Below are 448,007 nucleotides of genomic sequence, written 5' to 3'. Positions count from 1 at the left end.
ACTCCATCATGGGCGCGTCGGTCTTCTCGCGCAGTTCCTTGACCATTGCTGCGGTAATTTCGGCCATGATTACTCCTGACATCTTCCGCCCTCCACAAGGGCGGAAATTAGTTTGACTAAAAAGAAGGGGCTCAAGGCCCCTTCAAGCATTCATTAGGTCCCAACCCCGCAGACCCAGGATGCGGTGGATCCGGCTCCGCCGGTCCACCCGCATCGCCCCCTGGGGGGCGCGCGCAAGCGCGTAGGGGGGGGAGCTTATTCCTCGCCTTCGACTTCCACGAACTCGTCGCCGCCTTCGGTCACGGCATCGACCACGCCTTGCAGGGCCTGCTCGCGGCCTTCGGCCACGGCATCGGCCACGCCGCGGGCGTACAGGGCGATCGCCTTGGACGAGTCGTCGTTGCCCGGGATGACGTGGGCCACGCCGTCCGGCGAGTGGTTAGTATCGACCACGGCGACGACCGGAATGTTAAGCGCCTTGGCTTCAGTGACGGTAATTTTGTGATACCCGACGTCGATGATGAAGATCGCGTCCGGCAGGCCATTCATGTCCTTGATGCCGCCGATGGACTTGTTCAGCTTCTCGAGCTCGCGCTGGAACATCAGCGCTTCCTTCTTGCTCATGCGCTCGGTCGCACCCTCGGCCTGCATGGCTTCCATGTCCTTCAGGCGCTTGATCGAGGTCTTGACCGTCTTGAAGTTGGTCAGCATGCCGCCCAGCCAGCGGCTGTCGACGTAGGGCATGCCGCAGCGCTGCGCTTCCTCGGCGATGATCTCGCGGGCGGCGCGCTTGGTGCTGACGAACAGGATCGTGCCGCCACGGGCCGACAGTTGACGCACGAACTTCAGAGCGTCCTGGTACAGGGCCAGGGTCTTCTCGAGGTTGATGATGTGGATCTTGTTGCGATGGCCGAAGATATAGGGGGCCATCTTGGGGTTCCAGAAGCGGGTTTGGTGGCCGAAGTGGACACCGGCTTCCAGCATTTCGCGCATGCTAACGGACATATTGACTCCGAGGGTTGGGTCTTGCACCGTATCAGCACCCGCCAGGCCACACTTGGCCCGGCCGGCACCCTGGATGACACGGCGCGCGGTTGAGGTGAAAAACTTCCCGAAATCGCAGGAAGCCTATAATTCTACTATTTTCCGGACCACCTGCTCAAGCGACCCGCCCGGCCCGGCCCTGGCCCTCGTCGCTTTCTGTTACAAAGAAAGCCCCGCCACGCCCCTTCAGGCGGCGTTCCAGGGCGGCTGCGGGGTCGCGACGGGCGGTCCGGGGCCATAATGGAGCGCACACAGCGCGGGAAGCAGATCATGAGCATCACCATCAAGTCGGCCGAGGAAATCGAAAAAATGCGCGAGGCCTGCCAGGCGGCGGCCAGCGTACTGGATTTCATCGCGCCCCACGTCAAGCCGGGCGTGACCACCGGCGAACTGGACCGGCTCTGCCTGGAATACATGACCGACGAACTGAAGGTGAAGTCGGCCACCATCGGCTACGCGCCGCCTGGCTACCCGCCCTTCACCGGGGCGATCTGCACCTCGGTCAACCACCAGGTCTGTCACGGCATCCCCGGCGACAAGATCCTGAAGAACGGCGACTCGCTCAACATCGACGTCACCATCATCAAGGAGGGCTGGCACGGCGATACGAGCCGCATGTTCTTCGCCGGCGAACCGTCCATCCTGGCCCGCCGCCTCGCGCAGGTCACCTACGAGTGCATGTGGCTGGGCATCGAGCAGGTCCGGCCCGGCGCCCACCTGGGCGACATCGGCCACGCCATTCAGAAACATGCCGAAGCCCATGGCTACAGCGTGGTCCGGGAATTCTGCGGCCACGGCATCGGCCAGGTGTTCCACGAAGACCCGCAGGTGCTGCACTACGGCAAGCCCGGCACTGGCCTCGAACTGCTGCCGGGCATGATCTTCACGGTGGAACCCATGATCAACGCCGGACGCCGGGAAATCCGCGAACTGGCCGACGGCTGGACCATCGTGACCCGCGACCACAGCCTGTCGGCCCAGTGGGAACACACGGTGGTGGTGACGGACACCGGCTACGAGACCCTGACCGTCTCGCCCGGCATGCCCGCCCCGCCCAGCTTCGTCGCCGCCAAGGCCGCCTGACTCCGCCCGCCCCCATGTCCGCCCCCCTATCCGCCGCCACGCTGACCTCGCCCGCCCTGAACGAACTGCAGGGCCTGCGCAATGCCATGCGGGCGGCGCGCGAACGCGCGATCGCCACCTACCGCGAAAACCTGCGCGCCGACGGGCTCCTGACCGAGCTGCGGCGCATCGTCGACCGCACGCTGGTGGCGCTGCTCGAGCGCCACCCCCTGCCCGAGGGCGCGACGCTGGCGGCCGTGGGCGGCTACGGCCGGGGCGAGCTGTACCCCTATTCCGACGTGGACGTGCTGGTGCTGCTGCGCCAGCCGCCCGGCGCCGAGGACGAGGCCAGGATAGGTGCGCTGATCACGGCGCTGTGGGACATTGGGCTGGAGCCCGGCCACAGCGTACGCACGGTGGAAGAATGCATGGCCGAGGCGGCCCGGGACATCACCGTGGAAACCGCCCTGCTGGAGGCCCGCTACCTGGCCGGCAGCCGGACGCTGATGCGCCAGTTCGAGACCGCGATGCGCGGCCGGCTGGACAAGCGCGCCTTCTTCCACGACAAGCAGCTGGAGATGCAGCAGCGGCACACGAAGTACAACTACACGCCGTACGCGCTGGAACCCAACTGCAAGGAATCGCCCGGCGGCCTGCGCGACCTGCAGGTCATCCTGTGGATGGCGCGGGCGGCCGGCTTCGGCAAGACCTGGGCCCAGGTGGCGCGCGCGGGGCTGCTGACGGCCGACGAGGCGCGCCACCTGCGGCGCGCCGAGCAGGCCTTCAAGCGCCTGCGCATCGAACTGCACCTGCTGACCGGCCGGCGCGAGGACAGGCTGGTATTCGACATCCAGCCGGCCATGGCCAAGGTATACGGCATCGAGGCCGGCGGCGCCCGCCGCCCCAGCGAAATGCTGATGCAGCGCTACTACTGGGCGGCCAAGCTGGTGACCCAGCTCAACACCATCCTGGTCCAGAACCTGGAAGAACGCCTGTTCGCGCGCCCCGGGGAAGAAGCCCAGCCCATCGACGAGGATTTCCGCAGCCTGCACGAACGGCTGGACATGTACCGGGACGATGCGTTCGAACGCAACCCGACGCTGCTGCTGCGCGCCTTCCTGGTCATGCAGCAGCAGCCCGCGCTCAAGGGCATGTCGGCCCGCATGCTGCGCGCCATCTGGCACGCGCGCCGGCGCATCGACGCCCAGTTCCGGCGCAACCCGGTCAACCGCCACCTGTTCCTGTCCATCCTGCAACAGCAGCGCGGCATCGTGCACGAACTGCGCCGGATGAACGAACTGAGCATCCTGCCGCGCTACCTGCTGCCCTTCCGCCGCATCGTCGGCCAGATGCAGCACGACCTGTTCCACGCCTATACCGTGGACCAGCACATCCTGATGGTGGTGCGCAATCTGCGCCGCTTCACGATGCCCGAGCATGCGCACGAATACCCGCTGTGCAGCCAGTTGATCGCGAACTTCGACGGCCACTGGATCCTGTACGCGGCGGCCCTGTTCCACGACATCGCCAAGGGCCGCGGCGGCGACCATTCCGAGCTGGGCGCGGCCGAGGCGCGCAAGTTCGCGCGCGAGCACGGCCTGGCCAAGGACGACGCGGCGCTGCTGGAATTCCTGGTGCGCCAGCACCTGACGCTGTCCTCGGTGGCGCAGAAGAAGGACTTGTCGGATCCGCAGGTCATCCAGGAATTCGCCGCGCTGATGGGCGACACGCGGCACCTGACCGCGCTCTACCTGCTGACCGTGGCCGACATACGCGGCACCAGCCCCAAGGTCTGGAACGCCTGGAAAGGCAAGCTGCTCGAGGACCTGTTCGTCAAGACGCGGCGGGCGCTGGGCGGCGAGATCCCCGACTCCCGCGCCATCCTGGAGAACCGCAAGGAAGAGGCGCTGGGCGCGCTGCGGCTGGCGGGACTGACGGAGGACGCCCACGAGGCCCTGTGGAAGCAGCTGGACGTGGCCTATTTCCTGCGCCACGAGGCCCCCGAGATCGCCTGGCAGACCCGGCACCTGTACAACAAAGTCAACAGCGAAACGCCCATCGTGCGCGCCCGCCTGGCGCCCATCGGCGAAGGCCTGCAGATCGTGGTCTACGTCAAGGACCAGCCCGACCTGTTCGCCCGCATCTGCGGCTACTTCGACGAACGGCACCTCAGCATCCAGGACGCCCGCATCCACACCACCCGCCACGGCTGGGCGCTGGACAGCTTCATCGTGCTGGCCCAGGGCACGCCCAGCGAACAGCGCTCGCTGCTAAGCCTGGTCGAACCCGAACTGACCCAGCGGCTGGCCGCGCCGCACGCCGCCGGGCCGGCCTCGGCGGGCGAGACCGTTCCGCTCGGCCCCCGCCAGTCGCGCCAGTCGCGCATGTTCCCGATCACGCCCGCGATCGAACTGCGGCCCGACGAACGCGGGCAGTCGTGGATACTGAGCGTGACGGCTTCCGACCGGACCGGCCTGCTGCACGCGCTGGCGCGCACCTTCGTCAAGCACGGCATCAACCTCAAGACCGCCAAGGTCATGACGCTGGGCGAACGGGTCGAGGACACCTTCCTGATCGACGGCGACACGCTGAACAACGCACGCAGCCAGATCCAGTTCGAGCAGGACCTGCTGGAAGCCTTGCAGTGACCAGCCCCTTTCATGGGGCTGTCGTATGCTTAACCAATTGAAAACGCGGCTTGCGCCGTCCGGATCCCGAAAGCAACAATAACCGGGTTGCCCCGCCCCTGGGGCGGCGTACAGATGGGAGCTCCGCACGTGTCCGCACCCGTTCCCCTGACGGCCGATGACGACGACGAACGCACGTCGTTCTCCAAGGAAAGCCTGAAGCGCGCCTTCTTCGACCACCTGTTCTACACGGTAGGCAAGTTTCCGAAGATCTCGGGCAAGAACGACCTCTACCTGGCCCTGGCCCACACCATACGCGATCGCAGCCTGCAGCGCTGGATCAGCAGCACGGCCCAGTACAACCAGACCGCGCCGCGCACCGTCGCCTACCTGTCGGCCGAATTCCTGATGGGCCCGCACCTGGGCAACCACCTGATCAACCTGGGCATCGCCGACAGCGTGCGCGAGGCCCTGGCCGAACTGAAGCTGGACTACGGCGAGATCCTGCGCCAGGAAGAAGAGCCCGGCCTGGGCAACGGCGGCCTGGGCCGCCTGGCCGCCTGCTTCCTGGATTCGCTGGCCACCGGGCAGATCCCGGCTTTCGGCTACGGCATCCGCTACGAATACGGCATCTTCTTCCAGACCATCATCGACGGCTGGCAGGTCGAGAATACCGACAAGTGGCTGCGCTACGGCAACCCCTGGGAAATCCAGCGCGCCGAATGGGCGGTGGAGATCAAGCTTGGCGGCCACACCGAGCAGTACACCGACGATGCCGGCTACCTGCGCGTACGCTGGGCCCCCGAGAAGACCGTGGTGGGCGTGCCGTTCGACTCGCCCATTCCGGGCTACCGTGTCAACACCACCAACACACTGCGCCTGTGGCGGGCCGAAGCCACCGAATCCTTCGATTTCTCGGTCTTCAACCGGGGCGACTACCTGGGCGCAGTCAGCAAGAAGGTGACCTCCGAGAACCTGACCAAGGTGCTCTACCCCAACGACGAAACCACCCAGGGCAAGGAATTGCGGCTGGAGCAGCAGTACTTCTTCGTGTCGTGCTCGCTGCAGGACATGATACGCATCCACCTGGCCCGGGGCGGCGCCATCGGCGACTTCGACAGGAAGTTCGCCATCCAGCTCAACGACACCCACCCGGCCATCGCCATCGCCGAGCTGATGCGGCTGCTGGTGGACGAGCACCTGCTGCCGTGGGACCAGGCCTGGGGCATCACCACGCGCAGCTTTTCGTACACCAACCACACGCTGTTGCCCGAGGCGCTGGAGCGCTGGCCGCTGGACCTGTTCCAGCGCATCCTGCCGCGCCACCTGGAACTGATCTACGAGATCAACGCGCGCTTCCTGAACGACGTGCGCATCCATTTCCTGGGGGACGAATCCCGCATCTCCCGCCTGTCGCTGATCGACGAAAGCGGCGAGCGCTACGTGCGCATGGCGCATCTGGCCTGCGTGGGCAGCCATGCCATCAACGGCGTGGCCGAACTCCACTCGGACCTGCTCAAGCACGGGCTGCTGAAGGACTTCTACGAGATGTGGCCCGAGAAGTTCACCAATGTCACGAACGGCGTCACGCCGCGCCGCTGGCTGGTCCTGAGCAATCCGCGGCTGACCTCGCTGGTGACCGGCGCCATCGGCGACGGCTGGGTGACCGACCTGCCCCGCATCCGCCTGATCGAAGACTACATCGACGATGCCGCCTTCCGGCAGGAGTGGCGCGCGGTCAAGCGCGCCAATAAGGTGGACCTGGCCGCGCTGATCCTGCGCCGCACGGGCGTGAAGGTCGATCCCGACTCGATGTTCGACGTGCTGGTCAAGCGCATCCACGAATACAAGCGCCAGCACCTGGCGGTCCTGCACATCGTCACCCTGTACCACCGCCTGAAGTCCGGCCGGGCGCGCGATCCCCTGCCCCGTACCTTCATTTTCGGCGGCAAGGCCGCGCCTGGCTATCACACGGCCAAGCTGATGATCAAGCTCATCACCTCGGTGGGCGAAGTGGTCAACAACGATCCCGACGTGCGCGACCTGCTCAAGGTGGTGTTCATCCCCAACTTCAACGTCACCCAGGGCCAGTGCATCTATCCGGCCGCCGAACTGTCCGAGCAGATATCGCTGGCGGGCAAGGAAGCCTCGGGCACCGGCAACATGAAATTCGCGATGAACGGCGCGCTGACCATAGGCACCATGGACGGCGCCAACATCGAGCTGCGCGACCAGGTCGGGGCCGAGAACTTCTTCCTGTTCGGTCATACCGCGGCGGAAGTGCGCCACATCAAGACCGCGGGCTACCATCCCGGCGACTACTACCACAGCCACAGCGAACTGCGCACCTGCCTCGACCTGATCCAGAGCGGCTTCTTCTCGCGCGGCGACACCGAACTGTTCCGGCCACTGGTCGACGACCTGCTGCGGCACGACCCCTACCTGCTGCTGGCGGACTACCAGTCCTACATCGAATGCCAGGATCTCGTCAGCCAGGCCTATCGCGACACCGAAAGCTGGACGCGCATGTCCATCCTCAACACCGCGCGCTCGGGCAAGTTTTCGTCGGACCGCAGCATCCGCGAATACGCCGAGCAGATCTGGCACGTGAAGCCGGTGCCCGTCGACCTGTACGACGAGGCCGAAATGGAGCATACGCTGCGGTAAAAGCGCGCGGGCAGTGAGAGAATAGCCGCTTTCCCACCCCTTTCATCGAGGCCCCATGAAGCTCTACTACTCCCCCGGCGCCTGTTCCCAGGCCCCCCACATCGCCTTGCGCGAAGCAGGCATCGACTTCACCTGGGAAAAAGTCGACCTCAGGGCCAAGACCACCGAGACCGGCCAGGACTTCCGCAAGGTCAACCCCAAGGGCTACGTGCCGGCGCTGGAAGTGTCCCCCGGGGTGGTGATGACCGAGTTGGCCGTGCTGCTGCAATACGTCGCCGACCTCGTGCCGGCAAGCAAGCTGGCGCCCCCGCCCGACAGCGCCGAGCGCTACGCGCTGCAAACCTGGCTGGTGTTCATCGCCACCGAGATCCACAAGGGCTTCTCGCCCATGTTCAAGCCCACACTGAGCGAGGAAGGCAAGGACGTGTTCCGCCAGATCCTGGCCACGCGCCTGGACTACGTGCAAAGCGAGCTGTCGCAGCGCGAATACCTGATGCCCGGCGGGTTTTCCGTGGCCGACATCTACCTGTTCGTGACCACCGGCTGGGCCGGGCGCCTGAACTACGACCTGTCGCGCTGGCCCGCCATCGTGGCTTTCCGCGAACGCATCGCGCAGCGCCCCGCCGTGCAGGCGGCGCTCAAGGCCGAAGGTTTGTGAATAGACCCCCCTACGCGCTGACGCGCGCCCTGAATCGTGAGCCCCCAGCCGCTACGCGGCGGCCCCCCGACGGGGGCTGGGCCCGCCTTGGGGCGGCCCGGCGCCGGGCCCAGTGGGCGGCACCGGCGGACCGGCGAAGCCGGATCCGCGGTGCCCAGGATCACTGACGAATCAGGCGGTTCCGTCGGCACCCACCAGTTGGCCGAGGATGCGGTGGACGTTCTGCATGCTGTCGTCCACCACCACGCGCATGCCCTGCATCGAGATCTCGTCCGCGCTGGCGCGCTGGCCCGCGGCATCGTTGGTGACGAGGCACAGGGCCGCATAGTCCAGGTCGAGCTCCCGCGCCAGGGCGGCCTCGGGCATGCCGGTCATGCCGACCATGTCGCAGCCGTCCCGACCCATGCGGCGGATTTCCGCGGCGGTTTCCAGCCGCGGACCCTGCGTGCAGCCATAGACCCCGCCGTCGACCACGGCGATCCCGCAGGTCCGCGCCGACTCCAGCAGATCGTGCCGCATGGCGGCTCCGTAGGGCTGGGTCATGTCCACGTGGGCCACCGGCTGGTCGCCACCCTCGAAGAAGGTGCGGGGCCGTTCGGTCGTGTAGTCGATGATCTGGTCGGGCACGACGATGACGCCGGGGACGAGGGGACCCGTGATGCCCCCTACCGTTGCCACCGACACGATGCGCCGCACCCCGACCTCGTGCAGGGCCCAGAGGTTGGCGCGATAGTTGATGCGGTGCGGGGCCAGCGTATGCCCGTATCCATGGCGGGCCAGGAAGACGATTTCCGCGCCGTCGCCGATGCGGCCGTAGGTCAGCGCCCCCGAAGGTTCGCCATAGGGCGTGCGCACGACCTGGCGGCGCGTCACGACGAGTCCGGTCAGATGGTAGAGGCCGGTGCCTCCGATGATTGCCTGCATGGTTTTCCTTCCTGCGAAGCGGCGCTTCGCAACGTCAAGACTGCAGCAAGGCCTTCAGGCCGTCCTCGTCGAGCACGGCAATGCCGAGCTCCTGGGCCTTGGCAAGCTTGCTGCCGGCGTCGGCGCCGGCGACGACATAGTGGGTCTTCTTGGACACCGAGCCCGTCACCTTGCCGCCGGCCGCGCGTATCAGCTCGGCCGCGTCCTCGCGGGCAAGCGTGGGCAGCGTGCCGGTCAGCACGAAGATCTTGCCGGCGATGGGGCCGGCGGTGCGGTCCACGACGGTTTCCGTGCCGGGCGTCACGCCGTTGCGCAGCAGGTCGGCCACGACTTCGCGGTTGTGCGGTTCGGCGAAGAAACGGAAGATGGACGCGGCCACGACGGGCCCGACGTCGGGCACCGCCAGCAGTTCGGCCTCGGCCGCATTCATCACGGCGTCCAGGTTGCCGAAATGGCGCGCCAGGTCACGGGCCGTGGATTCGCCCACGTGCCGTATGCCCAGCGCGAAAAGAAACCGGCCCAGCGGCGGCGTACGGGTCGCGGCGATGGACTCGACCAGGTTGCGCGCGGACTTCTCGCCCATGCGATCCATGCCGGCCAGCTCTTCCTCGTTCAACGTGTAGAGGTCGGCCAGCGTGTGCACGCGGCCGCGTTCGACCAGTTGATCGATCAGTTTCTCGCCCAGCCCCTCGATGTCCAGCGCGCGGCGCTGCGCGGCGTGCCACAACGCCTGCTTGCGCTGCGCGGCGCAGAACAGGCCGCCGGTGCAGCGCGCGATGATCTCGTCCTCGGGCCGCTCGATGGCCGATCCGCACACCGGGCACTGGCTGGGCATGACGAACTTGCGGGCATCGGCCGGACGCTTGTCCAGCACGGGCGTGACGACCTCGGGAATGACGTCGCCGGCCCGGCGGACCACCACGGTATCGCCGATGCGCACGTCCTTGCGCTCGATCTCGTCCTCGTTGTGCAGCGTCGCGTTGGTGACCGTGACGCCGCCCACGAACACCGGCTTGAGCCGCGCCACGGGCGTGATGGCGCCTGTGCGGCCGACCTGCACCTCGATGCCGAGCAGCTCGGTGGTGGCTTCCTCGGCCGGGAACTTGTGCGCGACGGCAAAGCGCGGGGCGCGCGAGACGAATCCCAGCGCGCGCTGCGCCTCGAGCGCGTTGACCTTGTAGACCACGCCGTCGATGTCATAGGGCAGCGCGGCCCGCAACCCCTCGACCCGCCGGTAGAACGCCAGCAAACCGGCCGCGTCCGACACCAGCTGACGCTCGCGGTTGACCGGCATGCCCAGTTCCTGCAGCCAGTCCAGCATGCCCATGTGGGTATCGAAGGGTGGCGCGTCGGCGCGAGCCTCCTTGCCCGGCAGGCTGCCGCGTATCTCGCCCCAGCCATAGGCGAAGAATCGCAGCGGGCGGCGGGCGGTGATGCGCGGATCGAGCTGCCTCAGGCTGCCCGCCGCGGCGTTGCGGGGATTGATGAAGACTTTTTCGCCCGCTTCCCGCTGGGCGTCGTTCAGGCGCTCGAAATCCTTGCGGAACAGCAGCACCTCGCCGCGGACCTCCAGCACCTCGGGCACGGGTCCCGCCAGCGTCAGCGGGATGGATCGTATGGTCCGGATGTTGGCGGTGATGTCCTCGCCCGTCTGGCCGTCGCCCCGGGTCGCGGCCCGGGCAAACTTGCCGCCTTCGTAGCGCAGGCTGACGGCCAGTCCGTCCAGCTTCAGTTCACAGGCGTACTCGACCGGGGACTCCGTTTCCAGGCCGTCGCGCACCCGCTTGTCGAAGGCCTGGATGTCCTCGTCGTCGAAGGCATTGTTCAACGACAGCATGGGCACCGCGTGGCGCACCGAACCGAAGGCCGACAGCGGCGCGCCGCCCACCCGCTGGGTGGGGGAATCGGGCGTGGCCAGGAGCGGGAACTCCTGCTCGAGCTTGACCAGCTCCGCGAACAGCGCGTCGTATTCGGCGTCGCTGATCAGCGGGTCGTCCATCACGTAGTAGCGGGCGTTGTGCAAGGCCAGTTCCTGGCGCAACTGCGCCGCCCGCTGCATGGCCTGGTTTTCCCGATCGACCCCCGACACCATATCCACTCCGCCTGCGTGCCTTATCCGAATACCCTCAGGGCACGCACCGAACCGGCCTTCAGGCCGGACTGTTCCAGCCGCGCGTACAGCGCCAGCAATTGCTTGTCGATGGCCGCCTCGGCGCCGTCCGCCAGGGGCCGGCCGTTGTCGTCGACCACCGTGGCTTCCAGCCGCGTGGCCAGGCCGCGGGCAACCTGGGCCATCTGCGCGAAGGCATGTTCATGGGCGGGCGCGCGCGGCACGTCCAGGATCAGGCTGAGCTGGCCGATCGTGGCCGGGCCGGCCGAACCCAGCGACACGCCGTCGCTGCGGCCCAGCGTGAAGCGGACCGCGCCTTCCTGGTCCACCCAGGGCAGGCGGCCGTCGTGGATGGACGAGAAACCGGCCTCGCGCGCGGCGGTCAGCACGTCGCCCGACGACCAGCGGCGGCTGCTGGCCACCAGGGTCAGCCCGACCTGCGCGTCGAGCGCGGCGCACACGGCATCGAGCTTGTTGGCCCGGTCCAGCACGGCCTGGGTGTCGCTGGCTTCCACCGTGCCGTCGAAGCGATCGGCCAGCACGCGCGAGCGCGACAGCGCCTCGGCCCATTCGCCGGCGCTGAGCGGGCCGCTGCGATTGGCCAGCAGCACGGCCACCTGGACCGACGCATAGTTCTCGCCGCCGCGTATGGCGGAGCGGTGCGCCCCCTCGGCGGTCTCGGCGAACACGCGCAGCGATTTCTGGCCGGCGTGGCGGATGCCCTGGGTGAAGGCCGCCAGCTCGTCGCCCGGCACGGGCTCCAGGAAGGAAACGTCGATGACGGTTTCGCAGGCTTCGTCGGCCTCGTCGGTGTCGTGTTGCTGCACCGCGGCCGCGCCGTCCACTGGCGCGTCCATGCCCCCGATGACGTTGGCCTCGGCCGCTTCCGCCGCGCCCAGCCCGGGCTCGCGGCGCACGCCGTCCGCCTTGGGCAGGCCCGCTTCGACCCCGTGCAGCAAGGGATCCTTGCCCGAATCGGGGAAGCCGTCCTGTATCTGCTTGCGGGCACGGCGGTCCTGCCACCAGTTCAGTCCAAGCACGACGACGATGGCCAGAACGCCAAGGGCGATGAGCCCGGTTTGTAGATCACTCATTGGTGTGTTCCCGATGGCGGGGCATGGTGGAAAGAGTGCCGGCTCGCGGACTGCCCGCTCATCAGGCAGCCTCGACGGCAAGTTGCATGGCCGAGTCGATGTCGACGGCCACGATGCGAGAGACGCCCTGCTCCTGCATGGTCACGCCGACCAGCTGGTGCGCCATCTCCATCGCGATCTTGTTGTGCGAGATGAACAGGAACTGGGTCTGCTCGCTCATCCGGCGCACCAGGTTCGCGTAGCGCTCGGTGTTGGCGTCGTCCAGCGGCGCGTCGACCTCGTCCAGCAGGCAGAACGGCGCCGGATTGAGCTTGAACATGGCGAACACCAGCGCGGTGGCGGTCAGGGCCTTCTCGCCGCCGGACAGCAGGTGGATGGTGCTGTTGCGCTTGCCCGGGGGCTGGGCCATGACCTGCACGCCCGCGTCCAGGATTTCTTCGCCGGTCATCACGAGCTTGGCCTCGCCGCCGCCGAACAGCGACGGGAAGAGTTCGCCGAAGTTGCGGTTGACCGTATCGAAGGTCTCTTGCAGCAGCTGGCGCGTCTCGCGGTCGATCTTGCGGATGGCGTCCTCGAGCGTGTCGATGGCGGACTGCAGGTCGGCCTGCTGGGCGTCCAGATAGGTCTTGCGCTCGCGCGAGGCGTTCAGCTCGTCCAGCGCGGCCAGGTTGACCGCGCCCAGCGCGGCGACCTCGCGGGCCAGGCGCTGCACCTCGGCCTGCAGCCAGTTGGGGCGCTGCCATTCCTTGGGCAGCGCGTCGAGCTGTTCGCCCAGCGCCGCCAGGTCCAGCTCCTGGCCGGCCAGTTGCTCGGCATACTGTTCCTGCGCCAGGCGGGCCGCCTGTTCCTTCAACTGCAGCTCGGTGATGCGGCTGCGCAGCGGCTCGAGCGAACGCTCGATGCCCAGGCGCTGTTCGTCGGCCGCGCGCAGTTGCGCTGCCAGGGTATCCATTTCGATGCGGGCGCGGTTCAGCACCTGCTCGCGCTCGCTGCGCAATTCGAGCGCGGATTGCAGGCCGGCCTGGGCCGCCGCGTCGTCTAGCACGCGCAATTCCTGCTGGACCCGTTCGGCCTCGGTGGCGGCGCGCTGGCTTTGCTCGCCCGCCAGTTGCAGGCTGCGGCGCAGTTCGTCGATGCGGGCGCGCAGGCCCCGCTCGGCGAAGCTGGCCTCCTGGGCCGACCGCTCCAGCTCGCGCAGGCGATCGCGTGCACGCTGGACCTCGGCTTCGCGCTGTTCCTGGGCCATCTGCGCGTCCTCGAACGCGGACTGTTTGTCGCCCAGCTGGGTATCCAGAATCTCGAAGCGGCCCTCGGCCTCTTCCTTGCGGATGCGGGCTTCCTCTTCCTGGGCCTCGAGCTCGGCACGCTCTTCGCGGATGCGGCCGGCGCGTTCCTCGGATTGGGCGGCCTGCTGCGACAGCTTGGAATGTTCGAGCTGGATGGCGTGCAGGCGCTGCGTGACCTCGGCCAGGCGCTGGCGCGAGGCGGGCAAGGCCTGGGCCACCTGCTGGTAGCCGGCTTCCGCGCGGGCCACGGCGGAGCGGGCCTCGTCGGCAATGAGCTGCTGCGCCTTCAACTGGCGTTGCAGGTTCTCGATCTCCTGCTGGCGCGCCAGCATGCCGGCCTGCTCGGAATCCGGGGCGTAGAAACGGACGCTGTTGTGCCCGATCAGGTGCCCTTCCTTGACCACGAACTGGCCGCCCTCGGGCAACTGGGTGCGCGCGGCCAGCGCCTGGGTGGCGTCGGCGGCCGTGTAGACGTCGCGCAGCCAGTCGGCCATCAGGGAACGCAGGCCCGGATCGGTGATGCGCAGCAGCGACACCAGCGGCGTCAGCGCGGCCGGCGCGGGGGCCGGCGCCGTGGCCGGCGGCATCTGGTAGAAGGCCAGCCGCGCCGGCGGCGCGTCGCCGAAGAAGGCCTTGGCCCATTCGAGGTTGCTGACTTCCAGCGCGGCCAGCCGCTCGCGCAGCACGGCCTCCAGCGCCGTTTCCCAGCCGGGTTCGATGTGCAGCTTCTGCCACAGGCGGCCAAGCTGTGTCAGCTCGTGTTTTTCCAGCCAGGGATGCAGCGCGCCCTGCTTCTGCACGTCCTGCTGCAAACGCGTCAGGGCCGAGAGCCGGGCCTCGATCTGCGAAACGGCGGCCGCTTCCTTCTGCACCAGTTCCTGGGCCTGGCGGCGGCCGGCATCGACCTGCGGCAACTGGGCTTCCAGCGTGGACAGTTCCTGCCGGGCGTGCTCGACACGCTGCTCGGTATCGGCCAGGTCGCCCGTCAATTGTTCCAACCGCGCCGGATCGGGGCGCTGCAGGTTGCGTTCTTCCTGCTCCAGGCGCTCGCGGCGCTGCGCCAGGGCCTGGAGCTGGCGATCGGCTTCGCGCTGTTCCTGGGCGGTCAGGGCCAGGTTCTGCTCGACCTGGGACAGCGCGCCGCGCAGCTCGGACAGGCCGGACGCGGCATCGCGCACCTTGGCCTCGACGTCGGGCAGCTGGGCTTGCGCTTCCTCGGCCACGATGCGCGCTTCCTCGGCCCGGGCCTCGCCCACTGCCAGGTCTTCCTCGGCCTGCGCCAGTTGGTCGCTGCCGGTCTCGTGCTGCTCGTTCCACTGGGCGATCTGCTGCTGCAACTGCGCCAGCTGGGCCTGCATGCGGTTGCGGGCCTCGACCACGTACTTGATCTCGGCCTCGAGCCGGCTGACCTCGGCATTGGCCTCGTACAGCCCGCCCTGCGCGGCATGGACGGCGTCGCTGGCGGCGTAGTGCGCCTGGCGCGTGCCCTCCAGGTCGGACTCCAGCTTGCGCAGGCCGGCCATGGCGGCCTCGAGGTCGGTCTGGGCCTGTTCGATGGCCAGCGCGTGCTTCATGCGGTCGCCGTCGGCCTCGCGCTTCTTCAGCAGCCACAGGAAGCGCTGCTTCTGTTCGCTTTCCGCCTGGAACCCCTGGTAGCGCTGGGCGACCTCGGCCTGCGCCTCGAGCTTTTCGAGCTGGGTGGCCAGTTCGCGCAGGATGTCCTCGACCCGGGTCATGTTCTCGCGGGTATCGGACAGGCGGTTCTCGGTCTCGCGGCGGCGTTCCTTGTAGCGCGACACGCCTGCGGCCTCTTCCAGGAACACGCGCAGTTCGTCGGGCCGGGCCTCGATGATGCGCGAGATCATGCCCTGGCCGATGATGGCGTAGCCGCGCGCCCCCAGGCCGGTGCCCAGGAAGATGTCATGGATGTCGCGGCGGCGGACCTGCTGGTTGTTGACGAAATAGCTGCTGGTGCCGTCGCGGGTCAGGACGCGCTTGACGGCGATCTCGCCGTATTGGCTCCATTGTCCGGACGCCCGGCCCTCGGCATTGTCGAACACCAGTTCGACCGAAGAGCGCGCCGCCGGCTTGCGGTTGACCGAACCGTTGAAGATCACGTCCTGCATGGACTCGCCGCGCAGCTCGGAGGCCTTGGATTCGCCCAGGACCCAGCGCACGGCGTCGATGATGTTGGACTTTCCGCAGCCATTGGGCCCCACCACGCCGACCAGCTGGCTCGGCACCTGGATGGACGTGGGGTCGACGAACGACTTGAAACCTGCGAGTTTGATCTGGGTAAGTCGCACCGGAAACGAAGCTTCGCTTAAAAAGGCTGGAAAAAGGAACCGATCCGCGCCCGGGCCGGTCGGATATGGCAGAACACGCCCTACCTCCGACCCAGGGCACCGAGGATCCGGCTCCGCCGGTCCTCCAGTGCCGCCCCCTTGAGGGGGGTCGCGCGAAGCGCGGAGGGGGTGGGGCCAACACAGCTTCGTATAATACCAAAGGGTCATCGGCAAGGTTACGCCAGTGGCCGCCGCCCAGCCTGTTTTTTCATTTTCGTTACGTATAGATCGCAAGAGACATGCCCTCTCAACCCAGCAAGAGCCTAGACACCTTCGCCAACCCCAGCCCGGGGCGCGACTTCCAGATCCACATCGAGGTGCCGGAATTCACCTGCCTGTGCCCGATGACCGGACAGCCGGACTTCGCCCTGCTGGTCATCGACTACATCCCCGACCAGTTGTGCGTCGAGCTCAAGAGCCTCAAGCTCTACGCCTGGAGCTTCCGCAACGAAGGCAAGTTCCACGAAGCGGTCACCAACGAGATCCTGGACGACCTCGTGCGCGCGCTGTCCCCGCGCTTCATGCGGATCACCGCCAAGTGGTACGTGCGCGGCGGCATCTTCACCAACGTCGTCGCCGAGCACCGCCAGGCTGGCTGGACGCCGCAGCCCGCCGTGCAGCTGCAGGAATTCGCGCCCGGCAGCAACATCCGCGGGTAACTACCACCGGATCGGCCGGGACGCGGCGCGGAACCTGCGCTACGATGCGCGGCACGCATTCCTGCCGTAGTGCCCGAGTGAGGCACTCTCCGATCCACTCACAGGCACACGAGTCCACGCCTACCGATGAAACGCGGCTTTTACCTGATCATGGCGGCGCAGTTCTTTTCCTCGCTGGCCGACAATGCGCTTTTCATCGCCGCGATCGCCCTGATCCAGCAGTTGGACGGACCGGACTGGATGACGCCCATGATCAAGTGGTCGTTCGCCCTGGCCTATGTCCTGCTGGCCGCCTTCGTGGGCGCGTTCGCCGACTCCTTCCCCAAGGGCCGGGTGATGTTCGCCACCAACTCGGTGAAGATCATCGGCTGCCTGACGATGTTCGCCCATGCCAGCTTCGGGCTGGCCGACCACCATCAGGTCTATACCGTGTGCGCCGCCTACGCCCTGGTGGGCATAGGCGCGGCGGCCTACTCGCCCGCCAAGTACGGCATCATCACCGAACTGCTGCCGCCCGAGCAGCTCGTCAAGGGCAACAGCTGGATCGAAGGGCTGACCGTCGTGTCCATCATCCTGGGCGTGGTCCTGGGCGGCGCGCTCATCAGCCCCAAGGTGTCGACCTGGCTGCTGTCGCTGGACCTCAGCCCCGGCTTCGGCCCCGACATCCAGACGCCCGCCGAGGCCGCCATCATGGTCATCGCGCTGGTCTACCTGGTAGCCGCCTTCTTCAACCTGCTCATCCCGTCCACCGGCGTGTGCTACCCGCGCCAGCAGCGCAATCCCATCAAGCTCATGGCCACCTTCGGCTGCTTCGTGGCCACGCTGTGGCGCGACAAGCTGGGCCAGATCTCGCTGGCGGTGACCACCCTGTTCTGGGGAGCCGGCGCGACGCTGCAGCTGATCGTGATCGAATGGGGCCGCGTGCAGCTGGGGCTGCCGCTGAACAAGGCTTCCATCCTGATGGGCGTGGCCTCGGTGGGCACCATCCTGGGCGCCACGCTGGCCGGCAAGGTGCCGCTGCACCATGCGCTGGCCGTGCTGCCCATGGGAGTGGTGATGGGGCTGGTGGTGATGCTGATGCCGCTGGCCTACGAGCCCTGGTTCGTCTATGCGCTGCTGATCGCCATCGGCGGCCTGGGGGGGTTCTTCGTCGTGCCGATGAACGCCCTGCTCCAGCACCGCGGCCACGTGCTGCTGTCGGCCGGCCATTCGATCGCGGTCCAGAACTTCAACGAACAGCTCAACATCCTGCTGATGGTGGCGATCTACTCGCTGATGCTGGGCATGCAGATACCCATCAACACCATCATCATCATCTTCGGCACGCTGGTGGCCTGCCTCATGCTGCTGATCATGGGCTGGAACCGCCACAACCACCGCACCCACCCGGACCTCGACCTGGTGATAGGCAGCCGCGCGCACGGCACGGCGCTGCGCGGGGACTAACCCCGGGCCCGCCCCACCGACAAGGCCAGCTGCAGGTCCTGCCAGGCCTTGATCTTCTCGGCCGGGCTGCGCAGCAGATAGGCCGGGTGGTAGCTCACCACGACCGGCACCTGCCTGCCCGATACCGACAGGCTGTGCACCTTGCCCCGCAGGCTGCCTATGCGCGCGTCGGTCTCCAGCAGGGTCTGCGCCGCGAACCGCCCCAGCACCAGGATCATTTCCGGATTGATGAGCGAAATCTGCCGCATCAGATAGGGGCTGCAGCGCGCCACCTCCTCGGGCAGCGGGTCGCGGTTGCCGGGCGGACGGCACTTGATGACGTTGGCGATGAAGACATCCTGCTGGCGCGAGCGCGCGATGGAGGCCAGCATGCTGTCGAGCAGCTTGCCCGAGCGTCCCACGAAGGGCGCGCCCTGCTTGTCTTCCTGTTCGCCCGGCGCCTCGCCCACCAGCAGCCAGCGCGCCTTGGGCGAGCCGGTGCCGAATACGGTCTGCGTGCGTCCCTTGCACAGGCCACAGGCCATGCAGTCGCGCACCTCGTCCTGCAACGCGGCCCAGGCCTGTTCGGGATCGACCGGCATGGCGGCCGGCGCCGGCATCTCCCGCACCGGAATTTCCTGCACGGCGGCCACGGGTTCGGCTCTGTCGGGGTCGACGGCGGCCACGGCCGCCACCGGCTCCTGCGCCGGATTCGGCGCCACGGGCTCCGGCCCCACCGGCGCGACCTCGGGTACGGCCGCCGGCGCCGCCGTGCCGGGCAGGTTCCACAGCTTTTCCACACCCAGTTCGCGCAGCCAGGCGCGCCGGACGGCGCTCATGCCATCGCCGCCGTTGCGCTCAGTCGCCATGGAAACCTCCGGGAATTGGGTGGACCGCCAATGCCTTGCGCATGACGATCGCGTCTTCCCGCCCGCGCAGCGACGGGTAATAGCCGCGGCGCAGGCCGATGCGTTCATAGCCAGCGCGTTCGTACAGCCCCTTGGCCACCAGGTTCGAGGGCCGCACCTCCAGCAGCAGGCTGTGCGCCTGGCGCGCGGCGGCGCACTGCTCGACCCAGGCCAGCAGGCGCCGGCCCAGCCCCACGCCCTGCGCCTGCGGCGCCACGCTGATGTTCAGCAGGTGCGCCTCGTCCAGCGCCACCATCACGACGCAATAGCCCAGCAGGCGGTCGCCGTCGCGCACCACCCAGGCGTCGTAGCCCGAGCGCAGCGAATCGGCGAAATTGCCGCGTGTCCAGGGAAAGGAATAGATCTGGCGCTCGACCGCGTCCACCTGGTCGAGATCCTGTTCGGTCATGGGACGGCATGCCTGCCCCCAGGCCGCCAGGATACGCGCCGCGTCGATCGGCGCGCGGCCCTGCACCGCGCTCATGATTGCGCTCCCGATGCGGCGACACGGGGATTGCCCCCCGCCCCGGCCTGTCTTTCCGCGGTGGTGAAGGCCACCTTGTCCCGTACGTACAAGGGCGCGGCCAGCTCCGGCGCGACGGTTTCGCCGCGCAGGTAGGCGCCGTGGGCCAGGCGGGCGACCGCGGCCGCGGTGGGGCGCGCAACGTCCGTCCGCTCGTCCGGCCCGAAACCGGCGAATACCTCCGGATAGGCGGCCGCCGCATCGCCGCACAGCCACGGGGCCTGCGCGCCCAGGTCTGCCAGGCGTCCGCGCAGCCAGGCCTCCAGCCCCTCGCCCGCCATCAATTGCGGTTCGACCAGGCAGGCCAGCCGGTCTGGCGATTCACGGCGATAGACCGCCAGGTAGATTTCCTGCATGCGCGCGTCCATGGCCACCACCAGCGGCCGCTGGCCGGGATCCCGGACCTGTTGCGCCACGGCGGCATGCGACACCACGGGTATCACCGGCCGCCCCAGGGCGAACCCCAGCCCCTGCGCCACGCCGCAGGCAACCCGCAGCCCGGTGAACCCCCCGGGGCCTTGCCCGAAAGCGATGGCATCGAGTTGCGTCCGGGCGATGCCGGCCTCGTTCAGCACCTCCTGCACCATGGGCAGCAGCCGGGCCGAGTGCTCCTGCACGCCCTGGTGCTCGCGCACGAGAAGGTCGACGGCGCCGGCATCCGCGGCGCGCAACAAGGCGACGCCGCACCAGGCGGAGGAAGTTTCCAGGGAAAGGATATGCAGCGACATGGGCTGCAATTGTAAGACCAGATGGGGGGAAATACCGGGATCTGCACCCGGTTTTCAGTGCTTGTGCTTGCGATAGGGTTCGTACACTTCTTCACTGGCGCGGCGGATTTCCTGCCGCAGCAGCACCCTTTCCTCGGAAGACAGCTTGCGCGGCCCGACCCGGCGCTCGTCCTGGCTGACCGGACCGGCCCAGGGATCCATGGCGGCGCGCATCACGCCGGACTGTCCCGCCTCCTGGGGCACGTTGGCGGCATTGACCTGCGCATCGGCCCGAGAAACCGCGTTTTCGACCTGGCCGGCGAATCCGCCCGGAGCGGGAGCGCCGGCGCGTACCGCGTCGGGGCGGGGCAATGCCGCACGCGGGTCGCGGACCTGGCCGATCGCCGCGCCACCAGCCAATACCGTTATCATCACGAACAGCCCGCCCAGCATGATCGCTGCGCTGGAGCCCGCCGTACGAGTGGAGTCGAATACTTTGTTCACGTTTCAATCATACGATGTACCCATGACAGCGTCATAGATGCCTGCGTGACCAAACGGGCATTTATGTAACAACCAATGTCCCTCCCTGGATTGATACAAACTCCTCCGTTACATTCGCGCCATGTCACTAGCCAACGCCCCCAAGAAAATCCTCGTCGTCGACGACGACGTGCGGCTGCGCGATCTGCTGCGCCGCTACCTCGCCGAGCAGGGCTTCTCCGTCTGGGTCGCGGAAAACGCCCAGACCATGAACAAGCTCTGGCAGCGAGAGCGTTTCGATCTGCTCGTGCTCGACCTGATGCTGCCCGGAGAGGACGGCCTGTCGATCTGTCGCCGCCTGCGCGGCGCCCGCGACAGCACCCCCATCATCATGCTGACGGCCAAGGCCGAGGACGTCGACCGCATCGTCGGGCTGGAAATGGGCGCGGACGACTACCTGCCCAAGCCCTTCAACCCCCGCGAACTGCTGGCGCGCGTCAACGCGGTGCTGCGCCGCCGGGGTCCGGAAGAGCATCCCGGCGCCCCCAGCCAGGACAATGAATCGGTTACGTTCGGCCCTTACGTGCTGAACCTGGCGACCCGCACCCTCACGCGCGACAACGAACCCGTGGCCCTGACCACGGGCGAATTCTCCGTGCTCAAGGTCTTCGCCCGCCATCCCAAGATCCCGCTGTCGCGGGACAAGCTGATGGAACTGGCGCGCGGCCGCGAATACGAAGCCTTCGATCGCAGCCTGGACGTGCAGATCTCCCGGCTGCGCAAGCTGATCGAGCCCGATCCGGCCAAGCCCGTATTCATCCAGACGGTGTGGGGCCTCGGCTACGTATTCGTGCCCGATGGGGGCAGTTGATCCGCTTGTAGGCATTCATGTCGGTCGCCCTGCGCGTCGCGTCCAGGCTGGGTCTGTTCAGCCGGACATTTCTTTTGCTCACCGTCCTGATGACGGCAAGCCTGGCGGCGTGGCTCCAGGCTTTCCGCAGCATGGAGGTCGAGCCGCGCGCGCAGCAGGTGGCCCAGCAGATCGTCACCGTCGTCAACATCACCCGCGCCGCCCTGATCCATTCGGCGCCGCAGGAGCGCCGCTACCTGCTACTTGATCTGGCCACCAACGAAGGCATCCAGATCTATCCCCACGAAAAGGATGACATCACCGTCCGCCTGCCCGACCGCCAGGTCCTGCAGCGGGTGGAAGAACAGGTGATCGACCGCCTGGGACCCGAGACCGTCGTGGCCTGGGAAGTCAACCGCATCCCCGGCCTGTGGGTCAGCTTCTCCATCGACGACGACGACTATTGGATGGTGGTCGAGCGCGACCGCGCCGAACGCGTGCCGGGCGTCGAATGGCTGGGCTGGGGCGCGGCCGCCCTGCTGCTGTCGCTGCTGGGCGCGGCGGTCATCGTCGGCTTCGTCAATCGGCCACTGTCGCGCCTGTCGCGCGCCACGCTGGCGCTTTCCCGCGGCGAAACCCCGCCGCCGCTGCCCGAAAGCGGCCCCGAGGAAATCCGCCGGGTCAACACCAACTTCAACCGCATGGTCGAGGAACTGGACCGCGCCGAGGCGGACCGCGCGCTGATGCTGGCCGGCATCTCGCACGACCTGCGCACCCCGCTGGCCCGGTTGCGGCTGGAGATCGAACTGAGCGGCGTCTCCGAGGCCAGCCGCGACGCCGTGGACGAGGACCTGGCCCAGATCGACCGCACCATCGGGCAGTTCATGGAATACGCCCGCCCCTCCAGCGCGCCCGACCGCAACACCAATATTTCCGAGCTCGTGTCCGAGATGGTCGAGCGCGAATGCAGCCACACCGAGACACTGGGCGGTTCGCTGCAGGTCACGATCACCCCCAACCAGTGGGCGCGCATCGCCGCTCCCGACCTGCAGCGCGTGGTCGGCAACCTGCTCGAGAACGCGCGGCGCTACGGCCACAAGCCGGGCGAGGCGCCTCACATCGACCTGACGGTCAGCAGCCAGGGCAGCAACGTGCTGATCGACGTGTCCGACCACGGCCCCGGCGTGAAGGCCGAGGATGTGCCCCGCCTGACCCGCCCCTTCACCCGGGGCTCGGACGCGCGCACCAACGCCGGCGGCGCCGGACTGGGCCTGGCCATCGTCAAGCGGCTGCTGCAGCGCGCAGGTGGTACCCTAAACCTCCTGAACCGGGATGGCGGCGGCCTGACCGCCCGCATCACCCTGCCGGCCTCCTCGCAAAAATCGGCCGACGCCAAGTAGGCGGCCCCGGCCGCCGGCGCGCGAGGCCGGCGCTGTCCGAGGAGCGTGCATGAAAACCATCGGAGCCAAGCTCGAACCTTTCAAGGTGCATGGCGTCAAGCCAGGCTTCAACGAGGCCGAGGAAAACGGCGCCTCGGCCTTCGAGACCCTGAGCGAGACCTCGTTTCCAGGCAAGTGGAAGGTCATCTATTTCACACCCAAGGATTTCTCCGACATCTGCGCCACCGAGATCGAGGGCTACGCGGCACTGGCCGAGCCCCTAGCACAACGCGGCGCCGTGCTGATGGGCGGATCCGTCGACAATGAGTACGCCAAGCTGGCGTGGCGCCGCGCGGTGCCCGCGCTGGCGAACCTGAACCACTACCAATTCGCCGACAGCGCGGGCGCGCTGGTGGATCAACTGGGCATCCGGGACCGCAACGAGGGCGTGGCGCTGCGCGCCACGTTCATCGTCGATCCCGACAACACCATCCAGCATGTGTCGGTGAACAACCTCAAGGTCGGCCGCTGCCCGGAGGAAACGCTGCGGGTGCTCGATGCGCTGCTGACGGGCCAGTTCTGCCCCGCGAACCGCCCCGTCGGCGACCCGCCCTCGAAAAAACCCTGAACATGCCGCACGTATTCGTCTACGGCACGCTGCGTCGCGGCGAGATCAACGACATCGAGCGCCTGGCGCGCCGACTGCTGCTGTCCCCGCCCCTGCTGGTGGGCGAGGCGCGCGTGCGCGGCCGCCTGGTCGATTTCGGCGACTGGCCGGGACTGGTCGAGGACGGCGATGCGCGAATACTGGGCGAGGTCTACACGGTGGACGACCCGCTGCTGGCGGCCATGGACGCGGTCGAGGAATACGATCCCGACGGCGGTTCGCTGTTCGTGCGCCGCCCGGTGGATCTTCAGGTGGCGGGACAGGCGCTGTGCTGCCACTACTATCCGATCGAACCGCGCCTGATGGGGGGCGCCGTCCCCATCGACCATGACGACTGGGTCGAGTACCGCCTGGCGCGCGACACGGGGCGCGCGGACAGGATCCGGCAGGCCGCTGGCTGAGCCCCGGCCGCAATGTCAGCGCCGGTCGGCTTCCAGGACGCCGGGTACTTCGCGTATGCCCGCCAGCGCCCGCACCAGGTGCTCGCCGTTGCCGACCTCGGCGGTGAAGACCATGCGGGCGATTCCCTGCCGGCTTTGCGTGTTGACGCCAATGACATTGATGCGCTGGCGTGCGAAGACTTCCGAGATATCGCGCAGGAGTCCGTGGCGGTCGTTCGCCAGCACGACGATGTCCACCGGATACACGGCGTCGCGCGTATCGCCCCAGGTCACGTCGATGACGCGCTCAGGTTCGCGCGCGGCCAGCGAGCGGAAGCTCTTGCAGTCGCAGCGGTGGATGGAGACCCCCCTGCCCCGCGTCACGAATCCCGAAATCAGGTCGGGCGGCGCCGGCCGGCAGCACTTGGCCAACTGCGTCAGCAGCGCATCGACGCCCACCACCAGCACGCCGCTCTTGCCCGCATGCACCGCGCTTTCCGGCCGGCTGTCGCGCGTCAACGCGGACAGGTCCGGGCCGGCGTCGGGCGGCGGCGCCTCGAAGGCGGCCGCGACGTGCCGCAGGCTGAATTCGTCCTTGGCCAGCGCGACGTACAGGTCCTCGGTGCACGCGAAGCCCAGTTGCTGGGCCAGCGATTCGAGGTTGGTCGCGGTCTTGCCCAGGCGCTGCAATTCCTTTTCCAGCATGCCCTGGCCCTGGGCGATGCGCTCCTGGATGTCGATGGCGTTGAACCAGGCGCGCACCTTGGCCCGCGAGCGCTGGCTGGCCAGGTAGTTCAGCTGGGGATTGAGCCAGTCGCGCGAAGGGCCGCCCGACTTGGTGGCGATGATCTCCACCGTCTGGCCGGTGGCCAGGCGCGTGTTCAGCGGCACCATGGCCCCGTCCACCCGCGCACCGCGGCAGCGGTGCCCGAGGTCCGTATGGACCTGGTAGGCGAAGTCCACCGGCGTCGCGCCCGGCGGCAGCTCGATCACCCGCGCCTGCGGCGTCAGCACGTAGATGTTGTCGGCCAGCGTGTCGAGCGCCGCCTGTCCGATCTGGTCGTCGACCTGCACGTCGGCCTTCCAGGCCAGCAGCTGGCGTATCCAGCTGAGCTTGCGGTCGTATTCCGAATCGGCGCTGACCTGCCCGCCCTTGGCGCCCGCTTCCTTGTAGCGCCAGTGCGCCGCCATCCCGAATTCGGCGAACTGGTGCATCTCGCGCGTGCGGATCTGCACCTCGAAGGGCCGGCCGTCGTGGTCGTAGACCACCGTGTGCAATGAACGGTAGCCGTTGGGCTTGGGCCGCGAGATGTAGTCGTCGAACTCGTCGGGCACCGGCGTCCACAGGTGGTGCACCAGCCCCAGCACCGTGTAGCAGGTGCGGATGTCCTCGACGATGATGCGCAGCGCGCGCAGGTCGTACAGATCGGCGAAATCCAGGCGCCGGTTGCGCATCTTGTTCCAGATGCTGTAGATGTGCTTGGGCCGGCCGGTGACGTCGGCCACGATGCCCGCGCTTTCCAATGCCTGGCGCACCCGCGCGATGGCGTCGGCGATGAAGGCTTCGCGCTCGACGCGTTTTTCCTCCAGCAGCCGGGCGATTTCCTTGTAGCGGACCGGCTCGAGGAAACGGAACGCCAGGTCCTCCATTTCCCACTTGACCTGCCAGATGCCCAGCCGGTTGGCCAGCGGCGCGTAGAGTTCCAGCGTCTCGCGCGACAGCGCCTCGGGCAGCGGCACCTTGTGCTGGGCGTGCCAGCGCAGGGTCTGCAAACGCGACGCCAGGCGCATCAGCACGATGCGCAGGTCGGCCGCCATGGCCAGCAGCATCTTGCGCAGCATCTCGGCCTGCGCGCCGCTGCCGGCCGACGCATCGCTGGCGTCGCGGGTAACCTGGCCCAGGCGGATCAGGGCGCGATAGCCGTGCACCAGCTTGCCGATCTCGGGGCCGAACTGGAGCGTGACCGGGTCCTTGTGCGGATTGGTGCTGACGTCGCGGTCGCCCACGGCAATCGCCAGCAGCGCCGCCATGCGGGTATGGCCGTCCACCTGCAAGCCCGCCAGGATCGCGACCACGCCCGCCGCGTGCTCCGCCCAGCCCTCGCCGTCGGGCACGGCCGGCTCGCGCGCATAGCGGGGAAACGACCATTCGAGCGCCTTCTGCAAGTCCAGTTGCGCCGCCTCCGACAGGCCGGCGTTGGCCGCCTGTTGCCAGTCGGGACCGAAGGTCGCCGGCTGAATCGCGGAAGTCTCGGGAGCGGATGAGTTCATGGTCTTACACTTTGGGCGATGCCGGCCCTTCCTGGCCGCCGGCACGGTACTCTAGTCGCTTATCCACCAGGGAAGTTCATTGTATGTTGGGATGGCTGTTTGCCCGCGGCGCATCGAAGCACCGCGTGGAGCAGATGCAGGCTCGCATCAATCCGGAATTATGGACCCAAACGCTGGCCTCGCATGCATTCCTCGCGCGCCTGAGCGAGGACGAACGCGACGCCCTGCGGGCGCGGACGGCGTGGTTCCTGGCCAGCAAGACCATGACCGGCGCGGCCGGCCAGGTCCTGACCGACGAGATACGCCTGTCCATCGCGGTACAGGCCTGCCTGCCCATCCTGTACCTGGATCCGGGCCTGTACGAGGGATGGTCCGAGGTCATCGTCTATCCGGGCGGCTTCCTGATTCCCCGTTCGGACGTGGACGAGGACGGCGTGGTGCACGAGTACGTCGAGGAGGCCGCCGGCGAGGCCTGGGACGGCGGCCCCATCGTGTTGTCCTGGGAGGATGCCAGCCCCGGCCTGGAACGACCGGCGGGCTTCAACGTGGTCATCCACGAATTCGCCCACAAGCTCGACTTGCAATACGGCCAGGCCGACGGCATGCCCAGCCTGCACGCGCACGCCGGGATCCGGCCCAGGCTGTGGCGCAGCGTGCTGGCACGCAGCTACGATGCGCTGCTGGCCCGGCTGGAGGAAATCGAGGCGGCCATCCCGCCCGACGTGGACCCGGAATCCGAGGAAGCGGATCACTGGTATGCGCAGTTGCCGCTGGATCCGTATGCGGCCACGGACGAGGCCGAGTTCTTCGCCGTCAGTTCCGAGGCCTTCTTCGTGCATCCCGAGCCGCTGTGGCGCGCGATGCCCGAATGGTATGCGCTGCTGACGCAGTACTACCGGCAGGATCCGCTGGGAACCGGCCCCGCGCTGCCCCGCTGAACGGGCACGGGCCAGCCCCGGCGGACCGGGATCAGACGGCGGCGGTAACGACGATCTCGACCTTGTATTCCGGCGCGGCCAGCTTGGCCTCGACGGTGGCGCGGGCGGGCGTGTGGCCGGCCGGCACCCAGGCGTCCCAGACGGAGTTCATCGCGGCGAAGTCGGCGATGTCGGCCAGGAAGATCTGCGCGCGCAGGATGCGGGTCTTGTCGGTGCCGGCGGCGGCCAGCAGCTTGTCGATGGCGGCCAGCACCTGGCGGGTCTGGTCCGCCGGATCCTTCGAGGGATCTTCGGCCACCTGGCCGGCCAGATAGGCCACGCCGCCGTGCACGACCATTTCGGACATGCGCTTGCCGACACTGAAACGCTCGATGCTCATGGTGTTTTCCTCTTTGTGGAGCAGATTCGGAGCCGCAAGCATAGCAGGCCGCGATGACCGCTAGTCGCGCAGGAAACCGTCCACCAGATCCAGTTGCGCCGGCGTCATGAACGTGGGCGCATGCCCCACGCCGGCGACCTCGACGCGCTGTGCGTGCGGGTTGCGGGCCAGCATCCCCGCCACGGTATCCTCGGTAAGCAGGTCCGAATGTTCGCCGCGTACGATCAGGATTGGGCATTCGATGTTGGTGTAGACGTGCCACAGCGCCGCCTCGGCCGCGACGGCCGTGGCCGGGTCCATGGCCGCGAAGGCCTCGGCGATGGCCGGGTCGTAGTGCATGGTCCACGGTCCGGCCGGGCCGTCGACCTGGCGCACCACGTGCCGCGTCAGCTCGTCCCACTGTTCCGGGGTATGCGGGCCGAACGAAGCCGATACCGTGCTGACGTAGGCCCGCGCTTCCTCGAAACTGCCGAAGGCCGGCGCCTTGCCCACGTACTGCCCGATGCGCGCCAGCGCGGCCGGCTCCAGGTGCGGGCCGACGTCGTTCAGCACCAGCTTGTCGATGGGCGATGCCTGCAGGCCCGCCAGCGCCATGCCGATCAGGCCGCCCAGCGAGGTCCCGAACCAGTGCAGAGTCTCGGCCTGCACCCGGGCCAGCAGCGGCATCATGTCCGCCACGTATTGCGGCACCGTGTAATAGGCGGGATTGACGAGCCAGTCCGAACGGCCGCGACCCACCACGTCCGGGCAGACCACCCGGTAGCGGCCGGCCATGCGCCGCGCCAGCGCGTCGAAATCGCGGCCCGAGCGGGTCAGGCCGTGGGCGCAGACCAGCACGTTGTCGTTGGACGGATCCCCCCATTCCCAGTACGCCATGCGATGCAGGCCCGCCGGGCTCAGGCAGGTCACGAACTCCAGGCGGGGCTGGAGGGAGGCGGACGGGGCGTCGTGATTCATGAAGGCGTTCCTTGCTGGGCCGGACTCGGGATTGTAGCCACCGCCGTCAGGGCGCGGTGTGCCAATAGCGGCGCCTGGTCTCGCGCTCGCGTTCGACCCGCAGCCCCGCCGCGCGCGAAGTGAACACCAGCGCACCGTGCCTGTCGGTACGGTGGAACATGGCGCCCGCGCGCCGCCACCGCTGCTCGGCGTCGGGGTGCGGGTGGCGGTAGCGATTCAGGTAGCCGGCCTGTGCGACCGCATGCGAGGCCCGCGCGGCGTCGACCAACGCCGGACTGGACGAACCCCGCGACCCGTGGTGCGGCACGGCCACCACGTCGGCTGCCAGATCCTCCACGGCCGCCAGCCCCGCTTCCTCGGCCGCGCCGATGTCCCCCGTCAGCAAGGCCGCGTGATGCGCGCCGCGCACCCGCAGCACGCAGCTGTGCGCGTTGCGCTGGCGCGGCGGCACCTCGCCCTGCGGGGAATGCGGATGCAGGAACTCGAACGCCACGCCATCCACCGTCCAGCGCTGTCCGGCGGCGCAGCGCGAAAAAGCCGCTGGTCCGATGTCCCCTGGCGCCAGATCGTAGGACGCATGCACCCGCTCAACGGGCAAGGCAGCCAGCACCGAGCGCAGGCCGCCCGCATGATCCGCGTCGGCATGCGATACCACCACGTGTTCCAGCCGGCGTATGCCACGCGCGCGCAGATAGGGCCAGACGACGCGCTCGCCCGCATCGGCCTTCTCGCCGTAGGGTGGCCCGGTGTCGTACAACAGCGTCGCGCGCGCCGTCTCCACCACGATGGCGGTGCCCTGCCCCACGTCCAACAGCGCCAGGCGCCATTCGCCCGGCGCGGGGCGCATGGGCCGGTAGGCCAGCATGGGCACCAGCAGCACGAGCCCCAGCCAGCGTCCCGGCAGGCCGCGCGGCTGCAGGGCCCAGACCACGCCGGCCAGCGCCAGCGCGAACAGCGGCCAGGGCGGCGCCGCCAGCGACACGGCCGCCAGCCGGGTCTCGGCCAGCCATTGCAGGGGCACCATCAACCCTTCGAACACCGCGTGAGCGATGGCAGCCGCGACCGCTCCCACCTGCGCCAGTCCCGGGATCAGGCACAGCGCCAACGCCGCCAGCGCCAGTGGCGTGACCACCAGGCTGACCACCGGAATGGCCGCGGCATTGGCGAGCGGGGATACCAGCGACACCTGCTGGAACAGCAGCGCCAGCGCCGGCAGCAAGCCCACGGTCAGCGCCGCCTGCGCGCGGGCCCCTTCGCGCACCGAAGCGGCCATCCGCGCGGACCAGACGGGGACCGGCGCCGATTCGTCGCGCTGCCGCCAGCGCCCGCCGCCGCACAGTATCAGCAGCGCCACCGCGCCGAACGACAGCCAGAACCCGGCCGCCAGCGGAGCCCAGGGGTCCAGCGCGCAGACCAGCGCCGCCGCCAGCGCCAGCACCCGCGAGCCGGACACCGGCACGCGCCATGCCGCCGCGCCCGCCACCACGGCCAGCATGAAGAAGGTTCGCCGGGCCGGCACGCCCCACCCCGCCAGCAGGCAGTACAGCCACGCCACGGCCAGCGCCGCGCCGGCGGCGGCGACCTGGGCTGGATGCCGCTCGGACAGACGGATGCCGCCCCAGCTGCAGCGCTTCCAGGCCTGCAACACCGCCCATCCCGCCAGCGCGGCCAGCATCGTCACGTGCAGGCCGCTGATGGACACCAGGTGCGTGATGCCGGTGCGATTGAAGGTCTCCCAGTCGTGCTGGTCGACGCCGGCCTGGTCGCCCATCGCCAGGGCCGCCAGCACGGCGCCGTAGCGCTTGCCTTCCAGCGCCTGGCGCAGCGCCGCCCGGCACACATGGCGCACCCGCTGCACCGCCACGTCGAAACTGACGCGGGGATCGTCCGCCAGCCGGGCGGGACGGCCGCGCACCGACCCGGTGGCCCGTATGCCGCGTTCGAACAGATAGGCCTCGTAGTCGAAGCCGTGGGGGTTCAGATTGCCATGAGGCCGCTTCAGCGCCACGGTGCCACGCCAGCGCTCGCCCGGCACCACCTGCGCGGCCGGCCCCCGCCACGACAGCTGCACCTGGCCGGGCACGCCGGCCGGCGGGTCCGGCACCGTCGCCTCGAAACGCTGGCCGGTCGCCGTCGCCGTGGACAGGCTGGCGACGAGGTAGTCCAGTTCGAGGGGCACGTTCTCGCGCGCCGGCGACAGGCCGTCCTGCAAGCGCAGGTCGATACGCGTCAGCGCCAGGCCGGCGCCCGCCGCACAAGCCGCGACTGCGAACAAGACGGCCGCGCGGCCAGACTGCCGGCGTCGTTGCAGCAATCGTCCCCATACGCCGCACGCCCCCGACACCACCATGCCCCCGAGCACCGAAACCCAGGCCGATGGCACAGCCGGCAGTCCATGCACCCCCGCCGTGCCCAGCACGAACGCCACCAATGCGAAACGCAGCATGTCCTTCCTCCGGCCCAAGGCCAGGATGGTAGGCATGCCGGGGCCGCCACGCAGCCCCCGCTGGGATGAATCTGTCCGGGATGCGGCCCGGCGGCGCTCAGGCGGCCAGCGCCCCGCCCAAGCGCGGCAAGACCCGCCGCGCATTGGCCGACGTGGCCGCGGCGATCTCGGTCATCGGCAGGCCGCGCAGCTCGCCCAGCACCGCGGCAATGCGCGGCAGTTCCGCGGGTTCGTTGCGCCGGTTCTCGCGCGGCAGCCAGGCGGGCGGGATGTCGGGCGCGTCGGTTTCCAGCACCAGCGCGGCCAGGTCCATCCCGGCCGCCAGCCGGCGGATGTTGCGCGACCGCTCGTAAGTCATCTCGCCGCCCAGGCCCAGCGCGAATCCGCGCGCAACGAACAACTCGGCCTGCTGCCGGCTGCCGTTGAAGGCATGGGCGATGCCGCCCGGAACCTCCACACGCCGCAGGTACTTCAACAACACGTCCTGCGAACGGCGCACGTGCAGCAGCACGGGCAGGCCGAACTCGGCCGCCAGCTTGAGCTGGGCGTGGTAGAAGCGTTCCTGGCGCGCGCGCTGCTCGCCCTGGGCGATGTCCTGGACGAAGAAATCCAGGCCGATCTCGCCTACGGCGACGAAACGCGGATCGCCCATGGCCCGCGCCACCGCGTCGCGCAGATGTTCCAGGTCCTCGTCGGCGGCGTCGCGCACGTACATGGGATGGATGCCCAGGGCGTAGGCACCGCCCGGGACCGCATGGGCGAGGTCGCGCACGGTGGAAAAATTGCCACGCGCCACGGCAGGGATGACGATGCCGGCCACGCCCGCGGCGCGGGCCCGCGCGGCAGCGTCCGTACGGTCGCTGCCGAACTCGGCCGCGTCGAGGTGGCAATGGGTATCGATCAGCATCGATCCACTTTACCGCCCCGCCGTTCTAGACGGAAATTCCCTCGGCCAGCACGCCGTCGGCCATCTTCAATTGCCGGTCGGCCAGCGCCGCCAGCTCGGCATCGTGGGTCACGATGACGAAGGCCATGTCCAGCTCCTGGTTCAGCCGCTTGAGCAGGCCGAACACCTCGCGCGCCGTGTGGCGGTCGAGGTTGCCCGTGGGTTCGTCGGCCAGCACGCACAGCGGCCGCGTCACCAGGGCGCGGGCCAGCGCCACGCGCTGGCGCTCGCCGCCGGACAACTGGCCGGGATGATGGCTGGCCCGCTGCCCCAGGCCCACCTGCTCGAGCATTTCGGCGGCGGCGCGGCGGGCCTGCGCGCGGTCCGTGCGGCGCACGATCAACGGCATCGCCACGTTGTCCAGCGCCGAGAACTCGGCCAGCAGATGATGGAACTGGTAGACGAAGCCCAGGCTGCGATTGCGCGCCAGGCTGCGCTGCTTTTCGCTGAAGCCGGCCGCCGCCTGGCCGTCCAGCACGACCTCGCCCGAGCTGGGCTGGTCCAGCAGCCCCAGCACATGCAGCAGCGTGCTCTTGCCCGAGCCCGAGGCGCCCACCAGGGCCACCATTTCGCCCTGGCGCACGCGCAGGTCCACGCCGCGCAGCACGGTGACGCGCTCGCCGCCCTCGGCATAGACCTTGGATATGCCCCGTCCTTCCAGGACCACGCGGCGATCAGTCATGGCGCAGCACCTCCGCCGGTTGCAGGCGCGAGGCGCGCCAGCTGGGATACAGGGTGGCCAGGAACGACAGCACCAGCGACGTCACGCCTATGGTGACGATGTCGGACAGGCGCGGGTCGGACGGCAGCTCGGTGATCAGGTAGATGTCGCGCGGCAGGAACTGGATGCCCAGCGCGTGTTCGATGGCGGGCACGATGATGTCGATGTTGTAGGCAATGAGCGTGCCGCCGGCCACGCCCAGCAACGTGCCGATGACGCCGATCAGCGCCCCCTGCACCACGAAGATGCGGGCGATCTCGGCCGGCGTCGCGCCCAGGGTGCGCAGGATGGCGATGTCCGCCTGCTTGTCGTTGACCGCCATGACCAGCGAGGACAGCAGGTTGAAGGCCGCCACGGCGATGATCAGCGCCAGGATCAGGAACATCATGCGCTTCTCGGTCTGCACCGCGGCGAACCAGGTGCGGTTGTTGCGCGACCAGTCGGCGGCGGCGATGTTCGGCGGCAAGAGCTGCGCCAGGTCGCGCGCCACCTGCGGCGCCTTCTGCATGTCGGCGATGCGCAGCCGCACCCCGCCGATGCCGCTGTCGCGGAACAGCCGCGCCGCGTCGTCCACGTTCACGAAGGCCAGGCTGGAGTCGTATTCGTAGTGACCGGCCTCGAACACGCCCACCACGGTGAACTGCCGCATGCGGGGCGTGAAGCCGGCGGGCGTGACCGAGCCCTGCGGGGCCAGCATCAGGATGGGATCGCCCAGCCCCACGCCCAGCCCCTGGGCCAGCGCGCGTCCCAGCACCACGCCGTAGCTGCCGGGTTTCAGGTCGTCCAGCGAGCCGGCCACCATGTTCTTGGCCACGTCGGAGACGTCGCGCTCGGCCTCGGGCTCGATGCCACGCACCTGCACGCCGCGCAGCACCTGGTCGCGGGCGATCATGGCCTGGGCCGCCACGTAGGGGGCCCCCGCCTGCACTTCGGGATTTTTCTTGGCCAGCGCCGTCAGTTCGCGCCAGTTGGCCAGCGCCGCGCCGCGCTCGCCCCCCACCGGGTAGAGTTCGATGTGCGGCAGCACCGACAGCATGCGGTCGCGCACTTCCTTCTGAAAGCCGTTCATGACCGACAGCACGATGATCAGCGCCGCCACGCCCAGGCCGATGCCCGCCATGGAACTGGCGGCAATGAAGGAAATGAAGCGATCGCGTCGCCGCCCGCGGCCGGCGCGCGTATAGCGCCAGCCTATCCAGAATTCGTAGGGTATCTTGAGCACGCGCGTATTATGGCAGAAGGCGGCGGCCGGCACCGCCGCCGCCCTACCCCTACAATACCGGCCATTCGGCCCGCCGCCCGCGGGCGCTTGTATCCGGATCCTACGCCGTGCCCGCCTCGCCCTCCGACCTGACCCTGCTGCTTCCCGGCCTGCTGAGCGACGCCGCCATCGCGCCCGAACTGGCGCGGCAGCTCGCGCACCAGCCCGCCGTGCGCACGCTGGTCTCGTGGCTGGGCGCCGCACAGCCCGTCCAGCAGGACTTCGACCCTTTCGAGGCGGGCTGCACCTCGCGCGAGTACTGGTGGCTGCATCGCGCGGGCCACCGGCCGCCGGACGGCAAGATCGGCGCGGGGCTCGCGCCCTTGCTGGTGGACGACGCCCGAGACGGCCGGCCCGTCTGGCTGGCGGACCTGGCCCATGTGCAGGTCGGCCGCGACGGGCTGGTCCTGACCGACCCCGGCGAACTGGGCACGACGCAAGGCGAGAGCGACGCGCTGCTGGCCGCGGCGCGGCCCGCGCTGGATGCGCATGGCGCGGCGGCCCGCACCGTCGGCCCGCGCCGCTGGCGCCTGGACCTGCCTGACGGCGCCGCCCGGCACACCGGCACGCCGGATGCCGTGACGGGCGCCGCGTTGGATGCCTGGTGGCCGCGCACCCCCGAGGCCCGGCCCTGGCGCAAACTGGTCAACGAGATCCAGATGCACTGGCACGAAGCGCCGGTGAACGCCGACCGCGAAGCGCGGGGGCTCGTCCCGGTCAATGCCCTGTGGCTGTACGGCGGCGCCGCGCCGTGGCGGCCGGATTGGTCCGCCGGCCGGCCCTCGCTGGTGGCCGGCAATGCGCCCTGGCTGCGTGCGCTGGCCGAACGCGACGGCCTGCCCTGGCGGCGCCCCGCCGACGCGGCGGCGAGCCAGCCCGGCGCGCTGGTGGAGCTGGACGACCTCGTGCTGCCCGAACGCACCGACGACTGGCGAAGCTGGCTCGATGCCGCCGCGCGGCTGGAGCGCGACTGGTTCGCCCCGGCCGGCGCGGCCCTGCGCGCCGGCGCCCTGCGACAACTGACCCTGGTGCTGCCGGCCCGCGAACGGCTGGTCACCCTGACGATAGACCGGCGGCCCGCCCTGCTGCGCTGGCTGCCCTCCCCCCGACACGACTGGAAACGCTGGTGGTTGCCCCAAGAATCCTGACCCGTCAGCCCGACCCGGCTGCCCGGCGCCGCCTGGAACAGGCCGGCATCCATCCCCTGCTGGCCCGCCTGTGGGCGGCGCGCGGCGTGGCCGCGCCGCAGGAAACGGCGCCCGACTGGCCGGCCATGCTGGCCCCCTCGCTGCTGACCCACGCCGGCCGCGCCGCCGCGCTGCTGGCCGATGCCATCGCCGCGCGCAAGCGGCTGCTGATCGTGGCCGACTACGACTGCGACGGCGCCACCGCCTGCGCCGTGGGCCTGCGCGGGCTGCGCGCCATGGGCGCCGTGGTGGACTTCCTGGTGCCCAACCGCTTCGAGACCGGCTACGGCCTGTCGCCGGCGGTGGTCGAGCTGGCCTGCGCCCATCCGGCCGGCAAGCCCGACATCCTGATCACCGTCGACAACGGCATCGCCAGCCTCGACGGCGTGGCGGCCGCGCGCGAGGCCGGCATGCAGGTCGTGATCACCGACCACCACCTGCCCGGCGACGTGCTGCCGGAGGCCCTGGCCATCGTCAATCCCAACCAGCCCGGCTGCGGCTTCCCGTCCAAGCACCTGGCCGGCGTCGGCGTCATCTTCTACCTGCTGCTGGCGCTGCGCGCGGAGCTGCGCCAGCGCGGCGCCTTCGGCGGCGACAGCGGCCCCAGGCTGGACGCCCTGACCGACCTCGTGGCCCTGGGCACCGTGGCCGACGTGGTCAGGCTGGACGCCAACAACCGCCTGCTGGTGGCGCAGGGCCTCAAGCGCATACGCGCCGGGCGCATGCAGCCGGGCCTGCGCGCGCTGTTCTCGGTCAGCGGCCGCCAGGCCCGCGAGGCCAGCACCTTCGACCTGGGCTTCGCCCTGGGGCCGCGCATCAACGCCGCCGGCCGGCTGGCCGACATGAGCCTGGGCATACGCTGCCTGGTCACCGACGACGAGGACGAGGCCCTGAAACTGGCGCGCGAACTCGACACCATGAACCGCGAACGCCGCGAGATCGAGGCCGGCATGCGCGACCAGGCCCTGGCCTCGCTGGACGCGCTGCCCGCGGCCTCGGCCGCCAGCCTGTGCGTGTTCGACGCCTCGTGGCACCAGGGCGTGGTGGGCCTGGTGGCATCGCGCCTGAAGGACCGCTTCTGGTGCCCGACCCTGGCCTTCGCGCCGGCCGGCGACGGCGAACTGCGCGGCTCGGGCCGCTCCGTGCCCGACGTGCACCTGCGCGACGCGCTGGATCTCGTCTCCAAGCGCTACCCCAGCCTGATCCGCAAATTCGGCGGCCATGCCATGGCCGCCGGCCTGACCCTGCACGAGGCCGATTTCGCCGCCTTCGTGCCGGCCTTCGACGCCGCCGTGCGCGAACTGACGGGCCGCAGCCGCTTCGAACCGGCGCTGGAAACCGACGGCTCGCTGGAAGCCGACTACGCCAACGCCGAGGTCGCCACCCTGCTGGACCAACAGGTCTGGGGATCCGGTTTTCCGGCGCCCGTATTCGTCGATGCCTTCGTCATCCGCAACCAGCGGGTGGTGGGCGAGAAGCACCTGAAGCTCGCGCTCGAGCGCGGCAGCCAGCGCTTCGACGCGATCTGGTTCGGCCACGCTGACGCCCTGCCGCCCGCCGTGGACCTGGCCTACCGACTGGCGCTGAACAACTGGAACGGCATGGTGTCCGTGCAACTGGTGATCGAGCACGGCCAGGACGCGGCGCGCTGAATCCCGCGCGCGACCCGCCGGTGGGCGCCCGGCCTACGTTAAAATAGCGGGTTACGCGAAAAATCACCTGGAATTCAGCATGGAAGCAGAACGCCTCAACCAACTCGAAGCCCAACTGCAGGACCTGGCTGCGCGCGCCCAGGATCTACGGAGGTATCTTTGACTACGATGTCAAAGATGAACGCCTGCAGGTCGTAAACGCCGAGCTGGAAAACCCCGACGTCTGGAACGACCCCAAGCACGCCCAGGACCTGGGCCGCGAGAAAAAGGCGCTGGAAACGATCGTCCTGACCATCAACGAGATCGGGACGAGCCTGCGCGACGCCGCCGAGCTGTTCGAGATGGCCGCGGCCGACAACGACGACGCCACGCTGGAATCCATCGTCGGCGACGCCTCGGGCATCGAGGAAAAAGTGGGCGGACTGGAATTCCGCCGCATGTTCGCCAATCCGGCCGACCCGCTGAACTGCTTCCTGGACATCCAGGCCGGCGCCGGCGGCACCGAGGCGCAGGACTGGGCCTCCATGCTGCTGCGGCAGTACCTGAAGTACGCCGAGCGCAAGGGTTTCAAGGCCGAGCTGATGGAAGAGTCCGAGGGTGAAGTGGCCGGCATCAAGTCCGCCACCATCAAGATCGAGGGCGAGTACGCCTTCGGCTACCTGCGCACCGAGACCGGCGTGCACCGCCTGGTGCGCAAGAGCCCGTTCGATTCGTCCGGCGGCCGGCACACCTCGTTCGCCAGCGTGTTCGTGTACCCGGAAGTCGACGACTCCTTCGAGGTCGACGTCAATCCCGCCGACATCCGCGTGGACACCTTCCGCGCGTCCGGCGCGGGCGGCCAGCACATCAACAAGACCGACTCCGCGGTGCGGATGACCCACGTCCCCACGGGCATCGTCGTGCAGTGCCAGAACGACCGTTCGCAGCACCGCAACCGCGCCGAGGCGATGCAGATGCTGAAGTCCAAGCTGTTCGAACTGGAAATGCGCAAGCGCATGGCCGAACAACAGAAGCTGGAAGACTCCAAGACCGACGTGGGCTGGGGCCACCAAATCCGTTCGTACGTGCTGGACCAGAGTCGCATCAAGGACCTGCGCACCAACGTAGAAATCTCCAACACCCAGAAAGTGCTGGACGGCGATCTCGATCCCTTCATCGAAGCCAGCCTGAAACAGGGCGTCTGACCGACACCGGCAACGCGGCGACTTCGGTCGTCGCACCGACATCGACGACATCCGACATTACCGACCCCGACAGCCATCATGACCGACAACCGGCCCACCGCCAACGAACCCGCGCAAGACGAAAACCAGATCATCGCCGAACGGCGCGCCAAGCTCGCCCGCCTGCGCGAAGCCGGGCCGGCCTTCCCCAACGACTTCGTGCCCGCCGACCGCGCGGCCGCGCTGCACGCGGCGCACGACGGCACCGAGAAGGAAGCGCTGGACGCCACCGACATCGCCGCCAGCGTCGCCGGCCGCATGATGCTCAAGCGCGTGATGGGCAAGGCCAGCTTCGCCACCCTGCAGGACTCGACCGGCCGCATCCAGATCTACCTGAGCAAGGAACTGGTGGGCGAAGAGGTCTACAACGCCTTCAAGCACTGGGATATCGGCGACATCCTGGCCGTGCACGGCAAGGTCTTCAAGACCAACAAGGGCGAGCTGTCGATCCAGGCCGCCGAGGTGCGGCTGCTGACCAAATCGCTGCGCCCCCTGCCCGACAAGTTCCACGGCATCGCCGACCAGGAAATGCGCTACCGCCAGCGCTACGTCGACCTCGTCATGACCGAGTCGACCCGCAACACCTTCGTCGCGCGCAGCCGCGCCATCGCCTCCATCCGCCGCCTGATGACCGAGGCCGGCTTCCTGGAGGTGGAGACGCCCATGCTGCACGCCATCCCCGGCGGCGCCGCGGCCAAGCCCTTCACGACCCACCACAATGCGCTGGACATGCCCATGTACCTGCGCATCGCGCCCGAACTCTACCTGAAGCGCCTGATCGTGGGCGGCTTCGAGCGCGTGTTCGAGCTGAACCGCAACTTCCGCAACGAAGGCGTCAGCCCCAGGCACAACCCCGAATTCACCATGATGGAGTTCTACGCGGCCTACGGCGACTACCGCTGGCTGATGGACTTCACCGAACGACTCATCCGCCAGGCGGCCATCGATGCCACCGGCGGCGCCAAGGTGACCTACCAGGGCCGCGAGGTGGATCTGTCGCAGCCCTTCGACCGGCTGACCATCACCGAGGCCATCCACAAGTACGCCGAGCCCGGCTACACCGACGGACAACTGAACGACGAAGCCTTCGTGCGCGCCGAACTCAAGCGGCTGGGCGCCCACGTGGACGGCCCGCAGCTGGCGCGCGCCGGCCTGGGCGCGCTGCAGCTGGCGCTGTTCGAGGAAACGGCCGAAGCCAAGCTGTGGCAGCCGACCTACATCATCGACTACCCGGTGGAAGTGTCGCCGCTTGCGCGCGGCTCGGACACGCGCCCGGGCATCACCGAGCGCTTCGAGCTGTTCATGGTCGGCCGCGAGATCGCCAACGGCTTCTCGGAGCTGAACGACGCCGAGGACCAGGCGGAACGGTTCCGCAAGCAGGTCGAGGCCAAGGACGCCGGCGACGAGGAAGCCATGTACTACGACGCGGACTACATCCGCGCGCTGGAGTACGGCATGCCTCCGACGGCCGGCTGCGGCATCGGGATCGATCGCCTGGTGATGCTGTTGACCGACAGCCCCAGCATCCGCGACGTGATCCTGTTCCCGCACCTGCGGCCGGAGGATTGAAGACAGGCGCTGTCCCCGCAACCTTTTGGCAGGACCAAGGAGAAGCCCCATGGACACACGATCCCGGCCACGCGCGGCCCTCCTGGCCACCCTGCTGCCTTTGTTGGCCATCACCGCCGCGCTGGCCGCCGAGCCGGCGCCCACCTACCCCGACGCCGACGCCAGCGACCCCGCCAAACTCGGCTGGATGGTCGGCTCGCCGCCCCCGCCGGACCGCATCCTGCGCTTCGACGACGGTTCGTACTTCCGCTTTCCCGCGATGCGCTGGAGCGTCTCGAACTTCCGGCAGTTGATGCCCACGGTGAACGTATCGCGCGGCCTGGCCGCCCCCACGCCGCTGCCCCGGGCCATGCGCGACGACATCGATGATGTCGTCTTCCAGCCGCTGGGCTCGAACCGGACCATGACCTGGCAGGACTCGCTGAAGGCCAACTACACCGACGGCATCGTCGTGCTGCACAAAGGGCGCATCGTCTACGAACGCTATTTCGGCGTGCTCGGTCCCCAGGGCCAGCACGGCGCGATGTCGGTCACCAAGTCCTTCATCGGCACGCTGGCCGCCATGCTCGCGGCCGATGGCACGCTGGATCCGTCGCGCAAGGTAGCCGAGTACGTGCCCGAACTGGCGACATCCGCCTTCGGCGATGCCACGGTACGCCAGCTCATGGACATGACGACCGGCATCCGCTTCAGCGAGGACTACGCCGACCCCAATGCCGATGTCTGGGCCCACGCGGCCGCCGGCAACCCGCTGCCCAAGCCCAAGGACTACGCCGGACCGCGCAGCTACTACGAGTTCCTGCAGACAGTGCGGCCCGAAGGCAGGCACGGCACGGCCTTCCACTATCGCACGGCCAACACCGACGCGCTGGGCTGGGTGCTGGCCCGCGCCAGCGGCAAAACCGTGGCGCAGTTGCTGTCCGATCGCATCTGGAGCCGGCTGGGCGCCGAGCAGGATGCCTACATGACGGTCGACTCGACCGGCACGCCGTTCGCGGGCGGCGGCCTGAACACGGGCTTGCGCGACCTGGCCCGCTTCGGCGAAATGATCCGGAACAACGGCGTCTTCAACGGCCGGCGGATCCTGCCCGCCGCCGCCGTGGCCGACATCCGGCGCGGCGGCGACCCGGCGGACTTCGCCCAGGCCGGCTACACGCTGCTGGCCGGCTGGACCTACCGCGACATGTGGTGGATCACGCACAACGCGCACGGCGCCTTCGCCGCACGCGGCGTGCACGGGCAGGCCATCTACATCGATCCCAAGGCGGAGATGGTGATCGCGCGCTTCGCCTCGCATCCGGTGGCCAGCAATGCCGCCAACGACCCGACGTCGCTGCCGGCGTACCACGCACTGGCGCTGCACCTGATGAAATCGCGCTGATCCGCTCAGTCCGGGATTTCCGGCTCGACCAGCTTGGCCAGCTGGAGCAGCGATTCCTGCCAGCCCAGATAGCACATCTCGGTGGGAATGACTTCGGGAATGCCGGCCTGCACGACGTCCAGATCGGTGCCGCAGGCCACCTGCTTGAGCACGACGGTGACCGCCATTTCTCCCGGCAGGTTGGGATCGTCGAACTTGTCGGTGTAGCGGATCTTCTGGAACGGGACCAGTTCCTGGTACTCGCCGCCGAAGGAATGGGCGTTGCCGGTCGTGAAGTTCCGGAAGGACATCTTGAACGTCCCGCCGACCTTCGCTTCCAGGTGGTGGACCTGGCAGGTGAAGCCGTACGGCGGCAGCCACTTCGCCAGCGCGTCGGCCTCGACGAAGGCGCGATAGACCCGCTCGGGGGTGGCGCGCAGGACACGGTGGAGTCGGACGGTACCGGTAGCCATGGTGAATCTCCTTTCGTCAGGGTGGTTACATGCCTACGACGAGCGGGAAACGCGGAAATCGACAACCCGATGATCAGTGAAAACCCTAGGGTACGGACATGCCGTCAATCCCAGGCGTTGGCCCCCTGTTCGAACCCGCCTCGGTAGGGCTTGCCCACGCAGAAGCGGTGTCCGCTGGGTGCCTGCATGACCACCCAGGCCTTCTCGCGGGACACGATGACGGCACCCAGGCCTTCCATGCGCGCCACCTCCGCGTCGATCGCATCGGTCTCGATGTCGAGATGGGCCCGGGCCTCGTGGTCGACCTTCTGGATGATGATCTGGACATCGCCGGGCCGGGTCACGAGCTGGATATAGCGACCGCCGGGATCGACCTTCCCGGGCAGAGGACACCCCAGCGCGGCGCTCCAGAAACGTGCTTCCGACAGCAGATCGCCGGTCCTGCAATCGATGACGATGTTTCCCAATCGGCTCTTGTGCATCGCAGCTCCCATGCGGGCGGTGCCCGCTACGCCCTCGCCTGCTCCCGCAGATAATCCAGCACCGCGCGCTGGTCACCGGTGAACACGATGCGCGCCGCCTTCAGCTTGCGCTGGTAGACGTACATGGGATCGTAGTAGCCGGTCAGCAGTTCCTCGATCCAGGCCCGGTGAGGTTCGACGCCTGCGCCGCGCGCCTGCCCGGCCAGGGCGGCATCCATGATCGCCGCGAGGCGCTGGTGCCGCTCGCCCCCCAGCCGCTTGTGGATGTTGTCCAGGCTTTGGCGCAGGCGCTGGCCGAACAGGTCCCTGCCGGCCTCTTCGCCATGGATGGCCACGAACTCGGCGCACAGGTCGACCACGTAGTCGCGTAGGATGCGTTCGACGCGGTTTTCCAGGCTGTCTTCCAGCCAGACCACCGGATATGTCTGCATGCCCTGGAACAGGCTGAGCGGCACGCTGCAACTGCCTATCGCATGGCTTTCGTCCTCCAGCACGAAGCGGGCATGGCCGGCCTCCCGCTTCTTCAGGACATCGATCGCCAGGTCGTTCTCGAAGCCGATCTGTGGCGGCTGCCCGGTGGCATGCTTGCCGAAACTCGATCCACGGTGATGGGCATGCCCCTCCAGGTCCAGGGCATGGTCCAGTTCCCGCAGCACGTCGGTCTTGCCCGTACCCGTCATGCCGCCCAGCACCACGAAACCGCACTCGGCCACGGCCCGCTCCAGCGTGTCCATCAGGAAGCCGCGCATGGCCTTGTAGCCGCCCACCACGCGCGGATAGGCGATGCCCGCTTCGTCGCGCAGCCACTGCTGGACGATCTGCGAACGCAGGCCGCCGCGGAAGCAGTACAGGCTGCCCTGGGGATGCGCGCGGGCGAAGGCCGCCCAAGCCTCGATCCGCTCTGCCTTGGTCTGGCCGCGGACCAGTTGATGGCCCAGCGCGATCGCGGCCTCCTGGCCCTGCTGCTTGTAGCAGGTGCCGACCTTCTGCCGCTCGATGTCGGTCATCAGCGGCAGGTTGACCGCGCCCGGGAAGGCTCCCTTGCGGAATTCGATGGGCGCGCGGGTATCCATCAAGGGCATGCCTTGCAGGAACAGCGCGCGGTAGTCGTCGATGTCGCCGCGCATCACACCACTTCGACCGCGTAGTCCCGCCGCTCGACCAGTTCCCCGATGGGTTCGAGCGCCAGCCCGGATTCGGCGGCGGCCGCCAGGAACTCGTCCTCGGCCCCCGGGGCGACCGCCACCAACAGGCCGCCGCTGGTCTGCGGATCGCACAGCAGGTCGATACGGTCCTGGCCCAGCGGGGCGATGCGCTGGCCGTAGCTGTCGAAATTGCGGCCCGTGCCGCCGGGCACGCAGCCTTCGGCCAGATAATGCTCCACGCCCGGCAGGCGCGGCACCTTGGCGAACTCGACGCGGGCGCTGACGCCGCTGCCGTCGGCCATCTCCACCAGATGGCCCAGCAGGCCGAAGCCGGTGACGTCGGTCATGGCCCGGACGCCGGCCAGCCGGCCGAAACGGCTGCCGGGCCGATTCAGCGTGCACATCCAGTCCCGCGCCAGGTTCACGTCCTCGGGGCGCAGTTTCGCTTTTTTCTCGGCCGTGGTCAGGATGCCGATGCCCAGCGGCTTCGTCAGGTACAGCTTGCAGCCCACCGTGGCGGTGTCGTTGCGCTTGAGCCGCGCCTTGTCCACCACGCCGGTCACGGCCAGCCCGAAGATGGGCTCGGGCGCATCGATGGAATGCCCGCCCGCCAGCGGAATGCCCGCTGCGTCGCAGGCCGCCCGGCCGCCGCGCACCACCTCGCGCGCCACCTCGGGCGGCAGCAGGTTGACCGGCCATCCCAGGATGGCGATGGCCAGCAGCGGATCGCCGCCCATCGCATAGATGTCGCTGATGGCGTTGGTGGCGGCGATGCGGCCGAAGTCGTAGGGATCGTCGACGATGGGCATGAAGAAATCCGTGGTCGACACGACGCCGCGCTCGTCATCCAGCGCGTAGACCGCCGCGTCGTCGCGCGAGGCGTTGCCCACCCACAACCGCGGGTCGAGATTCTGCGCGCCGCTGCCGGCCAGGATCACGTCCAGGACCTTGGGCGATATCTTGCAGCCGCAGCCGGCCCCGTGGCTGTACTGCGTCAGGCGTATGGGAGTGCTCATGGATCGTTCGCAATGGCTTGATGCAAGCCATTCTAGAACACCCGTCCAGCCGGGCCTGCCGCCCGGCGCCCCTTACTTCCTTTCCGGCATCGCCGACGAGTGATGGCTGGTGATCAGCCATTGCTGCCCGTCCCAGCGATAGGTATAGGTGTAGCGCGCCCTGACCGCGGCCCCCGTCCGGGCGAAGGTGAAGGTGTAGAGCCCCGAGTCGACCGCGGTATTGCACCCCAGCGCGATGCGGCGCTCGTCGATACGGCCCGCCGGCCGGTCTTCCAGGAAATGATGGAAGTAGTCCTCCTTGGCCTGCGCGGTGTAGCGGGGCTGGTTGGACATGGTGGGCAGCAACACCGAATCCGGCGCGTAGTTGGCCACCACCCGATGCGGATCCCCGGTCTGCAGCGAGCGGTTCCACCGGTCGAACAGGCCGGCGATCTCCTGCTCGCTCACCCCCTTGCAGCTTTCCAGGTGAGGCGCCAGCGCGCCCCCGGACACCCCAGGATTCGTGGCACAGCCTGCCAGCGCGCCGGCCAGAATCACCATTCCCAGACCTTTCATGAACTTCCCCCCTTCATTGTTGTTGTGGAAGCGAACGCTCAAGCATAGCGGAGAGCGGCCTCGGCCGTGCCGTGGCTATACTGTCCCGTGATCAAGATCCGCCCCTCCACTCCCCAGGACGCCCCCCGCGCCATCGCCATCTGGCGCCGCGCCGTGGACGCCACCCACGACTTCCTGGCACCGGAAGACCGCCAGGCCATCGACCGCGAAGTCGCGGCCTTCCTGCCCGACGCCCCGCTCTGGGTAGCCGTGGACGACCAGGACCGCGCCCTGGCTTTCATGCTGCTGAACGACGGCCACATGGAAGCCCTGTTCGTCGACCCCGACCACCGCGGATCCGGCCTCGGCCGCGCCCTGGTCCGGCACGCCCTGGAACGATGCCCCGGCCTGACCACCGACGTGAACGAACAGAACGCCCAAGCCATAGGCTTCTACGAACGCCTGGGCTTCACCCCCACCGGCCGCTCCCCGCGGGACGGCCGGGGCCGCCCCTATCCTCTGATCCACCTGCGCCACCCCACCCCAACACCAGCCGGATGACCAGAGCCCCTCTCCGCCAACCTCGGTGCAGGCCTGCTTGCGGCCGGGGGCCGGGAGCAGGCCGCCTCAAGAACCAAACCTCCCCCCTGCGGTCCAAACATCACTTGCATTTTTATGTCTTATATCTTATATAAGACATAGGACCTACCCTTATAGAAAGTCATCCGCCCCCTACATCGCAACGATGCAACATAAGTGGTAGATTTAACCGGTTTTCCTTCGGAGCCCATCATGCCGCACAACACGTTCAAAACCCTGAAAGAGTTCAAGATCGGCAGCAAAACCGGCCAGTACTACTCGCTCCCGGCGCTCGGCAAGGCCCTGGGCGTGGCGGTGGAACGATTGCCCGTTTCCCTGCGCATCGTGCTCGAATCCGTCCTGCGCAACTGTGACGGCAAGAAAGTCACCGAAGAACACATCAAGCAACTGGCCAACTGGAAACCCGGCGCCAAGCGCGAAGAAGAAATCCCCTTCGTCGTCGCCCGCGTCGTGCTCCAGGACTTCACCGGCGTTCCCCTGCTGGCCGACCTGGCCGCCATGCGCAACGTCGCCGCCAAGCTCGACAAGAATCCCAAGGCCATCGAACCCCTGGTTCCGGTGGACCTCGTCGTCGACCACTCCGTCATGATCGACGCCTACGGCACCAAGAACGCCCTGGACATCAACATGAAGCTGGAATTCAAGCGCAACCACGAGCGCTACCAGTTCATGAAATGGGGCATGCAGGCCTTCGACACCTTCGGCGTGGTGCCCCCGGGCTTCGGCATCGTCCACCAGGTGAACCTGGAATACCTGGCGCGCGGCGTGCACAAGCGCGACAAGGTCTACTACCCCGATTCGCTGGTGGGCACCGACAGCCACACCACCATGATCAACGGCATCGGCGTGGTCGGCTGGGGCGTGGGCGGCATCGAGGCCGAGGCCGCCATGCTGGGCCAGCCCGTCTACATCCTGACCCCCGACGTCGTCGGCGTCGAACTCAAGGGCAAGCTGCGCGAAGGCGTCACCGCCACCGACCTGGTGCTGACCATCACCGAGATGCTGCGCCGCGAGAAGGTCGTGGGCAAGTTCGTCGAGTTCTGTGGTCCCGGCACGGCCAGCCTGACCGTTTCCGAGCGCGCCACCATCGGCAACATGGCGCCCGAGTACGGCGCCACCATGGGCTTCTTCCCGGTGGACGAGCGCACCATCGACTTCTTCAAGGGCACGGGCCGCACCAAGGAAGAAATCGACGCCTTCGAGGCCTATTACCGCGCCCAGAAGATGTTCGGCGTACCCAACGCCAAGGACATCGACTACACCAAGCTGCTGACGCTGGACCTGTCCACCGTCGCGCCCTCGCTGGCGGGCCCCAAGCGTCCCCAGGACCGCATCGAGATCGGCGACGTCAAGGCCACCTTCGGCGACCTGTTCAGCAAGCCGGTTGCCGAGAACGGTTTCTCGCAGCCCGCCGCCAAGCTCGACCAGGTCTTCACGACCGACAACGGCATCCCCGTCCAGAACGGCGACATCCTGATCGCCGCCATCACCTCCTGCACCAACACGTCCAACCCCAGTGTGCTGCTGGCGGCGGGCCTGCTGGCCAAGAAGGCGGTGAAGGCCGGGCTCAAGGTCAAGCCGCACATCAAGACCTCGCTCGCCCCCGGATCGCGCGTCGTGACCGAGTACCTCCAGAAGACCGACCTGCTGCCCTACCTGGAACAGCTCGGCTTCGACGTGGCGGCCTACGGCTGCACGACCTGCATCGGCAACGCCGGCGACCTGGCGCCCGAACTGAACGACGTCATTACCAAGAACGACCTGGTGTGCGCGGCCGTGCTGTCGGGCAACCGCAACTTCGAGGCCCGCATCCACCCGAACATCAAGGCCAACTTCCTGGCCTCGCCGCCGCTGGTCGTGGCCTACGCCATCGCCGGCACCATGAAGCGCGACCTGATGACCGAGCCGGTGGGCCGCGGCACCAAGGGCGACGTCTACCTGGGCGACATCTGGCCGACCCAGGCGGAAGTCGAGAAGCTGATGAAATACGCCCTGGACCCCAAGGCGTTCAAGAACAACTATGCCCAGGTCAAGACCAACCCCGGCAAGCTGTGGCAGGACATCCAGGGCGTGGCCGGGCAGATCTACGACTGGCCCAAGTCGACCTACATCGCCGAGCCGCCGTTCTTCGAGGACTTCACGATGGAACCGGGCGCGGCCAATGCGGTGGTCAGGAACGCGCGGGCCCTGGGCCTGTTCGGCGACTCCATCACCACCGACCACATCTCGCCGGCCGGCTCGATCAAGGAAAGCTCGCCCGCGGGCAGGTACCTGCAGGCCAACGGCGTGATGAAGGCCGATTTCAACAGCTACGGCTCGCGCCGGGGCAATCACGAGGTCATGATGCGCGGCACCTTCGCCAACGTGCGCATCAAGAACCTGATGATCCCGCCCAATGCCGACGGCACGCGCGTGGAAGGCGGCATCACCGTGCACCAGCCCAGCGGCGAACAACTGTCGATCTACGACGCGGCCATGAAGTACATCGCCGAGGACACGCCCACGGTGATCTTCGGCGGCGAGGAATACGGCACGGGTTCGTCGCGCGACTGGGCCGCCAAGGGTACGCAGCTGCTGGGCGTGAAGGCGGTCATCGCGCGCAGCTTCGAGCGCATCCACCGCAGCAACCTGGTGGGCATGGGCGTGCTGCCGCTGCAATTCAAGGGAGGCGACAGCATCCAGTCCCTGAACATCACCGGCCGCGAGACCTATGACATCACCGGGCTGGAGAAGGGCATCAAGCCCCAGCAGGACGTGACGCTGACCATCCACTACGAGAACGGCACCAGCAAGCAGGTCCCGCTGCTGCTGCGCATCGATACGCCCATCGAGGTGGACTACTACAACCACGGCGGCATCCTGCCCTTCGTGCTGCGCCAGTTGCTGGCGGCCTGAAGCCGGACGGCCCCTCGCCGGGGCCGCCACCCGAGGCCTGCGCTTTTCGGTGCCCTCGCGGCGCCTGGCGCGGGCCTCGCCACATCTGCGGAGCCCACGCTTGGTCAATCTCTCGCGCTTCGATCTCGTCACGCTGTCGCTGTTCGCTGCCGTCGCGCGCCACGGCAGCATCTCGGCCGCTGCCCGCCAGGCCAACCTGGCCGTGGGCGCGGCCAGCCGGCGCATCGCCGACCTGGAGGACGCGGTCCGCACGCCACTGCTCTATCGCCGGGCCTCGGGCGTGGAGCTGACCGAGGCCGGGCGCGCCTGCCTGCAGCACGCGCTGCGCATCCTGCAGGACGTGGAGCAACTGGCCGGCCGGATGTCCGACTATGCCAGCGGCGCCGTGGGCCAGGTCCGCATCGCCGCCAATACCTCGTCCATCACGCAGTTCCTGCCGGAAGACCTGTCGGCATTCATGGCCGGCCATCCCGGCATCCGCATCGAGCTGGAGGAACAGAACAGCGCCGACATCGTGGCCGCGCTGAACGAGAACCGCGCCGACGTCGGCGTGTTCGCCGACCGCACGCCCGCCGAGGGCCTGGCGACCTACCCCTACCGCGAGGACGAACTGGTGCTGATCGCCCCACGCGCGCATGCGCTGGCGTCGCGGCGCGCGGTGGCCTTCCGCGACACGCTGGACTGCGACCACGTCAGCCTGCCGGACGCGACCTCGCTCGCCAACCGGATAAGGGAGGAAAGCAGCCGGCTGGACCGGCCCATCCGGCCGCGCATCCAGGTACGCAGCTTCGATGCCATCTGCCGGATGGTCGCGACCGGCATGGGCGTGGGAATCCTGCCCCGCCTTGCGGCGGCCCCGCATGCGAAGTCCATGAATCTGAAGCTGGTCGCGCTGGAGGACGGCTGGGCCAGGCGCGGCCTGTTGCTGGGCGTGCGCGCGCCCGAGGCGCTGACGGCGCCGGCGCGGCTGCTGGTGTCGCACCTGCGCACGGCCGCCACGCCGGCCTGACGGCGCCGCCCGGGCTTTCGCATTCCGGCAAACCCCGCTTGCCCGATCGTCCATTTCCCCCTCCGGACGTTTCGGGTCACACTGTCGCCCAGCCATTTCTCCGCGAGACCTCCCATGCCACGGCAAATCCTCGAAGGCATCCGCATCCTGGAACTGGGCCAGTTGATCGCCGGCCCGTTCGCCGCCAAGACACTGGCCGATTTCGGCGCCGAAATCATCAAGATCGAACCGCCCGGCCAGGGCGATCCGCTGCGCAAGTGGCGCATGCTGCACGAAGGCACCTCGGTCTGGTGGGAAGCACAGTCGCGCAGCAAGCAATCGGTATGCGTGGACCTGCGCCAGCCCGAAGGGCAGGAACTGGTGCGCAGGCTGGCCGCGCAGGCCGACGTGCTGATCGAGAACTTCCGCCCCGGCGCCATGGAGAAATGGGGCCTGGGCTGGGAAGCCCTGCATGCGCTGAATCCCCGTCTGATCATGCTGCGCGTCTCGGGCTACGGCCAGACCGGCACCAAGCGCGACGAGCCGGGTTTCGCCGCGATCGGCGAAGCCATGGCCGGCCTGCGCCACCTGACCGGCGAACCGGGCCGCCCGCCCGTGCGCGCGGGGCTGTCGCTGGGCGACACGATCGCCGGCCTGCACGGCGCAATGGGCGTGCTGCTGGCGCTGTACGACCGCGACGCGCGCGGCGGCCAGGGGCAGATGATCGACACCGCGCTGTATGAAAGCGTGTTCAACCTGAGCGAAAGCCTGCTGCCCGAGTACTCGGTGTTCGGTGCCGTGCGCCAGCCGGCCGGCGGCGCGCTGCCCGGCATCGCGCCTTCGAATGCCTACCCCTGCGCCGACGGCGAGTACGTGCTGATCGCCGGCAACGGCGACGGTATCTTCGTGCGCCTGATGCGGCGCATGGGGCGCGGCGACCTGGCAGACGATCCCGGCCTGGCCCGCAACGACGGCCGCGCACAACGCGCGGCGGAACTGGACGAGGCCATCGGCGCCTGGACCCGCACGCTGGACAGCGGCGCCGTGCTGGCGGCACTGCGCGAGGCCGACGTGCCCGCCGGCCGCATCTACAACGCCCGCGACATTGCCCAGGACCCGCACTACCGCGCCCGCGACATGATTCAGGAGATCACCTCGGCCAAGGGCCTGAAGGTCGAGATGCCCGGCATCGTGCCCAAGCTGTCAGCCAACCCGGGCGCCATCCGCCACCGCGCGCCGACCCTGGGCGAACACACCGACGCCGTGCTGCGCGGCGCGGGCCTGGACGACGAGGCATTGCGGACGCTGCGCGGCAAGGGAGTGATCGCATGATCGAGATCAACGAAGTCGGGCCGCGCGACGGGCTGCAGATCGAGCCGGCCTTCGTCGCCACCGACGACAAGGTGGCGCTGGTCGATGCGCTGTCCGACTGCGGGTTCGCCCGCATCGAGGTCACCAGCTTCACCTCGGCCCGCGCCATTCCCGCGCTGGCCGATGCCGAGGCCGTCATGCAGCGCATCCGCCGCCGGCCCGGCGTGGTCTACACCTGCCTGGTGCCCAACCTGCGCGGCATGGAGCGCGCGCTGGACAGCGGCGCCGACGAGCTGAACCTGGTGATGTCGGCCAGCGAGACCCACAACCAGGCCAACCTGCGCATGACGCGCGAGCAATCCACGGCCCAGCTGCTGGCCATGCTCGAGCGCGCGGGCCAGGCCGGCGTACCCTGCAACGTCTCGCTGTCCACCGCCTTCGGCTGCCCGTTCGAAGGCGACATCGCGCCGTCCGAGGTCGAGCGGCTGGCGCGGCTTTTCGCCGGCGCCGGCGCGGCCGGCATCACGCTGTGCGACACCACCGGCATGGCCTACCCCACGCAGGTGGCGGACCTGGCCGCGTCGCTGGCCGCCCTCCTGCCCGCCTCCATCCCCTTGACCCTGCACCTGCACAACACCCGCGGCATGGCGCTGGCCAATGCGCTGGCGGCCTGGCAGGCAGGCATGCGCCGCTTCGACGGCGCCGTGGGCGGCCTGGGCGGCTGCCCCTATGCGCCGGGCGCCAGCGGCAACGCCAGCACCGAGGAACTCGTCCACATGTTCGACTGCATGGGCGTGGACACCGGCGTCTCGCTGGCCCCGCTGATGGAAGTCGTGGCCGCCCTGCCGCGCCTGGTCGCGCGCGAAGTGCCCAGCCAGTTGCTGGCCGCGGGACCGCGCCTGCGCACCCATCCGGCGCCGGGGAGATAAACTAGCGGACTCGAACAATCATTCCGTCAGCCGCGACCCCTCCATGCCCCGTTCCCGCAGCACCTCCTCGTCCCGCCTCAACCGCGATGCCGAAAAACTCGTCTCGCTGTCCCTGTCGCTCAACGGCTCGGGCAGCCGGGTCGAGGATCGCTATTGGGAAGGAGAGCTGGGCACGCTGCTGGAGAAGCTCATGCACGGCGGCCAGGACGCGACCATCGAGGCCGCGCTCGAGGTCCTGTACCAGCGCAACGCCGGCGCCTACGAGATCCTGGTCGAGCAGGCCGAGACCCTGTCGGAATCGCTGACGCTGCAGAAGGACGGCGTGGACCACGACGTGCTGCTGGTGGTCGCGCCGGTGGTGGCCTGGACCCGTTTCAGCATTCCCTACGGCCCGATACGCATCGGTCTGCTGGACGCGCTGAAGGCCCAGCTGCACGGCCACATCCTGGCGGCCGACGCGCGCATGGCGCTGGCGCCGGAGCTCTACAGCGTGGACCAGATGCCGCGCTCGTTCAGCGCCACCCGTCAGTGGCTGGGCCGGCTGGGCGCGCAGGCGCTGGGGCTGACGCTGCCGCGCATGCCCGCCACCGACACCGAGGTCGCGAACCTGCTGGCCGACACGCGCTACGTGGTGGCGGCCGTTGCCGTGCCGCGCGGCGCGGCGGTGTTCCGCTGGCAGGAGAACCCCGGCAAGCCCGAACATACGCGCGAAAGCTGCCTGGCCCAGTGGGAAGCGCAGGCCGCGCCGCTGTTCGCCGACCTGCTGCCCGGCTGCGGCTTCGAATGCCTGCTGCCGGACGCCTACTACGTCAACAACCGCGAGGCCGACCGGCGCGTGCGGCCGCTGTCGCTGCGGGCCTCGGTGGCCTGGCTCGAAGCCACGCTGGGCATCGCGCCCGACCAGTTGCGCGCCGTCATCGCCGCCTGCGGCGAGACCGAGGTCGAGGAATACCGCATCGGCTTCACCCAGCGCCAGAGCAACGACGTCATCTACGGTTCGGCCTGGCCGCTGTTCGGCCGCGACGACGACGATCCCGAGATGCCGGCCATGGACGTGATCGCCGACCAGTTGCGGGAACTGGGCGTGACCGACCTGCGCAAGCTGCAAGGCCTGCTGCCCCTGGAATTCTGCGACGACTGCGGCGCGCCCTACTTCCCCAATCCGCTGGGGGAAATGGTGCATGCCGAGCCCCCCGAGGACGCCGAGGCCGGCCCCGCCCATTTCCACTGAGCGGGGCGCGGCGGGCACTCAGGCCGCGCGCGGGCTGGCCTCGGACGCTTCCTCGGGACGATTCGCGTAACGGCGCGCCAGCACCGCGCACACCATCAGCTGCATCTGGTGGAAGATCATCAGCGGCAGGACGATGGCGCCCGCCGCGCTGCTGGACAGCAGCACCTTGGCCATGGGAATGCCCGTCGCCAGGCTTTTCTTGGAGCCGCAGAAGACGATGGTGATCTCGTCCTCTTTCGAGAACCCCAGCGCGCGGCTGATGTAGGTGGTGGCCAGCAGCGCCACGGCCAGGATCACCGCGCAGGCCACCAGCACGCCCGCCAGCGTCGCGGTCGAGGTCTGGTGCCAGAGTCCGCCCACCACGGCCTCGCTGAAGGCCGAGTAGACCACCAGCAGGATCGAGCCCTGGTCCACGTACTTGAGCACGGCGCGATGGCGCGCGACCCAGCCGCCTATCCAGCGGCGCATCACCTGCCCCACCACGAAGGGCAGCAGCAGCTGCACCAGGATCTTGCCCACCGCATCGAACGAGAAGGCCGCCTCGCCGGCGGTGCTCATCATCAGCTTGACCAGCACCGGCGTCAGGAAGATGCCCAGCAGGCTGGAAGCCGAGGCGCTGCAGATGGCCGCCGGGATGTTGCCGCGCGCGATGGACGTCAGCGCGATGGCCGACTGCACCGTGGCCGGCAAGGCGCACAGGAACAGGATGCCCAGGTACAGGTCGGGGGTGACCAGCGGCGCCAGGAGCGGCTTGAACGCCATCCCCAGGACGGGAAACATGACGAAGGTGAACGCGAAGATCAGCAGATGCAGCCGCCAGTGGGTGGCGCCCGCGACGATGGCCTCGCGCGACAGCTTGGCGCCGTGCAGGAAGAACAGCAGGCCGATGGCGATGTTGGTGATCCAGTCGAATACCACGGCCGTCTGCCCGGAACATGGCAGGAAGCTGGCAAGGGTGACGACGACGATCAGGCTGAGTGTGAAATTATCGGGCAGGAAACGCGGACGAGTCATGGGATGGGCCGAAAGACAAAGGAAACCTGCGCCTGGCGCCGGGCACGAGGCCTCGCGGCGCCTCCGGACGAAGCCGGTCGCTGGTCCCGCCGCAGCGGTCGTTGCGCGCTGGCGGCCAGCGGCCGGAAGGCGGATCCGGCCAAGGGTAAACACGGATTATCTTCCTTTGTCGCCCCCCTGCCCAGCCCGCATTTGGTGCAGCTGCTGTGCGCCACGGTCAAAGATCCCCGCCCGTATCCCTTCCACAAAGGCGGCCTATGGGCCACGAGCGATGGTCTTTGTCGCATAATCGCATCGAATTCGACCTCTTTCCGGAGTCCCGCATGACCGACAAGATCGCCAAGCCGGCCCAGCAGCCCATCCAGGTCTACTCCTGGCCGACGCCCAATGGCCACAAAGTGCACATCATGCTCGAGGAGTGCAAGCTTCCGTACGAGGTGACGGGCATCAATATCGGGGCCGGCGACCAGTTCAAGGAAGAGTTCCTGGCCATCAGCCCCAACAACAAGATTCCCGCCATCGTCGATCCCGAGGGCCCCGACGGCAAGCAGATCTCGCTGTTCGAATCCGGCGCCATCCTGGTCTACCTGGCCGGCAAGACCGGCAAGTTCCTGGGCAAGACCGACCGCGAACGCTACAACACGCTGCAATGGCTGATGTTCCAGATGGGCGGCGTCGGCCCCATGTTCGGCCAGGCCCATCATTTCCGGCTGTACGCGCCCGAGCGCATCGAATACGCCACCAACCGCTACACCAACGAAGCCCGGCGGCTGTACAGCGTCATGGACAAGCAGTTGTCCCGCCAGGCCTTCCTGGCGGGCCGCGCCTACACCATCGCCGACATGGCCACCTGGCCCTGGACCCGCTCGCACGCCAACCAGGGCGTGGACCTGGCGGATTTCCCCAACGTCAAGCGCTGGTTCGACGAGATCCACGCCCGCCCGGCCGTGCAGCGCGGCATCCAGGTCCTGGCCGACCAGCGCAAGCCGCAGGACGCCACGGCGAAGGAAAACCTGTTCGGCGCCACGCAGTACCAGCGGCGCTAAGAGCGCGGGGCGGCGCCGCTGGCGCCGCCGTCCTCAGGCCAGCCAGGCGCCCAACACGGGTGCCAGCAGCACCATGGACAGGCCGCTGAATATCATCAACAGGCTGGCCATCACGCCCGCTTCCTCGCCCAGTTCGCGCGCCTTGGCCGTGCCCAGCGCGTGGGCCGCCGCGCCGTAGGACGCGCCGCTGGCCAGCCCGGAGCGGCGCGGCATCAGAGCCAGGATCAATTCCCCGGTCAGCATGCCGGCCAGTCCGGTGAAGACCACGAACATTGCCGCCAGGTCGGCGTTGCCGCCGAAGCGGTCCGCCGTGGCCATGGCGAAGGGCGTGGAGACCGAGCGCACCAGCAGGCTGTGCGCGACCTCGGGGGCCAGGTGGAAAGCCCGTGCCAGCCACCATGAACTGGCCACGGCCGCCGTTACCCCAACCACCGTGCCCACGGCCAGGGCCGGCCACAGCTCACGTATCAGGCGCCGGTACTGGTAGATCGGCACCGCGAACGCGACCGTGGCCGGGCCCAGGAACCACAGCAGCACGCGCGTATCGGCCGTGTATTCGTCCAGCGAAATGCCGGTGGCCAGCAACAGGGCCAGCAGCGCGAGCGGCGTCAGCAGGATGGGATGCGTCCAGAGCCGCGGATGGCGGGCATAGAGCAGCTTGTTCAGGTAATACAGCGCGACCGTGGCCACCACGCACAGGACGATGATCATGATGCCGCCTTCGCCGGCGCGCGGCCCCGGCGCCGCCGGGCGATCCACTCCACCGTCACGGCGGTGGTCAGCATGACGCAGGCGTTGCCCAACACGATGACCGCCGCCAGCTTCAGCCCCTCGTTCCTGAGCAGGTCCTGGTAGCGCACCATCGCCACCACGGCGGGAATGAAGAACACCAGCATGTCGGCCAGCAGCCAGTGCGCCCCCTGGTCGATACGGTGCAGCGGCAGGCGGCCGCTCAGCAGCAGCGCCAGCACGGCGAACAGGCCCACCACCCCGCCGGGAATGGGCAGGGCGGCCCAGCGCACGAGGGTATCGGCGGCCCACCAGACGGCGACCAGGGCCAGGACTTGCAGGATGCGGACGGCAAAGGGCGGAAGAAAACGGTGTTGCATGATTAACTCTACGGGTATACCCGTAATTCTAGGCAGGATGATCACATTTATAAAATGAATAAAATCCATAAAGAAAATTCCGATATGGAATGAAATGGATCTGCGTGCCCTGCGGTACTTCGTCGAGGTCGTCCAGCGCCAGAGCTACACGGCGGCGGCGCGGGCGCTGTTCGTCACCCAGCCCACGGTCAGCAAGATGATCCGGCAACTGGAGGACGAGCTGGGCACGCCGGTGCTGCGCAAGTTCGGCCGGCGCATCGAGCCCACCGACACCGGCCGCATCGTGCTGAAACGCGGCCGGCAACTGCTGGCCCTGCACGCCCAGTTGCAGGCCGAGCTGTCCGACGTGCGCCAGGCCGCTCGAGGCGAACTGGTCGTCGGCACGCCGCCGCTGGCGCACCACCTGCTGGCCCCGCTGCTGGCGCGCTTTCACCAGGACTATCCGGGGATCGAGCTGCGGCTGTTCGAGCGCGGCTCGCGCTCGGTCGAGGACGAACTGAAGTCCGGCACGCTGGAGATCGGCGCCATGCTGCTGCCGGCGGACGAAAACGAATACGAGACCCTGCCCATCTGCAATTTCCCACTGCGCCTGATCGTACCCGCGTCGTCGGGCTGGGCCGGGCGTGAACGGGTCCGGCTGGACGAACTGGCGGCCGAGCCCTTCATCTTCTACGGCGAAGGCTTCGTGCTGAACGAGGTGGTCCACGCCGCCTGCGTCCAGGCCGGGTTCACGCCGCGGATTGCCGGCCGCAGCAGCCAATGGGACTTCATGGCCTCCATGGTGGCCGCCGGCGTGGGGCTCGCCCTGCTGCCGGAACTGTTCAGCCGCCAGCTGGACCGCTCGCGCCTGGCCGTGGTCCCGCTGGAAGATCCGCAACTGTGGTGGCACATGGCCTTCGCCTGGCGCCGCGGCCGCTACCTGTCGTTCGCCGCGCGCGCCTGGCTGGACCTGGCCCGCCGCATGCTGCCCGGGGACGGCCGGGCCGCGGGCGATAATGGCGTCCTTTGGGACGAGGAAAACCGCTGATGCGCGCCGACATCTTCTGCCGCGTGATCGACAACTACGGCGACATAGGGGTGTGCTGGCGCCTGGCCCGCCAACTGGCGCGGGAACATGGCTGGCGGGTACGGCTGTGGGTGGACGACCTGCCGGTCATGGCGCGCCTGGCGCCCGGCATCGACCCCAAAGCTGCCGCGCAGCGCGCCGACGGCGTGGACATCGTCCACTGGACACGTCCGGCACCGCCGCTGGAGCCGGGCGACGTCGTCATCGAGGCCTTCGCCTGCGACCCGCCCGCCGAATTCGTCCAGCGCATGCAGGACCAGGTCCGCCCGCCCGTCTGGGTCAACCTGGAATACCTCAGCGCCGAAGCCTGGGTCGAGAACTGCCATGCCCTGCCCTCGCCCCAGCCGGGCGGCCTGCGCAAGTACTTCTTCTTCCCAGGGTTCACGCCCGCGACCGGCGGGTTGCTGCGCGAGCGCGGCCTGCTGGCCGAGCGCGACGCCCTCCAGGCCGATCCGGCCGCCCGGGCCGCCTTCCTGCGCGACGCCGGCCTGCCCGAGCCGCGCGACGGCGAACGCCTGGCCACCCTGTTCTGCTATCCCGACGCCCCGGCCTCCACCCTGGCCGACGTGCTGGCGGACGGCGACACGCCCACGCTGCTGGCCATTCCACCCGGCGTCGCCCCCTACCTGGCCGCCGGCGCGCGCGGCCGCCTGCGCATCGCGCGCGCGCCCTTCCTGCCCCAGGCCGGCTACGACCGCCTGCTGTGGAGCGCCGACCTGAACTTCGTCCGGGGCGAGGATTCCTTCATCCGCGCCCAGTGGGCCGGCCGCCCCATGGTCTGGCACATCTACCCCCAGGCCGAGGCCGCCCATGTCGACAAGCTGCACGCCTGGCTGCGCCGCTACCCAGTCCCGGCGGCCGCCTCGGCGCTGCAGACCGCCTGGAACGGCGACGCCGGGGCGGCGCGCTTCCCGCAACTGCTGGCCGAGGCCTTGTCGCCGGCGGTGTTCGAGCCTTGGCGCAAGGCAGCGCACGCCTGGAGCGACACCCTGGCCACCCAGCCCGACCTGGCCACCCAGCTGGCCGGTTTCTGCACCGCACGGCAGGAAAACCACGCCTGACGCGGGCACTAGCCGGGGCACCCCATCCCGAGCTATACTGATTGGCTGCACAGGCCGTATGGCCGTCTTTTGGACATCGCGGCGCCAAACGCCGGCTGTCACTAGCGTTCCCTCCCCTAAGGTTGCTCCAGCATGAAAATCGCTCAGGAATTGCGCGTCGGCAACGTCATCATGGTCGGCAAGGATCCCCTGGTCGTCCAGAAGGCCGAATACAACAAGTCCGGCCGCAACGCCGCCGTCGTCAAGATGAAGCTCAAGAACCTGCTGACCGGTTCGGGCACGGAATCCGTCTACAAGGCCGACGAAAAGTTCGAGATCCTGGTGCTCGAGCGCCGCGAATGCACCTACTCCTACTTCGCCGACCCCATGTACGTCTTCATGGACACCGAGTACAACCAGTACGAAGTCGAAGCCGAGAGCATGGGCGACGCCCTGCACTACCTGGAAGAAGGCATGCCCGTCGAGGTGGTCTTCTACGAAGGCCGCGCGATCTCGGTGGAAATGCCCACCATCGTCGTGCGCGAGATCGTCTACACCGAGCCGGCCGTGCGCGGCGACACCTCGGGCAAGGTCATGAAGCCCGCCAAGGTCAACACCGGCTACGAACTGCCGGTACCGCTGTTCTGCGAAATCGGCGACAAGATCGAGATCGACACCCGCACGGGCGAGTACCGTAGCAGGGTGAAATAAGCCCCCCCTACGATACCCCCCCCCTACGCGCTTGCGCGCGCCCCCCAGGGGGCGTCGAAGTGGACCGGCGGAGCCGGATCCACTTCGCCTCGTCTTTCTTGGGGGCCTATGGCCCCCTTTCCCCCATAGTTTCGTCTATTGGTTGGCTTGCGCTTTTTTTGGCGCAGGGCAGGCGCAGATTCTCCCCGCTCTGCGGGACGAACAACGTCCTTATTGCAGGCGGTCGTCGTCTAGCAGGGCGGGGATGGGGGCTACGGCTATGCCTTCTTCGGCCAGGGACTGGCGTTCCTGCTGGGTAGCCACGCCGCGGATGGGGCGTTCGGGGGCGTCGCCGTGGTGGATGCGGCGGGCTTCGGTGGCGAAGCGTTCGCCGACGTTTTCGGTCTGGCGCAGGACTTCCCGTAACTGTTTCAGCATGGCCGCCTGCATGTCGGGGGACATGGGGGCGTTGGCGGGTTCGCGGGCGGCGGGTGCGGCTGGCGCCTTGCTGCCGGAGACGTTCAGCATGGGGGCCGACAATTTCTTGTCGATGGATTTGCTGTCGCACAGCGGGCAGCTGATCAGGCCGCTTGCGCGCTGCGTGTCGAAATCGGAGTGCGAGCTGAACCAGCCTTCGAAGACGTGGCCGTGCTCGCATTGCAGATCGAAAACCTTGAATGCCATGGATGATGCGCCTGTCGCCCCGGGGAACGCCTGGCGCGGTCTGTACCTGTAGAGAGTCCTATCGTACCCCAAGCCGGGGCTTGCAGCCGCGCCGCGCCCGGGCGTTCATACCGAACGCGACATCGACCCCTGCTGCGGTTCGTAGACGCAGGTGCGGTTGCGCCCCTGCCGCTTGGCGGCGTACAGCGCCGCATCGGCCTGGCGCACCAGCAGCGCCGCCGCCGTGGCGTGGCCCGGCACCATGGCGTCGACGCCGATGCTGACCGTCATCACGCCCTGCTCGCTCTTCAGATGCGGGATCCGCGCGTCCAGCGTGGCCTTGCGGATGTTCTCGGCGATCAGGTAGGCCCCGTCGATGTCCGTCTTGGGCAGCAGCACCGCGAATTCCTCGCCGCCGTAACGCGCCGCCATGTCGGCCGGGCGCCGGATGTGGGCCTGGATCACCTGGGCGATGGTGCGCAGGTACTGGTCGCCATGCTGGTGGCCGTAGTGGTCGTTCAGCGCCTTGAAATGGTCGGCATCGATCAGCAGCAGAGCCAGCGAACTCTCCTCGCGCGCGGCGCGGCGCCACTCGCGCTCCAGCGCCTCGTCGAAGCGGCGGCGGTTCGACAGGTTGGTCAGGCCGTCGGTGGCCGCCATGGCCAGCAGTTGGGCGTTCTCGGCCTCCAGGGCTTCTTCGGCCTTCTTGCGGCGCGAGACGTCGCGGATGTTCAGGATGCAGCGCTCGTCGCCCATCTCGGGCGGCAGCCGCTTGACGCTGGCCTCCAGCCAGCTCCACGACGAATCGCGATGGCGCGCCGGGAAGGTCAGCATGCGGGGCCAGGACTGCTCGTCCCCGGAGAACAGCGGCACGTAGTCCGCCCGTACGAAATCGTCGATGTTGCGCCCTTCGATATCCCCCGGCACCCATCCCAGCACGTCCTTGATGGCCGGCGAAATATAGGTGACGATGCCGTCCGCCCGGCACAGCGCGATGATGTCGGCCGAGTTCTCGGCCAATACCCGGTACCGCGCCTCGCTGCGCAAGGCGCTGCGCTCGGCCGCCAGGCGCAGCGCGAACTCCCGGCGCAGCATCCACACCAGCACCATGGTGCCCATGCACAGCAGCAGCGTGAGCATGGCGATGATTCCCGCCTTGTTGCGCCAGGCCGCATAGATATCGCCGTCGGCCATGCCCACCAGCACGATCAGCGGCAGCGATTCGACCGCGGTGAAGGAATATAGCCGGGTCACCCCGTCCGTTGCCGACACCGCCTCGTACGATCCGCTGTCCGATGCGGGATAGCGCCTGAACAGTTCGAGATCGGTCAGCTGCTTGCCCAGCAGGCCCTGCACCGCCGGAAAACGCGCCATGACCGAACCGTCGGCGCGCAGCAACATGATGGAGCCGTTCTGGCGCAGGTCCAACTGGCGGAACTGGTTTTCCAGGTGGGAGATGCGCAGCGTGCTGACCACCACGCCGCCGAAGCTGCCGTCGGGCCTGGTCACGCGGCGGCTGATGGCTATGGACCACATATTGGTCAGCCGCGAGAAAAAGGGCCGGCTCACGAAAAGCCCGCCGTCCTTCGACTCCTTGTGCACCCGGAAATAATCGCGCTGCGAGAACTCGACCCCGCGAGGCTGCACCGACTTGGAGTCGGTGACCATCCGGCCTTCGGTATCCAGCACCACCATGGTCCCCACGCCTCGCATCTGCGGCAGGCTGCCGAACAACAGCTGGTGGCGGCGATAAGGGTCCAGGCCTTCGGCTTCGGCGAGCCGCAGACCATTGAGCATGGATTGCAGAGAGAGGTCGACCAGCTCGATGTCGCGGCCGATGCCGTCGGCGACCACCCGGCCCAGGTTCACCGTGGCTTCCCTGGCCGCTCGCCTGGCATCCTGGCGGGTGTCGTATAGCGCGGCCGCGCATACCAGGCCGAAACACGCGACCACCAAGGTGGCCCATAACGTTAGCCAGCGCATGGACCAAACGATACAGGTTACAAAAATTAACCGGGACTATACATCCATTGGATGGCCCGCGGTACGCGTCTTAACGGTGATTTGCATTCTCCGGACCGGATGGCTGCCCCGTGCGCTGCTGCGCCGCCCTCTCGGCCATCGCGTGGTACCGCTCGCTCAGCCTGCGCAGGTGATCCTCGTCCATCGTTTCGATCGCGACCAGCTTGCTGTTGGCGCCCTCCTGCGCACCCAGCAACTCGTCCAGCTTCAGGTGCAGCGCCTCGCTGTCCTTGTTCTGGGTACGCTGGATCACGAACACCATCAGGAAGGTCACGATGGTGGTCCCGGTGTTGACCACCAGTTGCCAGTTCTCGGAAAAATGGAATATCGGCCCGAGCGCGGCCCAGAGCACGATGGCCGCGCACGCCATGCTGAACGCCGGCGGCGAGCCCGTGGTCCGGGTGACCGCCGTGGCGAAGCGATCGAACAATCGCCCCCGGCCGTTTTTCCGCATGCTGGCTTGATTCATCGCCGTCTCCCGTGGATGAGGACGACGGAGCCCAGCAAGCGGCGTACCCAAGAAGTTAGCTCCCTGAACTAGGCGGAATGGTCTATTGCCCTTACCCAACCATCAGCCCCGCGGCCCGAAGCTTCACCAGGATAGCGTTGAGATCTTCCCGGAGCCCGGCAACGTCGGTGGCGACGCTATCGGGTTGCGCGGCTGCTAATGAGCGAATTATCCATCGGTTGAACACCACCCCCGCCCCGAGAGAGGCCGGTCCACTCAAGGCCGTGGAGATTTCAACTGTTGTTCCCACCACTGAGATGACCACACCCCATAGCGTTGAACGACTGTTTAGGTTCACGCCAACTATATCTCCTGGCTGTACACCAGACACAGTTTCGACAACCAGAGAAGTCGTATTCAGTGCGGCAGCTATAGTCAATCTTGTTCGGACTGACAAAACGCACGTGTAGCTTTCAGTACCATCATTCTTAACCGCAACCAATCCCAACGGGGCAAAACCTTGGCTGGGGGGCGCCGTCAGAACTAGCTGTTTTTTTCCGAGTGGCCTACGTCCAGCTACTCCTCGGTATGGGTTCGAGTTTTTTGTATACCTTATAATTCGCAAATCCGTTGCATTGCTGATTGAGTCGGTCGAAGGAGAATTGCTGTACCAATAAACCCTCACAAAAACAGCGCCAGCATCAACAGCGGCTCTTGCAACGATAGCTACGGCGCTCGAGACGTTTGTGCCTGCTTGGAGCCCATCATTGACGACAACGGAAAAAACTCCTCCTGTCGTTGAGATAAAGTTCAACGATGGTGTAATCAGACGTTGATTGGAATCATAAAACTCAATTCGTGGCCTATAGCGCGCCGTCTCATCATTTAGAGCACCTGTCGGCCCAAAAGAACTCAGTCGAAAGATGTCACCTTCAACGATATCGATCAACTCTGACTCTACAAGCACACGAGCAGACTGTGCATGGGCTATCCTTAACAGATCGCATCGACGCCCGGCGCTCGGATAGAGCATCGTATCCAGGACGATATCGTTAGTATTGGTGCATGCAATGACTTCCGCATGGCGAAAATTGGCAAAATCATCCATTACAACGTTATCGAACCCATTGTCGACAACATTCACCCCTACCTTATCGAAATTTGCAGTAGAAGAATCCCACGTATTGACAACAATATTTCTTTGCGTCTCTGCGGCAAGACTAACGAGACCCTTTCCGCCCTCAAAACGAGTACCTAGCAGATAGTTATCCGTACCTACATTGAAAAGAATCGTGAATGTGCCCTCGAAAGATCCACCTGCAATCTTATTATGATTGTGGGGATAACTACCGTCAAAAATCAGATACGAACATCTTTGAAGAGAAAAGTGATTTTCATTTATCCACTGGATGGCGCTTTGTGAAATAACTGGCGCAGTGTTCAGCTCAATTTTTTCAATATGCCCTAAATGAAAAGCACAATATGCAATCGATGAATCAGACGGATTCGTTGCATCAGCCCATAGCTGCAGGTAGTTGCAATACCGGATCGAAATCTGCTGATTCTTTGCCCCCATCATTCGCAATGTTGGTATCAAGGCATTGCCATCTGCTGCTCGAAAGACGCGCCCCAGGGACTGGCTTTTATTTTCACTTGTCCCGGCATGGCCACCTATCATTACTATTGCGCTTCCCCCTACTTCTATTTCTGCAGCTTCAAAATCAAGGGAGACACGCCGCAAATTCAGATTCCCGTCGACCCTGATACGCCCACACGCGTAGAGTCGCTTGTTTGCGGCAAAGGCAGCCGCAACTGCGCTATTAATTGCGCCCGTATCATCGGTACTGCCGTCGCATTGAGCTCCGTAGTCCTTGACGTCAAAAGCGTCTTGCATCTCTGCCCCCGTATGCAACCCTTACCACACGATTGCCCGCTACACACTGCTGCAGCGGCTCCTCTTGAGAGAAAGATACCAATACTCAGCTCAACGTTGAAGCAGAAATTCGAAAAACATAGAACAAGTGGGTTGCTTTTTCTCGCCTCATTTCTTGTCACTTTTTCGAGGCAGGAGATAAAGGAAAAGGGGAACAGGTTCAACAAAAGAGAGCGCTCAAGGACCGAGCGCATGAGGGCAGCTTTTGAAGAACTGGACAACATGTGATGAGGAATTGGTGCGCCCGGCCGGAATCGAACCGGCACGCCTTGCGGCGGCGGATTTTCTTACCCGCTACTGCTCGCGCAGCCGGATTGCGCGGGGCAATGCCGTTTGGGGTCTGGACTCTGCCTTGACCATCGCGTCGCGCGGCAGGATTGCCGCGCCAGCCTTAGGTCCCCGCCGTCGAGTCTCTACACACGCCCGGCGGCCAACATCGGCCGCCTGCTTGGCTCGGCGTTCCCGTGCCAGGGGTTCGCCGAATTTGACGGGTTCTACTCCCGGACTTTCGTCCAGGGCACTCCACTTCTTACGGAAGTCCGCTACGTCTACCAATTTCGTCACGGGCGCACGGGCGGTATTGTAGCCCATGCGCCCCGGCGCCCTTCCCCGCGCGCGGCCGGATCACGAGTAGGTCTGGCGCAGCACGTTCTTCTGGACCTTGCCCATGGTGTTGCGAGGCAGTTCGGACACCACGTGGATGCGCTTGGGTACCTTGAAGTTGGCTATCCTGGCCTTGAGCTCGGCGATCATGGCCGCCTCGTCCAGGCTGGCACCCGGCTTGGGCACGACCACGGCCATCACCGCCTCGCCGAAGTCGGGGTGCGGCACGCCGATGACGGCGCTTTCCTCCACGCCCGGCATGTCGTCCAGGAAGCTCTCGATTTCCTTCGGGTAGACGTTGAAGCCGCCCGAGATGATGAGGTCCTTGCTGCGGCCCACGATGGACAGGTAGCCGTCGGGCACCCTGGCGCCGCCGGATTCGCCGCCCCAGCGGCCGACGTCGCCGGTCTTGAACCAGCCGTCGGGCGTGAATTCTTCCCTGGTCTTCTCGGGCATCCGCCAATAGCCCTTGAACACGTTGGGGCCCTTGACCTGGATATTGCCGATCTCGCCCGGCGGGCACGCCGCCCCGGCATCGTCCACCACCCGCGCCGACACGCCCGGCAGCGGCTGGCCCACGGTGCCGCCCAGGCGCTCGCCCAGCGCGGGGTCGTAGGGATTGGACACCAGCATGACGGTCTCGCTCATGCCATAGCGCTCGAGGATGGTGTGGCCCGTGCGTTCGCGGAAGGCGTTGAAGGTTTCCATCAGCAGCGGCGCCGACCCCGACACGAAAAGCCGCATGTTGCGGCAGGTGTCGCGGCCGAACGCCGGCTCGGCCAGCAGCCGCACGTAGTAGGTCGGCACGCCCATCATGACGGTGCAGCGCGGCAGCAGGCGCAGCGCGGCGGCCACGTCGAGCTTGGGCAGCCAGATCATTTTCGCGCCGGCCAGCAGCGCGCCGTGCGCCGCCACGAACAGCCCGTGCACGTGGAAGATGGGCAGCATGTGCAGCAGCACGTCGTCGCTGCGCCAGCCCCAGTATTCGTGCAGCACGCGGGCGTTGGAGGCCAGGTTGCCGTGCGTCAGCATCGCGCCCTTGCTGCGCCCCGTCGTGCCGGAGGTGTACAGGATGGCCGCGAGGTCGTCCGCGGCGCGCACGGCCACCGCATGCTCGGACGAGGCCTGGGCGGCGGCCTCCAGCAGCGTGCCGGTGCGATCGTCGTCCAGCGTATAGACGTGACGGGTCCCGGCCCGCTGCGCGCAGCGCCGTACCCATTCCAGGTTCTTGCCGGCGCAGACCACCACCGAGGGCTCGGCGTCGCCCAGGAAGTAATCGATCTCGGCTTCCTGGTAGGCGGTGTTCAGCGGCAGGTAGACATAGCCCGCGCGCAAGGTGGCCAGGTACAGCAGCAAGGCCTCGGGCGACTTCTCGACATGGACCGCCACGCGGGCACCCTCGGGCAGGTCCAGCGAACGCAGCAGGTTGGCCATGCGCGCCGTCTGCGTCTCGACGTCGCGCCAGGTGTAGTCGCCGGCGCCGGGCGCCTCGATGCACACCGTGTCGCGATCGGCGGGAAAGCCGGAGGCCAGCAGGGAATAGAGATTCTCGTCTTTCATCTATCTTCTTCGGTCTGGAAAGGTGATGCGTCGCCGCCGAACACCGGGGGGCGCCCTTCGAGGAACGCCGCCACGCCTTCGCGATGGTCGCGGGTATCGCTGTAGGAAAAAAATGCCGCCAGTTCGGCCTCGTCCAGCGGCTCGGGCCGCTGCAGTCGCCGTACCATGCGCTTGTTCAGGGTGGCCGCCAGCGGCGCGCCGGCGGCCAGGCGGGACAGGGTGCGCGCCAGCTCGGCGTCGAGCTCGGCATCCTCGACCACGCGGGTCAGGAGGCCCTTGGCATGGGCCTCGGCGGCGTCCAGGATGCGGCCTTCCAGCAGCAGCTCCAGTGCCACCGCGCGGCCGGCCACCGCCAGCAGGCCGGCCAGCTCGGCCGGCGCCATGGGAAACCCCAGCCGCGCGATGGGCGCGCCCACGCGGGTGCTGCGGCCGGCGATGCGCAGGTCGCAGCAGCAGGCGATCTCCAGGCCGCCTCCCACGCAGGCGCCCTGCACCAGCGCCACCGTGGGCCAGGGGCAGCCGTCGATCGCGTGCAGCGCCGGCGCGATGACCTGCTCGTGATAGCGGCGCACCGCCGTAAGACCGCCCCGCTCCACCGGAAACTCGCCGATGTCGGCCCCGGCCGCGAAATGTCCGCCGGCGCCCCGGATGACGACGGCGCGCAGCCCCGGCTCGCGGGCCGCGTCGCGCATGGCCGTGGCCAGCGCGCGCCACATCGCGGCGGTCAGCGCATTGAGCTTGCCCGCGTGCGACAGGGTCAGCGTCAGCACGCCGCCCTCGGTCGACACATCGATCCGGCCCGGCGCGGACGCCGGTTCCATGGCTGGGTCCCCGTCCATCAGTCGGCCTTGATGCCCGCGTCCTTGGCGACCTTGGCCCAGCGCTGCACTTCATCATGCAGGTATTTGCCGAACTCGGCGCTGGTATAGCGCGGTACCTCGGAACCGTTGCTCAGCCACACCTTCTTGATCTCGGGCGTCTCCAGCGCCTTCTGGACGGCGGCGTACATGCGCTCGACGATGGGCTGCGGCGTGCCCTTGGGCGCCCACATCGCGTACCAGGTCGAGACCTCGTAGCCCGGCAGGCCGGCCTCGGCCGCGGTAGGCACGTCGGGGAAGGCGGAAGAGCGCTGCGACGCCGCCACGGCCAGCGGCTTGATCTTGCCGGCGCGGATATGCTGGGCCGAGGACCCCAGTCCGTCGAAGGCCAGGTCGACCTGGCTGCCCATCAGCGCGAGCAGCATGGGGCCGGCGCCGGTGTACGGCACGTGCGCGATGTCCACGCCCGCCTGGAGCTTGAACAGCTCGCCGGCCAGGTGGTGGGAGGTGCCGTTGCCTGCGGAACCGAAGTTCAGCTTGCCCGGTTGGCTGCGGGCCGCGGCGATCAGCCCCTTCAAGTCGCTGAACGGTTCGGTGGGCGCCGCGACGACGATCTGCGGCGGCTGCGCGATCAGCGTGACGGGGATGAAATCCTTCTCGATGTCGTAGGTCAGGCCCTTGTAGAACGACGGCGCGATGGCGTGATGCGCCCCGCCCACGAAGAAGGTGTAGCCGTCCGGCTGCGCGCGCGCCGCGATGGCCGCGCCCACCGTGCCGCCCGCCCCCCCGCGGTTGTCCACCACGACGCTGTGTCCAAGCTGGGCGCCCAGTTGCTGCGCCAGCGGCCGGACGAAGGCGTCGGTGCCGCCGCCGGCGGGGAACGGCACGATGATGGTGACGGCCTTGGACGGCCAGGCCTCCGCTCCCACCGCATGGCCACCCACGGCCGCGCCCACGATGCAGGCGATCAAGGCAATGCTGCGTTTCATCTCCCGTCTCCTTTCTTTTCGTATGAAGGTACTACACGCTGGCTCTTGCCAGTTCTGATGGATTCCTTCGGGGCGCGTACGCGGATCAAAGCAGCCGGGCCACTCCCCTGCTGGTCTCGGGCTTCCCCTCGCCCAGCCGGGCCAGGTTCTCGTCCAGCGCATCCAGTTCGTACACGTAGTTGACCATCATGCCGCACGACTGGGCCCGGCCCTTGCGCGACGTGTCCGCCTTCCAGTTCAACCGTTCGATGCGGGCGCCGTTGCCCAGGTGGAAGCGCGCCACCGAATCGAGCGGCAGCGATCCCTTGCGTTCGACCAGGTAGCGCGCCGCCAGCCGCATGGCCACGCCCTGCACCGCCGGCGGCGCGGCCTCGTCGTCCACCGCCTGCTGGATGGCGGCCAGCACCTGGACGCCGGTGGCCCCTTCCAGGCCGGCCTTTTCCTTGCGGACAATGGCGGCGAGGTCCTCGGCGCCGCGTTTCCTGACCCAGTCGCAAAACCCCGGTATGGGCGAGAGCGTGGCGAAACGCTTGATCTTGGGCAGTTCGCCGTTCAGTTCCTCGATCACGCGCTTGAGCAGGAAGTTGCCGAAGCTGACGCCGCGCAGACCCTGCTGCGTGTTCGAGATCGAATAGAAGATGGCCCAGCGCGCCTTGTCCAGGTTCTCCATGGGCGCGCCCTCGTCCAGCAGGCCCTGCACGTTGCCGGCCATGTCCGCACAGAACGCGACCTCGACGAAGATCAGCGGCTCGTTCGGCATGCGCGGGTGGAAGAACGCGTAGCAGCGGCGATCGGAATCCAGGCGGTTGCGCAGATCGGTCCACGAGGCGATCTCGTGCACCGCCTCGTAGATGATGAGCTTCTCGAGCAGCGAGGCGGGCGAATCCCAGGTGATGCGCCGCATCTCCAGCAGGCCCACGTCGAACCAGTTCGACAGCAGGCCTTCCAGGTCGCCGTCCAGCCCTTGCAGGGCGGGGATCTTCGCGCGCCAGGCCAGCATGTCGGTGCGCAGTTCGAGCAGGAAAGGCAGGCCATCGGGCAAGGCGTTCAGGCGCTTGAAGAAACGGACCCGGGCATGCGAGAGCGCGCGCGACAGGTCGGAAGGCGTCTCCTTGCCCCCGGCCTCCGACGGCCCCGCGGCCGACGCGCCCACTTCGGCCAGGATGCCCAGCATGGCGCCCCGGCGCCGGGCATCGGCGGCGCGGTACGCTTCCTGCCAGCCCAACGCCGCACGATTGGCCGCGACGTCCGTCAGACGCGCCTGGAAGCACGGCAACAGCAAGGCGCGCTGGCGGTTGGCCTCGCGCGTGGACAGGGCGACGGCCTCGGCCTCGCGGCCCGGCTCGGCGGCCGCCTGGGGCCGCCCTCCCAGCCATTTGCTCCAGCGGGCCAGCAGCGACTGGGTCGGCTGCGGATCGGGTGCCGGCGCGGCGGGCCGCGCATCGGCGGCATCTTGACGTTCGCTGTTCAACATGTCGCTCGTGTTCCTTCTGAAAGACTCAGGCCGATTGCCTGGACAGCGACGCCATCAGGTCGGCGAAACGCTGCCCCTGCACCACCACGTGGTCGCGCGCGCGTTCGGCGGCCAACGCGGCATCGCCGGCCAGCAAGGCCTCGACGATGCCTTCGTGCTCGTCGTAGGACGTGGCAATGCGGTCGCGCACGCGCAATTGCAGCCGGCGGTACGGCCCCAGCCGGCGATGCAGCTTGATGGCCTCCTCGTTCAGGAAACCGTTGCAGCCCAGGCCGTAGATGGTGCGGTGGAAAACTTCGTTCAGGTAGTAATAGGCGTTGGCGTCGCCCGCGTCGCGCGAGGCCTGGCAGGCGCGATGGGCCTCGAGCAGGCGGCGGTGGTCGTCGGCCGTCATGCGCCGCGCGGCCAGCCGCGCGCACATGGCCTCGATCTCGCCCATCACGTCGAACATCTCGATCAGGCGCTGGGGGCCGATCTGCGCCACCAGCGCGCCCTTCCTGGGCCGCATCTCCACCAGTCCGGCCGAAGCCAGCTGGATCAGGGCCTCGCGTATGGGCGTGCGCGAAACGCCGAAACGATGGGCCAGCACGGTCTCGTCCAGCGGGTCGCCCGGCGACAGTTCGCCGACGGCGATCAGCTCTTCGATGGTCTCGCGCAGCGTTTCGGAGCGCTTCTTCTCGGTGCCGGAGGATGGGGGGCGGGATGACATGGAATCATCTTGCCTCATCCCTCTCTTGTATACAAGATATTTTTATAAATACACAGAAGTAGGTGTCTGGTTACACACTACGCGCCTGACGCCGCTCCAGCCACAGGGTGGCCAGCAGCATCACCGTCGTGGTCAGAGCCACCGTGACCAGGCTCATCGCCATGCCCTGCCCTACCGACCCCTGCTCGAACTGGCGCCAGATGAACAGCGACACCGTCTGCACCCCCGTGGGCGCCAGCAGCAGCGAGGCCACCAGCTCGCGCGAGGCCACCGCGAACACCAGCAGCATGGCGGCGGCCAGGCTGGGCGCCAGCAGCGGCAGCAGGATGCGCGCCAGCGCCGTGACCGTGCCGGCGCCATGCACCCGGGCGGCGGCCTCCAGGTTGTCGCCGATCTGCATCAGCGCGGCATGGGAATAGCGTACCGGGTACGGCAGCAGCAGGCAGCAATAGGCCAGCAGCAGGATGCCCCAGGTGTTGTAGGGCGTGGCCGGCCAGAATGCCTGGTTCCAGGCCAGGATCAAGCCCACGCCGACCACCACGCCCGGCATGGTGTTGGGCAGCACGGCCAGGGCATCGAGCACCGCCCGGCCGCGCGTGCGCGTCTTGACCACGCAATAGGCCACCAGCACGCCGGTCAGCCCGGTCACGACGGCCGCGCCCGCGCCCAGCATCAGGCTCGTGGCCAGCGCGCCCGAAGCTTCGCTGCCGCCGGCGGCGATGGCCTGGAAATGCCTCAGCGACAGGTTGCCGATCGCCAGGCCACCCGACAGCGTGCGGCTGAATGCCGTCGCGGCAATGGCGAACAGCGGCGCGAAGGTGGCCACCGCCACGATCGCGCCGAACAGCGCGGCGGCCGGCCAGCGCCAGGCGCCCAGCGGCAGGGTCTCGCCCCGCGTTGGCTTGCCGGTGGTGGTTTCGTAGCCCTTGCCCGTCAGCATGCGCCGCTGCCAGACGAAGGCCAGCATGGCCAGCGCGACCAGGATCAGCGACAGCACCGAGGCGCCGGGCAAGTCGATCGGCCATTCGGAGAAGCGACGCTCGATGCCCGTCACCAGCACGAAGAAGCCTGCGTTGGCCGCCAGCGCGGCCGGCGTGCCGTATTCCTCGATCGCCATCGCGAACACCAGCAGCAGGCTCGCGGCGATGCCTGGCAGGGCCAGCGGCAGCGTAATGCGCCAGAAGCAGCGCCAGGCGCCTGCGCCGCACACCCGCCCCACCAGCGCCAGGCGGGACCCTGACGCCGCCATGGTGCGGGAGACGGCGAAATAGACTACCGGCACCACGTTCAGCGTCATCACGAACACCACGCCGCCGAACGAGAACAGCGCCGGCCCGGCGTGGATGCCCAGCAACTGCTGCAGGTATCCGCGCGGCTGTAGCAGCATGATCCAGCCCAGCGCGCTGATATAAGGCGGGATCATGAAGGGCACCAGCATCAGCACGTCCCAAAGCTTGGCCGCGGGCAGGTCGAACAGGCCGCGCAGCGTCCCCAGCGGGATGCCGATGGCCGCCGCGGCCAGCACCACGCAGGCGCCCAGCTTCAGCGTATTGATCGTCAGTTCGACCAGCTTGGGATCGGCCAGGACGCCCGCCAGATGGGCCAGCGGGCGCGCCAGCGAGCCCTGGGCCAGCTCGGGAAAGATGGCCTGCAGCAGGACGAAGCCCAGCGGCATGGCCACCAGGATGCCCAGGGCGGACACCGCGGCACCCACCAACAACGTGTTCGCGCGCATGGAGCCCGCCTATTCCTCTTGCCAACGATGTGGAGTCACGCCCGGCCGGGTCCGGTCACTTGCGGCCGAACAGCGTCGTGAAACGCTCCAGCAAGGCCTGGCGGCCGGCACGCTGGGCCTCGTTTTCCACCGGCAGCGACTTGATGTCCTTGATCACCGGACGCTTGGCCTGCACGTCCTGGCGGGCCGGGATCAGGTAGGTCGCGGCCACCCGCGCCTGGCCGGCGTCGGACAGCACGAAGTCGATGAAGCGCTTGGCATCCTGCTGCTGGCGGCTGGACTTCAGTATCATCATCGGCCGGCCGGCGATCACCGTGCCGCTGGCGGGGAAGATGACCTCGATGCTCTCGCCCTTGGCCTGGTTCTCCAGCGCCACGTAGTCGACCGCGCCGAAGACGGCGGCCTTGGCGCCTTGCAGGACGGGGTTCATCGCCTGCGCATTGGCGCCGGCGATGGCCATGTCGTTGCGCTTGAGGTCGGCGAACAGGCGCCAGGCGTCGGCGCCACGCGCCGATTGCAGGCCGGACAACAACTCCAGCGCCGTGCCCGACTGGGCCGGATCGGGCATGTTGACCAACCCCTTGAACTCGGGCCTGGCCAGGTCGGCCCAGTCCGCCGGACGCGGCGTGCCGCTCTTGGTGTTCCAGGCAATGGCCAGCGCCGACAGGCCCTGGGCCACGTAGCTGGGTCCCTTGTACTCGGCCGGCACCTTCGCTGCATTGGGGCTGGTGTAGGCCAGCAGCCAACCGCGCTTGTGCAGGTCCAGCGCGCTGTCCCACGAGGCCGAGATCACCACGTCGGCCTTCGGGTTCGAGGCCTCCGCTTCCAGCCGCGCCATCACCTTGCCGGTATCGGCCTGGAACACGTCGACCGACACGCCGGTCTGCTTCTTGAAGTCATCGGCCAGTTGCCTGATCAGTCCGGCCGGGCCGGCAGTGTAGACCGTCAGGGCCTGGGCCTGGCCGGCGGCCAGCATCGCGCCGAACGCCAGCGCGCCGATCAGAGGCTTGATTTTCATCATCGAGATTCCTGAGTCGAGAAACGGCATATCGCCGGGAAAAAGTCACGCTGCCTGCGGAAACCAGCGCAGCCGGCTCCAGTCGAGATCCAGCCCCACGGGGTGCTGGACGGGCATGCGTTGATCGGTCAGCCACGCCAGTTCGAAGGCATGGTGGTCGCTGCCCACGCGCACCGTGGTCGCGTAGTGCCCGCCGCGGAACCGCTGCGCGACCACGTGGCCCCGCAGGGCATGGCGTTCGCCCGCTTTCAGCGCGGCGTGGGGAATGAAGAGATGGCCGGGCCCCGCCGGGCCGCCGGCCAGGGCATCGGGGCAGATCAGTTCAAGGCCGCCGGCCAGTTGCCAGCCGTGTTCGGTGCGCACGCCGCTGCGCAGGGCGCCCAGCTTCAGGAACTCCACGACGTCGGGGCTGGCGGGTTCGGTCACCAGCAGTTCGGGGGCCGCGATCTGGCACACCTTGCCGGCCCGCATGACCGCTACCGTATCGGCCAGCGCAAAGGCTTCCTCGTGGTCGTGGGTGACGTACACCGCCGTGGTGCCCAGTTCGCGCAGCAGCAGCCCGATCTCGCCGCACAGGGTCTCGCGCAGGTCACGGTCGAGATTGGACAGAGGTTCGTCGAACAACAACACCCGCGGCCGCGCCACCACCGCCCGCGCCAGCGCGACGCGCTGCTGCTGGCCGCCCGACAGGCTGCCCGGCGACCGATCTTCATAGCCCGCCAGCCCGACCATGTCGAGCGCGCTCGCCACCCGTCCCGCCCGCTCGCTCCTGGGCACGCCGCGCACCTCCAGCGGAAAGGCCACGTTGGCCCCGACGGTCATGTGCGGCCACAGCGCGTAGTCCTGGAACACCATGCCCAGGCCGCGCCGCTCGGGGGGGACGAAGGTCCGGTCGTCCACGACGGTGGCGCCGCCAATGGCGATACGCCCCGCCACCGGGCGGCTCAGCCCGGCCAGCAGCTTGAGCAGCGTGGTCTTGCCGCAGCCGGACGGCCCCAGCAGCGCCAGCACCCTGCCCGGTTCGAGCCGGATGTCGATGCCGTCCAGGATGGTATTGCCGGACAGGCGCTGCACCAGGCCCTCGATATCGATGGCGGCGCCGGAGGAAGAAGAAGCGAGATGGGAAGCGGAATCGGACACGGGCGGACACGAGCAGGAAACGCCGCCGTTCGCCGGCTCGCGAGAGCCCGGCCACGGCGCCGTAGGATCGTGTAAATACTATGTCCGCCCGATGACCGGATCATGACAGCCGGTCGCCCCGCGTGGGGTGCCGGATCAGAAAATGGACGTGATGGCGAAATGCTCCAGCACCGTGGGACACAGGGTGCCCAGCTTCGCGACCAGCCACATGAAGGCGCACGAGAAACCGGCCAGCAGGGCCAGATCGCGCAAACGCTTGAGAAATACCGTCATAGGCCGATACTCCACGCCGTGGTATTCCATGCTTGTAGAACCTCTCATGATTGCGAAAATCCGCGACGTGAGTCTATCTGCCCTCGCCGCGAACCGCCATATCCGGAAGGTCGTACTCTAAAAACGTGAAAACGCAGGCGTCGATCACAAGCCTGCCGGGCGCACGTAGCCCGGGAAGTCCTTGTCCAGCACGCTCTTGAAGAACGGCGACTTGAACGCGGCGGCCAGGTCCTTGGCCCAGGGCTTGCCCTGGTCGGCGCTGCGAACCGCCACGACCTGCTGGAATTGCACCGGCGGCGTCTCCAGCGCCACCGCGCTGGTCAGCTTCAAGCCCGAGGCGATGGCGAAGTTGCCCGGCACCACGGCGAACTCGACGTCGCCCACGGTGCGCGGCAGCTGCGCGGCCTCGACCGGCTGCAGCCTGACCTTCCTGGGATTGCTGGCCAGGTCCTTTTCCGTGACCCGCAGCGGATCCACGTCGGCCTTCACCGTGATCACGCGGTTCTGCTGCAGCAGCAACAGGGCGCGTGCCAGGTTGCTCGGGTCGTTGGGCAGCGTGAAGCGGTCGCCCTCCTTCACGTCGGCCAGGCTCTTGCGCGACTTCGAATAGATGCCCATGGGCGCGGTCGTGCTCTGCACCAGGTCGACCAGATCCAGTTTCTGGTCCGCCTTGAAGCGGTTCAGGTAGGCGATGTGCTGGAACAGATTGGCGTCCAGCGAGCCTTGCGCCAAGGCCAGGTTGGGCTGCACGTAGTCGTTGAACTCGACCAGCTTGACCTTGTAGCCCTGCTTTTCGAGCTGGGGGACGATACCGAGCTTGAGCACGTCGTAGTTGTAGCCCGCGGTCGCGCCGAACACGAGGTCCTTCTTGGCGGGATCGGCGGCGTGCGCGGCGGCGCCCAGCGCCAGGACGGCGGCGGCGGTGCCAAGGATGAAAGTGCGGCGTAGAGTCATGATGGAATTCCCGGAAATGGATGCGGCACGGCCTGCCGTGCCTTCGACGGAAAGAAAGGTCAGCGTTTGTCCAGCCGGTGGGCCAGCGCGTTGCCGCCGAACTGGATGATCTGCACCAGCACGATCAGCAGCGCGACGGTCAGCAGCATGACGTCGGTCTGGAAGCGGTAGTAGCCGTAGCGGATGGCCAGGTCGCCGATGCCACCCCCGCCCACCACCCCGGCAATCGCCGAATAGGACAGGAAGCTGACGGCCAGCACGGTCAGCGCCAGGATCAATCCGGAGCGGGCCTCGCGCACCAGCACGCGCCAGACGATCTGCAGCTCGGAGGCGCCCATGGCGTGCGCGGCCTCGATCACGCCGCGCGGCACCTCGCGGATGCTCTGCTCCACCAGGCGCGCGAAGTACGGGATGGCGGCCACGGAAAGCGGCACCGACGCGGCCAGCGGGCCGATGGACGTCCCCACCACCACCCGCGTGACGGGCACCAGCGCGACCAGCAGGATGATGAAGGGAAAGGACCGCACGGTGTTGACGATCCAGCTCAGCACCAGATAGGCGGGCCGGTTCTCCAGCGACTGCCCGGGCCCCAGCAGGAACAGCAGCACGCCCAGCGGGCCGCCGATCAGGATCGCGGCGGCCAGGCCGATGCCCAGCATCATGAAGGTCTGGCCGACGGCGACCCAGAGTTCGGGAAGAATGGCGAGGATGTTGTCGGACATGGTCAGGCGGCCCGGGTAGTCGGTTCGGCCGCCTGGGCAATGCGGGCGGCGTGTTCTTTCAGGATGTCTTCGCGCACCTGCTCCTGGGCCAGCTCGCGGCCCAGCGCGCTCAGGCGCGGCGTGGCCTGGTCGCCCACGTCGAAGCGCTCGACCAGTTGGCCGTTCTCGAGCACCGCGACGTGGTCGCACAAGGCATGGACCACGTGCAGTTCGTGGGTAACGATGACGATGGTCACCCCCAGCCGCTGATTGATCTCGCGCAGCGTGTCCAGCACCGAGCGCGTGGTCTCGGTGTCCAGCGCCGACGTCGGTTCGTCGCACAGCAGCACCTTGGGGTGCGGCGCCAGGGCGCGCGCGATCGCCACGCGCTGTTTCTGCCCGCCGGACAATTGCGCGGGATAGGCGTGCAGCTTGTCGGTCAGGCCCACCACGGCCAGGCACTCCCGCACACGGGCCTCGATATCGGTCCGGCTGCGGTTGCCGTGCAGCTTCAGCGGAAAGGCCACGTTCTCGTAGACGCTGGCGTTCTGCAGCAGGTTGAACTGCTGGAAGATCATGCCTATGCCCTGCCGGGTCTCGCGCAGTTCGCGCTTGGAAAGCCGGGTCAGGTCGCGGCCGTCCACCAGCACCTGGCCGGCGTCCGGACGCTCCAGCAGGTTGATCATGCGCAGCAGCGTCGACTTGCCGGCGCCGCTCTTGCCAATCAGGCCGAAGATGCGCCCTGCGGCCATGTCCAGCGACACGGATTTCACGGCCTCGAACACCCGCCCGTCGGGCAGCTTGAACGTCTTGCTGACCGCGTCGAGCCGGATCAGCGGCGGTGCGGAAGGAGAGGAAGAATTCGGATTCATAGAAAAAGACGAGGCGGCTGGCCCCCGCCCGGCATGGCGCGGAAGCGCGGTGGCCGCCACTGTAACATCGCAGTATGGGGCAAACGCCCGGCGCCGGGAACGACGCATTTTTCCTATGTATATTCTATTTCCCTATTAACCACCGCGCTCGTTCGACAAAAAATGCATAAGACATCGGCTCAGAACTTCAGCGTCATCCCCAAGGCCAGCGCACGCGGATAGCCCGGCTTCACATAGTCCGCGTACTGGAATTCCCAGTACCGCTTGTCGGCCAGATTGGTGATGGCCGCGCGGAAGATCGTGTCGTAGCCGCCCAGCCGAGTCTCATAGCTGGCGCCCACGTTCATGATCGTATAGCCCGAGACCTTCACGTCGTTGGCCGGACGCAGCATCGTGCTGCCGGTGTATTTGAAATCGGCCCGCAGCTTGAGCCCCTGTACTTGCGGCACGCTGTAGACCACCTGTCCGGCCGCGACGAAGCGCGGGGCGCCGGCGACGCGCTTGCCGTTGTAGTCCGAGCCCTTGCGGTACTCCGAATCGAGCAGCATCAGGTTGCCGCCCACGGTCCAGGCCCCCGTCCGTTTCGAGGCCCCCAGTTCCAGGCCCTGGTAGACCGACAGGCCGTCCTGCACCAGCACGTTGCCGGCATTCGCATATTCCGCGCCGCGCTCGATGCGGAACAAGGCGGCGGTGGCGGCCCAGCCGCTGTGCTCGGTCTTGACGCCGACCTCGTACTGCTTGCTCGTCAGCGGCCCCAGCGTCTGGCCGCGGTTGGCATAGGCATTGCCCACCGTCGCGCCCTGTTCCAGCGACTCGACATAGCTGGCATAGGCCATGGTCCGGGCATCCGGCTTGAACATCACCGCCACCGTGGGCGTCACGCTGCTCTTGTCATACAGCGCGGACGTGGCGCCGTCCGGCGTATACCCCTCCTGCCTGAACTTGGTGTATCGCACGCCCGCCAGCACCGACCAGCGATCCGACAGCTTGACGGTATCGCTGGCGAACAGCGCCTTCTGCGTAATCTCGCCGGCCCGGTACAGGTCGAGCCCGCCCTGCGGATGATAGGAGATGACGTTCTGCGACCCGAGCGAACCCGTCCCCATCTGCTGGTACACGCTGTTCAGGCTGTAGTCGTTCTTCTGCTGCTGCCACGACGTACCCAGCACCACCTGGTGCTCCAGCGCCCCCGTCGCGAAACCGCCCTGCACCATGGCCTGCCACTGGTCGTAGGCATAACGTTCCGCGTAGTCCGACCGGACGTCCTGGTAGTTGCCGCCGCTGTCCGTCAGGAACAGCACCGACTCGCTGCGGCGGGTCCGGGTCGAACTGTGGCTGTAGCTCGTGCTGAGCTTCCAGTCCGGCGCGAGCCGATACGTCAGCCCCGTCGAATGGAACTGGAACTCGTTGTTCACGAACGTGCCGTCGCCTACCAGCGTACGATCGTTGTCGCGCACGGGCCGCGGCAGCACCGTCCCGGCCAGCCTGGACGTATTGATGGTGGGCTCCTGCCCGACGACCTTCTTGTTCTGGTAAAGCGATTGGAAATCCCAGGTCAGCCGGTCGGTCAGCTTCAGGTCCAGCGCCAGCGACACGGCGTTGCGCTTCAGGGACCCGCCGTTGTAGAGATCGCCCTCTTCATGCGTCGCGTTCAGCCGGTAGCCGAAACGATCGTCCTCGCCCGCCCTGCCGCCCAGGTCCACGTGCTGGCGCCAGACGTTATCGGACGAGAACCCCAGGCTCACACTGCGCACCGGCTGGGCGGTCGGCCGCTTCGTCACATAGTTGACGATGCCGCCCGGCGAGCCGAAGCCGTACATGAACCCCGAGGCACCCTTGAGCAGTTCGACCTGCTCGAAGTGCTCGTAAGGCGGCGTCGTGGCGTAGCTCAGGAAAGGCTTGCCGTCGATGCGAAAGGCGTTCTGCCAGTCCAGTTGCAGCCCGCGCACCGTCAGGTAACTGGCCCAGGCGCCGTGCGCGCCGCTGTTGTCCGACACCGAGGCGTCGGTCGCGAACAGGTCCCCCAGCTTCACGATAGGCCTGTCGTCCAGATCGCCGCGCGTGACCACGGTAGTCGAGAACGGCGTATCGAGCTGCGTCAGATTGCCCAGCGCGCCGGCGTTGACCGGCGCTTCCAGGTCATGGAGCGTGGCCGATTCGCCGGTCGCGGTGACCGAGATGGTGGGAAGCTGTTGGGCGGCTTGCGGTGTCGGGTCCTGCCCCTTGGCGGGTTCGTCGGCGGCGGCTTGCGCCGCGAAAGCCAGGGACAGTGCGAGGGCAAGAGTGGGATGGCGGGAGACGGTATGCAACGGGACGCTCGGGCAGGAAAGGTCGGTTATGATTCATGTGAATCATAATGATAAACGTTTTCATTTACCTTAAAAACCGGATTGCTCGGTCGGCCCCGTCGGCACGGGCAAGGCACAAAAGAAAATCGCCGCCCCTTGCGGGAACGGCGATTTCAGATGAAGCTGGAGGCGCGTGGCGGAGTCGAACCGCCCTCAACGGATTTGCAATCGGATAAACGCGTTTAAATTCAACGCATTACAAGAAAACCGACTCCAAAACCGCATTTGCTTAGAAATGATGCCTCCTGTTGTGATGCGGCGACATCAGAAGCTGACTCCATTATCTCACGCCCAGCGCGGCCAGCCCCTCCCCGTGAATCGGGTTGTTTGGGCCGCGGATGCTGTTGTCCGCTGTGCCTATACTGTACATCCGTACAGTAACCATTCCGATGCCATGGAGTACCCTCCCCCTCTCTCCCGCGCCAGGCTGAAAGAGCTGGAAGCTTGCGCGCCCGATGACGCCATCTTGCGCGAGGCTCTATGGGAGATCGCCCGCCTCCGCCGGCTCGTGCTGCGATTCAATCACATGCACCAGATGCTAGCGAATGCGCCCCTGGCTGGGGGCGCCGCCAGCGCCTATAAGGCGGTGGGCATTGAACTCGCCGCCGAACCTGCGGTTCATGAACAGGCGGAGTTCTACGCCCGCAGGATCCCGTAGGCGAAATCATCAGGCGCCGTTGCATCAGGTAACTCCGCCAAGCTCATACATCACCCAAATGAAGGATGTAACGACCACAGCGGCCTGCTAGCCTATGAAATGCAATTCATACGAATTGTTGACGGATGGCTGTGGGACCAGTAATGCCGCATCTTGTGACCGACAGCCAAGCGCTGACGGAATGGGCTGTCGAAGTTGGGTTACTTGAACCAGGTCGTCCTGTGCCCGACACAATTCGACATTTTGCATACTACGTCGCAGAGCGGTGCGCCACCATTGTTGATGAATTAGAAGATTGTCCGCGCGACGGGTCAATGGGAGACACAATCCGGCGTCGGTTCGGGATTTTGTAGTCATTATGTCCCCCATGACTCCGCCACCGCACGATTTCAACTGGCCAGCCAAAAGCGACGAAGCGGTCATCGAGCTATTCGGCCATCTGTATTTGTTCCGCTTGGCCGCTCAAGCCGTCCTCTCAGAAGATCAAATGCAGTTGATTTCCAATCAAGCCGCTCGAATGGCGATAGACCTCCATCGCGCAAACCTTGCCAAAAGTGGCGGGCAGCCTCCCGACGCTTAGTTGGTGATAGCCTGCACATACCCCTGCAACCCCATCAGTCTGGCCGCGAGCCGGTCAGCCTCTGACGCCACGTCGATATATCGGTCGACGCACTCGCCGACCACGAACCGCAGCACGGCGGCGCCGACGGCGGATCCATCCAGGCCGGGTCCGGCGCCGGCGGCCGCGGCGGCTGCACCACCACGGGCGACAGCGTCCGCGGCGGCGAGTTGCTGGCGCAGCCGGTCACGCTCAGCGCGAGCGCCAGCAGCAGCGTCCGCATAGCGCGCTTCACGGGCGCGCGATTCCTTTCGTTCATTCTCGACTTCTCCCTGTTTGGCCAGCTCCAACTGGCGGTAGGCCTCGGACGCCCGATAGGCCGCATCGCTCGCGGCCTGCAGCTCGGCCTGCCGGTCCCCCTGGATGGTGGCGATGCGGGCCTCCAGGCGCGTTTTCTGGACCTGGGCGGGCCCGTACCATGTCGCCACGGCCGCGATGGCCGCCACGGCCCCGTATCGCGCCCACGGCGGGATGAGCGGCATCAGGTTCATGGCGACACCTGGGCCAAGGCCTGGGCGTAATACCCCTCCCATTTCTGCCGCAGGTCGGCGCGTTCGGCCGGCGTGCCGTTCGTCCACGCTCCGGGCCGCCAGAGGCGCAGGTAGTATTGCCAGGCGCCCTCCTCGTCGCTCAGCTTCGGCAGCCGATCGGGATCCGTGTACAGCAGCAGGCGCGCCAGCGCGGCCGCGAGCGGGTCATTGGTCTCGATCGCGGTCCAGATCGCCTCGTCGCTCGCCGGGACGCTGAAATGCGCGTACAGCCCCGCAGCAAGCCCACGGGTGGCACGGTGCGTGCGCACGCCGTGCACCATCCCCCCGCCCATTTCCCCCTGCCAGAAGCTGCGCCCCGGCCCTTTCTTCGATGGGTTGCGCTTGTCGACGATTTGCCAGCGATGCTCCCAGTTGGATTCCTGCCCACTGATGGCCAGGAGCATCAAGACAGCCTCGCGCGAGTCCATGTGGTCAGGCAGCAGGCACAGCCCCTTGTCGATCTCACGTCGTATGAACTCGATCGGTCTCATGGAGCCACCCTGACGATGCGAGCGACGTTGCCCCGGGCGCGGTGGGCCAGCATTGCCAGCACGACCGACACGCCGGCCTGCCAGATGGTGACCGGCGTTCCGTGGACCACAACGGAAAGCGCCTGGCCACCCGTGCAGACGATCAGCACGTAGGCGGCGCAACTCGCCCACAGCCGGTACCGCGCTGGGCCCCGACGATAGGTCAGCAGCCGCAGAGCCGTCGCGGCATTGGCGATGATGACCACGAAAGCGATGATGGCCGCCATATCAGCTCCCCCTGCGCCATATCGACGCGATGTCGAATGCCCGCAATTTGTCGATGCCGATCTGCACGACAGCGACTGCCGTAGCTGCGGCAAGGAACGCCGCGACGCCGCTTTCACGGATCGGCGTGAGATGGGTGATATCCGGCGCGGTCAGGTATCCGACAACCAGCGAAATCAGCGCGTACGCCAGACGGGCCAACACGCGCGGCTCTTTGCTGCTGAGGGCCACCATGGCGGCCCCCGCAAATGCTCCGATCAGCGCGTTCCCGTCGACGCCGGGCACCAGCGTCGCTAGGCCCGCGCCGGCGGCCACCGCCAGAATTCCCGTGGCGGTACTCGTAGGCTCTGCCATTTGCCCCTCCTATGGGCGAAAAAAAGCCCGCGTGATGCGGGCGGATCTTTGCGATTGCTCTTAGCAGCACTTCAAAGACAAGCGCAGCGGCGCTTACTCTCCATCGACTTTTCTCCGGAACCCGATTGCGACGATTCCGAGGTTCAGACATACGGCTGACCACGTCGCAGTGATCGTGCGCATCAGCTCGGCGGCGGCAGCTGTATACGTGCCGACCACGACCTGTCCGGCCCGCGTGTTATCGCCATTGGCCAGCCCGTGGTCCATCACCTCTGTGGCCCCGGTCATCGTCGCCGTAAGAGGCGCGCTTCCGCTTGCAGAGGCGCCGATGGCAACGACGACCTGCGGCATGCTCGGCGTGATCTGCAAACTGACGTTGTCAGTTGCGGCGCTGTTGACGGTGCCGCTATGCCGCGAATCCGGCACGCACTCGGCATCCAGCTCGATAACGCACCAGTCGATGATATTTCCGGCTACTGCGCTTACGATCTCGACACTGGCCGTGAGCCCCCCCAATGAGCCGCCGAACGCTGACTCCGTGATGTACCAAATGCCAGTGTTGCAGCGAGATGTCGGCGAGGCCGATACAGCCGCGATTTGATCGGCTTCGACCAGCGCGACGCCGCCGAACGTCACTCCCGATATCGTGAATGTCGTGCTCGCACCGGGACGCTGGTACGACACCGCGATGACAAGGGTTTTGGTGCCAGCCGCGGTGGAGTGATCTGCGCTGCGGCCCGTCGTCGCATCGTAGGAGGGGTCTGGATACGCCGTTGTAGCCAGAACCACGGGAGCAGGAGCAATCGGTAACTGGCCATCGACCAAGCCGTTGGCGCTCACATAACCATTAATGTTCAGGCCGGTTTGATCCCAGTGCTCCGGATCAATCATCATTTTTCGAGCCTGGAAGCTGTACGCCGACCGCGATATGAGCTGAAGCAAGTCGTCGGAGGCACAAGCGGCCTCAATGGCCGCTCTGATTTCGAAGCCCCCGGGCTGTTTGTCTTGGTCGAACCGGCGGCCAATCTGTATGACGCCAACGGAAATCAGTTCAGGAATCTGCGCCTTAAAGTACGCAGCGAGTTCCACCAGGGCCGCCTCAAACAAGGCCCCAGTGACAGTAGTTCCATTCACCTTCCCGGCATCGTTCAACCCGAGATTGAACAAGATGTGGACATTCCGCAGATAAAACGTGCCCGACGCAGCAATGGCATTAATTGCTGCTCTGGCTGCGTTGACCAACGTAGTACGCATTGCCCCTGTGGGTGACCAATTCCCAGACCCGGAATCTGCCGCCGCGAGTAGCGTGGTGCCGCCACGGGCCGCCTCAACATACGCAGAACGCAATTTGGTACGGTCGAAATACCGATTACAGAACGATGGCCACATGGACCCGGTAACCGCTCCACCAACGGGGTCGACCAGCGGCTCCGAAATTGTCGAACCGCTGATGTAAAGCCCGTTAACGCCCACTGGACTCAGCGCGCTGACCCCACGACCCTCAGCATTTGATTCCCCCCCTATGATCATTAAATCGATGGGCTCAACGTATCGATAGAATGGCACGGCGCAAGCCACTCCGTCTATCAGCATGCGCCAATAGCCCGCAGGCTGCTCAGGAAGGGCCATAGCCGTTCCATCGCCCGCCCGCACCATCGTCATTCCACTTACCTGACCGCTCCTGACTTTCGCGACCTGTTCCTCCACTTCCTGGATGTAGGCCGTGCTTGGCGCGGTCTTCCCCGTCGCGACTGCGCCCCCTGCTGTGTTCTGGACGATTTCATATGCAGCCTTCGGATCTGGCGTATCTACGCCATACATTTGCCCTATTTCCGTCCCGAGCTGTCCGGCGTCGGTATCAACGAACAGGCCGCCCGCGATGTATGCGGCTGCGGCAGCGTTCTCCGCGCGATCTGCATTGACGGCAGTATCTCCGTAGTCGTCCTTCAAGTCCTTAACGATCTTCGCGTACGAAGGCACCGTCTGCCCGATTCTGTTGACGATCGTCTCAGTTGAGCCGCCGTTCGCAACAACATCCAGGACCTCGGCGTCCTTCCTGGCGTCGATCATCTGCTGGGGGGTAACTGGCAAGTCAGCCATTGGTCACCTACAAAAAAATGCCCGCTTGAGGCGGGCTGTCGGATTGAACGGGAGAGTAGGGTTAAGCGCTTTCGCGGAACGCGCCGTCGTTCTGGTAATAGCGGGAGTCATAGTTGATGACGGTCAGCGGGATGGTCCCGTCATCACCCGGCGCGTCGCGTTCTTCGAGAAGCATGGGCTGGGCATTGCTATCGTCGCCATCACGAACCACGATGAATCCCGTGCTCAGGTAGCGATCCGCATCAGCGACTACCGGCACATGCGGCGCATGGGCCAGCACGGCATGCCGGTCACTCTGGCCGCGGGAAATGGGAATGCTCTCGACCAAGCGATCCTTGCCTTGGAGGAACATGGTGTAGGTCGCGCCACTTTCCCAGGCCAGCTCCTGCGACAGATGCAACTCCAGCCCTTGCACGCCCTTCACGTAGCCATCCATCGCCCCGGATCGGGTGTTGTCAGCCCACAGCACGCGCTCGCGTAACACCAGCAAATCCGCCTCCGGCAAGCATGTGGCCTGCGAAGTGGTTGTCTGATAGCGCAGCTTGTTGTACGCACGGTCCGCCAGCAGCGTCGCCTGCTTCCTGTTGCGCACTCCGATGCTCTCGATACGCTTCGGGTTGATGGCGCTTCGGTCCGCCGGGCGATAGAGCGTGACAACCGCATCGTCCTCCGGATCCACGTACTGAAACTCGATGCCGTCATTGGCAGCCTCGGCCCACCCAAACCGGTCGGTCCGCTTTTCGCTACCGGGCAGCTTGTTACGGTGGTTGAACAGCAGCACCGAATCGTCCGTCGCGCGCTCGAAAAATAGCCGCAGCACGCTACCACGCCGGTACGGCTGGCAGAACACCGCACCCGCAATTGAGGTCACCGCCTCCTGGAACGACAGGTTGTCCGCGTCGAACGTGTAGCTGAAGTCGGCAGCCTCGGGAAACCCGAAATAATCTCGAATCTCGGCTGCGGTATCGAATAGGTTGTCGAAATCCACCTCTTCCGGCGTCCGGTTCCCGATGCGCGGGTCCAGGCAGACGGCAGAAAGGATCGTGGCCACATCGTTTGTCGGGTACAACTCTGGCGTGAACGTGCTACCACTGACTCGCGCCGGCAGGCAGCGTGTGACCAGCATGTTCAGCTTTCGATCCTTCACGGCCAAGGCGCCATCGGTCGCCATGGTCTTCGTCTGGGCAATGGTCACGTCGCCGAAGTGCAGCATGTCCACGGGCGTGGCCTGATACAGGTCCCGCCACTTGATTTCATCGACCACCTGGCCGCTAAACCCCGTGTCCTTCGGGTTCAGGCGTCGGGCGTAGACCTTCCAGTAGTTTGAGGTCGCTGATAGTGTTACATCGACCGTCAATGCACGCGTTGAGCGGGTCGTGCTGGATCCAATAACGGTACCGTCGAACACTTCTTCTGGACCGACAGCCACGCCGGCCGCATCCACTGGCGTGGCGACTAGCCGGACGTCCACATCGCGACGGTACTGGTTCGAGCCGTCGTCAGCAAACAGGCCCTGATAGGCAACGAAATTGGAAATCAGCCGCCGGATAGGCTCACTGGCCGACAGGGTGAACTCCCCGACGCGGCGGTCGCCGCTTGTATAGAGATCGGGCCGCATAACGCCCGACACGCCACCGAAGTCGTCGTTAAGAATCTCCCAGTCAGGGTTTACCACCGAGGGCGTCTGCAACGTGATGTTGTTCGCTGTGATCGCGGTGATAACGTAGGTTCCCGTCAGATCGAACAAAATCGTTCCGTCATTCCGGCTGATGGTCGCAGGCCCGGCCCCGCCGCCGGCAGCCGCGGTGATTTGATACCAGTTGATATTGACCCGTGCCGGCTTGTCGAAAGTGATGATGGTGGAGTCCGTCAACGTCTCGTACTCAACATTGGCTACCTCATAGACACCGTCGAGGTTCGCGTAGCCACTGTGCTGGCCGGTTGCCTCATCATCCCAGGTCCAGTACATCAGCGACCCCGAGATCGTCACGCGGTCGCCTATCGACCAGTCCGCCGTCAGATCGCCCGGATAGGTCAGTTCACCATTGGCGTCCAGCGAGCTACCCGACAGGTACAAAGCCTGCGCTGTGCCGCTGTGCGTGAATGTGCCGGCCGACCGCGCGGCATTCGTCACGACCAGGGAGTCGCCGACCACGAACGACGTCGTGTAGTCCACCTCCAGATCCTGGCTGGCGATGACGTTGGGATACTGAAAGATCACCTCATTGGCGTGCAGACGGCCCGAGTCGGACGGTTGCAGAACCTGCCCATTGACCGCGTTCAAGCGCGCAGTTTTCAGAACCGGTAGGCTGATGGCATTACCGATACGCAGTTGCGGCGCGTGGCCACTATTGGGCGATGTGAACGGACCATAGATTTCCACGCTGCTGCCGGCGATCTCCTGGATCGGCGTGGTGTCGTCGCGCACTTGGGCGGCGGGGATCTCGTAGGTGCCCCGGCCGATGCACATCAAGGACACCTCCATTTCGACGTGATCCGTGAACACCTTGTAGGGAACCTGGATCAGGTCCGGCGTGGAGCGGACCGTCCCGAATATATCGGGGATTCTGCCCATCACGCGCGCCGTGTTCGTGCGCTCGGACAGACCGTTGTTCGGGCTCTCACTCTGGACGTTGCGCTGGGCCACCGCCGGCACGGTAGGGGCCAGGATCGAGGAAACGGCCAAGCTGACGATGAAGAGAACCACCTGCCAGGCCTGGATGCCGGCCGTCGGCCAGACCTCCACGGTCAACGGCCCCTCCAGTTGAGCAAGGCGCTCGACGTCCGCGGGCTCGACAGGCGTAACTTCGGTTTCCCGAGAAACTGGTCCGTTGTAAATCCTGGTCAGCGGCGGCAGGCGGCCATCGAACTCCCGATATAGGAGCGCCAGAACGTCGTCGGTCTCATGCTCGGTACGCGACAGCCCCTCCAGGGCATGGCGCTCGATCGAGACTAGCGGCATACGTAGAACCTCGGATTACGGTAAGTTGAGGCGGCCAGATCGAACGGAAAAAAACTCGCTCCGGCCTCGGTCAGGTGCAGCAGCCGACGGCGATAACAGACGCCGATATGCGGCTCGCCGCTCAGCGTGTCCAACAGAACAATCGACGGAACGGCCGTCGGGCCCTTAATGAGCAGGTAGCGGCGCATGACACCTCGCATACCGGCGATGTCGTCCTCGCGCACGCTGACCAGCCCACGGTCGCCGGTCAGGCGCTCCCAGGCCAACGCAGCGAAGTGCAGACAGTTGTTCAGCCGGCGGTCGTATCGCTGGACCAACAAGCCGTCCACGCTCACAGGAATCCTCTCAGCATAGGAAAGCGGTCAGGGCTATACACCTCACCCGTGCGGTTCAGGTTCAATTGCGGCGCGGACGCATCGAACGACGAGCCCTCGCGCGTGCGCGATACCTGGGCCAGTTCCAGGCGGATGGGGCCGAACATCGGCGCCGACAGGTCGTCGGACCGATACGAGCGATAGATCACGACCGGCCGCACGCCCATCTGGTCAGCGGCGCGGACCCGGTCAACCTCGGCCGGAATGATCTCCCCAAGATCGCCCAGGTCAACGCCGAGGCTGTAGGCGAGGTCAGCCCTGGCGGCCCCACGCCGCAGGCGCATGCCCAGCGCCGTGAACGTCACCTCCTCGCCGGTTTCCAGCCGCGCAACCAGATCGCGCGGCCGGCGCACCAGGTAGAAGACCTTGGAGAATGCTGGGTGCGATATCTCCAGGGTCTGGATCTCCATTACAGCTCGGCTTGAATCGAGGAAGAATCCAACGTAGTCAGGCATGGGGAAGATCCTCGTTGGCCAGATGGGCGAGATCCGCGAATAGCTGATTGATCACGTCCCAACTTCCGTACAGCGCGTACAGCTCAGCCATGTTCCCGTAGGGGTCCGAATCAGCATCCTGGTATTTGTCCAGCGGCAGCACCCAGAGCGAGCCTGTCATGGTGAACACCCCTCCCTGCTTGCTCACGAGACGGAACGACTTGGGCTCGAACATCGCCTGGTACGTCTCCGCTTGAGCGGTGTCCAGCACCAGGTCGATGTCTATCGGGCTACCACCACTGCGCGCCCACACCCTCAGGAACCCCTGAAACACGGTGTACTGACCTTCCGTCAGCATCCATGTTGCCGAGACTTGCACCGCCGATCCCGACACGTCCAGGCGGGTACGCGGCGGCCCGCCCTCCAGGGGAACCGAGATGGTTCCATCCTGGAAAACGGCGCCATACCCGGCCTGGATGGGCTGGTAAGGGCATTTCATCGGATAGGCTCCAGTTTGAAACTACGCTGTATCGACGTGTTAAACCGGGAATCCAGCCTAGACGCTTGGTCAGCCATCACGTGGGGAGTGCGCTTGTCGATCTCATCCCTGGTGATCAGTACCACCTCGTCGCGCGTCAGGCGTTCAACCTGGTACTGCTGGGGAGTGCCGTGGTTGTTGATGACGATGCGCATGTTGGATGGCTCGTCCCCTCCCCTCCGGCGCGCCACCAGCGGGGTAACCTCCCCGTCGTCAGGGCCCATCATGAGGTATTGCTTGCCCTTGAGGGACAACAGTTCCGGGATGCCTCGCTCGTTCACTGGGTGAAGGCGGTTGGCGTAGACAGGTCCACCGTCAGCGCGAGGTCCGCCGAGAGTCAGTCCGAGTCCACCGCCCGCCGTGAGCCCAAGGCCGCCTCCGGCCGTAAGTCCGAGACCGGACGAGACTCCCGCTAAACCAGCGCCGCCAAATAGGCCGCTGAGGCCGCCCCCTCCAAACAATCCACCCAAAGCATTCAGAAGCGGACCAGTGATCGCGGACCGGGCAGCGAGTCGCGCCAGATCGGCGAGCATAGAGTTCACGAGATTGGTGAACGAAAGCTTGCCGGTTGTGGCGAACTTCACGAAGACGTCTTCTAGGCCCTGGAATGCGGTGGAAAAAACCGCCTGTGTCGAAGCGGCAACGTTTTTGGCGGACTCCTGGTAATTCGCAAACGCCCGACGGGCGCCCAGGGTCCAATCCGTATTGAGCTGGTCCAGTTTGGCATAGTGGTCTCGCTGCATTTGCAGCGCGGCATCCAGCTCCGCCTTCAGGTTCTCCAGCCTGGCTTTGTAATCGTCGCTGCCCAACATATCGATTGGTGTGGACTTTGCCAGTTGATCGCGGTACCGCTTGAACTCGCGGAAGATGGCGTTGGTAGCCTGCTCCCGCTGGTACGCTAGATCGCCCTGCCCGAAGGCATCGATCTCTCGCTGGTACTGGTCCGCGCGAGCCTCGTTGGCGGACGCAATCGACGCCTGAAGCTGCATGTACCGCTGGTTGTACTGCTCCAGCGCGCGCAGCCGCTTCTCTTCAGCCTTGCGGGCTGCCTCCTGGGCCTGCACCTCGACTTCGACGGCGACGTTGCGCTGGAGCTGGGCCTTGATCAACTCGGCCGAGTTCAGCAGTGATCGCTGGTCTGCCGTCAGGATTTTTTTCTCCTTCAGGTCACCGATCAACTGCTCAAAGCTGGCCTGGGCCTTGCGCGCCTCCCCGATCTTGTCGGCGGTGGCGAGCTGCGCCCGCAGGGAGGCCTCCTGTTCACGCAGTTGTTGCAACATGCGCGTCGCCGCGTTGTCGCGAACCTCCGGCGCCTTTTCGTCCTTGTACTTCTCGTTGATCGCGGCGACGCGACGGTTGTACTCCTCCGAGGCCATGCCGACCGTCTCGGCGTCGCGCTTCAGTTGCTCGATCTCTTCCTTGCGTTGATCCGCGCGAGAACGGGTGGCCTTTCTCTGTTCATCCAAACGCTGCTGAGCGGCGATTCTTTGCTGATTCACGAGTCGCTGCGAAGCGCTCCATGCAGCCGCAGTCTGTTCCGCTTCGATCCGCTCAAGCTCCGGCTGAAGCCCCTTGAGCTGGTCTTCCAACACCTTCCGAACTTGTTTCGCTCGTGCGCTCCCTGCTCCAACGACCGCACCATTCGCGGTTTCTACAAAACCGCCGGCGAGCAACTTGTCCAGCTTTCCCTGGATCTCGGCAGCCTTGGCATAGACGTCTTCGGCGGCACCCGGCCGGCCAACATTGAGCATTGCGTCCCACGCTCGCTTGGCGGCGCCTGTAATGGCGTCCCAGCCGCGCTCAACAAATCCCGCCTGGGATGTGAGCGTGCGCATCCGCTGTTCCATCGCATTGGCGTACGCGTTCTGCGCCAGCGCAGCTGCGTCAGCCTTACGCCCCTGCTCTTCGGCCGCCCGGATCTGCTGGTACGTTGAGAGGGTAAGGTAACCCAGGGTCTCGTTCAGCTTGAGGGACGCTCGGACAGGTTCGTCTCCCAGTTGCGCGAATATCTTCGCGGTCTCTTCGAACGTCTGCCCGATGGTCTTGTTTGCCCGAACCGCCACCAAGGCAAACCGCTCCAGATTTTCACCGCCCACCCTAGCGGTGTTCGCCAACGCGGTAAGCGCGGCCGCCGCGCTGCCTTGGGTTCCCTGGACGTCGGCAATCCGGCGCGCCATAGAGGCCATTCGGTCGGCCGTCGTGCCGGCTGCATTGCCCGTCAGCACCAGGGCCCGGTTGTAGCCCTCGGCCTCCTTGCTGCCCTGGTAATAGGCGAACGCCAGTGCCCCAGCTGCTGCGGCGGCCAGGGTGAAAGGGTTGACCAACCCGAGAACGTAGCTACCCAGCGCCCTTGCAGCGGGCGCGATCCCGCCGAACATGTCTTTGAGCTGGCCGCCCTGCTGCGTCAGCACCAGCAGCGGGTTGCTGCCCCCAGCGAGCTGCGTGACGATGTCGGTGAACTGCGCCGGAACCCCGCGGAGTGCGGCTGCCGTGGCCTTGGCCGACATCCCCAAGCCGACGGTAGCCTTCTCGGCCTCCTTGATCTTGTTGACGATCGGCGTGTAGACCTCGGGCGACAAGCCGCGCTGGATGGCCTGAAACTCGACCAACTCGGCGCGGGTCTTGCCGTAGGTCGCGGCAAGCTCCTGGGCGTTCTTCACCCACCTGGCATTGGATGCCTGAGCTTTGCGATAGGCGGCAACCGCCGCATCGCCCATCCCCTCCAGCGACTGGCGGGAACGGCGGCCGGAGGAAACGACCTGCTCTCCGGCCTCCCGGGCGTCCGCCTTGAGCCCCTTCAGGCCCGCGCTGGCGCGCGAGGTGTTGGCATCGACCTGTAGTGTCGCCTTGCCAACGACTTCATCGGCCATCTCTTACTCCTTGTGCATCTCATCAAGGGCGGCGCGCTCCATGACCCGGACCGCATCGAAAATGTCGGTCCATTCGGCCCGGGGTACGCCCAACTGCCGCATGACGAACGGCAACGCCGCGTAGTCAAGGCCGCTCGCACGCCCCATGCCGCCCACGCGCCACTGCGTATCCATGGCGCAGAACACCGCATAGGCAATGGCGTTGTCCGGCCAGATATCGACATTCGGTCGTTTGAGGTAAGCCCGAATGTCATCCACCCCGGCGCCGGCGGCCTGCAACTCCTTGACTTGCTGTTCGGTCGCCGGGCGCCAGTAGCGCGCCGCGGCGGCCGCCGTCAGTTTCCCCGGCGGCCCTCGGTCAGAGCCTGGACGTACCCCTGGAGAATGGCGGCATCGGCTCCATGGAAGTCCTGGGTCAACCGCTTGAGCGCAGCCGCCGAGAACTCGCCATCCACCTCCTCCCACCCCGCGACAACCTCCAGCAGAGGATCGATGTTGCCGGCCGGCGTCTTGCCCGCTCGCTCCAGGAATTCCTGGAGCTCGTCGCGAGTCTTGTGGTTGAACACCAGATTGAGCGTGCTTTCCCCGCCGTCGGCGCGAGGAATCTCCACGGGGAAGACGAATGTGATGGCGGGTTTCAGCTTGAACATAAGGGCTCCTTAGATGGCCGGGGCGGCGTAGCGGACAGGCTTGGACATCAGGGAGAACGTCCCCTGGCATGCCATCACCTGGTTCTTGGTCATGGACGGCGTCTCGTTGAACGACAGGTAGCCGTTGTAGAGACTGATTGCGCCCGACGGGAAAGTCAGCCGCAGCGCCCGGACGGTCCGCTGCTCGGATGCGGTTCGCAGGGCCTGATACCCCGCCAGCGCGGGGTCATCGGCCACGCTGATCGTGAGAGACTGGGCGGACGACTGCGTGGGCAGTTGCGACTCGAAATCGGATTCGAGGAAGGAATAGGTGGCGAACTGCATGTCACCGCCCGTCGTGGTCGCATCGAGCACCTGGGTAATCTGCTGCCAGGCGGTGATCTGCCGTACGGAGCCGATACCCGTTCCGACCGGATAGAGATTCACATCGGAGGTGTCGATGCCCTCCAACTCGAAGGTGTTGGTGTCGACAGCGCCCACGCGCACGACACGACCATTGAGACGCGACCAGCCCGAGGTGACCTCGACGAAATCACCCTCGGCAAAGCCGTGGGCAGCGGCTGTGGCAACCGCGGGATTGGCGTTGGACAGGATGGTGACGCTCTTCGCGGCCGCATAGACGGTCGCCAGGGCGATGAGAATGCCGTTCGGCAGCGAGACAGCCATTTGGATACTCCAAAAGAAAATGCCCGCCAATGGCGGGCTGACCAGGGGAAAGGAAATGCAGCAAGCCGATCAGAACCAAATGGAAAAGTCCTGCCGCGTGCCGCGTAGGTCTGTTCCCTCGTCGTGGGCAGCCGCAATGCTGCTCATGACGGTGGACAACAGAGGCGGATGGACCAATGCAAGCTCGATCCGACGGGCGATCCGGGAGGCATCGTCGCGGAGCACGTCCCAGACATTGATCTGCCAACGGCCGTTGCGCTTGTCAGGTAGGTCACCCTCCACAAACTGGACTGGCGTGCCGCCGACCTGCGAATACACCACATACGGGGTTGGCGTCTCGTAGGGTGCGCTGTCCGGAAAGACCCGATCGCCGACGTCGTTGCCCACGGCAGCAATCAGCGCTTCACGCAGCGCCTGTTCAACTTCCATCGGAGTCCTCGCTACTCGTAACCACACGCCCAGCGGCAAGATCAGCCAGCAATTGCTGCACGCGTTCACGAGAACGGCTCTGCATCGCCTCAATCACCCTGGGCACGGCGTCCGCGGCGCGCCGAATGAACGAGTGCGGCGGCACCCACACCGGAACATCGAGTTGCGTTGTCGTCGCGCGCCAGAGGCCGTCCCGCCCTCGCACCAGCAGGTTGGTACGCCAGTGCCCATACTCGATCAAATGCCCGTGAGGCGCCTTGCCAGCGTTCCAACTGATCTCGTAGACCTGACTCCCATTCACAGAAAGGTTAGCCGAGTGAACCCGGTAGATCGAATCACGCAGCTGGCCCGGCTTTATTCCCTGTCGCGAGGGCCCCGTATAGATCGGCGCCAGTGTCTGCGCCTCGCCATAGAAGACGGTCGCCCCCGCCCAGGCGGCGGACTTGGCAACCCGGTCATGCAGCCCGATTTCCAGTTGCTCGATCGCGCTCATCAGGTCGCCGTCCAACTGCCAGTCGGACGTCACGCCCGAACTCCAACCGAACAAGCCAGGTCCGTGTGCTTGCGTCGGGCCAAGTCAGGCAGAATCGCGAGGATCTCGAAGACCGTGTCACCGAGAACTACACGCATGCCCGCTTGGATGTCCGTCCGGTAGCGGACTCGAACGCTCACACTGGCGGCTGATGTTTCTCGGTCGGCGGCGATGAACTGACGACCGTTGGAAACCCGCACATCCGCCCAGCATTCGTCGAACAACTCCCAGGGAGCCTGGACAGGCTGACCAGACGGTGACACAGCCGATCCCCTCTTCTCGATGCGGATACGGCGATTAAGTGGACCTGCTCTCATGCGTAGACCTTATGAGCATCCAGGAATCCATCAGCGAACCGATCTGGCAATGCCGCAACCGCAACACCAGTGGCAACCGCCTCACGATTCGCATAAAGACTAGCGGCTGCAAGCAGTATCCACGCCTTGATGCCGGCCGGAACCGCGGCCTGTTGAGTAGCCTCGTCACCTGCGGCATAGCCAGCGGTGTAAATAAAGCGGCCGGGGCCGATCGGCCATTGAGCACCTCCAACCAGACGTACGCGTCCATCCGACAGGCCGTAGGTCGCCGCGTCGATCTCCTGCCAGTTCCCCGAACCGTCCAGATACTGCGCGCTGGCCAATGACATCACATCCGGCCACGGCAGCCAGATCTCGCCGATCAACGCGTCAACGTCGAGTTGCCAGGTTTGGAGCATGATGCTGCGGCCGATCCGCTGCTGGCATTGATCCGTCGCCGCGGCCAGGTACACGGCGAGAGTCGCGTCTTCCGCGGTGAAGCTGGCCTCCAAGTGGCACTGCGTCTTGAGCAAAGCCAGCGGCACCGGCTGATACTGCGCCGCGGCGACGAGTCGAATGCCCATGCTCAGACGGTACCTGCTAGTGCCAGATTGCCCTTGATGATCACAGCACCGGCGGCGATCGAGGTGCCGCCGTTCTGCGTGATGACGGCGCGGACATAGCGCTTGGCGCCACGGTAGCCAACCTGGTACACCGATGCCGCGGCGAGCGTGGCCGGCAGCGTGCCGATCAGATCGTCGGCAGCCACGGTTTCGGCATCGGACAGGTTCGCAGCATCGCCATGCTGCAAGCTGATGACGAAATCGCCGGCACCGGCGATCGCGCCCGTGTTGACGGCCAGAGCCACCGATCCGGCTCCCTGCAAGTCAATGACGCCAGAGTCGGACTTGGTGGCCGCGTAGACGGCCGGGGCGAGCGCCGCCACGACCAAGATGTTGCTGGTGATATCTCGCATTTCTTGCTCCATTCACGTGGATATCCGACCCGCTCGAGGCGGGCCGGTGAAGGTCGTCAGGCGCCGGAGCGCCCGCGATCAGGTGCCAAATCGGACGAACTTGACGGCCTCGAAGTTCACCGCCCCGCCGCCCGTCCGCTTCGTGCTGTAGAAGCGGACGTACGGCTTCGCGGTGTACGGGTCGCGAAGCGTGCGCACGCCGATGCGGTCGACGATGATGTAGGCCTCGCGGAAGTCTCCGAACGCCAACGACAGTGAACCATTGCCCAAGGCGGGCATGAACTGATCGATGCGCGCCGGGTACCCCAGCAGCCGGTCGGGCTGTCCAGCTTGGAGGCTGGGCTCCCACAGATAGCGATCGTCGTTGCTCGATTTCAGCTTGCGAATCTTCGTCCGAACCTCGCGGCGCATCACGAAGGCGGCGTTCTGAAGGTACGCATCCTTGAAGGCCCCTTGCAGGTCCATGAGCACGTCGACCTTGCCGGTGCCGAAATCGCCATTGGTGCCAGTGTTGATGTGCTCGAAGGTGCCCCACGCGCGGGTGTCGTCCGCGGTCGCTGCGGTGGGATACGCGGCCACACCTCGCGGCTTTCCAACGCCGTCTCCGGTCCAGAAAGCGGCGCCCTCCAATCGAGCAAACTTGTCGCCGACCTTGCCGGACAGCCACGCCTCTACATCGGTAGCCGCGTCGTCGATCAGCTTCTGCGTGACCTTCGGCTGGGCATACATCTCGTGCGCCTCGATGCGATACTTGCCAATCTGCGGCGTACCGGTATCGTCGCGAGTCTCGGTTTCTGCCACCCAACCGGCATCTGCTTCGTCGTTGTCGGCAATGCCTTCCAGGGCATCGGTGCTGATCGTCTGAACGGTCGCCAACTGGCGCATTGTCGACTGCTCGTAAATCTTCTTGACCATGCGGCCGACGGTCGGCGCGGGCAGCAAATAGCCGCCATCCGGATCCGATCCGGCGGACATCGCCTTGCGCTGCTCGGGAGTCAGGCGCTCGATGTCACCGTGGCGGATCAAAGCAAAGAACGCGGACTTGTACTCGCCGTACTGATCGACCGAAACCTCCGCGGGGATCGGTCGGCCCTTGCTCTGGAAGTCGGCGCGCAGCATGGAATTCCACGACTTGCACTCGCTTTCCAGTTCTGCCGCGGCGTCCGCGCCGCCGCCTCCGGGGCGGTTCAGCTTGAGCATGATCTTGTCGAACTCGGACTTGATCTCGTCGAGCTTGTCCAGTCGCTCAGTGAGCTTCACCGCCTTTTCTTCGAGGTCCGCCACCGATTTCCCGTCAGCCTTGGCCTTCAGGATCTCGTCGTTGGTCTTCTTGAACTCATCCCAGGCTTTACCTTGATCTTCGATGACCCGCTTGATTTCGATCAGACTGGTTTCGCCCAGCGCCATGGGGGCCAGACCTCCAGCGGCGAGAGTCTCCGGAGAGATGATGGGATGGCCCAGTGCCCAGCACACCGCGGCAATCGCCAGGAAGACGAGTGCCATAACGGCAATTCGCTGTTTGGTGGAAGTGAGTTTCATAGGTAAGTCCTTTGAAATAAAAAAGGCCGCCAAGTTGGCGGCCCATATGGGGTTGACGCTGGAATCAGCGCGGAATGGATGCCTCGCGGCCCTTCACGGCCGCGAACAACTCGGCCAACTCCGGACTGCCAGCGTCCCGCATGGCAATCAGGCTTTTGAAACCCTGGTTAATCACCACCAGGGCATCACTTCGCGACAGCCCAGCGTCCCGCGTGAGCAATCGTTCGAAATCGCGTTCGGTCAACATCTCAGCCTTGACCGACGTGGCGCGGGCCTTTCTGTTCATCGGCCGGGTAACCATCGATATTTCGACCAGGTCAACACGCTTCAGGCGCCGCTTCGGGTCTTCGGGCTTGCTGCGCGGCTCCCACTCCTTGGTGATGTAGCCGATGCTCATGCCGTCGACCGCCGGCCGCGGCGTCATTTTCATGAGGGTGTACATCTCGCGCCCGCGCGGCGTATCCGCGAGTTGGCCGGACACTTTCAACCCGTGCCCGTCTTCGGCCAAATCCGTCCACACGCCAATCGGCGTCATGTCTTCGGCCGACGACATGAAACCGCCGTGCTGGCTCAGCATGGCGGGCCAGTCCTGCGACCCCGACTTCACGTCGGCCAGGAACTTGGAGAACGCGCCCGGTTCGACCACGTCGCCGCCGGCGTCCATGTTGCCAAAGACCGCGCCATACCCGGTAAAGCTCATAGGCGGCGCATCATCGCCGGCAGCGAACTTGAGTTCGCGCAGGTTACACAACAGGCTGTCCATCGTCGTCCTTCTTCGGTGGGGGTTGCGGCGCCGCGTTGGTGATCTGCGGCAGCTTGGCGGCAGCGCCGCCCATGGGATTCATTTCCTCCAGCGCGCGGACCTCATCCTGGGTCATCCAGGCAGGCCCGCCGCCGGCTCCTAGTGCGCGGGCGAAATACTCGGCGCGGTCCTTGTGGGAGCCGCGCATCAAGCCTGCGGCATTGAACTTCAGGAAATACCCAGTCGCGGCTTCCTTGTCAGTGAGGAGCTGAGCCTCTCCCGACTGCTCAATGCGCTCGTACCAGGGGGTCAGACAGTGAACAACGTGCGCTAAGAACATCTGTTCAGCGCTGGCGTAGGTGACGGACTTGTCCGAGTAGCCCACCATGATTGGCATCACGCGAAAGCCTCGGCATAAATCCTCGACCTGAAACTTCCGGGTCTCGATCAGTTGTGCTTCCACGCCGGTCTGCGCGGTGGGGTAGAACTTCGCACTACGATCCAGCAGGCGCGTCCTGGCCACGTTCTGCACGCCGTCGAAATTCTCGTCCAGGAACTTGCGCAGGTCTTTGTACTGCTGCGGGTTAAGCGTTCCTTCCACGGCATAGACGCCAGGGATGTTTCCGCCCTGCCGCTGTATGCGCGCCTGCGAATCCTGCGCGGCGGCGGAAAGCCCAATCGATTCAGCGGCCAACTTCACAACATCCAGGCCGCAGACGCCGTTCCAACTAGGCCCGCGCCAGTGCCAAACAGCCTCCTGCGGGAAGTCCTGCGTCTTGCCGTTCGGCGCGGTAATGGTGTAGACGAGGGAGTAATCCTGCGCCTGTTTCACCGTCCAGCAACTGCGCTCGATTGGGATCAGTTCATGGATTACCCCCCCAATGCCCCGATTTACGAACGCCAACCCATCTCCAGTCAAGCACGCGTGCATCGCCAGCGTCTCGCGCATCTCGAAGCTCGTCATCCACCCGTTGGGCTTGCGATGCAGCAACCGATAGAGAGGGTGATCGGTGGCCGGCACGATGTTCTCACCAACCTGGCGGTACACCTTGAACGGAACCTGAGCGATACCCTCCGAGATGACACGCGCACACGCCAACACTACCGTCTGTTCAAGCGCCGTCTTGTGAGTGACCGACACACCGCTCCGGGTATCGCGCCCGCCCACCAATAGGCGGAACAGGTCGAGCGACCGGCGGATGGAGCCGTCCTCGTTCGCCTTGCGAGCCCATGGCCATAGTTTCATGCGGTTTCCCAGAACGATCTTCCGGCGGCTGCCGGGTTCAGCGCCATTAAGGAGTTGGAGTTAAATAGCGCCATCAGCGGGTCGATCTTGGCTGACCCGCTGACCTGTTTGTTGATGGACATCGCGTTGCCGTTCTGCACTGTCCTGGCATTGGAGACGCACCAAGCCATCAGGCGGGTGTTGCCATGCAGCAACTCACCGCCGGCAACCTTCCGTTCCGTCGTTTTGATAGATCCGTTGAGCTTCCAGCCCTGAGAGACCGCAACAATCTGATCGATCGGAATGGCCGCCCCCTCCTGATCCGTCAAGGAATCCACAATGGCAGAGATTCCCGCAGCGTCCACGCCGACGGCCGGTCCGTCAGCCAGCAAACCTCCATCGCGCACGCGCACGATGATTTCCGTCACGGCTGCCACGTCCTGGCCCGGCTGATCAACAATGGTCAAGTCGCCGTCCTTCTGGAACCCAAGCAGCGCCGGAGCTATGTCTTTGCGGCGTTCGAGAACGATGCGATGAGCCCATGCATGCGACCAGGTCAGCCAGCGGCGCGTCTCGATCTCGCGCCCCGTCAGCGTCAGCCCCAACAGGTCGTCCAAACCGCCGCCATCGACACCGGCCGTAACCACCTCGACCCGCTCCAAGAAGGCGTCCAGTGATCGAATGGTCGTATCACCTGCCTGCTCCCAGAAATCCGCGCCGGCCCACCGGTCGCTGCGCAGTGCCAGTCCAATTTCGACGTTCAGATGCTTGGCGAGAAACGCCCTGACCGACGCCTCGCCCTCGACCTCGGCCTTTTTGAACTCCCGCTCCAGGAACGGCACATCTACTGACGCTCCCAGATTGGGGTTCGTCACATAGAAATTCTTCGGGTCGCGCTCCTGCTTGGCCTTGAGCATGTGCTGCGGGAACTCGTACAGCACCGGCAGCAACTGCGGGTCATCAATAGAGCCATCGCGCACGCCGCGGGCATACTGCAACTTCTCATCGAACACGCCGGCCGGCGGCTCGTCCGACTGGGTGGTCACGTAGATGACGAAGCCCTCGGGACGAGACGCCAGGCCGCCCTGGGCCTCGATCAGCATATTCTTGGCGCCCGGCTTCTTGCCGAACATCCACAGCTCTTCGACCAGCAGGCCGGTCGTCTTCTTGCCCGAGACCGTTTCGCTGTCAGCCGCCACCACCTTCAAAGTCGCGCCCGTTACACGGTGCGTGATGGTTCGAAGATGGTCCTGCACCTGGAAAAGCGTATCGAGCCGATCGTCCGCCTTGACCGCGTCACGCGCCGGCTTGTACGAGTTGTTCGCCACCTCAATGGTGGGCGCGAGCACCAGGAATTCCGCCGATTCTCGGTAGTTCAGTGTTTCGGCGGTAAGCATGGACAGGCCAGCCAAGCCGCTCTTCCAGTTCTTCTTGCTGATCAGCAGGAAGAATTCGCGAATCAGGCGGCGCTCGGCCTCAGGATCGAGTGCCCCGAACACCGAACCGACAAAATCCGTTATCCACGGCCTGGCAATCTGTCCGACTGTCGGGCGGCCGACCACGTCCACAACCCGCAATTCTCTGAAAACGTCCAGGCCTGCTCGGGCTTCCTCCGGAAACAGCGGACTGAATGGGATAAGCGACTCCCCCGCGACAATCCGACGTTCCCAGTCCGGGCACGCCGTCGACCAGATCGGGGGCGCCATTACTTAACCGCCTTCAGGCCGCGCCGGGGAGCAAACGGATTCGGTGTCGCAGCATCTGCGCCGCCCCCCATCGCAGCGGCAGCAGCCTCCTCCCGCCCCGCCTTTTTGCCAGCAGGCGCTTTCTTGGCATGTACATATGTTGCCCAGGCCTTCGCGGCGTCCAGCCGCTCCTTAGGTTCCGCGGAAGGGTCATTGACCACATGCTTGATGTAGTCAAGCGGATCATCAAACAGGTTCGGTTCGGATGCCGGCGACTGAGGCGGCGGTGGCGCGACCGGCGGCTGTATGCCGAACGCCCACCCCTCCGGCGCGTCGGGAGTCTTCCGACCATCCGGGGCAGTAAAGCCCCGCGCGGCCGGTGACGGTAGCGCCTCGGCCATCGCCTTAACAACGTCCGGATCTTTAACAAGCCGAGATCCGGCAGCCGAGGCCGTCGCAGCGCTGTAACCTGCCGCGATTGCCGCGTCTTTATTGGATAAGCCGCGCCCCTTGGCTTCAACAAATGCCCGTTTCCTGGGTGTTAAAGCCATTAACAAATGCCTGGAACAGAAAAAAATCTATGCGTGGGAGAAGCTGCGGTCTAGAGCGCAGGCGGCCCTCGACTTTTCACCCCCCCTACCCTCTACGTCGACCGACCCGACCACACCAGAGATGGCCTCGTGGCGGGCCTGAGGGCCGGCAGGCGACATGATCGCGGTGGACCTAGGGGTGGCGGCTGCTGCCCAAGCGATCCCCTCTACGGCCCGGCCTTGGGTGGCGGCGGGGCCTTCGTATCTGACCATCGAATGCCATGCGGACCGGGAGACCAATGGATTCCCAGCCACATCACCCCAAGCACCGCAACCAGAACCAAAGTCTCACTCATCCTGCCGTTCCTCGCGCTGCTTGGCGCCGCTGTGGTGGGTGCTGCACAGCGTCTGCCAGTTCGATCGATCCCAAAAGAGCGCTTTGTCTCCGCGGTGCGGGATCTTGTGGTCCACCACGTTGCCGCAGGGCACTGGAACACCACGCTCTGCACACTCGATCACAACCCCAGCCGGATCGGACGCCTGGATGCCTGCATCGCGCAGGCAATACACACAGTGGGGATGCAGCCGCAGGTGCTCGGCTCGCGCCTTCTGCCAGCGATAGTCATAGCCACGCTGGGTGCTGCTCTGGCTGCTGGTTCTCCATGAGCCAGACGGCAGGCTAGCCAGTCGCGGGCTCAGCGTTCCGAGACTCGATCTCAATGCCTTGAGCTTCGCCATTCCTGCGCCGAAAATGAAAAGCCCCGGCGCGTTTCCACGTCGGGGCTGGGCTGAACTATCGCGCCCTATTTCCTATGGGCGCAAGTTCCCGGGCGTATTGTGGCAGTTTGCGTAGCAGTTTTCATCAACTCCGTGTAGCAGACTGCTACACCAGACGTAGTAGCACGACGTGGCGCTGACGCCGACGCGCTCAACCTGCCCCGAATTGACTAGTGCGCCCAACACCCGAAGCACCGCCATCCTGGCCGCCTGCCGTTCGCTAGGTGCCAACGTTCGTCCCTTCGACACATGCCGCACGAGATCACCCATGCGGAATTCACGGCCAGGATATGCGGCCAGCAGCTCAATCACTTGAGGTGCGTACTTCACAGATGAAACCTCCGCTTTACTGAATCCAGAAACATGCCCAAATAGATCTGGTACTGCTGGTCTGTCAACGTCGCGCCCGTGACAGCCGAGATCCAGCGGCGCGCCGCGACCCGGCGTTGGCCGGTGTCCATATCCCAGAATCTCACGTTGCGTTGTGGGTACTCGGCGATGATGATCATCCGCTCCGGATGCGGGAGCGCTTTGTGCAGCACCTCCACGCCCTGCGCGTGCTCCTCTACGATGCCCCGGGTATCGATTTCCTCGGCGTAGTACCGCAGCATGTTGCCCGGCGTCTCGCCTTGCCAGCACCAGCGCGCCCAGGACCACATGATGTCCTCGACGGTCAGCCGCCGTTCTTGCATTGAGCCCTCCGCAACGTTTCCTTCGTACCGAAGATCGATCGAATCGGGGGCTGTGCCGCGCTGGCCCGCTCTTGGGCAATGCGCATTGCTGGCGAGGTCACCATTTCGGGGCGTTTCCAGTTCTTGACGGACGGCTCCGGTAGCGCATTCGGAGTGATGATGGATTGAGATTTCATTTCACCTCTCTCGCCGCAGCGATTGCTACGGGCATCGCCCGTCCGTTCACGATGCGATAAGTTGTTTTCGCGAAAACGTGAACGCGAACCAGATCAAACTCCTCGCCTTCTACTCGGTCCCCGCAATCCACGTATCCCTGGGCGGCTTCGTCCGGTGACGTGTAGTGGGCATTCCAGTCGTCGTCGGACACGAACACCTCCACGGACACGCTCATCGCCTGCCCTCCCGCTCGCCTTGCTCCTCCTCCAACTCACCTTTCAGGAGCAATGCATAGACGCCACTCCCCAGGAGCAGAAACAGCGCGGCCGGCCAGTTCCCGTCGACCACCAGCAGCAGAGCTCCGAATATGGCCACACCCAGCAGCATGGCGAGATAGTGAGAATCCCTCATTGGATGAACCTCCCTTCCAGATAGGAAATGATCGTTTCGCGAGCTGCGTCCCAGCCCTTGCAAACCGCCGTGGCGTAACCCTGGGCGGCCAGGAATGCCAGCCAGTCGCGTTGCTCCGGTGACGTGCGGCCGGTCATGGACTTCATCTCGATCCACAGGCCATGGAATGTTTCACGGGGAACGGGCAAACACAGATCCGGCACTCCAGGCCGGACGCCCTGCCCTACCAGCTTTGCAGCGACGATCTTGTTGCGGTGTCCGCCGTTCGGGATATGAAAGAGCCGGGCCAGTTCCGGGTATGTGGGCTGCGCCAGACGCGCCCAGCGAATCAAATGGGCCTGCTCGGCGTCCTCTGGAACCACATAGACGGCGTGAGCCGCGGTACGGCGCCGGGCAGGAATGACGCGCTTCATGCCTGCACCTCTTCAGCAACGCCCAGCGCCCGGCGCGCCATGCGCAGCGCCGCAATGCACGGCCTATCTCTGCCGGCAGCCTCCCGGTCCAGGATCCGCTGCGCCCAACCCGTGTCACAGCCAGAGCCGGCCGAATGCAGAATGCCGCCCGCGCCCAGTTGCTTGAGCCGACGGCGCGCTTCATCGTCCGAGGTCACCGCAGCGCCAGGCGCCGGCAGCGCGACAGCAGGCATCGGGATATCGGCCCACCTGCCCTTGCTGAGCCAGTCGCGCAGCGCGTTCTCCCAGCGGCCCCTCATGACCGCATAGCCGTTGGCGAGCAAATCGTGCGAGGAGACCCGCACCGCCGCCCAGTAGATGGCCGGGTGGGACCATTCGCCCAGCTCGCCACGCTGCCGGGCCTGCATGCCGGCCACGGCCTCATGGAACGCCGCCTCGGCGTCGATGGGCGGGCGGCACAGGCCCAGGAACTCCGGCAGCGTCGGAGGATAGGGGCGAGTGCTGAGTGCCACCAGGCCACGGCGCACCTCGCCGGCCGTATAACCAGCGAGGCGGCGCGCCCAGTGATCGATCTGGTCATCCGCTTTCACGTGCGCCCACTGCCTGGCGAACTTCTCGCCGTACTCATTGCGCATGTGCGCGATAAGACTAGCGGCGGCAGCGCGAGCGGTGGGCGACGCCTCCGGCAACTCGATGAGGTCAGACATCGATCACCTCGCCTGTGGCGGCGGCAGCGCGGCCGGTTCCGGCCTGAGCGCGAGCCAGCGCATCGTCCATGTCGTGGTTCCAGGCCTCCGACTGATGCCCGCCCCCCTTGGATGCGGCGGGTGCGGCACGGCCTGTGGCCCACTGCGTCCGGTATGCCTCGGCTCGATTCAGCAGTTGGCCGAGGTCGTGCATGGCGTTGACGACGAACGGCTCTTTGACCGTCAGGAACCACGCGGCAACCTGCGGCGCTTCGCTGGCACCAAGGCGCTTGACCAGTTGCGCCACGCCGGCGTTCGTCTTGGCGTTTCGTACCGGCGCGATGTCGTAGCGGTCCTCGTAGGCTGCGGCGTAGCTTCCCCAGGTCGCACGGCAGGCCTCCTTGAACGCCTCCACCGACTCATCCGGCGGGCGCTTGCCGGCCCGGGGCGGCTTGCCCGGCCCGGAAGGGAGTGGCGGTTCCTTTGACGGTTCCCTTTTAGGTTCCTTTACGGTTCTGGGTGCAGCATCTGCGGGGGTGGGGTGCACCTGCTGCGGGGGTGGGGGTGCAGCATCTGCGGGGGTGGGTGCATTTGCTGCGGGGGTGCGGGATTTGCGGGGGTGCATTTCCTGCGGGGGTGCATACGCTGCGGGGGTCACCTGATAAACGGTCGATCGCCCGTCACGTTGCCGGACGCCAAGCGCCTGGGCCTGCACCAGCCATTTGATGGCCACCTGCACGGCACGCTCCGACAGACACGTGCGCATGACGATGGTGGCCACCGACGGCCAGCAGACGCCTTCATCGTTCGCGTTGTCCGCGAGGGACACCAGCACAGCTTTCTGCGCCGGGGTCATACCCTGCAACGGCCAGACGGCCGACATGACTACTGTGCTCATGCGGGCACGTCCTCCGGCGCGGGCGTGGCAGGTACCAGACCCTTTGCCACCAACCGCGCATACGAAATTTCCATTGCCCGGGTAAACCGGGCCTCCACGTACTCCAGGGTCATGCCGGCCGGCCTGGGGATCTGCCGGTCGTAGACGCCGTGGCACCACCAGCAGGCGTAGGCGCCCGCGCGGTCGTTTGCCTTCAGACCGGCACCCTTTCCATCCTTTCCACGATTGCTGTGCGCCCAGACGGTCGTTTCCGTGCCCCAGCAGGCACCGGGGCGCAACACCACAGTGCAGGATTCGCCCCGGGCGGACTGGCGGATGAGCGTTGGGCGTGGCCGGCTGGCTTTGAGTGGGCCAGAGCGCTTCATCGGCTTGCCGTTGGCGCGCAGTGGCGTCTTGCGGCGCAAGGGTGTGGTGCGTTTCATGCCTACCCCGCGTCCTTCAGCAGCGCCTTGAGCTGCCGGAACTTCTCCAGTTCCGCTGCGGTGGCCTGGCTGACCTCACCCGTTGATAGCGCCGCTGCGTCGATTTCATCGGCCAGAGCACGCAGCTTCGCGGAGATGCCGGTCCAGATATCAATGGGGTCCTGGCGACGCTGCTGCCGGAACAGCGGCTCGGGGCACAGGGCAGGCACGGGTGTATCGGACATATCAGGCATGCTTGTTTGATCCTTCTCTTTGATTTCGACGCGGCGAAATGACCCAGGAACCGGCTCGCGGACAAGGCCGGCCTCGGCGAGCCTCCCCAGACATCCCCGGAGCGTCCGGATGTCCAGGCCGGCGCCCGATTGCTTCTTCAGGGCGGCCGCAATCTCGCCCACTGTGAACGTGGAGCGGATCGGCACCGCGGCATAGACCTTCTGTGCAACGGCAGTCTGCCCAGCCAATAGGGAGTCTCGGCGGATGGGTGTCATGCGGCCACCTTCAGCTTCGCCAGCACGGCGGCGCGTACATCCTCGCCGGCCACGTGGGCGATGTGCGCCAGATGGGCTTCTTGCTGCCGGCGAGCGGTTTTCTTGTCGCGGCTCGAACTGGCCGACAGCACCAGGCGGACGCCGCAGTCAACGCACGTCAGGTCGTAGGTGCTGGGGGTGCATTTCGTGCAGGTCATGCAGTCGCCCACTTCGGAATTTCGAGGAATCGCGCCTGATCAATCTCGCTCCGAATCGGCATGACGATGCCGATGAAATCGCCAATCCGTGCGGTATCAGCACGCACCACCGCGCCTTTTACTGGCCCGTCGGCCATGACGATGACGTTGGTCTGCTTGCTGTTCGTGAACGCCTTGGCGGCTTCATGGATCAGGTGGACATACTGCTGATTGAACACGCCCGGCTCGCCTGACATGCTGCTGGGAATCACTCGGCGCCAATCCGGATATTTGCCATCAACCTGGGAGAACGTGGCCGACAGACCACAACCCCATCCGGGCAACTCGCATGACCATTTATTTCCGCCGACCCGTTGCAGTCTATGGGCGTGGTCCCAGCGCCCAGCTACCACCGGCTTGGACAGCGCCGCAACGATCTTGGCCGGCAGAATCAGCGATGTCGGCTCGCTGACCTCGTTCTTGGCCTGATCTCGCACCGCAACCATAAAATGGCCGTTCGTGGCGACCGCGATGGTCTGGTCCGCCGTGGCTTCGATATAGACGCCTTGCAGGTACCAGCGGATGTCACTCTTTGCTGCCGCGTACGCCGCAGCCTTCAAGAGCTTGGGCGTGGCGTGGATCACCGCCTTCTCTGCGCTCATTGCCCCTCCCGCTCGCCGCCCAGGGCGTCCACCACGTCCGCCAGTAGCTTGCCCAGCTCGCCGGCCATCAACACGAAATCGGATTCGAAGCGCTCGGCGTCAGACTGCGCCCGCGCATCGGCGTTTTCCTTCAGCACGTCCAGCGGCGCGATGCGCTTGACCGCCAGCGACTCGGTCAGGACGAACGAGATGCGGTCGGCCCAGGTCATGGCGAGACGAGTGGCCTGTTTGCCGGTCCCGATATGCCGCTGGGCATCCTCAGGCACCACAGACTCCCGGACGTAGCGCACCGTGGCCCGGCCCTCGCCGGTGGAGCGCAGTTCGGTGTCCTGGTCGATCGTGAAGTTGGCGGGGGCTTCGCCGCCGGCCAGCCATTCGGTCATGGCGGCCGCGGGCGAGGTCTGCACGTGCAGGTTGGCCAGCGGGAACTTGTCGATGGCCCGGTTCAGGAGCTGCAGCAGTTCGTCGCAGCGCGACCCCGAGGGCGTATCGATGCACAGCCACCCATTGCGGGTGTCGATCCAGGCACGCGTGTCGCGCTGGACGCCGAGCGCCCGGTGCAGCAGCGCTTCGGTCACTACCTCCTTGATCTCCTTCATCTGCTTGCGGCCCGGCTTGAAGCCCTGCTCCAGCTCGATTTCCCGCGCCTTGGCTTTCGCGGCCTGGTTGATCGCGGCGGCCGGCAGCAACTTCTTCTCGGTGCGCAACGCAATCAGGATCTGGCCGGCTACTCCGTAGGTCAGCGCGCCACCCTCCACCGGCGGCACCCAGCCCTGCACCTGCCTTTCCAGGCTGGAGCCGGCGGCAAACGCCTGGGGTTGCAGCAGCTCGGCGAGATGTTCCGCCGTCATGTCCCAGGGCGCGGGCAGGCGGTACACCTGCAAATTCTTGAACCAGGCCATTACGCGCCCTCCTGCTGCTCGGCGGCCGACGTGGCCTGCGGTTCGTCGTCCAGGCCCAGGACCCAGCGCAACGCGTCGGCGTACAAGCCGTTGGCAACGGCCAAGCGGGCCTCGATCTCGCGGCGGCCACGCGTACGCGGCTTGTTGGATGCCAGCACCTCGCGCTGACGGCGGGCCCGCTCATGGGGTTTGACGCCCTCCCCGGCTTTCACCAGTTCGCGCACTTTCTCCCGCTGCTCGTCTGGGTTGAGCTTGGAGAGCTGCCGGGCCTGGGTGACAGTGATCTCCCCAGCGTCTACCGCCTCGCGCACGGCGGCGGGGCTTTCCAGCAGGGACAGCGTGGCGCGAACCGTTTCCACTCCGCAGTTGTAGATGACCGCGATCTGGTCATCCCCGTAGCCCATGGCACGGTGCCGCCGCATCTTCTCCGCACGGCCGATGGGGCTGTCCGCCCTGCGTGCTTCGTTCTCGCTGGCAATTGCATCGAGCGCGCTCTGACGCTTGCCCTGATACACAACGGCGGGCACCAATAACGGCGCCTCGCCGCGGGCACGCCGCCATTCATTCGCAAGCCGAGCAGCCTTCACCCGCTGCCGGCCGAACACAACCTCAGCCGCGCCCGTCTCCGGATTTTTTGCGATGGCGATCGGTTCCAGGACGCCCTGATAGTCAATGTTCCGTGCCAGGGCTTCGTCCACGGGCAGATTGACGCGGTCGTCGTAGAGTGGCGACATTTCATCCGTCACCAACACCAAACGCTCCGGGTCGAACGTCAGCAGATTGGTCTGCCCGTCGGAGCCGTACACGTCTTTGGACTTCTTTGCCATTCGTAGCTCCTCAAATATCTAGGGGGCCGATCTGAATGCGGCCGTCGGGTTTCTGGTAGGGGTTGGGGCACGGCGCCGGGCTTGCGGGAATCAAGTGCTCGCGCTGCGGCAGGACAAGAACAGCCGGGGTGATTGCCCGCAGGAAGCCGCCACCAGCGAAAAGCTGTGAGGCAGTACGGCGCGCGGGTGGAACACGCTTCATCAGGACATCCCCCCGCAGTCGCCCAACCCTTCCCTCGCGCACCAACACTTGACCCCCGTACCGGCTAGTTCGGTCATGGCGTCCAGGTAGCGGCGGGACACGACGCGCATAGAAAGCACGTCGATGGCTGCATCGATCTTGTCGATCGTCAGGCCCATCTGCCCCGACAGAAACCTGCTCACCTGGCTGTCATCCCAGCCCAGGGCCTCTCGGATCTCGTTCCGGATGTTCGGATCGGTCAGGGCTTGCCGAAACGTGCGCTCCATAGATGGGCGCTGCGGGCGGATCTGAACCGGGGATACAACCGCGTTCATGGCTGCTCAACCTCTATCAACGAATCACAAAAATGACTGAATGCGCCTGCACGTGACCGTGGGCACACTGGCGGCATGAAAACGAAAACGACCCGGTACGCAGTTCCCACGATGCGGGTTTCCCGAACGGACCGCGAGGACGCGACGGGCCACAATCCCCTTTTCATGGAGAAATCGAATGACCCTTGTGGAATGGATCGAACAGGCGCGCGAGCTGAATACGGACGAGGCGGAGATCGATGCCGCGATCGCCGCAAACCAACGGCTGAAAGTTGCGCTGATCGTGGCGCGCGAGAACTTGCCAGACGCCTCCGAAGAGGCAGTGCTTGCCGTGTTCGCAGAGATCTGCGTCGGTACGGCGCCGGCAGAGCCGCTGGCACCGCAACCGCGCCCGACGCTGCACTGATGGGAGGCCGGCTCCAGCCGCATAGAATGGGAGGTACCACCCAACCCATCCATCCGAAAGGAATCGACCATGGACAAACCCAGCGCCGATACAACAAACGACGCGTACGCCGTTCTGAAGATACTTCTCGAAACCCAGCCGAACTTGCTGCGCTCGATACACGCCTCCGAGGAAGCGGCTGCCACACTGGCCAAGTTCGCCTGGTCGTTCATTCGGACCTTCCGCGCGGAAGCCGAGAAGCAAACGGATTAGTCTCGGCCCCGGACGCCTGTTTCTTCCCATTCTGGAGCTGCCTCCCGGCGCCCCAGGCTGATGAATTCTCGAAGGCGGCTCGACCTTGCGGGGATGACGTCACAAGGTCGAACAGGTCGCATCCCGCAGCGAGGAAAGCACGCTGCTCCGGCGTCCGCTGCTGGCGGCCGCGCGGCATGGGGCCAGCCACGTCCGCCATGCAAACGCGATCACGGAACTTCATGTGCGAGCCGCCCTTCTCCATCCAGTGTCCGGCCAGCACCAGCAGCCCGCGAAGCAAAGCGGCCTCGTCGCCACTGGCGATCAGCGGCGCCAGAGCCGAACCAATCCATGTGGGAAACGAGGCATCACGCATGGGTGGACTCCTTTGTCGGAGGGGTGGCGAGTTCAGGCCAGATTTCCGACCAGTCGTCAGGGCGAAGTTCTTGACGCGTGACGGCGCCCTTGGTCAGACGCTCAATGGCCACGCAGCGTCGCTCAGGGATGGGGCGCCCGCCATTGGCCCACTGCGAAACCGCCTGCGGCGTGACGCCACAAGCCTTAGCAAGAGCGGAATTCCCCCCAAGGAGATCGGCGGCCCTCTGTGCAGCAGCATTGGCAGACACTGTCATTCCTAAAGCAGATGATGCGCCAAATATAAACCAATGCTTTATTTTTAACAACCATTGCTTTAGGCAGGGATGTTCATGGAAGAATCAAGCAATGCTTGATAAAGAAAGCGAACGCGCGCGCCTGTTGTCCTCGCCTCCGTCAACGCTTGCCGAGAAAGTCGCGGCAACGATCGGGAGGAATAAGCTTTTGTCAGCGAAAGAGGTGGCAGAGGCAATCAACAGGACCGAACAAGCAATCTCGGGCTGGAAGAAGGATGGGCGCGTCGACAAATCGCACCTGAAGACGCTTGCCCGGCTCTCGGGCCTGCCGTTGCAATGGTGGCTGCCTGGCGAAGACGCGGAAGAATCTTCGCGTATGGCGCCTTGGCCATTTGAGTCACTGTCGGAGGAGCAGGCCGCCAATCTTTCTAGTTCAGACCGAGCCAAGATCGACGGCGCCATTGCGCTCGCCCTGGCGCAACTAAAGCTGAAAATGGCCGTCGCCCCCGCAGCAGTTGCTCCAGCGAAGGTCGTCCGAGCGCTGGTGGCGACCGAAGATAGCGCCGCTGCCAATGATCCCGACTACGTTGCCCTCCCCCTGAAACGGGTGAAGATCCGTGCCGGCGTGGCAGGGTTCAGCCTAGACCAAACCGGTGATGGCACTGCCGGAGCCGTCTACGTTTCCCGCGCCTGGCTGGCCAAACGCGGCATCAACCCCGAAGTGGCGTTCGCTTCCCATGTCGGCGGCATGTCGATGTGGCCACGCGTTCAGGAGGGCGATGTGGTCGTGGTCAACCCGGCCGACACCGAGCGCCGCAACGGCATTGTTTACGCGTTCAACCACGATGGCGAATTCACGCTCAAACGGCTGAAGCGCCAGCACAACCGCTGGTACCTCACCTCGGACAACCCAGACAAGACGCAGTTTCCGCCCATCCATGCTGATGAGGGGACGTTCATGATTGGGAGAGCGGTATTGTTGCAGGCAGAAGAGATTTGATTGGGCAACGGCGGACTGAACGCCACGGGTGACAAGAACCGGCGCCATCAGCAAATAACCCCCAGAGACAATGGTTTCGATCGCAAAACAACAGGTGGTGCAAGTAACACTGCCAAGAAGGTCATCGCGGGCGCAGTTCTTCGAACTTCTGTCGGTCGTTCTAGACCCCGACATGAACGTCAATTGCCGCCGAATTCACTTCGATTTCTCGCTGGTCGCCGACTGGGGCATTGGGGCGATAGCGACCATGAGCAATCTGATCGAGATCCTCAGAAAGGCTGACGTAAAGATTTCCTACGGCGGCTTCCAGACATGCCCTGCTGGAGCATTCCTGGAGCAGACGGGTTTTTATCAAAGATACCTGGATAACGACGAGGCCTTTCGCCGAGGGGCGACCAGGCACATGCTACCTCTGGAGTTGGTCGACTACGAGCGCAGCCATGCTTACATCGAAAACAGACTTAAGCCATGGCTCGAATCTGCGCTGGACTGGGAAGAGGGCCAAGGGGCGAGCATCGAGGTCTGCATGAAGGAAATCTTCAACAATATCGTCGACCACTCCATGGTTGACGTTGGATGCGCGATCGCCTGCGCCGACCCGAAACGCCGCCTCATTGACATCTGCGCCACGGACTTGGGCGTAGGAATCCCCGCAAACGTAAAAAAGAAGATAGGAGACGTTGGCGACGGGCGAGCGATAGAAATGGCATGCGCACAAGGCTTTACCACGAGATCCGTACCCGGCAACAGAGGTGAAGGGTTACACACACTATTACGCAACGTGGTTGATCTTAACCGCGGCGAAGTGCTATTGTTTTCAGGCCGTGGCTATGTTATTAAGAGCCGCCTGAAAGGGAACGAAACCTTGTCTGTAGGTACAAACAAGATAGGGTACCCTGGTACGCTCATTAGCATCACACTCGATCCGAAGTCCGTTGCCCGGCCACAAGTTGAAGAGGCCTTCGAATGGTAATCACTGCACTCCAGCACGTCAGGCAATGCTATAGCTACGCTGACGGAAAAGCCCTTTATGATGTTTTTGCACCGCGCCTTCTGGCGGGTGACGACGTCACGATCTCGTTTGATGGCGTAAGCTCCCTGCCATCATCTTTTGTGAACGCCGCTCTCGTCCCATTGCTTGAGCACGTGTCCCTAGACTTCATAAAGAAGCACCTTCGCTTTGCGAACACGAATTCGCAAATGAATGACATGATCCGATCCCGCCTGGCTGTAGAGGCGGGGCGGATGGGTGCTCACGCCTGATAGTCGGTCGCCCGCCCCTCCCGAGCCCAGCCTTCGAGCTGGGCTTTTTGTTGTCTGGAGCCTCCCCTGCCCTCGCGCGCGTGCGCGGGGTGTTGCGTCTGTGCAGACGTCTGCACACCGTCGGCCCGCATCGTCACCTGCTACGCTGGGCTCCTGTGGTGCTCAGGGGTTGGCTCTGCATATTTCCGTAGAAGAAACCCACTGCTGCTGTAAAAGGTATCCGGGGGTGATCAGGACCCACCCGTCGCGCTGCCCGAACGCCGCCAGCGTCTCTCCAGCTGGAATGGTTCCAATCCCCTTTGCCTGACCTGGGTCCGCACCCGCCCTAACCTGCGCGCCTGGCATAACAGCTTTGTAAGCAGTCCCGCCTTCCGAGATATAGCGCGCTACGCGTTCACCAGCAAAGATAGACCTGTCTACAGGCGCTTCACTGCGGACATCGGCCGACGGCCCGCATGGCGCCACTCCATCAAGCGAAACCGGCTGGCCCCGTCCCGACTCCGACGCTGCGCCCCAGGGCGATGTTGTGGCAGACGGCTGCCACCCCTTTGATTTCATGCAAGCGAGCAATACCTCGTTCCTTCGCATGGCCTCCGCGACGCCCTGCCCCACCGCCGTACGCATCGTTGAGTCGTAAACCCCCGAGTACTTCACCGCGTCGTACTCGCACGCAGCGCGGTCCGAGTCGAAATCCGATTGGTTCGCCCCAGGCTTGACCAGGACGGTCTTCGCACAACCGCCAACCGCGACCAACAAAGCTAGCCCTACGACGAGTCTCTTCATGCCTGGCCTTCGTTTTATGTAACAGGATCATAGACGATGCGCCTCAACCATTTAATAAACCAATGCTTGATATTTATTTAAAGCAATGGTTTAATTCTTCCATCCCCACACACAGCGAGCGCAAGCAAGCAGAACGGGGACCGTTCTTTGATAACTTGGGGATTCAGGAGAGGGGGCGCGGCTTTAGGGCTGGCGCGGGCCGATGTGCTGGCCCGCGCCTATCCTAGGTCACGACGATCAGGATGATGGCGGCCCACACCGCGAGGATGCGGGCTACATCGATCTTCACGTCCACCTTCACAGTAACTTTCAGCATGGTTTGCACTTAGCGGAAAGCCTGTGGCCACAGGCGTTTAGCCTGGTCGTACTTGTATAGCGCCCCTGCTCGGCGCTTGCGAGGTTCACGCCTAGGATTGCCCCTCGCTCAACTGCCAGCGTCCCGCATGGCAGTAGTCGGCTATTCCAGTTGATTGCTCTGAACGGATTATCCGGCTAGGCATCGCCTTCCGGGTCCGCAGTCAGCTTGATCAACTGGCTTCACCTTTAGCGGCTTGTGAGTTCCGCAACCGAGGTTCACGGCCTCAGCGCGGAAAGCATAGCACTGCCGTTTGCCCCCTCCCCTGAATCCCTTGGTTGTCGGAGATCTCCCTACACACCAGGAGGATGGGAATGGAAGCCGCAACCAGGGCCCGCAAGCTTTACCAGATCCGAACCTTTGCATCTGCGACCGCCTATAGCAGGCCCGCTGGCCGGAAGTTGCGTGAAAGAGGTCAGGCGCTCCGCCTTGTGCGAACTCTCAAGATGCGTGGCATCGACGCCATCGCCGTGCCTGTGTCTGTCCTCATCAGCAAGGCCGCCTGAGGCCCGCCATGCTGACCACGGTAATCCCCAATGGCGTTGCGGCCGTACGGCCCGTCCTGGTCGAACGCACGTGCCCGCGCTGCCATGTGCGCGGCCACCACCAGGGCAACGACAGCCAGGTCAAGCACCAGTTGAGGTGCGTGAGCTGCGGACATGTGTGGCGCGGCCGCATTCGTTGGGACGAGGTTCTTTGATGGCTCTATCAAGCCCGGCCGTTCCTCGGCTGCGTGTTGGCGACGCAGCACAAATCGATTTGGCCCGTTGCGAGGAACACCCTGCCGTATGGGAGCGGGGAGCGGCCGGCCTTGATGGAGTCAGTACCGCGGCGCCCGGTCGGCGTCATTCATTGCAGGAGGCGACCGTCATGACGTACGGAGCCGTTACGCCCATGCAGCCACGCCGTCGCGGCTCGGGGCATGACCCGATTCAGGAATTGCCGACAGGGACCACGTGCCGGGACTGCGCTCATTTCGCGCACTGCCGCCGGTTCGCCCGCTGCCTGCCCGATGACGAGGTTTGCCGCTACGACCCACCGAGGTTCATGCGCGCATTCCGCCTGGACGAGGAGCCGCAATGACGTACCTGAGACAGCGGCACCGCCGGGGCTACATGAACCCGCGACGTGAGGGCCAGATCTACCGCCGGGAGTCCGCCTGGGCGTGGACGGAGCGGATGGTCCAGCGCGACGGCGTCGAGCGGTCCGAGGCGTTCAAGCAGGGAATGATGGTCGCCCATGCCAACAAATATCTGGCCGATCCCCTCGGGCGGTACGGGCGCCCCGCGACCAACTCCCCCGAGTTCGAGCAGTTCCAGGCGGGCTACACGCGCGCCGAGGAACTGCTGTCGCAGCACACCTAGGAGCCAGCATGCACATGCAGACCATCCCCGCTCGGCGGCGCACAGTGCGCCTGCCCTCTTCCACAGTTCCACGCGCCGACTACGAAAGCGCATGCGCGGCCCGCGACATCGCCAGGGGGCTATACGAGCGCCAGACCCTGGCGCTGCATCAGCGCTCCGTGGAGCTGATGAACGCGAACGATGAGATCCACCGCCTGCGGCTCCAGATGGCCGCCCATGGCATCGACCCGGACGCGCAGCCATGACGCTCTTCGTCCTTGCCGTTGGCCTGTTGGTCGGCGCTGGTCTCGGCATCATTGGCACCGCCATGTGGTTCTTCCTGCGCTGGCCGCAGTTGGAGGAGAGCAACGATGAGTAGCTTCTGCGTGTTCGGCATGACTGCGCTGGTCGCCCGCGCCATCGCCGAAGAGGAAATCGGTTGGACTGTGCCCGGCGAGAACTTCTCCCGGCCGCGCCAGATCTCCCGCGAAGAGCGGGCGGCCCTGGTGGATAAACGAGCTGCGGAGCTTTTCGAGAAACGCGCCGTGCGCCAGATCTCGCCCGCGTTCGACGCGCCCCAGTTTGCCCACGAATGGCTCGACATCGCCCGTAGGTCTACCCGCGTCAGGGGGGGGTGCGTCATGGTTCGCGGACCGAAGATCAACGCCAAGGGCGCTCCCGTCATCAGCAAAATCACTGGGCTGCCGGTCACCACCTGGCTGCCCTACCCCACGGAGGCACGCCATGCGTGACGAAATCCCTGTGACGCCAGAGGAAGAGGCGGCTTGGCGCGAAATGGAGCAGCGCCAGGCCCAGCAGGCCACACAGCACCAGGCCAGCGGCCCGGCTGGCGCCCCCGATCGCATCTTCCTGGTGATCGGCGAGGACGTCACCCCGGATACCCCATTTAGCCAGTTGGCGGAGGTGACGTGGTGCCCAGACCGGGTGAACGACACCGACATCGAATACGTGCGCGCCCAGCCTGCCGCAGCAACGCCCGACGAAATCGAGGGCCTGCGCGCCCACGTCGCGCTGCTGAAAACCGCCCTGGCCCAGGCCGAGCGGGAGAACGATGAGTTGCGCGCCCAGCCTGCCGCTGCAACGGTTACAACGGACGCCCAGGCTATCCGCGATGCAGCGCTGGAGGAAGCGGCGGCAGCAGTTGAGCAACACGACCGCACCGGTCGCTCCTGGGTGCCCGACAGCTTGTGGGGAAACATCACTCGCGAGGCTGCTGGCCGCATCCGCGCTCTCAAGGGGAACAGCCATGGCGAATGACGTGACCCGCGAAGCGCTGAGGTCTGCGATACGCGAGCTTCTGGATGTGACTACCAGCCATTTCCATATGCCCGCAAGGATGGCTGCGGCTACGAAGCAAGCCCGCGCCGCCCTGGCAACCCCTGCCGCGCCGGATCACATCGACAACGTTGCGGTGAACCACTTCGCTGCCGCGATGAAGGAAAAGCTCGCGCAGGCCCGCACGAAGGGGCGTAGCGGCTGGCACGAATGCCACCCGGCAGACCTGTCCAGGATGCTGCGCGAGCACGTGGAGAAGGGCGACCCGCGCGACGTAGCGAATTTTTGCATGTTCTTGTGGAGCCTCGGCAAGCCGATCAGCGCCGCCCCTGCCGTACAGGCAGCGCCGCAGCCTCCGGGCGAAGCGCTGGCCGAGGAAAATAGCCGGCTCCGCACGGCGCTTCAGTTCTACGCGGATGGCGATCACTTCATCCGACACGATTCGACGGCATGGGACACCGTGAGCGGCGAACCGCCCAACCTCTACGAAGACGAGGCGAATACAGCCACCGTCGAAGATGGCACGTTCGCCCGGATCGCCCTGGGTATTCCGGCCATGCCGCAGGCAACTGTTAAGGGATCCTTACAGGTTGCCGCTCCGCAGGCCGGAGAGGATGCGCGCGAAGCGAAACAGCGGGTTCTCGACGCGGCGCAGTGGTGGGCCGATCAGCGCGATCTCGGCCCCCGCCCCGCCAAAGAGGCGTGGACGGCGCTCGCAATGCGCATCGACGCTGAACTCGCCATGCTCACCGAAGGCGGCGCCCCGCAGCCAGCAGCCCAGGCTGCGCCGATCGTGCCGCTTATCGCCCGCGCTCTGGCCGAATGGCACGAGGACGACGGCCAGGTCTTGTGGTGGGCCTGGTGTGGCCACGAATGGGCAGGAGAGGCGCCCTGGTGCGGCACGCCGCTCGACAGCGATTGGCCCGGCTACCACACGCACTGGACGGCCATCCCCGCGATGCCGGCATCCCTCACCACCCAAGGAGCCGACCGTGATTGAACTGCGCCCGATTACACGCGAGGTGGCAGACGACTACATCCGCGAGCACCACCGCCACCACGGCGTGCCGGTCGGCGCGCTATGGCGCCAGGCGGTGCATGACGACGCCGGACGCCTCGTCGGCGTGGCGGTGTCTGGCCGCCCCGTAGCGCGCGCCCTCGATGACGGCCTGACCGTCGAAGTCACTCGCCTGTGCACGGACGGCACGCCGAACGCCTGCTCCATGCTCTACGCCGCCGCTCGGCGCGTGGCGCAGGACAAGGGCTATCGACGTGGCCTGACCTATATTCTCGCCTCTGAAGACGGCGGGAGTCTGCGCGCCGCTGGCTGGCGGCACTTGTGGCACGTCAAAGGTCGAAGCTGGAATTGCCCGAGCCGCCCCCGCACTGACAAACACCCGACCGAAGACAAGCAGGCGTGGGGCTGGGGTTCCTGGCCTGCGCAACTCACCACCCAAGGAGCGAGCCATGACGCTTGACAAAGAAACGTGGATAGATCGTTGCGCGCAGCGGTACATCGATCGCGCCAACATCCCCAAGAAAGAGGCGCTCGAATGGGCTGAAGCAGCCTGGGAAAACCATGTTGACGACGACGAGTCTCCCGAGGACGCGGCCGACGTTGATATGAGCTACTGGGAGGAATAGCCATGCTGATTGACGGAAAAATCTGCACCATGAACTGCGGACCGGCGGCGGGCGATACGCGTACCGAGACCCAGCGGCGCGCGGAATGTGACGACTGCATCGCCGCCGCCCCCACCCCGCCCGCTGCAACGGCAGCGCCGAGCGACGACTGCGACGACGTGGACGCCATCCTGCGCATCGTTGGCCTGGATCCCGAACGGTGCCGCACCGAGGGCGGGATGCTGAACGTCGGACGCGTGCGCACGCTGTGGGAGGATGTTGTGTCTCTCGCAGCGCAGGCCAGCGGACAGGCAGCAAGGAGAGCCATGAATGATAGCGATCTGAAATACATACAACGCGTCCTAGAGAGCAATGCACCTGACGAGGATCGGGAGCGCGCTGCTCAGATGGTTCGGGATATACGACGGAGCTACGGGCAGGCACCGGCCGTGAGCGCGGAGCCGGTGGCGCTATCGCAACACGACTACCAAACCCTGTTTAACGCCATCGCCGCTGCAACGTGGACCACGGCAGACGGCGACATTGAGATTTCAGTGCAGGCGTTCCGAGATGCTCTGAAAGGCGCCCCCGTTGCCGCCCAGGCACCGCAGGACGAGTCCCCAGCGGACATTCTGCCGCCACCCGGCATCCATACCGCCGTCCACTACGCCGGATGGCTGCGGCGTGAAGCGCATCGACATCAGGAACCCAAAGCCAGCGTGCTGCGTCAGGCAGCGCGCATGCTCGACGTGCTCAAGGCCGAATGCGGCCGGCTGCACCAGGAACTGATCGATTCCCAGGCACCGGCCGCCAATGGGGATGCGCTGGATGCGGCGCGACTGGGCAGACTGCTCGATGCGGCACACGTCGCTGTTGAATTGATGGATGGCGTGCCGGATGACCCTGCAATGCAGCAGGCATCGGTCGAGTTGTCCAATGCCGCAGCAGCAGTGCAGCGCACCACTGGGAGCGAGAAATGAGCGTTGACAACAACAGTTTCAACGCGGGCGTGTGCGTTGCCCTGCAAGTCGTCAGGGCTATGGACTGCGGCGTTACGTGGGCCGAGATCGTTCGCGCCAGCGGAGAGGATGAGCTGCTGTACTACGCAGCTCACATTGAACCCGAGGAATGGAAACTCGCCGGGTTTGATCATTACGCGAAAGACGAACTCGGACGCGGCAAACCGCCGAAGCGACGGAGGGTGCGCGCCACGGCTGCGGGCTCGCCCCTGCGGGAAGGGGGTGAGTGATGAGTGCCATCATCAGCCCATGCGGCTTGTACCGCTACCGCCTGGAGCGGGATGTCGGGATGGACGGTCCGGTCTATGCCTTCTTCGGGATCAACCCGAGCACAGCCGATGCCCGCGAAGACGACGCAACCGTGCGCAAGTGGACGGGGTTCGTAAAGGCGTGGGGCGGTAGCCGCTTCGTCGTAGGCAACGTTTGGCCGCTCCGCGCCACCGATGTTCGTCTGTTGGCAAGATCCACGCGGTGGCTCGACATCTACCGGGAGAACCAACGGCACATTTTGGCGATGGCTGTCGAGGCGGACATCCTCGTGCCTTGCTGGGGCGACCGGGCGAAGGTGCCGCGCTCCATGCACAACGAGATCGACGAGTTGCTGTCCCTGCTCCTGGGCACCCGCAAGCCGGTGATGCACTTTGGCCTGACCAAGAGCGGAGATCCAAAGCACCCCCTCATGCTGGCCTACAGCACGCCGCTAACCCCGTGGACACCAGCAGGAGCCGCCCAATGAGCGCCGACGACATCAATCTGCCGCCCGTCAAATGTTTCACCACCACATCTCCCCGTCCGTGGGAAATGCCGGCGTGGCTGTGGGATGACGTACAGCGGTACGCCCGCGCCGCCATCCAGGCCGACCGCGCCAGCCGCGCCGACCATTTTCGTGACGCCACGAATTTGATCAACGAGTCCGCAGCCGTGCTGGACGTGCTCACCAGCAAACTGCCGGCCGGTCACCGGCTACGGCACGACGCCGAGGCCGGCGCCAAGAAACTGGTGGCTGGCCTGTACACGCTGGCCGATTCGCTATTGACCGACGCCGCCCGCAGCACCCCTGCAACCGAGAAGGGGGAGTCGTGAGCCGAGTGAAGCTGCCCCAGCCCATTGCATTCGCATTCCTTGCCGAATGCGGAAACGTTGCGTACACGGGGAATCTGGAAGGGCCGTACAAACGCCTACGCGAAATCAGCATGGGCGGCCGCCGTGGCGCATCACTGGACTTGATCTCCACCGAACAGGCCCAGGCCTACGCCGATGCGCGCGTGCGTGAAGCTCTAAATGCCGCCGCCGACGCCATCGCCTACAACGCAGCAGCTTGCCAGGATCGGCTGACAGAGCAGCTCTTGCGGGCGAACGAGCAGGCCGTGAGGTTACTCATTCCCTCCGCCAATCAGATCAACTCGTTCGGCCCCACCCCTGCAAGCAAGACGGAGGGAGCATGAAGCTTGAAGACATTCAGCAGGCCAAGATGCTCGATGACAGGCGGCGGGAACTGGCGTTCAAAATCACCCTGGTACGCGGAAATGGCCTCGGAGTCACGATCCAGGGCAACTACCAGGACAACGAAATTCTGGACGCCGTCCGCGAGCACGTCGTCGCGGTGCTGGAGTCCCGTATCGATGGCATAGACGACGAGTTGCGCGCCATCGGCGTCGATATCAAGAAAGCACCACCCAGCGATGAGCCGGCCGCCAATCTGCCTATCCTCCCCCGCGCCAGGAAGGCCATCGGGTCGGCCGAAACACAGGTTGGCCGCGAACCGTTGATCTACACCGCCACCGACATGGAGGCATACGGCCAGAAATGCTATACCGCGGGCCGGCGCAGCGCCAAACCGGCGCCTGGCACGTACTCGAAGGCCATGGAGGCCGAGGACGACGCCTGGGCCGACTACAACGCAGGCCGCGGACCTCATCCGAAGAGGCGATGATGACCCACACACTCGCAATCCTGGAGCTGTCCCCCATCGCCTATGGCGAGGTCGCAGACAAGCTGCGGGCGGCCGGCTACGACCACGTTTTCCTGGAGGACGGCATGCTCGACATGTCGGGCCTCGGCGTCACGTGCGGCGTGCCCCTCGGCGACCCTTCGCCAGAGTGCGATCCCACCGACATCTGCGCCGGTTGCCGGTGCAAATTCGCTGCTGGGGGGCACCGATGACCGTCGCCGAGTTGATCAACGAACTACAGAGGTTCCCCGCTCACTGGAGTGTGCTGGTCGAACACCCTGACGGCGGCGGATGGAGCGGACTGAGAACCGATATCGCATCTGTTGCCGATGTCCGGGATGGAACCGAGTCCACCCACGGCGCTGCGGTTCTGGATGCAACGAAAGGACTCCTGTGATGCCGCCAGACATCGACGCGATCGCGCTCGACGTGGCCCGCGAAATCAAGGCGCTCGACCCTATTGCAATGCCTGGCGGCCATGCCCAGTATCTGGCCGCCATTCAATCATTGGTTGCCGATGGTATTCGCGCCGTGACGGAGGAAGCGCACGATGCATGACGAAATTCTGGACGTTTCTGACGTAGCGGCGATGCTGCGTTGCGACGAGAAAACGGTAGAAATGAAAACCCGAGACGGGGATCTGCCCGGGCTCAAGTTCGGACGCTCTTGGGTTTACCCTCGAACCGCATTGATGACCAGGCTGTCGGAACTGGCCGCGATGGAATGTGCGCAGCGACGGGCGCCAAGAGTGCAGGCGCCCACGAGCGCGGCACGCGTGGAGCGCCGCCGGCGCGGCCGCATGCCGCCGGCACTGACACCGTGCCCCGACTAGTGTCCTGCCCAGAGGCGGTTCGTCATGTCGTCGGCGCGGAACGATGCGTAGCGCGCCGCCATGCTTGAACCTGGCGCCCAGCCCATAATGCGGATGATTTCAGCGTCGCGTAGCAGCCAGTGGCCATCCGGAGAGCGCATTTCGAACCAGCGGCATGTTGCCTCGTGCCGCAGATCATGCTCCGTCAGATCCTCACAACCGGCGTAGGAAAACAGCGACGAAAACCGATGGGACAATCGGCTCGTCACAGCGGCCAGAGTTTCTGGATCGCCGTTCCAGAACGGAAACACGAGCGCATCAGAATCTGATTCCGATGCGGCGAGGTAGCCCGTCAACAGCCCGTGGACGACCGGCGTCATGGGCACCTCACGGAACTTGACCCGCCCACGCCATTGTTTGCTGGACTGCACCCGCAGGACGCGCCGGGCGAAGTCGACCCAGCCACGCCGCAGTTGGTACGCTTCTCGTAGGCGCAAGCCGCAATTGACAATCAACAGGAACAGTACGCGTAGGTCTGCTAGGTCAGGGCCGGTCAATGGCCGCTCTCGATCGGCGCGTTTCTCGCCATCGAGTGCAGCCAAGATACGCCCTTCCTCCCCGGGCGATAGCCGGCGGTCCCGCTCAATGTCAATTTTTGGCGCGAGCTGCTTTGCCGCGAGAATTTCCGCATCGACCTCGTTGTAGGTCGAGTAACCCCGCGGCAACAGCTTGAGCGGATTGCCGGCCATGACATCCGGCGTTTTCCGCAACACCCAATCCAGCACCTTTCCGAGCGCCTGGACCCGCTTGCGGATCGTACCCGGGGACAGATTTTTTTCGTGCTTGAGCCTCTGCACCCAAGACTCCGCCCAGGCATAGGTGACGTGTCGGAGCTGCACGGAGCCAACCTCCTCGAACAGTAAATCGAGGATTTCCACGTCGGATTTAGAGGGGTGTCCAGATTTGACCCAGGCACGTATGAGCGGCCCAAGCAACGCGGCTGGTTCAGCAACTGGTTGGATCAGTCCCTCTGGAACAATACCCACCCTAAACCATTTTGCGCACTGTTCCCCGTACTCGCGCGCCTCGCGCTCCGTATCGAACGTGAGATACACCCGGCGGGGTAACAACTTGCTGGAGATGGTCAGCTCAAACCGCCCGGCGGGCGTCCGACGCACATTTGCCATGAATTCCCGGAACTCGACTACACGGAATATATGGAAGTATACGTGCGGTTGGACCGCAGATTTCAAGCGGTTTCGAGCGGATTTGAGGGGTGTTTGAGCGGACTCGGCAGCGATTGCTGCCGGCGCGTCGCTTGCAAACTATTGATTTACAAGGAAATATTTGGAGGCGCGTGGCGGAGTCGAACCGCCCTCAACGGATTTGCAATCCGGTGCATAACCGCTTTGCTAACGCGCCATGGCGAACCAAGTTCGCATCTCTCCACCCCAGGAGTTCTGCAAGCGGCTTCGCATGCAAAGGGGCTTTTGCTGGAAAGAGCCCGCTATTCTACACGAAGCCACGCTCGTGTGCGAGACGCCCGCCCACCCCGGGCTCGCGCCCCTCCCCTAGTTCTTCCGGCGAGCCCGCATCACCTCGATATTCGCCCGCTGCTCGGGTGTGAAGGAGGCCTGCCCCTGCGGGCCGGCGGCCCGTTCGGTGGCCAGGTACATGCCGGCGTGCAGCGCGGCCAGCATCGCGGTGGCGTATTCCTTGCCGGTCAGCCGCTGGCGCGCCAGCGCGGCACGCACCTGCGGCCGGGCCTCGAGCTTGCGCGCGATGTCCTCGACCGACTCGGCGTCGTCGTCATCGTCGTCCGCCGCCTTGACGTTCTTCAATTCGGCCGCCACGGCATCCATGCGATCGAGCAAGGCGGGGGTCAGGCGAAAGCGGGCCGGGTCCGTGCCGCCGGCGGCGCGGGCGGTGCCCGCGGCCAGGCAGGCGCTCAGGGCGACGACGGCGCAGGCGGCCGCCAGGGAAGGAAATCGGAGGCTTGGCAACATGGCGATGAATATCCCGGAAAAAACCCCGACAGCCTAGCCAAACCCGCCTTTGGACACCCCACCCCGCCGGGGTGGGGTGTCGCGGCCGGCGCACGAGGATGCCGGAACGCGGCGCGTCGGGTACGATCGGGTATCCCCATCGCTCCCGCCCGCCATGTCCTCGCCTCGCCCGACCGGCCATGCTCTTGCTCGCCTGCACCAGCTGGCCTGCCTGGACGTGGGCGGCCCGCAACTGATCCAGCCCTTGCTGGAAACCCTGCACCCGCTGATCGGGTTCGAGTCGGGCGGCTATTTCTATCCGGACAGCCATGGCGAACTGGAAGCGCACATGGAGGATGCCGACGTGCAGGCCTCGGTGCCGGAGCATTTCGACCCGCGCATCCTGCGCAGCGAAAACGAGATGTTCCACAACAGCCTGCGCCAGGCGCGCGACATCGTGCTGCACGGCCACGGCCCGCGCACCATGGGGCAGATGCTCAGGGCGTCGCATGTGGACCTGCGGCGCAGCGATTACTACAACGTGGTGATGCGCCCCGCGCGGGTGGCCGACTGGCTGTGCCTGGCGCTGCGCGCCCCGCAGGGCCAGGGCGTGGGCATGCTGTTCCTGTTCCGCCCGCCCGGCGCGCAAGCCTTCCAGCCGGAAGAAATCGCGACGCTGGCGCGGCTCGAATCGCATCTGGCGCATGCCTTGCGGCCCGGCGAACTGGATGCGGACGACAGCGAGGTCCACCGCCAGGGGCTGCTGGTCGCCACCCCGCAGGGCCGGCCCTTGTGGATTTCCCCCGATGCCGAAGCGCTCATGCCGCTGGCCTTCGGCTGGCGCTGGCGACGGGGCGCCGCGCTGCCTCCTGTCCTGCAATCGCTGGTCCGGCGGTTGACACCGTCGGCGGACACCACCTGCGCGCCGCCGCAGCAGGAACTGCACAACGCCCACGGCTGGTTTTCGCTGCGGGCCACGCATCTTGCAGCGGCCTCGGGCGACGAGGATGCGGTCGGGATTCAGATCACGCAGCGCGTCCCGCGCGGCCTGCGGCTATGGTCGGCCCTGCACGCACTGCGGCTGCCGCCGCGCCAGCACGAACTGGCGTACTGGCTGGCGCGCGGCATACCCGAATCGCAGATCGCCCGGCGCCTGGGCATCAGCGCCAACACGGTGGTCTACCACCGCCGCCAGCTCTACAACCGCCTGGGCGCCGGCAGCCGGGCCGAACTGTTGGCCCGGCTCGCGCCGGACGGCAATCACCGGTAGCCGGCCTTCCATCCGGAGCAAGCCATGACCGATCAGTCCATCAAGATTCCCGGCCCCGATCATCCGATCACGATCACGCCGAATACGGCGCGCATCGTCGTCACGGCGGGGGGCCGCACGGTGGCCGATACGCGCCGCGCGCTGACGCTGCGCGAAGCCGCCTATCCGCCGGTGCACTACGTGCCGCGCGAGGACGCCGACATGGCGCTGCTCGAGCGGACCGCTCATGCCACCTACTGCCCCTACAAGGGAGACTGCGCCTACTACAGCATCCCGGCCGGCGGCGAACGTGCCGCGAATGCGGTGTGGAGTTATGAATCGCCGCATCCCGCCGTGGCGCAGATCGCCGGATACCTGGCGTTCTACCCGGACCGTGTCGACGCGATCCGGGAAATCCGCTAGCGCCCGGCAGGGCCGGCAAGGATCAACCACAGGGCACGGGTGCTTCGTCCGGGATCGTCCATGCCAGCAGGTTCCGCATATGAACCTGCCGTGCCCCGCCGGTAACCTCTCCCCTCTTCCACTCTCCATCCCCGATGTTCGCCAGCACCGCCATCATCTGCGGCCTGCACGCACGCAGCACGGCAATAAGCCCACCCGGGTCGCGCTGAGCCAGGGCCTGGCGGCACAGCGCGAACAGATACGTCGCGTCTTCCCGTTCGTCTTCACCCAGGCCGCGATCGACGGGCGACCTGGACCGCAGGCGCCTGAGCAGCCGATGCAGGTACTGGCGGGAGGCCTCCTCGCTGCGCCCCGCCAGCGAACCGAGTTCGGCATGACTGAATCCGAAGACCTCGTACAGCAGCACGGCCGCAGCATCGCCGGGCGCAAGGGTCAGGCAAAGATGGTGCAAGGCCGCCTCCACCCGCTGCGCCTGATCGGCCAGCCGCTGCGGCCAATCTCCTTCCATCGCCTGCGGGACGTCTTCGGCGGCCTGCGCCAGGATGGCCTGATAGCGCCCCTGGCGGCGCATGAAATCGATGCACAGATGATGCAGCACCGTCACCAGCCAGGCTTCGCGGCCCGCTCCGGCCGGGGGCAAGGCGCCGGTGGCCGTGCGCAGGTAGGCGTCCTGCACCAGGTCTTCCGCCTCGGCGCCGTGCGCCAGCCAGCGCCGTGCCAGCGCGATCAATCGCTTGCGCAGCGCCTCGTCGTCTGCCAGGGGATGAGAGGAGATCAGGGATGTCACGTTATGGGCGGCTCGTTCGTTTACCTGCAGAACCTAACACGAAAAGGAAGCTTCCGATGTTTGCCAACGATTCCGACCATGCTTCCCAGGCCGCGCCCGGACAGAACAGCGCCTTCCTGGAAGAAAAGGCATTCCGTACCCGGACGGTGCTGGTATTCGGCGCCATCACCGACGCCACCGCATCCGAAACGGTGCGCCGCCTGCTGGCTTTGGACGCGGAGTCCGATGCCCCCATCAACATGGTCGTGTCTTCTCCCGGCGGCCACCTGGAGTCGGGCGACGCGATACACGACGTGGTGCGCTTCATCGACGCGCCGGTCAACATGATAGGCACCGGCTGGGTAGGCAGCGCCGCCACCCATCTCTACCTGGGCGCGCCGCGCGCCCGTCGCGTCTGCCTGCCACAGACCCGCTTCCTGATCCACCAGCCCAGCGGCGGCATGGGCGGCACGGCCAGCGACATCGCCATCCACGCGCGCGAGATCGTCAAGGCCCGCGAACGCATCGCCCGCGTCATCGCGCGCGAAAGCGGGCAAGCCCTGGAACGCGTGCTGGCGGACATCGAACGCGACCACTGGATGCCGGCGGAAGAAGCCGTGGCCTATGGCCTGGTTTCGCGCATCATCGAGCGGCGCAAGGAACTGGCCTAGAACGCGGCTTGCAGCGCGATCTCGCCGCGCGTGCCCGCCATGCCCGGAAACAGCCGCCGGGCCGCCGCATCGGTTCCATGCAGAGTCAGCCGCAACTCGAAGGGAGGCTTGAACGCCCACACCGCTCCGACCGACGCGTGGGTGTAGCTGTCGGCATACGCGTCGTCCAGGAAATAGCGGGCCAGCGTGGCTTCGACACGCCACGCCTCGCCCAGGGGATGACGCGCCCCCAGCAGCGCATACGTGCCCGTCGTACGGCTGGCCATGGCATTGTTCGAATGCCCCACGGCCAGCCAGTAGCGGTCGCGCCAGGTCACGGCGACGTTGACTTCGTTCCAGTTCGGATGGCCTTGCGTCGAGGGATACTGGTAACGCAGGAAATAGGCATCGAGCGCCCAATCCGGTGCAAGCTTTCCCGCCCAGCCGGCGGCAAGATCGAATTCCGCGTAGGCGCCGTTGTCGGGCTTGAATTTCACCGTGGATCCCCACACCGAGGCATACAGCCCCGACTCGTGGGCGTATCGGACGCCCGCCTGCACGGCGGGACGCTCCCGCGTTTGCGACGAACCTCGCCACACATAGTCGGAAGTCAGGGCCGCGCTGCCCGACAACTGCGCGCGGGCCTCGCCCGACAGCAAGGCCGCGCAACCCAGCGCGGCAAGGCCGCCGCGGGAGAGAATAAGGATGAGCCGCATGTTTTCCACTTGAAAGAGATGATCGACATGACCGGCCACCAGTATTCCGAAAGGCGTATAAATTCCTCGTTCAAAAACCAGGGGGCGCCGTATATTTTCCGTAAACGCGTATGCCCGCGATAAGGCGATCATCGCGAGCAAAAGAGACATCAGAAGGGTAAATGTGGAATAGAAAAAGGGGCACAAGGCCCCTTTTTCTGATATTCAACGGGCCGCGGAATTGCCCTATGAATCGAATTCTTGGAGCGGGAAACGAGTCTCGAACTCGCGACCTCAACCTTGGCAAGGTTGCGCTCTACCAACTGAGCTATTCCCGCGTGATTCCGGCGTTCGCGCTGCCAAAAAACCGGCGCGCAAAGCGAAGAAGCGAGACTATACACGATTTTTTTCCTCGCTGTCACATCCCCGCCGAGCCCCCTGTCAGATCGCCGCCAGCAGTGTCTCCCTGGCTGCCGCGAGCCGTTCATCGTCGAGAAAGGCCGTCGCCTGCAAGGGCAGGAAATGCAGCGTGTTCAAGCCTATGCAGCCGAGTGCCGCCCGCAGATAGGGCGTGAGGAAATCCGGCTGGTTGGCCCGCTCGCCCATGAATATCCCTCCCGAGGCGATACCGATGAAGACCGGCCGGTCTCGCAGCAGGCCCGTCTTTCCCGCGGCCGAGGACGAAAACGTACGGCCGATGCGCAGGATCTGGTCGATCCATGCCTTGAGCACCGAGGGCACCGTGAAATTGTTCATGGGCGTGCCGATGACCACGATGTCGGCAGCTTCCAGTTCCTGGATCAGTTGCTCCGACAGGCGCGCCGCTCCGCTCGCCAGTCCCGCCGCCAGCGCGTCCGGGGACGACAAGGCGGCCGCGTAGCCGGGATCGGCATGCGGCAAGGGGTCCCGGCCCAGGTCGCGGCGCACGACGGCCGCCTCGGGATGCCTGGCGCGCATGCGCGCGACGATGGCGGCCGAGAGCCGGCGGCTGTGCGACACCGGCCTCGGGCTGCAATCGATATGCAGTATTTTCATGCTGCTTCCCGGCGCCCTTATTGCCGCATGCCGATCGCCATGCGATTGAACGCACTCATCAACGCGATGGCAAAACACAGGTCGGCGATCTCGACGTCGCTGAAGTGCTGCTTGAGCGGTTCGTAGTCTTCGTCCGGCGCGTGGGTACGGTCCACATGCGTGAGCGACTCCGTCCAGGCCAGCACGGCACGTTCGCGATCGGTGAAACGGCCGCTTACGCGCCAGCCGGCTAGGGCATCCAGCTTGGCCTCCGGCATGCCGTCGGCGCGCAGCGCCTTCGCATGCATTTCCAGGCAGAAGGCGCAGCCGTTGATCTGCGACATGCGCAGCCAGACCAGGTCGATCAACGACTTGCCGAGGCTGCTCTTCTCCAGCGCTTTCTTGGTGGCCATGAAGCCCTGATAGGCCTCGGGGGAAAGTGTCCAATAGGACAGACGAAGGGTACTCATGGAAGATCTCCGATAGAAAACAACGATGTAGCGTTCAGGCCCGGACCTCCAGCGGCTGGCAGAAATGCATGCCCTTGGCCAACAAGCCCTGGCGAAAATAAAACCGTTGCCCCAGCGCGTTGCCCAGGCCCGTATCGAGCACGAAATGCGCGCAGCCCTGCCGCCGGGCCTCTTCGCGCGCGGCCTCGATCAGTTGGCCGCCCACGCCATGGCGCCGGGCCTCGGCCGTCACCACCAGATCGTCGACGTACAGGAAACGTCCATATATCAGGTTCTCCTGCAAGCGGTAACCCGCCAGGCCCTTGACCTCGCTGCCTTGCCACGCGGCCAGCAGGCGATAGCCCTGCTCGCCCTGGCGGCGCGCCTGCGCGGCGAAGGTGGCGGCATCGGTCAGGTGCGGACGCAATTCGCGCATCACGGAAAAACCGGCCTGGTAGTCCTGGTCGCTGTCCAGGAGGCGTAATCGAAACGTGCTCATGGGGATGTCCTTGTCGTACAGCCGCCAATTTAGGAGAATCATGACCCATTAAACAGGTACAAGAACTGATCAAATGAGTGGGACATCTCACACGGACCCGCTGCACCTCAAGCCGAACCGGGAACAGGATGCGCCGATCTATCTCCAGTTGTACCGGCGCTACCAGGAGGCGATAGCAAGCGGCAGGCTGCGGCCGGGAGACCGGGTGCCATCGGTACGCAGCCTCGCCAGCGAACTGGGCCTGGCGCGCGGCACGGTCGAAGTGGCCTACCAGATGCTGGTCGGCGAAGGCTATTTCGTGGCGCGCGGCGCCGCGGGCACGATCGTCTCTCCACGGCTGGGAAACCTGGCGGATGCCGGCCGCGCCAAGGTTTCGGTGTCGGCGCCGCCTCCCGGCTCCACTCCGCGCCTGCACAACCCTGGCCATCTCACGCCGCCCTTCCAGCTCGGCATGCCAGCGCTGGATGCGTTTCCCCGCAAGACCTGGACGCGCCTGGCCGCACACACGCTGCGCACCCTGGAAACCGTGGCGATGACCTATCCCGACCCGGCCGGCTACGCCCCGCTGCGCCGCGCCATCGCCACCTACCTGGGCATCTCGCGCGGCATCGCCTGCACGCCCGAGCAGGTATTCGTGACGGCCGGCTATCGCGGGGCGCTGGAGCTGGTGCGCCGCACCTTGCTGCACACGGGCGACCTGGGCTGGTACGAGGACCCCGGGTACATCTTTGCCCGGCAATTCCTGCTACGCGCGGGCATGCGGCTGGCACCGGTACCCGTCGACGAAGAAGGATTGGACGTGCGCACCGGCCGGCAGCGCGCCGCCGATGCGCGATTCGCCGTGGTAACCCCCACCCACCAAAGCCCGACCGGCGTGGCGCTGTCGCTGCCACGGCGGCTGGAGCTGCTCGAATGGGCCCATGACCGCCGGGCCTGGATCATCGAGGACGACTACGACAGCGAATTCCGCTACCACGGCCGGCCCCTGCCGGCGCTCAAGAGCCTGGATCGCGACGGACGCGTGCTTTACACCGGCACCTTCAGCAAAGTGCTGTTCCCCGGCCTACGGCTGGCCTACCTGGTCGTGCCCGCATCCCAGGCAGGCAAGTTCCGGGACATGGTGAACCATCTTCCCGACCCGGGCTCGGTCCTGCCCCAGGCCATGGTGGCCGACTTCATGGAACAAGGCCACTTCGCCCGGCATCTGCGCAGGATGCGCCCCCTGTATGCGGCCAGGCGCGGCTATCTGGCCGATGCGCTGGCGCGGATGCCGGCCGAACGCCTGCATGTCCAGCCGCAGGCGGGCGGCATCCACATATTGGCGCATCTGCCCGACGGGCGAAGCGACAAGGCGCTGGCCATGGCCGCCCTGGACGGCGGGCTTGCCGTCCAGGCGCTGAGCGATTGGCGAATGCGCAAGTCTTCGCAAGGAGGCTTGTTGATGGGATTCGCCAATTTCGCGACGGCCGGGGACGCCGCGGCGGCGGTCGAGCAGTTGGGGACGATACTCGAGCGCCCCGACGTCACCTAGGAAAAAAGCCTGCCGCCAAGGGCTGCCGGTATCTCATGGCAACCGGATACCGCTGCCCCTGACCGTCACCACCTCTCCGAACTCCCGCCCCTGCTCGACCGCGGACACGGCCCACGGCCTGTCCTTGGCTTGCAGGTCCGGCCACGTTCTCTGCGCGCTCGTGATCGCCGCAGCGGCTTTCGGATCCAGCTCGGCGGGTCGCGGCGAGGCGGCGGGCCGGATATCGGCTGCCAGCCCTGGCGTTGGCTGAATCAGCGTGTAGTTCGAGGCATCTGCCCCGCCCAGCCCGAAGCTGCCCTGCAGCGTTACCGGTTTGCCTGTGCCTACCTCGGCATCGGCGAACGAGGCCGTCACCCCGCGCCCGTCCAGCGCCACCTCGTCGCCCGCCACCGCCCCCGACAACGTTGCGCCCGTCCACGTGGCGGTGGTGGTGCCATCATAGGTCTTGCCGTCGACCGACAATCCCTCGACGGCCAGCGCCTTGGGCGTGACCGTGTAATCGCCCCCCACGAAACTGATGTCATAGCCCCGCTGATCGGAATACAGGCCGGACACGTTCAACGTGCGGTTGCCCGCGTTCTTGCCGTCCAGCGCGTAGACGGCCGTGCCGTCCAGGACCGCCGAGTCGATCGACTGCGTATAGGATCCGCTGGCCGACGTATTGCCATCGTAGACCTTGCTGCCGCCATCGGCCGCGGTCACCGTGATCGCCGTCAGGAAGTTTCGTAGCAAAGGCGTGGTGCCGCCTTCGTACATGCGCCAGGCCGTGTCCTCGCCGCCCCGGTCGGAAATATTCCAGCCGGCCTCGGTGAACGTGGAGAGCTGCCGCAGTTCATCCAGCCGCTTGCCTGTCACGCCTTCGGGATTGCCCCCTGCCGATCCGTTGTTGATCGGGTTGCCGTCGGCATCGGTGGTCGCGTAGAAACTGCGGGCGATCGTGCCGTCGTTCATCCCTACCAAACCGCCGCGGGCGCCGCTGCCCGTTATCTCGCCCGTCGCATAAGTCTCGGCGATCTCGCCATTCGAATTACGGCCCACCAGGCCGCCGGTGTTGTCGCCGCCCGCCACGGTGCTTGCCGTATAGGCGTTGGTGATCGTGCCGTTCAAGTTATGGCCCACCAAACCACCGGTATCGTCGCCGCCCGCCACCGCACCTGTCGCATAAACGTTGGCGATGGCTCCTTCGTTGGCGCCGGCCAAGGCACCGGTATAGCGGCCGCCCGCAACGGCGGCGTCGGCCAGGCCGATGTTGCGCACAACGCTGCCGCTGCCCAGGTGACCGAACAGGCCGACGTAGTCTGCCGTCCGGGCTATCCTCAGGCCGCTGACGACATGGCCCTGCCCGTCGAAGGTACCAGTGAAGGCTGCGGCGGGGCCTCCGGGGCCGTAGGCGCCGATCGGATTGAACCCCTGGCTGCTCCACATGCCCGATGCGCGCGAGCCGTCGGCCACCGACATATCGATATCGTGGGCCAGCGTGTAGCGGGCCGACAAATCCAGGTCCACCAACTGCAACTGGTGGGCGTTTCCGATGGTGGTGGCGTATTCGAACATCAGGAAGGGACGGGTCGAGCCCTCCACCATGTACCAGTCGTTGCCGAAGCGAAAGGTCTCGTAGCTGGCCTGCCTGAAGGCATCCGCCGTGCGCAGGCCGACGAGTCCGGGACCGGCGCCGGAGCAACCGATGCTCGAACCGCAGCCTTGCGACTGGCCGGTACTGTCCATGTCCCAATAACCGCCGATGAGGGTAAGGAAGCTGCTGTCCCCGATCAGGCCTCCGGTCAACCCGCCCGCCACCTTGCCGGTGGCGTAGGAATACCACACGGTACCGTGCTCGTATTGCCCCACCAGACCGCCGGCCGACCTGGTTCCGGTGACGTCCCCGGTCGCGTAGCTGTACCATGACGAGAACGATTCGAAGGCCCCAACCAGTCCGCCGGCATTGCCGCCCCGGACGTTGCCGCTCGCATAGGCGTACCGAAGGGCCGAATTCGCGCCAGCCCCGATCAATCCGCCGACATTGCCGCTGCCTTCGACGTCGCCGGTGGCATACAGATGATCGGCGCTGTAAAAGAGGTAACCGATCAGCCCGCCGACGTTGTCCACGCCGCGTACGTTGCCGGTGGAATAGGCATGGGATACCAGGCCGCCATTGGAGTACCCCACCAGGGCGCCCGTATTGTTGCGACCATACGTCGAGCCGCCCCTCAGGCCCACGTTGCGGACAATGCTGTCCCTGATGATGTAGCCGAACAAACCCACGTTGTCGGTAGCGGGACGATTGATGGTCAGTCCGTCGATGGTGTGGCCCAGCCCATCGAAAACGCCACCGAAACCGAGGCTGCCGTCATTGGTTCCAATAGGAGAGAAACCGGAGAAACCGCCACTGGCGTCCGGGTTCCAGCCCGCCGTGGCGCTTGCATCGATGTCGCGGCCCAGCGCGTAGTGGCCGCCCAGGTCAGCGCCGATGCCCTGCAGCTGGGCCAGGCTGGCGACGATGGTATAGGGCGTGCCCTTGATGCTCAGGCTGTTGCCGGTGCCGGTGAAATCCACCCGGCCGAGGCCCGGCATGACATTCACGGTGCCCGCGGCGACGGCCGTATCGGAACCGTTGGCGGTAGCCGGATTCAGCGCCAGGCCGGCGGTGCCGCCGGCAGTCATCGTCGCGTTGATGTTGATGCTGTTGGCGGCGGTGAGTGTAAGCGTATTGGCGCTCCACTCGACCGTGTCGTTGACATTGAGGTTGCCGGTGCCCGCAGCGGCTCCGGTGCTGGATTCGATCGTGACGTTGCCGTTGCCCAGTTGAGCGCCCAGCGCGGCTCCCGTCATGTCGCCGCCGCTGGCGGCGATGGTGAAGTCCACCGGATCGATCAGCCAGGTGCCGTTGCGGCCGCTGGCCGCCTTGGTGGTGATGCGGGCATCGTCGGCGATACCCACCCGCGCCGCGCTGGTTTCGATGAAGCCGCCATCGCCCCCGGCGGATGCACTGGCGTCGAGCGTGCCGGCAACCTCGATGCGGTCCTTTTCCATGCCGCCCAGCAGCACGATCCGGCCGTCTTCTCCGGTGGACAGGGTGCGCGCTTCGGTCACGCCCGTGTGGTTGATGACCGTGGACGTCAACGCGCCGGCCGAGGCCGCCGTCATGTACACCCGCCCGCCGTCCGCGCGGATCGCGCCGCCCTGCTCGATCAGCGCATCGATCGCGCCCTCGTCCACCTTGATCTTGACCGGCCCGCCCAGGTCCAGCGTGACCTTGTCTCCCGCGCCCAGCAGTACGTTGCCTTGCGCGGCCTCGATGCTGCCCCGGTTGACCACGCGCGCCGCCACCAGCGCCACCGTGCCGCCGTCCGCGGCGCGGATCGTGCCTTCGTTGACGACGCCGGCCCCGCTGCGGCCTTGCAGGACGTACTTGCCGTCCTGCTCGGAGATGGCGTGCGTGGTGGCGATCAACCCGCCCACGTCCACCTGGGCGGTGGGGCTGAACACGATGCCATTGGGGTTGGACAGGAAGACCTGTCCATTGGCCTTGAGCGCCCCCTGGATCGAACTGGCGTCGCTGCCCGTGACCCGGTTGACGGCCACCGAGCTCGCGTCCGGCTGCACGAAGCGGACCGTATTGCCGCTGCCGATGGAGAAGCTCGTCCAATCCATTCCCAGCCTGGCGCTGGACTGAGTGATGGTCATGTCCGGGCCGCTCTGGTGGATGACGCCGGCCCCCGAGGTGACCTGCCCGCCCGTGGGCAGCGGGCCCGCAGCCCACGACGGCGCGGCCCCTGCCAGCAAACCGCCTCCTACGAATCCCGCCACCAGGCTCGCCTCGGCCAACCGCCGCAACCGCTGCCCGCCGCGCTTGCCGTGCGACTTCTGGATCTCCGGTACGGCCACCCAGACTCCCCTGGCCTCGCTCCATGCCAGGCGATACGTATGGTTCAGGCTTGCGCGTTTCATAGGTCTCTCTCAAAAGCGATAAGCCAGACTGGCCCATGCCAGCGGCCGCGCGTCACGCGAGTCGGATCGCGGCTTGCCCCCGTGCGTGCGCCAGGCCAGGCTCACGTCCACCGTCCACGCCTTCTGCAAGATCGCCCGCAAGCCGAAGCCTGCGCCCGACAACGTCCGGGTGTTCTCGCCCGGCGCCCAGGGATCCTGGTTGACTTTCACCCGGCCCAGGTCGAAGAAACCATAGGGAGTGACGTTGCCGATCGGATAACGCAGTTCTGTCTGCAACAGCCAGCCCGCGTCGCCGTAGCCTTCGCCGAGCGGATACGCTCGCACCCCGCCCTGCCCCCCCAGCCCGAAGCTTTCTGACGAATGCAGGTTCTTGTTCGCCCACTGCGCCATGAAACGCGCGTACAGGTTGAGGTTCGCCGGCAATTGCTGCAAGCGCGCCACGTCCAGATTCAACTTGTGGAAGGAGCCATTGCTGCGCGCCGTTGCCTGATCCACGGCCATCAAGGTCGGCCCCAGATGCAGCTTGCCCGGCGTCCAGCTCAGCTGCCCGTAGGTCAGCCCGCCCAGGCCCGCCAACAGGGTGTCGCGCGCATCGAAGCGCAGGCTGAGGGGCACGCTGTCGCTGGAGGCCTTGGTATGGCTGTCGGCGACCTCCATGTTGTCCCTCAGCGTCTTGTGCTGATACTGCAGCCCGGCCGTGACCCCACCCCAGGCCGCCCGCCACAGCGGATACGACAGCCCCGCCGCAGCGATATCGGCCCTTCCGGTGGCGTCGAGCGACGAAAATTCCTTGCCCAGCTCGTAGCGGGTGTGGGCGAAACGCGCATCGAAGCGCAGGCCGCTGGTGCCCACCGGGGCCTCGTAGCCGAGGGCACCCAGCCACATGGCTTCGGTGGTGAGCAAGGCGTCCAGGGTGGCACGGTCGCCGAAGGTGAACAGGCTGTTGCCCCACAGGCTCAGGCCGGCACGCCCGGCCCCTGTGTAGCGGTTGCCGTAGTTGTCGACGCTGGCCTGGCCGCCCCATTTCCGGGCCATGGACACCCCGACGTCGAGATCGCCTTCGCCCACGGCCGAGCCGGGCCCCATGACCGGATCGACGGCGATACCCGGCAAGTCGGACAGCAGGTAGATGCTGCGTTCGAGCTCGCGGCCGCCGATGACCTGGCCGGGCCTCAGGGCCGACAGCCACGGCTGGGCCTGCCCGGCCAATTCTCCCGAAGCCGCGACCCGGCCATAACGCCCTTCGAGCACCTGGATGCGCAGGGCGCCGCCGTCCAGCGTCTGGGCCGGGACGAGGGCGCGGGCGAAAGGATAGCCGGCACGGCGGTAATGGTCGGTGATGCGGTCCGCCAGGGTCTTCAGGCCGGCCAGATCGTAGCGGCGGCCCGGCGCATCGGCCACCAACGCCTGAAGCTGCTCGGACGGGATCGCGGAGTTGCCGTCGATGGTAATGGATGTAACGGCAACCTGCGGCCCGCCGGGAGCGACGGACTCGACCATGGGCGCGTCGAGCTTGAATGCGGGAGGAGTGACTGGCTGCGGTAGGCGTGGCCGCAGCTCCTGCAAGGTCCGGCCCGCGTCGGGCGCCTGCTGGGCGCGGACGGAGCTGGTCGGCATGATGACAACAAGGGAGGCCGCCAGCGACAGCGCGGCGGCGATGATGAGATGGCGAGGGCTGGTGTGCATTGCTTCCGGGAAGCTCCGTGAGGTCCACGCATGACCGCCACCGGGCTCGGAAACAACTGATATTGGTCCCAGGGGGTTATAGCCATCGAATGATGGTAACCCTTATTTGCAGATGATCTCAAATCCCTTCGAAGCAGCATGAAGGAATTTCCGCAGTGTGGCTGGGAATGAAAAAAGGAGCCGGAGCTCCTTTTTCGAGAATCCACAGGCTTCGGCAGAAGCCTGCAAACCATAATTTGGAGCGGGAAACGAGTCATGCACTAGAGCGCTAAGTCTCTGTTTCCCAATCACTTTCTCCACTGTGGTGATCAGCGAAGAACTCAATTATAGCCTTGTTTTTCGCCCTCGGCAACAAAGTTCATCCAACCACTTCCACCAGCGTCCAAGGATGATCCATCCACCCGTCGTTACGCCTGATGCGTCCAGCTGCTGAGCGGGTTCGCTATCGAACTCCAACTTGCGACGATCATGACTTGCGCTCGCTCCGCAGGCAGCGCGGGGTGGTGTCGCGTGGACTACCTGGCACCTGGACGGCTGTAGGACACAACCGCCGGCATCGGAACACCGCAAGTACTCATCTTTACATCGCTGCGGCTAACTTCGCCGGAGCGCAACGCGGCGCCAGTGTAGTGGCAGCCAGCCTCAACGAAGGCGTGCAGCAATCCGGTTCATCTGCTCGATCTCCGCGCGCTGGCCATCGGAAATCGCTTGGCATAGGTTGACGAGTTCCGGATCTGAGAGCTGCGCCTCGCGGCACATGAGGATCGCTCCCGAATGGTGCGGGACCATAGACGCGATGAACTGTCGATCGCCGATTCCGGTTTGAGCACGGGTAGCGGCAAAAGAACCGAGTGTGAGAACGGCAAACAAGCCGTACAGCACGAGATTGAGCCGCCGGTTTGGAAACATGCCGGGCATTGTCGCTAGCATGAAGATGCCCATTGGCGCCCACATAGTGACCGCCATGTAGAGCATGTTGAGATTGTTTCTGAAGTCCCTGGCGCCGTCGATCATGCTGAACATTACGAAGTACATGACGACGAGGCCCAACACCATGTTCACCCAGAACTTGGCGTATGGTCGGCCGTGCTTACCCATCTGACCGGATGTGTGATGTTGATGTTCATGGGAATGTTCAGCCATCTCCGTCTCCTATGTGCTGGGGCAACCTGGCAGGGTCACTGGTACTGCGGCAGATACTTTGTCGATATATCAGCATGTGGAGCGATGCATCACTAACCGCTGATTTCCAGTCCCCAACTGGACGTAGGGGCGTCGAACGCTTCAACTCGCTGGTCTTGAACCGTCTGGATATCAGACCATACCAAATCGGTCTTGATGGGCTTTGCGCCACCTATGACGCTGGTACCGTGAGCGCCAATATCGAGCTTGCGTCCTCATCGCTCGATGGGCCGGCAACTGATCGATTCTTGCATATCAAGCAAGACAAGGCCACCTGCGGCGGACGCCAATGGCCTCCTCCGCCTTCGCTTAGGGCATCGCCTCAAGCGTCCGTCGCAGGCCATAACGACACAACAGCCCTTGGGCAAGAAAGGAGCCGGTGATGTAGCGCACCCGAAAGGAGACGAAGACATGCACAAGGACATTTCAACATCAAAGGTGTTCTATCGTCCCATCGAGGCGGCCATCCGATGGGCTGGGTTGCTGCGGTATCTCCCGATGATCCTGGCCACGATCGCGTCACCGCGTGTCCTGCCTCGGTCGCTGAACTGCCCTCGATGGAATGAGTGCCGGCTGCACTCGGAACGTATCTATGACGGCATCCTCAACGGAGAGCTGCCCTACGGCAAGAACGGGATCACGCTCAATGATCCGAACCTGCTCAATTCTCTGGATCTGACTGTTCGCCATGTCGATCTAAAACGCTGGATGCGCACCCACTATCCCGAGCACCGGCCAGGATTTCTGTTCAGCCGTGGCGAACGCATGGCGCATCCTTTCATCACCATGGAAACAGGACAGGCGATCCTCGTGGAGCGGCTGGCCCTTCAGGCCGCGCTTGAACAAGCCCGACGTGAGATGCGAGAACTGCAGGAGCAGCACGACACGCTACTCAAGCAATCCTCGGTGCTGTTGGCATCCAAGCAATGCGAGATCAGCGAACGGGCGGAAACGACCTATCTCAACATCATTGGAGGGATGTTGACGCTGATGCTGAGCCAGTCGCCTTCAGGCGTGCCCTATTCCAGCTTCAAAACGCAGGAGGCCCTTGTCTCTGCATTGGTCGCCCACTACGGCGGCACCATGGGCATCACTGAGCGCACCTTAAACGGAAAGTTCGCCAACGCTAAGAGGTACGTTCGTAGCGCAAGCGCATGAGGTTATCCAGCTTGTATGTGCAATCGCGGAGATTGCATTTGCAATGTCTTTCCGCAGCCAGGTCTATTGAATAGAGGTCACGCCAACAAACGCCACCGAGCGTTCAGGAGTGACCGCCATGTCGCAGACCCCTGTACTCCCGCCGAACGAGCGCCGCATCCTGCGGCTCGATGAAGTCGAAGCGAAGTCCGGCTTCAAACGCGCCCACATCTACAACCTGATGAAGAAGCGCCAGTTCCCTCAGGCGCTGCGCCTGGGCGTGCGCGCTGTCGGCTGGGATTCGATCGAAATCGACCAGTGGATCGCCGAGCGCCTCAACCACCGGACCTGACCCGCTCTCCCGCGGACTTCCCATTCCCAGCCGGAGAGCGCCATGCAGGTCGTGTCCATCATTTCAACGAAGGGCGGCGTCGGCAAGACCACGACGGCCGCCAACCTGGGCGGGCTCGCCGCGGACGCGGGCCTGCGCGTGCTGCTGCTCGATCTCGACGTGCAGCCCACCTTGTCCTCCTACTACGAACTGACCCAGCGCGCGCCGGGCGGCATCTATGAGCTGTTGGCCTTCAACGAGCGCGACCTTGGCCAGCTCGTGTCCCGCACGATCATCGCGGGCCTGGACCTGGTGCTGTCCGACGACCACCGGGGCGAGCTGAACACGTTGTTGCTGCATGCGCCGGATGGCCGCCTGCGGTTGCGGCATCTGCTGCCAGCACTTGCTCCCCTCTACGACCTGGTGCTGATCGACACCCAGGGCGCGCGTTCCGTGCTGCTGGAGATGGCGGTGCTCGCCTCCGATCTCGCGCTGTCGCCCGTCACGCCGGAGATCCTCGCGGCACGCGAGCTGCGGCGCGGCACCATGCAGTTGCTCGAAGACATTGCGCCGTACCGGCACCTGGGCATCGAACCGCCGCCGCTGCACTTGCTCATCAACCGCGTCCACCCGGTGTCCGCCAACGCACGGCTGATCCAGCAGGCCTTGCGCGACCTGTTCCAGGACAGCGCCGGCATCCGCGTGCTCGCCACCGACGTGCCGGCCATAGAAGCGTATCCACGTGCCGCAACGCGCGGCCTGCCGGTGCATCGGGTCGAGCACCGCCAGCCGCCCGGCAGAGTCGCCCCTGCCGCGCTCGACACGATGCGCGCGCTCGCCAGCGAGTTGTTCCCGCAATGGCAGGACCGACTGGCTCAAGTATCCGGCCGCCCGCAGCGACCTCTTGATCCTGGGAGGCCCCATGGCGAACGCACATGAGCTGGCCCGCGGCCACAAGCGGCTGCGCGCCCTGATCGAGTTCGCGGTCGGTGAGGGCTGGCACGTCAAGCGCACGCCGGGCGGGCACCTCAAGTTCACCAAGGCCGGCTGCGCGGCGATCTACACGAGTTCGACAGCGAGTGACCACCGGGCCGAATTGAACGCCCGTGCGCAGATCCGCCGCGCCGAGCGAGAGGCCCGCATGGCGCCGGCCGGCGGTCGTGGGGACTGCGAGGGGTGCGGCCATGGCTGACATGACCTCGCAGGACATGGCAGGCAAGCTGCTCGCGGCCGGCTTCGAGCGCAGCGGCCCAGCGGCTACGGCCTTGAGCGACCCGATCGCGGACACGCCCATGGTCGTGACGCTGGACCAGTTGCGGCCCTACGACCATGACCCGCGCATGAAGCGCAACCCGGCTTACGAGGAAATCAAGGCATCCATCCGCGAGCGCGGCCTGGACGCGGCGCCGGCCATCACGCGCAGGCCCGGCGAGGACCACTACATCATCCGCAACGGCGGCAACACGCGACTGGCGATCCTGCGCGAACTCTGGTCGGAGACCAAGGAAGAACGCTTCTTCCGCATATCGTGCCTGTTCCGACCATGGCCGGAGCGCGGTGAAATCGTCGCGCTGACCGGGCATCTTGCCGAGAACGAACTGCGCGGCGGCCTCACGTTCATCGAGCGCGCGCTCGGCGTCGAGAAAGCACGGGAGTTCTACGAGCAGGAGAGCGGCGCCGCCCTGAGCCAGTCGGAACTGGCCCGCCGCCTGGCGGCCGATGGCTTCCCCGTCCAGCGGTCGCACATCACCCGCATGGCCGACGCGGTGCGCTACCTGCTGCCCGCCATTCCCACTGTGCTCTATGGCGGCCTGGGGCGCCACCAGGTCGAGCGGCTGTCGGTCATGCGCACGGCCTGCAAACGCACCTGGGAGCACTACGCCAAGGACCGTTCGCTGCCGCTGGACTTCGACAGTTTCTTTCAGGAGGTGCTGGCGCAGTTCGACACGCAGGGCGACGAGTTCGCGCCGCAGCGCGTGCAAGACGAGCTGATCGGCCAGATGTCCGAGCTGCTGGGCATCGGCTACGACGTGCTGGCGCTGGACCTGACCGAATCGGAAAGCCGCCACCGGGCGCTGGTCAGTGACCCGACGCCACCTGCGGCGCAGCCGGCGTTGCCTTCGCCCACCGCCGGCACGCCGACTCCGCCGGGCGCAGCATCGTCCATCGCCACGCCTGCAGCGGCGGCCGGTCCTCCACCCGCCAGCCCTCCGGCGTCCGAGCCCACCTTGCGCCACGACGACACGGCGGTTGGCGAAGCGGCCACGGGAAGCCAGCCGGCCGCACCGGGCGATCTGCTTCGCGAGCACATCGTCTCGCCAGCACCGACGACAGAACGGCTCCAATCGATCCAGCGCATGGTCGCCGACCAGTTGGGCGATGCGCTGCCGCCCGACTTCTCGGCGAGCGTGCTGCAGTCCATCCCGGTGCAAGCCGGCGGACTCTATCCGATCTCCGACGTCTGGTACATCGACGCCGGCCTGGACACGCCCGATCGGCTGCGCATCCACATCGCGCAGTTCGCGCGCGAGATCGCCGGGGAGGCAGGCCTGGACGAGTGCATCGAGGATCGCGCCGATGGCATCGGGTTTGCGTGCCGCGCCCGCGGCCAAGCCCCGTCGCCGCTCGGCCGCGCGGTGCTGACGCTGCTCACTTCCCTGACGGGTCAGCCCGTCGCCGAAGCGGGCCTGGACGGCGCGCAGCTCGCCGCCGACCTGCCGACCCTGTTGCACGGCCAGAGCCAAGGCCATGGCAGCGGCGCAAGGCGCTTGAGCGACACGGCGTTGGTCAAGCTCTTTCGGCTGCTGCGCCTCGCCCGGCGTCTGCTGGACCTGGAAGCCGGCACCACGGCGCCCGGGACGTGAGCGAGGGAGGCCGCATGTCCACATCGCATCCGCTCAACCAGGCCGTGATTGCCCAGGCGCTGTATGACCTTCGCAACGGCCAACTGCGCCGCTGCAAGGCCATGGGCTTCGGCGAGGCCGAGCTGGATGCGCTCAAGCACCCCGCGCTGATCAGCGTGCTGGCCAACGCCAGCGTCTCGTGGTGCTCGGTCACGGTCAACCGCGAAGTGCTGCAGCGCCTGCTCAACCAGGCACAGGACGTGGAGAAGGAAATCGCCACGGTCGATCGCATGCTGCGGCTGGGGGCCAGCACGGAGATGGTCAGCCGCTTCTATGGCCTGACCCATCAGGAAGTCGCCCTGCGGCGGGAGATCCTCGGCCTGCCCAAGCGCAAGGGGCGCCACCCCGTCCTGGACGAGACCCAGGACACCGAACTGTGGCGGCAATGGAAAGCCGTGACCAGCAGCAGGAACGTCGATCTGGAGGACGAGACCTCGATTCTCGATGCGGCCATGGACCTGGCCGAGGGCATGTCGCTGCCGCTCTCGGTGGTCTGGGCCGCGATCAGGAACTGGGTCGATCAGGGATTGGGCTAGGCCATGGCCGTGGACGACACCGCCCCACGAGCCCAGCGCCCTGGCCCCATCGCACTCGCCGACCTGTTCGACGCTGCGCTGAAGGACCTCGCGCCCAAGTCCAGCTCTGGCGCTCCCGCGTCCCTGCCTGCTCCAACGCCCACGCCTCCTACGTCCGGCGACGCCTTCCTGTTCAGTGGCAATCGGCACGAGAGCGTGCCGCGGCGGCTGTTCCTCGACCGCCGCCTGACACCGCTGGAGCGCAACGCCTGGCAGGTGTTCCGATTGATGCTCAACGACGATGGCGTCACGGCATTTCCCACCTATGAGCAGTTGCGCCCCTGGCTGGCGTCGATGCCCTGCGCAGGCCAGGCCTCCCATGAGACCGTGGCGCGGGCGCTGACGCTGCTGCGCCTGACGCGCTGGCTGAGCCTCGTGCGACGACGGCGCGACCCCAAGACCGGTCGCATCCTCGGCAACCTCTACGTCCTGCACGACGAACCGCTGACGCCGTTCGAGGCGATGCAACTCGACGCCGACTACCTGGCCCTGGTCAGCCAGTCGCTGGGGCATTCGGCCAAGGCCGTCCAGGTGGTGGGACTCAACACCCTCCAGGAGATCGCGGACGACCCGATGCTGTCCGGACGCACCTTGCCGTCGCGGCTGCAAGTGCTCGCCGAGCGCCTGGCCGACCAGGGCATCACCGCCTCCGAAAGTTATCCACAGGAGGATGCGGTCCACGATTCCGAAGAAGGGCCCGCGAGCCTTCTTCGGAATGGCGATCGCCCATCTTCGGAATCCGAAGCAGGGCCGAAACCCGCGCCAGACGGCGCTCTTCGGAATTCGAAGCAGGACCGTACAGTACGTAGTAGTCGTATTGATGAAGTACGTACTACCGCGCAGGCGCGTGCGCTGGGCGACCTGCAATGGCCCAAGCGCTTCGCGGAACTGAAGGCGGAACAGCAGGCCGGAGCCAAGATGGCGTTGCAGCAGGTGGACGCTGCCCTGCGGCAGGCCGTGCTGGACGAATGGGCCGCACGGTGCGGCAAGCATGGCATCCGCAACCCCGCCGGTTATCTGTTCGGCATCATCCAGCGCGCCATGCGCGGCGAGTTCAATGCCTGGGCCAAGCAGACCGGCCCGGCACCGCCAACACCATCGGCGGCGCGAGCGCCACCAACCGAGCCGCCGCGCAACGTCGTGCCGCCCGAGGTGGCCCGGCAGCACATCGAGCGCCTGCGCGATCTGCTGCGCAAATCCTGAGCACAGGGCTTGTCAAAGCCGTGAAGTAGATCTCCATGGCGGTCGGCAGAAACGGTCCCCTGGGGACGGCTGTGCGGTGAAGCGCCGGGCGACGGCGCGACATGCTGCGCAAAACCTGAGTAGAGCGCATGCAAGACCATGAAGCAGACCTCCATGGCGCTCAACGGAACGGTCCCCTGGGGACGGCTGCGCGGCGAAGGATCGTGTCGAACGGCAGCGCGACGTGCGGTGCAGCACGCATACCGTCAACAACCGAGGACGGGAACGCCGATGTGAGTGCCCATCTGCGGAGCGGTCCCCAGGGGACCGTTGCGCGCTGCGCCGCCAGCGCGCACAGAACCGGGGGTCGGCTCATTTCGGTTTGTTGACTGACTGCCTTCCGCTGCATGCGGATGCTGGCGGCTCCCTGTCCACCAGCGAGCGATCACCATGGCAACCAGCAACGAACCATTGCAACTCAACCTCGGCTCCCTGCGCAGCGCGATGTCGCTGACGCTGCACACCCACCACGCCTCGCGCATCTGGCATGGCCGCGCCGCCGCCGAGGGGCGACCCGGCATCGTCGGCCTGAACGGCTACATCGCCGTGATGAACAAGATGAAGCGCGGCTCGGAGCAGGACGACCCGTACAGCGACTGGTGGATGTTGCGCATCGAGGAAAAGCTCGACCAGACCAGGACCACGTTGCAATCGCTGCGCGAGCAGGTTGACCAGGCACTGGCCGGCGTGCCTGCGGCGTTGAGCCTGGGTGAGAACCTCAACGTGCAGCCGGTGAAGCTCCCCTTGTTCGTGAACGCGCAGCTCGGCTTTGCCGCCGTCTATCTGCTGGCCGACTACGACGACATCGCCCGCAAGCTGATCCTCGCCCACCACACCGCGCTGATCGATCGCTCGACGTTGGAGCGCTGGCTCAACGAAGGTGCCCACGCGCTGCGCAGCCTGTTCAGCCTGGCCCAGCAATACCGCTACTCGGGCTGCACCCGCGACGACTTCGCGGCCAAGAACGCCGCAGCTCGGGCAGCATTGGAGAAGTTCGGCGAACTGCCGCAGGACGTGCTCGAAGGCATGCGCCGCTCGAAGTTTGCGCCGCCCGTCGTGCGCCGTGGTCTGCAACAGCGTGGTGATAGCGCTGCCGCAGCCGCATCTCCCACCGACGAAGGCGCTGCCGCCGATTCGGCCGAGGCCAAGTCCACAGCCGCCGGCGAGGACGAACCGGCATGAGCGACCCGAACCGCGAACCGCGCTACTTCCGTCGTCTGGAACAGCCAGCCTTCATGCGGCTGGAACACGCGGCCTCTCTAAAAGGCCTTTTAAAGCCTTTTAAAGGTAAAGGGGACTTCGAGGCCTGGGCCAGCCAGTGCTTCGCCATGCGCGACGAGTTGATTGCCCTGGCGCAGCGACAGGTGCTGCCACAGGCGTGCGGGCATCCCTTCCACCTGCTTCCCGTCGAGCTGGCCCAGCAGACCACTGGCGCAGGCACGACCTTTCTTCGCTGGCGCAAGCACGATCGATCGGCCATGGGCGTGGCGTTGTGGCAGGAGCTGATGGCGAGCCCCAGCACGCCGGTCAACCTGCTGCACGACCTGCACGAGATCGAACTGCAGCGCGTCATGCTGAACATGCAGATCAGCCTGCTGCACACCCTGGGCAGGCAAGCACAGGAATGCGCCAGCAAGGCCGCGCAGGCGGACAACACCTACCTGCGCCGGCTCGCGTCCGTTCCTGCCGCAGTGCGCGATCGGTGATTGCGCCTGCCATCCGAGCACGCGCCCGAGCCCAACGAGGCACGGGTATTTCAACCACCACGGAGATTCCAACATGAGCACACAATTCATCGGCGAGGGCAACATCGGATCGCCTCCCGAGTACCGCGAATTCCCCAATGGCAACGACGATCCTCGCCGGTTGCTCCGGCTGAACGTGTACTTCGACAACCCCGTCCCCACCAAGGGCGGCGAGTTCGAGGACCGCGGCGGCTTCTGGGCGCCGGTGGAACTCTGGCACCACGACGCCGACCGCTGGCAGCAGCTCTACCAGAAGGGCATGCGGGTGCTGGTCGTCGGCCGCATGGAGCGCGACCCCTGGACGGACAACGAAGATCAGCCGCGTGAGACTTGGCAGGTCAACGCGCGCAGTGTCGGCATCCTGCCGTACCGCATCGAGTCTGTGGCCCTCAGCCCGAAGCCACAGGAGGCAGAGCCGAAGCCCCAGGCCACCCAGGAATCGACGGCGCCGAAAGAGACCAAGCGCAGGAAGTGATCGGGCATGGAGGGCGGCTGCCGCAGTGCTTCGCCGCCCTCCATGCGCTGCGAATTATCCCCAGGGGATAGCTCCACCAACGTCCACCGAGTTCCACGCGCGCTCCCGGAAATCGCGGCTCTCGGCCCGCACACTTCCGGCCACGCACCTTCCCCGCACTCGCCATTTCATCGGCGTGAAAGCGGTCGCTGCCGCATGCGGCTTGTTTGCTGCTGCCAGGGGCTGCGCTCGGCATCCTCGATCCCAGCAACTCCATGAACAACAGGAATCGGGATGGACGGATATGCGGCTGTTCTTGTGCGAGAAGCCCTCCCAGGGCAAAGACATTGGCCGGATTCTCGGCGCCACGCAGCGCGGTGAAGGCTGCCTCAACGGTTCCGGCGTCACGGTCACCTGGTGCATCGGCCATCTCGTGGAGGCGGCGCCGCCCGAGGCCTACGACGAGCAGCTCAAACGATGGTCCGTTGAGCAGTTGCCCATCATTCCCCAGCACTGGCGGGTCGAGGTCAAACCGAAGACCGCCACGCAATTCAAGGTCGTCAAGGCGCTCTTGGCGAAGGCGACTCACCTGGTTATCGCCACCGATGCCGACCGCGAGGGCGAATTGATCGCCCGCGAGATCGTGGAGCTTTGCGGCTACCGCGGCCCCATCGAACGCCTGTGGCTGTCGGCGCTCAACGATGCGTCCATTCGGGCGGCACTGGGCAAGCTGCGGCCTTCGGCCGAGACGCTTTCGATGTACCACTCGGCGCTGGCGCGCTCCCGTGCGGATTGGCTCGTGGGCATGAACCTGAGCCGGCTGTTCACGGTGCTGGGGCGACAGGCGGGTTACGACGGCGTGCTGTCGGTCGGCCGCGTACAGACCCCGACGCTCAAGCTCGTTGTGGACCGCGACCGCGAGATCGCGCGCTTCGTGTCCGTACCATACTGGGCCATCGCCGTGTCCCTGTTCGCAGGCGGTTCGACTTTCGCCGCGCAATGGGTTCCACCCGATGCGTGCACCGACGACGCAGGCCGCTGCCTGCGGCAGCCGGTCGCACAGCAGACCATGCAGCAGATCCGCGCTGCGGGCAGTGCCCACGTCGTGTCGGTGGAGACTGAGCGTGTCCGCGAAGGCCCGCCGCTGCCGTTCGACCTGGGCACCTTGCAGGAAGTGTGTTCCAAGCAGCTTGGGCTGGACGTGCAGGAAACCTTGGAGATTGCCCAAGCCCTGTACGAGACGCACAAGGCCACGACGTACCCCCGCTCGGACTCCGGCTACCTGCCCGAGAGCATGTTTGCCGAAGTGCCCACCGTTCTCGACAGCCTGCTCAAGACCGATCCCTCGCTGCGCTCGATCATGGGCCAGCTCGACCGCTCGCAGCGCTCGCGCGCCTGGAACGATGGCAAGGTCACGGCGCACCACGGCATCATCCCGACGCTCGAACCGGCGAAGCTCTCCGCCATGAGCGAGAAGGAACTGGCCGTGTACAGGCTCATCCGGTCGCATTACCTGGCGCAGTTCCTCCCTCACCACGAGTTCGACCGCACTGTGGCCAAGTTTTCGTGCGGGGGGCAGAACCTGGCGGCCACGGGCAAGCAGGTTGTCATCCCGGGTTGGCGCCAGGTGCTCGCCGAGCCGCAGGCCGAAGACGGTGATGGCGAGGGCGATACTGCGGTCCGCGCCCAGGTGCTGCCCGCGCTGCCGAAACTGTATGAGGGCCTGGCATGCCAGGTGGCCGACGTCGATCTCAAGGCACTCAAGACGCTGCCGCCCAAACCGTACACGCAAGGCGAGTTGGTCAAGTCCATGAAAGGCGTCGCCAAGCTGGTGTCCGATCCCCGCCTGAAGCAGAAGCTCAAGGATACGGTTGGCATCGGCACCGAAGCGACGCGGGCCAACATCATCGGCGGCCTGATCGCTCGCGGCTACCTCGTGAAGAAGGGGCGCGCCATCCGCGCCTCGGATGCGGCTTTCACTTTGATCGATGCCGTGCCTGCGGCGATTGCCGACCCTGGCACCACCGCCGTCTGGGAACAGGCGCTCGACATGATCGAGGCCGGACAGCTCACCCTGGACGTGTTCATCGGCAAGCAGGCCGCGTGGATTTCGCAGTTGATTGCGCAGTACGGCAGCGCCTCCCTGTCCATCAAGGTTCCCCAAGGGCCGGCATGCCCGCAGTGCGGCGCACCCACGCGCCAGCGCAGCGGCAAGAGCGGCCCGTTCTGGTCGTGCAGCCGCTACCCGGACTGCAAAGGCACGCTGCCAGTCGAATCCGGCAGCTCCAAGCGCGGCGCCTCGCGCCCGCGCCGTAGCGGCCGCAAAGGCTCCTGACCGCCCCCGTTCCCCGTGAGCCGTGCCCGCCTTCGGCGGCGTGGCCCCTGTCCCGCACTCCGCCGCATGCCCTGCGGGACGCCCAGCGCGCAACGCCTTCTTGATCCGTGTGCGCGTCCCGCCCAGCCGTCCCCGGCCGCGGGACCTGAAGGTAGCTTCTCTGCGAGCCGCACCACGCGCGTTCTGTTGATCTGCGTTTCTTCCGCCCTCTGCGAAGGGTCTCCCGGTGGCTTGCCAGGCTGCACGAGCCACCGGGAGACCCTTCGTGGTCAGCGGTAATCGGTGCCGGTGCCCGCCGGTGCAAAAACGGGCTCCCTTTGTGCGCGGATGTGCGCCAGACGATGCCGGCCCCAGCCACGACATGGGCCGGGTGTGATTGCTTGATGAGCAGACGGTTCTAGCGACGACCGGGCCTGCCAATCAGCCCACGGGTGGTTCCTCTTTTCTCCCGAGCCGAAGGCCGTTGGGCCTTCGGCGCCATTCTCCTGCCCATCAACGTCCCGGCCCGGCCATTGGCCTGGGCCACACGAACAGGAGAGACGACATGCACCCTCAACCTTGCGCACCGCTGCTGTACGGCAGACGGAGGTCGAGAACGGCATGCCCGCCTATCGCGCGGCCATCGCCAATGGTACGCTCGGCTGCAGCCGAGGCCGTAGCCCAAAGGCTGGACTACCTCTTTTGCAGAGGTAAACCTCGGGATGAACTGGGCGAAAACATGCCTTATGTGCCCGCCTTACGGCGAGCTGTTTCCGATGCTTCGCGCAGGATTTCCCGCCCCCCATTCGCTGCGATTGCGGCCACGATGACGCCCAGCACCAGATCCGGGATGTTCGACCCGAACCCCATCACCAGCACCCCGGACAGCACAATCGCACCATTGACGATGGAGTCGTTGCTGGTAAAGATCGCTGACGCCTTGAAGTTCACATCTTCCCCGCGATGGCGGCGCAGTAGTCTGAGGCACACTAGGTTCAAAGCCGCGTTCAGCGCGGCCATGGCCATCATGGCTGGGCCGACAGGCTCTTCCCCTCCAGCGAAGCGGCGTAGGACTTCCAACAGCAGCAGCGCGGCCAGGCCGATTAGCAAGAAACCCGACAAGCGGGCCGCGCCCACCTTGACCGTTGCCGCACGACCGACGGCATACAGGCTAACCGCATAGACCGACGCATCGGCGAGGTTGTCCAACCCGGCGCCCATCAGCGCCGTAGAGCCAGCCCAGATGCCAAGGGCAATGCCGGCGGCGGACTGCGTCAGGTTGATCAGCAACACAGTCAGAAGAATCTTTCGGTCCTTCGCATCGCTCGCATCTAGGCGGCCCAACTCGTCGTTTTCGTGATTTCTGTGGTTTTCAGCCATGCATTGTTCCTTCCAAATCGATGGATGCTGAAGCCTGTAGCGGCTGGAGAGTCAAGGCGCAGATGCAACGAACTTGCCACAGGGTCTTCCCGGACGCCCTTGACTCTACCGTAGCTAGAAGGTTTTCCAATCCAGTCAGAGCTTTAGGACAGAACAGATGAGCACCAATGCGCCCCCTTCATTGCGACTGTCATCCGGTATGGCTGCTATCCACTGATCCGTGGCGCCACTGCGGTTGTGCTCTTCGGCGAGCTCGCGACCGGCCGGCCGTCTTTTCCGACGGAGCTACTCACAGTGATCGTCGCGCTCGCTTGTGCCGCCTTGCTAGAGGGCGGGCGGCCTTTCCACTCCCCGTTGAGCCAGTAGCGGCGTTCCAAGCTGTGGTTGGCCGTCGGCGCATGGCTCGGCTTCTTGGTCGTGCATCTGGCCTTCCAGCACTCCAATCTGGGATACCGGGTCGGGCCGTTGGGATTGTTGATCGGGGTGGCTGAAGCCCATCGCTGGCATCACAAGCGTGAGCACGAAGACGCCCAAGTCAACTACGGCGATTTCTGGATGCCCGGGGGCCACTTGTTCAGCGCTTTCCGGTCGCAAAAGCACACGCTGGGCGCCAAAGAGTGACACTCAAGAAAGATGGACTTTCCAATGGACTACGGCCCGCAGCTTGTCTATCCCTTCCGGAGCCGGCCAGCAGCGGCAAACGCTTGCGCTGCTGGCTATACGATCTTGCCCACGTCGCATTCTTGCGCGAGTCGGGCCTTGCGGCTTCTTGCGAAGCGATCGCGAGTTGCGTGGCGTGCCCATGAGTCGGGCCGCGTCGTGGCGCACTGCTACCTTGGCCTGCACCTGCACCTGCGCAGCCACGCCGCGATGCTCGGTCTGGCCTGGAGAACCCGTAAGGTGGCGGAGATTGCGGCGCGCAGGTCGTCCGGCTCGCGCTGGCTCCTGTGGGCCACGCCCTCGGTCGCACGCCGTCTCAAAACGTCAGAATCGCGCGCTTTCGCATGATGGAGCGCGGCACGTGGCTCTCAGAACTGGACCCGATCACTTCCAGCACCGATGACACGCTCGAGCTTCAGGCGGGCTCGGCCAAGCTGTTGAGAATGCCGCACTCGCGCGAGGTTCGGGCGCTATCGCAGGAGCGTCGCAGATCCATTAACTCGCGCTCCAAGGCGCGCAATTCCTTCATCTTGGTCCGCACTTGCGCGATATGAGCGTCGACCAGCGCGTTCACCTCGCCGCAGCCCAACTCTGGCCGATCCCGTAAGTTCAGCAGTTGACGGATCTCATCCAGCGTCATGTCCTTCGCCCGGCAGCGGCGGATGAACAGCAAGCGCTGCAAATGGACTTCGTCATAGAGCCTGAAGTTGCCCTCGCTACGTGCAGGCTCGGGCAGCAAGCCTTCTGACTCGTAAAAGCGCACGGTCTGCACCAAGCAATCTGCCTTCTTGCCCAGTTCACCGATCCGCATCATGGTTGCTTCCTATAAAAAACTTGACTCTATATCTACTAGAGGTTTTCTAATGATGGCATCCGGGGAAAACCTTGTCAATGAAGAGCGATCTATGAACAAAGAACCTTCCAGCCCATGCGCCTGCTCCGGCGGCAATGGCCAACAGACGGCGTGCGCCAGTGAGCAGGCCAGCACTGAAACCACCGTTTTCCACGTGAGCAACATGGATTGCCGCAATGAGGAAGCACTGGTGCGGCGAACGCTGGAGGGCATGCCCGGTGTCGAGCGGCTCCTGTTCGATCTTCCGCAGCGTTTGTTGACCATTTCGCACCGCGAAGTCTCGGCCGATGCCTTGGAGCAAGCGCTGAATTCGGTGGGCATGAAGGCTCAGGCTGTCCGAGACGCCGCCGTGTCGACCACCTACCGCATCGAGAACATGGACTGCCCGAGCGAGGAGAAACTCATCCGCTCGCACCTCGGGGCAGTCGAGGGAATTCAGGACCTCGACTTCGACCTCGCTGAGCGCACCCTGTCGGTGAAACACCTCGCTCAGGCACGCGCGCAGATGGAGCAGGTCCTGGCCTCGATCGGCATGCGCGCCAAGGAGCAGACCTTCGGCCACACGGGGCCGATCGAAGCCGCGGCTGTGATCCCATCCTCGGCCCTGCAGCAGCAACCAACCGCTGCCGTTTCCGCGCCGCCGATCGGCGAGCGGGTGACGTACCGGATCGAGAACATGGATTGCCCGACGGAAGAAGCGCTGATCCGCGACCGGCTGGGCAAGCTGCCGGGTGTGACCGCGCTCGACTTCAATCTGATGCAGCGTGTGCTGGGAGTCCAGCACACGCTGGCGACCTCAGCGCCGATCGAGAAGGCGCTTGCTTCCATTGGAATGCAGGCTGCGCGGCAGGACATGCAGACAGCCACCACGGTACTTCGCATCGCGAAGATGGACTGTCCGACCGAGGAAAGTCTGATCCGCGGCAAGCTGCAAGGCATGCCGGGCGTGCAGGGAATGGATTTCAACCTGATGCAGCGCACGCTCACGGTTCGGCACACACCCGACGCGATCAAGCCGGCAGTCGAAGCCATCGAATCGCTGGGCATGGAAGCCGAGGTCCAGAGGACTGATGAGCCGCGCGATGCCCCGGTGGCCGCGCACAAGACCAATTGGTGGCCGATGGCGGTTTCGGGCGTTGCGGCGGTGGCCGCCGAAGGCGTGTACTGGGTCAACGACGGCAATCATTGGGCCGTGATCGTGCTGGCACTGGTTTCGATCTTCACCGGCGGCCTCAGCACCTACAAGAAGGGCTGGATCGCGCTGAAGAACCTCAACCTGAACATGAACGCCCTGATGGCCATCGCGGTCACCGGCGGCATGGCGATCGGCCACTGGCCGGAGGCCGCCATGGTCATGTTCCTGTTCGCGTTGGCGGAAGTGATCGAGGCGAAGTCGCTGGACCGCGCCCGCAACGCCATTCGGGGGCTGATGGACTTGGCGCCCGAGACCGCGACCGTGCGGCAGGCCGATGGCTCATGGACAGAGCTGCCGGCCAAGGAGGTCGCAAAGGGCGCGGTGGTCCGCGTGCGTCCTGGCGAGCGCATCGCACTGGACGGCCTGATCACCTCGGGTCGATCGGCCATCAACCAGGCGCCCATCACCGGCGAGAGCCTGCCCGTCGAGAAGGCCGAAGGTGACCAGGTCTTCGCCGGAACCATCAATGAGACCGGCTCTTTCGAATACAAGGTGACCGCAGGCGCCAGCGACTCGACGCTCGCGCGCATCATCCATGCCGTGGAGTCCGCGCAGGGCAGCCGTGCGCCCACGCAGCGCTTCGTCGACCAGTTCGCCCGCGTCTACACGCCGGCGGTGTTCGCGGTGTCCGTGCTGGTTGCCGTCGTGCCGCCGCTCGCCTTCGGCGGCGCATGGTTTGACTGGGTCTACAAGGCCCTGGTACTGCTGGTGATCGCCTGCCCCTGCGCTCTGGTCATCTCCACGCCGGTCACCATCGTCAGCGGCTTGGCCGCTGCCGCCCGACGCGGCATCCTGATCAAGGGTGGCGTCTACCTGGAGGGCGGGCGCAAGCTCAAGGCGTTGGCCCTGGACAAGACCGGCACACTCACACATGGCAAGCCCGAGCAGACCGACTTCGTGCCGCTGATCGGCGAGGCGCAGGAAGTTGCCGCCTGGGCCGCAAGCCTCGCGGCACGCTCGGACCATCCTGTGTCTCAGGCCATCGCCCGCAAGGCGAACCGTGACGGCATCGCGCTGCACGAGGTCGACGACTTCGCGGCGCTGCCTGGCCGCGGCGTGCGCGGCCGCGTCGCCGGGCGCATGTTGCACATGGGCAACCACAGGCTCGCCCAGGAGCTGGGCCTGAGCGAAGCGACGCTCCAGGCTCGGCTGGAGACCCTGGAGCGCCAAGGCAAGACAGCGATCCTGCTGATGGACGATGCGACCGTGCTCGGCATTTTTGCAGTGGCCGACACCGTGAAGGAAACCAGCCGTGAGGCGGTGGCCGACCTGCAGGCGCTGGGTGTGCGCACGCTGATGCTGACGGGGGACAACCAGCACACGGCCGCGGCCATCGCTGCCCAGGTCGGAATCTCTGAAGCCCGTGGTGACCAACTGCCCGAAGACAAGCTCAAGACCATCGAAAGCCTGGTCGGCGGCGAGGGCCAGGTGGGCATGGTGGGCGACGGCATCAACGATTCGCCCGCGCTCGCCCGTGCCGACATCGGCTTCGCCATGGGCGCGGCCGGCACCGACACCGCGATCGAAACAGCCGACGTCGCCCTGATGGACGACGACCTGCGCAAGATCCCCGCCTTCATCCGGCTGTCGCGTAGCACTGCGGCGATCCTCACGCAGAACATCGTTCTGGCCCTTGGCATCAAGGCGGTGTTCCTTGCGTTGACGTTCACAGGGCATGCCACCATGTGGATGGCTGTGTTCGCTGACATGGGGGCAAGTCTTTTGGTTGTCGTCAATGGGCTGCGCCTCCTGAAGTTCAAGGCGGCATGAACAATGGATGAACCATCTCTTCGCAAGACGCAGTGGTACTCACTCGCGATCGTTATATTCGCCGGCGATCAGGCAGCTAAGAGCTACATTGACGCGACAACTCCCTTGGGTTGGTCGCACGAGGTGGCGTCATTCTTCAACCTAGTTCACGCTCTCAATCCCGGCGCGGCGTTCAGCTTCCTTGCTGGCGCGGGCGGCTGGCAGCGGTGGTTTTTTCTGGCGATCGCGTTCGCAATATCGGCATGGCTCGCATGGCTGCTCTCCCGGCCGCTGCGCAAAACGGAAGGCCTTTCGTACAGCCTCATTCTGGGCGGCGCATTGGGCAACGCGTTCGACCGCGCCACGCGCGGGCACGTTATCGACTACATCGACTTTCACCTGCACGGCTGGCACTGGCCCGCCTTCAACATCGCTGACATGGCCATCGTGGGCGGGGCGATCGCGCTGGTGGCCCAGTCGTTCATGAGCGTGGAGAACCCGGCCGCCACAAAGGAGTCCCAGTGACATTGGGACGATCCGGAAATTCGCAATGCACACGGTGCAGGACACCAATCTGAAGAGAACGGCCCCCAGCATGAGCGGCCGCGGCTTGGCCCTCATGCTAGCGCCCACCGCCGCTTTTGCTGCAACGCCCTGTTGCGATGGCGGCGATTGCTGCAACGACGTCGCAATGCCTTGCTGTGAATAAACAGCACGCAAGCCAGTTGACCTGGCAATTATGAAAGTCCATCACGGCGATGCTGGCCTTTTTCGTTCCAATGAGCCGTCACGGAGAGGTGATGATGAAGCTATGCCGGGATCCTGCAAGCTTTAGGACGGTCTTCTTTACCGCATAGCGATATGCTGATGTCACCCGTTCGCCTCGCCTGGCAAGTACAAGTAGTTCGTCGCGGTTTTCTGGCCGTGTCCGCCCGCTTCGCTGGCCCTTTTGCCCCAAACAAGCGCAATCATGCCTGCGTTACCACCAAAGTTCGCCCCCGCCAGTTGCTGTTCCTAAAGGGCATCAAGCTCAACGCCATCGCCGACCGGCCAGCGTATTTCGCATCGCTGCGTGCCCGTCGGGGCCAGCCCATCGTCATCCTCGCAGAGCTGGGACCGGACGAGGCATTCGCCCTGTGGAAGCAGCATGTACTGGGCGACAGGCCTCGCTGACCCAGTTTCGCCTCATCCTCCTGACAGCCCCGCACTTATTGCGGGGCTTTCTTTTTTCCGCGTTCGCCAATCGGGGCTGTTGCAAATGCCGATTTCCGGCTGACGCGGCTCGCCTCGCGCATGAAGCTGCCCGCATGTGTCGCTGATTCGTCAGCACCATGCCAGCAGCCAGAGTTTCCAGGCTGCCGCGGATTCTTTCCGCGCTACCCGCCAGTCCGCCATCGCATCGAGTCTGCGGACGCGCGTCACCCGTGACGCCGATGCTTTTTTCTCAACCGCGTGCGGGAGCTGCCATCCCGTGAGGGACGAGGCCCCGCTTTTTCCAAGGAGCCCGTCCATGTCCCAGCAAGCCTCTTTCGGCCAGTTGGCCTTGATCCATTGCGGCAAGTTCCTGCCGCTCGAAATCCTGCATAGCGCCGCCGGCCACTACATCGGCACGCGCGATACAGAAGGTCCCGTTTCGCGGGAATCCTGCCAGTACTTCCGCAGCTATGCCGCGGCTCAACGTGCCCTCGAAAGAGGCGGCTGGTCCCAGCTCGCCACACCCTGATCCAACTGGAGGAACCACGTCATGAACCAGCTTTTGCCCCAGGAAGTCGTCGATCAGATCATGCGGGAAGAGCAGCATTTCGCCGCCGCGCCCCAAGCCTTCTTCGAGGTCTGGAAGCGCGGCGTCGAGATCGCAGGCCCGCAATGGTTTGGCGACGGCACGCGCGAAGGCCTGAACCAGGCAAAGAGCAAGTGGGATCTGCGTCCCGACATGCTGCGTGCCAACGACGCACTCGGCGTCCTGAGCAGCGGGGAACGCATGTTCCTGTCCGCCATGTTCAGCTTCTACAACGCGCGCGAGGGCGGTGCCATGCTCAAGCGCTGCCACTTCCAAGGACTGTCGGACTTCGATGGTCTCGATCTGCAACGTCGCCAGGTGATCGCCGACCTGCTGCTGAACTACAGCGGTTGGTGAGCCGGTCCCTGGCACACCTTCATCACTGCGTTCACGGGACCCCATGAGGGACATGCGCCTCGTTCGAGGCCATGTCCCTCGCGTTTTCTCCCCGCCCAGCGCCATCCGGCATCAGGCGGTTTCCCCTGCGGATGCCATCGTCCGCAAGGGCTGGCTCCGTTCATTCATCGAAAGGAGCCTTCATGGCCAACAACTACTACGAAGCCACCGGCGTTCTCGTGCTCGACCGTGTGACGCCCGTCATCCAGGCGCTGTTCGGCGCCTTCGCGCTGGACGAGAGCCACCCCGGCAACGGGCAGGCCTACATCGCCCAGATCGCCGAGACCACCAATCCGCAATGGCCGGACGTGCTCGATGGCCTGGAAGACCTGGCCACGCAACTCGGTATTCCGATGCCGGACGACGAAGGGCTGTCGATCCCGCCGCTGCTCGAACTGCTCGCCGTGCACTTCCGTGCCGATGAGGACGAAGAGCTGGGGAACTTGATCGACCGTCATTCGTTCGAGGACACCGCCGATCTCGACGCATTGTTTCTGATCGCCACCCGGTTCGATGACGGGCACCACCTGACCGCCATCCAGTTCGAGGGCTGCTGGTACTGCAGCAAGCCGCGGCTGTTCGAGTTCGGCGGCAACGGCTGCTACCTGAGCCGCGAGGTCCGCTTCATCAGCTCCTCCTCCCAGGCCCTCCAGCTCGGCGACCAATTGCGCAAGACCATTGTGGCCGCCGACATCGAAGAGGCTTCGGCCCTGATCGCGCTGGAGACCATCAATCTGCTGGCGGGCGTCAGCGACGAGCCATTCCGCATGAATTTGCGCCGGCGCGTCGCCGAGCGATTGGCCCAAACGCCAACGATCAGCGTCACCTGACGCTGTTTCCTTTCTTTCCACCCACCGGGGTCAATTCCCGGTGGCGGGGATTTGCTCCATCATTATTCTGTTGGAGAAATCCCATGTCCCAGAATCCCAATCCCTTTCTACGCGGCTACTGGAATCTGAAAATCGTCCGCACGCTGTCCATCAGCTACGAGGACGGAAGCCCGCATGTTTGGCGAAACATCCACCCGAGCCAGCAGCACCTCTGCGACGCGGCGCTGGTTTCTTCTCCTTGCATCATCACCAGCGACTTCGCGGTGGTCAGGACTGGCACCGAACCTGTCGGCGCCGCACTGATCGCCGAATGCGACGCGGCTGAAGGGGGCAGCGGCGAAGGCATGGTGGGTGCCGTGGTGTACGCGATCCACGGCGACGACTTCGACGGCCGCCCCGTCCACATTGGCGACACCTATTCGGCCGAGGCCGCACGGGAAGTCGTGCAGCGGTTGAGCTTCGAGACCGGCTACTACAGCCGGTGCTGGGAAATCAGCAGCGCGCACATCAGCCGCGAAACCGGCCAGTACCTGGCCAACCTGGCTGACCTCGCGACGCCGGAGGCCTTTTTGTTCATCGCGTTCCGGATTCCCTACAGCCCGGCGATCGGCGTCAAGCTGATCTCCACGCCCTGGACGGACCAGCACCTGCAGGACGTCGAGGGGATCGCCGCCGAGCAGCTTCGGCAGGAGCACCGCAGCAAGGGCATGCCGGACGAGCTGGCACAGATCCTTGAACTGGCCGGCCAGGCCGACGTGCGCATCCTCATCCTCGATGCCGACGCACCCGTGTTGCCGGGCCTATCGCTGGCCGGCGAATAGCTGCCACACACATCCCCGGCCTTCCTTGTCCTCACCGCATGCCGGCCCGGTCTCCCGCCAGAGAGCCGGGCCGGCGCACTTTCACAGGAGCGATCCCATGTTCCCCGACCTCATCACACCCGCATCCGACTTCGAGCACCAACTCGGAGCCTGCGTCAACGCCATGAGCCAGGAAGATGCCATCGGCCAGATCCTGGTATTCGAGCGCATGAGCGGCACGCTGCACATGCGCCATATCGCCAGCGCCGACCTGGTGGACACCGACGTGGACGACTACGAAATGGTCGTCTTCGACGGTGGCAACACAAGCGGCGACACGTGGAAACACGTGTTCTTTCCGCGTCAGCGCGAGCACTACTTCGTGTACCAAGCCTGATTCCTCCAGCCCCTTTCGAGGGGCTTTTTCTTGCCCGCAGCACAGGAAAACGGTTGTGGTGCGGTGCCGTTTCCTGCGGGCAGGCAGACCGCCCCAGGGCCATGCTTGCCCCATGTTCGTCGGCGTTGCCGGCACATGCCCAGGCAGTCGAGACCTTCGAGGCTGCAAGCGCGGGAAACCGTGCTGGTCGTTTCTTCCTACGGACCTACCGCGTCCATCCACGCCACCCACAAGGGACCTCTCCCTTGCGGGCGGGGAATCCCTTGTTTTTCCTCAAGGAGTTTCCCCATGGATCGTTCCCTCATCAAATCCATGATGCCTTCGCTGGTCGCAGGCCATGTGCCCCGCAACGTGCGGTCGTTCAAGTACCGCGTGTTCGATGATCAGCCGCTGTCCTCAACGCTGGGCTTCGCCATCGACCCCCAACCCTTCGACGGCAAGGTGGTCGCCGCGACCGACGATGCCATCGTCGTCAAGCTCAAGCCTTCCGAGTTCGCGGTGCTCGATCCCAGCCTGGTGACCACGGTTCCTGCCGAAGGCGCCAAGGTGCATGTCCAACCCTATGCCCGTCGTCGCTTCGACGGACTGCGCGCGGACACGCCGGAGGTCATCACCGAGGAGACTTCGGACGGCACGCCGTACACCATCACGAGGCACATCCTCGGCTCGGCGCCGGCCAAGCTGCCCATTCCCACGCCGCAGTGCATGGAGTTGGGCCAGCTCATCGAGCAGTTGGAGGAGATGCCGGCCCCCGATCGCTTCCGGCGCATCACCCACATGCTGGTGGATGCCGGTGCCCGCGACTTCACCTGGGTCGATCCCACGCCCTCCAAGATCATCGAGACCCCGCCGGCGATCAGCTTCACGGTCTCGACCGCGAAGTTCGAGGGCCGGGTGACGATCCTCTACGACCGCGGCGGAGACACCTACGTGGTGGAACTGCACCGTCAGAACGGTGAATCGGTCGAACTGGTCGATCGGCACGACGAGGTGTATTTCGACATGCTCGGCGAAGTGCTGGAGAGGCTCATCGACGACGGGCGCTGGCGCCAGATCGACGTGAGCATCCTCGACGCGAAAGCGGCCCGCAAGCGCCAGGCCGTCCCGGCATGACGCCCCGCAGCGAAACCGGGCGGTCCTGCGGCTGACCCGAGGCATCCGCCACGGCGTTCCAGCCGTTCCGGCCGCGTGCACTACAGGCCCTTCATCCCATCGGATGGAGGCCTTTCTCATTCTTCCACACAGGAGATTTCATCCATGTCACTGCGATTCAAAGGCGCTGACCTGCGCCCCGTGCTGACCGAAGCCATCGCCAATCAGGGGTCGTCTCAGAAAACGGAAAAAAATCGTACGCTAAGAGCCGAAGTGGGCCCTTTAGCAGCAATGCAAAGCTGCGATCAACGGGCAGGAAACATTGCCATGGTGCGCGTTGCACTCTCTCACTAGCGTCGACAGGGCCTCTTCCATCCGCGTGAGGTCCGCCATGCGTGCGCGCACATCGGCCAGCCGGTGAGCAGCCAGTTCGGCCGCCTCGCTGCAATGGGTGCCGTCCTCCAGTTTCAGGAGCTGGCCGACTTCATCCAGGCTGAATCCCAGGCGCTGGGCTGACTTCACGAACTTCACCCGCGCCACGTCCGCCTGCCCGTAGCGGCGGATGCGACCGTAGGGCCGCTCCGGCTGGGGTAGCAAGCCCTTGAGCTGATAGAAGCGGATCGTCTCCACGTTGACCCGGGCTGCCTTGGCGAAGGCCCCGATGGTCAGATTCTCTTGAGCGTTCTCCATGGCGCTTGACTCCGTAGTTGACTACGGAAGTAACGTTACAGCATCAAGCGAAGTCCCGGAAGGAGAACCTTATGTCGGAACCCAAGAACGGCTGCGGCGCACTGGCGACCGGCGGCGTCGCGGCCGTCCTCGCCTCGGCCTGCTGCCTCGGCCCCCTTGTCCTGGTCGCGCTCGGCTTCTCTGGCGCGTGGATCGGCAACCTGACCGTGCTGGAGCCGTATCGGCCGATCTTCATCGGCGCAGCGCTCATCGCGCTGTTCTTCGCCTGGCGCAGCATCTTCCGACCAGCCCATGCCTGCAAGCCCGGCGACGTTTGCGCCGTGCCCCAAGTGCGGACTGCCTACAAGGTGATCTTCTGGATCGTGGCCGCCCTGGTTCTGGTTGCCCTCGCGTTTCCCTACGTCCTGCCGCTGTTCTACTGAAAGGAGATCACCATGAAGAAACTCACCACCCTCACCACCCTCATCGCCCTGGCCGCCGCTCTAAGCGCGCCCGCCTGGGCTGCCACCAAGACCGTCACCCTGTCGGTGCCCGGCATGACCTGCGCCGCGTGCCCGATCACGGTCAAGACGGCTCTGTCCAAGGTCGCCGGCGTCGAGAAGGCCGAAGTCAGCTTCGAGAAGCGGGAGGCCGTCGTCACCTTCGACGAGGCCAAGACCAATGCCGACGCCTTGACCAAGGCCACCGCAAACGCGGGTTACCCGTCCAGCGTCAAGCAGTGAGGGCGTAATCATGGCCGAGGCGATCACCCTCCACATCGAAGGCATGACCTGCACGTCGTGCGCCGAGCACGTCCAGCAGGCTTTGACGAACGTGCCCGGCGTGCGCGCGGCCTCGGTGTCCTATCCGCAGCGGCAGGCCGAAATCGAGGCGGATGCAGGCGTGAGCGTGGCCCCGCTGGTTGCCGCAGTGGCCACGCTCGGCTATCGCGCACGGCTTACCGACACGCCGAACAAGCCTGCCGGCCTGCTAGACAAGGCGCTGGGCTGGCTCGGTGGCGAAACGAAGCATGTTGGCGGTGAACAAGCGCTGCACGTGGCTGTGATAGGCAGCGGCGGCGCGGCGATGGCGGCTGCCTTGAAGGCCGTGGAGCAAGGCGCCCGCGTCACGCTGATCGAGCGCGGCACCATCGGCGGCACCTGCGTCAATGTCGGCTGCGTGCCGTCCAAGATCATGATCCGCGCCGCGCACATCGTCCACCTGCGCCGCGAAAGCCCGTTCGATGCTGGCCTGCCGGCCGCAGCGCCCGCTGTACTGCGCGAGCGGCTGCTGGCCCAGCAACAAGGCCGCGTCGAGGAGCTGCGCCATGCCAAGTACGAAGGCATCCTGGCAAGCACTCCGGCCATCACCGTGCTGCGCGGCGAGGCCCGGTTCAGGGACACGCGCACGCTGACCGTGGCGACCGCTGACGGCGGCACGCACGAGGTGAACTTCGACCGCTGCCTGATTGCCACCGGCGCGAGCCCGGCGCTTCCGCCAATCCCGGGCCTTGCGGACACACCCCACTGGACCTCCACCGAGGCGCTGGAAAGCAGCTCGCTCCCCGAGCGGCTGGCCGTGATTGGTTCCTCCGTGGTGGCGGTCGAGTTGGCGCAAGCCTTCGCCCGGCTGGGCAGCCAGGTCACGATCCTGGCGCGCAGCACGCTGTTCTTCCGAGAAGACCCGGCCATCGGGGAAGCCGTAACAGACGCCTTCCGCGCCGAGGGCATCGAGGTGCTGGACCACACCCAGGCGAGCCACGTTGCCTATGCGGGCGGGGAATTCGTGCTCACCACCGGGCAGGGGGAAGTGCGCGCCGACAAGCTGCTGGTCGCCACCGGTCGCGCGCCGAACACGCGCAGCCTGAACCTTGAAGCGGCAGGCGTCGAAGTCAATGCGCAGGGAGCCATCGTCATCGACCGCGCCATGCGCACGAGCGCACCGCACATCTTTGCTGCCGGCGACTGCACCGACCAGCCGCAGTTCGTCTATGTGGCGGCGGCGGCCGGCACGCGCGCCGCGATCAACATGACCGGCGGCGACGCGGCGCTGGACCTGACGGCGATGCCGGCGGTGGTGTTCACCGATCCGCAGGTGGCGACCGTGGGCTACAGCGAGGCGGAAGCGCACCACGACGGCATCGAGACCGACAGCCGGCTGCTGACGCTCGACAACGTGCCGAGGGCGCTCGCCAACTTCGACACGCGCGGCTTCATCAAGCTGGTGGCGGAAGCTGGCTCAGGGCGGCTGATCGGCGTACAGGCGGTCGCGCCGGAAGCGGGCGAACTGATCCAGACGGCCGCGCTGGCGATCCGCCACCGGATGACCGTGCAGGAGCTGGCCGACCAGTTGTTCCCCTACCTGACCATGGTCGAGGGACTGAAGCTCGCGGCGCAGACCTTCAACAAGGACGTGAAGCAACTGTCCTGTTGCGCCGGATGAGGAAAAGGGAGGTGTTCGATGAACGCCTACAGCCGCGCCAACCGCCGCATCTACGCGGCCTTGTCCGATCCCCTGTCGGCCACCCACCGGCACCGCCTCGACGATCTGCTCAAGCGCCACGACAACGGCAAGACGACCTGGCTGGCCTGGCTGCGCCAGTCGCCCGTCAAGCCGAACTCGCGCCACATACTCGAACACATCGAGCGCCTCAAAGCCTGGCAGGCGCTCGACCTGCCTTCCGGCATCGAGCGGTCGGTGCACCAGAACCGCCTGCTCAAGATCGCCCGCGAAGGCGGCCAGATGACGCCCGCCGATCTGGCCAAGTTCGAGGCACAGCGCCGCTACGCGACCCTGGTGCGCTCGCCATCGAGGGCATGGCCACCGTCACCGACGAAATCATCGACCTGCACGACCGCATCCTGGGCAAGCTGTTCAACGCTGCCAAGCACAAGCATCAGCAGCAGTTCCAGGCGTCCGGCAAGGCGATCAACGCCAAGGTGCGGCTGGCCACCTCGATCAAGCAGGGCACGGTGACGGCCTCGCTGATGCTCAGGAAACTCGGCAGCTACCCGCGCCAGAACGGCCTGGCCGTGGCGCTGCGCGAGCTGGGCCGCATCGAGCGAACGCTGTTCATCCTGGACTGGCTGCAAAGCGTCGAGCTGCGCCGCCGCGTGCATGCCGGACTGAACAAGGGCGAAGCCCGCAACGCGCTAGCCCGCGCCGTGTTCTTCAACCGGCTGGGCGAAATCCGCGACCGCAGTTTCGAGCAGCAGCGCTACCGGGCCAGCGGCCTCAACCTGGTGACGGCGGCCATAGTGTTGTGGAACACGGTCTATCTGGAACGGGCCTCAAACGCCTTACGCGGTCACGGCCAGACTGTCGATGACGCCCTGTTGCAGTACCTGTCGCCGCTGGGCTGGGAGCACATCAACCTGACCGGCGATTACCTCTGGCGCAGCAGCGCCAAGATCGGCGCGGGCAAGTTCAGGCCGCTACGACCGCTGCAACCGGCTTAGCGTACGATTTTTTCCGTTTTCTGAGACGTCCCCAATCAGTGCCGCATTGTCCTGGTCAAGGATCAGGGCGTGTACTTCCTCGCCGAGCGTGGGGAGCGTCGCCCGGATGGGCGCCAGGCACTGCTCGCCTACGCCGTCGGATGCAACCCGGACACCGACCCGTTCGATGACTGGTGGCACCTCGCCGGCCGCGAGCTGGGCGGCGATGACTTCGCGGAGTATTTCGACCCGAAGGACGGCCTGTTCACGCGCCTCCAGCACTCGGCGGACGATCTCGTGCTTTCCGCCACCGCCACGCACCTGTCCTTAGCAGTGGTGCCTCCCGCCTGACGCGGCAACCGCCTCGCAGCCCCCGCATCGGGGGCCTTCTTTTGTTCGCACCGCCGCCATCGCCGCGCGTGCGCGTTTGTCTCCAGCCGCCGAGGCACGCCCCGCCGGCCACAACGCCGGCATGCCACCGGAGACAACCGCATGAACACGCCATCGACCTCGCCGAGGCTGCACCTCCTACCGGTGTCGCTGCGCACGGCCAATGCATTCGTTCTGTCGCACCATCGCCACCACCGCCCGGTCCAGGGCGCGAAGTTCGCCCTGGCCGTCACGCTGAGCGACAGCGACCTGATCCACGGCGTGGCCATTGTCGGCCGCCCGGTCGCGCGGCACCTGGACGCTGGAAGTCACGCGGCTGTGCACCGACGGCACACCCAGCGCCTGCAGCAAGCTCTACGGCGCGGCCTGGCAGGCGGCAAGGGCGCTGGGCTACATACGCCTGCTCACCTACACCATGCCCGACGAAGGTGGCGCCAGCCTGCGCGCCGCCGGCTGGCGGCTGATCGGCGCGCGCGGTGGCGGCGCCTGGAGCCGTCCCGGCCGTCCGCGCGCCGATACCCCCGAGCACCTGCGCGGCGCCAAGTGCCTGTGACAGGCGCCGGGTGGCGCGGACAAAGGGAAGCGCCCGGGTGCCGATTGATTGCTGCCGCGCGCGCGAGGCCCCGCCATGCTGGCCCCATGCCTGCTGACGTCGTCAGCGACATGCCAGGCAACCATCGGTCTTCGAGGTTGCGGCGCAGTTCCCACTGCGTGACCGAGCCAGCTCGCACCGCATCCTTCCGCGAGCGGCCACCAGCCTCTGGTGGCGGATGCTTTCGCCTTATCAACCCACCGCGGGGTCACGCACCTTCCCCGCATGCGTGGGCCGGTGTGTCTCCGCTTCATCCCAATGGAGATTCACCATGAACACCACGTCCAACGAGAAATCGTATTTCGACCTCCACACCTCGGGCATCGGCTACATCCAGCGTGTCCGTGAAGTGCCCGTCCGGGGCGGCCGCCGTGCGCAGCCTTTCCTGGCATGCACCATCGCCGCGCTGGTCGGCCCCGCCCGGGACCCCAGCTACCGCTACTTCGACGTCAAGGTCTCGGGTGCCGAGGCCAAGAAGCTCGTTCAGCGCTACATCGGCGTTGACGATCCCAAGCAGCGCCCGCTGGTGCGCTTTCGCCTCGGTGACCTGTGGGGCGATGTGTACATCCGCGACAAGGGTGAGCAGAAGGGTCAGGCCGCCGCGTCCCTCAAGGCGCGACTGCTCAAGGCCGAACTGATCGACCGGGCCGAACTGGCTTCGATCGAGCAGCACGAGTTGATCACCCGCGGCATCGGCTATCTCAATCGTGTGAAGGACGTCACCCCAAAAGCTGGCGACTCGTTCCTCTCTTGCACCGTCGCGGCACTGGCCGGGCCTGTCGATGAACCGGAGTATCGGTACTTCGACACCATCGTCGCCACCCCGGAAGCCGAGCACCTGGTTCGCCGGTGCGTTCAGGCCGTCGAGGGTGACCGCAAGGTGCTGATCGCCTTCCGTCTGAACGACATGAAGATCGATCCGTACATCCGCACCAAGGGTGAGCACGCCGGGGAACCGGCCGCCAGCCTGGAATCGACGCTGGTCCACATCGGTCTCATCAAGATCGACGGCACCCAGGTCTATCCGACGAGCCAGGCGCAAGCCGAGGCGCCGCCGGCCGAAGACGCATCCGCGTCCGAAGCCGACGATGCCATCGACACGGCCACCGAGCCCGCCGAGCGCGAGCCCGAGGCGCAAGTCCAGGAGCAGGAGCCGGCATTGGCTGCTTCGTTCTGATCCGGCACGGCCTCTCACGGGGCCTTGTCGCTTTTCCTCCCCACGTACGCCGCGTCCCCAGGACGCGTGCTTGCGCATTTCATCCCCCGAGTTCCGCGTGGTCTCACGGCCACGCGGTTGTCGAATTTCTCAAAGGAGATCAGCCATGTCTCTGGTATCCCGCTTTGCTCCGCAATCCCCGATCCTGCGCTCTGATCGCCCACTCTCGGACGACCGCATTCGTGCCGTCGTTCCGTCGATCTTCGCCGACGCTCCACATGGGAGCCGGTCCGATCGGTATGCCTACATACCGACCTCGACCGTGCTGACCAAGCTGCGCCAGGAGGGCTTCGAGCCCTTCATGGTGTGTCAGACGCGCGTGCGCAACGAAGACCGGCGCGAGTACACGAAGCACCTCATCCGACTTCGCCATGCAAGCCAGATCAACGGCGACGAGGCGAACGAGATCATCCTGCTCAACAGCCATGACGGCACGAGCAGCTATCAGATGCTCGCCGGCATGTTCCGGTTCGTCTGCCACAACGGCCTGGTTTGCGGTGACACCACCGCAGACATCCGCGTTCCCCACAAGGGCGACGTGGCCAGCCAGGTGATCGAAGGTGCCTACGGAGTCCTCGAAGGTTTCGAGCGCGTGCATAACGCGCGCGATGCGATGCGCACCATCACCCTCGATGAGGGCGAAGCGGAGGTCTTTGCGAACTCTGCGCTCGCACTCAAGTACGACGATCCGGCCAAGTCCACGCCTGTCACCGAGAGCCAACTGCTGGCCCCTCGGCGATGGGACGACCGCAAGAACGACCTGTGGGCCGTCTTCAACCGCGTCCAGGAGAACCTAGTCAAAGGGGGCCTGAACGGACGCACGGCCAACGGCCGCAATCAGCGCACCCGTCCGGTGCAAGGCATCGACCAGAACCTGCGCCTGAACCGGGCGTTGTGGCTGCTGGCCGAAGGCATGCGCCAGCTCAAGGCGTGATGCCACGCGGACCTCGCCCACCTCGGGCGAGGCCATTTCCTCTCATCCACCGGGTGCCGTCGGCGGCCCGTCATTCATCATCAGGAGAACCATCATGGCAACCCCATCGGCTTCCGAGAAATCTGTTGCGCCCATCGTCGTCCCCGGCCAGCTCACGCTGCGTACCATCCGCGGCAAGAACGGCCCGTTCACGGTTGGCCGCCTCGCGACGCACCTCGGTACTTTCGAGGTCAAAGACCCGGAGCTGGAGCAGTACCCCGAAGGCAAGTACGACGGGGAATTCATCATCAGGTACATCTTCCCGAAGTCCTATCCGGTCGGCGGCGGCATGCGGTTCGAGATCCGTGCCAGCCTCGACGGCATGACGCTCAACGGCATCGACAAACTCAGCCGCGACGAAGCCCGCAGCTTCGCCACCCAGGACGTCGATCCGCTCGATGAAGAGCAAGGGGCGCAGCCTGCGGCAACGCCGGCCAAGCCCACCAAAGCGTCCAGGCCCGCCAAGCCCGCACCCGTGCAGGCGTCCGCGGACCCGCTGGTCGATACCACGCCCTTCGGCGTGGATGCGCCACCGCCTGCTACGGCCGCTGCCCCCGGCAGCACCGAAGACGGTGACGCCGCGCTCTTCGGCCTGCTGTGGCCGCTGGGCGAGTCCGTGAAACTGGATTCGACCATCGACCGCCGCACCCTGCGCGCGCAGATCGCCCGCCTGGGCGAGCTGGGCTACGCGCTGGACTTCAAGACGCAGGAGTGGAGCCGCCAGGCCGAACCAAAACCTGCGTGATCGCAGACGCCGCATGCGCGGTGTTCTTCATCCACCCGCCGGGGTTCCTTTCCCATGCGGGGGAGGCCCTGGCCATTTTCTGGAGGTCTCCATCATGTCCACCATCGCTTGCGATACCCCGCGTTCAACGCTGGATGAACCCGCGTGGCGGGACCTTTGCAAAGCGGCCGCCGCACACGCCCAGCGCGGTTGCGGCTTGTCCTACGACCACTACGTGACGCTCTTCAGTTCGGCGATCGACGCACAGGCCAATCGTTTGCCGGATGAGCAACGTGCTCAGGCTCTCGAAATCGCGGCCCAGGAATGGGACTACGCAACACCTGCCGAACGGCAGGAAACCCAGGACTGGAATGCGGAGCATGGCTATTGCTCGCACGGGATCGAGTTCGGCTACTGCCCGGCCGGTTGTGATCGAGACGATGACGACTGGGATTGAGGGCGACGCATAGGTTCCTTCGCCGCAGATGCGGCATTCCATCACCCGCTGGGGGTTCTTCCCCACGGGGAGGCCTTCAGCTCAACTTTTCGAGGAGGCCTCTCATGGGCTGGTATTTCTCAAACCAATCGCGGTCCGAACTGATCGCGGAACTGATCGCACCGCAAGAGACCGAGCGCGCCAGCGTCAAGGTCATCGCTCACACCCTGCGCGGCAACGTGCTGTGGTCCGTCGCCGAAGTGACCGCCAAGGTCGAAGGCGTGCATCGTGATCTCGCACCGGGCCAGTCCCTGCGCTACATCCGCTGCGATCTGCTTGAACGAAGCGGCGGCCAGTGGGGCTACAAGTCCTTGGACGAGTCCATGCACCCGTACTACTACACGTGCCCGCTGTCCTATCTGGACCTCGCACCGGAGCAGTCCGCCGACTGGCGTGCAGGCGTTCGCGCCTACCACGCCCGGCGGCGCACACCCACGGCATCCGCGGCATCCGCCGCGGCGTCGATGGCCTGAGCCAGGAGGAACCGACATGGACCCGATCCTGGCAACGCTTCCGCCCTCGTTGCTGGCACTCGTTGAAGGGAGTTTGTCCAACGACGAAGTGTCCTCCGACGAGGAAATGCTGGCGTACTTCATCGACAACGGCCTCACCGAGGACCAGGCACGGCAGGCACTGACCTACCGCGACCAGTACCTCAACAACATCTACCTGGAAGGCTTCACGCCGATCACTTCGGCGGACGAGCCGCTTCACTTCAACCCGCACACCCGGCAGTTCGAGCCGGACTGAGCGGTTTTCTTCCACCCCCTGGGGCAGTACTTGCCCCAGCGGGCGGTGCTGTTCCCGTTCATCCGAGGACACCACCATGCCCGCAAACACTTCTTCCACGCTGTACCGCATCGACGAATGCCCGGACGTGATGGCCGACGCCTGCGTCGGCGATGACCAGGGCAACCTGATCTTCCTGTCCATCTGGGCGCGGGACACCGCCGTCCAGCAGTTCCTCGCTCGCCTGACCCTCGGGCGCGACGAGCAGGGACTGGACCAGTTCCACGTCATCACCGACCAGGGCGGCAGCGTCCCGGTATTCATCGGCAACGTCGATCGCCTGGAAAAGCGCATCACGCGCGCGTACCGGCGGACGCTGTTCGGCTCGCTGTCCAACGTGTGGCTGTTCGACCGGCGCTGCGTCAAGCCCGACAAGGCCAACGCCAGCGCATTGGCACTGCTGCCACGCGACAGCGCCCACAGGCTTGACCGCCTGTGGATGCTGGTGCGGGACACCTGCCCGTTGCCGCTGCTCGATCACTGGCGCGAGACCGTGCTGGAACTGCTGCAAACCCGCGAGATGCTGGCCCGCCTTCCGTTCGCCCTCGGGCCGCTGGAAGGCCATCGGCTCGCCATCGACGTGCCGGCGCTGACCCTGGCGCTCGGCTCCCTGATCCGCAGCGACGCGCTCACCGCCTATCCGTATCCGGCCAAGATTTGGACGCCGGAAGCGGTAGCGGCTTGACCCACCCTCGGAGGCACGCCTTGGCGTACTTCCGTGTTTCATCCCCGCCAACCAGGAGACTTCCATGGCCCTCATGTTCCCGCGGCTCGCCCGCAATTTCGTCAAGAACGGATATTTCCCGACCGACGAACCCACGCTCGAAAGAGCGCTCAACGCACTGATGCCCAGCGACGGGCCGATGTGCATCCTCGATCCCTGCGCCGGCGAAGGCGTGGCGATCGCCGAAGCCGCCCATGCCCTCGGGCGCGAGCAGGCAAAGGCGTTCGCCGTCGAGTTCGACGCGGAGCGGGCGCGCCATGCCCGCGGCCTGGTCGATCACTGCCTGCACGCGGACCTGATGGACACGATGGTCTCCAAGCAGTCCTTCGGGCTGCTCTGGCTCAACCCGCCGTATGGGGACCTGTCCAAGGACGTCAACGGCAACATCGGCTATCAGGGCCAGGGCCGTGCCCGCCTTGAAAAGCTGTTCTACCAGCGCACGCTCTCGCTGCTGCAATACGGCGGCGTGCTGGTTTTCATCGTCCCCGGCTACGTGCTCGACGCGGAGTTGGTCGGCTGGCTGACGCGCCACTACACGGACCTGCGCATCTACCGAGCGGTGGAGACGCAGTTCAAGCAGGTGGTGATCTTCGGACGCCGGGTGCGCCAGCGCGAGCAGGTGCCCGATGGCGTCAAGGCCGTGCGCAATCTGCTGTTGCAGGTAGGGCAAGGCGAAGTCGAAGCCGAGGAACTGCCGAGCGAGTGGCCGTTCCTGCCGTACATCGTCCCCGCCAGCCCGGCCGAGCCAGAGCATTTCTTCCGCGTGACGATGGAGCCCGAGCAGTTCGCCGATGAGGTTGGCAGGCTGCAAGGCTTGTGGCCATCGCAGGACACGCACCTGGGGGCTGCGCAGCAATCGCTGCGTCCACCGGCGCGGGCCTTGTCCCGCTGGCATCTCGCCCTGGCTCTGGCCGCGGGTGCGATCTCGGGGGTTGTGCGCTCCAAGACCGGGCGCGTGCTCGTCGTCAAAGGTGACACCCACAAGGACAAGACGCTCCAGCGGGAGTTCACCGAACGCGAAGACGGCTCCATCGCCGAGACCCGCATCCTCACCGACAAGTTCGTTCCCGTCATCCGCGCGTGGGACATGACACCTGGCTCCGCGACACGGGGCGAGGTGTTGACCATTCGCTGATCCACCGGACGCGCTGCCGTCCTGCTGTACCAACTCGAAGGAGAAACACCATGATCCCCAATCCGTTCAAGCGGCCTGCGCCGCACAAGCAACCGTTGTTCGCACCGAGTACGTTGAAGTTGAGCGAGAAGGTGCATTGGCTGGCCCGGCGAGGCCTGATCGACCCCTTGGCCTATGTCCAGCGCCATGTGCGCGGGGACTGGGGCGAGATCGATGAGGCCACACGCCAAGCCAACGACGTGGCGATCCAACAGGACAACCTAATGATCTCGCAGTTCAGGATCACGCCGGACCTGGCGCTGATCGTCAAGACCAGCGAGGACCACCAGACCACGGTGGTCCAGCTTCCCGAAGAGCGGGACCTGATCTGAGGCCCCACATCGTCATCCTCATCCACCTGACGGAGCCACTTCACTCCGGCAGGGGTGTCGTGGCTCAATGACTCATCAAGGAGGAGCCCATGGCATCGCATCGCATCGAAACCTACTGCCAGCGGCTGGCGTTCCCCATCGGGGCGCTCATCTTCAGCAGAGGTGTAGACCGCCTGGTCCGCGCGGGTCGCCTGGACCCGATCCCGTACTTCAGGCGCCACACCCGTGGCGACTGGGGCGACGTCAACATCCAGCAATGGCAGACGAACAGCAGCGCGCTTCAATCGGGCGCGTCGCTGGAATCGCACTACGTGATCCATCCGGGGCTCGCCATTCGCATCGTCACCGATTCGCAGCGCTGCGCAACCGTCATCGTGCTTCCGTCCGAAGACTGAGCACGGTTCACCTGCGGGCCGCCCAGGCCAGCACCTTCAACCACCCTCAGCCACGCGTCGATTCTCTTCCCACCACGGGGCATGCCATTGCCCCGCTGGGGGTGGTGCATGCCCCATTTTTCTTTGGAGCATCACCATGTCCCTCGATCTCGAAACCACTGCCGCTGAATCCGCGCCCGTACAGGGCGAACTGCTCGACGCGGAATCTTCCCCTCTGACCCTGAGCCTTCAGGATTTTGTCGGCGAGTTCGGCGACGAACTACTCGACGCCCTCAACAGCGCTAATCCGCCGGTCTATACCGGCCAACCGCAGGCGCACCGGCAACTGGTGGTCGCCAGCCTCAAGCGCAAGCTGTTCCCAGCCCAGGCCGAAGTCGTCCACGCCGCCGCCGAGCTGCTGATCGACCGTGGCGAACGTGCTGCGATCGTCAATGGCGAGATGGGCTGCGGCAAGACGACCGTCGGCATTGCCACGGCCGCCGTGCTCAACGCCGAAGGCTATCGCCGCACTCTGGTGCTGTCGCCGCCCCACCTGGTTTACAAGTGGCGGCGCGAGATCCAGGAGACGGTGGCCGGTGCCAAGGTGTGGGTACTCAACGGGCCGGATACGCTCGTCAAGCTCATCAAGCTGCGCGAGCAGTTGGGCGTGCAGCCCACGGGCCAGGAGTTCTTCGTCCTGGGGCGCGTCAGGATGCGGATGGGCTTTCACTGGAAGCCTGTCTTCACCACGCGGCGCACCCGCCACGGCGACGTGGCGGCCTGCCCGGACTGCGGCACGGTCATCACCGACCTCGACGGCGAGCCGGTCAACCCGATCGCGCTCCAAGCCGAGGAGTGCCGCAGGAAGTGCGGCCACTGCGCCGCGCCCCTGTGGACACTGATCCGCCCGCGCAGTCTGTCCGGCAGCGACCAGTCCTCGGCCGTGCTCAAAGCCTTAAAGCGCATACCGACCATCGGAGAGGTCACCGCGCAGAAGCTGATGCAAAAGTTCGGTGACGGGTTCCTGGCGTCGATGCTCGGCGACAACATCCATGAGTTCATCAACCTCATGGATGGCAACGGCGAGCTGGTGTTTTCCGACCGTCAGGCCACGCGCATGGAACGTGCGATGGCCAACATGGAGTTCGGCTTTGGCGAGGGCGGCTATCAGCCGTCCGAGTTCATCAAACGCTACCTGCCGCAAGGCACGTTCGACCTGCTCATCGCCGATGAGGCACATGAGTACAAGAACGGGGGCAGTGCCCAGGGCCAGGCCATGGGCGTGCTGGCGGCGAAGGCTCGCAAGACCTTGCTGCTGACCGGCACGTTGATGGGCGGCTACGGGGACGACCTGTTCCACCTGCTGTTCCGAGCCCTTCCGGGGCGGATGATCGAAGACGGCTACCGCCCGACCACGAGCGGCAGCATGACCTCGGCTGCGATGGCGTTCATGCGCGATCACGGGGTGTTGAAGGACATCTACTCCGAGAGCACCGGCACGGCGCACAAGACGGCCAAGGGCACCAAGGTATCGGTGCGCACGGTCAAGGCCCCGGGGTTTGGCCCCAAGGGCGTGCTGCGCTGCATCCTGCCGTTCACGATCTTTCTCAAGCTCAAGGACATCGGTGGCAACGTCCTGCCGCCGTATGACGAGGAGTTCCGTGAAGTCGCGATGGACACGGCGCAAGCCGCGGCCTACCGCGATCTGGCGGGTCGGCTGACCGCGGAGCTGAAACAGGCTCTGGCGCGACGCGATACGACCTTGCTGGGTGTGGTCCTCAACGTGCTGCTGGCCTGGCCGGATTGCTGCTTCCGGTCGGAGACCGTGGTGCATCCGCGCACGCGCAACACCTTGGCGTTTGTCCCGGCTCAGTTCAACGAGTTCGAGATCAGCCCCAAGGAGCGTGAGCTGATCGACATCTGCAAAGAGGAGAAGGCGCAGGGCCGCAAGGTCCTGGCCTACACGGTCTATACCGGCACGCGCGACACCACGTCGCGCCTGAAGGTGTTGCTGGAGCAGGAAGGCTTCAAGGTGGCGGTGCTGCGCGCGAGCGTGGATGCCAGCCGCCGCGAAGACTGGATCGCCGAGCAACTGGACCGTGGCATCGACGTGCTCATCACCAACCCCGAGTTGGTCAAGACGGGGCTGGACCTGTTGGAGTTCCCGACGATCGTGTTCATGCAGTCGGGCTACAACGTGTACTCGCTCCAGCAGGCGGCACGCCGCTCCTGGCGCATCGGGCAGAAGCAGCCCGTGCGTGTGATCTACCTCGGCTACGCCGGTTCCTCGCAGATGACCTGCCTGGAGCTGATGGCCAAGAAGATCATGGTCTCGCAGTCCACCTCGGGCGACGTGCCCGAATCCGGGCTCGATGTCCTGAACCAGGACGGTGATTCCGTCGAGGTCGCACTGGCCCGGCAGCTTGTCGCCGCATGACACGTTCCACTTACGGCCCTTCGGGGCCGTTTTTTTTGCCGCTCCCGGTAAATCGGACGCTGCCTGGTTCGCATTGTTTGCTGCCGCTCGCGGCCTGAGCGGCGATGGTGAGGGCTGGATGTTTCAGGACGCCGAGCTATGTGCCCCTCTCCACCGTGGTTTCACTATCCCGAACGCCGCCTTCTGGCGGGATTTCTCGGCCTGCTGTGGTCGGTGCTGGCCGGTGGCTGCGCGACGACGACTGCGCCGGTCGCGCCCGACACCATCGCGGAAGTCTTGGCCGCGCCTGAACCCGAGGCTTCCGAGTACATCCCGGTCGTGCGCTACGCCCGCTACACACTGGTCGAACTGGCACCCATGGCGGCGCAGCGCGACCTGTTGTTGCAGACCATCGACGTGTCCATGCCCGAGGATGCCCGCGCCACGGTCGGGGATGGGCTTCGGCACGTGCTCAAACGCAGCGGCTATGGCCTGTGCCAGACCGCGCATGCCGTGATCGAGCTGTACGCGCTGCCGTTGCCGGCGGTACACCTGCACCTCGGCCCCATGACCTTGCGCGATGCGCTGCTCACGCTGGCTGGCCCGGCCTGGGAACTGCACGCGGATGACCGCGCACGGCAAATCTGCTTCGAGCGGCCCGGCGATCGCGCGGTCGCCGAGTCCCCATCCGAGCCACCCGCCACCGAGGCGGTGCAGACGTTCCCGCTGGCACCCATGGTTTCGGGAGGCCAGCCATGAACGCCCCGCAACCTGCCCAGCGATCGACCGCCGCCGTGGTGGTGCAGAGCCTGATGTGGCTCTGGTTGATCTTCCTCAGCGTCTTGGCGGCCCTGGGCTACCAGGCCCTCAGCGACCAGGCCGACCAGGAGCGGCTGGATTCCCGCCTGCAACGCCTGGAAGCGCAGGCAACTGGCTTGGCCGAGACGATCGAGGCCATCCAGCAGCGCCCGGCCGTCGCGACGGACGCTGACCTCAAAGACACCCGCCAGATTCTGGAAGCACGCGCGGCCCAGGTCGAGAAATCTCTCAGTGGCTACGCAGCGGCCGACGACCTCCAGGCGCTGCGCGCGGAGGTCGAGCAGATCAAGGCGCGCCAAGCCGCCGCGCGTGCCACCGCACCCGCCCAGCGGCGCGCATCGCGCACGTCCGCCGCCTCCAAGACCGAGCTGCCGCCGCTGCCATTCCGCGTCGTCGGCGCCGAACTGCGCGCCGGCCAGCGCAGCGTGTCCGTCGCGCCGAGCATCGGGGACTTCACGCCCGCCCAACTTCAGGTGCTGCTGCCCGGGGATGCGGTCGGCCCGTGGCGCCTGCAGGCGATCGAGGGCAACACCGCAGTGTTCCAGGCCGGCAACCAGACCCGCCGCGTGGCGATTCCCTGACCGGAGCACCCCATGAAGCCGTCGATCCTCCTTTTCGCGGTCCTGGTGGCGTCGTCGCAATGGCCCGCCTGGGCGCAGCAGCCCGCAACGACCTCGGCGCGCAACGCACAGAGCCAGGAGCGCCCGCTGGCCGCCCGCGTGCTGGACGACCGGGTGGCAACCGAATGGGGCTTGCAGCCACAAGAATGGGCACGCTACCGCGAGCTGATGGATGGGCCGCTGGGTATCTACTCGCCCAACCTGGACCCGCTGTCCGCCCTGGGCATCGAAGCTCGCACGGACGAAGAACGGCGCCGCTATGCGGAACTGCAGGTGCAGGTGGAAGCGCGCCGCGTCGAGAAGCTGCTCGCCTACCAGCGCGCCTACGACGAGGCCTGGCAGCGCCTGAATCCGGGGATGCAGCGCGTGAACCTGCCCGACGACAAGCCGGGCGCCGGCCCATCCAGCAGTCCCTTGCGCGGCAGCGGCCGCATGGCGGTGTTCGTCAAGGACGGCTGCGCAGCCTGCGGACAGCTCGTGCAGCGCCTGCAATCCTCGGGCGCGGAGTTCGACCTGTACATGGTGGGCAGCCGCCAGGATGACGCGCGCATCCGCGACTGGGCCAAGCGCGCGCAGATCGACCCGGCGCGCGTGCGCGCCGGCAGCATCACGCTCAACCACGACGGCGGCCGCTGGCTGTCACTGGGCCTGCCCGGCGATCTGCCCGCCGCCGTGCGCGAAGTGAACGGCCAATGGCAGCGCCAGCCGTAGCCATGCCCCTGCGCGCACTGGTGCTCACTGCCGGCCTGTATGCCGTTGCCGCCCTGGCCCAGGAGGTTCCGCCACCGGCTTACCAGCTTGCCGCCCAGCGCGCAGGCATCCCCTCGACCGTGCTCTACGCCGTGGCCTTGCAGGAGAGCGGCATCCGGCGCAACGGGCGCCTGGTGCCGTGGCCGTGGTCCCTCAACGTCGCCGGCCAGTCGCGCCGCTTCGCCACGCGCGCCGACGCCTGCGCTGGCCTGCAGCAGGCGATGCGCGCCACGCCGCACACGCGCATTGATGCGGGCCTGGGCCAGATCAACCTCGGCTACCACAAGCACCGCTTTACCGGCGCGTGCGACCTGCTGGATCCGTATCGCAACCTGGCCGTTGCCGCCGAGATCCTGAAGGAGCAGCACACCCCCGGCGAGGACTGGCTGCTGGCGATCGGCCGCTACCACCGCCCCGCAGGCGGCGAGCCCGCCGCCCGCTATCGGCGCAGCGTGTCGCGCCACCTTGCCCGCGTGCAGGGCACGCGACCAGCCGCCGCGGTCCTCGCGGCGCGCCAGGAGACCTCCCCATGACGAAACCCCATCCCGCCCATCTCGCGTTCACGGGCCTACTCATGCTGCTGTCAGGCCTGCCGCTGGCCTCGCGTGCCGGCGAGCCACTGATCGTTGTCGAGGACCGTGGCGGCACGTCGGCATTGCCGTACTACGAAGCCCTGAATCTCCAGCCGCGCGCCAACGCACCGGCGCGGCCGTCCATCCCGACGCCCCAGGTTCCTGCCACACGGGCGGACGAAGCCGCGATGCTGCCGGTGCGCAGCGCCAAGCTCACGCCCGGCACCGTCGCGCGACGGGTGATCGAAGCGCCCGGCCTGCGGCCGTTCGTGGTCATCGGCGACGACGAGGCTTCCCGGGCCTGGTTGCAGCGCCGCGCCGCCGCTTTGCGCGAACGTGGCGCGGTCGGCCTGGTCGTCAACGTCGAGACCGCGCAGGGCCTGGCGCGGCTGCGCGCCCTGGTGCCGGGCGTGCCGCTCGCGCCCGTGGCCGGCGACGACCTGGCCGATCGCCTGGGCCTGCGGCACTACCCGGCGCTGATCACGGCCACCGGCATCGAGCAATGAAGCCATGTCGGGCAAACAGCCGGTCGAGGTTCTGCTACGCCCAGCGGTGGAGCTATACACCGTCGCGGCGTGTGCAGGCGCCGCGTTTCTGTGCCTGGTGGCCCCATGGTCGCTCGCGCTGAGCCCGGCCATGGGCATCGGCAGCGCCTTGGCGTTCGGCGCCTACGGCGCGATCCGCTACCGCGATGCCCGCATCATCCTGCGCTACCGGCGCAACATCCGCCGTCTGCCGCGTTACGTGATGACCAGCAAGGACGTGCCGGTCAGCCAGCAGCGCCTATTCGTGGGGCGCGGCTTTCTCTGGGAGCAGAAGCACACGCATCGGCTGATGCAGACGTACCGGCCCGAGTTCCGCCGCTACGTCGAGCCGACGCCGGCCTACCGGCTGACCAGGCGCCTGGAGGAACGGCTGGAGTTCGCGCCATTGCCGCTCTCGCGCCTGCCGAAGCTCACCGGCTGGGACGCGCCTTTCAACCCCGTGCGCCCGTTGCCGCCTGTCGGCGGCCTGCCAAGGCTGCACGGCATCGAGCCCGACGAAGTGGACGTCAGCCTGCCGCTGGGCGAGCGCGTCGGGCACTCGCTGGTGCTGGGCACCACGCGGGTGGGCAAGACGCGCCTGGCCGAGTTGTTCGTCACGCAGGACATCCGTCGCAGGAATGCTGCCGGCGAGCATGAGGTCGTCATCGTCATCGACCCCAAGGGGGATGCCGATCTCTTGAAACGGATGTACGTCGAAGCCCAGCGCGCTGGCCGCGAAGGCGAGTTCTACATCTTCCACTTGGGCTGGCCGGAAATCAGCGCCCGCTACAACGCCGTGGGCCGCTTCGGTCGGATCTCGGAAGTGGCGACACGCATCGCGGGGCAGCTCTCCGGCGAAGGCAACAGCGCGGCGTTCCGCGAGTTCGCATGGCGCTTCGTGAACATCATCGCCCGCGCCCTGGTGGAACTGGGGCAGCGCCCGGACTACATGCTGATCCAGCGCCACGTCATCAACATCGACGCGCTGTTCATTGAGTACGCCCAGCACTACTTTGCCAAGACGGAGCCCAAGGCCTGGGAGGTGATCGTCCAGATCGAGGCCAAGCTCAACGAGAAGAACATCCCAAGGAACATGATCGGGCGCGAGAAGCGTGTGGTGGCGCTGGAGCAATACCTCTCCCAGGCGCGCAACTACGACCCTGTGCTCGATGGCCTGCGCTCGGCGGTGCGCTACGACAAGACCTACTTCGACAAGATCGTTGCATCGCTGCTGCCGCTGCTGGAAAAGCTCACGAGCGGCAAGATCGCCCAGCTCCTGGCGCCGAACTACTCCGACCTGGCCGACCCGCGCCCGATCTTCGACTGGATGCAGGTGATCAGGAAGCGCGCCGTCGTCTATGTCGGCTTGGACGCGCTGTCCGATGCGGAGGTCGCCGCAGCGGTCGGCAACTCGATGTTCAGCGATCTCGTCTCGGTGGCTGGGCACATCTACAAGCACGGAATCGACGATGGCCTGCCGGGCGCATCGGCTGGTGCGCGCGTGCCGATCAACGTGCATGCGGACGAGTTCAATGAATTGATGGGTGACGAGTTCATTCCGCTCATCAACAAGGGCGGTGGCGCGGGCCTGCAAGTCACCGCCTACACGCAAACGCTTTCGGACATCGAGGCCCGCATCGGCAACCGCGCGAAGGCCGGCCAAGTGATCGGGAATTTCAACAATTTATTCATGTTGCGCGTGCGCGAGACGGCCACCGCGGAACTGCTGACGAGGCAGTTGCCGAAGGTCGAGGTCTATACGACCACCATCGTCTCGGGCGCGACGGACAGCTCAGACATCCGCGGCGCGACGGACTTCACGTCGAACACCCAGGACCGCATCAGCATGGCCAGCGTGCCGATGATCGAGCCGTCACACGTCGTCGGTCTGCCCAAGGGCCAATGCTTCGCGCTGCTGCAGGGCGGCCAGCTTTGGAAGGTGCGCATGCCGCTTCCGGCGCCAGACCCCGATGAAGTGATGCCGACGGACTTGCAGCAACTGGCCGGGTATATGCGCCAGAGCTACAGCGAGGCCACGCAGTGGTGGGAGTTCACCAGTTCCGCAGCCTTGCCGCATGCAGCCTTGCCCGACGACCTGCTGGATGACGCCGCTCCAGCCGAGCCTGACGCGGTGGCCACCGGCGCCGACGACAGCACCGGCGAGGCCGCACCATGAAGGATGCCGCCTCGACCGCGCAGCGGGAGCAGAACCAGCGCCAGGGGCTGATCGTCGGCACCATCACCTTGCCGTTCCGGCTGCTCGGGGTGCTCATCGGCTCGCTGCTGTTCTCGATCGTGGTGGAGTGCGTCGGCATGCACCTGTTCTGGAAGGACCAGGGCTGGCGCCACTCCCAGCAGATGCTGCAGTACGAACTCGGGCACCTGTCCAACCACTTCACGCGCAGCGTGGTGGTGCAGGAGCCCGGGCGCACGGCGCACGAGCTGGTGGATACCGGGTACGAGTGGGTGTTCGTGCGCTCGGGGTTGCTGGAGCGCATGAGCCAGACCGCCGAGCGCGCCCGCGCGGCCAGCCACGGGCAGAGCCGCAACTTCCGCTACTACATCAGCCAAGTCTATGTCTGGGCCGAAAGCTACCTGATCGCTGCGGCCTTCACGACGCTCACCTTCCTGGTGCGCCTGCTGGTCCTGGTACTCACGCTGCCGCTGATCCTCACTGCAGCATTCGTCGGCCTGATCGACGGCCTGGTGCGACGGGATGTGCGCCGGTTCGGCGCGGGCCGCGAATCCGGCTTCATCTACCACCGCGCGAAGGCCAGCCTGATGCCGTTGGCCGTGCTGCCTTGGGTCACCTATCTCGCACTGCCCATAGCGGTGCATCCTCTGGTCATCCTGCTGCCCAGCGCGGCGTTGCTGGGGATGGCAGTCAGCCTGACCGCAGGCAGCTTCAAGAAGTACTTATGAGGTGACACGGGCGGCACTGCTCTGCAAAGCCGTGTGCCGTTCATCGGTTCTGCAGGGTATCAAGAGCAGCATCCAACGCCGTAACCGCCTCGACGACCGTTCTTACCGTCGCCCGATCGAACTCATGATCGCGCTGAGCGTCGTGCACACCGCTATTGAGGTAACCCCATTCAATACTCGTACCGCTGACATTGAGCAGCCTGACCAACGCCCCTACGGCATCCGGCGCACCCGCATGTTGCGCCGCGATACGCTCGACGGCCGACCGCAACTTGGTGCATTTATTGTTCAGCTCCCAAGGCGCGCGGGGCCCGCTCAGCTTGATGTCGATCCGGCCGTCCGCCCGCCGACCCAGCCACGTCCACAGGCGGTCCGTCAGACTCTCCAGCGCCGGCCGGGCCTGGCGCAGTGCCTCGCGTTTCTCGTCAGCCGCCAACGCCTGCTGGGCCAGAAGAACATAGTTCTTCGCTGGCGGGTCGCTGTCGACCCGCAGTTCGTGCTCTCCCTGATGCGGGAGAAACTTGTAGCGCTTGATGGCCGCGGCGCGGCGCACGCCCAACTCCTGCTGGATGCGGTGCAGGAACTCCTCTGCGTGCGAGGTGAGGATAACCTGCTTGCCGTGGAGCAAACCGTCCTCGAAGAAGGTACGCCAGATGCCATCGCGATGGTCGTCGTCTATCGCATTGACGACGTCATCGAAGATGACCACGGGGCAGCCCTGCGCGAGGTTCTTGGCAAGCAGAATCGCCAGACCCAAGCATTTGATGTGCCCTTCGCTGAAGACGATCAACGCGTCGTAGCGCACGCCCGGCTCGCCGGCGAACTCCACCTCGATCTTGCCGTTCTCGGCCACGGGCAACCACAGCGCGTGCAGCAGATCGCCGGGCGGATCGGCCCGGTTGAATGCGTTGTAGAGATGGCGGGCTTGGTCTCCCAGCCCCTGTAGCAGAACCCCCGGCAGAGCGGTCAGGTATGCCTGAATCTCGGGTAGGAAGCCGTCGTAGGCGGCCTTGACCCGCTGATGGTGCACCACCACCGGCATTTCGTCCGTGGCCGCCTGGATCAGGCCGCGGTTCGCGTCGTCGAATTGGGCCACGGTTTGGCGGGCGGCCGCCAGCTCCTGATCCGCAGTCGTGCGCATGGTCCGCAGCCGTTCGATCTCCAGCTGATGCTGTTGCAGGCGGTCCCGCTCCTGGGCCATCGCGCCGCGCTGGGCATGCACGTCGCGCGCCTGCGCGTCGAAGCCTTCGATGATCTGTGCGATCCGTAAGAGGGCTTGCCAGGCGCGCTGGTCCCCATTCACCCAGCCGCCGAGCCAATTGCCCGCCGACGTGGGAGGCAGCAGTGGCAGGCCCGCGGCCTGCGATTCGGCAGGACAAGCGACCCCAGCCGCCGCCACCACGCGGCGCATTTCGTCCCACAGCGCTCGGACCGCCTCGCTCAACTGCGTCCGATGCCCGGCCTCTTGCTGCTGCAGGACGGCCAGTTGCGCGAGCTGCTCCAGGCCCATTCGCGCCCTGGCGAACGGGTCCTGTGCCACAGCGGCCAGTCCGGTTCCACATGCCGGACACGCGGTCGCCCCGTCCGCCAACGCTTGCACGGCCTCGTAGAGCTTCGCGTACGACACCTCGCCCGCGCGGGCCGCGAGTTGCGCGGAAGACGCTTGCCACAGTCCCTGGACGCGGTAGGCCTCTGCCAGCAACGCTTGCAGGCGGGCCTGGGTCACCTCGTGAATGGCAGGCGGGTTGGCGTCCAGCTGAGCCTGGACATACGGTAGCCGTCCTTGCTGCTGCGGCGTACCCAGCAGCCAGTCCACGCAGGCTTGATAGGTCGCGCCAGGTGACATGCGCTGCGCCAAAGCTTGTTCCAGGCCCTCGACCGCTGCGATCTTCTGCGGGTAGGCGGCGATGGTCTGTTCGGAGTTCGCCAACCGCAGGCGACGCTGCGCCAGCTGCGCCGCCTGCACGCCGGCAAGCATCAGGTCCTGATCGAGCGAGGGGTTGAAGCCGCGCACGAACTCGCTGAACTGGTCCACGCCGAACAGGGTGGCGATGAGCTGGCGCTGATCGCTCGGGGTCCGCGCGGCGATTCGGGCGAAATCGTCGAGGCGGTTCTTCTCGATGAAGCAGAAGCGATACTCAGCTTCGTCGGGCTGGACGGCCTGCGCTTCGCCCGCCGCCGTAGACGACAGGACTGGCGCGACGTGGCGGCGCAGGCGAGCGTTGTTGCAGTACGTCCGCTGGTCGACCCGCTTGGCCTGCGCTTCGCTGATCGAACCGAGCATCGCCACTTCCAAGGCTTCGCAGAAGCTGCTCTTGCCGGTGCCGTTGGCACCGTAGACCAAGGTGATGTCATGGCTGAGGTCGAACGTCTCCTGCCGCATGAATCCTCGAAACGGCCCGACTTCGAGCTGGTGCAGTCGCCCGAGCGCCGGCCCGTTTTCGGGGCCGCGCGCGTCCCCGTCGTAGGCGACAGGCATCTGCGCCAGATGCGCGATGGCCAGCGGCGCCAAGCGCGTGGAGCGCCCCCGGCGTGCAGCACCGACCTCGGCCAGTGGCTGCAGGTGATCGAGCACCAGGTGCGCCAGCCGGCGCACGTCGTCGTGCACGTGCCGCTGCGCCAAGTGCGCCAGGAACCGGTGGTACTCCGAACGTATGCTTGCCACAGCGCCCCCTCACTTGGTCAACCACTGACCGTAAGCCTCCACATCGATCATGGGGACCGTTCCACTGAACTGAAGCTGCGCGATCAGCTTGAAAAGAAACGCGGTCGCCGGCTTGTTTTCGTTGGTGTAGCTGTACGCGCCGCTGGCTTGGTCATAGAAAAAGTGCCCGTGGGCGGCAACGCATCCGATGTCCAGACGCCCCTCGGTGAGGTTTGCGTTCAGCGCCTTGTCCATGGATGGACCCAATGCAGGACTCCATTCGCTCTCGAAGGTGAGCAAGCCACCCAGAATCGGAATCAACGGCTTCGCTGGGTAGGTCCCGCCAGCGTGCGGGATCGGCAGGCTCGTGCGGTGCAGCCTGCGCACACTGGCGACCTTCTCCTGGGCATAGGCCACAAGCCCCGCGTCAGCCGTCTGCTTGGCCTCGAAAACGGCGTACACGCTTTCGGCTGGAATGATCGTCTCGTTCTCGTAGGTGAAGATAAAAGGCGAATATTGCCGATCAAACACCACCACATCGATCTGCTGGCTGAAGTTCCCCAGGCTGTCCACCACATGCGCCTTGGCCGCCTGGTACCGTTTGGGCAGATAGGTATCCAGCATGTCGATCCAGACGTTCTCGCTCGCATCCCCCTTCGTACCCGGGTGACCGAAGGTCTTGCGTACTACGGACAAGCGCTGCTGGATGTCCTCATGCAGGGACGACAGGAGCTGGGAAAGCGACCACTGGGACATGCTGTACCTCGATGGGACGTGTATGGAAGCCGATGGAATCAGGACAGTGGGAACTTGGGGCCAAACAGTGCGCGCCAGGCGCGAAGCGCTTCGATATTGCGACCACGACGCGCGTGGTCGATGGCGATGCTTGCGTCTTGGCTCGCCTGGAACAGCAGCTGCTGCGCGCGCTGCTTGCGCGCGGCATCCATATCGTTGCTGATCGCCGGGCCAAGTCCGGCGGGATCCGGCCACTCGTCATGAACTCGATCGGCAAGCGTGGCAAAGAACGACTGGATCTCGCGATCGAACGATCCTCCCCAGCCGCCGTAAAGACACTCAAGGGCCATTACCTCGATCAGGAACGAGGGCTTCACCGGCTTCAGATCGCCGTGCTTGGGATTGTTGTTCCAGTACTTCACCATGCGCACGAGACCTTTCCACTCATTGCCATAGGCTTGGTGCGCTGCGGTCGCCTTGTCCTTATGGATCTCCGGGTCCGTCTTGATCCACTTTCCGGACGCCGTATCGGGGATCTCATACTGGTCGCCGGTATCGAATGCGGGCACCGCATCCACGCTGACCACCCGGTAGTCCGTGTTGTCCTCCGCGTCGATGTGAACACCGAAATCCACGTTGATCGAGCGCGCCTGTTTGCGCACGGCCGCCGAACCGTATTTCTCCACCAATGCAGAGTGGAAATCATCCAGCACTACCGATGCGGCCTTGCCGTGGTAATGCTTCTCCGAGTCCTTCAGCACGAAGAAGATGTCGATATCCTTGAGCGGCTTCGTCTTCGTGTATCGAGCATAGGAACCGGTCAGGAAGCTGCGCGCAATGCCGAACTTGGTCTGCAGGTAGTCCCGCACTTCGTTCTGGCGTTGCGAGGCATTCTTCTGTTCGCGTTCGTTGAGTTCCAGACGCGACTTGAACTTGCGAAAAGCTTCATCGATCGACAGCATCAGCGTTGCCTCCAATATCCGGCCTGACCCGCCAGGCCGCTGTGTTCGACAGTCGAGCCTAGGCTCTGCTTGACCATTCCATCCGTCGAGCGATAACTTCCTTTGCTCCATCCCTCCACATCAGGTCGCCCTGGCTTTGTATCGAGCATTAACTTGTACTTGGCCTGCGATGGCAGCAGCCCAGCTTTCTTGATCGCGTACTTCAACTGCTCGGTATCTGTCCAGAAGCTGCCGTCGCCATCGGACCACCCATACACGATGTCGATATCCCATCGGGTCACGAGCTTGTCGGTTGCCGGGTTGTAGATCTCCAGAATCACCTTGCGCAGATCACCGGTCCCGAGCCACGTCTTGATGGCTCGGGTATTGCTCTCCCAGCGATCCGCAAAGTGCTCAGGGTCCAGCCCACTGAGCAGGATGATGTCTTTCAAGCTCTTGAGGATGTTGTCGGTCACATAGGTAACCGAGTGCGTGTACGAGTAGGTGGCGACGGTGCTCATGACTTGAGGAAACCTCCGAGGTCGAGCGACAGCGCTTGCCCAGCATCGGCCTGCGCCTGCGTGGCAATTCCTTGGCTCAAGTCCCGTGCAATGATGCGAGAACTGTGCTTTTTGAGCGCGCTTTGCACCCAGCCGAGCTGCTCCTTCGGACACGGCAGCGAGACTCCCCAGTCTCCCTTCAACGGCTCGAACCCCAAGACTTCTTCGTTGGCATCATCACCATAGATCGCGTCTTCGTCGAAGAGGCAGTAGATCCTGGTCCGTGGTCCATCGCATGTCGCAACGATGGGCGCGCTCTTGGGTGCCTGGTCGGCGATCAAGCTGGCGGCCACGCCCGTCACGGCCCTGAGTTCAGAGCGAGCCGTGCCGTCCTTGCCCTGAGTGAGCAGTTCGACAATGGCATCCCATGTCTGCAACGCATCGCGGTGCGGCGAGCTGCGAAACGTCCGGCTGACAACGGTGGTCATTTTTGCTTCCCTCCTTGAAGGCGCATTTGCTTTGCCTGTCGTATCGCACTGCGCAAGTGCTCTACGGAAAGCTTGTTCGGATCGATAGCCACTTGCGGGTCGGCCGCGAGGGCGTTGGCTACGACCTTGCGAATGGCCCGACCATCCAATCCGACGCACTCGCCAGCGCACGCGTCGAACTGGTGAGCCGAGGAAAGCTTGCCAATCCCCGGAAATGTCTTTGCCAGGCCATTCAGGCAGTCCACTAGGATCTGCTTGCAGGCATCCTTGCCGGGCAGTGGCACCTCCATCACCATGTCGCAACGAGATAGGAAGGCACTGTCGACGGCCTGTGGGAAGTTGCTGGTGGCCACGAACAGCAGATGCGGGTTGCGTTCGGCCAACATGTCCAACTGCACCAACACCGCGTCGGTGGCCCGGTGCACATCAACCGGGTTGGCTTCCAGGCTGAGCTTCGCTCGATCAGCCGCAAGCGTTTCGACCTCGTCCAGAAGGACGATCGTCGGGCCCGCCGCTGCGGATTCTGCGATCGATTGCGAGAACAGGTCTGCCACGGCGCGTTGAGTCTTTCCCATTGCAGAGCTCGTCAGCGTGTGAGGCTCCACTTCCAGCAATCGAAACTTCGCAGAAGAAAAAGATTCGGCCACACGATGCGCCAAGCCCCGTGCCAAGGAGGTCTTCCCAGTCCCCGGCGGGCCGACCAACAAGATCACGCCGTGCAGGGGGAGTACCGTGCGCTCCACCTTGGGGCGCACCGTGAAGTTGACGATCGCTTGTGACAGCAACTGTTTTTTGATGGCTTCGTCCATCACGATCGAATCCCACAAGTCACCCAGCGACTTATCCGGCAGCTTCCAGCTTCGATGGATGCCTTTCGGCAAAGTGGCGTCTGATGAAGGATTCTTGGTCATCCGTGGCTCTCGGCGGGTCAGAGAATGGTGCGATAGGTCGCCAGCACCTTGGTCGTTTGCACAAGGCCTTGGCGCAGCAGGATTTCGAGATAGCGGTCCACATCGATCGGCGGATGCTTGAGTTGGGCACGCTGGCGCTGCGCAGCCGACACTACGGCGGCCGCATCCAGATCCAGCAGGTTGTCCACAAACTCATCGGGGTGCTGCGATTCGATGCCGTACGGAGCCAGCAGATCGTTCGGGAAATCACGTTCGTTGAACGTCACAATCACGCTCGCACCGCAGCGAATCGCCGCAGCCAGGACGTGCCGATCGTTCGGATCGGGTAATGTCAGGCCTGCCACGAGCGCTTCGTAGCCCTCCACCAAGCCGTCCGGAATGGCCCTGTCCATGAGATCCGACGTCCTGTCGACCTGAACCCGGGTGAGATCGGGGCGGTTGATCAACAGATTGCGTTTCCACTCCTCATGAATGGCTTGGCTCCACCGCGCCCGGAAGCGGCCAGACAGGCCGAGCCACATCAGGAAATCCCGCAGTGGCGCGGGATATAGAACGCACGCGTCGTAGACGGCGGTGAATGGGGAATGCCTCATTCGTATCCCATTCCCAACTCTTGCGACTGCTGAGCGAGTTCGGCCATCGCCTGCTCACTGGCGCGCTCGCGCGCTTCCTTGTACTGCATCAGATCGGCGAACCTCACCCTGCGGTGCTTGCCGGTGCGATGAAATGCCAACACCCCATCTTCTAGCAGCTTGACGAAATGGGGACGGGACACGTTGAGCAAGTCCGCCGCCTCTTGGGTCGTCAGCTCTGCATGGACGGGCACCACCTTTACTGCATTGCCATCGGCCAACTCGGCCAGGATGTCGACCAGCAGGCGTAAAGCCGAGGTAGGCAGTTCCACCTGATGAGCCTGTTTGTGGTCATCAAAGATCTGGATGTGCTGCGTCTCGAACTGGGTTGCGAGGTAAGCCGCCAAGGCACGTTGACCCTGGACGGCTGCCTTAACCTCTCCCGCGGCGGGAAGGGTCATCTTGGATTGGGCAGTGGCGGTGGTCATGGGTAGCTCCTAAGCGAAAACGGTTGCAGAGCCGATCATATTCGAAACACTCGAAAAACGCAATAATCGAAACTCCACCCGGGCTTTTGTAGGTTCGCTCGCGGTATGCCCAATCCGGTCGTCCGCCAGTTCCTATTGTTTGCGGCCTAAAACAGCCCTGATCTCCACGATCACCCCATTGCTGATCACACAGGAATGGCGCGATGGTGGCTTCGATCTGGCTGCGCGCCGCGCATCGCGGCGTGCCCACTTTTCTCGTGACGGCCCTCCTGCTGGGTCAGTCCCAGATGGCCTTGGCCGAGTCTCCGGCACAGCGCCAGGAGCTGGTCGCCGCACTGCGCCAGCTCGACGCGCTGGAGCGCACCGTCGCGGACAGCGCCGCGCATGCCCCCATCCAGCCGGGCGAGCGCTACCACTTCGACTACCCGCGGCTGCTGGCTGACCTGGCGCGCGTTCGCGCCGGCATCCAGTTTCACCTGACGCCATCGCGCGCTCAGCCGCGCGACCCCTCCGAACTGGCCGGCGACTACCGCACCGAGCGGGCGGCCGAGCCGCTGCCGGCGACGACTGCGGGGGGCAAGCAATGAACGGCGCCCAGGTCTCGGCATTTCAAGCCAACAGCGGCATCGCGCCTTCCGCAATGGCGACCGTCCTGGTCGGCGTCGTGTTCGCGGTCCTGCTCGTGTGGGGCGTCTGGGCCATCCGAACGGCCTACGTGGGGTGGTCCGAGAGCCGCCTCAACCAGCGCCAGTTCCTCGGCGTCTGCATCCGCTTCGTCGCGATGTACCTCGTCCTGAGTTTCTTCCTTCTGTCCTGACCTGAAAGGCCCGACCATGCACAACCGCATCCTCACTTCCCGTCTCGCCCAGCGCGCCGCCATGGCCCTGGGCGCCGCCGCGCTGCCCGCGCTGTCGTTCGCGCAAGGCCTGCCGCAGTTGGAGAACCCGACGCGCGGCACCGGCAACGGCATCATGGAGACGATCCGCAACTACGGCTACGACATCATCATGCTCGTGGCCCTGCTGGTGGTGGCGTCGATGTTCATCGGCGTCTGCTACCACGCCTACGGAACCTACGCGGAGATCCACACCGGCCGCAAGACGTGGGGCCAATTCGGCCTCACGGTCGCCATCGGCGCCGTGTTGCTCGTGATCGGCATCTGGCTGCTCACCGAAGCCACGGGCATCCTGTAAGGCGAGGCCGGTATGTCCGAGCAGCAGCACGTCCGTGCGGACGGGACGGTCACGTTCCTTCCGCACCGGCTCAACCGCCATCCCGTTGTCGTGCGCGGCCTCACCGCCGACGAGCTGTGGATCTGCTGCGGCCTGTCCGGCGCCGCCGGCCTGCTGGTCGGCGCGCCGCTTTCGTGGGTGTTCCGCACGATCGCCATCGCACCGACGTTCGTTGTCCTGGGCGTGGCCTTGGGCGTGTTCATCGGCGGCGGCATCCTGCGCCGCCTCAAGCGTGGGCGCCCCGACACCTGGCTTTATCGGCAGTTGCAGTGGCGCATCGCAACGGGCCATCCGCTGATGGCCGGCTGGGTGGGCGGCCACGTGCTGATCTCGCGCTCGGGCTTCTGGTCCACCCGCAGGAGCATGCGATGAGTCGCTTCAAGAACGAGATCGCCCACCTGCAGGCGCACATCAAGACCTTGCGCCTGGGCGCGGGCGCGCTGGTCATTGTCGCCCTGGTCATGGGCGGCGGCTGGTGGAGCGCGCCGCGCGACCTGACCATCCACGTCCCGCCCGACCTGCGCTCTGGCAGTACCCGCAAGTGGTGGGAAGTGCCGCCCGAATCGGTCTATGCGTTCACGTTCTACGTGTTCCAGACGCTGAACCGCTGGCCGACCAATGGCGAAGAAGACTACTCGCGCAACCTCCACACGCTCTCGCCGTACCTCACCCCGTCCTGCCAGGCCTTCCTTCGCGCGGACTACGACTACCGCCGCTCCACCGGCGAGCTACGCCAGCGCGTGCGCGGCATCTACGAGATTCCCGGCCGCGGCTATGGCGACGACCCCACGGCGCGCGTGCGCACCGTGTCCGATCGCGACTGGGTGGTGACGCTGGACATCACGGCGGACGAGTACTACGGCGCCGAGCAGGTCAAGCGCGCCCTGGTGCGTTATCCGATCAAGGTCACGCGGGTGGACGTCGATCCCGCCCGCAACCCGTTCGGCCTGGCGCTGGACTGCTACGAAGGCGCGCCCCAGCGCATCAGTGCACCGGAGCCGGCGCGCCCGGCGTCGAGTGGCCTGTCTCCGCAAGCGCCTCAAGGAGGAAACACCCCATGAAGCATCCTGTACTCGCGCTGCTGGGGCTACTGGCCGTGGCCGCGGCACCCGTCGCCCAGGCGGTGGAGATCCTGCGTTGGGAACGCATGCCACTGGCAGTGCCGCTGAAGGTCGGTCAGGAACGCATCGTGTTCATCGACCGGAACGTGCGCGTGGGCGTGCCCGCGGGCGTGGGCGAACGCCTGCGCGTGCAGAGTGCGGGTGGCGCGGTGTACCTGCGCGCCAGCGAGCCGATCGAGCCCACGCGGTTGCAACTGCAGGACGCCGACACGGGCGCGCTGATCCTGCTGGACATCGCAGCCGAACCGCCCAAGGACGGGGAAGCCGAGCTGGAGCCGGTGCGCATCGTCGAGGGTGACAGCGCACCGGGACGCTATGGCGAGCAGGCCGACAGTGCCGAGGCCCCGGCACGCGCCCAGGGCCAGGCAGGTGCGCGGACCGCGCGGCGCGAAACTCCGGTCCCTGTCGTGCTGACGCGCTTCGCCGCGCAGAACCTCTACGCACCGCTGCGCACCGTCGAGCCGCTTCCGGGCGTCATGCGGGTCAACCTGCCCCGCGACCTCGACCTGGACACACTGATGCCAACGCTGCCGGTGCGCGCGGTCGCGCTCGCGTCGTGGCGCCTGGAAGACCAATGGGTGACTGCCGTGCGCCTTACCAACACCGGCGCCGACTGGGTCGCGCTCGACCCGCGCGTGCTGCAAGGCGATTTCCTCACCGCCACCTTCCAGCACGAGGCGCTGGGCCCGCGCGGCACGCCCGAGGACACGACCGTCCTCTACCTGGTCACGGGCGGCCGCGGCCTCGCGCAGTCGCTGCTGCCGGCGATTCACCGCTTCGACCCTGCCGTGCATCTGCCGCAGCCGGACGGCGACGAGAACGCCAAGGAGGCCCGCCATGCGCAGTAACGGCCTGCTCAAGTGGCTGATGATCCCTGTCGCCATCCTGGTGCTGTTCGTCGGTATCCGGCTGTTCTCGGGTGGAGGCAGCACGGCGCCACCCGCGGCGGACAACGGCGCCCAGCTCACGCCCGAGGAAATGAAGGCGCTGGGCATCGAAGGCGACACCCCGCGCGACACCGTGGCGACGCTCGTTGCCCAAGTGAAGCAGTTGCGCACCGAGCTTCAGACCGCGCTCTCGGACAACAAGTCGCAGCGTGAAGAGAACCAGCGACTGCGCCAGCGCGAGAACTCCATCGACCAGCGCATCAACTCGGCGCTCGAATCCGAGCGGTCCAACCTGCGCCGCGACCAGGAGCAGGCGGCCAGCGCGCGCCAGCAGACCGAAGGGCTGCTCGCCGACCTGCAGCGGCGCCTGGACAGCATCGGCGGGCGCGGCGGCGGCCATGCGGACCTGCCCGTGGGCCTGGGGCTGCAGGGCGGCGACGAGGCCGGCATGGAGGGCGGCGTGCGGTGGGTCGAGCCGGACGACGCAAAGCCCGCCGAGGGGCGCAACGGCGGTCGTGGCGCGAGCGGCGGAATGAGCTTCCCCACGAGCTTCGGCCCGGCGCAGAGCACGCTCGAAACCACCGCGGAAACCGTGGCCAACGCGGGCGCCCGCGCCTCTGGGGTCAAGAGTGCCAAGCCGGTCTATACCGTGCCGACCAACTCCACGCTCATGGGTTCGGTCGCCATGACCGCGCTGATCGGCCGCGTGCCGATCGACGGCACGGTCAACGATCCCTATCCGTTCAAAGTCCTGGTCGGGCCGGACAACCTGACCGCCAATGGCATCGACATTCCCGACGTGGCCGGCGCCGTGTTCAGCGGCACCGCATCGGGCGACTGGACGCTTTCGTGCGTGCGCGGCCAGGTGCGCAGCATCACGTTCGTCTTCAACGACGGCACGATCCGCACGATCCCCGAAGACCGCGAGGGCAACCAGCAGAACAACCAGCAACGCGACGGCTTGGGCTGGATCAGCGACCCGCACGGCATCCCCTGCGTCAGCGGCGAGCGGCGCAGCAACGCCCAGCAGTACCTCGGCTCGCAGGCCCTGATCACCGCGGCCGGTGCCGGCGTGGCCTCGCTCATCGAGAGCGACAGCGGCCGCATGTCCTATGTCGGCTCGGACGGCTCCATCGGCACCGTGGGCATCACCGGCCAGGAAGCGGTCGGCCAGATTCTCGCGGGCGGTGTCCGGGACATGTCGGCCTGGGTCAACAAGCTCTACGGCCAGGCGTTCGCCGCCGTCTATGTGCAGCCCGGCGCCAAGGTCGCCGTCCACCTCGAAAAACCGCTCGCCATCGACTTCGATCCCGAAGGCCGCAAGGTCGATCACCGCGCAGGAGAAAGCCATGCTCTCGAACTCGATTAAGGGCCTGGTGCTGGCCCTCGCCGTCGCGGTGCTCGGCGGCTGCGCCACCAGCAAGGAAAAGCTGCTGACCCACGGTGACCGCACGATGATGGACATCTGGCAGCAGGAGGCCGGCGACGGCGGTGGCGCAGCCGGACGGAACGCCGGCCGCCAGCTGCTCGATGCGCGCCAGAGCCTGCGTCGGCCCCTGACCGACGCCGACGTGCAGGCCGCACCTGTCGAGCAGATGCGCTACACGCGCACCGCGCGCAATGAGGTCCACCGCCAGTTCCAGCGCCTGCCCAATCCCGATCTCGTGATGTACGTGTACCCGCATCTGGCCGGCACCGATCCCGTGCCGGTGCCCGGCTACACGACCGTCTTCCCGCTCTACCAGCGCATCCAGTACGCGATGCCGGGCGAGCGCGTGGAGGACTACTGATGCGGTGGAAACTCCCATGGCCGAAGCTGGCCGGCGCCGGCTCCAGTAGCCCGGCTAGCGATGAGCAGCCGGACAGCTGGCAGCGCCACGTCGAGGCCTTGCGCCAGGCCGGCATCCCCGAACCCGGTTCGGCAGTCCACGGCCGCAAGCCAGCGACCGTGGCCGACGAGCAGGCGCTGTACGACGTTGCGCCGTCCTTCGTGGAACTGCTGCCCTGGGTGGAGTTCTTGCCCGGGTCGAAATCGATGCTCCTGGAGGATGGCCAATCGGTGGCGGCGTTCTACGAACTGGTGCCGCTGGGCACCGAAGGCCGGGAACCCGGCTGGCTCGCGCATGCCCGCGACGCCCTGGAAAACGCGCTTCAGGACAGTTTCGATGAACTGGACGAGAACCCGTGGGTGCTCCAGCTCTATGCCCAGGACGAACCGAGCTTCGACCAGTACATGCAGACCTTGCGCGATTACGTGCAGCCACGTGCGCGCGGCTCGGCGTTCACCGAGTTCTACTTGCGCTTCTTCGGCCACCACCTGCGCGCTGTGGCCAAGCCCGGCGGCCTGTTCGAGGACACGGTGGTTACGCGGCTGCGCTGGCGCGGGCAGACGCGGCGTGTGCGCATGGTGGTGTACCGCCGCGCGAGCGGACAGGGACAGGCAAACCGCCGCGGCCAGACACCCGAGCAGATGCTGGGCATCGTCTGCGACCGCCTATGCGGCGGCCTGGCGAACGCCGGCATCCAGGCCCGGCGCATGGTTGCAGCGGACGTTCACGACTGGCTGCTGCGATGGTTCAACCCGCGCCCCACGCTGCTCGGCCCTGGGGTGGAGGACCGGGAGCGCTTCTACGCGTTGGCGCGCTATCCGGACAGTACCGAGGAAAGCGAGGCCGGCGAGATCGAGTTGGCGAGCGGGCGGGATTTCAGCCAGCGGCTGTTCTTTGGGCAGCCGCGCTCGGACGTGGCGCAAGGGGCCTGGTACTTCGACGGCATGCCGCACCGCGTGCTGATCACCGACCGGCTGCGCATGCCGCCCGGCACCGGGCACCTGACCGGCGAGACCCGCAAGGGAGACGCGATCAACACGCTATTCGATCAGATGCCCGAGGACACCTTGATGTGTCTCACCATGGTGGCCACGCCGCAGGACGTCCTCGAATCGGACCTCAACCATCTGGCGAAGAAAGCTGTGGGCGAGACGCTGGCGTCGGAGCAGACGCTCAAGGACGTGCATGAAGCCCGCTCCCTGATCGGCAGCGCGCACAAGCTCTACCGGGGCACTCTGGCGTTCTACCTACGCGGGCGCGACGAGGCGGAACTGGATCGGCGCGGCCTGGACCTCGCGAACGTGATGCTCAACGCCGGCCTGCAGCCGGTGCGCGAGGACGACGAGGTGGCGCCGCTCAACAGCTACCTGCGCTGGCTGCCGTGCTGCTACAACCCCGGCAAGGACCGGCGCCGGTGGTACACGCAACTGATGTTCGCCCAGCACGCGGCGAACCTGTCGCCGGTGTGGGGCCGCGCCCAGGGCACGGGGCACCCCGGCATCACGATGTTCAATCGCGGAGGCGGCCCGATTACGTTTGACCCCTTGAACAGGTTGGATCGGCAGATGAATGCCCATCTGTTCCTGTTCGGTCCCACGGGCTCGGGCAAGAGCGCCACGCTCAACAACCTGCTGAACCAGGTCACCGCGATCTATCGGCCGCGCCTCTTCATCGTGGAAGCCGGCAACAGCTTCGGCTTGTTCAGCGACTTCGCCAGGCGCCTGGGGCTGACCGTGAACCGGGTCAAGCTGGCACCCGGCTCGGGCATCAGCCTGGCGCCGTTCGCCGACGCACGCCGGCTGATCGAAACGCCCAGCGACGTGCAGACGCTCGATGCCGATGCACTGGACGAAGACCTGCCACCGGATGCCTCGGCCATGGAGGCGGACGAGCAGCGCGACGTGCTGGGCGAGCTGGAGATCACGGCACGGCTGATGATCACGGGCGGCGAAGACAAGGAAGAAGCGCGGATGACGCGGGCCGACCGCTCGCTGATCCGCCAGTGCATCCTCGACGCGGCCGAACATTGCGTGGCAGAGAAGCGCACTGTGCTCACGCGCGATGTGCGCAATGCGCTGCGCACCCGCGGCCAGGACCCGACGTTGCCCGAGATGCGGCGCGTGCGGCTGCTGGAGATGGCGGACGCGATGGACATGTTCTGCCAAGGCACGGACGGCGAGATGTTCGACCGCGACGGCACGCCGTGGCCCGAGGCCGACATCACGCTGGTCGATCTGGCGACCTACGCCCGCGAGGGCTACAACGCGCAGCTCTCGATCGCGTACATCAGCCTCATCAGCACGGTGAACAACATCGCGGAGCGTGACCAGTATCTCGGCCGCCCGATCATCAACGTGACCGACGAAGGCCACGTGATCACCAAGAACCCGCTGCTCGCGCCGTATACCGTGAAAATTACAAAAATGTGGCGCAAGCTGGGGGCCTGGTACTGGCTAGCTACACAAAATATTGACGACCTACCGCGCGCCGCGGAGCCGATGCTCAACATGATCGAGTGGTGGATCTGCCTGTCGATGCCCCCCGATGAAGTGGAGAAGATCGCGCGGTTCCGCGAACTGAGCCAAGCGCAGAAAGCGCTGATGCTCTCGGCACGCAAGGAAGCGGGCAAGTTCACCGAGGGCGTCATCCTCTCCAAGAGCATGGAGGTGCTCTTCCGCGCCGTGCCGCCGAGCCTGTATCTCGCGCTCGCGCAGACCGAACCCGAAGAGAAGGCCGAGCGCTACCAGCTCATGCAGCAGCACGGCGTCAGCGAGTTGGATGCCGCCTTCAAGGTGGCCGAGAAGATCGACCGGGCACGCGGCATCGAGTCGCCGGCCCTGGACCTGCCCTGAATCTGCCGTACACCGGAGAACGCCATGGAACAGAAACGCCCATCCATTCCGATGCAGGTCCAGGCGTTCCGTCGTCGGCGCTGGCAGTTCCGCTGGCCCTGGGCATTGGCCGCGGTGCTGGTTGCGCTGCTGCTGATCTGGCTCGTGTCACGTTCGCCAGGCGGGTCCACACCTCAGACTTCGGCGCCAGTCAGCGACACGCAGGTGGCTCGGCCTCCGTGGCAGATGGGCAATCCGGAAGGGCGTTTCACGCTGACGCTCTACGCGGACCTCGAATGCCCGTTCTGCCGGTCCTATTTTCCAGTGCTCAAGCGTTGGGTGGCCGGCAATGCGGACGTGACCTTGCAATGGCACCACCTGCCGTTGGCCGCGCATGAGCCAGCCGCGTCCGCCGAAGCGCGCCTGGCGGAATGCGCGGGCGAAGCCGGCAGCCATGCCGCCTTTTGGCAGGCCGTCGAATGGGTCTATGCCCACACGCGGAGCGACGGCCAGGGCTTGCCTGAAGGGCTGCGCTACCCCGACCTCACTCCAGCGATCGAGCAGTGTCTGGCGAGCGAGCGGCCCGATGCACCGATCCGCGCCCAGACGGCGGAAGCCACGAACAGCGGCGTGATCGCCACGCCATCGCTGCGGCTGCACGATCGCGAAACCGGCAAGGCGATCCTGCTGCAGGGCCCGATCGAGGGCGATGCCTTGCTGTCGGCCATGGACATGCTCGCGGCCGGCGATCCCGCCGCCATACCCACATCGGAAATGCCTGCCGACGTCGTCGGCGACATGCCCAGGTAGCCCCGGTCTTCAAGGCTACGGCGCAGTCCGCTGCGCTGACCGCAACCCGTTCGCCTCGCATCCTGGCCGCGAACGATCACCGCCACCGCGGTGATGGATGCACCTTGTTCGTTCCCCAGGAGGGCTTGCCCTCCCCGGGCGCGCGCCCTCCGATCTCACCATTTGGAGGTTCGCCATGTCTTTCGTCGTCAATGACTCCTGCCTGGAGTCGCTTTCCGCCATCGCTGCCCAGCACGAGGACTGGATCATCCAGCAAGCCATTGCGCTGCTGGAGAAGCGGGTTTTCAAAGCGGGTCCGAAACTCCTCGACCCCACGGCCGTGCGCGACTACCTGCGCGTGAAGCTGGTGGCCGAGCCCAACGAAATATTCGTCGCTGTGTTCCTGGACAGCATGCACCAGGTACTGGCCTACGAGCCGCTGTTCAGGGGCACGATCAACGCGACTTCGGTCTATCCGCGTGTCGTTGTGCAGCGTGTTCTGCAGTTGAATGCGGCCGCGGTGGTCTTCGCGCACCAGCACCCCTCGGGCATTTCCGAGCCGTCGAGCGCGGATCGCATGCTGACCCAGCAACTGCAGGCCGCGCTGGCGCTCATCGATGTGCGGGTACTGGACCACATCATCGTCGGCCAGGGTGCCCCGTTCTCCTTTGCGGAGTCCGGCCTGCTGTAAGGGTTGTACTGCTTCGTTGATCAGCGCGGAGGCTTCGGCCTCCGCATTTTTCTGCGCGGCGACACAAGCAGGTATGCGGGGTGGCCGCGATGCGCATTGTTTGTTGGGGCCGCATGGGGTTCGGCGTTTGACTATGGCCCTGATCAACTTCCGGGGTGCAAGACATGCCAGGAGCTTTTACCCGGTTCGCACCAGGCTGGCGAACCCTTGGCCTGGCCATCGTGCTGCCGGCGTCGTTCGCGGCATTCAGCCCGGCCGCGTTCGCCGCCGACGTGGTGGTCGTCACCGACAGCCGCCACCCGGTCAAGACCATGGGCGGCGAGCGGCTGATCGAGCTGGACCGGGCATCCGGGCTCGAAGCAGAGCTTTCCGCAGATCTGCCAGCCGACCCCGAGCGCGCAGCAGCCATCGTCCGGCAACGCCTGAACCAAGGCGGCACCGACCTTCAGCGCCGCATTGGCACCGCCTACCAGGGCATCACCGACGCATGGAGTTTGGGTGTCACGACCATCCCGGCCGTCGTGGTGGACCAACGCTATGTGGTCTATGGCGAGCCTGACGTGGCCCGGGCCGTGTCCTGCATCGAGCAGCACCGGAGGAGGCAACCGTGACCTATCGCCCATTCGACCTGCTGCGCCGCCTGCGCGTCGCCGTGGCCTCGCTGCTGCTGGTCAGCGCCACGGGCAGCTACGCCCTGAACACCGTCACCATCGTGTCCTCCGTCATGTCGCCGGACTGCCTGGAGTACCGGGTGGTGGGCATCTGCTACTGGCTGTATTGCACCTATGGCGGCTGCTCGGTGCGCACGTCCACCAAGGTCCGGCACTACGTCCCCGATGCGGTCGTCTCCAGCTACAGCAACACCGGAGAGAACCCCTGGGTCGAAGTGCGAGCGATGAGCATGCCGAACGCCTCGGCCCAGGCAGGCGGCGACGGCACCACCAACGAAGACCACGAAAACAACCTCGCCAAATTCAAGAACGCCGATGTCATCGGCCATCCCGGCGGCGAGGTGTTCAACCAGTTCGCCTCGTCCTCGGGCTATTTTTGCCAAGGCGCGGGAACGGCCTTCATGCCGTATCTGCTCAGCACCTTGGACACGCTGGCCTGGCGCTACAACGTGCCCGAGATGGCCTACCCGGAGGCGCTGATCCCGGGCCGGCGCGAGGTCGGTGCGCGCACCACGATGAACCTCTGGGGCAATGTCTATCCGCGCGGCGGCTTCCTGCACCAGACCGACGACCACAAATCCGGGGCGGTCGTGGCTCAGCGCGCCGGTGACGTCGTCACGCGGCGCGGGCAGTTGCACGTGTACCAGCCGCTGCTCGCCAACGCGCGTGATGGCTACTGGCCGGCCGGCGCGCTGATGGAAGGTGATGCCTCGACCGGCAAGTGGCAGGAACTGACGCCGCGCCTGTCGAACACCTGCGTGGTGTTCCCCCACAGCGGCACGCTGACCCAAGCCCAGCAAGGCGACTACGCGTGGGCGCTGTGGCGTCCGTATGCGTGCTGCGAACGCCGGGGCCAGGTGTTCCTCGGCAGCGTCGATTTCCTCTGAGGTGCCACGATGAAGCGTCCTGAACCGAAGAACCTGTCCACCAAGGCGTGCCGCCTGCTGCGCCCGACGGCACTGGCCGGCACGCTCGCCCTGGTCTGCGGCCTGGCGTGGGCACAGGTCGGATACCAGAACAGCGGCCCCGTCATTGGCGATGACGTCATGTACTCGATCGGCGGCGGCAGCGCGGTGTCCATGGGCCGCGCGGCCGGCATGCGCTCCATCGGGGTCGGTGTGGGGTGGAACAGCAACCTGATCTGCGGCGACATGAGCATCCAGACCACGCTGCGCAATCAGCTCAACGGCATCACGAACGGCTTTCAGCAGATCATGAGCAACGTAATCCAGAGCGCCACCAGCGCGGTAGCGTCCCTGCCGGCGCTGATCATTCAGCGCGCCGATCCGGGCCTGTACAACCTGCTGACCAACGGCGTGCTGCAGGCGCGGCTGGACTTCGACCGCTCCAAGCTGACGTGCCGCGCCATGGCGGAGAAGATGGCCGAGACAGCGGGTGGCCAGCTTGGCTGGAGCCAGATGGCCGAAGGCATGGCCTTGCGTGACGCGGTTGGCAGCAACGATGCCGTGTCGGCCGTCGAGCAGGCCGAGACGCGCCGCGGCAACGACGGCGTGCCCTGGGTGGGTGGCAGCAATGCTGGTGGCGCAGGCCAGTCCGCCATCCGGGTGGTCGGCGACGTCACCCGCGCGGGCTACAACCTGGTCAACGGTCGTGGCGTGACGGACACATCCTCCATCGCGTCCGCCAGTTGTGCGAGCCTGTCCTGCCAGACCTGGACGTCGCCGCAGCAGGCGACCGAATGGGCCACGCGGGTCCTCGGAGAGCAGGTGCAGCGCACCTGCGACTCCTGCACCAAGACCGAGACGGTGCCCGGCGTCGGGCTGACGCCGCTGATCCAGGAAGAGTACGAGGCGAAGCTGGAGGTCCTTCAGGAGCTGGTTTCCGGCACGCGCACTACCACCTTTGAGAACCTGCGCGAGGCTGGCAGCACGTCGCTGCCAATCACGCGTGGCGTGATCGAGGCGCTGCGCGACGAGCCGGACCAGGACCTTCTGGCGCGGCGCCTCGCGTCGGAGGTGGCGCTGTCGTCGGTGCTGGAAAAAGCGCTGCTGCTCCAGCGCACGCTGCTCACGGGCAAGAAGGAGCCCAACGTCGCAGCCAACGAACTCGCGGTCAAGGCCGTGAACCACGAGAGCGACACGCTCGACCGGGAGATCCGCAACCTGAAGACGGAGCTGGAGCTTCGGCGCGAGCTGGCAAACAACTCACCGATGGCCATCATCCAGCGGCACGGTACGCGCGCGGCAGGCTCGCGCGGCATCTACGAGGGTGATCCGGTACCCGACCGCCTCGACCAGTTGCAGAAGGGCAATCCAGGAGCCAGGCCATGAGCGCGGCGCGCATGACTTGGCGCCCCTTGCGCTGGCTGTTCAGCCGGCGCGCGGCGAAGGCGCTGCTGTGGACGGTGCTGATCGTTGCCGCCGCGGTCGCGGCCAACATCGCCGGCATCTACCTGGTCGGCAGCGTTGCCGGCTGGGAGCGGTGGCTCGCCGCCGCTGCGGGTTACTTATTCGTGTGGCGGCTGTGTCTATACGGGGCGACGGTGTACGGGTGGATCTGGATGCGCCGCCGGCTGCTGGTACGTGAGGACGACGCCCAGGCGCGGCACCGCCTGGTGCGCACCGAGATCGCAGGCGTCGTCGCCATCGTGGCGCTGGAAGCCAGCCTGTTGATGCAGGGCTGAGAGGAGATTCGGGCCATGACTCTGTTCACGACCGACTACCTGGAGTATTACCTTACGCTGGTGTCCTGGATCGTCAACAACGGCATCTGGGCCGTGCTGGTATCCAGCGGCGTCTTCGCGCTGCCTTTCGTGGCGATCATCGTGCAGGAGTGGTTGAAGGCCCGTGCAGAAGGCGCCGACGAGGGCAATAAAGGCGTGCTGAGCGCCGCCCGCATCGAGAACCGGGTCTTCGTCGCCATCGTGGTGGTGATGTTCGCGGGCATCCCGTTCATCGACGTGGACCTCAACACCATCCAGTACGACAGCTCGCGCTCGGCGCAATGCCAGGTCAGTGTGCCGCAGCCCTCGAATACCGGCTGGTCGCAATCTTTCAGCACCATCAACAACCAGTCGGCGAAGGTGCCGGTGTGGTGGGCGTTCATGCACGCGCTCTCGCGCGCCGTCACGGGCGCTTCAGTGGCAGCGATCCCGTGCGGCACGGACCTGCGGCAGATGCGCATGGAGATCGACGCGACTCGCATTGACGACCCAGTGTTGGCTCAGGAAGTAGCGGATTTCTCGCGGGATTGCTATGGGGCTGCGCGGGCGAAATTGTTCATGCAGCGGCCTCAACTCGATGAGCAGCAGCTGCACGACGTAACCTGGATCGGCTCACGCTTCTTCACGGACACGAACGGCTACTACGACACATACCGTTCCAGCACCCCGCGCGAGGACTGGCCCTATGACAGCACGCGCGACGCAGGGCTTGCGCAGGTGGCCAGCGGCGGCGGCTATCCGACCTGCAGGCAATGGTGGGCCGATGGCAGCAATGGACTGCGGGCACGCTTGCTGGGTCAGGTGGACCCGAGCCTGCTCAATCGCCTGGCGGGCTGGGCTGGCTTCCTGAGCCGTGCCGAGGTGGACGATTCGGTGATCCGCGCGATCGCGTCACCGCGACAGCAGAAGCTGAACCAAGGCAGCGTCTATACGGACTACGGTGGCCAGATCGAAATGACCGACCCAAACATCATCACCCGGGCGGCGGCCGACGTAGGACTGGCGGTAGGCTCGCTGGGCTACTTCCCCTCCATGGATGCAATGCGCCAGGCTCTTCCGATGGTGCTGGCGCTCTTGAAGATGGCGCTGGTTGTCTGCATTCCGGTGGTGCTCATGGTTAGCACCTACAACCTGAAAACACTCGTGACGGTCAGCGTGGTGCAGTTTGCGCTGTTCTTCGTGGATTTCTGGTTCCAACTCGCGCGCTGGATCGACAGCACCATTCTGGACGCGCTCTACGGATGGGGCTGGGGATGGAACCGGCCGCATACGAATTTCGATCCGGTCATGGGCCTCAACAATGCCTTCGGAGACATGCTGTTGAATTTCGTCATGGCGACGATGTTCATCGTGCTGCCCTTGTTCTGGGTAACCGCCTTGGGATGGGCGGGCTACGCCGTGGGGGGCATGTTGCAAGGGCTTGCTGCTGGTACGGCAGGCGCCAAAGCGGCCGGCGGCAAAGCCGCCGACATGGCCTTTGGCGGCGCTATGAAGTGGGCATCGACACCCAGCAAGAGGAAGTAGTGCCTTGCTTCTTCGCTAGGTCTCATCAGATGGATCATGTGAATCTATCCGATACTCATCGTGGGTATAGAGGCCAAAACCGGCGTGCCCGTGCCGCCACTCTGGTTCGGGCGGCTCCCATTCGACGGTATCGTGCCCCCGGGCCACAAACACCAGCGCGACCAGCAGCAACGCCAGCCAGAAAGCAACGTAGAGCAGCAGCCCCAGGACAGCCAGTTTGCCGGCCCACAGCAGCGCGGCGGCGGCAGCCAACGGCACACCCTTGGACACCAACCAGTTCGACGCCCGACGTTCGCTGCGCGCATAGGCGCGCCACCCGCGGCCAAGGGCGCGGCCGAGGCGTTCCGCAGTGCTGATGCGGGTCGTGGTGCTCATGGTCGTCTCCTGCTACTGAGGGATGCCTATTCCAATTTGGTCCATTTCATTCTGCTGCGGGCTTCAAAGTGCTTCATGACGCTTCGTCATCCGGTTCCACCGGGCCGGGGTCAGGCTCCACGTCGACGCGATACGTGGCAACGAAGTGCGGCCAGTCCACATGGTCCACCAGGTCGATGTCATCGACAACGCCTACCTTTGCTGCCGCACGCTCGAACAGGGCGATGCTCTTGGCGGGATAGTTGTTGCGCGACGGATAGAGCACCCCGTCGAACAGCGCTTGGCCGTCGTCTCCGAGAATTGCATGCACCTGGGCGGACACTTGCTGCGTGTGCGTGTAGTCGCGGCTGGCCAACTGCTCCAGGTTCAGGCCGAAGTAGCCCGCCATGACGCCCGGCGCCGTGAGGTCGGCCAAGAGCACATCGTCCATCACGCCTACTGCGCGCACCATCCGGGCCTGGACTTCTTTCAGCGCGATCGAGCGCTTCGTGTCCGCAAGCCACTGGTGCTTATGAAACACCGACTCCATCAGCGCCGTGGGCAGGTCGCGCCCCAGGTAGAGCACGCCGTAGGCCCGCGCCGGGTCATCGTAGCGATTGGTGCTGCTGCGGCCATAGTACAGCGGGCTGCCCCGATAGACGACGCGGCTCACATGCTGGAGCAGTTCACCGGCATCGATCAGGAACGAAGGCAGCTCGTGGCTCATGGCGATCTCGCTTCAATGCACCTGAACGCCCAGTACGTTGAACACGGCATCGGCCACGTCATCGATCGTGCTGTGCGTCACCGCATCCACCGGCGAGCGGCCGCCCAAGCCTTCGAGCGGTTCGGACAGCGCGCGGTAGATCGTCCAGGGGTCGATGCCCTCGACCTCCTGAAGCACGGTTTGGGTCAACTGCTGCTTTACCGGGTCGAGCTGCCAGTCGGGCAGCTTCTGACCGCGCGGCCCCACGTTCAGCGCCAACAGCCGACGGGCGAGGATGTCCTTGTAGATCTGCTGGCGCGACTTGTCCGCCAGCTTGGCGTACTCGGGGATCGGCAGGTTATGCGGCTGGTTGAAGGCTTCCAGCAACACGGCGCGGCCTCGCTGGACGTCGGTTTCAGTCGGTGCCCAGCGCGTTTCGGTGCGCAGCGCGGCCGCCTTGCGTGCCAGGGCCTGCCCCACCGTCTCTCCGTCCAAGTTGGCGGGCAGCTTCACCGCCTCCACGCGCTCGTGAATGAAAGCCTGCAACTCGGCCGCGAAAGCCGGCGCATCCCGGATTTCGACGGTATCCGCGAAGCGGCGCACATCCTCCACCGTGACGCGCGGCAGGCGATCGGCAATGAATTCAATGGCATTGGGCATGGTGATCTCCCAGGCAGGTTTGAGACAGGATTCACTCTAGTCTCTATTGTCGCTTTTGTCAACTTTGTCGCCTTTCGAGAACCTGCCCGGCGGAAGCGGCGTCCACTCAGCATAGAGCGCGACCAGCACCGGCTCGCCGTCCAATCCATTCCACCGAGTTCCCCATTGACGCTGGAATCGCATCCCGTGCCCCGCTATACCGAAACGGTGAAAGGCCAGAGGGCCGAAATGGCAAGGGAACGGGGTGCAAGGGGAAAGGCCCTACCTCGAAAAGGCCAAAAGGCCTCCCGATCGGCCCGTCATCAGGACACCCACATGCTTTCCCTGTTCCAGCGAAAACGGCCCGCGGTCGCTACCGCTCCAACGCCACCACCCGCATCCGACCTCCCGAAAGGGTTGATGCGGCCCGAGTCGGCCGCATCGCTGCTGGCCACCCCGCGTCGGCAGAAGCTGCTGGAGCACATCTGGCAGCGCACGTCTCTGTCGCGCAAGCAGTTCGCCGTCCTGTACCGCGCGCCGCTGGAGCGCTACGCCGAACTGGTTCAGGCCTTCCCGGCTTCCGAATCGCATCATCATGCGTACCCGGGCGGGATGCTCGACCATGGCCTGGAGATCGTTGCCTATGCCCTCAAGCTGCGGCAGTCCCATCTGCTTCCCATCGGCGCAAGCCCCGAGGACCAAGCTGCGCAGGCTGAAGCCTGGACTGCTGCGGTCGCCTATGCCGCGTTGTTGCACGACATCGGCAAGATCGCCGTCGATCTGCACGTCGAACTGGCCGATGGCTCGCTGTGGCACCCGTGGTACGGTCCGCTGCACCAGCCGTACCGCTTCCGCTACCGCGACGATCGCGAATACCGCCTGCACAGCGCGGCGACGGGCTTGCTCTACCGCCAACTGCTGGACACCCAACTCCTGGACTGGCTCAGTGACTATCGCGACCTGTGGGGACCGCTGCTCTACGTCCTGGCCGGCCAGTACGAGCATGCCGGTGTGCTGGGCGAACTCGTGGTGCAGGCCGACCGCGCCTCCGTGGCCCAGGAACTGGGCGGCGATCCGGCGCGCGCCATGGCCGCGCCCAAGCACGCGCTGCAACGCAAGCTGCTTGACGGGTTGCGCTACCTGCTCAAGGAAGAGTTGAAGTTGAATCAGCCCGAGGCCTCCGATGGCTGGCTCACCGAGGATGCCTTGTGGCTGGTGAGCAAGACGGTCTCGGACAAGCTGCGCGCGCACCTGTTATCGCAGGGCATCGATGGCATCCCTGCGAACAACACCGCCGTCTTCAACGTGCTGCAGGACCACGGCATGTTGCAGCCCACACTGGACGGGAAGGCGGTCTGGCGGGCGACCGTGACCAGCAACGCCGGCTGGACCCACTCATTCACGCTGCTGCGCCTCGCACCTGCGCTGATCTGGGAGGCTGGCGAGCGACCGGCGCCGTTCGCCGGGACGGTAGCGATCGACACGTCACCTGTCGAGAAGCACGCCGCTGCGGCATCGTCGCCGGAGGTCGCGGCGAAACCGACCCCAGGAGGTCAGGAATCGCCGCCATGGGAAGGCGGCAGCGCTGCTGACCCAATTATCGCCCCCCTGGCTGAGGCCATGCCCGACGTCATGGAGGATCTGCTGACGATGGTAGGAATGGGCGATTCGTCCGCCACACAGCAGGATGAGTCAACCATCCCCACCGAACTCTCTGCCACACGCCCTGAAGCACCACCACCATCGATCGTGGCATCTTCACCCTCATCACCGGCGCCCGCGGCCACACCAGCAGCGACAACGGTGCAGCCATCTGGCGAGCACTTCATGGCATGGCTGAAACAGGGGATTGCCTCGCGTCGGCTCATCATCAATGACGCGAAGGCACTCGTGCATACCGTCAGCGATACCGCATACTTGGTCAGCCCAGGAGTGTTCCAGCGATACGCTCAAGAGCATCCGCAGTTGGCAGCCATTGCCCGCCAGGAAAAACTGGAGCCGTGGCAGTGGGCACAAAAGCGCTTCGAGAAGCTGGCCGCGCACCGCAAGCAGGCCAGCGGCCTGAACATCTGGACTTGTCACGTCTCAGGGCCGCGCAAATCGCGGCAGTTGCACGGCTACCTGTTGACGCAGCCCGGTGCGTTGTTCGAGCGAGTGCCGCCCAACAACCCCTACTTGTGCCTCTTCAACGAGGAGGCGGGGCGTGAAGTCTCGCTGGCTGCGAAATGAGGATATCCAGTGGGCGCGGTCCGGATGCCCGCTCTTCGGTGCACAGGTCAGAGCGTAACCCCATGGGAAATGCCCTGCTGCGCCGCCCGGTATCGTCCGGGGGTCATACCCGTCCAGTGGCGGAACGCGCGGTGGAAGACGGCAGGGGCACTGAAGCCCAAAGCATCGGATATCTCCTCCAGTGAGCTGTCGTTGCGCACAAGGTGGAGGATGGCCAGATCCCTGCGCAACTCATCCTTGATGCCCTGGAACGACAGCCCTTCCTGCTGCAGCTTGCGCATCAATGTCCGCGAGGACATGTGCAGCCGGCTGGAAACATCGTCCAGCGTCCGTCCGAGATCCACATGCAGCAGCTCACGCACCTTCAGCCGGAGGGCGTGCTGGTGGTAGGAGGTGAAAATCCAGTCGCGCGGCGCCCGCTCCAGGAAGCTGCGCGCGTCGGACGCGCTGCGTTTCGGCCGGACCTTTGCGAGTTCGGCGTGAAAGGTGATCTGAGAGAGGGGTCCGCAGAAATCGATCGGGGCCGGAAACAGGATCGAATAGTCGGCTGCAAATGATGGGCGTGGAAAAGCGAAGGCCACACTGCGCACCGGGACCTCTCGGCCGGCGAGCCATGACACGATGCCGTGCGTCAGCTTCAGCATCAGTGCGTGCCCGAATCGGTTCCCCCCCGCTTTGGAAGACCGCGGGACAAGTTCCAAGCGCAAGGAGGCGTCTGCCTTCGTGAGACTCAGCCTGTAGTCGTCCAGCAGCAGGTTCCAGACCTGCGTGAAGCGATACAGCGCTACCTCGATGCTTGGCGCGTCCATGACCGCTCGGACGATGTACTTCAAAGCGCCGGTCCGTATGGGCCGGCTCCACAGTCCCATCATTTCATCGCCGGTGGCAGCGGCGCTTCGTCGGTACAGCCCGACCAGTTGATCGTGCGTCAGACGCGAGCCGGGGTGGCTGATGAATGCCTTCACGATGCCGGCCTGCTGCAGGCAGCGATCCAGGGCCTGGTCCGAGCACAGCGAGCGCAGGCTGCGCAGCAGGTCCTCCACCAGATCGCATGAGACCGTGGCCGCCGCGACGGCATTTGGGCTCGCAGGAAGTCCTCTTGGCGGCCTGACGAGATTGTCAGTTTTTGCAAATTTCACGGCGCTATTGGCAATTGAGCCCAGCATCCCCGGTAAGTAATCTACGGGCATGGAAAAGGTAAAGGCCCCTCAATAGTATCGGCTGCGAGGTTCGACCGCGATTCCGGCGGTCTCTCTGCACTTCGCGCCCAGGCCAGGCTCAGTGCGCAAGAATTGGCAACATTGGCATAGATCCTCGGCCTTGAACGGATGGTCCGCTTCAGTGCGGGCCATGCCGTCACCGCAGCGGCGAGGCGGCCGATGCCTGCCGGACCGAGCATATCGACCTGCCCGCCGCAGACCACCATGTTCATGACCCACTGCAAGGAGAACTTCATGTCCGAGCCCATTCTGCTGACCTCCGAACAAGACAACATCGGCATCGTCACGCTCAACATGGCGCACAAGCGCAACGCGCTCAATGAGGAAGCGATCGCCGCCATCGACGCCTATTTCTCAGCGGTGCCCAGCCACATCCGGGCCATCCTCCTGACGGCCAAGGGCGATCACTTCTGTGCCGGCCTGGACCTCAAGGAACATCACGACAAGGCACGCAGCGGCGTCGAGTTCATGCGCGTCTGCCAGGGCTGGCACCGCGCGTTCGACAAGATCCAGCATGGCGGCATTCCCGTGGTCGCCTGCCTGCAGGGAGCGGTCGTGGGCGGCGGGCTGGAACTGGCCAGCGCAGCCCACGTGCGCGTTGCCGACAGCCGCACCTTCTTCGCACTGCCCGAGGGCACCCGAGGCATCTTCACGGGCGGCGGCGCCACGGTGCGCACTGCGCGGATCATCTCCGCCCCTCGCATGGTGGAGATGATGCTCACCGGACGGGTCCTCGATGCGCGGGAGGGCCGCGAACTGGGTTTGGCCCACTACGTATGCGACATCGCGAAAGGCGACACGCCCGCACCCGAGTTCGCCCTGACCCTCGCAAAGAAGATCGCGGGCAATGCGCCCCTTTCAAACTACGCCATCGTCAGCGCCATCAGCCGCATCGCCGACATGTCGGCCACGGACGGGCTGTTCACCGAGGGGCTGGTGATGGCCATGATCCAGCAGGGTGACGATGTGCAGGAGCGCCTGGGCGATTTCGTGAACAAGAAGGCGCACAAGGTCCAACTGAATGCTTGATCTTCAAGACGCGCGCTACCGGCCTCGGCCAGCGATGCGCGACCGCGTCATGGCTGGGCTCAGGTCACTTGCAAGGACCCCCTGGCGCCCATCAGCAACTCCACCACATCGGGTGCGTTGATGACGCTAAAACGCGGGTCCATCTGCGCGGCGGTCATACCGTTGTGGATCATGCACGAGCCGCAGATGGCAATGCGACCTCCCTTTTCCAAGAATTTCTCCAGCAGATCGGCAACGGGTTCGAAAGGCTTGCCGATGTCCAATCCAGCGGCCGCGCCGGGTTGTCCCAGTTCCACGGCTTCCACCATCAGGATGATGGTCGCCGTATGTCCCTTGAGCAGCGCGTTGAGCGCCATGATGAAGGTCACGGTCACCTTGTTGGGATTGCTTCTTCCGTCAAAAATGGTCGCAACGAAGTCGGTGGTCTGCATGGCTAGGTCCTTGTGATAAACAGCGACTGTGGGGATGCGAGTTGGAGGGTGCAAAGCTCTGGCACCGGATGCAGGCGGTCCGCGGCGCCGCACGACGGACCGGGCCCAGGCTACGGGGCGCTGGCCGGCGCGCCCGGAATGCTGGACAGCGCCGCGAACTCGTTGAAGGCGGCCACCGCGTTCGATGCGTACATCGCCGACGGACCCCCTCCCATATAGATGGCCACGCCCAGGGCCTCATGGACCTCCGCAGCCGTCGCGCCGAGCTTGACCAATGCCTTGGCATGAAAGCCGATGCAGCCATCGCACCGCGCGGCCACGCCGATCGCCAACGCGATCAGCTCTTTCGTCTTGGCGTCGAGTGCGCCGTCGGCGATCGCTGCCTTGCCCATCTCACCAAAACTCTTCATGACCTGCGGCACTCCCTTGTGCAGGGGCGCCAGGTGAGCCACCACGTCCTGCGTCAGTTGCCGGTAACTTGTCGTCATCGCGAACTCCTCATGGTTTTGGAACATCGAATATGAAACCGGGTTGACCCGCACGCTCGACCGGACCCAGACGGCTTCATGGCGCAGCGGCCGCCGCCGACTGCCGGCGGTTGCGCCAAGCCAGCCAACCCAGCAGGGCCAGCACGAGCGCGATGAGGGGCAGCATCAGGCCGTTGATGGTTTCCCAGCCCGAGGTGTTCAGCAGCCGGCCCGACCCGAACGAGGCGACGGCCACGGTGCCGAACACCAGGAAATCGTTGAGTGCCTGCACCTTGGCGCGCTCGGGCGCGGTGTAGCAGTCGGTCACCAGCGCCGTGGCGCCGATGAAGCCGAAATTCCAGCCCACGCCCAGCAGGATCAGCGAGCCCCAGAAGTGCAGAAGTTCGAGGCCGGCCAGGGCCAGCAGGCCAGAGGTGCCGATCAACACCAGTCCGCACGCCGTGATGGCGGTCTTGCCGAAACGCGCGATCAGGTGGCCGGTGAAGAAGCTCGGCGCAAACATGGCGAGCACGTGCCACTGGATGCCCAGCGCCGCCTCGCCCACGGTGTGGCCGCAACCCACCATGGCCATCGGCGCGGCCGTCATGATGAAAGCCATCAGGCCGTAGGACACGATGCCCGCCGTGACGGCCACGACGAAGCCTGGACTGCGCGCGATCACTGCCAGCGGGCGCGCCGCGCCCACGACGGCGGACGCCTGGGGCGGCGGCATGCGCAGCATCAGCAGCAGCGGCAAGGCCAGCAGCGCCAGGCCCGCCTGCCCGAGGAAGCTGCCAGCGAACGGCGCCATGGGCCAGGCGTCGCGCGTCCAGATGACGACCTGCGGGCCGATGACCGCGGCGATCAGGCCGCCGATCATGATGCGCGAGATGACGGTGGCGCGCTGCGGCGGCGGCACCGCATCGCTGGCCGCGAAGCGGTAGCTCTGCACGCACGCGCCGTAGAAGCCAGCCATCGCCGTGCCCACGCAGAAGGTCTCGAAACTGCCCCACAGGACGCCCAATGCGGCGATGAGCCCGGACACCGAACCCAGCAGCGCCCCCAACGCATAGGCCGCGCGCCGGCCCAGACGACGCATCAGCAGGGCCGCAGGGATGGTCGACAGCGCCAGCCCCAGGTTGTAGAGGCTGACCGGCAGTGTGGCCAGCGAAGGGTTGCTGGCCAGCATCTGACCCACGATGCCGCCCAGCGAAATGATGATGGGTGGCGCGGCGCCGCCCAGCGATTGGGCGGCCATCAGCAGGCCCACATTGCGGCGGGCATCTGTCGCAGCGGGCGGTGGCAGCGAAGCAGGTGGCGTCATGAACGAATCAGGAATGAGGTGTCAGGCGAACCCACGCCGCAGCATGAGAACACCGGCAGGAAGACCTGCCGCACTTCCTGCCTTCGAGGAAGTGCCTTGATATTTTATTAGCTTATGCTAAATTAGATACATGTTAAATACAAGCTGCCATGATGGTTGACAAGAAAGACCAGTCGTTTCTACAGGACGGCGCGGCCAAGGCTGCGGCCATGCTGCGGACGGTCGGCAATGAGCATCGCCTGCTCGTTCTCTGCCTGCTGATCGAGCATGGCGAGATGACCGTCGGTGCCCTGCACGAAAACGTGGCGCTGAGCCAGTCCGCCTTGTCCCAGCACCTGGCCAAGATGCGCGAGGAAGGCCTGGTGACCTATCGGCGAGAGTCGCAGACCCTGCACTACCGTATCGACAACCCCGACGTGGCCAAGCTCATCGCCACGCTCAAGGCCATCTTCTGTCCCTGATCCACCCTCGGAGGCCATTGCCATGTCCCTGAAATCCATCTCGCCCCAAGCTGCCAGCGAACTCATGAACCAGGGTGCCGTTCTGGTGGACATCCGTGCGGCGGACGAACATGCCCGTGAGCGCATCGCGCAGGCACGCCATGTGCCGATGGACCGCTTGCGAAGCGGCGGCCTGCCGCTCGACGGCGCTTCGGCAATCATCTTCCACTGCCGCTCGGGCAACCGGACGCGGGTGAACGCCCCGACGCTGGGGGCATGCACGGCCTGCGAGGCCTACGTGCTTGAAGGCGGGCTGGACGCCTGGAAGAAGGCCGGCCTGCCCGTCGTGGCGGACGCCTCTCAACCCCTGGAGCTGCAACGGCAGGTGCAGATTGTTGCGGGGTCCTTGATCGTGCTGGGTGCCGTGCTGGGCGCCACGATTTCGCCATGGTTCCATGTGCTTTCGGGCTTCGTGGGCGCGGGGCTGGTCTTCGCCGGTGTCTCGGGGTTCTGTGGGCTCGCGCGCGTGCTGATGCGCATGCCCTGGAACCGCCGCGCGCTGGCCGGCTGAGTCTACGGGTGGGGAAGCGATTTCTTCACTCGGCCGCCGGTCGGCAAGAACATGCGACGGCAAGTTTTTAATTTTGAGTTAATTCGACCCGGACACCATCTGGCATGTGAGAACGACCCACAAACATCCGATCAAGGGAGCTTGGGCGACAACAGACGGGTCATACATTCAGCGAGGCAAAGACACCGTGAAGATCGAACCCTTCTTTGACGAGGACACCAGCACCTTCAGCTACATCGTGCTGGACACGAAAAGCGGTCAGTGCGCCATCATCGACAGCGTGCTCGGCTACGATCCTAAATCCGGCCGCACCTCGCGCGCCGGCGCGGACCGCATGGCCGAGCGCGTGCGGGAACTGGGGGCGAGCGTCCAGTGGATTCTGGAGACGCATGTGCACGCAGATCACCTGAGCGCCGCGCCGTATCTCCATTCGTGCCTGGGCGGCCGAACCGGCATTGGGGCGAACATCCGTACCGTACAGCAGGTGTTCGGCCAGCTCTTCAACGCCGAGCCGGCCTTCGCGCGTGACGGCCGGCAGTTTGATCGTCTGTTCGACGACGGCGAGACCTTCATGCTCGGCACGCTGCAGGTGCGGGCCATGCATACCCCCGGCCATACGCCCGCTTGCATGACCTATCTGGTCCAGGACAACGCCACACCTGAAGCGCCTGCCGCAGCCTTCGTGGGCGACACGCTGTTCATGCCCGACTATGGCACGGCGCGTTGCGACTTTCCGGGTGGCGACGCGCGCACACTGTTCCGCTCGATCGGCCGCGTGCTGTCGCTGCCGCCGGAGACCGTGCTCTACATGTGCCACGACTACCGCCCCGGGGGGCGCGAGCTTCAATGGAAGACCACCGTGGCCGAGGAGCGTGCGCACAACATCCATGTGCGTGACGGCATCAGCGAGGATGACTTCGCGGCCACGCGCGAGCAGCGCGACGCCACGCTGGCGATGCCCGTGCTTCTGCTGCCCTCCGTGCAGGTGAACATGCGGGCCGGCGAGTTGCCGCCTGCCGAATCCAACGGCGTCCACTACCTCAAGATTCCCATCGATGCCCTCTGAGAGCGGCACCGACCGGCTGAAAGGACAATTTCCGGGCAGGAGACCCTCATGGACATCAAAGCCTTGGACCAGGGACTGGCCGTCAGCGGCCAGATCGCTGCCACCGACCTGCAGGCCATCGCCGAGGCTGGCTACCGCTCGGTGATCTGCAATCGGCCCGATGGAGAAGCGGGCGATCAGCCCGGCTTCAGCGAAATCGAGCAGGCCGCCCAGTCACTGGGTATGGCGGCGACCTACCTGCCCGTCGAGTCCGGCAAAGTGACCGACCAGCAGGCCCAGGCCTTCGGGACGCTGATGACGCAACTGCCCGGCCCGGTGTTCGCCTACTGCCGCACCGGCACGCGCTCGGCCACGCTGTGGGCGCTGAGCCAGGCGCAGCGTCAGCCGTTGGCCTCCATCCTCGAAGCCGCGCGCGGTGCCGGCTACGACCTGTCCGGCGTGGCCCGGCGCATCGCCAACGGCGGGCGCACACCCACCGAAGTCGTGGACGCCACGCATGACATCGTGATCGTCGGCGCGGGCGCGGCGGGCATCGCGGTGGCGTCCAGCCTGCTCGCGCGCAAGCCGGACGCGGACATCGCCGTCATCGACCCGGCGGATGTGCACTACTACCAGCCGGGGTGGACGATGGTGGGCGCGGGCATCTTTCCGCCTGCGCACACGGCGCGCACGATGGCGAGCGTGCTTCCGCGCGGCGTCAAGTGGATCAAGATGGCCGTCGCCGCGTTCGAGCCCGAGCGCGACGCCCTCGTGCTCGATGGCTGCCGCGTCGTCAAGTACCAGCAGCTCGTGGTCTGCCCGGGCCTGAAACTCGACTGGAACGGCATCGAGGGCCTACCTGAAACACTGGGCCGCAACGGCGTCACCTCCAACTACCGCTACGACCTCGCGCCCTACACCTGGGAACTGGTGCAGAACCTCAAGAGCGGCCAGGCCCTGTTCACGCAGCCGCCCATGCCCATCAAATGCGCGGGTGCGCCGCAGAAGGCGATGTACCTCTCGGCCGATCACTGGAAGCGGCAGGGCGTGCTCAAGAACATCCACATCGAGTTCTGCAACGCGGGAGGCGTGCTCTTCGGCGTGCCGGACTACGTGCCCGCGCTCATGGAGTACGTGAAGGCTTATGGCATCGATCTGCAATTCAGCAACCAGCTCGTGGCCGTCGATGGCGCAGCGCATGAAGCCACCTTCATCCGCACGAACGCCGACGGCACCAAGGAGCGCGTCACCCGTCCATTTGACCTGCTGCACGCCGTGCCGCCACAGAAGGCGCCGGACTTCATCCGAGTGAGCCCGCTGGCGGACGCTGCGGGCTGGGTGGACGTGGACCCGTCGAGCCTGCGCCACAAGAAGTACGCCAACGTCTTCGCACTCGGCGACTGCACCAACACCACCAATGCCAAGACTGCTGCGGCCGCACGCAAGCAGGCGCCGGTGGTCGCGCACAACCTGCTCGCCGCCCGGAGCGGGTCCACGCGCCTGGCCAGCTATGACGGCTATGGCTCCTGCCCGCTCACTGTCGAGCGCGGCAAGATCGTGCTGGCGGAATTTGCCTACGGCGGCAAGCTGGCGCCTTCGTTTCCGAAATGGTTCATCGACGGCAAGCGGCCGTCATCGCTGGCGTGGCTGCTGAAGGAACGCATCCTGCCGCCGGTCTATTGGGACGGCATGCTCAAGGGCCGCGAATGGCTCGCGCATCCTGTCCTCTCGGACGGGTGAGCCGCCGCATGCGTCATCGCCGGGACATGGGAAACCGACGCTCATAGTGCGGGCGAAAGGAGGAGCGGCATTCGGCCCTCCGAGCCTCAACAGCGGCTATCCCTGCCAGGGGAGACTGTCCTTCGGGATGCGGGTGGTTATAACGGATACGTGCGTCCACTGTGATTTCCTGGCACTAGGCGAACAAGCGATCGTCCCGCCCCCTGCCGATGCTGACCCCAGGCGCAGCGCCGGTGTCTGCCGCGAGGCGGCCGAGACCTTCGCGTCACGACGATTCGAATATCCGGGCCGACTGTATTTGGATCTCGCCATCCAGACAGTCCACGGTCAAAGAGCGCGGGGCACCTCGAAAAACACTCTTAACTTTCGCTTAATCGAGGCTGACCATCATTCCCGTGATTCACATGCGACATTCATAAAAACAATGCTGAGGCAAGCCCTGATGGAACACTATCGCCAACACCAGTGGTTGGCATCGGAACCAATTCGGATGGTTGCGCGCCATTTCTGGAGCGCCCATGAATGAAAGCCTAGGGTTTCTCCTTGCTCTGAGCTTTATCGTCTCGCTGGCGGCTCTGGGCGCGTTGATCTGGTCCATCGTGACGCGCCAGATCCATGCGGGAAAGAAGGAGGCTTCGACCATATTTCTGGAGGGCGAGGCCGGCTCCCCGGATGATCCATCTTCATTCGATGAAGGGGCGGCCGAGCATCGATTCGACGCCTTGCGTGCCGGCGTCGACGCCCCGGGTCGGAACGTCGTACTGGTCCTGTCCATCGCTTCCTTCCTGTTCCTGATCGTTGGCTCGCTGTTCGGGATGATCGCCTCGCTGAAGTTGCACTGGCCCGACTGGCTGGCGAGTCAGGCGTTCACCACCTTCGGGCGCGCGCGCACCGTCCATCTGAATCTGGTCGCGTACGGCTGGCTGTCCACAGGGGGCATAGCGGTCGCGCTCTGGATCATCCCTCGCATGTTTCATACGCCCCTGCGAAGGCCCGCAATGGCGATGGTGGGCGCGGTGCTGTGGGCCCTCGGCGTGGCGGCCGGTGCCATTGCCATTGCCAATGGATGGAGCGACGGCCTGGAGTGGCTCGAAATCCCATGGCAGATCGACATCGTCCTGGCCCTCGGCGGCTTCTTCATCGCATGGTCCGCCATCGCGACGACCCGAAAACGCAACGTTCACCACATCTACGTCAGCGGCTGGTACTACCTCGCGGGACTGGCATGGTTCCCCATTCTGTTCTTCATCGCGAATATCCCGGGCCTGCATTCAGGCGTGCAGCAAGCCACCACCAACTGGTGGTTCGCGCATAACGTGCTTGGCCTCTGGCTGACACCGCTGGGGCTGGGTGCTGCCTATTACCTGATTCCCAAGATCATCGGCAAGCCGATCTATTCGTATAGCGTTTCGCTGCTGGGCTTCTGGGGCCTTGCCTTGTTCTACAGCCAGGTGGGTATTCATCACCTGATCGGTGGGCCCGTGCCGACGTGGGTGGTCACGCTGTCGATCGTGCACAGCGTCATGATGTTCATTCCTGTCATCGCGGTGGCGATCAATCAGCACGTGACGGTCGCGCAGAATTTCTGGGCGTTCAAGGAGTCCATGGCGCTGCGCTTCGTGTCCACGGGCGCATTGATGTACACGGCCGCATCCTTCCAGGGATCGCTGGAGGCTGTACGGGCCATCAACTCGATCACCCACTTCACGCACTACACGGTGGGGCATGCGCACCTGGGAGCTTACGCATTCGTCTCCATCGTGCTGTTCGGCGCCTTCTACTATCTCTTGCCCTACCTGACGGGCAAGAACTGGCCCTGTCCGCGACTCATCGCCATCCACTATTGGCTGACGGTCCTGGGTTTTCTGATCTATTTCCTGTCATTGACCATCGGCGGTTTCCTGCAAGGCATGTCGCTGCTCGATCCACAGACCAGTTTCGCTGACATCACCCGCAACATCGTGCCGTATCTCGAAGGTCGATCGGTGGGCGGCGGCATGATGACGCTGGGACACTTCGTCTTTGCCTTCCATGCGATGGCCCTACTCTGGTCGAAACGGCGAGGTGACGCATGAACCGGCTGATTCCATTGTTCGTCGGCGCTGTCGGAATCTTGGTGTTCGCGACCGTCATGCTCGTGGTGCTCCCCGGCCTGCAGGTCCGTACGGTCCAGGCACCTGCGCAGTTGCAGAACTACACGATCGAACAGCTAAGAGGCCGTGCGCAGTACGTGGCCAATGGCTGTGTCTACTGTCACAGCCAGCAGCCTCGTTCGAGTGGCCAGACGCTGGCGGATCAGGCCCGGGGCTGGGGAAGGCCGTCCACGCCGGGCGACTACGCCTACGACGCTCCCCAACTGCTCGGGACGATGCGCACCGGCCCCGATTTGCTGAATGTCGGGGTGCGCCTGCCGAGCCGGGACTGGCAATTGACCCACCTGTACCAGCCCAGGGCCATCTTCGACTGGAGCATCATGCCTTCGTACCCCTTCCTCTTCGAGGTCAAGGAGAAGGCCGCGCCCGGCGAGGTCGTGGTCAAGTTGCCGCAGGAGTACCGTCCCGCGGACGGGAAAGTGGTGGTGGCCCGACAGGAGGCGCTCGACCTGGTCGCGTACCTGTTGAGCCTGGACCGTTCCTACCCCGTCAGCGCCAAAGAGGCGACATTGCGTGATCGTGGCTACGATCCGAAAACTCAGAAGGGCCCGCGTCAATGAGGGGCGAGATGAAATCCGAGCTGAGCGGCAAGGGGCGTCGTGTTCAAGACGTAGACCCGACATTCGACCCCTGGGAGCAATCGCGTCCCATTCCCTTGTTTGTGCTGGCCATCTTCCTGGCGCTGGCGATCTGGGGCGCTTTGAGCTACATCGCCGACCTGGCGCCGAATCGCGGGGCGGCGATTGGCGGGACCGTTGCGCCGAAGCAGCAGGCGCCCGCAGTTCCCGATGACGCGCCGGTGCTCGTCTTTCAGGGCAACGACATCGTCTGGGCCTGCGCGTCATGTCACGGCGACCACGGTGCTGGCGCGGGGCTGACGCCCGCGCTGGCCGGCCTGTCCGAAGCCTACATCGCGAAGCAACTCCACGACTTCGCTACCGGAAGCCGCCCCAACGAGTCCATGCGGTACGTGGCCAGTGCAATGAGCGCCGAGGAGATCGGGCAAGTCTCGGCCTATTACGCTGCGCTGCCGCACGTTGCCGGGCCGCCCGTCGATCTGGGCGGAGACGCGGCGCGTGGAGAGGCACTGAGCCGAACGGGCGACTGGAAAAAGGATATCCCGGCGTGCGTGACCTGTCATGGCCAGCAGGGTGAGGGTGTCGGCGGCCATTTCCCTGCGCTGGCGGGTCAGCAGCCCGAGTACATCTTCCACCAGTTGGTCTCATGGAAAGGCGGCCATCGCCACAATTCGCCGCAATCCTTGATGGATGACATCGCGTCGCGCATGTCGGACCAAGACATGCGCGATGTGGCTCAGTATTTCGGATCTTTGCGTCCGGGCAGCAAAGGAGGCAATCATGACGAACAACGGTGATCGCCGCTCTGCGCACACGGGGACACTCCGGCGTGCCGGTTATGCTGCGGCGCTGGGTCTCCTGCTGTTTTCGGCAGGTTACGGCGTCTACGAGAGCGGCGTGATGGGGTATCTGTACAGCGCGATCAGCGGCAAAACGGTCACGATTCCTTCGGCCGCGCCCTATTCGAGAGCAGATATGGAAGCTGCTCGCAAGGCCTACGCAAAAGACGCCAAGGCGTCTCCGCCCGGTATGCCCGTCGGTGCGGACGGCTACTACCTCCCGCCTGCGGAGGATGACATTCCGAAAGGACCCTATGGCGATGCCATCCGGCGAGGAATGAAAATCTTCACCGACACTGGCGCCATGGTCAAAGACCACGTGGGCAATTCGCTGGCCTGCGCGAACTGCCACCTCGACTCGGGACGGCGAGAGAATGCCGCACCGATGTGGGCGGCCTATGCGTCCTACCCCGCTTTTCGCAGCAAGACCGGGACCATCAGCACGCTCGAAGACCGGATCATGGGCTGTTTCACCTATTCGATGAACGCCCAGGCGTCGTCCTCCGGGAAACCGCCGCCCGCTGGCAGCGATGTGTACCGCGATCTCATGACCTATATGGCCTGGATGGCCGATGGGCTGCCCGCCGGCAACAAGCCGCGCGGAGCGCTCTATCCCAAGGTGCCGAAACCAAAGGACGACTACGACGTGGGCCGAGGTCTGGCGGTCTATCAACAAAATTGCGCACTGTGCCATGGTCCTGATGGACAGGGCACGCGGGAGGAAAACGGCAAGATGAGATTTCCCCCGCTTTGGGGACCCGAGTCGTACAACTGGGGCGCCGGCATGGCCCGCATCGATACTGCAGCGGGCTTTATCTGGGCGAACATGCCGCTTGGAAAGCCATACAGTCTGACAGAACAGGAGGCCTGGGACGTGGCGGCATTCATCAACAGCCACGAACGCCCCAAGGACACACGCCAGACCGGAACCGTGGCTGAGGCGCTGGAGAAATACCACGAAGGTGAGCAAAGCTACTACGGGAAGGTCGTGGGCGGAAAACTGCTTGGGGTTGGAACGGATGCCAAGAGCGGACCGTAGTTCCGGTGGGGATTTCGACTATGAGCAGGCCCGTGTGGCGGGCCGGATGGTGTTTTTCGTAGACGGGCTTTGGTGCGTGAGCTGTGCGATGGCCTTGCAGCGCGTCCTGCAGCGTGTGCCCGGCGTGGTCTCGGCGACGGTGAATTTCACCTCCGGTTCGGCGCTGGTGACCTGGGTCCCGGAGTCGATCGACTTCCCCTTGCTGCTGCGAAAGGCCGAGGGTCTGGGCTACGCACTGTCCCCGTTGAAAGGCAGCGACGAGCTGGAAGCGGCCCTGCAGCGGCAGGCCAGGAAGATCCGCTTGCAGTTGACCGTCGCGGTCGTCTTCGGGATGTGGAGCATGCTGGGCTCATGGGTGCTTTACCTGAACGCCGACGAGGCGGCGGCGCTCGTCATCGCCTGGGCCAGCGTCGTAGCAAGCCTTCCCGTCGTCGGATATTCGGCGTGGGATTTCTACCGCGCCGCCGCCCGTTCGCTGCGCGCCGGGATCGCAGGGATGGACGTCTTTGCCTCTGTTGCTGTCCTTGGCTCCCTCTTTGTGTCGGTCGGGTCCCTGGCCATGGGGTCCGTGGCGATTTACACCGACGCCGCCACCATGTTGATCACTTTTCTGCTGATCGGAAGATTGATCGAAATCCATGCCCGGCAGGAGAGCGGACTTGCCGTACAAGCATTGCGCAGCCTTGCGCCGGAAACCGCGACGAAGCTGACTTCTGCCGGCGGCGAAAAGGCCGAGAGCACCGTCCTGCTGGCAGAGCTCGCGCCCGGTGATACCGTTTTGATACGCGCCAACGAGCGCATCGCGGTCGATGGCATCGTCGTAGCGGGACAGTCGGCCGTCGATCTCTCGCTGCTGCAAGGCGAGTCCGCGCCTCGCAGCGTTCAGCCTGGCGAACGGGTCTTCGCCGGGTCCGTGAACCTGCGCGGACCTCTGACGGTCCACGTGACCGCCGGTGCGGGGGACCGACGATTGGACGTGCTCGGCCTGCGCATGCTTGAGCTGTTTGGCGCTCGTTCGTCGTTGTCCGAGACGGCCGAGCGCTTCGTCCGGATACTGCTCCCGGTCGTGGTGACGGCATCTCTGCTCGCCTTCGTCCATTACCTGTGGAACGGCTCAAGCGCAGACCAGGCGTTGCTCGGTGCGCTGAGCCTTCTGGTCGCAGCCTGCCCTTGCGCGGTCGGTCTGGCGATGCCGCTGGCCTACGCCTTTACCTGCCGCGAGGCCGCGCGGCGCGGCGTCCTCCTGAGAGACTCCGCGAGCGTCGAAGCGCTCGCCAGGGCAAGGATCATGGCGTTCGACAAGACCGGCACATTGACGTGCGGTCAGATGCGTATCGTCAGCATCCAGACGCGGCACGGGGGGGCCGAACAGGACCTCATCGACCTTGCGGCAAGGGCCGAGGCCGGCGTCGCGCACCCCATTGCACACGCGGTGGTCCTCGCGGCCCGGCAGTCTGGAATGAGCAGCGCGTGCGAGCCCGACGGATGCCAGGTGACGGCGTGCGCGAAAGGCGTGACGATGCATGTCCCCGGCGGCGAGACCGTGTGGGTGGGTGAAAGGCATTGGCTGCTCGCCGCGGGAGTCGAGGGCATGCCGCCGGAAGATGGCCTGCCAGGGCTGGTACACGTAGCCAATGGCCGGGATTGGCTCGGCTCCTTGCGTCTGCAGGATGCCCCTCGCGACGACGCCCGTTCGTCACTGCAGCGGTTACGTGCGCAGGGATTGAAACTCTGGTTGCTGACCGGGGATTCCAGCGCAGCGTCCGAACGCCTGACGGCTGACCTGGGCATAGACTTCGACCGGGTCGAGGCCGATTGCTCTCCGGAAGAAAAAGCCGACATCGTGGCAAAGAGCCCAGCGCCTGTCGCATTCGTGGGCGACGGCGCCAACGATGGCCTGGTCCTGGCCCAGGCAGCCTGCGGAATCGCCATCCCAGGATCGAGTTCCGTGGCTGTTTCCGCAGCCGGGGTGGTGATCGCGCACGGCAGCGTGGGCGCTGTCGTCGAGACCCGTGAGTTGGCTCGCAAGTTTGATCGCATCGTCCGGCAGAATCTCGCATTTTCCGTCGTGTACAACCTCGCCGTGATTGTCGTGCTGTTCGAAGCAGGCGTGACGCCCTTTGCCGCCGCGCTCGCCATGCTGGCCAGCAGCGCGTCGGTGCTCCTGAACACCTGCAGGCTGCTGCAGGGCCGCGTCGTCTGTGACAAGTCGATGCAGGCCAAGCCGGCTGCGTCCTGAAAGGAGCACTGGAATGCTCAGGCTGTGAGCAGGCTTGCGCGGTGGCGAAATGCCGCGACCTTGGCGTTTGCCGGTAGCGCACATGCGTTGACGTTCGCCCCGGATCCGTTGCCCCAGTGGTCGCTGCCCATCGTTCAAATCCTCGCGCTGGCGGTGCTGGCACGCGCCAGCTTTGCCGCCGAGCGCGGCCGGCAGGCATTCCTTCGCGGATGGGCGTTCGGCTTCGTCAATTTTGCGGTCGGCTTGTACTGGCTGTTCATCAGCATCCATGACTACGGTGGTTTGTCCGCGCCACTGGCCGGTGCGAGCGTCGTGGCGCTGTCTGCCTTTCTCGCGCTGTTTCCCGCTCTTGCCTGCGCGATCAGCAAGTGGCTGCAGTCTCGCACTCGGCGGGGAGCAGCGCTGTCACAAGTGCTGGTCTGGTCAGCTGTCTGGGCCGCCTCGGAATGGCTGCGCGGCGTGCTGTTCTCGGGCTTTCCGTGGCTGAACATTGGCTACGCCCATGTGGACAGCCCCTTGGTCGGCTGGGCGCCGTTGCTGGGCGTGCATGGCGTCGCGCTGCTCGCGGCGTGCGCCTCGGGGACCGTGGCGTTCCTGTCGCGTCCGGCCGCGGCTTCCATGCGCTCGAACGTGTCTTTGCTGGCGACGGTGCTGATCCTGATCGCCACGGGATGGACACTTACTCGCCTCGATTGGTCGACGGCCGAAGGCGAGCCGCTGCATCTGAGGCTAGTGCAGGGAAACATCGATCAATCGCAGAAGTTCGACCCGACCCTGCTTGAAGACGGCATCGCCAGTCACTTGCGGCTGGCCGCACAGCCACCGGGCCCCGGAGAGCCGCATCCGGACCTGATCGTCTTGCCAGAGACCGTCGTGCCCGTATTCCAAGACCAGCTCGACCCGATGATTTGGAAAACCTGGCTCGACGTAGCGGCGAACCAGCGCAGCACGATCGCGATGGGCGTCCCTTTGCACAGCATGGCGGCCGACGGCAGTTCGCGCTACACCAACAGCGCCATCGGCTTCGACTCCGGCACGCCGTTGCAGCAGCTTGTCGACGCCTCCGTGCCGCTACGCTACGACAAGCACCACCTCGTGCCCTGGGGCGAATATGTACCGGCTGGGTTCGAGTGGTTCACGCGGATGCTGAAAATGCCGCTGGGTGACTTCGATCGTGGAGCCCCGGTCCAGAGACCATTCTCGGTGAATGATCAGCATTTGGCGTTCAACATTTGCTACGAGGATGTTTTCGGTTCCGAGCTGCTCCCGTCGCTCCTGCCGACCCCAGGCGCAGGACCCGGCGCGAGCGTGCTCGTGAACTTGAGCAACCTCGCTTGGTTCGGCCAGACCTGGGCGCTTCGCCAGCATCTGCAGATCGGGCGGTTGCGCAGCATCGAGACCGCTCGGCCTATGGTGACCTCCACGAATACAGGCATCACGGCCTCGATCGATCCGAAAGGACGGGTCGTTGCCGCTCTGCCGCCACATCGGCCGGGCGTGTTGTCCGCGACCGTACAAGGCATGAGCGGCCTGACGCCGTATGTTCGCTATGGCGACCAGCCGGTCCTGTTGCTGGTAGGGATAGTATTGGCTGCTCTCGTACGGCGCCCGACCCCACGGTAGTCGCAAGAGCGGCAGCCGCACGAGCACCGCCATGCGCCTGATCCCTGGCGGATGCCTACTCCGAAGTCAGGCGCTGGATCGAACGAAGGCGAACCACATCAGCACGCCTGCGTCCATTGGCTGTGACCGCGCTATCCCTGGCAGGGTCCGAACCTACGGTTTTGAATCCAAGCCACGCCCTGCAGGCCTAGCTTGACCTTTTTTGGGTGCGGGGTCGGTGGGCACGAGAAATTTCGCAACCAGGCCTCCGCCTTCCCGGGGTTCGAGATTCAGGGCCCCACCAAATCTCTCTGCAATGGCCCGAACGATCGAAATGCCCAGGCCCGCCCCGTCCTTGCTCTTTCGGCCCTGATCACCGCGCCAGAAACGTTGGCCAATTTGGCATGCCTGCTCGGCAGTCAGCCCGGGGCCACGGTCCGACACGCTAATCACACACTGCTGTGCATTCGGATCCAGGAACACGCCCACCTCGATGGCCGTATCTCGCGGCGAATAGCGCATCGCGTTGTCAACCAGATTGCGAACCGCCGTTTCCAGCATCGACTTGGGCACCGGGGTTCCGATGTCCTCGCCGCTGACGTTCAACGACAAGCGCTCTTTTTCTGCGGCCTTCCACTGTTCCAGCACGCCGCCGACGGAAGCGACCACCGAAGTGCAACCATCCGCCTTGTCGGCAGACGTCTCGGCGCGGGCCAGTATCATCATCTGGTCCAAGGTGCGCCTCAGCCGCTTCACGCCTTCCTCTGCACTGGAAAGAGAGGACGCCACCTCGTCGCCTTCACTGATCCGGGCCACCTGCAGGTGCGTATCGATCACGGTCAACGGCGTGCGCAGCTCGTGCGCCGCGGCGTCGGTGAATGCCCGTTGGCTGGCGAGTGTCCGTGCCAGGCGCTTGAGAAGCCCATTCATTGCGTCCAGAACCGGGCGCAGTTCCGAGGGTGAATGGTTGACGGCGATCGGGGACGTGTCGTCCGCGTGTTTGTCGCGCAATTGCTGCGACAGAGCCTCCAGGGGGGCGAGCCCCCGTCCGATGCCGATCCAAAGGGCAGCCAGGCCGCCCAGGAAGGCAATCAAGAAGGGCACGCCAGCCACGCTTAGCAATTCGTTGATCAGCATATCCCGCTGATCCACGCGATCCGCCGTCGTGATCTGGTAGCCATTGGCACGAAGAACGTAGACCCTCCACTGATGTCCCAAAACGTCCCGCGTGCTGAAGCCGGCCGGCAGTGACTCGAACTCCGAGTGAGGTCCGGTGGTCGTTCGTGCCAGGATCTCTCCCTGCAAAGACCGGATTTCGCATGCGATGCCCTCCTTGCCGCTGACGCGCACCGCCTCGGTGAAGTCGTTGGACGCTGCATTCGGAGCCAGCGCGGCGCGTTCAAGAAGCCCCGACACCATGCGTGCCGACATGGCAAGACGACCGTCGAGGGTCCGGTCGAGATTGGAATGAACGCCGCGCATCATCCAGCCGGCGGCAGCGCCCCACAGAACCAACAGCGAAATGCCGGCGATCAGAACGGCGCGCAGCCGCAGGCTCATGATGCAAGCCTCCAGCCCAGCCGATAGCCGAGCCCACGGACCGTCTCGATGGCTTCGGCGCCGAGCTTGCGGCGGATGTTGTGGATATGCACATTCAGCGCGTTGCTGCCGATCTCTTCCCCGAGGCCGTACAAGCGCTCGTTGAGCATGTCGGGCGGGACCCACCGGCCATCGGCGTTGGCGAGATGGGCCAGCAGATCGACCTCGCGGCGCGACAAGGAGACGGGCTCGCCCTGGAACCAGGCCAGCCCGCTCTCCGGCTCCAGCCGCAGGGGACCGGCCGAGATGACCTGGGCCGCACGGCCTTGCGTGCGTCTGACCAGCGCATGCAACCGGGCTGCGAGTTCACGCAGGTCGAACGGTTTGATCATGTAGTCGTCGGCACCTTCATGCAGCCCTTTGAGCCTGTGTTCGATGGCGTCCCGCGCCGTGAGGATCAGGACGGGCAATTGAGGTTCGACGGCCCGCATGCTGGCCAGCAACTCCATGCCGTCCCGGTCAGGCAGCCCGAGATCGAGCACCAGGGCATGGAAGGTGTCTTCCGCATGCGTGGCTTCGGCTTCTTCTGCGGTGCCGACGTGATGCACCGCGATGCCGTGCTTGTGCAGACCGGCCACGATCCCCCGTCCGATCAGTTTGTCGTCTTCCACCAACAGTATTCGCATGGCGCCTACCAACCTGAATTTGCTTGTTTGACACGCTCATGTTAGGCCAGAAATGACAGCAAGGTAGGACGCAAGTTCCCGCTAATTCTCAGTTAATCGGGAGAAGACATGATTTTGAAGATTGCCCCTTGAGGGCGCACCTTCCAGGGATGCCCATGTGCATGAACTATGACCCGGCCCATGCTTGAAGCTCTCGATCTCGCGGGCGTTCGCGGGGAGCGCCGCCTGTTTGACCATTTGACTTTCCGGATCGTGCCGGGCGAGTGCCTGTCGGTGCACGGCGAGAACGGCAGCGGGAAGACCACGCTATTGCGAACGCTTGCAGGGTTCGCTACGCCTGCTGCTGGCAGAGTCTTGTGGAAAGGAAAGCCGCTGCGCAACCAGTGGAGTGAATACCAACGCGAACTGGTTTACAACGGCCATGGCATTGGACTCAAAGAAGACCTGAATGCCTTGGACAACCTGCTTGCCGCGGCCGCCATCGCTGGTGAGCCGGTCACCACGGAATGCGTGGAATCAGCGTTGGACGAAGTTGGCTTGGCCGAGCACAGGCACTTGCCGTTCCGGATGTTGTCACAAGGCCAAAAGCGTCGTGCAAGCCTGGCTCGATTGCTCCTCTACAGGAGGAAGTTGTGGATTCTCGATGAGCCCTCCACAGCGCTGGACCAATTCGGTGCGCGATGGCTTGGTGAACTGATCCATCGGCACCAGTCACGCGGCGGCATGGTCGTTCTGACGAGTCACCAGGAGCTGGCCTTGAAAACTTCTCAGACCGTCCGGATGGGGGCATGAGCCGGCCCCTCGTTGCCAATCCGGTATTTGTCGTGATGCGCCGGGACTTGAAGCTCGCCTTGCTCCGAAGGTCAGACGCGCTGATACCTCTTTGCTTCTTTGTCGTGGTCGTCAGTCTGTTTCCATTGGGTATCGGCCCCGAGCGCGAAATGCTCCGACGGATCGCTCCGGGCGTCCTGTGGGTATCGGCGTTGCTGGCCAGCATGCTTTCGCTCAATCGCCTGTTCGAGCAGGATCACGCCGATGGCACGCTGGAGCAGATGATGCTGTCGCCAGCGCCGTTGGCCATGTTGGTCGTCGGCAAGATCGCGGCGCATTGGCTGTTGTCCGGTTTGCCCTTGGCCTTGCTTGCGCCCGCGCTGGCATTGCAGTTCGACCTGCCTGCCTTGTCCCTCTGGATTTTGACCGCATCGCTCGTTATCGGTACGCCGGTGCTCAGCCTCATCGGCGCCGTCGGCGCGGGGCTGACGCTGGGCGTACGCGCAGGGGGTGTCCTCGTTGCTGTGCTGGTGCTGCCGCTCTACATCCCGGTGCTGATCTTCGGTGCCGGCGCGGTCGATGCGTCGATCATCGGTCAGGGAGCGTCGGCCAACCTCTCTTTGCTCGCCGCCGTGTTCGTCTTGGCGGCGTTCTTCACGCCATTCGCAGCGAGTGCATCGCTGCGCATCGCACTGGAGTACTGAGGAGCGAAGCGTATGGTCAACTGGTTCAAGTTTTCATCTCCCAAGGCGTTCTACCCACTCGCGGGGAAGCTCGTCCCTTGGCTCGGCGTGACCGCCGCGGCGCTGTCGCTCGCGGGCGTCTATGTGGGGTTCTTCTTGGCACCCACCGACGCCCAGCAGGGAGAGGGGTATCGCATCATCTTCCTGCACGTGCCGGTTTCATGGATGTCCATGGTCATCTATCTGGCGATGGCGTTCTGGGCCGGCATTGGCCTGGTGTTCAACAGCCGCCTGTCGGCAATGATGGCCTCGGCGCTGGCCCCCACGGGTGCACTGTTCACCTTCCTTTCTCTGTGGACCGGCGCCTTGTGGGGAAAGCCGATGTGGGGAACCTGGTGGGTCTGGGATGCGCGGCTGACCTCTGAACTAGTCCTGCTGTTTCTGTACATCGGTTTCATCGCACTCCAGTCGGCGATCGAAGATCGTCGCCGTGCCGACCGGGCAGGCGCCGTGCTGGCACTGGTCGGCGTGGTGAACATCCCTGTGATCTATTTCTCCGTGCAGTGGTGGAACACCTTGCACCAGGGCGCCTCGGTATCGCTGACTCGTTCGCCCTCCATGGCGACGGTCATGTTGTTGGGCATGCTGATCATGGTTCTTGCGGCCTGGGCTTACACGGCTGCGGCGGCGCTGGCGCGTGTGCGCTGCATCATCCTGGAACGCGAACATCACGCCGGCTGGCTGCAGGACATCGAGGAGGTGAAGCGATGAACTGGGCCAGTGTGGGTGAGTTCCTGGCGATGGGCGGATATGGCGTGTACGTTTGGGGATCCGTCCTGACGACGGTGGTGTTGCTCTGGACTGAATGCCGAATGCTCCGGCGCCGGCGCCGAGCAGCGCTATGGCGCATCCAGTCGGAATTGCTGGGCAAGGAGGCGCGGCGTGAAGCCACGAAATAGACGCATCGCACTCATCGTCGCCGGGCTATCCGCCCTCGGCATCGCCACCGCGCTGGTGCTCAATGCCTTTCAGAGCAACCTTGTGTTCTTCTTCACGCCCTCGCAGGTCAGTGCCGGGGAGGCACCACTGGAGCGCACCTTTCGAGTCGGCGGCATGGTGGAACGAGGTAGTCTGAAGCGCCAGCGTGGTGAGCTTGCCGTGCAGTTCGTCATCACCGATACGGTCAAAGCAATCCCGGTCACGTATTCGGGCATCTTGCCTGACCTGTTCAGTGAAGGAAAAGGGGTGGTTGTTCAAGGACGGCTGGACAGTGCCGGCCTCTTTCGCGCCGAGGAGGTGCTGGCCAAGCACGACGAGAACTACATGCCGCCCGAGGCCCAGCATGCGCTGGACGAAGTCCAGAAGAAGCCGGCTTCAAGGAAGCCTTGACCCATGATTCCAGAAATCGGCCACCTCGCCCTCATCGCTGCCTTGTTCGTGGCACTCGCTCAAGGTGTTCTTGCCCTGGCCGGCGCGGCGCGAGCCAACCTCACCTGGATCGCGTTCGCCCGCCCCGCTGCACGCGCTCAATTCCTGTTGGTGATGGTCGGTTTTGCCGCGCTCACCTGGGCCTTTGTCGCGAAGGACTACTCGGTCGCCTACGTCGCTCAAAACTCCAATTCTCAGCTCCCGCTGGGCTACAGAATGGCCGCGGTCTGGGGCGGACATGAGGGTTCGCTCCTGCTCTGGCTGCTGATGCAGACCGGCTGGGCCTATGCGGTCAGCCGGTTGTCGAAACAGCTTCCGGATGCCATGGTGGCGCGCGTTCTGGGCGTGCTCGGCCTGGTGACGGCCGGCTTCCTGCTGTTCGTCCTGTTGACCTCCAATCCCTTCGAGCGACTTTTCCCGGTACCGCAAGATGGATGGGATCTGAATCCGCTCCTGCAGGATATCGGCTTGATCTTTCATCCACCGCTGCTTTACATGGGGTACGTCGGATTTTCGGTGGCCTTCGCATTCGCGATTGCTGCATTGCTTGCCGGACAACTGGACTCGACGTGGGCACGCTGGTCTCGTCCCTGGGCCACCGCAGCCTGGGCAAATCTGACGGTCGGAATCGCCTTGGGGAGTTGGTGGGCCTACTACGAGTTGGGCTGGGGGGGCTGGTGGTTTTGGGACCCGGTCGAGAACTCGTCGTTCATCCCCTGGCTGGTGGGCACCGCCTTGATCCACTCTTTGGCGGTGACGGAAAAGCGGGCCAGTTTCAAGAACTGGACGGTGCTGCTCTCGATCGGCGCATTTTCTTGCTCGCTTTTGGGTGCCTTTCTGGTGCGCTCGGGCGTACTGACTTCTGTGCATGCATTTGCCACCGATCCGCGACGCGGGTTATTCATTCTGATTCTGCTGACGGTCATTGTGGGCACGTCGCTCGCTTTGTTCGCATGGCGAGCCCCTAAGGTCGGCATGGGAGGACGGTTCGACATGGTCTCCAGGGAGTCCTTGCTGCTGGTCAACAATGTGCTGTTGGTCGTCACTGCCGGCGCTGTCGCGCTCGGTACGCTGTACCCACTGCTCGTCGATGCGCTGGGCCTGGGCAAGCTCTCCGTGGGGCCGCCATACTTCAATGCGGTGTTCGTGCCATTGATGATCCCCGCGTTGCTTCTGATTGCGGTAGGACCCGCCGCCAATTGGAAGGCCGCCCAGTTCGGTGCCATCTTCAGGCAGTTGCGCGTGCCGATGATTGCTGCACCCCTGGTGGGCCTGACCGCCCCGTTCGTGCTGGGGCACTGGTCAGCTTCTGCGGCGTTGGGCTTGATGCTCGCCACGTGGATTGCGGTGTCGGTGGTGACGGGCATCTTCGGCCGAATGCGCGCCACCCGCGGCGGGTTGCGTGCCCAGCCACGCAGTTGGCTTGGGATGCATATGGCGCATCTGGGCATCGCGGTATTCGTGACTGGCGTGACCATCGTCAGTGGGTATGAGACCGAGCGAGACGTTCGATTGGCCCAGGGCGAGTCCGTCAGCATCGGCGGCTACGACCTCACTTTGATCGGCGTCAGAAGCACGCGGGGGCCCAACTACGTGGCGCAGATAGGCGATATCGAACTGTCGCGCGACGGCAAGGTCTTGCGTCGGCTGCATCCGGAAAAGCGCAATTACCCGGCCTCGCAGATGCCGATGACCGAGGTGGCGATCGATGCAAACGGACTGCGCCACGTCTACGCGGCGCTCGGCGAACCGCTCGGCGACGGTGTTTGGAGCGTTCGTGTCTACCACAAGCCATTCGTTGACTGGATCTGGATCGGCTGCATCCTGATGGCGCTTGGCGGTGGCTTGGCCATCAGCGATCGTCGATACCGTCTGAAGCCTCGCCGTCAACACGTCGCTCCGCCATTGCCCGAGGCCGCATCATGAACCGTTTCCTATGGCCGCTGCTCGGATTCCTTGTCTTGGTGTCGTTCCTCGCAGTGGGCCTGACGCTCAAGCCCAGCGAGGTGCCATCGCCCTTGATCAACAAGCCCGCGCCGCGCTTCAGCCTTCCGCAACTGCAAGCTCCGGACCTGACCTTCTCATCCGAGAGCATGATCGGGAAAGTTTGGGTACTGAACGTGTGGGCTTCCTGGTGCGCGCCCTGTCTTGAGGAGCATCCTGTCATCACCGAATTGGCCAGCAGGCATGCTGTTTCGGTGGTCGGCATGAACTACAAGGACACGCCCCAGAACGCCATCGCCTGGCTACGGCGCAATGGCAATGCCTTTGAAACGACGGTCTCCGATGCGCATGGGGCGGTCGGCATCGACTTCGGGGTGTACGGCGTGCCGGAAACCTATGTGATCGATAAGGCAGGCATCATTCGCTACAAGCACACCGGGGCGATTGACGCGGGGGAAATGCGCGGCGAGCTGCTGCCGCTGGTGCGGGAGCTTGAGAAATGATTCTCTGGCGGGTGGCATTGTTTTTCTTTCTGTTCACGGCTCCGGTCTGGGCCAGCGACCAAGCGGCCGAGGACCGAATGCTGGGCATTGCATCCGAGTTACGTTGCCTGGTTTGCCAGAATGAATCGATTGCAGCTTCGCAGGCCGATCTTGCCGCTGACTTGCGCCAACAGATCCGCGAGCAGATCCGTGCCGGCAAGAGCGATGACGACATCCGGACTTATATGGTCGAGCGATACGGCGATTTCGTGCTCTATCGCCCGCCCTTGAAGCCGACAACGATGTTGCTTTGGTTTGGCCCGTTCGTGGTGCTTGCCTTGGGCATTGTGGTCTTGGTCATGAATCTGCGCAGCCGAAACCGCAAGCCGAAGCATGCTGCACTCAATGAAGAGGAGCGCAGACACGCGGACGCGCTGCTGGCTCCGCCACACAATGTACTGGACGAAACATGAGCATCGTTTTCCTGACTCTGGCGTCGGTGCTCGTGGGAGGCGTCTCGATATGGCTTTCTTTCGTTCTCTGGCGAGGGGGACATGGTGCGAGCGACCAAGTTGCCCCTGAAAGCGTGAACGTCGCGGTACTGCGCGATCAATGGGCGGAGTTGGAGAGAGACCACATCAATGGCACGTTGTCGGCCAATGAATTGGCCGATGCAAGATCTGATCTTCAGCGGCGAGCGCTGAATGAAACTGCTGCTCCTCCGTTGAAATTGGGGCCGCCTGCTGGAAGCAAGCGGGCAGCGATCACTGTCGCCATTCTGCTGCCGATCGCGACAGCGCTCACCTATTCGTACCTGGGAAATCCGGCCGCCACGGACCCGTCACAGGTTCGCAGCGCGAGCATGACGACGCAAACCGATGTGCAAGCAATGGTGGCCTCTCTTCAGGCACGGCTGGCCCAGCACCCCGATGATCCTGGAGGCTGGCTCATGCTGGCGCGTTCCTACCGTTACTTCGGCGATCATGAGCAAGCCGTCAATGCCTTCACCCACGCCAATGAGCTGGTCCAGAACGATCCACAGGCGTTGGCGGAGTACGCGGAGTCGCTGTCCAGAATCCGTGGCTCCGGTTTTGAGGGAGAGCCCACTCGTCTGCTTGAGCGCGCCTTGTCGCTCGATCCCAATGCAGCCCTGCCTCTGACTCTGGCCGGCGCTGCTGCGGTGCAGCGCCGGGACTATCAAACGGCCATCGCGCACTGGGAGAAGCTGCTCGGGATGATGCCCCCCGATTCCGAGGCGGCGAAAGTCGTCGCGGCCGGGATTGAACGGGCCCGGACGGAGCAGGCGGAACTCGCCCATGGTCGATCACCAGAGCCAAGCGCAAAGCCTTGATGGCATCCCCGTCCCCCACGGGCCATTGGGGGGACCTTTAGTTTCGCTTAATCGGGTCATCGCATGATCCAGGCAGCTTTGCTTGGAGGACTCGGATTTGGCTTTTTATCGGCGCATCGTAGCGATCTTTCTCCTGTGTGGTTGTGCGGTCGGCAGTGCGTGGGCGGACGGCCTTTTTCCCTCCTGGGGCCGCAGCGAGCGGCAATTTCTGGACGTTGCCGAAGTTCTCAAGCTGGACGCTGTGCAGCAGCAGGGCGATTCGTTCTCGGCCGCTGGACACGTTGCCGATGGCTACTACGTTTATCGCCATGCCATCAAGTTGGTCGATGCGCAGGGCCATGAAGTCAGCCTGACGCTTCCGGCAGGAACAGCCAAACACGACGAATTCTTTGGCGATACGGAAATCTATACGGGCGATGCCCTCAATCTGCGCTTTCCCGCCACCGCCCCCGGCCCGCTGACACTGCATTGGCAAGGGTGCGCGGAGGCAGGTATCTGCTATCCGCCGCAGACCATGAATGTGGCATTGCCGGCAGTGGTGGCCGGCACATCCCCGACCGGCAATGACTCCGTACAGCGGAGTTCGGCTTTGACCTCCACCAACACAGTCAGCTTGGGCGGAGCTACCGAGGTGGCAGAGGATCAAGCGGCAGCGCAGCGCCTAGCAGCATTGGGCCCCGTGTGGGGAACACTGCTGTTTTTTGGCTTCGGCTTGCTGCTCGCTTTCACACCATGCTCGCTCCCGATGATCCCCATCGTCTCCACCATGGTCGTCGGCAGCCAGGCCAAGCCGCGGCGGGCTTTCTTCCTCTCTCTGTCCTATGTCCTGGCGATGGCGGGCACCTACGCCGCGGTGGGCGTGGCCGCTGGCTTGGCCGGGGCCAACCTGCAAGCCACACTGCAATCGCCTTGGCTGCTCGGAGCGTTTGCAGCCTTGTTCCTGGTCCTGGCGAGTTCACTGTTCGGCCTGTTCGAGCTGCAGATGCCCTCGGCGCTGATCAATCGGGTCGAATCCGCCGGTAGAGATCGCTCGGGCGGGAGCATCTCCGGCGCGGCGGCGCTGGGCTTCCTCTCGGCGCTTCTGGTCGGGCCTTGCATGACCGCTCCATTGGCAGGCGCATTGCTGTACATCGGGCAGACCGGCAGCGCGGTCTACGGTGGCATGGCCTTGTTCGCGCTGGGTTTGGGCATGGGACTGCCCCTGCTGGCCATCGCCGTGTTCGGTGCCCGGGTCCTGCCACGGCCTGGCGCGTGGATGGACCGCGTGCGCGTGGCATTCGGCTACGTCATGGTGGGCATGGCCGTGATGATGCTGACGCGCTTCCTGCCCGGCACGGTCAGCCTGGTTCTGTGGGGCGCATGGGTCTTGTCGGTGGCGATTGGCCTGATCGCGTGGGGCCAGGCCGTGGCAGCGAAGCATCGGCTGGCATGGTCGCTGCGGTCCGGCGCCGTCTTCGCCGGCTTGTGGTCCATCCTGATGCTGGTCGGCGCGGCCTCTGGCGGCGAATCGGCATTGCAGCCGCTGGCCCACCTGCGCGGTGGTTCGACTTCGCCAGCACCGGCGGCGGGCGGCGTCGCTTACCTGCAGGCGAAATCGGTCGAGGACGTGGATGCGCATTTGGCACAGGCCGCTTCGCGCGGCCAATGGACCCTGATCGACTTCTACGCCGACTGGTGCGTCAGTTGCCATGTGATCGAACGCAACGTATTCGGCGACCCCGCCGTCGCGTCCCGCCTGGCCCGGATGCAGGTCGTGCGACCAGATGTGACGCGCAATGATGCGACCGATCAGGCCTTGCTCAAGCATTGGGGTGTCATGGGGCCGCCCACGCTCATTCTGGTTGGCCCGGACGGTACGGAACGCCGGGACCTGCGCGTCGTCGGTGAGATCGATGCCCGCGCCTTCCTGGTGCGCTTGGACAAGGCAGGTTCCTGATGATCAGCGTAGGTCCGTTCTCCGTCCAAGTCGTTGCCGTCTTCCTGGCCGTCCTGCTGGCCTGGGCGGTGGCGCGCATGGTTGCCAAGCGGTTGCCCGACTCTCCGTACAAGGCGGCCGGCGGAATGTTGCTGGACGCCGCTTTTGTGGGGTTTGTGGCGGCTCGCCTCGGCTACATCGCGCAATGGTGGGAAGAGTACGCGCAGTCGCCGATGTCCATGATTTCCATTGGCGACCAAGGCTTTTCGTGGTGGGTCGGTGTCCTGGCAGCGCTGGCGCTCATCTGGTGGCGCACCCGTGCGGTTCGGGCATTGCGCCGGCCTGTATTGGCGGGAGTTGCGGTCGGACTCGCAGCCTGGTTTGCTACCGGGGGCGTACTGGCTCTGCTGCAGCGCTCGGCACCGCCGTTGCCAGCGTTGACGCTCGCAACGCTCGATGAACAGCCAGTCGTCCTGAATTCCTATGCTGGGCGGCCCGTCGTGCTCAACCTCTGGGCGTCGTGGTGTCCACCATGCCGTCGCGAGATGCCGGTGTTCGAGCAGGCACAAGCGCAGTATCCCGATATCGCTTTTGTCATGGTCAACCAGGGAGAGAGCGCCCAGCAAGCCCGCGCCTTTCTTGAGAGCGAACGCCTGCATCTCAAGGATGTGCTGCTCGACCCCGCTTCCCAGACCATGCAGGCCGTCGCATCGCGAGGCCTGCCCACCACCTTGTTCTTCGATGAGCAAGGACGCCTGGTGGATACCCATCTGGGCGAACTCACGATGGCCAGCCTCAAACACACGGTGTCGCGCCGATTCGCGCCAGCCCAACAGATCAAGACAGACAAGGAGTAACCATGTTTGCACAACGCTCGCACATTTCGTTCCTGCTGGCCGCCAGCTTCATGGTGGTCACCGGCTGCAGCAAGGCAGAGACGGCTGACAAGCCGGCCGTCCTCAAGGCGCTGGAAGGTCAGGGCCTGACCGTCACGCAGGAATTCAAGGTCGGCGGCGGTCTGCGCGCCTTCGCTGCCGTCGCGGGTGACCGGCCCATTGCCGTGTACATCACGAGCGATGGCAATGCCATCGTGGGAACTCGCCTGAACGCCAAGGGCGAGCCAATGGACGAAGCGGACCTGGAAAAGCTGGCCGCCAAGCCGGTCAGCGACAAGGAATGGTCGCAGCTGCAGTCGTCCACCTGGGTGCTGGACGGCAAGGCAGATGCGCCGCGCGTCATCTACACCTTCAGCGATGCCAACTGCCCCTATTGCAACGCCTTCTGGGAAGCTGCACGCCCCTGGGTGGATTCCGGCAAGGTCCAGTTGCGGCACATTCTGGTAGGCATCATCAAGGATGACAGCCCGGCCAAAGCCGCGGCCATTCTTGGCGCGCCTGACCGGAGTGCGGCGTTGTTGACGAACGAGCGGCAGTTTGGCCAGGGCGGGATTACGCCAGCCAAGAGCGTGCCTGCCGATGTGCGCAAGATCCTCGATGACAACCTGGCACTCATGGCGAGCACCGGCTTCCGGGGGACGCCCGGCATCGTTGTACGCGGCCCCAATGGGATCCTCAAGAAGTACAACGGCATGCCGCGAGGGGCGCAATTGGGTGAAGTGCTGGGGCCGCGCTGAACCAGCCGCCCAGGCGCCGAACCTGATGGCCGCTTCTCTCAGCCCGCATCTCAGGCTGCTCAACGGAAATTGCACAAAGGATCATTCACTATGCTCTCGCTGACGGGTGGAGTGCTGGGCCTCATCATCGGAGCCGTGCTGGGATTGACTGGCGCCGGCGGCGGCATCTTCGCGGTGCCGGCGCTGGTGTTCGGCCTGGGCATGGACATCCGTCAGGCCGCGCCCGTGGCGCTGCTCGCCGTGGGAGCAGCGGCGACCCTGGGCGCTTTGCAGGGCTTGCGCCAGGGGGTAGTTCGGTACAAGGCAGCGATGATGTTGGCGGCTGCCGGCGCCGTGACGGCTCCGCTGGGCGTGCAGTTTGCCCACTGGCTTTCGCCTCGATGGCTGAACCTGATCTTCGTCGCCATCATGCTCGTGGTGGCCTACCGGATGTTCATGTCATCTCGCGGCAGCCAGACGCAGGACGATCTGGCTGACGAGCCAGCCCGGGTCTGCAAGATCTCCAAGGACACCGGCCGCTTCGTCTGGAACGTGCGAACAGCGACCACGCTGGGGAGCATCGGCATCGTCTCCGGTTTGGCCACGGGCATGTTGGGGGTGGGCGGCGGATTCATCATCGTCCCGGCTCTGGCGCATTTCAGCGAGCTGCGCATGCACAGCATCGTCGCGACCTCGCTCATGGTGATCGCGCTGCTGTCCGCTGTAACCGTGTTCATCGCGTGGAGTCATGGCATGACGCTCACCGCGCCCGCCTGGACATTCGTTCTCACGGCGCTCGTGGGCATGTCGCTCGGCCGTGTTCTGGCACGCAGGATTCCCTCAAAGATGCTCCAGCGGGTGTTTTCGATCACCTGCGTGGCCGTGGCGGCCCTCATGCTCATGCGCAATGTTGGCTAGAGGTCCGATGTTCGATTAATTGATTGTGGACGGGAAAATTCAATGCAGACAAGGAAAGTAGATGTCGCCATCATTGGCGCGGGAACCGCTGGCAGCACCGCATTCCATGCGCTGAAAGCGACAGGCAAACAGGTGGTTCTGATCGATCGGGGGCCATTGGGGACGACCTGCGCGCGCGTCGGATGCATGCCCTCGAAGGCGGCCCTGCATGCCGGCATGCACTGGAAGGTCGCCAAGGCACTGGCAGCGAGCGCCACGCCATCGACCCAAGGGCCGCAGGCCTTATGGTCCCACGCCCGCCAGACCAGGGATGCGCTGGCCGGCGCCGCCGCGGAGCGCACGCGCAAGGCGGCTGGCGAGAGCCTGATCATGGCCGAAGCGCGCTTCGTCGCGCCGGGCATCTTGCAGGCAGGTGAACAACGGATCGAGGCCAGCGCCTTCATCGTGGCGACGGGCTCTCGCCCGGTGGTCCCCAAAGCGCTCGACGGCGTTGCCTCCCGCATCCTGACCACCGATACCCTGTTCGACCTGGGCGTCCTGCCCGCACGGATGGGAATCCTGGGACTGGGCGCCATCGGGCTGGAACTCGGCCTGGCCCTGTCTCGCTTGGATGTGCAGGTGGTCGCGGCAGACCAGAAAGACGCCATCGGCGGCATCCAGGACCCCGATGTCCTGGAGCGGGCGATCGCCAGGTTCGAGACCGAGTTGCCGATGTGGTTGGGCGCCGCCGTCGAAGTCAGCCTTGAAGGCGACCAGGTGCGCATGCGCGCCGGCGAGCGCGACGCGCTCGTGGATCGGCTTCTCGTCGTGACGGGACGACAACCCAATACCGAGGCGCTCGATCTCGCCGCGGCCGGCATCTCCTTGGATCAGGCTGGCCGACCGAGCATCGACCCCGCGACCATGCAGGCCTGCGGGCCGTCCCAGGTGCCGATTTTCTTCGCAGGCGATGTGCAGCCGGATCGCCCTCTGATGCACGAGGCCGCGGACGAGGGTCAGATGGCAGCGCAAGCCGCACTGGCGAGCTTGCGCGGCGAAAGTTGGCCGGGCGCATCCCGGCGCGTGCCGATCACGATCCTGTTCACCGACCCGGATGCGTGCGCAGTCGGCATGACCTACGAGGCGGCGGTGCAGGAAGGCGCGGTCGTCGGCACCGCGGAAGGCAGCGGCAACGGGCGCTCCAAGATTCTTGGTGCTCCGGAAAACCTGCTGCACATCTATGCCGACCCCGGCTCAGGCGCCTTGCTCGGTGCCAGCATGCTCCTGACGCAAGGCGAGCACCTGGCGCACCTGATCGCTTGGGCGATCCAGGCGAAGCAGACCGTCAACGATCTGCTGGCCATGCCGTACTACCACCCCTCCATCGAGGAGATGCTGCAAAGCGCCTTGAAATCCGCATCCCAGCAGATGCGCCCGTGAACAACCCTTCTGACTGCACCACCGACCGACCATGACCCAAGACACCCAGCGCCCCACATTGAAAGTGATCCTCCACGCACCGACGGCAGAAGCCTTTGAGCGTGCGCGAAGCAATGCAACCAATCTCAAGCGCGCGGCGCCCGATGCCGATGTGCGCATCGTTGCGAACGCGCAAGCCGTCGCCGCCGCCCTGGACACGGCACCTTCCGACCTCGACGCGCTCACCTGGGTATGCCCGAACACACTTTCGCGGATCGGCAGGGACAACAGAGAGCCGCTCGAAGTACTGGACGGGCCTGCTGTTATCGAGATGGCGCGCATGCAGCAAGCGGGATGGATCTACATACGGGCGTAGCACGCGACTGCCGGTTCGGCATGGGGGGGCTGAGACCATGGAATTACGACATCTGCGCTATTTCATGGCCCTGGCTGAAGAGTTGCATTTCACGCGCGCCGCCGAGCGCCTGCACATCGAACAGCCCCCCTTGTCCCGTGCCATCAAAGAACTGGAGGACGAGCTAGGGGTCGTGCTGTTCGACCGGAACCGCCGTGGAACCGTGCTGACGTCGGCGGGTGTTGTCTTTCTTCAAGATATCCGCAGATTGTTCACCGTGCTCGAACAGGCACGCGAAAACGCCCAGGCCGTGGCAGCAGGTTTGCGAGGCAGTCTGCGCATCGCGATTTCCGACGGGGCAATCGATGCTCGCCTGTCGGCATTTCTGGCCCGGTGCCGCGCGGAGGAGCCGGAGATCGAGATACGGCTGTCCGAGGTTCCGCTGGCCGAGCAGTTGCGCGGCCTGCGGTCCGGGGATTTCATGATCGGATTCGCGCATACGGCCGACGTCGGCGACGACATACGGGCTGAGCCCATCTGGCGAGATCCATTGGTCATTGCCGTGCCGGCACGGCACGCACTGCTCGCCCACAAAAAGGTCCCGCTCCAAGAAGTCGGGATCCATCCACTGGTCTTGTGCGATCCCCATGCGTGCGAGGGCTACTGCCGGGAACTGACACGACTGCTGCAGGTGCTTGAGCACAAGTTGAACGTCGTCGAGGAGGTGTCCTCGCTGGACATGATGCTCACCTTGGTCGGTGCTGGTTACGGTATCGGCTTTCTCGCGGCGAGCAAGATTCCGGTTTGCCAACGCCCGGACGTGGTGATCCGTCCCCTGGCCATCGATTCAGCCGTCATCACGACTTACTTGCTGCGGGCCGACAGCAGTGATTTGTCGGCTTCGCTGGAGCGGTTCATCGTTCGCCTACGTGACTCTGCGAGCGGCTGAAGGCCCCGCTGGCAGACACCCTCAAAGATCGGTTTCGGCACGAAGATTGCGCTCGGTGGCCGCCATCAATTCAGCCGCGCTTATCCCAAGTGCTACTGAAATTTTCAGTATGAGGGGCAGCGTGGGCACGTGCTCTCCACGCTCGATCTTGCCCATGTGCGAGCGCGAAATGCCTGCCCGAGATGCGAACTCGTCTTGCGCGACTCCTTGTGCGACGCGCGCAGCGCGCACGGCCTGTCCGAAAGCTGTCGCCGCTGCGGATTCATACGTTGTTGTGCCAGAAGGACGGCCTGGCTGAATGGTTGATTTCTGCATTAGCAGAAGCGTCAAACAATCTGCCAAAATTAACCACGTTAAAGATAACGGCGTTAAACTTCACTCTTGACCACGATGCAAGTTCACCTACTCGGCCAGAACACTTTTTGGGGGCTCGCATGCATGATGCCACCAGCCAGTTTCCCCATCTCAGGCTTGCGATAGCACCTGGGGTGCCATCCTCATGCTTCTCCTCGCTTCTCGCCCTGCAACGCGCGGAAGAGCCGGAAATCACTATCGCGTTCTTTGAGACATCAAGTGACGACCTGGTGACGGGCATTGATGAAGGTCGTTACGACGCAGGAATGTCGCTTCGGGCCGTAAGCGCTCCGTCTCTGAAAAGCCAACCCTTGTGGATCGAGAACATCGCTGTTGCCATGCCATTGTGGTCCCCCTTGCTCGCCCAGACAAAGCTTACGATCGCCGAACTTTTGGACTACCCCGTGTTTCGCTGGCCGGCAGAAAGCTGCTCACTACTGGATCAGCGGCTGTCATCCCTCCCGTCTTTAAGCCGGCAGAGCGTCCAGCATGTGACCTCGTTCGACATGTTGGCGCTATGGGTCGGCGCTGGCTATGGTGTCGGGATCACCGCGCAATCGCGCATCGAGCGCGCTGATGCATGGGGGATCACCGCCCGGCCGCTGGCCGAGGGGCCCTACGAGGTCGTGACTCATCTGCAGCGCCTCAAAGGACGAACTAACGCGGTTTCTGAGCGGTTCGAGCGCAGAGCGATGCAGGTAGCCAAGGATAGTGCAGTCCAATCGAATACCCGATAGCGCGCCCGCGCTGAGCGTTCCCTGATGTGCAGACGCCAGGCGTCCGGCGATCTGCTGGACATGCATGATCGTCTGCTCGATTTCTCGACGGCGCATACCGGCGCCGTGTCCTTCGCTCCCGCACAGCGTGCTGAGCGAACTCATGCAGGCGGTGCAGATGTAGCGCGGGGGCCGTAAGGCCCCCGCGAGGGCTGTAACCCTATGCGCCGTCCAAGGCGACAGCGCTCTCCATCAGCCGGCGAACACTCTGGCGCACCTCTTCGGAGATAGGCCGCGGCGGTACGACCTCGGGAGCATTCGCATGTGGCTCGCTGCCTGCGATGATCTGTACCACCATGCCCAGATTGCTTGGCGTCACGATGTCGATGGCCGCGCGGTCACCCAGGTCGGGATGTGGCTGGGTCAGCATGCGGTAAAGCTCCCATGAATCCGCCTGGGGGTACTGGCGCATGAGCACCTGGGCCAGCTTGTGTTTGAGCGGCACCAGTTGCCAATCGGGAACTCGCTGCCCCCGGTTGCCCAGGCTGATGGAGAGCAGCTTGCCCGCCTTCAACTCGCGGTTGATCTGGTCCTTGGACTTTCCAGCCAACTTGCCGAACAGGGGCACCGGCAGACTGCTCGGCGATTCGTAGATGGCCAGCATTTCCTCGCGCTCGCGCTGGATGGCCGACACCTCGGGTTCTGGCGCATGAGTCGGGGATGGCGGCACCTGCGACAACCGTTGGAAGGTGATGCCCCCTTCGTTCGGCGTCACGACGATGGGGGTGGCCACCACCGGCGGAACGGGAGGCGCAGAGGAAGCTGCAACGATGGCGTCGGGCTTGTCCTCCTCCGCCATGGCCGGTACGCCCTCGATGTGGATAGTGAGGTGCGCGCTGGCCGCTTCGACTTGGCCCTGTTCGAGCAAGTCGAGGCGGTCGGCCCAGTCCTGCATCATCCGGCGGCGCGGTTCCACGTACTTGGCGTGGTTGTAGGCCGAACTCACCTTGTTTGGGTCGGAATGCGAAAGCTGCGCGTCCACCCAAATCTTGGGATAGCCGATCTCGTTGAGTGCCGTCGAGATGGTTCCACGAATACCGTGGCCGGTCAGTTTGTCCTCGTAGCCCATCCGCTTCAAGGCGGCGTTGAGCGTGTTCTCGCTGATGCGCTTCTTGAGTTCGCTGCGGTGCGTCAGCAGGTGGCGCTGGGCGGGCCGCATCACCCCCAGGAGGTAGCGCACGATCTCGATGGCCTGAAGGGACAGCGGCACGATGTAGGGCGGTACGTCCTGCGGCCGCTTCCCCGCTTTGCGCATCTCGTCCTGAAGCTGCTTGACGATCTGCGGGGGGATGATCCAAAGCCCACGGTCGAGGTCGAACTGATCCGGGGTCGCCAGCCGCAGTTCGCCGGTGCGCACGCCGGTCAAGAACAGCAGGCGGATACCGAGCTGGGTTTGCCAGCCGCGCGGGTTGTAGAGCCTGAGCTTCTGGAGGAACTCGGGAAGCTCGGGCAGGTGCAGGTAGGGGTTATGGGTCACCGCGGGCTTGGGCTCGGCCACTACGTCCAGGTCCGTGGCCGGATTGGCCTCCATGCCCTCGACGATGACGAGCGCATAGCGGAATAGCTGCCCCAGCCAGGTCCGGACCTTTTCGGCAGTGGTGAAGGCCTCGCGCTTCTCGATCCGCGCCAGGACGCCCAGGAGTTGCGGCCTGCGAATGTCATAGATCGACATCTGCTTGAGGCTGGGCAGCACGTCTTTCTCGAAGATCCGCTTGATCTGCGACAGTGTGCTGTTCCGGCCTTCCTTGAGTTCCTTGGCGCGGTGCTCGACCCAAGCATCGAAGACTGCCTTGAATGTGTAGTCCGAGGCCAGCTTGACCGCATGCCGTTTCTGCTTGCGGTCGGTGTGGGGGTTGATGCCTTGGGCCAGGAGCGCCCTGGCTTCGTCGCGCAAGGTGCGGGCTTCGCGCAGGCCGATCTCGGGATAGTTGCCCAGGGATATGCGTTTTTGCTTGCCGAGCCAGTAGTAGCGCAGGTGCCACGATTTGCCGCCGGTGGGGGCGACCACCAGGCCGAGGCCATCGGTATCGGGGATGCTGTAGGTTTTCTTGGCGGCCTTGGCTTGCCGCACGGTCAGATCAGAGAGTGCCATCATCAAACTCCTAAGTCGTGAGACTTAGGCTCAATGCTGCTGGTCATCCCGATCCAACCCCAGCAACAACCCGGAACCGGCACCACCCGCATTCTCTGGCCTCAATTTTGGCCTCAAAAACGCTGGCTGTCGGTGGATTTCCGTGGCTTTGGCTGGAATGAAAAAAGGGGCCGAAGCCCCTAATTTCAATGACTTACAGACGTCAGTGGAAGTCTGTAGATCAAAACTTGGAGCGGGAAACGAGTCTCGAACTCGCGACCTCAACCTTGGCAAGGTTGCGCTCTACCAACTGAGCTATTCCCGCGTTTTTACTGCTTTTCTTTTTCTCGCTGCGTTTTTTGCCGCGAGAAAAGAACTATAGCAAATAAAAAACTTACATGTCAAATCGACGCCCGCCCAGCAAAGCGCCGCACCGGCGAACCGGCGCGGCGCTCGAGGGTCGAGCGATTACTGCAGGGTCCGGGTAAAGACGAAGTGCCCTTCGCTCCAGTCCACGGGCACCACGTCCTTCGGACCGAACCTGCCTTCCAGGATCAGCTTGGCCACGGGGTTCTCGATCTCCTGCTGGATCGCGCGCTTCAACGGCCGCGCGCCGAACACGGGATCGAAGCCGGCACGCGCGATCTGGGCGATGGCCTCGTCCGAGACCTCCAGCCGCATGTCCATCTTCGCCAGCCGCTCGCCCAGGCGCTGCAACTGCACCCGCGCGATGGACTCGATGTGCTTGGCATCCAGCCCGTGGAACACCACGACCTCGTCGATCCGGTTCAGGAACTCCGGACGGAAGTGCTGCTTGATCTCGTCCCACACCACGGCCTTGATCACGTCGTACTGCTGTCCGGCCATGGCCTGGATCTGCTGCGAGGCCAGGTTGGACGTCATGACGATGACCGTGTTGCGGAAGTCAACGGTGCGTCCCTGTCCGTCGGTCAGCCGCCCGTCGTCCAGCACCTGCAGCAGCACGTTGAAGACGTCCGGGTGGGCCTTCTCGACCTCGTCGAGCAGGATCACGCTGTACGGCTTGCGCCGCACGGCCTCGGTCAGGTAGCCGCCCTCTTCATAGCCGACGTATCCCGGCGGCGCGCCGATCAGGCGGGCCACCGAGTGCTTCTCCATGAATTCGCTCATGTCGATGCGCACCATGTGGTCGTCGGCATCGAACAGGAACCCGGCCAGCGCCTTGGTCAGTTCGGTCTTGCCCACGCCGGTGGGCCCCAGGAACAGGAACGAGCCATAGGGCCGCTGCGGGTCGGACAGCCCGGCGCGCGAACGGCGGATGGCGTCGGACACCAGTCGCACGGCCTCGTCCTGGCCGATCACGCGCTCGTGCAGCTTCTCTTCCATGTGCAGCAGCTTGGAGCGTTCGCCCTGCAGCATCTTGGAGACGGGAATGCCCGTCGCGCGCGAGACGACCTCGGCGATTTCCTCGGCGCCGACTTCGGTGCGCAGCAGCTTGGGTTTTTCCGCCTCGGCCGCCTTCTCGTTGCCTTCCGCGGACTTCAGGCGGGCCTCCAGCTCGGGCAGCTTGCCGTACTGCAGCTCGGCCAGCTTGTCGAACTGGCCCTTGCGCTGCAGCTCGCCCATCTCGGCGCGCACCTTCTCGATCTCTTCCTTGATCGACTGGGCGCCCTGGACGGCGGCCTTCTCGGCCTTCCAGACTTCCTCGTAGTCGTTGTATTCGCGCTCGAGCTTGCCCAACTCTTCCTCGAGCAGTTGCAGGCGGCGCTGGGAAGCCTCGTCGGTTTCCTTCTTGACCGCCTCTCGCTCGATCTTGAGCTGGATCATGCGGCGGTCGAGCTTGTCCATGACCTCCGGCTTGGAGTCGATTTCCATGCGGATGCGCGCGGCGGCCTCGTCGATGAGGTCGATGGCCTTGTCCGGCAGAAAACGGTCGGTGATGTAGCGGTTGGACAACTCGGCCGCGGCGACGATGGCCGGGTCGGTGATGTCCACGCCGTGGTGCAGTTCATAGCGTTCCTGCAGGCCGCGCAGGATGGCGATGGTGGCCTCGACCGACGGCTCGCCCACCAGCACTTTCTGGAAGCGGCGCTCGAGCGCGGCGTCCTTCTCGATGTACTTGCGGTACTCGTCCAGCGTGGTCGCGCCTATGCAGTGCAGTTCGCCGCGCGCCAGCGCCGGCTTGAGCATGTTGCCGGCATCCATGGCGCCCTCGGCCTTGCCCGCGCCGACCATGGTGTGGAGTTCGTCGATGAAGACGATGTTCTGGCCCTCGTCCTGCGCAAGTTCCTTGAGCACGGCCTTCAGGCGTTCCTCGAACTCGCCGCGGAACTTGGCGCCCGCCAGCAGGCCCGCCATGTCTAGCGACAGCACCCGCTTGCCCTTCAGGGACTCGGGCACCTCGTCGTTGACGATGCGCTGGGCCAGGCCCTCGACGATGGCGGTCTTGCCCACGCCGGGCTCGCCGATCAGCACGGGGTTGTTCTTGGTGCGGCGCTGCAGGATCTGGATGGTGCGGCGGATCTCGTCGTCGCGCCCGATCACCGGGTCGAGCTTGCCCTGCCGGGCCCGTTCGGTCAGGTCCAGGGTGTATTTCTTCAGCGACTCGCGGTTGCTTTCGCCCTCCTGCGAATCGACCGGCGCGCCGCCGCGCACGGCGTCGATGGCGGTCGCCAGCGCCTTGCGCTGCAGGCCGGCCTCGCGCAGCAGGCGGCCGGCCTCGCCCTTGTCGTCGGCCAGGGCCAGCAGGAAGAGTTCGCTGGCGATGTAGGTGTCGCCGCGATTGGCCGCTTCCTTGTCGATCTTGTTGAACAGAGACTGGAGATCGCGGCTGATCTGGACGTTGGCGTCGCTGCCCTGGACCTGCGACAGGCGGCCGATGGCGGCGTTGACCTCGGGGGTCAGCTTGCTGACGGCCACGCCGGCGCGGGCCAGCAGGCTGCCCGCGCCGCTCTCGGCGTCGGCCAGCAGCGCCGCCAGGACGTGCAGGGGTTCGATATAGGGATTGTCGTTGCGCGCAGCCAGGCTCTGGGCATCGGCCAGGGCCTGCTGGAACTTGGTGGTGAGTCGGTCGATTCGCATTGTTTTTCACGCCAATGAGTGGGGGCGCCGGGCCCGGATACCTTGGATGTGAGGTCGATTCGAACGGTTTCAATCCCCCTACATTGCGCAGGGGGATAGAAGGTTATACCACCCGGCGGCTAGCCTCGCAGCCGGTCCAGCGCTTCGTCCAGCCGGTCCACGGCCCAGACTTCCATGCCCTCGATGGGCTGGCGCGGGGCGTTGGCCTTGGGAATCAGCGCCACGCTGAAGCCCAGCTTGGCCGCTTCGCGCAGGCGCTCCTGGCCGCGCGGCGCCGGGCGGATTTCCCCGGCCAGGCCCACTTCCCCGAAGGCCACCAGGCCGCGCGGCAGGGGCCGGTTGCGCATGGAGGACACGATGGCCAGCAGCACCGGCAGGTCGGCCGCGGGCTCGGTGATACGGACACCGCCCACGGCATTGACGAAGACGTCCTGGTCGAAGGCCGCGGTGCCTGCGTGCCGGTGCAGCACCGCCAGCAGCATGGCCAGCCGGTTGCCCTCCAGCCCCACCGACAGGCGGCGCGGATTGGGCGCGTTGGCCGAGTCCACCAGGGCCTGGATCTCGACCAGCAGCGGACGGGTGCCTTCCTGCGTGACCATGACGCACGAGCCGGACACCTGCTGCTGATGCTGGGACAGGAACAGCGCGGACGGATTGGCGACCCCTTTCAGGCCGCGATCGGTCATCGCGAAGACGCCCAGTTCGTTGACCGCGCCGAAACGGTTCTTGAAGGCGCGCACCAGCCGGAAGGACGAGTGGGTGTCGCCTTCGAAGTACAGCACGGTGTCGACGATGTGCTCGAGCACGCGGGGCCCGGCCAACGCCCCTTCCTTAGTGACGTGGCCGATCATGACGATGGTCACACCGGTCTGCTTGGCCGTGCGCGTGAGCTGGGCCGCGCACTCGCGCACCTGGGCCACCGAGCCGGGCGCCGAGTTGAGCTGCTCGGAATACAGCGTCTGGATGGAGTCGATCACGGCCACTTCGGGCGTGTTTTCCGCCAGCGCCGCCTGGATGGCTTCCAGGCGGATCTCGGCCAGCAGGTCGACGTTGCCGGTATCCAGCCCCAGCCGGCGCGCCCGCAGCGCCACCTGGTCGCCGGACTCCTCGCCCGTCACGTACAGGACCCGGCGGCTGGCCGACAGCGAGGCCAGCGCCTGCAATAGCAGCGTCGACTTGCCTATGCCCGGGTCGCCGCCGATCAGCACCACCGCGCCGGCCACCATGCCGCCGCCCAGCACGCGGTCGAATTCGTCGATGCCGGTGGGAAAGCGCGGCATCTCGCGCGCCTCGATCTCGGCCAGCTTGCGCACCGGCGTACTGCCCGCCAGCGGCGCGTAGCGGTGCCCGGCCGCGGCGCCGGTGCTGGCCGCCGCCACAGTTTCCTCCAGCGTGTTCCAGCCGCCGCAATGGGGGCACTTGCCCTGCCACTTGGGCGCGGTGCCGCCGCACTCGGCGCAGACGTAGACGGTCTTGGCCTTGGCCATGGTCACTCCTCGAAATGCATGGGCACGCGCGGGGCGACCGCGCACAGCAGCTCGTAGCCGATGGTGCCGGCGGCCGTGGCCACGTCGTCCACCGACAATCCCTCGTCGCCCCACAACGTGACCGGCGCGCCGGCCTGCGCCTGCGGCACGGGCTGCAGGTCGACCGCCAGCATGTCCATGGAGACGCGCCCCAGCAGCCGGGTGCGCACGCCGGCCACGACCACCGGCGTGCCGGTGGGGGCATGGCGCGGATAGCCGTCGGCATAGCCGCACGCGACCACGCCTACGCGCATCGGGCCCTCGGCCCGGTACATGCCGCCATAGCCGACGGCATCGCCGGCGCGCAGCGCCTGGGTGCCGATGATGCGCGATTTCAGCGCCATGGCCGGCAAGAGCCCCAGCGAGGCCGCGCTTTCGTCGGCGAAGGGGGTGGCGCCATAGAGCGCGATGCCGGGCCGCGCCCAGTCCCCCGCCACTTCCGGGTAGCGCAGGCTGGCCGCCGAGTTGCACAGGCTGACCGGCCCGGGCAGGCCGGCCGTGGCGCGGCGGAACACCTCCAGCTGGGCGGAGATTCCCTCTGCCGTATCGGCCGTGGAGAAATGGGTCATGTGGCCGACCTGGCCCAGCCTGCCGGCCGCCTGCAGGGCCGCCAGTTCAGCATGCGCGCCGGCATAGGCGTCCGGGGCAAAGCCCAGGCGGTTCATGCCGCTGTTGAGCTTGAGGAAGACGTCCACGGGGCGCGGCATCCGGGACTGGCGCAGCAGCGCCAGCTGGTCCGGATGATGCACGGCCGTGGTCAGGCCGTACCGGCCGACCGCGTCCAGGTCGGCCGCCTCGAAAATGCCTTCCAGGAGCAGGATGGGCCCGGTCCACCCAGCTTCGCGGCAGCGTACGGCCTCGGCAAGGTCCAGCATGGCCAGGCCGTCGGCCCGCGCGAATCCGGCCACGGCGCGTTCGATGCCATGGCCGTAGGCGTTGGCCTTGATGACGGCCCAGATCCTGGCCGTGCCGCCCTGGCCGCGCGCGGCATCGAGCCGGCGGCGGACGGCATCCAGGTTGTGGGAAAGCGCGTGGCGTGAAATGCGGGCGAAGATGGGACGGGGCATGGCGCGGAAGAGGACCGGCGTGGCGCGCCGGGATGGCAAAGAGAAAGTGTAGCCCTTGAGCGCGAGACGCGCAGGACATCCCTGTCCACGCCGCCGTCGCGGCGAACCGGTATCATCGGCGCCGGAATTCCGAGGTCCAGGGTCTGTTCACACTAAAAGGAGGCTCGCATGCCCACCCAGAGGCGCGCCTGGCAAGGCGCGAAGCGCAGTCGTGGCGGGACCACGACGAGCATTCGCAACGCAGTCAGGGGTGCCTTTGGGTGGGCACCCTACGGGCAGGCCGGGAATGGGCCGGCAGGCGTTGTTGCAAGCACCTTGCGTGGATCAACCACGCCGCGGCGCTTGCGCCTAGCCTGCCGGCCCATTCCCGGCCTGTGCGAGCCTCCTTTTAGTGTGAACAGACCCTAGCCATGTCCGCCGCCGGTCACTACGAAAACTTCCCCGTCGCTTCGCTGCTGCTGCCCCCACGCCTGCGGACGGCGGTGCTGGACATCTACCGCTACGCGCGCGCCGCCGACGACATCGCGGACGAGGGGGACGCGTCCGACCAGGAACGCCTGGCCGCTCTGGCGCGCTTCGGCGCAGGGCTGGACTGGATCGAGAAAGGCGCCCACGCGCAACCGGCCCCGCCGGACGAACTGGCCGACATCTTCGTCCCGCTGGCGGCCACCGTCGCCCGGCACCGCCTGCCGCTCGCCCCCTTCCGGCGCCTGCTGTCGGCCTTCGCCCAGGATGTGGCCGTCAAGCGCTACGCGGACTTTTCGGCCCTGCGGGACTACTGCCACCGCTCGGCCGATCCCGTGGGCGAACTGATGCTGCACCTGTACGAAGCCGCCACGCCGCGCAACCTGGCCTGGTCGGACGCGATCTGCACCGGGCTGCAACTGACCAACTTCTGGCAGGACGTAGCCGTGGACCGGGACAAGCTCCGGGTCTATATTCCTCAGGAGGACCTCGCGCGCCATGGCGTGACCGAGGCCGACATCGCGGCGGGCAACTGCTCGCCTGCATGGCGCGCGCTGATGGCCTTCGAGGTCGCGCGGGCCCGGGCGCTGCTACACTCCGGGGCACCGCTGGCGCGGGCCCTGCCGGGCCGCATCGGCTGGGAACTGCGCCTGGTCGTCCAGGGTGGACTGCGCATCCTGGAACGCATCGAAACCGGCGGGTACGACGTCTTCCGGGCCCGCCCGGTCCTGAAGAAAACCGAGTGGCTGAAGCTTGCCTGGCGCGCGCTGCGCATGCCGCAGGCCAGGCCCCCATCCCCACCCCATCATGACGCCTGACCAGTACTGCCAGGAGAAGGCCGCGCAGAGCGGCTCCAGTTTTTACTACAGCTTCCTGTTCCTGCCGCCCGAGCGCCGGCGCGCCATCACCGCGCTGTACGCGCTGTGCCGCCAGCTGGACGACACGGTGGACGAAGCCAGCGACTCCTCGGTCGCGCGCCTGAAGCTGGCGTGGTGGCGGACCGAGATCGAGCGCCTGTTCGACGGCAGGCCCGAGCATCCCGTCACCCAGGCCCTCGCCCCCCATTTGACCGCCTGCGGCATCACCCGGGACCGCCTGCTGGAGATCGTGGACGGCATGGAGATGGACCTGGACCAGACGCGCTACCTGGACTATCCCGCGCTGCAGCGTTACTGCCGCCGGGCGGCCGGCGTCGTGGGCGAACTGTCGGCGAGCATCTTCGGCTACGCCGACGCGCGGACGCTGGCCTACGCCGACCGCCTGGGCCTGGCGTTCCAGCTCACCAACATCATCCGCGACGTCGGCGACGACGCCCGCAAGGGCCGCATCTACCTGCCGGTCAACGAACTGCAGCAGTTCGACGTCAAGGCGGCCGACATCCTGAACGGCCGCTATTCCGACAATTTCTCGGCCCTGATGCGCTTCCAGTGCGAGCGGGCGCGGCGCGCCTACCGCGAGGCCTTGGCGCTGCTGCCGGCCGAGGACCGGCGGCCCCAGCGCCCGGGCCTGATGATGGCCGCCATCTACCATGCGCTGCTGGAAGAGATCGAACGCTCGGACTATCAGGTGCTGCACCAGCGCATTTCCCTGACGCCGCTGCGCAAGCTCTGGCTGGCATGGAAGACCTACGTGACCGGCGGCCGGACCCTGTGGCGCCAGATCGGGGGCTGAACGGCGCGCCGCGCGCGGCGGTGGTCGGCGCAGGGTGGGCGGGCCTGGCTGCCGCTCACGCGCTGGCCAGCCGCGGCTATGCGGTCACCGTGTACGAGGCGGCCCGCGAGGTGGGCGGCCGCGCGCGCACCGTCGCCTCCCGCGCTGGCGATAACGCGTTCGCCGCGCCGCTGGACAATGGCCAGCACCTGCTGCTGGGCGCCTACACCGATACCCTTGCATTGATGCGCGAACTCGGCCAGGATCCCGACACCCTGCTGCTGCGCGCCCCGCTGCGGCTGGCCTCGGCCGACGGGCGCTTCGCGCTGCGCGCCCCGCGCCTGCCCTCGCCGCTGCACGGCGCGGCCGCGCTGCTGGGCGTACGCGGCCTGAGCGCCGGCGCGCGCTGGGCGGCGCTGCGCTTCGTGCTGGGGCTGCGCAGGCAAAAGTGGCTGGCGGCCGGCCAGGGCGAAACGTTCGCTCAGGCAGGCGGCTCGCCCACGGTCGCGCACCTGCTTGCCGTCTGGAACCAGCCGGAAGAAATCATCATCCGGCTATGGCGCCCGTTGTGCCTGGCCGCGCTCAACACCCCTCCGGAACAGGCCTGCGCCCGCCTGTTCGCCGCCGTGCTGCGCGACAGCCTGGACGCGCCGCGCAGCCACAGCGACCTGCTGCTGCCGCGATGCGACCTGTCCAGCCTGTGGCCTCGCGCGGCCGCGGCCCGGCACGATCTGCGGCCCGGCCATGCGGTCCGGGAAGTGGCCGTGGAGGACGAGCAGGTCCGCGTCGACGGCGAACCCTACGCGGCGGCCGTGCTGGCCGTTCCCCCCGGCATCGCGGCGCGCCTGCTGCCGCCGCACCCGGAGATGACCGCGGTCCAGCGGGCGCTGCGCGCCTTTCGCCACCTGCCCATCGCCACGCTGACCGTACGGCTCGCGGCGCCCTTCCGGCTTGCCTTTCCGATGCTGATGCTGACCGAGGACCCCGCGCGCGGCCACCTGGGCCAGTGGGTGTTCGATCGAAGAGCCCTGCTCGGCCACGATACTGCCCACGGAGAGCTCGCGGTGGTGGTCAGCGCGGCGTCGGCCTTCGAGGGCCGGGACCGTGCCGCCTGCGCGGCGGGCCTGCTCGACCAGTTGCGGGAACAGTTGTCGGGCACGGGCGCAAGCGGCCTGCCGCAGGTGGAGCACTGGGAATTGCTGATCGACAAGCGCGCGACCTTTGCCGCCGAACCTGACCTGGCGCGGCCGGGCAATGCCACGGTCTGGCCGAGGCTGGCGCTGTGCGGGGACTGGACGGATACGGGCTACCCAGGCACGCTGGAAGGCGCCGTCCGCAGCGGTCTGCACGCCGGGCGCCTGCTGGCCGACACGCAGGGCATACGCTGAACCGCGAAACGGCTCAGTCCTGGCCGGCTTCCCAGCGCCTGGCCGCCTCGTCGTCGGAGTCGCGGGCCTCGACCCAGCGGTCGCCCTGACCGGTGGCTTCCTTCTTCCAGAACGGCGCCTGCGTCTTCAGATAGTCCATGATGAACTCGCAGGCCGCGAAGCACGTGCCCCGATGCCGGCCCGCCACGCCCACGAAAACGATCTGGTCCAGCGCGCGCAGCGTGCCGACGCGATGGATGACCCGTACCGCGTGCAGCGTCCAGCGTTCCCGCGCCTGCCGGACGATGTCGGCCAGCGCTTTCTCGGTCATGCCGGGATAGTGCTCGAGCGTGAGCGTCGAAACGCTGTCGCCTTCGTTGATGTCGCGCACGGTGCCGACGAAGCTGACCACGGCGCCCACCGAGGGATCGGCCCGCAGCGCGGCGATTTCCGCGCCGGCGTCGAAATCGGAAGTCTGGACGCTGATGGACATTTCAACCACCGGTGACAGGAGGGAAAAAAGCGACCTCGTCGCCGGCCTGCAAGGGCTCGGCGGGCTGCACCATGGTGTGGTTGCGCGCGGCGCGCACGGCGCGCTCGGGCGCCAGCGCCGCGGCCCAGGCGCCGCCGCGCCCGGCCAGCCACAGCCGCAACTCGCCCACGGTGCGCACCGTCTCGGGCAGTTCGGCCGCTTCCTTTTCCCGGCCCAGCGCTTCGCGCAGCGATGCGAAATACAGGATGTCGACGTTCATGGCTCAGCCCAGCAATTCGGCGTAGCTGATGAAAGATACCGTATCGCCTTTCCGGATCGTCTGTCCACCCGGATTGTCGATCACGCCGTCGCCCCAGACCGTCGAGGTCAACACCGCCGACAACTGATTGGGAAACAGATCGAGCCCGCCCTGCGCGTTGCGTCGCACCCGCAGGAACTCGCGCCGGCGGTCCGCCTTGGGCCAGTCGAAATCGGCGCGCATGGCGGTCCGCAAGGGCACCGCGGCGTGCGCGCCGGCCAGCTTGAGCAGCAGCGGCTTGACCAGCAGGCCGAAGGTCAGGAAGCTCGACACGGGGTTGCCGGGCAGCCCGATGAAGACCGCCTCGGTGCCATCGTCGCGGCGCAGGCGGCCGAAGGCCAGCGGCTTGCCGGGCTTGATGGAAAGGCTCCACATGTCCAGCCGCCCCAGCGACTCGACCGCCGGCTTGACGTGGTCTTCCTCGCCCACCGACACCCCGCCGGTGGTGATGATCAGATCGTTGTCGCGAGCCGCGTTGCGCAAGGCCTCGCGCGTCGCCTCGAAACTGTCCTGCACCGCGCCCAGATCGGCATGCTCGACCGGCAGCGCCGCCAGCATGCCTTGCAGCAGGTAGCGATTGGAGTTGTAGATCTTGCCGGCAGGCAGCGGTTCGCCCGGCGCGACCAGTTCGTCGCCCGTGGACAGCGTGGCCACGCGCAACCGGGGCTGCACCGGCAGGCGCGGCACGCCCACCGAGGCGGCCAGGCCCACGTCCTGCGCCCGCAGGCGCGTCCCGGCCCGCAGGATGCGGCTGCCGGCCTTGATGTCGCAGCCCTTGGCGCGCACCCAGGCGCCCGCTTCGACCGGCTTGGCGAACGCCACGCGGTCGTCCCGGACCTCGGCCTCTTCCTGCATCACGACGGCATCGGCGCCTTCGGGGATTTCCGCGCCGGTGAAGATGCGCGCGGCGGTGCCGGCGGCCAGCGGCTGCGGCACGGATCCCGCCGGAATGCGCTGCGACACGGGCATGCCGGCGCCGAACAGCGCGGCATCGGCCGTGCGCACCGCATAGCCGTCCATCGCCGAATTATCGGCGGCCGGCACGTTGATCGATGCAGTCACGTCCGCGGCCAGGATACGGCCCGCGGCCCGCGCCAACTCGACCTGTTCGGCGGGCCGGCCCAGCGGCGCGACCGCCAGCAGAATCTCCAGGGCCTCGTCCAGGGAAAGCAAGTTCGAACCGGGCTTCACATTCGACTCCTTCGCGGCCCGCCCCGCGGCGCGCCGCACATACTCGACACCGCCGTCAGACGGCCTGGGCGGCAATCAGGTCCTTGATGGCCTGCACGTCGCCGCTCACGGTCTGCACGCGCTGCGGCAGTTGCTCGATGTTCTCGAATCCCGCCGGACGCGGCGCCGGCTGCCCCAGGGCTTCCTCGATGGTGGCCGAGAACTTCACCGGCAGCGCGGTCTCCAGCACCAGCATGGGCACGCCCGGCTCGACGAAAGGCAGCGCCACCTTGACGCCGTCGGCGGTATGCGGATCGATGACTACGCCGGTCTCGGCATGGACCTGGCGGATCGTGGCCAGCCGGTCGGCATGGCTGCTGGTGCCCGAGACGAAACCGTACTGTGCGAACTGCGGCTTGTAGGCCGACAGGTCGAACGAGCCCTGCGCCGCCAGCTCGTCCCACAGCGCCTTCAGGCGCGCGGGGTCGCGGCCCAGCAGGTCGTACACGAAACGCTCGAAGTTCGACGCCTTCGAGATGTCCATGGAGGGACTGGAGGTCTCGTAGGTTTCGCTCGAGGCGCGCGGGCGGTAGATGCCGGTGCGGAAGAATTCCTCGAGCACGTTGTTCTCGTTGGTGGCCAGTACCAGGCGGCGGATGGGCAGGCCCATGCTGCGGGCGACGTGGCCGGCCAGGATGTTGCCGAAGTTGCCCGAGGGCACCGCGAACGACACCTGGGCCATGGGATCGGCCGCGCCTTCGGTAGCCAGCCGCCAGCCATGGAAGTAGTACACCACCTGGGCGGCGATGCGCGCCCAGTTGATGGAGTTGACCGCGCCGATGCGATGCCTGGTCTTGAACGCCAGGTCGCCGCTGACCGCCTTGACGATGTCCTGGCAGTCGTCGAACACGCCGTGCACGGCCAGGTTGTGGATGTTGGCATCCTGCAGCGAATACATCTGCGCGCGCTGGAAGGCGCTCATGCGGCCGGCGGGCGACAGCATGAACACCGCCACGCCCTTCTTGCCACGCATCGCGTATTCGGCGGCCGACCCCGTGTCGCCCGAGGTGGCGCCCAGGATGTTCAGCGTGGTGCCGCGGCGCGCCAGCACGTACTCGAACAGGTTGCCCAGGAACTGCATGGCCATGTCCTTGAAGGCCAGGGTCGGCCCTTCTGACAGGCCCAGCAGCGCGACGCCCTGCTTGAGCGGCTTGAGCGGCACGATGACCTCGCCGCCGAACACCTCGGGACGGTAGGTCTTGCGCGTCAGTTCGCGCAGGTCCTGCTCGGGAATGTCGGTGATGAACAGCTTGAGCACTTCGTAGGCCAGGTCGGCATACGACAGCGCGCGCCACGCCTGGAGCTGCTCGGGCGTGACCTGCGGAATGGACTCCGGCACCGCCAGGCCGCCGTCGGGCGCCAGCCCTTCCAGCAGGACGTCGGTGAACGGTTGCGGGGCCATGCCGCCGCGGGTCGAAAGGTATTTCATGCTACGTCCTAGGCCAGGTTCTCGATGCGCAGGCGCGTGACCGTCGACACCACGGTGGGCAGCGCCTCGATGCGGGCGATGGCGGCGTTGACGTTGCGCTCCAGCGCCTCGTGGGTCAGGAAGATGATGTCCGCCTGGGTGGCGTCCTCGCGCGGCTTCTGGATCATGGACACGATGGAGATCGAGGCGTCGGCCAGGATGCGCGTGATGTCGGCCAGCACGCCCGGCTGGTCGGTCGCCGCCAGCCGCAGGTAGTACGACGTGGTGATGTCCTCGATCGACAGCATGGGGCGGTCGGTGATGGCATCCGGCTGGAAGGCCAGGTGCGGCACACGGTGCTCGGGATCGGCCGTGTGCAGGCGCGTCACGTCCACCAGGTCGGCGACCACCGCCGAGGCTGTGGGCTCCTCGCCCGCGCCCTGGCCGTAGTACAGGGTCGCGCCCACGGCGTCGCCCTTGACCATGACCGCGTTCATCGCCCCTTCCACGTTGGCCATCACGCGCTGGGCGGCGATCAGGGTCGGGTGCACGCGCAGCTCGATGCCCTCGGGACGCGCCTTGGTGATGCCCAGCAGCTTGATGCGGTAGCCGAGTTCCTCGGCATAGCGGATGTCTTCCTGCGCCAGTTGGGAAATGCCTTCGATGTGGGCCTTGTCGAAGCGGATGGGCACGCCGAACGCGATGGACGACAGCAGCGTGAGTTTGTGCGCGGCATCCACGCCTTCGATGTCGAAGGTCGGGTCGGCCTCGGCATAGCCCAGACGCTGCGCCTCGGCCAGCACCTCCGAAAACGGCAGGCCGCGGGCCCGCATCTCGGTCAGGATGAAGTTGGTGGTGCCGTTGATGATGCCGGCCACCCATTCGATCTGATTGGCCGACAGACCTTCGCGGATGGCCTTGATGATGGGAATGCCGCCGGCCACGGCCGCTTCGAAGGCGACCATGACGCCCTGTTCACTGGCGCGGGCGAAGATCTCGTTGCCGTGCTTGGCCAGCAGCGCCTTGTTGGCGGTGACGACGTGCTTGCCGTGGGCAATGGCTTCCAGGACGAGTTCGCGGGCCAGGGTGTCGCCGCCTATCAGTTCGACCACGATGTCGATCTCGGGATCGCGGACGATCTGGAACGGGTCGGCGACGACTTCGGCGGCTTCGCCGACGCGGGACTTGGCCTTGGCGACATCGCGGGCCGAGACCTTGGTCGCGACGATGTGGCGGCCGGCGCGGCGGGCGATTTCTTCGGCGTTGCGGGCGAGGACCTTGAAAGTGCCGCCGCCTACGACGCCCAGGCCCAGGAGGCCTACTCGGATGGGTTCCATTGTGTTTCCGGGCAATACAGGGTTCTTCGAAAACTTCCCCGCCCCGGCTTTGGCGCGCTCCGGCCCGCCGCGTCGGCGCCGCCGGAAGGAGGCGGGATGCGGCAGTGTGCTGCGCAGGGGGGCGGGAATCGCCGGCCACGGCTGGGGCTGGCAATCCTCCAGTGTAACGGACTCTGGGGGGCGGGAGGGAAAACCCGTGGGAGTAAGGACATTTATAATGGACGGACCACAGCCGGGAGGAAATTGTGGCGTTCGCGCATCCGCCCCGGCCGCCGGCAAGCGTATAGTCTGCCTATCCTCCCGCCGTTCCGGAGCCGACCATTTGAAGTTGCATTCCGATCCTGCCTCGGCGCTGAATACCGTGACCGCCTACGGTGACGGATACGTCGAAGTCAACCGCGTCCGTTTCGAACACGCCGTCGTGTTCGGCCCCGAGGGCGATGTCGCCGCCTGGCCCGTTTCCTCTTTCGAAGACGTCGATGCCGCCGCCATGGAACACGTGGCGCGGCCGGGCGCGGCCCCGCAGCCCGAGGTCGTCCTGATCGGCACCGGCGCCCGCCAGCGCTTCCTGCCCCCTTCGCTGCTGCGCCCGTTGCTGAAGGCCGGCGTGGGCGTCGAGATGATGGACACCCAGGCGGCCGCGCGAACCTACAACATCCTGATGGCCGAGGGGCGCCGCGTCGTGGCCGCGCTGATCCCGGCCTGAATGATGCGCCGCCCTTCCCGCCTTCCCCACCCATTCCCGGAGTCCCACGCATGAGCACTGCCATCGGGCGGGCCGCCCCCGCCTTCACCGCTCCCAGCACCGACGGCGACCTGTCGCTGAAAGACCTGAAGGGCCGCATCGTCGTCATGTATTTCTACCCGCGCGACAACACGCCCGGCTGCACGACCGAAGGCCAGAACTTCCGCGACCGCTATGCCGAGTTCCAGGCCGCCGGCGCCGAGATCCTGGGCGTCTCGCGCGACACGCTGGCCTCGCACCAGAAGTTCAAGGAAAAGCAGGGCTTTCCGTTCCCGCTGGTGGCCGACCCGGACGAAACGCTGTGCGAGCTGTACGGCGTCATGAAAATGAAGAACATGTATGGCAAGCAGGTGCGCGGCATCGAGCGCAGCACGTTCCTGATCGACGCGCAGGGCAAGCTGCGCCAGGAGTGGCGCGGCGTGACAGTCCCCGGCCACGTCGACGCCGTGCTCGACGCCGTGCGCGGGCTGGCCTGAATGAGTTCGTCTTTCTTCCTGCGCATGTGTCGTACGCCGGCAGGCGTACGATATATGCAATGGAGGATGCAGTATCGTTGAGCTTCCCTACTGAGGAGATCCGCGCTCATGCCGCTTCCCAAGATGCCCACCCGGCCCGCAGCAATCCTGTCCTTCCCCTCGGGTGAACCAGCGCGCCCCGCAGCCCGCGGCAAACGTACCGAAGCCGAACCCCGACCGCCCTCCTCCCCCGACCTCCCCGACGTCCAGCCCCAGTTGGAAGGCATCCAGGCCGCCCCCGCCAGGACGGCCCGCAAGACGAGCGCCAAATCCAAGGCAGGCACTCTGCTGACGCCCGCGCCCCAGGCAGAGGCGCCCATCGTCGCGCGCGCGCCGCAGCCCGCGCCCGCCCCGGTCCCCGCCGCCACCGGCAAGGCCGTGGCCAAGCCCGCGCCCAGGCGCAAGGCGAAATCTGCCGGGCCGGAAGCCGCCAAGCTGTTCGTGCTCGACACCAACGTGCTCATGCACGACCCGAGCTCGCTGTTCCGCTTCGAGGAACACGACATCTTCCTGCCGATGATCACGCTGGAAGAGCTGGACAACCACAAGAAAGGCATGTCCGAAGTGGCGCGCAACGCCCGCCAGGTCAGCCGCTCGCTGGACGAACTGGTCAGCGACATCGGCGACATGGAGGCCGGCATTCCGCTCGACAAGCTCGGCAACCGCGACGCGATGGGCCGGCTGTACCTGCAGACGACCCTGCTGTCGGCCTCGCTGCCGTCTGGCCTGCCCGCCGGCAAGGCCGACAACCAGATCCTGGGCGTGGTGCGCGCCCTGCAGGAGCGCTTCCCCGACCGCGAGGTCGCGCTGGTGTCCAAGGACATCAACATGCGCGTCAAGGCCCGCGCCCTGGGGCTGCCGGCCGAGGACTACTTCAATGACCAGGTCCTGGAAGACTCCGACCTGCTCTATACCGGCGTGCAGCAACTGCCCGACGACTTCTGGGACAAGCACAGCAAAGGCATGGAGTCCTGGCAGCAAGGCGGCAGCACCTTCTACCGCATCACCGGACCACTGTGCGCGCAGTTCGCCGTCAACCAGTTCGTCTATTTCGAAGGCAGCATGCCCTTGTACGCCCAGGTCAAGGAAGTCAGCGGCAAGACCGCCGTGCTCCAGACCCTGCGCGAATACACCCACAGCAAGAACAGCGTCTGGGGCATCACCGCGCGCAACCGCGAACAGAACTTCGCGCTCAACCTGCTGATGAACCCGGACTGCGACTTCATCTCGCTGCTGGGCCAGGCGGGCACCGGCAAGACGCTGCTGGCGCTGGCCGCGGGCCTGACGCAGGTGCTGGAAACCAAGCGCTACACGGAAATCATCATGACCCGGGTCACGGTGCCCGTAGGCGAGGACATCGGCTTCCTGCCGGGCACCGAGGAAGAGAAGATGCTGCCCTGGATGGGCGCGCTGGAAGACAATCTGGACGTGCTGAACATGGGCGACGGCGACAGCGGCCATGGCGGGGACTGGGGGCGCGCCGCGACCATGGACCTCATCCGCTCGCGGGTGAAGGTCAAGTCGCTGAACTTCATGCGCGGCCGCACCTTCCTGAACAAGTTCCTGATCATCGACGAGGCGCAGAACCTCACGCCCAAGCAGATGAAGACCCTGATCACCCGCGCCGGCCCGGGCACCAAGGTGGTCTGCCTGGGCAACATCGCGCAGATCGACACACCCTACCTGACCGAGGGCAGTTCGGGCCTGACCTACGTGGTGGACCGCTTCAAGGGCTGGCCGCATTCTGGGCACGTGACCCTGCAGCGGGGCGAGCGCTCGCGGCTGGCCGACTACGCGGCCGAGGTGCTGTGACATGCGGCGCGACCTGGACGGCGGCGCGGGGGGCGTCTGCGACGGCTACCTGCGCGCCATCTGGAACGCGGCGGGAAGCGCCGCGCTTCCCGCCGACGTCGCCTGGCTCGGAGCGGGCAGCCTGCCGTCCATCTTTCCGGTCACGGACCTGGCGGCCGCCGCAGTCGGCGCGGCTGGGCTGGCCGTTGCCGAGCTGATCGGGCAGCGACACGGCAGCCTGCCCGCCGTCGCGGTCGACCGGCGGCTGGCCTCGTTCTGGTTCGACACGTCGCTGCGGCCGGTGGGCTGGAAGCTGCCGCCGGCGCGCGACCCCGTCACCGGCGACTATGCGGCCGCCGACGGCTGGATACGGCTGCATGCCAACGCGCCGCACCACCGCGACGCCATCCTGCGCGTGCTGGGCTGCCACGGCAGCCACGACAGCGTGGCACAGGCGGTGGCCGCATGGAACGCGCTGGACCTGGAAAACGCAATCGTCGAAGCGAAGGGCTGCGCCGCGCAGATGCGCACCCAGGAAGCCTGGGCCGCCCATCCGCAAGGCGCCGCCGTGTCGATCGAACCGCTGCTGTGGCGCACGCCGGCATCGGCCGCCCCCGCGCCCACCTGGGCCGGCCCTCCCGCACGCCCGCTGCAAGGCGTACGCGTGCTGGACCTGACCCGCATCATCGCGGGGCCGGTGGCCACCCGCTTCCTGGCGGGCTACGGCGCCGAGGTTCTGCGGCTGGATCCCCCGGCCTGGGACGAACCGGTCGCCGCGCCCGAACTGACGCTGGGCAAACGCTGCGGCCGCATCGACCTTCGCTCCACCGAAGGCCGGCGCCTGTTCCGCCAACTGCTGCGCGATGCCGACGTGCTGGTGCATGGCTATCGTTCGGATGCGTTGGGCGCCCTGGGTTTCGACGCCGAACAGCGGCGCCGCATCAATCCGGGGCTGGTCGACGTGTCGCTGGACGCCTACGGATGGACCGGTCCCTGGAAGGCGCGCCGCGGGTTCGACAGCCTGGTGCAGATGAGCTGCGGCATCGCCGATGCGGGCATGCGCAAACTGGGCCGGGACAAACCCACACCGCTGCCGGTGCAGGCCCTGGACCACACCACGGGCTACCTGCTCGCCACCGCGGCGATACGTGGTCTGACCGAGCGCGTGCGCACCGGCTGCGGCGGCGAGTTCCGCGCATCGCTGGCACGCACGGCGGCCCTGCTGGTGCAGGGGGTCGCAAACGCCGACGCCGCGCCGCTCGCTCCCGAAGCCCGCGACGACTGCACCATGCCCTCGGAGATGACCGCCTGGGGCCGGGCGCGGCGCGTCAAGGCGCCGCTGACCGTCGCCGGCGCCCCCATGGCCTGGGACATTCCCGCCGGCCCGCTGGGCGCCTCGCAGGCATCATGGCGCGCTTGAGCCCGGCCGCCGGCTCCAGTTCAGTTCCCGCTGCCTAGAGTTCGATCCACTCGCGCCTGACCGGTTCGGCCGCGCGCAAGGCAGCCGGCGTCCCGGCGAACACCACGGCGCCGTGTCCCAGCACATACACGCGATCGGCGACGTCCAGGGCGAAGTCCAGCTTCTGTTCGATCAGCAGGATGGCCATGCCCTGGCGGCGCAGTTCGTCCAGGCAGGCGGCCAGTTGCGCCACGACCTGCGGCGCCAGCCCCTCGGCGGGTTCGTCCACCAGCATCAAGACCGGATCGCCCATCAGCGTGCGGCCCAGGGCCAGCATCTGCTGCTCGCCTCCCGACAGGTGCTGTGCCTGCACGCCGGCCCGTCGCGCCAGCGGCGGAAAAAGCCGATAGATGTCGGCGATCGTCCAGCGCCCCGCCGTGGCGGCCTTCTGCCCCAGCATCAGATTCTGCTCGACCGTCATGCCGGGGAAGATGTCCCGGCTTTCGGGCACGTAGCCGACGCCCATCCGCGCGATCTCGAACGTGCGCAGCCCGCCTATGTCCCGGCCGCGCCAAAGCATGCGGCCGCGCCGCTCGACCAGCCCCATGACGGCGCGGGCCAGCGTGGAGCGGCCGGCGCCATTGCGGCCCAGCAGCGCGACGATCTCGCCCGGCGCCACGTGCATGTCCACGCCTTGCAGCACGTGGGCCCGGCCGTACCAGGCATGGACGCCGTGGAGCTCCAGCAAGGCGCTCATTCCGGCTCCTGCATGAGCCCGCCCAGGTAGGCCTGGCGCACCGCCGGATCCGCCCGGATGTGTTCCGGTTCGCCGGTGGCGATCAAGCGCCCCTGGACCATGACCGAAATACGATCGGACAGGCCGAAGACGACCTGCATGTCATGCTCGACGATCAGCACCGTCCTCCCGCGGCAGGTGCCGCGTATCAGCTCCATCATGCGCGCGGTCTCGGCCCGGCTCATCCCGGCCGTCGGCTCGTCCAGCAGGACGACGCGTGCCTCGGTCGCCAGCACCATGCCCAGCTCCAGCGCGCGCTGTTCCGCGTAGCTCAGTTCGCCCGCGGGCAGCGCCGCGCGCCGCTCCAGGTCGAGTTGCGCCATGACCTGGTGCGCCCGCCGAGCCACGCCGCGCCCGCGATCCAGCGCGCACCACCATTGATAGCCCAGGCCGCCCCTGCGCATGGCGGCGCAGCGCAGGTTGTCGAACACCGACATGCGGCCGAACACATTGGCCACCTGGAAGCTGCGCGACAGGCCCAGCCGGGCCATGCGATGCGCCGGCAGCCCCGTGACGTCGCGGCCCCGCAGGCGCACCCTGCCTGCCGAGGGCGGAGTCAGGCCCGAGATCACGTTGAACAGGCTGGACTTGCCCGCTCCGTTGGGACCGATCAGCGCGTGGAACTCGCCCGTGGCGACGCGCAGGCTCACGTCGTCGAGCACCTGGACCTCGCCGTAACGCTTGCCCACGCCTTCCAGCGTCAAGGCGTCGATGCCGGCCTTGTCCCGCCCTTCACCCATCGCATCGCTCCGACGATGGCACCGGCCTGCGCCGGTCCCGCCCCAGGAACAGGCCGGCCGCGCCCAGCACCGACAGCACGCCGGCCGCGCTCCACGGCAGCGGCGCGGACGGATCCAGCGCCAGCCCGAACCATGAGACCATCCCCGGCCCGCCCGCGTCGTGGACGCGGCCATAGGCCAGCTCGATGGCCAGGCTCAGCCCGGCGATGCCGATCAACGCGCCGGCGATCGTCCCTGCCCTGGCGCGCAGCCAGTGCGCGAATTCGCCGCGCGCCACCAGCCGCGCCGCATCGCGGATGCCACCGGCCAATCCACCGGGCAAAGCCAGCACGACGGCGGCAAAGGCGAGCCCCAGGTACAACTGCCAGGCCCCGGTATGACGCGACAGCTCGACCGAGAAGAACGTCACCACCACCGCGCCGGCCACGGGCCCCAGGAACAGGCCGCTGCCGCCGACCACCACCGCCAGCAACACCGCTCCCGATCGCAACGCGCCCAGGCTGTCGGCGCTGGCGATCTCCAGGTTCAGCGCCATCAGCCCGCCCGCCACGCCGGCGAAGAATCCCGACAGGGTCAGCATCAGATAGCGGACGCGGTGCGGGTCGTAGCCGATGAAGGCCACGCGCTGCGGATTGTCGCGGACGGCATTGGCAAGCTTGAGCAGCGGCGTGCGGCCCAGCGCATGGATGGCGAGGGCGCCGGCGACCGTCCATGCCGCGGTCAGATAATAGACATGGAGATCGGGTCCCAGACTCCATCCCGGCCACAGGCCCACGACGAACGCCGGGCCGGCCGTGCGGTCGGCCGCCAACCCGCCTTCCCCGCCGAACCAGTCCGGCAGCATGCCGGCGGCGGCATGGACCAGTTCGCCTACCGCCAGCGAGATCATCGCGAAGGACGTGCCGCCGCGGCGGGTGGTCGGATACCCGATCAGCGCGGCGAATCCCGCCCCCGCCACGCCGCCGGCCACGGGCAGCAGCACGGTCGGAAAGACAAACAGTCCGCCATCCATCCCCCGCAGGAGGTGGATGACGGCATACCCGCCCAGTCCCGCGTAGACGGCATGTCCGAACGACAGCATCCCCGTCTGCCCCAGCAGCAGGTTGTACGACAGCGCGAACAGCGCCATCGCGCACATCTGCGACATCAGGCCCAGCTGGAAGCCGCTGCCCAAGCACAGCGGCGCCAGCGCCAGCATCGCCAGCCCCGCCGCTACGCAGGCCAGGAGCCGCTTGCCATCGGCACGCGGGCTCATGTTTCGCGCACGCCCATGAGTCCGCGCGGCCGCCAGACCAGCACCGCCACCATCAACAGATAAGGCAGCACCGGCGCGACGCGCGACAAGGGCCAGGCCGCCAGCGCCCGCGCCGCATCGGCCGCACCCAGCCAGGTTGCCGGCGCGGCCAGGGACCAGGCCGAGCCCACCGCCAGGGTTTGCAGCACCCCGATCAGCAGGCTGGCCCAGAACGCTCCCGCCAGCGACCCCAGCCCGCCCACCACCGTCACGACGAAGACGATGGGCCCCAGCGCCTGGGCCATGCCCGGCTCGGTCACGAACACGCTGCCGCCTATCGCGCCGGCCATCCCGGCCAGCAGGCAGCCGGCGCCGAACACCAGCATGAACACACGGGGCACGTCGTGCCCCAGCGCCTGCGCCATGGCCGGATGGCTGAGCGCCGCGCGGACGACCAGGCCGGTTCGCGTCCGCGTCAGTCCCCACCACAATGCCGCCAGCATCAGGCCCGCGGCCAGCGCGACCACCAGGCGATGCAAGGGAAAGGCGTGCCCGCCCAGGCTGAACAGCGGCTCGCCCCAGGCCGCCGGCATGCGGTAGGGCACGGCGGAGCGGCCCCAGGCCAGTTGCACCAGTTCGGCGATGACCATGGCGAGCGCGAACGTGAACAGCAGTTCCGCCACGTGCCCCCGCCCGCGCAGGCGGCGCAGCGCCAGCCGCTCGACCGCGGTGCCCGCCAGCCCGACCAGCACCGGCGCGATGAACAGGGCCACCCAGAATGCCGCGCCCGCTGTCAGCGCCGGCGACAGCGCGCCGGCCACGGCATGGGCGGCATAGGCCCCCAGCATGTAGAAACTGGCATGCGCGAAGTTGATGATGCCCATCATGCTGAAGATCAGCGTCAGCCCGGCCGAAAGCATGAAAAGCAGCAGCCCGTAACTGAGGCCGTTCAGCAGCGAAACGATGAGCCCGTCCAAACAAATACTCCGAGCGGCGCGCGCGGCCGCGGCGGCAGCCCCGCCAGGGAAAGGGGAAACAAGAAAACGACGGCAAATAGGTTAACCTTGATCGATACCCGGCGTGAGGCCGGACCGCCAATCACCGTTCCAACGTCGTGAAGCTCGCCAGCACTCTCCAGTCCCTGCGTACCGACAACTCGTTCGCCGCCCTGCCGGACGCATTCTACTCACGGGTGTCGCCCCAGCCCCTGGACGACCCCTGGCTGGTGCATGCCAACCCCGAGGCCGCCGCCCTGATCGGCCTCGCGCCCGAAGCGCTGGCCACGCCCGAGTTCCTGTCCGTGTTCTCGGGCGCCAGCCCGCTGCCGGGCGGCTCGCCGCTGGCCGCGGTCTACAGCGGCCATCAATTCGGCGTCTGGGCCGGACAGTTGGGCGACGGCCGCGCGCTGCTGCTGGGCGAAGCGGCCGGCCCCGACGGCAGTTGGGAACTGCAGCTCAAGGGATCGGGCCTGACGCCCTATTCGCGCATGGGCGACGGCAAGGCCGTGCTGCGTTCGTCGGTGCGCGAGTACCTCGCTTCGGAAGCCATGCATGGCCTGGGCATCCCGACCACGCGCGCGCTGGCGCTGATCGCTTCCGACGACCCGGTCATCCGCGAAACGGTCGAGACCGCCGCCATCGTCACCCGCATGTCGCCCAGCTTCGTGCGCTTCGGTTCGTTCGAGCACTGGGCCAGCCGCGAGCGCCCCGACCTGCTGCGCATCCTGGCCGACTACGTGATCGACCGCTTCTATCCCGACTGCCGGCCCGCCCCGGCCGGTGTCGCCGACACCGACGCCGGCCCCTATCTGCGGCTGCTGGCCGCGGTCACGCGCAAGACCGCCGCGCTGATGGCGGACTGGCAGGCCGTGGGCTTCTGCCATGGCGTCATGAACACCGACAACATGTCCATCCTGGGGCTGACGCTGGACTATGGCCCCTATGGATTCATGGACGGCTTCGACGCCCACCACGTCTGCAATCATTCCGACACGGCCGGACGCTACGCGTGGGACGCCCAGCCCGCCGTCGGGCACTGGAACCTGTACCGCCTGGCCGGCGCGCTGATGCCGCTGGTGCAGGACGAGGACGCGCTGCGCGCCGTGCTGGCCGGCTACGAAGGCGCCTTCCTGGCCGCCTTCCACGACAGGATGGCCGCCAAGCTCGGCCTGGCGCAATGGCAGGCCGGCGACGAGGAACTGCTGAACGGCCTGTGGTCCGTCATGCACCAGAACCGCGCCGACTTCACCTTGAGCTTCCGGCGCCTGGCCGCCGTGGCCAGCGCCGGCGACACCCCGCCGGCCCCGGGCATCGAGACCTTCGAGGACCTGTATGCCGACCGCGAAGCCGCCCGCGCCTGGCTCGCCACCTATCGCGCCCGCCTCGCGCAGGACGGGCGGGCCGATGCCGAACGCGCGGCGGCCATGAACCGCGTCAATCCGCTGTACGTGCTGCGCAACCACCTGGCCGAGCTGGCGATCCGCGCCGCGAAGGAACGGGACTCCGGCGAGATCGACCGCCTGATGCGGCTCTTGCGCGATCCCTATACCGAACGCCCCGGCCATGAAAGCTATGCCCGCGTGCCGCCCGACTGGGCGGGCGCACTGCAAGTCAGTTGTTCTTCATGAGGTAGACCATGTCCGACCGGCCCAAAGTCACGAAATCCGATGCCGAATGGCGCACCCTGCTCACGCCCATGCAATACGCCGTGGCACGCGAGAAGGCGACCGAGCGCGCGTTCACCGGCCAGTACTGGGATCATCGCGAGCCCGGCATCTACCGCTGCGTGGCCTGCGGCACGCCGCTGTTCGCCTCGGACACCAAGTTCGACTCGGCCTGCGGCTGGCCCAGCTACTTCGCCCCCCTGGATCCCGACAACGTGCGCGAGGAACTCGACACCACCCATGGCATGGTCCGCACCGAGATCCTGTGCAACGTCTGCGACGCCCACCTGGGACACGTCTTCGAGGACGGTCCGCCGCCGACCGGGCTGCGTTATTGCATCAATTCGGTCTCGTTGAAGTTCGAACCGGTGTAGGGGATCCCCCCTACGCGCTTCGTGCGCCCCCCAAGGGGGCGATGCGGGTGGACCGGAAGGGAAACCCATCCCCCACGCCCTTCGGGCGCCCCCTCAAGGGGGCGATGCGGGTGGACCGGCGAAGCCGGATCCACCGCATCCTGGATCTTGGTAAGCCGGGTTAAGCTGCGGCTGTAGGGTGAACGGTGGGGTGGTTTTACTGTCCCACTCTGGCGTGTTTTCTTTTCGACGATTCGATGAAATTACTTTTCGATCTTTTCCCCCTGGTTCTTTTCTTTGCCGCATACAAGTTCGCCGACATCTATGTCGCGACCGGCGTGGCCATGGCGGCCAGCGTGCTGCAGATCGTCTGGCTGCTGGTGCGGCGCCGAAAGATCGAGCCCATGCACTGGATCAACCTGACCATCATCGTGGTGTTCGGGGGCGCCACGCTGTTCCTGCACGACGAAGTCTTCATCAAGTGGAAGCCCACGGTGCTCTACTGGCTGTTCGCGGCGGTGCTGGGCGGCGGCCAGTGGCTGTTCAAGCGCAATTTCCTGCGCAGCATGCTGGGCGCGCAGATCCAGTTGCCCGACCCGGTCTGGAGCCGGCTCAACCTGGCCTGGGTGACCTTCTTCGCCGCGGTGGGCGGCCTGAACCTGTACGTCGCCTACAACTGGCCCACCGAAACCTGGGTCAGCTTCAAGGTGTTCGGCATCTTCGGCCTGCTGCTGGTATTCGTCGTGCTGCAATCGCTCTACCTCGGCCGCCACATGAAGCCCGCCCAGGAAGCCTCCACCGCGGACATTGCCAAGCGCGAAACCGACGCCGGGGCCGAACGTTCATGAACGCCGACCGCATCGCGGGGATCCGGCAGCGCCTGCAGCCCCTCGACCCCATCACCCTGGACGTGCAGGACGAATCCCACCTGCATGCCGGGCATGCCGGCGCGGCCGGCGGCGCCGGACACTTCCGGCTACGCATTGTTTCGCCCCGTTTCGCCGGGCTCAACCGGGTAGCCAGGCATAGGCTGGTGTATGATCGATTGGCAGACTTGATGCCGGCGCACATCCACGCGCTGGCGCTCCAGGCGCTGACACCAGAAGAAGATTCCGCACCAACCTCTTGAGCCCGGTCTTTTCAACCGACCTCACTCCCCCTCTACCTTCAAGGACTTCCATACATGAAGCGTGTTTTGATGATGGCTGCCGCGCTGACCCTGGCCGCTCCGGTTTTTGCGCAGAATGCCGCCGTGGTCAACGGCAAGGCCATCCCCTCGTCGCGCGTGGACCAATTCGTCAAGCTGCTGACCAAGCAGGGCCAGCCCGACTCCCCCCAGTTGCGCGAGCAGATCCGGGAAGAACTGATCAACCGTGAAATCTTCCTGCAGGAAGCCGACAAGCGCGGCGTCGCCAAGCAGCCCGAAGTCCAGGCCGAAATCGACCTGACCCGCCAGAGCGTGCTGATCCGCGGCCTGTTCAACGACTTCCTGGCCAAGAACCCGGTCTCGCCGCAGGACATCCAGGCCGAGTACGACCGCGTCAAGAGCGCCCAGGGCGACAAGGAATACCAGGCCCGCCACATCCTGGTCGAAAGCGAGGCCCAGGCCAAGGACATCATCGCCCAGCTGAAGAAGGGAGCGAAGTTCGAGGACCTCGCCAAGCAATCCAAGGACCCCGGCTCGGCCGCCAACGGCGGCAGCCTGGACTGGGCGCCCTCCAGCACCTACGTCAAGCCGTTCGCCGACGCGCTGGCCGCGCTGCAGAAGGGCCAGACCACGGAAGCGCCGGTGCAGACCCAGTTCGGCTGGCACGTGATCCGCCTGGACGACGTGCGCCCGGTCCAATTCCCCCCGCTGGAGCAGCTGCGCCCGCAAATCGAGGAATCCCTGCGCCAGACCAAGCTGCGTGATTTCCAGACCAGCCTGCGCGAAAAGGCCAAGATCCAGTAAGTTTGTTGGATTCAACCAACAAAAAACGCTGTCCCGATAATTAAATTTTCAACAATCAGGGTTTCCCTGGGTTGAACCTGATGCCCCGTAAAACCAGTGCCTACAGGCGTGAGTTACGGGGCATTTTTCTTGCCTCCGCCCCGGCAACGCTGGACATTCGTCATGCCGCCCCCCTCCGAGGTTGCAATTAGGTAACAAAACCTTAGAGCAAAGCACAACACATTTTTATTGCAAGGGAATTAACTATTGGCACCCCAGGGGCTTTCTGGTGAAATTCTTCGAGATTTCTTCACAGCAAGTACATCGCGTAGAAATCATGAGCAAGACGGGGGGCTTGTCTTGGGGGAAAGCGGCAGCAATGCTGTCTTCCGACTCGTCCCTTCGGCTTATCGAGTTACTCACTCCGCTGGAGACCTATTTAAATGAAGAAGACCCTTCTTGCCGCCGCGCTGCTGGCTGGCTTCGCAGGTGCCGCTCAAGCGCAAAGCAACGTCACGCTGTATGGTTTGGTTGACGCTGGCTTCAACTACACCAAGCTCGAAGGCAACAAGAGCCGCATGGGTATCGACAGCGGTCTGCAAGGCCAGTCGCGCTGGGGTATCCGTGGTTCGGAAGACATCGGCGGTGGTCTGAAGGCCATTTTCACCCTGGAAAACGGCTTCACCGTTGACAACGGCCAACAAACCCAAGGCCGCCTGTTCGGCCGCTACGCCTTCGTCGGCCTGGAAAGCGCCTCCGCTGGCCGCCTGACCCTGGGCCGCACGACGAACCTGGCCTTCATGTGGGCCGCCGGCATCGTCAACCCCTTCGGCCTGAGCTTCAGCAGCGCCACCGTCGGCAGCACCTTCGGCTACAACGACGCCGATCTGGGCCTGGGTCGTGTCAACAACTCGATCTACTACTACTCGCCCAACTTCTCCGGCTTCCAAGGCGCCATCGGTTACAGCTTCCAGTCGAACCCCGACACGGAAGTCGCCGGCAACAAGAACAACGATCGCCTGATCGACCTGGGCTTGAAGTATGACAACGGTCCCCTGAAGGCCGTGCTGACGTACCAGTACCTGAACCCGTCGCAGCTGACCGCCAACAACGGCAAGTTCAAGAACCTGACGCTGGGTGCCAACTACGACTTCGGCGTCGTGGCTGTGTACGCTGGCTACGCCAACGCCAAGGGCATCCGCACTGTCGCTGGCTACAACGGCGCCATCAACGCCACGTCCGCCGACTTCACCAAGGACAACGCCTACACGATCGGCCTGAGCGCTCCTCTGGGACCCGGCAAGGCCTACGCTGCCTACCAAAAGGCGACCAAGTCCAAGTCCAACAACTGGGCTATCGGCTATACCTACGACCTGTCGAAGCGCACCAACCTGTACGCCTTCTTCGTCGAGGGTGAAGTCCGTGATTTCGCCGCCAAGAAGGACCTGAGCAACCGCCAGTTCGCTCTGGGCCTGCAACACCGCTTCTAAGCACTTGATACCGGTTTAGCCGGTATCGACGGGGCCTCGGCCCCGACGCGAACAAGCATGAACCCCGCCTTGTGCGGGGTTTTTCTTTGCCGCTCCGGTCACGATGGTGCTCTCCGCGTTCTTACGTTGCCGGATGTAACACCCCCCTTTTCCTGTTGCGCGAACAACGACAAGACCAATTGGTTTAGACGGAATCGCAACATCACTGAATATCGCACCAGATTTAACAGTTGGCACTCTTAATCCTTTCTGGTGAAATTTCTTCAGATTTCTTCGCAGCCTAAGCAGCATGGCCTGGAAATCGGAATCAGACGGCGACTGCGCGCCGAAGGAGCCGGTCTCGGACCGACCCCGCCGGGACGTCAGCCAACTTGTCGAGTGTTTTTCAGCTGGAGACCAAGTAAATGAAAAAAACCCTACTCGCGACCGCCCTGCTGGCAGGCTTTGCCGGCGCCGCTCACGCACAGAGCTCCGTTACGCTGTACGGCCTGGTCGATGCGGGCTTCAACTACGCCAAGCGCGATGGCCAGTCCGTCAAAGGTATCGATAGCGGCCTGATGAGCCAATCCCGCTTCGGTATGCGCGGTTCGGAAGACTTGGGCAATGGCCTGAAGGCCATCTTCACCCTGGAAAACGGCTTCACGGTGGATAACGGCCAACAAACCCACGGCCGCCTGTTCGGCCGCTACGCCTTCGTCGGTCTCGAAAGCGCCCAAGCCGGCCGCCTGACTCTGGGCCGCACCACCAACCTGGCCTTCATGTGGGCTGCTGGCATCGCCAACCCGTTCGGCCTGAGCTTCAGCACCGCCAGCATCGGCAGCACCTTCGCCTATAACGACGCCGTGATGGGCGGCGGCCGGGTCAACAACTCGGTCTACTACTACAGCCCCTCGTTCTACGGCATCCAGGCCGGTGTCGGTTACAGCTTCAACGCCTTCGCCAGCCCGAGCGGCGAAAGCGAAGTACCGGAAAGCGGCAAGAACAACCGCATGATCGATGCCGGCCTGAAGTACGACAATGGGCCAATCAAAGGCGTATTGACGTACCAGCAAGTGGAATCGCCGCTGCCTGGCACCAAGACCTTCCGCAACCTGACCGTCGGTGCATCGTACGACTTCGGCGTCGCCGCCATCCACGCCGGTTACGCCAAGGCCAACAACATCACCCCCGCCTTCCTGAACGGCTACAACGGCGTGGTAGCGACGGGCGGCCAGTTCTCCAGCGACAGTGCCTACACCATCGGTGCCAGCGCCCCGATCGGCCCCGGCAAGCTGTACGCCGCCTGGCAAAAGGCCACCAAGTCCAAGGTGAACGGCTGGGCCGTCGGCTACACCTACGATCTGTCCAAGCGCACCAACCTGTATGCGTTCTTCGCCGACAACGACGTGCGCAACTTCGACGAGAACCGCGATATGACCTATCGCCAACTCGCCGTCGGCCTGCAGCACCGCTTCTAAGAAAAAGGGCCGCTAGGCGGCCCCCATGCCGGCAGCCCAGGCTGCCAGCCCTCGCACCCCGGGCCTTGCCCGGGGTTTTTATTTGCCGCGGTTCATGTCGTCCAGCGGCGCGCGTTGCGGAACATGCGCATCCACGGCGAGAACTCGCCGCCGCTGTCGCGTTCGCCCCACGAGGCAGGACTCCACGACATTTGCACGTTGCGGAACACCCGCTCGGGGTGCGGCATCAGGGCGGTGAAGCGGCCGTCCGCCGTGGTGACGCCGGCCAGGCCGCCGGCGCTGCCGTTGGGGTTGTAGGGATAGACCTCGGTCGGCTTGCCGGCGTGATCGACGAAACGCATGGCGGCCAGCGCCGCGTCGGTCCTGCCCTGCTGCGAGAAGTCGGCATAGCCTTCGCCGTGGGAAACGGCGATGGGCATGCGCGAGCCGGCCATCCCGTCGAAGAAGATGGACGGCGACTCGGGGATCTCGACCAGCGAGAAGCGGGCCTCGAACTTTTCCGAGCGGTTGCGCGTGAAGCGCGGCCAGTCCTGGGCGCCCGGGATCATGGGGGCCAGCGCCGCCAGCATCTGGCAGCCGTTGCACACGCCCAGCGCGAAGGTGTCGCCGCGGCCGAAGTAGGCCGCGAACATGTCGGCCAGCACCGCGTTGTACTGGATGGTCTTGGCCCAGCCTTCGCCGGCGCCCAGCACGTCGCCGTAGCTGAAGCCGCCGACGGCGACCAGTCCCTTGAAGCTGGACAGGTCGATGCGTCCGCTCAGCAGGTCGGTCATGTGCACGTCCCAGGACTCGAAGCCGGCGCGGTCGAAGGCATAGGCCATCTCGACCTGGCTGTTGCAGCCCTGTTCGCGCAGGATGGCCATGCGCGGGCGCGCGCCGGTGGCGATCATGGGGGCGGCGATGTCTTCCTGCGGGTCGAAATCGACCTTGGGCGACAGGCCGGGATTGGCGACGTCGTCCCACAGGTCGAATTCGGCCTGCGCGCAGTCGGGGTTGTCGCGCAGCGTCATGATGCGGCGGCTGACCTCGCTCCAGGCCTTGCCGAGTTCGGCGCGCGGCTTGCCCCAGATCCTGCGGGCGTCGCGGTAGAACTCGATCTCGTCGCGGCCGTTGGGTTCGCCGATCACGTGCGAGTGGGCCGACAGTCCGGCGCCGCGCAGTACTTCCATCACCGCGTCGCGGCTGGCAGCGGGCACCTGGATGACGGCCCCCGCCTCTTCGGAGAACAACGCCTTGATCGTCAGTTCGTCGCGCTGCACGGCGACCTGTTCCGGCCGGATCTTGAAATCGCCCCAGTCCGACGCATACGGATCCAGGGTAAGCATGTCCAGGTTGATCGACAGGCCGGTATGGCCGGCAAAGGCCATTTCGCACAGCGTGGCGAACAATCCGCCGTCGGAACGGTCGTGGTAGGCCAGGATCACGCCGCTGTCGGCCAGGGTGCGGATCGCGGCGAAGAAGGCGCGCAGGTCGTCGGGGGCATCGATGTCGGGCGCCTGCTGGCCGACCTGGCCGATGACCTGGGCCAGCACGGAACCGCCCAGGCGGTGCTTGCCGCGCCCCAGATCGACCAGGATCAGGGTCGTGTCGCCCTGGTCGGTGCGCAGTTGCGGGGTCAGGGTCTTGCGTACGTCGTCCACCGGCGCGAAGGCGGTAACGATGAGCGACACCGGCGCCACCACGCGGCGCGGTTCGCCGTTCTCGTCCCAGGCCGTGCGCATGGACAGCGAATCCTTGCCCACGGGGATGGACAGCCCGACGCGCCGGCACAGTTCGCTGACCGCGCTGACGGTGTCGTACAGCGCCGCGTCCTGGCCGGGCTCGCCGCAGGCGGCCATCCAGTTGGCGGACATCTTGACGTCTTCGATACGGACCACGGAGGCCGCCACCAGGTTGGTGATGGCTTCGGCCACGGCCATGCGGCCCGAGGCCGGGGCGTCGATGACGGCCAGCGGAGTGCGTTCGCCCATGGCCATGGCTTCGCCGCGCGTGCCGCTGTAGTCGGCCAGCGTGACCGCGCAGTCGGCCACCGGCACCTGCCACGGGCCGACCATCTGGTCGCGCGAGGACAGGCCGCCCACGGTCCGGTCGCCGATGGTGATCAGGAAGGTCTTGTTGGCGACCGTGGGGTGGCGCAGCACGCGCAGGGCCACGTCGTCCAGGTCCAGACCGACCACGTCCAGCGATTCGCCCGCGCCCGGCTGGCGCGCGACGTCGCGCTCCATGCGGGGCGGCTTGCCCAGGATGACGTCGACCGGCACGTCCACCGGACGCGAGGTCCGGGCCCAGTCGGCTGCGGCCACGTCGCCCGCCGAAAAGCCTTCGCCGTCGACCACGCGCAATTGGCGCTGCTCGGTGGCTACGCCCACGACCGCATAGGGGCAGCGCTCGCGACGCGCCAGCGCGTCGAAGCGCTCGAGGTCCTGCGGCAGGATGGCCAGCACGTAGCGCTCCTGCGATTCATTGCACCAGATCTCGGCCGGCGACAGGCCCGACTCTTCGAGCTGGACGTTGCGCAGGTCGAATATGGCGCCGCGCCCGGCGCCGTCCACCAGTTCGGGGAAGGCATTCGAGAGGCCGCCCGCGCCCACGTCGTGGATGGACTGGATGGGATTGTCGGCGCCGAGCTGCCAGCAGCGGTCGATGACTTCCTGCGCCCGGCGCTCGATCTCGGGGTTGCCGCGCTGGACGGAATCGAAGTCCAGGTCGGCGGTATTGCTGCCCACGCCCATGCTGGAGGCGGCGCCGCCGCCCATGCCGATGCGCATGCCGGGTCCGCCCAGCTGGATCAGCAGCGAGCCTGGCGGCAGGTCGTTCTTGTGGGTCAGGCCGTCGTCGATGCTGCCCAGGCCGCCGGCGATCATGATGGGCTTGTGGTAGCCCCAGCGCACGCCGCCCGCGGTCTGCTCGAAGGTACGGAAATAGCCCAGCAGGTTGGGCCGGCCGAATTCGTTGTTGAACGCGGCCCCGCCTATGGGGCCTTCGATCATGATGGACAGGGGCGAGGCGATGCGGTCGGGCGCGCCGTGGCCGTCATGCTCCCAGGGCTCGATGGCGTCGTCGAAACGCAGGTGCGACACCGTGAAGCCGGTCAGGCCCGCCTTGGGCTTGGAGCCGCGGCCGGTCGCGCCTTCGTCGCGGATCTCGCCGCCCGCGCCGGTCGAGGCGCCGGGGAAAGGCGAGATGGCCGTGGGGTGGTTGTGGGTCTCGACCTTCATCAGGGTGTGGACCGTCGCCTCGCGGCGTCCGTACACCTGGCCGTCGGTACCGGGCTGCACGTGGAAGCGCTCCGCCCTGCCCCCGGCCATGACGGCGGCGTTGTCGGAATAGGCCACCACGGTGCCTTCCGGCTGTGCCTTGTGCGTGGCGCGGATCATGCCGAACAGGGTCTCGGACTGCCTCTGGCCGTCTATCACCCACTGGGCGTTGAAGATCTTGTGGCGGCAGTGCTCGCTGTTGGCCTGGGCGAACATCATCAGCTCGACGTCGGTCGGATTCCGCCCCAGGCCGTTGAAGGCCTCGACCAGGTAATCGATCTCGTCGTCGGACAGCGCCAGTCCCATGCTGCGGTTGGCCGCCACCAGGGCCGGCGCGCCTTCGGCCAGCAGGGGCACGGTCTGCATGGGCCTGCCGGCCAGGGTCGCGAACAGCGGGGCGCCGTCGAAGGCGCCATCGACCACGGTCTCGGTCATGCGGTCGTGCAGCGCGCCGGCCAGCGCGGCCAGGTCGTCCGCCGACAGCGATTTGGCGCCCAGCAGCCCCCGCTTCGGGATCACCGTGTACGCGACGGCCCGTTCTATCCTGCGCACCTGCGCCAGCCCGCAGTTGTGCGCGATGTCGGTGGCCTTGCTGGCCCAGGGCGAGACGGTGCCCAGGCGCGGCACGACCAGCAGCTCCAGCCCTTGCTGGGCCTCGGGGGCCGGATCGCCGTAGCGCAGCAGGCCCTCCAGGCGCTGGCGGTCATCCGCGGCCAGGTCGCCCTCCACGGCGACGAAATGCACGAACCGGGCCGAGACATCCGCCACCGAGGCATTCAGGGCCTGGAGTCGGCGCAACAGGCGGTCGCGGCGGAACGAGGAAAGGGCAAGGGGGCCGGAGAGGCGCAGGATGGAGGCCACGATAAGCGAGCTGGGAAGCCGAGGAAATGAGGGAGAAAACGCGAGGAAAGCGCGTGACTAGCCGTGATTTTACTTCGTACCGGGGAATCGGGAAAAACCACGAGCGAATACCCGCCCTCCCCGCTTAAAATCCGGTGCCCGTTCCCCGGAATGCCCTCGCTTTCCGGCGGGAAGACGGGCTCGACCAGAAGAAGCGACAGACCCCATGCGTGTGATTGTGATCGGTGCCGGCATCATCGGTGTATGCACCGCCTATTGGCTCAACCGGCACGGCATGCAGGTCACCGTCGTGGATCGACGCAGCGGCGTCGCCCAGGAATCGAGCTTCGGCAACGCGGGCATCCTGGCCGCCGACTACGCCGCCCCGTGGGCCGCCCCGGGCATGCCGGGCCGCGTGCTGGCCCACCTGTTCAAAAGCGAGGCCCCGGTGGCGCTGCGCGCCTCGCTGGACCCGGCGCTGTGGAAATGGCTGGTGAAATGGCTGGGCCAGTGCCGGGCGGAACGCTATGCGGCCAACAAGCGCGCGATGCAGCGCGTGGCCCGCTACAGCCGCGCCCAGCTGGCCGCGCTGCGCGAGGAATACGGTTTCGAGTACGAGCGCCGGATCGGCTACCTGCAACTGCTGCGCACCCCGCGCGACGTGGACGCGACGCAGGTCACCCGCCAGGTCCTCCAGGAAAGCGGCATCGCCCACCGGCTGCTGAGCGCCGAGGAAGCCACCGCGATGGACGTCCACCTGCAGGACGCGGTGCACGTCGGCACGCCGCTGGCCGGCGCCATCCATTACCCCGACGACGAGTCGGGCAACTGCCCGCTGTTCGCCCGGCTGCTGGCGGCAGAATGCGAGCGCAGCGGCGTCGAGTTCCTGTTCAACGCCGTCGCCCAGCCCGTGCAGAATGCGGGCGGCATCGTCGCCGGCGTGCATCTGCAGGACGGCCGCACGCTGTCCGCGCAGGCGGTCGTGGTGGCCTCGGGCAGCGACGCCGGGACCTTGCTGGCCCGGCTGGGCGTGCGCGTGCCGATCTACCCGGTGCGCGGCTATGCCGCCAACCTTCCCCTGCGCAACGACGTCATCGGTCCGCGCCGCGCCTTCGTGGACGAGACCTATCGCGTAACCGTGACGCCGCTCGGCCAGCGTTTGCGCGTCGCCGGCACGGCCGAGCTGGGCTGGCGCGGTCCGGCCTTGCGCGACAAGGCCCTGCGCACGCTGGTCAGGGCGGCCCAGGACTGGATGCCCGGCATGCTGGATTTCTCGCGCGCGACCTGGTGGGCCGGCACCCGGCCCATGACGCCGGACGGCCCGCCCATACTCGGCCCCACCCGGCTGCCCGGGCTGTACCTGAACGTCGGCCATGGTTCGCAGGGATGGAGCATGGCGGCGGGCACGGGACGCATCGTGGCCGACCTTGTCGCCGGCCGGACGCCGGAGATCGAACTGGACGGGTTGGACATCGGCCGCTACGCGCGCAAGAATTAGCGCATGGACCTCCATCCGCGCCGGTTGCTGCGCACCCCCGCCATCAGGCTGATCGAACGCGAGGCGCAGGCCGCGCTGCCGCCCCATGCCCTGATGCGGCGCGCGGCCGGCGCGGCGGCGGCGTTCATCGCCGAACGCTGGCCCGGACACCGGGTCGAGCTGCTGTGCGGCCCCGGCAACAACGGCGGCGACGGCTTCATGCTGGCCGCGCTGCTGCACCAGGCCGGCCACCGGGTGCGCGTCTGGGCGCTGCCGGCCGGCAAGCGGCCGCCCGACGCCGAACAGGCCTGGCGGGAACTGCCCGCTGGCCTGGTGCAGGCCGGCGAACCCGACACCCTCGACCTGCCCGATCCGTCGCGCACGCTTGTCGTCGACGCGCTGTTCGGCATCGGCCTGTCGCGCCCCCTGCCCGAGCCGGCGCAGCGGTGGGCGGCCTGGGCCGCGCGACAGGGATCTTCCGTCCTGGCCCTGGATACGCCCAGCGGGCTCGACACGGACACCGGAAGCGCACAGCCGGGGGCGGTGGTCGCCCACCACACCCTGACTTTCATCGCCGACAAGCCCGGACTCCACACGCGTGCCGGCCGCGACCATGCCGGCACGGTCAGCGTCGCCGACCTGGAACTGGAAAGCGACGTCGGCCGCCATGCCGGCCTGCCCCATGGCGGCCTGCTAGTCAGGCAGGCCGACTGCCCGGCACTGTTCCGCCCCCGGCGGCAGGACAGCCACAAAGGCAGCTTCGGCACGCTGGCCATCCTGGCCGGCGCGCCCGGCATGACCGGCGCGGCCTTGCTGGCCGCCCGCGCGGCCCTGTACGGCGGGGCGGGCAAGATCCTGGTCGGGCTGGCCGAAGCCGCCCCGCTCGCACTGCCCTGCGACCCGCAGCATCCCGAGCTCATGCTGCGCGATGCCGAAGGGCTGCTGGATCATGCCGCGCAACTGGGCGTGAGCGGCTGGGTCGCGGGCTGCGGCCTGGGCATCGATACCGGCGCCCAGCGCTGGCTCGGCCGCCTGCTGGCCGAAGCGCCCGCCTCGGCTCCCCTGGTGCTGGACGCCGACGCGCTGGTCCTGCTGGGCACGCTGCCCGACCTGGCCCGTACCCTGGCCGCCCGCAGCGGCCCCGCGATCCTGACCCCGCATCCACGCGAAGCCGCGCGCATGCTGGGCCTCTCGACCGACGACGTGCAGGCGGACCGCATCGAGGCCGCCCGCGAACTGGCCGCCCGCTATCGCGCCTGGGTGGTCCTGAAAGGCGCGGGCAGCATCGTGTGCGGGCCGCACGGCGCCTGGAGCATCAACGACAGCGGCAATGCCGGGCTGGCCACCGCCGGCACCGGCGACGTGCTGGCCGGCATGCTGGGGGCGCTGCTGGCGCAGGGACTGGACGCGGGCGAAGCCGCGCGGGCCGGGGTCTGGCTGCACGGCGCCGCCGCCGACGATCTCGTGGCGCGCGGCACCGGCCCCATCGGACTGACCGCCAGCGAAATCGCGCCCGCCGCGCGCGACCTGCGCAATCGCGGCGGACACTGACCCGCGCGGCGGGCGTTCAGCTCAGGAAACGTCGCTGGCCGAATCATGCACCAGGCGCCCGCCCGCCACCACCAGTTGGCGCGCGCATCGCTGCGCCAGCTTGGCGTCGTGCGTAACCAGCAGCAAGGTCGTGCCCCGTTCGCGGTGCAGTTCGAACATCAGGTCGATGACGGCTTCGCCGGTGGCCGAATCCAGGCTGCCCGTAGGCTCGTCGGCGAACAGCAGCTCCGGCTCCACCACGAAGGCCCGCGCCAGGGACACCCGCTGCTGCTCCCCGCCCGACAGGGTCCGCGGATAATGGCGCAGGCGCGCGCCCAGGCCCACCCGCTCCAGCATGGCCGTGGCCGCGACGCGCGCATCGCGGCCCGCCAATTCCAGCGGCAGCATGACGTTCTCGAGCGCGGTCAGGTGGGGCAGCAACTGGAACGACTGGAAGACGAAGCCCACGTGGCGCGCCCGCAGGCTGGCCCGCTGGTCCTCGTCCAGCGCGAACAGGTCGCGGCCGGCCAGGTGCACCGATCCGGAGGTCGGCACGTCCAGCCCGGCCAGCAGGCCCAGCAGCGTCGACTTGCCCGACCCCGAACTCCCCGTGATGGCGACGGTCTCTCCGAAGGCCACCGTAAAATCGACCGCGTCGAGAATGGCGAGCTCGCCGCTCGAATCGGCCACCCGCCTGGTCAGCGATCGCACGGCAATGGCCGGCTGGGCGGCAGGCGTGTCCGCGGGCTGGCTCGCGGCGGATCGGGTCGGTCCCGTCATGATTGAATCGCTGGAAGAAAGGAAAGACATGATAAAGCCTCGCTCGTCGCAGCCGCCCCAGGACGCTGCCCGTACCCCGCACGATGCCGTCCGGCGCCTGTTCGCGGGCACGCTGTGCGCGGCCGCGCTGTGCGGCCTTGTGCCGGCCGCCCTGGCACAGACCGCCGCTCCCGCCGCGAGTTCCTCGCCCGCCCTGCTGGTGCTGGGCGACAGCCTGTCGGCGGAGTACGGCCTGCCGCGCGGAACGGGATGGGTGGCGCTGCTCGAGGCCCGCCTGCGCGAACGCAAGTTCGACTACCGCGTGGTCAACGCCAGCATCAGCGGCGACACCACCAGCGGCGGCGTCAGCAGGCTGCCGGCGCTGCTCGCGCGCCATCGGCCGGGCGTGGTGGTGATCGAACTGGGATCCAACGATGCGCTGCGCGGGCTGTCCCTGCAGATGACCGAGCAGAACCTGAACAAGATGGTGCAGGCGTCGCGCCAGGCCGGCGCGCGCGTGTTGCTGGTGGGCATGCAGATCCCGCCCAACTACGGCCGCGACTATACGCAGCGCTTCCAGCAATTGTTCGCCACGGTGGCCAAGGAACAGCAGGCGGCCCTGCTGCCCTTCCTGCTGGACGGCGTCGCCCAGCACATCGAGCTGTTCCAGCCCGATCGCCTGCATCCCACGGCGCAGGCGCAGCCGCGCCTGCTGGACAACGTCTGGCCCCGCCTGGAACCGCTGCTGGCCACCGGCAAGTCCTGACACGGCCGGCCTGGAGGCCGGCCCGCGGCCTCAGCGCTCGGCGGCCGGCGCGGCGGTGGTCAGGGCCGTGCCTTCGGGCGAGACCGTGACCTTGTACTTCTCGCGCAGCGTCTGCAACACCGCCAGTTGCTCGGCCTGCGCCCAGCGGCGTTCCATCATCGACTTCTCGCCGGCGATCGCGGCGGCGTCGGGCTTGGGCGCGGCCTCGACCTTGGAGATCCGGGCGATGACGTAGTCGTCGCCGGCGATCGTGCCCACGAACGCCGGCAGCTTGTCGGCCGGCGCCTTCATGACCGCGTTCAGCAGCGCCGGGGCGACACCCTGCGGCGCATTGCGCGCCACGGTGACGGCGGCGCCGAAACCCTGGCTGGAATCCTTGGCCTGAAGGGCCTTCAGGCGCTCCTCGCCCGCCGCGCGGGCCAGGTCGAGCGCCTTGTCCTGCGTCAGTTGCGTGCGGATGGCGCTCGACACGTCGGCCAGGGGCTGCACCGACGCCGGCACATGCTTGACCACGCGCACCGCCGCCAGGCGGTTCGGGCCGAGTTCGATCACGCCCGAGTTGCGCTTCTCGCGCAGCACCTCGTCCGAGAACAAGGCCTGCGCCACCTTGGGATTGCCCATGACGTCGTTGCCCTGCAGCCCGCCGCGCGTGACGCCCTGGGCCTCCTGGATCTTCAGGCCGAACTTCTGCGCCGCGGGTTCGAGCGTGTCGCTCTGCTCGTACACCAGGTTCGTGAACTGCTCGGCGGCCTCGGCGAAACGGCGGGCGGCCTGCTGCTGCTTGATTTCCTCGACGATCTGGGCGCGGACCTCGGCCAGGGGCTTGACCACGGCCGGACGGATGCCGGTCAGCTTGATGACGTGGAAGCCGTAGTCGGTCGCCACGACGCCCGACACCTCGCCCTCTTTCAGCGCGAAGGCGGCATCCTCGAAAGGCTTGACCATCATGCCGCGGCCGAACCAGTCCAGGTCGCCGCCCTTGGCCGCCGAGCCGGGATCCTGCGAATTCTCGCGCGCCAGCTTGGCGAAATCGGCCTTGGGCGCCTTGGCCTGGTCGTCCAGGGATTGCGCCTTCTTACGCGCTTCCTCGCGCACGGCTTCGCTGGCGCCGCCATCGACCGTGATCAGGATGTGGCTGGCCCGGCGCTGCTCTTCCTGGCCGTAGCGGCCCTTGTTCTGCTCGTAGTAGCCCTTGACGTCGTCCTCGGACACCGCCATGCCCGAGGTCGATGCGCCCTGGTCCAGCACCACGTACTGGGCATCGACGCGTTCCGGCACTTCGAAGCGGGCGCGGTTGGCCTCGTAATAGGCCTTCACCTCGTCGTCGCCGACGCTGACCTTGGCGCGATAGTCCGCCGCGGCCACCCGCAGGGTCTGGATGCTGCGGCGCTCGGTCGCCGCGGCCACCAGGCGGTCCATGACGGCGTCCGGCATGGTGGTCGATTGCGCCACCGGCCCCAGCACCTGCTGCAGGGCCAGGTCGCGCCGCAGTTGCGCCTCGAACATGACCGGGGTCATGCCCTGGGCTGCCAGCGCGTCGCGGTAGCGGGCGTTGCTGAACTTGCCGTCTTCCTGCACGGCGGGAATCGCCTGGATGGTGGCGCGGAGCTGTTCGTCGGAAGCCGAGAAATGGTTCTTGGTGGCCTCGGCGGCGATCAGGCGGGTGTTGATGATCTCGTCCAGCACCGCCTGGCGCATCGCCGGCGTATCGAAGGCCTGCGAATCGAACTGCGCGCCCATCATGCCGCGCAGCTGGTCGAGCCGGCTGCGCGAGGCCGCGTCGAACTCCTGCTGCGTCACGGTTTCGCCCGCCACCTTGGCCAGCGACTTGTCGCCTTCCATGAAGCTGGAGTAGCCCTGGATGCCGACGAAGACGAACGACGGCAGGATCAGCAGCAGCAGGACGAACTGCATCCAGCGGCGGTGGTTACGGATGATGTCAAACATGCGCGAATACTCCGGTCGGATGCCAGCGGCACGACGGCCATACAAGCAAAATGCCCACAGGCTCAAGGCCGATGGGCACCCATTAGTGTCGAGCCGATTCTAGCATGGCGCCTGGGGCTCGACGCCTTGCGCGGCCGGCGCGGACTACGCCGGACCGACCGCGGAAAACAGTGCTGCGTCGCGCGCCAGGTCGCCGCTGGCCTGGACCCGGCGGTCGCGGCGGGCGGCGAAATCCAGCATGCGGTCGATCGGCCGGCGCGCCTGCCGCCCCAGCGCCGGATCCAGCAGGATTTCGCCCGCGCCCCGCTCCAGGCATCCGGCCAGATTTTCCAGCCCGTTCATGGCCATCCACGGACAATGCGCGCAGCTCTTGCAGGTCGCGCTTCCCCCCGCCGTCGGCGCCGCGATGAAAACCTTGCCGGGAGCGGCCAGCCGCATCTTGTGCAACAGGCCCTGGTCGGTGGCCACGATGAAATGCGTGGCGTCGAGTTCGCGCGCGGCCTTGATCATCTGCGCGGTCGAGCCCACCACGTCGGCCTGGGACACGACGGCGGGCGGCGACTCCGGATGCACCAGCACCTTGGCCTGCGGGTATTCCGCCCGCAGCAGTTCGAGCTCGATGCCCTTGAACTCGTCGTGCACCAGGCACGACCCCTGCCACAGCAGCATGTCGGCGCCGGTCTGCGACTGGACATAGGCGCCCAGGTGGCGGTCGGGCGCCCACAGGATCTTTTCCCCGCGGGCGTGCAGGTCGGCGACGATGTCCAGCGCGATGGCCGAGGTCACGGCCCAGTCCGCCCGCGCCTTCACGGCCGCGCTGGTATTGGCGTAGACCACCACGGTGCGGTCGGGATGGGCATCGCAGAAGGCCGAGAACTCGTCCAGGGGACAGCCCAGGTCCAACGAGCAGGTGGCGTCCAGGTCGGGCATCAGCACGCGCTTCTCGGGGCTGAGGATCTTGGCCGTTTCCCCCATGAAGCGCACCCCCGCCACCACCAGCGTGCTGGCCGCGTGGTCGCGGCCGAAGCGCGCCATCTCCAGGGAATCCGCGACGCAGCCGCCCGTCTCGTCGGCCAGTTCCTGCAATTCGGCATCCACGTAGTAATGCGCGACCAGCACCGCGTTCTCGCGCTGGAGCAGCGCCCGGATGCGCGCCTTCAGTTCGTCCCGCCGATGACCCGGCAAGTCCTCGGGCACCTTGGCCCAGGCCTGCCCCACCGAGCACGCGCCGCCGGCGGCCGTGGGCGAATCGAAATCGAAAGTGCGAAGCAGCGTCTGGTTCATCCCGTCATCCGTCCATTTATGCTCATATTGAGCATTTTTTGAGCAAAAAAATATCGACGGGACTTATGCTAAATATGAGCATAATGAATGTCAATAGCGAAAACCCGAAAATGCATGGCGCATGCGGCGAAGCAGGCATCAAAGAAAGCAAGCGCCAAAGAAAAAGGGCCTGGATGACTCCAAGCCCTTGATCCCGACACGTGTGCGCTTCGACAGAGTGGTGGGTGCTACAGGGGTCGAACCTGTGACCTACGCCTTGTAAGGGCGCCGCTCTACCAACTGAGCTAAGCACCCTCTGCGATACGACTCGTGACTCGGCGCGTATTGTAGCGGATTGCCCGGGCACCTGCATCAGCCGCCCCGCGGCAGCCGGCTGGGCGGATAGCCGTAGAACATCTTGAATGCCTGCGCATACGCGCCCTCGGTCGCATACCCCACCGCCAGCGCGATATCCAGTTGCCGCCAACCCTGTGCATGCAGTTCGGCCGCCCGGGTCATCCGTACGTAGTTGCGCCATTGCTGGAAGGACATGCCGGTATGGGCCACGAACCCGCGCTGGATGGTCTTCTCGCTGGCACTGGCCATGCGCGCCCACGCCCCCAGCGAACGATTGTCGGCCGGGTCCTGTTCCAACGCGCGGCAGATGGGCGCGATGCGCGGATCGGCGGGGATCTGTATGCCCGGCTCCGTCCAGGGTGCCGACGCCAGCTCGTCAGCCAGCACGCGCGCCTTGCGCAGGCTCTGTTCGCCCCCGCCTCCATCCGGATCCCAGCTGGCCGCATCCAGGATCAGTTCCCGCAGCAGCGGCCGCACGCAGACGACCATGCAGCGTTCCGCGTCGTAGAAGTCCGGCTCGACGTAAACGCTGTGATACCGGAAGCTGCGGTCCATCAGCACGGCGTGCGGCACCCCGCGTGGGATCCACGCCGCCCGGTCCGGCGCAAGCCGTATCACCCGCTGCCGGGTCTCCAGCAGCGTCGACCCCTGCTCGGGATAAAGCAGTTGCCCGACCTCGTGGCTATGCATGGCGGCGTGCGCCGAACGCCCCTCCCTGACCACGATGCGCAGGGGAAACCGCTGCGGGGCGACGATGCCGGACATGTCCGATCCTCAATGAAATCTGGCCGAGATGCGGCGGCGCGCGAAACGGCGCCGGTCGATGATGCAGTCGTCATCCACCGGAGCCCTCCATGTACATCGACCTCACGCTTTCCATCGACATCCAGGACCCCATTATCGCCAAAGCCAGCGCCGACCCCGACAGCTACATGTCGCGCGGCCACATCGGCACCCATCTCGACGTCTACGGCGGCCAGGCCTTCCCGCCCGCCCACTACTGCATGCGGCGGGGCCTCTTGATCGACGCGCGGGACGCCGGCGAAGAAATCGGCCTTGCGGTCCTGGCCGGCCGTGAGTTCCAGGCCGGCGACTTCCTCATTTTCCATACCGGCCACCTGGACCGCCACGTCTACGGCTCCCGCCCCTACTACCAGAACCAGCCGAAATTCTCGTGGGACCTGGTCCAGCACCTGGCCGAGCGCGACACCGGCTTCATCGGCCTGGACTTTCCCGGCATGCGGCCCGGGCCCGAACACAACACCGCGGACCGCATCGTGGGCAGCCGCGGCGGCTACGTCATCGAAAACCTGGCCAATGTGGGCAGACTGCACGCCCAGGCCGGCGACCGGGCGTTTCTGGTCTGCACGGGATGGACCGGCTTCCAGGGCTCGACGGGACTGTCGTGCCGTGTCGTCGCCCACCTGGACTGAGACCGCAGGAGAAGCCCGCCATGACCTCGCATCCTGCTTCGGTCCCCCACCCCGACGGCAGCGCCTATCGCGCCGCCATGGCCCGTCTGGGCGCCTCGGTGCACATCGTCACCAGCGCGGGCCCAGCGGGCCGCGTCGGTTTGACAGCCTCGGCCGTCTGCAGCGTGACCGACGATCCGCCCATGCTGCTGGTGTGCCTGAACCGACGCTCGTCGGCCCACGACGCGACGCTGGCCAACGGCGTGCTGTGCGTCAACACGCTGGCCGCCGGCCACGAAACCCTGTCGCGCCGGTTCAGCGGCGGCGGGGACATGGACGGCCGGTTCGCGCAAGGCGCATGGAGCCGCCTGGAAACGGGTTCCCCGGTCCTGGACGGCGCGATGGTCGCGTTCGACTGCCGCATCGTCGACACGATGCGGCAAGGCACACACACGGTCATGTTCTGCGAGGTCCAGGGCTTGCGCACGGGAGAAGCACTGGCCGGCCTGTTCTATTTTTCGCGGACGTATCACGCGTTGGGACCGGCAAGCTAGGGACGAAAAAAAACCCTGGCGCCAAACCAGGGTTTCTCGTCACGAAGTGCCTGCGCCTTAGTTGACGGCGTCTTTCAGCGCCTTGCCCGGACGGAATTTCGGCACCTTGGCTTTCTTGATCTTGATGGCTTCGCCGGTACGCGGGTTACGGCCGGTGCGGGCCGCGCGAGCGCTCACCGCGAAAGTGCCGAAACCGACCAGCGTCACCGTGCCGCCCTTCTTGAGCGTCGTTTTCACCGCTCCCACCAGCGCATCCAGCGAACGGCCGGCAGCCGCCTTGGAAATGTCGGCTTGCTTGGCGATGTGGTCGATAAGCTCGGTCTTGTTCATTAGGCCCCTCACAAGGTCTATCTGTGGAAAAAATTTTTGGTCCCGATGCGAGTCCGCAAGGGGCACCCCCGAAGAGCGACGTACCGCGCGGAGCTGCTCTTGCCGGTACGAAACGCAGACGGCTATTTAATCCTTGGGCAGAAAGTCGTGTCAAGGGAAACCCGCTGGAAAACCGCGTAAAACCTCATGTTTCCGCATGTGACGAAAAAAAAGAGGGCACTTGCGTGCCCTCTTCCATGACCCGGACCTCGGGATCAGTGCTTCATGACAGGGTCCGTGGCAGCTCCACCTTCGGCAGCCACATGGGCCTCGACCTTGGTCTCGGCCTTCGCGGCCTCCTCTTCGGGCAAGGCCTCGGGCAGCCGCTCCAGCGCGAGTTCGAGCACCCGGTCGATCCAGCGGACCGGCACGATCTCGAGGTGGTTCTTGACCGTATCCGGGATCTCCGCCAGGTCCTTGGCGTTCTCTTCCGGAATCAGCACGGTCTTGATACCGCCCCGATGCGCGGCCAGCAGCTTTTCCTTCAGGCCGCCGATCGGCAGGACCTCGCCGCGCAGCGTGATCTCGCCGGTCATCGCCACGTCGGCGCGCACGGGGATGCCCGTCAACGAGGAAACGATGGCCGTGGTGATCGCCGCGCCCGCGGACGGACCGTCCTTGGGCGTGGCGCCCTCGGGCACGTGCACGTGCATGTCCTTCTTTTCGAACACCGCGTGATCGATGCCCAGCCGGCGAGCGCGCGAACGCACCACCGAGCGCGCGGCCTCGACCGACTCCTTCATGACGTCGCCCAGCGAACCGGTGCGCTGGATCGCGCCCTTGCCCGGCATGACCGCCACTTCGATCGTCAGCAGGTCGCCGCCCACTTCGGTCCAGGCCAGCCCGGTCACCTGGCCGATCTGGTTTTCCTTCTCGGCCACGCCGAAGGTGTAGCGACGCACGCCCAGGTAATCGTTCAGGTTGTCCGCCGTGACGACCACCTGTTGCTTGTCGCCCTTGAGCAGCAGGCCCTTGACCACCTTGCGGCAGATCTTGCTGACCTCGCGTTCCAGCGCGCGCACGCCCGCCTCGCGGGTGTAGTAGCGCACGATGTCGCGCAGGGCCGATTCCTCGACCTTGAGTTCTTCGCCCTTCAACCCGTTGTTCTTCATCTGCTTGGGCAGCAGATGCTGCATGGCGATGTGCACCTTCTCGTCTTCGGTGTAGCCCGACAGGCGGATCACCTCCATCCGGTCCAGCAGCGCCGGCGGAATGTTCAGCGTGTTGCTGGTCGCCACGAACATCACGTCGGACAGATCGAAATCGACCTCGACATAGTGGTCCTGGAAGGTGTGGTTCTGTTCGGGATCCAGCACCTCGAGCAGCGCCGACGCCGGGTCGCCGCGGAAATCCATGCCCATCTTGTCGACTTCGTCGAGCAGGAAGAGCGGATTACGCGCGCCGACCTTCGACAGGTTCTGCAGGATCTTGCCCGGCATCGAACCGATGTAGGTACGGCGGTGGCCGCGGATCTCGGACTCGTCGCGCACGCCGCCCAGCGCCATCCGCACGAACTTGCGGTTGGTCGCCTTGGCGATCGACTGGCCGAGCGAGGTCTTGCCCACGCCCGGAGGGCCGACCAGGCACAGGATGGGCGCCTTGACCTTGTCCACGCGCTGTTGCACGGCAAGGTATTCAAGGATGCGTTCCTTGACCTTGTCCAGGCCATAGTGGTCGTCGTTGAGCACCTCTTCCGCGTGCGGCAGGGAATTGTTTACCTTGCTCTTCTTCTTCCACGGCAGGCCGACCAGCGTGTCGATGTAGTTGCGCACCACGGTGGCCTCGGCCGACATGGGCGACATCAGCTTGAGCTTCTTGAGCTCGGCATCGGCCTTCTTCTTGGCCTCCTTGGGCATGTGGGCGGCGATGATCTTCTTCTCGAGCTCCTCGAAGTCGGCGCCGTCCTCGCCTTCGCCCAGTTCCTTCTGGATGGCCTTGACCTGCTCGTTCAGGTAGTACTCGCGCTGGCTCTTCTCCATCTGCTTCTTGACGCGGCCGCGGATGCGCTTCTCCACTTGGAGAATGTCGATCTCGGTCTCGAGCTGCGCCAGCAGCGCTTCCAGGCGCTCGGAGGTGGAAAACACCTCGAGCATCTTCTGCTTCTGCTCCAGCTTGAGCGGCAGGTGCGCCGCGATGGTGTCGGCCAGCCGGCCGGGCTCGTCGATGCCCGACAGCGAGGTCAGGATCTCGGGCGGGATCTTCTTGTTCAGTTTGACGTACTGGTCGAACTGCGACACGATCGCGCGCCGCAGGGCCTCGGTTTCCGAGCCCTGGCCCCTGTCGGGATCGATGGGCACGAGTTCGCAGGCAAAATGCGCGCCCAGGTCGTCGATGCGGGTGATGCGGGCGCGCTGGGCCCCCTCGACCAGCACCTTGACGGTGCCGTCGGGCAGCTTGAGCATCTGCAGGATGCTGGCCAGGCAGCCGATCTCGTAGATGTCGTCGGCCGAGGGCTCATCCTTGGCGGCCGACTTCTGGGCCACCAGCATGATGCTCTTGCCGGCTTCCATCGCGGCTTCCAGCGCCTTGATGGACTTGGGCCTCCCCACGAACAGCGGGATGACCATGTGAGGAAATACGACCACGTCGCGCAGCGGAAGCAGCGGCAACTCGATCGGTTCGGGAGGGAGTATCTGGCTCGCAGACATGATTCGTCCTCGAATTTGAATGCAATCAGGATGAGGGCGTAAGCGTGGATTTCAAGCGTCGGCGGGCAACGTGGTCTGCTGGAACTGCCGGGCGCATGCCCTTTTCCCGCACGTCACGCCCGGGAAAAGCGTATGAACCCGAAGAGTGGCGCAGAGTCATCATTCGCCCACAGGCCATTGATTTGCACGCCATGGCCCAATGTAGCATATGGAGCTCCCCCCTACGCGCTGACGCGCGCCCCCCAGGGGGCGATGCGGGTGGACCGGCGGAGCCGGATCCACCGCATCCTGGGGTAACAACGGGCTGGCGGGGGACTGGCGATACTGCCCGGCATCCGGTTGGATTGAAAAAGAAGACGGCCTTGCTCGTACGCAAGGCCGTCTTCATTTCCCTGTCGCTCCCAACCCAGGGCACCACGGATCCGGCTTTGCCGGTCCGCCAGTGCCGCCCCCTTGAGGGGGAGCGGCCGAAGGCCGCTTGGGGGTGGGCTTCCCTTCCGGTCCACCCGCATCGCCCCCTGGGGGGCGCGCGTCAGCGCGTAGGGGGATCCTCTACTTATTGGCGACCTTGGGCTTGTCGCCGTAGATCAGGAGGGGGATGCCTTCGCCGGTGATGGCGTTTTCGTCCAGGACGACCTTGACGACGTTGCCCTGGGTGGGCAGTTCGTACATCGTGTCGAGCAGCGCGGCTTCGATGATGGAGCGCAGGCCGCGGGCGCCGGTCTTGCGCTTGAGCGCTTTTTCGGCGATGGCCAGGAGGGCCTGGGGCCGGACGTCCAGTTCGGCGCCTTCCATGGCCAGCAGCTTCTGGAACTGCTTGACCAGGGCGTTCTTGGGCTCGACCAGGATCTGGATCAGGGCTTCCTCGTTCAGCTCGTCCAGCGTCGCCACGACGGGCAGGCGGCCGACCAGTTCGGGGATGAGGCCGAACTTGATCAGGTCCTCGGGCTCGACTTCGCCGAACAGCGCGCTGACCGAGCGTTCCGATTCCGCCTTGACCGAGGCGCCGAAGCCGATGCCGGACTTCTCGGTACGGCCGCGGATGACTTTTTCCAGTCCGTCGAACGCGCCGCCGCAGATGAACAGGATGTTGGTCGTGTCGATCTGCACGAAATCCTGGTTCGGATGCTTGCGGCCGCCCTGCGGCGGAACCGAGGCGACGGTGCCTTCGATCAGCTTGAGCAGGGCCTGCTGCACGCCTTCGCCCGACACGTCGCGGGTAATGGACGGGTTGTCGGCCTTGCGCGAGATCTTGTCGATCTCGTCGATGTAGACGATGCCGCGCTGGGCCTTTTCCACATCGTAGTTGCAGTTCTGCAGCAGCTTCTGGATGATGTTCTCGACGTCCTCGCCCACGTAGCCGGCTTCGGTCAGCGTGGTGGCGTCGGCGATCACGAACGGCACGTTCAGCAGGCGGGCCAGCGTCTGGGCCAGCAGCGTCTTGCCCGAACCCGTGGGTCCGATCAGCAGGATGTTGCTCTTGGACAGCTCGACGTCGTCCGTCTTGCCGCCGGCATGACGGATGCGCTTGTAGTGGTTGTACACCGCCACCGACAGGATCCGCTTGGCCCGGGTCTGGCCGATCACGTACTGGTCGAGGATCTCCTTGATCTCGGCCGGCGTGGGCAGTTCGGACTTGGCGCCGGTCTTGACGTCGGCGGCCACTTCGTCACGGATGATGTCGTTGCACAGGTCGATGCACTCATCGCAAATGAACACCGACGGTCCGGCGATCAGCTTGCGAACCTCATGCTGGCTCTTGCCGCAAAACGAGCAATAGAGCAGCTTTTCGTTCGACCCTTTCTTTTCCGACATGCTCAACCCTGTTCGGTACGACTGCTGAAGACTTTGTCGATCAAGCCATACGATAGCGCATCGGCCGCCGACATGAAATTGTCGCGCTCGGTGTCCACCGCGATGCGTTCGATCGGCTGGCCGGTGTTCTCGGCCAGGATCCGGTTCAGGCGCTCGCGCAGGTACAGGATCTCGCGCGCATGGATCTCGATGTCGGTCGCCTGGCCCTGGGCCCCGCCCGAAGGCTGGTGGATCATGATGCGGGAGTTGGGCAGCGAGATCCGCTTGCCCTTGGCGCCGGCGGCCAGCAGGAACGCGCCCATGCTGGCGGCCAGGCCGGTGCAGAGCGTGGCCACGTCGGGCTTGACGAACTGCATCGTGTCATAGATGGCCATGCCCGCGTACACCGATCCGCCGGGCGAATTGATGTACAGCGAGATGTCCTTCTCGGGGTTTTCCGACTCCAGGAACAGGAGCTGGGCCACGATCAGGTTGGCGGTGGCATCGGCCACCGGCCCGACCAGGAAGATGATCCGCTCTTTCAGCAGACGCGAGTAGATGTCGTACGCACGCTCGCCCCGGCCGGACTGTTCGATCACCATCGGCACATAGCCGAGGGCCTTGGGGCCGAGCGACTCGGCCCCGTACATGGATGCGTAGAAATCTACGAAGCGTTGCATCAGGCAGTTCCCATCAATTCATCGAAGGAGACTTGCTCGTCCTTGACCTGGGCCTTGGACAGCACGTGCTGGACGACGTTGTCCTCGAGCACGATGGCCTCGATCTCGGCCAGGCGCGACTTGTCCGTCAGATAGTAGCGCACGACTTCCTCGGGCTTCTCGTAGCTCTGGGCGAAGTCCTCGATGCGGGCGCGGATCTGGTCCGGCTTGGCCTTGAGATTCTCGACCTTGACCAGTTCCGACACCAGCAGGCCCAGGCGCACGCGGCGCTCGGATTCCGAGGCGAAGGCCTCGGCCGGGATCGGCAGCTTGTCGGCGTTGGGCACGCCGCGCTGGCGCAGGTCCTCGCGGGCGGCCTCGATGCGGCGCTCGGTGTCGTCGTTGACCAGGGCCTTGGGAATGTCGAAGGTGGCCGCCTTGGCCAGCGCATCCATCACGCTCGACTTGGTGCGGGCCTGGGTGCGGCTGCGCACTTCGCGCTCGAGGTTGGCGCGGATGTCGGCGCGCAGCTTCTCGACGTCGCCTTCGGCCTGGCCCAGCTGCTTGGCGAACTCGGCGTCGACCTGGGGCAGCACGCCCTCTTCCACCTTCTTGATCGTGATGGTGAACTCGGCGGTCTTGCCGGCCACTTCGGCCGAGCCGTAGTCGGCCGGGAACGCCAGCGGGAACACCTTGGTCTCGCCGGCCTTCATGCCGCGCGCGGCGGCCTCGAACTCGGGCAGCATGCGGCCCTGGCCGAGCACGAACGGGAAGTCCTGGGCGGTGCCGCCCTGGAACGCGACGCCGTCGATGGTGCCGGCGAAGTCCAGCGTCACGCGGTCGTCGTCGCCCGCGGCGCGGCCTTCGCGCTCTTCGAAGGTCACGCGCTGCTTGCGCAGGATGTCGACGGTGCGGTCGACCTCGGCATCACCCACTTCGCTCTTGGCGCTGGTGATTTCCAGGGCCGACAGGTCGGGAATGGCGACTTCCGGGTAGACCTCGAAGGTGGCGCTGAAGGCGACCACGTCGTCGGCCACGCCTTCGGTCTTGGGCTCGACCGACGGCGAACCCGCCAGGCGCAGCTTGGACTCGGCCACGACCTTTTCCAGGGCGTCGCCGATCTTGGCGTTCAGCACTTCCATGCGCACTTCGGGACCGTAGGTACGGGCCAGCATGGGCAGCGGGACCTTGCCGGGACGGAACCCCGGCATCTTGGCGGTGCGGGCCAGGCGCTTGAGGCGCGATTCGACTTCTTTTTCGATGTCGGCCACCGGCACGGAAAGATCAACGCGGCGCTCAAGCCCCGACAGGGTTTCAACCACAGGCTGCATGCAAAAACCTATATTGAGTATGTGTAATCGACAGAACCGGACACCCGCGCCGCGAGAGGCACCGCAACCAGAGATCGATCCGGGCATTCGCGAATTGTGCCACAGCCCCCATGCGGCGCCGCAGCGCCGCGCGGAGGCTCCGGAAGCCGCCTTGCCGGCTGCGGCCGGACACCGCCAGGGTTGTTCAAACTTGTGGTGCGACCGAGAGGAATCGAACCTCCACAGGATTTCTCCCGACAGGACCTAAACCTGTTGCGTCTACCAATTTCGCCACGGTCGCACATCAGAAACCGGATTGTAACCCGAGTCTCCGAAAAGGCCCGGGGGGCCCCTTCTCCCGCCCGCGGGCCCCGGCCCGACCGGTCCGCCAAGCATTGTTTTCGCTTGCCGCGCGGGCTTTCGGCCATTCCGGGCGCCTGTTTACCGTTATTGATCATCCTCTCCAAAACGTTGGGATAGATTGCGATTGCAATCCCGCAACGCCTTCTTACCCGCAATGATAGAAACCCACACGCCAGAAGTCGCCGTCCTGCTCGGGGAGACCGGCCGCGATTACGAAATCGCGGACGAGCTGATGCGCGCCGGCTTCAGCGTCTACGTCTGCACCAGTTCGCAGGAAGTGCATGCGCTGCTGCGCGCGGGCAAGAACCCCGTGGTGCTGGCCGACGCGGCGCGCGCGACCGCGTTCGACAGCTACCCGCTGACCCGCCTGGTCTACATCCCGCCCGAGCCCGGCCAGGCGGCCGACAAGCCGCAGGTGGACGTCCAGGTGCTGGGCGCGGACCCGAACATGGAATTGCTGCCCATCCTGCGCGCCATGCGTCGCCACCTCGCCCTGGCCAGGCCTCGCCTGTCCGAGCCGCCGCCGGAAGCGCCGACACCGGCGCTGTGGCTCCTGTCCACCCCGCCGCGCCGCCTGACGAGCCCGGAGGGCCGCAGCCTGCCGCTGACGCTGACCGAATGGCAGTTCGTCAGCCACCTTTTCAGCGAGCGCAACCGCACCCTGACCTTTGCCCAGTGGCAGGCAGTCTCGGCCAAGGACGGCGAGCGCCAGCTGCACAACGTCGCGGTCCTGGTGAGCCGGCTGCGCCGCAAGGCGCAGCGGCACGGCATCACCCTGCCCCTGGAGGCCGTCCGGGGCGTGGGCTACTCCTTCACGCAACCCTGCGGGGATCTGGCGCCGGGGCCCAGGCACGCCCGCTAGGACGGCCGGCGGGAAATGCCGCTGCGCGGCCGCGCTGTCCCCCGAGGGGGCGCTTCTTGCCGCCGGGCCGCCCCAAGGCAAAATGGCGGGCCCGAGGTTACAATCGCGGCCATGAATCCTCGCCTCGGGCTGCTCCAGCCCTATCCCTTCGAAAAACTGCGCGCGCTGTACGCCGATATCGTGCCGCCCGCCAGCCTGCGCCCCGTCAGCCTGTCCATCGGCGAGCCCAAGCACGCCACGCCGGCTTTCATCGAGGACGCCATCCGGCAGAACCTGTCCGGGTTGTCCGGCTATCCCCCGACCAAGGGCTCGCCCGCGCTGCGCGCCGCCATCGCCGGATGGCTGGAACGGCGCTACGGGCTGCCGGCCATCGATCCCGACAGGCAGGTGCTGCCCGTGCTGGGCTCGCGCGAGGCCCTGTTCGCCTTCGCGCAGGTGGTGATCGACGGCGCGCAGCAGCCCCGCGTGCTGTGCCCCAATCCGTTCTACCAGATATACGAAGGCGCAGCCCTGCTGGCCGGCGCCCGCCCCACCTTCGTCAACGCCGACCCGGCGCGCAACTTCGGCTGCGACTGGGCATCGGTCTCGCCCGCCGAATGGCGCGAGACCCGGCTGGTCTACGTCTGCTCGCCGGGCAACCCGGCGGGCAACGTCATGGACCTGGACGAATGGAAGTACCTGTTCGAGCAGGCCGACAAGTATGGCTTCATCATCGCCTCGGACGAGTGCTATTCCGAGATCTACCTGGACGAGGCCGAACCGCCGCTGGGCGCGCTGGAAGCCGCTCACCGCCTGGGCCGCGGCGACTTCCACAACATCGTGGTGTTCTCCAGCCTGTCCAAGCGCTCGAACGTGCCCGGCATGCGCTCGGGTTTCGTGGCGGGCGACGCCAGGCTGCTGGCGCAGTTCCTGCTGTACCGCACCTACCATGGCAGCGCCATGAGCGACGTGGTGTCGGCCGCCAGCGTCGCGGCCTGGAACGACGAGGAACACGTGCGCGAGAACCGGCGCATGTACCGCGAGAAATTCGACGCGGTGCTGCCCATCCTGCAGGATGCGATGGACATCCAGCGCCCGCAGGCCTCGTTCTACCTCTGGCCGCGCACGCCCATCGACGATGCCGAGTTCACCCGCGGCCTGCTGGCCCGGGAAAACGTCACCGCCCTGCCGGGCAGCTACCTCGCGCGCGAGACCCCGGCGGGCAACCCCGGCGCCAACCGCCTGCGCCTGGCGCTGGTGGCGCCCCTGGACGAATGCGTCGAGGCGGCCCACCGCCTGGCCCGCTACGCCCGCTCGCTGCCCCCGACCCGCATCGTATAAACGAACACCCATACCGCATGTAAACACACCCCGCTACCCAGGGCACAGCGGATCCGGCTCCGCCGGTCCGCCAGTGCCGCCCCCTCGGGGGGCGCGCGCAAGCGCGTAGGGGGGGTCCTCTTATTGGATATCCGAGCATGAGCCAAGATCTCAAGACCATCATCGAACAAGCCTGGGAAGACCGCGCCTCGCTGTCGCCCGCCGCAGCCCCCGCCGCCGTCCGCGAAGCCGTCGAGCACGTCCTTGCCGGGCTGGACAAGGGCGAGCTGCGCGTGGCCGAGAAACAGAACGGCGACTGGACCGTCCACCAATGGATCAAGAAGGCCGTGCTGCTGTCCTTCCGCCTGGAGGACAACGTCGTGATGGGCACCGGCCCGGGCAGCGCCCTGCAGTTCTACGACAAGGTGCCCAGCAAGTTCGCCGGCTACAGCGCCGAGGACTTCAAGCAGGGCGGCTTCCGCGTCGTGCCGCCCGCCGCCGCCCGCCGAGGCTCGTTCATTGCCCGCAACGCGGTGCTGATGCCCTCTTACGTGAACATCGGCGCCTACGTCGACGAAGGCACCATGGTCGACACCTGGGCCACCGTGGGCTCGTGCGCGCAGATCGGCAAGAACGTCCACCTGTCGGGCGGCGTGGGCATCGGCGGCGTGCTCGAGCCGCTGCAGGCCAACCCCACCATCATCGAAGACAACTGCTTCATCGGCGCCCGCTCGGAAGTCGTCGAAGGCGTGATCATCGAGGAAAACTCGGTCCTGTCCATGGGCGTGTTCATCGGCCAGAGCACCAAGATCTACAACCGCGAAACCGGCGAGATCACCTACGGCCGCGTGCCCTCGGGCTCGGTGGTCGTGCCCGGCAGCCTGCCTTCGGCCGACGGCAAGTACAGCCTGAACTGCGCCGTGATCGTCAAGCGCGTCGATGCGCAGACCCGCGCCAAGACCAGCATCAACGACCTGCTGCGCGCCTGACTCCACGACTTTCCCGCCGCGTCCAACATGACCACCTCCGTTCTCTCCCTGGTCGAAGACCTCATCCGCCGGCCTTCGGTCACTCCCGTCGACGAGGGCTGCCAGGCCCTGCTGATCGACCGGCTGACCGCCCTGGGCTTCGCCTGCGAAACCGTCGAAGGCGGCGGCGTGGTCAACTTCTGGGCGCGGCGCGGCAGCGCGGGCCCGCTGGTGGTGTTCGCCGGCCACACCGACGTCGTGCCCGCCGGCCCGCGTGAACACTGGAACACCGACCCCTTCGTGCCTACCGTGATCGACGGCATGCTGTACGGCCGCGGCGCGGCCGACATGAAAAGCTCGATCGCCGCCTTCCTGGTGGCGGCCGAGGAGTTCGTCGCGCACCATCCCGAGCACCCCGGTTCGATCGGCCTGCTGATCACCTCCGACGAGGAAGGCCCAGCCGTCCATGGAACGGTCAAGGTCTGCGACATGCTGGCCGCGCGCGGCGAAACGCCCGACTACTGCATCGTGGGCGAGCCCACCTCGTCCGCCCAGTTGGGCGACACCATCAAGAACGGCCGCCGCGGCTCGGTCTCGGGCCGCCTGACGGTCAAGGGCATACAAGGCCACGTGGCCTATCCCGAAAAAGCCCGCAACCCCATCCACCAGGCCGCGCCCGCGCTGGCGGAACTGGCCGCCGCCGAATGGGACCGCGGCAACGAATATTTCCCGCCCACCACGTTCCAGATCTCCAACTTCCACAGCGGCACCGGCGCCACCAACGTCGTGCCCGGGGAAGCGGTGATCGACTTCAACTTCCGCTTCTCCACCGCCAGCACGGTCGAGACGCTGAAGACCCGCGTCCACGACATCCTCGATCGCCACGGACTCGAATACGGCATCGAATGGTCGGTCTCCGGCCTGCCCTTCCTGACCCCGCGCGGCACGCTGTGCACCGCGCTGTCCGAGGCCATCGCGGCGGAACTGGGCATCGAGGCCGAACTCTCGACCACCGGCGGCACCTCGGACGGCCGCTTCATCGCGCGGATCTGTCCCCAGGTGGTCGAATTCGGTCCGGTCAACGCGACCATCCACAAGGTCAACGAGTGCATCGCCGTGGACAGCCTGGAGCCCTTGAAAAACATCTACCGGCGCACGCTGGAAGCCTTGCTCCGATGACATCCCATCCCCTGCGCACCGTCCGCGACCTGATCCGCTATGCCGTGAGCCGCTTCAACGCCGCCGGCATCGCGCTGGGCCACGGCACGCTCGACGTCTACGACGAAGCCGTCTACCTGGTCCTGCACACGCTGCACCTGCCCATCGACCGGCTCGAGCCCTTCGTCGATGCCGCCGTGCTCGACGGCGAACGCGAGGCCGTGCTGGCCATCATCGACCGCCGCATCGACGAGCGCCTGCCCGCCCCCTACCTGACCAACGAAGCCTGGCTGCGCGGCCGCCGGTTCTACGTGGACGAGCGGGTCATCGTGCCGCGCTCGTACATCGCCGAGCTGCTGGACGACGGCCTGGCGCCGTGGATCGACGATCCCTACGCGGTCGAATGGGCGCTGGACATGTGCACCGGTTCCGGATGCCTGGCCATCGCCGCGGCGGAAACCTTCCCGCACGCGCAGGTCGACGCGGTGGACATCTCGAAGGACGCGCTGGACGTGGCCCGCATCAACGTGGACGACTACGGCCTGCAGGACCGCGTGGCGCTGCACCAGTCGAACCTGTTCGAGGCGCTGCCCCCCGCGCAGTACGACCTGATCCTGTGCAATCCGCCTTACGTCAACACCGACTCCATGAACGCGCTGCCGGCGGAGTACCGCCACGAGCCCAGCCTGGCGCTGGCCGGGGGCGCGGACGGCATGGACCTGATCCGGCCGCTGCTGGCCCAGGCGGCCGAGTTCCTGCAGCCCGAGGGCATCCTGGTGCTGGAGCTGGGCCACGAGAAGCGCTATTTCGAACAGGCCTTTCCCCATCTCGACCCGGTCTGGCTAAGCACCTCCGGCGGCGACGACAAAGTGTTGCTGCTCAGGCAGGACCAATTAGTATGAAGGCCCCCCCCTACGCGCTGTCGCGCGCCCCCTATGGTGGACCCCCAGCCGCTACGCGGCAGCCCCCCATAGGGGCTGGGACCCGCCTTGGGGCGGCCCGGCACCGGGTCCCCGGGGCGAAACCGGCGGACTGGCGGAGCCAGATCCGCGGTTTCCTGGGGTACAACCCGACTGATGAAGCACGGCGATTTTGCCTGTCGGCGCGGGCGGGCGTCGAAACAAGGCGGCCCCCTCAGTGATACGAGCATCGGGCATTACGCTTCGGCGCGGCACCAAGGTGCTGCTGGACGGCGCCGACTTCGTGGTCCACCCCGGCGAACGCGTCGGCATCGTGGGCCCCAACGGCGCGGGCAAATCCACGCTGTTCGCGCTGTTGAACGGACACCTGGAACCCGACGCCGGCAACCTGGACATTCCGGCCAGTTGGCGCATCGCGTCGATTGCGCAGGAAATCCACGAGACCGACCGCGAGGCGCTGGAATTCGTCATCGACGGCGACACGCGCCTGCGCCGCCTGCAGGCCGAGCGCGCCGCGGTCGATGCCGATCGCGAGGGCCTGCGCCTGGCCGAGTTGGAAGCGGAACTGGCCGACGCCGGCGCGTTCTCGGCGCAGTCGCGCGCCGAGCAACTGCTGGTCGGCCTGGGCTTCTCGCAAGGGGAATTCCGCCAGCCGGTGGCGAGCTTCTCGGGCGGCTGGCGCATGCGCCTGAATCTGGCGCGCGCCCTGATGGCGCCGTCCGATCTGCTGCTGCTGGACGAGCCCACCAACCACCTGGACCTGGACGCCATGCTGTGGCTGGAACGCTGGCTGGCGGCCTATCCCGGCACCGTGCTGGTGATCTCGCACGACACCGAGTTCCTGGACGCGGTGGCCCGGACCATCCTGCATTTCGACCAGGCCAAGCTGGTGCGCTATAAGGGCGGCTACGAGGACTTCCTGACCCAGCGCGCCGAGCGCCTGCGGCAGAACCAGATCGCCTACGACAAGCAGCAGCGCGAAGCCGCCCACCTGCAAAGCTTCATCGACCGCTTCAAGGCCAAGGCCAGCAAAGCCAAGCAGGCCCAGAGCCGGGTCAAGGCGCTGGCGCGGATGCAGGTGCTGGCGCCCATGCGCGCGGCCGCGGGCATCGACATCAGCATCCCCTCGCCCGACCACATGCCCGACCCCCTGCTGTCGCTGGATGGCGTGCGCGCGGGCTATCCCGCCGCCCCCATCCTGGACGGCGTCAAGCTGTCGGTGCGCGCCGGCGCGCGGGTGGGCATCCTGGGCGCCAACGGCGCGGGCAAGAGTACGCTGGTCAAGACCCTGGCGGGCGAAATCGCCCCGCTGGGCGGCGAGCGCAAGGAGGCCCGCGGCCTGGCCGTCGGCTACTTCGCCCAGCACCAGCTCGACATGCTGGATGCCGAGGCCACGCCCTTGCTGCACCTGGCCCGCCTGGCCCCCGAGGCGCGCGAACAGGACCTGCGCAACTACCTGGGCGGCTTCGGCTTCTCGGGCGACTTCGCGCTGGCCAAGGTCGGCCCCATGTCGGGCGGCGAGAAAGCCCGTCTGGCGCTGGCGCTGGTGGTCTGGAAGAAACCCAACCTGTTGCTGCTGGACGAACCCAGCAACCACCTGGACGTCGACACCCGCGAGGCGCTGACCGAGGCGCTGGCCGAGTTCGAAGGCACCATGCTGCTGGTCTCGCACGACCGCCATCTGCTGCGGACCACCGTGGACAGCTTCTGGATCGTCGCCGACGGCGGCGTGCACGAGTTCGACGGCGACCTGGAGGACTACCGCGACTGGCTGGCCAACCGCCAGGGCGGCAACGCGGCCGCCTCGTCGGCCACCGCCACGTCCGCCGAGAGCGGTGTCGACCGCAAGACCCAGCGGCGGCTCGAGGCCGAGAGCCGGCAGCGCCTGTCGACCCTGCGCAAGCCGCTGGAAACCCGGCTCAAGAAGCTGGAAGAGGACATGCAGAAGCTGGAGGCGCGCAAGCGCGAACTGGACCAGCTCATCGCCGACCCCGGCTTGTACGACGATGCCCGCCGGGACGAGTGCCGCCGCGTGCTGGCCGAGCATGGGGACCTGCAGAAACGGCTGGGCGAGACCGAGGAGGCCTGGCTGGGCGTACAGGAAGAACTGGACGCCATCCTGGCCTGAGAGGCGGTCCGCGCGGGCGCCTCAGGCCCTAGACGTTCATCACGCTGACGGCGCGCGTGTTCAGGTAGGCCTCGACCGCCTCCGGGCCGCCTTCCGAGCCGAAGCCCGAATCCTTGATCCCGCCGAACGGCATCTCGGCCGTCGGAATGGCCGGCATGTTAACGAACAGCATGCCGACCTCGACCTTGCGGGCAATCAAGTCGGCGTTCTTCAGCGAGCTCGTGAAGGCGTAGCCGGCCAGGCCGTACGACAGCCGGTTGGCCTCGGCAATCGCCTCGTCCAACGTGTTGAAGGCTCGGATGGCGGCAACCGGTCCGAAGGGCTCGTCGTTGAAGATGCGGGCATCGAGCGGCACGTCGGCCAGCACGGTGGGTTCCCAGAAATTGCCGACCTCGCCGATGCGCTTGCCGCCGGCCAGCACCTGCGCGCCCTTCTGGACCGCATCGTCCAGGAAGCTGGACATGGCCGTCAGGCGGCGGGGATTGGCCAGCGGGCCCATCTGCGTGCCCTCGGCCAGGCCGTCGGCGACGCGCAGGCCCTGCGCCCACTTCGCCAGCTCGGCGGCGAATTCGGCGCGCACGCTTTCATGGACCAGGAAGCGGGTCGGCGAGATGCAGACCTGGCCGGCGTTGCGGAACTTGGCGCCGCCGGCGGACTTCACCGCCAGGGCGACGTCCGCGTCCTCGCAGACGATGACCGGCGCATGGCCGCCCAGCTCCATGGTCACGCGCTTCATGTGCTGGCCCGCCAACCCGGCGAGCTGCTTGCCGACCGCGGTCGAGCCCGTGAACGTGATCTTGCGGATGGCCGGATGCGGGATCAGGAACCCCGAGATCTCGGCCGGATCGCCATACACCAGCCCCAGGACGCCCGGCGGCAGGCCGGCATCCTGGAAGGCGCGGATCAGTGCGGCCGGCGCGGCGGGGGTTTCCTCGGGTGCCTTGACCACCACCGAGCAGCCGGCGGCCAATGCCGGCGCCAGCTTGCGCACCACCTGATTGATCGGGAAGTTCCACGGCGTGAACGCCGCCACCGGCCCGACCGGGTCCTTGAGCACCATCTGGCGCTGCGCCAGGCTGCCGCGCGAGGGCACGATACGGCCGTACACCCGGAAGCCTTCCTCGGCGAACCACTCGATGATGTCGGCGGCGGCCAGCGTCTCGCCCCTGGCTTCGGCCAGCGGCTTGCCGTTCTCCTGGGTCATCAGCGGCGCGATCTCGTCCGCGCGCTCGCGCATCAGCCCGGCGGCCTTGCGCATGATCTCGCTGCGCTTGGCGGCGGTCATGCCGTTCCAGGTGGCGAAGCCGCGCTGCGCCGCCTCGACGGCCTGCTCCAGGTCGGCCCGGCTGGCGTGGGCCACGCGGCCGATTTCCTTGCCGGTCGCGGGGTTGACCACGGCAAGGGTCTTGCCGTCGGCGGCCTCCCTCCACTTGCCGTCGATGAAGAGCTGGGTATCCGTATACGTCGTAGCCTGTGCCATCTCGATGGGTTCCTTTTGCGTGTCGCGGCAATACCGCCGTCCTGCGCCGATGGACGCAGGCGTACCTTCAAAGCATAAAGCGCAATGTCCGACGCGCCATAAATATCTTTACATTAAGATTCTTAATGATAAGATAACTGCACGTTCCACCCTTCCACAGGACATGCATCGTGCAAGCCAGGATCACCCGCCTAGAAGGCACCCCTTACCAGCAGCAACGCGCCTTTTCGCCCGCCGTCGTCTCGGAAGGCGGCCGCACCATCTGGCTGGCGGGGCAGACCACCACCGAGGACGCGCAGGGCCGCGACATCTCCGGCCAGTTCGAAGCCCAGGTGCGGGCCTGCTTCTCGCTGATCCAGGGAACCCTGGCCCGCTGCGAGGCGGACCTGCGCAACCTGGTCTGGATGACCGTGTTCATCGACGATCCCCGGCACGGCGACCGCTTCGTCGACATCCGCGCCGAGCTGCTCGGCAGCACCGGTTTTCCCGCCAGTACCCTGATCACGGTGTCGCATTTCGCCCGCCCGGGCATCGTGGTCGAAATCCAGGCCATCGCCGTGGTCTGATCCCCCCTCCCGCCCCCGTGCCACCCAGGAGACTTCCATGCCACACCGCGCCTTGCTCGCTTTCTGCATCAGCTCGCTCTGCCTTGCCGCCCACGCGGACACCTATCCCAGCAGGAACGTCACGCTGGTCGTCACCAGCGGCCCGGGCTCCTCGGCCGACATCCTGTCCCGCATCATCGGCGTGGATCTGTCCCGCCGCCTGGGGCACACCGTCGTCGTCGACAACCGGCCGGGCGCGGGCGGCAACATCGCCGGCGAACTGGTCGCCAAGGCGCCCGCCGACGGCCATACGCTGCTGCTGGCCTCGATCAGCACGCACGGCATCAACCCCTGGCTGTATGCCCGCATGCCCTTCGATCCCGTCAAGGACTTCAAGCCCATCGGCACGGTGGCCTCCAATCCCAACGTGCTGGTGGTGGCGGCCAAGTCGCCCATACGCTCCATTGCCGATCTCGTCGCCGCCGCCCGCAAGACGCCGGACCTGGCGTACTCGTCCGGCGGCAGCGGCACCTCGCAGCATCTGGCCGGCGAGATGTTCGCGTCGCAGGCCGGCATCAAGCTGATGCACGTGCCCTACAAGAGCGCGCCGCAAAGCATGAACGCGGTGCTGGCGGGCGACGTGGCCATGACCTTTCTCAGCGTCCCGGTCGCCGCCGGCCAGATCCAGGCCGGCCAGTTGCGCGCGCTGGGACTGACTTCGGCCCGGCGGCTGGCCAGCCTGCCGGACGTTTCCCCCATCGCCGAACAAGGCCTGCCGGGCTTCGACGTCTCGGCCTGGTTCGGCCTCGTGGCGCCGGCCGGCACGCCGCAGCCCGTGGTCGACAAACTCAACCGCGCGTTGCAGGAAACCCTGCGGGAGCCGGCGGTGCGCGAGAAGCTCGAGGGCCAGGGCATGGAAATCCTGGGCGGCCCGCCGGAGGCGTTCGAGCGCCTGATCCGCAGCGAGATCGACCGCTGGGGCCCCGTGGTCCGCGCCTCCGGCGCCGCCGTCAACTAAGGCCCGTCATGGCGATCGATTCCCTGCGCGTGGCCGTGTTCGACGGCGGATGGAACCTGCCCCTGTGGGCCGGCATCGACCAGGGCTTCTTCGCAGGCCAGGGGGTGCCCATCGAGCTGCGTTACGTCGGCGGCTCGGCCGAACTGGTCGAAGGCCTGCTGCACGACGACGTCCAGGTCGCCATCGCCGGCATCGACAATCTCGTGGCCTACCAGGAAGGCCATGCCCGCATCCCCGGCACCCGCCCAGACCTGGTGGCCTTCCTGGGCGGCGACCGGGGCTTTCTGAGCCTGGTCGCGGCGCCCGGCATCCGAGGCTACGACGACCTGCGCGGCCGGACCCTGTCGGTGGACGCGCTGTCCACCGGCTTTGCCTTCGTGCTGCGCGAGCTGCTGGCCACGCACGGCATCGCGGCCGATGAAGTGGAGATCGTGCCCGCCGGCGGCACCAGCCAGCGCTATGCGGCCCTGCTGGCGGGCCGGCACGCGGCCACGCTGCTGCGCACGCCCTACGAACTGCTGGCACATGAAGCCGGCTGCCGCATCCTGCCGGGCGCGGACTGGCTGGACGACTACATGGGGTCGGCCGCCTTCTGCCGACGCGCCTGGGCCGCCGCATCGGGCGATACGCTCAAGGCGTTCGCGCGCGCCTACCGCGCCTCGCTGGACTGGCTGGTCCGGCCGGACACCGGACCGCGCGCCGCCGCCCTGCTGCGCGAGCACGCGCCGGATCTCGGTCCGGCGTTGAGCGAGCGCGCCCGCGACGTGCTGCTGGCCCCCGCCACCGGCCTCATCCGCGACCTGCGTCCCCGCATGGCCGGCATCGCCACCGTGCTGGCGCTGCGCAACAGGCACGCCGGCCAGGCCGTGGCGCTGGACGACCCGGCCCGCTATGTGGACCTGAGCCACCTGCCGCCGGCGTGAATCCGCCGTGCGCGCCGGCGTCCGCGCGGCTCGTGATAGAGTTCGACGCAACCGAAACGGCATCGAGAGTCAATCCCTTGCCCCCTGCGTCTCCCCCTTCTCCGCGGCGCGACTCCGTCCAGCAACTGCTGGACGACTGGAAGCGCGAACGTCCCGATCTCGACCCCTGGCCACTGGGCATCATCGGCCGCCTGTCGCGCCTGTCCACGCACATGGTGCGACACGCCGAAGAATGGCTGGCGCCCATGGGGCTGACCTGGGAGACCTTCAGCCTGATCGTCACGCTGCGCCGCTGCGGCCCGGAGTTCGCGCTCAAGCCTTCGGACCTGATCAAGGTGTCGCTGCTGACCTCGGGCGCGGTCACCAACCGCATCGACCGCGTGCAAGCGCGCGGGCTGGTGGTGCGCGAACCGGATCCCAACGATCGCCGCGGCGTGATCGTGCGGCTCACGCCCGAGGGCAAGGCGCTGGCCGACGAGGCCATCGCCCGCCACTTCGAGGCGATGGCGGAACTGCTGCGGCCCCTCGGCCGCCAGGAGGCGGACAAGCTGGCCGCCATGCTGAGCACGCTGCTGTTCGCCATCGAGGCGGGCGACTAGAACTTCAAGCCCGCCCCTGCGCGGCCAGCAGCAGTTGCGCGGCCACCGAGACCGCGATGACCCCTGGCAGCTTGCCCGCGATCGCCGGCAGCCCGACCGGACACACCAGCGTTCCGATACCGGCTTCGGCCAGGCCCCGCGCGCGCAGGCGTCGCTCGAAGGTAGCGCGCTTGGTGGCCGAGCCGATCAGTCCGCAATAGGCGGCGTCGCCACGCGCCAGCACCGCGCGCACGATATCGAAATCCAGCGCGTGGCTGTGCGTCATGACCAGGTGCATGACGCCCGGCGCGGCGTCGGCGACTTCGGCCGCGAGGTCGTCGGTCTGTACCGTCTCGACCTGTCCGGGCAGCGGCTGGGGGAAGACGTTCTCGCGGGTGTCCAGCCACCGTATCCGGAACGGCAGCGGCAGCATGACGTGCACCAGCGCCCGCGCCACGTGTCCGGCGCCATACAGCCAGAGTTCGTGCGGCCGGGCCTCCAGCCCTTGCAGCCGCGGCAAGGCATCGGCCGCATCCGCCAGCACCGAGAAGCGCAGCTCCACGCTGCCGCCGCAACACTGGCCAAGCGAGGGGCCGAGCGCGAAGCGGCGCGTCTGCGCGGCCTCGGCGCCGTTCCCGCCCGCCTCGGCCTGCCGCAGCAGCGACCGCGCATGCGCGATGGCTTCGTATTCCAGGTGGCCGCCGCCTATGGTGCCGGCAAAGCCCTCGGCGCCGATCAGCAGCGCCGCGTCGGTGCCGCGCGGGGCGCTGCCCCGCACCTCCAGCACACGGACCAGGCACACGGCCCGGCCGCGCGCCGCGCGGGCGAAATCGGCCAGCTCCTGGGGCAGCAGCGCGGTATGCGTCATTGCGCCACGGCCCGCAGCACGGCCTCGGGCGTGGCGGGCGCCGACAAGGGCACGAGCGGGGCGCGCCCCTGTTCGCGCCGGGCCGCCGCCACCGCGTCGCGTATGGCGAAGAACGCGGCGAAGCCCAGCATGAAAGGCGGCTCGCCCACGGCCTTGGAGCCGTAGACATTGTCCTCGCGGTTGGGCTCGGGCCAAAGGGCGACGCGAAAGTCGGCCGGCACGTCGCCCGAGGTCGGGATCTTGTAGGTGGACGGCGCATGCGTGGCCAGCGAGCCGTCCGGCTTCCAGACCAGCTCCTCGGAAGTCAGCCAGCCCACGCCCTGCACGAAGCCGCCTTCGATCTGGCCCAGGTCGATGGCCGGATTGATGGACCGGCCCACGTCGTGCAGGATGTCCACACGCAGCACGCGCGTCTCGCCGGTCAGGGTATCGACCGCGACCTCGGTGGCCGCCGCGCCGTAGGCGAAGTAGTAGAACGGACGGCCGCGCATGGTCTTGTGGTCGTAGTGGATCTTGGGCGTGGCGTAGTAGCCGTCCGACCACAGCGACACGCGGGCGGCGTAGGCCGCCTTGGCCACGGCGACGAAATCGAGTTCGGCCCCGGGCACGAGCACCTTGCCGCCGCGTATGGATACCTGCGCCACGTCCAGTCCGCGCGAGGCGGCCACATAGGCGCGCAGGCGGTCGCGCACTTCGCGCGCCGCGAACTCGGCCGCCCGGCCATTCAGGTCGGTGCCGCTGGAAGCGGCGGTGGCCGAGGCATTGGGCACCCGGCCGGTATCGGTGGCGGTGATGCGCACCCACGCCAGCGGCACGCCCAGGGTGTCGGCCACGACCTGGCACACCTTGGTGTGCAGCCCCTGCCCCATCTCGGTCCCGCCGTGGTTCACCGTGACCGAACCGTCGGTATAGACGTTCACCAGCGCGCCGGCCTGGTTGAACATGGTGGCCGTGAACGAGATGCCGAACTTCACCGGCGTCAGGGCCAGGCCGCGCTTGATCACCGGGCTGGCGGCGTTCCAGCGCGCGATGGCCTCGCGTCGCCCGGCATAGCCGCAGTCGGCTTCCAGCCGCTCGATCAGCGCGGGCAGGATGTTGTCCGCGACCTGCATGCCGTAGGGCGTGCGGTCGCGGGGCGCATCGCCATACAGGTTGAGACGGCGCACGGCCAGCGGATCCAGCCCGAGGTGGCGGGCGATGTCGTCCAGGGCCGCCTCGATCATGCCCACGCCCTGGGGGCCGCCGAAACCCCGGAAGGCCGTATGGGACTGGGTATGGGTCTTGCAGCGATAGCTGTGGATGGCGGCCGCCGGCAGGTAGTAGGCGTTGTCGGCATGGAAGATGGCACGGTCGGCGATCGGCCCCGACAGGTCGGCCGAAAAGCCGCAGGCCGCCGCCTGTACCAGGTCGATGGCCAGGATGCGGCCCTGGCCGTCGAAACCCACCGTCCAGCGCCCGAGGAAAGGATGGCGCTTGCCGGTGATCAGGAAATCGTCGTCGCGGTCGAGCCGCAACTTGCACGGCGCCCCGGCAAGGCGCGCCGCCACCGCGGCCCACACCGCGATGTGGCCGGCCTGGGTTTCCTTGCCGCCGAACCCGCCGCCCATGCGGCGGCATTCGACCTGCACCGAATGGGCCGGCACGCCCAGCGCGTCGGCCACCCAGTGCTGCACCTCGCCCGGATGCTGGGTGGACGACAGTACCTTCATCGTGCCGTCTTCGCCCGGCATCGCCAGCGCGACCTGTCCTTCCAGATAGAACTGTTCCTGGCCGCCCATCGCGAATTCGCCTTGCAGGCGGTGCGGCGCGGCGGCCATGGCGGCCTCGACGTCGCCCTGGACCAGATGCACCGGCGCAAGCACCCAGGACTCGGCCTCCAGCGCCTGGGCAATCGTCAGGATGGCCGGCAGCGGCTCGACCTCCATCCGCACCGCGCGCGCGGCCACGCGCGCCGCCTTGGCGCCGGTGGCGACGACCAGCGCCACCGGCTGGCCCAGGTATTCGATCAGCTCCGCGGGCAGGATGGGCTCGTCGTGCCCCGCCCCCACCACGTTGGCGGCGGGCAGGTCGGCCGCGGTCACGACCCGGCGCACGCCGGGCATCGCCAGCGCGGCCGAGGCATCCACGCTTTTCAGCCGCCCGTGCGCGACCCTGGACAGCACGGGGGCGACGAACAGGGTGCCGCGCGGCTCGGGCACGTCGTCCACGTACAGCGCACGGCCGCTGACGTGCAGGTGCGCCGCCTCGTGCGGCGCCGCCACGCCGCAGGCCTGCGGCTCGGCCTCGACGTTCAGGATGCCGGGATGGTCGGGCGCGTTCATGCTTGTATCGCCGCGAGTTCGCCCAGGCGCGTCGCCGGCGCCTGCCGTGCCAGCTGCAGGCAGGACCGCAGCAGCAGGTTGGCCGCGGCCTGGCGCCGATAGGCCGCGCTGGCGCGCAGGTCGTCCAGGGGATCGAATTCGTCGTGCATGGCCTGCCAGGCCGCCCGCATGCCGGCACTGTCGCGCAGCGACGCGGCGGGCACGTCCACCCGCAGGCCCAGCAGCGCCTGTTCCGTCCGCGTGGCGCGGCTGGACACGGCGGCCATGCCGCCCACGCCCACGCCGGCGGCGACGATGCGGCCACCTTGCACGCGCAGCGCCGTGGCCAGCGCCACCGCGCTGATGTCCTGCTCGATCCGCTTGGACAGCTTCCAGGCATGGACCGCGACATCGGCGCCCGGCAGCGGTACGCGCACGGCGCGGATGAACTCGCCGGGACGCAGGTCGTTCTTCTGGTAGCCGTGATAGAAATCGGTCAACGGCAGGACGCGTTCCCGGCCCTGCCGGTGCAGCACTATCGAACCGCCCAGCGCGATCAGCAGCGGCGCGGTGTCGCCGATGGGCGAACCGTTCGCGACGTTGCCGGCCAGCGTGGCGCTGTTGCGCACCGGCACCGACGCGAAGCGGTCGAAATAATCGGCACAGGCGGCAAAATGCTGCGTCAGCGCCCGCCAGGCATCCTCGACGCTGACGGCCGCGCCGATCTCCAGGCACGGAACCTCGCCGTCCCAGCGCGACGATGCCAGCGGGTCCCGGCCGATGCGATCGATCGCGGCCAGCTCGGACACGCCGCCTATCCACAGTACGTCGCCCAACGCGCGATGATGTTTGGTCACCCACAGCCCCACGTCGGTCGCGCCGGCCACGATGCGGCTGTCCGGATGGGCCGCGCGCAGCGCCGCCAGTTGCGCCAGCGTGCGGGGCGCCAGGAAGCGTCCGCGCGCATGGCCGTCGAAACCCTGGGCTGTTTCCCCCGGCGTCCAGGCTTGCGGACCGGGCGCCACCTGGGCCAGGCGCTCGCGCATCCCGTCGGCCGTCTCGCCCTGCCAACCGGGAGCGCACATCGCCTGCGCCGCATCCAGGATGGGGCGGTACCCCGTGCACCGGCACAGGTTGCCGGACAGGGCCCGCACCGCGTCTTCGCGGCATACCGCCGCGTCGTCCGCCAGCCGCCGGCCCTCGTACATGGCGTACAGCGACATCACGATGCCCGGCGTGCAAAACCCGCACTGCGAACCATGGTGTGCGACCATGGCCGCCTGCACCGGATGCAGGGCTCCGGGTTCGCCGATGTCGCCGGCCGTCGCCAGCAGCTTGCCGTCCAGCGCCGCCACCGGCTGGATGCAGGCGTTGATGGCGCGAACGCGAAGATTGCCGGCGACGTCCAGGTCGGTCACCGCCACGGTACAGGCGCCGCAGTCGCCTTCGGCGCAGCCTTCCTTGGCGGCATGGCAGCCAGCCTGTTCCCTCAGCCATTCCAGCACCGTGAGGGCGGGCGGCAAGCCGCCCAGTTCGACCAGCCTGGGGCCATGCCAGAAGCGCACGGGGCGAACCCGCAGCTCCGGCGGCGTATCGGGGGAGGAAAGATCGGCAACCATGTCGCTCAGCCAGGAGTACGCCCGCCGCGTCCGTCGCGGCACGCCAGGGACCATATCCGAAACATACGCGCCCTGGCGGGGCTTGTCATCTTCATTGGAAGATGAGCATTATTCATTTTTATGAATGATTTTCCGGTGACCGCCATGCCCGCCTCCCCGCCCGCCGCAGCCCCGGGCAGCACCGACCTGTCCCGCCTGAGCCTGACCGACATCCAGGCCTTCGTCACGCTGCTGGACACGCTGCACGTTTCGCGCGCCGCGATACGGCTGGGCATGGGCCAGCCCCAGTTGTCGGGCCGGCTGGCCCGGCTGCGCCGCCTGACCGGCGACCTGCTGTTCGTGCGCGGACCGGGCGGCGTCGTGCCCACCGCCACCGCCCTGTCGCTGGAGACCCCGGCGCGGGAAATGCTGGCCCAGGCCGAGCACTTCCTGGCGCCACCGGACGAGTTCGATCCGCGCAAGGCGCGCGGCACGCTGCACCTGGCCGCGCCGGACTATCTCGATCCCATGCTGCTGCCGCGCCTGGCCGGCCGGCTGCGCACCGCCGCGCCCGCGCTGGCGCTAAGCGTGCACCCGCTGACGGACGACCTGGACTACGCGCAGAAACTGGGCGACGGCCGCCTGGACCTGGTCATCGCCAACTGGCCCGACCCGCCGGCGCAGTTGCACCGGCTGCCGCTGATGGAAGACGAACTGGTGGTGATGATGGGCAGCCACCATCCCCTGGCGCGCCGCAGCCTGACCGCGCAGGCCTATCTGCAGGCGCGCCACGCCGCGCCCACGGCGATGCGGCCCGGCCTGCGCAGCACGGTGGACGCCATGCTTGCGCGACAGGGACACGCGCGCCACATCGCGCTCGAATGTCCCGTGTTCAGCCTGATTCCCTATGTCCTGACGCAGACCGACCTGCTGCTGACCACCGGCCGGCGCTTCACCGACTTCTTCGCCAGCTCGCTGCCGGTCTCGGTGACGACGCTGCCCATCCCGCTGCCGTCATTGCAGTACTACCTGCTGTGGCACCCGCGGGCGCGGCGCGACGGACCCGTGCGCTGGCTGCGCGAACAGATCGCCGCCTGCGTGCGCGCCCCGGCCTTCAGCTCCCCCGATACGTACTCCAGCTCCAGGGGCTGACCAACAGCGGCACGTGGTAGTGCTGGCCGGGCTGCGCGATGCCGAAGTCCAGCGCGACGCGATCGACGAAGCGCGGCTCGGGCAGCGCCAGCCCGCGCGCGGCGAAATAGTCGCCAGCCTCGAACACCAGACGGTAGGCGGCGGCGACCAGCTCGTCGGCTTCGAGCAGGGCCCCGTCCACGCGCCCGTCGGCATTGGTGGACAGTTGCCGCAGCAGGACCGCCTGGCCGTCGTCCATGCGGAAGAGCTCTATCCGCATGCCCGCGGCCGGGCAGCCATGGGCGGTATCGAGAACGTGGGTGGTCAGCTTTCCCATGGGGATCCTTTGATGGAACGCAATGGCGCGGCGCGCGTCGTCCGGCGCGAGGACAAAAGTGTATATAGTTTCGCTAGCGGCCACATCCCCGCCCACGGCTCCGCCGCCCGGCATGGGAGAATGCCCATGCGTGTCCGTTCCGTGTCCACTCCTGATTCGTTGCCCGCGCCATGACAGCATATCCCCGCGACATGATCGGCTACGGCCGCCATCTTCCCGACGCCCGCTGGCCCAATCGCGCCCGCGTGGCCGTGCAGTTCGTGCTGAACTACGAGGAAGGCGCCGAGAACCACGTCCTGCACGGCGACGCCGCCTCCGAGCAGTTCCTGTCAGAGATCGTGGGCGCGGCCGCGTACCCGGCGCGGCACATGAGCATGGACTCCATCTACGAATACGGTTCGCGCGCGGGCGTCTGGCGCATCCTGAACGAGTTCGAGCGACGCCGCCTGCCCCTCACTGTGTTCGGCTGCGCCATGGCGCTCGAGCGCAACCTGGAAGCCACGGCGGCCTTCCTCGAGCATGGCCACGAGATCGCCTGCCACGGCTGGCGCTGGGTCCACTATCAGAACGTGGACGAGGCCACCGAGCGCGAACACATGCACCGCGGCACGGAAATCCTGCGCCGGCTGACAGACGGCGCCTGGCCGCTGGGCTGGTACACGGGACGCGACAGCCCCAACACCCGCCGCCTGCTGGTCGAACAGGGCGACTACCTGTACGACAGCGACTACTACGGCGACGACCTGCCCTTCTGGACCGAAGTCGAGACCTCTTCGGGCGCGCGCAAGCCCCACCTGATCGTGCCCTACACGCTGGACGCCAACGACATGCGCTTCGCGACGCCGCAGGGGTTCAACACCGCCGATCATTTCTTCCACTACCTGCGCGACACCTTCGACGTGCTGTACACGGAAGGCGCCGACAAGCCCCGCATGATGTCGGTGGGCATGCATTGCCGGCTGCTGGGCCGGCCCGGCCGCTTCACGGCCCTGCAGCGCTTCCTGGACCACGTCGAGAAGCACCAGGATGTCTGGGTGTGCCGCCGCGTCGACATCGCCCGCCACTGGAAGCAAGAACACCCGTACACGCCGGCCGCCGGCTCCGCCTCCTGATCCCCGCCATGACCGCCTCGCTCACGCTCGACGTCCTGAATACCGCCGATCCCGTCCGCTTCGTCCAGTTCCTGGACGGACTGTACGAGCACAGCCCCTGGGTGCTGGAACGGACGCTGGCCCGGCGCCCCTTCGCCTCGGCCGCCGCGCTCAAGTATGCCCTGGCGCAGACCGTGCGGCAGGCCAGCCGGGACGAACAGCTGGCGCTGATCCGCGCCCACCCCGAACTGGCCGGCCGCGCCGCCGTGGCGGGCCAGCTGACCGAGGATTCGGCCGGCGAACAGGCGCGCGCCGGACTCACCCAGTGTTCGCCCGAGGAATTCGAGCTGCTGCAACAGCTGAACGCGGCCTACAACAGCCGCTTCGGCTTTCCCTTCATCATCGCCGTGCGCGGCCCGACCGGCGCCGGCCTGAGCCGCTACGACATCATCGCCGCCCTGGAGCGCCGGCTGCGCCACGCGCCCGACCAGGAATTCGCCGAAGCCTTGCGGCAGATCGACCGCATCGCCGAGATCCGCCTGGCGGACCGGCTGTCGCTGACGCGCCCCTACGGCGACACGGTCATGGGCTGGGCCGAGGCGCTGGCCGGCTATTCCGATTCGCCCGACCACCTGACCTGCACCTACCTGTCCGCCGCCCACCGCGCGGTGGCGGCCCGCATCCAGTCCTGGATGCTGGAGGCGGGCTTCGACTCGGTCTACCAGGATGCGGCCGGGAACGTCGTGGGCCGCTACCGGGCCGCCCCCACGGCGGCCCAGCCGCCGCTGGTGGCCACCGGCAGCCACTACGACACGGTGCGCAACGGCGGCAAGTACGACGGCCGCCTGGGGGTCCTGCTGCCCATCGCCGTGGTGGCCGACCTGAAGCGGCGCAACCGCCGCCTGCCCTTCGACCTGGACGTGGTGGCCTTCGCCGAAGAGGAAGGCGTGCGCTACGGCAGCACCTTCCTGGGCTCGTCGGCCTACATCGGCCGCTTCGACCCCAGCCTGCTGGACGCCCTGGACGCGTCCGACGTCAGCATGCGCGAGGCCATGCAGCTCGCGGGACTCGACCCGGAACAGCTGGGCAGGGCGGCGGCCGAGGCGGCCCGCCTGCGGCACTACTTCGAGATCCACATCGAGCAGGGTCCGGTACTGCTGGAACGCAACCTGCCCGTGGGCGTGGTCACCTCCATCGCCGGCAGCGTGCGGCGGCTCATGACCCTGGGCGGCGTGGCCAGCCACGCCGGCACCACGCCCATGGACATGCGCCGCGACGCCGCCTGCGCCGCGGCCGAGATCGTGCTGGCGGTGGAGCGGCGCTGCGCCCAGGCGCCGTCGCTGGTCGGCACGGTGGGGATATTGAACGTGCCCCACGGATCGGTGAACGTCATCCCCGGCGCCTGCACCCTGTCGCTGGACCTGCGGGCCGCCGACAACGCCGTGCGCGACGCCGCCCTGGCGGACATCGAACGCGAGGTCTCGGCCATCTGTTCGCGGCGCGGCATCTCGGTCGCGACCGAGGAACTGATGCGCGCCGCCGCCGCGCCCTGCGCCCGCGAGCAGATGGCCATGTGGTCCCGTGCCATCGCCGACCGCGGCCTGCCCGCCTTCGAGCTGCCGTCGGGCGCCGGCCACGACGCCATGAAGCTGGCCGAGGCCACGTCCATCACCATGCTGTTCACCCGCTGCGGCAACGGCGGCATCAGCCACAACCCGCTCGAAACCATGACGGCCGACGACGCCCAGCTGGCCGGCGAACTGATGCTGGACTTCCTGGAACAGATGGCGGCCGCCTCGTAGCGGGCCGCCGCGCCGCCCTCAGCCGCTGACCAGGCGCGCCAGCACCGGCGCGCCGTCGACGAACACCATCAGTTCGCCCGGCTCGAAGCGGCGCCACACCTCGTTGGTGGTCAGGGGCTCGGTCACGATGACCGCGATGCGGTCGTCGGGCGTGGTCACCTGGGCGAAATCCACGCTGACCTCGTCGTCGGACAGGCTGGCGGTGGCGAAGGGGTGCTGGCGCACCAGGTAGTGCAGGCGCGTGGAGCAATGGACGTACAAGGCCTCGCCGTCCGACAGCATGAAATTGAAGGTGCCGTGCGCGGCGATTCCCGCGCTCAGTTCGCCCAGCGCGTCGGCCAGTGCCTCGACGCCCGGATGGCAGGCGAAGCGCGCCCGCAGGCATTGCAGCATCCAGCAGAAGGCCCGCTCGCTGTCGGTGTCGCCCACCGGCCGATAGGGGCCGTCCAGCGCCGGCAGATAGTTCACCAGGTCGCCGTTGTGGGCGAACACCCAGTAGCGCCCCCACAGCTCGCGCACGAACGGATGGCAGTTCTCCAGCGCCACGCGCCCCACGGTCGCCTTGCGGATGTGCGCGATGACGTTACGCGACTTGATCGGGTAGTGCCGGATCAGGTCCGCCACCGGCGACAGCAGGGCCGGTTCGTGGTCCACGAAGTGGCGCACCCCCGCTCCCTCGAAAAAAGCGATGCCCCAGCCGTCCACGTGCTCGCCGGTACGCCCCGCGCGGGTGGCGAAGCCGGTGAAGCTGAAGACGATGTCGGTCGGCGTGTTGCCGTTCATGCCTAGCAATTGGCACATGGGAACCTTCGCGGTGCAAGAAAACAGGCATGGATCCTGCTTTTGATACGACTGGAAACCGGCACGCCCCAAACCGGTGAAACGCCGCACCAATGCGGGTTTACCTCGCATTGTTGGGGTGCGAAACCGGGATGTATTCTCCCCACAAAACCCAGGACGGCACAACCGTCCCCACTCACCCGAGGAAACCTCAGCATGAAAACGACACTTCGCACTCCGGGTCGCCGTGCCGTGCTCGCCGGTCTGGCGCTGTCCCTGGCCACGGCGTGGGCCGCTCCCGCCGCCCACGCCCAGGAGACCAAGATCCGCTTCCAGCTCGACTGGCGTTTCGAGGGTCCCAGCGCGATTTTCCTGGTCGCGGCCAAGAAAGGCTATTTCAAGCAGGAGAAGCTGGACGTGACCATCGACGCCGGCAGCGGCTCGGGCGCGGCTGTGAACCGGGTGGCCTCGGGTTCGTACGAAATGGGCTTCGCCGACCTGGCGGCGCTGATGGAGTTCCAGGGCAACAACCCCGGCGCGCCCAACCAGCCCACCGGCGTCATGATGATCTACAACAACACGCCGGCGGCGGTGTTCTCGCTCAAGAAAAGCGGCATCAAGACGCCCAAGGATCTCGAAGGCAAGAAGCTGGGCTCGCCCTCGTTCGACGGCGGACGCCGCTCCTTCCCCATCTTCGCCCAGGCCAACAAGATCGACGATGCCAAGGTCACCTGGGTCAGCATGGATCCGGCGCTGCGCGAGACCATGCTCGCGCGCGGCGACGTCGACGCGATCACCGGCTTCTACTTCACCTCGCTCTTGAACCTGAACGCGCGCGGCGTCAAGGACCAGGACATCGCCATCATGTCCTACCCCGAATACGGCGTGAAGCTGTACGGCAACGCCATCATCGCCGACCGCAACTTCGCCAGGACCCATCCGGAAGCCGTCAAGGGCTTCCTGCGCGCGGTGGCCAAGGCCACGCGCGACGTGCTGGCGGACCCGGCCGCCTCGATCGCCACCGTGAAGGAACGGGACGGCATCATCGATACGCCGCTGGAGCTCAAGCGCCTGCGGCTGGCCATCCAGACCGCCATCGACACGCCCGATGCGCGCGCCGACGGCTTCGGCGACATCAACCCGGCCCGCATGGCGCTGATGGCGGCCCAGGTCACCCGCACCTACGGCACCAAGACATCGGTCAATCCCGACGCGGCGTTCGACCGTTCGTTCCTGCCCGAGAAGTCGCTGACGGCTTCCGTGCTGCGCGGCAAGTGACATGACGGCCTTCGTCGATTTCCAGCGGGTCTCGCTGGCCTACAACGCGGCCCAGGAGCGGGCGGGCGAATACGCGGTCGAGGACATCAGCCTTTCCATAGGCAAGGGCGAGTTCGTGGCCATCGTCGGCCCCTCGGGCTGCGGCAAGTCCACCTTCATGAAGCTGACGACCGGCCTGAAGTCGCCCACCCGCGGCACCGTGACCGTGGGCGGCAACAAGGTCACCGGCCCCCTCAAGATCGTGGGCATGGCGTTCCAGGCCCCCAACCTGCTGCCCTGGCGCACCACGCTCGACAACGTCCTGCTGCCGCTGGAGATCGTCGAACCCTACCGCTCCAGCTTCCGGGCTCGGCGCGCCGAGTACACCGAACGCGCGCGGGCCCTGCTGGCAACCGTCGGACTGGACGGCTACGAGCACAAGTTCCCGTGGGAACTGTCGGGCGGCATGCAGCAGCGCGCGTCGTTGTGCCGGGCGCTCATCCACGAACCCGAGATGCTGATGCTGGACGAGCCTTTCGGCGCGCTCGACGCGTTCACGCGCGAAGAGCTGTGGTGCGTACTGCGCGATCTCTGGAGCGCACGGCGCTTCAATGTGGTGCTGGTCACCCACGACCTGCGCGAAGCCGTGTTCCTGGCCGACACGGTGTACGTCATGAGCAAGCGCCCCGGCCGCATCATGTCGCGCCGGGAAATAGAACTGCCCCGGCCCCGGGAACTCGAGACCACCTACACCGACGACTTCAACACGCTGGTGCTGGAACTGCGCACCCAGATCGGACATTGACCGGCGCCCCGCGCACTTTCCAGCCTCCTCACGCCGACTCGCCCGATGAACAACAAATTCGCCGAACGCCTCGCCCCGATCACGCTGCTGATCGCCGTCATCATCCTGTGGGAGATCATCTGCCGGGTCTTCGAGGTATCCGAGTTCATCTTCCCCAGCCCTTCGCAGATCCTGCAGGCCACCATCGACTACGCGCCGGTCATCGCCATGCATGCCTGGCGCACCTTCTGGGTCACGATGGCCGGCTTCGGCATCTCCATCGTGGTGGGCGTGGTGCTGGGCTTCGTCATCGGCAGCTCGCGCCTGGCCTACACCGCCGTGTACCCCCTGATGACGGCCTTCAACGCCCTGCCCAAGGCGGCCTTCGTGCCGGTGCTGGTGGTGTGGTTCGGCATCGGCATCGGCCCCGCCGTGCTGACCGCCTTCCTGATCTCGTTCTTTCCCATCATGGTCAACATCGCCACCGGGCTGGCCACGCTCGAACCCGAGCTCGAGGACGTGCTGCGGGTGCTGGGCGCCAAGCGCATGGACGTGCTGCTCAAGGTCGGGCTGCCACGGTCGCTGCCGTATTTCTACGCTTCGTTGAAAGTGGCGATCACGCTGGCTTTCGTCGGCTCGACCGTATCCGAGATGGCGGCCTCGAACGAGGGCATCGGCTACCTGCTGGTGTCGGCCGGCTCGGCCATGAAGATGCCGCTGGCCTTCTCCGGCCTGATGGTGATAGGCGTGATGGCCATGGCCATGTACGAGCTGTTCGCGCTGGTGGAGAAACGCACCACGGCCTGGGCCCACCGGGGCAACCAGGGCACCTGAGGCCCGTACGTCTCCGAATTGAGACGTGCTGTAAGTATCGCTACATAATCCGGCCGACGCGCGGGGCGCGCACAGGGGCGGGCATACTATCGGGATTCGCTCTCTTCTATCCCGAACCAGATGCGCCTCCCGAGCCCCGCGTCCGGCAAGGACCTTCCGGCCACGCGTGCGAGCGGGCCCCCTCCCCCGTCGCCCGGCATCCAGCCCCACGGCTTCCTGCTCGTGCTCGACCGTGCCCGCGGCACGATCCTGCAGGCCAGCGCATCCGTGCGGCAGCACCTGCACGCGGCCCCGGCCGTGTTGCTGGGCCAGAAGCTGTCGCAGCTGGTGCGTCCCGCCGGCAGCCGCTTCCACGAACGGCTGCGCGCCGCGACCCAGGCCGAACGCACGCCCCACCATCTGGGCACGGTGGCCTTCGTCGCCGTGGACGGCCGCTTCGACCTGGTGGTCCACCGCTACGGCGGATCGATCGTGGCCGAGTTCGAACCCGCAGCGCCGCCGGCCCGGCCGTCCGACCTGGGCGATTTCGTCGACCGCGCCCATCAATGCGTGACCGCCGACGAGCTGTGCGAACTGGCGGTCGAACGCATCCGCAGGATGACGGGCTTCGGACGCGTGATCGCCTACGCACTCGATCCCGACGGCCATGGCCGGGTCAACGCCGAGCGGCGCGGCCGCGGCTACGTCTCGCTGCTGGGCCGGCATTTTCCCGCCGCCGAACAGCCCCCCGAGACGGACCGCGGCGACCGGGCCCAGCGCCTGAGCTACATCCCGGATACCGGCAGCAAGCCCTCGCCGCTGGAACCGGCGCGCAACCCCGATACGGGCGCCTGCACGGACCTGAGCCTGGCAGGCTTGCGCGCGGCGCCGCCTGCCATGCTGCACTGCCTGGAGGACGTGGGCGCCCGCGCGGCCATGTCGCTGCCGCTGATGTCGCAGGGCCGGCTGTGGGGCATGATCGCCTGCCATCACGCCCAGCCCCGGGCCATGCCGCAGGCCGTCCGCGCCCAATGCGACCTGCTCGTGCAGGTCGTCGCGCTGCAGATCGGCGCCCGCCAGGCCCAGGCCGAAGCGGACCGGCGCCACGAACTGCAGCGCCTGATGGGCCTGCTGCTGGCCGCCATGTCCCGGCACGACAGCGTCCCTGCCGGGCTGGCCAGCGTGCCGGCCCCGCTGCTGGCCTTCGCGGACGCGGGCGGCGCGGCCATCGTGCATGGCAACGACTGCCTGACCTTCGGCCGGACGCCCGGCCACCGGGCCGTGCAGGCGCTGGCGGCCCGGCTGGCGCGCGCCGGCGACACGGCGCTCTTCCATACCGCCTGCCTGCCCGAGGCGGTGCCCGAGTTCGCCTCGCTGCGCGACGTGGCCTGCGGCGTGCTGGCCTTGCCGATCTCGGAGCTGCACGCCAACTACGTGCTCTGGTTCCGGCCGGAATGGGCGCGCGGCCGCGCCCGCCCGTGGGAGCCCTGCGAACTGGAAAGCGCGGCGGAGCTGCGCACCGCCATCACCGGCGTGGTGCTGCGCAAGGCCGAGGAACTCGCCGGCCTGGCCGACGAACTGGGCCGCACCAACCAGGAACTCGAAGCCTTCTCGTACAGCGTCTCGCACGACCTGCGCGCGCCGCTGCGCCATATCGCAGGCTACGCCGACCTGCTGCGCGAGTACGAAGGCGCCCATCTGTCGGACCGCGGCGCGCGCTATCTCGACAACATCGGCGATTCGGCGCGCTTCGCCGGCAGGCTGGTCGATGCCCTGCTGACCTTCTCGCAGATGGGCCGCTCGGCCCTGCGGCCCTCGCAGGTGGATCTGGCGCAGGTGCTCGAGCAGATACGCCGCGAACTCGCTCCCGACCTGGACGGCCGCCAGGTGGAATGGATCATGGGCGATCTGCCGTCCGTCCACGCCGACGCCGCCTACATGCACCTGGCGCTGCGAAATCTGTTGTCCAACGCCATCAAGTACACGCGCGGCCGGGCCCCCGCGGTGATCGAAATCTCCGCCGAACCCCGCCACGGCGGCCACGTCATCCATGTGCGCGACAATGGCGTGGGCTTCGACATGAAATACGTCGGCAAACTATTCGGCGTATTCCAGCGTCTGCACCGCATGGAAGAATTCGAGGGCACGGGCATCGGCCTGGCCAATGTCCGCCGCATCGTCGAACGCCACGGCGGCCGCGTGTGGGCCGAAGGAAGCCCGGGACACGGGGCGACCTTCTATCTGTTCCTGCCCGACGCCCAACCCCCTGCCGCGACCGCGGCCGACATGAAGGAGTGAGATCCCCGTCATGCTCAAGCCCATTCTGCTGGTCGAAGACAGCCCCCAGGACCTCGAACTGACCCTGATCGCGCTCGAAAGAAGCCAGCTCGCCAACGACGTGGTGGTCGCGCGCGACGGCGAGGAGGCCGCCGACTACCTGTTCCGGCGCGGCCATCATCAGGACCGGCCTGCCGGCAACCCCGCGGTCATCCTGCTGGACCTGAAGCTGCCCAAGATGGACGGACTGGAACTGCTCCAGCTCATACGCGAGGACCGCGGGCTGCAGAACGTGCCCGTGGTCATGCTGACCTCGTCCAGCGAGGAAAGCGACCTGGTGCGCGCCTACGACCTGGGTGTCAACGCCTACGTGGTCAAGCCGGTGAATTTCCCGGATTTCGTGCGCGCGATCGGAGAACTGGGCGTATTCTGGGCGGTGTTGAACGAGCCCCCTCCCGGCTCGCTGCGCCGTTCCGCCGGCCGCGGCGACCGCGATTCCCGGAGCCTGCCCACGTGAACCCGCCCGCCATGCGCGTCCTGCTTGCCGAGGACGATCCCCACGATGCGGAACTGACCCTGGAACGCCTGTCTATCTCGGGACTCAGCGTGGAGAGCGTCATCGTCAACAACGAGGCCGACTTCACCCGGGCCCTGGACGACGGGAACTTCGACCTCGTGCTGTCCGATTTCCACATGCCGGGCTTTCCCGGCAGCGAGGCGCTGCGGATCGCGCGCAGCCACCCCACCGCCCTGCCCTTCATCTTCGTCTCCGGCGTGCTGGGCGAGGAACACGCGGTCGACATGTTGAAGGAAGGCGCCACCGACTACGTGCTCAAGCAGCGCCTGGAACGCCTGCCCATCGTCGTGAGGCGGGCCCTGGACGAGGCCCGCGAGCGGCGGTCCCGGCACGATGCCGAGCGCCGGCTGCGCGAGAGCGAAACCTATTTCGGGCAGCTGATCGACGCGCTGCGCGATTACTCGGTGGCAACCCTGTCGCTGGAAGGCACGATAGAAAGCTGGAACCGCGCCTCGGAATGGCTGTTCGGCTATCCTGCCGAAGAGGTGATCGGACGCCCCGGCGACATGTTCAACCTGCCTCCCGAGCCGGGCCAGCCCGAAGCAGACTCGCTGCGCCAGCAGCTCGCCGACATCGGCACCGGCAACAGCCTGGCCGAGGAACGCTGGCTGATGCGCAAGAACGGCGCCACCTTCTACGCCTCGGTGGTGACCACGGCCATATTCGGCAACGGCGGCGCCGTGCGCGGTTTTTCGCGCATCGTGCGCGACATGACCGACAGCCGCGTCGCGGCCGACCTGCTGCAGGTGGCCAAGGAACAGGCCGAGGCCGCCAACCGCGCCAAGGACCGCTTCCTGGCGGTGCTGTCGCACGAGCTGCGCACCCCGCTGGGCCCCATCTACGCGGCGGCGCAGGCGCTGGACCTGCGCCAGGACCTGGCCCCCGAATGCCGCCGCAGCGTCGAACTGATCAAGCGCAACGTAGAGGTCGAGGCCCGTCTGATTGACGACCTGCTCGACATCTCCAAGATCGTCAACGACAAGCTGAGCCTGCGCCTGGAACCCACCGACCTCGTGGGCATCCTGAACGGGATCGCCGAGATCTTCCGCGAGGAAGCCGCCGCCCGCCACATCGAGCTGCACTACACGCCCCTGCCCTATCCGGTGATCGTACAGGCGGATCCGGCCCGCCTGCAGCAGATCGTCTGGAACCTGCTGAAAAATGCCATCAAATTCACGCCCCGCGGCGGCGAGATACGCGTCACCGTCTACCAGCCGGTACCGGGCAAGATCGCCGTCGACGTCGCGGACACGGGCATAGGCATTCCCCCGCAGGCCCTCAAGCGCATCTTCGATGCCTTCGACCAGGGCGAGGAAGACGCCGCCCAGTCGCGCGGCGGCCTGGGCCTGGGGCTGGCCATCGCCAGCTCGCTGGCGCAGCGCCATGGCGGCACACTGGGCGTGCGCAGCGACGGCCAGGGCAAGGGCACGACCTTCACGCTGACGCTGGACGACCCTGCCAGCGGCGCCCTGCACGCCCCTGCCGAGGAGACCCTGCCCGTGTCCGCTCCCCTGGTCCGCCCCGCCAGCATCCTGCTGGTCGAGGACAACATCGATACCGCCGAGGCCATGCAGTTCCTGCTGACCGAATACGGCTACGAGGTCGAGGTCGCGGAAAACGTGGCGGCGGCCTGCCGCTGTGTCGACGCCAGGCGCTACGACGTCCTGGTCAGCGACATGGGGCTGCCCGACGGCGATGGCATCGACGTGCTGCGCCGCTACGCTCCCCAGCCCGACCAGATCGCGGTTGCGCTCACGGGCTATGGCATGGAATCCGACGTGCGCCGCTGCCTGGACGCCGGCTTTGCATTCCACCTGACCAAGCCGCTGGACATCGACCAGTTGATCCGCGTCCTGCAACGCGATCCCCAGGCCTGATACGCCGGCGCCGCCTTCGGTTTTTAGGGATGGGCTAAAATCGGGCGCAAATTATTTACTATTTTGCATAAATCACCCGCGCCCGTCCCATGGACCGCTTCAAGCAGATCGAATCCTTCGTCTCGGCCGTCGTACGCGGGAGCCTGTCGGCCGCGGCCCGCAGCGAAGGCGTCGCCCCCGCCGTCATCGGCCGGCGCATCGACGCGCTGGAAGCCCGGCTGGGCGTCAAGCTGCTGATCCGCACCACGCGCAAGATCTCGCTCAGCGCCGAGGGCACGGAATTCTTCGAGGAATGCCAGCAGATCCTGCAGACGCTGGAGAACGCCGAGAACAGCGTGGCGGCAGGCGGCGAGCATCCCAAGGGACACTTCCGCGTCACCGCGCCGGGCGGCTTCGGCCGACGCCACGTCGCCCCCCTGCTGCCGCGGCTGCTGGATGCCTACCCCGGCATCACCGTGACGCTGGACCTGAGCGACCGGCTGGTGGACCTGGTCAACGAAGGTTATGACTGCGCCATCCGCATCGGCGACCTGGCCGACTCCAGCATGGTCAGCGTGCGCCTGGCCGACAACCGCCGCATGGTGGTCGCCGCGCCCGCCTACCTGCGCCGGCACGGCACCCCGCAGCACCCCACCGACCTGGCGCGCCACAACTGCCTGTCCTTCGGCACCGGCGTCAACCAGGCGCGCGGCTGGCTCTTCACCCTGGACGGCAAGACGACACCGCAGCGCGTATCGGGTACGCTGGAGTGCACCGACGGCGCCGTGCTCCATGCCTGGACGCTGGACGGACGGGGGCTGGCATGGCGATCGCTGTGGGAAATCGAGGACGACCTCAGGGAAGGCCGGCTGGTGACGGTGCTCGACGAATTCGCCGCGCCCCCCAACGCCATCTACGCCGTGTATCCTCAGCGCAAGCATCTGCCGCTGCGCGTCCGCGTCTTCATCGACATGCTGCGGCAAAGCTACGCCAAGCGCCTGCCCTAGCCCTCCCGGACCGGTGCCCGCCCAGGCCGCCGCCGGCCCAGAACCAAGACAAGCCATGACCAAACGCATTCCAGTTACCCTAGACTCCGTACGCTGCTCGACCTGCGGGCTGGGACAGTTCTGCCTGCCCGTGGGCATGGCCGCCGAGGACGCCGGCCGGATGGACGAACTGGTGCAGCAGCGCGTGCGGCTGGCCCGGGGCGAATCCCTCTTTCGCTTCGAAGACGGCCTGGACGCCGTCTACGGCATCCGCTTCGGCACCCTGAAGACCTATCTCGAACTGGCCGACGGGCGCCAGCAGATCACCGGCTTTCACCTGCCCGGCGAGATCGTGGGGCTGGACGCCCTGGGCCGCAGCAGTCATGCCTCGACCGCCATCGCGCTGGAGGACAGCGAGGTCTGCGTGATCCCGGTGCGCGACCTGTCCTCGCTGGCCAACCACCTGCCGTCGCTGCAGCGCCAGCTCATGCGGCTGATGAGCCGCGAGATCGAACAGGACCAGCAGATGCTGCTGTCGCTGGGTACCATGCGCGCCGAAGAGCGGCTGGCCGTGTTCCTGGTCAGCCTGTCGGAACGCCTGGCCGCGCGCGGCTATTCCTCGTCGGCCTTCGTGCTGCGCATGAGCCGCGAGGAAATCGGCAACTTCCTCGGGCTGACCCTCGAGACGGTGAGCCGGCTGTTCTCGCGCTTCGCCAAGTCCGGCGTGCTGCGCATCCAGCAAAAGCAGGTCGAGATCCTCGACATGCCGGCGCTGCGGCGCCTGGCCGGCCCCCATTGCTAGCAGGACATCGATGACCACTTCCCCCCAGGCGGGCGCCAACGCCCCCATGTTCGCCCAGGCCCGCGCGCTGGATCCGCAGCGCCACGCCCATCTGCGGTTCGACCGCCAGGCCGGCTACGCCTTCGCGCGCGGCCAGACCGCGGTGCCGCTGGTGGCCACGGAGTTCGCGATGGCCGCGCGGGACCTGCCCATCGTGTTCGCCGGCGACGAGCAGATGCCCATGGCGGTGCTGGGCCTGCGCAACGCGCAGAACCTGATGGTGGACGCCGCCGGGCGTTGGCGGCCCAGCCGCTACATTCCCGCCCACCTGCGGCGCTATCCGTTCATCCTGCAGGAAGACCCGGCCAGCCAGCGCTACGCGCTGTGCGTGGACGAAGACGCCGAGCACCTGCGCAGCGCCGCCGCCGATGCCCAGCCCCTGTTCGAGGGCGGACAGCCTGCTCCCGTGGTCGGGGAAATGCTGCAGTTCCTGGGAGAGCTCCAGGCCGGCCTGGCCATGACGCGCGACTATGTCGCGGCCCTGCGGGCCGAGAACCTGCTGATCCCCCGCCAGGTGGCCGTGGACCTGCAAGGCGGCGAGCGTGTCACGCTGGACGGCTTCCTGGTCGTGGACGAGAGCCGCTTCGACCAGTTGCCCGACGCCACGGCCACCGCATGGATGCGCAAGGGCTGGCTGGCCATGACCTACTTCCATCTGCAATCGCGGCTGAACTGGGGCCACCTGGTGGCGCTGGCGCAATAGCCGCGAGGCCGTTCACGCCGCCTCGGAGCAGGCCGGCGGCGTCGGGCCGGCACCCACCTTGCGCAGGCTGGCGCCTATGTGCAGGTCGGCGATCTGCCGGCGCAGCCAGGTGTTGGCGCTGTCATGGTGGTAGCGCGCATGCCAGAACTGGCGCATGTGCGTATGAGGGGTCTGGAACGGCAGCCGCGACCAGGTCGCTCCGGCGGCATCGTCGGTAATGGCCTGGGCGATGACCTCGGGCACCGTGACGATCAGGTCCGTCTGCGCCAGGATCTTGGGCAGCACCAGGTAATTGGGCACGCGCAGCGCCACCTCGCGCCGGTGCCCCTGCTTGCCCAGTTCCTTTTCGATCTGCAGGTCGGTCTTGTTGGCCGTTACCACCAGGTGCCGCGCCGCGAGGTATTCGTCCAGCGTGATCGCCTCGGCCGCCTTGCGAAAACCGTTGCCCATCACGCAGACATGCTGGTCGACGAACAGGCCTTGCTGGTAGAAGCCGCTCTGCAGTTCCTGCAGATTGCCGACGGCCAGGTCGGCGTCGCCGTTTTCCAGGGCCGCCCGGTAGTGTTCGCGGCTGAGGCTGCTGACCTCCAGGCTGATGCCCGGCGCCGACGACTTGAAGCGCGCCACCAGCTGCGGCAGCACCAGGAACTGGGAAAAATCGGACATCAGCAGCGTGAAGCTGCGCTGGCTGGAAGCCGGGTCGAACCCGCTGGCCTGTTCGAAGCCGTTGCGCACCAGTTCCAGTGCCCGCAGCACGCTGCCGGCCAGCTCGGACGCATAGGAAGTGGGTTCCATGCCGCCCTGCGTGCGCACGAACAGCGGGTCGTTGCATTGGTTGCGCAAACGCAGCAGGGCGTTGCTCATGGACGGCTGGGACAGGCCCACGCGTTCCCCCGCGCGCGTCACGTTGCGCTCGAGATAGAGCGCCTCGAAGACCAGCAGGAGGTTCAGGTCGAGCTTGTTGATGTCCATGGCAGCATGACTATATCCGCCGGTTCCCGAATAGACAATGCAGGGTCCGGCGGCCCTACTGGCCGAATTCCAGCGCCACCTTCGAACGCCTGGCGATGGCGTCCCAGCGCGTCAGTTCCGACTGGTTCACCCGTGCGAACGCCACCGAATCCAGCGGCCGCGGTTCGAAGGCGGCCGCCTCCAGCCGGGCGGTCATGTCGGGCTGGCGCAGGCCGTCCGCGATGTCCCGCCCCAATTGACCGACGATGGCGGCCGGCATCTTCGCCGGACCGTAGATGCCCAGCCAGCTCGTGACGACGAAGTCCTGCACGCCCGCCTCGGCCATGGTGGGCACCTCGGGCAGTTGCCGGATGCGATACGAACTGGTCACCGCCAGCGCGCGCAGCTTGCCGCTCTTGAGCAGGGGCACCACCGGCGGCAGATTGGAAAAACAGAAATCCAGGTTGCCGTTCACCGTGTCGACCAACGCCTCGTTGCTGCCCTTGTAGGGCACGTGCATGAGGTCGATGCCGGCGGTCGAGGCGAACAATTCGCTGGTCAGGTGCACCGAGGTGCCCAGCCCGTTCGAACCGTAGCTGAGCGGCTTGGGCGAACGCCTGGCATGCGCGATCAGCTCGCGCACCGAGGTGGCGGGATGATGCTGCGGGACGACCAGGATGTTGACGAACTCCGCCACCTGCGCGATGGGGACGAACGACCGCACCACATCCAGGGGCAGGTTGCGCACCGTGACCGGCGGGATCACGTTGCCGCCCAGGCCACCGGTGATGAGCGTGTAGCCATCTGGAGGCAGGCCGGCGACGTACTGCTGGCCGATGATGCCGCTTGCCCCCGGCCGGTTTTCGATGACCGTGGGCTGTCCGTACTTGCGGGTCAGCACCTCGCCGACCAGGCGGGCCGCCACGTCGGTCACGCCCCCGGGCGGATACTGCACCACGATGCGCACGGGACGGGACGGATATTTCTCCTGCGCCCGCAGCGCCGGGGTCCACGACAGGGCCGCCACGCCGCCCGCCGCCTTCAATGCTGTTCGACGATCCATAAGTCCCTCGATGCGATATGAAGAAATTCCTGCGACCCCTGGAGCGGCTAGCGGATGAACTGCCGCACGTAGTCGTCGCCCAGCCCCGCTTCTCGATAGTGGCGCCTGCACATCTCGATCTTGCTGAACACGTCCTCGTAGCCGATCTGCATGCCCTGCTCGTCCAGGTAGACCATGGCGCCGCTGACGTTGAAGAAGGTGATCATTTCGTCGTGCTCGGCGTCGGCGTCCACCATCAGGGTATGGATCTCGCCCGGCGGCTCGAACACGAAGCGGCCGGCCGAGGCCACCCAGTCGTGCTCCAGGTAACGCCAGGAGCCCTTGATGACGTAGCCGAACACCGGCGCGGGATGGATGTGCCGGCTCAGGACGCCCGAGCGCCGCACCCGCAGCAGGTTGCACCAGCCGCCGCCCAGCGTGTTGAAGAACAGCGGGCGGAACCAGACGTTGGGCGCCTGCGGGACCCAGACGCGCTCGTCGGCGGGGACGGCGTCGATCGCGATCTCGGGCAGGATGCCCGGCAACTGCGCCAGGGGTTGGGCAAACACGGTTCCGGTCATGCGGGGTCTCCTTGCCGGCCGTCGCCGGCATCGTCGGGGCGCGCCTGCGCGCGCAGGAAATCGAAGTCGCATCCATGTTCGGCCTGCATCACGTGCCGCTGATACAGCCATTGGTAGCCGCGCTGCGCCGCAGGCCGCACGGGCGTCCAGGCGGCGCGGCGGCACTCCAGCTCGGCTTGGTCCACCAGCAGGTCGATCGTGCGCCGCGCCACCGACAGGCGGATCCGGTCGCCGTTCCTGACCAGGGCCAGGGGCCCGCCCGCCGCGGCCTCGGGCGAGACGTGCAGCACCACCGTGCCATAGGCGGTGCCGCTCATCCTGGCGTCCGAGATGCGCACCATGTCGCGCACGCCCTGCCGCGCCAGCTTGGCCGGGATGGGGATGTAGCCCGCCTCGGGCATGGCGGCCGCCAGCGGCCCGGCGTTGCGCAGCACCAGCACGTCGTCGGGCCGTACGTCCAGATCCTCGGCATCGAGCCGCTCGGCCATGTCCTCCAGGGTGTCGAAGACCACCGCCCTGCCGGTGTGCTCGAACAGCGCCTCGTCCGCCGCCGCGCGCTTGATCAGCGCGCCGTTGGGCGCGAGCGAGCCGGACAGCGCCAGCAGCCCGCCCTCGGGCTTGAGCGGTTCGACGCGCGGGCGGATCACCGCGCGATCCACCCAGGCCTCGCGCTGTTCGTCCAGCAGCTCGCCCACCGTGCGGCCGGTCACGGTCAGGCAGTCCAGGTGCAGCAGATCGCGCAATTCGCGCAGGATGGCCTGCACGCCGCCGGCCGCGTACAGATCCTCCATGTAATGCGAACCGGTGGGCTTGAGATCGACCAGGACCGGCGTCTCCGCCGACAGCCGGTTCAACCGGGCTGCGTCCACCGGCAACCCCAGCCGTCCGGCGATTGCCGTCAGATGCAGGACCGCGTTGGTCGATCCGCTGATCGCCAGCAACACCCGCAGCGCGTTGTCCACGGCCTTGCCGGTCACGATGGCGTCCGGCCGCAGGCCTGCGCGCGCCAGCCACACGGCCTGCGCGCCCGAAGCTTCGGCGGCCCGCAGGCGATCGGCGTGGACCGCAGGGATCGCCGCCGTGTGCGGCAGCATCATGCCCAGCGCCTCGGCCACGCAGGCCATGGTGCTGGCCGTGCCCATGACCGCGCAGGTCCCCGCCGTGGTCGCCAGCTTGCCTTCGATCGCGCCGATCTCGCCGGCGTCGATCGCGCCAGCGCGGTAGCGGCCCCAATGGCGCCGGCAGTCGGTACAGGCGCCCAGGCGCTCGCCGCGGTGGCGACCCGTCATCATGGGCCCGCCCACCAGCTGGATGGCTGGGCATCCGGCCGACAGCGCCCCCATCAACTGGGCCGGCACGGTCTTGTCGCAGCCGCCCACCAGCACCACCGCGTCCATGGGCTGGGCACGGATCATCTCTTCCACGTCCATGGACATCAGGTTACGGAACATCATGCTGGTCGGATGCAGGAACGGCTCGCCCAGCGAGATGCTGGGAAACTCCATGGGCAGTCCGCCCGCGGCCAGCACGCCGCGCTTGACCGCCTGGACCAGCTCGGGAAAATGCCGGTGGCAGTTGTTGAACTCGCCGCCGGGATGCGCGATGCCGATGACGGGCCGCGCCAGCGCCTCGCGCGGGTGTCCCATGGACAGGGCGAACGAGCGGCGCAGGAAACGCGCGAACTCGGTGTCGCCGTAATGGGTCAGGCCCCGGTCCAGGCCTTTGGGCGGCTCGTCATGCATGGGCCGCCCCCATGCCGTCGCGCACCGCGGGATTCACCATGGCAAGCGGCTGCCGTCCCCCCAGGGCATCGAGCAGGTTGGTCACCGCCAGTTCCATCATCGCGCGCCGCGTCTCCACCGTGGCGCTGCCCGCATGCGCCTGCAGCACCACATTGGACAGCGCGCACAACGGACTGGCCGGGTCGAGCGGCTCGCGCTCCATCACGTCCAGCCCGGCGCCCGCAATATGGCCTTCCCGCAGCGCCTGGATCAGCGCGGCCTCGTCCACCACCGGCCCGCGCGCGGTATTGATCAGATAGGCCGACGGCTTCATGGCCTCGAACTCGCGCATGCCCACCGAGCCGCGCGTCTCGGCCGACAGGGGAACGTGCACGCTCAGGAAATCGGACTCGGCCAACAGTTCGTCGCGCGTGCGGTAGGCGGCCAGCCCCTCTTCCTCGGACGCCGTGTCGCGGTTGCGGTTGTGATAGATCACCCGCATGTCGAAAGCCTGCGCGCGCCGGGCCACCATGCGGCCGATGCGGCCCATTCCCAGCAGTCCCAGCGTCTTGCCCGCCAGGTCCGAGGTCAGCGGCGCGGGCCCCCGCAGCCAGGCGCCCCGGCGCACGTAGGCGTCGCCTTCCACCATGTCCCGGGCCAGGCAGATCACGAAGCCCATCGTCAGGTCGGCCACCGCGCGATCGAGCACGCCCGGCGTATTGCAGACCAGCACGCCTCCCTTCGTGGCGCGCGGCACGTCGATGTTGTCATAGCCCACGGCGAAGTTGGACACCACCGCGACGGCCGGCAGCGCCTCCAGCGTGGCGGCGTCCACCGGGGTGCGCACCGTGCACAGCACGCCGCGCGCCACGGCGCGGTCGGCGGCGGATACCGCCTCGTCCAGCCGCTGGCCCGTGGGAACGTCGACGATCCGGCAGGCCGCCTCGATGGCCGCGCGCAAGTCGGGCGGCACGGGAGCGCTAACGATGACAGTAGGTAAGGATTGCGGCATGGCACTTCTCCGGGTCAGACGGACGAACGACGCCCGTGGCCGCGCACGGACGCGCGGACACAGGCGGGAATGGAATGAATGGCGGAAAGCGGCCCGGCGCAGCCGGGCCGGGTCAGCGGGCGGGTTTTTCCTGGATCGCGCCGCGCAGGCGCGACTCGGTGTTCTCGACGTGGATGCGCGCGCACTGCCGCGCCGCCTCCGGATCGCCCTTCTCGATCGCGGCCAGCAGCCGCGTGTGCTCCTTCTGCGCCGCGGCTCCGCGCCCGGACACCTTGGCCGAGCGGCTGCGCGAGACATCCAGGTTCTTGCGCAGCAGGACCGCCAGGAAATCGAAGAACATGATGTAGTTGCGATTGCGGGTGGCGCGCGCCACCGCCCGGTGGAAGCGCAGATCCGCATCCACGCCGCGCGCGATCTCGCCGCTGGCGACGGCCTTGCCCATCTCGTCCAGCGCGGCGCGCATCTCGGCCAGGTCCTCCGGGGTGCGCCGCTCGGCGGCCAGCGCCGCCGCTTCGATCTCGAATCCCCGGCGCAGTTCGACGATGCCCAGGATCTGCTCGACGTCCTCGTCGCTGGCGGCATGCAGGCGCAGCACCGACAGGGGCGTGTTCGCGATCACCGCCAGGCCGCGCCCCTGCTTGCTGCTGACGATGCCTTCGGCCTTCAGGCGCGAGACGGCCTCGCGCAGAACCGTGCGGGACACGCCCAGCCGGTCGGCGATCACCTGCTCGGGCGGCAGAACCTCGCCCAGCTGGTACTGCCCGCCGGTGATCTCGTCCATCAGCATCCGCGTGATGCGTTCGGTCAGGTTGGGTTCGGCGCGCACGGGCTCCGGCGCGTCTTTGAGCAGGGCCATCGGAGTCTCCTTTATACGATAATAGCATTAGACTCCCTCCTCCCATTCGAAGCAGAACCCCTGCCGGCGCAGCGCCGGGCCGACGCCGCCATAGGCATCGGCGGCGTAGCGGCTGGACACCGCATCCGACCAGTTCTGGGCGCCTTCGCGCCCCAGCCCGCGCGAGTAGCCGTCCATGTCCGCGTCCATCGCATCGATGGCCTCCGCCACCCGCTCGCGGTCGTAGGCTTCCGGATGCCAGCTTGCCTCCAGCGCCATGCGCGGCTTGCGGACCTTCGATGCCGCATGCGGATATCCCAGGCAGACGCCCGCCAGCGGCGCAACCAGGCGCGGCAGGCGCAGCAATTCGATGGCCTCGTCCATGCCGCGCCGCACGCCGCCGATGGGGCAGACCCCCAATCCGGCGGCGCGCGCGGCCGCCATCATCGTCCCCATCAGGATGCCCGTGTCCAGCGCGCCGATCAGCACGCTGTTGACGTTGTCCAGGACGAGCTGGCGGCGGCCATGGCGGCCGGCCGCCAGCTCGGTCTTGTGGAAGTCCATCAACAGCACGACGAACACCGGCGCGCGTTCTATCCAGGCCTGATTGCCGCTGCATCGCGCCAGCGCGGCCTTGGTCCGCGGGTCGCGCACGGTGACCCAGGACACGTTCTGCGCGTTGTTCCAGGTGGGCGCCCGGCGCGTGGCCTCGAACACCGCGGCCAGCGTCTCGTCATCCACCGGACGGGCGGAAAAATCGCGCTCGCTTCGATGCGCGCAAAGGTGCTCCAGCACAGGATTCATCGTCTGCTCCACGGATATGATTATAGTATAATCATATTTGTTGGAGTCATCATTGTTTTTTCCAAGGAGCCGTTCCACCATGCCGCATGCCGACTTCATCCACATCCCCGTGCCCCAGGGCAAGTCCCCCATCAGCCGCGCGGTGGGCGTGCCGCCCGGCGCCACCACCTACTACCTCAGCGGCCAGATGCCCACCGTCGTGGACCCCGCCGCGCCCGCCGACAGCCGCCAGGCCTATGGCGACACGCGTACGCAGACCCGCAGCACGCTCGAGCGGCTGGACGGCATCCTGCGGGGCCTGGATATGTCCATGCGCAACGTGGTCCATATCCGCGCCTGCCTGGTGGCCGACCCGGACAAGGGCAACCGGATGGACTTCGAAGGCTTCAACGCCGGCTATGCCGACTTCTTCGCCGGCCAGCCCGACGGTCATCCGGCGCGCATGGTCTATCAGGTGGCGGGGCTGGTGAATCCCGGATGGCTGCTGGAAATCGAGGCCATGGTCGCCCGCTGACCCGTGGAGCCGGCCGCGAGGCCGGCCGCACGGCGGTTGCTCAGGCCAGGGTATACGCCGTCTTCACGGTGGTATAGAACTCGGCCGCGTAGGTCCCCTGCTCGCGCGGACCGTAGCTCGATCCCTTGCGGCCGCCGAACGGCGCATGCGGATCCACCCCCGCCGTCGGGCAGTTCACCATCACCATGCCGGCCTGGGCGTGCCGCTTGAAATGCGTGGCGTGCTTGAGCGAGGTCGTGCAGATGCCCGCCGACAGGCCGAATTCGGTCTCGTTGGCCAGCGCCAGCGCTTCGTCGTAGTCCGCCACCGGGATCACCGCCGCGACCGGCCCGAAGATTTCCTCGCGGCAGATGCGCATGTCGTTGCGGCAGTCGGTGAACAGCGCCGGCTCCAGATAGTGGCCGTCCTTGGCGCGCGCCACCCGCCGGCCGCCGCAGGCCAGCGTGGCTCCCTCGTCCCGGCCGATGCGCAGGTATTCCTCGTCCTGCTGCAACTGGCGCGCATCCACCACCGGGCCGATGTCGGTGCCCGGCGCCAGCGCGTCATCCACGCGCAGCGCGGCCATGCGCGCCTTCATCGCCCGCACGAAACGGTCGTGGATGCCGCGCTGGACGATCAGCCGGCTGGACGCGGTGCAACGCTGCCCGGTCGAGAAAAAGGATCCCTGCACAGCGCATTCGACGGCCTGGGCCAGGTCGGCGTCGTCCAGCACGACCAGCGGATTCTTGCCGCCCATTTCCATCTGCACCTTGGCGAACCGGCGCGTGGCGGCCTGCGCCACCTGCCTGCCGGTCGCCACCGATCCGGTGAAGCTCAGCGCGTCTATGCGCGCATCGTCCAGCATGGCCTGTCCCACCACGCTGCCGCGCCCCATCACGAGATTGAAGACGCCCTCGGGCAGCCCGGCGCGGCTGATGATCTCGGCCAACGCCCACGCGCTGCCGGGCACCAGGTCGGCCGGCTTGAAGACCACCGCGTTGCCATACGCCAGCGCCGGGGCGATCTTCCAGGCCGGGATGGCCAGCGGAAAATTCCACGGCGTGATCAACCCCACGACGCCCACGGGTTCGCGCGTGACCTCCACGTCCACGCCGGCCCGGGCCTGGGGCAGCCGGTCGCCGCGCAACCGCAGCGCCTCGCCGGCGAAGAAGCGGAAGATGGCGGCCGCGCGCGCCGCCTCGCCCACGGCCTCGGGCAGGGTCTTGCCCTCTTCGCGGGCCAGCAGCCGGCCCAGTTCGTCCTTGCGCCGCAAGAGTTCGATGCCGATGGCATCCAGGCATTCGGCGCGCTGCGTGGCGCTGGCCAGGCCCCACCGCCCGGCGGCGTCGCGCGCCGCGCCTATCGCCCGATCCACCTGCGCCGGCGTGGCGTGCGCATATTCACCGACCAGGTCTGTCACGTCGGAAGGATTGATGTCGCGCGTGGCGCCCTCGCCTTCCAGCCATTGCCCCGCTATGTAGTTCGCATGCATGTCGTCGATTCTTCCGTGGCTGGCGCCGCTCAAGGCAGCATGACCTCGATCAGGCGCGGCCCGCGCTCGGCCATGGCCCGCCGGAACGACCGTCGCAGTTCGCTTACCGTCGTCGCGCGTTCGGCCTGCACGCCGAAGCCCGCGGCCATGCCCAGCCAGTCCAGCTCGGGACGCGACAGTTGCAGCAGGTCGCGTACCGGCGGCGAGGAAAGCTCGTAGCCGTTGCGGCGCATCTCGTCGATCAGGATGTTGTAGCGGCGGTTGGAGGCGATGAGGATGGTCGCGTCCACGTTCTCGCGCGCCATCGACCACAGGGCCTGCACCGTGTAAAGCGCGCTGCCGTCCGATTGCAGGCCCACGACCTTGCGCTCCGGCGCGGCGATGGCGGCGCCGAACGCGGCCGGAATGCCCTGCCCGATCGCGCCGCCCGTCAGCACGATGCTGGCATGGCGAGAGGTCCGCGCGGCAATGGCGTTGAAGGGAAAGGCCAGGGTCTTGCCCTCGGCCGAGATGATGGCCTGGTCCGGCAGCCAGGCGGCCACCACCCGAGCCGCGCTCTCGGGCGTCAGGCTCTCGCCCAGGTCCTGGTCGGTCACGCGTTCGACCGGCTCCAGACCGCGCCGGGCCAGCTTCAGCACGTCGGCCAGCTCCGCCAGCGTAGCGGCGCCGCCCCGCCCTTCCTGACACAGCTCGACCATGCGCGCCGGATCGCCCAGATAGCTGGGATAGCCCTCCACGCCGAAGAACGCCACCGGACGCCGGGCGCCGACCAGCGCCACGAGTTCGAAACCCAGCAGATAGGCATGGGCCTGTTCGGCCGCGGGATTGAAGCGGCGAATGGCCGGCAGGCCGCCGCCGTGTTCGCTGCGCGCGGGAAAGGTCTCGCCCACGACCTCGACGTTGGCCAGGTCGCGGAACCGCAGCGCCTCCATCAGCGCCGGTTCGTGCAGGGCGTCTCCACCCAGCAGCAGCAAGGTCTTCCTGCCCGCGGCGACATGGGCCGCCACCTGTTCGACCAGGCCGGCCTCCAGCACCGCCGGCGCGTCCGCCACGCGGGCGGCGAAGACGGGTTCGTCCATCGTCGTCGCCTGCAGGTCCATGGGCAGGATCAGGGTGTGGATGCCCCCCTTCGGCGCCATCGCGTTGGCCAGCGACTGGCGTGCCGACATCACCAGCGAGGCCGGCGAATCGGCCCGGTAGACGCCGGCCGACACGGGCCGCGCCAGCGATTCGATGTCGCTGGCCAGCGGCGGGTCGGCCTCCACATGCCACGACATGTGTTCGCCGATCACGTTGTAGACCGATGAGCCGGCGCGGCGGGCGTTGTGCAGGTTGGCGATGGCGTTGGCGAAGCCCGGCCCGAGATGGGTCAGCGTCATCGCGGGCGTGCCGCGCATGCGGTAGTAGCCGTCGGCCGCGCCCGAGCATACGCCCTCGAAGGCGCACAGGACGGGCCGCACCTGCGGCACGGCATCCATCGCGCCGACGAAGGGTAGTTCGGTCGTGCCGGGGTTGGCGAAACAGACCTCGATGCCCGAGGCGGCGGCGCTGCGCAGCAGCCATTCGGCGCCGGTCTGCCGTGGGGAAGCGTTCATGCCACCAGCTCCTGCCGCGTCGCCTCGGCCAGCGCCGCGTCGATGATGTCCAGACCCTGTTCGAACAAGGGCATGGGGGTATTGAGCGGAAACAGGAAACGGATCACGTTGCCGTGGCTGCCGCAAACCAGCAGGATCAGCCCACGCGCCAGCGCATGCTCGCGCACGGCCTGGGCCAGCGCCGCCGACGGCCGCCCCTGCTCGTCCAGCAGCTCCATGGCCAGCATGGGCCCGAGGCCGCGCACCTGGCCGATGCAGCGATGCCGGGCGCGCGCCGCCTCCAGCCGCTCGCGCATCGCGCGGGCCAGCCGGTTGCCGGCCTCGAGCAGGTTTTCCTGTTCGAACACATCCAGCACGGCATGCGCGGCAGCCACCGCCAGCGGCGCGCCGGCATAGGTGCTGCCCAGGCCGCCAGGCGCCACGGCGTCCATGACCTCGGCGCGCCCGACCACCGCCGACAGCGGCATGCCGCCGGCCAGGCTCTTGGCCACCGTGGTCAGGTCGGCCGCCACGCCGAAATGCTCCATCGCGAACATCGCGCCGGTACGCCCCATGCCGCACTGGATCTCGTCGGCGATCAGCAGCATGCCGTGCCGGTCGCACAGCGCGCGCAGGCCGCGCATCAGCGCCGGCGGCGCGGGCAGGAAACCGCCCTCGCCCTGCACCGGCTCGATCACGATGGCCGCCACGCGCGCGGCCTCGACGTCGTAGCGCAGCAGGTCCTCCAGCGCGGCCAGGGAACGGGCCACCGCCTCCGGCGTATCGGCGGACGGGAACGGCACGCGGTAGACGTCCCCCGGGAACGGACCGAAGCCGGTCTTGTAGGGCGCAACCTTGCCGGTCAGTGCCAGGCCCATCATCGTGCGTCCATGGAAAGCGCCGGTAAAACCGATGATGGCGGTCCTGCCGGTGGCCGCGCGGGCGATCTTGACCGCGTTCTCCACCGCTTCCGCCCCGGTGGTGAAGAAAACCGTCTTCTTCGCGAAGTCGCCCGGCACCAGCGCGTTCAGGCGCTCGGCCAGCGTCACGTAGGAAGCGTAGGGCACCACCTGGTAGCAGGTATGCGTGAAGCGCCGCGCCTGCTCGACGATGGCGGTCTCGACCCGGGGATGACGATGGCCGACGTTCAGCACGCCTATGCCGCCGGCGAAATCGATGTAGCGGCGGCCCGCCTCGTCGGTCAGCTCGCTGCCCGACGCCTGCGTGGCATAGATTTCGGTCACCAGGCCCACGCCCCGCGGACAGGCCGCGTTCTTCCTGTCGGTCCAGCTAGCGGTCACGACCCTTCTCCTTGTTGATGGCCATCGGCCATGTCGACGATGTCCTGCGCGAACACGGTCCGTTCGTCATCGCCGACCAGCTCCGGTTCGGACGGGTGCTCCACGTAGCGGCAGATCAGCCAGACCCCGTCCTGCGGGTTCTCGATCAGTTCGACGACGGCGCCCTCGTTGGTCCGCAGCCGGGCTCCCGGCTTGATGTCGATCAGATTCAGCGCGTTGTGTCCGCTCATGCTTCACCCTTCGGCGCGGATATTCGCCAGCCGCGCCACTTCCTTCCACCGCGCCAGTTCGGCCCGGTTGAAGGCGGCATAGGCGGCGGCATCCTTGGTCGCCACCTGGAAGCCCACGGTCTCGAAGCGCTGCACGTTCTCGGGCTGCTGCGCGCCGCGCACGATGACCTCGCCCAGTTTGCGGATGACGTCGGGCGGCGTGCCGGCGGCCGCGTAGGCGCCAAGCCAGCTGGTCACGACGAAGTCCGGCATGCCCGACTCCAGCATGGTCGGCACGTCGGGCAGTTCCTTGGTGCGCCGCGCGCTGGACACCGCGATGGCGCGCAGCGTGCCGGCCTTGACCAGGGCGTTGACGGCGGGCGCGTTGGCAAACGCCATGTGCACATCGCCATTGCGCAGGCCCGAGATGACCTCGCCGCTGGACCGGTACGGAATGTGGATCACCTTGGTGCCGGCCTGGAGGTTGAACAGCTCCGAAGTGAAATGGGCCGAAGTGCCCACGCCGTTGGTGGCGTAGTTCAGCTTGCCGGGGTTGGCCTTGGCGTACTCGATCAGTTCGCTCACGTTGCGCGCCTTCACATCGCGCCCCACCAGCAGCACGTTGACGAATTCCGCCACCTGTGCCACCGGCGTGAAACTGGCCTGGGGGTCCACCGGCAGATTGGGATTCAGGATGACGGGCAGGATCAGGCCGCCCAGGCCGCCCGACAGCAGGACGTGGCCGTCGTGCGGCTGTTGCAGCACATATTGCTGGGCGATCGTGCCCGTGCCGCCGCCCTTGTTCTCGACGATGGCGGGCTTGCCGAACTCCTTGCTCAGGATTTCCGCCATCAGCCGCCCGGCAATGTCGGTCACGCCTCCCGGCGGGTAGGCGACCACGACCTTCATCATGCGCGACGGGAAACCGTCCTGGGCCCACGCGGGGCAGCCGCCCAGCGCCGCGGCGCCCGCCAGCATCTTCAGCACATCTCGACGATCCATGTTTCGATACCCCCAGTCAGAAGAAGACGGTCAACGCCTTGCCCAGCAGCACGGTCTGGTCCAGCAGGATCTCGCGCCGCAGGACCTTCCAGCCCGTTTCCGTGCGGCGCAGCGTGTCGTTGCGCTTGCCGACGAACCAGGCGACCTCGGTGTCCAGGCGGTTCTGGTAGACGATGAAACGCGAACGCGTCCGAATTTCCTCGTCCAACCCGGCGCCGGACGTCTCCAGGATGCGTACGTTGGTCAGCAGGTGCGAAGTGCGCGAAGCGGGCTCCTCGGCCCAGTGCATGCCGGTGTTGATCTGCTCGACCCGCTGGCGCAGGGTCGTCAGGCCCTCGTCGAACCACGCGGCCTCCACGCCCTCCCGGGTACGTTCGCGCTCGCGGTTGTCGCGCCTGACGTTGCGCGCGATGGGCATCCAGTAGCGGATGTCCTCGTGCAGCAGGGTCAGCCATTCGTCGAAGCGGCGCTCGTCCAGCAGATCGGCCTCGCGGTAGAAGAACTGTTCGACCTCGCGCAGCAGGAAGGCGTGGTCGGGATTCAGGTGAGTGTCGGTCATGGCGCGCTCCGCTTATTCGTCGTAGGTGGGCATGAGGTCGTCCCACGAGCGCCCTTCCATGAACTGCGCCCATCTCGCGTAATAGTTCCGGTTGTTCTCTTCGGTGAACTCGCCCGTGGTCACCGCGCCGCGCAGGCCCGGGACCGGCTTGGCGTGCCCGATGCCCATCTGGTAGTTGTAGTGCAGCGTGCGGGCGATGGTGCCGGTGCTCGACTCGGTGGCGTAGCACCAGTTCTCCATGTCGTCGGACTCGGTCATGCCGCCCGGGCCCGAGTAGCGCAGGTAATAGGCGCGCGCCGCGTCCTTCACCTCCTGCGGGGCGTCCTTGTCCACGAGATAGATGCGCCACATCTCGGTCTCGGTCGCGCTGACCGGATGGAACACCGCGATGGTGCGCGGCTGGCGGCCGTGCACGGCCATGTTGGGAAACACGGTGCCCACGCTGTGCAGCACGCGCATGGTGCCGGCCAGATTCTTCTCGCGTTCCTCGTACACCTTGCGGTAGTACTGCTCCACCTCGGGATAGTTGGCGAAGATGGGCGTATAGGGATTTTCCTCGTAGTACGGCGCGCGCCCGACCAGCCCGTGCCCCAGGTCCTTGAAGGAAATCGACACCCGGTTCGGCGTGGGGTCGCGCCGGCCCTTGCCGCCGGGCCCGATGCCCACGACATCCACCGAGCGGTGGCTGATGTCATGATAGAGATCGGCGTTGAAGTTCTCGGCCGCGGTCTTCCAGTTGCAGGGAATGCGCCACTTCTGCACGCCGCCTATCATCTCCGACCCGCCCGGGCTGCCGTCGCGATGGTCCAGGGCGAAGTCCAGGTACAGCTTCATGTCGCCCAGGTACGCTTCGAACGATGGCGCGTTTTCGTCCCAGGTCGCCCAGATCGTGCCCTTGTAGTTGACCAGCTTGGCCACCGACTTCAGGCCCCAGTTCTTCTTGTCCAGTTCGCCGTAGTAGTGGGTCTTGAAACCCGGCACGCCCACCAGTTCGCCGGCCCGCTCGACCAGCTTGCCGTCGGTGGAATAGCTCCAGCCGTGATAGGGACAGGTGAAGGTGCGGTTGTTGCCCTGGTCGTAGCGGCACAGCCGCATGCCGCGGTGCAGGCAGCTGTTGAGCAGGACCTGGAGCTGGCCCTGGCGGTCGCGGGTCAGGATGACCGAATCGTTGCCCATCCGGCTGACGAAGTAATCGTCGGGATTGGGCACCATGCTCTCGTGCCCGACGAACAGCCAGGCGCGGGAGAAGATCTGTTCCAGCTCTTCCTGGAAAATGTCCTGATTGACGTAGACTTCTCGGCTGACCGTGCCCAGCTCGGCATCGACCAGTTGCTGCGGGGACCACTTCCGACTCATGTATCGTTCTCCGGATTGCGTGAACGGCGGCGGGGATGCGGGCGCGGCCGGATGGCGCGCCGGCGTCCTGCCGGACATGTGTCTAAGGTAGAGACGAGGCCTTCGGGTGTCTACGCAGGCCCAGCCATACCGGGTATGGCTGACGTGAATATCGGGCCCGCGCGGCCGGGGCGGCGGGACACCGTCAACGCAGGGAATGGGCCATCTGCGCCCCATAGCGGGACAGCAGGCCGCGCGCGGCGCGGACCTCCCACAGCCGCTCGCCGCCCTGCACGCGCGCCATCATGCGGGCCATCAGGGCCATGTGGTCGGAACTGGGGATGGGGCAGGCATAGCGCACCAGGTTGGTCAGCGCGCGCAGCGCCAGCGGCGGAGAGTCCAGCGCGCAGGCGGTGGCCAGCGCCCGCTCCAGCCAGGGCCGGAACACGCTGGCCGGCTGCCCCTGGCGGAACAGCTGCTTGCCCCGGATGCGCTCGAATTCGGACTGCACGTAGCGGGCCTGGGTCTGCGTGACCTCGCGCAGCCCGTGCGCCGTGGCGTCGAGCCCCGCGCCCACGTCCTCGACCAGGTCGCACGCGTCGGTCCAGCGCGCGACCAGCAGCGGCGCGATGCCCTTCATGATGGCGGGAATCCGCTGGACGCACGAGGCCATCTCCCCCAGCGCCGAAGCATCGCCGCGCACGGCCTTGACCCAGGCCTCGCTGGTCTCGGCGCAGACGGCCCACAATGGCGTTCCCATCTCGCGCGCGATCTGCAGCGCCTCGGACGACAGGGTGGCGACATCGTCGACCTCGCGGTTCAGGCGATGCAGCTCGGTGGCCGACACCAGCGCGTACAGCAGCGAATAGCGGTGGCCGATCCGGCGCGCATGGGCCACCGATTCGCGCGAGGCCTGCAAGGCCTCCTCGATCCGGCCGGTGTGCCAGCAGGCGATGGACAGGACGGCCAGGTTGGTGACGCGGGCATCCTCGCCCAGGACCAGGTTGGCATGCTGGGGCTGGTAGGCCTTGGCGCCGTGTTCGAGATCCGCCACCGCCTCGGCGAAGCGCCCCAGGAAGAAATAGCTGTAGCCCCGCGCATAGTACGCGTGCGACAGCAGATTGGGATCCTCGGCCGCGACCGCCATCCGCAGCAGCGTTTCCGCCAGCGTCAACGTCATCGAGAAGTTGGCCCACGAGCTGGCGCTGGTCCACAGCCCCCAATAGATCGGGAACAGCCGGGGATCGTCGCCCAGCGGCTGCGCCAGGGTCAGCGCCGACCGGAAAGTCTCCACCGCCTGCTCGGAACCGAAGCCGTAGAGCGCGCACAACTGGATGCCGAATTCCATCCGGATGCGCAATTCCTCCATGATGGCGTCTATGCCCTCGCCCTGGCGCTCGAACCATTCCAGGGCGCTGCGGTAGTAGCTGACGGCCTCGCGGTAGGCGCACTGCGCGGCCGCCTTGCGTGCCGCCTCCAGCAGGTACTTGACCGCCGGCGCGCGGCTGCCGGCGCCGGAGTAGTGCCAGGCCAGCACCTCGGGATTGCCCTCGGCCAGGCTCGATTCGAGCCGCCGGGCCAGGCGCGCGTGCGCCTGGACGCGCGCCACCCGGGTCTGCGACTGATAGGCCGCCTCGCGCAGCAGGGCGTGGCGGAAGGCGTAGGCCTTCTCGTCGCAGCGCACGATGATGTTCTGGCGCAGCATGATGGCAAGCGCCTCGGCCAGTTCGGCGCGCGGCTCGCCCGTGGCTTCGGCCAGCAGGTCCAGCGTGAAGTCGCCCCCCACGACCGAGGCGAACTGCGCAACGTGGCGCGCCCTGCCCACGCTGTCGATGCGGGACATCAGCAGGTCCTGCAGCGAGGCCGGCAGCGACCAGGGCGCGACGGGATCGCGCCGCTCCGCCAGCACGTCGCGCGTCAGTTCCTCGGCGTACAGCGGTATCCCTTCGGAAAGCTTGATGATGTCGCGCAGCAGGTCCGCGTCGATGTCCTTGCCCTCGGCCACCGCATGGACCAGGTCGACGACCGCGAAATCGTCCATGGGCCCGAGGTCGAGCTGGTCGACCTCGACCGAATGCTTCCAGGGCGGCACGAACTCGGGCCGGGCGGTGATCAGCAGCATCCTGTCCGGCAGGGGACGCTCCACCAGCAGCGCCAGGACGTCGCGCGTGGACGGGTCGGCCCAATGCACGTCGTCGAAGCAGACCACGCCGCCCGGCGGCACCATCACGCGCAGCAGCTCATGGCACAGGGGGCCGATTTCGTCCACGCCGCCGGGGCCTGGCGTGCCCATCTGCGCGCCGGCCAGCATGCGCTCGCTGATCGCGTCGAGTATGCGCTCCGCGCTTTCGGGCAGGCCCGGCTGATCGGCGGCCAGGCGCTCGCGCCAGGCGCGCATCCAGCGCACGAAGGGATGGTAGGGCATCTGCCTGAGCTCGGACGAGCATTGCAGGACCACGCGCTCGACCTGCAGCGTGTCGCAGAAATGCTCGACCAGGAAGGACTTGCCGAGTCCGGCCTCGCCGCGCACCAGGCCGACGTAGCCCCCTCCACGGTGATACGCGTCGACCAGCCGCGCCATTTCCTCGTCCCGCCCGCAGAACGCGCGCGCCGCTTCCGGCCGTTGCGGGGAACATTGGCCGCTGACCAGGAACACCTCCACTTCGACCCCGCGGGAACGGTCGGTCAGCTGTCCCGCCGGTTCGGTGCTGTATCCATCGCCCAACAGGTGCAGGGTGACATCGCTCACGGCCACGCCGGCCCCTCCGGCCAGGGCGCCAAGCTGGAAGGCCAGGCGCGACACCATGCCGCCGGCGTCGGGCACGTCGTTCTCGGTGGAACTGATGGCGATGCCGGTATGCACGCCCAGGGCAGCGCGCACCGGCAGGTTGGTCGATTCGTCGCCCCACTGCCGCGACCAGATGCTGTTGTGGCAAAGCAGCGCCGCCGTCACGGCGCGCCGCGCGGCATCTTCTTGCGCGAAGGGATAGCCGAAATAACCCAGCAGGCCGCTGGGCATGCGCACCACGTGGGCGCCCGCGGCCCGCAGCGTCGGTTCGCAACAACCCATCAACTGGCGCTGGACCTCGGCGATGTCCTCCGGCTCTCCGGTCACCTCGAACTCGCACGACAGCACGGTCAATTGGCGCCGCTCTCCCAGCGGCGCCTGCCGGCGCGTACCGGCCTCGCGACCCGCGGCGGGCGCCTCCAGCAGCGCCGCCACGGCGGCGTCCGGCGTGGTGCCCAGCTCCATGTCGAGCAGGTGGCGGTAGCGCTGGAATTCCCGTCTTGCCCGGTCCAGCTGGCCTGCCTTCACCAGCAGGCGCAGCATCTGGTGCCAGGCCGCGTCGTCCAGCGGCGCCACGGCCACCCATTGCTCGGCGCATTCGATGCCCGCTTGAAGGTTCCCCTCCCGCTCGTGGCTTTCGACCAGCATTCCCAGGGCCTGGAGATAGCGCTGGTGATACTGCTCGCGTCGCATCTGCACCCAATTGCCGAAATCGGGCGCATCGTCCAGCTCCAGCCCCTGGAGGAACTCGCCGCGATACAGCGCCACCGCGTGGGCGATGCGTTCGGCATCGATGACCGCGCCCATGGCCAGGGCGCGCTGCTCGCTGTCCAGGACGGAGGTAAAGGCCCCTACGTCGGTCCACAGCCCGGCCTCGGCCCGCAGCCGCAGCACGTCGCGGCTGCTTTCGATGGCATCGGGCTTGAGCGCGTCCTTCAGCAGGAACAGCATGCGCCGCAGGTTTTCGCGGCCCGCCTGCACGCTGGCGTCGGGCCAGAGCAGGAAGGCGAGCGCCTCGCGCGTGTGGAAGCCCCCCTCCAGCGCCAGGTACGCCAGCAACGCTCTCGCCTTGTTGTAACGGATGGAAAGCGGTCCATCCGCGCTCTCCATGGCCAGGGGCCCCAACAGGTACAAAGAAAGCGAAGATCGCATAGCTTCTGGGATGCCGCGCAATAGAAATCTGAAGGGAGTCGCATCGTGGGAAGGCCCGCCGGGCTTGCCTCCCGGTCGACTCCCGGCTTACGGTTCATGCGTGACGGCCTGGTTCGGGCCGAGCATGCCGGAGTTTTTTTCCTGGTTCTTTACACCGTTCTAAAGTGATTTAAATACATCATTTATAGGCCGCGTGCCAGGGACTATCGCCCCGTAAATCTTTTCTAATTGAAAAGAATGTCACAACCATGCGAGTTTGGCATGTGCAACATGTTTCAGTCGGTTTTGCGACCACAAAGAGGGGAAGGCCGGGAAGCCCGCCGCAGGCGGGGGAAGCCCCTCTTCCGGTGGGCGTGGGGCCCGTCAGTGCGCGCGCCGGGCCTTGGCGGCGATCAGCGCGGCAAAGAAGGCCGCCAGGCAGAACGCAAGAAACGCGCCCAGATAGGGTCCCTGGCGCAGACCGGCGTCCAGCATGACGCCGAAGGCGAGCGGCGCCAGCGCCGAGCCCGTGTCCATGCCGGAATAGACCAGCCCGTAGACCGAACCCGTGGCGCCGCGCGGCGTGACGCGGCGCACCAGCATGTCCCGCGACGGGCCGGCGACGCCCGCGCACAGCCCCGCCAGGGCCACGCAGGGTACCGCCGCCGCCATCGGCAGCCAGCCCATGGCCAGCAGCGCCAGCAGCGCGCCGGCCGCCACGAAGGACATACCGACGATGCGCTCGCTGTGGGGCCCGCTGGAAACCAGGAAACCTCCCAGCACCATGCCGCAGGCACCGGCCACCATGTAGCCGGACAGCGCGGTGCTGGCGGTCACGCTGGAGATGCCGTAGATGGATCCCAGGATGGGGATGGTGTAGTTCTGGACCGCCGAGATCGCGACGGACGAGAACATGAAGAACAGGAAGGCGCCCCAGACCACGGGATTGGCCAGCAGCGCCCCCAGCGAGGTGCCCGCCGGAGCCGCTTCCAGGCGGCGCCCGCGGACCGGCCGGCGCGCCGCCTCCACCGCCAGCAGGCGCCGGCCCACCACCGTCATGGTCAGGATGATCGCCACCAGCAGGCCCGCGCCGAAGGCGGCGACGCGCCAGTTGAACAGGTGGGTGAGCGTCGTGATGAATATCGGCGTGGTGGCCCAGCCCAGGTTGCCGGTGATGCCGTGCGCGCTGAAGGCGTGCCCCAGGCGGGGGCTGCTGACGCGCCGGTTGAGGATGGAGAAATCGACGGGGTGGAAGACCGAGTTGCCGATGCCGGCCACCACGGCTGCCGCCATCAGCCAGCCGTAGCTGCTGGCCAGTCCCAGCAGCAGGCCCGCCGCGACGAAGCAGGCCAGGCCGAACCACAGGACGGGGCGCGCGCCCGCCCGGTCCACCACGAAGCCGGAGCTGGCCTGGCCCACGCCCGAGATCGCATAGAACACCGCGACCAGGACGCCCAGTTCGGCGAACCCCAGTCCGAACTCCGTCGCCAGCGGCGCGAACAGCGAAGGAATCACCAGTTGGAAGAAATGGGAGCTGGCATGGGCGATTCCCACCAGTCCGATGACTTTCCAGTCGAGCCTGCGCCGGGCGAACTTCATCCCGGGGGCGGCCAATACTTGCTGCACGTCGTCTCCTGCTTCTTGCTTTGCGGCCTGCGCCGCCAATTCTGCCTGTACCGGCGCCCTACGTTGACCGCCGGATGACCGGCCAGGCCCGCTGCAGGTAATACATCATCGACCACACCGTCAGCACGGCGGCGATCTCGATCAGCCGCGATCCCCACCACAGCACGTCGATGCCGAATACCCGTCCGCCATACAGCAGGCAGGGGATGGCGGTCATCTGCGCCGCGGTCTTGAACTTGCCCAGCCAGTGCACGGCAACGCTGGTGCTGGCGCCGATCTTGGCCATCCACTCGCGCAGGGCCGAAATGGTGATCTCGCGGCCGATGATGACCAGGGCGATCATGGCGTCGACCCGCCCCAGGTTCAGCAGCACGAGCAACGCCGCGCTGACCATGAGCTTGTCGGCCACGGGGTCCAGGAAGGCGCCGAACGATGAAGTCTGGTTCAGCCGCCGCGCCAGCCAGCCGTCCAGCCAGTCCGTCAGCGCGGCGAAGATGAACATGCCCGTGGCCACCGCATCGCGCACGGCCGTGGGCAGCACATGCTCCGGTACGTAGTACACGCTGACGACCAGCGGGATCATCGCGATCCGTACCCAGGTCAGGATAATCGGCAGGTTCAGAGGCATGGTCGAATGCTAACAGGCTACGGGGAAAAGTTCTCGGGAAGGCTGGCTGTGGACAGGCCCTAGTGCAATTGCCGGTGGATGCGCTCGGCCAGCTCCAGGGAGATGCCCTCGACGGACGCCAGGTCCTCCACGCTGGCCGAGACCACGCCGCGCAGGCCGCCGAAGCGCGCCAGCAGACGCTGCCGGCGCTTGGCGCCGACGCCCTCGATTTCCTCCAGCCGCGACACGTTGCGGGTCTTGGCCCGCCGCGCCCGCATGCCGGTGATGGCGAACCGGTGTGCCTCGTCGCGGATCTGCGCGACCAGCATCAATGCGGCGGACTCGCCCCCCAGCGCCAGCGGCTCGCGGCCGTCGGCGAAGATCAGCGTTTCCAGGCCGACCTTGCGCCCTTCCCCCTTGGCGACGCCGACCAGCAGGCCGATGTCCAGCCCGAGTTCGGCGAACACCTGGCGGGCGATTTCGACCTGCCCCTTGCCGCCGTCGATCAGCACGACGTCGGGCATGATCCCGCCCCCATCGGCGATTTTCTCGTAGCGACGGGTCAGCACCTGCCGCATGGCCGCATAGTCGTCGCCACCGGTGATGTCGTCGATATTGTAGCGACGATACTCCTTGGGCTGCATCGCGTGGTGGTGATAGACCACGCACGAGGCCTGCGTCGCCTCGCCCGCCGTGTGGCTGATGTCGAAGCACTCCATGCGCAGGGTTTCCAGCGCGGCCTCGTCGGCGTCTATGCCCAGCACCTGGGCCAGCGCGGCGGTGCGCGCCTGCTGCGACCCGGCCTCGGCCAGCACGCGCGCCAGCGCCAGTTCGGCGTTCTTCCTGGCCTGTTCGAGCCAGCTCTTGCGCACGCCCTGCGGCTGCTTGACCAGATTGACCTTCGATCCGGCCTGCTCCGCCAGCATCGCCACCAGGTCGGCATCGGGCAAGGGATGCGACACCACGATGGTGCCCGGCAGGGCACGGTCGATGTAGTGCTGGGACATGAAGGCCTCCAGCACCTCGGCCGGCGAATCGCCGTCGGTGTGCGTGGGGAAGAAAGCCTTGTCCCCCAGGTGGCGCCCGCCCCGTATCATCGCCAGGTTCACGCAGACCTTGCCCCCCTGCATGTCGACCGCGATCACGTCGGTATCGCCGCTGCCCCCTTCCATGGTCTGCTGGTGCAGCACGCGGGACAGCGCCGACAACTGGTCGCGCAGGACGGCCGCTTCCTCGAAGCGCATCTCCTGCGACGCGGAGAACATCCGCTTCTCGATATCCGTCAGCACGGCCTGGGTCTGGCCGCGCAGGAACTGCGTGGCGCGGTCCACGTCCCGCGCGTAGTCCTCGGGCGAGACCAGGCCCACGCAGGGGCCGGAACAGCGATGGATCTGGTAGAGCAGACAGGGCCGCGAGCGGTTGGCGAAGACGGTGTCCTCGCAGGTGCGCAGGCGGAAGACCTTCTGCAGGATCTGTATGCTTTCGCGCACCGCCCACACGTTGGGAAACGGGCCGAAATACTGGTTGGCGCGGTCGGTGGCCCCACGGTAGTAGGCGATGCGCGGGAAAGCGTGGCCGCTGACCTTCAGGTAGGGGTAGGACTTGTCGTCGCGGAACAGGATGTTGTAGCGCGGCGCCAGCGACTTGATCAGGTTGTTTTCCAGCAGCAGGGCCTCGGCCTCGGAGCGCGTCACGGTGACCTCGACGCGCGTCACCCGGGCCAGCATGTGCGCGATGCGCGGGCTGCCGACCTGCTTCTGGAAATACGAAGACACGCGCTTCTTCAGATCGCGCGCCTTGCCGACGTACATCACCTCGCCTTCCGCGTTGATGTGCCGGTACACGCCCGGCAGGTGCGGAAGCTGCGCCAGGAAGGACTTGATGTCGAAGGGCTCCGGAGCGTCTTCCAGGGCTGCCGGCGCGGGCGCGGCCTGGAGCGCCTCGGGCGCGTCCGGCTGCGCCGGCATCTCCGGGGCCTGGGTCTCGTCCTTCTTGCGGCCGGCCATGTCCCGCCCTTCCCTCAGGCGCCGGCCCGCGCCAGCGCCTGGACCGCCTTGCGGGCCTTGCGGTAGGCCGGATCGGCCGTCAGCGCCTGCCAGTCCGGGGCGGCGAATTTCGGCTTGAGCGCACGGATGCGCGCCACCGAGGCCGGATCCTGGGCCCAGTCGAGCCGGCCCAGCAGGTCGTCCGCCAGATCGGGCCGGTTGCAGACCAGCACCATGTCGCAGCCCGCGCGCAGCGCGGCCATCGCCCGGCCATGGATGTCGCCCGCCACCGCGGCGCCTTCCATCGTGAGATCGTCGGAGAACACCACGCCGCCGTACTGCAGGCGCTTGCGCAGCACGGTCGTCACCCATTTGCGCGAGAACCCGGCGGGCGACTTGTCGACCTTGGGATAGATCACGTGGGCCGGCATCACCGCGCCCAGGATGGCGTCGCCCAGCCAGCGATAGGGTTGCGCGTCCTCGTCCAGCACCTCGTCCAGCGAACGGTCGTCCACCGGGATCTCGTAGTGGGAATCGGCCGCGGCGAAACCGTGGCCGGGGAAATGCTTGCCGCAGGCGGACATGCCGGCCAGCGCCAGCCCCTGGATCAGCGCCCGGGCCAGCATGGCCACCACGCGCGGATCGCGGTGGAAGGAGCGGTCGCGGATGACGCGGCTTTCGCCGAAATCCAGGTCCAGCACCGGCGTGAAGCTCAGGTCCACGCCGCAGGCCCGCAGTTCGGCGGCCAGCACGCGGCCCGTATCGGTCGCCACGCGCATGGCTTCGAGCGGATCGCTTTCCCACAGGCGGCCCAGGGCGCGCATGGGCGGCAGCGCGGTGAAGCCGTCGCTGCGGAAACGCTGGACCCGTCCGCCCTCGTGATCGACGGCGATCAGCAGCGGCTCGCCGCGCGCGGCATGGATGTCGGCGGTCAGCCGGGCCAGTTGCGCCCGGTCGCGGAAATTGCGGGCGAACAGGATCGCCCCGCCCACCAGCGGATGGCGCAGCCGCCCGGCCTCGGCGGCGGTCAGTTCGAAACCCGCCACGTCCACCATCACGGGGCCGGGGGCAAACGAGGAAGCAAGGGATGCAGTCATGATGGGATGCGTCACGGGCGCCGCGTCTCGACGATGACGTAGGCGGCGACCATGTCGTGTTCGTCGGTCAGCGACACGTGGGCGGCGCCGAAGCGCGCCTCGTACCAGGTCTTGAGCGGTTCGGCCAGCACCACGATGGGCCGTCCGCCGGGAGCGTTGAGCGTCTGCATGCGGCGCCAGGTCATGGGCATGCGCATGCCCAGTCCCACGGCCTTGGAAAAGGCCTCCTTGGCGGCAAAGCGGGTGGCCAGGAAACGCACGCCGCGCTGCGGGTCGCGGTTCCTGCGCGCGGTGAACTTCGCGAATTCCTCGGCGCCCAGGATCTTCTGCGCGAAGCGGTCGCCGCGGCGGGCCAGGGCCTGCTCGATGCGCTCGACCCGCAGCAGGTCGATGCCGATGCCGGCCAGGGCGGGCAGCGCGCCGTCGCGCGGCGACTCGGGCATCAATGCGCCGGCCTCTGGGCCGCGCCGGCGCGCGCGGTCACCATCAGGGCCTTCATCTCGCGCACCGCCGCCTCCAGGCCGCAGAACACGGACTGGGCGATGATGGCGTGGCCGATGTTCAACTCGGCGATGCCGTCCAGGGCCGCGACCGGCTGCACGTTGTCGTAGTGCAATCCATGGCCCGCGTTGACCCGCAGGCCCTGTCTGAGCCCGACCGCCACCGCGTCCCGGATGCGCGCCAGCTCGCGCTGCGCCGCATCCGCCACGGCCTCGGCGTACGCGCCGGTGTGCAGTTCGATCACGGTCGCGCCCGTACGGGCGGCCGCCTCGATCTGGTCAGACTGTGGATCGATGAACAGCGACACCCGGATGCCGGCATCGTGCAGCCTCGACACGGCGGCCTGCACGTCGTCGAAATGGCCCAGCACGTCCAGCCCGCCTTCGGTGGTCAGTTCCTGGCGCTTCTCGGGCACCAGGCAGACATCCTGCGGCCGGATCCGGCAGGCGATCTCCAGCATCTCCGCCGTGATCGCGCACTCCAGGTTCATGCGCGTGCGCAGCTTGCCGCGCAGGCTCTCGACGTCGGCATCCTGGATATGCCGGCGGTCCTCGCGCAGATGCAGCGTGATCAGATCCGCCCCGGCTTCCTCGGCCACCAGCGCGGCCCGGACCGGATCGGGATAGGACACGTGCCGCTGCTGCCGCAGCGTCGCCACGTGGTCGATATTGACGCCCAGATCAATCATAGATATCCAACAACTCCATCCATTCAGCCCCCTCACCTGTCAATCGGCGGTTTTCCGGGATACGTTGGATCCGGCTCCGCCGGTCCACCCGCATCGCCCCCCGGGGGGCGCGCGTCAGCGCGCAGGGGGGGATAACTCCTCAGGTCGCGCAGGACCTGCCGCGTCGCCATCGGCCGGCCATTCATATGATAGTCCAGCCGCTCTCGCAGCAAGCGGCGCAGCTCGGGCTCGGCGGCCACATCGTCGAAGCGGCCCGCGGCCAGTGCCAGCAGCGATTCGCCGGTGATGGGCGTGCCCAGTTGCGGGGTCTCGGGCTCTTCCAGCTCCGGTCCCGCCTCCAGCGGAACACGGTAGCGCCCCCCCGCCCGCACCGGCTCGTCGGCACCCGTGGCCGCCGGATCGAAGCCATAGCCGATTTCGCACAGCAGCCGCCATTCGAACTCCCGCAAGGCGCTGGACAGCCGGGGATGCGCGGCCAGGCGGGCCAGCGCGTCGACATAGGCGTCGTACAGGGACTCGTGGGGATCGTCGCGCCCCAGCAGGCGCAACAGCAGTTCGTTCAGGTACCAGCCCGACATGGCTGCCGCGCCCTGCAGGCGCTGCGGGGCCCCGGACCACTCGGCCCGCACCAGGGTCTTGATCTCGCCAGCGCCGCTCCAGGACAGGCTCAGCCGCTGGAAGGCGATCAGCACCGGCCGCAGCGCCGAATGCGGCCGCTTCGCGCCCTTGGCCACCAGCGCCAGCCGCCCGTGGGAACGCGTGAATACGTCCAGGATCAGCGAGGTTTCGCGATAGGGATAGCTGTGGATCAGGAAGGCGGGAACATCGTCCACCCGGTTCCCGCGGCCGCGCGGGCGCGCCTGCCTGGCCGGCGCGGGAGCGGCCGCCAGGGGCGTCCGCCGGAACAGCGATCCTGCGGCGTCGGGCAAGATCTCGTCCGGCGCCACGGGATCCCGGGAATTACTCATAACCCAGGTCGCGCAGCGCGCTTTCGCGCTCGGCCCAGCCCTTGCGCACCTTCACGTAGATTTCCAGGTGCACCGGCTTGTCGATCAGCTTGGCGATGTCCTGCCTGGCCTCGGTGGCGATGCGCTTCATCCGTTCGCCGCCCGTGCCCAGCAGGATGGGCCGGTGGCTGTCGCGGTCGACGATCACGCAGGCAGCGATGCGGGTCACGCGGGGCTGCTCTTCCCATTGCTCGATGACCACGGTGGAGCCGTAGGGCAGCTCGTCGCCGACCAGGCGGAAGATCTTCTCGCGGATGAGTTCGCTGGCAATGAAGCGCACCGGCCGGTCGGTCAGGGTGTCTTCCTCGAACATGGGCTCGCCTTCGGGCAGGCCCTTGGCGATCTCGTCCAGCAGATGGTCGAGCTGGCGCGACTTGGCGGCACTGACCGGCACCACGGCATCGTAGGGATGCAGCGCCATGAGGCGCGTCACGTAGGGAAACAGCGCGTCGCGGTCCTTGAGCAGGTCGGTCTTGTTCACGGCCAGGATGCGCCGCGCCCGCGCCGGCAGCAGCGGCAGCAGGTTGGCATCGCCCTCGGACCACTTGCCGGCCTCGACCACGTGCACCACGACGTCCACGTCGGCCAGCGCCTGGGTTACCACCCGGTTCATCATGCGGTTCATCGCGCCGCCGTGGCGGGTCTGGAAACCGGGCGTGTCGACGAACACGAATTGCTCGGGACCACGCGTGAAGACGCCGTGGATGCGGTGGCGCGTGGTCTGCGCCTTGCGCGAGACGATGCTGACCTTGGCGCCGATCAGCGCGTTCAGCAGGGTCGACTTGCCCACGTTGGGCCGGCCGACGATGGCGACGAAACCGCAACGGCTGGCGGCGGAGGAATCAGAAGACATGGTCATTTCTTGACGGCGGGCTGTCCCGAGGCGGACAGGGTCTCGCCCACGGGCTGCGGCACCGGAGGTGCCGCCTGGGGTTCTTTGCGGGGGACGGCCGCCGGGACCGGGGCCTTGCCTTCGGCCGCCTGGATGGAGGTGATCTTGGCGACCGGCGCTTCGGTCGCGGGAGCCTTGGCCGGGACCGCAACGGCGCCCGCCTCTGCCTTGGCGGCGGTGACGGGCTCGTCCGGCACTTCCTGCGCCACGGCCACCGGCAGCGACAACTGGGCCGTCTTGCGCGCGCGCGGCGAGCGCTTGGCGGGCGTCGGGTTGGCGGCCAGCGCCGCCTCCAGCGCCTGCTTGGCGGCCGCCTGCTCGGCGGCGCGGCGGCTGCCGCCTATGCCGACCACCTGCACATCCAGCTTGGGAATGGCGCACTCGACCTCGAATTCCTGGCTGTGGGCCGCGCCATGCGTGGCCACCACCGTATAGACCGGCAGCGCGATCTTGCGGCCCTGCAGGTATTCCTGCAGCAACGTCTTAGCGTCCTTGCCCAGCGTCTTCGGATCGACGGTCTCGAGCACGGGCTTGTAGAGGCGGGCAATCACCGCGCTGGCCGCGTCGAAGCCGCCATCCATGAAGATGGCGCCGAAGATGGCCTCGAGCGTGTCGGCCAGGATGGACGGCCGGCGGAAACCGCCGCTTTTCAGCTCGCCTTCGCCCAGCCGCAGGAAGCGCGACAGCTCCACCCGCTGCGCGATGTCCGCCAGCGACGCCTGCTTGACCAGGTTTGCCCGCAGGCGGGACAGATCGCCTTCGTCGATGCGGGCGAAGCGGTCATACAGCAGGGACGCGATCGCGCAATTCAGCACGCTGTCGCCCAGGAACTCCAGGCGTTCGTTGTGCCGGCTGCTATGGCTGCGATGCGTCAGCGCCTGCTCCAGGAGGCTCTTGTTCTTGAAGTTGTAGGCGAGGCTGGTCTCGAGGGTCATGGCTCCCCCCTACGCGCGGCGGGCGCTTGCAGTGGGGTGCGACAGGCGGAGGTAGGCGACGAGTTCATGCGGTGCGGCGCATGGCGCAAGACATCAATGGAAGCGGCCAATCCGTTTCAGGTCCCCGAAATTCATCCAGACGAAAAACGCCTTGCCCACGATATTCGAATCCGGCACGAAACCCCAATACCGGCTGTCCGCGCTGTTATCCCGATTATCGCCCATGACGAAATAATTGCCTGCGGGCACTTTGCAACGCACGCCCTCGCGGGAATAGTCGCAGGCATCGCGGTTCGGAAAGCCGCCAAACGGATCGATTTCCGGCGAACGTCGCTCATCTATCAAGATCTGATGCTCTACGCCTTTTATATTCTCGTTATATAGCGCGGCATAGGACACTCGGTCGGGGTCGAAGTATTCCCCTGCCTTCTTCATGGGTACTTCCTGGCCATTGATGGTCAGCCGCTTGTTCAGGTAGGCCACTTCGTCGCCGGGCACGCCGATCACGCGCTTGATGTAGTCGACCTGCGGATCCACCGGGTAGCGGAAGACGACGACGTCGCCGCGCTGCGGGTCGCCCAGCGGCACGACCTTCTTGTCCACGATGGGCAGGCGCAGGCCGTACGAAAACTTGTTGACCAGGATGAGATCGCCGATCTGCAGCGTGGGCATCATCGAACCCGACGGGATGCGGAACGGCTCGACCACGAACGAGCGCAGCACGAACACGAACAGGATGACCGGGAAGAAGCTGACCGAGTACTCCACCCACCAAGGCATCTTGCCGGCGCGGTCCACCGCTTCCTGGCGCTGGCGCGCGACTTCGGTCTCGCCGCTGGCGGCGCGCACCGACTGGGCGCGCCCGGCGTCGAACTCGGCGGCGGCGCGGGCCATGCGGGCGGTACGCTGCGGGCGCAGGGACACGCGGTCGAAGGCCCAGACGATGCCGGTCACGACCAGCAGCACGAACAGGATCAGCGCGAAATTCAGGCTCATGCCCCCTTCCCCTCGATATGGTTCACAACACCGCGGTTCATTTGTCCTCCACCTGCAGAATGGCCAGGAAAGCCTCTTGCGGAATCTCGACGCTGCCGACCTGCTTCATGCGCTTCTTGCCGGCCTTCTGCTTTTCGAGCAGCTTCTTCTTGCGGGAGATGTCCCCGCCGTAGCACTTGGCCAGCACGTTCTTGCGCAAGGCCTTGACGTTCTCGCGCGCGATCACCTCGGCGCCGATCGCGGCCTGGATGGCCACGTCGTACATCTGGCGGGGGATCAGCTCGCGCATGCGGGCGGTCACGTCCCGTCCGCGGGCTCGGGCATTGGCCCGATGCACGATGAGCGACAGCGCGTCGACCTTGTCGCCGTTGATCAGCAGGTCGACCCGCACCACGTCGGCGCTGCGGTACTCCTTGAACTCGTAGTCCATCGAGGCATAGCCCCGGGACACGGACTTCAGCTTGTCGAAGAAGTCCAGGACGATCTCGGCCAGCGGGATCTCGTAGGTCAGGTGGACCTGGCGGCCGTGGTAGGCCATGTTGATCTGGATGCCGCGCTTGGCCGTGCACAGGGTGATGACCGGCCCCACGTACTCCTGCGGCATGAACAGCGTGACCGTGACGATGGGCTCGCGCACGTCGGCGATCTTGCCCACCTCGGGCATCTTGGACGGGCTGTCGACCATGACCACCGAGCCGTCGCGCAGCTCGACCTCGTAGACCACCGACGGCGCGGTGGTGATGAGGTCCATGTCGAACTCGCGCTCGAGCCGCTCCTGCACGATTTCCATGTGCAGCAGCCCCAGGAAGCCGCAGCGGAATCCGAAGCCCAGCGCCTGCGACACTTCGGGGTCGTACATCAGCGCGGCGTCGTTGAGCTTGAGCTTTTCCAGCGAGTCGCGCAGCGAATCGTATTCGCTGGATTCGACCGGATACAGGCCGGCGAACACCTGCGGCTTGACTTCCTTGAACCCCGGCAAGGGCGTGGCGGCCGGTTTTGACGCGTGGGTGATGGTGTCGCCGACCTTCGCGTGCTTGAGTTCCTTGATGCCGGCGATGACGAAGCCCACCTCGCCCGCCGACAGGTGCGTGCGGGCCTCGGACTTGGGCGTGAACACGCCGACCTGTTCGCACAGGTGCGCGGCCCCCGTGGCCATCAGCAGCAGCTTTTCCTTGGGCTTGAGCACGCCGTTGACCACGCGCACCAGCATCACCACACCCACGTAGTTGTCGAACCACGAATCGATGATGAGCGCCTGCAGCGGCTGGGCGGCATCGCCCTCGGGCGGCGGGATGCGGGCGATGACGGCTTCCAGGATGTCGTCGATCCCCATGCCGGTCTTGGCGCTGGCCGGGATGGCGTCATCCGCGGGGATCCCGATGACCTCCTCGATCTCCTGCTTGGCGGTCTCCGGATCGGCCTGCGGCAGGTCCATCTTGTTCAGCACCGGCACGACCTCGACGCCCAGTTCGATGGCCGTGTAGCAGTTCGCGACGGTCTGCGCCTCCACGCCCTGGGAGGCATCGACCACCAGCAGCGCACCCTCGCAGGCCGACAGCGAGCGGCTGACTTCGTACGAGAAGTCCACGTGCCCCGGGGTGTCGATCAGGTTCAGGTTGTAGGTCTTGCCGTCCCGCGCCTGGTAGTGCAGCGCGGCGGTCTGGGCCTTGATCGTGATGCCGCGCTCGCGCTCGATGTCCATCGAGTCGAGTACCTGGGCCTCCATTTCCCGATCCGACAAGCCCCCGCAGCGGTGGATGATGCGGTCGGCAAGCGTCGATTTGCCGTGGTCGATGTGGGCAATGATGGAGAAATTGCGAATGTGCTGCATGCGGTCCAAGTAGTAAGCCCACCCCCTACGCGCTGCGCGCGCCCCCTCAAGGGGGCGGCACTGACGGACCGGCGAAGCCGGGTCCGCGGTGCCCTTGGGGATTTGCAAAAAAAGGGGGCGCAACGCGCCCCGCCTGTATCAGCCGTGCGGGACGTTCCCGCACGGCCTGCCTGATAGATATGTCGCGACCCGGCATTTTACCGCCGAGCGCGAATGTCTGCCCGACTACCGCGTGGGCCGTATCGGCACCCACTGGGTCAGGTCGTCGCGCCGGACCAGCACGCCATGGACCTTGCTCCGGTCGATCTTGGCCACCAGCCCGTTGAACTGCGACGCGCCGGTGATTTCGGTATTGTCCAGGGCCAGGATGACGTCTCCCTGGCGGATGCCGGCCCGCGCGGCGGGGCCGTCGGCGGCGTCCACCTGCACCCCGCCCCGGACCCGCAGCTCGCGGCGGCGGGCTGCCGGCAGGTCGGACACCACCAGGCCCAGCACGTTGGTCTTCTGGGCCTGGCCGCCACCCTCGTCCTGGCGGGCGGCGGCGGCCTTGTCGGGTTCCAGCTCGCCCACGGTGATGGACAGGTCGCGCGTGCCGCCGCGCCGCCAGACCTGGATCGTGGCCTTGGTGCCCGGCTTGGTCTCGCCCACCGTGCGCGGCAGGTCGGACGAGCGTTCGATGGTCTTGCCGTTGAACTTCAGGATGACGTCGCCCGGCTCGATCCCGGCCTTCTCGGCGGGGCTGCCCGGCTCGACCATGCCCACCGAGGCGCCGGCCGTGCGGCCCAGCCCGATGGCATCGGCGACCTCCTTGCTGACTTCGCCGATCTGCACGCCGATGCGGCCGCGGATGACCCGTCCGCTGGAACGCAGCTGGTCGGCAACGCGCATGGCCTCGTCGATGGGGATGGCCAGCGAGATGCCCATGAAACCGCCGCTGCGGGAGATGATCTGCGAATTGATGCCCACCACCTCGCCGCGCATGTTCAGCAGCGGACCGCCGGAATTGCCGGGATTGACCGCCACGTCGGTCTGGATGAACGGCAGGTAGTCGCCCGTATCCCGGCCCGTGGCGCTGACGATGCCCGCGGTGACGGTGGAGTCGAGCCCGAACGGCGAGCCGATGGCCAGCACCCACTCGCCCTTGCGCAGCTGGGTGGGATCGCCGGGCTTGAGCGGGGTCATGCCGGCGGCCTCGACCTTGATCAGGGCCACGTCGGTGCGCTCGTCCGAGCCGATGACCTTGGCCTTGAACTCGCGCCGGTCCGTCAGCGTGACGTAGATGTCGTCGGCGCCGTTGACGACGTGGTGATTGGTCAGGATATAGCCGTCGGCCGAGATGAAGAATCCCGATCCCACGCCGCGCGGCACTTCCTGGCCCTCGTCATTGTTGCCAGGCGGGGTCGGCTGCCGCGGCCCCCGGCCGGGCGGCACGAAATCGGGTCCGAAGAACCAGCGGAAGAGTTCGTAGGGATCCTGGCCACCCCCGCCGCCATAGGGGCCGCGCGCCACGGCCCGGGCGGTGGTGCGGATGTTGACCACGGCCGGATCGGCCTTGGCCACCAGATCGGTGAAATCGGGCAAGGCGCGGGTCTGCGCCTGGGCCGCCGGCTGGGCCGCCACCAGCAGCAGCGCGGCGAACAGGGCGAGCAGCAACGCGGTGCCCAGGGTCGAGCACACCCGTTTCATTGGATGCGGATAGCACGCAGCACCATGGAAGACTGACATGTAAGCTCCGGGTAGAGAAAAGGGCACGAACCGGCGGCGCTCAGGGCTTGCGCGCGGCCACCGGCGTATAGCTTATCGAATCGGCGATCTGCTGGATCGTGCCGAGGGGCGCCTCGCCCAGCACCGTGATCCAATGGTCGCCCAGGCGGCGCCCGACCACGTTGATGGCGCCGCGGGCGCCCGGTCCGACCTGCCTGGGATGCGATTCGCTATAGGGTTCGATGAAGACGGAGATCGCCGCCAGGCCATCCGAAAGCATGACCTGCTTGACGTCGGGCTTGCCGCCCATCGAGCGCTGGACTTCCATCATCCTGTGGAAACCCATCGGCTCTCCCACCTTCCAGCCGAGATCGGCCAGCTTGACCGGCTTGAGCTGCGTGCGCACCACGCGCCAGCCCTCGGTCTTCCAGCGCGGCTTGAGCTGCTTGCGGTCGACGTCCGCCCCTACCTGCAATGCGATGAAGGCAACCTGCTCGACCACGTCGTCCTCGGGAGACAGGGTCTGGGCCCGCAGCAGCAGCCCGGAACTGCTGTCGGCGCACAGCCGGTAACCATAGCGGTCGCCGTCCCGGGGGCGCAGGGTGATGACCTGGCAATCGCGGTCGGCCACGCGTTCGGGCTGGGCTTCGACGCTGACGTCGTAGTGTTCGCCCAGTTGCTCCGGGCCGCCTATCATCAGGCCGGGAAAACGGTCGCGGGCGGTGCGGGTCTCGATCAGTATCGCGCGCTTCTGCGGCAGCAGGCACTGGATCTCGTCGTCCTTGCGCAGGAACTCCAGGGGCTGGCCATCGAGCAGTTCGAGCCGCTCGTGCTCGCTCTTGCCGTCGTAGACATGGGTGATGCGGGAGGATTGCATCGAAGCGCCCTGCTGATACGCGAAGACGCCCGAATAATTGAGTTCCCTGGCCGAGGCCTGGATGCGCTGCAACAAGCCGGTGCCATCGGCCGGGGCCGCGGGGGCCGGGGACTGCGCCTGAGACGCGATCGTCACCAGGCACAACATGGCGAACGCCAGGGAACGCGTGGACCACACCACGGCCGAACGACTAACCTCCGACACGAGACCTTCCTTCAACGTTGCCCTGCGGCGGATTCGAAAGAGGTGGCCGACACCTGCCGGATGGCGCTCCGGCCGGCAATCTGCCGGTGGGCCTCGAGGTACTCGCCCAGCGAAACGTCGACGGCCGGCTCGGCCCGGCGGGCGGACGGCGCGGCAACCTGGACGATGGACTGCGCGGCGGCCGGCTGGGCGCTGGCGGAAAACTCGACCGGTGCGCCCTGTCCGCCGAAATAGGGCTGGGCGATCCAGGTGACCGAGGCGACGGCGGCCGCGGCGGCCAGGCCGGGAAAGCCATAGCGCGTCATGAACCGGCGGGAGATCGTCCGCCGGGGCGCCGCGACGATGGGCGCCTCGTGTTCGAGCGCCTCGAGGAAGCGCTGGTGGAAGCCGGACGACACGGGCAGCGCCAGTTCCGGCGTGCGCACCACGTCGCCGACCAGATGGTACAGATCCCAGTCGGCGCGGCCCCCACCCGTTGCCAGGTAGGCGGACACGGCCGCTCCCGCTTCATCGGCCTCGTCGGCGAGCTCGCCGTCCATGTAGGCCGACAGCCATTCCTCGACACGGGCCTGACTCAACCCGTCCAGTTCGTCCTGCGCAGACGCGGCCGCTTCCTGGCCGAAACCGACGGACTCGTTCCGATGCGATGTCACCTGCATTTCCATAACCTCCGGGGCTGCCGATTGCCCGGTTACCTGCCATTTTGCCCAAAATTCATGCCGCCCTGCTCTCCCCTGGCTACCAACGCTTGTCATCCTGGGTATCCAGCAGAGGCCGCAACCGGGCCGCAATCGCCTCGCGCGCCCGAAAAATCCGGGATCGCACGGTGCCTATGGGACATCCCATCGACTGGGCGATGTCCTCATAGCTCATTCCTTCAATCTCGCGCAACACGATAGCCGTTCGCAGCTCTTCGGGAAGAGCCTCGATCGCCAAATTGACCGTTTCGGCAATTTCGCGCGTCGCCATCATGGATTCTGGCGTGTTGATATCGCTTAGGTTGTCGGTTTCGTCGAAAGTTTCACCGTCCTCGTTCTCATATTCGGACGGCGAGCTGGGACGCCGGCCCGAAGCCACCAGATGGTTCTTGGCGGTATTGATCGCGATACGGTAGAGCCAGGTGTAGAAGGCGCTTTCTCCGCGAAACTGCGGAAGCGCGCGATAGGCCTTGATGAAGGCCTCCTGGGCGACGTCTTCGATCTCGCTGGGGTCGCGGATGAAACGCGACAACAGGCGCAGGATCTTGCGCTGATACTTCAGCATCAACAGCTCGAACGCCTTCTTGTCGCCCCGCTGCACGCGGGCGACAAGCTCGGCGTCGATCTCGCGTTCGCTCGTCATGCCGGGGTCCCCAGGCGGGGATCACGAGCCTGGGGCGCGACCAGCAGGCCTTCGCCCCGCTGCTCGGTCCAGGCGACGGCCAGGCGCAACTGCCGCCATTGCCCGACATCCAGGCTGTCGGCCCACACGGTGAGCGTCGCCCGCGCGGACGGCTGGAGCCGTCCCGGCGGCGGCGCGAGATCTCCTTGCAGCGTCAGCCAGCCCAGGGGAGAGCCCCAGATGCGATGCGGCCGGAAACGCCGCCAACCCTGCCGGTCGGCCAGCGACCAGTTGCCGCCGGCGTCGACGGCAAGCGCGCGAAACGGCAGGCGCGCCCGGCGCTGGCAGCCGATGGCGCCCAGCGCCAGGCCCAGGCCGGTAGCCGGGGCCGCCGCCCAGGCCAGCGGCGAGCCGGCCAGCGCGAACCAGGTGCCGGCGGCCGCGGCCCATCCCGCTGCCAGGGCGATGCAATGCCCCAGCAGGCCGGCGCGGCGCGAAGGCCGCAGAGGCGCCAGCATGGACAGGCCGGAGGGTGCCGCCCCGATATCGCTCAATATCAGACCTTGCGCACGATCATCGTGCCGTTGGTACCGCCGAACCCGAAGGAGTTCGACAGCGCGACGTCGATCTTCATCTGCCGCGCCTGGTTGGCGCAGTAGTCGAGATCGCACTCGGGGTCCTGATTGAAGATGTTGATGGTGGGCGGAGCGATCTGGTTGTAGACGGCCAGCGTCGTGAACACGGCTTCGATGCCGCCAGCGGCGCCCAGCAGGTGGCCCGTCATGGACTTGGTCGAGCTGACCACGATCTGCCTGGCATGGTCGCCGAAGGCCAGCTTCAGGGCCTCGGTCTCGTTCTTGTCCCCCAGCGGCGTCGAGGTGCCGTGGGCATTGACGTAGTGGACCTCTTCCTTGTTGATCCCGCCGTTGCGCAGCGCGTTGACCATGCCGCGGCAGGGACCTTCGCGGTCGGGCGCCGTGATGTGGTGGGCGTCGGAACTCATGCCATAGCCGGCGAATTCGCCATAGATGCGCGCGCCGCGCTTCTTGGCGTGTTCGTATTCCTCGAGCACCAGCACGCCCGCGCCCTCGCCCAGCACGAAGCCGTCGCGATCGCGGTCCCAGGGCCGCGAGGCCGTCTTGGGATCGTCGTTGCGGGTGGACAGGGCACGCATGGCGGCAAAGCCGCCGATGCCCAGCGGCGACACGGTGGACTCGGCGCCGCCGGCCAGCATGACGTCGGCATCGCCGTACTCGATCAGGCGCGCGGCGTCACCGATGCTGTGCAGGCCGGTGGTGCACGCCGATACCACGGCGTAGCTGGGTCCCTTCATGCCGAAGCGGATCGACAACTGGCCCGAGATCAGGTTGATCAGCGACGCCGGGACGAAATAGGGCGAAATGCGGCGCGCACCGCGCTGCAGATAATCGGCCTCGGTTTCCTCGATGCGGGGCAGGCCGCCGATACCCGAGCCGACGATGACGCCGACGCGCTCGGCGTTGGCATCGGTGATTTCAAGCCCGCTGTCCTTCAAGGCCTGCACGCCGGCCGCGATGCCGTAATGGATGAAGGTATCCATCTGGCGCACTTCCTTGGCGGGCACGAACTGGCTCGCGTCGAATCCTTTGACTTCACCGGCGATATGGCAGTTGAAATCGGTGGGATCGAAGCGGGTGATGCGGTCTATGCCTGAACGGCCGTTGACGATGTTGTCCCATGCGGAGGCGATGTCATTGCCCACAGGGGAAACGATACCGAGACCGGTGATGACGACGCGTCGCTTCACTGACTACTCCTCAAGTGCGCGGAGAAAAAGCGAATCCGGCAGCTGCCCTCCCGCCGTTGACTCCGGCAAGGTCGCGCATGGCCGCGCCGAACTTAAAAAACGAAGGCGGCCGATGAGCCGCCTGCGTCATCGCACGAAAACGATTTACTTCTTGATGTGCGCGCCAACGTAGTCGATGGCTTGCTGCACGGTCGTGATCTTCTCGGCTTCCTCGTCGGGAATCTCGGTCTCGAACTCGTCTTCGAGCGCCATGACGAGTTCCACCATATCGAGCGAATCGGCACCGAGGTCGTCGACAAAAGAAGATTCGTTCTTGATCTCGGCTTCGTTGACGCCGAGTTGCTCAGCGACGATCTTCTTGACGCGCTGTTCGATGCTATCCATGGAGATCCTCCAAAAGGGTCTATATCTAACTGAATTATAGCCAAGCTCGCCTGTCTAAAGCGGCCCGGCCGGACGAATGCATATCGCGGTTGCAATACGCGGAAATCAATTCATGTACATGCCACCGTTGACATGCAAGGTGGCGCCGGTTACATATCCGGCCCCCGGCGACGCCAGGAAGGCGACGCTGTGGGCGATGTCCTCGGGACGGCCCAGGCGGCCCAGCGGGATCTGTCCCAGCAGGGCACCGGTCTGCTCGTCCCCCAGGGCGCGGGTCATGTCGGTGTCGATGAAACCCGGCGCCACGCAGTTGACGGTGATATTGCGACTGCCCAGCTCCCGCGCCAGCGCGCGGGTCATTCCGGCCACCCCGGCCTTGGCGGCGGCGTAGTTCGCCTGGCCGGCGTTGCCGCTGGCCCCCACCACCGAGGTCACGTTGATGATGCGGCCCCATTTGGCCTTCATCATCCCCCTCATGACGGCGCGAGACAGGCGGAACACCGCCGTCAGATTGGTATCGATCACCGCCGACCAATCCTCGTCCTTCATGCGCATCGCGAGTGTATCCCGGGTGATGCCGGCGTTGTTGACCAAAATGTGCAGGCCGCCGTCGACCTTGCCAATTTCGTCCACCAGGGCGTCCACAGCCGCGGCGTCGTTCACCTGCAACACCACGCCACGCCCCTTGGCGGGAAACCCGCCCAGCGCCTCGGTGATGGTGTCGGCGCCGGCCTGGGTCGTGGCGGTCCCGACCACCAGCGCACCCCGCGCCGCCAATTCCGCCGCGATCGCCTTGCCTATCCCCCGCGACGCGCCCGTCACCAGGGCGACCTTGCCTTGCAATTCCATGATTTTTCCTTATCTCACCCCGGCGCGCCCCAGCGCCCCGGACTATCCATCCAACCCGGGCTACCGCCCCCTCCCCCGCCTTTGCCAGGGCACAGCGGATCCGGCTCCGCCGGTCCGCCAGTGCCGCCCCCTGGGGGGCGCGCGAAGCGCGTAAGGGGGGGCCTCTTCAAGCCGCCTTGGAGGCGGTAGCCTCCAAGGCGGCTTGAAGCGATGCCTCGTCAGTCACCGCCAGGGCCGTCAGGCCGGGGGCGATGCGCTTGGCCAGGCCGGTCAGCACCTTGCCCGGCCCGCACTCGACGACATGGGTAATCCCCTGGGATTGCATCAGCTGTATGGTTTCCACCCATCGTACCGGATGCCAGGCCTGGCGGACCAGCGCGTCGGCGATCGCCGCCGGCTGTGTCGGCGCGGCCACGTCCACGTTGTTCAACACGGGGATATGGGGCGACTGGATGTCGATGGCTTCCAGCGCCTTGGCCAGGGTCTGGGCGGCCGGCTGCATCAGGCTGGAATGGAAAGGAGCCGAAACCGGCAGCGGCAGCGCGCGCTTGGCGCCCGCCTGCTTGGCGGCTTCGCAGGCGCGCTCGACGGCGGCCTTGTTGCCGGCGATCACCACCTGCGCCGGGGCATTGAAGTTCACCGGCTCGACCACCTCGCCCTGGGCCGCCGCGGCGCAGGCGGCACGCACCTGGTCGTCGCTCAGGCCCAGGATGGCCGCCATGCCCCCCTGCCCCACGGGGACCGCGGACTGCATGGCGTCGGCGCGGATGCGGACCAGCCGCACGGCATCTTCCAGCGTGAGCGAACCGGCGGCGACCAGCGCCGCGTATTCGCCCAGGCTGTGCCCGGCGACGACCGCGGGAGCCGGTCCGCCCGCCGCCTGCCAGGCGGCATAGGCCGCCACGCCGGCGGTCAGCATGACCGGCTGGGTGTAGGTGGTCAGGTTCAGTTGTTCGGCCGGGCCGTTGGCCATCAGGCCGCCCAGGTCCTCGCCCAGGGCGGCGCCGGCACGGGCCACGACGTCGGCCACCGACGCATTGCCCGCGAAGCCGTCGAGCATGCCGACCGACTGCGAGCCCTGGCCGGGAAAGACGAATGCGATTTTAGTCATGGGTAAAGCCCCGCTTGTTCTGTTTTCCTACCGGACTCACATGCGCGCCAGCACGGCGCCCCACGTGAATCCGCCGCCCACGCCCTGCAGCATCACCAGGTCGCCCCGCTTGACGCGGCCATCGCGGCGGGCGGCGTCCAGGGCCAGCGGCACGCTGGCCGCCGAGGTGTTGGCATGCAGGTCCACCGTGGACACCACGCGTTCGAGCGGGATGCCGAGGCGCTTGGCGGTGGCGTTGATGATGCGTACGTTGGCCTGGTGGGGGATGAGCCAGTCCAGGTCGGACAGCGGCACGCCCGCTTCCTCCATCACTTCCTGCGCCACGCGGTCGAGCACCGTGACGGCCTGCTTGAAGACCGCCTGCCCCTCCATCCGCAGGAAGGGATCGCCGGTCACCTCGCCATAGGCCACGTTGCCGGCGGCGCACAGGATCTTGGTCTGGCTGCCGTCGGCATGCAGCTTGGCGGCCATCACGCCCGGCTCGGGCGAAGCCTCGAGCACCACGGCGCCGGCGCCGTCGCCGAACAGCACGCAGGTCGACCGGTCGTTCCAGTCGAGAATGCGCGAGAAGACTTCGGTGCCGATGACCAGGGCCTTGCGGGCCCGGCCGGCGCGCATGAAGCTGTCGGCGGTGGTCAACGCGTAGATGAAGCCCGTGCATACGGCCTGGACGTCGAAGGCCGCGGCGCGCGAGGCGCCGAGCCTGGCCTGGATCAGGCAGGCCGTGCTGGGAAACACGAAATCGGGCGTCGAGGTCGCGACGATGATGAGATCGAGGTCCGCCGCGTCGACCCCGGCGTCCTGCAGCGCGCGCCGCGCGGCCTCCGTGCCGAGGTCGCTGGAGGTGACGCCGCGCTCGGCGATGTGGCGCTGGCGGATGCCGGTGCGCTCGACGATCCAGGCATCGGACGTCTGGACGCCGCGCTGGGCCAGTTCGGCCGCCAGCTCGTCATTGCTGACCACGCGCTCGGGCAGGCAACTGCCCGAACCGACGATTCTCGACCATGCCGCGGGAGCCGGGCTGCTGGACGGATGCGCCGTTGTTGCACTCATGCAATATCTCCGTGCGAGGACGGCTCGAGGCCGGCCTCATGCTCGGTCCCGCCGGCCGGCACGCTCGTGATCTGCGCGATGGTTTGCGCAGTCCGGCCGAGCAAGCCGCTTTCGACCGCGTCGTAGGCGTCCTGCAAGGCCCATTCGAACGCGTAGGTATCGGCGGAACCATGGCTCTTGATGACGACGCCGCGCAACCCCAGCAGCGCCGCTCCGTTGTAGCGGCGCGGGTCCACGCGCTGGCGGAAGCGGTTCAGCACCGGCGTGGCGATGGCGCCCATCAACAGCGTGAACAGGTTTCTCTTGAATTCTTCCTTGATGAAGACGCCCAGCATCTTGGCCAGGCCCTCGGAAGACTTGAGGACGATGTTACCAACAAAGCCATCGCAGACGACGACGTCCACGGTGCCCTTGAAAATGTCGTTGCCCTCGACGTTGCCGTGGAAGTTCAATGCGCTGCGGCGCAGCAATTCGGCGGCCTGCTTGACCACGTCGTTGCCCTTGATCGCTTCCTCGCCGATATTGAGCAGGCCCACGGAGGGCCGCTCGCGGTGGCCGACGCTGGACACCAGCGCCGAACCCATGATGGCGAACTGCAGCAGGTGCTCGGCCGTGCAATCGACATTGGCGCCCAGGTCCAGGATGACGGTCATGCCGCCCGACTGGTTGGGAATGGCCTTGGCGATGGCGGGACGGTCGATGCCGTCCAGCGTCTTGAGCACGTAGCGGGAGATGGCCATCCATGCGCCGGTATTGCCCGCCGAGACGCAGGCGTCGGCCTGGCCGTCGCGCACGAGTTCGGCGGCAATGCGCATGGAGGAATCTTTCTTGCGGCGCAGCGCGACCTCGACCTTGTCGTCCATGGTGACGACTTCGGTCGCGGGCACGATGCGCAGCCGCTCCCGCTGGGCGGGAGAGGCCTTGGCCTGTGCCAGGCGGGCTTCGATCTGGTCGGCCAGGCCGACGAGCAGGAGCTCGGCGCCCGGGTGGCGGTCGGAGAACGCCAGGGCAGCAGGAATCGTCACGGGCAGGCCGAAATCGCCTCCCATGCAATCGATCGCGATACGGATCATAGCCATGGACGCAGAAACGCCTGTCCGCGCGCGCGACGGCTGCCAGGCCTTCTACAGACGCAAGCTGTATCGGTCATCGGCAAACCTGGTTCGGCGGGACAGACAAGACCGGAAAAACCATTCCGCAAGTGCCCAGGGGAGGAGCGCCGACCTTCAGGCCTCGCGGCGTCCGCATTCCACCCCTGAGTAAACGACCCCAGTGCAAGGGACTGCCCGGGGCCGTTCGGTATCACTCGTCGTTCTTGGTCTTGAGGACTTTGCGACCGCGGTAGATGCCGTTGGGGCTGATGTGGTGACGCAGGTGCGTCTCGCCCGTGGTCGGCTCGACGGCGACCGGGGGATTGGTCAGGAAATCGTGGGCACGGTGCATGCCACGCTTGGAGGGCGACTTTTTGTTTTGCTGAACGGCCATGTGACTGGACTCCTAGGAACGGCGCGCATTGTAAGCCAGATGCCTACGCGTGACCGCCGCGAGTTCTAAAACCTGCTTTCTCGAATGATGACGGCGGTCTGCGCAGGCTTGCCCGAAACGCCGTCCAAAAACCCAAACTACTACGAAAACGCTTGCAACGATCGCTTACTCGTCCGCATCGCGCCAAACCGGGGAATCAAATACCCCTTTGCCCGGCCCGCTGCGACTATACACAAAATATGTCGCTTATTTGCCGACATCGCCCGCCGAGCCCTTCAGCCCGGCCAGCACCGCGAACGGCGACGGCTTTTTCTCGGGCGCATCGCCCGAGGGCCCGTCCCCGCCATCGGGACAGACATCGTGCCGGGGCACGTACGGCACGCTCAGGATCAGTTCGTCCTCGACCTGTTCGAACAGATCGAATCGGCGCGACCCCAGCACTTTCTCGAAATCCTGCCCCGCATCGAGCTCTTCCAGGTCGGACTCGTCGAACGTATCCGGATCGTCGAGCTCGGCCTCGGTTTCGACCAGCTGCAACGCGACCTCGGATTCGATGGGCATCGCCAGCGGCCCCAGGCAACGCTGGCACTGCACGGTCAGGACCGTTTCGACCGCGAGCCGGATCAGGGGTTCACCCAACGGACCGCGATCGGCCTGGGCCGACCAGCGCACCACCGCCGAAGGATCCTGCTCGGGCAAGCCGTCCAGCAAGCGAACGAAACGCGCGAGCGGCGCGCTGCCTTCGAGCGACCGTCCGAGCCGGACGAACTCGAACGCATCGATGTGGCGCACCGCGCCGGATTCGCTGGAGTCTTTCACGACCTGCCGCCTTGCATGTTTTTCCACCGTGCTTTCTTTTGCCTGCTTTCCGAAACGTCCATGCAGTCCCGCCCATGCAGTCCGTGCAGACATACCCGGAAAGGAAAAGAAGCTCGGGAAAACGTTGGATAATAGCGTGAAAACCCGAAAAGAGTCAAACAAGTCAAACACTTATCCCACCATGCCCAGCCCTGAAACCACGGCGCGGTCCCTGATCCTCGCCTCGACCTCCCCCTACCGCCGCGAATTGCTCGAACGCCTGCGGCTTCCCTTTTCCGTGGCCGCGCCCGGCGTGGACGAGACACCGGCCCCGGGCGAAGCTCCCCGGGACCTCGCGCTGCGCCTGGCCCTGGCCAAGGCCCGCGCCGTGAGCCAGGCCCATCCCGGCGCGCTGGTGATCGGCTCGGACCAGGTCGCGACGGTGGACGGCGCTCCCATCGGCAAGCCCGGCGGCTTCCAGCAGGCGCTCGCGCAATTGCGGGCCATGCGCGGCCGCACGGTCGCCTTCCACACGGCGGTGGCCGTGGATGACGGCCACCGCCCCGCCAGCGCCGTCGTGACCACGCGCTGCATGCTGCGCGAATTGTCCGACCGGGCGCTGCGCGCCTACCTGCACGCCGAGCGCCCCTACGACACGGCCGGCAGCGCCAAGGCCGAGGCCCTGGGCATCGCGCTGATGGAGCGGATAGAAAGCGACGACCCCACCGCCCTGATCGGCCTGCCGCTGATCGCCCTGACCCGGCTGCTGGCCGGCTTCGGGATGGACCCGCTGGACGCGCTCGAGGAGCCCCGCGCATGAAACCCTCCGGCATCCTGCATCTGGTTCCCGTCTCGCTCGGCGACGCCCCGCCCGAGCGCTGGCTGCCCGCCGAGGCCCGCGCCCTGGCCGGCCGGCTGGACACCTACATCGCCGAGAACGCCAAGACCGCGCGCGCCTTCCTGAAGGCCATCGGCACCGTGAGGCCGATCCAGGAGATCACCATCCACACCCTGGATGCCCGCACCGACGACCGCGACATCGCGGCCTGGCTCAAGCCCATCGCGGCGGGCGGCGAGATCGGCCTGGTTTCCGAGGCCGGCTGCCCGGCGGTGGCCGATCCCGGTGCGCGCGTGGCCCGTGCCGCGCACGCCATGGGCATACGCGTGCAGCCCTGGGTGGGCCCCTCTTCCATCCTGCTCGGCCTCATGGCCAGCGGCCTCGACGGCCAGCGTTTCGCCTTCCACGGCTACGCCCCGGTGGACGCAGGCGAGCGCGCGCGTCAACTGCGGGAATGGGAGCAGGCCTCGGCCCGGCACAACCAGACCCAGATCCTGATCGAGACGCCCTACCGCAACGGCGCCATGTTCGCGACGATGCTGGCCACGCTGCGGCCGGCGACCCTGCTGTGCGTGGCCCGCGCCCTGACGACCGAGCGCGAATGGGTGCGCACGCACAGCGTCGCGGACTGGAAGCGCCAGCCACCGCCCGACCTGGACAAGCAGCCCACGCTGTTCCTGTTCCTGGCCAAGGCTTAGCGCCGGCAACACATGCGATAAACGGATAACCAAGCGCGAAACAAATCGTTGGGCGGCCAGCCTTCCGTCTCTAGCATCCCTGGACATGCATGACCGGCATGCGGGCGAAGGCGTTCCTCTCCCCGCTGCGGTCCCCCGCACTCCGGCCCATGGCCGGTTCCAGGAGAGACGAATATGGCGGTACGCGATTTGCACCCCCTGTCCGGCACCGAAGCCTCGGTCCGGCACGATGCCGATGTGCTGATCATAGGAGGCGGTCCGGCCGGCACGTGGGCCGCCGTGGGCGCGGCCGCGCGCGGCGCGCGCGTGCTGCTCGCGGACAAGGGATACTGCGGCACATCCGGCGCCACCGCACCGTCCGGCACCGGAGTCTGGCACGTCCCGCGCGATGCCGCCGCACGCGAAAAGGCCAAGGCCAGCCGCCTGGAGATGGGCGGCTTCCTGGCCGAGCACGCCTGGATGGACCGCGTGCTCGAGCAGACCTGGAACAACATCGAGACCCTGACGGAATGGGGCTATCCCTTCCCCCTGGACGAACACGGCCAGTTGCACCGGACCTCGCTGCAGGGTCCGGACTACATGCGCCTGATGCGCAAGGCGGCCAAGCAGGCGGGCGCGCGCATCCTCGACCATAGTCCGGTGCTGGAACTGCTGGTGGATGAACATGGCACGGTCTGCGGCGCCTTCGGCATCAACCGCCAGACGGGCGCGACGTGGGTGGCCCGCGCGGGCGCGGTGGTGCTGGCCACGGGCGGCTGCGCCTTCCTTAGCCGTGCGCTGGGCTGCAACGTCCTGACCGGCGACGGCTACCTGCTCGGGGCCGAGGCCGGCGCGGAACTGTCGGGCATGGAATTCTCCAACGCCTACGGTCTCGGGCCCGCCTTCGCGTCGGTCACCAAGTCCCTGTTCTACAACTGGGCGACGTTCTACGACCGCGACGGGCAACGCATCGAAGGGGCGGGTTCGTCGCGCGGACGCGGCGTCATCGCCAGGACCCTGGCGACCCAGCCCGTCTACGCCTGCCTGGACCGCGCCGACGCGTCCATCCGGGCCTGGATGCGCACCGCGCAGCCCAACTTCTTCGTCCCCTTCGACCGGCAGGGTATCGATCCCTTCACCCAGCACTTCCCCGTCACGCTGCGCCTGGAGGGCACGGTGCGCGGCACCGGCGGCCTGCACGTGGTCGGCGACGACTGCGCCACGACGGTGGCCGGGCTGTATGCCGCGGGCGACGCCGCCACGCGCGAACTGATCTGCGGTGCCTTCACCGGCGGCGGCAGCCACAACGCCGCGTGGGCCATGTCCTCGGGCTTCTGGGCCGGCGCCGGCGCCGCCCGCTTCGCCCGCGAGGCGCGCGCCTTCGGCCATCGCAACGTCCATCGCGCCGGCGTCGCCGGGCTGGGCGGCAATCCGTCCGCCCCCTGGGACGCGGACACGGTCATCCGCGCGGTGCAGGCCGAGGTGTTTCCCACCGAACGCAACTGGACGCGCAGCGGACCGCTGCTGGAGGACTCGCTGCGACGGCTGGATGCGCTGTGGGTCCGCGTGCGCCACGGACGCCCCGCGGGCGCGGGCGCGCAGTGGGTGCGCGCCCGCGAAGCGGCGGCCATGCTGGCAACCTCGCGCTGGATGTATCGCAGCGCCCTGCGACGCACCGAAACGCGCGGCATGCACCGGCGCGCCGAACACGCGGCCGTCGACCCCTCCCAGCACCATCGGCTGGTCAGCGGCGGACTGGACGAGGTCTGGGTGCGCACGCAGGCCGTCTCGACGCCCGCGACCCCGGGCGCCTACGCGGGCAAGGTGGCGGCATGATCGAGATCGTCAGCGCCGAGCGCTGCACCGCCTGCAACATCTGCGTGCACGCCTGCCCCACCAACGTCTTCGACCTCGTTGCCGGCGGCCCGCCGCGCATCGCCCGCCAGTCCGATTGCCAGACCTGCTTCATGTGCGAGCTGTACTGCCCGGTGGACGCCCTGTACGTGGCGCCGTCGGCGGACTCCGCGCAGGCGGTCGAGGAAGCCGCGGCGCGGCCCCTGATGGGCAGCTACCGCGCCGCGATCGGCTGGGGAGCCGGGCGCACCGCGACGGCGCGGCATGACAGCAGCTTCGAACTGCTGATGCGCGCTCATTGAAGAATAGCCCCCCCCCCTACGCGCTTACGCGCGCCCGGCATGGTGAGCCCCCAGCCGCTACGCGGCAGCCCCCCAAGGGGGCCGGGGCCCGCCTTGGGGCGGCCCGGCACCGGGCCCCGTGGGGCGGCGCCGGCGGACCGGCGGAGCCGGATCCGCGGCGCCCTGGCAACTAAGAACATTGTCTTTTAAAAGGGTAGGAATATGCGGTTCATTCGTTATGCGGCGGCGGTGGTGGTGTCGGGATTGGTGGCGGCGGGCGCGCAGGCGCAGGGCTGGCCCGAGCAGGTGCGGTTCGGCGGGTTCGGACAGGGATTCGGCAAGCCCTACGGGCTGGCGGTCCTGGCGATCGCGCAGGGCAAGGGGTTCATCGCCGATGAATTCAAGGGCACGCCGGTCAAGCTGAGCTTCGAGTACTTCACCGGCACGGGGCCGGCCATCAACGAGGCCATCGCCAACAAGCGGCTGGATTTCGCCCAATACGGCTCGCTGCCCAACATCGTCGGCCGCGCCAACGGGCTGCCCACGCGCATCGTGACCTCGTACGGCTACACCACCATCTTCGGCGTGGCGCGGCCCGACCTGCCCGTCAAGTCGTTCAAGGACCTCAAGGGCAGGCGGGTGGCCGTCGCCAAGGGTACGGTGCTGCACTGGGCCTTCCTGAAGGCCCTGGAAGGAAACGGCCTGACCCTCAGGGACGTGACTCTGCTCGACCTTGCCACCGCCGACCAGTTGGCGGCGCTCACGGCGGGCAGCGTGGACGCGGTGATCGGGTCGAGCGTGCTGCTGTCGCTGCGCGACAAGGGCCTGGCCAAGGTCTTCTACAGCTCGCACGACATCGGCCCCAAGGCGGCCGGCTTCGGCGCGATCACGGTCACCGAGTCGTTCGAGCAGCGCTATCCCGAGGCCACGCAGCGCGTGGTGCGCGGGCTGGTGCGCGCGGCGGAGTGGCTGGGCCATGAGGAAAACCGCGAGGAAGCCCTGCAGATCTGGACCCGTTCCGGCGTGCCCTACCAGGCGCTGCGCGACGAGTACGCGGGGGTGGCGCTCAAGGACATCTTCAATCCTCGCATCGACGCGTTCTTCGTCTCCCAGTACCGCGACGCCGTCGCCTTCAGCCAGGAGCAGAAACTGATACGCTCGGGCATCGACCTCCAGCAATGGTTCCTGCCCAGGTACGTCGACCAGGCGCTGGACCAGCTCGGCCTGCAGGGAACCTGGCCGCGGCGTGACGCCAACGGCAAGCCGCTGGAAGGCTGACGGGAGCGACCGCCATGAGCTCCCATACCGACGCCCGCCTGGACACGCTCGCCGTCCCCGTCTCCACGCCCCGGCCCCGTGCGCCGCGGGCCTGGCGCGCCGCGCTGCTGCCCCTGCTGCTGCCGGCCCTGGCGCTGTGCGCCTGGCAGTTGGCCGCCTCGCAGGCATGGATGGCACCGCAGATCCTGCCGGCCCCGGAGCTAGTATGGACCAGTTTCGTGGAACTGCTGGAGAACGGCGACATCGCCGCGAACTTCGCCGTCAGCCTGCACCGCATCGGCATGGGCTTCCTGCTGGGCGCCGCGCTGGGCCTGGCCACCGGCATCGCGCTGGGGGTCTCGGACACCGTGCGCGACTATCTCGACCCGCTGCTGCGCGCGCTGTTCGCCATTCCGTCCATCGGCTGGATACCCATCCTGATCCTGGTCTTCGGCATTGCCGAAACGCTGAAAATCCTGATCATCGCCAAGGCGGTCTTCGTGCCCATCGTCATCAATACCGCCCAGGGCATACGCGACATTCCCAAGGCCCATCTCGAAACCGCGCGGGTGCTGCGCCTGCGGCCCTGGACCCGCTTCATCCGGGTGATCGCGCCCGCCAGCCTGGGCCCGGTCTTCAGCGGCGTGCGGCTGGGCCTGGGCCACGCGTTCATCGCCCTGATCGTGGTCGAGATGCTGGCCGCCACCGAGGGCATCGGCTACATGATGGTGTGGGGCCGCAAGCAGTTCCAGACCGATATCGTGATCGTCGGCATGATCGTGGTGGGCTTGGCGGGCTTCGCGCTGGATCGCGTGCTGCTGGCCATCGAGCAGGCGCTGAACCGCAAGGTGCCCTCCCATGGCTGACGCCGCCTGGTCAGGGCCGCTGGCCGCTCTCTCGCGCCTTGCGCCCCGCGTGCGGCGCGGCGCCGTCCTGCCCGCCGCCCTGGTGCTGCTGTGGCTAGCCGTGGTCGACACCGGTTTCGTGCGCACCCCGCTGCTGGTTCCGCTGCACCAGGTCCTGTCGTCGCCGTTCGTGGATCCGGACGGGCGGCAGGTCTGGGCGGCGCTGGCCGCCAGCCTGGCGCGGGCCACCGCGGGCGTCGCGTTGGGCGCCTGCGCGGGCGTCGCGCTGGGCGTGGCCCTGGGGCTGTCGCGCCCGCTCCAGCGCGCAATCGCTCCCACGCTGCACGGCCTGCGCCAGATCGCGCTGTTCGCGTGGATTCCGCTGCTGACCGCGTGGTTCGGCACGGGCGAGGTCGCCAAGGTGGTCTTCATCTCGCTGTCGGCCTTCTTCCCCGCCTTCCTGAACACCGAACAGGGCGTGCGGGCCATCTCCCCCGCCTACTGGGAAACCGCGGCCGTGCTCAGGCTGCGGCCATGGCGGCGAGTGACGAAGATGGTCCTGCCCGCCGCGCTGCCCGCCATCCTGATCGGCCTGGAGATCGCGCTGCTGACGGCCTGGATAGGCACCGTGGGCGCCGAATATGCGATCGGCGTCGGACGCGGCCTGGGCGCGTTCCTGGTGGCCGCGCGCGAACTGTTCCGCATGGACCTGGTGCTGGCAGGCGTCGTCGCGCTGGCACTGGTGGGCTATGCCTGCAACCGGGCCTCGCGCCATGTCTTTTCACGCATCATCACCTGGCGGGACCGCTGAATGACGACCTCCTCCCCTTCCCTTGCCCCGCCCGCTTCGTACGCGCTGTCTCTGCGCCGCGTGGGCAAGCAATACACCGTGGACGACCAGCCGCTGCCGGTCCTGGAGCGTATCAACCTGGACCTGCGGCACGGCGAATTCCTGAGCATCGTGGGCGCCTCCGGCTGCGGCAAGTCGACGCTGCTGCGCCTGGTGGCCGGCCTGGACGCGGCCTTCGACGGCGAGATCCTGATCGACGGCCGGCCCATCGCCGGGCCCGGCATCGAACGCGGCATGGTGTTCCAGGACCATCGTCTCTTTCCCTGGCTGAACATCGCCGGCAACGTCGCGCTGGGGCTGGACAGCCTGGACCTCGATCCGCGCGACCGCGAACGCCGCGTGGCGGCGATGCTGGAACTGGTTGGGCTGTCCGCCTTCGCCAAGGCCCATCCGCACCAGTTGTCGGGCGGCATGGCCCAGCGCGCCGCGATCGCCCGCGCGCTGGTCTCGGAACCGGAAATACTGCTGATGGACGAACCCTTCGGCGCCCTGGATTCGCTGACGCGCGTCCACCTGCAGGAGGAATTGCTGCGCATCTGGTCGCAGCGGCGGGTAACGGTGATCGTGGTGACCCACGACGTGGAGGAAGCGGTCTACCTGAGCGACACCATCGCGGTCATGGCGCCCCGCCCCGGCCGCGTCGTCGGCGCGACCCGGGTCGACCTGCCTCGCCCTCGCGATCGCGCCGATCCACGTTTCGGCGAGATCCGGCGCACCATCCTGGGACAACTGCGGCGCTGAGGGCGCCGCGCCGGGTGCCCGGACCGCCGGGGCGGCCCTTTACTTCCAGTGCCAGAAGCCGCCGGCGCCCCCCAGGCCGGCCTTGGCCAGCCCGGCGCCGAAGGACACGCCCACGCGCTTGGCGACCCGCTCGGCGAAGTTCTCGCGCACCGTGTAGTCCACCACCGTGTCGGCCTGGATGACGTCGCGCGCCACGCCGTCCACCGTGCCCAGTTCGTCGGTCAGGCCCAGTTCGACGCTCTTGGCGCCCGTCCAGATCAGCCCGGTGAACATGTCCGGCGTTTCATGCAGGCGCTCGCCGCGCCCTTCCCGCACCGCGCCGACGAACTGCTGGAAGATTTCCTGCACCAGCGCCTGCGCATGGGCCTGCTGTCCAGGGTTGGCGGGCGAGAACGGATCCAGCAGCGCCTTGTTCTCGCCGGACACGACCAGGCGCCGTTCGACCCCTACCTTGTCCATCAGGCCCGTGAAGCCGAAGCCTTCCATGATGACGCCGATGGAGCCGACCACGCTGGCCTTGTTGACGTAGATCTTGTCGGCCGCGGCGGCGACGTAGTAGCCGCCGGAGGCGCAGATTTCCTCGACCACCGCGTACACGGGCTTGTCCGGGTTCTGGGCGCGCAGGCGGCGGATCTCGTCGAAGATCATGCCGGCCTGGACCGGGCTGCCGCCCGGGCTGTTGATGCGCAGGACCACGCCCTTGGCGTTGGCGTCATCGAAGGCGGCCTGCAGCGCCGCGTTGATCTTGTCTGCGCTGGCCTCGCCCTGGGCATCGATGACCCCGTCCAGTTCGATCAGCGCGGTATGCGGATCGGGCGTGCCCGAGCCCGACCCGCGGAACAGCACGCCGGTGGCGGCCAGTACCAGCAGGACCACGATGGCCAGCATCAGCAGCCGGAAGAAGATGGTCCAGCGCCGCCGGGCGCGCTGCTCCTTGAGCGACGCGAACACCAGCTTCTCGAGCACATCGCGCTCCCATTCCCCCGGGGCGCGGGACGAAGCATCGGGCGGGGAGGAATAGGCATCCTGGGACATGAAGACAGCTCGCTATGAAAGAAAGGTCGAAGGTCGAGATAGGCAATCGCTAGGATAGGGCAAGTCGCGGCGCGGCGACAGCGGACACAGGAGCCGGGCCCTAGGCTGCCCGGGCCGCGATGCGGCCATGCAGCCAGTCGTCCAGCTCGGCGATGCTGCCGGCCAGCGTCTGCGGGGCGCACCCCGCCAGCTCGTCCACGGCATGCGCCCCGTAGGTCACGCCCACGCCATGGATCCCGGCATTGCGGGCCATCTGCAGGTCGTGCGAAGTGTCGCCCACCATGACGGCCGAGGCCGGATCGGCGCCCAGTTCGCGCATGATCTCGAACAGCATGGCCGGGTTGGGCTTGGAGAAGGTCTCGTCGGCACAGCGGGTGGTGTCGAAGTACCGGCGGATGCCGGTGGCGTCCAGGGCCCGCTCCAGGCCGACGCGGCTCTTGCCCGTGGCCACCGCCAGGCGCGCGCCGCGTGCGGCCAGGCGCGCCAGCATCTGCTCGGCGCCGGCGAAAAGGCGCAGTTGCGGATCGCGAGTCAGGTAGTGGAAGCGGTAGCGCGCGACGAAGGCCTGGACCTGGTCTTGCGCCAGCGTGGGAACGGCGGCCATCAGCGCATCCTGCAGGCTCAGGCCGATGACCCAGGCGGCCGCCTCGTCGGGCGGCACCGGCAGCCCGAGGTCGCGACAGGCGGACTGGATGGCGGCGATGATGGTCGGCGTCGAGTCCATCAGGGTGCCGTCCCAGTCGAACACGATCAGCGAATAGCCCGGGAGGGGTGAAGTCATGGATGTTCCAGTTGCTGTAGGAATTTGACGCAATCTTCGGGCAGGTGGGCCTCCAGCGCCAGGGACTCGCCGGTCAGCGGGTGCGGGACGGCCAGGGTATGGGCGTGCAGGAACATCCTGCGGAACCCGCGCCCGGCCGCCGCCGCGTTGGCGTGGTCGTCGCCGTACTTGTCGTCGCCCACGATGGGAAACCCGCAACTGGTCACGTGCACCCGGATCTGGTGGGTGCGGCCGGTCTTGAGTTCGGCGTCCAGCAGGGAATACAGGCCGTAGCGCCGCTTCAGGGTGAAAATGGTGTGGGCCGGCTGACCGTCGGGATCGACCTTCACGCGGCGCTCGCCCGACTGGGTGGACCACTTGGTGAGCGGCTTGCGCACGTGCTGGCGGTCGTTGACCCAGTCGCCCGCGACCAGCACCAGGTAATGCTTGTTCCACAGCCCGTTGCGCAGCGATTCGTGCAGGCCGACCAGGGCGCTGCGCTTCTTTGCCACCAGCAGCAGCCCCGAGGTGTCACGGTCGAGCCGGTGCACCAGTTCCAGGAAGCGCGCCTCGGGTCGCGCCCGCCGCAACTGCTCGATGACGCCGAAATCGACGCCGCTGCCGCCATGCACCGCCACGCCCGCCGGCTTGTCGATCGCCAGCAGCGCGTCGTCCTCGAACACGATGGGGAATTCGCCGGGGGGCACGAAGCGCACCGGCGCCTCGGGCAGCCGGAACGGCGGCACCCGCACCAGGTCGCCGGCGGCGATCCGGTGGTCCACCGGCACCCGCCCCCGGTTGACCCGGACCTGGCCGCCCCGGATGGCCTTGTACAGGTGGCTCTTGGGCACGCCCTTGCACAGCCGCAGCAGGAAATTGTCCAGCCGCTGGCCGTCGTGCGCCTCGTCCACTTCGACCAGGCGCACGGCGGGAGCCGCCGCCGGTTCGGGGTTTCTGGCCGGGCGGCCCTGGCCAGGCGTGGATTTCGCTTTGCGCAACAATGGTAGCGACATATAATCCTGAAGCCTGATCGAATCAGGCGGGTTGGAGCACAGGGTTGACGTACACGTTGTGTCCCTGAACCGCGCTTCCGGCGTCGAGACGCGCTTTTATGCGGCGTTTCCGCCAGATGTGCGCGAGACCTTTCCGTATCCAGGCCGCGTTCCCTATCGGGCTGCCGCCTGCCGCTGAATGTTTCGCGGCAAGCCGTGCAGCCTTTGCAGCACGCCGCCGGGTCAGGACAGGTCGCAAAGTGTGCCGGAATTGTACCCGTCCCGCCCGCCGGATTCTTCCGGGCCGTCATGGTCGCCCGCTCGCCGCGCCGCAATGGCTTCGAACCCGAAGCCCAACCGCGCGACGACGGATATGCGCCCGCGGACGCAAGTACAAAGAAACCGTCGTCGTATACGCAAAGGCTCGCCCAAGAGGCGAGTCTGTCTGGCTCGCAAATACCGTGAATACCACTGCTTTCGATACCGCAACCGTCCGTCGCCCCCACCGCAAACCGCGGTCAGTGGGCGGTGGCCGCGGCATCCACGGTGCCTGCGCTCTTTCCCGACCTTGCGCATTCCCACCCGGCCGGTCATCGTGACCTGAGTCCGCGGGGTGCGGCTTTTCGCGCACCGGTTTCCTCCACTCGCTCCGCGCACCGCGCATCTTCCCGACGGCCCGAGGCTGCGCGCCGGTTTTTCGGCGCGCACGACCACGGAGACCTTCATACATGAAGCGCATGCTGTTCAACGCAACGCACCAGGAAGAACTGCGCGTTGCCATCGTCGACGGGCAGAAGCTCATCGACCTCGACATCGAAACCGCCGGCCGCGAACAACGCAAAGGCAACATCTACAAGGGCGTCGTCACCCGCATCGAACCCAGCCTGGAAGCCTGCTTCGTCAACTATGGCGAGGAACGCCACGGTTTCCTTCCCTTCAAGGAAATCGCCCGCACCTACTTCAAGGAAGGCGTGGACGTCCGCAGCGCCCGCATCCAGGACGTGCTGCGCGAAGGCCAGGAACTCATCGTCCAGGTCGAGAAGGAAGAGCGCGGCAACAAGGGCGCGGCCCTGACCACGTTCATCTCGCTGGCCGGCCGCTATCTGGTGCTGATGCCCAACAACCCCCGCGGCGGCGGCGTGTCGCGCCGCGTCGAGGGCGAAGACCGCCAGGAACTGCGTGAAACCATGGAGCAGCTCCAGGTTCCGCAGGGCATGAGCATCATCGCCCGCACCGCGGGCATCGGCCGCAACGTCGAAGAACTGCAGTGGGACCTGTCCTACCTGATGCAGCTCTGGACGGCCATCGACGGCGCCGCCCGCGAGAACGCCGGCCCCATCCTGATCTACCTGGAATCGAGCCTGGTCATCCGGGCCATCCGCGATTACTTCTCGCCCGACATCGGCGAGATCCTGATCGACACCGACGACATCGCCGACCAGGCCTGCGCCTTCATGAGCGTGGTCATGCCGGACAACGTCCAGCGGGTGAAACGCTACCGCGACGACGTGCCCCTGTTCTCGCGCTTCCAGATCGAACACCAGATCGAGACCGCCTACGCCCGCACGGTGCCCCTGCCCTCGGGCGGCGCGGTGGTGATCGACCACACCGAGGCCCTGGTCGCGGTGGACGTCAACTCGGCCCGCGCCACCAAGGGCAGCGACATCGAGGAAACCGCGCTGCGCACCAACCTGGAAGCGGCCGACGAAGTGGCCCGCCAGTTGCGCCTGCGCGACCTGGGCGGCCTGATCGTCATCGACTTCATCGACATGGAAGACGGCAAGAACCAGCGCGCCGTCGAGCAGCGCCTGCGCGAAGCCCTCCATTTCGACCGCGCCCGCGTGCAGATGGGCAAGATCTCCCGCTTCGGCCTGATGGAGCTGTCGCGCCAGCGGCTGCGCCCGGCGCTGAACGAGGGCTCGCACATCACCTGCCCGCGCTGCAACGGCACCGGCGTCATCCGCGACACCGAGTCCAGCGCGCTGCAGGTGCTGCGCCTGATCCAGGAAGAGTCCATGAAGGAAAACACCGCCGCCGTGCACGCACAGGTGCCGGTGGAAGTGGCTACCTTCCTGCTGAACGAAAAGCGCACCGACATCGCCAAGATGGAGGCGCGCTCGAAGGTCAACGTCATCCTCATCCCCAACAAGCACCTGGAAACGCCGCACCATCGCATCGAGCGCCTGCGGCACGACGATCCCAGGCTGGAAAGCGCCAAGGCAAGCTTCGAGCTGGCCGAGGCCCCCGAGACCAACCTCGCCTATTCCGCGCAGGAACACGAGGTCAAGGCCCGTCCCGAGGCCATCGTCAAGGGCATCACCCCCGCCCAGCCGGCCCCCGTCTCGTCCACGCCCGCGCCCAGCGCCAAGGCCCAGCCCGCCGCGGCACCGGCCGCCGGCGGCTTCTCCGCCCTGGTGTCGCGCCTGTTCGGCTGGCTCAAGGGCAGCCCCGCCCAGCCGGCCGAGCCGGCCGCCCGCCCGCGCAAGGAAGAATCGCGCGAGGAACGCGACGCCCATCGCAACCGCCGCCGCACCGCCCAGGGCGGCAACAACCGCGGCCGCCGCGACAATCGCGAGGCGCGCCCCGATGACCGCGAGCGCCAGGACGGCGAGGAAGGCCGCAGGGAAGCCCGCGATTCGCGCGGCCAGCGCCGCGACGGCCGCCGCGACGACCGCGCCCGCGCGCCCAGGCAGGAAGAGCAGCAGCGCCCCGTCGCCGCCGCGCCTGTCGCCGACGATGCCGAGCAGCAGTCGGGCGACACCCGCAACCGCAACCGCCGCGGCCGCCGCGGAGGACGCCGCGAAGACCTGCCGGCCGATGAAGCCGCCGGTTCGACCGTTGCCGCCGCTGCCGTCGTGGCCGGCGAGGCACTCGCGCCTGTCGCCGCTCCCGCAGCTCCCGTCGTGCCGGAAGTGCCGGTGGGCGCCGAGCCGCAAGGGGTCCAGGAAGAAGAACAGCTCGCCGCCGCCGATGGCGCCGATGGCGAACCGGAACGCAAGCGCCGCCGCCGTCGCGGCCGCCGTGGCCGCCGTCAGGGCGAAGGCGGAGCGGCCCTGGGCGAAGATGGCCTGCAGGACGACGAGTCGGCCGACGACGAGGACGGCGTTCCGGCGTCCGCCCCGGCCGAGCCGCTGGCCGTGGTGTCCGAGCCCATCCTGATCACGGCGGAGGCCCTGCCGATCGACACGCCGGCCCCCGTGGTGGCGGAAGTCGTGCACGTGCCGGCCGAGCCCGTCCAGGAAGCCCAGCCGGCGCCGCAAGCCGCCCCCCAGGCCGAGGAACCCGCCCCCGTGGCCATCCCGCAGCCGGCCGAGGAACCCGCGCCCGCCGCCGTTGTCGCCGAGGCCCCCGTCCAGCAGGCCGCCGCGGTCCCGGTCGAACCGGTCCTGCCGGTCGAGGCCGAGAGCGCACCCGCCCCCCAGGCCGAGGAACCCGCCGCGCAGCCCGAACCGGTTGCCGTGCAAGCCCAGGCCGACGTGCCCGCGCCCGTGGCCCCAGCCCCGGCCCCGCAAACGGCCTCCATCCTGGATACGCCGGCCCAGATCGTGGTGCCGCAGGCCGCCGCGTCGCACGACGAACTCGTGCGCGTGGTCGAGCAGGCCGGCATGCAGTGGGTGGAAACGGACAGCGCCAAGCTGGCCGCCTCCCGCCAGACCGCGCCGGCCGCCGCGCCGGTCCGCCTGGGCCGCGAGCCGCGCATCCGCGCGCAGGTGACGTCCGAGGCGCTGGTGCAGGTGGAAACCCGTCCCGACCTGCGTCACTGATCACGCAGCCGGGCCGTCCCGATGCCGCACGTTCGCGTGCGGCATTTTTTTTGCCTTGAACCCGGCCTCAGGCCAGGGAACGCAGTACCTGCGCAAGCTTCCTGACCGCGGCGCCCAGCTCGTTCGGCGCATAGGCGGCGAACCCCATCAGGAAGCCGGCCTCATGCCTGTCCGATGCGTGCAGCGCCGTCAGGCCGAGCAGGTCGATCTCGGCCCGCCGCGCCGCGTCCACCACTGCCCGCTCGGGCAGGTCGCGGACGAAGACACACGGCATCTGCATGCCTCCCGCCGGTACCAGCGGCTCGACGAACTCGGCCAGGTGCCTGCGCACCAGTCGCGCCAGCACGTCGCGCCGCTCGGCATAGACGGCGCGCATGGTGCGCACATGCGCGCCGAAATGCCCGCCCTCGATGAAGCGCGCCAACGTGAGCTGCGGCAGCGGCGCGCTATGGCCGTCCAGCAAGGTGCGCGCCACCGTCATCGGCGCCACGAGCGGCGGCGGCAGGATCATGTAGCCGATGCGCAGCCCGGGAAACAGAGACTTGGTGAAGGTGCCGATATAGATCGTCCGCTCGTGCGGATCGAGCCCCTGGACGCAGGCCGTGGGGCGGCCGGCGTAATGGAACTCGCTGTCGTAGTCGTCCTCGATGATCCAGGCCCGCTGCCGCCTGGCCCATTCGATGACGGCCAGCCGGCGGTCCAGCGCCAGCGTCGTCCCCGTCGGGAATTGATGCGATGGCGTGAGGAACACGGCCCGGGCGGCCTGCGGCGCCTCGCACAACAGGTCCACCCGCATGCCGTCGGCATCCAGGGGGACCGGCGCGCATGCCAGGCCGGCCGCCTCGAAGGCCTTGCGCGCCCCATGGTAGACGGGATCCTCGATGAAGATCCGGTCGCCCGGATCGAGCAGCACGTTGGCGCACAAGGTCAGCGCCTGCTGGGAACTGGTCAGTACCAGCACCCGCTCGGCCGTGGCCCGCGCGCCGCGCTCCAGGTTGACATAGTCCGCGATGGCCCGGCGCAACTGCTCCATGCCCTGCGGCGGGCTGTGCCGCAGCACCTCGGGACCGTGCTCCTTCAACACCTGCCGCCCCAGCCGCTCCCAGGTCTGCAGCGGGAAACCGCGCGTCTCCGGTACGCCGGGCGCGAACGGGCGGGTGACCAGGAAATCGCGCACGCCGCCGCCTTCGAACATGGCGCCGCCGCGCCGGCTCAGGCGCAAGACCTCCCGCGGGGCGCCCGCGCGCGGCGCGGCGCGCCGCGGCCCGCGCTGCGCCCGTTCCGACACGAAGCTGCCGCTGCCCACCCGCCGGTCGATGAAGCCTTCCACGTGCAACTGGCCATAGGCCGCCTCGACCGTGTCGCGGGACACGCCCAGCGAGCGTGCCAGGGCGCGCGATGCCGGCAAGGGCCGGCCCGCCTCGAGCGTGCCGTCCAGGACTAGTTGCCGGACCGCGCGGTGGATGCGCGCATGCAGGGGCAAGGCGGCGTGCGCGGGATCGCCGATCCAGGCCTTCACGGATTCGAGCTGGGCATGCTTGAACAATTGGCCGGCACCTGTACCAAAAAATGGCGGGGAACAACCAACCATTCTAAGGCTATAAAAAAACTTGCCGTATCGGCCCAACCCTAGCCTTCAGGAATCCCATGCCGGCCCTGCCCTCCACCCGCCCCGCTTCGTCCCTGCGCTGGAGCGACCTCCTCCATCCCATCGTGGCCGGCCTGATCTCGGTCATCGTCAACTATGGCGGCACCTTCATCCTGGTGTTCCAGGCGGCCCGTGCCGCCGGCCTGAGCCCGGAGCTGACCGCCTCCTGGGTATGGTCGGTATCGATCGGCGTCGGAGTGACGGGTTGCCTCTTGAGCTGGATGTACCGCGAGCCCATCATCACCGCCTGGTCCACGCCGGCCGCCGCCTTTCTCGTCACGGCCCTGGCCACCACGCCTTACGCGGAAGCAGTGGGCGCCTACCTGATATCGGCCGCCACCTTCGTCGTGCTGGGCGTGTCCGGCTGCTTCGAAAAGGTGATACGGCTGATCCCGCCCGGCGTGGCGGCCGGACTGCTGGCGGGCATCCTGCTGCAGTTCGGCATCCAGGCATTCGGGGGGCTGAGTGTCGACCCGTGGCTGGCCGCGCTGCTGATCGTCGCCTACGTGGCGCTCAAGCGCTACACAGCTCGCTACGCCGTGGTGGGCATTCTCGTGCTGGGGCTGGCGTTCCTGCTCGCGCAGGGCCGCGTCGACCTGTCCGGACTGGCGTTGACATTGGCGGCCCCCGTCCCGACGATGCCGGCGTTCTCGCTGAACGCCCTGCTGAGCGTCGCGCTGCCGCTGTTCCTGATCACACTGACCGGCCAATACATGCCCGGCATGCTCGTGCTGCGCAACGACGGCTTCAAGACCAGCGCCAACCCCGTCGTGACGGCCACCGGGCTGGGATCGCTGCTGATGGCACCGTTCGGCTCGCACGCCGTCAACATCGCCGCGATCACGGCGGCGATCTGCACCGGCCGGGAAGCGCACGAAGACCCGTCCAGGCGCTGGGTCGCCGGGATCGCGGCTGGCGTGTTCTACATCCTCGTCGGCGTGTTCGGCGTGACGCTGGCCGCCGTCTTCATGGCCTTCCCCGCCACCTTCATCACCACGCTGGCGGGCCTGGCGCTGCTGGGCACCATAGGCGGCAGCCTGGCCGCCGCCCTGGCCGAGCCCAGGACGCGCGAGGCTTCGCTGATCACCTTCCTGGCATCCGCCGCCAATATCACGATGTTCGGCATAGGCGGCGCGTTTTGGGGGCTGCTGGTCGGGCTGCTGGCCCACGGCGCACTAAACGGACGCGTGCCCTGGCGGTGCCGCAAAATCACCACAAAGCTGCCCGGTTCCGGCCGCAACGCCTAGAATGGCGGCTTGGCCTGCCCTACGGGATATCCCCTCCATGCTCAGCAAGAAGACCCTCGAGAACTCATGGCTGGGGAACATCCCGCTGACCGGCAAGGTATCCCTGCTGGTGGGCTCGCTGCTGACCCTGTTCATCGTCTCCAGCATCGGCACGTCGCTGGTCCTGGAGCAGGAAAAGCAGAACCGGGCCGCGTTCAGCACCACGGTCAACCTGCTGCGCGAGGTCGAGCAGACCAACCGCGTGCTGTACCAGCGGCAGTCCGAACTGCGGCAGTTGCTGCTCAGTTCGAGCGAACCCGACACCAGGACGCTGGATGCCGCCAACGCCGCGATCTCGCAGCACCTCGACCATCTCGAGCAGCAGATCCATGACGACGCCACGCAAGGCACTCGCCTGGACAACGTCCGCAACCTGGACGCCACGTGGCGCAGCAACGTCGAACAGCAGGTCCTGACTGAACTGCGGCAGCTGGCCAAGGAAGCTCCCGCCGACGCCGCCTCCCGGCGCGAGCGGCTCCTGCCGCAGCTCACCGCGCGCGCGCCGGTCACCACGCCCGCCATCGTCACGGAACTGGACGGCTTCGGCGCCTATGCACGCCGGCAGCTGGAAGAACGCGAACACGCCCTGCAGCGGTCCGAATCGCAACGCGAGTGGCTGCTCTGGGGCACGCTCCTGCTGGCGGCGCTGTGCGGCGTGGCGGCCCTGCGGCTGTCGGCGACGCTCGTGACACAGCCCTTGCGCCTGATGAGCGGGCTCATGGAGCGGCTGGCGCGGCACGACCATGCCGTCGAGACGCCCCAGCTCGACCGGCGCGACGAGATCGGCACCATCTCCAGGGCCTTGACCGAATTCAAGCAGATGGCCATCGACATCTCGGACCAGAACTGGGTGGGCCACTGCGTGGGAACGGTCGCCGACCGCCTGCAGCGCGCCTCCTCGCACACCGAATTCGCGCAGGCGCTGCTGTCGCAGCTCAGCCCCGAACTGGGCGCGGGCGTGGCGCTGTTCCACCTGCGCGGCGAGGACGACATGCTGCATCCGGTCGGACACTACGGCTACCAGCCCGATGCCGCGAATGGGCCCCAGCCATTCAGGATGGGAGAAGGCCTGGTCGGCCAGTGCGCCCGCGAGGCCCGGGTCATCGAGCTCGACGCCGTGCCCGGCCACTACCTGCGCATGCGGTCCGGACTGGGCGAAGCCGTGCCTCCCCGCCTGATGCTGATTCCCGTCCTGTCGATGGAACACGTCCTGGCCGTCATCGAACTCGGCCTGATGGGGCCCCTGGATGCCCGCCGCCATCGCCTGCTGGAAACCCTGTTGCCCGTGGTGGCCTTGTCGCTGGAGAACATCACGCGCTCGGTGCATACCCGGGAGCTGCTGGAACGCACGCAAAGCCAGGCCGCCGAACTGCGCACTTCCGAGGAGGAGCTGCGCACGCAGCAGGAGGAACTGCAGGCCTCGAACGAGGAATTGCGCCAGCAGTCGGAAATCCTCAACCAGCAGAAGACGCTGCTGGAGGCCCTGCAGCGGGAAACGGCCGACAAGGCAGACGCGCTGGCCCGCGCCAGCCAGTACAAGTCCGACTTCCTGGCCAACATGTCGCACGAGCTGCGCACGCCGCTCAACAGCCTGCTGATCCTGTCCAACGACCTGGCCGAGAACCGCGAAGGCAACCTGAACGAGGACCAGATCGAATCGGCCCGCATCATCCACGAAGGCGGGACCAACCTGCTGCGCCTCATCAACGACATCCTGGACCTGTCCAAGATCGAGGCGGGGAAGATGGAACTGTCGCTCGAACCGGTCGACCTGCGCGGCTTCGCCGCCCGGCTCAAGCGACAGTTCGACCACGTGGCGCGCGACAAGGGCCTGCGCTTCGCCGTCGAGATCGGCGATACGCTGCCCCCCGCGGTGCAGGCCGACGGCGGCAAGCTCGAACAGATCGTGACCAATCTGCTGGGCAACGCCTTCAAGTTCACCCAGTCGGGCGAGGTCCGGCTGGTGCTGCGGCGCCCCGCCGCCGACCTTCCCGGCTTTCCGGCCGGCCGCTCCGTCTCGATCGAGGTGCACGACACCGGCATCGGCATCCCGCCCGAGAAATTCACGCAGGTCTTCGGCGCCTTCGAACAGCTCGACGCCGGCACCAGCCGCCAGTTCGGCGGAACGGGCCTGGGGTTGGCGATTTCGCGGCGTCTCGCGCGCCTGCACCATGGCGACATCCAGTTGCGCAGCGAACCCGGGCAGGGCAGCGTCTTCACGGTGGTGCTGCCGCAACTCCAGCCCGGCGCGGCCGAACCGGCGCCCCCGGTCGAGGCCGCCCCGGCGGCCAGCAATGCCACGACGACGCTGCCGGACACGCCGCTTGCCGATCCGGCGGCCCACCGCGACACCACCATCCTCGTCATCGAGGACGATCCGGCCTTCGCGCGCGTCCTGGCCGACATGATCCGGCGCAAGGGCTGCTCGGCCCTGGTGGCCCATGGCGGCGAAGCCGGCCTGCAACTGGCCCGCCAGCATCATCCCACCGGCATCATCCTGGACCTGATGCTGCCCGACATGGACGGCTGGACCGTCCTGGAACGGCTCAAGGCCGAGCCCGGCCTGCGCCACGTCCCCGTGCACATCGTTTCGGCGCTGGACGAACCGGCGCGCACGCGGGACTCCGGCGCCGCCGGCTACCTGACCAAGCCGGTGTCGGCCGACGCGCTCAACGGCGCCATCGACCGCCTGATGCTGCCGGCCGAAGGCCAGGCCCGGCGGCTGCTGATCATCGACGACGATCCGGCCTCCCGCACCTCGGTGCGGACCCTGCTGTCGTCCCAGCCCGTCGAGATCTCGGAGGCCGGCTCGGCCGAGGAAGCGCTGGCCTTGCTGCGCGGCGAGACCTTCGACTGCGTCGTGCTGGACCTGGGCCTGCCCGGCATCTCCGGCTTCGACTTCCTTGAACGGCTGTCCGCCGTCGAACCGCGCCCGCCGGTCGTGGTGTATTCCGCGCGCGAACTGTCGCGCGAAGACCAGCTGCGGATACGCTCGCACACCGACAGCGTGGTGATCAAGGGCGCGCATTCGTCGGAACGGCTGCTGGACGAAGTCAGCCTGTTCCTGCACAGCGTGCGGCTGCGGCCCGCGGCGCCGGCCTCGGGCAGCGACGACGACCTGCACGGCCGCAAGGTCCTGATGGTGGACGACGACATGCGCAACCTGTTCGCCCTGTCCAAGGCGCTGCGCGGCCGCGGCATGGAAGTCCTGATGGCGCAGGACGGCAGCAAGGCCCTGCGGCAGTTGGAAGAGAACCCCGACATCGAACTGGTCCTGATGGACGTCATGATGCCGGTCATGGACGGCTACGAGGCCACGCAGGAGATCCGCAAGAACCCGCGCCACGCGCACCTGCCCATCATCTCGCTGACAGCCAAGGCCATGCAGGGCGACCGCGAGAAAAGCCTGGCCTCGGGCGCCAACGACTACCTGCCGAAACCGGTGGACATTCCCAAGCTGCTGTCTATGATGCGAGTATGGCTGCACCGCTAGGCCCGCCTGGAACGCCATGGAACCCGACCTGGACGAAATCGAGCTGGACCTGTTCGTCGAAGCCCTGCGGCGGCGCCACGGCTACGACCTGAGCCAGTACGCGCGCCCCTCGCTCAAGCGGCGCGTGCAGGGGCTGGTCCGCCAGCACGGCCTCGCGCACATCGGCGAGCTCACCTCGCGCATGCTGCGCGATGCCTCCTTCATGCCCCAGGTGATCGACGGGCTGTCGGTGCCGGTCTCTGAAATGTTCCGCGACCCCTTCGTGTTCGAGGCGCTGCGCACCAAGGTGTTCCCGACCCTGGCCTCGTATCCCAGTATCAACATCTGGCAGGCGGGGTGCGCCCATGGCGAGGAAGTCTATTCGCTCGCCATCCTGCTCGAGGAAGCCGGGCTGTACGACCGCAGCCAGATCTATGCCACCGATTTCTCCGACGCCGCGCTGGCGCGTGCCCGGGAGGGCATCTTCCCCGTGCGCGAGGCGCGTGCGGCCTCGCTGCGCTACCAGCAGGCGGGCGGCACCCGCACGCTGGCCGACTACTATCATGCGCGCTACGACCTGGTGAAGCTGGACGAATCGCTGTGCCGCAACGTGGTGTTCGCCAACCACAACCTGGCCATCGACGGCGTGTTCTGCGAAGCCCACCTGATCCTGTGCCGCAACGTGCTGATCTACTTCAACAACGCCTTGCAGGACCGCACGCTGGCCCTGTTCGCCGACAGCCTGGTGCGCGGCGGCTTCCTGTGCCTGGGCACCAAGGAAAACCTCGCGCTGGCCTCGGCCGCCTCCAGCTTCGCCACGGTGGACGGCCCGGCGCGGATATTCCGGTCGGTGCGGGCAACCTGACGGAGGCATGCGATGGAACTGGTGGCCATCGGCTGTTCCACCGGCGGGTTGCGGGCCCTGCAAGTCCTGCTGCGCGCCCTGGCCCCCTGCCCCCGCACCGCGTTCGTCGTCGTCATCCACACGGCCTCGGCCGATGCCGATTCCCTGTGCCAGTTGCTCGCCCGCGACACCCCCATGCCCGTGCAGGAAGCGCAGGAGCGCGCGCCGGTGCTGCCGGGTGTGCTCCATGTCGCGCCGCCGGGCTATCATCTGCTGATCGGGCGCGACCAATATTTCTATTTGAATGTCGACCCCAAGGTCTGCTTCGTGCGACCCAGCATCGACGTGCTGTTCGAATCGGCCGCCGAGGCCTACCGCCACCGCATGGCCGGCGTGATCCTGACCGGCGCCAACGACGACGGCGCGCGCGGATTGCGCTGCGTGCGGCAGCGGGCGGGCATCGCACTGGTGCAGGACCCGGAGGAAGCGGAAGCCTCCAGCATGCCAGAAGCGGCGCTTTCCCTGGCGGGCGCCGACCATTGCCTCGCGCTCGCCGACATCGCGAGTGAACTCAACCGGATGTGCCTATCTTGAAGACCGACCTGCCCACTCCCAAGATCCTGATCGTGGACGACACGCCGGCCAACCTGTTCGCCATGCGCAAGCTGCTGGCGCAGATCGATGCCGAGCTGGTCACGGTCACCTCGGGCAACGAAGCGCTGGCGCTTTGCCTGGACCAGCGCTTCGCGCTCATCCTGCTCGACGTCAACATGCCGGAGATGGACGGCTACGAGGTCGCCGCCCTCTTGTCCAACGAGCCGCTCAATCGCGATACGCCCGTCATCTTCGTCACGGCCGCCTTCGCCGACGACCTGAACCAGTTGAAGGGGTATCGCAGCGGCGCCGTGGACTACATCGCCAAGCCGGTCAACGACTCGATCCTGCTGTCCAAGGTCAAGGTCTTCCTGGAACTGGAAACCGGCCGCCAGCGGCTGGCGCAGGCGCTGTCCACGCTGGAACAGCGCAACCAGCAGTTGCAGGTGGAGATCGCCGAACGGCGGCGCATCGAGGAACAGATGCGCCACCAGGCCACGCACGACCAGTTGACGGGGCTGCCGAACCGGGCCTTGTTCATCGAGACCCTGGACCGCTTCCTGAGCCGCGCCCAGCGGCACGAGGAATTGTTCGCGCTGCTGTACGTGGACATCGACGGTTTCAAGCAGGTCAACGACGGCCACGGCCACCAGGCCGGCGACATGCTGTTGCAGGCTTTTTCGCTGCGACTGCGGTCCGCGCTGCGCGCCGAGGACGTCGTGGCCCGCCTGGGCGGCGACGAATTCGGCGTCCTGCTGTGCAAGGCCGCCGACGCCGCCGCCATCCAGCAGAAATGCGTCGACTTGTGCGAGATCCTGCGCGCGCCCTACCGGCTGACCAGCAACGGCACGGCATTCACGGCCCATGTCGGCGCCAGCATCGGCGCGGCGATCGCCATGCATCACGGCACCAGCCGCGACAGCCTGGTGCAGGCGGCCGACAACGCGATGTATGAGGCCAAGCGCAGCGGCAAGAACCAGGCGAGGCTGGCCGCCACGCTACTGTGACCGGCCGCGCTAAAGCGTGACCGCGACGCCCTGGCGGGCGTCGGCATGGCGCAGGAAGTCGGTGACGGCATCGCCCTCCATGGGCGGCGAGCACAGGAACCCCTGCCAGGCATCGCAGCCCAATTGCCGGAGCGCCTCCAGTTGCTGCGGCGTCTCGACGCCTTCGGCGATGGTCTGGATCTCGACCGAGCGACAGAACTGGATGACCGTGCGCAGCATTTCCTTGTCGTAGGTGTTGTCCAGCATCCCGGCCACGAACTGCCGGTCCAGCTTGACGGCCGCGAACTGCGCCGAGCGCAGCCGCAGGAAATTGGAATATCCGCTGCCGAAGTCGTCCAGGCTGAAGCCCACCCCCATTTCCCCCAGCCGCCGGGTGATGGCGCCGGCGGCTTCCGGATCGGGGATCTCGGCCGACTCGGTCAGCTCGATCTCCAGCCTGCCCGGTTCGATGCCGTATTCCTCCAGGATCCTGCCCACGCTCTCGGCCAGGTCCCCCTGCAACTGGGCTGCGCTGAGATTGACGGCCACCTGGGCACAGAACACGCCTTCCTCGCGCCATTGGGCCAGTTGCTGGCAGGCGCGCTTGAGCACCCACATGCCCAGCGCGGAACTGAGCCCCGCCGCCTCGACCTCGGGCACGAAGTCGTTGGGCATGACCAGGGTGCCCTTGCGATGCCAGCGCACCAGGGCCTCGACGCCCCGCACCCGGCCGGTCCGCATCTCGAGCTGAGGCTGGTAGAACAGTTCGAACTCGCCGCGGTCCAGGCCCTGCATGACCTCGGTGACCAGCGTGTCTTCGCGCGACATCAGCCTGCCGTCCAGGTCCTCGGGACCGTCGTTCCAGCACACCCAGCGCGCGCGGGTGCGCAGCGCGTAGCGGGCCGCCTGCTGGGCGCGCAGCAGCACGTTGGAGGGCTGGGGCAGGTCGCTGGGCAGCATGACGATGCCGAAGGCGGCCAGCGAGGCCCCCTGGCTGGCGCCCAGTATCTGCAACAGCGAGGACCGCTGGAACAGCCGCTGGGCGGCGCCTATCGCGCCCGACTTGTCGTTGACGTCGCGCAACACGATGATCAGGCTGGCGTCATCGAGCATGCAAAGCAGGTCGTCCGCCCGGATGAAACGGCGGATCTTGCCCAGGATCTCGTCACGCTGGTGGGGAGCGGCATCGGAGGGCAAGGCCAGCGCCATGACGGCGGCGCGCCGGCGCTCGCCGATCAGCACACCCAGTTCGCGCAACAACATGGCCCGTTCGCTGACATTGGCGAACTGTCGTACGGCCTCGGCGGGCTTGGACCTTCTAGGCATCGGCGACATGGAAAAATCGAACAAACATCAAGCTTCTTTTAATCGATATACCGCTAGTCCGTCATCGGCGCCAGGCACACGGAGCCGTGATACATGATCATCGCACACAGGCGATCATCGCAAAAGCGAAACCGCGCCCCATGCGGCCCGCCCGGTCATCCGGCGCCAGATGCGCGCCTTTCGCGGCAAGTTAGTAAACGCCAACATTAGACTTCACCCGATAATTGGCATGGGAACATTACGGGACGCATAGGCTGCAAGCACGGGTTCGCCCGTTACAATGTTAACAACTGTTGCCTCCAGTACGAACCCCCCCGGCAATCCCCTATGCTCTCAAACGGATCAATGGGAAACACATGAAAGAATCCGACGACATCGCCAACCTGTTCCGGCACTTCGGCGGCCAGCCTGGCCAGTACCAGGAGATCAGTCGCGCCAACGAAGCCCGCCAGTCACGCGAGCGCTGGCCGCTACTGGCCTCGATCGAGGCGGACCAGGCTGCACGCCTTCCCCCCGTGGAAGCGCCTGTCCCCGGAGACCTTCCGCAGGCACCGCAGCCGGCCGTCCTGCCCGCGGCCGCCCGGCCGGTTGCCGCGCCGCCTGCCGCCGAACCGGTCCCGTCGCCGGCGGGGCGCATCGAGCCCCATCTGTCCCCCTCGCCGGCATCGCCTCCTCCCACCGCTCCGCGCGCCGGCGTCGGCGTCTCCACGACCGATGCCCGCATGGCTCCTGAGCAGGGACCGGAACCCCAGTTGCAAGCGCTCTTCACCCGCCTGGCCCGACCTGCCCCGCAACCCCCGGCCGGCAAGAAAAGCGAATCCCTCCTCGAACGTTTGAATCGACTGTGAAGATTATTGCTGTCGTTTCCGCCAAGGGCGGCGTCGGCAAGACCACGGCCGCCGCGAACCTCTGCGCGGCCCTGCGGCAGGGCGGCCGCAACGTGCTCGCCATCGATCTCGACCCCCAGAACGCCTTGCACCTGCATTTCGGCGACGATCCCCAGCGCATCACGGGCACGTCCCGGGCGACGCTGGCCAGGCAGGACTGGCGCGACATCCGCTTCTCCAGTTCATCCGGCGTCGTCGTCCTGCCTTACGGGGCCGTCAACGAGGACGACCGGCGGGCCTTCGAGCACCACCTGGAAGTGCACGCCGACTGGCTGACCCGCAACCTCCAGAGCTTGGGCCTGGGCACCGAGGACGTGGTCGTGCTGGACACGCCCCCGGGCCCTTCGATCTACATGCGCACCGCCTTGTCGGCGGCGCAGCTGAGCGTCATCGTGACGCTGCCCGACGCCGCTTCCTATGCCACGCTTCCGATGATGGAAGGCCTGGTCCAGACCTACTGCGTCACGCGGCCCGACTTCATCAACCACGTATTCGTGGTCAACCAGGTCGACAACTCGCGGCAACTCGCGCGCGACGTGCTGCAGGTCATGCGCGCCGACTTCGGCAAGCGCGTGGTCGGCGTCATCCATCAGGACCAGTCGGTCAGCGAAGCCCTTGCCTTCAACCAGAGCGTGCTTGACTACGACCCGCGGTGCCAGGCCACGCAAGACTACCTGGCGTGCGCCCAGAGCATCGAGGACGTGCTGTCCACCCTCGGGCCCTCGCTCTGATCTCAGGCGCAGTGATGCGGCACAACCCTCCCGTGCCATGGGGTAGTATTACAGAACACGGCGGGCCAGTCCCGCCCCTGTTGCCGCCCTTCGCACCGTGACCGAAAAAACCATCCTGCTGACCGATTACCGCGCGCGCCGCCCCGTTCCCGTGGCCGCCAGTGACCTCATCGCGCCCTCCGGCCAACTGGCGGACACGCGCGGCAGGATGCTGCACGACCTGCGCATCTCCGTCACCGACCGCTGCAACTTCCGCTGCGTGTACTGCATGCCCAAGGAAGTCTTCGGCAAGGACTACCCCTACCTGCCCCACGACGCCCTGCTCAGCTTCGAGGAAATCGTGCGGCTGGCGCGGCTGTTCGTGGCCCACGGCGTCGAGAAGGTCCGCCTGACCGGCGGCGAACCGCTGCTGCGCAAGAATATCGAGACCCTGGTTGCCCGGCTGGCCGAGCTGCGCACGCCATCGGGCAAGCCGCTCGACCTGACCCTGACCACCAACGCGTCGCTGCTGGCGCGCAAGGCGCGCGCCCTGGCCGACGCCGGCCTGAACCGGGTCACCGTCAGCCTGGACGCGCTGGACGACACGGTCTTTCGCCGCATGAACGACGTCGACTTCGCCGTTGCCGACGTGCTGCACGGCATCGATGCCGCGGCCGAGGCAGGCCTGGGGCCCATCAAGGTCAACATGGTGGTCAAGAAGGGCCTCAACGACGACCAGATCGAGCCCATGGCCGAGCACTTCCGCCACTCCGGCCACACCCTGCGCTTCATCGAGTACATGGACGTGGGCGCCTCCAACGGCTGGAAGATGGATGAAGTCGTGCCCTCTGCCGACATCCTGCGCCGCCTGGGCGCCCGCTGGCCGCTCGAAACCCTGGAGCCGCACTATGCCGGCGAAGTCGCCCAGCGCTGGCGCTATCGCGACGGCGGCGGCGAAGTGGGCGTCATCTCCAGCGTCACCCAGGCCTTCTGTTCATCCTGTACCCGCGCCCGCCTGTCCACCGAAGGCCAGCTCTACCTGTGCCTGTTCGCCGACCAGGGCTACGACCTGCGCACCCTGTTGCGCTGCGGCGCCAGCGACGAACAACTGGCCACCGCCATCGCCCGCATCTGGCAGGCCCGCACCGACAACTACTCCGAACGCCGCTCCGCCGACACGCCCCGCTCCGGCCGCATAGAAATGAGCTACATCGGCGGGTGATGGAGCCCCCCCCTACGCGCTTCGCGCGCCCCCCAGGGGGCGATGCGAGTGGACCGGAAGGGAAGCCCACCCCACGCGGCCCATGGCCGCACCCCTCAAGGGGCGGCACTGGCGGACCGGCAAAGCCGGATCCGCTGCGCCCTGGGCCTGATCCGATCGCGGATACAAGAGCGGCCTCGCATCATATGCAAGGCCGTTTTTATTGAGCCCAAGCGGCTGCCAGGCAGTATCGCCGTTCTCCGCCAGCCCGTTGGTACCCCAGGATGCGGTGGATCCGGCTCCGCCGGTCCACGCGCATCGCCCCCTGGGGGGGCGCGCGAAGCGCGTAGGGGGGGCTAAAACCCCATGGCAAAGTTCAGCTGGACTTGGTTCAGGCCCTGGTTGGGCTTCTTCATGCCGCCATTGGAGAAGTGCGACACGCGCAGGCCCAGGCGCATGTTGTCGGCCAGCTTGAAGCCGGCGCCGATGTGGTCGCCGAACTGGAAGGTCGAGCTGATGTCCTTGTCGTGGAACTTGGTCTCGCTGACGGCGGTGGCGCCGATGCCGCCTTCGATGTAGAAGCGTTCGGTGGGCCACCAGCGGAACATGGGAATGGCGTTGAGCTGCCACATGCGGCGGGCGTAGCCCGGCAGCGCGCTCGAGGTCCACCAGTACGAGCCGCCCAGTTCGCCCACCACTTCCAGGCGGGTCGAGCCGAGTTTCATGTGCCAGAGCGGCGAAGTCTCGTAGTTGAGCGTGGCGCGATGGTTGCCGTCGACCACGCCGTACTGGGCGCTCCAGCCGCCGTTGGCGAAACCGCCGGTGGGGTCGGCCCCATGGGCCGAGAAGGAAGCAAGGGCGAGAAGCGCGGCGGCTAGGGCGGTTTTTTTCATCTGATCGGCTGCCTGTGATGCTTCGCGCGGACGCCGTCTAGATCGTCTGCCCGTGGGGGCAGGATGCGGTCCCCCGCGTGAAGAGGGAAAGGAAACTTCGACTATAACAAACTCGTTACATCTGCATACGTCCGATGACAGGCCGCGTTGCAGGCTAGCCGCAGTTCCCTTCTCCGCCTCAGGCCACGGCGTCCGCCGGCTGCTGGGTCAGCAATGCCAGCAGGCGCGCGATTTCCTCGCGCATCTTGCGGCGGTCGACGATCATGTCGATGGCGCCCTTCTCGAGCAGGAACTCGGCACGCTGGAAGCCTTCGGGCAGTTTCTCGCGCACGGTCTGCTCGATCACGCGCGGGCCGGCGAAGCCGACCAGCGCCTTGGGCTCGGCGATCACGACGTCGCCCATGAACGCGAAGCTGGCCGACACGCCGCCCATGGTGGGGTCGGACAGCACGCTGATGAAAGGCAGCTTGCGCGAGGACAACAGCGTCAGCGCGGCGGTGGTCTTGGCCATCTGCATCAGCGACAGCAGGCCTTCCTGCATGCGCGCGCCGCCCGAGGCGGTCACGCAGATGAACGGCACCTTCTGCTCGATGGCGGCCTGGGCGCCGCGCACGAAGCGCTCGCCCACGACCGAGCCCATGGAGCCCGCCATGAATTCGAACTCGAAGCAGGCCACCACCACCGGCAGCGTATGCATGGCGCCGCCCATGACCACCAGCGCATCGGTCTCGCCGGTTTGCGCCATGGCGTCCTGCAGGCGGTCGGGATATTTCTTGGTGTCCTTGAACTTCAGGCTGTCCACCGGCAGCGTGCCGATGCCGATCTCGTAGCGGCCTTCGGCGTCCAGCAGCGCGTCGATGCGCTGGCGCGCGCCGATGCGCATGTGGTGCTCGCACTTGGGGCACACGTTCAGGTTCTTGACGAGATCGTCGCGGTACAGCACCGACTCGCACGACGGGCACTTGACCCACAGGCCCTCCGGCACGCGGCGGGCCGAGCCGTCGGTGGTCTTGATACGGGGAGGGAGCAGTTTTTCTATCCAGCTCATGCGGATTTCCTTGATTCTTGGGAGGCCCCGCCCGGAGGCGGGGCATCTAGCGCCCCCCGGATTGTACGCAACCATGCCCCGGCTGCGCGAGCGCAGATTTCGGGCTGTCGTTCCGGGGGGGTGCCTTGCGAGGCGGCGTCGATTTCCTGGATCAGCCGGGTGCCGATGACCACGGCGTCGGCCTCGGCGCCCAGCGCCCGGGCGCTCTGGCCGTCGCGGATGCCGAAGCCCACGCCCACCGGCAGCGAGACGAACTGCCGGATGTGCGCCAGCCGGCGCGAGACGTCCTGGACGTCCAGGTGGCCGGCGCCGGTCACGCCCTTGAGCGAGACGTAGTACACGTAGCCGCGCGCGACCCGGGCCACGGCCTGGATGCGCTCATCGGTGGTGGTCGGCGCCAGCAGGAAGATGGGGTCGATGCCATGCCCTTCCAGCAGGGCGCCGAACTCGCCGGCTTCCTCGGGCGGATAGTCCACCACCAGGCAGCCGTCCACGCCGGCTTCCTGCGCGGCGGCGGCGAAGGCGGCCTGGCCCATGCGCTCGACGGGGTTGGCATAGCCCATCAGCACCACCGGCGTCTGGCTGTCGGTGCGGCGGAATTCCTTGACCATGGCCAGCACGTCGCGCAGGCCCACGCCCTGCTCCAGCGCATGCTGGCTGGAACGCTGGATGACCGGGCCGTCGGCCATGGGATCGGAGAACGGCACGCCCAGCTCCAGCACGTCGGCGCCGGCGGCCACCAGCGCGTGCATGATGGGAACCGTGCTGGCCGGCGTGGGATAGCCGGCGGTGACGTAGGGGATCAGGGCGCAGGCGCCCGGGGCGGCGGCACGGCGCGCGAACGCGGCGGCGATACGGGAGGATGACGACATGGAGACCGCCCTCAGAGCGCGATGCCCGAACGTTCGGCGACGGTATGCATGTCCTTGTCGCCACGTCCGGAAAGGTTGACCAGCAGGATCTTGTCCTTGGGCAGCGTGGGCGCCAGCCGGACCGCATGCGCGATGGCATGGGACGACTCCAGCGCCGGGATGATGCCCTCGATCCGGCAGCAGTGATGGAAGGCCGCCAGGGCCTCGTCGTCCGTCACGCCCACATAGGTCGCCCGGCCGCTGTCCATCAGCCACGCATGCTCGGGACCCACGCCCGGATAATCCAGGCCGGCCGAGATCGAATGGGTGTCGATCACCTGCCCGTTCTCGTCCTGCAGCACGTAGGTGCGGTTGCCGTGCAGCACGCCCGGCGCCCCGCCGGCCAGCGAGGCCGCGTGGCGGCCCGTCTCCATGCCTTCGCCGGCGGCCTCCACGCCCACCAGCGCGACGTCCTCGTACGGCAGGTAGGGATGGAAGATGCCCATGGCGTTCGAGCCGCCGCCCACCGCCGCGATCACGACGTCGGGCTGGCGCCCGGCGGCCTTGGGCATCTGCACCAGGCACTCGTTGCCGATGACGGTCTGGAAGTCGCGCACCATCATCGGATACGGGTGGGGACCGGCCACCGTGCCGATGATGTAGAAGGTGTCCTCGACGTTGGTCACCCAGTCGCGCATGGCTTCGTTCAGCGCGTCCTTGAGCGTGCGCGAGCCCGAATCCACGGGCACGACGGTCGCGCCCAGCAGCTTCATCCGGTAGACGTTGGCGGCCTGCCGCTTGACGTCCTCGCTGCCCATGTAGACCACGCACTCCATGCCGTAGCGGGCCGCGACGGTGGCGGTCGCCACGCCGTGCTGGCCGGCGCCGGTCTCGGCGATCACGCGGCGCTTGCCCATGCGGCGGGCCAGCAGCGCCTGTCCGATGCAGTTGTTCACCTTGTGCGCGCCGGTGTGGTTCAGGTCTTCCCGCTTGAACCAGATCTGCGCGCCGCCCAGTTCCTCGGACCAGCGCCTGGCGTGGTAGACGGGGCTGGGGCGGCCCACGAAGTGCTCGAGTTCGTAGTTGAACTCGGCGACGAAATCGGGATCGTGCTGGTAGCGCGCATAGTTCTGGCGCAGTTCGTCCAGCGCGTGCATGAGCGTCTCGGCGACGAACACGCCGCCATATGGGCCGAAATGGCCCCTCGCATCGGGGAAGTCGTAGGTTTTCACTGGGATGGTCCCGGCTATGAAGCCCGGCCCGCGCGCCTGGCGCGCGCCGGAAGGATTGGGGGAATGCGGCGTCAGGCGCCGTCGGCTCGCCGCACCTGCGCCACGAATTCGGCGATCTTGTCGGCGGATTTGATGCCTGGCGATTCTTCCACGCCGCTGCTTACGTCGACAGCGAACGGGCGCACGGACTCAATGGCTGCCGCCACATTTCCGGCATGCAACCCACCAGATAAAACGACCGGACGCGCGCTTTCGCTGCTGACCAGAGACCAATCGAACGCTCTCCCGCTACCGCCGTAGCCGTCGGAATGGCTGTCGAACAGCCAGCCTGCGGCGGAACCGTACTGTAGGCAGGATTTTAGCAAAGCCTGCGATGTTTCCATGCCCGGCCCGCCCACGCGGAAGGCACGCAGGTAGCGCTGGCCGTGGCGTTCGCATTGTTCCGGCGTCTCGTCGCCATGGAACTGGAGCAGGTCGGGCCGGACCACGTCCAGCACGTCCTGGATCTGCGCCTCGGACGCGTTGACGAACAAGGCGACCACGTCGACGAACGGCGGGACGAGGCGCCGCAGCTCGGCCGCGCGCGCTGGCGCCAGCGCGCGCCGGCTGGGAGGGTAGAACACCAGGCCGATGGCGTCGGCGCCCGCGCCGACGGCGGCGGCGACGTCCTGTTCGCGGGTCAGGCCGCAGATCTTGATACGGGTACGGGACATCCCGCCATCATACCGCCCCGCGCTTGCCCCACTTTCCGGCCGCTTCCCCGCCGCGCTAGGTACAAGCCCTAAATTGATGATTCATGCACAACTATTCATGATTGCGCCACAAAAACAAGAACTATTTTGCATAAACGTTCGTCTGCCTGCGGTTCCACCCATAAGAAAGAGGGCAGCCTGGCTGCCCGCCGAGGAGATCACCATGGCACGCCTGAAGCAGCATTCCTCTCCCTTGCCTCGTCCATTCGCCAGCCTGCCGCCGCGCACCTGGGCCGCGGGCCTGCTGGCCGCCCTGGGCGCCTGTGGCGGCAGCGACGATCCGCCCGCCCCGCCCCCGCCGCCGCCCGCGGCCACGCTCAGCTGCGACGACAGCATGAAGGCCGCCTTCAAGCCGGACGCGAACACCCAGGTGGTCCTGGCCAAGGCCTTCAGGCAGGGCGACGCGCTGGCCCTGGCGGGTACGCCGGCCTCGCCCGCGCCCGCCAAGGCCACCCAGGATGTGTGCCTGGTCAAGATGGTGGTCGGCCCGGGCAATCCGGGCACGGCGGATGCGCCGTCCACCTCGCCCGGCATCGGCATCGAGGTCTGGTTGCCCACGCCCGCCAACTGGAACCAGCGCATCCGCAACCTGGGCGGTGGCGGCTGGGCCGGCGGCAGCCAGGCCTCGGCCACCCAGATCGGCAACGCCGGCGCCGCCGCCACCGCGGCCCTGGGCTATGCGGTCGGCAGCACCGACACCGGCCATGCCATCGCGGGCAACGGGTCGTTCGCGATGAAGGAAGACGGCACGATCAACAGCGCGCTATGGGCGGATTTCGCCGAACGCAGCCTGCACGAACTCGCGGTCAAGACCAAGGCGCTGGTCGAGGCCTACTACGGCAAGCCGCAGCAGTACGCCTACTGGGAAGGCTGCTCCACCGGCGGACGCCAGGGCTACAAGATCGCCCAGGAACATCCGGACGATTACGATGGCTACCTGAATGGCGCCCCCGCCTTCAACTGGACCCGCTTCATCACCAACGAACTCTATCCGCAGGTGGCGATGCAGCGCGACCTGGGCGGCCCGATCGCCGCCGACAAGCTGCGCCGCGTCAGCGCCGCCGCGGTCAGCGCCTGCGACACCGTGGGCGGCCAGCACCTGGGCTTCATTCCCGACACCAGCCAGTGCCGCTACGATCCGACGCGCGACGCCTCGGCGCTGTGCGCGGGCGTGGCCGGCAACGGCGTGGTCGGCACCAGCACCGATGCCGCCTGCGTCTCGCTGGCCTAGGCCCGGACCATCAACAAGATCTGGTACGGCCAGACCGCCGACGGCAGCGCCCCCGACCCGCAGGCGGACAACGCCAGCGCCGCCACGCTGGCCAGCAAGCAGCTCTGGTGGGGCCTGACGCGCGGCACGGATCTCGGCGGCCTGGCCGGCTCCTCCGGCACGCCTCCGGTCGCCCGGCCGTTCACCATCGCCACCGACATGGTTGCCCTGGAGTTGCAGAATCCAAGCTACGCGACCCCGTCCTTCACCAACGCGACCGGCAATGGCACGGACAAATGGAAGGACATGAGCTACGCCGACCTGGCCAACGCCTATGACCGGGGCGTCGCGCTACAGGCGGCCTTCGGCCACATCAACACCGACAATCCGGACCTGACGCGGCTGCGCGACGGCGGCGGCAAGGTCATCAGCTACCACGGGCTGGCCGACCAGTTGATCACACCCGCCGGTTCGCTGAACTACCTCGCTCGCGTGGCCGACAAGATGGGCGGCATGGACGCCGTCCAGGCCTTCAACCGCCTGTACCTGGTCCCGGGCATGGGCCACTGCGCCGGCGTGGGCACCGTCAGCGGCAGCGCGGGGCCGGCCGCCACGGCCAACACCGTGCCGCTGCCCGCGGCCAACCAGTTCTTCGACGCCCTGGTCGCCTGGGTGGAGAAAGGCACACAGCCGGGCCCGCTGATGTTGAAGTCCGCCGACGCCAGCGTCAGCATGCCGATCTGCGTCCATCCGCAGAAGGCCACCTACAAGGGCAGCGGTTCCGTCACCGACGGCGCGAACTACAGCTGCCGCTAGGAAGCCGGCCGGACGCCCGGCGGATCAGCGCCCCAGCCTGATCTCGTCGGTGGCGTCGGTGGACGGCAGGCCGTAGTCGCCGGGATAGCCCACGGCCGTCAGGTAGAGGCCGTCGGGCGAGAAGGTGGGCGCCGCCTTGGTCCGGTTGCGCTCGGCCAGCAGTGCGGGCATCCAGTCGGCGGACTGCCTGCCCTGCCCCACGTACACCAGCGCCCCCACGATGTTGCGGACCATGTGATGCAGGAAGGCATTGGCGCGCAAGGTGAAGACCACCAGCCTGCCGCGCCGCTCGATGCCGAGTTCGTGCATCGTGCGCACGGGCGAGGCCGCCTGGCACTCGGACGACCGGAAGCTGCTGAAATCGTGCTCGCCCAGCAGATGGACCGCTCCCGCCCGCATCGCCTCCAGGTCCAGGGGACGGAAGCTCCAGCCCGCGCGGCCCGTCCACAGCGGTGAGCGCACGGGATCGTCCAGCAGCAGGTAGACATAGGAACGCGAGCGCGCCGAGAACCGGGCGTGGAAGTCGGCGGGCACCTCGCGCGCCCAGCGCACCGCGATGCTGGGCGGCAGATGTGCGTTCACGCCGCGGACCCAGGCTTGCTCGGGACGCAGCACCGAGGTGTCCAGATGCACGATCTGCTGCGCGGCATGAACGCCGGTGTCGGTGCGGCCGGCGCAGAGGGTGGCCACCGGCTGGCCGACGAAAGCGGCCAGGGCCGACTCCAGCCGGTCCTGCACGGTTCGCCGGTGCGGCTGGGTCTGCCAGCCCAGCCAGGGGGAGCCGTCGTAGCTCAGCCCCAGCGCGATGCGCGGCATGCCCGGCGATCCTACCAGGAGGCGAGCAGCGCCCGCGCCCGTTCGCGCTGGTCCGCGTCGCCGTCGCGCAGGACCTCTTCCAGCAGCTCGCGCGCGCCGGCGCGATCGCCCATGTCGGCGTAGGCCTTGGCCAGGTCCAGCTTGGCGGCCATGCCGGCCGGCGCGTCCAGGTCCGTGTCCAGGTCGATGCCGGTGGCGGAGGCGGGCCCGGTCTCGTCCTGCGCCGGCGCGGGGGCGTCCAGGTTCAGGTCCAGTCCGAAGGCCGCCGCGGCAGCCTTCGGAACGGCCGCGGGACGGCCGGCATCCTCGGGCTCGTCGTCGTCCGGGTAGTCGTCGGGTTCGCCTTCCACGCGCGGCGGCAGCTCGTCGGGAATGGGAAACGGCGGAATGTCGTCCCAGTCGCGCAGGTGGTTGACCGGCGCGCCCGCTGCCGACGGCAGCGCGTCGGCCTCTTCGCTGGCGTTCTCGTCCTCGATGCGGGCCGCCTCGCGCGCCTCTTCCTGTTCGGCGCGGGCCGAGCGGCGGCGCAGCGCGAAGGCGCCGAGCAGGGCCGCCAGCACGGCGACGATGGCGCCCAGCACCGCCACGCTATGGTCGCGGACCTTGTCGGCCACCGAAGCGGTCAGGGATGGCTTGGTCTCGGGAGCGCCGGCCGGCGCGGCTTCGGCGGGCTCGGCCGGCACGGCGGCATTCGTGGGCGGCTCGCCCGGCGCTTGCGCCGGGGCCGCGGGCGCGGCGGCATCCGGCCGGGCGGCCGTGTCGCCGGCCGCCGGCGCCGGCTGGCCGCCCATGGCATCGGCCGCGCGGTCGCGGGCCTGCTGCTCCATCTTCGCCAGTGTTTCGTTCTGTGCCTCGAGCAGGCCGCGCATGGCCTCGACGTTGCCCTGCAAGGCCTCGACCCGCTCCTGCGCCTCGCGCATGGCCCTGGCGGTGGCGTCGCGCTCTTCTTCCAGACGGTCGCGCGTGGTCTGCTCGCCGCCGGCGGCCGTTTCCTGGCCGCCGCTGGAAAGCTTGAGGGCATCACCCTCTTTCGCGCCGGATTCCGCCTGCGATCCGGCCGAGGACGCGATGTCGCCCCGCGACTCCGCCCCGCCCGTGGCCGCGCCGGCCGGCACCTGCCGGGCCCCGCCGGCAACGCGTTGGCGATAGGCCTCGAAGGCTTCTGCCTGGCTGGCGAACAGCGCCGCGGCCTGCGCCGCGTCGATCGCGCCCACGTCGTCCGCGCCGGGCACGGACAGCGACGCGCCGGCGCGCAGCCGGTTCATGTTGCCGTCGACGAAGGCCTGGGGATTGGCGCGCAGCAGCGCCGCCAGGGTCTGGTAGATCGATGCGCCTTCGGGCTTGAGGCGGCCCGCGATGCCGAACAGGGTATCGCCGGGCTTGACCTCCAGCGCGGCGGGCGTGGACTGCGTCTCGGCCGCCTGCGCCTTGGGCGCCGGCACGTCCAGGATGAAGGTGTACTGGCGGATGAAGCGGCCCATGTTCCAGGTCAGCTCCACCAGCAGGTCCAGCACATGGACGTCCAGCGGCGCCGCCGAGGCGATGCTGACCACCTTGCGCCCGTCGGGGCGGTCTTCGATACGCAGGGTCAGGTTGGCCAGCGCCTCGCTGTATTCGAGCTGGGTCTGGCGGTAGACGTCCCGCGGCGCGACGGCCGCCTTCAGCGTGGCGGCTTCCTGCGGCGTCGCGGCATTGACGGTGATCTCGGCCCGCAGGGGCTCGCCGGATGCGGACAGGACTTTCAGCGCCCCCAGGTCGGCGGCCTGCGCCGCCGATACGGCTCCGGCCGCCAATCCCAGCGCCAGCAGTCCCGCCGATGGACCGCCCGCGCGCGGACGCTTGTATATCAAGGCCGGACGGCCTGTCTCTCGGTCGGAAAGTCCGTTCATCCTAATCCCATGCGCAAAAGCCCCCGCGAATAGCCTGGCGGTTGGTCAACCCGGCAGGTCGCCGCCCGCCGGGCCTCCTTGTAGCATCAGAGACTTACCGTCGCAAGCTCAGGTACGTTCTGATGCAAGCCCGAGTATCAGAGTTCGCCCAGGGCGATGCGCAGCATGCGGCGCAGCGGCTCGGCCGCGCCCCACAGCAACTGGTCGCCCACGGTGAAGGCGCTCAGGTACTCGGGGCCCATCGCCAGCTTGCGCATGCGGCCGACCGGGATGTCCAGGGTACCCGTGACGGCCACGGGCGTAAGCGACTGCATCGACGCCTCGCGCGTGTTGGGAACGACCTTGGCCCATTGGTTGTTCTCGCGCAGCATGCCCTCGATCTCGTCCAGCGGCACGTCCTTCTTGAGCTTGATGGTCAGCGCCTGGCTGTGGCAGCGCATCGCACCGATGCGCACGCACAGACCGTCGATGGGAATGGGCGACGAGCCGAAGCCCTCGCCGCGGCCCAGGATCTTGTTGGTCTCGGCGCCGCCCTTCCATTCCTCGCGCGACACGCCATTGCCCAGATCCTTGTCGATCCAGGGGATCAGGTTGCCCGCCAGCGGCACGCCGAAGTGTTCCTGCGGCAGCGACCCGTCCTGCTGCTTGGCAAGCACGGTGCGGTCGATTTCCAGGATGGCCGAGGCCGGATCGGCCAGCAGGCCTGACACCGTGGCGTTGAGCAGGCCGAACTGGGTCAGCAGCTCGCGCATGTGCTGCGCGCCGCCGCCGGAGGCGGCCTGGTAGGTCATGCTGGTCATCCAGTCGATCAGGTCGTGCTCGAACAGGCCCCCCAGGCCCATCAGCATGCAGCTGACCGTGCAGTTGCCGCCGATGTAGTTCCTGACGCCCTTCTTCAGCGCCTCGTCGATCACCTTGCGGTTGACCGGGTCGAGCACGATGATGGCATCGTCCTTCATCCGCAGCGTGCTGGCCGCGTCGATCCAGATGCCGTCCCAGCCTGCGGCGCGCAGCTTGGGATAGACCTCGGTGGTGTAGTCGCCGCCCTGCGCCGTGACGATGATGGGCAGCTTCTTGAGCGCCTCGATGTCGAACGCGTTCTGCAACGGACCGGCGCCCTGCGCCCACGAGGGCGCCGCGCCGCCGGCGTTGCTGGTGGAGAAGAACACCGGCTCGATCAGCGAGAAATCGTTTTCGTCGCGCATGCGCTGCATGAGCACGGAACCGACCATGCCGCGCCAGCCGACCAGACCAACTGCTTTCATTTACACACCCCTAACAAGTAGTCCAGATTGAAACTGTTTTGCCGGGCGCATCACACCCGGGGGGCGCGACACGCAGGCTGGTTACAGAGCTTTGATCACGGCACTGCCCATCTCGGCAGTGCCGACCTTAGTCGTGCCTTCTTCGTAGATGTCGGCCGTGCGCAAGCCCTGCTCCAGCACTTTCTTGACGGCTGCCTCGATCCGGTCGGCCTGGGCCGCCTTGTCGAGCGAATAGCGCAGCATCATCGCGGCCGAGAGGATGGTCGCCAGCGGATTGGCGATGTCCTTGCCCGCGATGTCGGGCGCCGAGCCGTGGCTGGGCTCGTACAGGCCCTTGCCCGTCTCGTTCAGCGAGGCGGACGGCAGCATGCCGATGGAGCCCGTCAGCATGGAAGCCTGGTCGGAAAGGATGTCGCCGAACATGTTGCCTGTCACGATCACGTCGAATTGCTTGGGTGCGCGCACCAGTTGCATGGCGGCGTTGTCCACGTACATGTGGCTGAGTTCCACGTCAGGATACTCCTTGCCGACCTCGGTGACGATGTCCTTCCAGAACTGGAAGGTCTCGAGCACGTTGGATTTGTCGACGCTGCACAACTTTCCGCGGCGCTTGCGGGCGGTCTGGAAGGCCACGTGCGCGATGCGGCGGATTTCCGGCTCGGCATAGCGCATCGTGTCGAAGCCCTCGCGCTGGCCCGCGAACGCGCCGTCCGGGGCCGTGCGCACGCCGCGGGGCTGGCCGAAATAGATGTCGCCGGTCAGTTCGCGGATGATCAGGATGTCCAGCCCCGACACCACCTCGGGCTTGAGCGACGAGGCATTGGCCAGCTCGGGATACAGGATGGCCGGGCGCAGGTTGGCGAACAGGCCCAGGCTCTTGCGCAGGCCCAGGATGGCCTGCTCGGGACGCAGCGCGCGCTCGAGCTTGTCGTACTTCCAGTCGCCCACCGAGCCGAACAGCACCGCATCGGCCTTCCTGGCCAGGTCCAGCGTGGCCGGCGGCAGCGGGTGGCCCGCCGCCTCGTACGCAGCGCCGCCCACCGGCTGGGTGTCGAGCGTGAACGTCTCGCCCAGCGCGGTCAGCACGCGCACGGCTTGTTCGACGATTTCGGGACCGATGCCGTCTCCCGGCAGCACTGCGATATGTTGTGTCATTGTGGCTCTTGATTCAGGGTCGGGGCCGGCCCGTGGAGGCCGGCGGAATTACGGTGTCAGCGGCTGGCCTGGCTGCCGCGCAACTCAGGAACATCCAGCCAGGGCTGGGTGGCGAGCCGCTTCTGTTCGAAGGCCTTGATCTTGTCCGCGTGGCGCAGCGTCAGGCCGATCTCGTCCAGGCCGTTCAGCATGCAGTACTTGCGGAAGCTGTCGACGCTGAACGACAGTTCGCGGCCGGATGGCGTTGCCACGACCTGGCGGTCCAGGTCGATGGTCAGGCGATAGCCTTCCTTGCCCTCCACTTCCTGGAACAGGCTGTCCACGTCGGCTTCCGACAGCACGATGGGCAGCACGCCGTTCTTGAAGCAGTTGTTGAAGAAGATGTCTGCGAACGAAGGCGCGATCACCGCGCGGAAACCGTACTGGTCCAACGCCCACGGCGCGTGCTCGCGGCTCGAGCCGCAGCCGAAGTTCTTGCGCGCCAGCAGGATGGAGGCTCCCTGGTAGCGCGGCTGGTTCAGCACGAAGTCCGGGTTCAGCGGCCGCTTGCTGTTGTCCATGCCGGGCTGGCCTTCGTCCAGGTAGCGCCAGGCGTCGAACAGGTTGGGGCCGAAGCCGCTGCGATGGATGGACTTCAGGAATTGCTTGGGGATGATCTGGTCCGTGTCGACGTTCTCGCGGTCCAGCGGCGCCACCAGGCCTTCGTGAGTGGTGAATGCTTGCATGATGCTCTACCTTAGTTGACCTTGCGAACGTCGACGAAATGACCGGCCACGGCGGCGGCCGCCGCCATCGCGGGACTCACCAGGTGGGTGCGGCCGCCCGCGCCCTGCCGGCCCTCGAAATTGCGGTTCGAGGTCGAGGCGCAGCGCTCGCCGGGTTCCAGGCGGTCGTCGTTCATCGCCAGGCACATCGAGCAGCCGGGATCGCGCCACTCGAAACCGGCCTCGATGAAGACCTTGTCCAGGCCTTCCTGCTCGGCCTGCGCCTTGACCAGGCCCGAACCGGGCACCGCCAGCGCCAGCTTGACATTGGATGCCACGCGCTTGCCGCGCAGTACCGCCGCGGCGGCACGGAAATCCTCGATGCGGGAGTTGGTGCACGAACCGATGAAGACCTTGTCGATCCTGATGTCGGTGATCGGCATGTTGGCCGTCAGGCCCATGTACTCCAGCGCGCGCGCCACGCCCGAACGGCGGGTCTCGTCCGTCTCGCTGGCCGGATCCGGCACGTTGGCGCCCACCGGCAGCACCATCTCGGGCGAGGTGCCCCAGGTGACCTGCGGCTGGATCTCGGCCGCGTCGATCTCGACCACACGGTCGAAATGCGCGCCCTCGTCCGAATGCAGCGTGTTCCAGTACGCCACCGCCCGGTCCCAGGCCTCGCCCTTGGGGCCGTAGGGACGGTCGCGGAAATACTCGATGGTCTTCTCGTCCACCGCCACCAGCCCGACGCGCGCGCCGGCCTCGATGGCCATGTTGCAGATGGTCATGCGGCCTTCGACCGACAGGTCGCGGATCGTGCTGCCGGCGAACTCGATGGCATGCCCCGTACCGCCCGCCGTGCCGATCTTGCCGATCACGTGCAGGACCAGGTCCTTGGCGGTGCAGCCGGCGGGCAGCTTGCCCTCGACCCGCACCTGCATGTTCTTGTTCTTCTTGACCAGCAGCGTCTGCGTGGCCAGCGCGTGTTCGACCTCGGACGTACCGATGCCGAAGGCCATCGCGGCCACGGCCCCGTGCGTGCTGGTATGCGAATCGCCGCAGACCACGGTCATGCCCGGCAGGGTGGCGCCCTGCTCGGGCCCGATCACGTGCACGATGCCCTGGCGGCGATCGCCCATGTCGAACTCGACGATGCCGTAGTCCTGGCAATTGGCGTCCAGCGTATCGACCTGCAGGCGCGAGACCGGATCGGCAATGCCCTGGTCGCGGTTGTGCGTGGGCACGTTATGGTCGGCCACCGCCAGGTTGGCGCTGATGCGCCAGACCGGACGACCGGCCAGCTTCAGCCCTTCGAACGCCTGCGGGCTGGTCACTTCGTGGACCAGGTGGCGATCGATGTAGATCAGACAGGTACCGTCTTCTTCCTGATGGACGACGTGGGCGTCCCACAGCTTGTCGTAAAGGGTCTGAGGCATGAGATTCCGGCCAAAAAGTGAACGGGCTCATGAACAGCCGCACGGCTCGGCGCCTCTCGGCGTCGCTCAGGCGCGAGGACCAGCCTCGACGGACCCGCTCAGGGATAGGGAACTCTTGATTGTATATTAAGCCCCCCCTACGCGCTTGCGCGCGCCCCCAGGGGCGATGCGGGAGGACCGGCGGAGCCGGATCCTCCGCATCCTGGGTAACAACGGGCTGGCGGCGATGGGGGTTTTTACTCCCCGCCACGGCCGCTTTAAGGACGCTAGCGTCGAGCCTGCTGGTACAGCGGCAACACCTTCTCGGAAGCCTGTTTCAGGTCCGCGATACGGGATTCGGCCGACGGGTGGGTGGACAGGATTTCGGGCGGCGCGGAACCGCCGACCTGCCCCATCTTCGTCCACAGCGTCACCGCCGCCCGCGGGTCATACCCCGCCCGGGCCGCCAGCTCCACCCCCATCCGGTCCGCTTCCGTCTCGTGCAAGCGGCTGTTCGGCAGCCCGAACATCACGTTGGCCAGCGCCCCGCCCAGGTCCGAACTCGCCTGCGACCCCGTGATCGCCGCCAGCACGCTCAGGCCCATGCTCGTCGCCATCTGTTCGGACGCCCGCTCGCGCGCGTGCTCGCGCAGCGCATGGGCGATCTCGTGGCCCAGCACCGCGGCCAATTCGTCGTCCGTCGGCTTGACCGTATTGATCAGCCCGGTATAGACCGCGATCTTCCCGCCCGGCATGCACCAGGCGTTCACTTCCTTGTCGTCGATGACGTTGACTTCCCACTTCCACTTCGTGGCATCGGGCCGGAACACCCCCACCTGCGCGATCAGGCGCTGGGAAATCGTCCGCACCCGGGCGAGCTGCGAGGCGTTCGTGTTGAGCTGCCCCTTGCTGCGCGCGCCCGACAGCGTCTGCTGATAGAGCTGGACGGCCTGCTGGTCCAGTTGCTGCTCGGACACCAGGCTGGACATGCGCTGCGTGCGGTCGATGCCTATCGTGCCGCCCTGGGTGGTATTGACCGACTCGCAGCCGGCCGCGGCCACCAGCGCCAAGGCCGCCGCGGCCATCGCGGCGCGGCGGAAGACAGGAGAACGTTTGGTCTTTTTCATGCAGCCCCCAAGACAAGAACGCCAAGGCGGCAATTTTGCCCCAAAACCCCTGTTACTTTCTTTATCCGCGCGCCTGGCCCAGGCGAGGCGTCTCGACCGACACGTCGGCGCATTGCGCGCGATGGCGCAGCGCATGGTCGGCCAGCACCAGGGCCAGCAGCGCCTCGGCGATGGGCGTGGCGCGGATACCCACGCAGGGATCGTGGCGCCCGTGGGTCTCGACCACGGTGGGCGCGCCCTGCTTGTCGATGGACCGGCGGGGACTGCGGATACTGGAGGTGGGCTTGATGCCCAGCGACACCGTGATCGGCTGCCCGGTGGCGATGCCGCCCAGGATGCCGCCGGCGTTGTTCGACAGGAAACCTTCCGGCGTCAGTTCGTCTCCGTGCTCGGTGCCGCGCTGCTCCACGCTGTGGAAACCGGCGCCGATCTCGACCGCCTTCACCGCGTTCAGGCCCATCATGGCGTAGGCGATGTCGGCATCCAGGCGGCCGTACACCGGCTCGCCCAGGCCCACCGGCACGTTCTCGGCCACCACTTCGATGCGCGCGCCCACCGAGTCGCCGTCGCGCCGCAACTGGTCCATGTAGGCCTCGAGCTCGGCCACGCGGCTGCTGCCGGCCGCGTAGAACGGATTGGTATGGACCGCGTCCCAGTCCTCGAACGGAATCTCGATGTCGCCCAGCTGGCTCATGTAGCCGCGCACGCGCACGCCGTAGCGTTCGGCCAGCCACTTCTTGGCCACCGCGCCGGCCGCCACGGTGGGCGCCGTCAGGCGGGCCGACGAACGGCCGCCGCCGCGCGGATCGCGGATGCCGAACTTGTGCCAGTAGGTGTAGTCGGCGTGGCCGGGGCGGAAGGTTTCAGCGATGTTGCTGTAGTCCTTGCTGCGCGCGTCCTGGTTGCGGATCAGCAGCGCGATGGGCGTGCCGGTGGTCTTGCCCTCGTAGACGCCGGACAGGATCTCGACCTGGTCGGGTTCCTGCCGCTGGGTGACATGGCGCGACGTGCCGGGACGCCGGCGATCGAGCTCGACCTGGATATCGGCCTCGGTCAACGCCATTCCCGGGGGACAGCCGTCGATCACACAGCCGACGGCCGGCCCGTGGGATTCACCGAAATTGGTAACGCAGAAGAGTTCTCCGAGGGTGCTGCCTGGCATGGAATCTGGGCTCCGGTAGGGATGAGCCATTGTAGCCCTAGGATGGTGTCCCCCCCTACGCGCTGACGCGCGCCCCCCAGGGGGCGATGCGGGTGGACCGGCAAAGCCGGATCCACCGCATCCTGGGTCTGGTACCGTTATCTTGGGGTGTAGCTCCGTTGCTACCGCTGGCTGCCAGCGGTAGCAACCGTGATCCAACCCAAGAGGCTGGTACTAGACCCAGGAAACCGCGAATCTGGCTTCGCCAGTCCGCCGGTTTCGCCCCCTGGGGGGCGCGCGTCAGCGCGTAGGGGGGTTACAGAGCTTCCGTCTCGCGCTGCTCGCCGGGCCAGTCGCGGATGTAGGCCTTGAGCATGCGGTTCTCGAAGCCCTGGGCCTCGAGCACGGCCTTGGCGACGTCATAGAACGAGATCACCCCCAGCAGCATGCGGCCGTCCATGACGGGGATGTAGCGGGCGTGCTTGTCGAGCATCAGGCGCCGCACCTCGTTGACTTCGGTGTTGGGCGACACCGTGACCGGCGCGTCGTCCATGATCGACCGTATCGTGGTGGTGCCCAGGGAGCCGCCATTGGCCTGCAGGTGCCGGATGATTTCGCGGAAGGTGAGCATCCCCACCAGCTCGCCGAACTCCATGATGACCAGCGAGCCGATGTCTTGCAGGGCCATCGTATCGACGACCTGCCCGACCGGGGTATCGGGACTGGCGGTATAAAGCGCGTCGCCCTTGACGCGCAGGATTTCACTGACTTTGATCATGACGGCCTCCTCAGCCACGCACGCCGGTTCTGTTTATGGGGTCGGATCTGGGGAATATATCGGCTCGTGCATGGCCATGTAGCTATCCTAGCGCGCCTCGAAACACGCTTCAACTCGCCGCCGCCACACCCCCCGCATCCAGCGCCGCCAGGATGTTTCGAGCTGTTCGTTCGATGTGCTCGGCCAGGATCTCCGCGGCCAGGTCTTCCTTGCGGTCCAGCGTCGCGTCCACCAGCGAACGGTGCTCCTGGGCAACGTCGCGGTCGAAGGGCTTGTAGGCCAGGAACAGGCGCCGGTAGCGCGCGCTGAAATGCTGCAGCGAATCGCACACCATCAGCGCCAGCGGCATGCGGCAGGCCGCCAGCAGCGCCAGGTGGAACTCGCGGTGATGCGCTTCCCATTCGTCGACGCCCCCGCCGTCCTTCTGTTCCGGACGCTCGTAGCGCGTGAGCCGGTGGTGGGTCAGGACGATGCCGTCCTCCCAGTCGCGGGTGCCGTGCCGGATGGACTCGCGCAGCGCCATGGGCTCGAGCGTGGACTGTAGTTTCGCCACCTCGAGCAGGTTCTCGCGCGATACCGGCGCGACCTTGAAGCCTTTCTTGTCTTCGTTGACCACGAAGCCCTCGGTGGCCAGCCTGGCCAGCGCCTCGCGCAGGGGGGAAAGGCTGACGCCGAAGTCCCCCTTGAGTTCCTCGATGGAAAGCCTGGCGCCCGGGGGACGTCTGCCGGACACGATGTCGTTGCGCAACCGGGTCGCAATCGTGCTCGCGAAATTCTGTCCCGTGCTCGGAGCCGGCTGTCCAGCCGGCACCACCGATGCCAGTTTCATCATGCTCCTCGTCTTTTGATCCATCGTAACACGCGGCTCAAATCAACTATCTATTGACAGATAATCGATTATTCCTAAAAATCACACAAAAATCGAAAATAAAAAGATCATCGATTATGGAGAAGGAATTGAAAGCCGACGCCTATCGCGATTTATCGGATGCGCAGCCCCTCCTTTCCCTGGCGGCCCGGGTGGACGCTGCCCACACGGCCGTGCTGGTGATCGACATGCAGAACGATTTCTGCGCCCCCGGCGGCTATGTCGAACGTGTCATCGGCAAGGACATCGCAGCGTGCTGCGCCATCGTGCCCCGGCTCCAGTCCCTGCTCGATTCCGCGCGCGGACATGGTCTCCCCGTCTTCTGGCTGCGCGCCTGCTACCGGCCCGACCTGCTGCCCGCGTCCATGCGCACCAAGCTGGCCGAGCAAGGCATCACCGACGTCTGCTGCGACCGCGACACCTGGGGCTACGACTGGTACGGCGTGCAGCCCCTGCCCGGCGAACCGGTGCTGGAAAAGAACAGCTACGACGGCTTCGTCGGCACCGCCCTTGAACATGCACTGCGCGCCCGCGGCATCCGTACCCTGGTCTTCGCGGGCGTCCAGACCAACATCTGCGTCGAAGCCACGCTGCGCCACGCGAACGCGCTGGGCTTTCACTGCGTGGTGCCCGAGGATTGCGTGGCGTCGCACACGCAGCCCGCGCACGACGCCACGCTGAACAACGTCCGCTTCCTGCTGGGCGACGTCACCCGGCTGGACACGCTCGCGTCCCATTGGCAGACCTCGCCCCGGCGGGTCTACCTGGACTACACGCAGGAAGAACTGGATCGCGCCTACGACCAGCGCGCCTGGGCCGACAACCGGGACGCCATGCTGGCCTGGTACGCGCAGGCCAGCGCCGGCGCCCGCGACGAATATCCGCATCACCGGCACGTTCCCTATGGCCCCGGCCCCCACGAGACGCTGGACATCTTTCCGGCGCAGCAACAAGGCGCGCCCATCCACGTGCACGTGCACGGCGGCGGCTGGCGCAACCTCAGCAAGGACGACGAATCCTTCCTGGCGCGCACGCTGGTCCCCGCGGGCGGCGTATTGGTGGTGCTGGATTTTTCGCTGATTCCCGAGGTGCGCCTGCCCGACATGATTGCCCAGACCCGCCGTGCGCTGGCCTGGATCCGCGCCAAGGCCTCCCGCTTCGGCGGCGACCCCGACCGCATCCACCTGTCGGGCCACTCGTCCGGCGCCCACATGGCTGCGGTCCTGGCGACCACGGACTGGGAGTCCCTGCACCTGCCCGCCGACCTGATCAAGAGCGCGCTGCTGATCAGCGGCATGTACGACCTGCATCCGGTCATGCTCAGCGCGCGCAGCGGCTACGTGAAGCTCCAGCCGGACGAGATCGAGCGCTACAGCCCCATCCGGCACCTGTCCCGCCTGAACTGTCCCGCGGTCGTCGCGGTCGGCGACCGCGAAAGCCCGGAGTTCCAGCGCCAGGCGCGCGACTTCGTCCGCGCCGCACAGGAGCAGGACAAGCAGGTGGAGCTGATGCTGCTGCCCGCCACGAACCACTACGAAATCGTGACCCGGTTGAACGACCCCGGCTCCGCCCTGTCCCAGGCCGCGCTGCGGCTGATGGGCCTGCCGGGTTGACTGTTGCCATTGCCGAAGGAGGACCTTGCCCGCCCCAGTGATATCAGTGCCCTGCTGCTTTCCCCATCATTACGTGAAAGGACTGAACATGCTTGAAGGATTCAAGATTTATGACGCAGATGCCCACGTTCTAATGACCCCGGAAATGTGGGAAACCCTTCCCAAACAGTATTGGCTGCGGCGTCCGCGGCCGGTCAAGTTCGGCGACGGCCATGAACTCGGCAACTGGGGCACGGGGTGGCTGGTGGACGGCCGCATCGAGCCGCATCCGTTCGGACCCGGCACGCACGCTGCCAACACCCCCGGCATGGTGCTGGAGGAGTACGGCGCCAACCGCGCGCGGGCAGGCGATTTCACCGCATTCTCCCTGCCTGTCGGCTGTGTCACGATGGGCGACGTCGCCGACCGGCTCACCGCCATGGACAAGCTCGGCATCGACGTCCAGGTCCTGTTCCCCAGCACCATCTACGCGACCATCGCCGCGGACGCCACGCTGGAAGGCGAACTCTTCCGGGCCTACAACCGCTACATCGGCACGCGCTGCCGGGACGCGGCCAAGCGCCTGCGCTGGGTGGGCCTGCTGCCCATGCGGGACGCCGAGCAGGCCCGGCTGGCCATGAAGGAAATGGTCGCCATGGGCGCGGCCGCCGCCGTGGTGTTCGGGACCGTGGGCGACCGCATGCTGTCGCATCCGAGCTTCGAGCCGATCTGGAACGAATTCTCGCGCACCGGGCTGCCCCTGTGCGTGCACATGGCCATGAGCTTTCCGCCGCTGGCGCAACTGTGCGAGTCGATCCAGGATGCCAACATGATCGGCAAGGCCATGCCCGCGCAACTGGCCTTCATGGCCATGGCCGGCCACGGCATGCTGGACAAGTATCCCAGCCTGAAGGTCGCGTTCCTGGAGTTCGGCGGCGAATGGATCTTCTATTCGGTCGGGCGCATGAAGCAGTACGCCGAAGTCAACAAGGGCCGGATGGCCGACCCCAGCATGCTGCCCAAGAGCGAAGTGGACGACCTGGTGAAATCGGGACGCATCTACCTGGGCCCCGAATCCAGCGACGCCATGCTGGCGCACGAACTCAAGCTGCTGGGCGACGGCCAGCTTCTTTATTCCTCGGATTTCCCTCATGGCGAAGGGCGGGACAACGCCGCGATGGAGATCATCGAGCGCCAGGATCTCACCAAGGACCAGAAGCGCAAGTTCCTCTACGACAATGCGGCCGCCTTCTACGGCGAGCCCTGACAGGCGGAGCAAAAGGCGTGGCGCGCCGGCAGGCATCGTGCCTGCGGCGCGCCCCACCGGTAAGGAGAAACGTCACTCCAGGAGAGATTCCATGAAGCCGTTCCACCATCGCCTTGCCCGATATTCCCTCGTACTGCTGCCCCTGGCCGCCCATGGCGCAGCCTGGGCGCAGAGCAATGCCTATCCTTCCCGGCCCATACGCATCGTCAACCCCTACGGCGCGGGCGGACTGGGAGACGTCAGCTTCCGCCTGATCGCGCCGCTGATGGAGAAACAGCTCGGGCAACCGCTCGTCATCGAAAACAAGCCCGGCGCCTCCGGCAACCTGGGCGCAGCGGACGTGGCGCGCGCCGCGCCCGACGGCTATACGCTGCTGCTGGGAGCGGTGAACAATTTCGCGACCAACCAGTATCTCTATCGCGACATGACATTCGACCCGCTGACGGCGTTCGATCCCATCGCGCTGATCAGCAACGCGCCGACGATCGTGGTCGTCAATCCCGCCGTCCCGGCCCGCAGCCTGCGCGAGTTGGCGGCGTACGCGAAGGAACGTCCGGGCAAGGTGAACTTCGGCTCGCCCGGCATCGGCACCCCGCCCCACCTCGCGGCCGAATTCTTCGCCAACCTGGCCAACGTCTCGATGACCCACGTCCCGTTCAACGGCTCGCCCCCAGTCGTGCTGGCCTTGCTGCGCAACGACGTGAACGTGGCTTTCTACACCGCGGGCCCCATCGCGGGTCCGCTCAAGGCCGGCACCATCCAGCCCATCGCGGTCGCGGCCAACGAGCGGCTCGACATCCTGCCCAACGTGCCGACCACCGCGGAGGCGGGCTACGGCGCCCTCCAGACAGGCAGCTGGATAGGCCTGGCCGCGCCCAAGGGAACGGACCCGGCGGTGCTGGACAAGCTCAACGCCGCCGCGCGGCAGGCGCTGGCCGACCCGGAAGTGCGCAAGCGCTATGCGGAAATGGGCATGCTGACCGGCAACACCAGCCGCGCGCAGTTCTCGTCGCTGATCGACGCCGAGGCGACCCGGTGGAGAAAGGTGATCGCCGACGCGGGGATCGCGAAATGATCCTGGCCGCGCTCCGACCATGCTGACGCTGACGCTTGCCTGCGCCGCCTATGACCGGACGCGGCCGCTGATCGACGGGCGGGTCGCCATCGAAGGCGTCGCCCTGCGGGCGACGACGCTGCACCCCGAGGCCGCCTTCGCGCGCGCGAAGGCGGCCGAATTCGACCTGACCGAGCTGTCCCTGAGCGGCTACCTGCGGTCGCTGGATGCGGGAAACCCGGCCTATGTCGCGCTGCCGGTCTTCCCTTCGCGGGCCTTCCGGCACAGCGGCATCTACGTGCATGCGGGCAAGGGCATCCGCTCTCCGTCAGACCTGCGCGGCAGGATCATCGGAACGCCGGACTACAAGACGACGGCCAACGTCTGGATCCGGGCTTTCCTGGACCACGACCACGGCGTCCAACCCCGCGAGATGCAGTGGGTGGAGGCCGCCATGGAGGCCGGCGAACCGGGTCCGGCCGCCGCCACCGCCATCCCGGGCGTTCCCATCCGCGCCCTGCCGGACCGGGACTTGTCCGCGATGCTGGCCCGAGGGGACATCGACGCGGTCATCGGCGCCAAGGTGCCGTCCAGCTTCGGCCCCGGACGGGACGCCGTGGTCCGCCTGTTCCCGGATTCTCAAGGGGTCGAGCAGGACTACTACCGGCGCACCGGCTTCTTTCCCATCATGCATCTGCTGGGACTGCGGCGCCAGTTGCACGAACGCCATCCATGGCTGGCCGAAGCGGTCTGCCAAGGCTTCGAGGCCGCCCGGCGCATGGCCCTCCAGGATATCCGGGACGTCTGCCAGCTTGCCGCCACCCTGCCCTGGGTCGCGGCGGAATACCAGCGCACCGTGGACCTGATGGGCGAGGACTACTGGCCCTACGGCCTGGACGCCAACCGCGAACTGCTGCGGGCCTTCGCCCGCTATCACTTCCAGCAGGGCCTGTCCGGCCGGCAGCACGACCCCGGCGACTGGCTCGCCCCCGCGAATTTTTCTTCGAACCGCATCACCACGAGACCCGCATGAACGAACGTCCCGCTCCCTACGACATCGAGGCCACGGTCCCCGACTTCCGCGCCCACCTGCAACGCTACGCCGAGGCAAGCCGGCTCACGCGCGAGCAGCGGCCGACCCGGCTCGACCTCGCCTACGGCGAAGGAACCGCGCAAACGCTGGACGTCTATCTGGCGGACGCCCCCCACGCCCCCGTGGTGATCTACCTGCACGGCGGCGCATGGAAGGGTTCGAGCAAGTCCGACCGCGGCTTTCCCGCCCAGGCTTTCGGGCCGGCGGGCGCCATCTGGATCTCCATGGAATACCCCCTGGCGCCCGCCGCCAGCGTGGACGACATGGTCGCGTCCGTGCGCCGGGGCGTGGCGTGGGTCCATCGCCAGGCGGCCTCGTTCGGCGGCGACCCCGATCGCATCTTTCTTTGCGGCAATTCCGCGGGCGGCCACCTGGCCGGCATGGCGGCGGCCACCGATTGGGCCGAGCAGGGCCTGCCGGCCGATCTCGTCAAGGGCGTCACGACGGTCAGCGGAATCTTCGACATGCGGCCCATGGCCGAGTCGTTCATGAACGAATGGCTGCGCCTGGACGCGCCAGGCGCGGCGCGCAACAGCCCCCTGCTGCACCTGCCGCGCGCCGCCTGCCCCTTGATCTGCGCGGTGGGCGAAAAAGAGCTGCCCGAATTCGTCGAGCAGTCCGCCGGCTATGCGCGCGCCTGGGCCGCCGCGGGCTACCCCGCGCGCTTTGTGCCCATGAAGGACCACGACCACTTTTCCATCATCGACGAGCTCAACCGGCCCGGCGGCCCGCTGCTGGCGGCGATGTTCGAGCAGATCGGCCTTCGCAACCGCGGCGCCGCGCCCCGCGTCCACACCTGAAAGGAGCAGCCCGAATCATGAAACTTCGTCTTCGTTCCCGCCTGGCATCCTGCGCCCTGGCCGCCGCGGCGGCGTACGCTCCCGCGCACGCCGCCGACAAACCCCTTAAGATCGGCGTCGTCACCGAGTTCTCCGGCACCTATGCCTCGGCCGGCCAGTCCATCGAAAGCGCGATGCGCGCCTACATGAAGCTCAACGGCGACACCGTGGCCGGCCGCAAGGTCGAACTCGTCCTGCGCGACACCGGCGGCATTTCCCCCGAGAACGCGCGCCGCTACGCGCAGGAGCTCGTCACGCGCGACAAGGTCGATGCGCTGGTGGGCTTCAACTTCACGCCCAACGCCCTGGCCGCAGCGCCCATCGCCACCGCGGCCAAGACGCCGATGATCGCGCTCGCGGCCACGGCCATCGTCACCGAGAAGTCGCCCTACATCGTGCGCACGGCGTTCACGCTCGGACAGACCTCCGCGCCCATGGCCACGTGGGCAGCCAGGAACGGCATCAAGCGCGTGTTCTCGCTCGTGTCCGACTACGGCCCCGGCCACGACGCGGCCCAGGCCTTCAAGGACGCGTTCACCGCCGCCGGCGGCCAGATGGCGGGCGAAATACGCATGCCCGTCAGCGGCATGGAGTTCGCGCCGTTCCTGCAGCGGGCCCGCGATGCGCGCGCCGACGCCATTTTCGTGTTCGTGCCGGGCAGCGAAGCCGCCATTGCCTTCATGAAGGCCTACAACGAACGCGGTTTCAAGCAGGCCGGCATTCGCCTGATCGGCACCGGCGACCTGGTCGACGACGACTCGCTGCCGGCCATCGGCGACGTCGCGCTGGATACCGTCACCGCGCACCATTACTCGGCCGCGCACGACTCCGACCTGAACCGCGCCTTCGTCAAGGCGGTCCGGGACCAGGGGCGCAAGCGGCCCAATTTCATCGGCGTGGGCGCCTACGACGCCATGGCCGTGATCTACGCCGCGGTCAGGAAGACGGGCGGCGATACCGACGGCGACAAGCTCGTCGCGGCGATGAAGGGGCTCAAGCTCGACAGCCCGCGCGGCCCGATCTCGATCGACCCCGCCACGCGCGACATCGTGCAGGACATCTACATCCGCAAGGTGCAGAAAGTCGGGGGCGAACTCTACAACGTCGAGTTCGACAAGATCGAGGCCGTCAAGGCCCGCTAACCAAGGAGTCCGCATGCTGACCGATTTCGTCGGCGTGATCATCGATGGAACGTCGTACGGCGCCATGCTGTTCGTGATCGCGCTCGGGTTGTCCATCACGCTGGGATTGATGGGTTTCGTCAATCTCGCGCATACCGCCGTCGCCATGTTCGGCGGCTACTTCCTCGTTTCGCTGGTCAACCAGCTGGCCTGGCCGTTCTTCGCGTCGGTGGCGGCGGTGGTCGTGGCGATCGCCCTGGCCAGCCTGGTGCTGGAACGCGTGATCTATGCGCCCTTCTACCGCGCGACGGCGCTCGACCAGAGCCTCCTGACCTTCGGGCTCATGCTGATGGCCGGCGGCATCGTCCACTATTTCTGGGGGCCGTCGCAACAGGCGGTGCGGGTGCCCGAGTACCTGGACGGCCGCTGGTACCTGGGCGACCTGAGCGTCTCCAAGTATCGGTTGATGCTGCTCGGCACGGGCATGGCCCTGCTTGCCCTGCTGAACTGGGGGCTCGACTCGACCCGCCTGGGCGCGATGATCCGCGCCTCGGTCGACAACCAGCGCATCGCGGCCTCGATGGGCATACCGGTCAAGCGCGTCTTCATGATCGCGTTCGCCATCGGCAGCGGGCTGGCCGCGCTGGGCGGCGCGCTCGGGGCCGAGGTGCTGGGCCTGGATCCGGCCTTCGCCACGCGTACGCTGGTGCTGTGCCTGCTCGTGGTGGTGCTGGGCGGCGCCGGCTCGGTCAACGGCACCTTCTTCGCCGCCATGCTGCTGGGCATCTGCGACATCGGCAGCAAATACTACGTGCCCGAGTTCGGCGCATTCATGATCTATGTGCTGATGGCGGCGGTCCTGCTTTATCGGCCGCAAGGCCTCTACAGCCTGTTCGCACGCAGGAGGGCCGCATGAACGGCAGTCCGCTGCTGGACCGCGCGCGCTGGCGCGCGCCCGAGCTCGTATTCTGGGCGCTGATCATCGCCGCGTTCTTCGCCTTTCCCGATCACCGCAGCCTGGGCGCGCAAGTGCTGGTCACCGGCATCTTCGCGCTGTCGCTCGACATGCTGCTCGGCTACGCGGGCATCGTCACCCTGGGCCATGCCGCGTTCTTCGGCGTGGGTGCGTTCACCGCCGGCTGGCTCGGCAAGTACGGCTGGCACGAACCGGTCTCGGCGCTGGCCGTCGCCGCCGCCGTCGCGGCCTGCGCGGGCGCGCTCGGCAGCCGGCTGGTCGTGCGCGGCACCGACCTGAGCCGGCTCATGGTGACGCTGGCCATCGGCCTCGTGCTGTACGAAGCCGCCAACAAGGCCACGGCGGTCACCGGCGGCATCGACGGCCTGCAAGGCATCGAGTTCACGCCGCTGCTCGGCCTCTTCCCGTTCGACCTCATGGGGTCGACCGCCTATGTGTACGCGGCCGTCGTGGCCTTCGTCACGCTGTTCCTGGTGCGCAGGCTGGTCAATTCGCCCTACGGCCTGTCGCTGCATGCCACGCGCATGAACCGCCGCCGCGCGCTGGCCGTGGGTATCGACGACGGTCGCACGCTGGCGATCTCCTACACCGCCTCGGCGGCGGTGGCGGGCATCGCGGGCGCGTTGACGACGCAGATCACACAGTTCATCACCATCGATGCGCTCGGCTTCGGGCGCTCGGCCGACATTCTGATCATCGCCGCGCTGGGCGGCGTGGGCTATCTGTACGGCGGCTTCATCGGCGCGCTGGTCTTCGTCGTGGGCCGCGACCTGCTGTCCGGCATCAGCCCCGCCTACTGGCATTTCTGGCTCGGCCTGCTGCTGGTGCTCACGATATTCTTCGCGCGCGGCGGCATCATGGGCACCGCCGCGCGGCTCGCCCGTCGCCTGGCGCAAAGAGGGGAGCAACGATGATCCAGACCGTGGACCTGTGCAAGCGCTTCGGTGCGCTGGTGGCGACCGACAACGTCAATCTGTCTCTCGCGCCCGGCGACCGGCATGCGCTGATCGGCCCGAACGGCGCCGGCAAGACGACTTTCATCAACCTGCTGACCGGCATGCTGCGCCCGACCTCGGGCCGCGTCCTGCTGGACGGCGCGGACGTGACGGCGGCGCCGCCCGACAAGCGGGTGGACCTGGGGCTGGTGCGCACCTTCCAGATCAATACGCTGTTCCTGGACATGACCGTGCTGGAGGCCGTCACGCTGGTCGTGCTGGCGCGCACCGGCGCCGTACGCTCGCTGTTCGGTTCCCTGCGCCGGCATGAGCCGGCGGCCAGCGAGGCCTGGGAACTGCTCGAACGCATCGGCCTGGCACAGGATGCGCACCGGCCCGCCCGCCAGCTCGCCTACGGCCGGCAGCGGCTGGTGGAAATCGCGCTCGCCCTGGCGCGCAAGCCCAAGGTGCTGCTGCTGGACGAACCGGCGGCCGGCGTCTCGGCCGCCGACAGCCGCCACGTCTTCGCGGTCCTGGACCAGCTGCCCCCGGACATCGCCATTCTCCTGATCGAACACGACATGAACCTCGTCTTCCGCTTCGCGCAGCGCATCTCGGTGCTCGTGGCCGGCCGCCTCATCGCCACCGGCCAGCCCGGGGAAATCGCCCGCGACCCCCGCGTGCGCGAGGCCTACCTCGGCCAGGCGGCGCCCCTGGAGGCGGCATGAGCGCGAGCGCACCCGTCCTGCTGCAACTGGAGCACGTGCGCGCCGGCTACGGCGACGCGATGGTGCTGGACGACCTTTCGTTCTGCCTGGGCGCCGGCGATAGCCTGGCGGTGCTCGGCCGCAATGGCGTGGGCAAGACCACCCTGCTCGAAACCTTGATGGGCAATACGCGCCAGACAGCCGGACGCCTGCTCTGGCAGGGCCGCGACATCGCCCGGCTGGACGCCTGCCAGCGCTCGCGGGCGGGCCTGGGCTGGGTCCCGCAAGAGCGCGAAGTGTTCGCGTCGCTGACCGTCGAGGAAAACCTGACCGTGGTCGCATGCCGCGGCCCGTGGACGCTGGACCGGGTCTATGGCCTGTTCCCGCGGCTGCGCGAGCGGCGCGGCAACCTGGGCAACGAACTGTCCGGCGGAGAACAGCAGATGCTGGCCGTCGGCCGCGCGCTCATGACCAACCCGCGCCTGCTCCTGCTGGACGAACCCATGGAGGGCCTGGCCCCCATCGTCGTCGAGGAACTGGGCGCCGCCATCATCGCCCTGCACACGCAGGAAGGCATGACCACCATCGTGGTCGAACAGCATCCGGTCATCGCCCTGGCCATGGCCTCGACCGCCATGATCCTGGACCGCGGCCGCGTCGTGCACCGGTCCTCGAGCGAGGAACTGCGGGCATCGCCCGAGATACTCGACCGCTGGCTGAATGTTGCCGCGGCCGAATGAACGACTTATCGTTTTCAACGAACAAGGAGCCGACATGGGAATCCGAGACACCGACAAGACCCTGCCATCGAACCGCATGGTGTTCGAACTGCGGCGCGACGAACAGAAGTACCTCGCCTTCAAGCAGGACATCGAGGCATCCATGACCGCGTACGGCCTTTCGGACGAGGAAAAGCGCGCGTGGCGCGACATGGACATCGAGGCGCTGGGCGCCATGGGCGTGCACCCCTACTTCCTGCCGCAGATATCGCGGCTGTTCAAGGGCGGCTCGCGCAATCACAACGACAGCGACGCGGCGCGCCTGTACGCTGAAAAAATGGGCATCGCATCGCAGGACTGATCCGGAGAACAAGCATGGCAAAGATCGTCGCAACCCTGGGCGTGGCGCACGCCCCCGGCGTCACCGGCTGGATAGACAAGGCGCCCCAGCACGAGCAGGACGGCGTGCTGGACGGCTACGCGCAATTCCAGAAACTGATGGACGAAGTGCGGCCCGACGTGGTCATCGGCATCGCCAACGACCACCTGCTGAACTTCTCGCTGGACAACATTCCGGACTTCTGCGTGGGCATAGGCGAACAATGGGCCGGGCCGGCGCCGTGGTTCCGCGACTGGCTGAACGTGCCGGACTACACGGTACGCGGCCACCGCGACATGGCCCGCGCGCTGGTGCGCGAATCGGCCAGGGCGGGCATCAACCACGCGTTCGCCGACAAGCTGCTGTTCGACGACAACTGGTCGGTACCCCTGAAGTTCCTGTTTCCGCGCTACGACGTGCGCTTCATTCCCATCCACATGAATCCCATCGTGCCGCCGGTGCCCTCCGCGGCGCACTGCCATGCGGTGGGCGAGACGATCGCGCGCATCGTCCAGGCCTTCCCGTCCGACGAGCGTGTGGTCATCATGGGCACGGGCGGCCTGTCGCACGATCCCGGCGGCAAGGATTACTTCACCGTGCACGAGGAGTTCGACCGCTGGTTCCTGGCCTTGATGGAGGAAGGCAACGCCGAGCGGGTCAAGCGCGAGCTGACCTTCGAGAAACTGCTGACCGGCGGGGATGGCGGCGCGGCGGAGCTGCTGGCCTGGGTGGTGGCCATGGGCGCGGCCGGCATGTGCGGCAACGCGCGCGCAGAAACGGTGTTCTACGTACCCTCGGTGCCCATGCGCTGCGGCATGGGCGGCGTGTACTGGCGGCTGGACTGACGGCGCGGCCGGCGCGGGCCGCGCCGGATCACGAGGCGCGCAGGCGGCGCAGCCGCTCCTCCTGGACGCCCTCGGCCGCCTCGTCCTCGGCCTGGGCTTCCTCTTCTTCGCGGTCCGGCTCCAGCTCCAGCTCGCGATCCAGCGCCAGTTCGGCCTCGACGTCCTCGGGCCGCTGCTTGAGGGCCTCGGCGATGGTGACCGAACCGCTTTCCCAGGCGGCGTTCACCGCGTGCAGCAGCATGGGATCGTCGGCCAGCGGCGCCCGGTCCAGCAGCAGCCGGTCCACCACCGGCGCCAGGGTGGCCACCGTGGGATCGCACACCATGGCCCAGCGCTCGCGGGCGGCGCCGGCATCGCCGATGCGGGCGATATAGCCGATGCTGGACAGGGTGTCGAGCACCACCATCAATTCGTCGTGGTGCAGGTTCAGCCGGCTGCGCAGCGACAGCGTGCTCAGGCCCGGCGGGTTGCGGTCGCGCACCGACGACAGCGCGCGCAGGATGGACAAGGCATCGACGAACGGCCGCCCCGGCCGCCGCACGGTTTCCCAGCGTCCCATGCGGATCAGCGGCAGGCTGGCCGCCAGCGTGGCGCCGAACAGCGTCACCAGCCACGACATGTAGATCCACATCAGGAAGATCGGCAGCGTGGCGAAGGCGCCGTACAGCACGGTGTAGGTGGGAAAGCGCGTGAGGTAGAACGCGAAGCCCGACTTCATGATTTCGAGCACGATGGCCGCCGCGAAGCCGCCGGTCATCGCGTCGCGCGCCTCGACGTGCCGGTTGGGCACCACCATGAACAGCGCGCCGAAGGCCAGGCCCGTCAGGATCAGCGGGATGAAGGACAGCAGCACGCCGATGGGCGCGGGGACGTCCCCCACCAGGCCCATGGACTCGCGGGCCAGGAAGGACGTGGCCCACAGGCTGGCGCCGATCAACACCGGCCCGAGCGTCAGCGTGGCCCAGTAGATCAGCACCCGCTGCGGCAGGGGCCTGCCCTTGCGCACGTGCCAGATCTCGTTCAGCGCCTTGTCGATGGTCAGCATCAGCGACACGGCCGTGATCATCAGGAAGATGCCGCCCACCGCGGTCAACCGGCTCGCCTTCTGCGCGAACTGGTTCAGGTACTCCATGATGTTGTCCGCCACCGACGGCGGCATCAGGTTGGTGATCAGGAATTGCTCCAGCGCCCCCTGGAACTCGCGGAACAGCGGAAAGGCGGTGAACAGCGCCAGCGCCACCGCCAGCAGCGGCACCATCGACAGCACCGAGGTGAAGGTCAGGCTGGAGGCGACCTGGGTGATGCGCTCGTCGGCCGCGCGCTGCAACGCGAACCGCAGGAGCCGTCCCACGCGCACCGGCCAGGACTCGTTGGCGAGCAGGCTGCGGCGCAGCGCGACCGCGCGCGCCTGGATGGAAGCGGCACCCGAAGGCGGAGGCGGCGTGGAAGAAGTATCGGGCTCGGGAGCTTTCTGGACCATGTCGAGGGATAATACGGGCCTATGGATATTCTGATCTTGTACTACAGCCGGCACGGCGCGACACGCCAGTTGGCCGAGCACATCGCGCTGGGCGTGGAGCGCGTGCCCGGCGCGCGGGCGCGGCTGCGCACGGTTCCGCCGGTCTCGGCCGTGTGCGAGGCCACGGCCCCCGCCATTCCCGACAGCGGCCCGCCCTACGTCGAACCGGCGGACCTGGAGGAATGCGCGGGCCTGGCGCTGGGATCCCCCACCCGCTTCGGCAACATGGCCGCCCCCATGAAGCACTTCATCGACCATACCACCCAGCAGTGGCTGGCGGGAAGCCTGGCGGGCAAGCCGGCGGCGGTCTTCACGTCCACCGGATCTATGCACGGCGGCCAGGAAAGCACGCTGCTCAGCATGATGCTGCCGCTGCTGCATCACGGCATGCTGCTGGTCGGCCTGCCCTTCACCGAACCCGCGCTGATGGCCACGCGCCACGGCGGCACGCCGTATGGCGCCTCGCACGTGGCCGGCGTCGACAACAGCCTGCCCATGCAGCGCGACGAAACCCGGCTGGCCGAGGTCCTCGGCACACGCCTGGCCCGCACCGCCCTCGAACTCCACACCGGCCGCCAGGCCCCCGCCCGATGAACGCTTCCCCCGTCGACCTCAACCCGCGGCTGCGCCTGGTCGCCTCGGTCTCGCTGCTGGCCCTGATCGTGCTGTGCATCGCCTGGGAAACCGTGCTGGCGCCGCTGCGGCCAGGCTCGCTGCTGGCGCTCAAGGCGCTGCCGCTGCTGCTGCCGCTGCGCGGCGTGCTGCGCGGCAACCTGTACACCTACCAGTGGGCATCGATGCTGATCCTGCTCTACTTCATGGAAGGCGTGGTGCGCGCGACCACCGATCCGGCGCCGTCGGCGTACGTGGCCTGGGCCGAGGTCGCGCTGACCACGGTCTTCTTCTGGTGCGCCGTGCTGTACGTGCGGCCGGCCAAGCGCGCCGCGCAGGCCGCCCGCAAGGCCGCCAAGGCGGCGGACAAACAGGCGGGCTGACCGCCGCCAGGAGGCAACCGGCATGGATCTGCTGACCGAACTCGCGAACCTGCTGGGGGCCGGCCAGGTGCTGACCGGCCAGGACGCAGCTCCCTACCTGACCGACTGGCGCGGCCGCTACACCGGAGCGGCGCTGGCGGTGGTCCGGCCCGGCACGGCCGACGAGGTCGCGGGCGTCGTACGCCTGTGCCGCAGGCACGGCGCCCCCATCGTCCCGCAGGGCGGCAACACCGGCCTGGCGGGCGGCGCCACGCCCGACGCCGAAGGCCGCGCCGTCGTGGTGTCGACGCGGCGCCTGGACCGGCTGCGCGCCCTCGACACCGACGACGACACCATCACGGTCGAGGCCGGCTGCGTGCTCCAGACCGTGCAGGACTGGGCGCGCGAGGCCGGGCGGCTCTTTCCGCTCAGCCTGGCCTCGGAAGGCAGTTGCACCGTGGGCGGCAACCTGGCGACCAATGCCGGCGGCACCCAGGTCCTGCGCTATGGCAACGCGCGCGAACTGGCGCTGGGGCTGGAGGTGGTCACCGCCGACGGCGATATCTGGGACGGCCTGCGCGGCCTGCGCAAGGACAACACCGGCTACGACCTGCGCGACCTGTACATAGGCAGCGAAGGCACGCTGGGCATCATCACCGCCGCCACGCTGCGGCTCTATCCGCTGCCGGTGGCGCAATGCACCGCCCTGGTCGCCCTACCCTCGCTGGAATCCGCCGTGGCCCTGCTGGGCCTGGCCCGCGCCGGGTTCGGCGCGGCCCTGACCGGCTTCGAGGTCATGTCCCATGCCAGCCTGGACGTGGTGACCCGCGCCTTCCCCGACCAGAAGCTGCCGCTGGGCCCCACGCCCTGGTATGCGCTGCTCGAGGTGTCCGACAGCGAAAGCGCGGCGCACGCCCAGGAACGCTTCCACGGGGTCCTGCAACAGGCGCTGGAACAAGGACTGGCCCAGGACGCCGCGGTCGCCGCCAGCCTGGCGCAAAGCCGCGCGCTGTGGCACCTGCGCGAGAGCATCTCCGCCGCCCAGTCCTGGGAAGGCAAGAACATCAAGCACGACATCTCGGTCCCTGCCTCGCGCATCCCCGCCTTCGTGGCCGCGACCGACGCCCTGCTGCAGGCGGCCATACCCGGCGTGCGCCACGTCACCTTCGGCCACCTGGGCGACGGCAACCTGCACTACAACGTCAGCCGGCCGCCGGCCATCGCCGCAGCCGATTTCCTGCTGCGCCAGGACGAGGTCTACCGCCTGGTGCACGACAGCGTGCACGCTCACGGCGGGTCGATCAGCGCGGAACACGGCATCGGCCAGCTCAAGCGCGGCGAACTGGCCCGCTACAAGAGCCCGGTGGCCCTGAGCCTCATGCGGCGGATCAAGCAGGCGCTGGATCCCGACGGCTTGATGAACCCGGGCAAGATCCTGCCCTAGGTGCGCCGGGCGCCGCCGCCCCGCTGGCGCTGCGAGGTCTGGTTGCCGCCGGTGCCGATCTGGTCGGTATGGCCGTCCTTCTTGGTGCGATTCTGCGTATCGCCGTGGCTGCGCTGCTGCTGGCGCGGCTGGTCGTCCGCCTGGCGGGGGCTGGGTGGGGAAGCGGGATGCTGGGGCATGGCGAACTCCTTCACGAGGAGGCCGGCAAGCCGCAACTTTCGTGCCGCGCCCAGGGCGGCAGCGGCGTGAATTCATTCCTGAGCCAGGACAGCAGGGCCTGTACCCGGCCCAGGTGGGCCCGGCTGTGGGGTACCAGGGCCCGTATCCAGTATTCGGGGATGGCGAAGTCCTCCAGCACCCGGACCAGTTCGCCCCGGCCCAGCGCGCCGTCGACGATATAGGCCGACAGGATCGTGATGCCATTGCCCCGCAGCACCGAATTGAGCAGCACGTGTCCGTCGTTGGTGCTCAGGCGCGGCGTCACCTCGACCGCGATCGGCCCGTTCGGCCCCTGGAAAGTCCAGACCGGCCCCGTGGGCTGGAAATTCAACAGCGCGTGCCTCGCCAGATCCGTGGGATGCGCGGGACGGCCGCGCGCGGCCAGATAGGACGGCGCCGCCACCGCCATGCGCGGCAGCGGGCACAGCCCGGCCTCGAGCACGCCGTCGTACGAGGCCGGCAGCATGCCGACCACGATGTCGAAGCCTTCCTGGATGGGGTTCACGGGCCGGTCGATCACCACCACGTCCATGCTGAGCTTGGGATGGACCTCCAGGAAACGCCCCAGCGCATCGCCCAGGCACGTGGCGGTCAGCGAAGTCGGCACCTTGATGCGCAGGTGCCCCTCCAGTTCGTGCGCGTGGCCCAGCGCGCTGCCGAACGCGTCCTCGACGTCGTGGACGATGCGCCGCGCCACCGGCAACAGGCGCTGGCCTTCGTCGGTCAGGGCCAGGCGGCGGGTGCTGCGCTCGAACAACCGGGTTCGGGCGCGCCATTCGAGCTGGTCGATGCGCTTGGTCACCACGGACGCGGCGATGCCCAGTTGGCGCGCCGCCTTGGAGAAGCTGCCGGCCTGCGCCACGGCGATGAAGGTCCGGAAATTGACGATGGTGTCCATGACCTCTCTGTTTTCGCGAATAATGATCGCGCTTTTTGGTGGATTCTATAGAAATAGAATGAGGATTAAGGTGGCGGCACGTCAAGAACTTTTCCGGAGACCCCGCCATGCCGCTTGCCTTGCGCCCCCTCCACCCCGACGTGGGGGTGGAAGTCCTGGGTTGCGACCTCAGCCACCCCCTGGACGACGAGCAGTTCCAGTCGCTGCTGGACGCCTATCACCGCCATTCCGTCGTCGTCGTGCGCGGGCAATCGCTGGCCGCGCCCGCGCAGGCCGGGCTGCTGCGCCGCTTCGGCACGCCCAAGATCTCGCAGCGCAAGGAGTTCCACGTGCCGGGCACGCCCGAGATCGGCCGCGTGGGCAACACCCGGCATCCCGACGGTACGCCGTCGGCCTTCCTGGACCGCTACGGCAACCTGTGGCACAGCGACACGGCCAGCGACCAGCACGTCGACGGGGTCACGATGCTGTACTGCGTGATGACGCCGCAAGTCGGGGGCGACACGCTGTTCGCCAGCATGGGCAGGGCCTACGAAACGCTGCCGGCGGACCTGAAGGCCCGCATCGACGGCAGGACCGTGGTCCACAACTTCAACCAGCACAACGACTACCTCTTGGCCCGCAACCCCGGCTCGGCCCAGCCCCTGTCGGAAGCCGACCGCGCCAAGTGGCCGGACCGGGAACACGAACTGGTGCAGCGCCATCCGGTAACCGGCCGCCCGCTGTATTTCATCAGCCCGACCCTGGTCCGGGGCATCAGCGGCTATTCCGACGAGCAAGCGCAGCGGCTGTCCGCGGAACTGGTCGCCCACGCGACCCGCCCCGAGGCGGTCTACCGCCACAAATGGCAGGTCGGCGACCTGGTCTTCTGGGACAACCGCGCCTCGCTGCACTCGGCCTCGCCCGCGGACTACCAGGGCGGCCAGCGGCTGATGCATCGCGGCTATGCCTACGTCCACTATGCGTGAGGCCGGCCTGCGCGTCGGGCATTTCCAGTCGGTGCCCTGGATTCCGTTCTACGTCGACAGCGAGGACTGGCCCGTGCGGCGCGTGCCCTGCGTGTCCAGCACGGTCCTGGCCATGGCGGATGCCGGCCTGCTGGACGCCACGCCCATGGCCACCGTGGACTGGCTGGCGCGCGGCGACCAGTGGCCGCGCCTGGGCGGGCTGGGCCTGGCCTACCGCCAGCGCGCGGGCAGCGTGCTGCTGTTCTCGCCGCGCCCCATCCATGAACTGGACGGCGCGGACATCGCGATCTGCGACGAGACCGCCACGTCGCTGCGGGTGCTGCATGCCATCCTGACCGAAAAGTACGGGCTGCGCATCGGCCGCTGGCGGCGCGGCCAGCCCGCCGACCCCTCCATGCCGCGGTTGCTGATCCAGGACCAGGCGGTCGAGGAAGCGGCGCGGGGGCGTTTCCCGCACGTCCACGACCTGGGGCGGGAATGGTGGGAGTGGCAAGGCACCCCGGTGGTCTCGGCGGTGTGGGTCCGCCGCCGGGACCTGGCGGACGACGCGCTGGAACCGCTGCGCGCCGGCCTGGCGGCCTCCTTGTCCCGGTACGCCGGCCAGCCGGACCAGGCCATCGAACGCCACTGCGCGCGCCACGGCCTGGCCTCGGCACCCGCGGCGCTGCGCGCGCTGCTCGGCAATTTCGAGTTCGAACTGGGCGAGGCCGCCGAAGCGGGCATACGCCGCATGGCCCAGATCCTGCCCACCGCCGTGGCCCTGCAAACCTGACGTCCCCGCCCGTCCTTCATCCATCCAAGAACAGGAGACATCCATGCCCTGCCTTTCGCTACGTTCCGCGCCGCGTCGGCGCACGCTGTTCGCCTTCGCCGTCCTGTCGGGCACTCTGCTCGCCACGGGAATGGCGCGCGGCGCCGACGCCCCCTGGCCCACCCAGCCGGTCAAGCTCGTCGTGGGCTTTCCCGCCGGCACCTCGCCCGACACGGTGGCCCGGCTGATCGCCGAGCCGCTGTCGCAGAAGCTGGGCAAGCCGGTCATCGTCGAGAACAAGCCCGGCGCCGCCGGCAACATAGGCGTCGACCTGGTGGCGCGCGCCACCGACGGCCATACCTTCGGCGTGACCGCGCACGGTCCGCTGACCACCTCCGCCCTGCTCTATCCCAACCTGCCCTACGACGTCGCCCGGGACCTGCAGCCGTTGTCCCTGGCCGCGGTCAGCCCGCAGATCCTGGTCATCGACCCCAAGCTGCCCTATGCCACGCTGCGCGAGCTGGTGGACGACGCACGCGCCCATCACAAGGAAATCTCGTACGGGTCGGTGGGTGTGGGTTCGGGTTCGCACCTGACGGGCGAGCTGTTCGCGCAGGAAGCGGGCATCCGGATGATGCACGTCCCCTACCAGGGCTTCCCCCAGGTCACCATGGCCGTGATGAGCGGGCAGATCCAGGCGGGGTTCATGGCGCCCTCGGGGGCCATCGAACAGGCCAAGGCGGGCAAGGTGCGCGTGCTGGGCGTCACGTCGGCGCAGCCTTCGCCGCTGGCGCCGGGGGTGCCGACCGTCGCCCAGGCCGCGGGCCTGCCGGGCTTTGCCGCGGAGCTGTGGATAGGCGCCTACGCGCCGCGCGCCACGCCGGCGCCGGTGGCGGCCATGCTGGCGAAAGAGATCAACGCCATCCTGCGGTCGGCCCCGGTGCGGGCCAGGCTGGCGGCGCAGGGCTGGGACGCCACGGGCGGCTCGCCGGCCGAGATGGCGGCACGCATCGAAACCGACACGCGCCGCTGGGGCGAGGTGATCAAGCGGCTGGGGCTCAAGCTGGAATAGCGGCGCGCGGGCGCCGCGGCATGCGCGTGCCGGCTTACCTCGCGCTGGCGCGCCAGGCGCCGTTCTCCTGCTTGCAGAACCAGAATCCCCAGTTCTCTTTCGCCGTGCCCTGGGCCACGTCGGCCGCCAGGAAGCGGCAGGTCTGGCCCTTGCTGGTACGCGTGGTGTTCCTGGGTGCGAACGTGACGTTGACCGGCACCTGGCGCGCCCGCACGGGCTTGCTGGCCCAGCTGGATTGCTGGCCGTCGGCCACGTCGTTCAGCACGCGTCCGACCTCGGTCGAGAACTCGGAGACCTGGGCCTTGGGTATACGCAGCAGGATGGACTCGTTCAGAAAGCTGAGATTGGCGGCATGGGCCGTGCCCAGCGAGGCGGCCAGCATCAGCGTGGCGGCGAGGAATTGCGTGCGCATGAAGGAGATCTCCGGGTCTAAACGTGACGGCAATGATATCGGTTAAGCCGCACGGCGGGTTATGATTGCGGCATTATGCTTTCAAATCAACGACTTGGCGGCTGGGAGCTGTGTGTCGCCCCCATGATCGACTGGACCGACCGCCACTGCCGCTACTTCCATCGGCTGCTGTCCCCGCATGCCCGCCTGTACACCGAAATGATCGCCACCGGCGCGATCATCTACGGCGACGCCGCCCGGCACCTCGATTTCGACCGCGCCGAGCACCCGGTCGCGCTGCAACTGGGCGGCAACGAACCGGAGGCCCTGGCGCGCGCGGCCCGCGCCGGCCAGGACTGGGGCTACGACGAAATCAACCTGAACTGCGGCTGCCCGTCGGACCGGGTGCAGAAAGGCGCGTTCGGCGCCTGCCTGATGTCCACGCCGGAGCTGGTGGCCGATTGCGTGAAGGCCATGCGCGACGCGGTCGGCATCCCGGTCACGGTCAAGCACCGCATCGGCCTGGACTACGACGATTCCTATGGGTTCGTGCGCGACTTCGTCGGCACCGTGCACGAAGCGGGTTGCGAGGTCTTCATCGTCCATGCCCGCAACGCCGTGCTCAAGGGCCTGTCGCCCAAGGAAAACCGCGAGATCCCGCCGCTGCGCTACGACGTGGCGCGCCAGCTCAAGCGCGACTTCCCTCACGCCCTGATCGTGCTCAACGGCGGGCTGACCGGGCCGGCCGCGCTGGCGCACATCGGCCACGGCGGCGGCGAACTGGACGGCGTCATGCTCGGGCGCGAGGCCTATCACCGGCCCCGCGTGCTGTCCGAGCTGTCCCGCCTGCTGTGGCCGCACGCGCCCATTCCCGACGACGAAGCCGTGGTGCGGGCCATGATGGACTACGCCGGCGGCCAGGTGGCCCGCGGCGTGCCGCTGCGCTCGGTGGTCCGCCACATGCTGGGCCTGTTCAACACGCAGGGCGGCGCCCGCCGCTGGCGCCAGATGCTGTCCGACAACCGCCTGCTGGCCGCCAACGATCCCGCCCTGATCGACGCCGCCTGGCAGGTCGTGGCCAACGCGGCGGAGCGCCGCGCCGCCTGAGCCCGCGGCGCGGCCCCCGGCGCCGAACAACCGGGTCTATCTCCCGCTATTTACGCTTTCGGCACGGCCGCGCACCGGCCATACTGGCGGCCAGGCACGGCCTGCGCCCGTGCCCGCCCAGGGGAGGTCATGGCCCAGATCGTATGCGTGCTGGGAAACAAGGGAGGTACCGGCAAGACCACGTTGTCGCACATGATCTCGCATGGCATGGCGCTGCTGGGCAAACGCGTGGTGTGCGTGCTGACCGACCTCGAGCGTGAACGCCTTTCCAAGGAACACCGCCTCTACCTGCCTTTCGACGCCCGCGAGGCCGGCAATCTGGCCAAGGTCGTCGCCACGCTGAACGACGTCGGCGACTGGTTCGGCGTCATCGACGGCGGCGGCAACCGCTCGGATACCGACAGCCATCTCGCCAACCTGGCGGATCTGGTCCTGCTGCCCTTCCGCGATTCGCACGAAGACATGCGCACGGTACTGCGCGACCTGGAATGGATGCCGCGCGCCTGGGGGCTGCCCTCGCAATGGCCGGCGGACGAACCGGCCCGGCGCCTGGCGCAGGCCTCCACGGACGAGCTGCTCGGCGCCTTCGGCCATCGCCTGCTGGATCCCATTCCCCACCTCGCGGCGACCAAGCTGCTGTTGCAGGACCGCATCCCCGCCGCGCTTCCCTGGCAGCTCACCAACGCCTGCGTGGCGCTGGCCATGCAGGTATTCGAACTGCTGGACGTGCAGTACGAAAGCCCCGAGGCATTCGCGGCGCCACGCTAGGGCCGCGGCACGCAAGTTGCTGGAATCGTCGCTCCGCTTCTTTTCTTTCATGGGAGAACGACGATGCCAGGCAAATCCAACCCGCAGACCCTGCCCCCGCAGCAACAACCCCGGCAACCCGGCATGCAGGGCGACATGCACCCTGAACCCCGGTCGACGGGCCCGGACTACCGGGCCGCGGGCAAGCTGGAGGGGCGCTGCGCCATCGTCACCGGCGGGGACAGCGGCATCGGCCGCGCGGTGGCGGTGGCCTTCGCCAAGGAAGGCGCGGACATCCTGTTCACCTACCTGGACGAGACCGCCGACGCCGAGGAGACCCGGCGGCTGGTAACCCAGGCGGGCCGACGCTGCGTGGGCATGGCCGGGGATCTCGGCAGCGAATCGCACTGCCGCGAAGTCGTGCGGCGCGCCATGGAAGAGTTCGGCCGTATCGACGTCCTCGTCAACAACGCCGGCGAGCAGCATCCGCGCCAGGCGCTGGAGGACATCGACAGCGCCCAGCTGGAGCGGACCTTCCGCACGAACTTCTTCGGCATGTTCAACCTGAGCCGGGAAGCCCTGCCGCACATGGCGTCCGGCGGCGCCATCGTCAACACCACGTCGGTCACCGCCTATCGCGGCAGCTCGCATCTGATCGACTACGCCGCCACCAAGGGGGCGATCGTCGCCTTCACGCGGTCGCTGTCGTCGGCGGTGGTCGAGCGCGGCATACGCGTCAACGCGGTGGCGCCGGGGCCCATCTGGACGCCCCTGATTCCCGCTTCGTTCAGCGCCGAGGAGGTCTCGACCTTCGGGTCGCAGGTGCCCATGAAGCGTCCCGGCCAGCCGGAGGAAGTGGCCCCCTGCTACGTCTTCCTGGCGTCGGACGACGCCAGCTACATGACCGGGCAGGTCCTGCACCCCAACGGCGGGGAAATCATCAACGGCTAGGCCGGATCAGCGCGCGCTGCCGAACATGTTCATCAGCGCATCGAAACTGCTGGCGCCGCGCGTGGAAAAGACGAAGCATTCCCCGTCCTGGTAATCGGCGGCGCGCATGCCTTGCGCCAGGCGCTCGGCATCCTCGATGGCCTCGTTCCAGGTGCCGCGTATCAGCGGGCAATACTTCAGCCGGCTGTCCAGCATGTCCTTGCCGGAGCGGGCCTTGACCTCGACATAGCCTCGGAACTGTCCCTCCGGCAGATCGTGCACGCGGGATTTCAGGAAGTATTGAACGGCGGCGTGTTCGACGACTTGGTTCATGACTGGCCTCCAGGAGTCCGTCTCTTGATCCTAGTCCATTGGAGTGCAGGATTTACGAAGAGGTCCGCGGCGCTAGCAAAAGTTTACATTCGTGCCAGGCTTGTGGCGGTCGGCGCCACACGGCAACAATTTCGCGGCTGGCCGCATGCGGCTGCCGGTATGATGGATGTTTCGTCGCCGCGCTGTTTCCGCACGCCCCATGAGGTCCCGCCACGCCGTTCTCGCCCTGCTGCTCGCGGCGGGCAACGCCTGCGCGGCCGACCCGGCAGGCAGCGCGCCGGCCGTCGCCGACACGCAATGGGCGGCCAGCTTCGCCGCGTTCGACCAGGCCGACCGCCTGCATGCGCCGGCTCCCGGCGGCATCCTGTTCATAGGCAGTTCATCCATACGCCTGTGGAACGACCTCGAAACCCGGTTCAAGGACCTGCCCGTCCTCAAACGCGGCTTCGGCGGCTCGCGCATGATCGACTGCGCGCGCCACCTGACCCGGCTGGTCGTTCCCTACCAGCCCCGCATCGTCCTCGTCTACGCCGGCGACAACGACCTGGCCGAGGGCCGCTCGCCGCGCGAAATCCTGGACAGCTTCACGGTGTTCGTCGAAGGCGTCCGCCAGGCGCTGCCTGAAACACGGATCGCCTACATCTCGATCAAGCCGAGCCCGGCGCGCTATTCGCTGATCCCGCAGGCCCGCGCCACCAACGCGTTGATCCAGGCCTACACGGAAAGCGTGCCCAACGCCGACTACATCGACGTCTTCACTCCCATGCTGACGGCCGACGGCATGCCCCGTGCCGAGCTGTTCCGCAGCGATGCGCTGCACCTGAACGACGCCGGCTACGCGCTCTGGACGTCGGTCATTTCGCGCCACGTACGCTAGCTCCGCTTTCCCCCTAGCCCGGCCCCGTCCCCACGCTCAGCGTCGCCCCGGTCCCGCCGGCGCGAGCGGCCGCGTCCGCCCGCCGGCCCCTGCCGGCTCCCGGCCCGGAACCGAACATGCGCACCAGCCTGGCCACGACATACATCGCGGCGATGCTCAGCCCGAACATCAGCGGATCGAACCAGAGCGGCCTGCCCGGATGGCTTTCGCCCACCACGGCCAGCGCGACCAGCACGATGACCAGATGGGCGCAGAAGACCGGCAGCGACGCGGCGCCCAGCGTTTCCAGCAGCCGCATGCGCGGTAGATGACGGGTCAGCCAGCCGCCGCCGTGCAGCAGCACCACGACCAGCGCCAGGAAGTCCAGCAGCCGCAGCGGCCCCACGTGCCACTTGTCGAACCACAGGTTGAGCGGATCGCCCTGGGGAAAGGGTTCCAACCCGGTCAGGTGGCGCCAGACGAAGAAAAGGATGACGACGCCCACCGCTGCCCTGACCAGCCACGGACGGAACACGAAGCGGCGCTCGGACGGCACCCGCGCGTGATAGGCGCCCAGGCACAGGCCGAGCACCCACAGCAATTGCCAGGCGAAAGTCTCGAACGATCCGGTCTCGCGGAACGGCACCGGCAGCCCGGTCATCGCCACCAGGCCGTCGTACAGCGCGCGCGACAAGCCGAACTGGGCCGCGCCCCACAACGCGATGCTCGCCCCCATCACCGTTTTCCATCCTCCCTGCAGGACATGGCTGAGGATCCACGGGCTTGCCAGCATGAACACGATGTAGACCGGCAGGATGTCCAGCAGCGGCGGGTTGTAGATCATCAGCAGCCCGGTCCACAGGCCGGTCAGCGGCGCATGCAGGTAGAACGACATGAGGTTGTTCGCGGCGGGCTGGTGGAATTTCATGCCCAGCGCGGCGATGACCGTGAACAGGAAGAGCAGGCACGCCGCCTGGCAGGCATAGATGACCAGGGCGCGCCGCAGGAACGCGCGGCGCATCGCGGGAATGCCGTCGCGCACGGCGCGCTGGGTGTACACCAGCCCCGCCATGTAGGCCGACAGGAAGACGAAGCCTTCCGCCGCCGAGACGAAGCCGAAAGGCTGGCCCGCCGGTATCGAGAACCAGGTCGGCAGATGCGTGGACGTCATCAGCACCAGCATCAGTCCGCGCAGCGCGTCCAGTTCCCAGCGGCGGGACGAGGCGGGCGGCGGGGCGCAAGCGTAGGGGGAAGTGGTGGACACGGGCGTGGCGGGCGCAATGTAGGGGGAGTCTGCATGGACAGCGTGGAATGCGAACAATTCGTGCTTGTTGCAATCCGATACGGGTAAGCCCCTAATTACTTAACAAAATTAATATTTATCATTGTTAAACAAATCAACCCAGAACCAGGGGACGGAGACACATGAAACGCATCCTGCTGGCCAGCGCCCTCGCGCTGGCCGCCACCGGCGCACACGCCCAGAACGTGACGCTGTACGGCATACTCGATACGGGCATCGAATACGTGAACCACGCCAACGCGCAAGGCGACGCGACCTGGCGCATGCCCAGCAACACCGGCGGGCTCATGCCCTCGCGCTGGGGCCTGCGCGGCACGGAAGACCTGGGCAACGGCCTGAAGGCGCTCTTCACCCTGGAAAGCGGCTTCGGCGTGGATACCGGCGTGTCGGGCCAGGGCGGACGCCTGTTCGGCCGCGCGGCATGGGTCGGGTTGTCGGGCAACTGGGGCACGGTCACGCTGGGCCGCCAGTCCAACATGACGTTCTTCGCCCTGCTCGACTCCGACGTCATGGGGCCGGCGGTGTACGGCCTGGGATCGCTGGACAACTACATCCCCAATACGCGTTCGGACAACGCCATCGGCTATCGCGGCACCTTCTCGGGCCTGACTGTGGGCGCCACCTACAGCTTCGGCCGGGATGTCGCGGCCAGCGGCGGCCCGGCCGCCACCAATTGCGCGGGCGAAGTCCCGGGCGACCGCAAGGCCTGCCGCCAGGTCACCGCGCTGCTCAAGTACGACCTGGGCCCGGGCGGCGTCGCCGCCGCCTACGACCAACTGCGCGGCGGCACCGGCGCCGCCGGCGGCCTGTCCAGCAGCGACACCTCCGACACGCGTACCGTGCTCAACGGCTACTACCGCTTCGGCGACCTGAAGATAGGCGGCGGCTGGATCGGCCGCATCACGCGCGCGGCCACCCGCTCGGAAGCCAATCTGTACTACCTGGGCGCCTCGTACGCGCTGTCGCCGGCCTGGACCCTGGACGGCCAGGTGGCGCACCTGAAGAACAAGACCACCGATGCCCGCTCCACGCTGGCCACGGTGCGCGCGACCTATTCGCTCTCCAAGCGCACGGCGGTCTACGGCCTGGTGGGCTACATGGACAACAACAAAAACGCCAACCTCTCGGTCAGCGGCGGCCAGGCCTTGGCTGGTCTTCCCAACGGCCTGAACCAGACCGGCGTGATGCTGGGCATGCGGCACAGCTTCTGAAGTCCGGGCGGCGCACGGCCGCCCCGCGTGGTATGTTGTGGCACTGGACTGGGCCGCCCTCGCGGCGGCCCTTTTTTTGTCACTGGGCCGCCTCGAGAAAAACGCCTAAGCGCCCACGCATCGACTCGCACCCGCCACCACATGCCCAAGACCCCGCCGCGCACCACCTCCTCGCCGCGACCGGCCAAATCCGAACTGGACCACTCCCGCCTTTCCCACCTGCTGGGCTTCCAGACCTCGCTCGCGCACGTCAAGCTGCAGAAGGCCTTCTTCTCGAGCATGAAGGACCTGGACCTGCGGCCCGTGGAGTTCGCCATCCTGGTGCTGCTGGCCTACAACGACAAGGCCAACCAGCAGAACCTGTGCCGCAGCCTGTCGCTGTCCGCGCCGCGCCTAGCGCTGGTCCTGGACCGCCTGCAGGAGCGCGGGCTGCTGTCGCGCGAGCGCAGCGACACCGACAGGCGCGCCCACCACGTGGTGCTGACCGCCGAGGGCCGCCGGCTCGCGCTCGAGGCCGAGCGCCTGTCGCACGGCATGGAGGAAGACATCCTCGCGCCGCTGTCCCAGGGAGAACGGCAGATCCTGGGCGAACTGCTGGCCAAGATCGTGCGGGGCGCGCGCGCCTAGCGTGCGCTAACGGCGCGCCCGGGCCTCGAGCACGGCGTACGCCGCCACCGCCGGCACCAGCGGACACAGGTAGTAGATCGCGCGATAGGCCAGCAGCGCGGCCAGGATCTCATAGGCGGGCAGTCGGCCCGCCAGCATCGTCAGGAACACGGCCTCGAGCACACCCAGCCCCGCCGGCACGTGCGTCAGCGCCCCGGCCACCGCGCTCAGCAGCATCACGCCCAGGACGGCGGCATAGTCCACCCGCCCTCCCATGAACAGATGGACGATCAGCCCCATGACCAGCCAGTTGGCGATCGACATCGCGCCCTGCACCAGCGCCATCCGCCATCCCGGCCACTCGATGGACACGCCCTTCAGCACGAAGCGGCGGCGTCCCACCCCCGCGCACATCGCCCCGTACCCCGCCACCAGCGCCCAGCACGCCACGCCCAGCACGGGCAGGAAGCCGGCCGGTATTCCCCATCCCGGCGGCACGCGCACCGCGCCCGCGAGCAGCAGCGCTCCCAGCAGTATCAGATAGCCCAGCCAGTTGCTCAGCACGCTCAGCGCGTAGACCTTGGTGATGTCCGGCGCCGCCAGCCCCAGCCGGGAATACAGCCGGTAGCGAAAGGCGACGCCGCCGACCAGGGCCCCCATGTTCAGCGTGAACGCATAGCAGATGCCCGCCACCACCGCGACCTGCGCCGGGCGCAGCGCGTGGCCCACGTAGCGTCTGCCGAGCTGGTCGAAGCCGCCGAACAAGAGATGGCTGAGCACGGTCAGGCCCGCCGCCGCGCCCAGGGTCCAGGCCGTGTATCCCCGCAGCGATTGCAGGACCTTGCCCCAATCGATCTTGCTGACCTGCTCGGCCAGCAGCAGCGCCACCACGGCGATGAAGACCAGCGTGAGCGCGTGCCGGCCCCACCACCACCATGAACGGCGGCGGCCCCGGGCGGTCGAGGACGCGCGGCGCCTATCCGGTTTGGCGAGTGTGGGCATCGGGGGATTCGGCCGGGCGCCGCCGGGGCGCCTCGACCTTCTCCAGTCTGGGGGTGTGCGCAGGCAGCCAGCCCGCCCAGGCGGGGAAGCGCCGCAGGAAATGGAAGGCCACGAACGAGGCCGCCGCGCGCCATATCGGCCGCCGGTGCGATGCAACGGCCGTCACCTCGCGGCAGTACCTGCCGACCAGCGTGTCCAGCCGCTCGCGCAACGCCTGGTTGAACCGCTGATCGCGGATGACGAGGTTGGCCTCCAGGTTCAGCGACAGGCTGAGCGGGTCGAGATTGCTCGATCCCACCGTGGACCAGTCGTCGTCGGCCACGGCCACCTTGCCATGCAGCGGCCGCTCGCAATACTCGTAGATCCGCACGCCGGCATCCAGCAGATAGTCGTGCAGCATGCGTGCCCCCACCTTGACGATGGGCATGTCGGGCTCCCCCTGCAGGATCAGCCGCACGCGCACCCCGCGGCGCGCGGCATGGCGCAGGTCGCGCAACACGCGGTAGCCGGGAAAGAAATACGCGTTGGCGATGGTCAAGTCATGGCGGGCGGCGCGGATGGCGATGCGGTAGTGCTGCTCGATGTCCGTCCGGTGCGAGTCGTTGTCGCGCACCACGAACAGGCAGTCCGCGTCGCCCACGCGCTCGGCATCCGCCTCCGGCCGGCCTCCCGGCTGGCTGCGCCTGAGCTCTCCCGTGCGAACGAACGTGCGCAGGCGCGCGACGATGGGGCCGCGCACTTCGATGGCATAGTCCTGCTTGGCGCCCGGGCCGAAATCCGCGAGATGATCGGCCGAGAAATTGATGCCGCCGACGAAGGCCGTCTCGCCGTCGACGATCAGCAGCTTGCGATGCATGCGCCGGAAAACGTTGGTGCGCATGCCCAGCAGCTTGGGACGCGGATCGAATACCCGGACTTGCACGCCAGCGGCGATCAGGTCCGCCAGGAACGCTTCCGACAGGTCCACCGAACCGTAGCCATCCACCAGCACCGACACGAAGACGCCGCGCCGGGCGGCCTCCAGCAATACGTCGCGCAACGCGGTCCCGACCTTGTCCTCGAACAGGATGAAAGTCTCGAGCAGCACTTCGCGGCGGGCCCGCCGGATCACCTCGAACACGCGGGGAAAGAAGGCTTCGCCGTTCTCCAGCAGCGACACCGCGTTGCCGGACATCCATTGCGAACTGGCCGGGGGCCGGCGCGGGCGGCCGCCGCTGCCTCGGGACGGCCCGCTCACAGCGCGATCTCCGCCGCCAGCGGCGCATGGTCCGACAACGACGTCCAGGGCCGGCGTCCCAGGCGCATGGGCCAGTGGTCGCGCGCGCCGCGCACATAGATGCGATCGAGCGGCAGGACCGGACACCACGCGGGGAAAGTGCGGACCAGCCGTCCGTTAGCATGGGCATGCACTTCACGCAACCCGGCGCAGCCGTCCAGGACCCGGCCGGCACGCCGGCGCCAGTCGTTGAAATCGCCGGCCACCACCAGCGGCGCATCGGCGGGAATCTCCTTCTCCACCAGGTGGCACAGCAGTTGCAGTTGGCGCACGCGATGGCGCTCCTGCAATCCCAGGTGCACGCATATCGCATGGATGTCGCCGCCAGTTCCCGGCGCCCGGACCACGCAATGCAACAGGCCGCGCCGCTCCGGCCCGCCGATGGAAACGTCGCGGTTCTCGTAGCGCACGATGGGAAACTTGGACAGCACCGCGTTGCCGTGGTGGCCGTCCGGATAGACCGCGTTGCGCCCGTAGGCGAAGTCCGTCCAGATGGTATCTGCCAGGAACTCGTACTGCGGCGTCGCGGGCCAGTCGGCGAACCGCAGCGAATGCCTGGCATGCGTGCCCAGCACTTCCTGCAGGAACACCATGTCGGCCGCCACGCTGCGCACCGCCTCCCGCAGGTCATGCAGGATGAAGCGGCGATTGAAAAAATTGAATCCCTTGTGGACATTCACGGTCAGGACGCGGAACGTCAGCCCGCCCGGGCCGCCTTGCCTCTTGCCATCGATCTCGGTGTTCATGCGGCCCCGCGCCGCAAGAAGCGTTCCCGGTCCAGCCCCTATTCCAGCGGCAGCCACTGGCGCCCGTCGCGGGCCAGCAGCACGTCCGCCTGCACCGGCCCCTGGCTGCCGGCGCGGTAGGGATGGATCTCGCCGCCGTCTTCCCAGGCTTGCAGGAACGGCATCACCGCCTCCCAGCCCAGCTCGATGTCGGCCGCCCGCTGGAACAGCGTCGCGTCGCCCACCATGCAGTCGTAGATCAGGGTTTCGTAGCCCGAACTGTGGCCGGTCATGAAATGGTCCGCGTAGCGGAAATCCATGCTGACCGGCGCGATGCGGATCTTCGAGCCCGGCACCTTGGCCTTCATGTGGAAGAACAGCCCCTCGTCGGGCTGGATCTGCAACACCAGCGAATTGGATGGCGGCTTTTCCTGCGCGCTCTGGCGGAACAGTGCATGGCCGGCATCCTTGAAGGCAATGACGATCTGCGTCTGGCGCCGCGCCAGCGCCTTGCCGGTGCGCAGGTAGAACGGCACGCCGCCCCAGCGCCAGTTGTCGATGCCCAGCTTCAGCGCCACGTAGGTCTCGGTCCGGCTGTCCGGCGCCACGCCCTCCTCCTCGCGATAGCCGCGCATGGACTGGCCGCCGACCACACCTGCTCGGTACTGGCCGCGCACGCTGTTCTGCAGCGCCTCGTCCGGCGTCTGGATGCGGATGGCGTCCAGCAGCTTTTCCTTCTCGGTGCGCACGGCATCGGCATCGAAGGAATTGGGCGGCTCCATCGCCACCATGGCCAACAGCTGGAACAGGTGGTTGGGCACCATGTCGCGCAGCGCCCCGGTCTGCTCGTAGAACTGCGAGCGGCGCTCCACGCCGATCGCCTCGGCCGCCGTGATCTGGACGTGGTCGATGTACAGCCGGTTCCAGTTGCTTTCGAACACGCTGTTGGCGAAGCGGGACACCAGGATGTTCTGCACCGTTTCCTTGCCCAGGAAATGGTCGATGCGGAAGATCTGGTTCTCGTGCACGACCCGCGTCAGCTGCTTGTTCAGCTCGCGCGCGGAAGGCAGGTCGCGGCCGAACGGCTTCTCGATCACCACGCGGCGCCAGCGGCCGTGGCCCTGCTTCAGCAGCCCCGCATCGTGCAGGTGGCGCGCGATGGACTGGAAGAACGTGGGAGCGGTGGCGAAATAGAAGATGACGCCGCCCGGCTCGGGCGCCAGCATCGTGGCGAGCTGGGCATAGGTCTGCTCGCCCTCGAAATCTCCCATCAGGAAGGACGTGCGGCCCATCAGCCAGTCCCAGGCCTGGGCATCGAAGCCGGCGGCCGGCCCACCCCGCGAGGCGACGACCTGTTCCATCGAATGCTTCAGCCCGCCCCGGAACTCGTCGTCGTCCAGCTTGCGATGGCCGACGCCGATGACGCGGAAGTCGGCGTTCAGCAGATTGAAACGCGCCAGGTTGTACAGCGCCGGGATCAGCAGGCGGCCGGTCATGTCGCCGGTCGCGCCGAAGATGACCAGGGTACAACGCGGGGCAGGCTGCAGCGCCACCGTGGGCGCCTGCCTGTTCATCGGGGAATCCATCGCTTGCCGCCTCCAGGACATGGCCTGATTATGGCGGCGGCGATGCGGCGTCGCAACACGGCCACGCCGCCCGCTCACAACTGGTCACGCCCTGCCCCGGGGTGCGTCGCGCTTCCCGTCGCCGGCCAGGACGCCGCCCTGGATGCGCTTGCGGATCAGGTCGATGGTGGCCTGGGCCAGGCGCGTCAGCGGCCGCTGCGATACCGTCGCGATCACCAGCTGGCTGGTGAGCGATGGCGAGACGATGCGGGACGCATGCAGGTTGGGACGATGGGCGCGGCCGTAGATGGCATTGCGCGACAGCACCGCATAGCCCATGCCCCGGTCCACCAGATCCAGCAGGGACTCGATGGCATCGACCTCGAGCGCGACCGAGAGGGGCACGCCCAGGCGCGCGCACTGCACGTCCAGCAGGTTGCGGATGGCATTGGGCTGCCCCGGCGTGATCAACGGATAGTTCGCCAGCTCGCGCATCTTGACGCTGGCCGGCATGGGCTTGCCGTCCAGCCCCCGGCTGCCGATCAGGTACAGGTCTTCGGACCAGACGTGCTCGTAGGCCGCCTGCTGCGTGACGGGCGGGTTGTACAGCAGCGCGAAGTCCAGGCGCCCCAGCAGCAGCCATTCGTACATGGAGACCGTCAGGGCCTCGACCACGCCCAGCGAGGCACGCGGGAACCCGGCGCGGAAATCGCTGACCAGGTCCACCGTCAGCGACTTGCCCACGCTAGGCGGCATGCCCACCACCACCTTGCCTGCGGGCGAGCCGCGCAGGTCCTCGATTTCCTGCCTGGCCAGGCGCACCTGGTGCAGGATGCCGCGCCCACGCTCCAGCAGCCGCTTGCCGGCATCGGTGGGGATGACGCCGCGGCCATTGCGTTCGAGCAGGTGTTCCTTGAGTTCGACCTCGAGCTGCCGCACGTGGCGGCTGACCACGGGTTGCGATAGATTGAGGGTGATCGCGGCCCGGGTAACGCTGCCGAACTCGACGACTCGCACGAAGCATTCGAGTTGTTTCAAGTCCATGGAAAGCCCCGATTCATGTTTTTTAAGCATAACAGCTAGTTCTGATTTGTGGTTTCCAATGGGAGTTTCCGGGTCAAAATGGCAAGCTGACTGCATGGCGTCCTTGGGCGCCCTGCATGACCAGAAGGCGGGCAGGCGACCCGTCGCCACCCCCTCCAACGATTTGAGGACGACAATGATCCGTACCCTGCTCGCGCGCCTGTGTCTCGGCGCCACCGCCACCCTGATCGCCGCCGGCGCCCAGGCCCAGGAATTCCCCACCAAGCCGCTGCGCCTGATCGTGCCCTTCGGACCCGGCGGCGTCGCCGACGTCACCGCCCGCATCGTGGCCCAGGGCCTGGCCGAGAAGTTCGGCAAGCCGGTCGTGGTCGAGAACATGCCCAGCGCCGGCGGCATCACCGGCGCCGTCACCGTGACGCGCGCCACGCCCGACGGCCACACGCTCTTCCTGGTCAGCAACCAGCAGGCGGTCAGCCCCTCGCTGTTCAAGTCGCTGCCCTACGATCCGGTCAAGCAGCTCGCGATGGTCTCGATGGTCGGTTCGTTCGACATCGTCATGGCGGTGGACCAGAACAGCCCGCTGCACACCGTTGCCGACGCCATCGCCGCGGCCAAGAAGGATCCGCAGCACTTCAACCTCGGCACCATCGGCGTGGGCAGCACGCAGCACCTGTCGGCCGAGATGTTCCGCTCCATGGCCGGCCTGGACGTGCCCACCATTCCGTTCAAGTCCAGCGGCGAGGTGCTGAGCGCCGTCAAGGGCAAGAGCGTGCAGGTCATGTTCGAGACCGTGCCGGCCGTGATCGGCAACATCAAGGGCGGCAGCCTGCGCGTGCTGGGCGTGGGCTCGGTCAAGCGCGGCCAGCTGTTCCCCGACACCCCGACCATCGCCGAGACCGTGCCGGGCTACACGGCCGTCTCGTGGAACGGCTTCGCCGCGCCCGCCGGCACGCCGCCCGCCATCGTCGACAAGCTGAACGCCGCCGTGCGCGAAGTGGTCAAGGATCCGGCCATCAACAAGAAGCTGGTCGACGTCGGCATGATTCCGCAGACCAACACGCCCAAGGAGTTCCAGGACTTCCTGGTGGCCGAGATCGCGAAGTGGAGCAAGGTGATCGACACCGCCAAGATAGAAAAACAGTAACCCCCCCTACGCGCTGACGCGCGCCCCCCCAGGGGGGCGGCACTGGCGGACCGGCGGAGCCGGATCCGCTGTGCCCTGGGGTACTACCGGGCTGGCGGAGACTGGCGTTTTGTTGCTAGGGCTGGCTGAGTGGTCGTGGTCCACAATTCGATGTGCTTTGATCGCTGGAGAAAAGAATGCTGGGTGTAGTCGTACGAAAGAAGCCGGCGCTGCCCGAGGGCGCGGCCGAGAAGCTGGCTGCGCAGGGCGTGGCCACGGTGCATGAGGCGCAGGGGCGCAGCGTCGGCCTGATGCGGCCTTATATGCGTCCGATCTACGCGGGCGCGTCGATTGCCGGACCCGCTGTGACGGTGCTGGCGCAGCCGGGCGACAACTGGATGCTGCACGTCGCGGTCGAGCAGTGCTCGCCGGGCGACATCCTGGTCGTGGCCTGCACCACCGAGAACGCCGACGGCATGTTCGGCGACCTGCTCGCCACCTCGCTCAAGGCGCGCGGCGTGCGCGGCCTGGTGATCGACGCCGGCGTGCGCGACGTGGCCACCCTGACCGCGATGGGCTTTCCCGTCTGGTCCAAGGCCATCAACGCCCGCGGCACCGTCAAGGCCACCATCGGCTCGGTCAACGTGCCCATCGTCTGCGGCGGCGCCCTGGTCAACCCGGGCGATGCCATCGTGGCCGACGACGACGGCGTGGCCATCGTGCCCAATGCCCAGGTCGCCACCGTCATCCAGAAGGCCGACAAGCGCGTGCAGGAAGAGGAAGGCAAGCGCGCCCGCCTGGCCGCCGGCGACCTCGGCCTGGACATCTACAACATGCGCCCCAAGCTGGCCGAGGCCGGCCTGCGCTACGTCGACTCGCTGGACGAACTGAACGGCTGAGACCGCCCCCTGGGGGAGACCCGTCTCCACCGGACCCCGCCGCGGCTTGCCGCGGCAGTCCCCGAACCCTGAAGCTGAACCATGAAAACCTGCGCCGCACCCGATCCCAATCCCATCAAACCGCGCGAGGCCCTGCCGGCCGGCGCGTGCGATGCCCACTGCCACGTCTTCGGCCCCGCCGACAAGTTCCCCTACGCGCCCGACCGCAGCTACACGCCGCCCGACGCCCCGTTCGAGCGCCTGCGCCAGCTGCATGACTTCCTGGGCCTGGACCGCGCGGTCATCGTGCAGGCGAGCTGCCACGGCGACGACAACACCGCCATGCTCGACGCCATCGCCCGCAGCGAGGGCCGCTACCTGGGCGTGGCCATCGTCAATGGCTCCGAGACCGACGAGCAACTGGCCGACATGGACGCCGGCGGCGTGCGCGCAGTGCGTTTCAACTTCGTGCAGCACCTGGGCGGCGCACCCGACCTGGAAGTCTTCGACAAGACCATCGAACGCCTGGACGGCCTGGGCTGGCACGTCGTGCTGCACCTGGACGCGCAGGACATCCTGACCTACAGCGACCGCATCAACCGCATCAACGTGCCCTTCGTGATCGACCACATGGGCCGCGTGCAGGCCGCCAAGGGCCTGGACCAGGAACCCTTCCGCGCCCTGCTGGAACTGATGAAGAACCCGCTGGCCTGGGTCAAGGTCTGCGGCGGCGAGCGCGTGTCCGTGGGCAAGCGCCCCTTCGCCGACGCCGCGCCCTTCGCCGCCCGGCTGATCGAAGCCGCGCCGGACCGCGTGCTGTGGGGCACCGACTGGCCGCACCCGAACATCTCGAAGGACATGCCCAACGACGGCGAACTGGTCGACCTGATGCTGGACTTCTGCCCGGACCCCGCCCTGCGCCGCAAACTGCTGGTCGAGAACCCCGAGAAGCTGTACCGCTTCAAGCCGCTGGCCTGAACGCCGCGCACTGATTGACGACGCTTTACCCTCGGCCCCGGACGTGCGGACTTCGCGCCCCGGGGCCATTCATTCGGGCTCGGCGCCCCCCTACCTGCGCCTGTTCCTCTAGGTCGCCGCCCGGATCCGCTCCACCACCGCGGCCAGATCCGCGCGGACCTTCTCGCCCAGGCCGGCGATGGGCGGACGCGCCGGACCGGCATCGCGGCCGGCCAGCGCCATGGCCTCCTTGATGACCACCGGGAACGATCCCCAGGCCCAGGCCGCGCGCAGCGGCGCGAACACGTTGGAGATGCGCAGCGCCTCGTCGTGGTTGCCTGCCTTCAGCGCGTCGTACATGCGCACCATCAGTTCGGGAAAGACGTTGGCCGCCGGCGAAATCGTGCCCTGCCCGCCGTGGAACATCATGGCCAGCGCCACCGTATCGCGCCCGGAAAACAGCAGCGCGGGACGCGGCGCCGTCAGCAGGTACTCCACCGACTGGGTCAGGTCGCCGCAGGAATCCTTCATCCCCACGATGTTGTCGGCCGCGCGCATGCAGCGCGCCAGCGTGGCCGGCTGCACGTTCACGCTGGTGCGCGGCGGATTGTTGTACAGCATGACCGGCAGGCGGGTGGCGCGGGCGACCGCCGTGTAGTGCGCCACCAGTTCGTCCTGCGACGGCTGCGCGAAGTACGGCGTGATGACCAGCGCCAGGTCCACGCCCAGGGCCTCGGCCGCCTTGGTCAGTTCGATGGACTTGCGCGTGGTCGCGCCGCCCGTGCCGGCGTACAGCGGCACGCGGCCGTCGATGGCCCGCACCGACAGCTCCAGCAGCCGGATGTGCTCGTCGGTATCCAGCGCGAAGAATTCGCCCTGGCTGCCCGCCACCGAGATGCCGTGCACCCCGGCCCGGATATAGCCCTCGATCAGTTCGCCCACCCTGGCCTCGTCCAGGCGATGGTCGCGGGTGAAAGGCGTGGCCATGGCCGGCACGACGCCGTGGAACTTCGAAATCTGCATGTGAACTCCCGTGTAGGACGATCTCAGTCGCCAACGCCCATGAGGCGGCCCAGGCGGCCGACGTATTGCCCGAAGGCGGCTTGTTCCTTGGTGGTGCGCGGGTCGCGTGGACGCGGCAGGTCTATCCGCATGTCCTCGACGATGCGCCCCGGACTTTCGCTCATGACCAGCACCCGGTCGGACAGGAAGACGGCTTCCGCGATGCTGTGCGTGATCAGCAGCACCGTCTGTCGCATCTCCTGCCAGAGCCGCAGCAGCTCGACGTTCAACTGGTCGCGCGTCAGCGCGTCCAGCGCGCCGAAAGGCTCGTCCAGCAGCAGCACCTTGGGATGCGTGATCAGGATCTGCCCCAGGGCCGCGCGCTGGCGCATGCCGCCCGACAGTTCGTGCGGATGGTTGCGGCGGAACCGCTCCAGCTTGAGCACCGGCAGGATCTGCTCCACCCGGCGGTCGATCTCGGCGGGCGCCACGCCCGCCACCTCGGCCGCCAGCCGGATGTTGGCCTCCACCGTTTCCCAGGGCAGCATGTTGTGGGTCTGGAACACCACCCCCACGTCGCTGGACATGCGCGTCTGGGCGTGCCCGAACACCCGGACCTCTCCTCCCGCGTCGGGTTGGATCAGGCCCGCGACGATACGCAGCAGCGTGCTCTTGCCACAGCCGCTCGGCCCCAGGATGGAAACGAATTCCCCGCGCGAGATGGAGAAATCGACCTGGTCGAGCGCCCGCACGCCGTTGCGCGAACGGAACGTCTTGGCGGTCCGCTCGACCTGGATGGCGGTCTCGGTCCGCACGGCTCCCGCGTCCCCGCCCGTCATGGCCGCGGCTCTCACTTGCGCGCCCCGACCCAGCCCCCTTCCGAGATGTCGAACACGACGCCGTCCAGGTCGCGGAATTTCATCTCGTAGTAGAGGCTTTTCTTGTCGTGCGGCAAGTCCATGAAGAAGGTGCCGCCATGCTCTTCGATGCGGCGCCGCTGCTCGTCCAGGTCGTCCACCCAGAAGCCGAAGTGGTGGGTGCCCACCCAGTCCTTGCCCCGGTCGCGGCCGGCGGCATCGTCGGTCTTGTAGTTCAGCAGCGCGAGGCAGATCGTGCCGTCCGACAGGTACACGCCGTCGGCCAGCGGCGAATGCGTGGGTTCGACGATCTCCAGCCCGAATACCTCGCTGTAGAACTTGGCGGCCTTCTCGGGATCGGGAACGGCAAGGGCGATGTGACGTAGCTTGGCCATGCGAAATGCTCCTGAAAGATGTGAGATGGATGCGAGGCTCAGAAGCCTCGCCACCAGATGCGCTTGGCCGCCAGTTCGACCAAGAGATACAGCAGGCCGGCCACGGCCGACACGACGATGAGGGCGGCGAACAGATAGTCGGTCCGGCCATTGGCGTTGGCCTCGAGGATCAGGTGGCCCAGGCCGCTGTCCGAACCCA

General features: G+C 66.9%; 444 protein-coding genes, 5 tRNA genes and 4 pseudogenes (2 of these 453 only partly in view). 233 read left to right on the top strand and 220 right to left on the bottom strand.

The genetic code is table 11. The annotated features are described in order from the left end of the window. Together tsf and rpsB are read right to left on the bottom strand one after the other, a co-directional pair. Positions 1 to 67, bottom strand: the start of a protein-coding gene (tsf, locus tag EV675_RS16730; protein WP_130358366.1) for a translation elongation factor Ts. The gene continues 815 nt to the left of window position 1, outside the view; only the first 67 of its 882 coding nucleotides appear in the window; its start codon is at positions 65 to 67; the stop codon falls past the left edge of the window. A 188-nt stretch (positions 68 to 255) separates the two neighbouring features. Beyond that, positions 256 to 1,005 (bottom strand): 30S ribosomal protein S2, encoded by a 750-nt coding sequence (gene rpsB / locus EV675_RS16725; protein ID WP_124689719.1) that lies wholly within the window; start codon positions 1,003 to 1,005, stop codon positions 256 to 258. 309 nt (positions 1,006 to 1,314) lie between these two features. On the opposite strand from rpsB, the gene map reads away from it, so the two are divergent. The 4 genes from map to gstA all read left to right on the top strand — a co-directional run bounded on the left by map (position 1,315) and on the right by gstA (position 8,058). Continuing rightward, positions 1,315 to 2,127 carry a type I methionyl aminopeptidase gene (gene map, locus EV675_RS16720; protein ID WP_130358365.1) on the top strand — a complete coding sequence of 271 codons (813 nt, stop codon included), beginning with the start codon at positions 1,315 to 1,317 and terminating at the stop codon, positions 2,125 to 2,127. Positions 2,128 to 2,141: 14 nt separating this feature from the next. Then, complete coding sequence (locus EV675_RS16715) at positions 2,142 to 4,754, top strand: [protein-PII] uridylyltransferase (protein ID WP_130358364.1); 2,613 nt, start codon at positions 2,142 to 2,144, stop codon at positions 4,752 to 4,754. Between the two features lie 114 nt (positions 4,755 to 4,868). Beyond that, on the top strand, positions 4,869 to 7,400 hold the full coding sequence (locus EV675_RS16710; RefSeq protein ID WP_130358363.1) for a glycogen/starch/alpha-glucan phosphorylase: 2,532 nt from the start codon (positions 4,869 to 4,871) through the stop codon (positions 7,398 to 7,400). Between the two features lie 55 nt (positions 7,401 to 7,455). Next, positions 7,456 to 8,058, top strand: coding sequence for a glutathione transferase GstA (gene gstA / locus EV675_RS16705; protein ID WP_130358362.1), 603 nt, complete (start codon positions 7,456 to 7,458; stop codon positions 8,056 to 8,058). A 171-nt stretch (positions 8,059 to 8,229) separates the two neighbouring features. On the opposite strand, the gene EV675_RS16700 is transcribed toward gstA, so the two are convergent. The 4 genes from EV675_RS16700 to smc all read right to left on the bottom strand — a co-directional run bounded on the left by EV675_RS16700 (position 8,230) and on the right by smc (position 15,778). Then, a complete protein-coding gene (locus EV675_RS16700; protein ID WP_130358361.1) occupies positions 8,230 to 8,982 on the bottom strand; it encodes an S-methyl-5'-thioinosine phosphorylase in 753 nt (250 codons plus the stop codon). 34 nt (positions 8,983 to 9,016) lie between these two features. Further along, positions 9,017 to 11,074 carry an NAD-dependent DNA ligase LigA gene (gene ligA / locus EV675_RS16695; protein WP_130358360.1) on the bottom strand — a complete coding sequence of 686 codons (2,058 nt, stop codon included), beginning with the start codon at positions 11,072 to 11,074 and terminating at the stop codon, positions 9,017 to 9,019. A 20-nt stretch (positions 11,075 to 11,094) separates the two neighbouring features. After that, entirely contained in the window at positions 11,095 to 12,186 is a 1,092-nt protein-coding gene (locus tag EV675_RS16690) for a cell division protein ZipA C-terminal FtsZ-binding domain-containing protein (RefSeq protein ID WP_130358359.1), read from the bottom strand. A gap of 61 nt (positions 12,187 to 12,247) precedes the next feature. Continuing rightward, on the bottom strand, positions 12,248 to 15,778 hold the full coding sequence (smc, locus tag EV675_RS16685) for a chromosome segregation protein SMC (RefSeq protein WP_165404632.1): 3,531 nt from the start codon (positions 15,776 to 15,778) through the stop codon (positions 12,248 to 12,250). 278 nt (positions 15,779 to 16,056) lie between these two features. Here smc and queF point away from each other — a divergent pair, with 278 nt between their 5' ends. Continuing rightward, positions 16,057 to 16,476 (top strand): preQ(1) synthase, encoded by a 420-nt coding sequence (gene queF, locus EV675_RS16680; protein WP_130358357.1) that lies wholly within the window; start codon positions 16,057 to 16,059, stop codon positions 16,474 to 16,476. 126 nt (positions 16,477 to 16,602) lie between these two features. Then, entirely contained in the window at positions 16,603 to 17,922 is a 1,320-nt protein-coding gene (gene lplT, locus EV675_RS16675; protein ID WP_130358356.1) for a lysophospholipid transporter LplT, read from the top strand. On the opposite strand, the gene EV675_RS16670 is transcribed toward lplT, so the two are convergent. From EV675_RS16670 to EV675_RS16655, 4 genes are read right to left on the bottom strand one after another with little or no spacing between them, the layout of a single operon-like run. After that, the gene (locus tag EV675_RS16670) at positions 17,919 to 18,770 is read right to left on the bottom strand and encodes a uracil-DNA glycosylase (RefSeq protein ID WP_242621469.1); all 852 of its coding nucleotides are present in this window, start codon (positions 18,768 to 18,770) and stop codon (positions 17,919 to 17,921) included. The two genes, lplT and EV675_RS16670, sit on opposite strands and share 4 nt — an antisense overlap. Then, positions 18,760 to 19,293, bottom strand: a complete 534-nt coding sequence (gene rimI, locus EV675_RS30245) for a ribosomal protein S18-alanine N-acetyltransferase (protein WP_207221988.1) — start codon at positions 19,291 to 19,293, stop codon at positions 18,760 to 18,762. Before rimI ends, EV675_RS16670 begins: the two co-directional genes overlap by 11 nt. Further along, a complete protein-coding gene (gene tsaB, locus EV675_RS30240) occupies positions 19,290 to 20,060 on the bottom strand; it encodes a tRNA (adenosine(37)-N6)-threonylcarbamoyltransferase complex dimerization subunit type 1 TsaB (RefSeq protein ID WP_130358355.1) in 771 nt (256 codons plus the stop codon). The genes rimI and tsaB overlap by 4 nt, the downstream gene beginning before the upstream one ends. A 54-nt stretch (positions 20,061 to 20,114) precedes the next feature. Continuing rightward, complete coding sequence (locus tag EV675_RS16655; RefSeq protein WP_130358354.1) at positions 20,115 to 20,543, bottom strand: hypothetical protein; 429 nt, start codon at positions 20,541 to 20,543, stop codon at positions 20,115 to 20,117. Positions 20,544 to 20,664: 121 nt separating this feature from the next. Here EV675_RS16655 and ompR point away from each other — a divergent pair, with 121 nt between their 5' ends. From ompR to EV675_RS16635, 4 genes are read left to right on the top strand one after another with little or no spacing between them, the layout of a single operon-like run. Beyond that, positions 20,665 to 21,393 carry an osmolarity response regulator transcription factor OmpR gene (ompR, locus tag EV675_RS16650; protein WP_087779290.1) on the top strand — a complete coding sequence of 243 codons (729 nt, stop codon included), beginning with the start codon at positions 20,665 to 20,667 and terminating at the stop codon, positions 21,391 to 21,393. A 17-nt stretch (positions 21,394 to 21,410) separates the two neighbouring features. Further along, the gene (locus EV675_RS16645; protein WP_130358353.1) at positions 21,411 to 22,772 is read left to right on the top strand and encodes an ATP-binding protein; all 1,362 of its coding nucleotides are present in this window, start codon (positions 21,411 to 21,413) and stop codon (positions 22,770 to 22,772) included. A gap of 49 nt (positions 22,773 to 22,821) precedes the next feature. Beyond that, the gene (locus tag EV675_RS16640; RefSeq protein ID WP_130358352.1) at positions 22,822 to 23,379 is read left to right on the top strand and encodes a redoxin domain-containing protein; all 558 of its coding nucleotides are present in this window, start codon (positions 22,822 to 22,824) and stop codon (positions 23,377 to 23,379) included. 2 nt (positions 23,380 to 23,381) lie between these two features. After that, complete coding sequence (locus tag EV675_RS16635; protein ID WP_130358351.1) at positions 23,382 to 23,819, top strand: gamma-glutamylcyclotransferase family protein; 438 nt, start codon at positions 23,382 to 23,384, stop codon at positions 23,817 to 23,819. A gap of 15 nt (positions 23,820 to 23,834) precedes the next feature. Here the strand turns inward: EV675_RS16635 and EV675_RS16630 are convergent, their stop codons facing one another. Then, a complete protein-coding gene (locus EV675_RS16630) occupies positions 23,835 to 26,069 on the bottom strand; it encodes a RelA/SpoT family protein (RefSeq protein WP_130358350.1) in 2,235 nt (744 codons plus the stop codon). Positions 26,070 to 26,152: 83 nt separating this feature from the next. Between EV675_RS16630 and EV675_RS16625 the strand changes: the two genes are divergently transcribed. After that, a complete protein-coding gene (locus tag EV675_RS16625) occupies positions 26,153 to 27,007 on the top strand; it encodes a M90 family metallopeptidase (protein ID WP_130358349.1) in 855 nt (284 codons plus the stop codon). A 31-nt stretch (positions 27,008 to 27,038) separates the two neighbouring features. On the opposite strand, the gene EV675_RS16620 is transcribed toward EV675_RS16625, so the two are convergent. The 6 genes from EV675_RS16620 to EV675_RS16595 form a co-directional block, all read right to left on the bottom strand. Continuing rightward, positions 27,039 to 27,386: a RidA family protein gene (locus EV675_RS16620; protein WP_087837422.1), complete on the bottom strand. Its 348-nt coding sequence runs from the start codon at positions 27,384 to 27,386 to the stop codon at positions 27,039 to 27,041. Positions 27,387 to 27,446: 60 nt separating this feature from the next. Then, positions 27,447 to 28,343: an alpha/beta fold hydrolase gene (locus tag EV675_RS16615; protein ID WP_130358348.1), complete on the bottom strand. Its 897-nt coding sequence runs from the start codon at positions 28,341 to 28,343 to the stop codon at positions 27,447 to 27,449. Positions 28,344 to 28,389: 46 nt separating this feature from the next. Next, positions 28,390 to 30,789, bottom strand: coding sequence for a DNA internalization-related competence protein ComEC/Rec2 (locus EV675_RS16610; RefSeq protein ID WP_130358347.1), 2,400 nt, complete (start codon positions 30,787 to 30,789; stop codon positions 28,390 to 28,392). A gap of 97 nt (positions 30,790 to 30,886) precedes the next feature. Then, positions 30,887 to 31,696 (bottom strand): TatD family hydrolase, encoded by an 810-nt coding sequence (locus tag EV675_RS16605; protein ID WP_130358346.1) that lies wholly within the window; start codon positions 31,694 to 31,696, stop codon positions 30,887 to 30,889. A gap of 25 nt (positions 31,697 to 31,721) precedes the next feature. After that, complete coding sequence (locus EV675_RS16600) at positions 31,722 to 32,417, bottom strand: ABC transporter ATP-binding protein (protein ID WP_130358345.1); 696 nt, start codon at positions 32,415 to 32,417, stop codon at positions 31,722 to 31,724. Next, positions 32,410 to 33,678: a lipoprotein-releasing ABC transporter permease subunit gene (locus EV675_RS16595; protein ID WP_130358344.1), complete on the bottom strand. Its 1,269-nt coding sequence runs from the start codon at positions 33,676 to 33,678 to the stop codon at positions 32,410 to 32,412. The genes EV675_RS16600 and EV675_RS16595 overlap by 8 nt, the downstream gene beginning before the upstream one ends. Before the next feature lie 107 nt (positions 33,679 to 33,785). Between EV675_RS16595 and EV675_RS16590 the strand changes: the two genes are divergently transcribed. The 5 genes from EV675_RS16590 to EV675_RS16570 all read left to right on the top strand — a co-directional run bounded on the left by EV675_RS16590 (position 33,786) and on the right by EV675_RS16570 (position 40,729). Beyond that, positions 33,786 to 34,865 carry a hypothetical protein gene (locus EV675_RS16590; protein ID WP_130358343.1) on the top strand — a complete coding sequence of 360 codons (1,080 nt, stop codon included), beginning with the start codon at positions 33,786 to 33,788 and terminating at the stop codon, positions 34,863 to 34,865. Beyond that, positions 34,844 to 36,556: a single-stranded-DNA-specific exonuclease RecJ gene (gene recJ, locus EV675_RS16585; RefSeq protein ID WP_130358342.1), complete on the top strand. Its 1,713-nt coding sequence runs from the start codon at positions 34,844 to 34,846 to the stop codon at positions 36,554 to 36,556. The genes EV675_RS16590 and recJ overlap by 22 nt, the downstream gene beginning before the upstream one ends. A 79-nt stretch (positions 36,557 to 36,635) precedes the next feature. Beyond that, a protein-coding gene (gene prfB / locus EV675_RS16580) for a peptide chain release factor 2 (protein WP_130358341.1) occupies positions 36,636 to 37,740 on the top strand; the annotation gives its coding sequence in 2 pieces (ribosomal slippage) (positions 36,636 to 36,716 and positions 36,718 to 37,740; 1,104 coding nt in all). 78 nt (positions 37,741 to 37,818) lie between these two features. Beyond that, entirely contained in the window at positions 37,819 to 39,348 is a 1,530-nt protein-coding gene (gene lysS, locus EV675_RS16575; RefSeq protein ID WP_130358340.1) for a lysine--tRNA ligase, read from the top strand. A 49-nt stretch (positions 39,349 to 39,397) separates the two neighbouring features. Further along, the gene (locus EV675_RS16570; protein WP_130358339.1) at positions 39,398 to 40,729 is read left to right on the top strand and encodes a serine hydrolase domain-containing protein; all 1,332 of its coding nucleotides are present in this window, start codon (positions 39,398 to 39,400) and stop codon (positions 40,727 to 40,729) included. A 5-nt stretch (positions 40,730 to 40,734) separates the two neighbouring features. On the opposite strand, the gene EV675_RS16565 is transcribed toward EV675_RS16570, so the two are convergent. The 5 genes from EV675_RS16565 to EV675_RS16545 all read right to left on the bottom strand — a co-directional run bounded on the left by EV675_RS16565 (position 40,735) and on the right by EV675_RS16545 (position 44,379). Beyond that, on the bottom strand, positions 40,735 to 41,181 hold the full coding sequence (locus EV675_RS16565) for an SRPBCC family protein (protein WP_124689745.1): 447 nt from the start codon (positions 41,179 to 41,181) through the stop codon (positions 40,735 to 40,737). 104 nt (positions 41,182 to 41,285) lie between these two features. Then, positions 41,286 to 41,663 (bottom strand): VOC family protein, encoded by a 378-nt coding sequence (locus EV675_RS16560; RefSeq protein WP_130358338.1) that lies wholly within the window; start codon positions 41,661 to 41,663, stop codon positions 41,286 to 41,288. 26 nt (positions 41,664 to 41,689) lie between these two features. Next, a complete protein-coding gene (gene mnmH, locus EV675_RS16555; protein ID WP_130358337.1) occupies positions 41,690 to 42,790 on the bottom strand; it encodes a tRNA 2-selenouridine(34) synthase MnmH in 1,101 nt (366 codons plus the stop codon). After that, complete coding sequence (selD, locus tag EV675_RS16550) at positions 42,790 to 43,824, bottom strand: selenide, water dikinase SelD (protein ID WP_130358336.1); 1,035 nt, start codon at positions 43,822 to 43,824, stop codon at positions 42,790 to 42,792. Before selD ends, mnmH begins: the two co-directional genes overlap by 1 nt. A gap of 72 nt (positions 43,825 to 43,896) precedes the next feature. Beyond that, entirely contained in the window at positions 43,897 to 44,379 is a 483-nt protein-coding gene (locus EV675_RS16545) for an SgcJ/EcaC family oxidoreductase (RefSeq protein WP_130358335.1), read from the bottom strand. Positions 44,380 to 44,466: 87 nt separating this feature from the next. On the opposite strand from EV675_RS16545, the gene EV675_RS16540 reads away from it, so the two are divergent. The 6 genes from EV675_RS16540 to EV675_RS16515 all read left to right on the top strand — a co-directional run bounded on the left by EV675_RS16540 (position 44,467) and on the right by EV675_RS16515 (position 52,312). Then, positions 44,467 to 44,919: an acetyltransferase gene (locus EV675_RS16540; RefSeq protein WP_130358334.1), complete on the top strand. Its 453-nt coding sequence runs from the start codon at positions 44,467 to 44,469 to the stop codon at positions 44,917 to 44,919. Positions 44,920 to 45,150: 231 nt separating this feature from the next. Beyond that, the gene (gene acnA / locus EV675_RS16535; protein ID WP_130358333.1) at positions 45,151 to 47,853 is read left to right on the top strand and encodes an aconitate hydratase AcnA; all 2,703 of its coding nucleotides are present in this window, start codon (positions 45,151 to 45,153) and stop codon (positions 47,851 to 47,853) included. Positions 47,854 to 47,953: 100 nt separating this feature from the next. Beyond that, complete coding sequence (locus EV675_RS16530) at positions 47,954 to 48,862, top strand: LysR substrate-binding domain-containing protein (RefSeq protein ID WP_130358332.1); 909 nt, start codon at positions 47,954 to 47,956, stop codon at positions 48,860 to 48,862. Between the two features lie 114 nt (positions 48,863 to 48,976). Then, a complete protein-coding gene (locus EV675_RS16525) occupies positions 48,977 to 50,173 on the top strand; it encodes a CaiB/BaiF CoA transferase family protein (protein ID WP_130358331.1) in 1,197 nt (398 codons plus the stop codon). Continuing rightward, a complete protein-coding gene (locus tag EV675_RS16520; RefSeq protein WP_130358330.1) occupies positions 50,170 to 51,081 on the top strand; it encodes a hydroxymethylglutaryl-CoA lyase in 912 nt (303 codons plus the stop codon). The genes EV675_RS16525 and EV675_RS16520 overlap by 4 nt, the downstream gene beginning before the upstream one ends. A 43-nt stretch (positions 51,082 to 51,124) precedes the next feature. Continuing rightward, entirely contained in the window at positions 51,125 to 52,312 is a 1,188-nt protein-coding gene (locus EV675_RS16515; protein WP_130358329.1) for a DUF2863 family protein, read from the top strand. 18 nt (positions 52,313 to 52,330) lie between these two features. Here the strand turns inward: EV675_RS16515 and EV675_RS16510 are convergent, their stop codons facing one another. Next, the gene (locus EV675_RS16510; RefSeq protein ID WP_130358328.1) at positions 52,331 to 53,326 is read right to left on the bottom strand and encodes a bile acid:sodium symporter family protein; all 996 of its coding nucleotides are present in this window, start codon (positions 53,324 to 53,326) and stop codon (positions 52,331 to 52,333) included. 323 nt (positions 53,327 to 53,649) lie between these two features. Between EV675_RS16510 and EV675_RS16505 the strand changes: the two genes are divergently transcribed. Then, positions 53,650 to 54,372: a glutathione binding-like protein gene (locus EV675_RS16505; RefSeq protein ID WP_130358327.1), complete on the top strand. Its 723-nt coding sequence runs from the start codon at positions 53,650 to 53,652 to the stop codon at positions 54,370 to 54,372. A 33-nt stretch (positions 54,373 to 54,405) separates the two neighbouring features. On the opposite strand, the gene EV675_RS16500 is transcribed toward EV675_RS16505, so the two are convergent. Both EV675_RS16500 and EV675_RS16495 read right to left on the bottom strand, forming a co-directional pair. After that, positions 54,406 to 55,083: an LrgB family protein gene (locus EV675_RS16500; protein WP_130358326.1), complete on the bottom strand. Its 678-nt coding sequence runs from the start codon at positions 55,081 to 55,083 to the stop codon at positions 54,406 to 54,408. Then, entirely contained in the window at positions 55,080 to 55,481 is a 402-nt protein-coding gene (locus EV675_RS16495; RefSeq protein ID WP_130358325.1) for a CidA/LrgA family protein, read from the bottom strand. The genes EV675_RS16500 and EV675_RS16495 overlap by 4 nt, the downstream gene beginning before the upstream one ends. A gap of 94 nt (positions 55,482 to 55,575) precedes the next feature. Here EV675_RS16495 and EV675_RS16490 point away from each other — a divergent pair, with 94 nt between their 5' ends. From EV675_RS16490 to efp, 3 genes are all read left to right on the top strand, one after another. Continuing rightward, positions 55,576 to 56,508, top strand: a complete 933-nt coding sequence (locus tag EV675_RS16490) for a LysR family transcriptional regulator (protein ID WP_130358324.1) — start codon at positions 55,576 to 55,578, stop codon at positions 56,506 to 56,508. Further along, entirely contained in the window at positions 56,508 to 57,608 is a 1,101-nt protein-coding gene (gene earP / locus EV675_RS16485; RefSeq protein WP_130358323.1) for an elongation factor P maturation arginine rhamnosyltransferase EarP, read from the top strand. Before EV675_RS16490 ends, earP begins: the two co-directional genes overlap by 1 nt. Before the next feature lie 132 nt (positions 57,609 to 57,740). Then, a complete protein-coding gene (gene efp, locus EV675_RS16480) occupies positions 57,741 to 58,298 on the top strand; it encodes an elongation factor P (RefSeq protein ID WP_130358322.1) in 558 nt (185 codons plus the stop codon). A gap of 210 nt (positions 58,299 to 58,508) precedes the next feature. Here the strand turns inward: efp and EV675_RS16475 are convergent, their stop codons facing one another. The 54 genes from EV675_RS16475 to EV675_RS16210 form a co-directional block, all read right to left on the bottom strand. Then, positions 58,509 to 58,961 (bottom strand): DUF1178 family protein, encoded by a 453-nt coding sequence (locus EV675_RS16475; RefSeq protein ID WP_130358321.1) that lies wholly within the window; start codon positions 58,959 to 58,961, stop codon positions 58,509 to 58,511. Between the two features lie 105 nt (positions 58,962 to 59,066). Continuing rightward, positions 59,067 to 60,923: a diguanylate cyclase gene (locus EV675_RS16470; protein ID WP_130358320.1), complete on the bottom strand. Its 1,857-nt coding sequence runs from the start codon at positions 60,921 to 60,923 to the stop codon at positions 59,067 to 59,069. 70 nt (positions 60,924 to 60,993) lie between these two features. Continuing rightward, on the bottom strand, positions 60,994 to 61,431 hold the full coding sequence (locus tag EV675_RS16465) for a low affinity iron permease family protein (protein WP_130358319.1): 438 nt from the start codon (positions 61,429 to 61,431) through the stop codon (positions 60,994 to 60,996). 91 nt (positions 61,432 to 61,522) lie between these two features. Continuing rightward, complete coding sequence (locus EV675_RS16460; RefSeq protein WP_130358318.1) at positions 61,523 to 63,304, bottom strand: hypothetical protein; 1,782 nt, start codon at positions 63,302 to 63,304, stop codon at positions 61,523 to 61,525. A gap of 663 nt (positions 63,305 to 63,967) precedes the next feature. Further along, on the bottom strand, positions 63,968 to 65,506 hold the full coding sequence (locus EV675_RS16455) for a malonate--CoA ligase (protein ID WP_130358317.1): 1,539 nt from the start codon (positions 65,504 to 65,506) through the stop codon (positions 63,968 to 63,970). After that, positions 65,503 to 66,327 carry an enoyl-CoA hydratase/isomerase family protein gene (locus EV675_RS16450; protein ID WP_130358316.1) on the bottom strand — a complete coding sequence of 275 codons (825 nt, stop codon included), beginning with the start codon at positions 66,325 to 66,327 and terminating at the stop codon, positions 65,503 to 65,505. Before EV675_RS16450 ends, EV675_RS16455 begins: the two co-directional genes overlap by 4 nt. A gap of 17 nt (positions 66,328 to 66,344) precedes the next feature. Then, entirely contained in the window at positions 66,345 to 67,313 is a 969-nt protein-coding gene (locus tag EV675_RS16445; protein WP_130358315.1) for a Bug family tripartite tricarboxylate transporter substrate binding protein, read from the bottom strand. 85 nt (positions 67,314 to 67,398) lie between these two features. Then, positions 67,399 to 68,787 carry a malonyl-CoA decarboxylase domain-containing protein gene (locus EV675_RS16440; protein ID WP_130358314.1) on the bottom strand — a complete coding sequence of 463 codons (1,389 nt, stop codon included), beginning with the start codon at positions 68,785 to 68,787 and terminating at the stop codon, positions 67,399 to 67,401. 25 nt (positions 68,788 to 68,812) lie between these two features. After that, positions 68,813 to 69,496: a GntR family transcriptional regulator gene (locus EV675_RS16435; protein WP_130358313.1), complete on the bottom strand. Its 684-nt coding sequence runs from the start codon at positions 69,494 to 69,496 to the stop codon at positions 68,813 to 68,815. A gap of 70 nt (positions 69,497 to 69,566) precedes the next feature. After that, positions 69,567 to 71,231, bottom strand: a complete 1,665-nt coding sequence (locus EV675_RS16430) for an ABC transporter permease (RefSeq protein WP_130358312.1) — start codon at positions 71,229 to 71,231, stop codon at positions 69,567 to 69,569. 55 nt (positions 71,232 to 71,286) lie between these two features. Next, positions 71,287 to 72,249, bottom strand: a complete 963-nt coding sequence (locus EV675_RS16425) for an ABC transporter substrate-binding protein (RefSeq protein WP_242621468.1) — start codon at positions 72,247 to 72,249, stop codon at positions 71,287 to 71,289. Between the two features lie 45 nt (positions 72,250 to 72,294). Further along, positions 72,295 to 73,389, bottom strand: coding sequence for an ABC transporter ATP-binding protein (locus tag EV675_RS16420; RefSeq protein WP_130358310.1), 1,095 nt, complete (start codon positions 73,387 to 73,389; stop codon positions 72,295 to 72,297). A gap of 135 nt (positions 73,390 to 73,524) precedes the next feature. Next, complete coding sequence (locus EV675_RS29730; RefSeq protein ID WP_165404631.1) at positions 73,525 to 73,662, bottom strand: hypothetical protein; 138 nt, start codon at positions 73,660 to 73,662, stop codon at positions 73,525 to 73,527. Between the two features lie 144 nt (positions 73,663 to 73,806). Further along, a complete protein-coding gene (locus EV675_RS16415) occupies positions 73,807 to 74,616 on the bottom strand; it encodes a MetQ/NlpA family ABC transporter substrate-binding protein (protein WP_130358309.1) in 810 nt (269 codons plus the stop codon). Positions 74,617 to 74,675: 59 nt separating this feature from the next. Further along, positions 74,676 to 75,338 (bottom strand): methionine ABC transporter permease, encoded by a 663-nt coding sequence (locus EV675_RS16410; RefSeq protein ID WP_130358308.1) that lies wholly within the window; start codon positions 75,336 to 75,338, stop codon positions 74,676 to 74,678. Positions 75,339 to 75,340: 2 nt separating this feature from the next. After that, positions 75,341 to 76,189, bottom strand: a complete 849-nt coding sequence (locus EV675_RS16405) for a methionine ABC transporter ATP-binding protein (protein ID WP_130358307.1) — start codon at positions 76,187 to 76,189, stop codon at positions 75,341 to 75,343. A 179-nt stretch (positions 76,190 to 76,368) separates the two neighbouring features. Continuing rightward, positions 76,369 to 78,498 carry a TonB-dependent siderophore receptor gene (locus EV675_RS16400; RefSeq protein ID WP_165404630.1) on the bottom strand — a complete coding sequence of 710 codons (2,130 nt, stop codon included), beginning with the start codon at positions 78,496 to 78,498 and terminating at the stop codon, positions 76,369 to 76,371. 1,273 nt (positions 78,499 to 79,771) lie between these two features. Continuing rightward, positions 79,772 to 80,305, bottom strand: coding sequence for a DUF2514 family protein (locus EV675_RS16395; protein WP_130358305.1), 534 nt, complete (start codon positions 80,303 to 80,305; stop codon positions 79,772 to 79,774). Further along, positions 80,302 to 80,835 carry a hypothetical protein gene (locus EV675_RS16390; RefSeq protein WP_130358304.1) on the bottom strand — a complete coding sequence of 178 codons (534 nt, stop codon included), beginning with the start codon at positions 80,833 to 80,835 and terminating at the stop codon, positions 80,302 to 80,304. The genes EV675_RS16395 and EV675_RS16390 overlap by 4 nt, the downstream gene beginning before the upstream one ends. Beyond that, positions 80,832 to 81,101 carry a phage holin family protein gene (locus tag EV675_RS16385; protein ID WP_130358303.1) on the bottom strand — a complete coding sequence of 90 codons (270 nt, stop codon included), beginning with the start codon at positions 81,099 to 81,101 and terminating at the stop codon, positions 80,832 to 80,834. Before EV675_RS16385 ends, EV675_RS16390 begins: the two co-directional genes overlap by 4 nt. 1 nt (position 81,102) lies before the next feature. Continuing rightward, positions 81,103 to 81,453, bottom strand: coding sequence for a putative holin (locus tag EV675_RS16380; protein ID WP_130358302.1), 351 nt, complete (start codon positions 81,451 to 81,453; stop codon positions 81,103 to 81,105). 93 nt (positions 81,454 to 81,546) lie between these two features. After that, entirely contained in the window at positions 81,547 to 83,553 is a 2,007-nt protein-coding gene (locus EV675_RS16375) for a hypothetical protein (protein ID WP_130358301.1), read from the bottom strand. 61 nt (positions 83,554 to 83,614) lie between these two features. Continuing rightward, complete coding sequence (locus EV675_RS16370) at positions 83,615 to 86,515, bottom strand: host specificity factor TipJ family phage tail protein (protein WP_130358300.1); 2,901 nt, start codon at positions 86,513 to 86,515, stop codon at positions 83,615 to 83,617. Then, positions 86,506 to 86,844, bottom strand: a complete 339-nt coding sequence (locus EV675_RS16365; protein WP_242621467.1) for a hypothetical protein — start codon at positions 86,842 to 86,844, stop codon at positions 86,506 to 86,508. Before EV675_RS16365 ends, EV675_RS16370 begins: the two co-directional genes overlap by 10 nt. Before the next feature lie 2 nt (positions 86,845 to 86,846). After that, positions 86,847 to 87,344, bottom strand: a complete 498-nt coding sequence (locus EV675_RS16360) for a DUF1833 family protein (protein ID WP_130358298.1) — start codon at positions 87,342 to 87,344, stop codon at positions 86,847 to 86,849. Beyond that, a complete protein-coding gene (locus tag EV675_RS16355; RefSeq protein ID WP_130358297.1) occupies positions 87,337 to 87,822 on the bottom strand; it encodes a hypothetical protein in 486 nt (161 codons plus the stop codon). The genes EV675_RS16360 and EV675_RS16355 overlap by 8 nt, the downstream gene beginning before the upstream one ends. Then, the gene (locus EV675_RS16350) at positions 87,819 to 90,731 is read right to left on the bottom strand and encodes a phage tail tape measure protein (protein ID WP_130358296.1); all 2,913 of its coding nucleotides are present in this window, start codon (positions 90,729 to 90,731) and stop codon (positions 87,819 to 87,821) included. The genes EV675_RS16355 and EV675_RS16350 overlap by 4 nt, the downstream gene beginning before the upstream one ends. Before the next feature lie 3 nt (positions 90,732 to 90,734). Next, positions 90,735 to 91,010, bottom strand: a complete 276-nt coding sequence (locus tag EV675_RS16345; RefSeq protein ID WP_242621466.1) for a DUF1799 domain-containing protein — start codon at positions 91,008 to 91,010, stop codon at positions 90,735 to 90,737. A 56-nt stretch (positions 91,011 to 91,066) separates the two neighbouring features. Further along, positions 91,067 to 91,381: a phage tail assembly chaperone gene (locus tag EV675_RS16340; RefSeq protein WP_130358295.1), complete on the bottom strand. Its 315-nt coding sequence runs from the start codon at positions 91,379 to 91,381 to the stop codon at positions 91,067 to 91,069. 9 nt (positions 91,382 to 91,390) lie between these two features. After that, a complete protein-coding gene (locus tag EV675_RS16335; RefSeq protein WP_130358294.1) occupies positions 91,391 to 92,047 on the bottom strand; it encodes a phage tail protein in 657 nt (218 codons plus the stop codon). Between the two features lie 69 nt (positions 92,048 to 92,116). Next, the gene (locus tag EV675_RS16330) at positions 92,117 to 92,476 is read right to left on the bottom strand and encodes a DUF3168 domain-containing protein (RefSeq protein WP_130358293.1); all 360 of its coding nucleotides are present in this window, start codon (positions 92,474 to 92,476) and stop codon (positions 92,117 to 92,119) included. Continuing rightward, positions 92,466 to 93,002, bottom strand: a complete 537-nt coding sequence (locus EV675_RS16325; protein ID WP_130358292.1) for an HK97 gp10 family phage protein — start codon at positions 93,000 to 93,002, stop codon at positions 92,466 to 92,468. Before EV675_RS16325 ends, EV675_RS16330 begins: the two co-directional genes overlap by 11 nt. Next, on the bottom strand, positions 92,999 to 93,325 hold the full coding sequence (locus EV675_RS30315) for a phage head closure protein (RefSeq protein WP_130358291.1): 327 nt from the start codon (positions 93,323 to 93,325) through the stop codon (positions 92,999 to 93,001). The genes EV675_RS16325 and EV675_RS30315 overlap by 4 nt, the downstream gene beginning before the upstream one ends. After that, complete coding sequence (locus EV675_RS16315; protein ID WP_130358290.1) at positions 93,322 to 93,888, bottom strand: head-tail connector protein; 567 nt, start codon at positions 93,886 to 93,888, stop codon at positions 93,322 to 93,324. The genes EV675_RS30315 and EV675_RS16315 overlap by 4 nt, the downstream gene beginning before the upstream one ends. Before the next feature lie 2 nt (positions 93,889 to 93,890). Then, positions 93,891 to 94,280, bottom strand: a complete 390-nt coding sequence (locus tag EV675_RS16310; protein ID WP_130358289.1) for a hypothetical protein — start codon at positions 94,278 to 94,280, stop codon at positions 93,891 to 93,893. 78 nt (positions 94,281 to 94,358) lie between these two features. Beyond that, positions 94,359 to 95,819: a phage major capsid protein gene (locus EV675_RS16305; RefSeq protein WP_207221987.1), complete on the bottom strand. Its 1,461-nt coding sequence runs from the start codon at positions 95,817 to 95,819 to the stop codon at positions 94,359 to 94,361. A 64-nt stretch (positions 95,820 to 95,883) separates the two neighbouring features. Further along, positions 95,884 to 96,582 (bottom strand): HK97 family phage prohead protease, encoded by a 699-nt coding sequence (locus tag EV675_RS16300; RefSeq protein ID WP_130358288.1) that lies wholly within the window; start codon positions 96,580 to 96,582, stop codon positions 95,884 to 95,886. Then, positions 96,563 to 97,807: a phage portal protein gene (locus tag EV675_RS16295; RefSeq protein WP_130358287.1), complete on the bottom strand. Its 1,245-nt coding sequence runs from the start codon at positions 97,805 to 97,807 to the stop codon at positions 96,563 to 96,565. Before EV675_RS16295 ends, EV675_RS16300 begins: the two co-directional genes overlap by 20 nt. Next, positions 97,804 to 99,492, bottom strand: a complete 1,689-nt coding sequence (locus tag EV675_RS16290; protein WP_130358286.1) for a terminase large subunit — start codon at positions 99,490 to 99,492, stop codon at positions 97,804 to 97,806. Before EV675_RS16290 ends, EV675_RS16295 begins: the two co-directional genes overlap by 4 nt. Continuing rightward, complete coding sequence (locus EV675_RS16285) at positions 99,492 to 100,022, bottom strand: terminase small subunit (RefSeq protein WP_130358285.1); 531 nt, start codon at positions 100,020 to 100,022, stop codon at positions 99,492 to 99,494. Before EV675_RS16285 ends, EV675_RS16290 begins: the two co-directional genes overlap by 1 nt. Before the next feature lie 327 nt (positions 100,023 to 100,349). Beyond that, positions 100,350 to 100,739, bottom strand: a complete 390-nt coding sequence (locus EV675_RS16280) for an HNH endonuclease (protein ID WP_130358284.1) — start codon at positions 100,737 to 100,739, stop codon at positions 100,350 to 100,352. Positions 100,740 to 101,104: 365 nt separating this feature from the next. Further along, positions 101,105 to 101,470, bottom strand: a complete 366-nt coding sequence (locus tag EV675_RS16270) for a hypothetical protein (protein WP_130358282.1) — start codon at positions 101,468 to 101,470, stop codon at positions 101,105 to 101,107. A gap of 172 nt (positions 101,471 to 101,642) precedes the next feature. Continuing rightward, positions 101,643 to 101,837 carry a hypothetical protein gene (locus tag EV675_RS16265; RefSeq protein WP_130358281.1) on the bottom strand — a complete coding sequence of 65 codons (195 nt, stop codon included), beginning with the start codon at positions 101,835 to 101,837 and terminating at the stop codon, positions 101,643 to 101,645. 20 nt (positions 101,838 to 101,857) lie between these two features. Then, entirely contained in the window at positions 101,858 to 102,037 is a 180-nt protein-coding gene (locus tag EV675_RS16260) for a hypothetical protein (RefSeq protein WP_130358280.1), read from the bottom strand. Further along, the gene (locus EV675_RS16255) at positions 102,034 to 102,450 is read right to left on the bottom strand and encodes a VRR-NUC domain-containing protein (RefSeq protein ID WP_130358279.1); all 417 of its coding nucleotides are present in this window, start codon (positions 102,448 to 102,450) and stop codon (positions 102,034 to 102,036) included. The genes EV675_RS16260 and EV675_RS16255 overlap by 4 nt, the downstream gene beginning before the upstream one ends. Further along, a complete protein-coding gene (locus EV675_RS16250) occupies positions 102,447 to 103,157 on the bottom strand; it encodes a hypothetical protein (RefSeq protein WP_130358278.1) in 711 nt (236 codons plus the stop codon). The genes EV675_RS16255 and EV675_RS16250 overlap by 4 nt, the downstream gene beginning before the upstream one ends. Next, positions 103,150 to 104,034 carry a helix-turn-helix domain-containing protein gene (locus EV675_RS16245; RefSeq protein ID WP_165404629.1) on the bottom strand — a complete coding sequence of 295 codons (885 nt, stop codon included), beginning with the start codon at positions 104,032 to 104,034 and terminating at the stop codon, positions 103,150 to 103,152. The genes EV675_RS16250 and EV675_RS16245 overlap by 8 nt, the downstream gene beginning before the upstream one ends. Beyond that, positions 104,031 to 104,456, bottom strand: a complete 426-nt coding sequence (locus EV675_RS16240) for a nuclease domain-containing protein (RefSeq protein WP_130358277.1) — start codon at positions 104,454 to 104,456, stop codon at positions 104,031 to 104,033. The genes EV675_RS16245 and EV675_RS16240 overlap by 4 nt, the downstream gene beginning before the upstream one ends. 2 nt (positions 104,457 to 104,458) lie before the next feature. Then, on the bottom strand, positions 104,459 to 104,944 hold the full coding sequence (locus EV675_RS16235) for a hypothetical protein (protein WP_130358276.1): 486 nt from the start codon (positions 104,942 to 104,944) through the stop codon (positions 104,459 to 104,461). Beyond that, a complete protein-coding gene (locus tag EV675_RS16230) occupies positions 104,941 to 105,141 on the bottom strand; it encodes a hypothetical protein (RefSeq protein WP_130358275.1) in 201 nt (66 codons plus the stop codon). The genes EV675_RS16235 and EV675_RS16230 overlap by 4 nt, the downstream gene beginning before the upstream one ends. Further along, entirely contained in the window at positions 105,138 to 105,782 is a 645-nt protein-coding gene (locus tag EV675_RS16225) for a DNA polymerase III subunit beta family protein (RefSeq protein WP_130358274.1), read from the bottom strand. The genes EV675_RS16230 and EV675_RS16225 overlap by 4 nt, the downstream gene beginning before the upstream one ends. Then, entirely contained in the window at positions 105,779 to 106,684 is a 906-nt protein-coding gene (locus EV675_RS16220) for a recombination-associated protein RdgC (RefSeq protein WP_130358273.1), read from the bottom strand. The genes EV675_RS16225 and EV675_RS16220 overlap by 4 nt, the downstream gene beginning before the upstream one ends. Further along, positions 106,684 to 107,511: a ParB/RepB/Spo0J family partition protein gene (locus tag EV675_RS16215; RefSeq protein WP_130358272.1), complete on the bottom strand. Its 828-nt coding sequence runs from the start codon at positions 107,509 to 107,511 to the stop codon at positions 106,684 to 106,686. The genes EV675_RS16220 and EV675_RS16215 overlap by 1 nt, the downstream gene beginning before the upstream one ends. Positions 107,512 to 107,712: 201 nt before the next feature. Next, positions 107,713 to 108,027: a DNA-binding protein gene (locus EV675_RS16210; protein ID WP_130358271.1), complete on the bottom strand. Its 315-nt coding sequence runs from the start codon at positions 108,025 to 108,027 to the stop codon at positions 107,713 to 107,715. A gap of 178 nt (positions 108,028 to 108,205) precedes the next feature. On the opposite strand from EV675_RS16210, the gene EV675_RS16205 reads away from it, so the two are divergent. Then, positions 108,206 to 108,433, top strand: coding sequence for a hypothetical protein (locus tag EV675_RS16205; RefSeq protein ID WP_130358270.1), 228 nt, complete (start codon positions 108,206 to 108,208; stop codon positions 108,431 to 108,433). Between the two features lie 69 nt (positions 108,434 to 108,502). After that, positions 108,503 to 108,685: a hypothetical protein gene (locus EV675_RS16200; protein ID WP_130358269.1), complete on the top strand. Its 183-nt coding sequence runs from the start codon at positions 108,503 to 108,505 to the stop codon at positions 108,683 to 108,685. Between the two features lie 347 nt (positions 108,686 to 109,032). Here EV675_RS16200 and EV675_RS16195 read toward each other — a convergent pair whose 3' ends face one another. Beyond that, positions 109,033 to 109,296, bottom strand: coding sequence for a transcriptional regulator (locus EV675_RS16195; protein ID WP_130358268.1), 264 nt, complete (start codon positions 109,294 to 109,296; stop codon positions 109,033 to 109,035). A 91-nt stretch (positions 109,297 to 109,387) separates the two neighbouring features. Between EV675_RS16195 and EV675_RS16190 the strand changes: the two genes are divergently transcribed. The 21 genes from EV675_RS16190 to EV675_RS30310 all read left to right on the top strand — a co-directional run bounded on the left by EV675_RS16190 (position 109,388) and on the right by EV675_RS30310 (position 120,740). Then, positions 109,388 to 110,275, top strand: a complete 888-nt coding sequence (locus EV675_RS16190) for a S24 family peptidase (protein WP_165404628.1) — start codon at positions 109,388 to 109,390, stop codon at positions 110,273 to 110,275. Between the two features lie 70 nt (positions 110,276 to 110,345). Next, on the top strand, positions 110,346 to 111,248 hold the full coding sequence (locus EV675_RS16185; protein ID WP_130358266.1) for an ATP-binding protein: 903 nt from the start codon (positions 110,346 to 110,348) through the stop codon (positions 111,246 to 111,248). Further along, the gene (locus EV675_RS16180) at positions 111,242 to 111,538 is read left to right on the top strand and encodes an STAS-like domain-containing protein (protein ID WP_130358265.1); all 297 of its coding nucleotides are present in this window, start codon (positions 111,242 to 111,244) and stop codon (positions 111,536 to 111,538) included. The genes EV675_RS16185 and EV675_RS16180 overlap by 7 nt, the downstream gene beginning before the upstream one ends. A gap of 1,452 nt (positions 111,539 to 112,990) precedes the next feature. Further along, positions 112,991 to 113,182: a hypothetical protein gene (locus tag EV675_RS29725; protein WP_165404627.1), complete on the top strand. Its 192-nt coding sequence runs from the start codon at positions 112,991 to 112,993 to the stop codon at positions 113,180 to 113,182. An 8-nt stretch (positions 113,183 to 113,190) separates the two neighbouring features. Then, positions 113,191 to 113,376 carry a hypothetical protein gene (locus tag EV675_RS16175; protein ID WP_130358264.1) on the top strand — a complete coding sequence of 62 codons (186 nt, stop codon included), beginning with the start codon at positions 113,191 to 113,193 and terminating at the stop codon, positions 113,374 to 113,376. A gap of 379 nt (positions 113,377 to 113,755) precedes the next feature. After that, on the top strand, positions 113,756 to 114,040 hold the full coding sequence (locus EV675_RS16170) for a hypothetical protein (protein ID WP_130358263.1): 285 nt from the start codon (positions 113,756 to 113,758) through the stop codon (positions 114,038 to 114,040). A gap of 8 nt (positions 114,041 to 114,048) precedes the next feature. After that, positions 114,049 to 114,285, top strand: a complete 237-nt coding sequence (locus EV675_RS16165) for a hypothetical protein (RefSeq protein WP_130358262.1) — start codon at positions 114,049 to 114,051, stop codon at positions 114,283 to 114,285. 105 nt (positions 114,286 to 114,390) lie between these two features. Further along, a complete protein-coding gene (locus EV675_RS16160) occupies positions 114,391 to 114,771 on the top strand; it encodes a hypothetical protein (RefSeq protein WP_130358261.1) in 381 nt (126 codons plus the stop codon). Then, complete coding sequence (locus EV675_RS16155; RefSeq protein ID WP_130358260.1) at positions 114,764 to 115,297, top strand: coiled-coil domain-containing protein; 534 nt, start codon at positions 114,764 to 114,766, stop codon at positions 115,295 to 115,297. The genes EV675_RS16160 and EV675_RS16155 overlap by 8 nt, the downstream gene beginning before the upstream one ends. After that, entirely contained in the window at positions 115,287 to 116,315 is a 1,029-nt protein-coding gene (locus tag EV675_RS30030; RefSeq protein ID WP_242621465.1) for a hypothetical protein, read from the top strand. The genes EV675_RS16155 and EV675_RS30030 overlap by 11 nt, the downstream gene beginning before the upstream one ends. After that, complete coding sequence (locus tag EV675_RS16140) at positions 116,308 to 116,793, top strand: XF1762 family protein (protein WP_130358259.1); 486 nt, start codon at positions 116,308 to 116,310, stop codon at positions 116,791 to 116,793. Before EV675_RS30030 ends, EV675_RS16140 begins: the two co-directional genes overlap by 8 nt. After that, positions 116,783 to 116,959 carry a hypothetical protein gene (locus tag EV675_RS16135; protein WP_242621464.1) on the top strand — a complete coding sequence of 59 codons (177 nt, stop codon included), beginning with the start codon at positions 116,783 to 116,785 and terminating at the stop codon, positions 116,957 to 116,959. The genes EV675_RS16140 and EV675_RS16135 overlap by 11 nt, the downstream gene beginning before the upstream one ends. Positions 116,960 to 116,961: 2 nt before the next feature. Then, complete coding sequence (locus EV675_RS16130) at positions 116,962 to 117,918, top strand: hypothetical protein (RefSeq protein WP_130358257.1); 957 nt, start codon at positions 116,962 to 116,964, stop codon at positions 117,916 to 117,918. Then, a complete protein-coding gene (locus EV675_RS16125; RefSeq protein ID WP_130358256.1) occupies positions 117,915 to 118,187 on the top strand; it encodes a hypothetical protein in 273 nt (90 codons plus the stop codon). Before EV675_RS16130 ends, EV675_RS16125 begins: the two co-directional genes overlap by 4 nt. Beyond that, positions 118,187 to 118,693 carry a DUF1643 domain-containing protein gene (locus EV675_RS16120; RefSeq protein ID WP_130358255.1) on the top strand — a complete coding sequence of 169 codons (507 nt, stop codon included), beginning with the start codon at positions 118,187 to 118,189 and terminating at the stop codon, positions 118,691 to 118,693. Before EV675_RS16125 ends, EV675_RS16120 begins: the two co-directional genes overlap by 1 nt. After that, positions 118,690 to 119,040, top strand: coding sequence for a hypothetical protein (locus EV675_RS16115; protein ID WP_130358254.1), 351 nt, complete (start codon positions 118,690 to 118,692; stop codon positions 119,038 to 119,040). Before EV675_RS16120 ends, EV675_RS16115 begins: the two co-directional genes overlap by 4 nt. A 5-nt stretch (positions 119,041 to 119,045) precedes the next feature. Next, entirely contained in the window at positions 119,046 to 119,402 is a 357-nt protein-coding gene (locus tag EV675_RS16110) for a hypothetical protein (protein WP_130358253.1), read from the top strand. Beyond that, entirely contained in the window at positions 119,399 to 119,890 is a 492-nt protein-coding gene (locus EV675_RS16105) for a hypothetical protein (RefSeq protein WP_130358252.1), read from the top strand. Before EV675_RS16110 ends, EV675_RS16105 begins: the two co-directional genes overlap by 4 nt. Then, on the top strand, positions 119,887 to 120,120 hold the full coding sequence (locus EV675_RS16100) for a hypothetical protein (RefSeq protein WP_130358251.1): 234 nt from the start codon (positions 119,887 to 119,889) through the stop codon (positions 120,118 to 120,120). Before EV675_RS16105 ends, EV675_RS16100 begins: the two co-directional genes overlap by 4 nt. A 184-nt stretch (positions 120,121 to 120,304) precedes the next feature. Further along, entirely contained in the window at positions 120,305 to 120,466 is a 162-nt protein-coding gene (locus tag EV675_RS29720; RefSeq protein WP_165404626.1) for a hypothetical protein, read from the top strand. Then, the gene (locus tag EV675_RS30310; protein ID WP_130358250.1) at positions 120,459 to 120,740 is read left to right on the top strand and encodes a helix-turn-helix domain-containing protein; all 282 of its coding nucleotides are present in this window, start codon (positions 120,459 to 120,461) and stop codon (positions 120,738 to 120,740) included. Before EV675_RS29720 ends, EV675_RS30310 begins: the two co-directional genes overlap by 8 nt. Here EV675_RS30310 and EV675_RS16090 read toward each other — a convergent pair. The 3 genes from EV675_RS16090 to EV675_RS16080 form a co-directional block, all read right to left on the bottom strand. Continuing rightward, positions 120,737 to 121,906 (bottom strand): tyrosine-type recombinase/integrase, encoded by a 1,170-nt coding sequence (locus EV675_RS16090; RefSeq protein WP_165404625.1) that lies wholly within the window; start codon positions 121,904 to 121,906, stop codon positions 120,737 to 120,739. The genes EV675_RS30310 and EV675_RS16090 overlap by 4 nt on opposite strands. Positions 121,907 to 122,067: 161 nt before the next feature. Further along, a tRNA-Cys gene (locus EV675_RS16085) sits at positions 122,068 to 122,141 on the bottom strand. Between the two features lie 149 nt (positions 122,142 to 122,290). Continuing rightward, positions 122,291 to 122,725 (bottom strand): hypothetical protein, encoded by a 435-nt coding sequence (locus EV675_RS16080; RefSeq protein WP_130358248.1) that lies wholly within the window; start codon positions 122,723 to 122,725, stop codon positions 122,291 to 122,293. Positions 122,726 to 122,879: 154 nt separating this feature from the next. Here EV675_RS16080 and EV675_RS16075 point away from each other — a divergent pair, with 154 nt between their 5' ends. Both EV675_RS16075 and EV675_RS16070 read left to right on the top strand, forming a co-directional pair. Continuing rightward, a complete protein-coding gene (locus EV675_RS16075) occupies positions 122,880 to 123,974 on the top strand; it encodes a helix-turn-helix transcriptional regulator (protein WP_130358247.1) in 1,095 nt (364 codons plus the stop codon). Between the two features lie 24 nt (positions 123,975 to 123,998). Then, on the top strand, positions 123,999 to 124,376 hold the full coding sequence (locus tag EV675_RS16070; RefSeq protein WP_130358246.1) for a DUF427 domain-containing protein: 378 nt from the start codon (positions 123,999 to 124,001) through the stop codon (positions 124,374 to 124,376). 22 nt (positions 124,377 to 124,398) lie between these two features. Here EV675_RS16070 and EV675_RS16065 read toward each other — a convergent pair whose 3' ends face one another. Next, a complete protein-coding gene (locus EV675_RS16065; protein WP_130358245.1) occupies positions 124,399 to 125,163 on the bottom strand; it encodes an RNA polymerase sigma factor in 765 nt (254 codons plus the stop codon). A gap of 56 nt (positions 125,164 to 125,219) precedes the next feature. On the opposite strand from EV675_RS16065, the gene EV675_RS16060 reads away from it, so the two are divergent. Beyond that, positions 125,220 to 125,813: an ATP-dependent Clp protease proteolytic subunit gene (locus tag EV675_RS16060; protein ID WP_130358244.1), complete on the top strand. Its 594-nt coding sequence runs from the start codon at positions 125,220 to 125,222 to the stop codon at positions 125,811 to 125,813. On the opposite strand, the gene EV675_RS16055 is transcribed toward EV675_RS16060, so the two are convergent. The 5 genes from EV675_RS16055 to EV675_RS16035 all read right to left on the bottom strand — a co-directional run bounded on the left by EV675_RS16055 (position 125,810) and on the right by EV675_RS16035 (position 128,449). Further along, complete coding sequence (locus EV675_RS16055; protein WP_130358243.1) at positions 125,810 to 126,508, bottom strand: TorF family putative porin; 699 nt, start codon at positions 126,506 to 126,508, stop codon at positions 125,810 to 125,812. The genes EV675_RS16060 and EV675_RS16055 overlap by 4 nt on opposite strands. Before the next feature lie 241 nt (positions 126,509 to 126,749). Further along, positions 126,750 to 126,825 (bottom strand) — tRNA-Gly (locus tag EV675_RS16050). 103 nt (positions 126,826 to 126,928) lie between these two features. Then, positions 126,929 to 127,522, bottom strand: a complete 594-nt coding sequence (locus EV675_RS16045) for an FMN-dependent NADH-azoreductase (protein WP_130358242.1) — start codon at positions 127,520 to 127,522, stop codon at positions 126,929 to 126,931. A 17-nt stretch (positions 127,523 to 127,539) separates the two neighbouring features. Beyond that, positions 127,540 to 127,971, bottom strand: coding sequence for a carboxymuconolactone decarboxylase family protein (locus EV675_RS16040; protein ID WP_130358241.1), 432 nt, complete (start codon positions 127,969 to 127,971; stop codon positions 127,540 to 127,542). A 34-nt stretch (positions 127,972 to 128,005) separates the two neighbouring features. After that, positions 128,006 to 128,449, bottom strand: a complete 444-nt coding sequence (locus EV675_RS16035) for a GNAT family N-acetyltransferase (protein WP_130358240.1) — start codon at positions 128,447 to 128,449, stop codon at positions 128,006 to 128,008. A 73-nt stretch (positions 128,450 to 128,522) separates the two neighbouring features. On the opposite strand from EV675_RS16035, the gene pdxR (EV675_RS16030) reads away from it, so the two are divergent. Then, the gene (gene pdxR, locus EV675_RS16030) at positions 128,523 to 129,980 is read left to right on the top strand and encodes a MocR-like pyridoxine biosynthesis transcription factor PdxR (RefSeq protein WP_130358239.1); all 1,458 of its coding nucleotides are present in this window, start codon (positions 128,523 to 128,525) and stop codon (positions 129,978 to 129,980) included. Positions 129,981 to 130,013: 33 nt separating this feature from the next. On the opposite strand, the gene EV675_RS16025 is transcribed toward pdxR (EV675_RS16030), so the two are convergent. The 3 genes from EV675_RS16025 to EV675_RS16015 all read right to left on the bottom strand — a co-directional run bounded on the left by EV675_RS16025 (position 130,014) and on the right by EV675_RS16015 (position 136,757). Next, positions 130,014 to 133,928, bottom strand: coding sequence for a two-partner secretion domain-containing protein (locus tag EV675_RS16025; RefSeq protein ID WP_130360123.1), 3,915 nt, complete (start codon positions 133,926 to 133,928; stop codon positions 130,014 to 130,016). A gap of 9 nt (positions 133,929 to 133,937) precedes the next feature. Then, a complete protein-coding gene (locus EV675_RS16020) occupies positions 133,938 to 135,614 on the bottom strand; it encodes a ShlB/FhaC/HecB family hemolysin secretion/activation protein (protein WP_130358238.1) in 1,677 nt (558 codons plus the stop codon). 642 nt (positions 135,615 to 136,256) lie between these two features. Next, on the bottom strand, positions 136,257 to 136,757 hold the full coding sequence (locus EV675_RS16015; protein ID WP_003098996.1) for a DUF305 domain-containing protein: 501 nt from the start codon (positions 136,755 to 136,757) through the stop codon (positions 136,257 to 136,259). A 450-nt stretch (positions 136,758 to 137,207) separates the two neighbouring features. On the opposite strand from EV675_RS16015, the gene EV675_RS16010 reads away from it, so the two are divergent. From EV675_RS16010 to EV675_RS15960, 11 genes are all read left to right on the top strand, one after another. Beyond that, the gene (locus EV675_RS16010; RefSeq protein WP_003098991.1) at positions 137,208 to 137,954 is read left to right on the top strand and encodes a hypothetical protein; all 747 of its coding nucleotides are present in this window, start codon (positions 137,208 to 137,210) and stop codon (positions 137,952 to 137,954) included. A 118-nt stretch (positions 137,955 to 138,072) separates the two neighbouring features. Then, the gene (locus EV675_RS16005) at positions 138,073 to 138,285 is read left to right on the top strand and encodes an AlpA family transcriptional regulator (RefSeq protein WP_003090093.1); all 213 of its coding nucleotides are present in this window, start codon (positions 138,073 to 138,075) and stop codon (positions 138,283 to 138,285) included. A gap of 42 nt (positions 138,286 to 138,327) precedes the next feature. Continuing rightward, positions 138,328 to 139,203 carry a ParA family protein gene (locus EV675_RS16000; protein WP_003098988.1) on the top strand — a complete coding sequence of 292 codons (876 nt, stop codon included), beginning with the start codon at positions 138,328 to 138,330 and terminating at the stop codon, positions 139,201 to 139,203. Further along, the gene (locus EV675_RS15995) at positions 139,187 to 139,456 is read left to right on the top strand and encodes a hypothetical protein (RefSeq protein WP_003050422.1); all 270 of its coding nucleotides are present in this window, start codon (positions 139,187 to 139,189) and stop codon (positions 139,454 to 139,456) included. The genes EV675_RS16000 and EV675_RS15995 overlap by 17 nt, the downstream gene beginning before the upstream one ends. Beyond that, entirely contained in the window at positions 139,449 to 141,128 is a 1,680-nt protein-coding gene (locus EV675_RS15990) for a ParB family protein (RefSeq protein ID WP_004350508.1), read from the top strand. Before EV675_RS15995 ends, EV675_RS15990 begins: the two co-directional genes overlap by 8 nt. Positions 141,129 to 141,142: 14 nt before the next feature. Then, positions 141,143 to 141,703, top strand: coding sequence for a DUF2857 domain-containing protein (locus tag EV675_RS15985; protein WP_003090097.1), 561 nt, complete (start codon positions 141,143 to 141,145; stop codon positions 141,701 to 141,703). Positions 141,704 to 141,706: 3 nt separating this feature from the next. Next, complete coding sequence (locus tag EV675_RS15980) at positions 141,707 to 142,945, top strand: STY4528 family pathogenicity island replication protein (RefSeq protein ID WP_003116837.1); 1,239 nt, start codon at positions 141,707 to 141,709, stop codon at positions 142,943 to 142,945. Between the two features lie 429 nt (positions 142,946 to 143,374). Beyond that, positions 143,375 to 144,166 (top strand): PFL_4669 family integrating conjugative element protein, encoded by a 792-nt coding sequence (locus EV675_RS15975; protein WP_003116836.1) that lies wholly within the window; start codon positions 143,375 to 143,377, stop codon positions 144,164 to 144,166. Next, positions 144,163 to 144,690 carry a DUF3158 family protein gene (locus EV675_RS15970; protein ID WP_003098978.1) on the top strand — a complete coding sequence of 176 codons (528 nt, stop codon included), beginning with the start codon at positions 144,163 to 144,165 and terminating at the stop codon, positions 144,688 to 144,690. Before EV675_RS15975 ends, EV675_RS15970 begins: the two co-directional genes overlap by 4 nt. A gap of 73 nt (positions 144,691 to 144,763) precedes the next feature. Then, a complete protein-coding gene (locus tag EV675_RS15965; RefSeq protein WP_003098976.1) occupies positions 144,764 to 145,204 on the top strand; it encodes a single-stranded DNA-binding protein in 441 nt (146 codons plus the stop codon). 283 nt (positions 145,205 to 145,487) lie between these two features. Continuing rightward, positions 145,488 to 147,518, top strand: a complete 2,031-nt coding sequence (locus tag EV675_RS15960) for a DNA topoisomerase III (protein WP_003116834.1) — start codon at positions 145,488 to 145,490, stop codon at positions 147,516 to 147,518. A 723-nt stretch (positions 147,519 to 148,241) separates the two neighbouring features. Here the strand turns inward: EV675_RS15960 and EV675_RS15955 are convergent. Continuing rightward, entirely contained in the window at positions 148,242 to 148,877 is a 636-nt protein-coding gene (locus EV675_RS15955; RefSeq protein ID WP_003098972.1) for a cation efflux transmembrane domain-containing protein, read from the bottom strand. A gap of 384 nt (positions 148,878 to 149,261) precedes the next feature. Between EV675_RS15955 and EV675_RS30025 the strand changes: the two genes are divergently transcribed. Together EV675_RS30025 and EV675_RS30020 are read left to right on the top strand one after the other, a co-directional pair. Beyond that, positions 149,262 to 149,498, top strand: coding sequence for a sterol desaturase family protein (locus EV675_RS30025; RefSeq protein ID WP_003098970.1), 237 nt, complete (start codon positions 149,262 to 149,264; stop codon positions 149,496 to 149,498). A gap of 12 nt (positions 149,499 to 149,510) precedes the next feature. Beyond that, positions 149,511 to 149,885: a DUF3703 domain-containing protein gene (locus EV675_RS30020; protein ID WP_011516992.1), complete on the top strand. Its 375-nt coding sequence runs from the start codon at positions 149,511 to 149,513 to the stop codon at positions 149,883 to 149,885. A gap of 67 nt (positions 149,886 to 149,952) precedes the next feature. On the opposite strand, the gene cadR is transcribed toward EV675_RS30020, so the two are convergent. Next, positions 149,953 to 150,351, bottom strand: a complete 399-nt coding sequence (gene cadR / locus EV675_RS15945) for a Cd(II)/Pb(II)-responsive transcriptional regulator (RefSeq protein ID WP_003098965.1) — start codon at positions 150,349 to 150,351, stop codon at positions 149,953 to 149,955. Between the two features lie 91 nt (positions 150,352 to 150,442). Here cadR and EV675_RS15940 point away from each other — a divergent pair, with 91 nt between their 5' ends. The 9 genes from EV675_RS15940 (at position 150,443) to EV675_RS15900 (ending at position 158,650) form a co-directional block, all read left to right on the top strand. Further along, the gene (locus EV675_RS15940; RefSeq protein ID WP_003098961.1) at positions 150,443 to 153,355 is read left to right on the top strand and encodes a heavy metal translocating P-type ATPase; all 2,913 of its coding nucleotides are present in this window, start codon (positions 150,443 to 150,445) and stop codon (positions 153,353 to 153,355) included. Between the two features lie 3 nt (positions 153,356 to 153,358). Further along, on the top strand, positions 153,359 to 153,859 hold the full coding sequence (lspA, locus tag EV675_RS15935) for a signal peptidase II (RefSeq protein ID WP_003098955.1): 501 nt from the start codon (positions 153,359 to 153,361) through the stop codon (positions 153,857 to 153,859). Between the two features lie 336 nt (positions 153,860 to 154,195). Next, on the top strand, positions 154,196 to 154,507 hold the full coding sequence (locus tag EV675_RS30305) for a hypothetical protein (RefSeq protein WP_003108988.1): 312 nt from the start codon (positions 154,196 to 154,198) through the stop codon (positions 154,505 to 154,507). A 337-nt stretch (positions 154,508 to 154,844) separates the two neighbouring features. Then, positions 154,845 to 155,057: a hypothetical protein gene (locus EV675_RS15925; RefSeq protein WP_003116833.1), complete on the top strand. Its 213-nt coding sequence runs from the start codon at positions 154,845 to 154,847 to the stop codon at positions 155,055 to 155,057. 21 nt (positions 155,058 to 155,078) lie between these two features. Continuing rightward, complete coding sequence (locus EV675_RS15920; protein ID WP_003116832.1) at positions 155,079 to 155,471, top strand: hypothetical protein; 393 nt, start codon at positions 155,079 to 155,081, stop codon at positions 155,469 to 155,471. Between the two features lie 182 nt (positions 155,472 to 155,653). Then, a complete protein-coding gene (locus EV675_RS15915; protein ID WP_003116830.1) occupies positions 155,654 to 156,340 on the top strand; it encodes a hypothetical protein in 687 nt (228 codons plus the stop codon). 83 nt (positions 156,341 to 156,423) lie between these two features. Next, entirely contained in the window at positions 156,424 to 157,161 is a 738-nt protein-coding gene (locus EV675_RS15910) for a DUF5983 family protein (protein ID WP_003116829.1), read from the top strand. Positions 157,162 to 157,258: 97 nt separating this feature from the next. Further along, on the top strand, positions 157,259 to 157,537 hold the full coding sequence (locus tag EV675_RS15905; protein ID WP_003116828.1) for a hypothetical protein: 279 nt from the start codon (positions 157,259 to 157,261) through the stop codon (positions 157,535 to 157,537). A gap of 288 nt (positions 157,538 to 157,825) precedes the next feature. Next, complete coding sequence (locus tag EV675_RS15900; protein WP_003098941.1) at positions 157,826 to 158,650, top strand: hypothetical protein; 825 nt, start codon at positions 157,826 to 157,828, stop codon at positions 158,648 to 158,650. Between the two features lie 261 nt (positions 158,651 to 158,911). Here EV675_RS15900 and merR read toward each other — a convergent pair whose 3' ends face one another. Further along, a complete protein-coding gene (merR, locus tag EV675_RS15890) occupies positions 158,912 to 159,319 on the bottom strand; it encodes an Hg(II)-responsive transcriptional regulator (protein ID WP_003098939.1) in 408 nt (135 codons plus the stop codon). A 71-nt stretch (positions 159,320 to 159,390) separates the two neighbouring features. Here merR and merT point away from each other — a divergent pair, with 71 nt between their 5' ends. The 25 genes and pseudogenes from merT (at position 159,391) to EV675_RS15770 (ending at position 179,142) form a co-directional block, all read left to right on the top strand. Continuing rightward, a complete protein-coding gene (gene merT / locus EV675_RS15885; protein ID WP_003116827.1) occupies positions 159,391 to 159,741 on the top strand; it encodes a mercuric ion transporter MerT in 351 nt (116 codons plus the stop codon). Positions 159,742 to 159,753: 12 nt separating this feature from the next. Next, positions 159,754 to 160,041: a mercury resistance system periplasmic binding protein MerP gene (gene merP / locus EV675_RS15880; RefSeq protein ID WP_003116826.1), complete on the top strand. Its 288-nt coding sequence runs from the start codon at positions 159,754 to 159,756 to the stop codon at positions 160,039 to 160,041. A gap of 10 nt (positions 160,042 to 160,051) precedes the next feature. Then, positions 160,052 to 161,740: a mercury(II) reductase gene (gene merA, locus EV675_RS15875; RefSeq protein WP_003098932.1), complete on the top strand. Its 1,689-nt coding sequence runs from the start codon at positions 160,052 to 160,054 to the stop codon at positions 161,738 to 161,740. Positions 161,741 to 161,758: 18 nt separating this feature from the next. Then, entirely contained in the window at positions 161,759 to 162,274 is a 516-nt protein-coding gene (locus EV675_RS30300; RefSeq protein ID WP_003098931.1) for a Tn3 family transposase, read from the top strand. Next, a pseudogene (locus EV675_RS30295) lies at positions 162,238 to 162,756 on the top strand (Tn3 family transposase); the annotation flags it as partial. The gene EV675_RS30300 and the pseudogene EV675_RS30295, both read left to right, overlap by 37 nt. A gap of 33 nt (positions 162,757 to 162,789) precedes the next feature. Beyond that, a pseudogene (locus tag EV675_RS15865) lies at positions 162,790 to 163,086 on the top strand (DUF3085 domain-containing protein); the annotation flags it as partial. Between the two features lie 141 nt (positions 163,087 to 163,227). Beyond that, positions 163,228 to 163,678: pseudogene (locus EV675_RS30015) on the top strand (XF1762 family protein). A 310-nt stretch (positions 163,679 to 163,988) separates the two neighbouring features. Beyond that, positions 163,989 to 164,894: a DUF3577 domain-containing protein gene (locus EV675_RS15855; RefSeq protein WP_003116825.1), complete on the top strand. Its 906-nt coding sequence runs from the start codon at positions 163,989 to 163,991 to the stop codon at positions 164,892 to 164,894. A 145-nt stretch (positions 164,895 to 165,039) separates the two neighbouring features. Beyond that, positions 165,040 to 165,867: a DUF932 domain-containing protein gene (locus EV675_RS15850; RefSeq protein ID WP_003116824.1), complete on the top strand. Its 828-nt coding sequence runs from the start codon at positions 165,040 to 165,042 to the stop codon at positions 165,865 to 165,867. Between the two features lie 94 nt (positions 165,868 to 165,961). Then, positions 165,962 to 166,651, top strand: a complete 690-nt coding sequence (locus tag EV675_RS15845) for a DUF3275 family protein (protein ID WP_003116823.1) — start codon at positions 165,962 to 165,964, stop codon at positions 166,649 to 166,651. 94 nt (positions 166,652 to 166,745) lie between these two features. Then, a complete protein-coding gene (locus tag EV675_RS15840) occupies positions 166,746 to 167,087 on the top strand; it encodes a hypothetical protein (protein WP_003116822.1) in 342 nt (113 codons plus the stop codon). A gap of 104 nt (positions 167,088 to 167,191) precedes the next feature. Next, the gene (locus EV675_RS15835) at positions 167,192 to 167,599 is read left to right on the top strand and encodes a hypothetical protein (protein ID WP_003116821.1); all 408 of its coding nucleotides are present in this window, start codon (positions 167,192 to 167,194) and stop codon (positions 167,597 to 167,599) included. Between the two features lie 16 nt (positions 167,600 to 167,615). Next, a complete protein-coding gene (locus EV675_RS15830) occupies positions 167,616 to 167,876 on the top strand; it encodes a hypothetical protein (protein WP_003090124.1) in 261 nt (86 codons plus the stop codon). A gap of 76 nt (positions 167,877 to 167,952) precedes the next feature. Beyond that, complete coding sequence (locus tag EV675_RS15825) at positions 167,953 to 168,600, top strand: hypothetical protein (RefSeq protein ID WP_003116820.1); 648 nt, start codon at positions 167,953 to 167,955, stop codon at positions 168,598 to 168,600. 40 nt (positions 168,601 to 168,640) lie between these two features. Further along, complete coding sequence (locus EV675_RS15820) at positions 168,641 to 169,774, top strand: DUF6094 domain-containing protein (RefSeq protein WP_223224654.1); 1,134 nt, start codon at positions 168,641 to 168,643, stop codon at positions 169,772 to 169,774. A gap of 50 nt (positions 169,775 to 169,824) precedes the next feature. Next, entirely contained in the window at positions 169,825 to 170,145 is a 321-nt protein-coding gene (locus tag EV675_RS15815) for a hypothetical protein (RefSeq protein ID WP_003116818.1), read from the top strand. Between the two features lie 89 nt (positions 170,146 to 170,234). Beyond that, the gene (locus EV675_RS15810; protein WP_003116817.1) at positions 170,235 to 170,540 is read left to right on the top strand and encodes a hypothetical protein; all 306 of its coding nucleotides are present in this window, start codon (positions 170,235 to 170,237) and stop codon (positions 170,538 to 170,540) included. A gap of 136 nt (positions 170,541 to 170,676) precedes the next feature. Further along, entirely contained in the window at positions 170,677 to 172,956 is a 2,280-nt protein-coding gene (locus EV675_RS15805; protein WP_004350563.1) for a helicase-related protein, read from the top strand. A gap of 138 nt (positions 172,957 to 173,094) precedes the next feature. Further along, complete coding sequence (pilL2, locus tag EV675_RS15800) at positions 173,095 to 173,694, top strand: PFGI-1 class ICE element type IV pilus protein PilL2 (protein ID WP_003098890.1); 600 nt, start codon at positions 173,095 to 173,097, stop codon at positions 173,692 to 173,694. Next, the gene (locus EV675_RS15795) at positions 173,691 to 174,335 is read left to right on the top strand and encodes a hypothetical protein (RefSeq protein WP_003098888.1); all 645 of its coding nucleotides are present in this window, start codon (positions 173,691 to 173,693) and stop codon (positions 174,333 to 174,335) included. Before pilL2 ends, EV675_RS15795 begins: the two co-directional genes overlap by 4 nt. A gap of 12 nt (positions 174,336 to 174,347) precedes the next feature. Beyond that, positions 174,348 to 175,085 carry a TIGR03759 family integrating conjugative element protein gene (locus EV675_RS15790; protein ID WP_003098886.1) on the top strand — a complete coding sequence of 246 codons (738 nt, stop codon included), beginning with the start codon at positions 174,348 to 174,350 and terminating at the stop codon, positions 175,083 to 175,085. Further along, complete coding sequence (locus EV675_RS15785) at positions 175,067 to 175,657, top strand: transglycosylase SLT domain-containing protein (RefSeq protein WP_003109780.1); 591 nt, start codon at positions 175,067 to 175,069, stop codon at positions 175,655 to 175,657. The genes EV675_RS15790 and EV675_RS15785 overlap by 19 nt, the downstream gene beginning before the upstream one ends. Further along, positions 175,654 to 176,202 carry an integrating conjugative element protein gene (locus EV675_RS15780; RefSeq protein WP_003109779.1) on the top strand — a complete coding sequence of 183 codons (549 nt, stop codon included), beginning with the start codon at positions 175,654 to 175,656 and terminating at the stop codon, positions 176,200 to 176,202. The genes EV675_RS15785 and EV675_RS15780 overlap by 4 nt, the downstream gene beginning before the upstream one ends. 4 nt (positions 176,203 to 176,206) lie before the next feature. Beyond that, a complete protein-coding gene (gene traD / locus EV675_RS15775; RefSeq protein WP_004350569.1) occupies positions 176,207 to 178,396 on the top strand; it encodes a type IV conjugative transfer system coupling protein TraD in 2,190 nt (729 codons plus the stop codon). Continuing rightward, complete coding sequence (locus EV675_RS15770) at positions 178,393 to 179,142, top strand: TIGR03747 family integrating conjugative element membrane protein (protein ID WP_003153644.1); 750 nt, start codon at positions 178,393 to 178,395, stop codon at positions 179,140 to 179,142. Before traD ends, EV675_RS15770 begins: the two co-directional genes overlap by 4 nt. A gap of 40 nt (positions 179,143 to 179,182) precedes the next feature. Here EV675_RS15770 and EV675_RS15765 read toward each other — a convergent pair whose 3' ends face one another. From EV675_RS15765 to EV675_RS15730, 8 genes are read right to left on the bottom strand one after another with little or no spacing between them, the layout of a single operon-like run. Continuing rightward, the gene (locus EV675_RS15765) at positions 179,183 to 181,807 is read right to left on the bottom strand and encodes an AAA family ATPase (RefSeq protein ID WP_003153642.1); all 2,625 of its coding nucleotides are present in this window, start codon (positions 181,805 to 181,807) and stop codon (positions 179,183 to 179,185) included. 9 nt (positions 181,808 to 181,816) lie between these two features. Beyond that, positions 181,817 to 182,542: a CBASS effector endonuclease NucC gene (nucC, locus tag EV675_RS15760; RefSeq protein ID WP_003050273.1), complete on the bottom strand. Its 726-nt coding sequence runs from the start codon at positions 182,540 to 182,542 to the stop codon at positions 181,817 to 181,819. Positions 182,543 to 182,580: 38 nt separating this feature from the next. Further along, complete coding sequence (locus tag EV675_RS15755) at positions 182,581 to 183,483, bottom strand: CBASS oligonucleotide cyclase (protein WP_003153640.1); 903 nt, start codon at positions 183,481 to 183,483, stop codon at positions 182,581 to 182,583. Further along, the gene (cap7, locus tag EV675_RS15750; RefSeq protein WP_003090159.1) at positions 183,483 to 183,983 is read right to left on the bottom strand and encodes a type III CBASS phage resistance system CD-NTase-associated protein Cap7; all 501 of its coding nucleotides are present in this window, start codon (positions 183,981 to 183,983) and stop codon (positions 183,483 to 183,485) included. The genes EV675_RS15755 and cap7 overlap by 1 nt, the downstream gene beginning before the upstream one ends. Then, positions 183,980 to 184,450, bottom strand: coding sequence for a type III CBASS phage resistance system CD-NTase-associated protein Cap8 (gene cap8 / locus EV675_RS15745; RefSeq protein ID WP_003153638.1), 471 nt, complete (start codon positions 184,448 to 184,450; stop codon positions 183,980 to 183,982). Before cap8 ends, cap7 begins: the two co-directional genes overlap by 4 nt. Further along, positions 184,447 to 185,361: a CBASS system CD-NTase-associated protein Cap6 gene (gene cap6 / locus EV675_RS15740; protein WP_003050256.1), complete on the bottom strand. Its 915-nt coding sequence runs from the start codon at positions 185,359 to 185,361 to the stop codon at positions 184,447 to 184,449. Before cap6 ends, cap8 begins: the two co-directional genes overlap by 4 nt. Positions 185,362 to 185,378: 17 nt before the next feature. Continuing rightward, positions 185,379 to 185,954: a PIN domain-containing protein gene (locus tag EV675_RS15735; protein ID WP_003153636.1), complete on the bottom strand. Its 576-nt coding sequence runs from the start codon at positions 185,952 to 185,954 to the stop codon at positions 185,379 to 185,381. Further along, positions 185,951 to 186,421, bottom strand: coding sequence for a helix-turn-helix domain-containing protein (locus tag EV675_RS15730; protein WP_003050245.1), 471 nt, complete (start codon positions 186,419 to 186,421; stop codon positions 185,951 to 185,953). The genes EV675_RS15735 and EV675_RS15730 overlap by 4 nt, the downstream gene beginning before the upstream one ends. Before the next feature lie 203 nt (positions 186,422 to 186,624). On the opposite strand from EV675_RS15730, the gene EV675_RS15725 reads away from it, so the two are divergent. The 16 genes from EV675_RS15725 to EV675_RS15650 all read left to right on the top strand — a co-directional run bounded on the left by EV675_RS15725 (position 186,625) and on the right by EV675_RS15650 (position 200,679). Continuing rightward, the gene (locus tag EV675_RS15725; protein WP_003090167.1) at positions 186,625 to 187,008 is read left to right on the top strand and encodes an integrative conjugative element protein, RAQPRD family; all 384 of its coding nucleotides are present in this window, start codon (positions 186,625 to 186,627) and stop codon (positions 187,006 to 187,008) included. Beyond that, positions 187,005 to 187,238, top strand: a complete 234-nt coding sequence (locus EV675_RS15720) for a TIGR03758 family integrating conjugative element protein (protein ID WP_003050225.1) — start codon at positions 187,005 to 187,007, stop codon at positions 187,236 to 187,238. Before EV675_RS15725 ends, EV675_RS15720 begins: the two co-directional genes overlap by 4 nt. 16 nt (positions 187,239 to 187,254) lie before the next feature. After that, positions 187,255 to 187,614, top strand: a complete 360-nt coding sequence (locus EV675_RS15715; protein ID WP_003153634.1) for a TIGR03745 family integrating conjugative element membrane protein — start codon at positions 187,255 to 187,257, stop codon at positions 187,612 to 187,614. A 12-nt stretch (positions 187,615 to 187,626) separates the two neighbouring features. Further along, positions 187,627 to 188,025, top strand: a complete 399-nt coding sequence (locus EV675_RS15710) for a TIGR03750 family conjugal transfer protein (protein WP_003153632.1) — start codon at positions 187,627 to 187,629, stop codon at positions 188,023 to 188,025. Further along, on the top strand, positions 188,022 to 188,714 hold the full coding sequence (locus EV675_RS15705; protein ID WP_004350603.1) for a PFL_4703 family integrating conjugative element protein: 693 nt from the start codon (positions 188,022 to 188,024) through the stop codon (positions 188,712 to 188,714). Before EV675_RS15710 ends, EV675_RS15705 begins: the two co-directional genes overlap by 4 nt. Next, complete coding sequence (locus EV675_RS15700; protein WP_004350604.1) at positions 188,711 to 189,622, top strand: TIGR03749 family integrating conjugative element protein; 912 nt, start codon at positions 188,711 to 188,713, stop codon at positions 189,620 to 189,622. The genes EV675_RS15705 and EV675_RS15700 overlap by 4 nt, the downstream gene beginning before the upstream one ends. After that, positions 189,612 to 191,030: a TIGR03752 family integrating conjugative element protein gene (locus tag EV675_RS15695; protein WP_004350605.1), complete on the top strand. Its 1,419-nt coding sequence runs from the start codon at positions 189,612 to 189,614 to the stop codon at positions 191,028 to 191,030. The genes EV675_RS15700 and EV675_RS15695 overlap by 11 nt, the downstream gene beginning before the upstream one ends. Continuing rightward, positions 191,011 to 191,451 (top strand): TIGR03751 family conjugal transfer lipoprotein, encoded by a 441-nt coding sequence (locus EV675_RS15690; RefSeq protein WP_003149753.1) that lies wholly within the window; start codon positions 191,011 to 191,013, stop codon positions 191,449 to 191,451. The genes EV675_RS15695 and EV675_RS15690 overlap by 20 nt, the downstream gene beginning before the upstream one ends. Beyond that, positions 191,451 to 194,342: a conjugative transfer ATPase gene (locus EV675_RS15685; RefSeq protein WP_011516996.1), complete on the top strand. Its 2,892-nt coding sequence runs from the start codon at positions 191,451 to 191,453 to the stop codon at positions 194,340 to 194,342. The genes EV675_RS15690 and EV675_RS15685 overlap by 1 nt, the downstream gene beginning before the upstream one ends. Positions 194,343 to 194,366: 24 nt before the next feature. Next, entirely contained in the window at positions 194,367 to 195,131 is a 765-nt protein-coding gene (locus tag EV675_RS15680) for a DsbA family protein (protein WP_130358237.1), read from the top strand. A 175-nt stretch (positions 195,132 to 195,306) separates the two neighbouring features. After that, positions 195,307 to 195,801 carry a RadC family protein gene (gene radC, locus EV675_RS15675; protein ID WP_003149760.1) on the top strand — a complete coding sequence of 165 codons (495 nt, stop codon included), beginning with the start codon at positions 195,307 to 195,309 and terminating at the stop codon, positions 195,799 to 195,801. A 164-nt stretch (positions 195,802 to 195,965) separates the two neighbouring features. Then, a complete protein-coding gene (locus EV675_RS15670; protein WP_004350615.1) occupies positions 195,966 to 196,412 on the top strand; it encodes a TIGR03757 family integrating conjugative element protein in 447 nt (148 codons plus the stop codon). After that, entirely contained in the window at positions 196,409 to 197,359 is a 951-nt protein-coding gene (locus EV675_RS15665; protein WP_004350617.1) for a TIGR03756 family integrating conjugative element protein, read from the top strand. The genes EV675_RS15670 and EV675_RS15665 overlap by 4 nt, the downstream gene beginning before the upstream one ends. A 9-nt stretch (positions 197,360 to 197,368) precedes the next feature. Then, entirely contained in the window at positions 197,369 to 198,763 is a 1,395-nt protein-coding gene (locus tag EV675_RS15660) for an integrating conjugative element protein (RefSeq protein ID WP_003149765.1), read from the top strand. Next, complete coding sequence (locus EV675_RS15655; protein ID WP_003149767.1) at positions 198,760 to 199,116, top strand: hypothetical protein; 357 nt, start codon at positions 198,760 to 198,762, stop codon at positions 199,114 to 199,116. The genes EV675_RS15660 and EV675_RS15655 overlap by 4 nt, the downstream gene beginning before the upstream one ends. 15 nt (positions 199,117 to 199,131) lie before the next feature. Beyond that, positions 199,132 to 200,679 carry a conjugal transfer protein TraG N-terminal domain-containing protein gene (locus EV675_RS15650; RefSeq protein ID WP_004350620.1) on the top strand — a complete coding sequence of 516 codons (1,548 nt, stop codon included), beginning with the start codon at positions 199,132 to 199,134 and terminating at the stop codon, positions 200,677 to 200,679. A 15-nt stretch (positions 200,680 to 200,694) separates the two neighbouring features. On the opposite strand, the gene EV675_RS15645 is transcribed toward EV675_RS15650, so the two are convergent. The 3 genes from EV675_RS15645 to EV675_RS15635 all read right to left on the bottom strand — a co-directional run bounded on the left by EV675_RS15645 (position 200,695) and on the right by EV675_RS15635 (position 202,399). After that, positions 200,695 to 201,054: a DUF3742 family protein gene (locus EV675_RS15645; RefSeq protein ID WP_003149770.1), complete on the bottom strand. Its 360-nt coding sequence runs from the start codon at positions 201,052 to 201,054 to the stop codon at positions 200,695 to 200,697. A gap of 73 nt (positions 201,055 to 201,127) precedes the next feature. Beyond that, positions 201,128 to 201,760, bottom strand: coding sequence for an RES family NAD+ phosphorylase (locus EV675_RS15640; protein ID WP_003149772.1), 633 nt, complete (start codon positions 201,758 to 201,760; stop codon positions 201,128 to 201,130). Positions 201,761 to 201,772: 12 nt separating this feature from the next. Continuing rightward, positions 201,773 to 202,399 (bottom strand): hypothetical protein, encoded by a 627-nt coding sequence (locus EV675_RS15635; RefSeq protein WP_003149774.1) that lies wholly within the window; start codon positions 202,397 to 202,399, stop codon positions 201,773 to 201,775. Between the two features lie 315 nt (positions 202,400 to 202,714). Between EV675_RS15635 and mobH the strand changes: the two genes are divergently transcribed. After that, positions 202,715 to 204,607, top strand: coding sequence for a MobH family relaxase (gene mobH / locus EV675_RS15630; protein WP_004350623.1), 1,893 nt, complete (start codon positions 202,715 to 202,717; stop codon positions 204,605 to 204,607). A 47-nt stretch (positions 204,608 to 204,654) separates the two neighbouring features. Here the strand turns inward: mobH and EV675_RS15625 are convergent, their stop codons facing one another. Further along, positions 204,655 to 205,650 carry an AraC family transcriptional regulator gene (locus tag EV675_RS15625; RefSeq protein WP_004350625.1) on the bottom strand — a complete coding sequence of 332 codons (996 nt, stop codon included), beginning with the start codon at positions 205,648 to 205,650 and terminating at the stop codon, positions 204,655 to 204,657. Between the two features lie 411 nt (positions 205,651 to 206,061). Between EV675_RS15625 and EV675_RS15620 the strand changes: the two genes are divergently transcribed. Further along, positions 206,062 to 206,856 carry a crotonase/enoyl-CoA hydratase family protein gene (locus EV675_RS15620; protein ID WP_004350627.1) on the top strand — a complete coding sequence of 265 codons (795 nt, stop codon included), beginning with the start codon at positions 206,062 to 206,064 and terminating at the stop codon, positions 206,854 to 206,856. A 59-nt stretch (positions 206,857 to 206,915) separates the two neighbouring features. Here EV675_RS15620 and EV675_RS15615 read toward each other — a convergent pair whose 3' ends face one another. From EV675_RS15615 to EV675_RS15605, 3 genes are all read right to left on the bottom strand, one after another. Next, positions 206,916 to 207,287 carry a DsrE family protein gene (locus EV675_RS15615; protein WP_003149783.1) on the bottom strand — a complete coding sequence of 124 codons (372 nt, stop codon included), beginning with the start codon at positions 207,285 to 207,287 and terminating at the stop codon, positions 206,916 to 206,918. 110 nt (positions 207,288 to 207,397) lie between these two features. After that, the gene (locus EV675_RS15610) at positions 207,398 to 207,775 is read right to left on the bottom strand and encodes a carboxymuconolactone decarboxylase family protein (RefSeq protein ID WP_004350630.1); all 378 of its coding nucleotides are present in this window, start codon (positions 207,773 to 207,775) and stop codon (positions 207,398 to 207,400) included. A gap of 76 nt (positions 207,776 to 207,851) precedes the next feature. Further along, complete coding sequence (locus EV675_RS15605) at positions 207,852 to 209,078, bottom strand: MFS transporter (protein ID WP_004350634.1); 1,227 nt, start codon at positions 209,076 to 209,078, stop codon at positions 207,852 to 207,854. A 149-nt stretch (positions 209,079 to 209,227) separates the two neighbouring features. On the opposite strand from EV675_RS15605, the gene EV675_RS15600 reads away from it, so the two are divergent. The 10 genes from EV675_RS15600 to lnt all read left to right on the top strand — a co-directional run bounded on the left by EV675_RS15600 (position 209,228) and on the right by lnt (position 221,345). Continuing rightward, on the top strand, positions 209,228 to 209,539 hold the full coding sequence (locus tag EV675_RS15600) for an ArsR/SmtB family transcription factor (RefSeq protein WP_003149789.1): 312 nt from the start codon (positions 209,228 to 209,230) through the stop codon (positions 209,537 to 209,539). A gap of 22 nt (positions 209,540 to 209,561) precedes the next feature. Continuing rightward, complete coding sequence (locus EV675_RS15595; protein ID WP_004350638.1) at positions 209,562 to 210,089, top strand: rhodanese family protein; 528 nt, start codon at positions 209,562 to 209,564, stop codon at positions 210,087 to 210,089. A gap of 187 nt (positions 210,090 to 210,276) precedes the next feature. Further along, positions 210,277 to 211,155, top strand: coding sequence for an MBL fold metallo-hydrolase (locus tag EV675_RS15590; RefSeq protein WP_003149790.1), 879 nt, complete (start codon positions 210,277 to 210,279; stop codon positions 211,153 to 211,155). A gap of 48 nt (positions 211,156 to 211,203) precedes the next feature. After that, a complete protein-coding gene (locus EV675_RS15585) occupies positions 211,204 to 212,874 on the top strand; it encodes a bifunctional protein tyrosine phosphatase family protein/NAD(P)/FAD-dependent oxidoreductase (RefSeq protein WP_004350643.1) in 1,671 nt (556 codons plus the stop codon). Between the two features lie 518 nt (positions 212,875 to 213,392). Continuing rightward, on the top strand, positions 213,393 to 214,949 hold the full coding sequence (locus EV675_RS15580) for a cbb3-type cytochrome c oxidase subunit I (protein ID WP_003149798.1): 1,557 nt from the start codon (positions 213,393 to 213,395) through the stop codon (positions 214,947 to 214,949). Next, positions 214,946 to 215,587, top strand: a complete 642-nt coding sequence (locus EV675_RS15575) for a cbb3-type cytochrome c oxidase subunit II (RefSeq protein WP_003149800.1) — start codon at positions 214,946 to 214,948, stop codon at positions 215,585 to 215,587. The genes EV675_RS15580 and EV675_RS15575 overlap by 4 nt, the downstream gene beginning before the upstream one ends. Before the next feature lie 8 nt (positions 215,588 to 215,595). Continuing rightward, a complete protein-coding gene (locus EV675_RS15570; RefSeq protein ID WP_023120493.1) occupies positions 215,596 to 216,402 on the top strand; it encodes a c-type cytochrome in 807 nt (268 codons plus the stop codon). Next, positions 216,386 to 217,483 (top strand): c-type cytochrome, encoded by a 1,098-nt coding sequence (locus tag EV675_RS15565; protein ID WP_004350647.1) that lies wholly within the window; start codon positions 216,386 to 216,388, stop codon positions 217,481 to 217,483. Before EV675_RS15570 ends, EV675_RS15565 begins: the two co-directional genes overlap by 17 nt. Next, positions 217,464 to 219,722 (top strand): heavy metal translocating P-type ATPase, encoded by a 2,259-nt coding sequence (locus EV675_RS15560; protein ID WP_011517003.1) that lies wholly within the window; start codon positions 217,464 to 217,466, stop codon positions 219,720 to 219,722. The genes EV675_RS15565 and EV675_RS15560 overlap by 20 nt, the downstream gene beginning before the upstream one ends. Positions 219,723 to 219,746: 24 nt before the next feature. Further along, a complete protein-coding gene (gene lnt / locus EV675_RS15555; RefSeq protein ID WP_003149811.1) occupies positions 219,747 to 221,345 on the top strand; it encodes an apolipoprotein N-acyltransferase in 1,599 nt (532 codons plus the stop codon). A gap of 153 nt (positions 221,346 to 221,498) precedes the next feature. Here the strand turns inward: lnt and EV675_RS15550 are convergent, their stop codons facing one another. Continuing rightward, complete coding sequence (locus EV675_RS15550; protein ID WP_003149813.1) at positions 221,499 to 222,884, bottom strand: ATP-binding protein; 1,386 nt, start codon at positions 222,882 to 222,884, stop codon at positions 221,499 to 221,501. Continuing rightward, a complete protein-coding gene (locus EV675_RS15545) occupies positions 222,881 to 223,549 on the bottom strand; it encodes a response regulator (protein ID WP_003149815.1) in 669 nt (222 codons plus the stop codon). The genes EV675_RS15550 and EV675_RS15545 overlap by 4 nt, the downstream gene beginning before the upstream one ends. 180 nt (positions 223,550 to 223,729) lie before the next feature. Here EV675_RS15545 and ccmA point away from each other — a divergent pair, with 180 nt between their 5' ends. From ccmA to EV675_RS15465, 16 genes are all read left to right on the top strand, one after another. Beyond that, positions 223,730 to 224,341 (top strand): cytochrome c biogenesis heme-transporting ATPase CcmA, encoded by a 612-nt coding sequence (gene ccmA / locus EV675_RS15540; protein WP_004350655.1) that lies wholly within the window; start codon positions 223,730 to 223,732, stop codon positions 224,339 to 224,341. Beyond that, the gene (gene ccmB, locus EV675_RS15535) at positions 224,338 to 225,024 is read left to right on the top strand and encodes a heme exporter protein CcmB (protein WP_003149819.1); all 687 of its coding nucleotides are present in this window, start codon (positions 224,338 to 224,340) and stop codon (positions 225,022 to 225,024) included. The genes ccmA and ccmB overlap by 4 nt, the downstream gene beginning before the upstream one ends. 12 nt (positions 225,025 to 225,036) lie before the next feature. Then, a complete protein-coding gene (gene ccmC / locus EV675_RS15530; protein WP_003149822.1) occupies positions 225,037 to 225,774 on the top strand; it encodes a heme ABC transporter permease CcmC in 738 nt (245 codons plus the stop codon). Next, positions 225,771 to 225,962, top strand: coding sequence for a heme exporter protein CcmD (gene ccmD, locus EV675_RS15525; RefSeq protein WP_003149824.1), 192 nt, complete (start codon positions 225,771 to 225,773; stop codon positions 225,960 to 225,962). Before ccmC ends, ccmD begins: the two co-directional genes overlap by 4 nt. Beyond that, entirely contained in the window at positions 225,946 to 226,392 is a 447-nt protein-coding gene (gene ccmE / locus EV675_RS15520) for a cytochrome c maturation protein CcmE (RefSeq protein ID WP_003149827.1), read from the top strand. The genes ccmD and ccmE overlap by 17 nt, the downstream gene beginning before the upstream one ends. A 3-nt stretch (positions 226,393 to 226,395) precedes the next feature. Further along, positions 226,396 to 228,357, top strand: coding sequence for a heme lyase CcmF/NrfE family subunit (locus EV675_RS15515; RefSeq protein ID WP_003149828.1), 1,962 nt, complete (start codon positions 226,396 to 226,398; stop codon positions 228,355 to 228,357). Continuing rightward, positions 228,354 to 228,878, top strand: a complete 525-nt coding sequence (locus EV675_RS15510) for a DsbE family thiol:disulfide interchange protein (RefSeq protein WP_003149830.1) — start codon at positions 228,354 to 228,356, stop codon at positions 228,876 to 228,878. The genes EV675_RS15515 and EV675_RS15510 overlap by 4 nt, the downstream gene beginning before the upstream one ends. Continuing rightward, positions 228,875 to 229,330: a cytochrome c-type biogenesis protein gene (locus EV675_RS15505; RefSeq protein WP_003149833.1), complete on the top strand. Its 456-nt coding sequence runs from the start codon at positions 228,875 to 228,877 to the stop codon at positions 229,328 to 229,330. The genes EV675_RS15510 and EV675_RS15505 overlap by 4 nt, the downstream gene beginning before the upstream one ends. Then, entirely contained in the window at positions 229,327 to 230,208 is an 882-nt protein-coding gene (gene ccmI, locus EV675_RS15500) for a c-type cytochrome biogenesis protein CcmI (protein ID WP_003149835.1), read from the top strand. Before EV675_RS15505 ends, ccmI begins: the two co-directional genes overlap by 4 nt. A gap of 82 nt (positions 230,209 to 230,290) precedes the next feature. After that, positions 230,291 to 232,144: a protein-disulfide reductase DsbD gene (dsbD, locus tag EV675_RS15495; protein ID WP_004350664.1), complete on the top strand. Its 1,854-nt coding sequence runs from the start codon at positions 230,291 to 230,293 to the stop codon at positions 232,142 to 232,144. Further along, positions 232,144 to 232,980 (top strand): TlpA disulfide reductase family protein, encoded by an 837-nt coding sequence (locus EV675_RS15490; protein WP_004350666.1) that lies wholly within the window; start codon positions 232,144 to 232,146, stop codon positions 232,978 to 232,980. The genes dsbD and EV675_RS15490 overlap by 1 nt, the downstream gene beginning before the upstream one ends. A 2-nt stretch (positions 232,981 to 232,982) precedes the next feature. Next, on the top strand, positions 232,983 to 233,756 hold the full coding sequence (gene dsbG / locus EV675_RS15485; protein ID WP_003149839.1) for a thiol:disulfide interchange protein DsbG: 774 nt from the start codon (positions 232,983 to 232,985) through the stop codon (positions 233,754 to 233,756). A gap of 90 nt (positions 233,757 to 233,846) precedes the next feature. Continuing rightward, complete coding sequence (locus EV675_RS15480) at positions 233,847 to 234,653, top strand: sulfite exporter TauE/SafE family protein (RefSeq protein WP_004350669.1); 807 nt, start codon at positions 233,847 to 233,849, stop codon at positions 234,651 to 234,653. A gap of 42 nt (positions 234,654 to 234,695) precedes the next feature. Then, positions 234,696 to 236,072, top strand: coding sequence for a dihydrolipoyl dehydrogenase (locus tag EV675_RS15475; protein WP_004350672.1), 1,377 nt, complete (start codon positions 234,696 to 234,698; stop codon positions 236,070 to 236,072). Positions 236,073 to 236,103: 31 nt separating this feature from the next. Beyond that, a complete protein-coding gene (locus tag EV675_RS15470; RefSeq protein WP_003149844.1) occupies positions 236,104 to 236,427 on the top strand; it encodes a hypothetical protein in 324 nt (107 codons plus the stop codon). Positions 236,428 to 236,464: 37 nt separating this feature from the next. Further along, positions 236,465 to 237,355: a LysR family transcriptional regulator gene (locus EV675_RS15465; protein ID WP_004350675.1), complete on the top strand. Its 891-nt coding sequence runs from the start codon at positions 236,465 to 236,467 to the stop codon at positions 237,353 to 237,355. A gap of 21 nt (positions 237,356 to 237,376) precedes the next feature. Here EV675_RS15465 and EV675_RS15460 read toward each other — a convergent pair whose 3' ends face one another. After that, positions 237,377 to 237,670 carry a helix-turn-helix domain-containing protein gene (locus EV675_RS15460; RefSeq protein WP_003149846.1) on the bottom strand — a complete coding sequence of 98 codons (294 nt, stop codon included), beginning with the start codon at positions 237,668 to 237,670 and terminating at the stop codon, positions 237,377 to 237,379. 119 nt (positions 237,671 to 237,789) lie between these two features. Between EV675_RS15460 and EV675_RS15455 the strand changes: the two genes are divergently transcribed. Further along, positions 237,790 to 238,446: a substrate-binding domain-containing protein gene (locus EV675_RS15455; RefSeq protein WP_003149848.1), complete on the top strand. Its 657-nt coding sequence runs from the start codon at positions 237,790 to 237,792 to the stop codon at positions 238,444 to 238,446. 199 nt (positions 238,447 to 238,645) lie between these two features. Here EV675_RS15455 and EV675_RS15445 read toward each other — a convergent pair whose 3' ends face one another. The 5 genes from EV675_RS15445 to alr form a co-directional block, all read right to left on the bottom strand. Further along, positions 238,646 to 240,577, bottom strand: a complete 1,932-nt coding sequence (locus tag EV675_RS15445; protein ID WP_004350679.1) for a tyrosine-type recombinase/integrase — start codon at positions 240,575 to 240,577, stop codon at positions 238,646 to 238,648. 228 nt (positions 240,578 to 240,805) lie between these two features. After that, a tRNA-Gly gene (locus EV675_RS15440) sits at positions 240,806 to 240,881 on the bottom strand. Between the two features lie 143 nt (positions 240,882 to 241,024). Then, positions 241,025 to 243,616, bottom strand: coding sequence for an ATP-dependent chaperone ClpB (gene clpB, locus EV675_RS15435; protein WP_130358236.1), 2,592 nt, complete (start codon positions 243,614 to 243,616; stop codon positions 241,025 to 241,027). 119 nt (positions 243,617 to 243,735) lie between these two features. Next, positions 243,736 to 245,103, bottom strand: a complete 1,368-nt coding sequence (gene radA, locus EV675_RS15430) for a DNA repair protein RadA (RefSeq protein WP_130358235.1) — start codon at positions 245,101 to 245,103, stop codon at positions 243,736 to 243,738. 2 nt (positions 245,104 to 245,105) lie between these two features. Next, positions 245,106 to 246,209 (bottom strand): alanine racemase, encoded by a 1,104-nt coding sequence (gene alr, locus EV675_RS15425; protein WP_130358234.1) that lies wholly within the window; start codon positions 246,207 to 246,209, stop codon positions 245,106 to 245,108. A gap of 410 nt (positions 246,210 to 246,619) precedes the next feature. Here alr and hpnC point away from each other — a divergent pair, with 410 nt between their 5' ends. The 3 genes from hpnC to hpnE are packed head-to-tail and all read left to right on the top strand — an operon-like array spanning position 246,620 to position 249,712. After that, positions 246,620 to 247,492, top strand: coding sequence for a squalene synthase HpnC (gene hpnC, locus EV675_RS15420; protein ID WP_130358233.1), 873 nt, complete (start codon positions 246,620 to 246,622; stop codon positions 247,490 to 247,492). After that, entirely contained in the window at positions 247,482 to 248,345 is an 864-nt protein-coding gene (gene hpnD, locus EV675_RS15415) for a presqualene diphosphate synthase HpnD (protein WP_130358232.1), read from the top strand. The genes hpnC and hpnD overlap by 11 nt, the downstream gene beginning before the upstream one ends. Further along, positions 248,324 to 249,712, top strand: a complete 1,389-nt coding sequence (gene hpnE / locus EV675_RS15410) for a hydroxysqualene dehydroxylase HpnE (RefSeq protein ID WP_242621463.1) — start codon at positions 248,324 to 248,326, stop codon at positions 249,710 to 249,712. Before hpnD ends, hpnE begins: the two co-directional genes overlap by 22 nt. Positions 249,713 to 249,725: 13 nt before the next feature. Here the strand turns inward: hpnE and moaE are convergent, their stop codons facing one another. From moaE to EV675_RS15385, 5 genes are read right to left on the bottom strand one after another with little or no spacing between them, the layout of a single operon-like run. Continuing rightward, entirely contained in the window at positions 249,726 to 250,184 is a 459-nt protein-coding gene (moaE, locus tag EV675_RS15405) for a molybdopterin synthase catalytic subunit MoaE (protein ID WP_130358230.1), read from the bottom strand. A 1-nt stretch (position 250,185) separates the two neighbouring features. Beyond that, positions 250,186 to 250,443, bottom strand: a complete 258-nt coding sequence (gene moaD, locus EV675_RS15400) for a molybdopterin converting factor subunit 1 (RefSeq protein ID WP_130358229.1) — start codon at positions 250,441 to 250,443, stop codon at positions 250,186 to 250,188. A gap of 3 nt (positions 250,444 to 250,446) precedes the next feature. Continuing rightward, positions 250,447 to 251,673, bottom strand: coding sequence for a molybdopterin molybdotransferase MoeA (locus tag EV675_RS15395; RefSeq protein ID WP_242621462.1), 1,227 nt, complete (start codon positions 251,671 to 251,673; stop codon positions 250,447 to 250,449). Positions 251,674 to 251,728: 55 nt separating this feature from the next. Then, positions 251,729 to 253,141 (bottom strand): threonine synthase, encoded by a 1,413-nt coding sequence (gene thrC, locus EV675_RS15390; RefSeq protein WP_130358228.1) that lies wholly within the window; start codon positions 253,139 to 253,141, stop codon positions 251,729 to 251,731. A gap of 8 nt (positions 253,142 to 253,149) precedes the next feature. Continuing rightward, a complete protein-coding gene (locus EV675_RS15385) occupies positions 253,150 to 254,457 on the bottom strand; it encodes a homoserine dehydrogenase (protein WP_130358227.1) in 1,308 nt (435 codons plus the stop codon). A gap of 322 nt (positions 254,458 to 254,779) precedes the next feature. Between EV675_RS15385 and EV675_RS15380 the strand changes: the two genes are divergently transcribed. The 4 genes from EV675_RS15380 to EV675_RS15365 all read left to right on the top strand — a co-directional run bounded on the left by EV675_RS15380 (position 254,780) and on the right by EV675_RS15365 (position 258,928). Then, positions 254,780 to 255,163 (top strand): Mth938-like domain-containing protein, encoded by a 384-nt coding sequence (locus tag EV675_RS15380; RefSeq protein WP_130358226.1) that lies wholly within the window; start codon positions 254,780 to 254,782, stop codon positions 255,161 to 255,163. A 50-nt stretch (positions 255,164 to 255,213) separates the two neighbouring features. Next, on the top strand, positions 255,214 to 255,678 hold the full coding sequence (locus EV675_RS15375) for a peroxiredoxin (protein ID WP_130358225.1): 465 nt from the start codon (positions 255,214 to 255,216) through the stop codon (positions 255,676 to 255,678). Positions 255,679 to 255,786: 108 nt separating this feature from the next. After that, complete coding sequence (locus EV675_RS15370) at positions 255,787 to 257,529, top strand: PhoH family protein (protein ID WP_130358224.1); 1,743 nt, start codon at positions 255,787 to 255,789, stop codon at positions 257,527 to 257,529. Between the two features lies 1 nt (position 257,530). Continuing rightward, on the top strand, positions 257,531 to 258,928 hold the full coding sequence (locus tag EV675_RS15365) for a CoA transferase (RefSeq protein ID WP_130358223.1): 1,398 nt from the start codon (positions 257,531 to 257,533) through the stop codon (positions 258,926 to 258,928). A 34-nt stretch (positions 258,929 to 258,962) separates the two neighbouring features. Here the strand turns inward: EV675_RS15365 and EV675_RS15360 are convergent, their stop codons facing one another. The 4 genes from EV675_RS15360 to EV675_RS15345 are packed head-to-tail and all read right to left on the bottom strand — an operon-like array spanning position 258,963 to position 262,660. Then, positions 258,963 to 259,664, bottom strand: a complete 702-nt coding sequence (locus EV675_RS15360; protein ID WP_130358222.1) for an ABC transporter ATP-binding protein — start codon at positions 259,662 to 259,664, stop codon at positions 258,963 to 258,965. Beyond that, positions 259,661 to 260,443 carry an ABC transporter ATP-binding protein gene (locus EV675_RS15355; RefSeq protein ID WP_130358221.1) on the bottom strand — a complete coding sequence of 261 codons (783 nt, stop codon included), beginning with the start codon at positions 260,441 to 260,443 and terminating at the stop codon, positions 259,661 to 259,663. The genes EV675_RS15360 and EV675_RS15355 overlap by 4 nt, the downstream gene beginning before the upstream one ends. Then, on the bottom strand, positions 260,436 to 261,698 hold the full coding sequence (locus tag EV675_RS15350) for a branched-chain amino acid ABC transporter permease (protein ID WP_130358220.1): 1,263 nt from the start codon (positions 261,696 to 261,698) through the stop codon (positions 260,436 to 260,438). Before EV675_RS15350 ends, EV675_RS15355 begins: the two co-directional genes overlap by 8 nt. Continuing rightward, positions 261,695 to 262,660, bottom strand: a complete 966-nt coding sequence (locus tag EV675_RS15345) for a branched-chain amino acid ABC transporter permease (protein WP_130358219.1) — start codon at positions 262,658 to 262,660, stop codon at positions 261,695 to 261,697. The genes EV675_RS15350 and EV675_RS15345 overlap by 4 nt, the downstream gene beginning before the upstream one ends. Before the next feature lie 131 nt (positions 262,661 to 262,791). Between EV675_RS15345 and EV675_RS15340 the strand changes: the two genes are divergently transcribed. The 7 genes from EV675_RS15340 (at position 262,792) to EV675_RS15310 (ending at position 269,569) form a co-directional block, all read left to right on the top strand. Further along, complete coding sequence (locus tag EV675_RS15340) at positions 262,792 to 264,303, top strand: protein adenylyltransferase SelO (RefSeq protein WP_130358218.1); 1,512 nt, start codon at positions 262,792 to 262,794, stop codon at positions 264,301 to 264,303. Between the two features lie 8 nt (positions 264,304 to 264,311). Beyond that, a complete protein-coding gene (gene msrB / locus EV675_RS15335; RefSeq protein WP_130358217.1) occupies positions 264,312 to 264,713 on the top strand; it encodes a peptide-methionine (R)-S-oxide reductase MsrB in 402 nt (133 codons plus the stop codon). 236 nt (positions 264,714 to 264,949) lie between these two features. Next, positions 264,950 to 265,540 (top strand): septation protein A, encoded by a 591-nt coding sequence (locus EV675_RS15330; RefSeq protein WP_130358216.1) that lies wholly within the window; start codon positions 264,950 to 264,952, stop codon positions 265,538 to 265,540. Then, on the top strand, positions 265,537 to 265,821 hold the full coding sequence (locus tag EV675_RS15325) for a BolA family protein (RefSeq protein WP_130358215.1): 285 nt from the start codon (positions 265,537 to 265,539) through the stop codon (positions 265,819 to 265,821). Before EV675_RS15330 ends, EV675_RS15325 begins: the two co-directional genes overlap by 4 nt. Positions 265,822 to 265,875: 54 nt before the next feature. Further along, a complete protein-coding gene (locus EV675_RS15320) occupies positions 265,876 to 266,643 on the top strand; it encodes a peptidylprolyl isomerase (RefSeq protein WP_130358214.1) in 768 nt (255 codons plus the stop codon). 422 nt (positions 266,644 to 267,065) lie between these two features. Continuing rightward, the gene (locus EV675_RS15315; protein ID WP_130358213.1) at positions 267,066 to 268,112 is read left to right on the top strand and encodes a porin; all 1,047 of its coding nucleotides are present in this window, start codon (positions 267,066 to 267,068) and stop codon (positions 268,110 to 268,112) included. A gap of 404 nt (positions 268,113 to 268,516) precedes the next feature. Then, complete coding sequence (locus EV675_RS15310) at positions 268,517 to 269,569, top strand: porin (RefSeq protein ID WP_130358212.1); 1,053 nt, start codon at positions 268,517 to 268,519, stop codon at positions 269,567 to 269,569. A 92-nt stretch (positions 269,570 to 269,661) separates the two neighbouring features. Here EV675_RS15310 and purL read toward each other — a convergent pair whose 3' ends face one another. Next, on the bottom strand, positions 269,662 to 273,687 hold the full coding sequence (gene purL, locus EV675_RS15305; protein WP_130358211.1) for a phosphoribosylformylglycinamidine synthase: 4,026 nt from the start codon (positions 273,685 to 273,687) through the stop codon (positions 269,662 to 269,664). Between the two features lie 196 nt (positions 273,688 to 273,883). Between purL and EV675_RS15300 the strand changes: the two are divergent. Both EV675_RS15300 and EV675_RS15295 read left to right on the top strand, forming a co-directional pair. Beyond that, positions 273,884 to 275,164: pseudogene (locus EV675_RS15300) on the top strand (D-amino acid dehydrogenase); the annotation flags it as partial. A 3-nt stretch (positions 275,165 to 275,167) separates the two neighbouring features. Further along, entirely contained in the window at positions 275,168 to 276,694 is a 1,527-nt protein-coding gene (locus EV675_RS15295) for an NAD(P)H-hydrate dehydratase (protein WP_130358209.1), read from the top strand. Positions 276,695 to 276,715: 21 nt separating this feature from the next. Here the strand turns inward: EV675_RS15295 and EV675_RS15290 are convergent, their stop codons facing one another. After that, complete coding sequence (locus tag EV675_RS15290) at positions 276,716 to 277,453, bottom strand: ABC transporter ATP-binding protein (protein ID WP_130358208.1); 738 nt, start codon at positions 277,451 to 277,453, stop codon at positions 276,716 to 276,718. Between the two features lie 28 nt (positions 277,454 to 277,481). Between EV675_RS15290 and EV675_RS15285 the strand changes: the two genes are divergently transcribed. Next, positions 277,482 to 278,198 (top strand): arylesterase, encoded by a 717-nt coding sequence (locus EV675_RS15285; RefSeq protein ID WP_130358207.1) that lies wholly within the window; start codon positions 277,482 to 277,484, stop codon positions 278,196 to 278,198. A 30-nt stretch (positions 278,199 to 278,228) separates the two neighbouring features. Here the strand turns inward: EV675_RS15285 and EV675_RS15280 are convergent, their stop codons facing one another. From EV675_RS15280 to EV675_RS15265, 4 genes are all read right to left on the bottom strand, one after another. Continuing rightward, positions 278,229 to 280,145 carry a SurA N-terminal domain-containing protein gene (locus EV675_RS15280; RefSeq protein ID WP_130358206.1) on the bottom strand — a complete coding sequence of 639 codons (1,917 nt, stop codon included), beginning with the start codon at positions 280,143 to 280,145 and terminating at the stop codon, positions 278,229 to 278,231. Positions 280,146 to 280,289: 144 nt separating this feature from the next. Further along, positions 280,290 to 281,429: a quinolinate synthase NadA gene (nadA, locus tag EV675_RS15275; RefSeq protein WP_130358205.1), complete on the bottom strand. Its 1,140-nt coding sequence runs from the start codon at positions 281,427 to 281,429 to the stop codon at positions 280,290 to 280,292. A 218-nt stretch (positions 281,430 to 281,647) separates the two neighbouring features. After that, positions 281,648 to 281,723 (bottom strand) — tRNA-Val (locus tag EV675_RS15270). Positions 281,724 to 281,780: 57 nt separating this feature from the next. Next, positions 281,781 to 282,530 carry an AraC family transcriptional regulator gene (locus EV675_RS15265; RefSeq protein ID WP_130358204.1) on the bottom strand — a complete coding sequence of 250 codons (750 nt, stop codon included), beginning with the start codon at positions 282,528 to 282,530 and terminating at the stop codon, positions 281,781 to 281,783. A gap of 89 nt (positions 282,531 to 282,619) precedes the next feature. Here EV675_RS15265 and EV675_RS15260 point away from each other — a divergent pair, with 89 nt between their 5' ends. Together EV675_RS15260 and EV675_RS15255 are read left to right on the top strand one after the other, a co-directional pair. Then, the gene (locus EV675_RS15260) at positions 282,620 to 283,198 is read left to right on the top strand and encodes a cyclase family protein (RefSeq protein WP_130358203.1); all 579 of its coding nucleotides are present in this window, start codon (positions 282,620 to 282,622) and stop codon (positions 283,196 to 283,198) included. 20 nt (positions 283,199 to 283,218) lie between these two features. Then, entirely contained in the window at positions 283,219 to 283,731 is a 513-nt protein-coding gene (locus EV675_RS15255) for a flavin reductase (RefSeq protein WP_130358202.1), read from the top strand. Positions 283,732 to 283,788: 57 nt separating this feature from the next. Here EV675_RS15255 and EV675_RS15250 read toward each other — a convergent pair whose 3' ends face one another. The 6 genes from EV675_RS15250 to EV675_RS15225 all read right to left on the bottom strand — a co-directional run bounded on the left by EV675_RS15250 (position 283,789) and on the right by EV675_RS15225 (position 290,812). Next, a complete protein-coding gene (locus EV675_RS15250; RefSeq protein WP_165404624.1) occupies positions 283,789 to 284,127 on the bottom strand; it encodes an HU family DNA-binding protein in 339 nt (112 codons plus the stop codon). 188 nt (positions 284,128 to 284,315) lie between these two features. Further along, entirely contained in the window at positions 284,316 to 286,748 is a 2,433-nt protein-coding gene (gene lon, locus EV675_RS15245; RefSeq protein WP_130358201.1) for an endopeptidase La, read from the bottom strand. A gap of 552 nt (positions 286,749 to 287,300) precedes the next feature. Then, a complete protein-coding gene (gene clpX, locus EV675_RS15240) occupies positions 287,301 to 288,563 on the bottom strand; it encodes an ATP-dependent Clp protease ATP-binding subunit ClpX (RefSeq protein ID WP_124689830.1) in 1,263 nt (420 codons plus the stop codon). A gap of 2 nt (positions 288,564 to 288,565) precedes the next feature. Then, positions 288,566 to 289,222, bottom strand: a complete 657-nt coding sequence (gene clpP / locus EV675_RS15235; protein WP_087840613.1) for an ATP-dependent Clp endopeptidase proteolytic subunit ClpP — start codon at positions 289,220 to 289,222, stop codon at positions 288,566 to 288,568. Beyond that, positions 289,222 to 290,532, bottom strand: coding sequence for a trigger factor (tig, locus tag EV675_RS15230; RefSeq protein ID WP_130358200.1), 1,311 nt, complete (start codon positions 290,530 to 290,532; stop codon positions 289,222 to 289,224). Before tig ends, clpP begins: the two co-directional genes overlap by 1 nt. A 193-nt stretch (positions 290,533 to 290,725) precedes the next feature. Continuing rightward, a tRNA-Leu gene (locus EV675_RS15225) sits at positions 290,726 to 290,812 on the bottom strand. Between the two features lie 216 nt (positions 290,813 to 291,028). On the opposite strand from EV675_RS15225, the gene EV675_RS15220 reads away from it, so the two are divergent. The 6 genes from EV675_RS15220 to EV675_RS15195 all read left to right on the top strand — a co-directional run bounded on the left by EV675_RS15220 (position 291,029) and on the right by EV675_RS15195 (position 298,209). Then, on the top strand, positions 291,029 to 291,736 hold the full coding sequence (locus tag EV675_RS15220) for a helix-turn-helix domain-containing protein (RefSeq protein WP_130358199.1): 708 nt from the start codon (positions 291,029 to 291,031) through the stop codon (positions 291,734 to 291,736). Between the two features lie 111 nt (positions 291,737 to 291,847). Continuing rightward, positions 291,848 to 293,056 (top strand): succinyldiaminopimelate transaminase, encoded by a 1,209-nt coding sequence (gene dapC, locus EV675_RS15215; protein WP_130358198.1) that lies wholly within the window; start codon positions 291,848 to 291,850, stop codon positions 293,054 to 293,056. Positions 293,057 to 293,193: 137 nt separating this feature from the next. After that, positions 293,194 to 294,024: a 2,3,4,5-tetrahydropyridine-2,6-dicarboxylate N-succinyltransferase gene (gene dapD, locus EV675_RS15210; protein WP_130358197.1), complete on the top strand. Its 831-nt coding sequence runs from the start codon at positions 293,194 to 293,196 to the stop codon at positions 294,022 to 294,024. Positions 294,025 to 294,051: 27 nt separating this feature from the next. Then, positions 294,052 to 295,182 (top strand): succinyl-diaminopimelate desuccinylase, encoded by a 1,131-nt coding sequence (gene dapE, locus EV675_RS15205; RefSeq protein WP_130358196.1) that lies wholly within the window; start codon positions 294,052 to 294,054, stop codon positions 295,180 to 295,182. Further along, positions 295,179 to 296,063: a 50S ribosomal protein L3 N(5)-glutamine methyltransferase gene (gene prmB / locus EV675_RS15200; protein WP_130358195.1), complete on the top strand. Its 885-nt coding sequence runs from the start codon at positions 295,179 to 295,181 to the stop codon at positions 296,061 to 296,063. Before dapE ends, prmB begins: the two co-directional genes overlap by 4 nt. Positions 296,064 to 296,298: 235 nt before the next feature. After that, complete coding sequence (locus EV675_RS15195; RefSeq protein ID WP_130358194.1) at positions 296,299 to 298,209, top strand: ABC-F family ATP-binding cassette domain-containing protein; 1,911 nt, start codon at positions 296,299 to 296,301, stop codon at positions 298,207 to 298,209. Between the two features lie 28 nt (positions 298,210 to 298,237). On the opposite strand, the gene EV675_RS15190 is transcribed toward EV675_RS15195, so the two are convergent. Next, positions 298,238 to 299,689 (bottom strand): NAD-dependent succinate-semialdehyde dehydrogenase, encoded by a 1,452-nt coding sequence (locus EV675_RS15190; protein WP_130358193.1) that lies wholly within the window; start codon positions 299,687 to 299,689, stop codon positions 298,238 to 298,240. A 170-nt stretch (positions 299,690 to 299,859) separates the two neighbouring features. Between EV675_RS15190 and EV675_RS15185 the strand changes: the two genes are divergently transcribed. From EV675_RS15185 to EV675_RS15170, 4 genes are all read left to right on the top strand, one after another. Continuing rightward, positions 299,860 to 300,255, top strand: a complete 396-nt coding sequence (locus tag EV675_RS15185) for a RidA family protein (RefSeq protein ID WP_242621461.1) — start codon at positions 299,860 to 299,862, stop codon at positions 300,253 to 300,255. A 37-nt stretch (positions 300,256 to 300,292) separates the two neighbouring features. Then, positions 300,293 to 301,252 carry a Bug family tripartite tricarboxylate transporter substrate binding protein gene (locus tag EV675_RS15180; protein ID WP_130358192.1) on the top strand — a complete coding sequence of 320 codons (960 nt, stop codon included), beginning with the start codon at positions 300,293 to 300,295 and terminating at the stop codon, positions 301,250 to 301,252. 8 nt (positions 301,253 to 301,260) lie between these two features. Next, the gene (locus EV675_RS15175) at positions 301,261 to 302,175 is read left to right on the top strand and encodes an ABC transporter substrate-binding protein (RefSeq protein WP_130358191.1); all 915 of its coding nucleotides are present in this window, start codon (positions 301,261 to 301,263) and stop codon (positions 302,173 to 302,175) included. A 77-nt stretch (positions 302,176 to 302,252) separates the two neighbouring features. Further along, positions 302,253 to 302,774 (top strand): MarR family winged helix-turn-helix transcriptional regulator, encoded by a 522-nt coding sequence (locus EV675_RS15170; protein WP_130358190.1) that lies wholly within the window; start codon positions 302,253 to 302,255, stop codon positions 302,772 to 302,774. 4 nt (positions 302,775 to 302,778) lie between these two features. Here the strand turns inward: EV675_RS15170 and xdhC are convergent, their stop codons facing one another. From xdhC to xdhA, 3 genes are read right to left on the bottom strand one after another with little or no spacing between them, the layout of a single operon-like run. Next, positions 302,779 to 303,621: a xanthine dehydrogenase accessory protein XdhC gene (xdhC, locus tag EV675_RS15165; protein WP_130358189.1), complete on the bottom strand. Its 843-nt coding sequence runs from the start codon at positions 303,619 to 303,621 to the stop codon at positions 302,779 to 302,781. Then, on the bottom strand, positions 303,618 to 305,942 hold the full coding sequence (xdhB, locus tag EV675_RS15160; protein ID WP_130358188.1) for a xanthine dehydrogenase molybdopterin binding subunit: 2,325 nt from the start codon (positions 305,940 to 305,942) through the stop codon (positions 303,618 to 303,620). The genes xdhC and xdhB overlap by 4 nt, the downstream gene beginning before the upstream one ends. Beyond that, positions 305,939 to 307,540 (bottom strand): xanthine dehydrogenase small subunit, encoded by a 1,602-nt coding sequence (gene xdhA / locus EV675_RS15155; protein WP_165404623.1) that lies wholly within the window; start codon positions 307,538 to 307,540, stop codon positions 305,939 to 305,941. The genes xdhB and xdhA overlap by 4 nt, the downstream gene beginning before the upstream one ends. 144 nt (positions 307,541 to 307,684) lie before the next feature. On the opposite strand from xdhA, the gene EV675_RS15150 reads away from it, so the two are divergent. Next, positions 307,685 to 308,671 carry a LysR family transcriptional regulator gene (locus EV675_RS15150; protein ID WP_165404622.1) on the top strand — a complete coding sequence of 329 codons (987 nt, stop codon included), beginning with the start codon at positions 307,685 to 307,687 and terminating at the stop codon, positions 308,669 to 308,671. On the opposite strand, the gene uraH is transcribed toward EV675_RS15150, so the two are convergent. Next, entirely contained in the window at positions 308,634 to 308,987 is a 354-nt protein-coding gene (gene uraH / locus EV675_RS15145; protein ID WP_130358185.1) for a hydroxyisourate hydrolase, read from the bottom strand. The genes EV675_RS15150 and uraH overlap by 38 nt on opposite strands. A gap of 170 nt (positions 308,988 to 309,157) precedes the next feature. On the opposite strand from uraH, the gene puuE reads away from it, so the two are divergent. Beyond that, positions 309,158 to 310,099 carry an allantoinase PuuE gene (gene puuE, locus EV675_RS15140; RefSeq protein WP_130358184.1) on the top strand — a complete coding sequence of 314 codons (942 nt, stop codon included), beginning with the start codon at positions 309,158 to 309,160 and terminating at the stop codon, positions 310,097 to 310,099. 8 nt (positions 310,100 to 310,107) lie between these two features. Then, the gene (uraD, locus tag EV675_RS15135) at positions 310,108 to 311,880 is read left to right on the top strand and encodes a 2-oxo-4-hydroxy-4-carboxy-5-ureidoimidazoline decarboxylase (protein WP_130358183.1); all 1,773 of its coding nucleotides are present in this window, start codon (positions 310,108 to 310,110) and stop codon (positions 311,878 to 311,880) included. 18 nt (positions 311,881 to 311,898) lie between these two features. On the opposite strand, the gene EV675_RS15130 is transcribed toward uraD, so the two are convergent. After that, positions 311,899 to 312,681, bottom strand: a complete 783-nt coding sequence (locus EV675_RS15130; RefSeq protein WP_130358182.1) for a class II glutamine amidotransferase — start codon at positions 312,679 to 312,681, stop codon at positions 311,899 to 311,901. A gap of 195 nt (positions 312,682 to 312,876) precedes the next feature. On the opposite strand from EV675_RS15130, the gene EV675_RS15125 reads away from it, so the two are divergent. The 9 genes from EV675_RS15125 (at position 312,877) to EV675_RS15085 (ending at position 322,754) form a co-directional block, all read left to right on the top strand. Further along, positions 312,877 to 313,938, top strand: a complete 1,062-nt coding sequence (locus EV675_RS15125) for an ABC transporter substrate-binding protein (RefSeq protein ID WP_130358181.1) — start codon at positions 312,877 to 312,879, stop codon at positions 313,936 to 313,938. A 1-nt stretch (position 313,939) separates the two neighbouring features. Next, on the top strand, positions 313,940 to 314,722 hold the full coding sequence (locus EV675_RS15120) for an ABC transporter ATP-binding protein (protein WP_130358180.1): 783 nt from the start codon (positions 313,940 to 313,942) through the stop codon (positions 314,720 to 314,722). A 45-nt stretch (positions 314,723 to 314,767) separates the two neighbouring features. Then, positions 314,768 to 315,535: an ABC transporter permease gene (locus tag EV675_RS15115; protein WP_130358179.1), complete on the top strand. Its 768-nt coding sequence runs from the start codon at positions 314,768 to 314,770 to the stop codon at positions 315,533 to 315,535. A gap of 120 nt (positions 315,536 to 315,655) precedes the next feature. Next, positions 315,656 to 317,812 carry an ATP-binding protein gene (locus EV675_RS15110; protein WP_130358178.1) on the top strand — a complete coding sequence of 719 codons (2,157 nt, stop codon included), beginning with the start codon at positions 315,656 to 315,658 and terminating at the stop codon, positions 317,810 to 317,812. 10 nt (positions 317,813 to 317,822) lie between these two features. Continuing rightward, on the top strand, positions 317,823 to 318,308 hold the full coding sequence (locus EV675_RS15105; RefSeq protein ID WP_130358177.1) for a response regulator: 486 nt from the start codon (positions 317,823 to 317,825) through the stop codon (positions 318,306 to 318,308). After that, positions 318,305 to 320,245 carry a hybrid sensor histidine kinase/response regulator gene (locus EV675_RS15100; RefSeq protein ID WP_242621460.1) on the top strand — a complete coding sequence of 647 codons (1,941 nt, stop codon included), beginning with the start codon at positions 318,305 to 318,307 and terminating at the stop codon, positions 320,243 to 320,245. Before EV675_RS15105 ends, EV675_RS15100 begins: the two co-directional genes overlap by 4 nt. Before the next feature lie 89 nt (positions 320,246 to 320,334). Then, complete coding sequence (locus EV675_RS15095) at positions 320,335 to 321,231, top strand: LysR family transcriptional regulator (RefSeq protein WP_130358176.1); 897 nt, start codon at positions 320,335 to 320,337, stop codon at positions 321,229 to 321,231. A 55-nt stretch (positions 321,232 to 321,286) separates the two neighbouring features. Next, positions 321,287 to 322,012 (top strand): fumarate/nitrate reduction transcriptional regulator Fnr, encoded by a 726-nt coding sequence (fnr, locus tag EV675_RS15090; RefSeq protein WP_130358175.1) that lies wholly within the window; start codon positions 321,287 to 321,289, stop codon positions 322,010 to 322,012. A gap of 10 nt (positions 322,013 to 322,022) precedes the next feature. After that, positions 322,023 to 322,754 (top strand): SapC family protein, encoded by a 732-nt coding sequence (locus tag EV675_RS15085; protein WP_130358174.1) that lies wholly within the window; start codon positions 322,023 to 322,025, stop codon positions 322,752 to 322,754. Positions 322,755 to 322,766: 12 nt separating this feature from the next. Here the strand turns inward: EV675_RS15085 and EV675_RS15080 are convergent, their stop codons facing one another. From EV675_RS15080 to EV675_RS15050, 7 genes are all read right to left on the bottom strand, one after another. Beyond that, positions 322,767 to 323,726, bottom strand: a complete 960-nt coding sequence (locus EV675_RS15080; RefSeq protein WP_130358173.1) for a LysR family transcriptional regulator — start codon at positions 323,724 to 323,726, stop codon at positions 322,767 to 322,769. Positions 323,727 to 323,781: 55 nt separating this feature from the next. Next, on the bottom strand, positions 323,782 to 324,768 hold the full coding sequence (locus EV675_RS15075) for a Bug family tripartite tricarboxylate transporter substrate binding protein (RefSeq protein ID WP_130358172.1): 987 nt from the start codon (positions 324,766 to 324,768) through the stop codon (positions 323,782 to 323,784). Positions 324,769 to 324,815: 47 nt separating this feature from the next. Then, complete coding sequence (locus EV675_RS15070) at positions 324,816 to 325,328, bottom strand: 2,4'-dihydroxyacetophenone dioxygenase family protein (protein WP_130358171.1); 513 nt, start codon at positions 325,326 to 325,328, stop codon at positions 324,816 to 324,818. Continuing rightward, positions 325,325 to 327,070: an IlvD/Edd family dehydratase gene (locus EV675_RS15065; protein ID WP_130358170.1), complete on the bottom strand. Its 1,746-nt coding sequence runs from the start codon at positions 327,068 to 327,070 to the stop codon at positions 325,325 to 325,327. Before EV675_RS15065 ends, EV675_RS15070 begins: the two co-directional genes overlap by 4 nt. Next, a complete protein-coding gene (locus tag EV675_RS15060) occupies positions 327,063 to 328,061 on the bottom strand; it encodes a 2-hydroxyacid dehydrogenase (RefSeq protein WP_130358169.1) in 999 nt (332 codons plus the stop codon). Before EV675_RS15060 ends, EV675_RS15065 begins: the two co-directional genes overlap by 8 nt. 112 nt (positions 328,062 to 328,173) lie before the next feature. Then, positions 328,174 to 328,917, bottom strand: coding sequence for a FadR/GntR family transcriptional regulator (locus tag EV675_RS15055; protein ID WP_130358168.1), 744 nt, complete (start codon positions 328,915 to 328,917; stop codon positions 328,174 to 328,176). Positions 328,918 to 328,944: 27 nt separating this feature from the next. After that, entirely contained in the window at positions 328,945 to 329,700 is a 756-nt protein-coding gene (locus EV675_RS15050; RefSeq protein WP_165404621.1) for a nitroreductase family protein, read from the bottom strand. A gap of 79 nt (positions 329,701 to 329,779) precedes the next feature. Here EV675_RS15050 and EV675_RS15045 point away from each other — a divergent pair, with 79 nt between their 5' ends. Then, positions 329,780 to 330,214 carry a RidA family protein gene (locus tag EV675_RS15045; RefSeq protein WP_130358166.1) on the top strand — a complete coding sequence of 145 codons (435 nt, stop codon included), beginning with the start codon at positions 329,780 to 329,782 and terminating at the stop codon, positions 330,212 to 330,214. A gap of 40 nt (positions 330,215 to 330,254) precedes the next feature. Here EV675_RS15045 and EV675_RS15040 read toward each other — a convergent pair whose 3' ends face one another. The 32 genes from EV675_RS15040 to EV675_RS14885 all read right to left on the bottom strand — a co-directional run bounded on the left by EV675_RS15040 (position 330,255) and on the right by EV675_RS14885 (position 365,341). Then, positions 330,255 to 331,685: an aldehyde dehydrogenase family protein gene (locus EV675_RS15040; RefSeq protein WP_130358165.1), complete on the bottom strand. Its 1,431-nt coding sequence runs from the start codon at positions 331,683 to 331,685 to the stop codon at positions 330,255 to 330,257. Between the two features lie 29 nt (positions 331,686 to 331,714). After that, complete coding sequence (locus tag EV675_RS15035) at positions 331,715 to 333,280, bottom strand: acetolactate synthase large subunit (RefSeq protein WP_130358164.1); 1,566 nt, start codon at positions 333,278 to 333,280, stop codon at positions 331,715 to 331,717. Beyond that, on the bottom strand, positions 333,277 to 334,560 hold the full coding sequence (gene gabT / locus EV675_RS15030; protein WP_130358163.1) for a 4-aminobutyrate--2-oxoglutarate transaminase: 1,284 nt from the start codon (positions 334,558 to 334,560) through the stop codon (positions 333,277 to 333,279). Before gabT ends, EV675_RS15035 begins: the two co-directional genes overlap by 4 nt. Next, a complete protein-coding gene (locus tag EV675_RS15025; protein WP_130358162.1) occupies positions 334,557 to 334,790 on the bottom strand; it encodes a hypothetical protein in 234 nt (77 codons plus the stop codon). The genes gabT and EV675_RS15025 overlap by 4 nt, the downstream gene beginning before the upstream one ends. A gap of 3 nt (positions 334,791 to 334,793) precedes the next feature. Then, a complete protein-coding gene (locus EV675_RS15020) occupies positions 334,794 to 335,771 on the bottom strand; it encodes a Bug family tripartite tricarboxylate transporter substrate binding protein (RefSeq protein WP_130358161.1) in 978 nt (325 codons plus the stop codon). 16 nt (positions 335,772 to 335,787) lie between these two features. Further along, on the bottom strand, positions 335,788 to 336,330 hold the full coding sequence (locus EV675_RS15015) for a 3-phenylpropionate/cinnamic acid dioxygenase subunit beta (RefSeq protein WP_130358160.1): 543 nt from the start codon (positions 336,328 to 336,330) through the stop codon (positions 335,788 to 335,790). A 12-nt stretch (positions 336,331 to 336,342) separates the two neighbouring features. Then, positions 336,343 to 337,686: an aromatic ring-hydroxylating oxygenase subunit alpha gene (locus tag EV675_RS15010; protein ID WP_130358159.1), complete on the bottom strand. Its 1,344-nt coding sequence runs from the start codon at positions 337,684 to 337,686 to the stop codon at positions 336,343 to 336,345. Positions 337,687 to 337,870: 184 nt separating this feature from the next. After that, positions 337,871 to 341,512, bottom strand: a complete 3,642-nt coding sequence (locus EV675_RS15005; RefSeq protein ID WP_165404620.1) for an AfsR/SARP family transcriptional regulator — start codon at positions 341,510 to 341,512, stop codon at positions 337,871 to 337,873. A gap of 456 nt (positions 341,513 to 341,968) precedes the next feature. Further along, positions 341,969 to 343,183: an MFS transporter gene (locus EV675_RS15000; protein WP_130360115.1), complete on the bottom strand. Its 1,215-nt coding sequence runs from the start codon at positions 343,181 to 343,183 to the stop codon at positions 341,969 to 341,971. A gap of 85 nt (positions 343,184 to 343,268) precedes the next feature. Beyond that, a complete protein-coding gene (gene pgsA / locus EV675_RS14995; RefSeq protein ID WP_130358157.1) occupies positions 343,269 to 343,838 on the bottom strand; it encodes a CDP-diacylglycerol--glycerol-3-phosphate 3-phosphatidyltransferase in 570 nt (189 codons plus the stop codon). Between the two features lie 59 nt (positions 343,839 to 343,897). Continuing rightward, the gene (uvrC, locus tag EV675_RS14990) at positions 343,898 to 345,823 is read right to left on the bottom strand and encodes an excinuclease ABC subunit UvrC (protein WP_423213228.1); all 1,926 of its coding nucleotides are present in this window, start codon (positions 345,821 to 345,823) and stop codon (positions 343,898 to 343,900) included. 14 nt (positions 345,824 to 345,837) lie between these two features. Beyond that, a complete protein-coding gene (nagZ, locus tag EV675_RS14985) occupies positions 345,838 to 346,899 on the bottom strand; it encodes a beta-N-acetylhexosaminidase (protein ID WP_130358156.1) in 1,062 nt (353 codons plus the stop codon). A gap of 11 nt (positions 346,900 to 346,910) precedes the next feature. Next, a complete protein-coding gene (gene acpS, locus EV675_RS14980; protein WP_130358155.1) occupies positions 346,911 to 347,342 on the bottom strand; it encodes a holo-ACP synthase in 432 nt (143 codons plus the stop codon). After that, the gene (gene pdxJ / locus EV675_RS14975; protein WP_130358154.1) at positions 347,342 to 348,088 is read right to left on the bottom strand and encodes a pyridoxine 5'-phosphate synthase; all 747 of its coding nucleotides are present in this window, start codon (positions 348,086 to 348,088) and stop codon (positions 347,342 to 347,344) included. The genes acpS and pdxJ overlap by 1 nt, the downstream gene beginning before the upstream one ends. 32 nt (positions 348,089 to 348,120) lie before the next feature. Beyond that, positions 348,121 to 349,056 carry a DNA repair protein RecO gene (gene recO, locus EV675_RS14970; protein WP_130358153.1) on the bottom strand — a complete coding sequence of 312 codons (936 nt, stop codon included), beginning with the start codon at positions 349,054 to 349,056 and terminating at the stop codon, positions 348,121 to 348,123. Then, entirely contained in the window at positions 349,049 to 349,948 is a 900-nt protein-coding gene (era, locus tag EV675_RS14965) for a GTPase Era (protein WP_130358152.1), read from the bottom strand. The genes recO and era overlap by 8 nt, the downstream gene beginning before the upstream one ends. Positions 349,949 to 349,950: 2 nt before the next feature. Then, positions 349,951 to 350,922, bottom strand: coding sequence for a ribonuclease III (rnc, locus tag EV675_RS14960; RefSeq protein WP_130358151.1), 972 nt, complete (start codon positions 350,920 to 350,922; stop codon positions 349,951 to 349,953). A gap of 93 nt (positions 350,923 to 351,015) precedes the next feature. Next, positions 351,016 to 351,918: a signal peptidase I gene (gene lepB, locus EV675_RS14955; protein ID WP_130358150.1), complete on the bottom strand. Its 903-nt coding sequence runs from the start codon at positions 351,916 to 351,918 to the stop codon at positions 351,016 to 351,018. Positions 351,919 to 351,955: 37 nt separating this feature from the next. Continuing rightward, a complete protein-coding gene (lepA, locus tag EV675_RS14950; protein ID WP_130358149.1) occupies positions 351,956 to 353,749 on the bottom strand; it encodes a translation elongation factor 4 in 1,794 nt (597 codons plus the stop codon). A 225-nt stretch (positions 353,750 to 353,974) separates the two neighbouring features. After that, a complete protein-coding gene (locus EV675_RS14945) occupies positions 353,975 to 355,435 on the bottom strand; it encodes a DegQ family serine endoprotease (RefSeq protein WP_130360111.1) in 1,461 nt (486 codons plus the stop codon). Positions 355,436 to 355,514: 79 nt separating this feature from the next. Continuing rightward, entirely contained in the window at positions 355,515 to 356,534 is a 1,020-nt protein-coding gene (locus EV675_RS14940; protein ID WP_242621459.1) for a MucB/RseB C-terminal domain-containing protein, read from the bottom strand. Between the two features lie 11 nt (positions 356,535 to 356,545). After that, complete coding sequence (locus tag EV675_RS14935; RefSeq protein WP_242621458.1) at positions 356,546 to 357,187, bottom strand: sigma-E factor negative regulatory protein; 642 nt, start codon at positions 357,185 to 357,187, stop codon at positions 356,546 to 356,548. Between the two features lie 85 nt (positions 357,188 to 357,272). Beyond that, positions 357,273 to 357,875, bottom strand: a complete 603-nt coding sequence (rpoE, locus tag EV675_RS14930) for an RNA polymerase sigma factor RpoE (protein ID WP_087840542.1) — start codon at positions 357,873 to 357,875, stop codon at positions 357,273 to 357,275. After that, complete coding sequence (locus EV675_RS14925) at positions 357,872 to 358,372, bottom strand: hypothetical protein (protein ID WP_130358147.1); 501 nt, start codon at positions 358,370 to 358,372, stop codon at positions 357,872 to 357,874. The genes rpoE and EV675_RS14925 overlap by 4 nt, the downstream gene beginning before the upstream one ends. Before the next feature lie 38 nt (positions 358,373 to 358,410). Further along, positions 358,411 to 359,640 carry a beta-ketoacyl-ACP synthase II gene (gene fabF / locus EV675_RS14920; protein WP_130358146.1) on the bottom strand — a complete coding sequence of 410 codons (1,230 nt, stop codon included), beginning with the start codon at positions 359,638 to 359,640 and terminating at the stop codon, positions 358,411 to 358,413. Between the two features lie 144 nt (positions 359,641 to 359,784). Beyond that, on the bottom strand, positions 359,785 to 360,024 hold the full coding sequence (acpP, locus tag EV675_RS14915) for an acyl carrier protein (RefSeq protein ID WP_087779058.1): 240 nt from the start codon (positions 360,022 to 360,024) through the stop codon (positions 359,785 to 359,787). 105 nt (positions 360,025 to 360,129) lie between these two features. After that, a complete protein-coding gene (gene fabG / locus EV675_RS14910) occupies positions 360,130 to 360,873 on the bottom strand; it encodes a 3-oxoacyl-ACP reductase FabG (RefSeq protein WP_130358145.1) in 744 nt (247 codons plus the stop codon). 166 nt (positions 360,874 to 361,039) lie between these two features. Then, the gene (gene fabD, locus EV675_RS14905; protein WP_130358144.1) at positions 361,040 to 361,984 is read right to left on the bottom strand and encodes an ACP S-malonyltransferase; all 945 of its coding nucleotides are present in this window, start codon (positions 361,982 to 361,984) and stop codon (positions 361,040 to 361,042) included. A 36-nt stretch (positions 361,985 to 362,020) separates the two neighbouring features. Continuing rightward, positions 362,021 to 363,037, bottom strand: coding sequence for a beta-ketoacyl-ACP synthase III (locus EV675_RS14900; RefSeq protein WP_130358143.1), 1,017 nt, complete (start codon positions 363,035 to 363,037; stop codon positions 362,021 to 362,023). Beyond that, on the bottom strand, positions 363,034 to 364,110 hold the full coding sequence (gene plsX, locus EV675_RS14895) for a phosphate acyltransferase PlsX (RefSeq protein WP_130360107.1): 1,077 nt from the start codon (positions 364,108 to 364,110) through the stop codon (positions 363,034 to 363,036). The genes EV675_RS14900 and plsX overlap by 4 nt, the downstream gene beginning before the upstream one ends. Before the next feature lie 229 nt (positions 364,111 to 364,339). After that, on the bottom strand, positions 364,340 to 364,522 hold the full coding sequence (rpmF, locus tag EV675_RS14890) for a 50S ribosomal protein L32 (RefSeq protein ID WP_087840528.1): 183 nt from the start codon (positions 364,520 to 364,522) through the stop codon (positions 364,340 to 364,342). Between the two features lie 246 nt (positions 364,523 to 364,768). Then, a complete protein-coding gene (locus tag EV675_RS14885) occupies positions 364,769 to 365,341 on the bottom strand; it encodes a YceD family protein (protein ID WP_242621457.1) in 573 nt (190 codons plus the stop codon). A gap of 181 nt (positions 365,342 to 365,522) precedes the next feature. On the opposite strand from EV675_RS14885, the gene EV675_RS14880 reads away from it, so the two are divergent. The 8 genes from EV675_RS14880 (at position 365,523) to EV675_RS14845 (ending at position 372,663) form a co-directional block, all read left to right on the top strand. Next, a complete protein-coding gene (locus tag EV675_RS14880; protein WP_130358142.1) occupies positions 365,523 to 366,140 on the top strand; it encodes a Maf family nucleotide pyrophosphatase in 618 nt (205 codons plus the stop codon). Beyond that, complete coding sequence (locus EV675_RS14875) at positions 366,137 to 366,856, top strand: SAM-dependent methyltransferase (protein WP_130358141.1); 720 nt, start codon at positions 366,137 to 366,139, stop codon at positions 366,854 to 366,856. The genes EV675_RS14880 and EV675_RS14875 overlap by 4 nt, the downstream gene beginning before the upstream one ends. A 174-nt stretch (positions 366,857 to 367,030) precedes the next feature. Beyond that, positions 367,031 to 368,671, top strand: coding sequence for an FAD-dependent oxidoreductase (locus tag EV675_RS14870; protein WP_130358140.1), 1,641 nt, complete (start codon positions 367,031 to 367,033; stop codon positions 368,669 to 368,671). Next, positions 368,668 to 368,991 carry a 4Fe-4S dicluster domain-containing protein gene (locus tag EV675_RS14865; RefSeq protein ID WP_130358139.1) on the top strand — a complete coding sequence of 108 codons (324 nt, stop codon included), beginning with the start codon at positions 368,668 to 368,670 and terminating at the stop codon, positions 368,989 to 368,991. Before EV675_RS14870 ends, EV675_RS14865 begins: the two co-directional genes overlap by 4 nt. Positions 368,992 to 369,192: 201 nt before the next feature. Then, positions 369,193 to 370,248, top strand: coding sequence for an ABC transporter substrate-binding protein (locus EV675_RS14860; protein WP_130358138.1), 1,056 nt, complete (start codon positions 369,193 to 369,195; stop codon positions 370,246 to 370,248). A 14-nt stretch (positions 370,249 to 370,262) separates the two neighbouring features. Then, a complete protein-coding gene (locus EV675_RS14855) occupies positions 370,263 to 371,093 on the top strand; it encodes an ABC transporter permease (RefSeq protein ID WP_130358137.1) in 831 nt (276 codons plus the stop codon). Then, positions 371,086 to 371,883 carry an ABC transporter permease gene (locus tag EV675_RS14850; protein WP_130358136.1) on the top strand — a complete coding sequence of 266 codons (798 nt, stop codon included), beginning with the start codon at positions 371,086 to 371,088 and terminating at the stop codon, positions 371,881 to 371,883. The genes EV675_RS14855 and EV675_RS14850 overlap by 8 nt, the downstream gene beginning before the upstream one ends. Continuing rightward, entirely contained in the window at positions 371,884 to 372,663 is a 780-nt protein-coding gene (locus EV675_RS14845) for an ABC transporter ATP-binding protein (protein WP_130358135.1), read from the top strand. Between the two features lie 39 nt (positions 372,664 to 372,702). Here the strand turns inward: EV675_RS14845 and sppA are convergent, their stop codons facing one another. The 3 genes from sppA to EV675_RS14830 all read right to left on the bottom strand — a co-directional run bounded on the left by sppA (position 372,703) and on the right by EV675_RS14830 (position 375,471). Continuing rightward, positions 372,703 to 373,698: a signal peptide peptidase SppA gene (gene sppA / locus EV675_RS14840; protein WP_130358134.1), complete on the bottom strand. Its 996-nt coding sequence runs from the start codon at positions 373,696 to 373,698 to the stop codon at positions 372,703 to 372,705. Positions 373,699 to 373,798: 100 nt separating this feature from the next. Beyond that, on the bottom strand, positions 373,799 to 374,479 hold the full coding sequence (locus EV675_RS14835; RefSeq protein ID WP_130358133.1) for an HAD-IA family hydrolase: 681 nt from the start codon (positions 374,477 to 374,479) through the stop codon (positions 373,799 to 373,801). Continuing rightward, entirely contained in the window at positions 374,476 to 375,471 is a 996-nt protein-coding gene (locus tag EV675_RS14830; RefSeq protein WP_130358132.1) for an RluA family pseudouridine synthase, read from the bottom strand. Before EV675_RS14830 ends, EV675_RS14835 begins: the two co-directional genes overlap by 4 nt. Positions 375,472 to 376,178: 707 nt before the next feature. Here EV675_RS14830 and EV675_RS14825 point away from each other — a divergent pair. Then, entirely contained in the window at positions 376,179 to 379,214 is a 3,036-nt protein-coding gene (locus EV675_RS14825; protein ID WP_130358131.1) for an Rne/Rng family ribonuclease, read from the top strand. Positions 379,215 to 379,281: 67 nt separating this feature from the next. Here the strand turns inward: EV675_RS14825 and pdxR (EV675_RS14820) are convergent, their stop codons facing one another. Beyond that, complete coding sequence (gene pdxR, locus EV675_RS14820; RefSeq protein ID WP_130358130.1) at positions 379,282 to 380,760, bottom strand: MocR-like pyridoxine biosynthesis transcription factor PdxR; 1,479 nt, start codon at positions 380,758 to 380,760, stop codon at positions 379,282 to 379,284. 101 nt (positions 380,761 to 380,861) lie between these two features. Here pdxR (EV675_RS14820) and EV675_RS14815 point away from each other — a divergent pair, with 101 nt between their 5' ends. From EV675_RS14815 to EV675_RS14795, 5 genes are read left to right on the top strand one after another with little or no spacing between them, the layout of a single operon-like run. After that, positions 380,862 to 382,109, top strand: a complete 1,248-nt coding sequence (locus tag EV675_RS14815) for a benzoate/H(+) symporter BenE family transporter (RefSeq protein WP_130358129.1) — start codon at positions 380,862 to 380,864, stop codon at positions 382,107 to 382,109. A gap of 37 nt (positions 382,110 to 382,146) precedes the next feature. After that, entirely contained in the window at positions 382,147 to 385,641 is a 3,495-nt protein-coding gene (locus tag EV675_RS14810; RefSeq protein ID WP_130358128.1) for a response regulator, read from the top strand. Between the two features lie 16 nt (positions 385,642 to 385,657). Continuing rightward, positions 385,658 to 386,485, top strand: a complete 828-nt coding sequence (locus EV675_RS14805; protein ID WP_130358127.1) for a CheR family methyltransferase — start codon at positions 385,658 to 385,660, stop codon at positions 386,483 to 386,485. A 12-nt stretch (positions 386,486 to 386,497) separates the two neighbouring features. After that, positions 386,498 to 387,058, top strand: a complete 561-nt coding sequence (locus EV675_RS14800; protein WP_130358126.1) for a chemotaxis protein CheB — start codon at positions 386,498 to 386,500, stop codon at positions 387,056 to 387,058. After that, positions 387,055 to 388,065: a two-component system response regulator gene (locus EV675_RS14795; RefSeq protein ID WP_207221985.1), complete on the top strand. Its 1,011-nt coding sequence runs from the start codon at positions 387,055 to 387,057 to the stop codon at positions 388,063 to 388,065. The genes EV675_RS14800 and EV675_RS14795 overlap by 4 nt, the downstream gene beginning before the upstream one ends. Before the next feature lie 9 nt (positions 388,066 to 388,074). On the opposite strand, the gene EV675_RS14790 is transcribed toward EV675_RS14795, so the two are convergent. Continuing rightward, the gene (locus EV675_RS14790; protein WP_165404619.1) at positions 388,075 to 389,370 is read right to left on the bottom strand and encodes a GGDEF domain-containing phosphodiesterase; all 1,296 of its coding nucleotides are present in this window, start codon (positions 389,368 to 389,370) and stop codon (positions 388,075 to 388,077) included. 356 nt (positions 389,371 to 389,726) lie between these two features. On the opposite strand from EV675_RS14790, the gene bcsP reads away from it, so the two are divergent. The 3 genes from bcsP (at position 389,727) to moaA (ending at position 392,189) form a co-directional block, all read left to right on the top strand. Beyond that, positions 389,727 to 390,218 carry a cellulose biosynthesis protein BcsP gene (gene bcsP, locus EV675_RS14785; RefSeq protein ID WP_130358124.1) on the top strand — a complete coding sequence of 164 codons (492 nt, stop codon included), beginning with the start codon at positions 389,727 to 389,729 and terminating at the stop codon, positions 390,216 to 390,218. Next, positions 390,215 to 390,988 (top strand): cellulose biosynthesis protein BcsQ, encoded by a 774-nt coding sequence (gene bcsQ, locus EV675_RS14780; RefSeq protein ID WP_130358123.1) that lies wholly within the window; start codon positions 390,215 to 390,217, stop codon positions 390,986 to 390,988. Before bcsP ends, bcsQ begins: the two co-directional genes overlap by 4 nt. Before the next feature lie 97 nt (positions 390,989 to 391,085). Then, positions 391,086 to 392,189 (top strand): GTP 3',8-cyclase MoaA, encoded by a 1,104-nt coding sequence (gene moaA / locus EV675_RS14775; RefSeq protein WP_130358122.1) that lies wholly within the window; start codon positions 391,086 to 391,088, stop codon positions 392,187 to 392,189. Positions 392,190 to 392,524: 335 nt separating this feature from the next. On the opposite strand, the gene EV675_RS14770 is transcribed toward moaA, so the two are convergent. From EV675_RS14770 to EV675_RS14750, 5 genes are all read right to left on the bottom strand, one after another. Next, positions 392,525 to 393,061, bottom strand: a complete 537-nt coding sequence (locus EV675_RS14770) for an acyloxyacyl hydrolase (protein ID WP_130358121.1) — start codon at positions 393,059 to 393,061, stop codon at positions 392,525 to 392,527. Positions 393,062 to 393,239: 178 nt separating this feature from the next. Further along, entirely contained in the window at positions 393,240 to 394,109 is an 870-nt protein-coding gene (gene accD, locus EV675_RS14765) for an acetyl-CoA carboxylase, carboxyltransferase subunit beta (RefSeq protein WP_130358120.1), read from the bottom strand. Continuing rightward, positions 394,106 to 394,981 carry a tryptophan synthase subunit alpha gene (gene trpA, locus EV675_RS14760; protein WP_130358119.1) on the bottom strand — a complete coding sequence of 292 codons (876 nt, stop codon included), beginning with the start codon at positions 394,979 to 394,981 and terminating at the stop codon, positions 394,106 to 394,108. The genes accD and trpA overlap by 4 nt, the downstream gene beginning before the upstream one ends. Before the next feature lie 11 nt (positions 394,982 to 394,992). Further along, the gene (trpB, locus tag EV675_RS14755; protein WP_130358118.1) at positions 394,993 to 396,192 is read right to left on the bottom strand and encodes a tryptophan synthase subunit beta; all 1,200 of its coding nucleotides are present in this window, start codon (positions 396,190 to 396,192) and stop codon (positions 394,993 to 394,995) included. Between the two features lie 71 nt (positions 396,193 to 396,263). Continuing rightward, positions 396,264 to 396,905: a phosphoribosylanthranilate isomerase gene (locus EV675_RS14750; protein ID WP_130358117.1), complete on the bottom strand. Its 642-nt coding sequence runs from the start codon at positions 396,903 to 396,905 to the stop codon at positions 396,264 to 396,266. Positions 396,906 to 397,107: 202 nt separating this feature from the next. On the opposite strand from EV675_RS14750, the gene EV675_RS30010 reads away from it, so the two are divergent. Beyond that, entirely contained in the window at positions 397,108 to 398,175 is a 1,068-nt protein-coding gene (locus EV675_RS30010) for a tannase/feruloyl esterase family alpha/beta hydrolase (protein ID WP_242621456.1), read from the top strand. On the opposite strand, the gene EV675_RS30005 is transcribed toward EV675_RS30010, so the two are convergent. Further along, a complete protein-coding gene (locus tag EV675_RS30005; RefSeq protein ID WP_242621455.1) occupies positions 398,172 to 398,375 on the bottom strand; it encodes a hypothetical protein in 204 nt (67 codons plus the stop codon). The genes EV675_RS30010 and EV675_RS30005 overlap by 4 nt on opposite strands. Here EV675_RS30005 and EV675_RS30000 point away from each other — a divergent pair. After that, positions 398,374 to 398,970, top strand: a complete 597-nt coding sequence (locus EV675_RS30000; protein WP_242621454.1) for a tannase/feruloyl esterase family alpha/beta hydrolase — start codon at positions 398,374 to 398,376, stop codon at positions 398,968 to 398,970. The genes EV675_RS30005 and EV675_RS30000 overlap by 2 nt on opposite strands. A 24-nt stretch (positions 398,971 to 398,994) precedes the next feature. Here EV675_RS30000 and truA read toward each other — a convergent pair whose 3' ends face one another. The 10 genes from truA to EV675_RS14695 form a co-directional block, all read right to left on the bottom strand. Further along, positions 398,995 to 399,786 carry a tRNA pseudouridine(38-40) synthase TruA gene (truA, locus tag EV675_RS14740; protein WP_130358116.1) on the bottom strand — a complete coding sequence of 264 codons (792 nt, stop codon included), beginning with the start codon at positions 399,784 to 399,786 and terminating at the stop codon, positions 398,995 to 398,997. An 11-nt stretch (positions 399,787 to 399,797) separates the two neighbouring features. Then, positions 399,798 to 401,675: a motility hub landmark protein FimV gene (locus EV675_RS14735; RefSeq protein WP_130358115.1), complete on the bottom strand. Its 1,878-nt coding sequence runs from the start codon at positions 401,673 to 401,675 to the stop codon at positions 399,798 to 399,800. Between the two features lie 137 nt (positions 401,676 to 401,812). Continuing rightward, entirely contained in the window at positions 401,813 to 402,940 is a 1,128-nt protein-coding gene (gene asd, locus EV675_RS14730) for an aspartate-semialdehyde dehydrogenase (RefSeq protein ID WP_130358114.1), read from the bottom strand. A gap of 81 nt (positions 402,941 to 403,021) precedes the next feature. Further along, positions 403,022 to 404,095 carry a 3-isopropylmalate dehydrogenase gene (gene leuB / locus EV675_RS14725; protein WP_130358113.1) on the bottom strand — a complete coding sequence of 358 codons (1,074 nt, stop codon included), beginning with the start codon at positions 404,093 to 404,095 and terminating at the stop codon, positions 403,022 to 403,024. A gap of 56 nt (positions 404,096 to 404,151) precedes the next feature. Beyond that, positions 404,152 to 404,820 (bottom strand): 3-isopropylmalate dehydratase small subunit, encoded by a 669-nt coding sequence (leuD, locus tag EV675_RS14720; RefSeq protein ID WP_130358112.1) that lies wholly within the window; start codon positions 404,818 to 404,820, stop codon positions 404,152 to 404,154. A gap of 11 nt (positions 404,821 to 404,831) precedes the next feature. Further along, positions 404,832 to 406,235 (bottom strand): 3-isopropylmalate dehydratase large subunit, encoded by a 1,404-nt coding sequence (gene leuC, locus EV675_RS14715; protein WP_130358111.1) that lies wholly within the window; start codon positions 406,233 to 406,235, stop codon positions 404,832 to 404,834. Between the two features lie 266 nt (positions 406,236 to 406,501). Continuing rightward, on the bottom strand, positions 406,502 to 407,341 hold the full coding sequence (locus EV675_RS14710; protein ID WP_130358110.1) for a M48 family metallopeptidase: 840 nt from the start codon (positions 407,339 to 407,341) through the stop codon (positions 406,502 to 406,504). A 61-nt stretch (positions 407,342 to 407,402) separates the two neighbouring features. Then, on the bottom strand, positions 407,403 to 408,503 hold the full coding sequence (gene aroC / locus EV675_RS14705) for a chorismate synthase (protein WP_130358109.1): 1,101 nt from the start codon (positions 408,501 to 408,503) through the stop codon (positions 407,403 to 407,405). 295 nt (positions 408,504 to 408,798) lie between these two features. After that, positions 408,799 to 409,260, bottom strand: coding sequence for a CBS domain-containing protein (locus tag EV675_RS14700; protein ID WP_207221984.1), 462 nt, complete (start codon positions 409,258 to 409,260; stop codon positions 408,799 to 408,801). 109 nt (positions 409,261 to 409,369) lie between these two features. After that, on the bottom strand, positions 409,370 to 410,092 hold the full coding sequence (locus EV675_RS14695) for a GntR family transcriptional regulator (RefSeq protein WP_242621453.1): 723 nt from the start codon (positions 410,090 to 410,092) through the stop codon (positions 409,370 to 409,372). 125 nt (positions 410,093 to 410,217) lie between these two features. On the opposite strand from EV675_RS14695, the gene EV675_RS14690 reads away from it, so the two are divergent. The 12 genes from EV675_RS14690 (at position 410,218) to EV675_RS14635 (ending at position 421,655) form a co-directional block, all read left to right on the top strand. Next, on the top strand, positions 410,218 to 411,741 hold the full coding sequence (locus EV675_RS14690) for an isochorismatase family protein (protein WP_165404618.1): 1,524 nt from the start codon (positions 410,218 to 410,220) through the stop codon (positions 411,739 to 411,741). Between the two features lie 145 nt (positions 411,742 to 411,886). Beyond that, positions 411,887 to 412,987 carry an amidohydrolase family protein gene (locus EV675_RS14685; protein WP_165404617.1) on the top strand — a complete coding sequence of 367 codons (1,101 nt, stop codon included), beginning with the start codon at positions 411,887 to 411,889 and terminating at the stop codon, positions 412,985 to 412,987. A 91-nt stretch (positions 412,988 to 413,078) separates the two neighbouring features. Next, positions 413,079 to 414,062, top strand: coding sequence for a Bug family tripartite tricarboxylate transporter substrate binding protein (locus tag EV675_RS14680; RefSeq protein WP_165404616.1), 984 nt, complete (start codon positions 413,079 to 413,081; stop codon positions 414,060 to 414,062). 19 nt (positions 414,063 to 414,081) lie between these two features. Further along, positions 414,082 to 415,074, top strand: coding sequence for a substrate-binding domain-containing protein (locus EV675_RS14675; protein ID WP_130358105.1), 993 nt, complete (start codon positions 414,082 to 414,084; stop codon positions 415,072 to 415,074). Beyond that, the gene (locus EV675_RS14670; protein ID WP_130358104.1) at positions 415,071 to 415,934 is read left to right on the top strand and encodes an alpha/beta hydrolase; all 864 of its coding nucleotides are present in this window, start codon (positions 415,071 to 415,073) and stop codon (positions 415,932 to 415,934) included. Before EV675_RS14675 ends, EV675_RS14670 begins: the two co-directional genes overlap by 4 nt. A 17-nt stretch (positions 415,935 to 415,951) precedes the next feature. Then, positions 415,952 to 417,115, top strand: a complete 1,164-nt coding sequence (locus tag EV675_RS14665; RefSeq protein ID WP_130358103.1) for an ABC transporter substrate-binding protein — start codon at positions 415,952 to 415,954, stop codon at positions 417,113 to 417,115. A gap of 13 nt (positions 417,116 to 417,128) precedes the next feature. After that, on the top strand, positions 417,129 to 418,010 hold the full coding sequence (locus EV675_RS14660; protein ID WP_130358102.1) for a branched-chain amino acid ABC transporter permease: 882 nt from the start codon (positions 417,129 to 417,131) through the stop codon (positions 418,008 to 418,010). Continuing rightward, a complete protein-coding gene (locus EV675_RS14655) occupies positions 418,007 to 418,984 on the top strand; it encodes a branched-chain amino acid ABC transporter permease (RefSeq protein ID WP_130358101.1) in 978 nt (325 codons plus the stop codon). The genes EV675_RS14660 and EV675_RS14655 overlap by 4 nt, the downstream gene beginning before the upstream one ends. Then, positions 418,981 to 419,733 (top strand): ABC transporter ATP-binding protein, encoded by a 753-nt coding sequence (locus tag EV675_RS14650; protein WP_130358100.1) that lies wholly within the window; start codon positions 418,981 to 418,983, stop codon positions 419,731 to 419,733. The genes EV675_RS14655 and EV675_RS14650 overlap by 4 nt, the downstream gene beginning before the upstream one ends. Then, on the top strand, positions 419,730 to 420,452 hold the full coding sequence (locus EV675_RS14645) for an ABC transporter ATP-binding protein (protein ID WP_130358099.1): 723 nt from the start codon (positions 419,730 to 419,732) through the stop codon (positions 420,450 to 420,452). The genes EV675_RS14650 and EV675_RS14645 overlap by 4 nt, the downstream gene beginning before the upstream one ends. Positions 420,453 to 420,486: 34 nt before the next feature. Continuing rightward, the gene (locus EV675_RS14640; RefSeq protein WP_130358098.1) at positions 420,487 to 420,792 is read left to right on the top strand and encodes a hypothetical protein; all 306 of its coding nucleotides are present in this window, start codon (positions 420,487 to 420,489) and stop codon (positions 420,790 to 420,792) included. Between the two features lie 14 nt (positions 420,793 to 420,806). Continuing rightward, the gene (locus EV675_RS14635; RefSeq protein WP_130358097.1) at positions 420,807 to 421,655 is read left to right on the top strand and encodes a DODA-type extradiol aromatic ring-opening family dioxygenase; all 849 of its coding nucleotides are present in this window, start codon (positions 420,807 to 420,809) and stop codon (positions 421,653 to 421,655) included. 28 nt (positions 421,656 to 421,683) lie between these two features. On the opposite strand, the gene EV675_RS14630 is transcribed toward EV675_RS14635, so the two are convergent. After that, on the bottom strand, positions 421,684 to 423,135 hold the full coding sequence (locus EV675_RS14630) for a YihY family inner membrane protein (protein ID WP_130358096.1): 1,452 nt from the start codon (positions 423,133 to 423,135) through the stop codon (positions 421,684 to 421,686). Positions 423,136 to 423,156: 21 nt separating this feature from the next. On the opposite strand from EV675_RS14630, the gene wrbA reads away from it, so the two are divergent. From wrbA to EV675_RS14615, 3 genes are read left to right on the top strand one after another with little or no spacing between them, the layout of a single operon-like run. After that, complete coding sequence (wrbA, locus tag EV675_RS14625) at positions 423,157 to 423,768, top strand: NAD(P)H:quinone oxidoreductase (RefSeq protein ID WP_130358095.1); 612 nt, start codon at positions 423,157 to 423,159, stop codon at positions 423,766 to 423,768. Next, the gene (locus EV675_RS14620) at positions 423,765 to 424,169 is read left to right on the top strand and encodes a DUF2069 domain-containing protein (RefSeq protein ID WP_130358094.1); all 405 of its coding nucleotides are present in this window, start codon (positions 423,765 to 423,767) and stop codon (positions 424,167 to 424,169) included. The genes wrbA and EV675_RS14620 overlap by 4 nt, the downstream gene beginning before the upstream one ends. A 22-nt stretch (positions 424,170 to 424,191) precedes the next feature. Further along, complete coding sequence (locus tag EV675_RS14615; protein ID WP_130358093.1) at positions 424,192 to 425,592, top strand: FAD-binding oxidoreductase; 1,401 nt, start codon at positions 424,192 to 424,194, stop codon at positions 425,590 to 425,592. Here the strand turns inward: EV675_RS14615 and EV675_RS14610 are convergent. Together EV675_RS14610 and EV675_RS14605 are read right to left on the bottom strand one after the other, a co-directional pair. Continuing rightward, a complete protein-coding gene (locus EV675_RS14610; protein WP_130358092.1) occupies positions 425,589 to 425,771 on the bottom strand; it encodes a hypothetical protein in 183 nt (60 codons plus the stop codon). The genes EV675_RS14615 and EV675_RS14610 overlap by 4 nt on opposite strands. An 11-nt stretch (positions 425,772 to 425,782) precedes the next feature. Beyond that, on the bottom strand, positions 425,783 to 426,709 hold the full coding sequence (locus EV675_RS14605; protein WP_130358091.1) for a LysR family transcriptional regulator: 927 nt from the start codon (positions 426,707 to 426,709) through the stop codon (positions 425,783 to 425,785). A gap of 107 nt (positions 426,710 to 426,816) precedes the next feature. On the opposite strand from EV675_RS14605, the gene EV675_RS14600 reads away from it, so the two are divergent. Genes EV675_RS14600 through EV675_RS14590 form a run of 3 tightly spaced genes read left to right on the top strand, consistent with a single transcriptional unit; the run spans position 426,817 to position 429,500 of the window. Beyond that, positions 426,817 to 427,677 carry a TauD/TfdA dioxygenase family protein gene (locus EV675_RS14600; RefSeq protein WP_130358090.1) on the top strand — a complete coding sequence of 287 codons (861 nt, stop codon included), beginning with the start codon at positions 426,817 to 426,819 and terminating at the stop codon, positions 427,675 to 427,677. After that, positions 427,655 to 428,449, top strand: coding sequence for a menaquinone biosynthetic enzyme MqnA/MqnD family protein (locus tag EV675_RS14595; protein ID WP_130358089.1), 795 nt, complete (start codon positions 427,655 to 427,657; stop codon positions 428,447 to 428,449). Before EV675_RS14600 ends, EV675_RS14595 begins: the two co-directional genes overlap by 23 nt. Before the next feature lie 43 nt (positions 428,450 to 428,492). Further along, positions 428,493 to 429,500 carry a Bug family tripartite tricarboxylate transporter substrate binding protein gene (locus EV675_RS14590; RefSeq protein WP_130358088.1) on the top strand — a complete coding sequence of 336 codons (1,008 nt, stop codon included), beginning with the start codon at positions 428,493 to 428,495 and terminating at the stop codon, positions 429,498 to 429,500. Positions 429,501 to 429,534: 34 nt separating this feature from the next. Here the strand turns inward: EV675_RS14590 and EV675_RS14585 are convergent, their stop codons facing one another. Beyond that, positions 429,535 to 429,912 carry a hypothetical protein gene (locus EV675_RS14585; protein WP_130358087.1) on the bottom strand — a complete coding sequence of 126 codons (378 nt, stop codon included), beginning with the start codon at positions 429,910 to 429,912 and terminating at the stop codon, positions 429,535 to 429,537. Positions 429,913 to 429,987: 75 nt separating this feature from the next. Between EV675_RS14585 and dusA the strand changes: the two genes are divergently transcribed. From dusA to EV675_RS14570, 3 genes are all read left to right on the top strand, one after another. Further along, the gene (gene dusA, locus EV675_RS14580) at positions 429,988 to 430,998 is read left to right on the top strand and encodes a tRNA dihydrouridine(20/20a) synthase DusA (protein WP_130358086.1); all 1,011 of its coding nucleotides are present in this window, start codon (positions 429,988 to 429,990) and stop codon (positions 430,996 to 430,998) included. A 129-nt stretch (positions 430,999 to 431,127) separates the two neighbouring features. Then, positions 431,128 to 431,766 carry a P-loop NTPase family protein gene (locus EV675_RS14575; RefSeq protein ID WP_130358085.1) on the top strand — a complete coding sequence of 213 codons (639 nt, stop codon included), beginning with the start codon at positions 431,128 to 431,130 and terminating at the stop codon, positions 431,764 to 431,766. Positions 431,767 to 431,829: 63 nt separating this feature from the next. Then, positions 431,830 to 432,696 carry an SDR family oxidoreductase gene (locus EV675_RS14570; protein WP_130358084.1) on the top strand — a complete coding sequence of 289 codons (867 nt, stop codon included), beginning with the start codon at positions 431,830 to 431,832 and terminating at the stop codon, positions 432,694 to 432,696. Between the two features lie 6 nt (positions 432,697 to 432,702). Here EV675_RS14570 and EV675_RS14565 read toward each other — a convergent pair whose 3' ends face one another. Then, complete coding sequence (locus EV675_RS14565) at positions 432,703 to 433,008, bottom strand: hypothetical protein (RefSeq protein ID WP_130358083.1); 306 nt, start codon at positions 433,006 to 433,008, stop codon at positions 432,703 to 432,705. A gap of 199 nt (positions 433,009 to 433,207) precedes the next feature. Here EV675_RS14565 and EV675_RS14560 point away from each other — a divergent pair, with 199 nt between their 5' ends. Beyond that, positions 433,208 to 433,885, top strand: coding sequence for an SGNH/GDSL hydrolase family protein (locus EV675_RS14560; RefSeq protein WP_130358082.1), 678 nt, complete (start codon positions 433,208 to 433,210; stop codon positions 433,883 to 433,885). Positions 433,886 to 433,898: 13 nt separating this feature from the next. Here the strand turns inward: EV675_RS14560 and opgC are convergent, their stop codons facing one another. After that, positions 433,899 to 435,128 carry an OpgC domain-containing protein gene (opgC, locus tag EV675_RS14555; RefSeq protein ID WP_242621451.1) on the bottom strand — a complete coding sequence of 410 codons (1,230 nt, stop codon included), beginning with the start codon at positions 435,126 to 435,128 and terminating at the stop codon, positions 433,899 to 433,901. Positions 435,129 to 435,289: 161 nt separating this feature from the next. Here opgC and EV675_RS14550 point away from each other — a divergent pair, with 161 nt between their 5' ends. Both EV675_RS14550 and EV675_RS14545 read left to right on the top strand, forming a co-directional pair. After that, complete coding sequence (locus tag EV675_RS14550; protein WP_130358081.1) at positions 435,290 to 436,378, top strand: porin; 1,089 nt, start codon at positions 435,290 to 435,292, stop codon at positions 436,376 to 436,378. 141 nt (positions 436,379 to 436,519) lie between these two features. After that, complete coding sequence (locus EV675_RS14545) at positions 436,520 to 437,005, top strand: MarR family winged helix-turn-helix transcriptional regulator (RefSeq protein ID WP_130358080.1); 486 nt, start codon at positions 436,520 to 436,522, stop codon at positions 437,003 to 437,005. A gap of 6 nt (positions 437,006 to 437,011) precedes the next feature. On the opposite strand, the gene EV675_RS14540 is transcribed toward EV675_RS14545, so the two are convergent. From EV675_RS14540 to EV675_RS14520, 5 genes are all read right to left on the bottom strand, one after another. Beyond that, the gene (locus tag EV675_RS14540; RefSeq protein ID WP_130358079.1) at positions 437,012 to 437,986 is read right to left on the bottom strand and encodes a lysylphosphatidylglycerol synthase domain-containing protein; all 975 of its coding nucleotides are present in this window, start codon (positions 437,984 to 437,986) and stop codon (positions 437,012 to 437,014) included. Next, complete coding sequence (gene clsB / locus EV675_RS14535; protein WP_130360095.1) at positions 437,961 to 439,160, bottom strand: cardiolipin synthase ClsB; 1,200 nt, start codon at positions 439,158 to 439,160, stop codon at positions 437,961 to 437,963. The genes EV675_RS14540 and clsB overlap by 26 nt, the downstream gene beginning before the upstream one ends. Before the next feature lie 59 nt (positions 439,161 to 439,219). Then, entirely contained in the window at positions 439,220 to 440,008 is a 789-nt protein-coding gene (locus tag EV675_RS14530; RefSeq protein ID WP_130358078.1) for an endonuclease/exonuclease/phosphatase family protein, read from the bottom strand. A gap of 38 nt (positions 440,009 to 440,046) precedes the next feature. Beyond that, positions 440,047 to 441,561 (bottom strand): glucose-6-phosphate dehydrogenase, encoded by a 1,515-nt coding sequence (gene zwf, locus EV675_RS14525; RefSeq protein ID WP_130358077.1) that lies wholly within the window; start codon positions 441,559 to 441,561, stop codon positions 440,047 to 440,049. Between the two features lie 96 nt (positions 441,562 to 441,657). Beyond that, positions 441,658 to 442,596, bottom strand: coding sequence for a LysR family transcriptional regulator (locus EV675_RS14520; protein ID WP_130358076.1), 939 nt, complete (start codon positions 442,594 to 442,596; stop codon positions 441,658 to 441,660). 175 nt (positions 442,597 to 442,771) lie between these two features. Here EV675_RS14520 and EV675_RS14515 point away from each other — a divergent pair, with 175 nt between their 5' ends. The 3 genes from EV675_RS14515 (at position 442,772) to EV675_RS14505 (ending at position 445,575) form a co-directional block, all read left to right on the top strand. Then, positions 442,772 to 443,740, top strand: coding sequence for a Bug family tripartite tricarboxylate transporter substrate binding protein (locus EV675_RS14515; RefSeq protein WP_165404615.1), 969 nt, complete (start codon positions 442,772 to 442,774; stop codon positions 443,738 to 443,740). 176 nt (positions 443,741 to 443,916) lie between these two features. Continuing rightward, positions 443,917 to 444,618 (top strand): 4-carboxy-4-hydroxy-2-oxoadipate aldolase/oxaloacetate decarboxylase, encoded by a 702-nt coding sequence (locus tag EV675_RS14510; protein ID WP_130358074.1) that lies wholly within the window; start codon positions 443,917 to 443,919, stop codon positions 444,616 to 444,618. Between the two features lie 81 nt (positions 444,619 to 444,699). Next, positions 444,700 to 445,575, top strand: a complete 876-nt coding sequence (locus tag EV675_RS14505; protein ID WP_130358073.1) for an amidohydrolase family protein — start codon at positions 444,700 to 444,702, stop codon at positions 445,573 to 445,575. Positions 445,576 to 445,683: 108 nt separating this feature from the next. On the opposite strand, the gene dapA is transcribed toward EV675_RS14505, so the two are convergent. The 4 genes in view from dapA to EV675_RS14485 are tightly spaced (at most 38 nt apart) and all read right to left on the bottom strand, a layout consistent with a single transcriptional unit that may run on beyond the window. Beyond that, positions 445,684 to 446,577 carry a 4-hydroxy-tetrahydrodipicolinate synthase gene (dapA, locus tag EV675_RS14500; protein ID WP_130358072.1) on the bottom strand — a complete coding sequence of 298 codons (894 nt, stop codon included), beginning with the start codon at positions 446,575 to 446,577 and terminating at the stop codon, positions 445,684 to 445,686. Positions 446,578 to 446,600: 23 nt separating this feature from the next. Beyond that, positions 446,601 to 447,395, bottom strand: coding sequence for an ABC transporter ATP-binding protein (locus EV675_RS14495; RefSeq protein ID WP_130358071.1), 795 nt, complete (start codon positions 447,393 to 447,395; stop codon positions 446,601 to 446,603). A gap of 11 nt (positions 447,396 to 447,406) precedes the next feature. Next, positions 447,407 to 447,808, bottom strand: a complete 402-nt coding sequence (locus EV675_RS14490) for a VOC family protein (protein ID WP_130358070.1) — start codon at positions 447,806 to 447,808, stop codon at positions 447,407 to 447,409. A gap of 38 nt (positions 447,809 to 447,846) precedes the next feature. Further along, positions 447,847 to 448,007: the 3' end of an ABC transporter permease gene (locus EV675_RS14485; protein ID WP_130358069.1), read on the bottom strand. The gene runs 655 nt beyond the window's last position; only the last 161 of its 816 coding nucleotides appear in the window; the start codon falls outside the window, past its right edge; its stop codon occupies positions 447,847 to 447,849.

Source organism: Pigmentiphaga kullae (assembly GCF_004216695.1).
Lineage (GTDB): Bacteria > Pseudomonadota > Gammaproteobacteria > Burkholderiales > Burkholderiaceae_B > Pigmentiphaga > Pigmentiphaga kullae.
Note: the sequence above shows the minus strand (reverse complement) of the source record. Positions and strands in the feature narration are given on the sequence as shown.

Bases quoted from the DNA above. Each gene is read 5' to 3' on its own strand.
- EV675_RS15730 (WP_003050245.1), bottom strand. From the start codon at position 186,421: ATGACCACCGCCACTGCCCAATCCAAGATGACCCTTCCCGCCGCGGGA.
- rpmF (WP_087840528.1), bottom strand. From the start codon at position 364,522: ATGGCCGTTCAGCAAAACAAAAAGTCGCCCTCCAAGCGTGGCATGCAC.
- EV675_RS14595 (WP_130358089.1), top strand. From the start codon at position 427,655: ATGCCTACGTCCACTATGCGTGAGGCCGGCCTGCGCGTCGGGCATTTC.
- EV675_RS14645 (WP_130358099.1), top strand. From the start codon at position 419,730: ATGAGCGCGAGCGCACCCGTCCTGCTGCAACTGGAGCACGTGCGCGCC.
- aroC (WP_130358109.1), bottom strand. From the start codon at position 408,503: ATGCCAGGCAGCACCCTCGGAGAACTCTTCTGCGTTACCAATTTCGGT.
- prmB (WP_130358195.1), top strand. From the start codon at position 295,179: ATGACATCCCATCCCCTGCGCACCGTCCGCGACCTGATCCGCTATGCC.
- rimI (WP_207221988.1), bottom strand. From the start codon at position 19,293: ATGAGCGCGGTGCAGGGCCGCGCGCCGATCGACGCGGCGCGTATCCTG.
- EV675_RS16620 (WP_087837422.1), bottom strand. From the start codon at position 27,386: ATGAGCATCGAGCGTTTCAGTGTCGGCAAGCGCATGTCCGAAATGGTC.
- EV675_RS15315 (WP_130358213.1), top strand. From the start codon at position 267,066: ATGAAGAAGACCCTTCTTGCCGCCGCGCTGCTGGCTGGCTTCGCAGGT.
- rpoE (WP_087840542.1), bottom strand. From the start codon at position 357,875: ATGACGAGCGAACGCGAGATCGACGCCGAGCTTGTCGCCCGCGTGCAG.
- EV675_RS15680 (WP_130358237.1), top strand. From the start codon at position 194,367: ATGGAACAGAAACGCCCATCCATTCCGATGCAGGTCCAGGCGTTCCGT.
- EV675_RS16525 (WP_130358331.1), top strand. From the start codon at position 48,977: ATGCCACGGCAAATCCTCGAAGGCATCCGCATCCTGGAACTGGGCCAG.
- EV675_RS14640 (WP_130358098.1), top strand. From the start codon at position 420,487: ATGGGAATCCGAGACACCGACAAGACCCTGCCATCGAACCGCATGGTG.
- EV675_RS16130 (WP_130358257.1), top strand. From the start codon at position 116,962: ATGCTGATTGACGGAAAAATCTGCACCATGAACTGCGGACCGGCGGCG.
- EV675_RS14815 (WP_130358129.1), top strand. From the start codon at position 380,862: ATGCCGGCCCTGCCCTCCACCCGCCCCGCTTCGTCCCTGCGCTGGAGC.
- EV675_RS16385 (WP_130358303.1), bottom strand. From the start codon at position 81,101: ATGGCGGCCATCATCGCTTTCGTGGTCATCATCGCCAATGCCGCGACG.
- EV675_RS16270 (WP_130358282.1), bottom strand. From the start codon at position 101,470: ATGCAAGAACGGCGGCTGACCGTCGAGGACATCATGTGGTCCTGGGCG.
- dusA (WP_130358086.1), top strand. From the start codon at position 429,988: ATGCTTTCAAATCAACGACTTGGCGGCTGGGAGCTGTGTGTCGCCCCC.
- EV675_RS16380 (WP_130358302.1), bottom strand. From the start codon at position 81,453: ATGGCAGAGCCTACGAGTACCGCCACGGGAATTCTGGCGGTGGCCGCC.
- EV675_RS15350 (WP_130358220.1), bottom strand. From the start codon at position 261,698: ATGAGCCCGCGTGCCGATGGCAAGCGGCTCCTGGCCTGCGTAGCGGCG.
- EV675_RS16205 (WP_130358270.1), top strand. From the start codon at position 108,206: ATGACCCTTGTGGAATGGATCGAACAGGCGCGCGAGCTGAATACGGAC.
- EV675_RS16005 (WP_003090093.1), top strand. From the start codon at position 138,073: ATGTCGCAGACCCCTGTACTCCCGCCGAACGAGCGCCGCATCCTGCGG.
- mobH (WP_004350623.1), top strand. From the start codon at position 202,715: ATGCTTTCCCTGTTCCAGCGAAAACGGCCCGCGGTCGCTACCGCTCCA.
- EV675_RS16315 (WP_130358290.1), bottom strand. From the start codon at position 93,888: ATGGGCATTCGACTCGTCGCCGCGGCGCAGTATCAGCCGGTGCCGCTG.
- EV675_RS16440 (WP_130358314.1), bottom strand. From the start codon at position 68,787: ATGTTGAACAGCGAACGTCAAGATGCCGCCGATGCGCGGCCCGCCGCG.
- EV675_RS16355 (WP_130358297.1), bottom strand. From the start codon at position 87,822: ATGAAATGCCCTTACCAGCCCATCCAGGCCGGGTATGGCGCCGTTTTC.
- EV675_RS16255 (WP_130358279.1), bottom strand. From the start codon at position 102,450: ATGAAGCGCGTCATTCCTGCCCGGCGCCGTACCGCGGCTCACGCCGTC.
- EV675_RS14845 (WP_130358135.1), top strand. From the start codon at position 371,884: ATGACGACCTCCTCCCCTTCCCTTGCCCCGCCCGCTTCGTACGCGCTG.
- EV675_RS14670 (WP_130358104.1), top strand. From the start codon at position 415,071: ATGAACGAACGTCCCGCTCCCTACGACATCGAGGCCACGGTCCCCGAC.
- EV675_RS14945 (WP_130360111.1), bottom strand. From the start codon at position 355,435: ATGAAACGGGTGTGCTCGACCCTGGGCACCGCGTTGCTGCTCGCCCTG.
- ccmB (WP_003149819.1), top strand. From the start codon at position 224,338: ATGAGCCGGCCCCTCGTTGCCAATCCGGTATTTGTCGTGATGCGCCGG.
- truA (WP_130358116.1), bottom strand. From the start codon at position 399,786: ATGCCGCGCATCGCGCTGGGGCTGAGCTACGACGGCTCCCCCTGGCTG.
- EV675_RS16170 (WP_130358263.1), top strand. From the start codon at position 113,756: ATGACGTACCTGAGACAGCGGCACCGCCGGGGCTACATGAACCCGCGA.
- EV675_RS16610 (WP_130358347.1), bottom strand. From the start codon at position 30,789: ATGCTGCGTTTCGCATTGGTGGCGTTCGTGCTGGGCACGGCGGGGGTG.
- EV675_RS15780 (WP_003109779.1), top strand. From the start codon at position 175,654: ATGACGAAACCCCATCCCGCCCATCTCGCGTTCACGGGCCTACTCATG.
- EV675_RS16360 (WP_130358298.1), bottom strand. From the start codon at position 87,344: ATGCCTGACTACGTTGGATTCTTCCTCGATTCAAGCCGAGCTGTAATG.
- recO (WP_130358153.1), bottom strand. From the start codon at position 349,056: ATGAGTAATTCCCGGGATCCCGTGGCGCCGGACGAGATCTTGCCCGAC.
- EV675_RS16645 (WP_130358353.1), top strand. From the start codon at position 21,411: ATGTCGGTCGCCCTGCGCGTCGCGTCCAGGCTGGGTCTGTTCAGCCGG.
- EV675_RS14735 (WP_130358115.1), bottom strand. From the start codon at position 401,675: ATGAACGGACTTTCCGACCGAGAGACAGGCCGTCCGGCCTTGATATAC.
- cap7 (WP_003090159.1), bottom strand. From the start codon at position 183,983: ATGAGCACCGTCGCCACCTACTCGTACACGCACTCGGTTACCTATGTG.
- EV675_RS15575 (WP_003149800.1), top strand. From the start codon at position 214,946: ATGAACCGGCTGATTCCATTGTTCGTCGGCGCTGTCGGAATCTTGGTG.
- EV675_RS14810 (WP_130358128.1), top strand. From the start codon at position 382,147: ATGCTCAGCAAGAAGACCCTCGAGAACTCATGGCTGGGGAACATCCCG.
- EV675_RS15690 (WP_003149753.1), top strand. From the start codon at position 191,011: ATGCTCTCGAACTCGATTAAGGGCCTGGTGCTGGCCCTCGCCGTCGCG.
- alr (WP_130358234.1), bottom strand. From the start codon at position 246,209: ATGCCCCGTCCCATCTTCGCCCGCATTTCACGCCACGCGCTTTCCCAC.
- EV675_RS15480 (WP_004350669.1), top strand. From the start codon at position 233,847: ATGCTCTCGCTGACGGGTGGAGTGCTGGGCCTCATCATCGGAGCCGTG.
- cadR (WP_003098965.1), bottom strand. From the start codon at position 150,351: ATGATGCGGATCGGTGAACTGGGCAAGAAGGCAGATTGCTTGGTGCAG.
- lon (WP_130358201.1), bottom strand. From the start codon at position 286,748: ATGTCTGCGAGCCAGATACTCCCTCCCGAACCGATCGAGTTGCCGCTG.
- EV675_RS14860 (WP_130358138.1), top strand. From the start codon at position 369,193: ATGCGGTTCATTCGTTATGCGGCGGCGGTGGTGGTGTCGGGATTGGTG.
- EV675_RS14505 (WP_130358073.1), top strand. From the start codon at position 444,700: ATGAAAACCTGCGCCGCACCCGATCCCAATCCCATCAAACCGCGCGAG.
- EV675_RS16045 (WP_130358242.1), bottom strand. From the start codon at position 127,522: ATGAAAATACTGCATATCGATTGCAGCCCGAGGCCGGTGTCGCACAGC.
- EV675_RS29720 (WP_165404626.1), top strand. From the start codon at position 120,305: ATGCCGCCAGACATCGACGCGATCGCGCTCGACGTGGCCCGCGAAATC.
- ompR (WP_087779290.1), top strand. From the start codon at position 20,665: ATGTCACTAGCCAACGCCCCCAAGAAAATCCTCGTCGTCGACGACGAC.
- EV675_RS14615 (WP_130358093.1), top strand. From the start codon at position 424,192: ATGGATCTGCTGACCGAACTCGCGAACCTGCTGGGGGCCGGCCAGGTG.
- rnc (WP_130358151.1), bottom strand. From the start codon at position 350,922: ATGACCCTCGAGACCAGCCTCGCCTACAACTTCAAGAACAAGAGCCTC.
- merT (WP_003116827.1), top strand. From the start codon at position 159,391: ATGTCGGAACCCAAGAACGGCTGCGGCGCACTGGCGACCGGCGGCGTC.
- EV675_RS14605 (WP_130358091.1), bottom strand. From the start codon at position 426,709: ATGGACACCATCGTCAATTTCCGGACCTTCATCGCCGTGGCGCAGGCC.
- EV675_RS16450 (WP_130358316.1), bottom strand. From the start codon at position 66,327: ATGGAACCGGCGTCCGCGCCGGGCCGGATCGATGTGTCGACCGAGGGC.
- zwf (WP_130358077.1), bottom strand. From the start codon at position 441,561: ATGAACAGGCAGGCGCCCACGGTGGCGCTGCAGCCTGCCCCGCGTTGT.
- dsbG (WP_003149839.1), top strand. From the start codon at position 232,983: ATGTTTGCACAACGCTCGCACATTTCGTTCCTGCTGGCCGCCAGCTTC.
- EV675_RS14530 (WP_130358078.1), bottom strand. From the start codon at position 440,008: ATGAACACCGAGATCGATGGCAAGAGGCAAGGCGGCCCGGGCGGGCTG.
- EV675_RS15445 (WP_004350679.1), bottom strand. From the start codon at position 240,577: ATGGCACTCTCTGATCTGACCGTGCGGCAAGCCAAGGCCGCCAAGAAA.
- EV675_RS16300 (WP_130358288.1), bottom strand. From the start codon at position 96,582: ATGGACAGCCTGTTGTGTAACCTGCGCGAACTCAAGTTCGCTGCCGGC.
- EV675_RS14805 (WP_130358127.1), top strand. From the start codon at position 385,658: ATGGAACCCGACCTGGACGAAATCGAGCTGGACCTGTTCGTCGAAGCC.
- hpnD (WP_130358232.1), top strand. From the start codon at position 247,482: ATGACGCCTGACCAGTACTGCCAGGAGAAGGCCGCGCAGAGCGGCTCC.
- EV675_RS15035 (WP_130358164.1), bottom strand. From the start codon at position 333,280: ATGAACGCTTCCCCACGGCAGACCGGCGCCGAATGGCTGCTGCGCAGC.
- EV675_RS16630 (WP_130358350.1), bottom strand. From the start codon at position 26,069: ATGAACTCATCCGCTCCCGAGACTTCCGCGATTCAGCCGGCGACCTTC.
- EV675_RS16565 (WP_124689745.1), bottom strand. From the start codon at position 41,181: ATGGCTACCGGTACCGTCCGACTCCACCGTGTCCTGCGCGCCACCCCC.
- EV675_RS15715 (WP_003153634.1), top strand. From the start codon at position 187,255: ATGCACAACCGCATCCTCACTTCCCGTCTCGCCCAGCGCGCCGCCATG.
- EV675_RS16600 (WP_130358345.1), bottom strand. From the start codon at position 32,417: ATGACTGATCGCCGCGTGGTCCTGGAAGGACGGGGCATATCCAAGGTC.
- fnr (WP_130358175.1), top strand. From the start codon at position 321,287: ATGACCAAACGCATTCCAGTTACCCTAGACTCCGTACGCTGCTCGACC.
- xdhB (WP_130358188.1), bottom strand. From the start codon at position 305,942: ATGAACGCGCCCGACCATCCCGGCATCCTGAACGTCGAGGCCGAGCCG.
- lepB (WP_130358150.1), bottom strand. From the start codon at position 351,918: ATGAGCCTGAATTTCGCGCTGATCCTGTTCGTGCTGCTGGTCGTGACC.
- EV675_RS15130 (WP_130358182.1), bottom strand. From the start codon at position 312,681: ATGTGCCAATTGCTAGGCATGAACGGCAACACGCCGACCGACATCGTC.
- EV675_RS14600 (WP_130358090.1), top strand. From the start codon at position 426,817: ATGCCGCTTGCCTTGCGCCCCCTCCACCCCGACGTGGGGGTGGAAGTC.
- EV675_RS15790 (WP_003098886.1), top strand. From the start codon at position 174,348: ATGAAGCCGTCGATCCTCCTTTTCGCGGTCCTGGTGGCGTCGTCGCAA.
- EV675_RS16185 (WP_130358266.1), top strand. From the start codon at position 110,346: ATGGTTTCGATCGCAAAACAACAGGTGGTGCAAGTAACACTGCCAAGA.
- EV675_RS14655 (WP_130358101.1), top strand. From the start codon at position 418,007: ATGAACGGCAGTCCGCTGCTGGACCGCGCGCGCTGGCGCGCGCCCGAG.
- EV675_RS16715 (WP_130358364.1), top strand. From the start codon at position 2,142: ATGTCCGCCCCCCTATCCGCCGCCACGCTGACCTCGCCCGCCCTGAAC.
- EV675_RS15580 (WP_003149798.1), top strand. From the start codon at position 213,393: ATGAATGAAAGCCTAGGGTTTCTCCTTGCTCTGAGCTTTATCGTCTCG.
- EV675_RS15650 (WP_004350620.1), top strand. From the start codon at position 199,132: ATGACTCTGTTCACGACCGACTACCTGGAGTATTACCTTACGCTGGTG.
- EV675_RS15260 (WP_130358203.1), top strand. From the start codon at position 282,620: ATGTACATCGACCTCACGCTTTCCATCGACATCCAGGACCCCATTATC.
- EV675_RS15025 (WP_130358162.1), bottom strand. From the start codon at position 334,790: ATGAGCGGACACAACGCGCTGAATCTGATCGACATCAAGCCGGGAGCC.
- rpsB (WP_124689719.1), bottom strand. From the start codon at position 1,005: ATGTCCGTTAGCATGCGCGAAATGCTGGAAGCCGGTGTCCACTTCGGC.
- EV675_RS15550 (WP_003149813.1), bottom strand. From the start codon at position 222,884: ATGAGCCTGCGGCTGCGCGCCGTTCTGATCGCCGGCATTTCGCTGTTG.
- EV675_RS15795 (WP_003098888.1), top strand. From the start codon at position 173,691: ATGAACGCCCCGCAACCTGCCCAGCGATCGACCGCCGCCGTGGTGGTG.
- EV675_RS16200 (WP_130358269.1), top strand. From the start codon at position 108,503: ATGGACAAACCCAGCGCCGATACAACAAACGACGCGTACGCCGTTCTG.
- EV675_RS15915 (WP_003116830.1), top strand. From the start codon at position 155,654: ATGGCCAACAACTACTACGAAGCCACCGGCGTTCTCGTGCTCGACCGT.
- EV675_RS16305 (WP_207221987.1), bottom strand. From the start codon at position 95,819: ATGAAACTCACTTCCACCAAACAGCGAATTGCCGTTATGGCACTCGTC.
- plsX (WP_130360107.1), bottom strand. From the start codon at position 364,110: ATGATCCGTATCGCGATCGATTGCATGGGAGGCGATTTCGGCCTGCCC.
- EV675_RS15015 (WP_130358160.1), bottom strand. From the start codon at position 336,330: ATGACCGACACTCACCTGAATCCCGACCACGCCTTCCTGCTGCGCGAG.
- EV675_RS16160 (WP_130358261.1), top strand. From the start codon at position 114,391: ATGAGTAGCTTCTGCGTGTTCGGCATGACTGCGCTGGTCGCCCGCGCC.
- accD (WP_130358120.1), bottom strand. From the start codon at position 394,109: ATGAGCTGGATAGAAAAACTGCTCCCTCCCCGTATCAAGACCACCGAC.
- clsB (WP_130360095.1), bottom strand. From the start codon at position 439,160: ATGTCCGGCAACGCGGTGTCGCTGCTGGAGAACGGCGAAGCCTTCTTT.
- EV675_RS16040 (WP_130358241.1), bottom strand. From the start codon at position 127,971: ATGAGTACCCTTCGTCTGTCCTATTGGACACTTTCCCCCGAGGCCTAT.
- EV675_RS15835 (WP_003116821.1), top strand. From the start codon at position 167,192: ATGGGCTGGTATTTCTCAAACCAATCGCGGTCCGAACTGATCGCGGAA.
- EV675_RS15810 (WP_003116817.1), top strand. From the start codon at position 170,235: ATGGCATCGCATCGCATCGAAACCTACTGCCAGCGGCTGGCGTTCCCC.
- EV675_RS15845 (WP_003116823.1), top strand. From the start codon at position 165,962: ATGGCAACCCCATCGGCTTCCGAGAAATCTGTTGCGCCCATCGTCGTC.
- EV675_RS15990 (WP_004350508.1), top strand. From the start codon at position 139,449: ATGGCTGACATGACCTCGCAGGACATGGCAGGCAAGCTGCTCGCGGCC.
- EV675_RS16020 (WP_130358238.1), bottom strand. From the start codon at position 135,614: ATGCACACCAGCCCTCGCCATCTCATCATCGCCGCCGCGCTGTCGCTG.
- EV675_RS14490 (WP_130358070.1), bottom strand. From the start codon at position 447,808: ATGGCCAAGCTACGTCACATCGCCCTTGCCGTTCCCGATCCCGAGAAG.
- EV675_RS15940 (WP_003098961.1), top strand. From the start codon at position 150,443: ATGAACAAAGAACCTTCCAGCCCATGCGCCTGCTCCGGCGGCAATGGC.
- EV675_RS16410 (WP_130358308.1), bottom strand. From the start codon at position 75,338: ATGTCCGACAACATCCTCGCCATTCTTCCCGAACTCTGGGTCGCCGTC.
- clpX (WP_124689830.1), bottom strand. From the start codon at position 288,563: ATGTCGGAAAAGAAAGGGTCGAACGAAAAGCTGCTCTATTGCTCGTTT.
- EV675_RS16625 (WP_130358349.1), top strand. From the start codon at position 26,153: ATGTTGGGATGGCTGTTTGCCCGCGGCGCATCGAAGCACCGCGTGGAG.
- wrbA (WP_130358095.1), top strand. From the start codon at position 423,157: ATGGATATTCTGATCTTGTACTACAGCCGGCACGGCGCGACACGCCAG.
- tig (WP_130358200.1), bottom strand. From the start codon at position 290,532: ATGCAGCCTGTGGTTGAAACCCTGTCGGGGCTTGAGCGCCGCGTTGAT.
- EV675_RS16545 (WP_130358335.1), bottom strand. From the start codon at position 44,379: ATGAAAGGTCTGGGAATGGTGATTCTGGCCGGCGCGCTGGCAGGCTGT.
- mnmH (WP_130358337.1), bottom strand. From the start codon at position 42,790: ATGCGCGGCGACATCGACGACTACCGCGCGCTGTTCCTGCAAGGCATG.
- EV675_RS16015 (WP_003098996.1), bottom strand. From the start codon at position 136,757: ATGGCTGAACATTCCCATGAACATCAACATCACACATCCGGTCAGATG.
- EV675_RS15700 (WP_004350604.1), top strand. From the start codon at position 188,711: ATGAAGCATCCTGTACTCGCGCTGCTGGGGCTACTGGCCGTGGCCGCG.
- EV675_RS14585 (WP_130358087.1), bottom strand. From the start codon at position 429,912: ATGCGCACGCAATTCCTCGCCGCCACGCTGATGCTGGCCGCCTCGCTG.
- acpP (WP_087779058.1), bottom strand. From the start codon at position 360,024: ATGGATAGCATCGAACAGCGCGTCAAGAAGATCGTCGCTGAGCAACTC.
- EV675_RS15080 (WP_130358173.1), bottom strand. From the start codon at position 323,726: ATGGACATCAACAAGCTCGACCTGAACCTCCTGCTGGTCTTCGAGGCG.
- EV675_RS16070 (WP_130358246.1), top strand. From the start codon at position 123,999: ATGACCGATCAGTCCATCAAGATTCCCGGCCCCGATCATCCGATCACG.
- EV675_RS15000 (WP_130360115.1), bottom strand. From the start codon at position 343,183: ATGAAGTTCGCCCGGCGCAGGCTCGACTGGAAAGTCATCGGACTGGTG.
- EV675_RS16125 (WP_130358256.1), top strand. From the start codon at position 117,915: ATGAGCGTTGACAACAACAGTTTCAACGCGGGCGTGTGCGTTGCCCTG.
- EV675_RS14695 (WP_242621453.1), bottom strand. From the start codon at position 410,092: ATGATGAAACTGGCATCGGTGGTGCCGGCTGGACAGCCGGCTCCGAGC.
- EV675_RS15755 (WP_003153640.1), bottom strand. From the start codon at position 183,483: ATGCTGTCGATCGATGAAGCTTTTCGCAAGTTCAAGTCGCGTCTGGAA.
- EV675_RS15295 (WP_130358209.1), top strand. From the start codon at position 275,168: ATGGACCTCCATCCGCGCCGGTTGCTGCGCACCCCCGCCATCAGGCTG.
- EV675_RS16390 (WP_130358304.1), bottom strand. From the start codon at position 80,835: ATGAGACCGATCGAGTTCATACGACGTGAGATCGACAAGGGGCTGTGC.
- EV675_RS16080 (WP_130358248.1), bottom strand. From the start codon at position 122,725: ATGTTGCCAAGCCTCCGATTTCCTTCCCTGGCGGCCGCCTGCGCCGTC.
- EV675_RS15905 (WP_003116828.1), top strand. From the start codon at position 157,259: ATGTTCCCCGACCTCATCACACCCGCATCCGACTTCGAGCACCAACTC.
- pdxJ (WP_130358154.1), bottom strand. From the start codon at position 348,088: ATGATTGATCTGGGCGTCAATATCGACCACGTGGCGACGCTGCGGCAG.
- EV675_RS16500 (WP_130358326.1), bottom strand. From the start codon at position 55,083: ATGATCATCGTCCTGTGCGTGGTGGCCACGGTCGCGCTGTATTACCTG.
- EV675_RS16245 (WP_165404629.1), bottom strand. From the start codon at position 104,034: ATGAGCACAGTAGTCATGTCGGCCGTCTGGCCGTTGCAGGGTATGACC.
- EV675_RS16240 (WP_130358277.1), bottom strand. From the start codon at position 104,456: ATGAAACGCACCACACCCTTGCGCCGCAAGACGCCACTGCGCGCCAAC.
- EV675_RS14870 (WP_130358140.1), top strand. From the start codon at position 367,031: ATGGCGGTACGCGATTTGCACCCCCTGTCCGGCACCGAAGCCTCGGTC.
- EV675_RS15050 (WP_165404621.1), bottom strand. From the start codon at position 329,700: ATGAATCCTGTGCTGGAGCACCTTTGCGCGCATCGAAGCGAGCGCGAT.
- EV675_RS14590 (WP_130358088.1), top strand. From the start codon at position 428,493: ATGCCCTGCCTTTCGCTACGTTCCGCGCCGCGTCGGCGCACGCTGTTC.
- EV675_RS15220 (WP_130358199.1), top strand. From the start codon at position 291,029: ATGATAGAAACCCACACGCCAGAAGTCGCCGTCCTGCTCGGGGAGACC.
- EV675_RS15470 (WP_003149844.1), top strand. From the start codon at position 236,104: ATGACCCAAGACACCCAGCGCCCCACATTGAAAGTGATCCTCCACGCA.
- tsaB (WP_130358355.1), bottom strand. From the start codon at position 20,060: ATGTCGCTGCATATCCTTTCCCTGGAAACTTCCTCCGCCTGGTGCGGC.
- EV675_RS16475 (WP_130358321.1), bottom strand. From the start codon at position 58,961: ATGGCATTCAAGGTTTTCGATCTGCAATGCGAGCACGGCCACGTCTTC.
- EV675_RS15600 (WP_003149789.1), top strand. From the start codon at position 209,228: ATGATGGTTGACAAGAAAGACCAGTCGTTTCTACAGGACGGCGCGGCC.
- EV675_RS16700 (WP_130358361.1), bottom strand. From the start codon at position 8,982: ATGCAGGCAATCATCGGAGGCACCGGCCTCTACCATCTGACCGGACTC.
- EV675_RS15070 (WP_130358171.1), bottom strand. From the start codon at position 325,328: ATGACCGGAACCGTGTTTGCCCAACCCCTGGCGCAGTTGCCGGGCATC.
- EV675_RS14680 (WP_165404616.1), top strand. From the start codon at position 413,079: ATGAAGCCGTTCCACCATCGCCTTGCCCGATATTCCCTCGTACTGCTG.
- EV675_RS15290 (WP_130358208.1), bottom strand. From the start codon at position 277,453: ATGACGGGACCGACCCGATCCGCCGCGAGCCAGCCCGCGGACACGCCT.
- lepA (WP_130358149.1), bottom strand. From the start codon at position 353,749: ATGCAGCACATTCGCAATTTCTCCATCATTGCCCACATCGACCACGGC.
- EV675_RS15960 (WP_003116834.1), top strand. From the start codon at position 145,488: ATGCGGCTGTTCTTGTGCGAGAAGCCCTCCCAGGGCAAAGACATTGGC.
- EV675_RS15965 (WP_003098976.1), top strand. From the start codon at position 144,764: ATGAGCACACAATTCATCGGCGAGGGCAACATCGGATCGCCTCCCGAG.
- dapA (WP_130358072.1), bottom strand. From the start codon at position 446,577: ATGCAGATTTCGAAGTTCCACGGCGTCGTGCCGGCCATGGCCACGCCT.
- EV675_RS15125 (WP_130358181.1), top strand. From the start codon at position 312,877: ATGAAAACGACACTTCGCACTCCGGGTCGCCGTGCCGTGCTCGCCGGT.
- EV675_RS16570 (WP_130358339.1), top strand. From the start codon at position 39,398: ATGGACACACGATCCCGGCCACGCGCGGCCCTCCTGGCCACCCTGCTG.
- EV675_RS15850 (WP_003116824.1), top strand. From the start codon at position 165,040: ATGTCTCTGGTATCCCGCTTTGCTCCGCAATCCCCGATCCTGCGCTCT.
- uraD (WP_130358183.1), top strand. From the start codon at position 310,108: ATGACCGCCTCGCTCACGCTCGACGTCCTGAATACCGCCGATCCCGTC.
- nagZ (WP_130358156.1), bottom strand. From the start codon at position 346,899: ATGACTGCATCCCTTGCTTCCTCGTTTGCCCCCGGCCCCGTGATGGTG.
- EV675_RS15920 (WP_003116832.1), top strand. From the start codon at position 155,079: ATGAACCAGCTTTTGCCCCAGGAAGTCGTCGATCAGATCATGCGGGAA.
- EV675_RS16375 (WP_130358301.1), bottom strand. From the start codon at position 83,553: ATGGCTGACTTGCCAGTTACCCCCCAGCAGATGATCGACGCCAGGAAG.
- EV675_RS30030 (WP_242621465.1), top strand. From the start codon at position 115,287: ATGGCGAATGACGTGACCCGCGAAGCGCTGAGGTCTGCGATACGCGAG.
- EV675_RS15055 (WP_130358168.1), bottom strand. From the start codon at position 328,917: ATGGCCCTGCTCAAAGACGCGCCGGAGCCCGTGCGCGCCGAACCCAAC.
- EV675_RS15010 (WP_130358159.1), bottom strand. From the start codon at position 337,686: ATGAGTCGGAAGTGGTCCCCGCAGCAACTGGTCGATGCCGAGCTGGGC.
- EV675_RS14545 (WP_130358080.1), top strand. From the start codon at position 436,520: ATGCCCAAGACCCCGCCGCGCACCACCTCCTCGCCGCGACCGGCCAAA.
- queF (WP_130358357.1), top strand. From the start codon at position 16,057: ATGCCCTCTCAACCCAGCAAGAGCCTAGACACCTTCGCCAACCCCAGC.
- leuD (WP_130358112.1), bottom strand. From the start codon at position 404,820: ATGCAAGCATTCACCACTCACGAAGGCCTGGTGGCGCCGCTGGACCGC.
- EV675_RS14550 (WP_130358081.1), top strand. From the start codon at position 435,290: ATGAAACGCATCCTGCTGGCCAGCGCCCTCGCGCTGGCCGCCACCGGC.
- EV675_RS16415 (WP_130358309.1), bottom strand. From the start codon at position 74,616: ATGACTCTACGCCGCACTTTCATCCTTGGCACCGCCGCCGCCGTCCTG.
- EV675_RS15770 (WP_003153644.1), top strand. From the start codon at position 178,393: ATGAAGGATGCCGCCTCGACCGCGCAGCGGGAGCAGAACCAGCGCCAG.
- EV675_RS14875 (WP_130358141.1), top strand. From the start codon at position 366,137: ATGAAACCCTCCGGCATCCTGCATCTGGTTCCCGTCTCGCTCGGCGAC.
- EV675_RS15510 (WP_003149830.1), top strand. From the start codon at position 228,354: ATGAACCGTTTCCTATGGCCGCTGCTCGGATTCCTTGTCTTGGTGTCG.
- EV675_RS15645 (WP_003149770.1), bottom strand. From the start codon at position 201,054: ATGAGCACCACGACCCGCATCAGCACTGCGGAACGCCTCGGCCGCGCC.
- acnA (WP_130358333.1), top strand. From the start codon at position 45,151: ATGCCGCACAACACGTTCAAAACCCTGAAAGAGTTCAAGATCGGCAGC.
- EV675_RS15985 (WP_003090097.1), top strand. From the start codon at position 141,143: ATGTCCACATCGCATCCGCTCAACCAGGCCGTGATTGCCCAGGCGCTG.
- EV675_RS16115 (WP_130358254.1), top strand. From the start codon at position 118,690: ATGAGCGCCGACGACATCAATCTGCCGCCCGTCAAATGTTTCACCACC.
- EV675_RS15385 (WP_130358227.1), bottom strand. From the start codon at position 254,457: ATGGAACCCATCCGAGTAGGCCTCCTGGGCCTGGGCGTCGTAGGCGGC.
- radA (WP_130358235.1), bottom strand. From the start codon at position 245,103: ATGGCCAAGGCCAAGACCGTCTACGTCTGCGCCGAGTGCGGCGGCACC.
- lspA (WP_003098955.1), top strand. From the start codon at position 153,359: ATGGATGAACCATCTCTTCGCAAGACGCAGTGGTACTCACTCGCGATC.
- EV675_RS15685 (WP_011516996.1), top strand. From the start codon at position 191,451: ATGCGGTGGAAACTCCCATGGCCGAAGCTGGCCGGCGCCGGCTCCAGT.
- EV675_RS16135 (WP_242621464.1), top strand. From the start codon at position 116,783: ATGACGCTTGACAAAGAAACGTGGATAGATCGTTGCGCGCAGCGGTAC.
- EV675_RS14850 (WP_130358136.1), top strand. From the start codon at position 371,086: ATGGCTGACGCCGCCTGGTCAGGGCCGCTGGCCGCTCTCTCGCGCCTT.
- EV675_RS15255 (WP_130358202.1), top strand. From the start codon at position 283,219: ATGACCTCGCATCCTGCTTCGGTCCCCCACCCCGACGGCAGCGCCTAT.
- EV675_RS14540 (WP_130358079.1), bottom strand. From the start codon at position 437,986: ATGCCCACACTCGCCAAACCGGATAGGCGCCGCGCGTCCTCGACCGCC.
- EV675_RS15320 (WP_130358214.1), top strand. From the start codon at position 265,876: ATGAAGCGTGTTTTGATGATGGCTGCCGCGCTGACCCTGGCCGCTCCG.
- EV675_RS29730 (WP_165404631.1), bottom strand. From the start codon at position 73,662: ATGACGGTATTTCTCAAGCGTTTGCGCGATCTGGCCCTGCTGGCCGGT.
- EV675_RS15325 (WP_130358215.1), top strand. From the start codon at position 265,537: ATGAACGCCGACCGCATCGCGGGGATCCGGCAGCGCCTGCAGCCCCTC.
- EV675_RS15330 (WP_130358216.1), top strand. From the start codon at position 264,950: ATGAAATTACTTTTCGATCTTTTCCCCCTGGTTCTTTTCTTTGCCGCA.
- EV675_RS15065 (WP_130358170.1), bottom strand. From the start codon at position 327,070: ATGCATGACGAGCCGCCCAAAGGCCTGGACCGGGGCCTGACCCATTAC.
- EV675_RS30300 (WP_003098931.1), top strand. From the start codon at position 161,759: ATGAACGCCTACAGCCGCGCCAACCGCCGCATCTACGCGGCCTTGTCC.
- EV675_RS14900 (WP_130358143.1), bottom strand. From the start codon at position 363,037: ATGAGTGCAACAACGGCGCATCCGTCCAGCAGCCCGGCTCCCGCGGCA.
- EV675_RS15620 (WP_004350627.1), top strand. From the start codon at position 206,062: ATGTCCGAGCCCATTCTGCTGACCTCCGAACAAGACAACATCGGCATC.
- EV675_RS16495 (WP_130358325.1), bottom strand. From the start codon at position 55,481: ATGCAACACCGTTTTCTTCCGCCCTTTGCCGTCCGCATCCTGCAAGTC.
- EV675_RS15705 (WP_004350603.1), top strand. From the start codon at position 188,022: ATGAGTCGCTTCAAGAACGAGATCGCCCACCTGCAGGCGCACATCAAG.
- bcsP (WP_130358124.1), top strand. From the start codon at position 389,727: ATGAAAGAATCCGACGACATCGCCAACCTGTTCCGGCACTTCGGCGGC.
- earP (WP_130358323.1), top strand. From the start codon at position 56,508: ATGCGCGCCGACATCTTCTGCCGCGTGATCGACAACTACGGCGACATA.
- EV675_RS14675 (WP_130358105.1), top strand. From the start codon at position 414,082: ATGCTGACGCTGACGCTTGCCTGCGCCGCCTATGACCGGACGCGGCCG.
- selD (WP_130358336.1), bottom strand. From the start codon at position 43,824: ATGAGCACTCCCATACGCCTGACGCAGTACAGCCACGGGGCCGGCTGC.
- EV675_RS14790 (WP_165404619.1), bottom strand. From the start codon at position 389,370: ATGCCTAGAAGGTCCAAGCCCGCCGAGGCCGTACGACAGTTCGCCAAT.
- EV675_RS14825 (WP_130358131.1), top strand. From the start codon at position 376,179: ATGAAGCGCATGCTGTTCAACGCAACGCACCAGGAAGAACTGCGCGTT.
- EV675_RS16010 (WP_003098991.1), top strand. From the start codon at position 137,208: ATGCACAAGGACATTTCAACATCAAAGGTGTTCTATCGTCCCATCGAG.
- EV675_RS14570 (WP_130358084.1), top strand. From the start codon at position 431,830: ATGCCAGGCAAATCCAACCCGCAGACCCTGCCCCCGCAGCAACAACCC.
- EV675_RS15175 (WP_130358191.1), top strand. From the start codon at position 301,261: ATGGCGATCGATTCCCTGCGCGTGGCCGTGTTCGACGGCGGATGGAAC.
- EV675_RS16370 (WP_130358300.1), bottom strand. From the start codon at position 86,515: ATGCCGCTAGTCTCGATCGAGCGCCATGCCCTGGAGGGGCTGTCGCGT.
- EV675_RS14565 (WP_130358083.1), bottom strand. From the start codon at position 433,008: ATGAACCAAGTCGTCGAACACGCCGCCGTTCAATACTTCCTGAAATCC.
- EV675_RS15370 (WP_130358224.1), top strand. From the start codon at position 255,787: ATGCCGCTTCCCAAGATGCCCACCCGGCCCGCAGCAATCCTGTCCTTC.
- pilL2 (WP_003098890.1), top strand. From the start codon at position 173,095: ATGTGCCCCTCTCCACCGTGGTTTCACTATCCCGAACGCCGCCTTCTG.
- EV675_RS15375 (WP_130358225.1), top strand. From the start codon at position 255,214: ATGAGCACTGCCATCGGGCGGGCCGCCCCCGCCTTCACCGCTCCCAGC.
- EV675_RS15455 (WP_003149848.1), top strand. From the start codon at position 237,790: ATGCATGATGCCACCAGCCAGTTTCCCCATCTCAGGCTTGCGATAGCA.
- leuC (WP_130358111.1), bottom strand. From the start codon at position 406,235: ATGCCTCAGACCCTTTACGACAAGCTGTGGGACGCCCACGTCGTCCAT.
- EV675_RS16340 (WP_130358295.1), bottom strand. From the start codon at position 91,381: ATGTTCAAGCTGAAACCCGCCATCACATTCGTCTTCCCCGTGGAGATT.
- EV675_RS15840 (WP_003116822.1), top strand. From the start codon at position 166,746: ATGTCCACCATCGCTTGCGATACCCCGCGTTCAACGCTGGATGAACCC.
- EV675_RS14800 (WP_130358126.1), top strand. From the start codon at position 386,498: ATGGAACTGGTGGCCATCGGCTGTTCCACCGGCGGGTTGCGGGCCCTG.
- EV675_RS16075 (WP_130358247.1), top strand. From the start codon at position 122,880: ATGTCCTCGCCTCGCCCGACCGGCCATGCTCTTGCTCGCCTGCACCAG.
- EV675_RS16180 (WP_130358265.1), top strand. From the start codon at position 111,242: ATGGTAATCACTGCACTCCAGCACGTCAGGCAATGCTATAGCTACGCT.
- era (WP_130358152.1), bottom strand. From the start codon at position 349,948: ATGTCTTCTGATTCCTCCGCCGCCAGCCGTTGCGGTTTCGTCGCCATC.
- msrB (WP_130358217.1), top strand. From the start codon at position 264,312: ATGTCCGACCGGCCCAAAGTCACGAAATCCGATGCCGAATGGCGCACC.
- EV675_RS16100 (WP_130358251.1), top strand. From the start codon at position 119,887: ATGATGACCCACACACTCGCAATCCTGGAGCTGTCCCCCATCGCCTAT.
- EV675_RS15060 (WP_130358169.1), bottom strand. From the start codon at position 328,061: ATGCCGCAATCCTTACCTACTGTCATCGTTAGCGCTCCCGTGCCGCCC.
- EV675_RS15815 (WP_003116818.1), top strand. From the start codon at position 169,825: ATGATCCCCAATCCGTTCAAGCGGCCTGCGCCGCACAAGCAACCGTTG.
- fabD (WP_130358144.1), bottom strand. From the start codon at position 361,984: ATGACTAAAATCGCATTCGTCTTTCCCGGCCAGGGCTCGCAGTCGGTC.
- EV675_RS30305 (WP_003108988.1), top strand. From the start codon at position 154,196: ATGCTGATGTCACCCGTTCGCCTCGCCTGGCAAGTACAAGTAGTTCGT.
- EV675_RS16640 (WP_130358352.1), top strand. From the start codon at position 22,822: ATGAAAACCATCGGAGCCAAGCTCGAACCTTTCAAGGTGCATGGCGTC.
- EV675_RS15640 (WP_003149772.1), bottom strand. From the start codon at position 201,760: ATGAGCCACGAGCTGCCTTCGTTCCTGATCGATGCCGGTGAACTGCTC.
- EV675_RS15980 (WP_003116837.1), top strand. From the start codon at position 141,707: ATGGCCGTGGACGACACCGCCCCACGAGCCCAGCGCCCTGGCCCCATC.
- EV675_RS16435 (WP_130358313.1), bottom strand. From the start codon at position 69,496: ATGTCATCCCGCCCCCCATCCTCCGGCACCGAGAAGAAGCGCTCCGAA.
- EV675_RS14620 (WP_130358094.1), top strand. From the start codon at position 423,765: ATGAACGCTTCCCCCGTCGACCTCAACCCGCGGCTGCGCCTGGTCGCC.
- EV675_RS16505 (WP_130358327.1), top strand. From the start codon at position 53,650: ATGACCGACAAGATCGCCAAGCCGGCCCAGCAGCCCATCCAGGTCTAC.
- EV675_RS16260 (WP_130358280.1), bottom strand. From the start codon at position 102,037: ATGAGGGATTCTCACTATCTCGCCATGCTGCTGGGTGTGGCCATATTC.
- cap8 (WP_003153638.1), bottom strand. From the start codon at position 184,450: ATGACCACCGTTGTCAGCCGGACGTTTCGCAGCTCGCCGCACCGCGAT.
- dapE (WP_130358196.1), top strand. From the start codon at position 294,052: ATGACCACCTCCGTTCTCTCCCTGGTCGAAGACCTCATCCGCCGGCCT.
- EV675_RS15045 (WP_130358166.1), top strand. From the start codon at position 329,780: ATGCCGCATGCCGACTTCATCCACATCCCCGTGCCCCAGGGCAAGTCC.
- EV675_RS14610 (WP_130358092.1), bottom strand. From the start codon at position 425,771: ATGCCCCAGCATCCCGCTTCCCCACCCAGCCCCCGCCAGGCGGACGAC.
- uvrC (WP_423213228.1), bottom strand. From the start codon at position 345,823: ATGGCCGGCCGCAAGAAGGACGAGACCCAGGCCCCGGAGATGCCGGCG.
- EV675_RS14750 (WP_130358117.1), bottom strand. From the start codon at position 396,905: ATGTCCCGTACCCGTATCAAGATCTGCGGCCTGACCCGCGAACAGGAC.
- EV675_RS16330 (WP_130358293.1), bottom strand. From the start codon at position 92,476: ATGGAAGTTGAACAGGCGCTGCGTGAAGCGCTGATTGCTGCCGTGGGC.
- trpA (WP_130358119.1), bottom strand. From the start codon at position 394,981: ATGTCGTCATCCTCCCGTATCGCCGCCGCGTTCGCGCGCCGTGCCGCC.
- puuE (WP_130358184.1), top strand. From the start codon at position 309,158: ATGACAGCATATCCCCGCGACATGATCGGCTACGGCCGCCATCTTCCC.
- EV675_RS15900 (WP_003098941.1), top strand. From the start codon at position 157,826: ATGGATCGTTCCCTCATCAAATCCATGATGCCTTCGCTGGTCGCAGGC.
- pdxR (WP_130358239.1), top strand. From the start codon at position 128,523: ATGAGTGGGACATCTCACACGGACCCGCTGCACCTCAAGCCGAACCGG.
- dapC (WP_130358198.1), top strand. From the start codon at position 291,848: ATGAATCCTCGCCTCGGGCTGCTCCAGCCCTATCCCTTCGAAAAACTG.
- EV675_RS15655 (WP_003149767.1), top strand. From the start codon at position 198,760: ATGAGCGCGGCGCGCATGACTTGGCGCCCCTTGCGCTGGCTGTTCAGC.
- EV675_RS15970 (WP_003098978.1), top strand. From the start codon at position 144,163: ATGAGCGACCCGAACCGCGAACCGCGCTACTTCCGTCGTCTGGAACAG.
- EV675_RS14635 (WP_130358097.1), top strand. From the start codon at position 420,807: ATGGCAAAGATCGTCGCAACCCTGGGCGTGGCGCACGCCCCCGGCGTC.
- EV675_RS15180 (WP_130358192.1), top strand. From the start codon at position 300,293: ATGCCACACCGCGCCTTGCTCGCTTTCTGCATCAGCTCGCTCTGCCTT.
- lplT (WP_130358356.1), top strand. From the start codon at position 16,603: ATGAAACGCGGCTTTTACCTGATCATGGCGGCGCAGTTCTTTTCCTCG.
- EV675_RS15585 (WP_004350643.1), top strand. From the start codon at position 211,204: ATGGACATCAAAGCCTTGGACCAGGGACTGGCCGTCAGCGGCCAGATC.
- EV675_RS30315 (WP_130358291.1), bottom strand. From the start codon at position 93,325: ATGAGAGCAGGTCCACTTAATCGCCGTATCCGCATCGAGAAGAGGGGA.
- EV675_RS15830 (WP_003090124.1), top strand. From the start codon at position 167,616: ATGGACCCGATCCTGGCAACGCTTCCGCCCTCGTTGCTGGCACTCGTT.
- cap6 (WP_003050256.1), bottom strand. From the start codon at position 185,361: ATGACCAAGAATCCTTCATCAGACGCCACTTTGCCGAAAGGCATCCAT.
- EV675_RS14925 (WP_130358147.1), bottom strand. From the start codon at position 358,372: ATGCTGGCGCCTCTGCGGCCTTCGCGCCGCGCCGGCCTGCTGGGGCAT.
- EV675_RS15955 (WP_003098972.1), bottom strand. From the start codon at position 148,877: ATGGCTGAAAACCACAGAAATCACGAAAACGACGAGTTGGGCCGCCTA.
- EV675_RS15855 (WP_003116825.1), top strand. From the start codon at position 163,989: ATGAACACCACGTCCAACGAGAAATCGTATTTCGACCTCCACACCTCG.
- EV675_RS15460 (WP_003149846.1), bottom strand. From the start codon at position 237,670: ATGCAGAAATCAACCATTCAGCCAGGCCGTCCTTCTGGCACAACAACG.
- EV675_RS15545 (WP_003149815.1), bottom strand. From the start codon at position 223,549: ATGCGAATACTGTTGGTGGAAGACGACAAACTGATCGGACGGGGGATC.
- EV675_RS16295 (WP_130358287.1), bottom strand. From the start codon at position 97,807: ATGAAACTATGGCCATGGGCTCGCAAGGCGAACGAGGACGGCTCCATC.
- EV675_RS16055 (WP_130358243.1), bottom strand. From the start codon at position 126,508: ATGCGGCTCATCCTTATTCTCTCCCGCGGCGGCCTTGCCGCGCTGGGT.
- moaD (WP_130358229.1), bottom strand. From the start codon at position 250,443: ATGAACGTCGACATCCTGTATTTCGCATCGCTGCGCGAAGCGCTGGGC.
- clpP (WP_087840613.1), bottom strand. From the start codon at position 289,222: ATGCAACGCTTCGTAGATTTCTACGCATCCATGTACGGGGCCGAGTCG.
- EV675_RS15975 (WP_003116836.1), top strand. From the start codon at position 143,375: ATGGCAACCAGCAACGAACCATTGCAACTCAACCTCGGCTCCCTGCGC.
- EV675_RS30005 (WP_242621455.1), bottom strand. From the start codon at position 398,375: ATGTCGGTGGCGATGGTGAACGGCCGGGCGACCGGAGGCGTGCCGGAG.
- ccmA (WP_004350655.1), top strand. From the start codon at position 223,730: ATGCTTGAAGCTCTCGATCTCGCGGGCGTTCGCGGGGAGCGCCGCCTG.
- EV675_RS15635 (WP_003149774.1), bottom strand. From the start codon at position 202,399: ATGCCCAATGCCATTGAATTCATTGCCGATCGCCTGCCGCGCGTCACG.
- EV675_RS15660 (WP_003149765.1), top strand. From the start codon at position 197,369: ATGAAGCGTCCTGAACCGAAGAACCTGTCCACCAAGGCGTGCCGCCTG.
- EV675_RS15735 (WP_003153636.1), bottom strand. From the start codon at position 185,954: ATGAGGCATTCCCCATTCACCGCCGTCTACGACGCGTGCGTTCTATAT.
- EV675_RS14515 (WP_165404615.1), top strand. From the start codon at position 442,772: ATGATCCGTACCCTGCTCGCGCGCCTGTGTCTCGGCGCCACCGCCACC.
- EV675_RS16155 (WP_130358260.1), top strand. From the start codon at position 114,764: ATGCGTGACGAAATCCCTGTGACGCCAGAGGAAGAGGCGGCTTGGCGC.
- efp (WP_130358322.1), top strand. From the start codon at position 57,741: ATGAAAATCGCTCAGGAATTGCGCGTCGGCAACGTCATCATGGTCGGC.
- EV675_RS16430 (WP_130358312.1), bottom strand. From the start codon at position 71,231: ATGCGCGCGAACACGTTGTTGGTGGGTGCCGCGGTGTCCGCCCTGGGC.
- EV675_RS16405 (WP_130358307.1), bottom strand. From the start codon at position 76,189: ATGAATCCGAATTCTTCCTCTCCTTCCGCACCGCCGCTGATCCGGCTC.
- uraH (WP_130358185.1), bottom strand. From the start codon at position 308,987: ATGGGAAAGCTGACCACCCACGTTCTCGATACCGCCCATGGCTGCCCG.
- EV675_RS14700 (WP_207221984.1), bottom strand. From the start codon at position 409,260: ATGATCAAAGTCAGTGAAATCCTGCGCGTCAAGGGCGACGCGCTTTAT.
- EV675_RS14495 (WP_130358071.1), bottom strand. From the start codon at position 447,395: ATGACGGGCGGGGACGCGGGAGCCGTGCGGACCGAGACCGCCATCCAG.
- hpnC (WP_130358233.1), top strand. From the start codon at position 246,620: ATGTCCGCCGCCGGTCACTACGAAAACTTCCCCGTCGCTTCGCTGCTG.
- dapD (WP_130358197.1), top strand. From the start codon at position 293,194: ATGAGCCAAGATCTCAAGACCATCATCGAACAAGCCTGGGAAGACCGC.
- EV675_RS14510 (WP_130358074.1), top strand. From the start codon at position 443,917: ATGCTGGGTGTAGTCGTACGAAAGAAGCCGGCGCTGCCCGAGGGCGCG.
- pgsA (WP_130358157.1), bottom strand. From the start codon at position 343,838: ATGCCTCTGAACCTGCCGATTATCCTGACCTGGGTACGGATCGCGATG.
- EV675_RS16250 (WP_130358278.1), bottom strand. From the start codon at position 103,157: ATGTCTGACCTCATCGAGTTGCCGGAGGCGTCGCCCACCGCTCGCGCT.
- EV675_RS15085 (WP_130358174.1), top strand. From the start codon at position 322,023: ATGACCACTTCCCCCCAGGCGGGCGCCAACGCCCCCATGTTCGCCCAG.
- EV675_RS15910 (WP_003116829.1), top strand. From the start codon at position 156,424: ATGTCCCAGAATCCCAATCCCTTTCTACGCGGCTACTGGAATCTGAAA.
- EV675_RS15720 (WP_003050225.1), top strand. From the start codon at position 187,005: ATGAACGGCGCCCAGGTCTCGGCATTTCAAGCCAACAGCGGCATCGCG.
- ccmI (WP_003149835.1), top strand. From the start codon at position 229,327: ATGAGCATCGTTTTCCTGACTCTGGCGTCGGTGCTCGTGGGAGGCGTC.
- EV675_RS16460 (WP_130358318.1), bottom strand. From the start codon at position 63,304: ATGCAAGACGCTTTTGACGTCAAGGACTACGGAGCTCAATGCGACGGC.
- EV675_RS15725 (WP_003090167.1), top strand. From the start codon at position 186,625: ATGGTGGCTTCGATCTGGCTGCGCGCCGCGCATCGCGGCGTGCCCACT.
- EV675_RS15560 (WP_011517003.1), top strand. From the start codon at position 217,464: ATGCCAAGAGCGGACCGTAGTTCCGGTGGGGATTTCGACTATGAGCAG.
- EV675_RS14665 (WP_130358103.1), top strand. From the start codon at position 415,952: ATGAAACTTCGTCTTCGTTCCCGCCTGGCATCCTGCGCCCTGGCCGCC.
- EV675_RS16220 (WP_130358273.1), bottom strand. From the start codon at position 106,684: ATGGCCTGGTTCAAGAATTTGCAGGTGTACCGCCTGCCCGCGCCCTGG.
- EV675_RS14830 (WP_130358132.1), bottom strand. From the start codon at position 375,471: ATGTCGCTACCATTGTTGCGCAAAGCGAAATCCACGCCTGGCCAGGGC.
- EV675_RS14650 (WP_130358100.1), top strand. From the start codon at position 418,981: ATGATCCAGACCGTGGACCTGTGCAAGCGCTTCGGTGCGCTGGTGGCG.
- clpB (WP_130358236.1), bottom strand. From the start codon at position 243,616: ATGCGAATCGACCGACTCACCACCAAGTTCCAGCAGGCCCTGGCCGAT.
- EV675_RS15785 (WP_003109780.1), top strand. From the start codon at position 175,067: ATGGCAGCGCCAGCCGTAGCCATGCCCCTGCGCGCACTGGTGCTCACT.
- moaE (WP_130358230.1), bottom strand. From the start codon at position 250,184: ATGTCCATCAGCGTCCAGACTTCCGATTTCGACGCCGGCGCGGAAATC.
- EV675_RS14880 (WP_130358142.1), top strand. From the start codon at position 365,523: ATGCCCAGCCCTGAAACCACGGCGCGGTCCCTGATCCTCGCCTCGACC.
- traD (WP_004350569.1), top strand. From the start codon at position 176,207: ATGTCGGGCAAACAGCCGGTCGAGGTTCTGCTACGCCCAGCGGTGGAG.
- EV675_RS15925 (WP_003116833.1), top strand. From the start codon at position 154,845: ATGTCCCAGCAAGCCTCTTTCGGCCAGTTGGCCTTGATCCATTGCGGC.
- EV675_RS16105 (WP_130358252.1), top strand. From the start codon at position 119,399: ATGAAGCTTGAAGACATTCAGCAGGCCAAGATGCTCGATGACAGGCGG.
- EV675_RS14520 (WP_130358076.1), bottom strand. From the start codon at position 442,596: ATGGACTTGAAACAACTCGAATGCTTCGTGCGAGTCGTCGAGTTCGGC.
- EV675_RS15615 (WP_003149783.1), bottom strand. From the start codon at position 207,287: ATGCAGACCACCGACTTCGTTGCGACCATTTTTGACGGAAGAAGCAAT.
- EV675_RS16515 (WP_130358329.1), top strand. From the start codon at position 51,125: ATGCCCCGTTCCCGCAGCACCTCCTCGTCCCGCCTCAACCGCGATGCC.
- EV675_RS15565 (WP_004350647.1), top strand. From the start codon at position 216,386: ATGACGAACAACGGTGATCGCCGCTCTGCGCACACGGGGACACTCCGG.
- nadA (WP_130358205.1), bottom strand. From the start codon at position 281,429: ATGAACCAGACGCTGCTTCGCACTTTCGATTTCGATTCGCCCACGGCC.
- EV675_RS15105 (WP_130358177.1), top strand. From the start codon at position 317,823: ATGCTCAAGCCCATTCTGCTGGTCGAAGACAGCCCCCAGGACCTCGAA.
- EV675_RS14575 (WP_130358085.1), top strand. From the start codon at position 431,128: ATGGCCCAGATCGTATGCGTGCTGGGAAACAAGGGAGGTACCGGCAAG.
- xdhA (WP_165404623.1), bottom strand. From the start codon at position 307,540: ATGGTTGCCGATCTTTCCTCCCCCGATACGCCGCCGGAGCTGCGGGTT.
- EV675_RS15150 (WP_165404622.1), top strand. From the start codon at position 307,685: ATGCCCGCCTCCCCGCCCGCCGCAGCCCCGGGCAGCACCGACCTGTCC.
- asd (WP_130358114.1), bottom strand. From the start codon at position 402,940: ATGAAAGCAGTTGGTCTGGTCGGCTGGCGCGGCATGGTCGGTTCCGTG.
- thrC (WP_130358228.1), bottom strand. From the start codon at position 253,141: ATGAAATACCTTTCGACCCGCGGCGGCATGGCCCCGCAACCGTTCACC.
- EV675_RS14630 (WP_130358096.1), bottom strand. From the start codon at position 423,135: ATGGTCCAGAAAGCTCCCGAGCCCGATACTTCTTCCACGCCGCCTCCG.
- EV675_RS16560 (WP_130358338.1), bottom strand. From the start codon at position 41,663: ATGCACAAGAGCCGATTGGGAAACATCGTCATCGATTGCAGGACCGGC.
- EV675_RS16210 (WP_130358271.1), bottom strand. From the start codon at position 108,027: ATGAACGCGGTTGTATCCCCGGTTCAGATCCGCCCGCAGCGCCCATCT.
- EV675_RS14770 (WP_130358121.1), bottom strand. From the start codon at position 393,061: ATGAAAAAAACCGCCCTAGCCGCCGCGCTTCTCGCCCTTGCTTCCTTC.
- EV675_RS15995 (WP_003050422.1), top strand. From the start codon at position 139,187: ATGGCGAACGCACATGAGCTGGCCCGCGGCCACAAGCGGCTGCGCGCC.
- EV675_RS16350 (WP_130358296.1), bottom strand. From the start codon at position 90,731: ATGGCCGATGAAGTCGTTGGCAAGGCGACACTACAGGTCGATGCCAAC.
- EV675_RS15365 (WP_130358223.1), top strand. From the start codon at position 257,531: ATGCGGCGCGACCTGGACGGCGGCGCGGGGGGCGTCTGCGACGGCTAC.
- EV675_RS16510 (WP_130358328.1), bottom strand. From the start codon at position 53,326: ATGACTCGTCCGCGTTTCCTGCCCGATAATTTCACACTCAGCCTGATC.
- EV675_RS30310 (WP_130358250.1), top strand. From the start codon at position 120,459: ATGCATGACGAAATTCTGGACGTTTCTGACGTAGCGGCGATGCTGCGT.
- EV675_RS15120 (WP_130358180.1), top strand. From the start codon at position 313,940: ATGACGGCCTTCGTCGATTTCCAGCGGGTCTCGCTGGCCTACAACGCG.
- EV675_RS16615 (WP_130358348.1), bottom strand. From the start codon at position 28,343: ATGAATCACGACGCCCCGTCCGCCTCCCTCCAGCCCCGCCTGGAGTTC.
- EV675_RS16455 (WP_130358317.1), bottom strand. From the start codon at position 65,506: ATGAAAGACGAGAATCTCTATTCCCTGCTGGCCTCCGGCTTTCCCGCC.
- EV675_RS14685 (WP_165404617.1), top strand. From the start codon at position 411,887: ATGTGGGAAACCCTTCCCAAACAGTATTGGCTGCGGCGTCCGCGGCCG.
- EV675_RS16520 (WP_130358330.1), top strand. From the start codon at position 50,170: ATGATCGAGATCAACGAAGTCGGGCCGCGCGACGGGCTGCAGATCGAG.
- EV675_RS16465 (WP_130358319.1), bottom strand. From the start codon at position 61,431: ATGAATCAAGCCAGCATGCGGAAAAACGGCCGGGGGCGATTGTTCGAT.
- EV675_RS15605 (WP_004350634.1), bottom strand. From the start codon at position 209,078: ATGACGCCACCTGCTTCGCTGCCACCGCCCGCTGCGACAGATGCCCGC.
- EV675_RS15355 (WP_130358221.1), bottom strand. From the start codon at position 260,443: ATGGGTGAAGGGCGGGACAAGGCCGGCATCGACGCCTTGACGCTGGAA.
- ccmD (WP_003149824.1), top strand. From the start codon at position 225,771: ATGAACTGGGCCAGTGTGGGTGAGTTCCTGGCGATGGGCGGATATGGC.
- EV675_RS15095 (WP_130358176.1), top strand. From the start codon at position 320,335: ATGGACCGCTTCAAGCAGATCGAATCCTTCGTCTCGGCCGTCGTACGC.
- EV675_RS15360 (WP_130358222.1), bottom strand. From the start codon at position 259,664: ATGAGCGCCTTGCTGGAGCTCCACGGCGTCCATGCCTGGTACGGCCGG.
- EV675_RS30010 (WP_242621456.1), top strand. From the start codon at position 397,108: ATGGCACGCCTGAAGCAGCATTCCTCTCCCTTGCCTCGTCCATTCGCC.
- EV675_RS16215 (WP_130358272.1), bottom strand. From the start codon at position 107,511: ATGGCAAAGAAGTCCAAAGACGTGTACGGCTCCGACGGGCAGACCAAT.
- EV675_RS15670 (WP_004350615.1), top strand. From the start codon at position 195,966: ATGCCAGGAGCTTTTACCCGGTTCGCACCAGGCTGGCGAACCCTTGGC.
- EV675_RS15475 (WP_004350672.1), top strand. From the start codon at position 234,696: ATGCAGACAAGGAAAGTAGATGTCGCCATCATTGGCGCGGGAACCGCT.
- EV675_RS16425 (WP_242621468.1), bottom strand. From the start codon at position 72,249: ATGAAAATCAAGCCTCTGATCGGCGCGCTGGCGTTCGGCGCGATGCTG.
- EV675_RS16165 (WP_130358262.1), top strand. From the start codon at position 114,049: ATGCACATGCAGACCATCCCCGCTCGGCGGCGCACAGTGCGCCTGCCC.
- EV675_RS16235 (WP_130358276.1), bottom strand. From the start codon at position 104,944: ATGACACCCATCCGCCGAGACTCCCTATTGGCTGGGCAGACTGCCGTT.
- EV675_RS29725 (WP_165404627.1), top strand. From the start codon at position 112,991: ATGGAAGCCGCAACCAGGGCCCGCAAGCTTTACCAGATCCGAACCTTT.
- EV675_RS15265 (WP_130358204.1), bottom strand. From the start codon at position 282,530: ATGTCCGGCATCGTCGCCCCGCAGCGGTTTCCCCTGCGCATCGTGGTC.
- xdhC (WP_130358189.1), bottom strand. From the start codon at position 303,621: ATGACGCATACCGCGCTGCTGCCCCAGGAGCTGGCCGATTTCGCCCGC.
- merP (WP_003116826.1), top strand. From the start codon at position 159,754: ATGAAGAAACTCACCACCCTCACCACCCTCATCGCCCTGGCCGCCGCT.
- EV675_RS30020 (WP_011516992.1), top strand. From the start codon at position 149,511: ATGGACTTTCCAATGGACTACGGCCCGCAGCTTGTCTATCCCTTCCGG.
- EV675_RS15280 (WP_130358206.1), bottom strand. From the start codon at position 280,145: ATGTTTGACATCATCCGTAACCACCGCCGCTGGATGCAGTTCGTCCTG.
- EV675_RS15285 (WP_130358207.1), top strand. From the start codon at position 277,482: ATGATAAAGCCTCGCTCGTCGCAGCCGCCCCAGGACGCTGCCCGTACC.
- EV675_RS16230 (WP_130358275.1), bottom strand. From the start codon at position 105,141: ATGACCTGCACGAAATGCACCCCCAGCACCTACGACCTGACGTGCGTT.
- EV675_RS16670 (WP_242621469.1), bottom strand. From the start codon at position 18,770: ATGGCGACTGAGCGCAACGGCGGCGATGGCATGAGCGCCGTCCGGCGC.
- EV675_RS15040 (WP_130358165.1), bottom strand. From the start codon at position 331,685: ATGCATGCGAACTACATAGCGGGGCAATGGCTGGAAGGCGAGGGCGCC.
- EV675_RS16175 (WP_130358264.1), top strand. From the start codon at position 113,191: ATGCTGACCACGGTAATCCCCAATGGCGTTGCGGCCGTACGGCCCGTC.
- EV675_RS15490 (WP_004350666.1), top strand. From the start codon at position 232,144: ATGATCAGCGTAGGTCCGTTCTCCGTCCAAGTCGTTGCCGTCTTCCTG.
- EV675_RS16195 (WP_130358268.1), bottom strand. From the start codon at position 109,296: ATGACAGTGTCTGCCAATGCTGCTGCACAGAGGGCCGCCGATCTCCTT.
- EV675_RS15190 (WP_130358193.1), bottom strand. From the start codon at position 299,689: ATGGCACAGGCTACGACGTATACGGATACCCAGCTCTTCATCGACGGC.
- EV675_RS16445 (WP_130358315.1), bottom strand. From the start codon at position 67,313: ATGAAACGCAGCATTGCCTTGATCGCCTGCATCGTGGGCGCGGCCGTG.
- EV675_RS16335 (WP_130358294.1), bottom strand. From the start codon at position 92,047: ATGGCTGTCTCGCTGCCGAACGGCATTCTCATCGCCCTGGCGACCGTC.
- EV675_RS15595 (WP_004350638.1), top strand. From the start codon at position 209,562: ATGTCCCTGAAATCCATCTCGCCCCAAGCTGCCAGCGAACTCATGAAC.
- EV675_RS15610 (WP_004350630.1), bottom strand. From the start codon at position 207,775: ATGACGACAAGTTACCGGCAACTGACGCAGGACGTGGTGGCTCACCTG.
- EV675_RS16605 (WP_130358346.1), bottom strand. From the start codon at position 31,696: ATGCTGATCGATACCCATTGCCACCTCGACGCGGCCGAGTTCGGCAGC.
- EV675_RS15075 (WP_130358172.1), bottom strand. From the start codon at position 324,768: ATGGATCGTCGAACAGCATTGAAGGCGGCGGGCGGCGTGGCGGCCCTG.
- EV675_RS16710 (WP_130358363.1), top strand. From the start codon at position 4,869: ATGGGAGCTCCGCACGTGTCCGCACCCGTTCCCCTGACGGCCGATGAC.
- EV675_RS15020 (WP_130358161.1), bottom strand. From the start codon at position 335,771: ATGGATCGTCGAGATGTGCTGAAGATGCTGGCGGGCGCCGCGGCGCTG.
- EV675_RS16025 (WP_130360123.1), bottom strand. From the start codon at position 133,928: ATGAAACGCGCAAGCCTGAACCATACGTATCGCCTGGCATGGAGCGAG.
- fabG (WP_130358145.1), bottom strand. From the start codon at position 360,873: ATGGAATTGCAAGGCAAGGTCGCCCTGGTGACGGGCGCGTCGCGGGGG.
- merR (WP_003098939.1), bottom strand. From the start codon at position 159,319: ATGGAGAACGCTCAAGAGAATCTGACCATCGGGGCCTTCGCCAAGGCA.
- EV675_RS15465 (WP_004350675.1), top strand. From the start codon at position 236,465: ATGGAATTACGACATCTGCGCTATTTCATGGCCCTGGCTGAAGAGTTG.
- EV675_RS16000 (WP_003098988.1), top strand. From the start codon at position 138,328: ATGCAGGTCGTGTCCATCATTTCAACGAAGGGCGGCGTCGGCAAGACC.
- EV675_RS16310 (WP_130358289.1), bottom strand. From the start codon at position 94,280: ATGCGAGATATCACCAGCAACATCTTGGTCGTGGCGGCGCTCGCCCCG.
- EV675_RS15515 (WP_003149828.1), top strand. From the start codon at position 226,396: ATGATTCCAGAAATCGGCCACCTCGCCCTCATCGCTGCCTTGTTCGTG.
- EV675_RS16690 (WP_130358359.1), bottom strand. From the start codon at position 12,186: ATGAGTGATCTACAAACCGGGCTCATCGCCCTTGGCGTTCTGGCCATC.
- EV675_RS15570 (WP_023120493.1), top strand. From the start codon at position 215,596: ATGAAATCCGAGCTGAGCGGCAAGGGGCGTCGTGTTCAAGACGTAGAC.
- EV675_RS14855 (WP_130358137.1), top strand. From the start codon at position 370,263: ATGAGCTCCCATACCGACGCCCGCCTGGACACGCTCGCCGTCCCCGTC.
- merA (WP_003098932.1), top strand. From the start codon at position 160,052: ATGGCCGAGGCGATCACCCTCCACATCGAAGGCATGACCTGCACGTCG.
- radC (WP_003149760.1), top strand. From the start codon at position 195,307: ATGTCTTTCGTCGTCAATGACTCCTGCCTGGAGTCGCTTTCCGCCATC.
- EV675_RS15825 (WP_003116820.1), top strand. From the start codon at position 167,953: ATGCCCGCAAACACTTCTTCCACGCTGTACCGCATCGACGAATGCCCG.
- EV675_RS16090 (WP_165404625.1), bottom strand. From the start codon at position 121,906: ATGGCAAATGTGCGTCGGACGCCCGCCGGGCGGTTTGAGCTGACCATC.
- lysS (WP_130358340.1), top strand. From the start codon at position 37,819: ATGACCGACAACCGGCCCACCGCCAACGAACCCGCGCAAGACGAAAAC.
- EV675_RS15505 (WP_003149833.1), top strand. From the start codon at position 228,875: ATGATTCTCTGGCGGGTGGCATTGTTTTTCTTTCTGTTCACGGCTCCG.
- EV675_RS16395 (WP_130358305.1), bottom strand. From the start codon at position 80,305: ATGAACCTGATGCCGCTCATCCCGCCGTGGGCGCGATACGGGGCCGTG.
- EV675_RS15110 (WP_130358178.1), top strand. From the start codon at position 315,656: ATGCGCCTCCCGAGCCCCGCGTCCGGCAAGGACCTTCCGGCCACGCGT.
- EV675_RS14660 (WP_130358102.1), top strand. From the start codon at position 417,129: ATGCTGACCGATTTCGTCGGCGTGATCATCGATGGAACGTCGTACGGC.
- EV675_RS15710 (WP_003153632.1), top strand. From the start codon at position 187,627: ATGTCCGAGCAGCAGCACGTCCGTGCGGACGGGACGGTCACGTTCCTT.
- acpS (WP_130358155.1), bottom strand. From the start codon at position 347,342: ATGCCCGAGTCGCCGCGCGACGGCGCGCTGCCCGCCCTGGCCGGCATC.
- EV675_RS16290 (WP_130358286.1), bottom strand. From the start codon at position 99,492: ATGGCGCCCCCGATCTGGTCGACGGCGTGCCCGGACTGGGAACGTCGG.
- EV675_RS15805 (WP_004350563.1), top strand. From the start codon at position 170,677: ATGTCCCTCGATCTCGAAACCACTGCCGCTGAATCCGCGCCCGTACAG.
- EV675_RS14560 (WP_130358082.1), top strand. From the start codon at position 433,208: ATGAGGTCCCGCCACGCCGTTCTCGCCCTGCTGCTCGCGGCGGGCAAC.
- EV675_RS14835 (WP_130358133.1), bottom strand. From the start codon at position 374,479: ATGACTTCACCCCTCCCGGGCTATTCGCTGATCGTGTTCGACTGGGAC.
- EV675_RS30000 (WP_242621454.1), top strand. From the start codon at position 398,374: ATGGTTGCCCTGGAGTTGCAGAATCCAAGCTACGCGACCCCGTCCTTC.
- EV675_RS16060 (WP_130358244.1), top strand. From the start codon at position 125,220: ATGTTTGCCAACGATTCCGACCATGCTTCCCAGGCCGCGCCCGGACAG.
- EV675_RS15115 (WP_130358179.1), top strand. From the start codon at position 314,768: ATGAACAACAAATTCGCCGAACGCCTCGCCCCGATCACGCTGCTGATC.
- EV675_RS14865 (WP_130358139.1), top strand. From the start codon at position 368,668: ATGATCGAGATCGTCAGCGCCGAGCGCTGCACCGCCTGCAACATCTGC.
- EV675_RS16280 (WP_130358284.1), bottom strand. From the start codon at position 100,739: ATGGCGAAGCTCAAGGCATTGAGATCGAGTCTCGGAACGCTGAGCCCG.
- gstA (WP_130358362.1), top strand. From the start codon at position 7,456: ATGAAGCTCTACTACTCCCCCGGCGCCTGTTCCCAGGCCCCCCACATC.
- ligA (WP_130358360.1), bottom strand. From the start codon at position 11,074: ATGGTGTCGGGGGTCGATCGGGAAAACCAGGCCATGCAGCGGGCGGCG.
- EV675_RS16470 (WP_130358320.1), bottom strand. From the start codon at position 60,923: ATGCGCTGGCTAACGTTATGGGCCACCTTGGTGGTCGCGTGTTTCGGC.
- map (WP_130358365.1), top strand. From the start codon at position 1,315: ATGAGCATCACCATCAAGTCGGCCGAGGAAATCGAAAAAATGCGCGAG.
- leuB (WP_130358113.1), bottom strand. From the start codon at position 404,095: ATGACACAACATATCGCAGTGCTGCCGGGAGACGGCATCGGTCCCGAA.
- ccmC (WP_003149822.1), top strand. From the start codon at position 225,037: ATGGTCAACTGGTTCAAGTTTTCATCTCCCAAGGCGTTCTACCCACTC.
- EV675_RS16635 (WP_130358351.1), top strand. From the start codon at position 23,382: ATGCCGCACGTATTCGTCTACGGCACGCTGCGTCGCGGCGAGATCAAC.
- EV675_RS15310 (WP_130358212.1), top strand. From the start codon at position 268,517: ATGAAAAAAACCCTACTCGCGACCGCCCTGCTGGCAGGCTTTGCCGGC.
- EV675_RS14710 (WP_130358110.1), bottom strand. From the start codon at position 407,341: ATGAAAAAGACCAAACGTTCTCCTGTCTTCCGCCGCGCCGCGATGGCC.
- EV675_RS16285 (WP_130358285.1), bottom strand. From the start codon at position 100,022: ATGGCTTTAACACCCAGGAAACGGGCATTTGTTGAAGCCAAGGGGCGC.
- EV675_RS16225 (WP_130358274.1), bottom strand. From the start codon at position 105,782: ATGAGCGCAGAGAAGGCGGTGATCCACGCCACGCCCAAGCTCTTGAAG.
- sppA (WP_130358134.1), bottom strand. From the start codon at position 373,698: ATGTCCCAGGATGCCTATTCCTCCCCGCCCGATGCTTCGTCCCGCGCC.
- nucC (WP_003050273.1), bottom strand. From the start codon at position 182,542: ATGTCCCAGTGGTCGCTTTCCCAGCTCCTGTCGTCCCTGCATGAGGAC.
- EV675_RS16490 (WP_130358324.1), top strand. From the start codon at position 55,576: ATGGATCTGCGTGCCCTGCGGTACTTCGTCGAGGTCGTCCAGCGCCAG.
- EV675_RS16120 (WP_130358255.1), top strand. From the start codon at position 118,187: ATGAGTGCCATCATCAGCCCATGCGGCTTGTACCGCTACCGCCTGGAG.
- EV675_RS16190 (WP_165404628.1), top strand. From the start codon at position 109,388: ATGCTTGATAAAGAAAGCGAACGCGCGCGCCTGTTGTCCTCGCCTCCG.
- EV675_RS16035 (WP_130358240.1), bottom strand. From the start codon at position 128,449: ATGAGCACGTTTCGATTACGCCTCCTGGACAGCGACCAGGACTACCAG.
- EV675_RS15695 (WP_004350605.1), top strand. From the start codon at position 189,612: ATGCGCAGTAACGGCCTGCTCAAGTGGCTGATGATCCCTGTCGCCATC.